Below are 459132 nucleotides of genomic sequence, written 5' to 3' on the forward strand. Positions count from 1 at the left end.
CGCCGACCGCGCCGGTGCCGTGTCGTTGACCGGACAGTACCCGCCCGGGTCGACTTTCAAGATCGTCACCGCGCTCGCCGCGCTGGAGACGGGACGGATGAACCTCGACACGCCGGTGGAGTGTCCCGGCACGACGGTCATCGGCAACCGGCTGATCCCGAACTCGCACGAGTTCGATCTCGGTACGGTACCGCTGCGCACCGCGTTCGCGCAGTCCTGCAACACGACTTTCGCCCACATCGCGGCGGACCTGCCCTCGGGAGCGCTGAGCAAGGCCGCCAAGCAGCTCGGTCTCGGTGCGGATTTCGTGACCCCGGGCATCACCACGATCACCGGGGAGGTGCCGACCACCGACGACAGGATCCAGCGCGCGGCGAACGGTTTCGGGCAGGGCACCGTGCTGGCCAGTCCGTTCGGCATGGCCCTGGTCACGAGTTCCGTGATGCGGGGCGAGATGGTCACGCCGAAGCTGATTCGGGGCGAGAAGACGGAAACCGGAGCCTCCCCGTCCGCGCCGTCGCGCAGTTCCCTGGACCAGCTCCGCACCATGATGCGGGAGGTCGTCACCGGTGGGACCGCCACCGAGCTCAAGGGGATGGGCGAGGTCGCGGGAAAGACCGGGACCGCCCAGTTCGGCGACGGCACTCGTTCGCACGGCTGGTTCGTCGGGTACCGGGGTGACATGGCCTTCGCGGTGCTGGTGACGGATGCGGGCAGTTCGGAGAGGGCGGTGGCGGTCGCACGGAGTTTCCTGGAGAACACGTAGTGCTTTCGCTGTGCTACTTTGTGGCGCGCGACTCGCCCCCCGCCGTCGGTGACGGCCCATTCCGGTGAGTACCCCGTCACGAGGAGCGGTGTTGATCTACTTCGATTCCTCCGCGCTGATCAAACTGATCACCGCGGAGCCGGAGAGCAAGGCGCTGAGCGAGTGGGTTCGCGGCAACTCGCGACGGTCGAGGACGACCAGCGCGGTGTCGAAGGTCGACGTGATGCGCTCCTTCAAGGGGAGAGGGCCCGCCGTCGAGGACCTGGCCTCGATCGTGCTTTCCAAGATCGACCAGTTGCCGGTCCAGCAGGAGATGCTCGACATCGCGAGCCGGATGCGCTGCCCGGTGGGGTCGGTGGAGGCGATCCACCTGGCCACCGCGTCGATGATGCACGGTGCCCTGCACGCGTTCGTCTCCTACGATCCGGTGGTGCTGGAAGCGGCGCGCGAGGGCGGCCTGACCACGGTCTCACCCGGGGCCACCCTCGCGTAGCAGGTGTGTCGAGGGCTCGTGCCGTGTGTGATTCGTCATGACAGCTGCATCGCGGTGGCCAGCCGGTCAAGTTCGCGTGTCACGAGGTTTTAGAGTGAGGGTATGCCGGTACGATCCCCGTTGAAGCCAGGTGAGCAGACCCCCCGCCGCGAGGTCCCGTCCTCGATCGAACGTCCCGAGTACGTCGGTCGAGAGGCGCCGCGGCGCAACACCGACCCCGACGTCCAGCCGCCCGAGGTCATCGAGGCGATGCGGGTGGCGGGCAAGCTCGCCGCGCAGGCCCTGGCCGAGGCGGGCAAGGCCGTGCGACCGGGCGCCACCACCGACCACATCGACGCCGTGGTGCACGAGTTCTTCGTCGACAACGGCGTGTACCCCTCGACGCTGGGGTACCGGGGTTTCCCGAAGTCGTGCTGCACCTCGTTGAACGAGGTCATCTGTCACGGCATCCCGGACTCGACGGTCATCCAGGACGGCGACATCGTCAACGTCGACGTCACCGGCTACATCAACGGGGTGCACGGGGACACCAACGCCACTTTCCAGGCCGGTGAGGTCTCCGAGGAGGCGCGGCTGCTGGTGGAGCGCACCCACGAGGCCACCATGCGGGGGATCCGGGCGGCCAAGCCCGGGCGTCAGCTCAACGTGATCGGCCGGGTCATCGAGTCCTACGCCAAGCGCTTCGGCTACGGCGTCGTTCGCGACTTCACCGGTCACGGGATCGGTCGTTCCTTCCACAGCGGGCTGGTCATCCTGCACTACGACGAGCCGTCGGTGCAGACGGTCATCGAGCCGGGGATGACGTTCACGATCGAGCCGATGATCACGCTGGGCACTCACGAGTACGACATGTGGGACGACGACTGGACGGTCACCACGCTGGACAAGAGCTGGACCGCCCAGTTCGAGCACACCATCCTGATCACCGAGGACGGCAACGAGATCCTCACCCAGCTCTGAGGCGCGCGTCGGGTAGGCTGCCGCCCGGCCTGCCCGACCCGCTGGAGTGAGGGACCGTGTCCGAGGAGTCGCCGCCCGAGATCGAAGCCCCCGCCGTCGGCGCCAGTGTCGTCCGCTACCGCCGGGGGTGGGGAATGCTCGTGGGAGCGCTCCTCCTGCTGGCGTTTCCCGGTCTCTTCCTCTGGTACATCCTCGATCCGAGTATTCGACACGGACAGTCCGCGACCGGTATGGCGTGGGGGTTCTTCATCATCTTCGGGGTAATCATGGTCCCGACCGGCTTGATCGTGCTGGTGATGAGCGTGCGGGTGCTTTTCGAGACCGTGAGCGTCTACGTTGATGACACCGGAATCTGGTGGGACGCGGGAACCTATTTTGCGGTGATCCGCTGGAGCGGAATTCGGTTCATACGTGCTCATGTTTCGAACAATTCTCCGGACGGCGGGGGTGGAGAGGCCAAAGTCGAGGGCGAATCCAAATCCGGGCGTGAAGTCAAAACCGGGAACGTCGAGATTTTTTTCTTCGAGGGTGCGGTCGGGGATCAGCACAGTTCACTCCCTCCGGCGGGTCGTGAACAATCCGCGGGCGGGCAGCATGACCAGCTGTTTGGTCGCTTGTTCAAACTGCCGGATTTGCGAGTTCAGCGACGTTTTTTGGCGGCAGTGCGATCCTACCGCTCCGACCTGGTCGCATGATGTGGCCACTCCTGCTCGGGAGTGGCCACATTCTTAGTCGCGCTGTCGCTCAAGCTCTCGCATGCGTTTTCGGGCAGCCTTTTTTGGGTCTTTCCCCTGTCTGCGCTGTCCGTTGCGGCGGGCCTCCTTGCGGTCGGCGCGGTTCTGTCTGATCTGGCGGTAGAATTCCCTGTCTTTTTCCTTCTTCGCCGCGCGCTCCTCGGGCGTGCCGTAGATCTTCTCCCAGAACTTGCGCTGCTCCTCCTGGGAGAACGACCAGACCACCGATCTGGAGAACACCCACAGCGTCGGGAAGATGAAGACGAAGGTGGTCGCCGTCCAGATCCAGCCGGCAGCACCGGGAGAGATTCCCGTGGACTGGTGGTACTCCACGTTCTCTGAGCTGACGATGCGGCCACCGCCGTCGCTCACCAGGACACGTTGGGGTGTGCCGATCTCCTCGGGTGTGAAGAGATTGAAATCCACGGTAGCTCGCCACGTCCCACCGGTCCCGTCCTGCTGGAAGACGGCCGTGCAGTTCCAGTTGTTGCCGAATCCGCGCCAGGAGATCGGCCCCTTGTTCTCGCAGGAGCGCACGTGGGCGATGGCATTGGTTTCGCTGTAGCCGGCCTGGAGGGAGAAGACGATGGTCAGGTTGAGCAGGAGCAGTACGACGACGACGAGGAAACCGGCGAGCATCTTTCCGAGTCGGATGGCGAGATCGTCCGATTGGAGGTTCACTGTTAATCCTTGTTCTGCTTCGCGTCGTCGTCGCCGTCGTCGAGCTTGGCCGTCTCCTTGACGGTGTCCGTGGCCAGCTTGGTCGCACCTCCGTCCGGTCCCATCTGAAGGTGGGGTTGGAAGAGATCCCCCTTCATCCACGGCTTGAATTCGCTGCCGCCTTGCGCGAATCCTCTCTTGGCCATGCTCCCGGTCGTGGTGCTGGGGGCGATGTGGCGAGCAGCGTCGGCGGCATTTTGATCGGTAAGTGCCTTTTGCGAACCGACGTTGGTCAAGTTGCCTTCGGGTGGATTGCTGAGCAGGCTGAAGAACTCGTCGATCGACTTCCGGACCGATGTCGCCGCGGAGCCGAGCTTGTCGAGGTTGCTCCACAGGTCGTGGAGGACCTCGCCGAGCTTTTTCATCCATCCGGAGATCTTGTCGGCCCATTGCAACGCGAGTCGAACCGCGTCGGCGATGGCTCCACCGATGGCGATCCCCGCCGTGGCCACGGAAGCCGCCAACCACCGCAATGCCGCGGCGGCGATATCGCCGACGGCCGTCGCGATGAGGTCGCGGACGATGCCACGCACCGCCCCCACCACGGTCCCGGCACCTTCGACGGCGCCCTTCATGCCCTTGCCCGCGGCGGCAAGGGCCTCGATGTGCTTGGTGAGTTCGGAGGCCATCTTCCGGTAGGCGTCACCGGCCTTGCCCTCCCAGTCTGTGGTGGCCGCTGCCGCACCGCGGTACTGCTCGGCTACGTCCTCGACCTCCTTGCCGACCTTTCCCAGGTGCTGGCCATACCGGCGATCTCGTCCGGATCGCCCATCAGTGCGTCGAACGCATCGCGGAGGAACCAGACGTGTTCGATCAGCCAGCCGACCCCCCAACTGGCCAGTGTTCCCAGCGGGTCCGCAGCCACCCCGACCGCGTCGATGCCGAGGCTCATGGCGCTGAGCCCGGCGGTGTCCCAGTCGCCGTTGACGATCGCTTTGTAGCTCGAGACCGCGTTCTCGGCTCCGCCACCACCGCTGGCGAAGTTGTCGACGTTTTTCTCCTCGTTCTGCTTCTGAACTTCGTTGGTGTCGACCACCAGGTCTTGTTCCGTCGTCATGGGTTCCGGAGCCTCTCGAGGAGCTGGTCGTTCTCGTCGTCGGTCTTCTCGTAGGTGGTCGCCGCGTCGTCGAGGGCGGTGCCCAGCTGGTGCATCGACTTCTCACCGGCCTCGATCACGTCCTTGACGACCTCGGCCTGCGTGATCGTCGCGCTGGCCAGGAACTGCCCGAAGACGCCGAAGGCGTTGCTGGACATGGCGGTGCTGGCGGCACCGTGGGCGGTGCCGATGCGGTCGCCGTACCCCTGGACCTCACCGGCGTGCCTGCGGATGGAGGGGACGTCGGCGCGGAAGCCGTCTCCGCCGCTGGGCGCTGTCATCGCGGGAAACCTCCCCGGCCGGGCTGGTCGAAGTCGTCGTCCTCGTCGGCGGATTCGCGCCGGTGCCGGGATTCGGAGGAGGTCGTCTCGTCCTCGTCGGCGCCGTCTCCGGCGTAGCCGTGGGGCAGATTGCCGCGGACGAAGTCCAGTGCCTCGCCCTCGCCGACGAAGTCCTGCATGACCTGCATCATCTGTCCGGCGGCGTCGCGCTGGGCCCGCTGGGCGCACTCCATGATCGAGGAGGCCAGTCGTTCGGGGTGGGGGTGCGGGAAACCCCTCCCGAAACTGATGCCCTCGAGGGCACCGCTGCTGTTGACCTTGACGGTGACCTGCTCGTCGGAGGAGGTCGCGGTGCCGCCGAGCTGGGAGAGCTGCTCCTTGGCCTGGTCGGTCTTCTCGCGGACCTGCTGGAGTTTGGCGTCGTACTGACTCAACCAGTCGTCGGGATTCACGGGGCTCCGTTCGTCGTGTGGAGGTTCGTCACAGGGGATGATCTCGTCGGAGAAGGGTAATGGTTACCCCGAGTCCGGTGGCGCCACTGCGACGAGTCGATCCAGGGGCCCGCTGTGTCGTGAACCACCGACGCTCGCCCGTCGTGCCGGGAGGTCACCGCGCATGGGGTAGGAAAGCGGTCGTGAACGCACTGCTGGTGGCCGGGACGACTTCGGATGCGGGCAAGAGCGTGCTGGTGGCCGGGATCTGCCGCTGGCTCGCGCGCCGCGGATCCGAGGTCGCGCCGTTCAAGGCCCAGAACATGTCGAACAACTCCGTGGTCACACCGGGCGGAGGTGAGATCGGGCGAGCTCAGGCGGTCCAGGCCGCCGCCGCCGGTGTCGAGCCGAGCGTGCGGTTCAACCCGGTGCTGCTCAAGCCCGGCAGCGACCGCCGGTCGCAGGTGGTGGTGCTGGGTCAGGTGGCCGGTGAGGTGACCGCGATGTCCTATCGGGACCGCAAGGCCCCCCTGCTGGAGACGGTGACCTCCACGCTCGACGGGTTGCGCGCGGAGTACGACTACGTGGTCTGCGAGGGAGCGGGGTCACCGGCCGAGATCAACCTGCGTGCCCAGGACATCGCGAACATGGGGCTGGCCCGCGCCGCCGACCTTCCGGTGCTGGTCGCCGGTGACATCGACCGCGGTGGGGTGTTCGCCCAGCTCTACGGCACGCTCGCGCTGCTCGATCCGGCCGACCAGGCGTTGGTCAGCGGTTTCGTGGTCAACAAGTTCCGCGGTGACCCCGCGTTGCTGGAGGACGGGTTGACCCGGATCAGCGCGCTCACCGGTCGCCCCGTTCACGGTGTGCTGCCGTGGGCGGAGGAGCTGTGGCTGGACGCCGAGGACTCGCTGTCGTACGTGGCCGATGGTGTGATCGGGCGGCCGGCACCGCCGGTGGGGCGGCAGTGGTTGCGGGTCGCCGTGCCGCGCCTGCCCCGGATCTCCAACGCCACCGACGTCGAGGCGCTGGCCGCCGAACCGGGTGTGTCGGTGCGCTTCGTCACCGAACCCTCCCGGCTGGCCGATGCCGACCTCGTGGTGCTGCCCGGTTCGAAGGCCACGGTGTCCGATCTGGACTGGCTGCGCGAGACCGGCCTGGCCGATGCCGTCCGCGAGCACGCCGCGGCTGGACTGCCGGTGGCCGGAGTCTGCGGTGGTTTCCAGATGCTGGGGCACCGGATCACCGATGGCGTGGAGTCCGGTGGCACCGTCGACGGGCTCGGCCTGCTGGACCTCGAGATCGGCTTCGCGTCCGCGAAGACGCTGGGCAGGCCGACCGGGACGGCGCTGGGGGAGTCCGTGACCGGCTACGAGATCCACCACGGCGCGGTGGTGCGTCGTGGGGGAGGACTGCGCCCCCTGGTGCAGCTCGACACCGGCGAGGAGGAAGGCGGGGTTGCGGGGTCCGTGGCGGGCACGCACTGGCACGGGCTGTTCGAGAACGACGGATTCCGCCGGGAGTTCCTGCGCTGGGCGGCGAACCGGGCGGGGCGCAGCGGCTTCGCTCCGGCTTCGGAGACCTCGTTCGCGGCGCTGCGCGAGAGTCAGCTCGACCTGCTCGGCGATCTCGTCGAACGCCACCTCGACACCGACGCCCTGCTCCGCCTGCTCGACGGCGGCGCCCCCGCCGGCCTGTCCTCAGTCTGATCGTGAAAGCTCAGTGAACGGGATCGGCCTCGTCGTTCCGGCCGATCTGGGTGAGCAGTTCCTCCAGGAATCCGCCGGCCTCGGCCGCCGCCGTGGCCGGGTCGCCGTCGCGGACGGCGTTGAGCAGGTCGGTGTGTGACACGGCCTGCTCCGGAGGGGTGTCCGAATCCACTGTGGAGGCGATGCTGGAGCGCACGGCCTCGCTGATGCCCTGGTAGAGCTCCACGAGCGCGGGATTGTGGGAGGCGCCGACCAGCCGCAGGTGGAACAGGCTGTCGTGCTCGATCATCCGTTCCCGATCCCGTTCGTGGATCGCGGCTTCCCGCGCGTCGAGGATCTCCCTCAACTCGTCCACGTCGGTCTCGGTGCGAGCCGTGGCGGCCAGCCGTGCGCTTTCCACTTCCAGCGCGCGACGTACCTCCAGGACCTGGCGCAGTTCCGAGTCGCAGAGCCGCCGCACGGCTCCGGACAGCTCACTGGTGGCGCGGACGAACGTGCCGTCTCCCTGTCGGACTTCGAGCAGCCCCGCGTGCGCGAGCGCCCGGACGGCCTCGCGCACGGTGTTGCGCCCGACGCCCAGCGCGTTGACCAGCTCGGCCTCCGGGGGAATGCGTTGGCCGAGCGGCCATTCACCGGAGGTGACCAGCTCGCGCATCTGCGCGATGACCTGATCGACCAGGCCCGTCCGTGTGGTTGTGACCAAGGGCACCGGGAGATCCTTTCATCCAAACATCCTACGTTTGCCATACTAGTGCCTGATGGTTCCCGAGTCACGCCCCCAATCCGTCCCCGACACCATGACCGATCAGGGTTCCGACTTCGCCGCACCGACTGCCGAGGCAGGACCGAGCCGGCGGTCCGTCGCCGGCGGCGGCCTGCTGCTGACCGGGGTGGCGCTGGCGGCGGCGAACATGCGCCCCGCCGTGACCAGCCTCGCTTCCGTGCTGGGGGAAGCACAGACCTCTCTCGGAGCGAGCGCGACGTGGGCCAGTGTCGTGACCTCGGTGCCCACGCTGTGCTTCGGCGTGGCCGGGATCGGGGCGCCGCTGTTGGCGCGGCGTTGGGGGATGAACAAGGTCGTGGGCACGGCGCTGGCCGTGCTGACGACCTCGCTGCTGCTGCGCGTGCTGGGTGGGCCGTGGACGGTGATGGCCGGAACGGTGCTGGTCTGCGGCGCCATCGCCATGTGCAACATCCTCATCCCGGTCGTGGTCAAGGAGTCCTTCCCGAACCGGGTGGGCGTGGCCACCGGCGTGTACACCACCGCGATGGCGGCGGGTGGTTCGCTCGGTTCGGCCGTGACTCCCTGGCTGCGGACGAACGAGGGGAGCTGGAAGCTCGCACTGGCCACCTGGTCCGTCCTGGCGCTGGCGGCTTTTCTGGTCTGGGTACCGGCCACACGCCACCGGGCCGCGAGCGGCCCGAGCCCGGCGACCACTTCCACCACGACCCGCTCCCTGAAGAGCAGTCCGCTGGCCTGGGCGGTCACCGTCTACTTCGCCATGCAGTCGCTGACCGCCTACGTCGTCATGGGGTGGCTGCCCGAGGTGTTCAAGGGCGCCGGAATGGACGGTGGCACGGCGGGAGCGCTGCTCGGCTTGCTGTTGCTGATCGGCGTGCCGACCAGCATGGCCCTGCCGCCGCTGGTGACCAAGACGCGGAGCCAGTCCTGGTGGGCGGCCGGACTGGCGGTGACCGCGATCTCCGGTTTCCTCGGGCTGCTGCTGGCGCCGATGGCCGCGCCGCTGGTGTGGGCGCTGCTGATCGGCGTCGGTATGAGCGCCTTCCCGCTGGCCCTGACGTTCATCTCGCTGCGCACCAACAACGCGGCCGAGACCGGCCGGCTCTCGGCGATGGCCCAGAGCATCGGTTATCTCATCGCCTCGGCGGGACCGTTCCTGTTCGGTGTGCTGCACACCCTGACCGGCGGATGGAACACGTCGCTGACCGTGCTGCTCGGGGTGCTGGTGCTCCAGGCCCTCGTCGGGATCTTCGCGGGGCGTCCCCGCACGGTCTGACCCGGGTGGCGAGCGGCCGGTTTCGCGCGAAACCGGGTTTCGAAGCTTGCGCCGGGGGCGCCCGTGGTTTCGTTTCTTGTTTCGGTTTCGCGCGAAACCGCGGAAGTCCCCCGGCGCGTGCGGCCGTACCAGCAGCGGTGCCGTCAGATCAGGCCCAGCTCCAGCATGGCGTCGGCGACGCGGGTGAAGCCCGCGATGTTGGCGCCGGCCACGTAGTCGCCCGGCATCCCGTACTGCTCGGCGGTGTCGTGGCACCGCGCGTGGACGTCGCGCATGATCTCCTGGAGCCGCTTCTCGGTGAACTCGAAGCTCCAGCTGTCCCGCGAGGCGTTCTGCTGCATCTCCAGGGCGGAGGTCGCCACGCCGCCCGCGTTGGCGGCCTTGCCGGGGCCGAATGCGATCCCGGCGCTCCGGAAGGCCCGCACGCCCTCCGGCGTGGTCGGCATGTTCGCCCCCTCGCCGACGGCGACACAGCCGTTGGCGACCAGGGTCTCGGCGTCCCTGCCGTTGATCTCGTTCTGGGTGGCCGAGGGCATCGCCACCTCGCACGGCACCTCCCACACCCGCTGCCCTTCGAGGTACTTGGCTCCGGGCCTGCGTTCGGTGTAGGCGCTGATGCGCTCGCGCTCGACCTCCTTGAGCTGGCGGACGAGCTCGACGTCGATGCCGTTGGGGTCGTGGATGTAGCCGCTCGAGTCCGAGCAGGCCACCACGACACCGCCGAGCTGGTGCACCTTCTCCATCGTGTAGATCGCGACGTTGCCCGATCCGGAGACCACGGCCCGCTTGCCGGAGAACGAGGTCCCCCTGGCCCGCAGCATCTCGTCGACGAAGAACGCGCACCCGTAGCCGGTGGCCTCCGTACGCACGCGCGCACCTCCGAAGGGGAGGTTCTTGCCGGTGAGCACCCCGGACTCGTAGCGGTTGGTGATCCGCTTGTACTGGCCGAACAGGTAGCCGACCTCCCGGCCGCCGACCCCGATGTCACCGGCGGGCACGTCGGTGTACTCACCGAGGTGGCGGTGCAGCTCGGTCATGAAGCTCTGGCAGAACCGCATGATCTCGCTGTCGGAGCGCCCCTTGGGGTCGAAGTCCGCACCACCCTTGCCACCGCCGATGGGCAGTCCCGTCAGGGCGTTCTTGAAGACCTGCTCGAAGCCGAGGAACTTCACGATCCCCTGGTAGACCGAGGGGTGGAAGCGCAGCCCGCCCTTGTACGGACCGAGCGCGCTGTTGAACTCGACCCGGAAGCCGCGGTTGATGTGCACTTCGCCGTTGTCGTCCTCCCACGGTATGCGGAAGGTGATCTGCCGTTCCGGTTCGCAGATCCGCTCGATGATCTTGTTCTCGGCGTACTCGGGGTGTTTGGCCAGAACCGGCCCGACGCTCTCCAGGACTTCGCGCACCGCCTGGTGGAACTCGGTCTCACCCTGGTTACGGTGGATGACTTCGTCGTAGATCGGTTCCAGTCGTTCGTGTAGCACCGCTAGCGGCCCCTTCCTTGGCGGGAATTTCCCGTCAGCGTCGCTTGCGGGAGCCACGATCGCTACCCGTTGTCGACGTGAGAGTTCTCATGGAATTTTCTTTCCATGATAAGAAAGTCACTCGGCTAGCGGTAGGTTCAGCAGCGCGTTCTCGACGAGTTCGGGCATGGCGGGGTGGATCCAGTACTGGCCGCGCGCCATCGAACGCGCGTCGAGTCCGAACTGCATCGCCTGGATCAGCGGCTGGATCAGCGTCGACGCCTCAGGCCCGATGATGTGAGCACCGAGCAGCCGCCCGCTGTCGGGATCGGCCAGCACCTTGGCGAACCCGGTCTCGTCCTCCAACGCCCAGCCGTAGGCTACTCCGCCGTAGTCCTGGATGGACGTAACGTATCGCACATCGGTGGCTCGGGCTTCCTGCTCGGTCAGCCCGACCGAGGCGATCGGCGGGCCGGAGAACACCGCGTGGGGCACGACACTGTGGTCGGACTCCACCGGCGAGTCCGGGTACAGCAGGTTGTGCTGCACGACGCGCTCCTCGTGGTTGGCGACGTGCTTGAGCTCGTACTGACTACTGACGTCCCCGAGCGCCCACACGCCCTCGACCGAGGTGCGCTGCGTCGAGTCGACCTTGATCTTGCCGTCGGCCGCGGTCTCGACACCTCCGGCCGCGGTATCCAGCAGATCGGAGTTCGGCCGTCGGCCGGTCGCGATCAACAACTCCTCGGCCTCGACGGTCTCGGCCCCCTCGGGGCCGTTCAGATGCAGTCGGATCGTCTCGCCCAGTTGCTCGATCCGCTTCTCCACGCGATCCGGTCGCACGTCCCAGCGTCGATGGGCGATCTCGGTGAACCGCTGCGAGATGTCGACGTCCTCGGCGCGCAGCACCTGGCCGGAACGGCCGATCAGGGTGATCTCGACGCCGAGCGCGGAGAAGATGTGGGCGAACTCGGTCGCGACGAAACCGGTGCCCAGGATGATCAACCGCCGGGGCAGCCGTTCCAGCCGCATGACGGTGTCGCTGGTGTGGTAGTCGACCGACTCGATGCCGTCGATGTCCGGCACGATCGGCCTGCCTCCCGCGGCCACGACGAAACGGTCGGCGGTGATGACCTCGGGGCCGTCGGGGGTGTCCACGGTCAGTTCCCGGAGGTCGGTGAACCGCCCTGGGGCCTCGTAGACGGTGACGTTGGCGTTGTCCTCGATCCGGTAGCGCCTGCCGCCGGAGGCGATGGCGTCGATGCGCCCGAAGACGCGGTCGCGGATCTCCTGCCAGCGCACCTCGCCGAGTTCGAGCCCGACCCCAAGCTTCTCCCCCTGCTGGGGAGCTTCGGCGACGTCGGCGGTGTGCACGAACATCTTGGTCGGGATGCACCCGACGTTGAGGCAGGTGCCGCCGTAGGCACCGTTGGGGCCGATGCCCTTCTCGACGATCGCCACGTTCCAGTCGTCGAAGCGCTCGTCGAGGATGCCGTTACCGGAGCCGGTACCGATGATGACCAGATCGAAGTGCCGCACGTGCCCGTCCTAGCTCGGTGGTGGTGTCGCTCCGTTCAACCCGGCGACCCCATCGGGGATTCCCTCCGGAGCCGCGCTCGCGGGTGCCGCCGGGTTGCCGAGTCGACCTACCCGCTCGATGCGTGGATCAGTGGGCGTAGGTCGGGACGATCATGGCCCGCGCGAGGGTGTGGAAGGCCAGCGTGAAACTGACCACCGCCGGGCTGGTGTTGTCGTCGACGCCCAGCTTCTCGATGTCCACGGCGTGCACCACGAAGTAGTAGCGGTGCGGACGGTCGTTGGGCGGCGGAGCCGCGCCGCCGAAGGCCCGCTCGCCCATGTCGTTGGGCACGTGGAAGCTGCCGGCGGGGATCCCGCCGCCGCTGCGGTTTCCCGCGTTGGTGGCCAGCTCGGTCACCGAGCTCGGCAGGTCGACGAGCACCCAGTGCCAGAAGCCGCCGGGGATCGGTGCGTCGGGGTCGAAGCAGGTGACCACGAAGCTCCGGGTCTCCTCGGGGAAGTCGCGCCAGCTCAGCTGGGGTGAGACGTCGTCGCCCCCGGCGCCCATGCCGTCGTAGGCGTGCTTGATCGACATCGGCTCGCCGTTGGCGACGTCCACGGAGGTGACAGTGAACTCGTCTGCCTTCGGCAGCAGCGTGTAGGGGTCGGGATCGATGGGGCGCTCAAGGCTCATCGCGGTTCCTCCTCGTCGAGGTGGGCGGGTTCGCCGGGCGAGTTCGGTGCCTTCGACACCGGCCCTTCCACCCTAGTGGCCGTACGGATGGGATTCTTGTGGGCGGGCATGGTGATCGAACGGGAGGGTTCGTGGACTTCTTCGAACGGACATTCACTCAGCCGGTCATGGCGATCCTGCGGGGCATGGAGCCGGACCGGACCGTTGAGTTGGCCGAACGGGCCTGGCAGCTGGGCATCGACCTCGTCGAGGTACCCATCGAGGCCCCGCGAGCGCTGCCGTCGCTGCGCGCGACCGTGCAGGCGGGCGCGGATCGGGGCCACCGGGTGGGGGCGGGCACCGTGATCACTCCCGAGCAGGTGCGCACCGCCTCCGAGGCCGGTGCCGCCTTCACCGTGGCTCCCGGACTGGACGCGGAGGTGGTCGACGAGTGCCGGCGGTGGGACCTGCCGCACCTGCCTGGCGTGTCGAGCCCCACCGAGATCCAGCACGCCCACCGGCTCGGTCTGGAGTGGGTCAAGGCCTTTCCGGCCTCGGTGCTGGGGTCCTCCTGGTTCGCCGCGATGGGCGGTCCCTTCCCGGGTACGCGCATGGTGGCCACCGGAGGGATCAACGCGCACAACGCGCCCGAGTACCTGCGAGCCGGTGCCTCGGCCGTGGCCGTCGGTTCGGCGCTGGAGGACCCCGAGCAGCTTCCGGCGCTGGCCGAGCTCGCCGGCACTCGGGAACGGGGCGAGGACGCCGTCTCCCGAGCGTGATTCCCGTGTCCGACACACACTCGACCGAGTGAAAAGCACTACACGATCGGGTTGTCCTGGCCAGCTTGCGGGGAATGACGCCTCGCTGCGCGGTCGTCGATCGCGGAGACTGTCCGTCGTGGACATCCAGTCGAGCCGGAAGGGCCGGTGACCGGCCTCCGGAGGAGGTGTGTCGACATGCGACAAAGTCTGCGTCGGATGCGCGGCGTGACGGGACTGCTCGCGGTGGCGACCCTGGGGTCGGCGCTGTTGGCGACGAGCGCGAACGCGAGTGGCCCGGAGGCGCCACCGAGCACCTTGGCATCGGCACCGATCGTCGGTGGTCAGCCCGCCCAGATCGAGCGACATCCGTGGGCGGTGTACCTGGTCGACGAGCAGGGCCGGCAGTTCTGCGGCGGTACGCTCGGCAGTTCGAACAAGGTCATCACGGCCGCTCACTGCGTTCAGGGGAACACCTCGCCGCGGGCGATCCGGGTGGTCGCCGGGCGTGAGGACAAGCGAACCGATGCCGGCACCGTCGCCGACGTCACCGGCACCTGGGTGCACCCCCGGTTCGAGAGCCCGTTTCAGGGCGCCGACGTCGCGGTGCTGACCCTCGACCGCAAGGTCTCGCAGCGGGCACTGCCGATCGCCACCCGGAAGGACCGGCGGCTCTACGAGTCCGGCACGCGGGCCACGGCGCTCGGCTGGGGTGCCACGGTCGAGGGTGGTGCGGCCTCGACGATCCTGCGCAAGGCCGAGCTGCCGGTGGTTTCCGACAAGGGTTGCTCACAGGCCTACCCGCAGCGCTACTCCGCGCGGTCGATGGTGTGCGCCGGGTATCGACAGGGCGGAGTGGACAGTTGCCAGGGTGATTCCGGTGGTCCCCTCGTGGCCGACGGCAAGCTGATCGGCATCGTCTCGTGGGGACAGGGTTGTGGGAGGCCGGGCAATCCCGGTGTCTACACCCGCGTCCTGACCTACACCGACGAGATCTCCCGACAGCTCGACTCGTCCGCCACCGCGGCCTGACCTCGGTGGTCAGCCGGCAACGAGCCCCACCGAGATCGTCAGGAACGCCGCGGCGCTGACCATGTCCAGCGACTGCGACACCCTCGGGTGTCGCAGTTTGCTCGCGATGCGGGAGGCGGTGAGCACGATGGTGACCTCCCAGACGGCGGCCGTGACCAGGAAGACGACGCCCAGCATCATCAGCTGCATCACGGGTCGGGCGGACCCGCCGACGAACTGGGGCAGGAAGGCCAGGCTGAACAGCAGCATCTTCGGGTTGGTGATGCTGGTCAGCAGTCCGCGCAGGTAGGGATTGGCGTTGTCTGCGGGTGGGGTCTCGAAGTCGTCCCGGCTGGTTTCCCTGCGCGCCAGCCACAGTCCCCGCAGGATCGTGCCGGCGAGGTACACCAGGTACGCGGCACCGACCCACTTCAGCACCGACAGCACTCCCGGGTTCCGCGTGACCAGGGCTCCGAGCCCGGAGATCACGGCCGCGACCTGGACGAAGCTGGCGGTGTGGATGCCGGCGAGGGCGAGCATGCCCTGCCGCCGACCGGAGCGCAGTGACGTGCGCAGCAGCAGGAACGCGTCCACTCCGGGCGTGAGTACGACCACCGCGCTGGCGAGCAGAAACGCCGGCAGGGTGGTGAAGTCCAGGAGCATGACGGTCCTTTCGTGGTGAGTCACCTGCTTGGTCACCGGATCGGGGTCACCGGGTCAGGGACGATGTGTCACCCGTCCGAATGAGATCGCGTCCTCCCGTCTCAGCAACGATCATGAGGGGATAGCGCTCGCCGACGGATGACGAATGGCCAACTGCGTTGTTGACAGCAATATTTCCCGTGTAGGTCCATGATAACGAAACTTATTGCTGTATTGCTGTGAGTTGCGCCTCGTGTTTGTCGGGTGACGCATCGACTACGGTGTGCCGTCGGCAACGGTGACGAATTCCGGAGGAGACGCGCGGTGCGGCACGGCGGTAAGCGGAAGGCGGGCGAAGCATCGGGGTGGGCACTGCTGCGCGGGGTACTCGTGGCCGCGATGGCGGTCGTGCTGGCCGGGGTACCCGGAGTGGCACCCGCGGCCGAATCCCGGGCGCAGGCGCGGATCGTGGGCGGAACACCCACGTCGACCGACCGCTACCCCTGGATGGCCGCCCTCGTCGAGACCTCGGGCCGCCAGTTCTGCGGCGGCACGCTGGTACGCCCCACCAAGATCGTCACGGCCGCTCACTGCACGTTCGAGACCGGTACCGACCGGTCCCGGGCGCCGAGCTCCTTGCGAGCGGTGCTCGGCCGCACCGACCTGAGGAAGCAGGGGGGAGTGGTCGCCGAGATCGAGCACGTCTGGGTGCACCCGGACTACCGTGGCTTCACCGAGGGCGCGGACGTGGCGGTGCTCACCCTGCGCGCGCCGGTGCGGCAGCCGACACTGCCGATGGTGGGGGCCACCGACACCGCGCCGTACCGGCCGGGCACGCGAGGGCAGGTGTTGGGATGGGGCCGTACCAGTGAGTCCGGAGATCCCTCGCCGGTACTTCGTGGGGTCCGGATCCCGGTCAACGGCGATGCCGAGTGCGCGAACGCCTATCCCCGGTTCGACTCCGCCGAGATGTTCTGCGCGGGAGCGCCCGGGGGCGGCCACGACGCTTGCGCGGGCGATTCAGGCGGTCCGTTCGTGGTTGGCGGTCGCCTCGTCGGGGTGGTCTCCTTCGGCACCGGCTGCGGGCGCCCCGACTACCCCGGGGTCTACACCCGGCTGGCCGGCTACGTCGACGACGTCGCGGCCCAGCTGTGAACCGGCCTCGCGGTTGATCGAGCTATAGGTCGGCGCGAACCCCGGCCTTCGGGCCGGGGATGAGTCGATCTCGAATGGTTGTCGGTGAGCACTCGTAGGGTCGCACTGCGAAGGGAGGTGATCGGCCGTGCAGTTGCGGTACCGATACCGGCTCCATCCCACCGAGCAGCAGCGCCGAGCGCTCGCCCAGGCGTTCGGAAACGCCCGTGTGGTCTGCAACGAGGCAGTACGGGCGCGCCGCGACGCTTACTGGCAGGGCGAGGCGTTCCCGACCGGCCCCGTGTCGTCGAAGCGGTTGATCACCGACGCGAAGCGCATCGACGAGCGCGGGTGGCTGGGCGAGTGCTCGAACATCGTGCTCCGGCAGGCCATCCGATTGGCCAGCAACGGGTTTCCGTCCGGGGCAACGGCACGCTCCGACCGGCCCGCACCGGAGAGACGTGAGAGTCGCCTGGTCGTGGGACCTGCTCAGCGCGCCGAGTTCGGTCACGACCGTTAAGACCGCCGACGAGCGGTACTTCGCCAGCTTCGTGGTTGAGGTCGGCGATGAGACCCGACCTCGCGCGGTGGACGAACACGGCCAGGACCACGCCCTCGGCCTGTCCGCGTCCGCCGTGGACCAACACGGCCACGCCATCAGCAGCAACCCCGGTTCCTGCGCCGCGCCGAACGCAAACTCAAGCGGGCACAGCGGGAGTTGTCTCGTCAGCAGAAGGGCAGCAACAACAGGGCAAAGGCTCGACGGAAGGTGGCCCGGCAGTACGCCGAAGTCGCTGACACACGGATGGACTGGCTGCACCGGGACACGACCGTGCGCACCTGGCAGTGCCGGTGTGGAGCGGCCCACGACCGCGACACCAACGCCGCGAAGAACACCTCGCCGCGGGGCGCGTGCGGAGGGGCTGAACGCCCGTGGAGGCGAGGTGAGACCCCGCATCGGGGCGGTTGCCGACGAAGCAGGAAGCAGGTGCGACCCCGCGAGGTAGCAGCGCTCCGTACGCGGCATGAGCCGCGTGCAGAATCCCCACCGCTCACGGCGGGGAGCACGTCAAGCGGTACAACTGCGGACATGTCGAAACAGGGTCGTAGTGGTCTGGTGATTCCGGTCCCCGAAGCGGACGAGCTGCTGAGCTCGGTGGCCGAGGAGTACCCGTCGGCGGTGCGGGAGGGAGTTCCCGCCCACGTTTCCGTGCTGTATCCGTTCGTGCCCGTCGCCGAGATCGACGATGCGGTGATCGAGACGCTGGCCGGGCTGTTTCGCGCGCAGCCGCCGTTGCCGGTGACGTTCGGGTCCTGTCATCGCGAGGAGGGGTTCGTGTTCCTGCGCCCCGAGCCGCTCGACGGGGTGGCGGAGCTGACGGCGGACACGCGGCGGCACTGGCCCGAGGTCGTGCCCTACGAGGGTGCCTACGGTGCGGTCGAACCGCACCTGACGGTGACCATGAAACAGTCCCGGGACACCGCCGCGGCCATCGAGCGCGACACAGCGGAGTGGCTTCCGATCACGGCCGAGCTCCGGGAGGCCTGGCTGGTGACCTTCACCGACCGGTGGGACCTCCACACCCGCTTCTCCTTCGGGAAGGCGGCGTAGCCGGCTCAGCACTCGGCGGTCGCGGCGGACGGTCCCGGGGTCGGCAGGGCGCGGAACTCCTGCGAGACCAATGTCAGCCATCGAGCCTCGGCGGCGAAGTCGGTCTCGGTGACGGTGGAGACCGCCGCCCGGTCGGACGGCCGGACACCGGCCCGGTAGCGCTCCAGGGCGGTGGTGATCTCGGCCGCCTCGGCTGCGGCGGACCGGCGCGGAGCCTCGGGATCGTCCCGGAACGGTCGCAGGACCATCAGTCCGTCCCGGATGCCGATCACTCGCCGGTACAGCCGCAGCGACATCGCTCGGCGCGGTAGCGCCGCGTCGACCGGTGCGGCGGTGCCCACTTCGGGGACGTGCTCGCTCAGCGCCCGCCACAGCGGGTCGAGGTGCCGGTACCGCCGGCGATCGCCGAACCAGCGCGACACCGTCCCGACCCGCGGTCCGAGGGTGGGCAGTGCGGCGCCGACGAGGATGGCCAGCACCGACAGCGCGGGCATCCCGATCGCGAAGGTGCATCCGACGGTGGCGAAGGCCGAGGGGCAGTACGGTTCGGCGGCCGTGCCGGTGACGACCTCGGTGAGCACCCCGGCGGTCTTGTCGATCACGTAGCTGATGCCCAGCAGGGCGCCGAGCGAGAGCATGATCATACCGGCGCGCAGCCAACCGCGCGTGTGCCGCAGGGACCGCAGGGCCAGCCACGACAGGTCGAGCAGTGCCGCAGCCAGGTACGCCGCGTACGTCAGGGTGTAGACCGTCAGGGTGGGCTGGCTGCGGTAGAGGCCGGTGAAGATCCCCAGTCCCGGCGGCAGCCTGCTGGCGAAGAACATGACCACCATCACCACCACGGCGACAACGAGCGCGATCAGCCGAGGGCGCACCCGGGAGGGGACCTGCTCGTCGGGGCAACCGATGTAGAGCATCAGGTGCAGGAAGCCGAAGGCGGCGACCAGGGTGCACACGTTGGACAGCAGTCGGCCGAGTCCGGGGTGGAGTTGACTCTCCAGTTGCTGGGCGATCGGTGCCAGTGCGACGAACGCGCTCCCCAGGGCCAGACAGCTCACCATGAGCGGGATCTCGGTCGGTCGTTTCCCACGCCGGTACATCCACGAGCGATAGCCCGCGACGGCGAAGCAGATCACCGCTGTGGTGAGAAACAGCGCACTGGTGTTCATCGACTAGCTTCCGAAGACGTACTCGAGACGGGAAAGACGCCGGGCCGTGGGCGAGCTGGTGTCGTCGACGACCACCTGCGTGCGGTGGTGCAGCGCCCGCTGGTGCAGCAGCGTGGCGATGAGTTCGGCTTCCTGCTCCTCGGTGGTCGTGCTCACCCGGTCCAGCAGGTGCACGAACGCCGCGGGAGCCAGATCGGGAGCCAGGCGCTGGGCCTCCTGCTCGGAGAGCACGCAGCGCCCTCGGTGCGCGCTGATCAGGTGGCCGATCTCGTGCAGGATGATGTGGTCCTGGTGCACCGTGCTGGTGTTGCCCGGGTAGGCGATCACGTCGTGGTCGGCGTTCGCGTGCCACGCGCCCGAGCTGTCACCGGCCTTCCAGGACACCTCGCACAGGTCGATGTCGCGCCCGCGGTGGTGTTCCAGCCGGTCGAGGAACTCGTTGACGTGCCAGGGAGCGGGAAGACCGACCGCGGCGACGAGCGCGCGGACCCGGGACTCGCAGCGTCGACGCAACCGAGCAGGGCTCACGGGGGGACTCGTTTCTTCCGGAGTTTCCGCGAGCGGGTGGGGCGCCTGTCGGCAGCACGCGGGTGTCCCACCCGCCGCAGTGGCGGTGTTCATGCTCTCACGTCTCGTCGCCACCGGGTTTACGTCGTCCACGCCGCTCACGGGGCTGTTGTTCGTAGCTGTGCAGGGTGTCGACGAGGTTCGAGACCGTCCGGCGCCCCCGGGCGTCGAGCGTCATCACCCGTTCGGCGATGTTGCGGGTCTCGTCGTCGGCGTAGCGCACCAGCTCGCCGATCTGGGCGTCGACCCGCTCGGCCACCTCCTCGTCGAGGAAGTAGCTCGCCGGGACGCCGAAGAAGTCGGCCAGCGCCTCCACGTGATGGATGCGGGGGAAGGGCTGCTTGCCCTTGGCGAGCTGGTTGATGTAAGCGGCGGTCATCGCCCCGGCGTGGTGCCGGATGCCGGCCTCGATCTCCCGGTAGCTGTAGGCACCCCGGTCCGGTGGGTGCACGGTCGCGATGAGGTGGGCGAGCTTGTCGGAGAAGGACCGTTTGTGCTGATGCGACTCGCTCATTCCCGACCCCCGGTATCGCCGTGCTGCCCGCGCGGTAACACGTGTTCGGCATCAGCATAGTAGGTACGTTGACAGTTGGCACGTGCACTGTAAACATGTGAATACGGCACGGGCAGGGGTGTTCCCCTGCGGTGGCCGGGGTGCCCGGTACGTGGGGGTGTACCGGGCACCGTGCCTGTTCAGCCGGTGATCTCCCGGAGCAGCCGGTCCTGCTCGCCTGCGCCGAGGAACGAGGCGCGCACCGAGTTGGCGGCGAACTCCCGAAGCGCGGCGTCGTCGAATCCGAGCTCCTGGCGCACGGCGTGGAAGTTGTCCCCGACGTAGCCGCCGAAGTAACTCGGGTCGTCGGAGTTGAGCGTGGTGAGCACTCCGGTGTCCACCAGTCGCGGCAGGCAGTGTTCGTCCAGTGTGTCCACGCAGCGCAGCCGCACGTTGGAGAGCGGACACACCGTCAGCGGAACCTGGTCACGAGCGATCCGCCTGAGCAGCGCGGTGTCCTCGACGGCGCGGATGCCGTGGTCGACGCGGTCGACCCCGAGCACGTCCAGCGCCTGCCACACGTACTCCGGTGGCCCCTCCTCGCCCGCGTGCGCGACCAGGCGCAGTCCCGCCTCGCGGGCGCGGTCGAACACGGGCGCGAAGGCGTCGGGCGGGAAGCCGGCCTCGGCGGAGTCCAGGCCGACACCGGTGAGCTTGTGCGCGTGCGGCAGCAGCTCGTCGAAGGTGGCCATCGCGCTGTCGGGACCGTGGTCGCGCAGGAAGCAGGCGATCAGCCTGGTGGTGACGCCGAACCGCTGCTCGCTGGTCGCCAGCGACGCCTCCAGCCCGTCGAGCACCGTCTCCAGCGCCACGCCCCGCGTGGTGTGGGCCTGCGGGTCGAAGAAGATCTCGGCGTGGCGCACGCCCTGCTTCCGGGCGCGGTCGAGGTAGCTGTCGGTGAGGTCGGTGAAGTCCTGCCGCGTGCGCAGCACGTCCATGCCCGTGTAGTACAGGCCGAGGAACGACTGGAGGTCGCTGAAGTCGTAGCGCCGCCGCAGGTCGGCGACGTCGGCGTAGGGCAGCGTGATGCCGTTGCGCCGGGCGCACTCGAACGCCAGCTCCGGCTCCAGCGCCCCCTCGATGTGCAGGTGCAACTCCGCCTTCGGCACCGTCAGCGCCGTGTCCTCGGGACTCACCGTGTCTCCTCGTCGTGGTCACGCCCGCTCTTGGCGGGCTCGGCCGTTCGGACAGGAGGACCAACCTACCGGTGGCGCCACGGGTTCGTTGCGAGTAGGGCTTGTGATTTTTCTGGTATGCTCACTCTCCGAGAATGGAGCACACTACCCAGTACTCGTCCTCTTCCGAGGTCACTCCGCATGCCGCGCTGCCGTCCGTGGCCATCGCGACGAATTCGGGTTGCCCGGGAAAAGCGGTTAATTCTTGCGCGAGTCGAATGCTGGGGGAGAGTTGAACGCGTGCCCAGGGGAGGCGAAAGGAGCCTGGTGCGCTGATGCTGACCAAAAAAGATCCGTCCGGATTGATTATTTTTTTGTCGTGGGCGTGCGTGAGCCATTCTTGGTTTACTTGTTCGAGTGCGTCGTCCGCGTCTTCGGCGATGGTGGCGCTGGGGCGGATTTCGAGATTCGACACGGCCTTCCAGGCCTGTTCCGGATCGGGGATTTGTGCGTTTGTTTCCGGGCCGATAACCGCAAGTCCTGCTTTTTTGACTTTTTGGTCGCGTTCCGCTTCTGTGATGGTGTTCATTGGTCTACCTCGGGTAGTAGTGATGATGAGATCCGCCGATCTGTTGGTACCGCTCGATGTCTCTGTTGTGTTCGTCGCTCCATCCGAAGTCTACGGCTTCTCTCGCTGGGTCGCCCTTTGGTTGCCCTGAGTGGAAGTGTGGTTCTCCGTCGTTGGTGTGCTCGGCTATGACCCTGGACCCGTTGCTGGTTTCGAATTGCCTGTAATGGCCGTGCGTTCCCGAGTCCTCGGAATATCGATACCCTGGGATCCCTCGTCGTGAGGGATCGTTTCCGACCTCCCATCGTTGGTCGGGCTCGGTTCCGCGTGGTATTCCTGCGCGGTCGTGAGCTGCGTCGAGCGCTTCTTGTCGACTGCTGTGGTAGACATTGCACGCGGCAAGTCCCAGCGGGTCGATCCATTTGTTCGGGTTCCCGACGTACCGGTGCGGATTCGGGCCTGCGACCAGACCCAGCGGATCGGTGCTCGCGTACCTCCCTGTAGTCGGGTCGTAGTGGCGGTGGTAGTTGTAGTTGAATCCGGTTTCCGGGTCGTGGTACTGACCCGGGAATCGCAGGGGAGTGTAGGCACCCGCGCGACTCTGGTCGAGGGTGGTGCCCCACAGCGTGGTGTGGTGGTACCAGGCGATCCCACCGTGGTCGTTGACGAGCTCGGTCGGCGTACCGACGAGGTCGGTGACGATGGAGTAGAACTGCTCGTCCACCCACTCCTGCGGCGCGCGGCGCAGCGGGGAGCGCTCGTTCTGGGTGATCGGCTTGAAGGTGCCGGGCTCGTAGTTCCACACGGTCACTCGGGCGTCGCCGAGCTGCGGCCCGTTGGGCACCCCGTCGCTGTGGGCCTGCTCGGCCAGTGCCACGCCGTCCCAGACGAAGTCGACCTGCTCGGCCACCCGCGACCGGTCCGGGGTGAGGCGCTGCTTGCACACGCGTCGTCCCAGTGGGTCGTAGCGGTAGAGCCAGTAGGTGCCGTCCGGGGTGAGGCAGCCGACGAGCCGGTCGTCGGCGTCCCAGTAGTAGCGCCAGGTGTTCGGCTTGTGCGACAGGCGCTTCTGCTGCCGCAGCACCACGCGCCCCTGCGGGTCGTGCTCGTAGCGCACGTTGCCCGCGCGCCGGATCAGCGTGCCCGTGTACTCGCGATCGCCCACGGCGTCGGCGTCACCGGCGGTCGGCGGGGTGGGCCAAGACGCCTGAGCGACATTGCCCGCCGCGTCGTAGGCGTAGCGCTCGGTCCAGCCCGCGCCGTGCACGGCCGTGACCCGCCCGCCCCGGTCGAGGTCGAACAGGCGCGGGCCGGCCAACTGGTCGTCGATGCCGGTGAGGAACCCGTCCTCGCGGTAGGTGTAGGAACGCTGCTGGAGCTGGCGCCCGGCACCGCCGGTGATGCTCTGCGACCGCAACTGGTGGCTGGCGTCCCACTCCTGGTCCAGCACGGCCTCCGTGCCGAGCCCGCGCCGAACCTCGCGCCCCACGGCGTCGTGCTCGAACCGCAGCGTGCGACCGGCGGTGTGCAGCGCGACGGGCCGGCTGTTGGCGTCGTGCTCCCACGTGCTCTCCGCGCCGGAGGGAGTGCGTCGCATGATCCGCCGTCCGAGGGCGTCGTAGTCGGACCGCACCGTGCGGCCGTTGACGCTCTCGGCCAGCACCCGCCCCAGCGGGTCCCGCTGGAAGGTGACCCGGGTGTCACCGTCCACGGCCTCCAGCAGCCGCCCGACGTCGTCGTAGGTGAACGCGGTCGTCACCGAGCCGGAGCGGCGTTCGACGACGTTGCCCAGCACGTCGCGGGCGAAGAACGTCGTCTCGCCGACGCCGTTGGTGCGCTCCAGCAACTGCCCGGCCGGGTCGTGGCGGTAGGTGACCGTGCGCTCGTTGAAGTCGGTCTCGGCGACGAGATTGCCGGCCACGTCGTACTCGTAGCGCCACACCAGGCCCTGCTCGTTGGTGACGCTCGTCAGTCGCAGCTCGGTGTCGTAGCCGAACTCCAGGCGCGTGCCGTCGGGACGCACCTCGGCGCTGGGCAGGTCGAAGTGGGTGATCTCGGTCTCGGTGACCTGACCCAGCGCGTCGACGTGGGTGCGCAGGTTGCCCTCGCCGTCGTAGCTCCACCGCTCGGTCGCGCCGTCGGGCAGGACGCGCCGGGCGGGTTTGCCGTCGGTGGTCCAGCCGAAGCGGGTCACCCCGCCCGCCGGGTCGGTGATGGTGCTGATGCGACCGAAGCCGTCGCGCTCGTAGCGCGTGACGGCGCCCAGCGGATCGACCACGCTCACCGGCAGCCCGGCGGCGTCGGTCTCCACCCGCCGCGTGTTGCCCAGCGCGTCGGTGACGCCGCTCAGGTGCCCGTGCTCGTCGTAGGCGTACGTCGTGGTGGTGCCGGTGGGGTCGGTGACGGCGGTGAGGTTGCCGCGCTCGTCGTAGCGGCGGTGCGAGACGGTCCCGTCCGGCGCGACGACCGTCGTCGGCAGGTGCCGCTCGTTGTACTCCAGCAGCGTCTGACCACCGTTCGGGCGGGTCGCCCGCGTCAGGTTGCCGGACTCGTCGTAGTCGTAACGGACCGTGCGCCCGAGCGCGTCCGTGCGCGAGAGCAGCCGGTCGTGGCCGTCCCATTCGGACAGCTTCTCGTTGCCCGCCGGATCGACCTCGCGGACCGTCTGACCGGCCTCGTTGAGGTGGTAGGCCGTTCGCCGTCCCAGCGAGTCGGTCCAGTAGGTGACGCGGTCGACGTCGTCGTACTCCAGGGACCCGCTGAGGAAACCGCCCGCCCCCTCGGCCCGGACACAACGACCCCGCTCGTAGGTGTAGCGGTACCAGGCACCGTTGCGGTCGGTCCAACTCGTGATCCGTCCCGCCTCGTCGTAGCCGAACCGCAGCGGCTCGCCGGAGGCGTTGACCACACCGGTGAGTCGGCGGTCCTCGTAGTCGTAGCGGACGAGCCGCGTTTCCTCGTCGCCGTCGCGCAACGACAGCGACGTGACGAGCCCCTCGTGGGACTCGACCCCGATGCGGTAACCACCGCTGTGCCGGACTTCCAGCGGTGCTCCGGAGGAGTCGTGCTCGACGTCGATGCGGTGACCGTTGCGATCGGTGATCGAGGTCAACGGCAGTACGGAGTCGCCGGGCGCGAAGTACAGCGTCCGGCTCTGGGCGGGGTCGCTGATCGCGTACCCGCCGTCGTCGGTGCGCGACAGCGGGCGGTGAGGCCCCTTGTCCGCCATGACCGAGGCGCCGGGGGCCGGATGCGGGTAGGCGATCAGCGTGCCGTCGTCGGCGGCGAAACAGACGTTGCTCTCGTCGACCTCCAGCCGTTGGTCCAGCGTGGACCCCCACGTGGGGCCGAAGAAGCGCCCCACCCGGTAGGACGACAGATGCACTCGCTTGATGACCAGCGGCAGCGCGGCCGGGAGTTCGACGTCGGTCTGCGCCAGCACCATGGAACCGGTGGCGACGTCGATCGGATCGCCGCACTGGTTCTTCTGGCTCGCCGGGCTGCTGTTCTCGGGGGTACCGGCCCCGTTCTTGTTCATGCTCGGCGGCTTCGAGCCGTCCGGGGTCTTGGTGCCCGACGGGGTGGTGTTCGCCGGCCCGTTGCCGTCCGGTGACGAGCCGTCCGGTTTGCTCGGGGACGAGGGCGTGTCGGTCGGCGTGGCGTCGGTGCTGGACGGGTTCGTGCTCGCCGGGGCATCGGTGCCCGCGGGGTTGGCGCCGGCCGGCGCGTCGGTGCTCGACGGGGTGGTGCTCGCGGGGGCGTCCGGGCCGCCGCCCTTGCCGCTCAGGCCCTTCCTGATGGCCGCCCAGATCTCGTCCAGCCTGCCCATGAGCGGCTGGAGCTTCTCCAGCGAGCGGTTGAGCTTGACGATGAAGTCCTTGATCCGGTTGACCCATTTCGAGATCAACGACACCGCCGAGGACACCACGTGCGGCGTGGCGATGCCGAGGGTGCCGCCGAGCTCGGCGGTCCACTGCGGGATCCGGACGACGATCGCCGAGACGCACTCGGCGATCAGGTCGCGCACGAGCTCGCGCACGAGGCCGACCAGCACGCCCACCAGCTCGACGACCGTGCCGATGGTGTCCGCGGCCGTGGAGGCGGCCTCGATCCGCTCGGCCTGCTTGGCGGTGGCGGCCTGGTAGGCCTCGGCGGCCTTGCCGGTCCAGCCCTCGGTGACGCTGGTGATCTCGGCGGCGAAGTCCTTGGCGACCTCACCGACGCTCTCGGCGACGTTGCGCCAGCTCTGCGCGTACGCGGCGATCTGGTCGGCGTCGCCGGTCAGCCACTCCAGCGCGTCCGACAGCGGTTCGACGTGTTCGATCAGCCACGACACCGCGTACTGCGCCAGCGTGCCCAGCGGGTCCATCGCCAGCGACAGCGCCTCCAGCCCGGTTCCGACACCGCCGAGGGCGATCTCCGACCAGGAGCCGGACTCGATGCCGCTGTGGAGGTCCTCGGCGGACTCGGCGATGCCGATTCCGGTCACGGCCTCGGTGGAGTCCTGGCGCTCGGCGATCAGCGGGTTCGGCTCGCTCATCAGGGCTCGATCTCCCGCAGCAAGGCGTCGTTGCCGCTCTCCGTCTCGTCATAGGTCGAGGCGGCCCGCCGCACGTTCGAGGCGGTGTCGTTCATCGCCTCCGACGCCCGGGACAGCGCGTCGACGCCGGGTCGGGAGACCCCCTGCACGATCGGTACGAAGAAGGCGCAGATCTTGCCGTAGGCCTCGGTGCTCATGGTCACCTGCTCGGCGGCGCCGACCGCCGTGTCGAGCCGGTCGGCCAGCGCCCGCAACTTCTTGGCGTGCCCGCGCAGCTCCTCCGTCGAGGTCTCGAAACCCTCACCGTCGCCCATGATCCCTCCGAAAAGTGCCGGTCAGCGCAAGTACGTGGTGCCGTCGTCGTCCGGGGGCTGCTCCTCCTCGGCGTCGGCGTCCTCATCGGGAACCGGGAACCGCCGCCGGTAGGAGTCCGTGACCGCGTTGACGGTGTCCTCGTCGTCACCGACCGTCTCCGTCATCACGGCCGAGACCTGCTCGGTGATGCCCGCCTGCGCGCGCTGGATGGTCGACATCACCGCCGCGGCGACCTCGGAACCGGAGCGCCTGCGCACGTCGTCGGAGATGGTCATGTCGGTGACGGCTCCCCCGGAGTCGACGGTCACCCGGACCAGCCCGTCGCGGGAGGAAGCCGTCGAGGAGACCTCGCTGACCTGCTGCTGCATCCGCTGGTAGCGCGCGGCCTTGGCCTCGACCTGGGCGGCCCAGTTCTCGATGCCCTCGCGGGCGCTCGCGCCGTCCATCCCGAATACCGGCTCGCTCATGTGCGTTTCCTCCTCGTTGGAGCCACTGCCGGAGGTCCGACGGCACGAAGCGTGCTCGGGTTCCATCGCGTACGTGGTCGCGAAAACATGAAACCCCATCGAGAAGGCTCCGTGGCACGTTTCGCGCGGAGTTGCTCCGAACGGCCCAGCGCGCCGGAGGAACTCGAAGATCATCAACATCGGACTTCCGGAACCCTTTCTGGCAGGTCAGTGCGGGTTCGCGGGCAGGCCTGTGATAAGTAGGGCAGGTGAGCATGCAGCCGCTGGCCACCTCCGTACACCGCGCCTACACCCCCGATCTCGATCCGCAGGACTTCTACCGGATGTTGCGCCTGCGCGTGGACGTCTTCGTGGTCGAACAGCAGTGCGCCTACGCCGAACTCGACGGCCGTGACCTCGAACCGGACACGCGGCACTTCTGGATCGACTCCGCCGACGGAGTGCTCGGCTACCTGCGGCTGCTGGAGGAACCCGGAGGCATCGTGCGGATCGGCCGGGTCTGCACCGCCGACATCGGTCGGGGCATGGGGCTGGGCCGGAAACTCATGCACGCCGCCGTGGCCGAGTCCCGGCGTTCGCCGACCGTGCTGTCGGCCCAGACCTACGCGGTGGAGTTCTACCGGTCCTTCGGATTCGCCGTCGACGGCGAGGAGTACGACGAGGACGGCATCCCGCACGTGGACATGCGCCGCGAGCCCGTGCTGCCGAAGTGAGGTCGCGCCGGGTGGCGCGGGTTACACGACGCCGTCGCGGCATTGGGCGAATGCGGTGGTTCTGAGACGATGCACGACGGTCCAGCAAGGAGCGGTTGAGGGAAGCCGGTGCGAATCCGGCACGGCCGGCGCCACTGTGACCGGGGAGCGTGCCTCCCCCGAGAGCCACCGGGGTGACCTGGGAAGGCCGGAGGGCGCGGAGATCCGGGAGTCAGGACACTGCCGCTTGCTTGCCTCACAACCCGGGGCGTCCGAGACCCGAGGAAGGAATCCAGGCATGACCGCTGCGATCGCGCGGTATCCCTTCTCCGCCGTGGTTGGCCACGACGACCTACAACTGGCTCTGCTGCTCAACGCCGTGCACCCACGGATCGGCGGTGTGCTGGTGCGCGGCGAGAAGGGCACGGCCAAGTCCACCATCGTGCGTGCGCTGGCCGCGCTGCTGCCCGCCCTGTCCACGGTGTCCGACTGCCGGTTCGGCTGTGACCCGCGGGACCCCGATCCCGGCTGCCCGGACGGTCCGCACGGTGACGCCGAGACGCGGGAGCGTCCGGCCGAGCTCGTCGAGCTGCCGGTCGGCGCCACCGAGGACCGGTTGATCGGGTCCCTCGACGTGGAACGGGCGCTGACCGAGGGCGTGCGCGCCTATCAACCGGGGCTGCTGGCCTCGGCCCATCGGGGTGTGCTCTACGTCGACGAGGTCAACCTGCTGCACGACCATCTCGTGGACCTGTTGCTGGACGCGGCGGCGATGGGGCGTTCCCACGTCGAACGCGAGGGCATGTCGATCTCGCACGCGGCGTCGTTCCTGCTCGTGGGCACGATGAATCCCGAGGAGGGCGAGCTGCGGCCACAGTTGCTGGACCGCTTCGGGCTCACCGTGCAGGTCTCGGCCTCCCGCGAGGTCGCCACGCGCACCGAGGTCGTGCGTCGCAGGCTGGCCTTCGAGGCCGACCCGGTGGGCTTCGCCGAGCAGTGGGCGGCCGAGGACGCCGAGCTGGCCAAGCGCATCGCCGTCGCCAGGGAGCGCGTGGGTTCCGTCGTGCTGCCCGACTCGGAGGTGCGGCGGATCGCGGCGCTGTGCGCGTCGTTCGAAGTGGACGGTATGCGCGCGGATCTCGTGCTCGCGCGGACCGCCGTCGCGCACGCGGCCTGGCGAGGTGTCGACACGGTCGCCGAGGAGGACGTGGCGGCGGCGGCGCGGTTGGCGCTGCCGCACCGCAGGCGTCGCGATCCCTTCGACGAGCCCGGTGTCGAGGAGGAGCAGCTGCAGCAGGCGCTCGAGGACGCCGCCGAGTCCGCTCGTTCGGACGGCGACGGGGAGGGAGACGGCGGAGACGACGGGGACGGCGGAGACGGCGGGGACGAGGAACCGCCCCAGGGACCGGACGGTGGTGGTCCGCCCGACGACGGCCCCGAAGGCCCGGACAGTGGTCCGGGGGGTGGTGGCCCCGAGGACGGCGAGCAACCGCGCGGCCGCGATGGTCAACCCCGTCAGGACAGCCAGGACGATTCCGGGCAGGCTCCCGAGGAGCGGGATCCCGCCGCTCCGAACTCCGCTTTCAAGGCGCGACTGCTGGAGGTTCCCGGGCTGGGTGAGGGCGCACCGGGACGCCGGTCGCGGTCCCGGTCGCGCACCGGCCAGGTGGTCCGTCCTTCCGGTGTGGACGGCAGCGGTATTCATCTGCCCGCCACCCTCGTGGCTGCGGCCCCGCACCAGGCCCAGCGCGGCCGGAAGGGGCCCGGTCTGGTGCTGCGTGGTGACGACCTGCGGCACTCCGTGCGAGAGGGGCGCGAGGGGAACCTGGTGCTTTTCGCCGTGGACGCGTCGGGGTCCATGGCCGCGCGTGAGCGCATGTCCGCGGTCAGCGGCGCGGTGCTGTCGCTGCTCCGTGATGCTTACCAGCGCCGGGACAAGGTCGGTGTGGTGACGTTTCGGGGAGATGCCGCCGAGGTGGCGCTTCCGCCGACGTCCTCGGTGGACACCGCCGCGACGCGGATGCGGCGGTTGCGCACGGGAGGGCGCACGCCGCTGGCGGACGGCCTGCTCAAGGCACGCAAGGTCGTGATGACCGAGCGGCTGCGCGATCCGCAGCGGCGTCCGCTGCTGGTGCTGCTCACCGACGGCAAGGCGACCGTGCCCGCGGAAGCCCCGGCCGCGCGGGAGCAGCGCAGCCGCAAATCGGTCGACGACGCGCTGCGCTCGGCGGCGCTGCTGACCGATCTCGGCGTGGCCTCCGTGGTCGTGGACTGCGAGAACGGTCCGGTCAAACTCGGCATGGCCGACAGGCTCGCCGGAGTGCTGGACGCTCCGTGCCTGCGGCTGGAGGAACTCTCGGCGGACAACGTCGCCGGGGTCGTGCGTGCGGCCCGTGAGGGCACACCGCAACCCGCTTGATCTCGTTTTGATTACGAGGGTGCTGCCCTCGTGTGTATCTTGCTACGATGTTGAGCGTCCACCTGACCCCCAGGGGTGGACTTAGCGCCCCCGGAACTCCCGGTGACCCCCAGGCCGGTCGAGTTCGGGGGCGCCCTTATGTCCGAGGCTCATCGTGCGGCAGCCGGTCGGGCGGTGGGGCCGCGCCCGTCGCGACCGCGAAGATCGACGGCTTCTCGGCGGTGACGTGTTGTCATGGAGCCATGAGCTCACACCTGCGTCCTGTCGAGCACGTGGACGACTGGATCGCGCCCCGGTTCGGGGATGTCACCGGCCGGGTCGGGTCGACCGTGCCGCACGGTTTCGCGGCGTACGCGCGCATCCTGCACCCGCTGGAAGACGCCGAGGACGAGCCGGCCACCTGGAGCGATGTCGCCGCTTTCACCGGCAGCCACGAGCACGCGCTGATGCAGTTCGGCGCGATCTCCCGGTCACCGGAGTGGCCCGGCACCGAGCCGGAGGAGGGGAACCTCTCCCCGGATCGGTTGGAGCGGTTGTGCGACGTGCTGGATCGCCACACACCGGCGGAGGCCGAGTGCTTCTTCGCGCTGTGGGAGGGGTACGGATGGGTCCACGGCAGCCCGGGCGTGGTGATCATGGGCAGTGACGAGGTCGTGCCGCCGGCGTTTCCGCCGGAGGTGCTGAACGGTCCGCGGCTGCGTCACTGGGGAGGGCGGGACTACCTCGTCTTTCGCGGCGGGCTGCGCGCCGCGTCCGAGATGGGGTGGCACCGCGACGAGTGGTTCAGTCCGCAGTCGCCCAACCTGTTCTGGCCCGCGGACCGGAGCTGGTGCGTGGCCACCGAGATCGACTTCGACTCCACCCTCGTCGCGGGGACGGCCGAGCTCGTCGCCGACGTCCTCGCCCACCAGGGGCTGGAGGCGTGGTCCGTCGGCCCCGAGGACTCCCTCACCGTCGACGGAGACCACCTCAACCGCTGACGGGCCACGACACCGCGTAACTCTTCCCGGCAGGTTGGTGGTTTCCCGGTTTCGCGCGAAACCGGGAAACCCTGCGTTCGCGGTCGCCCGCTTCGCCGTCCCGCGACATTCGTCACCGGGGGCAGTGGTGTCGGTCCCCGCGCGCGTCCCGTGCCGTTAGGGTCGACGAACCTGCTCGCCAACGTCGACACGAGGACACCACATGCCACAGGGACAGCCGGAGACCGTGCCCGACGACGGGATGACCACGCGCCAGCGCCGCAACCGGCCGCTGGTCATGGTGCACACCGGTGAGATGAAGGGGAAGTCCACCTCGGCCTTCGGGCTCGCGCTGCGCGGGTGGAACCAGGGCTGGCCGATCGGTGTGTTCCAGTTCGTCAAGTCGGCCAAGTGGCGCGTCGGCGAGGAGTCGGCCTTCAAGGCGCTGGGCACGTTGCACGACGAGACCGGCCAGGGCGGCCCGGTCGAGTGGCACAAGATGGGCGAGGGCTGGTCCTGGACCCGCAAGAAGGCCACCGAGGAGGATCACGCCGCCTCCGCGCTGGAGGGCTGGCACGAGATCGCCCGGAGGCTGTCCGAGCAGCGCCACGGGCTCTACGTGCTCGACGAGTTCACCTACCCGCTGCACTGGGGCTGGGTCGACGTCGACGAGGTGGTGGCCACGCTGCGGGACCGGCCCGGACACCAGCACGTCGTCATCACCGGCCGCAACGCGCCGCAGGCGCTGATCGACGCCGCCGACCTGGTCATGGAGACCTCGAAGGTCGCGCACCCGATGGACCGCGGCCAGAAGGGCCAGAAGGGCATCGAGTGGTGAGCAGGCTGGTGCTGGCCGCTCCGGGGTCCGGGCACGGCAAGACCACCGTGGCCACCGGCCTGCTGGCCGCGTTGCGGCGGCGCTCGACGCGGGTGGCCCCGTTCAAGGTGGGGCCGGACTACATCGACCCCGGCTATCACGGCATCGCCTCCGGGCTGCCCGGCCGCAACCTCGACCCCGTGCTCGTGGGCGAGGAGCGGATCGCACCGCTGTTCGCCCACGGGCGAGCCGGAGCCGAGCTGTCGGTGATCGAGGGCGTCATGGGGCTGTTCGACGGCCGGATCGACGGCCCCGGGGACGGTCCCGCCTTCGGGTCGACCGCGCACGTGGCCGCGCTGCTCGACGCGCCGGTGGTGCTCGTGGTCGACGCCAGGGGGCAGAGTCACAGCCTGGCCGCGCTGTTGCACGGGTTCCGGAGCTTCCACTCCCGGGTGCGCATCGCGGGAGTGATCCTCAACCGCGTCGGCTCCGAGCGCCACGAGCACGTGCTGCGCGAGGCCGCCGACGTGGCCGGCCTGCCGGTGCTCGGCGTGCTGCCGCGCACCGACGGGTTGAGCGTGCCGTCCCGGCATCTGGGGCTCGTCACGGCCGCCGAGCACGGTCACGAGGCGAACCGCGCCGTGGAGGAGATGGCCGACACGGTCGAGACGGGTGTCGACCTCGACGCCGTGGTGAGCCTGGCGGAGTCGGCGCCGGAACTGGACGTGGCCGCGTGGAAACCGCGGGACGTGGTCCGCACCGACGCTTCCTCCACGCGCCCGACGGTGGCGGTGGCGGGGGGACCCGCCTTCACCTTCGGCTACTCCGAGCACGTGGAACTGCTGGAGGCCGCCGGCGCCGAGGTCGCGGTGGTCGACCCGCTGCACGACGAGGCCCTGCCGCCGGGAACGGCCGGTCTGGTGCTGCCGGGTGGATTTCCCGAACAGCACGCCGCCGAACTCTCGGCGAACGCCGCCCTGCGTCGCGAGATCGCCGCGTTCGCCGCCGAGGGGGCGCCGATCCACGCCGAGTGCGGCGGCCTGCTGTACCTGGCGAAGGAGCTGGACGGCCATCCGTTGTGCGGCGTGCTCGACGCGCGCGCCGAGATGTCGCCACGGCTGACCCTGGGGTACCGGGACGCGGTGGCCGCGAGCGATTCCGTGCTGTTCGAGCAGGGGGCCAGGGTCGGTGGTCACGAGTTCCACCGCACGGTCCTGCGGCCGGATCACGGTGAGCGGCCGGCCTGGTACTGGCGTCGCGACCGACCGGTCGCCGAGGGTTTCGTGCGCAGTGGCCTGCACGCTTCCTATCTGCACACGCATCCGGCCGGGCATCCCGAAGCCGTGGAGCGTTTCGTGGAGAGCTCCCGGCGCCACCGCGGGTGACCCCCGGTGGTGCCCGAAGTGGCGGCATTGCGGGGGCGCTCGGATCACACGATACGGTCGGTACCCATAAGGGCGGCCGGAGAGCGGCGGACGGGTCACTCGATGTGCCCGGGTGTCACGGCTCGTGACGATCGCGTTGTCCGAACCGAACGTGTCCGCAGTGGATGGAAGAGCCGGATCCGTCCACCGTGGCAGTACTTCCACCGCGGTAAAAGGAGAGCGACTCTCATGACAGGGCGGATCTCGTTCATCGGCGCCGGGCCTGGTGCGGCCGACCTGATCACGGTGCGCGGTGCTCGGCGCATCGGCGAGGCCGACGTGGTGATCTGGGCGGCGAGCCTGGTGACTCCCGAATGCGTCCGGGAGCACGCTCGCGCCGAGGTCGAGCTGGTCGACGCGACGCGCTTGACGGACGAGGCGGCGGTGGAGATCTACCGCCGTGCCGAACGTGACGGTCTCCGAGTCGCGCGACTGCACTCGGGTGACCCCGCGCTGTGGGGAGCGATCCGCGAGCAGTACGCCGCGTGCACGCGCATGAATCTGTCCGTGGAGATCGTGCCGGGCGTGGCCGAGTTCTCGGCCGCGGCGGCGTCGGTCGGCGGGGAGATGACCTCGACCGAGTTCGCGCCCTCCGCGGTGATCACCCGGTTGGAGGGCGGCCGGACCTCGCTGCCCACCGGCGACCGCGTGCGGGAGTTCGTCCGGGACGGTACGACGCTGGCGCTGTCGGCTTCGGCGGCCCGTACCGGTGAACTCGTCGAGGAGTTGCGCGCAGGAGGCCACCCCGACGACGTTCCGGTCGTGGTCGCCTACAAGGTGAGCTGGCCGGACGAGCTCGTGCTGCGCACCACGCTCGGCGAGCTGGAGTCCACCGTCAAGCAGCACAAACTGTGGCGGCACACGTTGTTCCTCGTCGGCCGGGCGCTCACCGAGGGCGAGACCCGGCGGCGCTACGGCAGGGCGAGCTCCGGTGGTTCCGGGCGCGCCGGTTCGGCGGCCCGCCGCTTCGCCGAACGCGGCTCGGGCCGCTCGGCGTCCTCCGACGCGGAGGACGAGTCTCGGACGAACGACCCGGAAGCCGTGCCACGCCAGCGCGATGACGATCGCGGGGGCCGACCGGACTCCGATGTCGCCTGGTGGGCCGTGCGTGACTGGCAGCAGAGCGCGCGGGGCGCCACCCGGATCGCCGCCGATCGCGTCGCCACGCGGCGTGCGCCTCAGCCCGACCTGTTCGGGCAGGAGCAGCCGACCGAGACGACCGAGGACGGTGCCACCGTCACGGCGCAGGACGTCGTGGCGGCGGCGATGCGTACCGGTAAGAAGGTCACCGAGTTCGAGAGCGCGGCCGAGCCGGAGCGGTCCTCCGGTGCCGGGAGCGATGCCGCGTCCGAACAGGACTCTCCGGGATCCGCACCGGCCGCGGTCGACGAATCCGCGGTCGACGAATCCGCGGTCGACGAATCCGCGGATACGGCCGTTTCCCCCGATGCTGCCGAGCAGCAGCCCGTCGGGGAGGAGACGACCGACCAGTCCACCTCGACGCGGACCCAGGCGACGCCGAAGTCCCGCTCCAGGGCGAAGTCCGCGGCGAAGCAGGGCGGCACGCGACAGACCACGTCCAAGTCGACCACCTCGAAGTCGGGCGCGAAGTCGGGCGGGAAGTCCCGGTCCCGCCCCTCGTCGGAGACCGGCGGGACGAAAAGCTCCTGACCTCGTCATCCACAGCGGACTCCGTGGCCGTGGCAGACTTTCCGCGAGTGCGTCCGGACTTCGGATGCGATGGTGAGCACGTGATGCGGCAACCGAGACGAGGTGGGTGACGTGACGGTCACGGTGATCGGCATCGATGGTGGCCCGCTCCCGGACGGAGCTGAGGAGGCCCTGCATTCGGCGCGGCTCGTCGTCGGCTCCCGGAGACACCTGGAAGCGCACGTGCCCGAGGGCACCCGCACGCTCGAACTCGGGCCGTTCGATCCCGCGATGAACGCGCTCTCGTCACTGGCCGCAGGGGAGCTCGGCGTCGTGTTCGCCTCGGGTGATCCCGGCTTCTTCGGTGTGCTGCGCACGTTGCGGGAACGGGGCGTGCGCTGCTCGGTGCTGCCCGCGACCTCCAGCGTCCAGCAGCTGATGGCCCGCGTGGGGCGTTCCTGGGACGACGTGACGGTGGTCGCCGCCTACGAAGGGGACCTGAGCCGAGCCGCCAACGTCTGCCGGGCCCGTCCGGCCGTGGTGGTGCTGACCTCTCCGGGAGCGGGACCCGCGCAGCTCGGAACCGCGCTCCGGGGCTGGCGACGCAGCCTGACCGTGGGTGAGCAGCTCGGTGGTACCCACGAGCGACTGTCCACCGTGAGTCCCGAGGAAGCGGCTGAGCGGGCCTGGCAGGAACCCAACGTCGTGCTGTGCATGAGTGATCCGGACGCTGTCCCCCGGCGCGGGTGGTTCGCCGGTGGGGAACCGGTTCCGCCGGACGGATGGGCCCTGGACGAGAGCGAGTTCTCCCACCGCGACGGCACGATCACCAAGGCCGAGATCCGGGCCGTGGCCGTGGCCAAGCTGGCCCCGCGCCCGGGGGTGCTGGTCTGGGACGTCGGTGCCGGTTCCGGCTCGGTGGCGATCGAGTGCGCGCGGTTGGGCGCGGCGACCATCGCCGTGGAATCCGACGAGAGCCAGTCGGTGCGGATGGTCACCAACGCCGCCGGACACGGTGCGGACGTGCGGATCGAGGAGGGGACGGCACCGAAGGCGCTGCGTGAGCTGCCGAAGCCGGACGCGGTGTTCGTCGGCGGTGGTGAGTCGGAGGTGACCACCGCCTGCGCCTACGCCGGCGCCTCCCGCATCGTGGTGGCGCTGACGACGCTGGACCGCGTGGCGGTGACCCGGGAGATCCTCGGTGGTGCGGGATACCGGGTGGAGGGCGTGCAGCTGTCGGCCAACCGGATCACCGAGCCGCCGGAATCGCGGCTGGAGGCCGCCGAGCCGGTGGTGCTGATCTCGGGCGTTCGCGTCGGCGAGCGGGACGGGCAGTGAGCGACCGTCCGCTCGCGATCGGTCTCGGCGCGTCCAGTGGTGCTCCGCGTACGGCCGTGACCGAGGTGCTGGCGCGGCTCGTCGACGAGTCCGTGCTGTCCCCGCGAGCGGTACGAGCCTTCGCCACCGTCGAGGCCCGGGCCGGTGACCCGGCGATCCTGGAGGCCGTGCGGCGGTGTTCGTCGGACGGCGCGGTGCCGTTGTGGCCCTACCCGGCCGCGGAGCTGGCCGGGGTAGCGGTTCCCGGCCCCAGCGAGCTCGTGCGTGCCGAGATCGGCATCTCCAGCGTGGCCGAGGCGGCCGCGTTGCGGGCCGCCTCGGAGTGGGGAGCGGGCGCCGAGCTCGTGGCCGGGAAGACCAGGGGTGACCGCGTCACCGTCGCCGTCGCACGTATCGGGACTGCCTGAGCGGACCGCTCGGGACCTCTCAGGTGGGGATGTACACCTGGGTGTGCTGACGTTCGCCGATCTCGCCCGAGGCGGTGACGAGCAGTTCGTGGGACAGGTTCGACAGGGCGCGGGCCGCCGCGATCTCGTCGCCGATCTGCGGAACGTCCGGGTCCTCCGGGTGGCGCCGCGCCGTGCCGTGGCCGTGCACGATCCGGCCGCCGCCCGTCGTCATGCTCACGTCGGCCGTGGTCTCGGCTCCTGCCTCGACGACCCGCATGTCCAGGGTGAGGATCCTGTTCTCGTTCATGGTCGCCTCCCATGACGTCGGGACTCCATGATGCGCCTGATGAGGCCGTGATGCGACCGAACGGAGTGACACCGACACCCGGATGGTGGAACTCCTCGGCGCCGTCGAGCGCCGATCGCGGTGGGAGCGCTTCGGGGGCGAGGAGGGGTCGATGAAGTTCGGTGTCAACATCGTCAACCACGGCTGGGTGGCCGAGCCCGAGCACTTCCGCGGTTGGGCGCGGTTCCCGGAGTGGGCGGGGCTCCACGCGGCCCTGGTCTCCGACCACGTCGCGGTCACCCCCGATGTCGCCGAGCCCTAACCCGCGCCGTTCTCCGATCCGTTCACCACGCTGTCCTGGTTCGCGGGCATGACCGAGCGCATCGAGCTGGGCACCACCGTGACCGTGCTGCCCTGCCGGAACCCGCTGCTGACGGCTCGCGTCGCCGCCAACATCGACCGGTTCAGCGACGGGCGCCTGATCCTCGGGGGCGGGGCGGGGCGGGCCGAGCGGGAGTTCGAAGCCCTGGGGGTGCCCTTCGGCGAACGTGGTGCGATCACCGACGAGTACCCCACCGCGACCCACCGGCTGTGGGAGCGGCGGGAAGCTTCCTTCTCGGGGGAGTACATCTCCTTCCGCGACGTCGCCGCAGCGCCGCGTCCGGTACGCGAGCCCCACCCACCGATCTGGGTCGGAGGGTCGAGCCGGGCGGCCATTCGCCGGGCCGTGCGGCACGGCACCGCCTGGCACCCCGTCTTCCCGACGCTGGACTGGCTGCCCGTGCTGCGCGCCACGCCCGAGCAGGACCAGCGCACTCTCGAAGCCCTCGCCGAGCACGTCCTCGACCTCGCCGCCGAAGCTCCGCGCCAGCAGCCCCGTTAAGTGTGAATTTTTTCACTTTTTCTGCAGTGCTAAAGTGAAACCATGATTTCGCTTGACGGAATGAGGCGTACCCAGGCACGATGCCTGTCAATGGTGCGGGCCTGTGCGCTGGGAACGAGGGTCCTAGGCTGGCCGCATGGCATTGGTTGAACGTTCCCTCCTCGGGCCGGGCCCCTCCAACACCTACCCGGAGGCCACGGCAGGACTCGCCGCTCCGCTGCTGGGGCACCTCGATCCCGACTTCCTGGCGATGCTCGACGAGACGGGAAACCGGCTGCGCGCGGTGTGGGGCACCGAGAACCTCCGGACGCTGCCGCTGTCGGGCACCGGCTCCATCGGGATGGAGGCGGCCTTCGTCAACTTCGTCCGTCCCGGTGACGTCGTCGTGGTCGCCGTGAACGGACTGTTCGGTGAACGGATGTGCGATGTCGCCGACCGCTACGGCGCCGAGGTCGTGCGCGTGGACCACCCCTGGGGGCAGCCCGTGGACGTCCAGCGCGTCCTCGACGCGCACCCGTCGCCGGCCCTCGTCGCCGCCGTGCACGCCGAGACCTCCACCGGCGCGCGCAGCGACCTCAAGCACCTCGGCACCGCCCTGCGCGAGCGCGACGAGCGCACCCTGCTGCTCGCCGACTGCGTGACCTCCATCGGCGGCGAGGAGATCGCTCTCGACGACTGGGGCGTGGACATCGCCTACGCGGGTACGCAGAAGTGCCTCGGCGTGGCTCCGGGACTGGCTCCGTTCACCGTCTCCGAGCGCGCGTGGCAGCGTCGGGTGGAAAGGCCCACGACCTGGTACCTCGACCTCGGGCTCATCGGCAACTACGTCACGGGTGGCTCTTCGGGTGGCCGCGCCTACCACCACACGGCACCGACCGCGATGGTCGCTTCGCTGCACGCCGGGCTCGGACGGATTCTCGACGAGGGCATGCCGGCGGTCGCCGCGCGCCACCGCGAGGCGGGTGCGGCGTTGCAGGACGGTTTGCGCGAGATGGGGTTGGAGCTGTTCGCCTCCGAAGGACACCGGCTGAGCCAGCTCACCAGCGTGGTGGTGCCGGAAGGAGTGAACTCCGGCGACGTGCGCAAGCGACTGCTGACCGACTACGACATCGAGATCGGTGGAGGTGCCGGGCAGTACGCCAACAGCGTCTGGCGCATCGGTCTGATGGGCCACAACGCGCGCCTCGACCGCGTCGAGATGCTGCTGGGGGCGCTCAAGCGGGTTCTCGGCCGCTGAGGCGGTACGAACCCTCTCGTCGGCGCCCGGTCACTGCACGGCAGCGGCCGGGCGCTTTGCCGTCCGCTTCCGGCGATCGGACTCACATTCGGTCGAGGCCGCCTCGGCTGAACAGGGCAAATATCCTCGGACGAGCCGACGGGGCGGAAGCGGGGAATTGACCTGTCGTCCCGAACTGGGACACGATGCTTCGGCTGCCCGCGCAGGAACCCGGTGCGAATCCGGGACGGTCCCGCCACTGTGACCGGGGAGCGGACCCCGCCGCACGACCACGGTTCGAAAGCCGGAAGGTCAGGGGCTCCGCCGCGATCCGGAAGTCAGGACACTCGCAGGGCAGCCCGTGTCGTGACCACGACACGGGCAGGAGCCCCCTAGGGCGGGAGAACCCAGGAGGTCCACGGACGTGACGTCGTCGGACGAACTCTCGCAAGATTCGAGCACCGAGCGGCCCACCGGCTGGGGTGCCCTCGAACGCAGGAAGGTCACGCTCGTGGTGGCCGCTCTCGGCATGCTGCACCTGGTGGGGTGGGGTGCCTACTTCCTGTATCAGGACTCCTTCGGCACGGCGGGGAGTCTGGCCGCGGCGGGGACCACCGCCTATCTGCTCGGTTTGCGGCACGGTTTCGACGCCGACCACGTGGCGGTCATCGACGACGCGACGCGCCTGCTGATGCAGCGCGGGCGGCGCCCCGTCTCCACCGGCATGTGGTTCGCGTTGGGGCATGCCAGTGTCGTGATGGCATTGGCGCTGGTCGTGGCCTTCGTCGCCGGGCCCGCCGCGCAGGACTGGGCCGAACGCACCGGTGCGCACACCGCGTTGCTGGTGGACATCGCCGTGGTCGTGGTGGTCGGTGCGCTGGCCGTGCTCAATGCGCTGGTCCTGCGCGACGCGACCCGGCTGCTGCGCCGCGCGCGTCTCGGCGAGGTCGACGAGACCGAGATCGAGCGGGTACTCGGGCGCCGGGGTCTGCTGGCGCGGCTGCTGCGGGGACGGATGCGCCTCGTCGTGGCCCGGTCGTGGCACCTGTTCGGCATCGGCCTGCTGTTCGGGCTGGGGATGCAGACGGCCACCGAGATCACGGTTCTCGCCCTGGTCGCTCCCAGCGACGGAGTGTCCGTGGTGGCCGTGCTGAGCCTGCCGCTGCTCTTCGCCGCGGGTATGTGCACTGTGGACAGCGTGGACGGGATGCTGATGTCTCGCGCCTACACGTGGTCGCTCGCGCGCCCGTTGCGCAGGCTGTGGGTGAATGTGGCCACCACGGCGCTGACCGTGCTGTTGGCCGGAGTCATCGCGGCCGTGGTGCTGTCGGGGGTGTTCGCGCAGCTGGGCGTGTCCTGGCTGGGTGCCGTGGCCGCTGTCGGGGATCACTTCGAGTCGCTCGGCTACCTGACGTTGGCGGCGTTCCTGGTCCTCTGGGGTGGGGCGGCCCTGTGGTGGAAGGTCGCGCGCTCGGACGTCGCGTGACCCGACCCGGCACGTGTGACGTATCTCGAATGGCGGGTGCAGGGTGGTACCTCAGGTGGGTGGCTCGGGTAACGTTCGTGGACATCGAACTCATGACCGGGGGCTACGAGGTGGTCGTGTCGGAAGGGCGCGCGTCGCCGGGATAAGCCCGTGAGTCGAACCGTGACCTCGTGAAACCCCGTCACTGCCGCCGGGGGCGAACACCGACATGGACGGCGGAGATGACCTCGCAGACTGAACGCCACTACTTCGCAGGACTCGACCTCGCCGGCAGGCGCGTGGTCGTCGTCGGCGCGGGCACGGTCGCCCAGCGCCGGGTGCCGCGGCTGATCAACGCGGGCGCGCGGGTCGAAGTGATCTCGCCGGAGGCGACCCCGGCCGTGGAGGCGATGGCCGACGCCGATGAGCTGGTCTGGCATCGCAGGCCCTACGCCGACGGTGACCTCGGGAGCGCCTGGTACGCGGTGGCGTGCGCTTCGAGTGGTGCGGTCAACGCCGAGGTGGTCGCCGAGGCCGAGCGCCGTCAGGTGTTCTGCGTGCGTGCCGACGACGCTTCGAAGGGCACCGCCGTGACGCCCGCGGTGGCCGAGCACGAGGGGATCCTGCTCGGTGTCCTGGCCGGCGGTGAGCACCGGCGATCCGCGGCGGTGCGGGACGCGCTGATCGAGACGCTGCGCACCGGGCAGGTCGACGAGCACGCCGAGCCACCCGCTCCCGGTGTGGCGCTGGTCGGTGGTGGTCCCGGGGACCCGGACCTGATCACGGTGCGGGGGCGGCAGTTGTTGGGCCGTGCCGATGTCGTGATCACGGACCGGCTGGCTCCGCGCGAACTGCTGGAGGAGCTCGGGCCGCACGTGGAGGTCGTGGACGCGTCGAAGATCCCCTACGGCCGTGCCGCCAACCAGGACGTGATCAACTCGATGCTCGTCGAGTACGCCACGGCGGGCAAGTTCGTGGTGCGGCTCAAGGGCGGCGATCCCTTCGTGTTCGGACGCGGTTTCGAGGAGCTGCTGGCCTGCGCGGACGCCGGGATCGCCGTCACCACCGTGCCGGGGATCACCAGCCCGTTCGCGGCCCCGGCCGCGGCCGACGTGCCGGTCACGCACCGCGGTGTCGCCCACGAGGTGGTCGTCGTCTCCGGGCACGTCGGTCCCCACGACGAGCAGTCGCTGGTGGACTGGCCCGCGCTGGCGCGACTCCGCGGCACGCTGGTGCTGATGATGGCCGTCAAGCGCATCGACGAGTTCGCGACCGTCCTGCTGGAGCACGGTCGTGATCCGGAGACGCCCGTGGCGGTGATCCAGGACGGGACCACGCAGGGCCAGGCCACCGTGCGCAGCACGTTGACCGAGGTGGCAGAGGCGGTGCGCGCCTCGGACGTGCGTCCTCCCGCCGTGATCGTCATCGGCCCCGTCGCCGAACTCGCCCCGGAGAACAGGCGGTAGCCGCACCGCGGTGTGGGTTTCCCGGTTTCGCGCGAAACCGGGAAACCACCAATCAGCTCTGGGCGGGACCGTCCTCCAGGTCACCTTCGGCCTGGAGGTAGTACTCCCGCAGGGCCTCCAGGGTCCGGGGGTCCGGTTGCTCCCACATCTCGCGGTTGGCCGCCTCCAACAACCGCTCGGTGATGCCGTGCAGCGCCCACGGGTTGGACTCGGTGAGGAACTTGCGGTTCTCCTCGTCGAACACGTAGTTCTCGGCCAGCTGCTCGTACATCCAGTCCCCGACGACACCGGTGGTCGCGTCGTAGCCGAACAGGTAGTCCACGGTCGCGGCGAGCTCGAAGGCTCCCTTGTAGCCGTGGCGGCGCATCGCCGCCAGCCACCGGGGATTGACCACGCGGGAGCGGAACACCCGCGAGGTCTCCTCGTTCAGCGACCGGGTGCGGATCGAGTCGGGGCGCGTGCTGTCGCCGATGTAGGCCGCCGGTGCCTTGCCCGTCAGCGCACGCACGGTCGCGACCATGCCGCCGTGGTACTGGAAGTAGTCGTCGGAGTCGGCGATGTCGTGTTCGCGGGTGTCGGTGTTCTTGGCCGCCACGGAAATGCGCCGGTAGGCGGTCTCCATGTCGGTGCGGGCCGGTGCGCCCTCCAGATCGCGCCCGTAGGCGAAACCGCCCCACACGGCGTAGACCTCGGCGAGGTCGGCGTCGTCGTGCCAGTTGCGACTGTCGATCAGCGACAACAGCCCCGCTCCGTAAGCACCCGGCTTGGACCCGAAGATCCGCATGGTCGACCGGCGCTCGTCACCGTGCTCGGCCTGGTCGGCGCGGGCGTGGGCGCGGACGTAGTTGCTCTCGTCGGGTTCGTCGAGCCCGGCCGCCAGCCGGACCGCGTCGTCGAGCAGGGTGACCACGTGCGGGAAGGCGTCCCGGAAGAAACCGCTGATGCGGATGGTCACGTCGATGCGGGGACGTCCCAGCTCCTCCAGCGGGATCGCCTCCAGCCCGTTGACCCGCCGCGAGGCCTCGTCCCAGGTCGGCCGGACACCGAGCAGTGCCAGCACCTCGGCGACGTCGTCGCCGGAAGTGCGCATCGCGCTGGTTCCCCACACCGACAGGCCGACCGACGAGGGCCAGTCCCCGATGTCGGTGCGGTAGCGCTCCAGCAGCGAGTCGGCCATCGCGCGCCCGGTGTCCCAGGCCAGTCGGCTGGGCACCGCCTTGGGGTCGACCGAGTAGAAGTTGCGGCCGGTGGGCAGCACGTTGATCAGTCCGCGCAGCGGGGAGCCGCTGGGGCCCGCGGGCACGTAGCCGCCGTCCAGCGCCCGCAGCGTGGCGGTCATCTCGTCGGTGGTGGCCTCGATCCGGGGCACCACCTCGGTGGCGGCGAACTCCAGCACTCGCGCCACCCCGGGCTCGTCCCGGCCCAGCACCGACCGGCAGACCTCGCCGACGGCGCCGCGGTCCCAGTCCCGCTGCTCCATCGCCTCGACCAGCGCGAACGCGCGGTTCTCGACGTCGTCGACCCGCTCGCGGGACGAGCTGCCGTCCTCGGCCAGCCCCAGCGCCTCGCGCAGCCCGGGCAGCGCCTCGCGCTGTCCGCCCCACATCTGGCGTGCTCGCAACATCGCCAGCACCAGGTGGGTCCGGGCCTCGCCCTCGGGAGGGTCACCGAGCACGTGCAGGCCGTCGCGGATCTGGGCGTCCTTGACCTCGCACAGCCACCCGTCGACGTGCAGCAGCATGTCGTCGAACTCGGCGTCGTCCGGCCGCTCCTCCAGACCGAGGTCGTGGTCGAGCCGGGCCGCCCGCATGAGCGTCCAGATCTCGCTGCGAATGGCCGGGAGCTTGCCCGGGTCCATCGCGGTGATGGTGGCGTGCTCGTCGAGCAACTGCTCCAGGCGGGCGATGTCGCCGTAGCTTTCCGCGCGGGCCATCGGAGGCACCAGGTGATCCACCAGCGTGGCGTGCACGCGGCGCTTGGCCTGGGTGCCCTCACCGGGGTCGTTGACCAGGAACGGGTAGACCAGCGGCAGGTCCGCCAGCGCCGCGTCCGGGGCGCAGGACGCCGACATGCCCGCCGTCTTGCCCGGCAGCCACTCCAGGTTGCCGTGCTTGCCCAGGTGCACCATCGCGTGGGCGTCGAACTCGTCGACGAGCCAGCGGTAGGCGGCCAGGTAGTGATGGCTCGGCGGCAGATCGGGGTCGTGGTAGATGGCGATCGGGTTCTCCCCGAACCCGCGCGGCGGCTGCACCATGATCGTGACGTTGCCCGCGCGGATGGCGGCCAGCACGATCTCGCCGTCCGGATCGTGGGTGTAGTCCACGAACAGCTCGCCGGGCGGCGGTCCCCAGTGGTGCTCGATGTTGTCGCGGAGCTGCTTGGGCAGGGTCGAGTACCAGGAGTGGTAGCGCTTGGCCGAGACTCGCACGGGGTTGCCGGACAGCTGCTCCTCGGTCAGCCAGTCCCGGTCCTGACCACCGGCTGCGATCAGCGAGTGGATCAGCTCGTCGCCGTCCTGCGCGGCTACGCCTGGCAACGCCTCGGGGCCCTGTTCGGGACCGATGTCGTAACCGTGCTCCCGCAACCGCCGTAGCAGGCGCACCGCGCTGACCGGGGTGTCCAGGCCGACCGCGTTGCCGATTCGGGAGTGCTTGGTGGGGTAGGCCGACAGCATCAGCGCGAGCCGTTTGTCCTGCGGCGGGACGTGACGCAGGTTGCCGTGGCGGACGGCGATGCCGGCCACCCGCGCGGCGCGTTCGGCGTCGGCGACGTAGACGGGCAGCCCCTCGGAGTCGTTCTCCTTGAACGAGAACGGCACCGTGATCAGCCGACCGTCGAACTCGGGTACCGCGACCTGGGTGGCCGCGTCCAGCGGGGACAGCCCCTCGTCGTTGGCCTCCCACGCGGCGCGGCTGCTGGTCAGGCACATCCCCTGCAGGATCGGGATGTCGAGATCGGCCAGTGCGCCGATGTCCCAGGCCTCGTCGTCACCACCGGCCGAGGCGGTGGCCGGGCGGGTGCCCCCGGCGGCGAGCACGGTGACCACCAGCGCGTCGGCACGGCGCAGGGTCTCCACCAGCTCCGGTTCCGGCGTGCGCAGCGAGGCGCAGAACACCGGCAGGGCCTGTCCGCCCGCGTCCTCGATGGCCTCGCACAGGGTGTGGGCGAAGGCGGTGTTGCCGGCCATGTGGTGCGCCCGGTAGTAGAGCACCGCCACGGTCGGCCCCTCGTCGGTGCGGGGGGTGCGCTCCAGTTCGCCCCAGGTCGGCGTGGGCGTCGGCGGTGCGAAGCCGTGTCCGGTGAGCAGCACCGTGTCGGACAGGAAGCCGTAAAGCTCGGTGAGGTTGTCCGGGCCGCCCTGCGCCAGGTAGGAGTGCGCCTCGGCGCACACCCCGCCGGGCACCGTCGAGCACTCCATCAGCTCCGCGTCCGGCAGCTGTTCGCCGCCGAGCACGACGACGGGGCGGGGACCGGCCAGCAGCGCGTCCAGTCCCTCCTCCCAAGCGCGGCGCCCGCCGAGCAGGCGCACCACGACCAGGTCGACGTCGTCCAGCAGCGGCGGCAGGTCCTCGACTCCGAGCCTGGCCGGGTTGGCCAGCCGGTAGGGGGCCGTGCTCGCACGCGCGCTGAGCAGGTCCGTGTCCGATGTGGACAGCAGCAGGATCATGCGACGCGCTCCTCGTCCTCGTGCGGCGTGACGGACCGGGCACGGGCACGCGACAGGCGTGCACCGGTATTGCGCATGACGAACCTTCCTCGGGGTCCTCGCCCCGGGTCGTGGTCGCGGCGACCGGAGTCTCCTGGCTTCCGGATCGGTGCTCGCCCCGGCCTTCCCGCCGCCGGGGCGGTGGCCGTCTTCGGGGGTCGCTTCCCGGTGACAGTGGCGGGACCGCGCCGGATTCGCACCGGCTTCCTCCACCTGTCGCCGCTGGGGATGTACCCACTCTCGGCAACGGTGGGATCTTCCGTCAAGTCGTTCGGCCATGAGCCGCGTCGCATTACCGTCCCCGCACGGGTGCGCTGCTCGTACCATCGAGCGGATGTCCGAGACTTCCCGAACAGAACGGCCACGGCCGGACGCCTGCCCCGGTGCCCTGCACGTTCACGCCGCCGCCGACGGCGGGCTGGCCCGCGTTCGCGTTCCCGGTGGCGAGCTCTCGGCCGGTCAGTTCCGCACGTTGGCCGAGGCCGCCGAACAGCTCGGCACCGGCGGGCTGGAGTTGACCTCGCGGGCGAACGTGCAGGTACGCGGCCTCGGCGACGGGTGTGAGAACGAACTCGCCGAGCGGCTGGCCGCCGAAGGACTGCTGCCCAGCCCGACGCACGAGCGGGTCCGCAACATCGTGGCCTCGCCGTACTCGGGCTGCGACGACGGTGGCCTGCTGGACGTGCTCCCGCTCGCGCGCGAGCTGGACACCCGGCTGTGCGGCAATCCCGAGCTGGCCGGGCTGCCGGGGCGATTCCTGTTCACCGTCGACGACGGCAGGGGTGACGTCGATCCGCTGCGGGCGGACGTCGGTCTGGTTCCGGTGGGTGCCGACGCGGTCTCGCTGCGTCTGGGCGGGACGGACAGTGGTGTGCTGGTTCGCGTCCGGGCCGCTGTGCACGCGGCGATCCTGGCCGCCGAGCAGTTCCTGGTCGAAAGGGCCTTCCAGGCTTCATCGGCCTGGCGACTGGCCGAACTCGACAGCGGACCCCGGCGGGTCGCCGACAGGGTGCGTGCTCGGCTCGCGCACGACGACGTCACCGCCGCTGCGCCTACGTCACTCGGCGCTGACCCCGTCCCAGCGCAACCGCGATTCGGCGTGGTGGGACGTCGCGATGAGCGCGTGACCGTGGCCGCCGGAGCACCACTGGGGCGGTTGTCCCGCGAACAGGTGAGTATTATGACTCGCGCATCCGAAGCCGCCGGAAGCCGGCTTCGCCTGACGCCGTGGCGGACGGTGGTCGTGCCCGGTCTTTCCGAAGGTGAAGTCGAGTGGTGGACGTCCGAGCTGGACACGCATGGTCTGATCGTGGACCCGTCCTCGGGATGGGCGGGGGTCACCGCCTGCACCGGCCACCCGGGCTGCGCGAAGGCGCTGGCCGACGTCCGCGGGGACGCTGCTCGCGCACTGCGCCACGCGTCGTCGCCCACCGGCGGCACCCTGCCCGTCCACTGGGTGGGCTGTGAGCGCCGGTGCGGCCGGCCGCGGGGACGGGTCGTGGAAGTGCTGGCCACCGAGGCCGGCTACGAGGTCGGCCTCGACGACGAGGTCTGGGCGTCGCGGGTCGACGCCGACCGGGTATCCGCCGCGATGGAAGCGGCTCGGAGGACAATGTGATCGACTACATCCGGGAAGGTGCGGAGATCTACCGCCGCTCCTTCGCCACCATCCGCGCAGAGACGGATCTCAGCGGGATGCCGTCCGAGGTCGCCGGTGTGGCGGTGCGCATGGTGCACGGCTGCGGCATGGTCGACCTGGTCGAGGATCTGGCCTGGACGGACAACGCCGTCACCGCCGCACGCGCGGCACTGCACGACGGTGCGCCGGTGCTGTGCGACGCGGCCATGGTCGCCGCCGGGGTGACTCGTCGCCGGTTGCCCGCCGACAACGACGTGGTCTGCACCCTGTCCGACGAGCGGGTGCCGGAACTGGCCCGCGAACTCGGCACCACGCGCAGCGCCGCCGCCATGGAGCTGTGGCGGGACCGGCTGGAGGGCTCGGTGGTCGCCATCGGCAACGCCCCCACGGCACTGTTCCGCTTGCTGGAGATGATCGAGCAGGGAGCCGGCAGGCCGGCGGCCGTGGTGGGAGTACCGGTCGGATTCATCGGTGCCGTGGAGTCGAAGCAGGCACTGGCCGCGCATCCCACCGGGCTGGAGCACCTGGTGGTGCACGGTCGCCGCGGCGGCAGTGCGATGGCGGTATCCGCAGTCAACGCGATCGCGAGCGAGGAAGAGTGAGCAGCGAGCACGCCAGCAACGGCGAGACGAGTTCCGGACGGCTGCGGGGCGTCGGCCTCGGACCCGGAGACCCCGAGCTGGTCACGGTCAAGGCCGCCCGGCTGATCGGTGAGGCCGACGTGATCGCTTACCACAGCGCCCGGCACGGTCGCAGCATCGCGCGGTCGGTGGCCGAGCCCTACCTGCGTTCCGGTCAGGCCGAGGAGGCACTGGTCTACCCGGTGACCACCGAGACCACGAACCACCCCGGCGGCTACCAGGGCGCCATCGACGAGTTCTACGAGCAGTGCGCGGAGCGCCTCGCCGTGCACCTGCGAGCGGGCCGGGAGGTGGTGTTGCTCTGCGAGGGCGACCCGTTCTTCTACGGCTCCTACATGCACATGCACAAGCGGCTGTCCGGGCGTTTCGAGGTGGAGGTGGTGCCGGGGATCACCTCGATCAGCGGTGCCTCGGCGGTGCTGGGGCGTCCGCTCGCCGAGCGGGACGAGACGCTGACGGTGTTGCCCGGCACGCTCGACCCGGACGTGCTCGCCGAACGGCTGGCCACCACCGACGCGGCGGCCGTGCTCAAACTCGGGCGCACCTTCGACGGCGTCCACGAGGCGTTCGAGAAGGCGGGCTGCCTGGACCAGGCCTTCTACGTGGAACGGGCCACCACCGACCGGCAGCGCACCCTGCCGCTGGCCGAGGTCGACCCGGACAGCGTCCCGTACTTCTCGCTGGCCCTGCTGCCGAGCCCGGTCAACGCCGTCGACCCCGCACCCACCGAGGACCGGCTCGGCAAGACCGCGGCGAGTACCGCCCCCGCCGCGGGCGGTGAGGTCGTCGTGGTCGGACTCGGTCCGGCCGGGTGGGAGTGGACCACGCCCGAGGCGCAGTCCGCCCTGGGTGCCGCCGACGAGCTGGTGGGCTACGGCCCCTACCTCGACCGGTTGCCCGCCAATCCCCGTCAGCGCCGCCATCCCTCGGACAACCGGGTCGAGGCCGAGCGAGCCGAGTTCGCCCTCGACCTGGCCCGCGCGGGTTCGCGCGTGGCGGTGGTTTCCTCCGGTGACCCCGGCGTGTTCGCGATGGCCAGCGCGGTGCTGGAGGCCGCCGCCGAATCCAGCGATGTCGCGGTGCGCGTGGTCCCCGGTCTCACCGCGGCCCAGGCCGTGGCGGGAAGGGTCGGTGCACCGCTCGGTCACGACTACTGCGTGCTGTCGCTGTCGGACCGGCTCAAGCCGTGGGAGGCGATCGCGCAGCGCCTGGAGGCGGCCGCGAAGGCCGACCTCGCCCTCGCCATCTACAACCCGGCCTCGCGCAGTCGGACCTGGCAGGTCGCCGCCGCTCGCGACGTGCTGCTCGAACACCGCACCCCGGACACTCCGGTGGTGATCGGCCGCGACGTCGGCGGTTCCGAGGAAACGAGCAGGGTCGTGCGGCTCGCCGACCTCGATCCCGCCGAGGTGGACATGCGCTGTCTGCTGGTGATCGGGTCCTCGACCACCCGCGTGGCCGAGCAGCCGGACGGGCGACCGGTGGTGTTCACTCCCCGCCGGTACCCGGCGACGTCACCGTGACCCCCAAGCGTTCCACGGCCTCCTCGACCGTGCCGACCTCGGGTACCTCCGGCACGGGTGGCCGCTGGACCATCACCACCGGCAGCCCCAGTTCGCGGGCGGCGGTGAGTTTGGCCGTGGTCATCGTGCCGCCGCTGTTCTTCGTGACGACCGCGTCGATGCGGTGTTCGCGCAGCAGTTCGAGCTCACCGTCGGTGGTGAACGGTCCGCGGGACAGCAGTGTCGTCACGTGGGGCGGCAGCGGTGGTTCGGGCGGTTCGACGGTGCGAATCACGAAGTGCTGGTCGCGCAGCGCGGCGAAGTGGGCCAGCTCCTGCCGCCCGGTGGTCAGCAGGATCCGGTCACCGAGGTCGGGCAGCAGCGCGGCGGCGTCCTCCAGCGAGGACACCGGTCGCCAGTCGTCGCCCGGTACCGGCTGCCACGGTCGGCGGCGCAGCGCCAGCACGGGGGTTCCGGTCGCGGCGGTGGCGCGTGCCGCGTGCTCGGACATGGTCCGCGCGAAGGGATGGGTGGCGTCGACGACGGCGCGCACCTCCTCCCGGCGCAGCCAGTCCGCCAGTCCGTCGATCCCGCCGAAGCCGCCGACGCGCACTTCGCCCTCCGGCAGCTGGGGGCGGCTGACCCGCCCGGCCAGCGACGAGGTCACCCGTACGCCGCGGCCGACGAGGTGGGCGGCGAGTTGCCTGGCCTCACCCGTGCCGCCCAGGATGAGCACTTGCGGCGTCACCGACACGCCCTTTCCCGTCGATCCGAGTCCGTTGGGATGCATTCTGCCGTGACGAACGGCCGCAGCGAACAGTCGGGCAACCTGCGTTACGGCTGGACCACCGGTGCCTGCGCGGTCGCCTCGGTGGCGGCCGCCTACACGGCGCTGCTGACCGGCGATTTCCCCGATCCGGTGGAGATCACGCTGCCCAAGGGGCACCGGCCGTCGTTCGCCCTGGGCCGGGAGCGGCTCGATCCGGACCGGGCGACGGCGGGCGTGGTCAAGGACGCGGGCGACGATCCGGACGTGACCCACGGGGCCCTGGTCTCGGCCACCGTCTCGGCCGCCGAGCCGGGCGGGGGAGTGGTCTTCCGCGCCGGGCCCGGAGTGGGAACGATCACCAAGCCGGGGCTGCCGCTTCCGGTGGGTGAGCCCGCGATCAACCCGGTGCCACGGCAGCTGATCACCGAGGCGGTGACCGAGGTCGCCGAGCGCCACGGCGGCAGCGGCGACGTCGTGGTCGAGATCTCCGTCGACGACGGGGAGGAACTGGCCCGGCACACCTGGAACCCCCGACTGGGAATCCGCGGCGGACTCTCGATCCTGGGCACCACGGGGGTCGTGGTGCCCTACTCGTGCTCGGCGTGGATCGACAGCATCCGGCGCGGCGTCGACGTCGCCCGAGCTGAGGGCCTGTCCCACGTGGCCGGGTGCACCGGCAGCACCTCGGAACGGGTGGTCACCGAGCTGTACGGGCTGCCCGACGAGGCGCTGCTGGACATGGGGGACTTCGCCGGAGCCGTGCTGAAGTACCTGCGTCGGCACCCCCTGCCGCGACTGACGGTCGCCGGGGGGATCGGCAAGCTCTCCAAGCTCGCCGACGGGCACCTGGACCTGCACTCCAAGCGTTCCCAGGTCAACTACGCGCTGCTGGCGCGGATCGTGGCCGAGGGCGGTGGTGGCGAGGACCTCGCCGAGCGGGTGCGCGGTGCCAACACCGCCCTGGACGCGCTGCACCTGTGCCGGGAGGAGGGCGTGGAGCTGGGGGACCTCGTCGCCGCGCGCGCCCGCGATGTCGCGGAGGAGACCCTGCGCGGAGCGCAGGTGTCGGTGGACGTCGTGGTCATCGACCGCGCGGGCACCATCGTCGGGCGGACGGACTGAGGATCCCCCGCGCGCGGCCACCGGAGTTGGTGGTGCGCACTGCGTCGCCCGGATCACGACGAGGTCGGCTGGAGCAGGTCCCAGCGGTTCCCGTGCAGGTCGTGGAAGACCGCGACCCTGCCGTAGGGCTCGTTTCTGGGGAACTCCTCGAAGACGACTCCCGCTGCCGCCATCCTGCGGTGATCGCGGTCGAAGTCGTCGGTGTACAGGAACATGCCGACGCGCCCACCGGTCTGGTCGCCCACGCGCGTTCGCTGGTGAGGGGTAGCGGCGCGCGCCAGCAGTAGTGCGGTCTCCCGCGCTCCCCGGGGCCGGACCACCACCCAGCGCTTGCCGTCGTCGAGCGGGGTGTCCTCGACCAGCTCGAAGCCGAGGGTGCCGGTGTAGAAGGTGACGGCCTCGTCGTAGTCGTCGACGACGAGGGTCACCAGTCCGAGACGACTCATACGCCGATCATGCCCGGGACGAGGCCGGACCCGTGCTGGCTCGCAGCAGCGAACGGTCACCGGCCGCCGTGAGCCCGTGATCGAGCTGTGGTTGTCGCGCGAAACCATCATGTCGAGGCCCCCGAGGACCGTCGTCAGGGACGGGGGCAGACTACTTCGCGATGTCCACGACAAACAGCCAACCGAGGCAGCGGACGTTCTTCGGACACCCCTGGGGTCTGATGAACCTCTCCGGACTCGAAGTCTGGGAGCGCTTCTCCTTCTACGGGATGCAGGCGATCCTGACCTATTACCTCTACTTCTCCGTCTCCGAGGGCGGGCTCGGCATCCCGGAGGCCAGCGCCACCAGCCTGGTCGGGGCCTACGGCGGACTGGTCTACCTGTCCACCGTGTTCGGTGCGTGGGTCGCCGACCGGCTGCTGGGGTCGGAACGCACGCTGTTCTACAGCGGTGTGCTGATCCTGATCGGGCACGCCAGCCTGGCCGTGCTGCCCGGGTTGAGCGGCGTGGCGGTCGGCCTGGTCTGCATCGGGCTGGGCAGTGGTGCGTTGAAGGCCAACACCACCGCGCTGCTGGGAACCCTCTACGGGGAGGAGGACCCCAGGCGCGACGGCGGTTTCTCGATCTTCTACATGGGTATCAACATCGGGGCGCTCGTCGGGCCGCTGCTGACCGGGTTCGTGCACACCGAGCTCGGGTTCCACTACGGGTTCGGCCTCGCCGCGATCGGCATGGCCATCGGTCTGGTGCAGTACATGCTCGGCCGCAGCAACCTCACCGCGGCCGGTCGCGAGGTGCCCAACCCGATGACCCGTTCGGCGCTCTCGAAGGCGACCGCCGCCGGGGTGCTCGCCGTGCTGGTGATCGTGGCGGCGTTCGGCACCGGTGTGGTGACGTTGACGAACCTGGCCTCGGTGGTCACCGGCCTGATCGTGGCGTTCTCCCTCATCCTGTTCGCCCTGATCATCAGCAGCAAGCGGATCGACTCGGTGGAGCGCAGCAGGGTCGTCGCGTTCATTCCGATGTTCGTCGCCAGCTTCGCCTTCTTCACGCTGTTCCAGCAGATCTTCACGGTGATCGCCATCTACGCCGAGCAGCGGGTCGATCTCAGCGTGGCCGGTTTCGCCGTCCCGCCCTCCTGGTTCCAGTCGGTGGATCCGGTCGGCATCATCCTGTTCGCCCCGGTCTTCGCCGCGATGTGGACCAAGCTGGGCTCCCGGCAGCCGAGCACTCCCATGAAGTTCGCGCTGGGGTTGTTCGGGATGGGCTTCTCGTTCCTGCTGTTCCTGACCATGGCGGGCAGCACGGGAGCCGTCAGTCCGGCGCTGGCCGTGGCCGGTATCCTGCTGCTGTTCAGCCTCGCCGAGCTGATGCTCTCGCCGATCGGCCTGTCGCTGTCGACGCAGTTGGCACCGAGGGCCTTCCGGTCCCAGATGGTCGCGCTGAACTACCTGTCCGTGGCCGCGGGTACCTCCGCGGCCGGTGCCCTGGCCGGTTTCTACTCGTCGAGCAACGAGGTCGCCTACTTCGGCGTCACCGGCGGGAGCGCGATGGCGCTGGCGATCCTGCTCGCCCTGGCGAGCCCCTGGGTGAAGAAGATGATGCGCGGAGTTCACTGACCGCGCCGCGGCGACCGTGCCCGTCGGACTCGTCGGGGAGTACGAGATGCGACTCGACCGGAAAGGCGGGCACGTCGCCGTGCCCTTCGAGGTGGTTCCAGGTGCTGGAACGTGCGAAGTTGCGGGTATGCGCGCCGCCGCGCGGAGGGCCGCGCCGACGCCGCCGAGCGCCCGGCGCTGCGCTCCGCTCCGACTGACCGCCTACGGGACGGCACTGCTCGCGCTCCTGCACGCTGCCCCGAGTGCTTACTGGGCGCTCGGGGGGACCGGTCTGCTGCCCACTGTGGGCGGCCGCCCCGAAGTCTTCGCCCGCAGTGGCGGAACCGCGTCCGTGGCCCTGCTCGCGGCGCTCGCCGTGCTCAAGCTCGCCGGTTGTCTGGTGGCACTGGCCCTGGTGCGTGCCCGGAGCAGGTGCCTGCCGTGGTGGCTGCTGAGCGGGGTGGCTCTCGCCGGGGGACTCGTCCTCACGCTGTACGGCGGTGTCTTGACGCTGGTCGGCGCCATCGCGCTGTTCGGGGCGTTCGGCCCACCGACGGACGTGACGGCGCTGTACTGGCACGTCCTGCTCTGGGATCCGTGGTTCCTGCTGTGGGGAGCGCTGTTGACGATCGCCGCGCTTCGGCGGTTCCGGTTGGCTCGGTGGGCCGCCTCACGCGACCGCGACGAATCGGTGTAACAGGACGAGCCGGATCGCCGTGGAGCCCATCCCCGTCGCCAGTTCGGATCAGGATTGGCAGGATGACCGTTCGTGAGCACGCACGAGCGATCCGAGGGTGACGACGAACCCGGATGGGAGAACTATCTCGAACCGGTCGTGCTCACCGCCGCGCTGTGCTCCGTGCCCGCCGTCTTCCTCGCCACGCTCGACGGTCTCTTCGGCGTGCTCGGGCTGGTGCTGAACTGGCTGTCGATGATCGTGCTGACGGCCGAGTCGGTGCTGTTGTTCTGGACCAGCGGCGACAGGGTGCGCTGGCTGCGGACGCACTGGTGGTTGGTGGCCATCACCGTCGCGGCCGTCCCGGCCGTGATCTTCACGGTCGGTCCGGTCCAGATGCTGCGGCTGGTGCGCGTGGTCGCCGCGATCCAGCTGGTCCGCGTGGTGCGCCTGGTCAAGGTGGTGCGCACCCTGCGGCGCAGGGTGCGCCTGTACGGCAGGTGGTGGTACGCGATCTGGGGCGGTGCGCTGGTGCTGGCGGTCGCGTTCCTGGCGATCGTCCTGTCGGACTCGACGAGCACGAGCCGCCGACTGCTCGACGTCGCCGCCGAGTACGCGGGATGGGGGGCCGTCGGCGCCGGTGGTGCGCTCGTGGTGGTGCTGGCGGGGGTGGCGATCTGGCTGCTACGGCGCAGGCGACGGCGCTGAGCAGTGCGCGTGTTCCGGGCCAAGTTGGCGCATGCTGTGCTCCACGAGCAGCGCAGAGCCTTGTGAACTGCCGGTTGGCCAGGCCCGCCCGGGGACCACTTCTCCGATGCGGTGAACCGGGCGAGCTTCGCCGGTGGGGTGACGTGGGTCACATATGAGCGCAGTCATCGCCGTGCTGCGGCGATAGTGCCCGCTGAGCTGGTCGAGGAGTACGAGGCACTGCTCGATCGGGAGGACGGTCGTATCGCCCGGCAGCGGTTGGACGAGTACGAATCCGGAGGGGCCGGGCCGGTACCGGCCGATGAAGTGGCTCGGGAACTGGGTCTGTGAGCGAGCAGGAAGCCTGCACGGTTCAGTACGTGCCGAGGAACTGGGCAAGCTCGACAGGCGGATTGCTCGGCGGATGGGCAAGGCCGTGGAGGAGTTGAGCACTGATCCACCTCCTCCCGGCTGTCGGGCGCTGGCCGGGCGCCCTGGCTTGTGGCGGATCCGGGTCAGCGACTCTCGGGTCGTGCACGCGATCAAGGACGCGGAGCTTCTGGTGCTCGCACTGCGCGTCGTGCATCGCAGTGATGTGCACCGAGGGCTGTGAACGCTACTCGCCCCTCTTCACTCACTCCCGGCAGCGGGTGGTGGAGTAGAGGTGGCTGTCCGGGAACGTCGACGCCGTGAGGACCTGTCCCACGACGATGACGGCGGTGCGCTCGATCCCGGCCGAGCGGACCTGCTCGGCGATGTCGCTCAGGGTGCCGCGCAGCACCACCTCGTCGGACCTGCTGGCCCCGGCCACCACGGCCACCGGGCAGTCCGCGCCGTAGTTCGGGACGAGCTGCTCGACGAGCTCCTCGACGCGGTTGACCGCCAGGTGCAGCACCATCGTGGCCCCGCTGCGCCCCAGCGTCGTCAGGTCCTCGCCCTCGGGCATGGCCGTGGCCCTGGCGGCCGTGCGGGTCAGCACCACGGTCTGCCCCACGCCGGGAACCGTGAGCTCCCGGTTCAGCGCGGCGGCGGCCGCCGAGAAGGCGGGCACCCCGGGCACCACGTCGTAGGGCACCCCGTCCTCGTCGAGCCGACGCATCTGCTCGGCCACGGCGCTGAACACGGCGGGGTCACCGGAGTGCAGCCGCGCCACGTCCAGTCCCGCCTCGTGCGCGACGCGGAGTTCGGTCAGGATCTCGTCCAGGTTCATCCGAGCCGTGTCCACCAGGCGCGCGTCCCGCGGGCAGTGCTCCAGCAGCTCGGTGGGCACCAGACTTCCGGCGTAGAGGCAGACGGGCGAGGCGGCGATGACGTCCCGGCCCCGCACGGTGATCAGGTCGGCCGCACCGGGACCCGCTCCCACGAAGTGCACCGTCACGGCTTGATCACCGCCCACTGCGTCACGCGCATCGCGGGGCGCCAGCCGGTGTAGCCGCCGACGGGGGAGGCCTGCTCCACTCCGATGCGGACCAGCTCACCCCCCAGCCGGCCGTACCAGTCAGCCACTACTACCTCCGATTCCATCGTGACCGCGTTGACCACCAGGCGGCCGCCCGGTGGCAGGGCGCGCCAGCACGTCTCCAGCACCCCCGAGGTCGTCACTCCGCCCCCGATGAAGACGGCGTCGGGAGTTTCCAGGTCTTCCAGCGCCCCGGGAGCGGCGTCGGTGACCAGTCGCAACCCGGGGACGCCCAGGGAGTGCGCGTTCTCGCCGACGCGGGTGGCACGGTCGGCGCGGCTCTCGATCGCGATCGCCCGGCAGGAGGAGTCGGTACGCATCCACTCGACCCCGACGCTGCCGGAGCCCGCCCCCACGTCCCACAGCAGTTGCCCGGGTGCGGGAGCCAGCCGCGCCAGGGTCGCGATCCGGACGTCGCGCTTGGTGAGCTGGCCGTCGTGGACGAAGGCGTCGTCGGGCAGGCCCGGAACACGCGGCAGCGGACCGGCGGGCCGATCGGCCCTGCACCGCACGGCCACCACGTTGAGCGGGTCGACGTTCCGGTCCCGCCACTCGGCGGCCGTGCCCACCAGCCGCTGTTCCCGCTCGTGACCCAGGTTCTGCAGCACCGTCAGCTCGCTGGCCCCGTAGCCCCGGTTCGTCAGCAGCGTGGCGACCTCGTCGGGCGTGGTCCCGTCGGAGCTGAGCACCAGCACGGTGCGCTCCGGGTGCACGTGGGGATGCAGCAGTTCCACCGGCCTGCCGACCAGACTCACCACCTGCGTGTCCTGCACGGACCAGCCCATCCTGGCGCAGGCCAGCGACACCGCGGAGGGGTGCGGCAGCACTCGCAGCCGTTGCGGCCCGAGTACCCGCGCCAGCGTGCTGCCGATTCCGTACGACATCGGGTCGCCGCTGGCCAGCACGCAGATCGATCGGTGACGGTGCGCGGCGAACAACCCGGGCAGGGCCGGCAACAGCGGCGAGGGCCAGGTGATGCGCTCCCCGGCCGGATCCGGAACGAGATCCAGCTGGCGCGTGCTCCCCATGAGCACCTCGGCCGAGCGGATCACCTCCCTGGCGCGCGGGTTGAGGCCGTCCCACCCGTCCGCGCCGACGCCCACGACGTCGACCACGTCCGGGAGTCCCTCGTGCGTCGTCACGTCACCACCTGCCCAGCACCTTGCGCACCGATATCTCGATGACGACGCGGCGCGGGTTCGGCCGGGGAGTCCGGTACCTGCGGGCGTAGCGCTCCTCCGCGTCGGCGACCTCCTCGGGATCGTCGCGGATCACGGCCCGGCCCTCCAGCGTCGACCAGCGGCGTCCGTCCACTTGGCACACCGCGACCGCGGCGCCCTCGGAACCGGCGGCGAGGACCTGGCGCACCTTGTGCGAGGTGCGCGAGGAGATCACGCGGGCGGTGGCCGTCTCGACGTCCAGGGTCGCCCCGACCGGCGTCACGTGGGGAGTTCCGTCGGGACGCACCGTCGTCAGGGTGCACAGGTGCCTTTCCCGCCAGAACTCCTCGAACTCCGCGTTCACGCCGCTCAGCGGCGCGCCGCCGGTTCGACCGTCCCGCGGAGAGTCCGCGGCCGGCGGTGTCATGAGGTGCTCCCGCGCTGCTTGGTGCGGTCACCGGGACCACCACGCCTGCGACGATCGCCCTGCGGCTTGCCCCCCGGGGCGCCGTTCGAGCTGCCACCGGGCTTGCCGCCGGGGGCGCCACCGGGCTTGCCGCCCGGCTTGCCGCCAGGGGCGCTGCTGGGTTTGCCGCCCGGCTTGCCGCCGGAACGCCGCGGAGTCGAGGGATTCGCCTTCGGTTCCGGCACGGCGACGCCGCTGGGTTCGCGCGCTCCCGTGACCCGGGCCAGCGCCTCACCGTGCGAGTTGACCTTCGTGACGGTCGGTTCGACCCCGGCCTTGGTGGTCATCGTCCGGAACGCGGCGCGCTGGTCGTCGGTGACCAGGGTGACCACGGTCCCCGTGGCTCCGGCACGCGCCGTGCGGCCGGCGCGGTGCAGGTAGTCCTTGGGGTCGGCGGGCGGTTCGACGTGCACGACCAGGCTCACGTCGTCGACGTGGATACCGCGTGCGGCGATGTTGGTGGCCACCAGCGCCCGCGTGCTGCCCTCCCGGAACTCGTCGAGGATGCGCGTCCGCGCGTTCTGGGCCTTGCCGCCGTGCAGGGCACCGGCCCGCACTCCGACGGCGCGCAGCTTCTTGGTCAGCCGGTCGGCGTTGTGCTTGGTGCGCACGAACAGGATGGTGCGCCCGTCGCGGGCGGCGATCCGCGCGAGCACGTCGTGCTTGTCCTCGGCGCTCACGTTCAGCTGGTGGTGGTTCATCGTGTCCACGGTGGCCTCCGAGGGGGCCATGGAGTGCACGACGGGCTCGGACATGTACTCGCGGACGAGCCGGTCCACGTCGCGGTCCAGCGTCGCGGAGAACAGCAGTCGCTGACCGGCGGGGATCCGGTCGAGCAGCTCGCGGATCTGCGGCAGGAAGCCCATGTCGGCCATCTGGTCGGCCTCGTCCAACGCGGTGCGCTCGATCTCGGAGAGCACGCAGGTTCCCTGCCGCGCGTGGTCGTTGAGACGGCCCGGCGTGGCCACCACGAGGTCGACACCGCGACGCAGCGTCTCGGCCTGCCGGGAGAACGACATGCCGCCGACGATCTCGCGCACGTGGAGGCCGAGCGCCTTGGCCATCGGCTTGAGGGAGTTCGTGACCTGGGTGGCGAGCTCGCGGGTCGGTACCATGACCAACCCGCGCGGGTGCTGCGGCTTGGAGCTGGAGCCGGACAGCGCGGTCAGCATCGGCAGCCCGAACGCGAGGGTCTTGCCCGATCCGGTTTGGGCGCGCCCCAGCACGTCGTGCCCGGACAGCGCGTCCGGGATCGTGGCGGCCTGGATCGGGAAGGCCTCCGTCAGGCCCTGGCCCGCGAGTTCGGTCACGATGCTCCGCGGAAGCCCCAACGTGTCGAACGGGGCCGGGTCGACGGCGGTGATACCGGCCTGGTCGAACAGGCTCGGCTTCGGTGGTGCCGCCTGCCGCTGCTGCGGCCGGCGTTTTCTGGCCTTGGGGGACGTGCCGGGGCGAGTGCTCGGTGAACCGGTCTGCACGAAAACCTCCGCGAAAGGGCACGTCAGGGCAGGCGGTGAGCAGTCGTGAGAAACGAGCCCGGCGCCGCCAAGGCGCCACTGGTCGGGTACTTAGAGCACCGGAGGAGGCGTCATCGCCTAGACGACGCGGACCCCTCAGCGGGTCCGCCGCAGCCGGTGCCCCCACGAGTTTAACGAAGAACTCACTTATACCGACGAAGGGATGCGAAAACTTTTGAGGTGTTCACGGGTCGGTCTGCCTGGCTGGTCGGTGTGGTAGCTCCCGGAGTGCGACTTCTCTCCCCGCGCCGCTCAGCGAACCAACCCGCGCACCCTCCTCTCAGGCGGGGACGATGACGCAGAGCTGGCGATCGGCCTCGCGCTCCACGCGCAGGTCGGCTTCCTTGGCCACGGTCAGCACGTCTTCCACGGTGCGTGGTTCCTCCGGGGCGCGCCCCAGCGCACGGGCGAGTTTGCCCTTGTGGGACTTGTTGTGGTGACTCACGACCTTGCGCTTGCCCGTGGAGTCCTCGGAGAGCACCCGCACCTCGACCGCGCCGGGAACCTTGGCCAACGCCGCGTAAGCCCCCGAACGCAGGTCCACCACGAAGTCGTCGACTTCGGCCAGCACGGGTTCCAGCACCGGGCGCCACACACCGCGCAGCGTGCCGACGCGCGGCAGGTTGCCGGACGCCGACAGCCGGTAAGCCGGGATCGCATCGGTGCCGCGCACGAGGCCGAACAGCGCCGATACCACCGCCAGTCGCCGCTCCGCCCGAGCACGTTCCCGCTCGGGCAGCGAGCCGATGTCGAGCGCGTCGTAGAGCACTCCGGTGTAGCGTCGCAGCGCCGGTGCGGTCGGGGACTCCCGCAGTTCGGCGTTGCGCTGAACCTCCTCCGCCTGTCGCTCGGACAGCCCCAGTGCCTCCAGGCTGCTCGGTACGTCGTCGGCGAGGTCGGTCAGGGCTTCGATCAGCCGGTGCCGAGTCGGAGTGAGTTCGGGGGTCGACAAGGCGTCGAGATCCAGCGGAGGACCTTCGCCACCTGCGGCTTTCGTTTCCGAAGGAGGAAGCAGAACCAGCACGGTGGCCAGGCTAAGGGGTTCGGTCACGACCGTGCTCGGCGGCCACCTGCAGTTCGGACGGGCCGTGGACGACCGAGCGGGGAGAACGTCCACAGCCGGTCACGAGCACGACCCCGAAGACGAGAAAACCTCATTTTCGTGTCCTGCGCGAGGTCCCCGCCGTCGCGGAACAGCCGGGTCACCGAAAGAATCACGGGCAGTGACGGAGCTCCGGTGGGCGGTCGCTAAGCTGCTCGGTAACCCTTACCACACGACGAGGAGCGAGCAGCCGTGATCACGAGGATGTCGACGTTGTTCCTGCGTACCCTGCGTGAGGATCCGGCCGACGCCGAGGTGCCGAGTCACCGGCTGCTCGTGCGCGCCGGATACGTGCGCCGCGTCGCCCCCGGCATCTACTCGTGGCTGCCACTGGGGCTGCGGGTGCTGCACAACGTCGAGCGGATCGTGCGCGAGGAGATGGACGCCATCGGTGCGCAGGAGATCCACCTGCCCGCGCTGCTGCCCAAGGAACCCTACGAGCAGACCAACCGCTGGACCGAGTACGGCCCGAACATGTTCCGCCTCAGGGATCGCAAGGGCGGCGACTACCTGCTCGGGCCGACGCACGAGGAGCTGTTCGCCCAGACCGTCAAGGGCGAGTACAACTCCTACCGGGACTTTCCGGTTTACCTCTACCAGATCCAGACCAAGTACCGCGACGAGGAGCGTCCCCGCGCGGGAATCCTGCGCGGGCGCGAGTTCGTCATGAAGGACTCCTACTCCTTCGACCTCGACGACGACGGACTGCGGTCCTCCTACGAGCGGCACCGCGGTGCCTACATCCGCCTCTTCGACCGGGTCGGATTGCGCTACGTGATCGTGGCGGCAACCTCGGGGGCGATGGGCGGATCGGCTTCCGAGGAGTTCCTCGCGGAGAGCATCACCGGTGAGGACACCTTCGTGCGCAGCACGGAATCGGGTTTCGCGGCCAACGTCGAGGCCGTGACCACTCCCGCGCCCGCCGCCGGGTCGGTCGAGGGCAAGCCCGCCGCCGAGGTGCACCACACTCCCGACACGCCGACCATCGAGACGCTGGTCGACTTCCTCGACTCCTCCGGCGAGCGCGGGTTCACCGCCGCGGACACGCTGAAGAACGTGCTGGTCAAGACCCGGCAGCCGGGTACCCGGGAGTGGGAGCTGCTGGCCGTGGGAGTGCCCGGTGACCGCGAGGTGGACATGAAGCGGTTGGAGGCGGCGCTGGAACCGGCCGAGGTGGAGCTGCTGGAGGACGCCGACTTCGCCGCGAACCCGTTCCTGGTCAAGGGCTACGTCGGTCCGAAGGCGGTGCAGGACAACGGCGTGCGCTACCTGGTCGATCCCCGGATCGTCACCGGCACGGCCTGGGTCACCGGTGCCGACAAGGCCGACCACCACGTCGTCGACCTCGTGTGCGGGCGCGACTTCACCCCGGACGGCACCGTCGAGGCCGCCGACGTGCGCGAGGGGGACCCGTCGCCGGACGGCAACGGCACCCTGGAGGCGGCCCGGGGCATCGAGATCGGCCACATCTTCCAGCTCGGCCGCAAGTACACCGACGCGATCTCGCTGGACGCGCTGGGTCAGGACGGCAAGCCCAAGCGGGTCACGATGGGCTCCTACGGAGTCGGCGTGTCGCGGATGATCGCCGCGATCGCCGAGCAGCACCACGACTCGTCGGGGCTGGTGTGGCCGCGCGAGGTCGCCCCCGCCGACGTGCACGTGGTCGTGGCGGGCAAGGACGACACCGTCCGCGAGGGCGCCGAGCGGATCTCCGCCGAGCTGGACGAGGCGGGCGTGCGCGTGATCCTCGACGACCGTGGGGTCTCTCCCGGGGTCAAGTTCGCCGACGCCGAGCTGGTGGGCGTTCCGACGATCGTGGTGGTCGGCAAGGGGTTGACCAAGGGCGTGGTCGAGGTCAAGGACCGCGCCACGGGTGAGGGCACCGAGGTCTCCGCCGACTCCGTCGTCGGGCATCTCGTCGGTCTCGTGCGGAGCTGAGCGCGAGCGCTGTGCCGTGCCGTCGTCGGATGTCCGGTTCGAATCCGGGCGAGAAAGACCGCTCGACCGTGTTCCCAGCGGAGCGGCGGAGTTTCATACTCGGGGAGTAGTCCTGTTGAGCGCGTGCAGGGGGCCGTCATGACTACTTCCACAGTCCAGAAGTGGCACCTCAAGGGAGACTGGTTCGACGCCTGCAAGTGCGCGATCCCGTGTCCCTGCTCGTTCGCCCAGCCGCCGACCTACGGTGACTGCGAGGGCATCCTGCTGTGGCACGTCCGCGAGGGTCGCTACGGGGACACTCGGCTGGATGGTCTCAACGTCGTCATGCTCGCTTCGTTCACCGGCAACGTGTGGAGCGGTGAGCACACCGACCCCTACGCCGCCGTCTTCGTCGACGAGCACGCCGACGACGACCAGCGCGGGGCTCTGCGAGCCGTCTTCAGTGGCGACGCGGGGGGCTGGCCGGCCCGGTTCGGCGAGATGTTTCGACCCGAGATGCGGGGGATGGAGTTCGCGCCGATCGAAGCAACGATCGATGACGAGCTCGCGACGTGGAGCGTGCGTGTGCCCGACAGGGCCGAGGCCACGGTCGAGGCATTGACCGGTCCCACCACGGCGGAGGGCGAACGCGTCCAGGTGCACAACCTGCCGGGTGCCGAGGTGGGGCCCGGGCAGGGGCCGTCGACCTGGGGCAAGGCCGTCACCAACCGGGCCGACGCCTTCGGTTTCCGCTGGGACCGCTCCGGCTACTCCAGTAAGCTCATCCCGTTCGAGTGGTCCGGTCCGGACGGGACGTGACTCGTCAGGCGCAGGGGCGCGGCATTCCCTCGTTGCGCACCTGGTCGAGAGCGGAGTTGCTGCTGGCCGGGGTCCTGCTCGTGCTGGCGGCAGGGGCCTGGCTGCTCACCAGCGGTTTGGCCGTGCCCGACATGCGGATGGGGATCCTCACCGGGATGCCGCCGACGGAACCGCGGACGCGGTCGTTGCCGATCGCCTTCGTCCTGTTCCTGATCACCTGGGTGGTGATGATGGCGGCGATGATGCTGCCGAGCATCGCCCCGTTCACGGTGGGTGTCGGCCGGCTCCTCGGGACGCGTGCCGGCCCCGGCGCCCTGACCGCGCTGACGGTCGGCTACCTGCTCGTGTGGAGCGCGTCCGGGGTGTTCGGCTACTCCGTCGTACGCGGGTTCGAGGCTCTCGCCACGGGCGGCAGCGCGATCGCCGTGCGTGCGGGAGCAGTCGTGCTGCTGCTCGCGGGCGCTTATCAGTTCACACCGTTCAAGCAGTGGTGCCTGGTGCGCTGCCGGTCGCCGCTGGCATTGGTGATCCGGTACGCGGACTTGGCGAGCCGAAGCAGAAGGGGAGCGCTCCGGGTCGGCCTCTACCACGGTGGCTACTGCTTGGGTTGCTGCTGGGCTCTGATGGCGGTCCTGCTGGCAGCAGGAGCGATGAGTCTCGTGTGGATGGCCGTTGTCGCCGCAGCGATCGCGGTGGAGAAGGTTCTCCCCCGTGGCGAGATGTTCGGCTATGCGGTCGGCGTGCTGCTGGTCGCCCCGGGAATCGCCCTGCTGGTCGCTCCTCGCCTGGTGACCGTGGTGGCGTAGAACTCCGGCGCGGGAGGCGGGAACCGGCTCCACCCCGACTCGCCGGTGAGCGCTCGTCGACCGTCGCCGCCTGCTGAGCGCCGTGGACTGTTGGGTTTACTCGGCCGTGAGATCGGGCGAGGAGCGGACCCGGTGGTGATCGCGGTCAGGCGGGGTGGGGCGAATCGGGCGCCGCCGGTTGTCGTGCAGCTCGTGGAAGACCTCGGCCGTGCCGCAGGACCCGTGTCGGGGTGGCTACCACCGGCGACCCCTCGGGAAAGTCGTGCCACCTCGTGTGCGTTTCGTCCTGCGTGGACCGTGTGCGTGTCGGCAGGATCGTCCTCGGCGTCGGTGCGGTTCACCCGCGTCCGTCGCTGCGGTGGTTATCTGGTTTGGCGCGAACCCCGTCGGAATGCGATCCGGGCGGCGAAGGAAACCGGGACCGGCCGGCGATCGGTCGGGGACCAGCGCGTCGACACGAAGCGGAGCGCTGCTCGAGGCTTGGAGGCCGCCCTCACCTCACCGGGCGGACGGTGTCGATGACGCGGGAGACGGCCGTGGCGCCTTCGGCGGACGGCCGCGCGGCGGGGCGGGCTTTCTCCCCCGCCGCCACGACGACCACGTAGCTGTTCTCGCCCCTGAGGGCGATCACGCCGAGTTTCGACTCGGTGGGCGCGCACGGCTTTCCGGACGGCATGGTGACCGTGGCTTCCGTCCGGACCGCGTCGACACCATCGACCGTCACCGCCCGCGGCTGCTTCACGCGCACCTGCGGGCGTGCCTGCTCGTACAGCGTGCGTCCCATGGTGCGCGCGAACTCCACGGCCGTGGTCTCCAGCGTCTTCGTCGGTTTCACGGCGGTACTGCCCACCGTGCCGATCACGCGGTCGCGACCGTCGCAGGTGTATCCGGGGCCGTTGGCCAGTCCCCGGAACGCGACATCGCCCAGCGCGGGCACGTCGAAGGTCTCCTCCGGAGGGAACACCCGCCAGTCGGCGGGCACGTCGTAGGCGATCCGGGAACGTGAGTTGTACGCGACCGCCCAGCCGGGGACCCGGGACGGCGGGCCCGATGACGGTCTCCGCGGTTGGTCGGTCGGCGACGCCGATTGCGCCTTCGGTTCGGAACCGCGGTTGCCCAGCAGCACACCGGCGGTGACCGCGCCCGCGAGCACCAGCACCAGCGTCGCGGCGAACGCGATCGCGAGGTACCGGCGTCGCTTCGGGGGCCTGCCGTCGGGCGGCAGCGGATCCTCGAACATGCCGGTCCCGTCGTGAGGAGGCCGTCCCCGCGCGGAGTGCGGCCCCGGGTAACCGCCATAGCCGCCCGGAGGTGGCTGGTTCCGGGGTCCGGCCTGGCTCCAATCGCCGTGCTGCCCACCATTCGGCCACGTCACGTCACGCACCGTACCGCGTGGTCCCGTGGCCGGGGAACGATCAGCCCGCCAGGAAGCTCAGCCGCACGTGGCGGCTCGGGTTGTCGGTGTTGGTGTCCACCAGGCACACCGACTGCCAGGTCCCCAGCGTCATCCTGCCCCCGAGCACCGGGATCGAGGCGTAGGGCGGGACGACGGCGGGCAGGACGTGGTCGCGACCGTGACCGGGTGAGCCGTGGCGGTGCCGCCACCGGTTGTCCGCGGGCAGCAGGTCACGCAACGCGGTGAGCAGGTCGTCGTCGCTGCCCGCTCCGGTCTCGATGATCGCCAGTCCCGCGGTGGCGTGCGGTACCCACACGTGGAGCAGACCGTCGCTACCCCCGACACCGTCGAGGAAGCGCTCGCACTCGGCGTTGAGTTCGTGGACGACCTCGGTCGAACCGGTCCGGATCTCGATTTCCTCACTGTGCATGCCTTCCACGCTAATGACGACACGGATAGATTGACCCGGTGCGTGAGGCATTCGGGGAAACCTTCGACGTCGAGCCGGGATACCTCAACACCGCGAGCATCGGCGTCCCTCCCGCTTCGGCGGCCGTGGCGGTCGCCGAAGCGGTGAGCCGGTGGAGCCGGGGTCTGGACACCGCGGCGGACTTCGACGCCTCCGTGGCCTCGGCCCGAGCGGCCTTCGCCGATCTCGTCGGTGTTCCGAGCGAGCGGATCGCCTCCGGCGCGACGGTATCGCAGCTCGTCGGCTTGGTGGCGGCGGGAGTTCCGGACGGTTCCCGCGTCCTCGTCGCCGAGAACGAGTTCACCAGCGTCACCTTCCCGTTCGCCGCCCAGGCCGATCGGGGAGTGCGGGTCGCCGAGGCGGAGCTGACCGAGCTCGCCGAACGCGCGGGTGAGTACGACGTGGTCGCGGTCAGCGCCGTGCAGTCCGGTGACGGACGCGTGGTCGACCTCGACGGCCTGCGTCGCGCCGCTCGGACCCACGGGACGCGGGTGCTGCTCGACGTCAGTCAGGCGGCGGGATGGATGCCGTTACGCCTCGACTGGGCGGACTGGGTGGTGGGAGCGGCGTACAAGTGGCTGCTCTCCCCGCGCGGTGCGGCTTGGTTGGCGGTGCACCCCGACACGGCGGAGCTTCGGCCGAACAGCGCGAACTGGTACGCGGGGGAACACCCCTGGGACAGCATCTACGGATTGCCGCTGCGCCTGGCCGGCAACGCACGTGCCCTCGACCTCTCACCCGTGTGGTTCGCCCAGGTCGGTGCGTCCGTGGCGATGAGTCGGCTCGCCGGCCTCGACATGACCGAGGTGCACGGGCACTGCGTCGGTCTCGCCGACGCGTTCCGCGCCGCGCTCGGCATGCCCGCGGCGGGGTCCGCGATCGTGGCGGTGGACGCCCCGGACGCGGTCTCGCGGCTGGCCGAGGCCGGCGTGCGGTGCTCGGCGAGGGCGGGCAGGGCGCGGCTCGCGTTCCACCTCCACAACACTGCCGATGACGTGGACACGGCGGTACGAGCAGTGCGAACAGCGTGAACATCGCGGTTGGCGCATGTGGTGTTCTGCTGCGCCTCGATACCCGCTACGGTAGGTGCCCGTGTCGGAGGACCACGGTGCACCCGAACAGGGGACGGAAACGCAGGCTGACTTCCAGCGCGGTGACACCGCGCCCATGAAGGCGGTCGGGTCCCCCGCCGGGGGTGGCCACGATCGGGAGCAGCTTCCGTCCGAGCCCGCGGTCCCGCCCGGTTCGCAGGACCGGACCCGCCCCTCCTTTCCGCCACCGGCTCCCCCCCAACCTTCGACGACGGGTGGGCGACAGCCCGCACAACCGGCACAGCCCGCACAGCCGGCACAGCCTCATGTCGCCTGGCCTTCGAACCCTCCGCAGCCCCCGAGCAGTCCCCCCACGGCTCAGCACCCCGGTGGTCAACCCACCGGAAATCCACCACCCGGCCACAGCCCGGGCAGTCCCCCCGCGGCGCGGCCGGATTCCGTGCCGGGCGGAGCACCGCCACCTCCGGCCGAGTCGGTCCCGCCCACAGGGCGAAGATCGACCGAGTCGCGGAGTCCTTCCGGCATCACCCCCGTCGGTTGGCTCCTGCGGGGACTGGCGCTGTGTGCCGTGTCCGTGCTCTCGGGAGTGCTGTGGCTGACGCTCGGGCCCGACTCCCCGAACCAGGACCAGCAGCCGAACCCCCGGACCGAAACCCAGCAGGGGAAGTACCGGTTCGAGCTCGTCCGGCGGGAGGAGGGCTCCCGCAACTGCCAGAGCATCTCGACGTCCAAGATCGCGGAGTACTTCGCCCAGCACTCGTGCGCCCACTTCACCCGTGCGCTCTACACCACGACGCTGCCGGGGGGAGAACAGGTGTTGACCTCCGTGGTCACCGCCAAGATGGGGGGTTCCGGGGTCGCCGCGCAGTTGGAGCAGCTGACCACGCGCAACGCCACCGGAAACATCCAGGACCTCGTCTCTGCCGGTCGGTCGGTGCCGGACGACTTTCCCGGCCTCAGCCACGACTACGGCTACGCCTCCCAGCAACAGGGACAGCTCGTGGTGATCGGGGAGTCGGCCTACTTCGAGCGTCCCGACCACGAGGACGCCCGGTTGAAGAAGGTGACGGTGGACGCGCTGCGCCTGGGATGGCCCCAGGACAAGGCCCCCGACTGACCCCGCGGAAAAGCCTCAGGGCTTGCCGGGAAAGGCCTGGGCGGCCGGCTGCTTGTCGATGGTGATGCGCCAGCGCGTGGCTCGGGTGGCCGCGTTGGTGAGCCCATCGAGAGCGGTGCGGCGTAGTTGCGCCCCCTCCGAGGTCTCCAACACCGAGCGCCAGCCGATCGCGCAGTCCTCCTCGGAGGTGATGAGCAGCTGGACGGCCGTCCGTTGGTCTTCGACCTCGGACGGGAGTTGGTAGGCCGGTGCGGCGGGAGCGGGGGTGACTCCCGCGTCGCGCAGCAGCCGCTCGGCGGCGTCGCGGTGCGCGCGGTGACCGTCGGCCGCCTCGGTGATGGCCGAAGCGACTCGCTGCTCGGAGGCGTAGGCCCTGGTCAGTCCCGCCAGCCAGATCGCGGCCTGCTCGGCCCGGAGTACGCTGCGCAGGGCGTCCTCGGTCTTCGTCGACAGCTGAGCACTCATCTCAGTACCTCCAGTAGGCTCGCGCAACCGGCCGAGACCGATCCGGCCAGTCCCGCCCGGTTGGACGGCGCCCAGGAGACCAGGTCGGCGGCCTGTTTCCGCGCGGCACGCAATGCCTCGCGCAGCGCCTTCTCCGCGGCATCGGACGAGGCTGGGGTGGAGGGTGCGGGAGGCGATTTCGAGGAGTTCTTCTCCCCCCCGGGAGGATTTACCCGATCGATTTCCCGTTGCAGGGCGCTCGCGTGTTCGTCACGGACCGAGCCGATCATGGTGGCGCTTTGCGAGAGGCCGGGATAGGCCTTGGCCACGGCTCGGGCCAACGCCGCGTCCGACCGCGCGCGAGTGACCAGCGCCTTCAGCGGATCGGGCCCCTCGGCCCCCGAACCCGCTGCGCAGCCGGCGGTGAATGCGGCGGCTACCGGTACCAGTGCCGCCATGCGCAGCATGTCTCTGCGGCCGAAAGGACCGGACTGCGAGGATGGTTCCACGGGTTTCCATCCTGCCAGGCCGGTTCGCACGGGCTCGGCGGGATGTCGTGTGATCGGCACCACCGGAATGTTTGGGCCGTTTCGGTGATTGACCGAGCACGTTGCCGAATGGTCCGCGCCGCGCCGAGCCGTGGGCGGACGCGATACGCTGGAGGACCGCGACCGGTGCGAGGCGCTGGTCGCGGGAGTTTCGCTGTCCGACGTCGTCGTGACGGCGAGATGCCGGATGCTCGCTGCACCGTGAACGTCACCCACCTTCGATCGAGCTTGGAGTGCCCATCGTGTCCAACCCGCCGCGCGACGAGATCGTCGCGCGTCTGGAACCCGCCGTAGCCGAGGCCGTGGCGGCCGTGGGCTTCGACCTCGAAGAACTCGACATCCAGCTGGCCGGGCGGCGCCGGCTGGTCAAGGTGGTCATCGACGCCGACGCGGGCGTCGGACTCGACGACATCACCACCGTCAGCCGCGAGCTCTCGAAGCTGCTGGACGAGCACGAGCACGTCTTGGCGGGGTCCTACAACCTCGAGGTGACCTCACCGGGTGTGGATCGTCCCCTGACCAAGCCGCGGCACTGGAAGCGCGCACTTCACCGCCTGGTCAGGATCCGTCTCGCCGACGGTGGTGACCTGCTGGCCCGTGCTGGTGCCGCCGAGGATGGCAGTGTGGTGGTTCTGGCCGCCGGGGAGATCCGGCGGCTGACCTATCGCGAGATCGAACACGCGGTGGTTGAGGTGGAGTTTCAGCAACCACCGGCACAAGACCTGGTCAAGCTCGATCGGGCTGCGGGCGTCGTCGCCTCCCGCGGTGACGACGGGGAGAACACGGAGGAGTCGAGGTGAACGTCGACATCGCCGCGCTGCGGGCGATCGAACGCGACAAGGACATTCCATTCGAAACAGTCCTACAGGCGATCGAGTCCGCACTGCTGACGGCTTACCGGCACACCGAGGGGCACCAGCCGCATGCTCGGGTGGAGGTCGATCGCAAGACCGGCAGCGTGCGTGTTATTGCTCACAGCCTGGCCCCGGACGGGAGCGTGGAAGAGGAATGGGAGGACACGCCGGAGGGCTTCGGCCGCATCGCGGCGACCACGGCCAGGCAGGTGATCCTGCAGCGGCTGCGGGACGCTGAGCACGAGAAGACCTACGGGGAGTTCCAGACCAAGGAAGGCGAGATCCTCGGCGGGGTCATCCAGCGCGACGCCAAGGCGAACTCGCGCGGGATGGTCGTGGTCGAGATCGGTGACAACGAGGGCGTGATTCCGGCCGCCGAGCAGGTTCCGGGCGAGCGGTACGACCACGGGAGCCGGATCAAGTGCTACGTCGTCGGGGTTTCGCGCAGCGTCCGGGGGCCGCAGGTCACGCTCTCGCGTACGCACCCCAACCTGGTGCGGCGGCTGTTCGCCCTGGAGGTTCCCGAGATCGCCGACGGCACGGTGGAGCTGCCCGCCGTGGCCAGGGAGGCCGGACACCGCTCCAAGATCGCGGTGCAGTGCACGGTCAGTGGCGTCAACGCCAAGGGTGCCTGCATCGGGCCGATGGGCGCGCGAGTGCGCAACGTGATGAGCGAGCTGGGCGGGGAGAAGATCGACATCATCGACTTCTCCGAGGACCCGGCGACGTTCGTGGGTAACGCGCTCTCTCCGGCCAAGGTAGTATCGGTGGAGGTGGTCGACGAGCGGGCCAAGGCCGCTCGTGTGATCGTGCCGGACTTCCAGCTGTCACTGGCGATCGGCAAGGAGGGCCAGAACGCCCGACTGGCCGCTCGGCTGACCGGATGGCGCATCGATATCCGCAGTGACGCCGATCCGAGCTCGCCGACGACGTCGGCCGGACATCCCGGAGCGCAGCGACCCGACGAGCCGTCGATCGAAGCCGCCGTGGACGATCTGCCGACCGTGGGTTCGGCTGAGTGAGGAAGACGGGTTAGAATCACAGGTGGCTCGACGCGAGGGAGCGAGAATCCGACCACGATCCACCGGTGTCCGTGTTGACAACCACGGGCCGGTTCGTACGTGCGTGGGGTGCCGGACCCGAACTCGGGCCTGCGAGCTGCTCCGAGTGGTGGCCGAGGACGGTGGTGCCCATCGCGTCGCCGTCCCCGATCCCCATCGCGGACAACCGGGCAGGGGTGCTTGGTTGCATCCCGATCCAGAGTGTCTGCGGTTGGCCGAACGACGTCGTGCCTTCCCGCGGGCGCTCCGCGTGCGGGGGAGTATCGACCTTTCGGCGGTACGGGCGCACCTGGAGTGAGTGGTTCGCGAAAATGACCGGCACGGGAAGCTCCCGTGCTTGGCAGTTGAAGGAAGCAGGTCGACCCGTCATGAATCAGCCGTGAAGCTGAAGCCATGAACGCGCACCGGCGATAGGACGAGGTCGAGCGGGACTGCCGCCCGGCCTCACCCAGATGAGGAGAGCAGTGGCAGGCAAGGCCCGCGTGCATGAGCTCGCCAAAGAGCTCGGCGTAACAAGCAAGGACGTACTCAACAAACTCGCCTCGCAGGGCGAGTACGTGAAGTCCGCGTCGTCAACGGTGGAGGCACCCGTGGCGCGCAGGCTTCGCGACGCGTTCCCGAAGGGGGGCGCGTCCAACAAGGGAGACAAGGGCGGCGCCAACGGCAAGACCGGTGACGGCGCTCAGCCGTCCTCCGGCGACCAGGCGCCTGCGGCCGACAGCGATGCCACCGCGCCGAAGCCCGGCCCGCGGCCGTCGTCGACCGAGGCACCCAAGCCCGGTCCGAAACCCGGCCCCAAACCGGGCCCCAAGCCCGGTCCGCGGCCGGAGTCGAAGCCGCAGGCACCGACTCCCGAAACCCAACCATTCGAACAGGCCCCCACGGCGCAGTCCGGTCAGTCCGCTCCGGCGGAGGCCGCGCAGTCCGACCAGGGGGGCGCGCAGTCCGACCAGGGGGGCGCGCAGTCCGGTCAGGCTTCCGGCGAGCAAGCCGGTGGTGGCCAGGCCGCACCGCGGTCCGAGCGTCAGGCGGGACCGAAGCCGGGTCCCAAGCCCGGGCCGAAACCCGGCCCGAAGCCGGGCCCCAAGCAGGGCGCGCAGTCCGAGGGCGACGGCTCCGTCGTGCCGCCGAAGCCGCAGTCACCCAAGCCCGGCCCGCGTTCGCCGCGCGCCGGCAACAACCCGTTCGGCGTTGGCAGCGGCGCGCCGCAGCAGCGCCCCAAGGACGGTAAGCAGGGTGGCCAGGGCGGCCCCGGTAAGCAGGGTGGCCCCGGCGGACAGGGCAAGCAGGGCGGTCCCAAGCCGGGCGGCCAGCCCAACCAGGGCGGCAAGCCGGGCGGTCAGCGTCCGGACCGTCAGGGCCAGTCCCAGCAGGGGCAGGGCCAGGGCGGCCAGGGTGCCGGTGCGGCGCCTGCCGCCGGTTCCGGCGGTGACGGCGGCGGTGGCAACCGTCCGAACCCCGGCATGATGCCCCCGCGTCCGAACCCCGGCATGATGCCGTCGCGTCCGGCACGTCCCGGTGGCGGCTCCGGTGGTCCCGGCAAGCAGGGCGGCCCCGGTAAGCAGGGTGGTCCCGGCGGTGGTCCCGGCGGTGGTCGCGGCGGCGGTACTGGTGCTCCCAGCGGTCCCGGCGGCGGTCGCGGCGGTGGCGGTGGTCGTCCCGGCGGCGGTGCCGGTGGCGGCGGTGCCCCCGGCGGCGGTGCGCCCCCGGGCGGTGGCTTCCGCGGTCGTCCCGGCGGCGGTGGTCGTCCCGGCGGTGGCCGTGGCGGTACGGCCGGTGCCTTCGGTCGTCCCGGTGGTCCGGCGCGCCGTGGTCGCAAGTCCAAGCGGCAGAAGCGCCAGGAGTACATGGACAACATGCAGGCGCCGTCGGTGGGCGGTGTTCGCCTGCCGCGCGGTAACGGCGAGCCTCTTCGCCTGCGCCGTGGCGCCTCGCTGACCGACTTCGCCGAGAAGATCAACGCCAACCCGGCTTCGCTGGTACAGGCGATGTTCCATCTCGGCGAGATGGTCACCGCGACCCAGTCCGTCTCCGACGAGGTCCTGGAACTGCTGGGCCAGGAGATGAACTACAAGATCGAGATGGTCAGCCCGGAGGACGAGGACCGGGAGCTCCTGGAGTCCTTCAGCCTCAGCCTCGGGGATCAGGGCAGTTCCGAGGAGCAGCTCGTTTCCCGGCCTCCGGTGGTCACGGTCATGGGTCACGTCGACCACGGCAAGACCCGGCTGCTGGACACCATCCGCAAGGCCAACGTCCAGGAGGGCGAGGCCGGCGGTATCACCCAGCACATCGGTGCCTACCAGGTCGAAACCGAGCTGGAGGGCAAGCAGCGTCCGGTCACCTTCATCGACACCCCCGGTCACGAGGCGTTCACCGCCATGCGTGCCCGCGGTGCGAAGTCGACCGACATCGCGGTGCTGGTCGTGGCCGCCGACGACGGCGTCATGCCCCAGACGGTGGAGGCGATCAATCACGCCCAGGCCGCTGGTGTGCCGATCGTGGTCGCGATCAACAAGATCGACGTCGAGGGGGCCAACCCGGACAAGATCCGCCAGCAGCTCACCGAGTACAGCCTGGTCGCCGAGGAGTTCGGCGGCGAAACGATGTTCGTCGAGATCTCTGCCCGCCAGAGCGTGAACATCGAGGGTCTGCTGGAGGCGATCCTGCTGACGGCCGACGCCTCCCTGGATCTGCGGGCGAACCCGCAGATGGAGGCCCAGGGCGTGGCCATCGAGGCGCACTTGGACAAGGGCCGCGGGCCGGTGGCGACAGTGCTGGTTCAGCGCGGGTCGCTGCGGGTCGGGGACTCGGTGGTCGCCGGTGGCGCTCACGGCCGGGTGCGTCGGATGATCAACGAGCACGACAAGGACGTCACCGCGGCACTGCCCTCGCGTCCGGTGCAGGTCATCGGTTTCACCTCGATTCCGGGCGCCGGGGACACCTTCCTGGTGGTCAACGAGGACCGCACCGCGCGGCAGATCGCCGATCGGCGTTCGGCCCGCATCCGCGAGGCCCAGAACGCGGCCAAGCGCAAGCGCGTCAGCCTCGAGGACCTGGACAAGGTGCTCAAGGAGACCAGGCAGCTCAACCTGATCATCAAGGGTGACAACTCGGGTACCGTCGAGGCGCTCGAGGAATCCCTGAACAAGATCGACGTGGGCGAAGAGGTCGAGCTCCGCGTCATCCACCGCGGTGTCGGTGGGATCAACGAGAGCGACGTGAACCTCGCCACCGCCGAGAACACCATCGTGCTGGGCTTCAACGTCCGGCCCGAGGGCAAGGCGGCCGAGACCGCCACTCGTGCGGGCGTGGAGATCCGGTACTACTCGGTGATCTACCGGGCGATCGAGGACATCGAGCAGGCCCTCAAGGGCATGCTCAAGCCCGAGTACGAGGAGGTCGACCTCGGCAGGGCGGAGGTCCGAGAGGTCTACAAGTCCTCGAAGGTCGGTACCATCGCCGGTTGCATGGTCACCGAGGGCATCATGCGCCGCAACGCCAAGGCGCGGTTGCTCCGTGACAGCGTCGTGGTCGCCAACAACCTCAGCGTGAACTCGCTGAAGCGGTTCAAGGACGACTCGACCGAGGTCCGTGACGGTTTCGAGTGTGGTCTGACCCTGGGGTCGTTCTCCGACATCCGCGAGGGCGACTTCGTCGAGACCTACGAGATGCGGGAGAAGCCGCGTACCTGACGTCGCCCGTTCCGGGGCCCGGGCCACAGTGGTCCGGGCCCCGGTCGGTTCGGGACCGCAAAACGAGGTGACGTGATGTACGTCGGTGCGTTGGAACTGGACGTGTTGCTCGGTGACGTCCACTCCCTGAAGCAGAAGCGGGGGCTGGTACGGCCGGTGGTCGCCGAGCTGCGACGCCGTTTCGAGGTCGCCGCGGCCGAGGTCGGTGAGCAGGACGTCTACCGACGAGCCCTGATCGGGGCTTCCGCGGTTTCCGGGGATGCTTCGCACGTGCGGGAGGTGCTCGACTCGTGTGAGCGAGCGGTCGCCGATCGCCCCGAGCTGGAGCTGCTCTCGTCGAGGCAACGAATGCTGGGACCAGAAGACTAGGGGCGACCCGGGAGCCGGGCCGCCGAGGACGTACGGAGGAGGTGCGCCGTGGCTGATACGGCGCGCGCCCGGAGGCTCGCCAAACGGATCGCCCGGATCGTGGCCTCGGGGCTGGAGCACGAGGTCAAGGACCATCGATTGGCGATGGTGACGATCACCGACGCCCGCCTGACGGCGGATCTGCGGGACGCGACCGTGTACTACACGGTCCTTGGTGACGATGTCGACCACAGCTCCACGGCCGTGGCACTGGACAGCGCCACGGGCGTGCTGCGCTCGCGGGTGGGACGGCAGTTGGGCGTGCGGTTCACGCCGACCCTGGCCTTCGTCGCCGATACGATTCCGAACGACGTGCGCAGGCTGGACGAGGTGCTGGCCGAGGCCAGGGAAGCGGATGCCGAGGTCGCCCGGCTGGCTTCGACCGCCGAACCGGCGGGCGAGGCGGACCCGTACCGCGATTCGGACGTCGAGCCCGATGATCGGGACGGGGGCGACGAAGCGACCGGCAGCGACGAGGATCGCTCCGGGCATGGAGACGGTTGAGTGCCGGTGGGCGGACCTCGGCCGAGACACCGGACAGGTGGTGCGGAGGTGACCGAGTGAGCGGGCAGTCCGAAACCGCGGGAGACACCGATGTGGCCGCCGCGCTGTCCGGAGTCGCCCGGCTGCTGGAAACGGCACGGGACGTGACGCTGTTCGCCCACGTTCACCCGGACGCGGATGCGCTCGGCAGCGCGCTCGCGCTCGCCACGGTGCTGCGGCGGCGTGGCACCACCGTTCGGGTCTCCTTCGGCACTCCCGACGAGCCGCCGCCGTCGCTGCGTGTGCTGGACGGGCAGGAGTTCGTGGTTTCCGCCGACGAAGTACCCGCTGCCGTGCCACTGCTGGTGGTGCTGGACACCGGTAGCCTTCAGCGGCTCGGAAAGCTCGCCGACCGCGTCGAGGGCGCGATCGCGGCCGGTGGCGAGGTCGTCGTGATCGACCACCACGTCGCCAACACCCGCTTCGGCACTCGTCACGTGATCGACGACCGCGCCGAGGCGACGGCCCTGCTCGTGCTCCGACTGATGGACGAGATGGGCGCGACCGTGGACCTGGAACCGGCCCGCTGCCTCTACGCCGGGCTCGTCACCGATACGCGCTCGTTCCGCAACGCCGGACCAGGAGCGCACCGGGTGGCGGCCCGCCTGATCGAGGCCGGTGTCGAGCCGGAGTCGGTCACTCGCTGCCTGATGGACACGCACCCGTTCGGCTGGCTGGAGATGCTGGCGAGCGTGCTGGGGAAGGCGCAGCTGGAGTCGTCCGCGGCGCGCGGTCTCGGTTTCGTGCACGCGACGGTCGGGCTCGCGGAGTCCGACGGCCTGCGTGGCGAGGAGCTCGACAGCGTCATCGACGTGGTGCGAACGACCGCCGAAGCCGAGGTCGCCGCCGTGCTCAAGGAGATGACCCCGGGGCACTGGTCGGTGTCGCTGCGGGCGGACAGCCGCGTCGACGTCGGCTGGGTCGCCGCGGAATGCGGAGGTGGCGGCCACCGGCTCGCCTCCGGGTTCACCGCCGATGATTCGGCCGCGGACATTCTCGCCGCGCTGCGCGCGGCTCTGAGCCGCGCTCCGCTGCTCGACTGACCCCACCCCGGTGGGGTGGCCGATTTCGGTGAAACTCGCTACACGCTGCGCACTGTGCCCGAGATCGTGAACCACGGTCGCTACGATGCTCCCGGCCGCGCCGGCGGCGAGCACGAGCAACCGTAGCCCGTCGTGTCAGCGGCCTTATCGAGAGTCCGGACGGGTCCGGGGCGACAGGGAGAGAGTGTGTCCGACACGGGGGAGCGAGTGCCGCTGCGGCGCTTGCTGGCATTGGCGGTACCCGCGCTGGGGGTGCTGGCGGCCGAACCGCTGTACGTACTGGTCGACACGGCCGTCGTCGGACACCTGGGGGCGGTTCCGCTGGCCGGGTTGGCGCTGGGCGGAACGCTGTTCACGGTCGTGTCCAGCCAGCTCACCTTCCTGTCCTACGGCACCACCGCCCGCACGGCCCGGCTGCACGGAGCGGGCCGCAGGCGGGACGCCGTGGCCGAGGGCGCGCAGGCCACCTGGCTGGGGGTGGGCGTCGGTGTGGTTCTGATGCTGCTCGCCCAGCTGCTGGCCGTACCGGTGGCCGAGCTGCTGGCCGGACCCGGCCCCATCGCCGACGCGGCGGCGAGCTGGCTGCGCATCGCGCTGCTCGGCGCTCCGCTGGTGCTGGTGACCCTCGCCGGGCACGGCTGGATGCGGGGCGTCCAGGACACCAGACGCCCCCTGTACTTCGTGCTCACCGGCAACGCCGTGTCGGCGGTGCTCTGTCCGGTGTTGGTGTATCCGCTGGGCTGGGGGCTGGAAGGCTCGGCGGTGGCCAACCTCGTCGGTCAGACCATCGTCGCGGCGCTGTTCCTGCGCGCCCTCGTGGTGGAGCGCGTGCCGATGAGGCCGGAGTTCGCCAAGATGCGTGCCCAGCTCGGGCTCGGCCGTGACCTGGTGCTGCGCACCCTGGCGTTCCAGGCCTGCTTCCTGTCCGCGACCTCGGTCGCGGCCCGCTTCGGTGCGGAGACCGCCGCCGCCCACCAGGTGGTCTGGCAGCTGTGGTCGTTCCTGGCCCTGGTGCACGACTCCATCGCGATCGCGGCGCAGTCGTTGGTCGGCGCGGCGCTGGGGCGCGAGTCCGCTCGGCACGCCAAGGGGATCGCCCGGCAGGTCACCTGGTACGGGCTGGGCTTCGGATTCCTGCTCGGCCTGGTGTTCGCGGGCCTGTACGGGATCCTGCCGACCCTGTTCACCACCGACCCCGCGGTGCTGGCCGAGATCCCCCAGGTCTGGTGGTTCTTCGTCGGACTGCAGCCGATCGCCGGTGTCGTGTTCGCGCTGGACGGGGTCTTCCTCGGCGCGGGGGACGCCGCGTACCTGCGCACGGCGACGATGCTCAGCGCGGCGATCGGTTACCTGCCGCTGATCTGGCTCTCGCTGGCTTTCGGCTGGGGCCTGGTGGGCATCTGGACCGGCCTGAGCCTGTTCATGCTCGGCAGGTTGTTGACCCTCCTGCTTCGGGCGCGCTCCGGGCGTTGGGCGGTAACCGGCCTCACGACCGCCGACACGGCCGCGTGACCGGTGAACGCGTCGTCGTGGCACTTTCCACCGCCACGACGACGCGCGTTCAATCCTGCCAGAACCAGTCGGTGCCGCGGATCTGCTTGAGCGCTTCGCGCCGGGCCTCGGGATCGAGCCGCTGCACGTAGACCATGCCGTCCAGGTGGTCGACCTCGTGCTGCAGGCACCGGGCCATGAGCCCGGAACCGGACACGGTCACCGGCTCGTCGTTCAGGTCCACGCCGCGGACCACGGCGTAATCGCCACGACGGGTGGGAAAGCTCAGGCCCGGCACGGACAGGCACCCCTCCTCGTCCTCCTGCTCCCCGGAGACCTCCACGAGTTCCGGATTGAGCACGTAGCCGATCTCGCCCTCGACGTTGTAGCTGAACGCGCGTAGGCTCACGCCGATCTGCGGTGCCGCCACCCCTGCGTGCCCCGGAGCGTCGACGGTGTCCAGCAGGTCGGTCACCACCGCCCGCGTCCTGTCGTCGAACGTCGTCACCGGGTCGGCCACCGTTCGTAGCACCGGGTCGCCGAAGCGCCGGATCGGTCTGAAAGTCACTGCTCGTCCTCCTCGGTCGCTCGAAACCCTAACCGCCGCGGTCGTGCCCCCGTGACGGGAGGTACTGCGAATGGGGGATGATGAAGCGCCGTGTCACAACGGTCCCGTAGCTCGCGTGCCCCCGTCCCGCCCGGCCTGCTGGTGGTGGACAAACCCGCAGGCATGACCTCGCACGACGTCGTCGCGCGGGTGCGCCGCATCATGGGGACGCGCAAGGTCGGCCACGCGGGCACGCTCGACCCGATGGCCACCGGGGTCCTGGTGCTGGGGCTGGAGCGGGCCACGAAGCTGCTGGGGCACCTGGCGCTGGACACCAAGGCCTACCTGTCGACCATCAGCCTCGGTGCGGCCACGACCACCGACGACGCCGAGGGCGAGCAGCTGTCCGAGACCGACGCCTCCGGCGTGGACGAGGAGGCGATCCACTCGGCCATCGCGGCCCTGACCGGCGAGATCCAGCAGGTTCCGAGCTCGGTCAGCGCGGTCAAGGTCAACGGCAAGCGCGCCTACGAGCTCGCTCGGCAGGGCGAGTCGGTGGAACTGGAGTCGCGCCCGGTGACCGTCTCGCGTTTCGACCTGCTCGCGCTGCGGCGCACCGAGACGACCACGGAGCTGGACGTGCTGGTGGAGTGCTCCTCGGGCACGTACGTGCGTGCGCTGGCCCGCGATCTCGGTGAGCAGCTCGGTGTCGGCGGTCACCTGGGGCAGTTGCGCCGCACGAGGGTCGGTCCGTTCGGGTTGGCCACGGTGCGCACGCTGGAGCAGCTCGAGGCCGAGCCGGAGCTGTCGATGGATCTGGACGGCGCGGTGGCCACGGCGTTCCCGCGCATCGACGTCACCGCCGCCACGGCTCGGTCGCTGACCTACGGCCAAGCGGTCACGGGTGCGGGCGTGACCGGTACCTACGGCATGTTCGACCCACAGGGGCGGGCCGTGGCCCTGGTCCGCGACGAGGGGCGAACCGCCAAGCCCGCGCTCGTGCTCACCCCGGCGGGCTGAGCTCCGTCCGGGCGGGTGGCACCTGTGGTGCGTTCGATCCTCAAGGGGGTGCTCGCCCTCCGGTTCGCGACCGGGGGCGAGCCACCGATGCTGTCATTTCGTCCCGCTGTTTGTGACGCTGTGCTCCCGAGTGCGCACATCGCGACCGGGCAACAATAAGCGTCGAAACTGGATCTTTTCGTGTTCGCGGGCAGCTCTCTCGTGCGGCGTCAGGGGCCGTCCGTTTCGCGTCGAAGAATTCGAGGGGAACCGATCGAGTGGTGCCGTGCACATCGACGACGTCGATTGTCGCTGTGGTCGCGATCTCGCGCTGCGTAGTGTGAACGCGGAGATTTCGGTTGGCGTGACGGCGCTGCTCGGGCCGGACGGGGCGGGGAAGAGCACGCTGCTGGGGTTGCTCTCGACGGCTCGGACAGCGTGCGCAACGCAGAAAAGCACCGGAATTCCATCGGGTCTCTGCCGCAGCGGTTCGCGGCACCGAATCACCTGACCGTCTCCGGGTTCCTGACCCTGTCGGCGTGGTGGCGCAGAGTTCCCGGCAGGCAACGGAAGAGCGCCGTCGAGCAGGCGCTGCGGATGACATCGCTGCAGGACCGCGCCGGGAGCAAGGTCGGCCACCTGTCCGGAGGAATGCTGTGCCGCCTGGGATCGCCCAGCTCGTGGTGAACTCGCCGACGATGCTGCTGCTCGATGAACCGACCGTGGGGCTCGATCCGCGCCAACGCGGTGAGCTGCGCGAAGTGATCACCGACATCGGCGAGACGCGGAGGTCCTGGTCGGCACGCACCTCCCCGAGGACGTCGTGGCCGTGGCCGCGCTGGATCGGGGAGAGCGGTCGACGACTGGGCCGCCGCTTCCGGGCACATCCAGCAGTCGGGCATTCGGCCGCTCGCTCTGGTGGCCACCGTGGCGGCCTGGGACACCTCGCGAATACGGCGTATCGGTGCCGATGGACTGGAGCGCACGTACCCGCGTTCCGCATTGGCGCACCTGCTCCTGAGTGGTGTTCCCGCTCTGGTCGTCGGCTTACTTTCGTACGGGGCCATTTTCCTGACCGTGACGCTTTCCGTGAACGGAGGCGGATCGCCGTACTGGTACTACCTCGGTGTCGGTGCGATGATGTTCGTCGCCGCGGTGGCCATCGGAGTGGCAGGTGGACACTGGTTGCCGCCGTGCCCGGCCGCGCCCTCCGTGGGCATCGCTCTCCGGCTGCGCTTGGCCTGCGGATCGATCAGCGGTGGTGGCCGGTACCGCGCTCGTGGATTCACGCAGTTTCCAACTCCTGACGGAAACGGCAACCACAGCCGGTGTGCCGTGAGGATTGGGGCGTGACGGTCTGCATGTGGCCCGCGCGCAGTCGGGACATCGATCGCTGGCCGTCGGCGGCGCAACGGTACCGATCCGCTTTCGCCGAACTGGGGCCGCGACCTCGTCGCTTCGTCGAACACGGGCTGGACTGGTCGAGTCCTTCGGGGGAAAGCTCGGCTCGATCGACGGGGGAGCCCCGGATTTCGAACTGACCGAACCCTTGGCCCTGCCTCGTGTTTACGGTCGACCGCCCGAATGTGCCAAGACAGGCCCCAACAGCTACGGCTACTACGCGGGAGTCGAGGCGCGTGAAGTGTTGGCCGGCTGGTTCAGGCGCGAGATTCGCCCACAACTGTCACCCGAGACGCTGGTGAACCCGACCCGGGTCGGTGGCATGCGTGCCCTGCTGGCCGTTCCGGAAGCCGAGCGGGTCGCCTGGATTCATGAAGTGGTGGCGGCCAAGAACGACTGCGTGACACCGATGCCGGAGCTGCCGTGAACATCGCCTGGTTGCTGTTGCGCGCGTACCGCTGGCCCGCCTTCGTCGTGCTGTGCGCGGTGCTGGCCGTCCTGCACGCGATGGCGGGTGACAGCGTGATCCCCGTTCCGGTACCGAACGATTTCGTGAACCTCGACGTGCCACTCGGGATTTTCAGCCCCCGCTGCTGGCCTGCCTGATCGGGCTCTACCTGCGACCGCCCACCAGGCTGTGGGACACCAGTCCGCAGCGGCAGCGGGCGGTCCGCGCGGCGCTGGTGGCGGCCCTGTTCGTCGCCGGATTCCTCGCCTACGTCCTGCGCGGCCCACGCCCCGAGCAGTAGCGGCGGTCCGGTCTCGCCGCCGGGTGGGCGTTACCGGTGGTCCGGTAACATGTACGTGGTTGTGTAGCCAGCCATGGATTCGCAAGCATCCTGTCGACGAGATGCCCCGCGGTCCGGTCAGCCCGGCAGAAGTGTCTCGCCTTGCGGCGCCTCGCTTAAGTCGGGTTGTCGGTGCTGGCTTCCTTCTCTCGGCAGGACAACCGGGAGAAGACCTGATGATCATTCGCGAGCCGTCCTCATCCGAGGAGACGGCGGGTACCGAGAACACGCGGCCGAGTGGTTCCGTCAGGCCGTCCGCGTTGACGAGTGGCCTGTTGATAGGGGAACAGGTCGATCAGGTGGGTCTTTATCACCACGATCTGATCGCCGACCGCTGGACGTGGTCCCCCGAGCTGTACCGCATCCACGGATTCGATCCGGACGGCACCGAGCCGACCACCGAGCTGCTGCTGGCCCACAAGCACCCGGACGATCGGCAGTACTTCGCCGACATCATCGCCGACGCCCGCGCGACCGGGGCCTCGTTCAGCTGCCGGCACCGCATCGTCACCACCGAGCAGCAGCACCGGCTCGCCATCATGATCGGCGAGGTGGAGTGCGGCGACGACGGTACCGCCACCGCGATGCACGGATACTTCGTCGACCTCGGTGCCGAGTCCGACGCGCAGCAGTCCGAGAACAGCGAGGTCCAGCACCTGCGCTACGCGCTGGCCTCCCGGGTCCCCATCGAGCAGGCGAAGGGCATGATCATGCATGCCTACGGCTGCACGGCCACGGCCGCCTTCCGGATTCTCATCACCGTGTCCCAGAGCGCCAACCGCAAGCTTCGCCTCATCGCCGAGGAACTGACCGAGGCCCTGACCACCGGCAGCGCCCTGCCCGAGATGTGTCGCCAGGCCCTGGAGGACCAGCTGCACCAGTTGAGCACGCCGGACGGCGGCCGCCGGCGGTGACGCGGACGACGAACTCTGGTGGCAGTCCTGCGGACAGCGTCGGCGTGGGCCGATAGGGTTATCGACCGTGCAGCGTTGGCGTGGTTTGGAACGGATCCCCGGTGGTTGGGGCCGGTGCGTGGTCACCATCGGGGTCTTCGACGGAGTGCATCGCGGGCATCAGGCGCTGATCGGTCAGGCCGTGCGACGGGCGCGTCAGCGGGGACTGCCCTGCGTGATGATGACCTTTGATCCGCATCCCGCCGAGGTCGTGCGTCCCGGGAGTCACCCGGCGCAGCTGACCACTCTGGAGCGGCGCGCGGAGCTGGCCGAACAGCTCGGGGTGGACGTCTTCTGCGTGCTGCCGTTCACCGCGGAGGTCTCGCGGATGCCGCCCGACGAGTTCGTGCACGAGATCCTCGTGGAACGGTTGCACGCGGCCGTGGTCGTCGTCGGTGAGAACTTCACCTTCGGCCACAAGGCCGCCGGGGACATCGAGCTGCTCAAGACGCTGGGGCAGCGGTTCGGGTTCGACACCGAGCCCGCCGACCTGCTCGCCGGACCCACCGACGGTTCCGGCGCGGACTCCTCGGTGACCTTCTCCTCGACCTACATCCGCGCCTGCATCGACGCCGGTGACGTCGAGGCCGCCGCCGCCGCGCTGGGGCGTCACCACCAGCTCGAGGGCATCGTGGTGCGCGGTGCGGGGCGCGGTGGCCGCGAGCTCGGTTACCCGACGGCGAACCTGTCGCTGCCGGAGTACGCCGCGATCCCCGCCGACGGTGTTTACGCGTGCTGGTTCACCCACCGGCGCCGCGGCTCGGCCGAGCCGGGACGCACGCTTCCCGCCGCGGTCTCGGTGGGCAGCAATCCGACCTTCTCCGGTACCGAGCGCACGGTCGAGGCGTTCGTCCTCGACGTCGACGCCGACTTCTACGGCGAGTACGCGGAACTGGACTTCGTGCACCGGCTGCGGGGGATGGTGCGCTTCGACTCCGCCGAGGAACTGGTCGAGCAGATGAACCGGGACGTGATCGACACACGTGCCCGGCTGGGGGCGAGCGGGTGAATTCCGCTCCCGCGTGACACGGACGGCCCGCGGGACCACCCGGAAGGCCCGCCGTCACCGGAGTATTTTTCGGATTCGGGCACTACGGGTGCCTCCGAGCTGGCAGGATGCGGTTTCGAGGTAGCGCCGAGAAGGCCCGCACCGGGGGAGCGAAGGTGGAAGAGCAGCAGAGCGTCCAGCGGAACCTGGCGCTGCAGCGGCAGTGGTACGGGGAACCGCTGGGCGACCGGGTGCGCCGCCTGATCGTGGCGTTTCGGACCTCGCAGGCCCACATCGCCGAGGTGCTGGGCATCAGCGGCCCGATGTTGAGTCAGGTGATGAGCGGGCGGCGGGCCAAGATCGGCAATCCCTCGGTGCTGGCGCGGCTGGTCATGCTGGAACGCAAGGTGCTCATGCCCGGTGTGGCGGCGGGGGAGTCCGAGGCCGTGGCGCAGGCGCTGGAGGACGTGCGTTGCTCGCGCCCCTCGCTGGCCCGGGAGAACAATCCGCCGGTGCAGCGCGCCAACGGGGAGGAGTCGGCCTGGCCGGTGCTGCGCGAGGTGGCCCGGCCCAGTGAGCTGGAACTGGTCGCGGAACTGATCGACGGTGACTACCCGGCGCTGGCCGAACTGCTACGCAGGGCCGCTGCCGGGGACTCCGCCTGAGGAGCGCTCGTCCCGGGGCGAAATCCGGTTCCGCGCGAGACCGGGTAACTACCGCAAGCGGAAAAGACGGTTGCGCAGCTTCGGTTTCGGAGGAGCGGGACCCGCGTTTTCCGGTCAAATCGACCCCACGCCGCCGATCACCGTACTAGACTGCGGTCGACATGCGTTTGTTCACCGCGCTCTGGCCCTCCACCGAAGCGATCCGTCACCTGGACGAGGCCGTGCGTGCCGCGCAGGGACAGTCGGCCGACTGGAAGCGGTCCATCGCCAGGGCCCGGGGGTTCCGGATCGTTTCGACCAGGCGCTGGCACCTGACGCTGTGCTTTCACGGTGACGAGGCCGATCCGGACCTGTTGAGCCGACGGCTCACGGAGGGGCTCGCCCGACTGCCCACCGCGCATCCGCGGTTCGCCCCGCCCCGGCTGCGGCTGGCCGGGGCGGGCATGTTTCGCAGCGTGATGTGGATCGGCGTCGAACCGGCCACCGAGGACGACATGACCCACCTGCACGCGCTGGTCGAGGCGGCCGGAGGTGATCCGAGCACCTTCCGGGCCCACCTGACGGTGGCCCGATGGGCCAAGGGCCGCCCGAACCGGGAGTCGTTGACGGAGCTGTTCGGCTCCTACCGGGGGCCGTACTGGAGCGCGAACGAAGTGGAGCTGGTGCACACCGACCGCGAGTCGGGGACGTATCGGACCGTGCACCGCGTCGACGTGGTGCACGGTGGCCCGTACCACCAGGCTTGAGGCGGGGTCCTGGTATCCTGGTGGCGGGTCCGGCTGCAGTCCGTGGCGGCCGTGAACGAGGACTCACACAACTTTCGGGGCTGACGACCCCGGGGATTCGAACATCCCCGGCACGGTCGTCGTGCGTCGCTGGTTGTGTACCCGGCTGTGTGGTCCGGTTGTGCAGCCCGATCGTGGCATTGCACGCCGTGCGTGGCGGGGTTTCCACGGGACACGTAACAAGGAGTCAACACGTGGCACTGTCCACTGATCAGAAGAAGCAAATCCTGTCCGACTACGGGGTGCACGAGACCGACACCGGCTCGGCGGAGGCCCAGGTGGCCCTGCTGACCCACCGGATCTCGGGCTTGACGGAGCACCTCAAGATGCACAAGCACGACCACCACTCGCGTCGTGGTCTGCTGCTGATGGTCGGGCGTCGGCGCCGGATGCTCAATTACCTGACCAAGGTGGACATCGGACGCTACCGTTCGCTGATCCAGCGACTCGGCCTGCGCCGTTGACGACTTCCGAGGGGAGTGGCCGCGTGCCACTCCCCTCGGTGCATCGGGCCGGATGACTCCGGCGCTCCGGTGCGAGCACGAAAACAAGAGATGAACGGTCACGCTCCGCTGCGGGAGGCGTCCGCCGGTCCTCGGTAGTGGCTGCCGGAACAACGATCCGATCGATCGTCCGGGAGCTTCGATCGATGACCGGCCTCGTCGGACCACGCCACGGGCGGCGGTAGGTGACCTGCTACCGGGCCGACCCGCACGGGTCGGCCTCCACGATGAGGAGTTTCACTTGACTGAACCGCAGTCCTACGACGAGGGCGTGTACGAAAGCACGGCCGTACTGGACAACGGCGAGTTCGGCACCCGAACGGTGCGTTTCGAGACGGGTCGGCTGGCCAGGCAGGCCGCCGGCAGTGTCGCGGCCTACCTGGACGACGACACCATGCTGCTGTCGGCCACCACGGCCTCCAAGCAGCCCAAGGAGAACCTCGACTTCTTCCCGCTGACGGTCGACGTCGAGGAGCGCATGTACGCGGCGGGCCGCATCCCCGGCTCGTTCTTCCGCCGGGAGGGCCGCCCCTCCACCGACGCCATCCTGACCTGCCGGCTCATCGACCGGCCGCTGCGGCCGACGTTCGTCGAGGGGCTGCGCAACGAGGTGCAGGTCGTGGTCACGGTCATGAGCGTGGACCCGCAGGACCCCTACGACGTGCTGGCGATCAACGGCGCCTCGGCGTCGACGCAGCTGTCCGGCCTGCCGTTCTCCGGCCCGGTCGGAAGCACCAGGATGGCCCTGATCGACGGGCAGTGGGTCGCGTTCCCCACCCACGAGCAGCTGAAGCGCGCCGTGTTCAACATGGTCGTGGCCGGGCGCGTCGTCGGTGACGACGTCGCCGTCATGATGGTCGAGGCCGAGGCCACCGAGCAGACCCTGGAGCTGGTCGACGCGGGTGCGCAGGCCCCGACCGAGGAGGTCGTGGCCGCCGGTCTGGAGGCTTCCAAGCCGTTCATCCGGACCCTGTGCGATGCCCAGAAGCAGCTTTCCGACGCCGCGGCCAAGGAGACGGCCGACTACCCGGTCTACCTGGCCTACGAGGACGACGCCTACGCGGCCGTCGAGCAGGCGGTCTCCGGCGAGCTGGCCGAGGCGCTGGCCATCGCGGGCAAGCAGGAGCGCGAGGACCGTCTCGACGAGCTCAAGCAGGCCACCCTGGAACGCGTCGGCATCGAGGAGGGGCAGTCCTTCGCCGGGCGGGACAAGGAGGTCGGTGCCGCGTTCAAGGCGCTGACCAAGAAGCTGGTGCGCCAGCGCATCATCCGCGATCAGGTCCGCATCGACGGGCGTGGTCTCAGCGACATCCGCAACCTCTCCGCCGAGGTCGGCGTCGTCCCCCGCGCGCACGGTTCGGCCCTGTTCGAGCGCGGTGAGACCCAGATCCTGGGTGTGTCCACGCTGAACATGCTGCGTCTGGAGCAGACGATCGACTCGTTGTCTCCGGAGACGAGCAAGCGCTACATGCACCACTACAACTTCCCGCCGTACTCCACCGGGGAGACCGGCCGCGTCGGCAGCCCGAAGCGGCGCGAGATCGGCCACGGTGCGCTGGCCGAGCGTGCGCTGGTGCCGGTGCTGCCCGGCAGGGAGGAGTTCCCGTACGCGCTGCGGCAGGTGTCCGAGGCGCTGGGCTCGAACGGGTCGACCTCGATGGGCTCGGTCTGCGCCTCGACGCTGTCGCTGCTCAACGCGGGCGTGCCGCTGAAGCACCCGGTGGCCGGGATCGCGATGGGTCTGGTCTCCGACGTGGTCGACGAGAAGACCCAGTACGTGGCGCTGACGGACATCCTCGGTGCCGAGGACGCCTACGGCGACATGGACTTCAAGGTCGCGGGCACCAAGGACTTCGTGACCGCCCTGCAACTGGACACCAAGCTCGACGGCATCCCCTCCGAGGTGCTGGGGCAGGCGCTGGGACAGGCCAGGGACGCGCGGCTGACCATCCTCGACGTGATGGCCGAGGCCATCGGCACGCCGGACGAGATGAGCCCGTACGCCCCGCGCGTGACCTCGATCAGCGTGCCGGTGGACAAGATCGGCGAGGTCATCGGCCCCAAGGGCAAGATGATCAACACGATCACCGAGGAGACCGGCGCGGAGATCACGATCGAGGACGACGGCACGATCTACGTCGGTGCCTCCGACGGCCCGTCCGCCGACGCCGCGATCGACAAGATCAACGCGATCGCCAACCCGCAGCTGCCCAAGGTGGGCGAGCGCTTCCTGGGCACGGTCGTCAAGACGGCCGCCTTCGGTGCCTTCGTCTCGCTGATGCCGGGCAAGGACGGCCTGGTGCACATCTCGAAGCTGGGCAACGGCAAGCGCATCGGCAAGGTCGAGGACGTGGTCAACGTCGGCGACAAGCTGCGCGTGGAGATCGCCGACATCGACAGCCGCGGCAAGATCAGCCTGGTGCCGGTCGACGACGACAGCGAGTCCGGACAGGTTTCCGAGTCCGAGCAGGCTTCCGAGTCCGAGCAGGCTTCCGAGCCCGAGCAGGACTCCGAGTCCGAGCAGGCTTCCGAGTCCGCGGAGACCTCCGCCTGACGGTTCGAATGAGTGATGAGGAGCAGTCTCCCGGGCACCTGCAGCAGCCCGGGACGACGATGGCGCTGGGCCACGGCACCGGCGAGGAGACCGTCCGGCGGACCGTCCTACCGGGCGGTCTCCGGGTGGTCACCGAGTCCGTGCCCGGCGTCCGCTCCGCCTCGGTGGGGTGCTGGGTCGACGTGGGTTCCCGCGACGAGAACCGCGCTCAAGCGGGTGCGGCCCACTTCCTCGAACACCTGCTGTTCAAGGGCACCTCCCGACGCAGCGCCGCACGAATCGCCGAGGAGATCGACGCGGTCGGAGGCGAGCTCAACGCCTTCACCTCTCCCGAGCACACCTGCTACTACGCGCACGTGCTCGACACGGATCTCTCCCTGGCCGTGGACCTGCTCTGCGACGTGGTCTTCGACGCGGTCAACTCCTCCCACGACGTCGACGTCGAACGCGGCGTGGTGCTGGAGGAGATCGCCATCCGCGACGACGACCCGCAGGACATGGCCCACGAGCTGTTCACCTCGACGGTGCTCGGCGACCACCCGCTGGGGCGTTCCGTGCTCGGCACCGAGGAGTCCGTACGTGCCATGAGCCGTGCCCGGGTGCACGGGTTCTACCGCCACCGCTACGCACCGCCGCGGATGGTCGTGTCGGTGGCGGGCAACATCTCCCACGAGCACGTGCTGGAGTTGCTGCACAAGGCGCTCGGTGAGCGGATCGCGGGCTCGGCCAGGCCGGAACCGCCCCGCACCGGCGCCGCCCGGCTGCCCCGCCAGCAGCGGTTGTCGCTGCGCAGCGACGACAGCGAGCAGGCACACCTGCTGTTGGGCTGCCGCACCTTCGACCGTCACGACGAGCGCCGCCACGCCCTCGGTGTGCTCAACGCCGCGCTCGGCGGCGGCATGAGTTCGCGGCTGTTCCAACGGGTGCGGGAACAGCGCGGGTTGGCCTACACGGTGTACTCCGACATCACCTCCTACGCCGAGACGGGAACGTTCGCGGTCTACGCGGGATGCCAGCCCGACCGGTTGGAGGAGGTCAACGGGGTGATCCGCGAGGTGCTGGCCGAGGTCGCCGACGAGGGGCTGACCGATGCCGAGGTGGCTCGGGGACGCGGGCAGCTTCGCGGCGGCCTGGTGCTGGCCCTGGAGGACACCGCTTCGCGAATGAGCCGGCTGGGCCGCCACGAGCTCGACTACGGGCAGTACCTCGGCGTGGAGCGGACGCTGCGCCGCATCGACGCCGTGACCGGTCAGGACGTCGCCGAACTGGCCGCCGACCTGTTGCGGCGCCCGCTGAGCACGGCCGTCGTCGGACCGTACGCCGACAGTGACGAGTTACCGGGGACGCTCCGGTGAGGGAGGAGACCAGCAGTGAACGACCACTCGCCGATCGGGGTCGCCGTCCTGGGGGCCAGGGGCCGGATGGGTTCGGAGGCGGTTCACGCCGTGAACCAGGCGCCGGACACCGAGCTGGCCGCCGAGATCAACCGGGGTGACTCGCTGGAGGAGCTCACCCGGTCCGGAGCTCGCGTGGCGGTGGACCTGACGCACCCGGACTCGGTGCTGGAGCACGTCACCTTCTGCGTGGACAACGGCATCCACGCCGTCGTGGGCACCAGCGGCCTCGGCGAGGCCGAGCTCGACACCGTGCGCTCCCGGCTGGGCGAGGATCCGGACACCGGCGTGCTGGTGGTGCCGAACTTCGCCGTCGGCGCGGTGCTGTCCATGCGCTTCGCCGAGATCGCGGCGAAGTTCTTCGAGTCCGCCGAGATCGTCGAGCAGCACCATCCGCGCAAGGCCGACGCGCCCTCGGGCACGGCCGCACGCACGGCCCACGTCGTCTCCCGAGCACGCGACGAGGCCGGTCTGGGGAGCGCCCCCGACGCGACCACCAAGGAACTCGACGGCGCGCGCGGAGCCGAGATCAACGGGGTCCACGTGCACTCGGTACGGATGTCGGGACTGGTCGCCCACCAGGAGGTGCTTTTCGGGACCGAGGGCGAGACGCTGACGATCCGTCACGACTCCTACGATCGCCGGTCGTTCATGCCGGGCATGTTGATGGCGGTGCGCGAGGTCGGCTCGCGGCCGGGCGTGACCGTCGGCCTGGACGCGGTACTGGGGTTGTGATGGCCCAGCGCAGCACAGCCCGACGACTGCTGGGCCCGCGCGCGGCGGCGATCCTGCTGGCCGTCGTGCTGGTGGGCTACCTGGTGCTGATGGGGAGCCGCTCGTTCACCATGATCCTCAGTGGACAGCCGGTGTTCGTCGCCCTCGGTGTGGCCGTTCTCGTGCTGCCCGTGCTCGGTGTCCTGCTCGTGACCGACCAGATCCGCTTCGGGGCGCGGACCGAACACCTGGCGCGTCGCCTCGACGACGAGGACGCGCTGCCGGACGTGTCCCACCTGCCGCTGCGTCCCTCCGGCCGGGTCCGGCGGGACGCGGCCGACGTCTGGTTCGACGAGAAACAGGCCGAGTTGGAGTCCGATCCCGAGGACTGGCGCGCGTGGTTCGCGCTCGCGCAGGCCTACGATCTCGCCGGTGACCGCAACCGGGGGCGCAAGGCCATGCGCAAGGCGATCGAAATGGAGCGTGCGGAGACCACCGGGTGAGTAACCGACCGGCGGCGCTGAGTAGTCTTGGAGCGCTCCACCGGGAAGGGAACTGTTCGGTGATCGTGATTCACGGCCTCTGGTCGATCGAGGTGGGATTGTGCCTGTGGGCGGAAAGTTCCGCCCTGCCCGAACGTGCCTCCGGGCACAGGACGTCGAAAGCGCCCGGGGCCCGGACGCATCCGTTCGCGCTCGACACCGCCGAGCTGGTCGCCGTGCTGGCTTCGTCCGCCGTCGGTGCGACGGTGCACAAGGCCGTCGACGGAGAGGCGGAGTTGCTGCTGCCCTCCGGTGCGCGCGGCCCGTTGGACTCTCCGGATCTGGTGCGCGAGGCGAACACCGACCGCGACGTGGCCACCCCCGGACTGCTGCCCTGGCGGGTGCCGGCCGCGATCGTCGACGCCTCCGACGGCGCCGCCGTGCTGCGCGACCTCGACGTGGACGAGTTGGAAACCGATCCCGAGCAGGGGCCGTCGGTTCGCATCCCGGTCGGTGCGTCGGTGCGGTTCCTCGCAGCGGGGGTCGCGCTGGTGGACGGGTTCGTCGAACGCGGTCACGTGCTGCCCGCCGTGGCCGAGGAGCGGGAAGCGACCAATGCTCGCTGGCGTCCCGTGGCGCTGGGATCCGATCGGCGAGCGCTGTGGTCGTGGTGTGCGTCCATGCCGCCCGCCTGTCGGGCGCAGCGTCTGGGTGACGCCGCGGAAGGTCCCTCCGCGGCGGCCGTGGCGGCCGACATGCTGGAGAGCCTCACCGACGCCGAGGTTCGTGCGGCCCTGGATGACGGTCCGGGGCTGCTGCCGGCGAACAAGCGCAAGCCGGCTGCCGATGAGCGCGCCGCCGAGTCCTGGCTGCGGGCGCTGACGGGATCCGATCCCGGTGTTCGTGCCGAGTCGGACGACACCGAGCGGCTTCGCGCGGTGCTGACCGCCTGGCACCGGTCGGGGACCGTGGCCGCCGAGGCGGTGCGGGCCTGTTTCCGGCTGGTCGCTCCCGAGGACACCGACCGCTGGCGCGTGGACCTGTTGTTGCAGGACCGCGAGGAGCCGAGCTCGGTCGTGAGCGCCGAGGAGGTCCGGGCCGGGGCGGACTCGGAGGTGTCGCGGCGGGTGGACGATCCGACCGGGACGCTGTCGGTGCACCTCGAACGGGCCGGCAGGCTGTGGCCACGGCTGCGGGAGGCGTTGCGCGCCCGGCGTCCGGACGCGGTGGAACTGGACACCGCCGAGGCGCACGAGTTCCTGCGCGCGGTCGCTCCGTTGCTCTCCGACGCCGGGTTCGGCGTGCTGCTGCCGTCGTGGTGGTCGGCTCCGGAGGGCAAGCTCGGCGTGCGGCTGTCGAGCACCGGTACCCCGGCGGCCGCCGGGGTGGCCCAGCTGGGCGCGATGTCGGCTCTGGACGCCATCGTCAACTACCAGTGGCGGTTGGCGCTGGACGGCGACGAGCTCACCGACGAGGAGCTGGACGAGCTCGCCCGCGTGACGACGCCGCTGGTGCGAATGCGGGGCCGGTGGGTGGAACTGGACCGCGACAAGGTCGCCGCGGGACTGAAGCTCATGAGCTCCGGTGGCGCGTCCATGACCACGGCCCGCGACGTGCTGGCCATCGGCATCGGACTCCAGGAGGCTCCCGGAGAGCTGCCGGTGGTGGGGGTGGAGGCCGAGGACTGGCTCGGCGACCTGATCGCGGGCAGCACCGACCGGAGCCTGACACCGATCGAAGCACCACCGGGTTTCACGGCCACGTTGCGGCCGTACCAGCAGCGCGGGCTGAGCTGGTTGGCGCTCTTCGGCGAGCTGGGACTGGGGGCGATCCTGGCCGACGACATGGGGCTGGGCAAGACGATCCAGCTGCTGGCCCTGGAGGCCCACGACCGCCGTGAGATTCCGCGCGGCCCCACGCTGCTGGTGTGTCCGACCTCGCTGGTGGGCAACTGGCGACGGGAGGCGCAGCGGTTCGCGCCCGGCCTGACCGTGCACGTGCACCACGGTGCTGATCGGGTGCGCGGTCCCAACTTCGTGAAGTCGACCGACGGCGCCGACCTCGTGGTGACGACCTACGGTCTGGCCGCCAAGGACGCCGAGATGCTGCGGGGCGTGCACTGGCGTCGCGTGGTGCTCGACGAGGCTCAGCAGGTCAAGAACAGCGCGTCCAAGCAGGCGGTGGCGGTGCGTAGCCTCGGCGCCGATCAGCGGGTGGCCCTGACCGGTACCCCGGTGGAGAACCGGCTGGCCGAGCTGTGGTCGGTCGTGGACTTCACCAACCCGGGCATCCTGGGCACGCTGGCGGACTTCCGGAGCCGCTTCGCGGTACCGATCGAGCGGCACGGTTGCGAACGGGCCGCCGCGACCGTCCAACGGGTGACCGGTTCGTTCGTGCTGCGGCGACTCAAGACCGATCCGGCGATCGTCCCGGAGCTGCCGACCAAGAACGAGATGACCACCCACTGCACCCTCACGCGGGAACAGGCGGCGCTGTACCGGGACGTGGTCGACGACATGCTGACCCGGATCGAGAGCAGCGACGGGATGGAGCGCAAGGGTCTGGTGCTGGCCACGATGTCCAAGCTCAAGCAGGTCTGCAACCACCCGGCGCACCTGCTCAAGGACGGCTCCCCCGTGGCGGGGCGTTCCGGCAAGCTGGCCCGGCTGGAGGAAACCCTCGACGAGGCGCTGGCCGACGGTGACCGGGTGCTGTGCTTCACCCAGTTCACCGAGTTCGCCGAGATGCTGCGCGGACACCTGGTCGACCGCTTCGGCCGTGAGGTGCTGTACCTGCACGGCGGTGTCGCCCAGCCCGCCCGCGACGAGATGGTGCGGCGCTTCCAGTCCGGGGACGGGCCGTCGATCTTCCTGCTGTCGCTGCGGGCGGGTGGTACCGGGCTGAACCTCACGGCCGCCAGCCACGTCATCCACGTCGACCGGTGGTGGAACCCCGCTGTGGAGGATCAGGCCACCGACCGCGCGTTCCGGATCGGCCAGGACAAGAACGTGCAGGTGCGCAAGTTCGTCTGCGTGGGCACGCTGGAGGAGCGGATCGATGCCATGATCGAGGAGAAGAAAGCGCTGGCGCGGATGGCCGTGGAGTCCGGGGAGAACTGGGTCACCGAGCTGTCCACCTCCCAGCTGCGCGAGGTGCTCACCCTGTCCGACGACGCGGTGGCGGAGTAGGACGATGACCGACGAGCGGGAGTTCCGCGCAGACGAGAACGGCGAACGTGATCTCGCCGAGGTGCGTGCGGTGTTGCCCGAGCACGACGCACCGCTGGCCGAGTGCCTGGAGGACTTCTGGACCCGTCCGGCCGGCAGTCGCGATGACCGGCCTGCGGAGCGCGGCACCGAGCGCGCTCCCGGGGACGGCTTGCTGCGGCAGCTCGACGACCCCGGTGCCCGGGTTCGCGGCCACGACCTGCACGAGCTGCTGCGACCCGCCTACGTGCACATGACCCGGCCGCGCTGACTCCGGCTACACCCAGGCGGCGAGGACGCCGGGGGCCAGGATGAGCGCGGTGAAGCGCGTGAACCGGCCGACGAAACCGGTGATCAGGAAGGTGTACAGCGGGATTCTCGCCCATCCCGCCGCCACGGTCAGCGCCAGGAACGGAGGAACGCTCGCCGCCGCGCTGACGAGCAGGACGCCACCGGTCCACACCGGACGCCGGTGGCAACTGCTCCGGAACCGCTCCAGCCAGCCGCGCCAGCGTCCCGACCGGTTCGTCCCGTTCCTGCCCCGGAGAAAAGCCGGTAGCCGAATGACGTCCCGCGCCGCGTAGTAGTGCAGGAGTTTGCCGCCGATCTGGCCGACGGTGATGACCACGGCCAGCAGCCACCAGGGCAGGTGCGGACCCTTCATGACCAGGCCGACCACGAAGATCTCCACACTGACGAGTGGAAACACGGCGGAAAGCACCGATACCCCGAACGCCGCTGAGGTCAGACCGATTGCCGGCAGCACGTTGCCTCCGTGAGGTCGGGAGTATCACAGCACAGATTAACAACGATGTGCCAACGATCCGTGGAGCAGTGCGATGTGTCATCGCTCCTGCTCGAACCGTAGATCCAGTCCGCCGGACAGTCGCAGCTCCCGAAGCGGGCGTCCGCTCGCGTCGAGGGTGCGCACCGTGCCGTCTGGGTCCCAGCCCAGGCCGCGGAAGAACGACATCGTGGCCTCGTCGGCCTCGGGGACCCAGGTGACGCCCCGGGTCCATCCGCCTTCGGTGAGTCGCCGGGCCATCATGCCCAGCAGGCGTCCGCCGTGTCCCCGGCGTCCCCAGCGCGGTTCCACCAGCAGGGTGCTGATCAGCGCGGTCGTCGCCGCGTCCGAGGGCACCGTGCCGTCGGCGGCGGCGACCTCGGACTCGGGTGCGGCTCCGGCGGCGCAGAAGCCCACCACCCATTCGCCCTCGGTGGCCACCACCACCGTGGCGGGCCCTTCGGTCACGGCCTGCCGCCACTGCCGTTCGTTCGTGGTGGCGTCCAGGTCGTCGAGGACCTCGGTGGGGAGCAGGTCGCTGTAGGCGCTGCGCCAGGTCGTCACCTGGATGCGCGTGATCTCGGTCGCGTCGGACGGGGTGGCGGCGCGCACGTCGGCATCGGCCATGTGCGACAACCTAACGTGTCCGGGTTTCCACGGTCAGCCGCCGTCGACGGGGCGCGGTCGGGAACTGTCGGAGCGTGCTGGCATGATCCCGGCCGTGCAGACGATGAGTGTTGCCGCGGCCCGGCGCACGGCCTTGGCCGCTCAGGGGTTCGCGGACGGTCGGCCCGGCGGTGGGATCGACCGCAGGCACCTGCGGCGGTTCCTGGAGCGGACGAAACTGGTGCAACTGGACTCCGTCAACGTCGCGGTCCGCGCCCACTACATGCCGCTTTACAGCCGCATCGGCTGCTATCCGCGCGAGCTGATCGACAAGGCCGCGTGGTCGCATCGCGCTCGGCAACCCCGGCTGCTGGTCGAGTACTGGGCGCACGAGGCCTCGCTGATCCCGGTCGAGGACTGGCCGTTGTTGCGGTGGCGGATGCGTCGCCACGGTGGCTCCTGGCGCACGAAGTCGCGGGAGCTGCTGGAGCGGGCTCCCGGACTGGTCGACGACGTGCTGGCGGCGGTCAAGGAGAGCGGTCCCGTCGGGGCGGGAGCGCTGGAGACCGAGCTCGGCGGTGGACGCAAGCGGGGTAGCGGTCCCTGGTGGAACCGCACGGACACCAAGCAGGCCTGCGAGCTGCTGTTCGCCACCGGTGAGCTGACCACCGGCGCGCGCCGTGGTTTCGAGCGGCTCTACGACCTGCCCGAGCGGGTACTGCCCGCCGAGGTGCTGGCGCGGGATCCGGAGGAGGACGACGCGGTGCGCGCGCTGGTCGAGCGTTCCGCGCACGCTCTCGGCGTGGCGACCGAGTCCGATCTCCGCGACTACTATCGGCTCGGCGCCGCGCAGTGCGGACAGGCCACCGCGGAACTGGTCGAGGAGGGCGTCCTGGAGCCCGTCGCGGTGCACGGCTGGAGCAAGCGGGCTTATCGGCACAAGGCGGCGCGGACGCCGCGCGCCGTGACCGGACGTGCCCTGCTGTGCCCGTTCGACCCGCTGATCTGGCAACGCGAACGCGCCGAGCGACTGTTCGGATTCCGCTACCGCATCGAGATCTACGTGCCCGAGCCGCGGCGGGTCTACGGGTACTACGTCTTCCCGTTCCTGCTCGACGGTGAACTCGTGGCCCGCGTGGACCTCAAGGCCGACCGGACAGCGGGTCTGTTGCGGGTGCGCGGCGCGTTCGCCGAGGCCGACGGCGACGTCGGCAGGATCGTCCCCGAGCTCGCGGACGCCCTCGGGGACATGGCCCGGTGGCTGGGACTGGCCGGTGTCGCCGTCGAGGAGCGCGGAGACCTCGCGAGACCGCTCCGCCTCAAACGGCCGAGGTGATCAGCGCCTCGCCGCTGCCGGTACGTCCGAAGATCCGCAGTGCCGGTTCCTGCGGTGGTGGTTCCTCGGAGACGACCAGTTCGCTGCGGGCCGTTCCCGTCGACGAGGTCAGGTCCACGTCGGCGAGCGTCCCGTGCCGCACGGCCACGTGCAACCCGCCGGAACCGGTGATCAGCTCGGTCTTCCCGGACGCCGCGTCGGCCACGCTGAGGGTGCCGCTGCCGGAGCGCACCAGCACGTCACCGCCGACCGTGCCCAGCCACACGTCACCGTTGCCGGTGACCACCGAGGACGCCTCCTCCAGCGCGGCGATCTCGATCTCGCCGCTGCCGCTGCGGGCGTGCACCCCGGCGGGCATCGCGCCGAGTCGGAGCTGCCCGGAGCCGGTGCGGACGGTGGCGCTGCCGGTGACCCGCTGCGTGGTCACGTCCCCGGAGCCGGTCTGAATCCGGGCCTTGCCGGCCTCGCCGGTGATCGTCACGGTCCCCGATCCGGTGCGCACCCCGACCTGCGATCCGGTGGGGGCCTGGACCTTCACCGCCAGCGGCACGGTGCGCAGCGGCGGGGTGCCCGGCGGGTGCACCGCGAGTCGGTTGCCGGTCATGTCGATGCGGGTCTGCCGTAACGCTTCGGCGGTGGAGTCCTCGACGGTTCCGCCGCCGTTTTTCGCGACGTTGTCGCCGATCTGCTCGCTGACCCAGCTCAGCAGCCCGCTGAGCCCGCTGCGCCAGTCCGGGCTGCCGGACTCGGGATCGTGCCTGATCTCCACGTGCGTCAGCGCGGTCTCGGTCAGTTCGACGGTGACCGGGCCGATGTGATTGCTGATGTCCAGCTCGATCGCGCGTTCGGTGTCGAAGTCGTTGGTACGGACGAGCTCGTGGGGTCCGTCCTCGAAGTCCTGACTCACTTTTTCGTCTCGCTTCCTTCAGCCTCGGACCCAACCGCGCACCTGCGAGCCGCCGGAGCTCTCACGTCCCCACCGGCCCCGGCCGCTGAAGGAGCGATCACCCTGCCGCTGTTCCCACGGCCCGCGCGGGCTCCCGCCGTGCAGAGCGCCCTGCACGGCCTGGGCCACCCACGTGTTCAGCGAGACGCCCTGGGTGGAGGCGGCCTGCTCGGCCTGCCCCTTGATCTCGTCGAGCAACCGCAGCGTGATCCGACTGATGTCACCGCTGTCCCCGGGCGGCGGCGGTGTCGGTTCCTCGGCGACGGAGGGGCCCGGTTCGGGGGCTTCTCCACTGACCATGACCCGCAGGTCCCGCCCGTCCAGCCGGACGTCGACGACCTGCCCGTCCAGCTGCGTGGTCACCTCGGCGGCGAGGTCGGACAGGGCGTTCATGAGCGCCAGCCTGGTCGCGGGCTCGACGGTGGCGGCCAGCACGGCGGCCGTCTGCCGGGTCTGCTCGTCCCCGGCCGAGGCCGCCGCGGTGAGGTCCTCGCGGAGTTGGTTGACGTAGGGGCTCAAATCCATGACACCACAATGACGTCACCTTCGGTGTCGCGCAAGTGCTGTGTGATGTCAGTGCGCGTCACGCCGTCGTCCGACGGCGGGGCGGAGGTGTCGGCGGGGCCCGTTAGGCTGGGTGTGGCCAGCAGAGACGTCGCCGGCGTGGCGGCGTACTAGAGGAAGGGGTTCGCCCGCCGTGACCGAGATCGTCCCGCCGAAGGTGCAACTGATCGGCAAGACCGAGTTCTTCCCGCCGGACGACGTGGACTGGTCGACCGACGCCGACGGTGGCCAGGCCCTGGCGGAGTTCGCCGGGCGGGCCTGCTACCAGTCCTGGAGCAAACCGAACCCGGCCACGGCGACCAACGCGGGCTACCTGGGTCACATCATGGAGGTCGGGCACCTGTCGGTGCTCGAACACGGTTCGGTCACCTTCTACCTGACCGGGATGTCGCGGTCCCTGACCCACGAGCTGATCCGCCACCGGCACTTCTCGTTCTCCCAGCTGTCCCAGCGCTACGTCCCCGAGAAGGACGCGGCCGTGGTCGAGCCGGAGATCATCGCCGAGGACCCCGAGCTGCACGAGAAGTTCCGGGCGGCCACCGCGGCGAGCATCGAGGCCTACACCGAGCTGCAGCAGGCGCTGCAGGAGAAGTTCGCCGACGAGCCGAAGGCCACGCTGCGCCGCAAGCAGGCCCGGCAGGCCGCGCGCTCGGTGCTGCCCAACGCGGTGGAGACCCGCATCGTCGTCACGGGCAACTACCGCGCGTGGCGACACTTCATCGCGATGCGCGCCAGCGAGCACGCGGACGTGGAGATCCGCGGCCTGGCCGTGGAGTGCTTGCGCCAGTTGCAGAAGGTCGCGGCCAACGTGTTCGGCGACTTCGAGATCACCGCCCTGCGCGACGGCACCGAGGTCGCTTCCAGCCCCTACGTCACCGAGGGGTAGGTGCGCACGGGGGTTGCGGTTCCACACGAAACCGTAGCCCCCGATCGGGTTACGAGGGTTACGGCGCCGATTCGTGACGCCACCCACCGGCGTGGTCGGCAAGATCCGGATAGAGTGGCCGCATGGGTGTGGCCAGTGATGAACGCCAGCAGTTGTGTGACCTGCTCTCCAGGGTCGGCCCGGACGCGCCGACCCTGTGCGGGGAATGGCGGACCAGGGACCTCGCCGTGCACCTGGTCGTGCGTGAGCGACGGCCGGACGCGCTGGCGGGCAGGTTCGTCAAGTCCCTGTCCGGTCGCAGTGACAAGATCGAGGGCGAGCTGCGGGAGCTGCCGTTCTCGGACCTGATAGACCGCATTCGCCAGGGGCCGCCGAAGTGGAACCCGCTGGGGATCGGCGCCGTGGACGAGACGGTCAACAGCGCGGAGTTCTACGTCCACCACGAGGACGTACGACGCGCCCAGCCGGACTGGCAGCCGCGGCCCACCGACGACGCCCGCGAGGAGGCCCTGTGGAAGGCGCTGTCCAAGAGCGCCAAGGTCTTCTACGGGCGCAGCCCGGTGGGGGTGACCCTGCGGCGACCGGACGGCAGTGAGATCGCGGCCAAGCAGGGACCGCGCACGGTGCGCATCCTGGGCGAGCCCAGCGAACTGATCCTGCACGCGTTCAGCCGCAACGTGGCGCGCGTCTCCTTCGAGGGCAACGACGCCGACGTGCTCGCGGTCGAGGATCTGCGGCGCAGCTTCTGAACGCGAGCTCTCTTCGGGAACGGAAATTCGTGCGTGCCTGCCCGGCAGCACCGGAACAAACGCACCGTCCGGGCCTCCGTGGCGGTGGGTTTCCGCGCTGCCGGGATCGCGCCGGTTCTCGGGCGAAACGATTCCGGTGTGGGCGCGTCGAACAGCGCTCCCACGAGGTAGCGTCAGGGTTATGACCGTCTGTCCCACCGCCACCGAAGGCCGCCCGTTCGGCCGGAACCTGACCGCCATGGTGACCCCGTTCGACTCCACGGGGAAACTGGATCTGAACCTGGCCCAGGAGCTGGCCGCCTATCTGGTCGACCACATCGGCAACGACGGCCTGGTCATCAACGGCACGACCGGGGAGAGCCCCACGACCACCGACGAGGAGAAGGAAAGCCTGATCCGCGCGGTCGTCGAAGCGGTCGGGGACCGCGCCACGGTCGTCTCCGGGGCGGGCACCAACGACACCGCGCACTCGGTGGAGCTGGCCCGCGGCGCCGAGAAGGCGGGCGCGCACGGGCTGCTGGTCGTGACGCCGTACTACTCGCGCCCGCCGCAGGAGGGCCTCTACGGGCACTTCACGACGGTGGCCGACGCGACCGAACTGCCGGTGATGCTCTACGACATCCCGCCTCGCTCGGTCGTGCCGATCCAGACCGACACCCTCAAGCGGCTGGCCGAGCACCCCAGGATCAAGGCGGTCAAGGACTCCAAGCACGACCTGCTGTCCGGCATCGACGTGCTGGCCAACACCGACCTGGCCTACTACTCCGGGGAGGACCCGCTGAACCTGCCGTGGCTGTCCGTCGGAGCGGTGGGCTTCGTCAGCGTGATCGGCCACGTCGTCGGCGACCGGCTGCGCCAGATGCTCGACGCCCACGAGTCGGGCGACATCGCCGGTGCCCGCGAGATCCACCACGGGTTGCTGCCGGTGTATCGCTCGATGAATTTCGTGGGAGGCGTCATCTTCTCCAAGACCGCCCTGCGGCTGTGCGGCTACGAGACCGGCCAGCCGCGGCTGCCGCTGCCTGCGGCCACCGACGAGCAGCTGCGCGTCATCACCAGTGATCTGTGGGATGCTGGACTGGTCCTGGTCAATCCCGATGCCGCAGCAGAGGTGAGCCCGCGTTGAGCGCCCGCTCCACATCCACCGAGAACCACCCCGTCACACCGACTTCCTCCGCGCCTCCGCCACCCCTGGCCGAAGGCGCTCTCCGGGTGATGGCACTGGGCGGCATCGGCGAGGTCGGCCGGAACATGACCGTGTTCGAGTACGGGGGCAGGCTGCTCATCGTCGACTGCGGGGTGCTGTTCCCGCAGGACGACGCCCCCGGGGTCGACCTGATCCTGCCCGACTTCGCTCCCATCGAGGAGCGGCTCGACGAGGTCGAGGCCCTGGTGGTCACCCACGGGCACGAGGACCACATCGGCGCCATCCCGTTCCTGCTGCGGCTGCGTCCGGAGCTGCCGGTGGTCGGTTCGCGGTTCACCCTGGGCCTGTTGGCGGCCAAGTGCAAGGAGCACCGCCTCAGTCCGACGCTGATCGAGGTGGCCGAGGGGCAGCGCAGCAAGCACGGCGTTTTCGACCTGGAGTTCTTCGCGGTCAACCACTCCATCCCGGACGCGTTGGCCGTGGCCGTCCGGACCCCGGCCGGCACGGCCCTGCACACCGGGGACGTCAAGCTCGACCAGCTGCCGCTGGACGGGCGGTTGACCGACCTGGCCGGCTTCTCGCGGCTGGGTGACGAGGGTGTGGACCTGTTCCTGGCCGACTCCACCAACGCCGAGGTGCCGGGATTCGTCACCCCGGAGCGCGAGATCGGCCCCGTCCTGGACTCGGTGGTCGCTCAGGCCACTCAGCGGCTGATCGTGGCGTGCTTCGCCAGTCACGTGCACCGGGTGCAGCAGGCTCTCGACGTCGCCGAGAAGCACGGGCGCAAGGTGTGCTTCGTCGGCCGCTCGATGGTGCGCAACATGGGCATCGCCGCCGAGCAGGGCATTCTGCGCGTGCCGGCGGGACTGCTGGTGGACTTGGACGAGGCGCTGGAGATGCCCCCGCACCTGGTGGTGTTCGTCTCGACCGGTTCCCAGGGAGAACCGCTGTCCGCGCTGTCGCGGATGGCCCGCGGCGAGCACCGGCAGATCAGCATCCGGCCCGGGGACACGGTGGCGCTGGCCAGCTCGCTGATCCCCGGTAACGAAACGGCGATCTTCGGTGTCATCAACGGGCTGGTTCGCCTGGGGGCCGAGGTGGTGCACCAGGGCAGTTCGAAGGTGCACGTCTCGGGTCACGCCTCGGCGGGAGAGCTGCTGTACCTGTACAACGCGGTCCGGCCGAGCAACGTCATGCCGCTGCACGGCGAGTGGCGGCACCTGCGCGCCAACGCCGAGCTGGCCGAGCTCACGGGAGTCCCGCCGGATCGCGTGCTCATCGCCGAGGACGGGGTCACGGTGGATCTCGTGGACGGGATCGCCGCTTTTTCCGGGCGCCGCGAGGTCGGCCACGTCTACGTCGACGGACTCTCCGTCGGCGATGTCGGCGAGTCCACGCTGTCGGACCGGCTGGTCCTGGGCGAGGGCGGATTCCTGTCGATCACGGTGGCCGTCGACGCGGCCACCGGGCGCGCGGTGTCACCGCCGACGGTCTCCGGGCGCGGGTTCTCCGATGACCCCAAGGCCCTCGACGACGTGGTCCCGCTGGTGGAGATGGAGTTGTCCCGCACCGAGTCCGAGGGCATCGTCGACACCCACCGCATCGCCCAGTCGGTGCGTCGCACGGTCGGGAAGTGGGTGGCCGACACTTACCGGCGGCGCCCGATGATCGTGCCGAACGTGCTGCCGGTCAGCTCCTGAATTCTTTTCGCTGAATCTCGATCGCTCGGCGGGCCGGTCATTTGGTCCGGTCCCGCCGGAGTCGGTGAACACGTGGTGCCCGCTCTCCGAATGCGGTGATCGTCCTGATCTCCTGTGGGGATCGAGATGCCGGATCGGCGTCGGGATGTCAGTGTTGAGACATCGGCCGGTAAGGGGTCGCGAACCGCGTGTTCGGATCTTGCGGGGGGTCGATAAATGCGTCGAGATAGGAGCGTTATATGCGTGCATCTGTCCGTCTCCTGGGTACCGCGTTCGCGACCGCCGGTCTGCTGGCTATGGGGTCGCCGGCCTTCGCCGCCGGTGGGCCTCCGGAGGTCGACGTCGAGGACGTTCAGGCTCAGCTCGCCGAGAACGAGGGCGGTGACGGCGGTAACGGCGGCGACGGCGGCCTCGGTGTGAACGCCTGCGGCCTCATCCCGGTCTCGGTGCTGGGTGAGAACTCCGTGGAGTGCTCCGCCGGCAACGGCGGCGCCGGCGGCGACGGCGGCGACGCGGGCTCGACCCAGAAGTAACCGCGCGATTGGCGTCGTGGTCGAATCGACGCCATCATGGGCGGTTTTTCACGTGGTGTGCCGATCTCGAAGGAGGTCGGCACACTTTTTCGTGTTCGATTGCGTCCGTGCGGAAGATGATGTTATCTCTCTGTGATTAAGCGGGTTCGAAGGACTCTTTCGTGTTACTGGGCGTGCTGGAGTCGGGATTCGGTGTCAGAGTGATTTCTGCGGGTCGGTGATCCGGTTTTCCTGTGATGTGGGTTGTGAATCGGTTCCGGTCCGAGAGAGATTCATCTAGATGGGAGTTTTGCATGCGTACATCTGTCCGTCTCCTGGGTACCGCGTTCGCGACCGCCGGTCTGCTGGCTATGGGGTCGCCGGCCTTCGCCGCCGGTGGGCCTCCGGAGGTCGACGTCGAGGACGTTCAGGCTCAGCTCGCCGAGAACGAGGGCGGTGACGGCGGTAACGGCGGCGACGGCGGCCTCGGTGTGAACGCCTGCGGCCTCATCCCGGTCTCGGTGCTGGGTGAGAACTCCGTGGAGTGCTCCGCCGGCAACGGCGGCGCCGGCGGCGACGGCGGCGACGCGGGCTCGACCCAGAAGTTCGGCAAGGACGACGGCAAGGGCAAGAACCACGGGAGCTACAAGTACAGCAAGGGCCAGGACGGCGAGGACGGCCAGAACGGCAAGACCACGATGTCCTGACGCGCTGAGCGCTCCTCTCGGTGAACGCGAATGTGCCGGCCTTCCCCGGAAGGCCGGCACATTCGCGTGTCACGGCTCGGGTGATCTCTTCGCTCGTCACCGATGGCTGATCATCGGACGGGGCATCCTGTGGATCAATGCGCACGGTTTGCGACCAAATAGGTGTCCGGGGTGATCACTCCGAGTGTCTCCTTGCGGACACGCCACGTCACCGAGGGAGTCCCGTGCTCGGGTGCCGCACGTTCTTCGAGGTCGAACGGGGACGCGAGGACGTCCTGAATCTCGTTTGGCAACAACAGCACTCCTGGCTGCGTCGCAAGGGCCGCGATCCCGACGCGATCCGCTTCGACCGGACGACCGAGCTCGCCTCGCACGTCGAGGCGATCGCACTGGCACGTACCGATCGGGACGGTTCACGGGCTGTTCGCAGCCGCATCGAGGAACACAACCGGAACGGGACCTGGACCACGCAGCTGACCGTGCTGACACCGGGTTCGAACGCGGTCGTTCTGGTGTGGTTGGACATCCTCGATCCGGAGGCCGACGGCACCGACGGTGAGCAACGGTTCCGACGCACCCAGTGGACGGCGGTCCCGTGGCTGGCCTGCAACGCGCTGGAGGTTCTCTCCGCCCACGACGGCACGGCCCGGCTGGACACGCGGCCCCGAACGGAGCGGTCTCGCTCGACGTCGAGGCCGAGCGTGCTCGGGAGATCGTGCGAGTGTCGAAGGAGGAGTCGGGCACCGGTGATCCCGGCCCCGTTGTGCGGCTCGACGAACACGAGAACCCGGGGGTCTGGTCCGGTAAGGCATGGTCCGCGTTGCTCGCGCTGGAGGGCTGCGGTCGTGCGACGAGCGAGGGAAGACGCTCCCGTGACGTCGACGGATACCTCGAGAACCTGCCGGGCGGGTGCCGGGGATACCCGGCCAACCGGCACGCTCGTGACGAGAGCGACGACGTCCGGAGCACCACGAGGTTCTACCGCGCGCGGTGGTTCTCCGTGCCCGTCGAGGTGAGCCGGGACGGGCACGCGTACACGGGGCGCACTTCAAGATCGCGCAGGCGGGCGTGATCAGCCCGCGGCTGCACCGCCTGGACGACACGGCCAGGAGCGGCACGGTCTACGTCGGCTGCATCGGACCACATCTCCCGACCGAGCAGAGCGATTAGCGCCAGGGGCTGCGCTTGCCGCTGACCGGACGGGTCGGGTCGCGGTGGTGCGGCCCGTCCGGTTCGGTGGCCCGCAACGGTGCCAGCCCGGCGGAGATGGCCCGCATGATGCGATCGCGGGCTCGGGTGGCGTCACCGGGACGGTCGGCGGACAGGTCGGTGAGGTCGACCGGCGTACCGAAGTGCACCTTGAGGGTGGGGCGCCGTCGCACGGCACGGAGCCAGGAAGCGATCATGGGGAGGACGTTGAGCGCGTTGTCCGCCAGCGGCTTGCCGTAGCACATCAGCTCGTGGGCACCCCACTGGCTGACGGGGACCACCGGCACGTCGGCGGCCAGGGCCATCCGCGCCACTCCCGTTTTGCCGCGCTCGGGCCAGATCCCGGCCTCCAGGCAGACTCGGCCCTCCGGATACACCAGAACGGGCCGCTGGTCGTCGCCGAGGGCGTCGACGACGTGACGCAGCGCCGCGGTCGCGCTCTTCGTGTGCCGGTCCGCCCGGATGCTTCCGCTCTGGCGCAATATCCGCCCCAGTACCGGAATGTCGAACAGTCCTCCCGTGGCCAGGAACCGAACCGCGATCCCGCGCCTCTGACAAGCGGCCAGCAGCACCAGCACGTCGACGTTGCCGATGTGATTGGCCGCCAGCAGCAACGGTTTGTCGCGGAGTTCGGCGGACAGGTCCCCGGTGATCTCCAGCCGGGCCGTGGCGGCCACGACGGCACGGTCCACTCGCATCAGTGCCCGCCACAGTCGAGGGGCCCGGCGAAACGACGCCTCGCGGTTCGTCTGGCGTGCCGGCTCGTGCGAGGGCGGTTCGTGCGGTAGGGGAGAGGGAGCAACCATGACGAACGAGCATGGCACGAACTCCGGCCCTGCATGAGGGCCCTCGTCTCCGACATTCGTCACACGGCGCGCTGCGAGTGGAGTGACGCGACAGGCGGGACAGGCGATAGCGTGTGGAACATGGCCAGCGGTACGACGAGTCACGGACGCAACTCGACACGCGCCAAGAGCACGTCGAGCGGGCGCGGATCGCCGTCGAAGTCCGGATCGGCGAAGAACTCCTCGACCTCCGGGAACACCTCGGGCAGGAGCGGAGCCGCCAGGGGCGGCTCCGCGTCCAAGGGGGGAACCAAGCGAACGAGCTCGGGCGGTTCGACGGCGCGGAAGGGTTCTTCCGGCACCGCGTCGAGAAGTTCCCGCTCGGCATCGTCGAGTTCGGACGTGGGCGGTTCCCTGGCCCGTGGTCTCGGCGGCGCGATCCGTGCGGTGAAAAGGAGCAGGGGGCTCGACGCCGCGCACCGTCGCGACGGCCTCGCGCTGATCATCCTGGCGGTCGCGGTGGTCACCGCCGCCGGTGTGTGGTGGCACGCGGGCGGGCCGGTGGGAACCTGGCTGGACTGGGCGCTGCGCCTCGTCATCGGCTCGGCCGCGCTGCTGCTGCCGGTGGTGCTGCTCGGGATCGCCGCGCTGGTGATGAGTACGGACAACAATCCCGAGGCGCGCCCCAGGATGGTGTTCGGTACGGCGCTGATGCTGCTGGCCGCCCTCGGCGTCCTGCACATCCTCGCCGGGGCGCCCGCCACGAGTGCCGGGTGGCCACGAGCCGGTGGCGTCCTCGGCTTCGTGGCGGGCGGACCGCTGTCGCGGGGTATCTCCGGTGGTGTCGCGATCGCCGTGCTGGTGTTGGTCGCACTGTTCGCGCTCGGTCTGCTCACGGGTACGCCCGTGCGCGAGCTCCCCGCGCGGCTCCGCGCGCTGGCGCAGGATCCGGAAGCCGACACGGGGGGATCCGCAACGGGGACCGCGGACGCTCTCGAACCCTCGGATGCTTCCGTCGCCAAGACACGGCGTCCCGCGAGGCGGCGGCAGGCGGCCATGAGCGAGCAGGACCAGCTCTCGCTCGACGGCGTCGAGGACGAGAGCGCGTCGAAGAACCGCCTGCCCGCCAAGCAGGACGCGGGCAAGCAGGAGCCTGCCAAGCAGGAGTCGGGCAAGCAGGGCAAGTCTCCCGCTGCCGCCGAGTCGAAGCAGGCGAAGGCGAAGACGACCGAGGCCGCCGACGTCGCGACCGAGTCCTCCGGCGAGACGATCCGGATCAGCCGCACCGTCGAGGGGGACTACGATCTTCCGCCGCTGGACGCGCTCACCCCCGGCGATCCGCCCGTGGCGCGCAGCAAGGCCAACGACGCGATGATCGAGGCCATTACCGGCGTGCTGGAGCAGTTCAAGATCGACGCCGAGGTCACCGGATTCGTGCGCGGTCCGACGGTGACCCGCTACGAGGTCGAGCTGGGGCCCGGCGTCAAGGTCGAGAAGATCACCGCGCTGACCAAGAACATCGCCTACGCGGTGGCCAACGACAACGTCCGGCTGCTGGCACCGATCCCCGGCAAGTCCGCCGTGGGCATCGAGGTGCCCAACAGTGACCGAGAGATGGTGCGCCTCGGCGACGTGCTGCGCTCGACCACGGCGGCCGAGGACACGCATCCGCTGGTCATGGGGCTGGGCAAGGACATCGAGGGCCACATGGTCACCGCGAACCTGTCCAAGATGCCGCACCTGTTGTGCGCGGGCTCGACCGGTTCCGGCAAGTCCAGCTTCGTCAACTCGTTGCTGGCCTCGCTGCTGGCCAGGGCCACCCCGCAGGAGGTCAGGATGATCCTGATCGACCCGAAGATGGTGGAGCTGACCCCGTACGAGGGCATCCCGCACCTGATCACTCCGATCATCACCCAGCCCAAGAAGGCCGCCTCCGCACTGGGCTGGTTGGTCGAGGAGATGGAGCAGCGCTACCAGGACATGCAGGCCAGCCGGGTGCGCCACATCGACGACTTCAACGCCAAGGTGAGCTCCGGAGAGATCACCGCGCCACCGGGCAGTGAGCGCGAGTACCGGCCCTACCCCTACATCCTGGCGATCGTCGACGAGCTCGCGGACCTGATGATGACCGCGCCCCGCGACGTCGAGGATGCCGTCGTGCGCATCACGCAGAAGGCGCGTGCCGCGGGGATCCATCTCGTGCTGGCCACCCAGCGCCCCTCGGTGGACGTGGTCACCGGCCTGATCAAGACCAATGTTCCCTCCCGGCTGGCCTTCGCCACCTCCTCGCTGACCGACTCGCGGGTGATCCTCGACCAGCAGGGAGCCGAGAAGCTCATCGGCATGGGCGATGCGCTGTACCTGCCGATGGGAGGTTCGCGGCCCTCCCGCGTGCAGGGCTCGTTCGTCAGCGACGAGGAGATCCACCGGCTCGTCGCCCACACCAAGCAGCAGGCCGAGCCCGACTATGACGAGGGGGTCACCGCCACCAAGGCCGGTGAGAAGAAGGAAGTCGACTCCGACATCGGTGAGGACCTGGACGTGCTTTTGCAGGCCACCGAACTGGTGGTGACCAGCCAGTTCGGCTCGACCTCGATGTTGCAGCGCAAGCTGCGGGTCGGTTTCGCCAAGGCGGGTCGGCTGATGGACCTGCTGGAGTCGCGCGGAGTGGTCGCGGCCTCGGAGGGGTCGAAGGCCCGTGAGGTGCTGGTCAAACCCGACGAGCTGGAGAACGCGCTGTACTCGATCCGCGGCGGGCCACCTCCGGAGGAGTCCGAGTAGCGGCCGCGCTCGCGCGGTCGGGGCGAGGTTCCGGTTTCGCGCGAAACCGCATTCCGGCGGTTTCGCGCGAAACCGGGTAACTACCCAAGGTGCGGAGGCAGTTGGCCGGGTCGTTCGCCTTACCGGCGCAGGGTCGCGTGACTGCTGTCCAGCTCCTCGGTGGAGGAGACGCCGAGCAGCCGCATCGTGCGCACGATCTCGGTGCGCAGGATGTCCACGGCTCGCTGGACCCCGCGTTCGCCACCGGCCATCAACCCGTACAGGTAGGCCCGTCCGACCAGGCAGGAGTCGGCGCCTCGTGCGAGCGCGGCGACGATGTCGCCCCCGTTGAGAATGCCGGTGTCGAGCAGGATCTGCGCGCGGTCACCGATGGCCTCCCGCACGCGGGGAAGCAGTTCCAGCATCGTCGGGGCGCGGTCGAGCTGGCGTCCGCCGTGATTGGACAGGATGACCGCGTCGGCGCCGAGCTCGACGACGTGGCGGGCGTCCGCCGCGTTCTGCACCCCCTTGATGATCAGCGGCCCGTCCCAGAGCTCACGCAGCCACTCCACGTCGGCGAAGCTCAACGTCGGGTCGAACATCTCGTCGATCAGTTCGGCGACCGTGCCCTCCCAGCGCTTGAAGGAGGCGAACGTCAGGGGCTCGGTGGTGAGCAGGTTGAACCACCAGGACGGGTGCATCGCGCCGTCGGCGATCGTCTTCAGGCTCAGCGACGGCGGGATCGTCAGTCCGTTGCGCACGTCGCGCATCCGGGCTCCGCCCACGGGGGTGTCCACGGTCAGGACCAGGCTCTCGTAACCGGCGTCCTTGGCGCGCTGGACCAGCTCCTTGCCCGCCGAGCGGTCCCGCCACACGTAGAGCTGGAACCACTTGCGCGCGTCGGGGCCGGCCGCGGCCGTGTCCTCGATCGAGGTCGTGCCCATGGTGGACAGTGCGTACGGGATGTCCGCACGCTCCGCCGCTCGCACCACCGCCTGCTCGCCCTCGTGGTTCATCATGCGGGTGAACCCGGTCGGAGCCAGCGTGAACGGCAGTGCGGAGCGTTTGCCCAGGATGTCGCGACTGGTGTCCACTTCGGAGACGTCGCGCAGGATGCCGGGGTGGAACTCGACGTCGTTGAAGGCCCGTCGCGCCCGCCGCAGACTCGTCTCCCCCTCGGCCGCGCCGTCGGTGTAGTCGAAGACGGTGCGTGGAGTTCGGCTGCGGGCGATGGAACGCAGATCACCGATCGTGTGCGCGTGCGAGAGCCGCCTTTCGGTGGGGTTGAGCTGCGGCGGGTTGACGCGCAGCAGTGGGCGTAGCTCGGACCAGCGGGGCAGCTGTCGCCGTACCATGTGTGGACCGTCCCTTCCGTTCCCGCGACGGTTGCCTTGTATCTATGCGACGTACCGTACCCCTCGCGTCCTGCCACGCCCACCGTTCGAGTGATTTTCAGCCTGCGGCGGGGAACTCCGCGGTCGTGCCGTCCCGGCCGACGGCGGTCCAGGCCGTCACCTGCCCCGACGGGTCGGTCCTGGCGGTGACCCGGGCCTTCTCCAGTGCGTCGGTCGTGCTCACGCCGCTGCCGCCGAACTCGCGCACCGCGAAGTAGTACAGGTCGGCCACGTTCCGGCAGGTCGAGTTGCCGTCGCAGGTGGAGTACATGTCGGCCCTGAAGTTGTCGTCGATGCGCGACCGGTTCGACTCGGTGAACCGGTCCTGGTCCTGGTAGTTGCGGTAACCGAAGTCGTGTCGGTAGCAGCTGGATGTGAACTCGTAACCCAGCGGTTCGTCCGGTGACCAGGAACAGGCGTCGGCCGACCAGTCCAGCTGGTCGTCGTGGGGCCTGTCGGCCCGTACGTCGACGAAACGCGGCAGCGAGACCTCGAACAGGTATCTGTCGGTGACCTCCCGCAGCCGGCTCTCGTCGAGATCGGCGGCGCCCGCCGTGAACAGCAGGGTGGACGCGGCGGCGGTGGCGGTCAGCAGACTACGGACGCGGCGGCGGGTGGGAGTGGCGCTCACGGTGTGACTCCTCGGATCGACGTTGACACTCCCTGTGATATATCCGCCGCGCAGGGTCGCTGTCGTGCAATGTGATCCGAGCGTTTCGTGAACGTTGTGTGCTGTTCGGGTTCGCCGCCCCGGAGTCCTTAGTCGTTCAGCTCGAGGAGCATGCGGGTGTTGCCGAGTGTGTTGGGCTTGACGTAGGGGAGGTCGAGGAACTCGGCCACCCCTACGTCGGCGGAGCGGCGCATCTCGTCGTAGACCTCGCTGCTGACCGGCGCCCCGGAGATCGGTTGGAAGTCGTGGCGGGCGAAGAACTCGGTCTCGAAGGTGAGCACGAACAGTCGCAGCAGGCCCAGTTCGCGGGCGAGATCGATGAGCTGGCGTACCAGGCGGTGTCCCACGCCGAGTCCGCGCACGACGGGGTCGACGGCCACGGTGCGGATCTCGGCCAGGTCCTCCCACAGCACGTGCAGCGCGCCGCAACCGACGATCCGGCGCCCGGACTCCCCGTCGTCGAGCTCGGCGACCCAGAACTCCTGGATGCTCTCGTAGAGCGTCACCAGGTCCTTGGCCAGCAGCACTCTGCCCGCGTAGGTGTCGACCAGCGTCTTGATGGTCCGGACATCACCGATCCGGGCGCGACGAATCAGTATGGCGCTGGTCGCATAATCATTCATACGGCAACCCTATCCGAACTGTCCAGCGACTCCGGCTTTCGGACGTGGCGCGTAAGCGGAGGGTGGTATGATCACTCCTCACCGTAGTCGTGGTTCGAAGGTGCGCTAGCATCGTGGGGAGGGTCGAGGAAGGGCTCGAGGCGGAGGCCGGGAAGGGGAGCACCACCACGATGTCCGACAGGGCGGGTGGAGGTGGATAGCGGCCTGTCCGGGGGCGCGAGTGTGGCCGAGGCCCGCGTCACCCGTGTCGTCACTCTTCGTCGTGACCCTCGGCGGTGGCGTCACGAGGGTGAGTGAGTCGATCACCGGATCGTGGACGCTACGCTACCCGCGGCGGCTGAGCACCGGTACTTCGTGCCGGAGGCTGAGTGCGCTCCACACCGACCCGACGGAGGGTCGGAAACACCACGACCACCACGATTGTTCGACCGGACGAGCCCGTCCGGTCCGTTCGCTCGCGCAGGATCTGTCCGGGGAGAGGCCATGGCGGCGGAAAGTGCGGTTCCGGGACCTCCGGGGGGCCACGAGTCCAGGGGTGGGCCCGGCCCGGTACCGGTGCTCAACATCGCCAATGTGCTCACGGCCTCACGGTTGGTGCTGGTGCCGGTCTTTCTGGCCACCCTGTTCTGGGCCGGTGGCCACGAACCCCTCTGGCGTTACGTCGCCACCGCCGTGTTCGCGCTGGCCTCGGTGACCGACCGCATCGACGGTGACCTGGCCCGGCGGCGCGGGCTGGTCACCGATTTCGGCAAGGTGGCCGACCCGATCGCCGACAAGGCGCTGACCGGGGCCGCACTCGTCGGTCTCAGCCTTCTCGGCGACCTGATGTGGTGGGTGACGCTGGTCATCGTGGGCCGTGAGCTGCTCGTGACGCTGCTGCGGTTCTGGGTGATCCGACACGGGGTCATCCCGGCCAGTCGTGGCGGCAAGCTCAAGACGATGCTCCAGGCGGTGGCCATCGGCCTGTACCTGCTGCCGCTGGGTGGCTTCGGTCTGCCGTTGCAGTGGGCGGTCATGGGCTTGGCCGTGTTGGCGACCGTGGTCACGGGGTTGGACTACGGAGTGCGCGCGCTGCGGTTGCGCTCGACGGGTGAGGGCGGGAACACGGAGTGATCGAGGCGCTCGGCCTGCCGCGGGAGCGGGTGAGTTCGGTGCTGGACGCGCTGCGCGCCCGCGGTTGGACCGTGGCCACGGCCGAGTCGTTGACGGCCGGGCTCGTCAGCGCCGCGCTGACCGAGGTGTCCGGGTCCAGCGAGGTGGTCGCGGGCGGCCTGGTCGTGTACTCGACCGAGCTGAAGTCCCGGCTGGCCGGGGTCGACGCGGAACTGCTGGCCGAGCGCGGTGCCGTTCACCCCGAGGTGGCCGAGGCGCTGGCCGTCGGTGCGCGGTGGCGTTGCGGAGCGGACTGGGGGGTGGGGCTCACCGGAGTGGCCGGCCCGGACCCGCAGGACGGCGTGGCTCCGGGGACGGTGCACCTGGGTTTCGCGGGTCCGACGACGGTGGCCGTGCGCTCGGTGCGGCTCTCCGGTGATCGCCACGCTGTCCGCGCCGGCGCGGTACGAGCCGCTATGGAACATTTCCGGCACCTCCTGCGTTGACTTTACTGTCGGACCACCCGGTATCGTCGAAGGCAGTGAGACGACGTCCAGTGAGACAGCGGTCGGTGGGCCGGTCGGTGGGCCGGTCGGTGGGCCGGCGGTCGACGAAACAGGACCGGCCTCCCGGATATGGACCGGGGCCGACGATCGATCGATTTCCTCATGCCTCCATGCGAGTGAGTCTCGTTCGCTTTCGGCGGACGTGTCCCCGTTCGGCACAGCCGGGTGGTTCGCTGTGAGTAACGTGGGGATCGTTGACGCGTATCGCAGGATGTAGGCGACGAAGAAGGGAGGCGCGCGATGACCGTGTTGTTGCGGGAGGCAGTCGGTGAACGACTGCGTCGCGCCCGAGCGGGTCAGTCTCGCACGCTGCGAGAGGTCTCGCGCGCGGCTCGGGTCAGTCTCGGTTACCTCTCCGAAGTGGAACGCGGCCGCAAGGAAGCCTCCAGCGAGCTGCTCGGCTCGATCTGCGAGGCGCTGGATCTGCCGCTGCCCGAGCTGTTGGTCACTGTGGCCGGCGACATCGACGGTTCCGGCGCCTTCGTCGCCCCCTCCGTGGTCGAGCAGGCTTCGCCGGCCGACATCGGGGGTGACCGGTTGATGCCGGAGCTGCTCGGTAACGAGTTCTCCGAGGTCGAGCAGACCGACGGCGAACCGGCCCCGGCGCAGGCACAGGCGCACTCCGCGGGTGACTCCTCCGGGACCCGAGTCGCGGACGAGGAACAGGAGCGGCGACTGCAGCCGATGCTCAGCCAGCGCATCAGTGCTCCGACGAGAACTTCCGGTGGAGTGGTCATCGCGGCCTAGCTCGTACGGCTTCGACACGGGCTGTTCCCGAGGGGCTGTCAGGGTTTTTCCGTAGATCTGCCGGGTTTGGTGGAAGCCGCCGCGTCGAGCTGACACGATGGGGTTGACACGCGGTGGCACGGCGGGTGCCGGCCGGTGTCGTCGGCAGCCCAGCACGTAGAAAGCAGGCGGAGGAGATGGCCAACCCGTTCGTGAAGTTCTGGAAGTATCTTATGGCGGCTTTCTCGTCGAAGGTGGACGAGCACGCCGACCCGAAGGTGCAGATCCAGCAGGCCATCGAGGAAGCGCAGCGGCAGCACCAGACGCTGTCCCAGCAGGCCGCCTCGGTCATCGGCAACCAACGCCAGCTGGAGATGAAGCTCAATCGGCAGTTGGGGGAGGTCGAGAAGCTGCAGTCCTCGGCTCGCCAGGCTGTGACGATGGCCGACCAGTCCCGCGCCGAGGGCGATGAGAGCAAGGCCCAGCAGTACGAGGACACGGCCCAGCAGCTCGCCAGCCAGTTGGTCACCGCCGAGCAGGAGGTCGAGAACATCAAGAATCTCCACGAGCAGGCCGCTCAGGCCGCCGACCAGGCCAAGCAGGCCGTCGAGCGCAACGCTCAGGTCCTCCAGGAGAAGACCGCCGAGCGCACCAAGCTGCTCAGCCAGCTCGAGCAGGCCAAGATGCAGGAGCAGGTTTCCAGTTCGCTCAAGCAGATGACCTCGGAGTCCAGCACCGACAACACGCCGTCGCTGAACGAGGTCCGCGACAAGATCGAGAAGCGCTACACCACGGCGCTGGGCGAGGCCGACCTGGCCAAGAACAGCGTGCAGGGCCGCATGCAGGAAGTGCAGCAGGCGTCCCGGGAAGCCGCCGGTTCCGACCGGCTCAACCAGCTGCGGGCCTCGATGGGCAGCGGTGGGGAGCAGCAGCAGGTCACCAGCGGTGAGCAGCAGCAGGTCACCAGCGGTGAGCAGGAGGCGAGCCCGGCTCCGGCGCCCCAGCGTCAGCAGCAGAATCCGCAGTCCGGTCAAGCGTGACCCGTGGTGAGTGGACGTAAGCGCGGTGCGGAACTGACCCAGTGGGGTGAGTACGCGGCCGAACAGTTGCGCGGGCCGGTGCTGACCGGCTTGCGCAAGAGGCTCGCCGCGTTCCGGGATCCGCGAGCGCGGTTGGTACGTCGACGCAAGTGGGCCAAGCGGACCACCGTTGCCGGGGGCACCACCACGGGGCTGCTCGGCGGCGGTGCTTTTTTCTCCTGGGGGCCGCAGTTCCTCGGGGTTCCCGCGATGGATACCGCGGTGGAAACGGCGCTGGACGCGGCCTCCTTCGGGATCGGGGGGCTGGCACTGGCCGCCGGCGTCGGAACGGTCGGTGCCTGGAGGAGGTACCGGAGTCTGAAACGAACGCCGCTGCCGGAACCGCCTCCGGAACCGGTGTCACTTCCCGCGCACGATTCGCAGGCCCGCGAGCCGATGCGACGGCTGCGCGAGGCGGAAAAGAGCCTGCACGACGCACTGACGCGCCTGTCGGAGGGTGCGAGTGTCGCCGGTGAGTCGGTGGCCGATGCTCGGGCCACCTCCGCCAGTGCCGCCACGGCGCTGCGCGAGGTCGCCGATCGCCTGGTCGCGGTCGAGGGGGCGCTGCCTCATGCCCCCGAGGCCGAGCGGGAGACGTTGCGCGCCGACGTGCGACGACTGCGGTCCGAGCTCGACGAGGGCGTCGAGAGCTACGGGCGTCTCGTCGCGGCGGCGGGGCGAGCCGTCGCCGCCAGTGGCGCCTCCGAGCAGAAGGACCTCATGCAGGACGCCACGGACCGGTTGGCGGGACTGGCCACGGCCCTGCGGGAACTGTCCGGAAGCGGTTCCGGCTCGCCGATGTCGGGGGCGGATCCGGACCGGAGCGAGAAGCGCGACGACTCGCCAACCTGAGGCTTTTTCGCGAAAGTGCTCCCCTGGGGCTGACGGGACGTTGTCGAATAGTAATCTCTGCATCGTTGCGCTGTGCCGTCTTGAAGCCCGTGCGGGGCCCGGGGAGGACTTAGGTGGCTTTGTGGACCGTGCACGGCAACGGTCGGAGGCTCGCTGACGATGCCGTCGTCGGCACCGGCGAGCGCCTGAGCTGGCCGGTGACCGTCGGGTTCGGCCTCCAGCACCTGGCGGCCATGTTCGGCGCGACCACTCTGGTGCCGTTGCTGACCGGCTTGCCCGTGAGCACGACACTGCTGCTGTCCGGCGTGGGCACGTTGCTGTTCCTGTTCGTCACCCGCAACCGGGTTCCGAGCTACCTGGGGGCCTCGCTGGCCTTCGTCGTGCCGTTGAACGCCGCCCAGCAGGGCGGAGCGGGGCCGGCGGCGCTGCTGGGCGGAATCCTCGTGGTCGGGCTCGTCGTCGTGGCGGTCGGGATCGCGGTCAAGGCACTGGGGGTGCGGCTGCTGGAGTCGGCGATGCCTCCCGTGGTCGCCGGTGCCGTGGTGATGATGATCGGGCTGAGCCTGGCTCCGCAGTCGATCTCGGCCTTCCATCGGCAGCCGGTCGCGGCGGCGATCACGCTCGGCACGGTGGTGCTGGTGACGGCGCTCGGCCGCGGCATGTTCTTCCGGATGTCGGTGCTGGCCGGGGTGCTGGCGGGTTGGGGATACGCCGTACTGACGGAGCGGGTGGCGCCGGAACGGTTGGAGGCGTTGCACGGCGCGCCCTGGTTCGGGACGCCCGAGCTGATCGTGCCGCATGTGCAGCTGTCGGTGGTTCCGTTCCTGCTGCCCCTGACGATCGTGCTGGTCGCCGAGCACGTGGGTCACGTCAAGGCGGTCGCGGCGTTGACCGGGCGCAACCTCGACAGCAGCGTGGGGGACGCGTTGATCGGTGGCGGGTTGGCCACGACGCTGGCGGGCTCGGCGGGGGGAGCCGCCACGGTCACGTACTCGGAGAACATCGGCGTGATGGCCGCGACCAGGGTGTACTCGACGGCGGCCTGCATGGTGGCCGCGGCGGGCGCGGTGCTGCTGTCCTTCTCGCCGAAGTTCACGGCCTTGATCAACACGGTGCCGGTGGGAGTGCTCGGTGGGGCCACGTTGGTGCTGTTCGGGATGCTGGCGCTGATCGGGATGCGGATCTGGACGGAGGCGGGGGTGGACCTGTCCGATCCGGTGAACCTGTCCGTGCTCGGTACCGCCCTGGTAGCCAGCGTGGGCGGACTGACCCTGTCCCTCGGCGACGTTCGCGTGACGGGAGTGGTGTGGGGATCGGTCGGCATCGTGCTGGTCCATCCCGTGCTGCGCCGCATCGCCGATGCCCTCGGGCGATCACGCGGTGGTGAACGGCAAGCCCCCTGACAACGGGGGATTTCCCGGTTTCGCGCGAAACCGGGAAACCGGGAAACCACCGTGGTTGTTCGCCGGTTTCGCGCGCGTCGCCTTCCAGGGGGAGATCAGGCGTCCTGCTCGTCGAACTCCTCCGCGTCGTCCTCGCCCGAGTCGTCGAGTTCGACGCCGTGCCGGTTGCGCCCGGCGCGGAGTGCACGGGCCAGCAACAGGTTGAACGAAAGCGCGACCTCCCGCGCTCCCGGAGTGCCCCACTGGTGGATCGGCATGCACGCGCCCTGGGCCTGTTGCACCGCCAGCCGATCCGGCAGCGACACGGGCATCACCAGGGGCCCGAAGATGTCCCGCAGCTCCTCGATGCGGAACTGGTGCTCCTGGGACCGTTGCCGGATCCGGTTGACCACCACCCCGAGCGGTTGCAACCGCGGGTTGTTCTCGGTGCGCTCGGACTGAACCGCTTCGAAAGCGCGTTGCACCCCGGAGACCGCGAAGATCGTCGGCTCCGTCACCAGCAGGGCCCGATCGGCCGCCACCAGCGCCGAGCGGGTGAGCCTGCCCAGCGACGGCGGGCAGTCCAGCAGCACCAGCTGGTACGGCGGTTCCCCTTCCTCGACCGGCAGTTCGGACAGCGCGTCGGTCAGCCGCGCCAACTGTCGATCGTGCCTGTCGTGACCGTTGTGGATCTCGGCGTCCTCGGAGCCGACGAGCACGTCGACCTCGTCACCCCACGCGCTGCGTCCGATCGCGTCGCGCAGCACGTCCGCCCGGGGGTGAGCGAGCACGTCGCTCAGTCCCCTGGCCGTTTCCTCCGGTTCCAGTGACGCCGTCGCGTTGCACTGTGGGTCCAGATCGACCACGAGCGTGCGCGCGCCGCGACGCATGGCCGCCGACGCGAGACCGAGCACCACGGTCGTCTTGCCGACGCCGCCCTTGAGACTCAGTACTGCCACCGTATGCACGCCCGTAGCCTACGGAATCAATCACCGCCGGTGTGTGCTGCTTCTGTCTCACACCCGCCCAGCCGCGTGCCGGGAGCGTCTGACCCGCGATTACGCTTTTGTCCCATGAGATCCGACGCCGTGCACCGCGTGCTGGAAACCGAACTCGCCGAGGCGCGCCGGCGGCGCGGTGGCGAGACCCCCCAAGTCCTCGACGTGGGTGGAGGAAGCGGGGTGTGGGCGGTACCGCTGGCCCGGCAGGGCTGTGTCGTGACCGTCGTCGACCCCAGCCCCAACGCGCTGGCCACCCTGCAACGCAGGGCCGCCGACGCGGGGGTCGCCGAGCGCGTCAAGGCACTCCAGGGCGATACCGACGCGCTCCCGTCGCTGCGTCCGCGGGGCGGTGCCGACCTGGTGCTGGGCCACGGGCTGCTGGAGTACGTCGACGACGTCCCGTCGTCACTGCGCGCCCTGATGGAAGCCGCGTCGGCGGGCGGCGTGGTTTCGGTCCTGGTCGCCAACCGCTACGCGGCGGTGCTCGCGCGTGCGTTGGCCGGACGGACGCACGAGGCGCTGCGGCTGTTCCGGGACCCCGACGGCAGGTTGGAGGGCTCGGCCGACACGGTCCAGCGCCGGTTCGACAGCGAGACGCTGCGGCGGATGCTGGAGGAAGCCGGGTTGACCGTCGAAGCCGTGCAGGGTCAGAGTGTGCTCAGTGACATCGTCGCCGGCTCGGTGCTGGAATCCGGCGCCGGTGCCGCCGAGGCGCTCGACGAGCTGGAACTCGCCGCCGCCGACCGGCCACCGCTGCGGGACATCGCGACCCGGTTGCACGCTTTCGCCAGGACCCCGAGCTGAGGCGCCGTGCTCACCGAGAGGATGATGTCGTCAACTTCATCGGCTTCTGTGGCGGGACCGGGTAGTCGTCTCGACGCTGGGGCCGTATCCTGAAGGGCGACGCCCCCAAGCGTTCGCCGGATCCGTACCCCGCCAGGCGGTAGCCTTGCGGTCTCCGGCGCCACCGAGACACCAGTGCCGGAGGAGGAACCATGCCACTCTCCGAGCACGAGCAGCGAATGCTCGACCAGATCGAGCGCGCGCTCTACGCCGAGGATCCGAAGTTCGCCTCCAACGTGCGGGGAGGGCGGTTGAAAAGCCCTTCCCGGCGGCGGCGCCTGCAGGGGGCCGCTCTGTTCGTGTTGGGGCTGATCCTGCTGGTGGTCGGCGTGGTGATACCGGTGACACCAGCCGGTATCCCCGTGGTGAGCGTGGTCGGCTTTCTCGTGATGTTCGGCGGAGCAGTGATCATCCTGTTCGCGATGCGTAGTGGTGGGGACGACTCCGAGTCGCAGCAGGCCGGCGGCGGTTCTTCCGGTGAGAAGCGCAAGAACGCCGATCGCGGGTCTTTCGCACAGCGTATGGAAGAGCGTTTCCGCAAGCGTTTCGATCAGTGATCGACCTGTGGCCAAGGTGCCCCCGGAACTCCACCGGGGGCATCGTCACGTCGACTTCCGCATTCGACTGACCGCGGTACGGCGTCGCGACCCGCCGGTGCTCACCCTCGGTCGTCGAAGCGCAGCACCGACCGGGGCAGCAACCGGGCACGCCGGCTCAGTGGGGCGCTGCGATGCAGGCCGTCCACCACTTGCCGGAGCAGAGTCTCCAGATTCGGATCCGTCTCCCGGCCCGCCGGGGCGTACCAGTCCCGCTCGACCGCCGTGACCAGTTCTCGGATCGCCCGAGTGCCGTCGGCGTCCAAGCCGTATCGCTCGGAGAGGTGCGCGGCGGTCTCGCGCACGGTTTCCGTCGCAGCCGGCCGTGTGCCGCGATCCCGGAATTCGTCGAGCACTTCGTCCCAGGCCGCGCTCGCCGCTCCGGCGGCGCTCCCGGTGACCAGGTTTCGGCGGCGTCGCCGCCGCAGCGACCGCACGGACACGGGAGCCATCAGCAGGCCCAGCGCCGCCACGAGCATCGCCAGCACCGTCCGGATATCTCCGTAGGCGGGCGTGGCGGGGTTTCGAACTGGGGTGATCGGTTCCTGGTCGTGTTCCTCGCCCCGGGGTTCGCTCGTCTCAGTCGAGGACGGGGTGGGTTCCGAGGTCTCCGCGGACGGATCCGGGAGCTGACTGTTCAGGTAGGACGGCAGCGAGCTCCGGTCGTCGTCGAGCGGTGTGGGATCGAACCTCGTCCATCCCACGCCGGGGAAGTGGACCTCCACCCAGGCGTGGGCGTCCCTGGTGGTGATGACCCGGTGGTCGCCCTCCTGACGCCCGGAGGTGAAGCCGACCGCCACCCGCGAGGGGATCCCCACCGCCCGCAGCATCACCGCCATCGAGGACGCGAACTGCTCGCAGTAACCGCGCTTGCCGTGGAACAGGAAGTCGACCAGCGCACTGCTCGAGGTGCGAGGTGCGGTACTCAGGTCGTAGGTGAAGCCGTTGGAGGGGTCGGTGAAGAAGCGGTTGAGGGCCACGGCCCGGTCGAAGTCGGTCCGGGCGCCGGCCGTGACGCGCCGGGCCAGGTCGACGACGCGCGGTGGGACACCGTTGAGCTCCAGGTAGGCCGGCTCGACTCCGAGCGGTCCCCGCGCCCGGCGCAGCTGTGTCGGACTGGGGTCGGGGAACGCCGCGAGTTCGACGTAGGGCCGGGACGGTTGCTTGGTGCGGGTGTAGATGATCCCGGCCGCCGGGTCGTAGCGCCAGCTGGGCCCCATTCGACCGTCTCCCGGCCTCGACACGCGCAGCGGCTTCCCGAAAACGGGCAGCCACGCGTCCCGATAGCCGACCGGGTCGATCTCGATCCTGGTCGGCGGGCCCTGCGGCGGCGGAGTTCCCGGTGGGCGGGGCAGCGGCTTGCCCGCGCTCGTTCCCCGGGTGAGCCCGGCGATCTTCCAGCCGCTGTTCGGATCGAACTCGCGCAGCGTCATGGCCCGCAGATAGGCGTCGCGCGGTAACCCCCGCACCCGGAACAGCTCGGTGGGAGAGTCCCGGCTGAGCTGGCCGCGCAGCGAGGTGAACGGCCGCAGCCCGATGCCCCCCGTCGCCGAATCCCGGCCGGCCGGGTCCGCACCCGGCAACCGCCCCTCGGTACCGACTCCGGTGAAGATCGACCCCACCAGCAGGGCGACCAGGGACGCGGCACCGGCCACCACCAGCGAGTGCCGCCCGAACCGGGGAACGGTGATCTGGTTGTGGCCGCCGTCACTCGTCGGTGCCCGTCGTTGCTGCCCCTCGACCACGAGCAGCAGGACGAAACCCGCCGCCCCGGCCACGAAGGCCCACCACGGCAGTATCGAGTCCGACAACGACGCGGGTACCGCGAACACGCACAGCAGCACCAACCCGGCTACGGCCGGGGCGCGCGCGGCCACCGCGATCGCGTCCACCAGCAGCGTGACCAGCCCGATCCCCACGAACACCAGGGACTGCACGGCCGTGTCGGCGGGTACCGGCGGGACGCCGTTGCGGACCACGTCCATGGCTCGCGCGAGCAGGTCCAGCAGCTCGGCGAAGGAACCGGCGAACACCAGGACGGACAGCACCAGCGTCACCGCGAGCTGGGCGAGCATCACCAGCACCGCCCACCGCACTTCCGACCTCGTGAGCAGCCACCGCCCGAGCAGGCCGGTACCCGCCACCGCACCGGCCACCAGGGCCAGCGGAGGAAACCAGCGCGCGTCGGCGAAGACGCCGGTGAACGAGCTCGAGGTGAGCAGGACCGCGAACACCGCGGCGAGCGTGGTCCACCCCGTACGCGTACTCAATCGATCATCACCGCCGAACCGCTCTGCCGGCACAGCCGCTCCCACACCGCTGCGGCCGGGGTGTCGGGACCGTCGACCGTGACCACGGACCACCCGGCCGCGCGCAACCGGTGAGCGGTCACTTCCGGCCGGAAGCCTCCGTCGGCGGCGTCACCGTTCCACGCGCGCACGTCCAGCAACAGCGCCAGACTGCGTGCTCCGGGCGGGCGGACCTTCGTCAGCTCCGTGACCCCGGCGGTCGTCGTGGCGCCGAGCACGGCGATCAGTTCCCGTCCCACCCCCGGATCGCTGTCGCAGACCAGTTCGCGTTGGGGAGAGGGCTGCAGGGCGGCCAGCGCCTCCAGCGTCGTGGAGTCGTCCCCTCGCGTCATGCCGGAATCCCCGCTCAGGCAGTGTCCGACCTGGGTGACGAGCCGGGCGTGGCGACCGTGGTGGCGCAGGTGCGCGTGGATGCTGGCCGCCGCTGAGATCGCCCACTCGAGGCTCGACCGTGCTCCCGTACCCCGGTGCGCGGAGCCGCGGTGATCGACCAGCACCGTGACACCACCGTGGTGGGGCTGCTCCTCGTTGCGGACCATCAGCTCGTCCCTGTGGGCGGTGCTCTTCCAGTGCACGCGTCGCATCTCGTCGCCGTGGCGGTACTGGCGCACCATCGTGTCGTCCTCGCCGTGGCCCGCCTGCAGGTACTGGGTTCCCTCCTCGCCACCACCCAGTCCCGAACCGGCGGGCAGCCCCCGCATCGGCACCACCCGTGGTACCGCCACCAGTCGGTCGTGACCGCTCAGCTCCCGCTCGAACTCCGAGAGCCCGAACGGGTCGCTCACCCGGGTGCGCAGCGGTCCGATGTGGTGGATTCCGCGCAGCGCCGGGTGTATCGGGTACTCCAGGATCGTGCCCCCTCGGGCGGGCGAGTGGTCGAGCGCGAAACGCGGTCTGGCTCCCAGCGCGTAGGGAACGCCGTCCTCCAGGCGCATCCCGCCGACCGGGAACCGGCCGTCGTGGTGGACCAACAGCCGCACCGTGGCCGTCGAGTCCACCGACACCTGATCCGGCAGGAGTTCGCGCTCGGCCCGCAGACCGAACCGGGTTCGTGCCGACAACCACGACGCCAGCAGCGGCAGCGTGATCACGAAGACCGCGACCCGCAGCAGATCGCGCTCGTCGAGAACCACGGCGCACACCGCGGCGGCCAGGCCCGCCGCCAACAGGCATCGCCCGCGAATGGTGAGGCCGGAGAGCACGGTTACCGCCGTTCGGTCTGGTCGCCCCGGGGCACCGTCACCTGACGCAACAACCCCTCGACGAGCTCGGCGGCGGAGTGACGGGTGGCGTGGGCCTCGCCGGTGAGCACGAGCCGGTGAGCCAGGACGGGAACCGCCACGGCCCGTACGTCGTCGGGGACGACGAACTCGCGCCCGAAGAGCGCGGCCTGCGCACGAGCGGCGCGTACGAGGTGCAGCGTCGAGCGGGGCGAGGCGCCCAGTCGCAGTTCCTTGAGCTTGCGGGTGGCCGTGACCAGGTCGATCGCGTAGCGGCGGATGTCCTCGCCCAGGTGTACCGCTCGCACCGTGTGCAGCAGGGACTCCACCTCGGGGCCGTCGGTGACCGGGCTCAGCTTGTCCAGCGGGTCGCTGGCGGAGTGCTCGTCGAGCATGGCCAGTTCGGCTTGCCGGTCGGGGTAGCCGATGGACACGCGGGTGGTGAAGCGGTCGCGCTGGGCCTCCGGCAGGGCGTAGGTGCCCTCCATCTCCGCGGGATTCTGGGTGGCGATCACCATGAAGGGCTGTTCCAGCGGGTAGCTCGCGCCGTCGACGGTGACCTGGTTCTCCTCCATGCACTCCAGGAGCGCCGACTGGGTCTTGGGGGAGGCGCGGTTGATCTCGTCGCCGACCACGACGTTGGCGAAGACCGGTCCGCCGCGGAACTCGAAGCTCTCGTGCTGGCGGTTGTAGACCGACACCCCGGTGATGTCGCTGGGCAGCAGGTCCGGGGTGAACTGGATCCGGCTGGCGGTGCAGTCGATGGAACGGGCCAGCGCCTTGGCCAGCGAAGTCTTGCCCACGCCGGGCACGTCCTCGACCAGCAGGTGGCCTTCGGCCAGCAGGGTCACCAGCGCGGTGCGCACCACGGAGGTCTTGCCGACCAGGACCTGTTCCATGTTGCCCGCGATGCGCTGAAGCGTCTCGTGCGCGCGCTCGATGCTCACCGGTTGTGCAGAGCCGTTGGTGCCGCGCTGGTCCGTGCTCGGGGCGGGTGTGTGCGTTGGTGACGTCACGCAACCTCCAGGTGCTCTAGCCGGTCTCACCGTGGCGGTTGACGGCAATGGTCGGCGCCGAGTTGTTTCACCCGGATATGCCACGCGAGCGACGCGTGCCCAACAGTGTCGCAAACCACCGGCTCCCGCCTGAGTCGGCCGGGGGCGCGCTGTCGTTTTCCCCACTCCCGACGGTCCAGCTGGGACCACGTTGACCAGCACCGACGAGTCGCTTCGTCCCGCAGGTGGGCGTTGTTCATGTTGACCGTGGGGCAAAGTGGGGTAATGTGGGGCAAAGTGGAGAGGTGAACCGCTGTTGATGGTGCCATCGGCGGTCTGTCGAGGTTCTGTCGGCGGTGTTGGTGACGGTCTGTCGAGGACGTTCGTCAGCGGTCGGGGAGGTGGTCGTCGATGTTTCTCGGTACCCACACCCCCAAGCTCGACGACAAGGGGAGGCTGGCACTTCCGGCGAAGTTCCGGGACGCCCTGGCAGGGGGACTGATGGTTACCAAGGGTCAGGATCACTGCCTGTACGTCTTCGCGCCCGCCGAGTTCGAGCAGATGGCACGAAAGGTGGCCGAGGCCTCCTTCACCAACGAGTCGGTCCGTGCCTACCAGCGACACCTGTTCTCGGGTACCGAGGAGCAGGTGCCGGACGGGCAGGGGCGGATCGCGCTCTCCGCGGAACTGCGCCGGTACGCCGGACTGAGCAAGGAATGCGTGGTCATCGGAGCGCTCAATCGGTTGGAGATCTGGGACACCGACCGATGGCGGTCCTACCTCGACGAGCACGAGGAGGACTACGCGAAAACACAGCAGGAGGTACTGCCCGGGGTCTTCTGACCTCCGAAGCGGTGCCGGCGTCGACGACAGCGTCGACGGGTGTGCGGAAGCGAGTGCCGTAAGGCCTCTGTCCGCTCGGCTCGGCCGGGCTGATGCACCTTCCCCGGTGTCAGCAAGCCGCGAGCGGGCGGGGACCTGGCGGCACTCGTCGACGACGCGATGACAACAGTGAGGCACGCGGGAGGGAGGGACCGCTGTGGCCGACCAGAACCGGGAACGGGACTCCGACCACGCGTGCGATGAGTCCGCTCGGAACGAACACGTGCCGGTGTCGCTGCGGCGCACGCTGGAGTTGTTGGAGCCGGCGGTGTCCGAGCGTCCGGCCGTGGTGGTGGACGCGACACTGGGGCTGGGGGGACATGCCGAGGCGCTGCTGAGCGCCCACCCGCGGCTGACTCTCGTGGGGCTCGATCGGGATCCGCACGCACTGCGACTGGCCGAGCGGCGGCTGGCTCCTTACGCGGACCGCATCCATCTCGTGCGGGCCGTCTACGACGAGCTGCCGGAGGTGCTGGAACGGCTCGGCCTGTCCGAGGTGCGGGGAGTGCTGTTCGACCTGGGAGTCTCCTCGTTGCAGCTCGACCGTGGCGAGCGCGGTTTCTCCTACTCCCAGGACGCACCGCTGGACATGCGGATGGACACCGAGGCCGGGCCCACCGCCGCCGACGTGCTCAACACCTACTCGGCCAAGGAGCTGGCCAGGGTGCTCGGCCGCTACGGCGAGGAGAAGTTCGCCTCCAAGATCGCCAACGCCGTGGTGCGCGAGCGGGAGCGGGACCCCTTCGCCGACAGCGGGCGACTCGTGCAACTGCTCTACGACACGGTTCCCGCCGCGAGCAGGCGCACGGGTGGTCATCCGGCCAAACGCACCTTCCAGGCACTGCGCATCGAGGTCAACGGCGAGCTGGAGGCGCTGAAGCGGGCGCTGCCGGTGGCGCTGGACTCGTTGGCGCGCGGAGGTCGGATCGTGGTCATGTCCTACCACTCGTTGGAGGACCGGATCACCAAGCGCGCGCTGGCCGAACGAGCCACCTCGAGCACGCCGGTGGACCTGCCCGTTGAACTGCCGGGACACGGACCGCAGCTGCGGTTGCTGACGCGCGGTGCCGAACTCGCCGGTGAGGAGGAGACGGCGACGAACCCGCGGGCCGCGTCGGTGCGGCTCCGGGCGGCGGAACGGATCAAGGAGGGGGATTGACGGCGCCAGCACGCGGTAACAAGCCCGCGGCACGCAAGACCGGCCGGGGGAAGCCCACCGAGAACACACGCGCTCGCTCACGTGGCCGGACACGCTCTTCGGCGGTCGAGCGCGCCTATGCCCGCAGGCAGGGGCGCACCGAACGCGCCGGGGACGAACGCCGGGCTCGGCAGCCACAGCGTCCCAACGCTCGCGGCTCCCAATCGCCGCGGCAGCAGGGATCGAAGAAGGGGACCCCTCCGAAGGGGGCCGCTTCGAAGGGAACGTCCGCGAAGCGGGGGGAGTCCTCGAAGGGAACGTCCGCGAAGCGGGGGGAGCCCTCGAAGGAGAGTGCTGCGCAGCAGCCCTCGGCGAAGGAGGACTCCGCGCAGCGGCGAAGCTCGGCGATGCACAAGGCGCGCCAGCTTCCGAAGAAGGTCACGCAGTCGAACGTGCCGTTCGTGGTGACGGTGATGGCGGTGCTCACGATCGGGATCGCCGGAACCCTGTGGCTGTCCAGCGCCGCGGTCAGCAACACCTACCAGCTACGGCAGGCCCAGACCAGGGTCAACGTGCTCAGTGAGCGCAAGGAGGACCTGCTGCGTCAGGTCAGCGTCATGAACTCGGCCCCGGCGCTGCGGAAGCGAGCCGAGGAGCTGGGCCTGGTGATGCCGGGGGAGGCCGCACACGTGGTGATGCACCCCGACGGCTCGGTCTCGATGGTCGGCGATCCCGAACCCGCGAAGGCACCTCCGGCTCCGCCACCGCAGCGGCCACCGGCTCCCGACGCCGGACCCCCCACTGCTCCGGCGCCGCCACCGCAGCGGCCACCGGCTCCCGACGCCGGACCCCCCACTGCTCCGGCGCCGCCACCGCAGCGGCCACCGGCTCCCGACGCCGGACCCCCCACTGCTCCGGCGCCGCCACCGCAGCGGCCACCGGCTCCCGACGCCGGACCCCCCACCGCTCCGACTCCGCCACCGCAGGAGCGCTGATGGCAGGCGGCAGGACGAGGCGCTTGGGCAGGGGTAACCGGACCGCGCGCACGGACGTCGCCGGTAGTGGGCGTCGGCTGCGGGTGGGGCGGCTGCTGTTGGTGGCCGTCCTGGTCGTCGCCGGTGCGAAGTTGGTCGTGGTGCAGGGCTTCCAGGCCAGCGCGCTGTCGAAGAAAGCGACGGACCAGCTCGCCACCGAGAAGACCATTCACGCCGAACGGGGTTCCATCACCGACCGGAACGGGCGTGTGCTCGCTTTCAGCAGCGAGGCCAGGGAGCTCTACGCCAATCCGCAGTTGCTGGTCAAGCAGCAGCGCGCGGCGCACGCCAAGGATCCCAGCAAGCCGACCGCCCCCGAGATCAAGCGAAAGATGGCCGCCTACATAGCCCGGGTGACCCACGGCGACATCAGCGAGCAGCAGGCGCGCGAAGCGCTTTTCTCGGACGAGGAGTTCCTCTACTTCGGGGGGCTGATCGACCCCGGCGCGGCCCGCAAGATCACCAACGAGTTCCCGCGGATCGGTTCGGAGTACCGTGCCACCAGGCAGTATCCGGCGGGGAACGTGGCCGCGAACGTTCTCGGGGCGGCGAACTGGCGCAAGGACGAGAAGCAGATTCGCGGTCAGCTCGGCCTGGAGAACGCCCTCGAATCCGTCCTGGCGGGAGAGAACGGCAAGAAGATCTCCGAGACCGCGGCGTCGAGCAGTCTGGTCATCCCGGGCAGCGAACGAACGCTCAAGCCGGCCCAACCGGGCACGGACGTGCAGCTGACCATCGACTCGGATCTGCAGTCCCGGCTGCAGCGCAAGCTGGCCGACTACGTCTCCAAGACACGGGCCGAGGGCGGCAGCGCCGTCGTGCTCGACAGCCGGACCGGTGAGATCCGTGCGCTGGCCAACGACAAGACCTTCGACCCGGCCAAGCCGGAGACGTGGACCAGCGAGGCCCTCGGCAATCCCGCCGTGACGACCCCCTACGAACCCGGCTCGGTGAACAAGATCATCACGGCTGCCGGGGCCATCGAACACGGGATCGTCCAGCCCGACACCGTGCTGCAGGTGCCGGGGCAGATCAAGATGGGCGGTATCCGGGTCAAGGACGCCTGGGACCACGGCACGAACCCGCTGACCTTCCGGGGGGTCCTGGGCAAGTCGTCCAACGTGGGCACTCTCATGACGGCGCGAAAGCTGGGCAAGGACCGCTTCGCCGAGCTGGTGAAGCGATTCGGGCTCGGCAAGCCCACGGGTATCGCGCTGCCCGGCGAGAGCGCCGGTGTGGTTCCGCCGCGCAACCAGTGGTCCGACACGACCTTCGCCAACCTGCCGATCGGTCAGGGCATGTCGATGACGGTGCTCCAGATGGCGGGCATGTACCAGGCGATCGCCAACGACGGTGTGCGCGTCCCGCCGCGCGTGATCGAGGCGAAGATCGAACAGGACGGGACCCGTGTGGCCCAGCCCGCTCCCCCGGGAGTGCGGGTGGTCAGCGCGAAAACCGCCGACACGGTCAAGAACATGCTGCGCGCGGTGGTGCAGGACCAACCGGGTGCGCGCCAGGACGGTACCGCGCCGGACGCCGACGTGGTGGGTTACCAGATCGCGGGCAAGACCGGTACGGCTCAGCAGGTCGATCCGAAGTGCGGCTGCTACAGCAACTCGAAGAACTCGATCACCTTCGCCGGAATGGTGCCGGCCGAGAACCCGCGCTACGTGGTGGGGATCATGCTGGACAACCCGTCCAGTGACACGCACGAGGCTCATTCGGCGGGGCCGCTGTTCCACGACATCGCCTCGTACCTGACCCAGCGTCACCAGATCCCCCTGTCGGACAACCCCGAGCCGAAGCTGGCCCTGCGTCCTCCGAAATCCGGAGCACCACCGGCCGGCCCGTGAAGTGTGAGTTCGCGGTCGCCCGCGCGGCTTCAGCAGTCGGTGCTGTTCGCCGCGCGGCGCCGCACCGCGGAGATCGCCGTATCGCGTGACTCGCGTCGACGAGGCACAGTGGTGAGTGGACAGTACTTTTCGCGGTGACAAGGAGCTTCGTCATGGCCGACCGCAACGCCACCACCTCCTGGAGCGGCGACCTCGCTTCGGGGACGGGAACGGTGACGCTGGATTCCTCCGACGCGGGCCGGTTCCCGGTCTCCTTCCCGGCCAGGACGGAGGAGCCCAACGGTCAGACCAGTCCGGAGGAGCTGATCGCGGCGGCGCACTCCTCCTGCTACAGCATGCAGCTGTCCGGGCTGCTCGGCGAGTCCGGACACACCCCGCAGCGGGTCGACACCAGTGCCGAGGTCACGCTGGGCAAGAGCGGTGACGGGCTCGCGATCACCGGTATCGCGCTGACCGTGCGCGCCAGCGTGCCCGGCGCGGACAGCGCCACGTTCCAGGAGGCGGCGCGCAAGGCCAAGGAGATCTGCCCCGTCTCGGCGGCGCTGACCGGAACGACCATCACCCTGGACGCGGCCCTGGAGTGAACGCGGTCCTCGGCCGTGGCAGGGGGTTCCGCACGGTTCGTTCTCCGAAGCGGCGTCAGCCGCTTCGCGCCCGCGCGCTCGATCGGCACCGCTCACGAGCGGTGCCGATCGCTCGTTCCTGCGGGGTGTGGGCGGTTTGGACGAGTCGGGTCCCGTCGCGGAGGCTGCGGCTGACGAGGGCGCTACGGCCGGGGGTCGGGATTTGACGGTGCCGACGAGTTGACCGTCGTCCTTGTCGGCGCTCATGCGGAGATCGCGGGTGGAGCCCGGTGGAGGCGTACCTCACAACACCGGCAGTGCTGTTCCGTCGATCATCTCCGATATGCGCACCAAAGTCGGGTAACGTTGTGTCGAAATCCGTGACGATGCGTGCTCGGGCCGGGATGAGTGCCTTCTCGCCGGGAAGATGAGTGCCTTCTCGCCGGGAAACTGCCCGGCATCCGCACCATCCGACCGTCGGCAGGAGGCGTAAGGCGGTACCGGTAACCTTCGCATCGTGCCTTCTGCGGTCGCGACGGCTCCGCCTCGCCCCTCCCACGTCGAGCCGGTGGACATCGAATACCTCGCCGGGGCCATCGGTGCCACGGTGCTTCGCACCACGGGACGAGACGCCCGGGAGCAACAGCCGGTACACGTGTCCGGGGCCACGCTCCGCGCTCAACACGTGCGGGAGGGTGACCTGTTCGCCGCGCTGCCGGGGACCCGGGTGCACGGCGCCGACTTCGCCGCCGAGGCGCTGGACGCGGGCGCCACGGCGGTCCTGACCGATGCCGCCGGGACCGAGCGTGCCTCGCTGGCGGGACATCCGGCGATCCTCGACGGTTCGGTGCCGATGCTGGTGCACGACGATCCGCGCGGGGTGCTCGGCGAGGCGTCCTCCCACATCTACGGACACCCCTCGCGGCGGCTGACGATCCTCGGCGTCACCGGGACGTCGGGCAAGACCACCACGACCTACATGCTGGACTCGGCGCTGCGGGCGGCCGGTTTCCGCACCGGGCTCGTGGGCACGGTCGAGACGCGCATCGCCGGGCAGCGCCTGGACAGCGCGTTCACCACGCCGGAGGCGCCGGATCTCCAGGCGCTGTTGGCCGTCATGGTCGAGCACGGTGTCGACCACGTGCCGATGGAGGTGTCCAGTCACGCGCTGGCGCTGGGTCGGGTCTCGGGCGTCCGCTTCGCGGTGGGGGCCTTCACCAACCTCTCCCAGGATCACCTGGACTTCCACCGCGACTTCGACGACTACTTCGCGGCGAAGGCGATGCTGTTCGACGGGCGCTCCGAGCGCGAGGTGGTCTGCGTCGACACGTCGTGGGGTGACCGGCTGGTCGGACCCGACACGGTCACCGTGTCCACGGTGGGCGAAGCGGCGTGGACGGTCTCCGACGTGGTGGCTTACGCCAGCGGCGAGCAGCGGTTCACCGCGGGTGGCCCGGACGGGGTCACCCTGGACATCCGGTTGCGTCTGCCCGGTCCGTTCAACGTCGCCAACGCGCTGCTGGCCGCCGGTTCCCTGTACGCGGCGGGCGTGGAGCCCGCGGCGATCGAGCGGGGCCTGGCGGATGTGGACGTTCCGGGGCGGATGGAGCGTGTCGCGCTGGGACAGGACTTCACGGCCGTGGTGGACTACTCGCACAAGCCCGGTGCGGTGGCGGCCGTGCTCGACGCGGCACGAGCTCAGGTGGCGGGAAGAGTGATCGTGGTCCTCGGTTGTGGAGGCGATCGGGACGTCGCCAAGCGCCCGCTGATGGGCGCCGAGGCGGCACGGCGCAGCGATCTGCTCGTCGTCACCGACGACAATCCCCGGAGCGAGGAACCGGCCGAGATCCGCGCGACCATGATCTCCGGGGCTCGCGAGGTGCCCGCCGAGCAACGCGGTGAGGTGATCGAGGTCGGCGACCGGCGGGAGGCCATCGCCGCGGCCGTGGCTCGGGCTCGTGACGGTGACGTGGTCGTCGTGGCGGGCAAGGGGCACGAGACGGGACAGGAAGTGGCGGGTGTCGTGCATCCCTTCTCGGATCGCGACGAACTCGCCACCGCGTTGCATCGACGACTGGAAGGTCCGCAGGGGACGGATATCGACCTGGGACGACCCTCGGCGATGGACCGGGGATTCGACGAGGAGGCAAGGTGATCCGGCTCAGGCTGGACGAGATCGCTGCCGCTGTGGGCGGCAGACTGCACCGCGCGGACGGTTCCGAGACCGTCACGGCGGGCGTGGAGTTCGATTCCCGCGCGATCGCGCCCGGTGGCCTGTTCGTGGCCGTACCCGGAGAACGGGTGGACGGGCACGACTTCGCGGCCCGCGCGGTCGCCGACGGTGCCGCGGGGGTGCTGGCAGCGCGAGAGGTCGACGCGCCCGCGGTGATCGTTCCCCCGGTACCGGAGGAGGACCGCACCAGCGTGATGGCGCTGGCCGGGGACGTCGACGGGTCCGGTGCGGCGGTGCTGGCCGCGCTGGCGCACCTCGCCCGGCACGTGGTGGACCGCCTGCTGCGGTTGATCGTGGTCGGAGTGACCGGGTCGTCGGGCAAGACCTCCACCAAGGACCTGATCGCCCAGCTGCTCGAACCGCTGGGGCCGACGGTGGCGCCGCCGGGGTCGTTCAACAACGAGCTCGGCCACCCGTGGACGGTGCTGCGAGCCGACGAGGACACCCGGCACCTGGTGCTGGAGCTGTCCGCGCGGGGCGTCGGCCACATCGCCGGGCTGTGCGAGGTGGCGCCGCCCCGCATCGGTGCGGTGCTCAACGTCGGCACCGCCCACCTCGGCGAGTTCGGCTCCCAGAACGCCGTGGCCCGTGCCAAGGGTGAACTGGTCGAGGCGCTGCCCGCCGCTTCCGAGGGCGGAGTCGCCGTGCTCAACGCCGACGATCCGCTCGTGGCCGCGATGGCGGAGCGCACCGAAGCCCGCGTGGTGCTGGTCGGACAGAGTCCGGCCGCGCACGTGCGCGCCGCGGACGTCGAGCTCGACGAGCGGGCACGCCCGAACTTCACCCTGATCACCCCGGAGTCCTCGGTACCGGTGACGCTGCCGCTGCACGGGGAGCACAACGTCGGCAACGCGCTGATCGCGGCCGCGATCGCTCTCGAGCTCGGCACGCCGACGTCCCGGATCGCCGAGCGGCTCGGCGGCGTGCGGCGCGTCTCCCAGCACCGCATGGAGGTTTCCGAGACCGCGGACGGGGTCACCGTCGTCAACGACGCCTACAACGCCAACCCGGAGTCCATGCGGGAGGCGCTGAAGACCCTGGTCTCGATGACCAGGGACAGGCCGGGCCGTGCCTGGGCGGTGCTCGGCGTGATGGGTGAGCTCGGCGACACCGGTGAGCAGGCCCACGACGAGATCGGTCGGCTGGCCGTGCGGCTCAACATCGACCGCCTGGTGGTGGTCGGTGAGCAGGCCCGCCGGATGCACCAGGCCGCCGAGCTGGAGGGTTCCTTCGACGGTGAGTCGGTCCTGGTCGACGACGCCGAGCAGGCCCTGGCGCTGTTGCGCTCGGAGCTGCGCCCCGGTGACGTGGTGTTGACCAAGGCATCGAACGTGGGGCAGCTGTGGCGGGTCGCCGAGGGCCTGGTTCCGGCCGATGAGCAGCGGGACGGTGGTACCGAGTGAAGAGCATCCTCGTGGCCGCCGCGGTCTCGCTGGTGGTCTCCATCCTGTTCACGCCCTACCTGATCCGGGTCTTCTCCAAGCAGGGCTTCGGCCAGGAGATCCGCGAAGAGGTGCAGAAGTCGCACTCGGCCAAGCGCGGAACGCCCACGATGGGCGGGATGGCCATTCTCGTGGCCCTGTGGGCCGGATACCTGGTCACGCACCTGACGGTCTCCGAGGGGTGGCCGAGCGTGACCGCCCTGCTCGTGCTCGGGCTCACCACGGCCCTGGGCATCGTGGGCTTTCTGGACGACTTCATCAAGATTCGCAAGCAGCGCAACCTGGGATTGAACAAGACGGCCAAGCTGGTCGGGCAGATGGTGGCCTCCGTCCTGTTCGCGATCCTGGCGTTGCATTTCGCCGACCGCAACGGCATCACCCCGGCCTCCGACCACCTGTCGTTCATCCGCGACATCACGGTGGTCTCCTTCGGCATCGTCGGCTTCGTGATCTTCGCCTACATCGCCATCAGCGGCTGGTCGAACGCGGTGAACTTCACCGACGGGATGGACGGACTGGCCGCGGGCACGGCCGCGATGGTGCTGGCCAGCTACGTGCTGATCTCGTTCTGGCAGTTCCGCTACACCTGCGGAGCGGGGCAGCAGATCGGTCCCACCTGCTACCAGGTGCGCGATCCGCTGGACATCGCGGTGGTCGCGGCGGCGGCGATGGCCGGCTGCGTGGGCTTCCTGTGGTGGAACGCCGCACCGGCCAAGATCTTCATGGGCGACACCGGGTCGCTGGCGATCGGGGGACTGGTCGCCGGACTGTCCATGACCACCCGCACCGAGCTGCTGATGATCGTCATCGGTGGCCTGTTCGTGGTGGAGGCGCTGTCGGTGGTGTTGCAGATCGGGGTGTTCCGCACCTCGCGGCGGCGGTTGTTCCGCATGGCGCCGTTCCATCACCACTTCGAGCTGGCCGGATGGGCCGAGACCACGGTGATCATCAGGTTCTGGATCCTGGGCGGGATCAGTTGCCTGTTCGGGATCGGGTTGTTCTACGCCGACTGGTTGGCCGCGGGTGCTGTCTAGCTCCGAAGCGCCGAGCGGGTCGGTGTCCGGCGAAGGGAAGGCGATCATGGGTCGACGGGTGCTGGTGGCCGGTGCCGGTGTGTCCGGGCGCTCGGCCGCGGAGGCGCTGCTGGCCACCGGCGCGGTGGTGACGGTCACCGACGCCTCCTCCGACCGGCTGGCCGCCCTGGCTTCCCTGCGCTCGCAGGGTGCCGAACTGGTGGTGGGGTTGACGGAGCCGCCCGTGGGCACCGACCTGGTCGTGACCAGTCCGGGCTGGCGTCCCGACGCCCCGTTGCTGACGGCGGCGGCGCGGGCGGGCGTCGAGGTGATCGGCGAGATCGAACTGGCCTGGCGGCTGGACCGGCAGCGCTCCGAGCCCGCCACGTGGCTGGCGGTGACCGGAACCAACGGGAAGACGACCACGGTCGGCATGCTGGAGTCGATGCTGCGCGCGGCCGGGATGGACGCGGTGGCCTGCGGCAATGTCGGCCTGCCCGCCGTGGACGCGGTCCGTGCCGGTCACCGGGTGCTGGCGGTGGAACTGTCGAGTTTCCAGCTGCACTGGTCCGACCGGCTGGCCCCCCACGCCGCCGTCGTGCTCAACGTCGCCGAGGACCACCTCGACTGGCACGGTTCACTGACGTCCTACGCCGCGGCCAAGGGCCGGATCTACACCCCGGGGACCGTGGCGGTGTTCAACGCCGACGACGCGTGGTCGACGCACCTGGCCACCGGCTCGCCCGCCGCTCGCGCGGTCGGTTGTACCGCCGCAGAGCCCGCCTCGGGCCAGCTCGGCGTCGCCGACGGCGTGCTGCGGGACCGCGCCTTCGACACGGACACCGACCTCGCCCCGGTCGCCGACGTGCACCCACCCGGGCCGCACCACCTCGCCAACGCGCTCGCCGCCGCCGCCCTCGCGCGCACTCTCGACGTCGAGGTCGAGGCGATAGCCGAGGGGTTGCGCGCCTTCGAACCCGGCTCGCACCGCTCGGTGCCGGTGGGCGAGATCGCGGGCGTGACCTACGTCGACGACTCGAAGGCGACCAACCCGCACGCCGCCTCGGCCGCACTGGCCGCGCACCCGCGCGTGGTGTGGATCGCGGGAGGTCTGCTCAAGGGAGCCGAGGTCGACGAGCTGGTGGCCGCTCACGCCGACCGGTTGGCGGCGGTGGTGCTCATCGGCCAGGACCGGCAGTGCTTCGCGCGCGCGTTGGCCGACCACGTACCCGACGTGCCGGTCGGTGAGATCGACTCGACCGCGGAGGACGCCATGGACGAGGCCGTGCGCCGGGCCGGCGAGTACGCCGCGGCCGGGTCGACGGTCGTGCTGGCTCCGGCCGCGGCCTCGATGGACATGTTCACCGACTACGCGCACCGGGGCCGGGCCTTCGCCGACGCGGTACGCGCGGTACTCGCCGAGCAGGGCCCCGGAGTCTCCGGCGAGCGAGGGGGGTGAGCGCCGTGGCAGTCGAGACCGGGACACGCACGGGCAGGGCGGTGCCCAACCTGCGCGGAGTGCGCACGGCACTGACCGCCTGGCTGACCCGGCCGTTGGCCTCGTTCCACCTGCTGCTGGCGGTGTGGGGCCTGCTGACCGTTTTCGGCCTGGTCATGGTGCTCTCGTCGTCCAGTGTGGACTCCTTCAACGAGGCCGGTTCGTCCTACAGCGTCTTCCTGCACCAACTGCTCTACGTCGCGGTCGGGATGGTCTGCTTCTACGGGGCGCTGCGCATGCCGGTGTGGGTGATGCGGCGCTTCAGTCACGTCCTGCTCCTGCTGTGCTTGCTGGCGCTGGCCCTGGTGCTGACTCCGCTGGGCAGCGAGGCCGGCGGGTCGCAGAGTTGGTTCATGATCGGCGGGGTGTCCATCCAGCCGGTGGAGTTCGCCAAGATCGCGTTCGCGCTCTGGGGGGCGCACGTGCTGGTCACCAAGCGGGCGCTGCTGGCGCAGTACCGGCACCTGCTGGTCCCGGTCGTGCCGGCCGCGCTGCTGATGTTCACGCTCGTGGTCCTGCAACCCGACCTCGGCTCGACCGTCACGCTGTTCATCCTGCTGCTCGCGCTGCTGTGGTTCGCCGGGGCACCGCTGCGGCTGTTCGGGATGCTCAGCCTCGGCACGATCACCGCCACCCTCGTGCTCACGCTCGTCGCCGGATACCGTTCGGCCCGGCTGACCTCCTTCCTCAACCCGGAAGCCAACCCGCTGGACCAGGGCTACCACGCCCGTCAGGCGCTGTACGCGCTCGCCGACGGGGGCTTGTTCGGGGAGGGGCTCGGACAGGGCTGGGCGAAGTGGGAGTACCTGCCCAACGCCCACAACGACTTCATCTTCGCCGTCATCGGCGAGGAGCTGGGTTTTCTCGGCTGCGTGATGGTGCTGGTGCTCTACGGCACCACGGCCTACGTCGGCATGCGCATCGCCGCGCGCAACACCGACCCGTGGATTCGGCTGGTCTCGGCCACCCTGACCACCTGGCTGGTCTCCCAGGCCGCGATCAACGTCTGCTACGTGGTCGGCCTGCTGCCGGTGACCGGGTTGCCGCTGCCACTGATCTCCTCGGGGGGCAGTTCGGTGGTCACCGCTATGCTGGTCTTCGGGTTGCTGGCCAACTGCGCGCGCCACGAACCCGAGGCGATCGCCGCGCTGCGCTCGCTCGGCCCCGGCAGGATCGGCAGACTGCTGCGCCTGCCCACTCCCGCGCCCTACCGGCCACCGACGACCCGGCGCGGCCCCAAATCCCCGAACCGGCCCGGCACCACGCGAAGCACCGGCCCAGCCGGAAGCGGTTCTGCACGGACAGCATCACGAAACGATCGCCGCGGCGGTGACGACGCACGCAACCGCCGTGGGCGACCCCGGACACGAGGAGGACACCGTTGAGCGGGCAGCAACCGGCCCAGGGAGACTTCGGTCCCCAGCCCGACCAGACACCCACCAGCCGGATCAGCGGGCCGGTGGCGGGGCGGCCCCCCTCGGTCGTGGTGGCCGGTGGTGGCACCGCAGGCCACATCGAACCCGCGATGGCCCTGGCCGACGCCGTGCGCAGGATGCGTCCGGACGCCCGGATCCTGGCCCTGGGCACCGAGCGCGGCCTGGAGAACCGGATCGTGCCCGAGCGCGGGTACCCGCTGGAGATGGTTCCGCCGGTACCGATGCCGCGCAAGGCCAGCACGGAGCTGCTGAAGATGCCGATGAAGGTGCGCGAGTCGGTCAAGCGCACCCGTGAGGTCCTCGACGCAGCCGAAGCCGACGTGGTCGTCGGGTTCGGCGGCTACGTGTCGCTGTCGGCCTACCTGGGAGCGCGGGGCCGGGTGCCCATCGTCGTGCACGAGGCCAACGCCAGTGCGGGACTGTCCAACAAGGTCGGGGCGCGTTTCGCCGAAAGAGTGCTCGCGGCGGTTCCCGACAGCGGACTGCCCGGCGCCCAGACGATCGGCATCCCGCTGCGGGAGACGATCACCTCGCTGGATCGCGCCGCGCTGCGCGCCCAGGCGCGGGCTTACTTCGGGCTGCACCCGCAGGCTCCCACCATCCTGGTCTTCGGAGGTTCCCAGGGAGCTCAGACGCTGAACACGGCCTTCTCCGGGGCCGCCGACGCGCTGGGCCGCGCCGGCATCGGGGTGCTGCACGCGCACGGCCCCAAGAACACCCTCGCGTTGCGGGAGGTGCCCGGCGCCCCGCCGTACGTCGCGGTGCCCTACCTGGATCGGATGGACCTCGCCTACGCCGCCGCCGACCTGGTGGTGTGCCGCTCCGGCGCGATGACCGTGGCCGAGGTCTCGGCCGTGGGACTGCCCGGCGTGTTCGTCCCGCTGCCGCACGGCAACGGTGAGCAGGCCCTCAACGCGCAGCCCGTGGTCTCGGCCGGAGGTGCCAGACTGGTACCGGACGCGGAACTGACCCCGCAGCGCGTCACCGACGAAGTGCTGCCGCTGGCCGGTGACGCGCATCGGCTCCGGGAGATGAGCCGTGCGACCCTCGGTACCGGGCACCGGGAAGCCGACCGCGTCCTGGCGCAGATCACATTGGAGGTGGCCGCGCAGTGACAACGGACTCCGCGAGCGAATCCGTCGACCGTGTCCTGGACGGTTCGCTGCTGTCCCGAATGCACCTGGTGGGCATCGGCGGCGCGGGCATGAGCGGTATCGCGCGGATCTTGCTCGCACGAGGGCACTCGGTCTCGGGATCGGACGCGCGGGACTCGCGGACCGTGCTCGCGCTGCGCGCTCAGGGCGCCGAGATCTCGTTGGGCCACGAGGAGAGCAACTTCGACCGGCTCGGCGCCGAACCCAGTGCGGTCGTGGTCTCCACGGCGATTCGGCAGGACAACCCGGAACTGGTCGTCGCGCAGCGGCGTGGCATCCCGGTCCTGCGCCGGGCCGAGGCGTTGGCGGCGCTGATGGCCGAGCACCGGGTGGCCTGCGTGGCGGGTACCCACGGCAAGACCTCCACGACCTCGATGCTGACCGTGGCGCTGCAGCACTGCCGCCTCGACCCGTCGTTCGCCATCGGCGGCGACCTCAACGATTCCGGTGCCAACGCCCACCACGGTGAGGGAGGCGTCTTCGTCGCCGAGGCCGACGAGAGCGACGACTCGTTCCAGGTCTTCGCCCCCTCGGTGGCGGTGGTGACCAACGTCGAACCCGACCACCTCGACCACCACGGCACCTCGGCCGCCTACACCGGCGCGTTCGAGCGGTTCCTGGAACGCGTCGAACCCGACGGGGTGCTCGTCGCCGGGACCGACGATCCCGGCGCGGCCGTGCTCGCCGACCGCGCCGAGGCGGCGGGCAGGCGGGTGCGTCGTTACGGCGAGCTGGTCGACGGCGTCGGCGACGCCCGTCTCGTCGACTACCGGGCCGAGCACGGAACCGGGGTCGCCACCGTGGAACTGATCACCGACAGCGGTACGAAAAGCATCGACGTCGTGGTGTCGGTCCCCGGGCGGCACATGGCCGACAACGCGGTCGCCGCGCTCCTGGCAGGGCTCGAGCTGGGGGCGCCGCTGAAGGGGTTGCTCGACGGGTTCGCCGCCTTCGGAGGCGTGCGGCGGCGCTTCGAGTTCCGCGGACGCGCCGACGGCGTGCGCGTCTACGACGATTACGCTCACCACCCCACCGAGGTCGAGGCGCAGTTGCGGGCGGCTCGTCCCGTGGCCGGTGACGGTCGCCTGATCGTGGCGTTCCAGCCGCACCTGTTCTCCCGCACGGAGACCTTCGCGGGTGAGTTCGCCACCGCGCTAGGACTCGCCGACGAGGTGGTGCTGCTCGACGTCTACGGCGCGCGGGAGGAACCGCGACCCGGTGTGACCGGTGCGCTGATCGCCGACGCGGTGCCGCTGCCCGCGGAGCGGGTGCACTACGAGCCGTCGATCACCGATGTCGCGCCGAAGGTGGCGGGGCTGGCGCGTCCCGGTGACCTGGTGCTCACGATGGGGGCGGGAGACGTGACCATGCTCGGTCCGGAGATCCTGACCGAGGTCGACCGGATCGCCGGCACGGATTCCGCGGAGCGGGAGTGAGCACGTCCTCGGACGCTTCCGAGACGGGTCGGTCCGGTTCGTCCCGGAAGCGTGCTTCGCCGCCGCACGAGCACGAGCACGAGCCCTTCGGGCGGTCGCCCTCTCGCTCGTTGCGCGTCCTGCTGTTCCTGGGGATGGCCGTGATCACCGTGCTGGTCCTGGTCCTGTACTTCACCCCGGCCCTGGGGGTGCGCTCGGTCGAGATCAGCGGCACCACCGAGCGGCAGCGCATCCGCGACGTCGCCGCCATCCGGACGGGTACTCCGATGCTGCGCGTGGACGAGAGCGCGATCCGCGACCGGCTGCGCGCGTTGCCGTGGGTGGACTCGACGCGCGTCGAGCTGGGGTGGCCCTGGACCGTGCGGCTGCGGGTCGTGGAGCGTTCCCCCGTGGCCTACACCCGGACCTCGAAGGGGATACGGCTCGTCGACGCGGAAGGCGTGCCGTTCGAGACGGTGCCGGCTCCTCCGGAACTGCCCGAGCTCCGGGTGCACCGAGCCACCGCCGATGACGGGGCCACCGACGCGGCGCTGACGGTGCTGCGGGCGCTGCCGGATCCGGTGCGCCGCGAACTCACCACGATCGTCGCCGAGCAGCCCGATCACGTGCGCCTGCTGCTCACCGGCGGCCGCACGGTGCAGTGGGGGAGTACGGCGCGAACGGCCCGCAAGGCGGCGATCCTGCCCGCGCTGCTGACCCGTCCCGGCAAGGTCTACGACGTCACCACTCCCGCACTGCCCACAGTGTCCTGACCGGGCTGATCGGTGCTCGGCGTGAAGAGCGCCCGCTTCTCCGCGGTCGGCCCGGGGCCGGGGCCCACTCGGGTCAGTGTCGGCATCGCCCGGACAGGCGGTGCCCACTCGGGACGGTGACCGTCGTCCGCGGCCGAGGTCCAGAGTGGTTCGAACGAGGACCGGTCGACGCGGTACGGTGCAAGTGGTGATCACACTCGGTATGGGCATGGGACGAGGAGTCCAGTACCGTCCGGGGTTTTGTGTTGAAGCGTGCTGTTTCGTGTCCGTCCATGTGGGTCTGATACTCTTCGGCACGAAGGAACTCGGAAGGTGGCGAAGACCAGGCCGCCTCGCCGGGGACCTGGTCAAGCCCAGCATCGTGCTGGCGTCCACGGAGAGTTGCGCCGGGACGGAAAACATGCCCGCTGGAAAGCCACGTAAGACCAGCCGCGCTGGCACCGGGTATCGCCACGGGAAGACCACACCACCGGTGTGGCCAACGTTGCGTAGCAATACGCAACTCAGGAAGTGCACGTTTGCGCACTTCCTGAACGGAGAATCCCGGCTCGATGCGTCGCGGCGCCCGGGCGAGCTCCGGACAGCACCACGACGATCGGGTGAACGGCGGGTGTGGCGGCGAATCGCCGGAAGGACTCTCGGCGTGGCTGCTGGACTCGGGACTACGTGGTTGCCTAACGTTCGCTATCGGGTACGGGGTTGACGGCACCACGACTCGCGGTCGTGGCGGGTGAGTCCCGGCGCTGCCGAACCGGTGCCTGACGGGGGGCCGCCTGTGGCGGTCCAGCACCAGCGAGCGCTAGAGCCACGATCAGGAAGGCGGATGACGATGACGCCCCCGCACAACTATCTCGCGGTGATCAAGGTCGTCGGCATCGGTGGCGGCGGTGTCAACGCCGTGAATCGCATGATCGAGGTCGGACTCAAGGGTGTCGAGTTCATCGCGGTGAACACCGACGCACAGGCCCTGCTGATGTCGGACGCCGACGTCAAGCTCGACATCGGACGCGAGTTGACCCGAGGACTCGGTGCGGGCGCCGCTCCGGACGTGGGTTACCAGGCCGCCGACGATCACAAGGACGAGATCGAGGAAGTCCTCAAGGGCGCCGACATGGTGTTCGTCACCGCCGGGGAGGGCGGTGGCACGGGTACCGGGGGTGCCCCGGTGATCGCCTCGGTCGCCCGCAAGCTCGGCGCGCTGACCATCGGTGTGGTCACCCGCCCGTTCACCTTCGAGGGCAAGCGGCGGGCCAACCAGGCCGAGCAGGGCATCAAGGAACTGCGTGACGAGTGCGACACGCTCATCGTCATTCCCAACGACCGGCTGTTGCAGCTCGGCGACATCGGCGTGAGCCTGATGGACGCCTTCCGCTCCGCCGACGAGGTGCTGCTGTCCGGTGTCCAGGGCATCACGGACCTGATCACCACGCCCGGGCTGATCAACCTGGACTTCGCCGACGTCAAGAGCGTCATGTCCGGGGCGGGCAGTGCTCTGATGGGCATCGGCTCGGCCAGAGGTGAGGGAAGGTCCGTGCAGGCCGCGCAGAAGGCGATCAACTCGCCGTTGCTGGAGGCCTCGATGGAGGGGGCGCACGGCGTGCTGCTGGCCATATCGGGCGGTTCGGACCTGGGCCTGTTCGAGATCAACGAATCGGCCTCGCTGGTGCAGGAGTCCGCCCACCCCGAGGCCAACATCATCTTCGGTACGGTGATCGACGACTCGCTCGGTGACGAGGTTCGGGTGACCGTGATCGCCGCCGGGTTCGACGCCGGAGCTCCCACGCACAAGAAACTGGATCCCAGCACGGTCGGGACGGGGGAAGGCACCATCGCCGAGGGCGAGGTGCTGGACAGCCGCGAAGAGCCCGCCGAGCCCGCCGAGGCCGGAGGGACCGCCGTGTCCTCCGCGGCGCCCCAGGCGTCCCTCGGGCAGGAACAGGCCCCGTGGCAGCGTGCCGAGGCGGAGTCGTCCTCGTCGCAGTCCTGGTCTCAGCACGCCGAGCGGGCGACGCCCGACCCCGCGCCGTCCGAGCAGGACACGGTCCAGCGCGAGCAGGAGCCGACGCGGCAGCCCGAGTCGGTCGGTGACGACGGTTCCTCGGTGATCAGTGGTCAGCATGGCGTCTCCGTGCCCGGCAAGCCGGTGGGCAGCTACTCCTCCTCGACCGGCTTCGGCGGTTCCCTGCCGCACCGTGGTCACGACGACGACAGCGACGACGACGTGGACATCCCTCCGTTCATGCGACGCTGACGGCGCGAAACCGTTTCGACACGGCTTGGAAGCAAGCGGCTCCGCCGCTTGCCGGAGGCGGTGGTGCGGGACAATCGCACGGGCACCGCGTCGCGGTGCTCTACCGAGTACTCGCCGGAAGGACCTGTCGTGCGGATTCGTCGCGTGATCACCACACGGGAGGGCGGCCACTCCGAGCGGCCGTTCGACTCGTTCAACCTGGGCGGCAAGGTCGGTGACGATCCCGCCGCGCTGGCCGCGAACCGTCGCAAGTTGGCCGAGGGCGTCGGTGTGGGGCAGCAGCGCCTGGTCTGGATGGAGCAGATCCACGGCCGCACCGCCACGCTCGTCGAGGGCCCGCGGGAACGGGCCGTGGAGGCCAGTGACGCGCTCGTGACGGCGGTTCCCGAGCTGCCGCTGGTGGCGCTGGTCGCCGACTGCGTACCGGTGCTGTTGGGAGATCCCGACAGTGGCGTGGTCGCTGCCGTCCACGCCGGCCGGCTGGGGGCGCGTGTCGGTGTCGTCGTCTCGGCGCTGAAGACCATGCGCGAGGCCGGTGCCCGCATCGACCGGATCGAGGCGTTGCTGGGTCCGGCCGCGTGTGGGCAGTGCTACGAGGTGCCCGCCGAGATGCGCGACGACGTGGAGCGCCACCTGCCCGGCAGTGCTTGCAAGACCCGCCGGGGCACGGCGGGACTCGACATCCGGGCGGGTCTGTGGGAGCAGTTGGCCGGTGCCGGAGTCGCCGGGATCGGCATCGACCCGCGTTGCACCATGGAGTCCCGTGAGTTGTTCAGTCACCGGCGGGACGGCCCGCGCACCGGCCGCACCGCCGCTGTGATCTGGGCGGAGCCGGAGGACGAGTCGTGAGTACCTCGACCGGTGCGGAGCAGCGGCGCGCCGAGCTGGCCGAGAACCTGAGTCGGGTGCGCGAGCGCGTCGATCGGGCATGTCGAGCCGCGGGCAGGGACCCCGGAGAAGTCGAGTTGCTGGCCGTGACCAAGACCTTCCCCGCCTCCGACGCGGCCCTGCTGGCCGATCTGGGAGTGACCGGGCTCGCCGAGAACCGCGAGCAGGAGGCGAGTCCGAAGGTGACCGAACTGACGGCGCTGCGCCCGGCGACCGAAGTGCGCTGGCACATGGTGGGCCAGCTGCAGCGCAACAAGGCACGGTCGGTGGTTCGCTGGGCCGATGTCGTGGAGTCCGTGGACAGTCCGCGGCTGGCCGAGGCGCTGCGTCGGGCCACGGGCCGGGCGCTCGACGAGGGCGAGCGGCAGCGACCCCTCGACGTGCTGATCCAGGTCGGCCTCGACGAGCGGACCGGTCGGGGCGGGTGCCCGCCGGAAGAAGTCGAGGAGCTGGCCGAGTCGATCACAAACATGAATGAGATACATCTCCGTGGGCTGATGGCCGTCGCCCCGTTGGGTGGAGATTCGGATGTGGCTTTTACCACTCTTTCAGGTATTTTTCGGCGCGTGCGTCGACGCTTCCCGGGGGCTGATCGGTTGTCCGCGGGCATGAGCGGTGACCTGGAGAGTGCGATAGCGCACGGCTCAACACGAGTGCGTGTCGGAACGGCGTTGCTCGGGGGCCGCCCGATACCCTCGCCGTAGCCGCAGGGGGGTCGAGGTTCGGCGTCTGCGTGGCCGACGCCAAGGGTCGCCGGAGAAAGGGGCTTGCCGATGACCGCGCTACACAAGCTGAAGGCCTACTTCGGCATGGTCCCGGCCGAGGAGGTCGACGACTACGAGGTCGACTATGAGGACTACTCCTCGGAGGCCGAGGACTACGACGCTCCTGCCGACCGGATCGGCGGCCGACGGCGCCTCTCCGGGGCGCGTGGGGGATACTCGTCCGAGGACGCCGAACAGGAGGACGAGGGCCACGATGACCAGTCCGCGTCGCGATCGCGTCGGTCCCGGTCGATGGACTCGCTGGTCAGGGGATCGCTTGCAGTGGAACCGCAACGGGAGCACGTGTCGCGATTGCGCCCTGTAGCAGACTCGGGGAATCATGACAACCTGAGCAAAATCACGACTCTGCATCCTCGGAGTTACAGTGAAGCCCGCACCGTCGGCGAGCAGTATCGTGACGGCACGCCGGTGATCATGAACCTGACCGAGATGGATGAGGCCGATGCCAAGCGTCTGGTGGACTTCGCCGCCGGTCTGGCCTTCGCTATGCGGGGCTCGATCGAGAAGGTCACCAACCGCGTGTTCTTGCTCTCACCGCCCAACGTCGACGTTGCGGCCGAGGACAAGAGGCGCCTGGCCGAGGGTGCTTTTTTCAACTATGGGTGACCAGTGGCAGAGTTGAACCGTGGAACCGGCCTTGATTGTCCTGTATTACGTGCTGTTCTTCTTCTGGCTGCTGCTGGTGGCCCGGATCGTGGTGGAACTCGTGCGTTCGTTCGCCCGCGACTGGAAGCCCCGAGGCGGGGTTGCGATCGCGTTCGAGACCATCTACACAGTGACCGATCCGCCCGTACGCTTGTTGCGGCGGGTGATCCCGACCGTCCGGATCGGCAACGTCGGACTGGACTTATCGATTATGGTGCTGCTGCTGGTTGTGTTGATCCTGATGCAACTGGTTCGACCCGGATAGCGGGGAGTCCGGGTAGCCGGCAGCCGAGAGTGCGTGAGGTGATCTTGTGGGCTTGACCCCCGCCGACGTTCATAACGTGGCGTTCAGTAAACCCCCGATAGGCAAACGGGGCTACAACGAGGACGAGGTGGATGCCTTCCTCGACCTCGTCGAGGCCGAACTTGCTCGTCTGGTGGAGGAGAACGGCGACCTGAGGAACCAGAAGGAGCAACTCGAATCGCAGTTGCAGTCCGCTCAGGCCGACCTCGACGACGCCCGGAACCAGGCCGCGTCGGCGACCTCGTCCCCGGCTCCGGCCCCCGCGTCGGAACCGACCGCCAGCGCTCCGGCCGAGGAGCCGCGGCGGCTCGCTCCGGTGCCGCCGCCGAGCGCCGCCGAGCAGACCTCGCCCGGCGGGGATCAGCACGTGCAGGCGGCCAAGGTGCTCGGGCTGGCCCAGGAAATGGCCGACCGGCTCACCGGTGAGGCCAAGTCCGAGTCCGACGGCATGCTCTCCGAGGCCAGGACCAAGTCCGAGCAGTTGCTCTCGGATGCCAGGACCAAGTCCGACAGCATGGTCAACGAGGCCCGCTCCCGGGCCGAGACCATGCTCAACGACGCGCGGACCAGGGCCGAGACCCTGGAGCGGCAGGCCAGGGAGAAGGCCGCGGGGCTGGAGCGCGACGCCCAGCACAAGCACGCCGAGGTGATGGGCAACATCACCCAGGAGAAGAACGCGCTCGAGAAGAAGATCGAAACGCTGCGCACCTTCGAGCGGGAGTACCGCACGCGGTTGCAGACCTACCTGGAGTCGCAACTGCGGGAGCTCCAGGACCGCGGTTCGGCGGCACCGACCGAGAACGGTGGTGGCAACGAGGGTGTCAGCCTTCCCAACGGGCAGCAGAGCAGCTACAGCTTCGGGGCCAGGGCCGCCGAGGCGGGCTGACCTCTCCGTGTCGGTGCGGGCGGGTGCTCTTCCGGGGCGTCCGCCCGCATCCCGGCGTCGAAGGGCGTGAACGGTCTTGTCCGGCGGCGGTTTGCTGGTGGTGCTGACCCTGATCGTGGCCGCCGGTGGTGTGCTCGGGGCCGCCGTGGTCGCCGGGCAGCCGCAGTGGGCCTGGGGATCGGTTGTGCTCAGTGTGCTCGCCGGTGTGCTGTTGCTGGCGGGACGCTTTCGGGACCGTGGCGCGCGATCCCGGGGCGGACCGCCACCGCATCCCGCTGGTTCGGTGGAACGGGCGGAGCCCGCGGAGGGCGATCCGGACGCCGAACCGGCGGAGGAGGACACCGACGCGATCGATCCGCCCGCGGTCTCGGACCTGGAAGCCACCGTGGTCGTCATCGACGAGCGTCCGCGGTACCACCTCCAGCGGTGTTCCTGGCTGGGAGAGCGCGAAACCCTCCCACTGCCCGTGTGGCGGGCCCGCGAGCTCGACTTCACCCCGTGCGCGCGGTGCGCTCCCGACGCCACCCTGCTCGCGGCGGCTCGCGAGCCCTCCGAACCGTCCTGGCAGCCCGAGAAGTAACCGTTCACCCGCGTTGGATGGTTTCGGCGGTCGGTGCCGTCGCGCCGGACGCGGACGGTCGCCTCCGGCGCGGTTGTCGACGTTGGTTATGCTGGAATCAGCAAGGCGTCGATCCGGCCATCACCGGGGAGCCTCCGGAAGAACGGGTGGGTTTCGGCCCACCTCAGTAGAACCGGACGGGTCGGCCCGTCACAGCCGTTACGAGTGGTCGTGCGGCTCGGCGCCGCGCGGCAAGCGGGGTGGTACCGCGGCCTTTCGTGTCGTCCCCGCGTGGGCATCCGCCGATGCTCGTGCGAGAGACGAACCGACATCCGCGAGGAGCGCAGCCGCGATGGCTTACCCCAAGGTCCCCTTCAGTGGTGCCACCACGAGTGACGACTCCGGTGCCGCCGCCGTCGCCTCCCAGCCGTCGTTTCCCCGCTTGGAGCGCGAGGTACTGGACTTCTGGTCGCGGGACGGGACGTTCCGGGCCAGCGTCGAGGCCAGGGACGCGGGGCCTCACGGCGGCAACGAGTTCGTCTTCTACGACGGCCCGCCGTTCGCCAACGGCCTGCCGCACTACGGACACCTCCTGACCGGCTACGTCAAGGACGCGGTGCCGCGTTACCAGACCATGCGCGGGCGCAGGGTGGAGCGCCGGTTCGGCTGGGACTGCCACGGTCTGCCCGCCGAGGTCGAGGCCGAGAAGCAGCTCGGCATCTCGGCGAAGTCGGAGATCGAGTCGATGGGCGTGGCCGAGTTCAACGTGGCCTGCCGCACCTCGGTGCTGCGCTACACCGACGAGTGGCAGGACTACGTCACGCGTCAGGCGCGCTGGGTCGACTTCGACAACGACTACAAGACGCTCGACCTGGACTACATGGAAAGCGTCATGTGGGCCTTCAAGACCCTCTGGGACAAGGGGCTGATCTACGAGGGTTTCCGAGTCCTCTGGTACTGCTGGCGCTGCGAGACGCCGCTGTCCAACACCGAGACGCGCATGGACGACGTCTACCGCCAGCGCCAGGACCCCGCGGTGACCGTGGGTCTGCGGCTGCGGGCGTCGGGACGGGAGTTCGACGGCGCGCTCGCGCTGGTGTGGACGACGACCCCCTGGACGCTGCCGTCGAACCTGGCGGCGGCCGTGCACCCGGACGTCGACTACGCGCTCGTGGAACCCGAGCACGGCGGTGAACGCTACGTGCTGGCCGAGGCCCGGCTGGGCGCCTACTCCCGCGAGCTCGGCGAGGACGCCGCCGAGCGGGTCGTCGCGCGGTTCAAGGGCACCGAGCTGCTCGGCAGCGGCTACGACCCGCCGTTCGACTTCTTCGTCGGCCGCGACAACGCCCACCAGGTGCTCGAAGCCGACTACGTCACCACCGACGACGGTACGGGGATCGTGCACATCGCCCCCGCCTTCGGCGAGGACGACAAGGTCGTCACCGACGCCGCGGGTATCGACCCGGTGGTGCCGGTCGACTCCCGCGGCACGTTCACCGCCGAAGTGGCCCCGTACGAGGGAATGCAGGTCTTCGAGGCCAACAAGCGGATCATCCGCGACCTCAAGGACGCGGACCTGCTGCTGCGCCACGAGACCTACGACCACCCGTACCCGCACTGCTGGCGCTGCGACAACGCGCTGATCCAGCGCGCGCTGTCCTCGTGGTTCGTGGCGGTCACCCAGTTCCGGGACCGCATGGTCCAGCTCAACCAGCGCATCGACTGGGTTCCCGAGCACATCCGCGACGGCCAGTTCGGCAAGTGGCTGGAGAACGCCCGCGACTGGAACATCTCCCGCAGCCGCTACTGGGGTTCCCCGGTGCCGGTGTGGGTCTCCGACGACCCCGAGCACCCCCGGACGGACGTGTACGGCTCGCTGGACGAGCTCGAGGCCGACTTCGGCGTGCGCCCCACCGAACTGCACCGCCCGGAGATCGACGAACTCACCCGTCCCAACCCGGACGACCCGACCGGCCGGTCGGTGATGCGCCGCGTTCCCGACGTGCTGGACTGCTGGTTCGAGTCCGGCTCGATGCCCTTCGCCCAGGTGCACTACCCGTTCGACAACGCCGACTGGTTCGAGCACCACTACCCGGGCGACTTCATCGTCGAGTACAACGGTCAGACCCGCGGCTGGTTCTACACGCTGCACGTGCTGGCCACGGCGCTGTTCGACCGGCCGGCGTTCTCCCACGTCGCCGCGCACGGCATCGTGCTCGGTCACGACGGGTTGAAGATGTCGAAGTCCAAGGGCAACTACCCGGACATCAACGAGGTCTTCGACCGTGACGGTTCGGACGCCATGCGCTGGTTCCTGATGTCCAGCCCGATCCTGCGCGGCGGTGATCTCGTGGTCACCGAGAAGGGCATCCGCGACGCCGTGCGCCAGGCGGTGCTGCCGCTGTGGAACTCGTGGTACTTCCTGGCCCTGTACGCCAACGCCGCCGGTGTCGACGGGAACTCCCGGGTGGACAGTCAGCACGTGCTCGATCGCTACGTGCTGGCCAAGACCCACGAGATGGCCGCCGACGTGCAGGCCGCGATGGACCGCTTCGACCTCGCGGGCGCGTGCGCGACGGTGCGGGAGTTCCTGGAGGTGCTGACCAACTGGTACGTGCGCCGCTCCCGCGAGCGGTTCTGGGCCGGTGAGCAGGACGCGATCGACACCCTGCACACCGTGCTGGAGGTGACCAGCCGGGTCGTGGCCCCGCTGCTGCCGCTGACCGCCGAGGCCGTGTGGCGCGGGCTGACCGGGGGCCGCTCGGTGCACCTGGCGGACTGGCCGCTGGTGGACGAGCTGTCCGCCGACCCGGCGTTGGTGCACGCGATGGACCAGGTGCGCCAGGTGTGCTCGGCGGCGCTGGCCCTGCGCAAGTCCCACACGCTGCGCGTGCGTCAGCCGCTTCCGAAGCTGGTGGTGGCCGCTCCGGAAGCCGAGTCGCTGCGTCCCTTCGTCGACCTCCTCCGCGACGAGGTCAACGTCAAGGAGGTCGAGCTGACCACCGACGTGGCCGCGCACGGCCACTTCGAGGTCTCGGTCAACGCCCGCGCGGCCGGGCCGCGGCTGGGCGGTGACGTGCAGAAGGTCATCAAGGCCGTGAAGTCCGGCGAGTGGAGCCGCACCCCCGGTGGCGCCGTGTTCGCCGGTGGGATCGAACTGCGCGAGGGCGAGTTCACCGAGCGACTGGTCTCCACCGCCACCGGGGCGGCCTCCGCGTTGCCCGGAGGTGAGGGGCTGGTCGTGCTCGACACCGAGGTGAGCGCCGAGCTGGCCGCCGAGGGCACGGCACGGGACGTGGTCCGGGCGGTGCAGCAGGCCCGCCGGGAGGCAGGACTGGAGGTCTCCGACCGGATCACCACCACGCTGTACGCGCCGCGGGAGGTGCTCGACGCGGTCAACGCGCACCGCGACTTCCTCGCGGGGGAGACGCTGGCCGACACCGTGGAGCTGTCCGCCGAGCAGCGGCCCGAGTCCGCCTTCGCGGGCAGCGTCGGCGACGGCACCGACATCGCGGTCACCGTCACCAGGCTCTGACGGCGAGCGACTTCCCCGGGGTGAACGGACCGTTTTGGCGGTGTGAGTGCCCAAACGGTCCGTTCACCGATCGCACACCGGTGACGGGTCCGGTCGGCGAGCCGGTCTTCTCGCGGTCGTCGTCGCCTTGTGCAGCGACCACTCCAGCGGACCGCGCCCGAGTGTCCGGTGCCACGCGGTGGTGGCCACCGCCGTCACGCGGCGGCGATCCCGGTGTTCTGCGCGGCGCAGACCCACCAGGCGCCGTCCTGCTTCGTCAGAACCCAGGTGCCGATGTTGGCCCGCTGGTCGTGGGGGGTCTTCACGGGCTGGCGGAGGAAGACCAGGGCGACGGTCGGGGTGGGGAAGGTGATGCGGTCGATCTCGTACCAGGTGCTGATGTCGTCGGCGTGGTGCGTGAGGCGTTCACGGTGATAGCCGTGGATGTCGTCCCAGCCGTGGAAGCGCCGACCGTTCACGGCCGTGAACACCACGTCCGAGGTGAACCGGGCGTCGAACTTCGCGGCGTCGTGCTCGGCGAAGGCCGCTTCCAGCTCGGCGAAGATCTCCTCGATCTCACGCACGTCCCGCTCGTCGCCGGAGGTGTCCTGGGTGACGGGCCGATCGACCATGATTGTCGCGCCTCCCGCGTCGGCACCGAACCGGCACCGGAGTCGAGCAGTGACGAAAACCGCGGACCACGGTACGCGTGGCTCGGCCGGTCCGGTACCGCACGGCGATCGCGCCCGGAGGGGGCTCCTCGGAGGGGGCGCCGAGTGAGCGTTTTTCGAGTGTGTGCCGAGCGGGCGGACGGCACGGCCACCCGACGGTCTTCGGGTGGCCACGCCGGCCGGTGCCGGCGACACGCCTTCAGACCTCGTACTCGGAGCGGTCGTCGGACCACTCGGTGTGGAAGACGCCGTCGATGTCGGCGCGCCGGTAGGTGTGGGCGCCGAAGTAGTCCCGCTGGGCCTGCACCAGGGCGGCGGGCAGCCGCTTGGCCCGCAGGGCGTCGTAGTAGGCCAGCGAGGTCGAGAAGCCGGGGACCGGGATGCCCATGCTCGTGGCCCTGGACACCACTCGACGCCACGGGTCCTGCGCCTCGTTCAGCGCCCGTTGGAAACTCCGGTCGGTCAACAGCGTCGGCAGTTGCGGGTCGGACTCGTAGGCCGCCCGGATGCGGTCGAGGAACTTCGCCCGGATGATGCAGCCGCCGCGCCAGATCGTGGCGACCGACCCGAGGTCGACGTTCCAGCCGTACTCGGCACTGCCGGCCTGGATCTGGTTGAAGCCCTGCGCGTAGGCGACGATCTTCGACGCGTACAGCGCCTGCTCGATGTCGTCGACGAACCCGTCGATATCGGTGGAGGCCAGCCGGGTCCCGGTCGGTCCGGGGAGTCCTCTGGAGGCCTCGCGCAGGTCGGCGTGGCCGGACAGGGAGCGGGCGAAGACGGCCTCGGCGATCCCGCTGACCGGGCTGCCCAGCTCCAGGGCGCCCTGCACCGTCCACCGGCCGGTGCCCTTCTGCTCGGCCTGGTCGAGCACGACGTCGACGAACGGCTTGCCGGTGTGGGCGTCGGTGTGGGCCAGCACCTCGGCGGTGATCTCGATGAGGTAGGAGTCCAGCCTGCCGGTGTTCCACCGCCGGAAGATCTCGGCGATCTCGGCGGGTTCCTTGCCGACCGCGTGGCGCAGCAGGTCGTAGGCCTCTCCGATCAACTGCATGTCGGAGTACTCGATGCCGTTGTGCACCATCTTGACGAAGTGCCCGGCACCGTCCGGACCGATGTGGGCGACGCACGGGGTGCCGTCGACGTCGGCGGCGATACCGGACAGGAACGGTTCCAGCTCGCCGTAGGCCTGCTGGGATCCGCCGGGCATGATGCTGGGGCCCTCCAGCGCCCCCTCCTCGCCACCGGAGACACCGCTGCCGACGAAGTGCAGTCCGCGTTCGGCCAGCGCGGCCTGACGCCGTCGCGTGTCCTCGAAGTGCGCGTTGCCCGCGTCGACGAGGACGTCACCGGAGTCCAGCAGCGGCGCGAGCTCGTCGACGACCTCGTCGGTGGGCGGCCCCGCCTTGACCATGATGACCAGGCGGCGCGGGCGTTCCAGCGCCTGGACGAGCTCGGACAGCGAGTAGGTCGGCACGAAGTCGCCTTCACCGCTGAAGTGCTCGATGAGGTTGTCGGTGCGTTCGGCGCGTCGGTTGTGCACCGCGACGCGGTGGCCGCGCCGGGCGAAGTTGCGCGCGAGGTTGCGACCCATGGTGGCCAGGCCTGTCACACCGATGTGCGCCTTCTCGGTCATCTTCGACTCCCTCTCGATCGACTGGCTCCCCGCCAGGCTAGCCATTCCCGGCTCACCCCCGCCCGTCGTTCGCCATGACCACCCGAACGAGCGTTTCCATCGGTGACCGATGTGCGCACGCTTCGCGTGTGGCTACTCCGGTGCGGATCGGGGATGTGCCGGAGGAGGTGCACAAGCCCTTGAGGACGCGTGCGGTGGAGGGCCGGCCAGTCGTACTCGGAGTTCCTTCGGGAGCTGCTGGAGCAGGCCGCCACGCGGCCCCCACGGCGGAGGTCGTCGAGCGGCTGGACAAGCGGGGGCGGCTGACTCAGCTGGACAGCACCGCCGAGGACGTTCGCGAATCCTGCGACGAGAAGCTGGCTCGGGGGGTGGAGACCTCGGGCGTCGATGTGATCGTGCCCTGAGCCGGAACCCGACGTAGCCGCGTATGGGCGCGCTGGAACGGTTGGGGACAATGGTGGGTGTGAGCCCCGACCAGTCCGAGCCCGAACACCGCCCTCCCTCCGAGCCCGACTCCGGGGACGCGCCCGAGGAGACCCCTGCGGAGACGTCGCGACCGCGGCGCGGGCGCCTGCTGACGCTGCTGTTCGGCGTGTCCGCCGCGCTGCTGGCCCTCGACATCGTGACCAAGACCCTCGCGGTCAACCGGCTGGACGGTGAGTCCCCGGTCAAGCTGTTCGGCGGCTTCGTCTACCTGGTGCTGTTCCGCAACCCCGGGGCCGCCTTCAGCCTGGCCACCGGCCTGACCTGGCTGCTGTCGCTGCTGGCGCTCGTGGTCGTGGGCGTGATCACCTGGTTCGCCCCGAAGCTGCGCTCGACCGGTTGGGCCCTCGGACTCGGTCTCGTGCTCGGCGGGGTGGCGGGCAACCTGGTGGACAGGATCTTCCGCGAGCCCGGACCGCTGCGGGGGCACGTCATCGACTTCCTGTCGGTGCTGGCGCCGGACGGCAGCGTGTGGCCGGTGTTCAACTTCGCCGATTCGGGAATCGTGTGCGGCGGCATCCTGATCGTGCTGATGTCGTTGCTGGGCTACGACTACGACGGAACCGTGCACCGACGCCGGAACAAGCGAAACCGAAGCGACGAGGACGGATCGTGAACGAGCTGCGAACGCTGCCGGTGCCCGACGGGCTGGACGGAATGCGGGTGGACGCGGGCCTGGCCAAACTGCTCGGGATCTCACGCAGTGCCGTGGCTTCGCTGGCCGAGTCCGGGGACGTGCGCCTGGACGGCGGCCCCACGAGCAAGTCGGACCGGCTGCTGTCCGGGTCCTGGCTGGAGGTGGAGCTGCCCTCCGCCGAACAGCCGCGGACCGAGGTGTCCGCCGTGCCGGTCGAAGGAATGACGATCGTGCACGAGGACGACGACATCGTCGTGGTCAACAAGCCCGTCGGCGTGGCCGTGCACCCCAGCCCGGGCTGGGAGGGGCCGACGGTGCTCGGTGGACTGGCCGCTGCCGGAGTGCGCGTGGCCACAGCTGGTCCCTCCGAACGGCAGGGCGTCGTGCACCGCCTCGACGCGGGGACCACCGGCGTCATGGTCGTGGCCAAGAGCGAGTTCGCCTACTCCGCCCTCAAGCGCGCCTTCAAGGAGCGCACGGTGGACAAGCACTACCACGCGCTGGTGCAGGGCCATCCCGATCCGAGCAAGGGCACCATCGACGCGCCGATCGACCGTCATCCGCGCCACGACTACAAGTTCGCCGTGGTCACCGGTGGCCGGGAGAGCGTCACCCACTACGAGATGGTCGAGGCGTTCCGGGCGGCCTCGCTGGTGGACGTGAAACTGGAGACCGGGCGCACCCATCAGATCCGGGTGCACTTCTCGGCGATCAAGCATCCCTGCGTCGGCGACCTCACCTACGGTGCGGACCCGGTGCTGGCGCGCAGGCTCGGCCTCGCCCGGCAGTGGTTGCACGCTTACTCCCTCGGTTTCGAGCACCCCGCCGACGGGCGTCGCGTCACCTTCGACAGCGACTACCCGCCGGACCTCCAGCACGCGGTGGACCTCCTGCGGGAGCAGGACCACTGAGGTCGACGATCATCGCCCGCACCGGGCGGGAGGGGATTTGCCGTATTCTCGGCGCCGAGCGAACGGCGCGGAAACGGCGGACGAAGGCGGGAGTAACCGGTGCGTGAATTCGATCAGCGGTCGCGGGACGGCGAGAGCGGTGCGACGGCGGGCTCGGAGGCGGCCACGCCGCCGTCCGGTGTGCCGTCGCGTGGCGGCACACCGTACTTCGCGGGGGATCTGCAGGATACGTCCGGTGGCGCGGACGCCCTCGACGACGAGACACCACCGAACGGGATCGCCGGGCTCCCGGTCGGTGCCGTGACCGAGAGCGTGGTCAGCGAGCAGGACTACGGTCGGGCGGCCCCGACCGTGTTCGGCGGTCCGGAAGCGGTGGATCTCGAGTCCGAGGGCTCGACGGCCCGCGACGACACCGACGAGTGGCCGAAGCTGGAGTACCGCAGCCGCAACGCCCCCAAGCGTTCCGGCGCACTCGGCTGGATTCGCCGCGACGACCGGTAAACCCGCGATCGGCGATCCCTGCCTTTCGTCAGTAGTGGCGTCCGCGCCGGGGACTGTAGCGTCGCCGCGATGACGTCCGTGGCCGGAGCCGTGCGTACGTGGGTCGCCGGGGCCAGGCCCCCGCGGGAGCGTCGCGCACGGCTGCGCGATGTCCTGCTGTGGGCCGTGCTGGTGACACCGGTGCTCGCCCGGGCGGGCGTGCGCGCGGTCGCGGAAGTGCCCTGGTGGCCGCTGGCCGTCGGGGCCGCCGTGCTGGCTCTCGCCGTCCGGGGCAGCCGCGCGTCGCCCGTTCTCGCGCTGATCACGAGCGCCGCGCTGGTTCTTCTCGACCCGTCGTTCGTGTGGGCGCAGCCGGTGATGAGCTACTTCGTCGGCAGGCGGGTCCCGGGATGGCGGATTCCCGCTCTCGGGTTCACCGCGATCCTGGTCGTCGGCTCCGTGTCGGCTGCGCTGGGCGTCGTCGGCTGGGTCGTCTGGGTCGTCGGTTTCGCGTTCCCGGGGATCATGTCGTGGTTGCTGGGCAGGTACCGGCGCCAGCACGTCGCCCTGGTCCACGCGGGCTGGGAGCGTGCCGAGCACCTGGAGCGCGAGCAGCGGATCGTTTCCGAGCAGGCACGCCTGCGCGAGCGGGCGCGGATCTCGCAGGACATGCACGACTCACTGGGGCACGAGCTGAGTCTGATCGCGTTGCAGGCGGGCGGCTTGGAACTCGCCGGGGGACTCGACGACGAGCAACGCGCGGTGGTGGGGGAGCTGCGCGAGCGTGCCGGGGCCGCCACCGAGCAGTTGCGCGAGATGATCGGAGTGCTTCGCGAGGAGGCCGGCACCCCGTCCACCGAACCGTGGTCGCAGAGCATCGACGAGCTCGTGCAGCGGTGCCGCGACGCGGGCATGGTCGTCGCGCTGGACGCGGACGGAGTGGCTGGTGGGACGCCGCCGATGGTCGATCGTGCCGTGTTCCGCGTCGTGCAGGAGGCGCTGACCAACGCGGCGAAGCACTCCCCGGGAGCCGCGGTGACGGTGCGCGTGCGCCGCACCGGGGCGGAAACCGCGGTGTCCGTGATCAACCCCTTGCTCACGACGGTGATGTGCTCGTGGAACCGGCCGGATCCGACCGGGAACGCGGTCGTCAGGGCCTGGTCGGGATCCGGGAACGGATACGCCTGCTCGGCGGCACCGTGACCGCTCACTCGCGCGCGGGGTCGTTCGAGGTCGCGGCGCGCCTGCCGCACACCTCCGGGCGGGCCCCGTCGGCAGAGGGTCCGACCTCCGACGGGACCGAGACGGAGTCGACGCTGCAACGTGCTCACGCCCACCGTGAGCTGCGGCGGAGTCTGACCGTGACCGTGGCCGGGTCGGCCGTGATGGCCGCCGTGATCCTGACCGTGCAGGTCCTCGTGTGGATTCACAACGCCGAGCGGTCGTACCTGTCGCCGGCGCGGTTCGGCCGGATCACGATCGGGCAGGAGCGCACGCGGCTGACCGAGCTGCTGCCCTCCGAACAGGTCCCGGCGCTCCCCGAGCGCCCCGAACCACCGGCGCCCTCTCGGGACGTCTGCGAGTACTACGGCTCGGGGAACAACATCTTCGGAGCGGGCCCGGTGTATCGGCTGTGCTTCGACCGGGGTCGGTTGGTGTCCAAGGACGTCCTGAGCGCATTGTGAGGAGTGAGGCGTGATCCGGGTACTGCTGGCCGACGACGAGCCCCTGATCCGGGCCGGGGTGAACGGCATCCTCGCCGCCGACTCCGGGATCGAGGTGGTCGCCGAGGCCGGGGACGGACGCGAGGCCGTCGAGCTGAGCCGCCACCACCGCCCGGACGTGGCGTTGCTGGACATCCGGATGCCGGTGTTGGACGGGCTCGCCGCGATCCCCGAGATCCGCCACGCCGTCTCCGGCACGGCCGTGGTCATCCTGACCACCTTCGGGGAGGACGAGTACATCGCGCGGGCGCTCGGGGAGGGAGTCGGGGGTTTCCTGCTCAAGACGGGGGACCCGCGTGAGCTCATCACCGGAGTGCACGCCGTGGCCGAGGGTGCGGCGTTCCTGTCGCCCCGGGTGGCCCAACGGGTGATCGCCCGGTTCGGCGACGGCCGCGCGTCCCGGAAGGCCGCGGCCGGGGAGCGGGTCACGACCCTGACCGACCGCGAGCGGGAGGTGCTGACCCTGGTCGGTTCCGGACTGTCCAACGCGGAGATCGCGGCCCGGCTGCACCTCGTCGAGGGCACGGTCAAGGCGTACGTCAGCACGATCCTCGACCGGCTCGACGCGCGGAACCGAGTGCAGGCCGCGATCACCGCGTACGAGGCGGGGCTTGAGGAACATCCGTGTCGGATCGTGCGCTAAGCGTTATCCCAGTTCGTTGCCGCGTTGACCTGCGGCGAAGCGGTACTGGAACCTTCCGAGGTCGTTGTAAACGATCTTTGGAAGGGCAGTTGTGGCAGTCGAGTTTCTGTCGGATGAGCAGGCGGCTGAGTACGGGGCGTTTCCCGCGACGCTGTCTCGGGGCGAGCTGGAGCGGTACTTCTTCCTGGATGACGCGGATCGGGAGCTGGTGCGGGACAAGCGGCGGCCGCACAACCGGCTTGGGTTCGCGGTCCAGTTGGCCAGCGTTCGCTACCTCGGGCGGTTCATGCCGGATCCGCAGCAAGTCCCTACGGAGGTGGCCGAGTACCTGGCCGAGCAGTTGGAGATCTTCGACCCGTCGTGCCTGAAGGACTACGGCGAGCGGGACGGCACCGCGCGCACCCACGCTGGTGAGATCCAGAAGGCCGAGGGCTGGCGGGACTTTTCCGAGGTCACCAGCGAGCTGAGTGAGTGGCTCGACGCCCGCGCCTGGACCACTGGCGACGGGCCGAAAGCACTGTTCGACGCCGCGGTGGGCTGGCTGCGCGAGCGAAAGGTGCTGCTGCCCGGGGCGACCAGGCTGGCGCGGCTGGTCGGTTCGTGCCGGGAAGCGGCGACGCAGCGGTTGTGGGAGACGCTGCACGATCTGCTCGACGATGACCAGCGCGCCGCGCTCGACGGCCTGCTGGAGGTGCCGGAAGGGCACCGGCATTCCCGGCTGGACCGGATTCGGCGCCCGCCGACGCGGGTGTCGGGCCCGGCGATGGTCGACGCGCTCCAGCGGGCCGCGGAGATCCTGGGGTTGGGGTTCGCCGAGGTCGACACCGAAGTCGTGCCACCTCGTCGGCTCGCGGAGCTGTCCCGGTACGGGGTGCAGGGCAAGGCCGCCCTGCTGCGCCGCCACGGCGACTCTCGGCGTGCGGCGACGCTGCTGGCCACGGTGGTCTACCTGCAAACGCGGGCGGTCGACGATGCCCTGGACCTGCTGGATGTGCTGATCTCGTCCAAGCTGCTGGCCCGGGCGGAGCGGGCGTCGGCTAAGGAGAAGCTGCGCACGCTGCCCCGGCTCGGTAAGGCGTCGGCGAAGCTGGCCGCCGCGTTCGGCGTGCTGCTGGAGATGGCCCAGTTCTCCCGAAGCTCCCGCGAGCCGCAAAGTAGCGGGTGATCGGTCGTGATCGCTCGATCGTGTTACTGGTGGTCGCGTTAGCGTCCGCCCATGCGTCAGAACTGGACATCGGACGAGCTGGTCGATTTATGGACGCTGGTCGGTGAGGACTGGCGGTGGCTGGGAAACAAGACCGGCGTGACGCGGCTTGGGTTCGCGGTGCTATTGAAGTTCTTCGAGATTGAGGCCCGATTTCCCGCGTATCCGGAGGAAGTGCCGTCGGCAGCGGTGGACTATGTGGCCTCGCAGGTGCGGGTGGAGGCCACCGAGTTCGCCAAGTACTCGCTATCGGGGCGCACAGCGGAGTATCACCGCAGCCAGATCCGGGAGGCGATGGGCTTCCGCCCGGCGACCGAGGCTGATGAGCAGCGGTGGACCGGCTGGCTGGCCGAGGAGCTGGCTGGGGTGGAGCTGGATCGCCAGCGGCTGGCGGCGGCGGTGTTGACCCGGTGCCGCCAGGAGAAGGTGGAGCCACCGACGTCGGGCCGGGTGGATCGCGTTGTGGCCAGCGCGCTGCGGCAATTCGAGACCGCGTTCTGCACGCGGACGGTACAGCGGCTGGGACCTGCCGCTGATCGGCTGGAGGCCCTGGTGGCCGAGGCCGAGGGGCAGCGGGGCGGGCTGTTGGCGGAGTTGAAGGCCGATCCGGGGCAGGCCAGTCTGGACACGCTGCTGCGGGAGATCGACAAGCTCGCCGCGGTGCGGGCGCTGGGACTTCCCGCAGGATTGTTCGAGGATGCGTCCGAGAAGCTGGTGGCCGCGTGGCGGGCCAGGGCGGCGCGGTCGTGGCCGTCGGATCTGCGCGCCGCCTCGGGCGAGGTGCGGCTAACGCTGCTGGCGGCGTTGTGCTGGGTCCGGCAAACCGAGATCACCGACGCGCTGGTGGAACTGCTGATCAGCCTGGTGCACAAGGTTAACGCACGTGCCGAGCGGCGGGTAGAACGCGAACTGACCGAGGATCTGCGGCGCGTGCGGGGCAAGGAAGGCATTCTGTTCCGGCTGGCCGAGGCCGCCGTGGAGCACCCGGATGAGCTGGTGCGGTCGGCGGTGTATCCCGTGGTCGGCGAGAAAACGCTGCGGGAGCTGGTCAAAGAAGCCAAAGCCAACGAACGCGCCTTCCAAGCCAGGGTGCGCACCGTGCTGCGCAGCTCGTATTCGAACCACTACCGGCGGATGCTGCCGGCACTGCTGGCCGCACTGGAGTTCCGCTGCAACAACACCGCCTACCGGCCGATCATGCAGGCCCTGGACCTGCTCGGACGCTACGCCGAGGTCGACGGCAAGACCCGCTTCTACGACGCGGGCGCGACGGTGCCCTTCGACGGGGTGGTGCCGAAAGCCTGGCGGGAGGCGGTCGTCGACGAGAAGGGCCGCGTCGAGCGCATCCCGTATGAGCTGTGCGTGCTGGTGTCCCTGCGCGATGCGTTGCGCCGCCGCGAGGTGTATGTGGCCGGGGCCAGCAAGTGGCGCAATCCCGAGGACGACCTGCCCGCGGATTTCGAGTCCAGCCGGGACGTGCACTACGCCGAGCTGTGCCAGCCGCTGGATCCCAGCGAGTTCATCACGGACCTGCGCAGCCGCATGAGCGCGGCCTTGGAACGGTGCGATGCCGCCCTGGCCGACGGCACCGCGGGCGGGGTACGGGTCGGCCAGCGCCGGGGCGAGCCGTGGATCACCGTGCCCAAAGCGGATCCGCTGCCCGAATCGCAGGCCCTCGGCGCACTCAAGGACGAGGTCATCCGCCGCTGGGGCACGCTAGATCTGCTCGACGTGCTCAAGGACGCCGACTTCCTCACCGAGTTCACCGCCGAGTTCTCCTCGGTGGCCTCCCGCGAGGCGCTGGACCGGCCGACGCTGCGCCGGCGGATGCTGCTGTGCCTGTTCGCGTTGGGCACCAACATCGGGATCCGCCAGCTTGTCGACACCGGCGAGCACGGGGAAACCGAGGCCGCGCTACGGCACGTGCGCCGGCACTTCATCACCCGCGACAACCTGCGGGCCGCGATCGGAAAGCTGGCCAACGCGACCTTCGACGTGCGCGATCCGCAGTGGTGGGGCCAGGGCACGGCGTGCGCGTCGGACTCGAAGAAGTTCGGCTCGTGGGAGTCGAACCTGATGACCGAGTTCCACCAGCGCTACGGCGGACCCGGTGTGATGATCTACTGGCACGTCGAGCGCAAGAGCACCTGCATCTATTCCCAGCTCAAGTCCTGTTCGTCGTCCGAGGTCGCGGCGATGATCGAGGGGCTGCTGCGGCACTGCACCGACGCCGAGATCGAGGCCAACTACGTCGACACGCACGGCGCGAGCGTGGTCGGGTTCGCCTTCACCGAACTGCTCGGGTTCCGGCTGCTGCCGAGGTTGAAGAACATCGGCTCGATCCGCCTGTACCGGTCGGACGACGAGGCCGCCTACGCGCATCTCGGACCCGTGTGCACCCGGCCGATCAAGTGGGATCTCATCGCCCAGCAGTACGACCAAATGGTCAAATACGCCACCGCGCTCCGACTCGGGACGGCCGAGTCGGAGTCGATCCTGCGCCGGTTCACCCGCGGCGGCCCGAAACACCCCACCTACCAAGCCCTGGAGGAACTCGGCCGGGCGGTGCGCACGATCTTTGCCTGCGACTACCTCGCCTCCCCCGAGCTGCGCCGCGAGATTCACGGTGGCTTGCAGGTAGTGGAGCAGTGGAACTCCGGCAACACCGTGCTGTTCTACGGCAAAGACGGCGATCTGACCGGCCCCGACCGCGAGCACAGCGAGGTGTCCATGCTCGCGCTGCACCTGCTTCAGTCGGCGCTGGTGCACGTCAACACCCTGCTGCTGCAGCAGGTCCTGGACGAACCGGCGTGGGCAGGCACCCTGGGCGATGCCGACCGGCGTGGCCTGACGCCGCTGTTCTGGTCCAACATCAACCCTTACGGGCGCTTCCGCCTGGACATGAGCAAGCGCCTCGACCTACCGACCCCGTCTCGTTGACGGATCCTCATAGGAAGTCGAGGATCTCACTGCGGACGCGTGCTGGTTGGTCTTCCATGAGGAAGTGGCCGCCGTTGTCGATCACGGCCAGCTCCGAGCCCGGGATGTCTGCGGCGAGTCGTTTGGCGTAGGTGAGTGGTTGCCAGGCGTCTTGGGCTCCCCACAGCAGACGCACCGGCATGGTCAATTGCGCCAGCGCGGGCACGACCTGCTGTGTGGGGCTGGAGTCGTATTTCCGGACTTGGTGCTCGAAGAACGAGGCCCGGCCCAGAGCGGACCGGTGCGGAGCGAGGTAGGCATCCAGCACCGCGCCACTCATGCGATCCGGGTTCGCCACGGTCATCTGCAGTTGCCTGGTCAGCATCGCTTCGAAGTCACTCGCCGGCATGGCGGCGTAGTCCTGGAGGTGATCGCGGATGATCGCCTGCCAGGTCTCCGAGGGCCAGGAGTCGTAGCTGACTGTGTCGATCAGCATCAGCCGGCGCACGCGCCGGGGTTGAGCCGTGGCCAGCAGCTGCGCGATGGCACCGCCGATGTCGTGGGCGACCAGGCAGAACTGGTCGATGCCCAGGTGCTGCAGGAGCGCCTGAAGAACTTCGACTTGCCCGCGCACCGAGGTGTCATGGGTCAGTGGCCGTTCCGATCGGCCGTATCCCAGCAGGTCGAACAGCACGACTCGATAGCCGGCTCGCTCGACCTCGGGAACAACGTCACGCCAGATGAACGAGTGCGACGGGGTGCCGTGCAGGAACACCACCGGCTCACCGCTGCCTCGATCGCGGTAGGCCAGACGTACGCCATTGACGATGACCTCACTGTCCAAGAGCTCGGGCACAGCTACTCCTCTCAAAGGTATAACGGTCGTTCTACTAGAACGGTCGTTATACTACGGAGATGACGCTCGACCAGCAACCTTTGCCATCGGCCCGTGACCGCCTGCTCACCGCCGCCGGCGAGCTCTTCTACGTCCGCGGCATCAATGCCACCGGCATCGACGCGGTCGTGGAACGAGCCGGTGTAGCCCTAGCCACGCTCTATAAGCAGTTCGGCGGCAAAGACCGGCTCGTGGCCGCCTACCTCGAAGAGCGGGACCATCGCTGGCGAGCGGACTGGGAGGCCGCCATCGCCACCACCACCGACCCGCGGCAGCGGGTTGTGGCGATCTTTGATGCCCTGGAGCGATGGTGGGGCACTGAGGGCTGCTACCGCGGCTGCGCGCAGGTCGACGCTGCTGTCGAGATCACTGACGCCGAACACCCCGCGATTGCCGCGATCACCCGACACAAGACACACCTGCGCCAACGCCTGACCGAACTCACCCGCGAGGCCGGCGCAGCCGAGCCCGAACAGACCGCGGCGGACATCGTGGTGATCTACGAGGGCACGATCACAGCATTGCTGCTCCAGCTCGTGCCCGAGCCCCTGCAGCGAGCACGTCGCCTGACCACCGAACTGCTCCCGACCGACAACAGAAGATGAACCGGCCGTCGATCGGCCGTCTCGTACCTGATGGAAACCTGCAGTACGTACGGAAACGAAGGTTCGCGAGACACCGCGAACCCGGCAGCGTTTCCGCAGGTCGGCTCTGTCACGCAACCCGTGTCCGCGCCACCGTCACGCTGGCCCGACGGCCCGAGCTGGACAAGGCGCTGCTGGCAGCCAACCGGGCCGGGGACCAGCTCGTCGTGACCAAGCTCGACCGGCTCGGCCGCTCCTTGGAACACCTCATCGAACTGTCCAAGCAGCTTCAGACCAAGCAGGTCGACCTCGTGGTGCTGGACCAGGGCATCGACACGTCCACCGCTGTCGGCCGCATGTTCTTCCAAATCATCGGCGCCATCGCCGAGTTCGAACACGCCCTGATGTCCGAACGCACCATCGACGGACTCGCAGCCGCACGTGCCCGCGGACGGACCGGAGGGCAGAAACCCAAACTCGGGCCACGCCAAGTGAAATTGGCCCGCGAGATGTACGACGAAACCGGTGACGACGGCAAACGCCGCTACACCGTCGCTCAAATCGCCGCCGAGTTCGGCGTCACCCGCCCCACCATCTACCGCCACCTCAGCGCTGGCTGACAGCCCATCAGCACATCAGCGATCATCCGCTACTTTGCGGCTCGCGGGAGCTTCGGGAGAACTGGGCCGAGATCACCGGCACCCATGACGACCTCGCCTCCCAGGCCGCCGAGGACGGCGATCGAGTCGAGCCGGTGAGCCTGGGGCAGGTGTGGGCCGAGATCGAGGCCGTGGTGCCCCGATCGGAGCTGGCCGAGGCGCTGACCGCGGTGGTCGAGCTGGCCGGCCCGCCGGATTCCGACGCTGACGAGGCGTGGCGGGCGGAACTGGTCAAGCGGTTCGCCACGGTGCGGCCGTTCCTGCCGTTGTTGTGCGAGGTGATCCGCTTCGACGCCGCACCCGACGGGCAGCGGGTGCTGGCTGCGTTGCGGGATCTGCCGAGGTTGTGGGGCGGCGGCCGCAACAAGGTCGCCCGCTCGGAGATCGACGAGCAGTTGCTCATCGGCTCCTGGCGGCACCTGGTGCTGCACGCCCCGGAGCTGGAGCCCGGCACAGTGGACTGGCGGGCCTACACCTTCTGCGTGCTGGAGCAGTTCCACCGGTGCCTGCGTCGTCGGGACATCTTCGCGGTCAACTCCAGCAAGTGGGGTGACCCGCGCGCGAAGCTGCTGGCCGGCAGCGCGTGGATCACGGCCAAGCCGGTGGTGTTGTCCAGCCTCGGCCTGCCACCCGACCCTGCCCAGCACCTCGATGAGCGCGCCGAGGCGCTGGATGCGACCTTCCGCGAGGTCACTGCCGGGCTGCCGGACAACACGGCGGTCCGCTTCGACGAGCAGGGGCGCCTGCACCTGGCGGCGCTCCCGGCGGAGGCGGAGCCGCCGAGCCTGGAGAACCTGCGGGTGCTGACCAGCCGGATGCTGCCCCGCGTTGATCTGCCCGAGGTGCTGCTGGAGGTGTTCTCCTGGACCGGCGCCGCGGAGGCGTTCACCTCGATCACCGGCGGCGAAGCCCGCCTGGCGGACCTGCCGGATCAGAAGCTTTGGCGCGTCGACACCAAGGCGGACTACGGCCCGTTCAGCACAGCGGCCCGCGGCCGGATTGACCTGGACCGGGTGCGGCGGCACTGGGAGGACATCCTGCGCGTGGTCGCTTCCATCCACACTGGTGCGGTCCGGGCACACGATGTGATCCGGATGCTTTCCCGCGATGGGCACCCCACCCCGCTCGGCGAGGCCATCGCGCACTACGGGCGGATCGAGAAGACCCTGCATGTGCAGCGGATGGTCGACGACACCGGCTACCGCCGCGACATCAAGGCCCAGGCCAACCTGCAGGAAGGCCGCCACGCGCTGGCGCGGCGGATCTTCCACGGCCAGCGCGGCGAACTGCGGCAGCGCTACTACGAAGGCATGGAAGACCAACTCGGCGCCCTGGGCCTGGTGCTCAACGCGATCGTGCTGTTCAACACCCGCTACCGCGATGCCGCGATCGCCGAACTGCGAGCCGGGGGCTACGAGGTGCGTGACGAAGACGCGGCACGGCTCTCGCCCTTCGTGCGCGGCCACATCAACATGCTCGGCCGCTATTCCTTCCTGGCCCCGGACCTGGCCGGCGCGCTGCACCCGCTGCGCGACCCATCCGAACCCGACGAGGAAGAGATCAACTGATCACGGGCGGGCGCCCTCGACGATTTCCAGGAGGCGCCCGCCCGGTTGGGCCTTTCGGTCGCTGGTCCTGCGGGACTGCCGGTGGAAGGTCAATTCCAGCGTCTTCGCGGGGCTGGTCAGGAGGCGTTGAGTGCGGGCACGAATTCGGTCTTGATGAATGTCTCCAGCGATGTCGGGGTGGTTGTTTCCGGGGTTCGTGGCTGGGCCATGCGCAGGTGACCGGTATTCACGGCGTGCGGGACTTCCGTCATCATCGCGGCGACGTTGTCCGACACACCGGCTTCGCGCAGCTGCTCGTGGAAAGCCTCCACGGTGCAGCGTTCGTAGGCCACGGGTGCGTCGATTGCTGTTGCGATCGCCTGTGTGACCTCGTTCATGGTCACGTCTCTTTCGCCTTGCAGTTCCCGGATTAGTGTCCCGGTCTGCGGCCGTGTCAGTTCCTCGGCCGCGGCGGTGCCGACGTCGGTCGTGGTGATCAGCGGTAGTGGCACGTCGGGGTCGAACGGCGCGATGATCCGACGGTGGGTGCGCACGGAGTCGAGGTGGTCGAGGAGGTTTTCCATGTAGTAGCCCGCGCGCAGCCACGTGATGTCCGTTCCGGGAACGGTCGAGAGACGGTTCTCGAAGCGGTGCAGGCCTGCAACGGGGCCGGTACCGCTGGCGTGTTGCGCTCCCCAGCTGCTCAGCGCTACGACACGGGGCACCCCGGATTGGGTGACAGCGTCGGTGAGCGCGGCTGCCGCCTGGTCTTGGAAGGCGGCGAAGTCGGGGTGATCGGGGATGTAGTTGGGTTGGATGACCAGGTAGGCGGCATCCGCTCCGCGGAGAGCGGTGGTCATCGTGGTGGGGTCGGATTGGTCGGCCTGATGGATCTGGGCTCCGTGGTCGGCGAGGTGCGCGAGGTTGCGCGGGTCGCGGCCGACTGCTCGCACGTGGTGGCCGTGTTCCAGCAGGTGCGATGCCACGGCGCGGCCGGTGCGGCCGCTGGCTCCGGTGATGACGTACATGCTTCTTCCTGTGTCAGTAGCGGTTTCCGGCTACGGGTGCGGCGATTGCAGAGATCTCGGCGAGATCGTCCGGGGAGAGACTGATTCCGGTGGCTGCGAGGTTGTCTTCCAGGTAGGTACGCCGTTTGGTTCCGGGTAGAGCGACGACGTCATCGCCCTGGTGGGCAATCCAGGCGAGTGCAAGCTGCGCAGGACTTGCCCCGTGACGTGCGGCAAGCTCGGTGAGTTGCTGCACGATCCGTTGGTTGTGCGCGAAGTTCTGCTCGGAGAAGCGGGCGAAGCCGCGGCGCAGATCCTGTGGTGGTAACGAGTCCTGCGAGTTGATCGTGCCGGTCAGAAGGCTGCGGCCGAGTGGTGCGTAGGCGACGACGCCGATGCCGAGTCGGCGGCACGTCGGCACGACCTCGTCCTCGATGTCCCGAGACCACAGCGACCATTCGGTCTGCACCGCCGCGATGGGGTGTACTCGGTAGGCTCGCGTGATTTCCTCGGCGCTGGCTTCCGACAGTCCGAGGTGACGGACCTTTCCCGCCGCCACGAGCTCGGCCATCGCACCGACGGTCTCCTCGATCGGCACGTGCGGGTCCACGCGGTGCAGGTAGTACAGGTCCACATACTCGACGTTGAGTCGTTGCAGCGAGCGGTCGATGGCCTGGTGCACGTAGGCCGGATCGGCTCGGACGGTGGCGTCGGTGTAGTCGGCGTCGCGCACGATGCCGAACTTGGTGGCCAGAACCGCTCGGTCCCGGCGATCGGCAAGTGCTCGCCCGACCAGGCCTTCGTTGGCCCCGCCGCGCCCGTACATGTCCGAGGTGTCGAAGAGCGTCACGCCCTCATCCAGAGCGCGGTGGATCGTCGCGATCGACTCCACCTCGTTGTCGGCCGTGCCGTAGAAATCGCTCATCCCCATACAGCCCAGGCCCTGTTCCGATACCTCCAGCGACCCCAGGTGCCGTGTTCCCAGGGCGGTTCGGGGAGGCGTCATGATGTGCTCTCCTCTCGGGTGGTGAACGTGGAAGCCGACAACGTGGCAAGCGACCTGAGACGCACCAGCGCTTCTTCGGTGGCGTCGTCGGTGGGGTGGTAGGCCCAGACCTGGTGACCGTCGGTGTCGGGGAGTTCCAGCACGTGCTGGTTGAACACCAGCGCGCCAACCAGCGGGTGCTGGAACCGCTTGCGGTCGACGGCTTTCTCGTACACCTCGTGCTGCGCCCAGGCGGTGCTGAACACTTCGCTGGCCACGGCGAGCTCACCCACCAGCCGCTCCAACCGGCCCGAACCCGCCTCGGAACCGGCGCTGGCACGCAACGCCGCCACCATGCAGTGGGCCAGCTCGGACCAATCGACGAAGAACTCCTGCGCCCCCGGCGACAGAAACACCATCCGGGCGTAGTTCTCCCGATGCTCCAACCCCTCGTGAAGCATCTCGCCCAACGCATTGGCGGCCACGATGTTGAGCCAGCGGTCCACCAGGATCGCGGGGACGGTCAACGAGCCAAGCAACGGCCGGACCGCATCCAGCCGCCCGAGCGCGAGGACGCCGCCTACCTCGGCGTCGTCGTCGGCCGTGGCGAGCTCACGCAGATACCGCAACGAGGCACGGTCCAGCAGCAAAGCCGCCGACAGCCCGTCGGTCACCATGCGTGAAGGATGCCGCTCCCGGCCCTGCTCCAGCCGCACGTAGTAGTCCGTGCTGATCCCCGCCAGCATCGCGACCTCATCGCGCCGCAGCCCCGCCACCTGCCGAGACCCGCCCGGCACGAGGCCCTGCTGCTCCGGGCGCACCTGCTGACGCCGCGCCCGCAGAAACGCGCCCAGCGGGCTGTCCAGCGCCTTCGCCTCCCATGAGTCCATAAACCCACCGTAGAGAGCTCACCCGGATCCCGGGGTAGGAGCACAACACCCACCCCATCAACCCCGACAACCAGACAGATCGTCCACTCGGCCAGGTCCGGAGCGAATACTCGGGGTGAAGAACAGGTGGGCCGAAGTGAACGCCACTGCAGCTCATCGATGCGTCAACGGCGGCTGTCGCCCGGGGCCAGCAGGCTGGTGACCTCCGCCAGGGCCTGGTCGGAGGGTTTGAAGTAGCGGCGGACGTTCTCCGGCTTCTTGTGCCGGGACTTCGCCATCAACAGCAGCAAGGACGCGCCAGCCTCGCCGAGGTGGGTCAGCGCTGAGTGGCGGAACTCGTGTGGATCCCACCCGGTGCCCGAGCCTCGGAGCGCGGTATGGGCGTCGAGCAGGCCACGAGCTTGGCCGTAGGACAACCGGGCCAGCCCGGTGTCCGGGCACACGTCACGGGCCCCGAGAACCTTGCCGGGACCGGCGCGGCGGTGGGTGAGGAACACCGGGCCGCGGGTGCGGCCCTTGAGCAGCCGGGGCAGCAGGCGGGCGGTGCCGGCGTCCCAGTAGACGGTCTCCAGCACGACGTCCTCGCGCGTCTGGCCGCGGCGGCGGATCTTCGCCCGCGCTCCCTTGGCCTTCACCGGGGCGCGGCGCCCGGCGAGGTCCAGGTCCTCGATGTTGAGGCCGAGGACCTCGTCGGCGCGGGCGGCGGTTTCGTAGAGCATCCGGTAAAGCGTCTTCTCCCGGATCGCGACCTCGCGGCGCGCCACCAGTCGGTCGATCGCCAGCCGGGAGCGCACCCGGGTCTCCGAGTCCGGGGTCGCCAGGCGCTTGGCCCACCCCGGCACTGCCGGGGCCTGGCCGCGTTCCCGGCACCACGACAGCCACGACCCCACGGCGGCCCGGCGGGCGTTCCAGGTGCCCACCGCCGCCCGGCCCCACAGCGCCTCCAGGGTCTCGCCGACCTCGTCGTCGGCCACGGACGCCAGCGGCCGCCGATCGCCGAGCTGGTCGGCGGTCTTGCCCACCGCGGTGCTGTAGCCGCGGATCGTGTTCGGGTTGCCCAGCGAGTCGAGGAACAGCTCGGCCGACCGGCCGACGGTCAGCGTCGTGGTGTCGGTCGGCAGCGCGACGACGGTGGGCACCCGCGTTCTCCCTTGCCGCAGATAACAGGGCCGCTTCACGCGCCGCCGCGGGGACGTTCCCGCAGGACGTGATCAGCGATGGCACGGATAATAGAGCGTTATCTGTGGCAAGACTTCAGACGCCACCGCGGCCTGAAGCCCCGTCAGCCGCCTACCAGGACCGACGAGGGCTTAGCGCACGATCCGACACGGATGTTCCTCAAGCCCCGAGGCGGGCCTGGTGGGTTCCGACTAGGGTTTCGCCGGTTTCGCGCGAAACCGGATAACTACCGCAATAGGCACGAGGGTTACCTTCCGGTGCTCCGGGAGGACCGCCGTGTCTTCGGTCCTCCCGGAGCGCTCGGTCAGCTCGGGGCGATCACCCCGAGGCCGACCAGGGCGAGCACGAAGAGCCCCAGCACGATCCGGTAGATCACGAACGCCAGGTAGCTGTGGGTGGTGATGAACCGCATCAGCCAGGCGATCACGCTGTAGCCGATGGCGAAGGCCACGATCGTGGCGAAGACGGTGGCTCCCCAGGACGGAGCCGGACCGCTACCGATGTCGGTGAGCTGGTAGACACCCGATCCGAACACGGCGGGCACCGCCAGCAGGAACGCGTACTCGGTGGCGTCCTCGCGCTTGTAGCCGAGCAACCGACCGGCCGTGATGGTGCCGCCGGAACGGGAGACGCCGGGAACCAGCGCGAACGCCTGGGCGACTCCGTAGGTGATGCCGTGCCCCACGGTGAGTTGGTCCAGGTCCAGTCGCTTGCGGCCGATGTGGTCGGCCACGCCCAGGATCACGCCGAACACGATCAGGCTCAGCGAGATCAGCCGCAGGTCGCGGAAGACGTGCTCGATCTGCTCCTCGAACAGCAGGCCCAGCACCACGATCGGCAGCGATCCCACGATGACCAACCAGCCCAGTCGCGCGTCCGCGTCGCGCCGCCACTCCGCCGAGACCAGCGACCGAAACCACGCGGCCAGCACGCTGCCGATTTTCTTGCGGAAGTACAGCACGACGGCGGTCTCGGTGCCCAGCTGCGTCACGGCCGTGAAAGCCGCGCCGGGATCGCCCCAGCCGGCCAGGGAACCGACGATCCGGAGGTGGGCGCTGGAGGAGATCGGGAGAAACTCGGTCAGTCCTTGCACGATGCCGAGGACGAGGGCTTCGAACCAGTTCACGCGGTGGATTCCAATGATGAATCGGGGTCGGGGCGGCGCCGGCGGCGGTACCACCGGGTCGCCTCGACGAGAACGGTAATGGTCAGTGCGATGCCGAGGCCCAGCAGGAGGCCCTTGATCGGGTCCTGTTCGAACACACGGCCGCCGAGGTATCCGACCAGACTCGAGTACAGCGCCCACGAGCAGGTCCCCACGGCGTCGAAGAGGCTGAACCGGCGCAGCGGATAGCGCACCGCGCCGACGGTGACGGTCGTGGCCGTGCGGAACCCGGGAACGTAGCGGCAGACCACGAGCACGAGTCCGCCGCGCTCGTGCAGCGATGTCGTCGCCCAGTCGAAGGACCGCCGTTTTCGGGAGCCGGGGGGAATCCGCTCGATCAGCGGCGTACCGGCCTTCCTCCCGAGCAGGTACGACACGTGATCTCCGGCGAAGGCCCCCGCCGCGGCGACCACGATGACCGCGCCGAGCTCCGGCCGGCCGCTCACGGCGAAGACCCCGGCCGTGATGACCAGGGTCTCGCTCGGGACCACGGGGAAGAACCCGTCGATCGCCGAGACCGCGAACAGCACCAGGTACACCCACGGTGAGGCGACCGTCGCGTGCAGGAGGTCGGCGAGAAGATCGAGCATGGTGGTCTCCGCGGGGTCGCGAGTGGTTTCCCCGGAAGTTGGTCACTCGACGGGGTGACCCGCATCGGACCGACGTCATCACCCGGCCCCGACGAAAGTGAGGGTTTCGCGAGCGACGTCGGAAGGTCAGTCCCGGGCGGACGTGGCGGACTCGGAGGCGGGTTCGGAAGTGGCCTCGGAGGCCTGTGCCCGGCGGTCACGCGACCGCAGGTGCCGGATCCCCTCGATGGCCCCGGAGACCAGCACGGCCAGGCCGATACCGAGCAGGACCCCCAGCACCGGCTGACGCTGGAAGGTGATCCCGCCGACGTAGCCGACCAGCGTGAAGTAGGTGGCCCAGCACGTGACGCCGATGCTGGTGAACAGGGCGAACGAGGCGCGCGGGAAGCGAACCGAGCCCGTCGTCAGGGTGGCGGCCGTCCGGCAGCCGGGCACGAACCGGCAGATGATCAGTACCCCGCCGCCGCGTTCGTGCAGTGCCCTGCTCGCCCAGTCGAACGGCTTGCGCTTGCGCGATCCCGGCCGCATCCGGTTGATCAACCTGCCACCGGCGGTGTAGCCGATCGCGTACGAGACGTGGTCCCCGGCGAATCCTCCCAGGGCCCCCACCGCGACGACCACCAGCAGGTTCGGGTCGCCGGACGCGGCGAACACCCCGGCGGTCACCACCAGCGTCTCCCCGGGAATGGTGGGGAAGAACCCGTCGATGGCCACGAACGCGAAGACCGCCAGGTACAACCACGGCGAGCCCATGACGTCGTGGAGCAGGCCGACGACATCGATCTTGATCACATCCCGGGAGTCGGTGTTCGAAGTACTTCGGGCACTCCGCCCCCGACACTAGGTGACGTGCGGCGCCCGGCTTCGGTGAGCATCCCCACCCGCTCCCGGAGCGGACCCTTACAGGTCCGTGATGTCCCAGGTCAGGGTCCGCTGCTCGTCGTCGGGGCGCGGTGCCCACCGCACGGCCGACAGCTCGACGCCGTCCGGGAGCACGTAGACGGTGTGGCCACCCGCCGTCTCGCCCGGCGCAACCCCGGTGCGGTGCGGCGGTCGGGAGGACAGTGACACCGACGACTTGGACACCACCGAACCGTCGGTGGCCACCAGGTTCAGGTGGAGGTCCGGGAGCGAGGTGAACGGCGTCGAGCCCCGGTTGGTCAGCTCGGTGTGCACGATCACGGCTCGTTCCCCGTCGCGCAGGGTGTACCCGGCGGCGGTGAACAGGAAGTCGGCCGGATCGACGACCTCCACCAGCAGGATGGTGAGCCGTTCGCCGTCCAACCCGTCGACGTCGAGCTTGCTGCCGATCTTGCCGGTGCGGGCCTCGGGAGGTCGCTGGTCACCCCGCGCCCACGATGCCGACCCGGGCGGTCCCCAGGTGTTGCCCTGCGGAGGCGGCGCGGCTCCCTGCGGCGGTGGGACCGGGCCGCCCGCCGGTGGCTGGGCGGGAGGAGGTTGCGGGGTGAAACCCTGTGGCCCGCTCGGGCCGTGCTGGGCCGGATACGGGGCGCTCGCACCTCCGTGGACCTGGTGACCACCGGTCGGGTTCGGTATCGGCCCCGATGCGGAGTACGGGCCGCTGGGCGGTACCGGGTAACCCCCGCTGGGCGGATTCTGAACCGGATGCGACCCGCTGTGCTGCTGGCTCCACGCAGCGGCGGCGGCCAGCGCGTTGCGGATGCCGTTGGGGTCGCACTCGACGCCCACCACCAGCGGCAGCCCGGTGGTGGACAACGCGGCGAGCCGCGCGGCGACGTCCCGGACGTCCATGCCCAGCCGCTGCGCGATCTCGGGCACCGCAGCACGGCCCGTTTCGGCGATGAAGGTCAGCAGACGTACATCCACGGGGTCAGGTCCAGCCACGTCCGGCCACGCTACCCGCTCGCGCCTTCGCCGTGTTCCGGCCGGGTTCGATGGGGCGAGACCGCCAACCCCGCCTTTCGCGAGAGGTACGGGCACGGCGAGCCGGGCGACGTCCCGCGAGTTAGGCTGGCTGCCACCGGCGCTCCGCGTCCACCCCGGCCCATGTGGCTCCCGTGTTGACCAGCGCCTGTGCACCAGCCGTCGCAGCGAGGGGTGAGCACCCTCGAAAGGAGGCACCGTGGCCGTCGATCCCTTCGTCCACCTGCACGTACACACCGAGTACTCGATGCTGGACGGTGCGGCGAAGGTGGGTGCGCTGTTCACCGAGGCGAAACGGTTGGAGATGCCCGCGGTGGGCATGACCGACCACGGCAACATGTACGGCGCGGACGAGTTCTACCAGCAGGCCAAGAAGGCCGGCATCAAGCCGATCATCGGTATCGAGGCCTACGTGGCCCCGTACAGCAGGTACCACAAGAAGCCGGTGTTCTGGGGTGAGTCCAAGCAGCGCTCCACCGACGAGTCCGGTGAGGGCGGTGACGTCTCCGGCGCGGGTGCGTACACGCACATGACCATGCTCGCCCGCAACAGCACCGGCCTGCGCAACCTGTTCACCCTCTCCAGCAGGGCCAGCTTCGAGGGCACCTACAGGAAACCGAGGATGGACCGCGAGCTGATCTCGGAGTACGCCGAGGGGATCATCGCCACCACCGGCTGCCCCTCCGGCGAGGTGCAGACGCGGTTGCGGCTGGGGCAGTACCGGGAGGCGTTGCAGGCCGCGTCGGACTTCCGCGACATCTTCGGGGCCGAGAACTTCTTCCTCGAACTGATGGACCACGGCCTCAAGATCGAGCAGTTCGTCCGCGAGGACCTGCTCAAGATCGGCCGCGAGCTCGGGCTCAAGCCGCTGGCCACCAACGACAGCCACTACGTCACCGCCGACCAGGCCGAGTCGCACGACGCCCTGCTGTGCGTGCAGTCCGGCAAGACGATGCACGACGAGAACCGGTTCCAGCTCAACGGAAACGGCTACTACCTCAAGTCCGCCGCGGAGATGCGCGAGTACTGGGACGGCGAGGTGGACGGTGCGGCGGACAACACGCTGCTGGTGGCCGACATGATCGAGTCCTACGAGGACGTGTGGTCGTTCCAGGACCGGATGCCGCGCGTGACGGTCGAGGAGGGCAAGACCGAGCGCGACGCCCTGGAGGAGGAGGTCGAGCACTACCTGGAGAGCCGGTTCCCGGACGGCGTCGCCGCCGAGTACCGCGAGCGCATCGCGCTGGAAATCGACGTGCTGGACACCAAGGGCTACTGCGCGTACTTCCTCGTGGTCGGTGACGTGACGCGCTGGGCGAAGTCGCAGGGGATCCACGTCGGTCCGGGACGCGGGTCGGCCGCGGGCTCGCTGCTGGCCTACATCCTCTACATCACCAACCTCGACCCGCTGGCTCACGGGCTGATCTTCGAGCGGTTCCTCAACCCGGAGCGCGACTCGCCGCCGGACATCGACCTCGACTTCGACGACCGGCGCCGCGACGAGGTGTTGCAGTACGCCGTCGACAAGTACGGCGACGACAAGGTCGCCCAGGTCATCACCTTCGGCAAGATCAAGACCAAGGCGGCGCTCAAGGACGCCGCGCGGGTGCACCACGGCCAGCCCGGCTTCGCCATCGCCGACAAGATCTCCAAGGCGCTGCCCGCGCCCGTGGCGGCCAAGGACATCCCGCTGTCGGGGATCACCGACACCCAGCACGAGCGCTACGCCGAGGCAGCCGAGGTCCGCAGCCTCATCGAGACGGACCAGTCCGTCTCGCAGATCTTCAGCACCGCGCGCGGGTTGGAGGGTCTGATCCGCAACGCGGGTGTGCACGCGTGCGCGGTGATCCTGTCCTCGCAGCCGCTGATGGGCACGGTGCCGCTGTGGAAGCGCGATGACGGTTCGGTCATCACCGGCTGGGACTATCCCAGCTGCGAGGCGATCGGCCTGCTCAAGATGGACTTCCTGGGACTGTCGAACCTGACGATCCTCGGTGACGCCCTGCAGTCGGTGCGTCAGAACTACGAGATCGAGATCGACCTGTCCACGCTGGCCCTCGACGACGCCAACACCTACGAGTTGCTGGCCCGCGGCGAGAGCCTGGGCGTGTTCCAGCTCGAGGGTGGTGGCATGCGGGAGCTGCTCAAGCGGCTGCGCCCCACCGAGTTCACCGACATCGTGGCCGCCAACGCCCTGTACCGCCCGGGTCCGATGGAGGTCAACGCACACCTCGACTACGCCGACCGCAAGAACGGCCGCAAACCCGTCGAGCCGATCCACAAGGAGCTGGAGGAGCCGCTCCGCGACATCCTGGCCGAGACCTACGGTCTGATCGTCTACCAGGAGCAGATCATGGCCATCGCGCAGAAGGTGGCCAACTACAGCCTCGGGCAAGCCGACATGCTGCGCCGCGCGATGGGCAAGAAGAAGAAGGAGGTGCTCGACGAGGAGTACGAGCGCTTCCACGCGGGGATGCTGACCAACGGCTACACCGAGGAGGCCATCGACGCGCTGTGGACGACGGTGCTGCCCTTCGCCGGGTACGCGTTCAACAAGTCCCACGCCGCCGGTTACGCGCTGGTCGCCTACTGGACGGCCTACCTCAAGGCGAACTACCCGGCCGAGTACATGGCCGCGCTGCTGACCTCCAACGGCGACAACAAGGACAAGATGGCGGTCTACCTCAGCGAGTGCCGCCGCATGGGCGTTCGGGTGCTCTCGCCGGACGTCAACGACTCGCGGGACACCTTCACCCCCGTGGGTTCGGACGTGCGCTTCGGGATGACGGCCGTGCGCAACGTCGGTTCGAACGTGGTCTCCTCGGTCTGCCGGGTGCGGGAGGAGAAGGGGCGCTACCAGTCCTTCACCGACTTCCTGGACAAGTCCGAGACGATCGCCTGCAACAAGCGGGTCGTCGAGTCCCTGATCAAGGCCGGTGCCTTCGACTCGCTGGGCCAGACCCGGATGGCGCTGACCCAGCACCACGAGTCGGCGGTGGACGCGGTGATCGGGATCAAGCGTCAGGAGGCCCTCGGCCAGTTCGACCTGTTCGGCGGCGGTTCCTCCGAGGACGCGGAGTCGCAGGCGTCGCCGTTGTCGCACCTGACGTTCACCTCCGAGGAGTGGCCGCGCAAGCAGCTGCTGTCCTACGAGCGGGAGATGCTGGGGTTGTACGTCTCGGCGCACCCGTTGGACGGGGCCGAGCGGCTGCTGGCTCCCTACCAGGACACCGGCATCGCCGAGCTGGTCGGCGGGGAGCGTCCCGAGGGCGGCGGCAAGGAGGGCAAGGACCCGCAGGTCAAGATCGCGGGGATGATCTCGGGGATTCAGCGGCGGATCAACAAGAACGGTCACCCGTGGGCGATCGCCACGCTGGAGGACCTGGACGCCAGCGTCGAGGTGCTGTTCTTCCCGAAGGCCTACGAGCTGTTCGCCGACTGCCTGGTCGAGGACACCGCGATCGCGGTCAAGGGCCGGATCAACGAGCGCGAGGGCACGGTCAGCGTGTTCGCCTCGGACGCGGTTCCGGTGGACATCTCGGCGGCCGAGACCGACCCGGGCACGAGTCCGGCGTTCGTCATCCGGATGCCGGCCAACAAGGTGGACCGGACGTTGGTCAGCGAGCTCAAGCGCACGCTGCGGGCACACTCCGGCACCGTTCCCGTGCACGTGAAGTTGCAGGGACCGCGGGGGATCACCCGGTTGGCGCTGTCGAGCGACTACTTCGTGTCCACCGGAAACGGTTTGCAGGGTGAGCTCAAGGGACTGCTCGGGGCGGGCTGCTTCGACACCGAGTGACAGGCGCTCTTAAACGGTGTTCACTGGTGGGGTCGCGTCCCGATCGATTCCGAGAGGCTGCCATGTCCACCATCGAGCACACCACGCCCGCCGGACTTCCCGTCCTCGACGACGAGTTCGTGCAGGACCCGCACGTGCGCAACGCGCAGTTGCGCGCCGAGGCCCCCGCGAGAAAGGTGGTCACCGTCACCGGGATGCCGGTGTGGGTGATCACCCGTTACGCGGAGGCCAGAGCGGTGCTGGCCGACGCTCGTTTCAGCAAGGACTACCGGGGAATGCGCGCGGCCATGGAGGCGAGCATGAGCTCGGACTCCCCGCGTCCGGGCTTCGACGACGCCGTGCAGGCGCACATGCTCAACATGGACCCGCCGGACCACACCCGGTTGCGCAAGTTGGTGGTCAAGGCGTTCACCGCGCGCCGGGTGGAGGCACTGCGCCCGCGGATCGAGGAGATCACCACCGAGCTGCTGGAGTCGATGGCGGCGAGGGCCGGGGAGGGCGAGGTGGATCTGCTGGACGAATTCGCCTTTCCGCTACCGATCCGGGTGATCTGCGAACTGCTGGGCATTCCCGAGGATCGCCGCGACGACTTCCGGGAGTGGTCCAACGCGGCGGTGGCGGGACGCGACCCGGAGGCCGCCAGGGTGGCGAGCGAGCAGATGGCGGCCTACCTCGTCGAACTGGTCGAGCGCAAGCGCCGGGAACCGGCTGACGACCTGCTCACGGGGCTGATCGAGGCCGGCGAGGACACCGACCGGCTCGGCGAGAACGAGTTGGTCGCGATGGTGTTCCTGCTGCTGATCGCCGGGCACGAGACGACGGTCAACCTCATCGGCAACGGTGTGCTGGCGCTGTTGCGCAACCCCGAGCAGTTCGCGGCGGTGCGAGCCGACCACGAACGGGTTCCCGGGCTGGTCGAGGAGACCCTGCGCTACGAGGGGCCGGTGAACCTGGCGACGCTGCGCTTCACCTCCGAGACGGTGGCGGTGGGGGAGGTCGAGATCCCCGAGGGCGAGCTGGTGCTGGTGTCGCTGAGCTCGGCCAACCGCGACGAGGACAAGTACGCCGACGCCCAGGAGTTCGACGTCGACCGCTCCACGGCCGGGCACCTGGCCTTCGGCCACGGTATCCACTTCTGCGTGGGGGCTCCGCTGGCCCGGCTGGAGGCCCAGATCGCGCTGCGCCGGCTGATCGAGCGGTTCCCGGACCTGTCGTTGGCGGTGGGCGACGACGACGTGCGCTGGCGGTTCAGCACCCTGATGCGCGGCCTGGAGACCCTGCCCGTGCGCCCGGGCTGATGATGTCTTCTTCTCGGGTCGTCCGGCTCGGATGAGCCTCCGCGTCGTGGTGAACGGACCGTTGTGGCGGTGTGAGTGCCCAAACGGTCCGTTCACCCTTTGAGACGGCGGTCCGGGCCCTGACGACGACCCGGCCGGAAACCTCGATGAGAGGCTCGGCCGAGCGTCGGTGTACCACACCTGTGGGCTGATCGTCACGGGTAGGGTCACCGGTTGTGCGTCACAGTCAGGAGTTCTCCCGCAGATCCGCCCGCGCGATCCCCCTGCTCGCTCTGGTCTTCGGGGTGCTGCCCCTGGTGACGGTGGTGTCCGTGGGGTGGCAGCAGGTGTCGTGGTCCGTTGGTCCGGGCTACGAGGTCCTCCTCGATCCGGGGATGATCGTCCCGCCCCTGACGGTCCTCGCCGTCGTGGGATACGCGTGGGCGCAGCGTCACCGTCCGGGCCGCTGGGCCGGCCCCTCGGTGTTCGTCGGTCTGTTCGCCGGGGGAATGTGGGGGCCGCACGTCGACGTCCTCCCGCTGGAGTACGCCACGTACCAGACACCGATCGCCGTGGTCGGCGGCGCGATCATCGCGAACCGCCTCGCGGCCTGGGCGCGCCGGATCCTGGTGAAACCGCTGACCCCGGAGTTGGCCGACAGTCCGCTGGAGCTGCCCGTGGTGGCACGTGGCTGCGAGCGTGCCACGTTCTACCTCGGCACCGAGGTGCTGTCGGTGCGGGTACTGCGGGTGCGGAGCGACGGCCAGCGCCATCACGACGACCGGATTCCCCTCGCGGAGATCACTTCGGCGCGACGCGTCGATCTCCTGGGTGGAGAACCCCTGGTCGCGCCCCGCCCGGAGAACGCGCTGATCCCGGCGGCGACGGCAGGTCCCGCCGTGACGGTGACGGCGGGCTCGCGCGAGTGGATCATTCCCCTCGACGGCGGTGACGTCGACGCCGCGGTCGCGATTCTGCGACGCCGCGTCACCAGGGAAACGACGACCGTGCGGTGACGGCGTGGCCCCGCACCGTCACCGCCGGGCGATGACGGTGTAGGGACCGACCTCGCGTTGGACGAAGGCGGGGGAGTCGAAGACCTTCGGAGCGAAGGAGACCGTGTAGTCGCGGACGTTGGGCTGCTGCGGGAAGGCGTCGGCCTTGAGGTTCAGCGTCAGCTCGTCGGAGTTCCGCGCGGGTCGGTTGGTCCCCTCCGAGTCCTCGGTGGACTTCGGCGTGTTGCGCAGCACGAACACGTTCGGTGGGGGGAACTCGCCGTGCTCCAGCATCCGCAGCAGTTCCCGGCTGTCGTCGGCGTCGGCCCACCGGTGGATGGCGGCCGCACGCTGCTCGTAGTCGGCCAGCGGATTGGCGTAGTGCGGTGTCTCCTGCTGGAAACCCAGGTACGGGTGGAACGACATGAGCGTGTAGTTGGTGCTCAGCACGATGTCGTCGCTGGGTTCGCCGCCGGTCAGCGTCGAGATGGTGCCGGTCAGCTCGTCCAGCCACGCACCCGGCTGCTCCGGATCCCGTTGGCCCTTGGCGTTGGCACCGGTGGGGTAGTAGTCGGTGTAGGCCTTCTTGGCGGCCGAGGCCATCGTGTCGCCGATGGTCATCTGGGTCAGGCTGACCGCCCCGATCAACCCCAGCGCGCAGGCCACCACGGTGGTCCGCGCGGCGTGGTGCGCGGTGAGCCGCTGCCGCAGGTGGGCGATCAGCTCCAGCAGTCCGAGCACTCCGGCCACGGCCAGCACCGCGCCGAGGATCACCTCGAGCCGGAACGCCAGCAACGTCGTCTCGGCCATCAGCGCCAGCGTGGACAGGCCGAACCAGCAGTAGATCCCGGCCACGACCGTGAGCATCGCGGTGGCGATCCGGTCGCCGCGGCAGCGCAGCAGCAGCCAGATCAGCCCCGCCAGGCACAGCGCCCCGAAGGCGTTGGCCTCGGTCATCGGCAACGGCAGCAGGGCGCTGGACTCGGGGAGGTAGTGCTGGGCGGCACTCCTGTGCAGGAAGCCACCCGCGAGCAGGAACGGTGTCCACACCAGGAGCGCGATCAGTCCGCTGACCACGCCGATCGGCAACAACCGCAGGAACAGTCGCCTGGCCGTCGCCCCGGCCCGGTGCCCCTCGCGGACCCGCAGGACGCCGATGACCACCGCCATCGTCACGGTCAGCAGCACGGCGAATCCGAAGTGCAGGGTGTAGGTGACGGCGGCGAACCCGACGAAGCAGCCGATCCCGATCAGCGCCCCGCGCGGAGCCGGGGCCTCGCGGCGCAGCGTGTACCACGTCAGCACGGCGACCGGAGGCAGCCAGGCCGCCGAGGGCCACGCGTAGGGCTCCATGATGCCGTGCAGCATCATGCCCCCGGACAGCGTCGTGACCAGCGCGGCGAGCAACGCCGTCCGCCGCCGCAGCAGGATGCTCCACAGGGTGAAGGCGACCACGGCGGTCACCGCGATCCAGGTCAGCGCGTAAGGCTTGTAGGCGGCCCAACCCTGCCAGCCGATGAGGTTGGCGAAACGTCCACCGAGCCAGAACCAGCCGGCCGGGTAGTACGGCGCGGTGTCGGGGTAGTTCATGTCGGCCAGCCCCAGCGTGGAGGCCATCCGGGTCATGTACTGCATCCGGAACCCGTTGTCGACCGACGATCCGCCGTAGTAGAAGCGGCTGCCCTGCAGCGGAACGGCCAGGGCGAGCGTGGTGAACGCCGTCAGGGACACCCACGCGCTCACGACGCGCCAGGACCTGCGCCAGTACCGGCGGCCGAAGGCCAGCACTGCGAACACGGCCACCAGCACCGCGGTGCTGCCGAGCACGGCCAGTGCTTCGGGAGCGAAGCTGGGCTCGCTGATGCCCAGGTGCACGACGAGGAACTGCAGCACGAGGCTGAGCACGGCGGCGACGGCGGAGCCGAGCAGCAACTCGGCGACGAGGCTGCGCGGTCTCAGCCGGATGGTCGGTTCCTGACGAGGTTCGTCGGCCGGTTGGCCGGTCGGCGTCGGGCGCGGCAAGATTCCCACCACTTCGCTTGTCCTTCGGCGGTGGATGACAACGGGCGAACGCAGAATAGTTGATGTGTCCCGAGCCACCGGATACCGAGGTCGCGATGGGCGTTGCGCTGCGGTTCCCGGTGAGATCGTGCTGGCGCGGAAACTTCGCCCCCGCGTGGAACTGTAGGCTACGGGCGACAGGCGTCGTCGTTCGCAGCGCGGGAGGTCACGGGTGCCGGAGGGACCGGTCGAGGCGCACGAGGGCCGCGACACCCCGCCGCAGGTGGCCGGTTCGGGGGACGGTACCGCTGCGCCCGCGTTCTGGTCCAGGCAGACTCCTCGCGTGGTGGTCAAGGCGGATCTGTTGCCTGCGCTGATCGCGCTGGTGTCGGTGTCACTGCTCGGAGTGCCGCTCGGGTGGCTGTGGTCGCGGCTGGCGCCGGCGCACGCCAGCGTGCTGACCAGTGGCGGCGAGCTGTCGATGATGCCGGTGGAGAGCTATCACCGGTTCGACGCGCTGGCGGTGTTCCTGCTGATCACCGCCTCGGCCGGGGTGCTGCTCGGGGCGTTGCTGTGGCTGGTGCGCTCCCGGCGCGGGCCGGTGGTGCTGGTGGCGGGCGTGCTCGGTTCCCTGGCGTGCGCGTGGCTGGCGAGCAAGCTGGGGACGATGTTCGCCGGCGGTCTCCATCCGATGCCGGCAGAGCCGCAGGTGGGCGAGCTCATCACGATGCCGCCGGAGATCGACACTCCGTCCGCGGTCCTGCTCCAGCCCTTCGCCCTGGCGCTGGTCTACGGTCTCGCGACGTCGTGGAACGCCCTCGACGACCTCGGCCGCCGCGAGTGAGCGGCCCGCCCCGCTCGGGGCAGGCCGCTCGATGAGACGTCACTCCGGTACGAGTTCCTCCCGCCTACGCCGGGCGCGGAGTTCGCCCAGGGCTTCGGTGCACCGATCGGCCAGCACCGTCAGGCCCCGTTCGGTGGCCAGTATCTCGAAGCCGGAACCGCGCCCGCCCAGGTCGAGCTCCACCTCGTCCCTGAGCACCGTGTACTCGACGGGTTCGTCGTCGAGGCCGACCCAGGTCCCCATCTCGAGCTTGCTCATGGTCTTCCCCTTCCTGCGAGACCGCCTGATCAGCGCCCTGCCGATGACGGTACGCTCTGTGTGATCGACAACACCAAGCGTAAGTTTGTACAAGTCGGGTGTACAGAACACGTTCGGGTGAGCGCGTCCGAGGTGGAGGATTCGGTGTCCCAGCAGTTACCAGCACCAGTGACGAAGATCGTGCTCGGTCACGAGCTGAAGCGGCAGCGGTGCGATGCCGGACTGACTCAGCAGGATGCTTCCGAAATCTTGGGCTGCACGCAGCAGAAGATCGATTACTTGGAAAGCGGCGGCGGAGTAAAGCCGCTTGAGCTCAATGCGCTTCTCGAGCGCTACGGCGCGAGTGAGACCGAGCGTTCCTACGCACTTGACCTGCATTCGGAGAGTAACAAGCGCTCCAGGCGCGGTGCCTTCCGCTTGAGGTTCCAACGACACATGCGGTTGCTCGTGGACATGGAACCGACGTGCCAGCGCTATCGTTGCTATAGGACCATGGTCGTGCCGGGGATCTTGCAGACCGAGGACTACATGCGCACGCTCTTCCGCGCGTGGCGTCCTTCGCCAGCGCAGGAGCAGATCGACCGGGACACCGGCGATCGACTTGCTCGCCAGAGCGTGCTGGACAACGAGGATCAGCAGTTCTGGTTCATCCTCGACGAAGCGGCGTTGCGCAGGGTAGCGGGCAACTCGGCGGTTGCGGAGGCGCAGATCGCCAAGCTCATCGAGGTACTGGACCGTCCGAACGTCGAGCTCCAGGTCGTGCCGTTCAGCACCGGGTACTACATGGGGCAGTCGCACGACTACACGATCTTCGGGTATGACACCCAACCACCGGTCGATATCGTCTACCTGGAACAACACGAGGATGGTGAGTACATCGACGATGTGAAGCGAACTGCTCGATATCTCATCTTGTGGGAGCAGCAGAAGGCCGCAGCCATGGGACCGGAGGAGACCAGGCGGTTTCTCCTGCGGCTTGCCACGTCATCATGACCTCTGAAGGGAACCTTGCGATGAGCATTGGTAGCGACAGTCAGTACCTTGGCGGTGAATTCGGGGGGTGGCGCAAGTCCTCGCGGAGCAACCCCAACGGCAATGACTGCGTCGAGGTGGGCGGTGCGTCCGGCTTAGCAGGAGTGCGCGACACCAAGGACCGCGACGGGGGGACGCTCGCCTTCCGCTCAGCCGCGTGGCGTTCGTTCCTGACGGCCCTCAAGACCGGCCACTACGACCGCTGACCCGTAGCTCCGGCCACACGCGTGGCCGGGGCCCTGACGGTGTGATGATGCTGCTCGTGACACCCTGCGGCCGCCCGCTCCTCGAACGGGTGGCCGTGGGAAAGCGTTACCGGGGTGCTCGAGGGATCGTTATCTCGTCGCCGGTGGCGAAGTGGCCGTGCCACTGCGCGTCGGCTCCGGGCACGAATGCTTCTCCGTCCGAGCGCGACACGTACACCGTCGCCTCGCCACCGCGGGTGAAGGTGATGACGTCGCTCTTGCCGTCGCCGTTGAAGTCGCCGACGCCGGGTACTTCGTCGCCGATCGAGAAGAACTCGCTCCACTTCTGGTCGTCCTCGACGAACGTCTCGCCGGTGGACAGGGACACGTACACGTCGCCGGAATCACCGCGCATGAACGTGACGATGTCGTCCGTTCCGTCGCCGTTGAAGTCGCCCACGGCGGGAATCTCGCCCTTCGGGGAGAAGTAGGAGTGCCACTGCCAGCCGCTCTGGACGAACCGGGTGCCGTCGGACAGCGACACGTACACGTGCCCGTCGTCGGAGAAGGTGGCGATGTCGTCGCGGCCGTCACCGTTGAAGTCGCCGGTGGCGGGCCGATCGGTGCCCACGTTGAAGCGGTCGTGCCACTTCTGGGCGGGTTCGAAGAGCTTTCCGGTGGACAGGGCCACGTACACGTCGGCGGCGTCTCCGCCGGTGAAGGCGATGATGTCGTCGAGTCCGTCACCGTTGACGTCGCCGACCGTGACCTTCTGGCCGGTGAGGCCGAAGTAGTCGTGCCACCGCTTTGCGGGGCTGAAACCGGACCCGTCCGACAGGGACACGTACACGTCTCCGGAGGCGTCGCCGTTGAAGGCGGCGACGTCGGTTTTGCCGTCGCCGTTGAAGTCGCCGCTCAGCGGTATCTGCTTGTCCACGGCGAGGTGGTCGTGCCACAGCCAGCCGTCCTGGACGAACTTGTTCCCGTCCGACAGCGAGACGTAGGCGTCGGCGCGCGTGCCGCGGGTGAAGGTGGCGATGTCGTCCATTCCGTCGCCGTTGAAGTCGGAGACGGTGTCTGTGGGACTGACGGCCGAGACGATGCTGGACAGAACGAGCTGGTTGCCCTCGGCGTCGAGCGCGGCCACCCGGTAGTGCCAGGTCTGGTCCGCGGGCAGCGAGGTGTGGGTGAAACGCGGGGTTTCCGTCTCGCCGAGCAGGTGTTCAGCGTCCTGCGGCACGCTCTCCGATTGTGACCCGTACACCTGGTATGTCGCCGCCTGCGCGGCGGTCCAGGTTAGGTTGATCGCGTGCTTGCTCGCCGGATCAGCCTGCAGGTTCAGCGTCTGTGCACCGATCCAGGTGGTGATGTTGTCGGTGCGGGCCGCGGTGGCGCCTCGCTTGTCGGTGGTTTCGCCCAGGCACCCGTGCTGCCAGGAACCGCTGGCCACTCCCACCAGTGCGACGCCGTCGGCGGTGGTGCGCAGGATCGGTCCGCCGGCGTCTCCCTTGCAGATGCTGGCCTCGGTGCTGGCCCCCTGGATGTCGACCATGCCGGTTTGCACCGACTGGACCGTGAAGTCACCGGTGTGGGGTTGGTCGGGCACCCACGTCTCGGTGGTGCGCCCGTAGCCGGAGGCGCGCAGCGTGTCCCCGGCGTTCGGTTGGCTGGTCGCCATCGCCACCGGTGTGATGCCGGATACGGGCTCGTCGAGGCGGGCCAGCACCAGGTCCCGGTCACCGCGCGGCACGAGCCGGTCGACCTGGCGCACCTGGCCACCGCCGTCGGACAGCGAACTGCCGCCGATCGTGGCCGTGGTTTCCGCGCGCGGTGCACCCGGCTCCTCCGGGCTGTCGGCGAAGCACGAGCCGGCGGCGGCCAACCACTGCGGAGCGACCAGGGCGCCCGAGCAGGACACCCCGGAGCGCTCGTCGCCCACGTCGATCTTGGCCAGGAACGGCTGCGTTGCTGTGTCCAGAGCTTGGCCGCCGGAGACGGCCGAGGCGGGTGCTGTCGCTAACGCCATGCAGGTGGCCGTGACCACCACCGTGGTCAGCACGCGTCTGTGGCGCGCATGTGTCATGGATACTCCTTGGGTTCGCGGGGGTTTTCTCACGAGGCCTGCAGCTCGACCAGCGTCGCCGGGTCGTTGTCGGGGGGCTGTTGGCCTTCACCGACCGGCGTGTATTCCCCGGGGCCCACGTCGACCGCCTGGGTCTTTCCGTTGGTCGTCACGTAGGCGTTCAGGTTGTGGTCGTCGCCCTCGAGGGCATACACCTTGGGGATTTCCATGGTCAGCCAACCGCTCTCCCCGAGAACTTCGTAGCACGAGCTTCCGAGAGTGCTGCTGTCCACCTTGATCAGTGGAGTTTCTTTTGCGCAGTCGACTTTGACGATGTGACCGTCTCCCTCGATGAGCCTGATCCCCGTTTCGGCCTCGATGCGGTCCGCGCCGGGGTAGCTGTGGTCCTCGACGGCCGGAGGCGGAGAACCGGCCGCTACCTGCTGTGTTTTCTCGCCGGTCAACGCGACCGCGACACCGGTCGAGGTCGCCATCGCGACGACGATGCCGACTCCGATAAGTCGAAATCCGTATCTCAATCTCACGTTTACTCCGATCCGCGTCCGTTGCACCCCTGCGGGGAATCAGCCGGGAAACACTAGCGGAGCCTGCGATGTTCAACCATCACCGCGCGGCAAGCAATGAGCAACGAATCGGTTGCGACTATCATCGTTACGTGGTGTTACGCATATCATCGTACAATTTTGCTCAAGTAAATATCTTGATTTCCCCGCTGGCCCGTGGGAGGGTTTCGCGCTGCGTGTCTCATCAATCCACGGGGAGTAAACGAGTGTTACGAAGAGGAAGACTCAGACGTGTTCGTGCTCGCGGCGCTCGATACCGGACCAGCGTGGCCACTGGTGTTGTCGTCGCGGTCGCGACCAGCATGCTCGGTGCCGCACCGGGCGCCTTAGCGCAAGCAGCCCAGGTCACTCCGGCCGAACGCGCCCAGGTGGTGCAACTGTGGCAGGAGGGCGGCCCTGCGATGAAGGACGCCGCCGCTGAGGCACTCGTCGGTGGCGGCGACGCCCTGCGCGAGTTCCTCAACAGCGGCCGGGAGACCGCGAAGCATCACGACCTGCGCATCCGAACGTTGCGGCTCATGGACGCCGGTGGGCCCGCCACCAGGGACGCCGCCAATGAGGTGCTCAAGGCCGACAGCGACGAGGCCCTGCGGAAGTTCCTCGACACCGGATGGAAAGTTCCCTACCACCGGGATCTGAGAATCTGGACCGTCCGGGCGAAGGACGGCGGTTTCCTGGCGGTGAAGGAGGCCGCGGAAAAGGCCCTGGACGCCGACACCAACGAGGCTCTGGAGAGCTTCCTCGAGGATGGGTGGAAAGAGCCCCACCACATCGACCTGCGGATTCAGGTCGTGCGGGCCAAGGACGGCGGCGGGCCACACGTGGATGCCGCTGCCGAGAGGGCGCTGGACGCCGACACCGATGTGGCACTGCAGCGCTTCCTCAACCACGACTGGGAGGTGGCCCGGGCCCGCGACGCGGAGAAAGCCACGGTTACCGAGCTGGTCGAACGCGCCGAAAAGGCCGGTCGGAAAGCCCGCGAACAGACCGCTGCTGCTCAGGAAGCCACCGATCGGGCCGTGAAGGCGGCAGCCAAAGCCAAGCAGGCCGCTCAGCGCGCCAAGGAGGAAACCGAGGCGGCTCAGGGAGATGCGGCCCGGGCCAGCGCCTCTGCGAGGGAAGCCGCGAAGCTGGCCGGTCAGGCTGCCGACGCTGCCAGGACCGCCATCAGTGCGGCCACAGCAGCCGACCGGGCCGCGCGACAGGCCGCCAATGCCGCCTCCCGCGCGGCCACCGCAGCCAGTTTGGCGGGTCAGGCCGCTTCGCGGGCCTACTCGGCGGCTTCGGCCGCTGCCCAGGACGCGAGCCAGGCTCAAGCCGCTCGCCAGGCGGCCCAGACCGCACGTGATGCCGCCGCAGGGGCGACCCGCGCAGCCGATGCAGCCCGCAATGCCGGGACCGCAGCCCACGAGTCCGCCACCGCGGCGCAATCAGCAGCTAGCGCGGCGCAGAACGCCGCTGCGGCGGGTGCGGCAGCCAGGGAGGCCAGCCGACAGACCGGTGTTGCCGAGGGCGCGGCGGCCGCAGCCGAGCGGGCCGGTGCCGAGGCGCAGGCCCAGGCCGATCGGGCCACCAACGCCGCGAACGCGGCGACCTCGTTGGCCAACCGGTCGGCGCAGGCAGCTAATGATGCGGCAGCAGCGGCGGATTCAGCGGCCAATCACGCCACCAACGCGGCCGCCGCAGCCGACAAGGCGGCTGATCACGCGGGTGAAGCCGATGACGCCGCCGCCGAAGCCACCCGGCACGCCAACGCGGCCATCGAGGCCGCGAACGTGTCGATGAACGCGGCCATGCGGGCTCGCGAGGTGGTCAAGCTGGCTCGCGAAGCCGAGGCTGAGCGCATCGCGCACGACAGGCAGCAGAGGATCGAGGCGGCGGAGAAGACCAAGGATGCCTGGCAGGATCGTCAGGACGAACTGGCCTGGGACGCGGCCGAGCGGGCCCGCCTGAACGAGCGGACGCAGAAGTTGCTCGAGGAGGCCAGCGCGCCCGGTGCCGATCCGGCTACCGTGTTGCGCAAGGGACGGCAGGCTGCGGTCACCATCATGAAGACGGGTGGGCCGTGGAGCAAGAAGGCCGCCCAGCATGCCTTGTCGGGCACGGAGGCGGATGTGCGCCGGTGGGTGGCCACCGGCCGCCAAGCGGCGGCGGTGCAGGACGACCGAGCCAAGGTCGCGCGTATCGCAGAGTTGGGTGAGCCGGCCGCGTTGCGCGAGGCGGCCGAGCAGGCACTGAAGGCCCCGGTCGCCGAGATGCGCGAGTTTTTGAAGACGCAGGACTATGAAGGGCGGGTCACTGATGATCGGATCCGTACGGTTCAGATCCTGGACGGTGCCATCGGCCCGGCGGTCAAGGATGCGGCCAACAAGGCGTTGAAGGGCACTCCGGAGGACGTTCGTCGGTTCCTCGCCGAGGGGCAGTTCACCGCCAAGGCTACGGACTACCGCATCAACACGATGCGCATCAAGGATGGTGGTGGTCCGCGTACCAAGGGTGCCGCCGAGGCCGCCATGCAAGGCCCCGCGGCGTGGACGCGGGCGTTCGTGCAGTCCGGCCAGTATCTCGCCAAGCAGCGGGACCAACGAGCCGCCGTCCACCACGCCGAAATGAACCGGCTCGTCCACCGCGGCCTACAAGCCGCCGCCGACGCGCAACGACAGGCCTACAAAGCCGCCCAAGCCGCCGCGACCGCCCGCGGAGCCGCAGCCGAGGCCAACGGCTACGCCCAGCAGGCGGCGAACTCGGCCAGCCAGGCCGCCGACTACGCCAACCAGGCCCAAGCCTCGGCCGACGCGGCCCAACAGTCGGCCCAACAAGCAGCGGCATCAGCCGATAAAGCCCAGAACGCGGCCGCCGCGGCACGCGAAGACGCCCACGACGCGGCGGTCTACACCGTGCAGGCGCACCGCTCCGTCTCCGACGCCCATAGCTACGCGGGGCAGGCCTACACCGCTGCCAACAAGGCCCGCACCGCAGCACTCCAAGCCGGCAAGGACGCCGACGCAGCAGCCGCCGCAGCAGCCCAAGCCCGCCAAGCAGAAATCGACAAGCGCCGACAGGAATACATCGACAAACGACACAACCGCCCCGACATCACCGAACGCGAAGTCGAGCTGGCCTCCTACCAGGCTGGTAAATGCATCGCCACCTACCCCGAGGGGCATCCCGAAAAAGCAACATGCCAACAAGAATACAACGAAGGTTACAGGTATGATGATTTCGGGCAAGACCTAAGCATTATTGGGTCATTCACAACTGGTGGAGCCGCTCTTGGTGGTGCCATTGGATGCGCGATCGGGTCGCTTGCTGCTGGCGCGGGATGCCTGCCCGTCGGCGGAATCGGCGGGTTCATAGGAGGCGCCGTGGGCTTTAGTGCTGGCCTGGGTGTTGTATTTGGGCGCCGATTGTCTGAATGGGTAGGATAATAAGAGGAATCGCATGGAGGCTAGCATGGCCCTGCGTGGCACACGTAGGGCCACTAGAAATTGCTCATAATTTTATCCCGAGCCAATTTGAATATTTCGCTAGAATTGTCACATGGATAAATAATTTTTACAAATAGTATTTTTGATTGGTTTATCATGGAAATTCGAAAGTTTTCAGACATGGATAAGCGTGCAAAAAAGACATTGACGACCACTTTCTTGGTGTTGATCGCAGTTGCAGTTTTTGTAGGGGTGGCAATCGGATTCTTCTGGGGTGATAATTTCTTGCTGTCACTGTTTACTGCTATCGTGCTTTGCGGAGTTGGGGCGACTGTCTTCATTTTTATCTATTTGCGAATCCAGAAAAAATAGATTTGCAACTTGACCTTCAGTGATAACTGCAACAGTAAGGTGGTTTCTGCGAGTTAGCCATGTCATGCTCGTAGTGAGCGAAAAAGAATTATTGCGAAAATCCTCGTCAATTCGATGGGCTTTCAATGGCAAGGAAAAAGGATAATTGTTACAGCTTGGCCTCAACTGGTGTGTGCGACACCGTCGTTGGCGAGGGGTTCGTTGAGTTCGTGGGCGACGGTGTCGAGGTAGGATTGACTGTAGGCGGATAGATTGTTGCTTTTGGAGGAGTACTCGTGCGGCATCTGGTTGGTGTTTTCGTTTGTGTCACGTTCCCATTGGGTGCCAAGTCTTCAACAGTTGTTGAATTGGGGGATCTGACATGAAACCATCGCGAGAAACCCTCAGTGTCATCTGGTGTGTTTCGGACGGACGCGAGGAACTTCCTGGGATTGTTCTCTACGGGTTGACTGAGCCGGGCGGATGGCACCCCCAACCCTTTCCGTACGCAACGTGGCCCCCTGAAGCGGAGTACGAGGAATCGTACCTGTACGGCGAGCAGTGGATTGTGGTCATCTGGGACGTGCGGTTGCCACAGTGGCCCAGCGCCCAGGACTGGCACACATCTCTGCGGTACACCCTGCAGCGGCTCCTGGACGGTGGCTGCGTGGTGAGCTGGCTCGGTGACGGATTCCTGTTCAACGATCCGCCCGAGCTGTTGCTTCCGGAACATATGTCCGGAGGAGTTCTGGCCACTCTCACCTCCACAGGTGAGTACACTTGCCACTTCAACTCGGACACGCCCGTGGTGGAGATCTCCGACGAGGAAATGCTCGCCTTCCGAGGACACACCCGCGGACTGGCCGACGTCGAATGACGCACATCAATCGGTCAGCAGGTGGCGGCATCAGCCGATAAAGCCCAGAACGCGGCTGCCTCGGCATGCCAGTCCGCCCACGGTGCGGCGGTTTACATCGTGCGGGCACACGGCTCTGCCGCCGACGCCCACAGCTACGCCGAACAGGCCTACACCGCCGCCAACAAGGCCCGCACCGCGGCACTGCAAGCCGGCAAGGACGCCGACGCAGCAGCCGCCGCAGCAGCCCAAGCCCGCCAGGCAGAAATCGACAAACGCCGACAGGAGTACATCGACAAACGACACAACCGCCCCGACATCACCGAACAAGACTCCTGCCAAACCTAAAAATGTTATTGGATTCGGCGCTAGCACGGTGGGTATTATTACAACACCGCTCACAGGAGGCGCGGGTACAGTAGTTGGAGTCATCGGGTATCAGGCTAGCCCTTTCGGGCTGGTATACGGATTGGAAACGGTGTTCTCGGCTTGCCAGAGTCCAACGAAAAGAAGGGAATGTGGTTTGTCGCGCTCGGAGGTGCGGCGACTTCATTGAGTATGTTTTTGCCCATGATCACCGCCGTTCTCGGCGGAGCTCCCGATCCGAGTGAAGAGGTGCCGATTGGACGAGCAATAGTTGGAGTCGTCGGATTGATATTATTTCTAGTCGCAATCGGAAGAGTGCTGATGATAAGACATAAAAAGTAATAACATCAATGCGAAGCCCTGGCTTCTCTCGGGGATACGGGATGCCAGGTATTTTCGCGCCTCGATAGCAAATTATTTGTACGGCAGTCGTACTTCGGGTCTCGGTGGCGGGGCGTGTGCAAGGTTGACCTGTCTGGGTTAGGTGGTTTTGTGTCCGTTAGCATGCTCTTGGTTCATTCTACGTTTCCCCTTTCCGGGGTTTTCTGGCCGATGGTGTCTACGAGGGGACTGGGAAAAATTGGTGAATCCAGAGAGTAAAATTATCAACACAATGACGACGATGTTCCTGGGGTTTCTCATTCCGTCCGGAGGGATGTATCTTCTCCAACGGTTCAACATCGTCTCCTGGGGACCCAACGCTGGTGCCGCGGTAATGGCCGTAGGGGCGATAGTAATACTCACCGCACTTCAGGCTGTCCGTCTTTACTTTTGGCTAAAAGGAAGAGGGCATTGAGCATGAGTAGCGGTGTGAGAATTCCTGTGGGGCGGTTTCTGCGACTGCTGGTCAACAATCAAAAGGACGGGAAGATGCCGAATAAATATTACTCCGCACCCCGGGCGAACAGCGGTCCAGTACGGGCTTCTGATCGGAAGCGTAGTGGCTGTCGTTGGAATTCTGGCTATCCTGTTGGCGTGGCATGTTTTCTTTGCGTGGTGGGTAGTTTTCGTTGTTTCGATGGTGATGCTTCTGTCGGCCAAAACGCTGCGCGCCAGGAAAGTAAAGAACCATCACGCGAGTAGCGAGCCGAGAGGCCGAGAAGGATAAGGCGGTTTAGTGCTATCGCCGCAGGATTTCTGTTGAATCATGGTCAGGCCGCTGAGCTGTTCCGGGTGACGATTCGCGATGGTACGTTCATGTCGAGCTGTTTAGTTAGGAGAGAACAGGAACTTAAGTATGAAAACAAAAAGAAGAACCAACGGCATCATCATACTTTCCACGGTGTTCGTCGCCGCGTTCGTGCAACCTTTTGTGCAGATCGCCGCATTCGGGAGTGCAAGTCAATGGGGGACGCTTCGTTTTTGGATCTTTCAGATCGTGTACTGGAGTGTTGTCGCTGCGGCGATAGTTCTCATCGCCAATGGTAGATCGATCAAAAAAAGATGAAACAGGGCTTGGTCTCGATCGGTGGGTGCGACACCGTCGTTGGCCGGGAGTTCGTTGAGTTTTTCGTTCGTACCACGTTCTCATGGGAGTGCGGAGGGGCGAAGGTGGACCGGGGCCTCGGCAAGCCCCGGTAACCACCGTAGTCGCTTTTGGGGGTTCACAATTTTCCCTAAAGTTGTGAACCCCGCGCCGACCCGCGTCGTATCACTCGGGGAGCCAGCGCAGGGAGGTCAGGCTGCGGTTGATCGTCTGCGGGGGTACGGCTTCGGGCACGCCCTGATCGGCGATGCCGATGAGCAGGGCGGCCTCGGCGTTGCTGGGCAGCGCGAGGATGCTGATGAACACCGACTCCGTCCCGCAGGGGCCGGGTGCCGCCGGAGTGATCGTGGCGCTGAGCAGCTGAGGTTGTCCGTTGCTGTTGCCCTCGACGCTGACCGGGGTGATCGGGTTCTTCGCGATCCCGGGCGGCGTACCGTCCTCGGTGGACCATCCGAGCATGGCCCACTTCTGGAGGGTCTTCTCCGCGGCGCGGACGGGATCCTTCTCCTCGGTCGTGGTCACCCCCACGCGCGCCCGGTACGAGAGGTCGGCGCTGGGGCAGAAGTCCCGCTTGTAGCTGGAGAAGTTGGTCATGGAAACGCTGTCGCCGTTTTTGTTCTTGTAACCGGAGAACCGGTCGAGGCGGGTTTCCCAGCCGGGCGGGATGTCGTAGGCGATACCGGCCTCGGGCAGTGCCACGCCCTGCCACCCGGGAACCACCGCGGGGGTGTTGTGAGAGCTGGCGGTGCTCGACGGGGACGGTGACGTCGTGGTGGTCGAGGTCGTCGTGGTGGTCGCCGAGGCAGTCGTGCTCGCCTGGTTCTTGGTGTCGTCCCCTCCGACGATCATGACCGTGGCGGTGATGACGACGATGCCCACGACGGTGATCGCCAGGGTGGAGATGAGCGCGGCCCTGCTCTTGCGGGGCGGACCGGGTGGTGGACCGGGTGGGGGTCCGGCCTGGGCTCCCTGCCACCCCTGCTGCTGCTCGAACACGCCGAAGCCCTGGTAGCCGGACTGTCCGCTCGCCGCCGGACCGGACGGTTGTCCGGTGATCGGGTCGTAGTACTGCCCGCTGCCGTACTGATTCGGCCCCCAATTACCGGAGCCACCCGGTGTCGTCATGCTCGTGATCCTAGCGAGTGACGGCCGGATAACGGACGGCGAACCGGGTGAAGCCTCAGTTGTCGCTGGTCTGCTGAGCGAATTCGGCCAGCGGCGCCGGGATGGCGTGCAGTTCCCGCAGGAACTCGGCCTCCCGCTGGATCAGCTTGCGCACCAGTCGCAACCGGGCCAGCGGATCGGTCTCGGCCAGCAGGTCCTGTCGGTCCTCGAGGCTCAGGACGCAGTCCTCGGCCAGGGTGTAGGCGAGCTGCTCGATGTCGACCTCTCCCGGGGGGTCGTAGCTGGAGTTGCGCAGCCCGCTGCTGTGGTAGCGCTCGTGGGAGGCACGTGCGGAGGCGGCGATGCGGTCGCGCAACCGGTCGGAGTCGCTCTCGGGCTTGGTGTCGGGCAGCCACTCCACCCGGGCCATCAGGTACGGGGCGGCCTCGGTGTCGATCTGCAGGAGCCGGAAGCGGCTCTCGCCGGTGCTGCTGGCGTCGTAGCGCCCCTCGGGCAGCTGGTGGACCTCTCCGAGCAGTGCCGAGCAGCCGACGTCGTACATCGAGTCGATGTTGCCCTCGCCGACCTCCCAGCCCTGCTTGATGCCGACCACGCCGAACCGGCGATGCGGGACCACTTCCTTGAGCAGGTCCTCGACGAGCTGGCGGTAGCGCGCCTCGAAGATGTGCAGCGGCAGCGACGCCTCGGGGAGCAGTACTGTGCCCAGCGGAAACAACGGGATCGTATCAACCACGCTCCCAAATTACGGGTGCGCACCCGTACGCGCCAACACCGGACCGGCGTGTGTCCGCCCCGGCTCGGCCCCGGCCCGCGTGAAATGAGGTTCATATCACGCCTGATGCGGCGGGCGCAGCACCGCGAACGGATCGGTGATCCGCAGGTCGCGGGAAGTGAAGCGGAACAGCGCGGGCGGGCGTCCCCCGTTCGGTCCCGCCGCCACGGTCCGCCCGGCGGCTTCCAGCACCCCGCGCCGGGACAGCACCCGTTGCAGGTTGGTCGCCGCCACCCGGTAGCCCAGCGCCGCCGAGTAGAGGCGGCGCAGCTTCGAGACGGTGAACTCGGGCGGTGCCAGGGCGAACCCGATGTTGCTGTACGACAGCTTCGCGCGCAGGCGGTCCCGCGCGGTGAGCACGATGGCCTCGTGGTCGAAGGCCGTCGTGGGCAGGCCGTCGACGGGGTGCCACCGGGTGTCGGCGGGCAGCTCGGGGTCGACGTCGCAGGGGACGAGCCCGAGGAACGCGGTGGCCACGAGCCGTTGCGCCGGTACCCGGTGGGGATCGCTGAAGACCGAGAGCTGTTCGACGTGGCTGAGCTTGTGCACGTCGACCTTCTCCGAGAGTTGGCGTGTGACGGAGGTCTCCACGTCCTCCGCGGCGCCCAGCCGACCACCGGGGAGGGCCCAGCTGTGCAGGTCGGGGGTTTGGGCGCGCTGCCAGAGCAGGACCTGGAGCCGGTCCTCGCGGATGCGCAGCACCGCCGCGAGGACCTCGTGACCGGTGTCCCGGTCACCGTCGGCTGCCGCGGTGCTAGGGTGATGCATGTTTTCGATTCTAAGGCGAAAACCCCGCAGGGGTGATCCGGGGCTCCGGAAGGGTCCGGGGAGGAGGACGAGATGGCCGCTACGGTAGAGCGGACCGAGTCCGGCTACGTCGGCGTGACCGCGGACGCCGAGTGGGCCGCCGAGATCCGGCGGTTGGCCGACGAGCGCGACGCCGTGCTGTTGGCGCACAACTACCAGCTGCCCGAGATCCAGGACGTCGCCGATCACACCGGTGACTCGCTGGCGCTGAGCCGGATCGCAGCCGCCAGTTCGGCTGCCACGATCGTGTTCTGCGGCGTGCACTTCATGGCCGAGACCGCGAAGATCCTCGGCCCCGACAAGACCGTGCTCATTCCCGACGAGCGGGCGGGCTGTTCGCTGGCCGACTCCATCGACGCCGAGCAGCTGCGCTCCTGGAAGGCCGAGCACCCCGGCGCGGTGGTGGTCTCGTACGTCAACACCACCGCCGAGGTCAAGGCCGAGACCGACATCTGCTGCACCTCGTCGAACGCGGTGGACGTGGTGCGCTCGATCCCCGCCGAGCGGGAGGTGCTGTTCTGCCCGGACCAGTTCCTCGGTGCGCACGTCCGGCGCGAGACGGGTCGCGAGAACCTCCACGTGTGGGCGGGTGAGTGCCACGTCCACGCCGGGATCAACGGTCCCGAGCTGACCGAGCGCGCCGAGGCCAACCCCGAGGCCGACCTGTTCATCCACCCCGAGTGCGGATGCGCGACCTCGGCGCTGTACCTGGCCGGGGACGGCACGCTGCCCGAGGAGCGGGTGAAGATCCTGTCCACCGGCGGGATGCTCGACGCGGCGCGGAGCACCGGGGCCTCCTCGGTGCTGGTGGCCACCGAGGTCGGGATGCTGCACCAGTTGCGCAGCGCCGCGCCGGAGATCGACTTCCGCGCGGTCAACGAGCGCGCGTCCTGCCGCTACATGAAGATGATCACCCCCGCCGCGCTGCTGCGCTGCCTGCGCGAAGGCGCCGACGAGGTCGACGTGCCCGCCGAGGTCGCCGAACGGGCGCGCGCCTCGGTCGAGCGGATGGTCTCGATCGGCAGGCCGGGAGGTGGCGAATGAGCTGGGAGACCGCTGCGGACGTGCTCGTGGTCGGTAGCGGCGTCGCCGGGCTCACGGCCGCGTTGCGCGCCCACGAACGGGGACTGCGCGTGCTGCTGGTGAGCAAGGGCACCGCCACCGACGGCAACACGAGTTGGGCGCAGGGCGGTGTCGCCGTGGTCACGCCGGAGGTCGCGGGCGGCGACAGCGTCTCCCGACACGTGCGGGACACCCTCGACGCGGGCGCGGGCCTGTGCTCGAAGGAGGCGGTGCGGACCGTCCTCGGTGACGGAGCCGACGCGGTCGCGCGCCTGCGCGAGGCGGGCGCGCGCTTCGACGGTGACGGCGACGCGCTGCTTCGGACCAGGGAAGGCGGGCACAGCGCTTTCCGCGTGATCCATGCGGGTGGGGACGCCACCGGTGCCGAGGTGCAGCGCGCGCTGGGCGCCGCGGCCGAGGGCAGCATCGCGGTTCTGGAGCGGCACTGCGTGGTGGAGCTCCTGCACGGCGAGAGCGGCGCGGTGGCCGGTGCGCTGGTGCTCGATCCCGAGGGGCGGCCCGGCGTGGTGCACGCGCCCGCCGTGCTGCTGGCCACCGGCGGGCTCGGGCAGCTCTACTCCGCGACCACCAACCCCGACGTCGCCACCGGCGACGGGGTGGCGCTGGCGCTGCGGGCGGGCGCTTCGGTCGCCGACCTGGAGTTCGTCCAGTTCCACCCGACGGTGCTGTACGCCCCGGAGGGGCGCAGCGGACGGCGACCGCTGGTCACCGAGGCCGTGCGCGGTGAGGGAGCGGTTCTCGTCGACGCCGACGGCCGACGGGTGATGGAGGGCGAGCACCCGCTGGCCGACCTCGCCCCGCGCGACGTCGTGTCGGCGACGATCACCGAACGCCTCGCCGCGAGCGGGCAGGAGTGCGTGTACCTGGACGCCACCGGCCTCGGCGGTAATTTCGCGCATCGCTTCCCGACCGTGTACGCGGCCTGCCGGGAAGCCGGGGTGGATCCGGTCTCCGAACCGATCCCGGTGACGAGTGCGGCGCACTACTCCTGCGGCGGAGTCGTTTCCAGCGTGGACGGTCGCACCGCCGTCTCCGGGCTCTACGTGGCCGGTGAGGTGGCGCGGACCGGTTTGCACGGCGCGAACCGGTTGGCCTCGAACAGCCTGCTGGAGGGACTGGTCGTCGGCTCCCGAGCGGCCGACGCCGTCACGAGGGACCTGCGGTGCGGGGTCGTCGTCCGAACCGCGGCCGTCGCCGATCCCGTCCCGGCCACCGCCGTGGTCGACCGGGACCTGCTTCAGCGCACCATGAGCCGGTACGCGGGCATTGGGCGCACGGCCGAGGGGCTGGCCGCGGCTTCGGCCGAGCTGGACGGCGCGGGCGTCGTCCGTCCACTGCGGACTCACCGGGCGGTCGAGGACTCCGCCCTGGCGCTGACCGCGCAGGCGTTGCTCGCGGCGGCCGCGGCTCGCACGGAGTCGCGGGGTTGCCACCGCAGGCCGGACTTCCCCGAGACGGACCGGTCCTGGCAGGACAGCGTCGTGCTGCGGCTGGACGTGTCCGGGTGGCTGATCCGCACCGGCCCCGAGGAGAGGGAGAAAGCGGCATGACCAGGTCGACGAACCCGCCGACGGCCGAGGCTCTGAACACCGCCGGACTGAACCCGGACGAGACCAGGGCGCTGGTGCGCACCGCGCTGGCCGAGGACCTGCGCTACGGCCCGGACGTGACGACGGAGGCCACCGTGGCCGCCGACGCCGTGGCCGAGGCGCGGTTCGCCACCAGGGACGCGGGCGTGCTGGCCGGTCTCCCGCTGGTGCTGCTCGTCCTCGACGAGGTGCTGGGGCACGAGGGCTACGAGGTCCGCTCCGCCCGCGAGGACGGGGGATCGCTGGAGGCCGGTGACTGCGCCCTCGGCGTGCGCGCGAGCGTGCGCGGGCTGCTGACGGCCGAGCGCACGGCGTTGAACCTGCTGTGTCACCTGTCCGGGATCGCCACGGCCACGGCGTCGTGGGTGGAGGCGGTCCGGGGGACCGGCTGCCGGATCCGGGACAGCCGCAAGACGTTGCCCGGGATGAGGTTGCCGCAGAAGTACGCCGTGCGCTGCGGTGGCGGAGTCAACCACCGGCTCGGTCTCGGTGACGCCGTGCTGGTCAAGGACAACCACGTGGTCGCGGCCGGTTCGGCCGTGGCGGCGCTGCGCGCCTGTCGGGCCCGCGCCCCGGAGCTGCCGCTGGAGGTCGAGGTGTCCACCCTGGACGAACTGGACGCGGTGCTGGCCGAGGGCGCCGAACTCGTGCTGCTGGACAACTTCACCCCGCAGCAGTGCGCGCGGGCCGTGCGCCGTACCGCCGAGGTCGCTCCGAACACCGAGCTGGAGGCGTCCGGAGGACTCACCCTCGACGTGGCGCGCGCCTACGCCGACACCGGAGTGCACTACCTCGCCGTCGGCGGCCTGACGCACTCGGCGCCCTCCCTCGACCTCGGTCTCGACATGTAGCGGGGAAGGGGCCACGGGGTCTTCCGGGCAGCGGCGGAGCCGCTTCGCGTCCGTGTGTGCGGGCTGACTCCTCGGTGGTTCTCAGGTGCGGGCCTCGCGAGGACAGCAGCCCGGACCCCGACGCGAAGACGCTGCGGAGCGCAGCTCCTCCGGTGCCGTCCCGCCGGATTCGGCCGCGACATGGGGTGGGGACTGTGGTCCTACTCGGTCGCGAGGATCTTGAACAACGCGTTGTTGATATTGGTCAGCGTGGCGGTGTCCACCTGGTGCTGCAGCGTGGTCAGCCATGCCTTGCGGAAGGGGGAGACCCTGTCCACCACGACGAAGTCGCTGCCACCGATGGACACGGTCCACCCACCGGGGGACTCGTCGGTGACGACGGGGAGCACGAGTACGTTGGGTATGTCCGGAAGCGAGTTGTACATCGATCCGGAGAGCACCAGTACGCGGGACAAATGGGACCGGTTGCTCTCCCAGACCTGCCCGCGGAGCAGGTTCACTCGCTGTCCGTTTCGGAGCCGTGGTCCGGCGAACCGTGGAGTTCCGCGTCCCATTGGTCGAGGAGATCCCGATTGGTGCGGGACCACTCGTTGTGCGCCAGGTGACGGCGCCTCGTGTCTTCCCGGTCGAGAGCGCGGATCATCCACTCGTTCGCCGAGACGCCGTCTGCTTCAGCCCATTGCCTGGCATGTTCGTACAGCTCCTGATCCAGCGAGATGGTGGTCCTCATAGCCACATGCTAGCCCACATTGCTAGCGGGTGCTGCTAGCGCTCAGCTCGGCACGGGTTCGTGACTGGTGAAGGTGCGGGTGAAGGTGGCGCTGCCCGAGCTCAGGGAGCGCACGGTGACCGCGTAGCGCACGAGTTCGCTGGCGGGTACGTGCGCGCGCACGACGGTCCAGCCGGGATCCTCCGGTTCGGTGCCCACGACCTTGCCGCGTCGTCCGGAGAGGTCGCCGAGGACGGCGCCCAGGTGCTCGTCGGGGATGTGGACCACCACCTCGTCCACCGGTTCCAGGTTCACCAGCCCCGCCTGCTCGGCGGCGGCCTTCAGCGCCAGCGCACCGGCGGTCTGGAACGCCGCGTCCGAGGAGTCCACGCTGTGGGCCTTGCCGTCGACCAGCGTCACGCGCAGGTCCACCAGCGGGCGTCCCGGTTCCAGCCCCTTCTCGGCCTGCCGGCGCACGCCCTTCTCCACGCTGGAGACGAACTGCCGGGGCACGGCCCCACCGACCACCCTGTCCAGGAACTCCAGCCCCGAACCGCGCGGCAGCGGTTCCACCTCGACGTCGCAGACGGCGTACTGCCCGTGCCCGCCGGACTGCTTGACGTGCTTGCCGTGCCCCCGGGCCTGTTCGCGGAAGGTCTGGCGCAGCGCGACCCGCACCGGCTCGGTGTTCACGTCGACCCCGCCCTCGCGCAGCCGCTGCAGGACGACGTCGGCGTGGGCCTCGCCCATGCACCACAGCACCATCTGGTGCGCCTCGGTCGCGCGCTCCAACCGCAGGGTCGGATCGGCGGCGATGAGGCGGTTGAGGTTGCGCGCGAGCGCGTCGTCGTCGCTGCGGTTGTGAGCCACGATCGCGATCGGCAGCAGCGGTTCCGGCATCGGCCACGGTGACAGCAGCAGCGGGTCGCTCGGGTCGGAGACCGTGTCGCCGGTCTCGGCGGAACCGAGCTTGGTCAGCGCGCACAGGTCCCCGGCCACGCAGTGGGGGATCTCCCGGAGTGCGGAGCCCAGCGGGGAGTAGAGGTGCGCGACCCGCTCGTCCTCGTCGTGGTCGGGGTGTCCGCGCGCGGCCATCCCGTGCCCGGACACGTGCACGGGGTGGTCGGGGCGCAGCGTGCCGGAGAACACCCGCGCCAGCGAGACCCTGCCGACGTAGGAATCCACCGCGGTGTGGACGACCTCGGCCGCCAGCGGACCGCGCGGATCGGGAGTCAGCTTCCTGGGGTTGCTGCCTCCCGGATCGGTGAACTCCGGCAGCGCGTGCTCCAGCGGGGAGGGGAAACCGCGCACGATCCCGTCGAGCAGTTCGTCCAGGCCGACTCCGCCGGAGGCGCACACCGGCAGCACCGGGTGCAGCCCGCCCCTGGCCACGGCCGCTTCCAGGTCCCGGATCAGCACGTCCTCCTCGACGTCCTCGCCGGCCAGGTAGCGGTCCATGAGGGTCTCGTCCTCGCTCTCGGAGATGATGCTCTCGATGAGCTCGGCTCGCGGGCCGCTCGACCGGTCCCGCAGCGCCTGCTCCGCCGGGCGCGTCCGGGGCGCGGAGCCGACCGAGTAGTCGTGGAGGTCGCCGGTGAGCAGTCCCAGCACGCCCTTCGCCGCGCCGTCCTCGTAGTGCGGCAGGTACAGCGGCAGCACCCCGTCGCCGAAGGCTTCCCGGCAGGCCGTGATCGCCGCGTCGGCGTCGGCGCGCGCCTGGTCGAGCCGGGAGACCACCACCGCTCTGGGCATTCCTACCGCCGCGCACTCGTGCCAGGAGGCCTGGGTGGCGGCGTCGACGCCCTCGGTCGCGGACACGACGAACAGCGCCCCGTCCGCCGCGCGCAGCCCCGCGCGCAGCTCACCGACGAAGTCGGCGTAACCGGGGGTGTCGATCAGGTTGATCTTCGTGTCCCCGTGCAGGAGCGGAGCCACGGCCAGGCCGACTGAACGCTGTTGTTCGACGGCGGCCGACTCGTGGTCGCAGACGGTGGTGCCCTCGACCACCGAGCCGCCTCTGCCGATCGCCGACGTCCGCGCCAGCAGTGCCTCGACCAGGGTGGTCTTGCCCGCCGCGGAGGGACCGACGAGGACGACGTTGCGGATGGCGGTCGGTTCCGTCGGCGCGGGCGCCGCGTGCACCCCACCGCTGTTGCCGCTTTGCTTGCTACCCATCAGTGCTCCCCATCAGTGCGCCCTGCGTGCCCGACCACCGAGGTGTGTCCCCGATCACACACCTTCGGGGCTGCTCGTGCAAGACCGGTCACCGTGAGCGCGGGCCGAGTGGACTGCTCGGAAAGCCGCGCAGTGGACCGTTTCGCAGGCCGGTCGCGGTCGTAGGGTCGAGGGGGAAGCTCAGGGCGCGTGACGTGCGCGCCGGTATCGAAGAAGGGGTCTGACGTGACAACCGGGGAAAACGCCGTCGGCACCACGACGGGAACCGACGGCGTCAAGCGAGGTATGGCCGAGATGCTCAAGGGCGGTGTGATCATGGACGTGGTCACCCCCGAGCAGGCCAGGATCGCCGAGCAGGCCGGTGCGGTGGCCGTGATGGCTCTGGAGCGGGTGCCCGCCGACATCCGCTCGCAGGGCGGAGTGGCCCGGATGTCGGATCCGGACATGATCGCGCGGATCGTGGAGTCCGTGTCGATCCCGGTCATGGCCAAGGCCCGCATCGGTCACTTCGTGGAGGCCAGGGTCCTGCAGTCGGCCGGTGTCGACTACATCGACGAGTCCGAGGTGCTGACCCCGGCCGACGAGGCCAACCACATCGACAAGTGGCCGTTCACGGTGCCGTTCGTGTGCGGAGCCACCAACCTCGGCGAGGCGCTGCGGCGCATCTCCGAGGGCGCGGCCATGATCCGCTCCAAGGGTGAGGCCGGCACCGGCAACGTCGTCGAGGCCACCCGGCACATGCGGCAGATCCGCGCGGAGATGCGGCGGCTGTCTGTGCTGGAGAGCGACGAGCTCTACGCGGCGGCGAAGGAACTGCGGGTGCCCGTCGAGCTGGTCCGCGAGGTCGCGAGGACGGGCAAGCTGCCGGTCGTGCTGTTCACGGCGGGCGGTATCGCCACCCCGGCGGACGCGGCGATGATGCGCGAGGTCGGCGCCGAGGGCGTGTTCGTCGGCTCGGGCATCTTCAAGTCCGGCGATCCGCAGGCACGGGCGGAGGCCATCGTCAAGGCGACCACCTTCCACGACGACCCGGACGTGATCGCCAAGGTCTCGCGCGGGCTCGGCGAGGCCATGGTCGGCCTCAACGTCGACAGCCTGCCCGAGGACCAGCACTACGCCCGGCGCGGCTGGTGAGGTGAGGCGGTGACCGGGCGCCGACGGCGTTCCGGTCGCCCTGGCCGCCTCAGGTGTGCTCCATGACCAGGACGGCCGTGGTCCCGGATTCCAGGGCCTCGTAGCAGTGGGCCACGTCGCCGGAGAACGAAACGTAGTCACCCGGCTCCACCTCGACCGGGTCCTCCTCCGGACCCGCCCGCATCCTGCCCGCTGTGACGAGCACGTGCTCCACGGTCCCGGAGATGTGCGCCGCCGCGTGGCGCGGGGTGCCCGGGTCGAGAGCCATCGTGTACAGGTCCCGACGCGCTCCCGCCGGACACGACGACAGCAGCGCGGCGGCGAACGGTGACCGCTCGGAGCGCACGAACGCGGCCTGACCGGAGCGGATCACCCTGACGTGGGGCGTGGGGGACTCGACGAGTCGGGTGAACGGGATGCCCAGGGCCACCGCGAGCGCCCACAGCGTCTCCACGCTCGGGTTCCCCGAGCCCGATTCGAGCTGCGAGAGCGTGGACTTGGCGACGCCGGCGCGCTTGGCCAGCTCCGACAGCGAGATCCCCGCCCGGTCGCGCTCCCGGCGCAGCGCTACGGAGATGATCTCCAGTGGTGTTGGGTCGGTGTGACTCATTGAGTGTTCGCTCTATCGGTATACGTGTTCGGCTTGACGAACGCCTGGCAGATGTTCACTATAGTGAACCATGCGTTCGCCGGAGAGAACACTATGGCGCTCGAGTGGCCCGCCGCTGCGCGACGTGCTCTCGGTGGCGGTGGCGATGTCGCTCGTCGGTGCTTCGCTCGGTGCGATCGCGGTGAGCAAGGGGATGTCGCTCTGGCTGGTCACGGCGATGTCGGCGCTCGTGTTCGCGGGCGGCTCCGAGTTCATGGCCGTCGGGCTGATCACCGGTGGGGCGGCGCCGATCACGGCGGTGCTCGGCGGGGTGATGCTCAACGCGCGGCACTTCCCCTACGGCTTGGCGATCGGCAACTCGCTGGCCACGAGCCGGCGCGCTCGGCTGTTCGGCAGCCACGTCATGGTCGACGAGGCCGTGGCCTTCGCTCTGGCCGAGAACGATCCCGCGGCTCGCAGGCGGGCTTACTGGACGGTCGGGCTCGTCCTCTACGGCGTCTGGGCGCCTTCGGTGTTCCTCGGCGGTCTGCTCGGGCGACACGTGGGCGACCCGGCGACCTTCGGGCTCGACGCCGCACTGCCCGCCGCGCTGCTGGCGCTGATCATCCCCTCGTTGCGGGAGCGTTCCACCCTGCGGGCCGTGGTGGTGGGTGCGGTTCTGGCCCTGGCCACGACGCCGCTGCTGCCCGAAGGGATGCCCGTGATGGTCGCGCTGGTGGGAGTGGCCGCGGCACTGCCGCTGCCGACCGGGGAGGAGCGGCGGTGAGCATCGGCGTGGTGGTGCTGCTGGCAGCGGGAACCTACGCCCTGCGGCTGGCCGGAGTGCTGCTGCGGGGACGGGTGCGATTGTCCGAGCGCGGGCGGCGGTTGATGTCGATCGCCGCGATGACCCTGCTCGGCGCTTTCGTCGCCACGAGCACCCTGGTCGAGTCCGGTGACTTCGCCGGCGGGGCGCGGGTGGCGGGAGTGGCCGTCGGCGGCGTATTCGCCTGGTGCCGCGCTCCCTTCGTGCTCGCCGTGGTGGGGGCGGCTGTGACCACGGCGGGTTTACGGCTCCTCGGTGTGGGGTGAACGAAGTAAGTCAACGTTAACCCCCCGTTCGGACTACTCCTTTCGGGTGATTAGGGTCTGCTCGGACTGACACGGGCGTGCAGGACATCACGCCCGGGAGACGTAGCGCGCCGGGCCACCCGTACCCGGCCGGAGTGCACGGGAGGCCGATCTTGGTCACGACCCCCGACCCGCCCGCGGGCAGGACCACCGCCAGCGCCGAGAGCGCCACGGGCTCGGAGGGCTACGCCACCGGGCTGGGCAACCGCCAGGTCCAGATGATCGCCATGGGCGGTGCCATCGGCGTCGGCCTCTTCCTCGGTGCCGGTGGACTGCTGGAGAAGATGGGCCCCGGCCTGGTCCTGTCCTACCTCGTGTGCGGAATCGCGGCCTTCTTCGTGCTCCGCGCTCTCGGGGAACTGGTGCTGCACCGCCCGGTGGCGGGCAGCTTCGTCGAGTACTCGCGGGAGTTCATCGGACCGTGGGCCGGCTTCGCCACCGGCTGGATGTACTGGATCAACTGGGTGGGCAGCGGGGTCGCCGAGATCACCGCCGCCGGGATCTACATCGGCAAGTGGTTCCCGGAGTTCCCCCAGTGGCTGACCGCGCTGATCTCGCTGGCCGTGCTGCTGGTGGTCAACCTGCTGTCGGTGCGGTTGTTCGGAGAACTGGAGTTCTGGTTCTCGGCCATCAAGGTGCTGGCCATCCTCGGCTTCCTGGCCGTGGGGCTGTGGCTGGTGCTGACCGGTGCCGAGGTCGGCGGTACGACCGCGGGAGTGCACAACCTGTTCGCCCACGGCGGCTTCTTCCCGATGGGTCTGCCGATCGTGCTGATGAGCCTGCAGGGCGTGATCTTCGCCTACGCCTCCACCGAGATGGTCGGCATCGCCGCGGGCGAGACCAAGGACCCCGCCAAGGTGATGCCCAGGGCCATCAACAGCGTCATCTGGCGCATCGCCGTGTTCTACGTCGGTTCGGTGCTGCTGCTGCTCATGGTGCTGCCCTGGACCGCCTACAGCGGCGGGCAGAGCCCGTTCGTCACTGTGTTCTCCAGCATCGGGATCCCCTGGGCGGGCGACCTCATGAACTTCGTCGTGCTCACCGCCGCCCTGTCGAGCTGCAACTCCGGGCTCTACTCGACCGGTCGCATCCTGCGGTCGCTGTCCCAGCGGGGTGAGGCACCGGCCTTCACCGAGCGGATGAACGCCCAGCGCGCACCCTACGGCGCCGTGCTGTTCACCGGCCTCGTCTTCCTGCTGGGCGTGGCGCTCAACTACGCGCTGCCGAAGCAGGCCTTCGAGATCGCCACCTCGGTGGCCTCGCTCGGCGTCATCGCCACGTGGATGGCACTGCTCTACTCCCAGGTGCGGTTCCGGCGACGCGCTCAGCGCGGCGAGGTGCGGCGTCCGTCCTTCCGGATGCCCGGATCGCCCTACTCGAACTGGGTGGTCATGGGCTTTCTGGCACTGGTCGTCGTGCTGGCGGCGTTCTCGGAGGACATCGCCGCGCGCTGGTCGGCCTTCGCGGTGCCTCCACTGATCGTGGCGATCGCGATCGGCTGGTGGGCCGTCAACAGGAGCAAGGCGGGCGAGCGCGAGTAACCCGGGCGTCGATCGGGTGGGCGAGTCCAGCACAATCGAGGCGTGACCACAGCTCAACCGGTGATCGGAGTCCTCGCGTTGCAGGGCGGCGTCGCCGAGCACCTGGCGGCGCTGGAACGCGGCGGTGCCCGGCCTCGGCCGGTGCGTCGCCCGGAGGAGCTCGCCGGAGTGCACGGGCTCGTGCTGCCCGGCGGTGAGTCCACGACGATGAGCCGCCTGCTGGAGACCTTCGAGCTTTTCGAACCGGTCGCCGAGCGGTTGTCGGAGGGGATGCCCGCCTACGGCTCGTGCGCGGGGATGGTGCTGCTCGGCAACAGGGTGCTCGACAACGAGGCCCCGGACGGCTCCCCGGCGGTCCGCACCCTGGACGCCCTCGACGTCGCGGTACGCCGCAACGCCTTCGGGCGGCAGGTCGACTCCTTCGAGACCGAGGTGGATGTCGAGGGGGTCGATGGCGGTCCGGTGCACGCGGTGTTCATCCGCGCTCCCTGGGTCGAGAAGACCGGCTCGGGCGTGCGGGTACTGGCCACCGTGGACACCCCGGACCCGCACGTGGCGGGCGAGCGGGCTTCCGCCGGTACGATCGTCGCGGTTCGGCAGGGACCCGTGCTCGCCACGGCCTTCCACCCGGAGCTGGTCACCACGGACGAGCGCGTGCACCGCTATTTCGTGCAGACCGTCCGCGCGGCGTGACCGCGCTCGACAGCGCTGGGGTCGTGCGGGCGACACAGAAGACGGAGGAGAGATGAGCGGCCACTCCAAGTGGGCCACCACCAAGCACAAGAAGGCCGCCCTCGATGCCAAGCGCGGCAAGCTTTTCGCGAAGCTGGTCAAGAACATCGAGGTCGCCGCGCGCACCGGTGGAGGGGACCCAGAGGCCAACCCGACCCTCTACGACGCCCTGCAGAAGGCGCGCAAGAACTCGGTGCCCCAGGACAACATCGAGCGGGCGCGCAAGCGGGGCGCCGGTGAGGAAGCCGGCGGCGCCGACTGGGAAACGATCATGTACGAGGGGTACGCGCCCAACGGCGTGGCCGTGCTGATCGAGTGCCTGACCGACAACCGCAACCGGGCCGCCAGCGACGTGCGCACGGCCATGAACCGCCACGGTGGCTCGATGGCCGACCCCGGGTCGGTGTCGTACCTGTTCAACCGGCGGGGCGTGGTGCTGCTGCCCAAGAACGGCCTCGGCGAGGAGGACGTGCTGGCCGCCGTGCTGGAGGCCGGAGCCGAGGAGGTCAACGACCTCGGCGACAACTACGAGATCCTCTCCGAGCCCAGCGAACTGGTCGAGGTGCGCAAGGCGCTGCAGGCGGCGGGGATCGAGTACGACTCGGCGGAGACGAGCTTTCTGGCCACGGTCAACGTGCCGCTGGACAGCGACGGGGCGCGCAAGCTGTTCAAGCTCATCGACGCCCTGGACGACTGCGACGACGTCCAGAACGTCTACGCCAACTTCGACGTCAGCGACGAGGTCATGGCGGAGGTCCAGGGCTGACGGTACCGACCCCGGACGCGTGACGATTTTCCCTAAAGTTGTGACACAACTTTAGGGAAAATCGTCACGGCCCCACCGGGTGCGGCGGGTACGGAGTCCTGACACCGCGGAGCCCCGACGGGTGGAGCCTCGGCGAGCCGAGACCGGCGGTGGCCCTTAACATCGCTGACGCCGTAGTCGCCGGAACGTGAGGAGGGTGCCGTCGTGGCGAAGCCGCCCGTACCCGAGAAGGTCGCCAATCTGCTGGCCCGGCCGAACCCCTCGGTGATCACCAGCGTGCGGCCGGACGGACAGCCCGTCTCGGTGGCCACCTGGTACCTCTGGGAGGAGGGGCGAATCCTGGTCAACATGGACGAGGGCCGCAAGCGCCTGGAGTACATGCGGGCCAACCCCCTCGTGACGCTGACGGTGCTGGCCTCCGACGACTGGTACACCCACGTCAGCTTTCAGGGGCGCGTGGCGGAGCTGGTCGACGACCCCGAGCTCGTCGACATCGACCGGCTCGCCCGCCACTACACCGGCAACCCGTACCACGTGCGCGACCGGCACCGGATCAGCGCGTGGATCGACGTCTCGCGCTGGCACGGGTGGGGTTCGGCCGAGAACACCGACGTCTCCCATCACTGAACGCAGAGCGATGTGATGGTGCGCGCGGCGCTGGTGACTCCGCTGTCCGGTCCGCTCGCCCGCTACGGTCGTGCCACGGCCACCGCGCTGCGGCTCTGGGCGCGCCGGTTCACCGGAACGGAAACGGTGGACCTGGAGGTCGTCGACGCCCACCCCGACGCGTCGGCCGCGGTACGGCACGCCGAGCGGAACGAGCCGCACCTGCTGTTCGGTCCGTACGGCAGCGGACCGACCGCGGAGGTCGTGAAGGCGACCTCACGATTGGTGTGGAACCACGGAGGCGCGCGAATCCGTCCTCGGGACAACGTCGTGAGCGTGCTCGCCCCGGCGCACACCTACTTCATCGGGGCCGTGGAGGTGATCTACCACGCGGACCCGCGAGTGGGACGGGTCGGTGTGCTGCACGGCGACACCGGATTCGGTCGTGGTGTCGCCGGGGGAGCGGAGCAGGCGGCGGTGCACCGCGGACTGGACGCCGAGCGCGCCGTGTTGCCCGGCGATCCGCCCCGCGCCGACGTACTGCTGGCGGCGGGGCGGTTCGACGACGAGCTCGTCCTGGCACGCGCTCTCGACCGGGACAGGTGGCGGGCGGCCGGATTCGTCGCCGCCGGGGTGAGTGAAGTGCTCGCCGAGTTGGGGGACCGTCGCGAGGGGCTGCTCGGCCCGGCGCAGTGGATGCCGGAGGTCGCCCCGCAGCCGGACGAGGGGCCGGCCGCCTCGGAGTTCGTCGCCGCCCACCGGGAGCTGACCGGTGACGACCCGCCCTATCCCGCCGCGCAGGCGTTCGCGGCCGGAGTGCTGGCCCTGCGCTGCCTGCACGAGGCCGGGACTTCCGAGGACGCGGCGGTGGCCGCGGTCGCGCGGAAGCTGGATCGCACGACGCTGTTCGGCCGTTTCCGGCTCGACTCCGCCGGCCGTCAGGTCGGACACCGGGTGCTGACGGTGCAGTGGCAGGACGGCGTTCGGACCGTGGTCTGGCCGCCGGAGCAGGCACAGGCAGCGCTTCGGTACCCGCTGCGTCGTCCATCGGGGTGATCCCGATCGGGTGTGGTCCGCCCCGAGTCCGGACGGCGGTAGGCACAATGGTTTCCGTGGCCGATACGGACGAGAATCTGCGCAAGTGGCTGGTGGACACCGCCGAGCGGCACGGTGCCGCGGTCATGCAGGTGGCCGGAGACGAGGAGGGCGCTCCGTACGCCTTTTCGGTGGGGGCGTGGCGCCGCTTCGGCAAACCCGAGGTCGTCGTGATCGGCCTGGCCTCCGAGGTCTCCCACGCCGTGATCAACACCTACGTGCGCCGCGTGGGCCGGGGAGAGCGTTTCGTGCCGGGACGGCTCTACGAGGGGTTCGTCACGGAGTGCCCGGTCACCTTCGAGCGAGTGGCCCGGCAGCACTACCCGGAGTTCCTGGGGAGCGCGCTGCTCGTCTACGGTGACGAAGGTTTTCCCGCGCTGCAGCTGGTGCTGTCGTTGCCCGGGGGGGTGTTCCCGTGGCAGGACGACGCTCCCGACGGGTTCGCGGAGTACCAACCCGTGCTGACCGCCAGCGGTTCCCCGGAGAACTGGACTCCCGGGTACGACGGGCCGTGAGAACCGTGCGCCTCGGGGTGTCGGCACCGCTGCCGGGGCCCCGGCAGCGGTATAGTTCGAACGAATGTTCCCAGCGGGAGAGGATGGCCGCGTGCGTGTGCTGGGTGTCGATCCCGGGCTGACCCGCTGCGGGGTCGGCGTGATCGAGAGCGGTCGGGCGCGCGAGATCGCCTGCCTCGGTGTCGGTGTCGTGCGCACTCCCTCCACCGACGAACTCGCCGATCGCCTGATGGCGGTGGCCGAGGGGGTCGAGGGCTGGATGGACGCGCACCGGCCCGAGGTCGTGGCCGTCGAGCGGGTGTTCAGCCAGCAGAACGTTCGCACGGTGATGGGCACCGCCCAGGTCTCCGGGATCGTGGCGCTGGCCGCCGCCCGCAGGGACCTGCCGGTGGCGTTCCACACCCCCAGCGCGGTCAAGGCCGCCATCAGCGGCTCGGGGCGTGCGGACAAGCGCCAGGTCACCACTATGATCACCAAGATTCTCGGGCTGGAGAGCCCGCCCAAGCCCGCCGACGCGGCCGACGCCCTGGCCCTGGCCGTGTGCCACCTGTGGCGGGCGCCCATGAGCGACCGGATCGCCGAGGCGGAGGCCAAGGCCGCGCAGCTGGCACGCAATCACCGCGCCCGCCTCGCCGACGCGGCCCGCGAACGCGGCTCCACAGGAGGACAGCAGCGATGATCGCCTCAGTGCGGGGAACCGTGCTCTCGATCGGTCTGGACCACGCCGTGCTGGAAGTCGGCGGAGTCGGCGTGGCGGTGTACGCGACGCCGGTGACCCTGGCGTCGTTGCGGCGCGGGGAGGAGGGACACCTGGCCACCTCGCTGGTGGTCCGGGAGGACTCGCTGACGTTGTACGGGTTCGCCCACGCCGACGCCCGCGACCTGTTCGTCCTGCTCCAGACCGCGTCCGGGGTGGGCCCCAGGCTCGCCCTGGCCATGCTCGCCGTGCTGGATCCCGAACAACTGCGCACCGCGCTGGCCGACGGCGACATCGCACTGCTGACCCAGGTCCCGGGCATCGGCAAGAAGAGCGCCGAGCGACTGACCCTGGAACTGCGCGACAAGGTGGCGGCCGAACCGGCCACCGAGCCCCGCGCCGGCGACCGGATCCGCACCGAGGTCTCCGACGCCCTGGTCGGCCTCGGGTTCTCGGCCAAGCACGCCGAGCAGAGCGTGGAGGCGGTGCTGGCCGACGGGGCCGAGGCCGACACCTCGGCGGTGCTGCGGCGGGCGCTGGCGAACATGGGACCGAAGTGAGCCGCACCGACGGTATTGGTGGATGATGCACGACGACCCCACGGACGACGACCCCACGGGTGAGGAGCCCACGGGCGACGAGGCGGAAGCGGCGCTGTCGCCGTATCAGGTCTCGACCGAGCAGGACGTCGAGACGAGCCTGCGTCCGGGAACGCTCGGTGACTTCGTCGGTCAACCGCGCGTGCGCGAGCAGCTGCGACTCGTGCTGCACGGAGCGCTGCGCCGCGGCGAGCAACCCGACCACGTGCTGTTCTCCGGACCCCCGGGGCTGGGCAAGACCAGCCTGGCGACGATCATCGCCTCCGAGCTGGGGGCCGCCCTCCGGGTCACCTCGGGGCCCGCGCTGGAGAAGCCGGGCGACCTCGCCGCCATGCTGTCCAACCTCGCCAGGGGCGACGTGCTGTTCATCGACGAGATCCACCGCATCGCCCGCCCGGCGGAGGAGATGCTGTACCTGGCGATGGAGGACTACCGGGTCGACGTGGTCGTGGGCAAGGGGCCCGGCGCGACCAGCATCCCGCTGGAGATCGCACCGTTCACGCTGGTGGGAGCCACCACCCGCTCCGGATCCCTGACCGGGCCGCTGCGGGACCGCTTCGGCTTCACCGCCCACATGGAGTTCTACGAGCCCTCCGAGCTCGACCAGGTCATCCGTCGTTCGGCGGGCATCCTGGGAGTGGACCTGCGGGAGGAGGGTGCCGCCGAGATCGCACGCCGCTCCCGCGGTACCCCGCGCATCGCCAACCGGCTGCTGCGCCGGGTGCGCGACTACGCCGAGGTGCGTTCCGACGGTGCCGTGACGTTGGACGTGGCGCGAGCGGCCCTGGAGGTCTACGACGTCGACGAGTTCGGCCTCGACCGCCTGGACCGCGCCGTGCTCGACGCCCTGGTGCGTTCGTTCGGCGGTGGTCCGGTGGGCGTGTCCACGCTGGCCGTGGCCGTCGGGGAGGAGCCGACCACGGTGGAGGAGGTCTGCGAGCCCTACCTGGTCCGTGCCGGGATGCTGGCCCGTACCCCGCGCGGACGCGTGGCGACGGTGTCCGCTTGGCGGCATCTCGGGTTCGTTCCTCCCGAACGAGCTCCCGGCGAAACCGCCCCGAGTCTGTTCGATGAGTCATAGCCGGTAGTAAGGTGCCCGGGCCATACCCGGTCGAGCTGGCACACTGGTGGTGCCACATCCGAATAGTGTGGGCGCGCTCATCGCTCGTGCCCACGGAACGGAGCAAGCATGGAAGGCCTCATCTTCCCGATACTTCTCGTCGGCATCGCACTGATGCTCTTCTTCCAGATCCGGAAGCAGAAGCGCAGCGTGCAGGAGCAGCAGAAGCTGCAGAACTCGATCGGCGAGGGCGACCGGGTCATGACGACCTCGGGCCTGTTCGGCACCGTGACCGCCACCACCGACGACTCCATCGAGTTGGAGATCGCCCCGGGCGTGGTGACCACCTGGCTGCGTCAGGCCATTCGCGAGAAGGTCAACACCGAGCCGGACTCGGACGAGACCGCGGACGAGGACTCCGTGACGGACGAGGACTCGGCTTCCGAGACCTCCGAGACCTCCGACGACGAGGTGAAGGCCGCAGAGGCGAGCGAGAAGCAAAAGACCAGCTGAGCACGGTGGTGACGCGTTCACCGGGACGCGGTTGTACCCATGCTTCCGGTGAACGTGGACGACCACAGTGTGAGCGAGCACGAACACACAGTTCCCCCTCCAGCGGTGGGTTCCGATTGAGACCTGCCACACTGGAGAGTGCGGCGCAGTGCGGTCGCGTCCGGTGGGCGCGGCGGTTTCGGTGCCGGACTTCGTCCCAGACCCCCACGAGGAGACCGACGCCGTGGCACCTCCGGCCGGGCAGATCCGCCCAGGGCGTTACCTAGCGATCTTCGCGCTGATCATCGTCGGCATTTACTCACTGGTGTTCTTCACGGGCAACCAGAAGCCGACCCCGGAACTGGGCATCGATCTGCAGGGCGGCACCCGTGTCACTCTGACGGCCCGGACTCCGAACGGTCAGCCGCCCAGCCAGGAATCGCTCAAGCAGGCACGCCAGATCATCGAGCAGCGCGTCAACGGCCTCGGCGTCAGCGGCTCCGAAGTGACCACCAGCGGTCGCAACCTGGTCATCACGGTCCCCGGGAAGCAGGGTGAGCAGGCCAAGCAACTGGGTCAGACCGCCGAGCTCAACTTCCGCAAGGTCGTCCAGGCGATACCGGCGGGGGCCGCGTCGGGGCGGGGTCCTGCCGGGACGACGCCGCAGCAGGCGCAGCAGCCACCGGGCGATCAGCCCTCCCAGGAGGAGGCCATCGCCCAGGCCAAGCAACTGCGGCAGAGCACCGACCAGAAGAAGCTGGTCCAGGCGGTCCAGCAGCTGGACTGCAGCGCCCCGGACCCGCTGCGCGGCAACGCCGACCCCAAGAAGCCGTTGGTGACCTGCAACCAGGACGGGACCCAGAAGTTCGTCCTCGGACCGGTGTTCCTGCCGGGTGACAAGATCGACGACGCCACGGTCAAGTCGCCGACCCAGAAGGCCCCGCAGTGGGGGGTCAACCTCTCCTTCAAGGGCGAGGGCAAGAAGACCTGGGCGGACTTCACCTCGCAGAACGTCGGCAAGCAGGCCGCGTTCGTGCTGGACACCCAGGTGGTCTCCGCGCCGAAGGTCAACACCCCCCAGCTGAACGGCACCGCCCAGATAACCGGCCAGTTCAACCAGCAGAGCGCCACCCAGCTGGCCAACACCCTCAAGTACGGCTCGCTGCCGCTGGCCTTCGACCAGTCCGCCGCCGAGACGGTCTCGCCCACGCTGGGCATCGCCTCGATGGAGGCCGCGCTGCTGGCGGGCGGCATCGGCCTGGCCCTGGTGGCGGTGTACTCGCTGTTCTACTACCGCATGCTCGGGTTGCTGACGATCCTGTCGCTGGGCCTGTCCGGCCTGGTGGTCTACGGCGTGCTCGTGCTGTTCGGTCGCTGGATCGGCTTCACCCTCGACCTGCCCGGCATGGCCGGGTTCATCATCGCCATCGGGATCACCGCCGACTCGTTCATCGTGTTCTTCGAGAGACTCAAGGACGAGATCCGGGAGGGCAGAACCTTCCGATCCGCGGTCCCGCGCTCGTGGGCGCGGGCGAAGCGAACCATCCTGTCGGCCGACGCGGTGAGCTTCCTCGCCGCTGCCGTGCTCTACGTCCTGGCCGTCGGCCAGGTGAAGGGCTTCGCCTTCACGCTGGGCATGTCGACGGTGCTGGACCTGATCGTGGTCTTCCTGGTCACCCACCCGCTGGTGGTGCTGGCCTCGAGGAGCAAGTTCCTGTCCAAGCCCTCGGTGACCGGGCTGGGAGCGGTGCAGCGCATGGGTGACAGGGCTCGCGCGGCCCGCAAGCGAAAGACGGATGCCTCGTCCACCACACCGAAGGAGGCGTGAGGCGTGGCCACGCCCGACAGCAACAGCAACGGCAACGGGACCGGCAGTGAGCCGCGCGGTGGCACGCTGCACCGCCTCTACACCGGGACCGGCGCGTTCGACATCGTCGGCAAGCGCAAGCGGTGGTACATCGCCCTCGGCCTGCTCGTGCTGGTCTGCATCGCCTCGATGGGCTTCAAGGGGTTCAACCCCAGCATCGAGTTCGTGGGCGGCACCAAGATCTCGATGCCCGCGCAGGGCGCGCAGGGCCAGATCACCGACGAAGAGGCCAAGGAGGCGTCCCGCGACGCCCTGGGCAAGCCGGCCAGCTCCGTGCAGCTGGTCGGCAGCGGTGGCAGCCAGACCGTGCAGATCAGCACCGAAAAGCTCAGCCCCGACAAGCTCGTCGAGGTCAAGCAGGCCCTGTTCGAGGACCTCGAGCCGTTGGGCGCCGACGGTCAGCCGACCCCGAACGCGATCAGCGACAGCGCGGTCAGCGGAACCTGGGGCGGTGAGATCACCAAGCAGGCCCTGATCGCCCTCGGCGTGTTCCTCGTGCTGGTCACGGTGTTCCTGACGTTCTACTTCGAACGATGGATGGCCGTGGCCGCGCTCGTGGCACTGCTGCACGACGTGGGGGTCACGGCGGGTCTGTACTCGCTCATCGGCTTCGAGGTCAGTCCCAGCACCGTGGTCGGCCTGCTGACCATCCTCGGGTTCTCGCTCTACGACACCGTCGTGGTCTTCGACAAGGTCAAGGAGAACACCCAGGGCATTCTCGGCCTGACCCGGCGCACCTACGCCGAGTCGGCCAACCTCGCGGTCAACCAGTCGCTGATGCGCTCGATCAACACCTCGGTGATCGCGCTGCTGCCGGTGCTGGGCCTGCTGTTCGTGGGAGCCGGGCTGCTGGGCGTCGGCGTGCTGCGCGACCTGGCCCTGGTCCAGGGAATCGGCATGATCGCCGGTATCGTCTCCTCGATCTACCTGGCCACCCCGCTGTTGGTGGACCTGAAGATGCGCGATCCGAAGTACCGGGAACAGGCCGAGAAGGTCCGCCAGCGGCGCGAGAAGAAGGAGGCCTCCGGCGGGGAGGCCGTCGTCTCCGACGAGGAAGCGCTCGCCAAGGGAGCGCGTTCCGAACAGGCGCTGGCCGCGGCGGCCAGCGTGCCGACCCGCACCGGCAAGGGGCCCGAGTCCCGCCGCGGCGGTGGCCGCCCCGCGGGCAAGTCCTCGGGCCAGCCGACCGGAAAGAAGAGGCGCTGAAGCATGGACGCGAGTGTGTCGGTCACCGAGGGTGGCCCCGCTCTGAAGCGGGCCGCCGGACTGGTCCGCGAGGTCCCCGACTTTCCCGAGCCGGGTGTGCTGTTCCGCGACATCGGCCCGGTGCTGGCCGACCCGGACGCTTTCGGCGCCGTGGTGCACGCCCTCGGTCGCCGGGGCGACTTCGACGTGGTCGTGGGGGTGGAGGCGCGCGGTTTCCTGCTGGGAGCCGCCGTGGCCCACGCCTGCGGCACCGGCGTCGTGGGGCTGCGCAAGCCGGGCAAGCTCCCGGCCGTCGCCGACCGCGTGGACTACGACCTGGAGTACGGGACGGCCACGCTGGAGCTTCCCGCCGACGCCCTGGAGTCCGGGCAGCGAGTGCTGGTGGTCGACGACGTGCTGGCCACGGGTGGCACGCTGGGCGCGGCGCGGCAGCTGGCCGACAAGGCGGGCTGTGAGGCCGTGGGAGCCGCGGTCGTGTTGGAACTCACCGCGCTCGAAGGCCGCGCCGCCGTGCCGGACTGGGACGTCCAAGCGCTGTTCACCGTATAAGCCGGGGCGGGTTTCGCGCGGAACCGAGAACCCCCGCGCACGGGCGGAGTGATCGGCCCCGCTGATCCGTGGGACCGAAGGGTGGTCACGCTCACGGACGTGGATGAGGCGCCGAACGCGTCAACGGCCCTGCCGGGAAGGTTTGTCGTCCGTTCGGCGTTATCCTCGGTGTCCGGGTACATGACGGCTGGGGACCCGGAGCGAGTAGTGTCGTCCAGCCCTCGGGAGCGTGCGGTGAGCCAAGAAGTCGAGTCTCCTGCTTCGGAGACCGATCCGACGCCGCGTCCGGCATCGGCCACACGCCGCGTGCGCGCGCGACTGGCCAGGCGCATCACGGCGCAGCGCCCGTCACAGGTCAAGCAGGTCCTCGAACCCCTGGCCGCGGTGCACCGCGAGCTGCACCCGCAGGCCGACCTCGCCCTGCTGCAGCGCGCCTACGACATCGCCGAGGAGAAGCACAGCGACCAGCAGCGCAAGTCCGGTGATCCCTACATCACCCACCCGCTGGCCGTGGCCACCATCCTCGGTGAGCTCGGCATGGACACCACCACGCTGGTGGCGGCGCTGCTGCACGACACGGTCGAGGACACCGACTACCCGCTCGAGCGCATGCAGGCCGACTTCGGCGAGGAGGTCTCCCACCTCGTCGACGGGGTGACCAAGCTGGACAAGGTCAAGCTCGGTGCCGCGGCGGAGGCCGAGACCATCCGCAAGATGGTCATCGCCATGGCCCGCGATCCCCGGGTGCTGGTCATCAAGCTGGCCGACCGGCTGCACAACATGCGCACCATGCGCTTCCTGCCGCCGGAGAAGCAGGTCCGCAAGGCTCGCGAGACGCTGGAGGTGCTGGCTCCGCTGGCGCACCGGCTGGGCATGGCCACGATCAAGTGGGAGCTGGAGGACCTGGCCTTCGCGATCCTGCAGCCCAAGAAGTACGACGAGATCGTGCGGCTGGTGGCCGACCGCGCGCCCTCCCGCGACACCTATCTGAAGACCGTCGTCGACGAGCTGTCGGGCCAGCTCAACACCGCCCACCTGTCCGCCAAGGTCGAGGGCCGCCCCAAGCACTACTACTCGATCCACCAGAAGATGATCGTGCGGGGACGCGACTTCGACGACATCCACGACCTGGTGGGCGTGCGCATCCTGGTCGACCAGGTGCGGGACTGCTATGCCGCGATGGGGGTCGTGCACGCGCTGTGGCAGCCGATGCCGGGGCGGTTCAAGGACTACATCGCCCAGCCCCGCTTCGGGGTGTACCAGTCGCTGCACACCACGGTCATCGGCCCGGAGGGCAAGCCGCTGGAGGTGCAGATCCGCACCGAGGAGATGCACCGCAAGGCCGAGTACGGCATCGCCGCGCACTGGCGCTACAAGGAGACCAAGGGGCGCAACGGCACCGGCTCCGTCGAGGTCGACGAGATGGCCTGGATGCGTCAGCTGCTGGACTGGCAGCGCGAGGCGGCGGACCCGGGCGAGTTCCTCGAATCGCTGCGCTACGACCTCAACACGCGTGAAATCTTCGTGTTCACTCCCAAGGGGGACGTGATCACGCTGCCCTCCGGGGCCACGCCGGTGGACTTCGCCTACAGCGTGCACACCGAGGTGGGGCACCGCTGCATCGGGGCACGGGTCAACGGTCGCCTGGTGGCCCTGGAACGCAAGCTGGAGAACGGCGAGGTCGTGGAGATCTTCACCTCCAAGGCCGAGGGTTCCGGGCCGAGCCGGGACTGGCTGTCGTTCGTGGCCTCGCCGCGCGCCAAGGCCAAGATCAAGCAGTGGTTCGCCAAGGAGCGCCGCGAGGAGGCGATCGACTCCGGCAAGAAGTCGATCGCCAAGGAGATCCGCAGGCTCGGCCTGCCGGTGCAGCGGCTGGTCTCGGCCGACTCGCTGGCCGCGGTCGGCAAGGAGATGCACTACGCCGACGTCACGGCGCTGTACGCGGCGGTGGGGGAGCACCAGGTCTCGGCGCACCACGTGGTGCAGCGGCTGGTCGCCTCGGTCGGCGGGGTCGAGCAGGCCGAGGACGAGATCGCCGAGCGGGCCACCCCCTCCACCCTGGAGCGCCGCCGCAGCGTCGGCGACTCGGGGGTGCTGGTCAAGGACGCCACGAACGTGTGGTCGAAGCTGGCCCGCTGCTGCACCCCGGTGCCCGGCGACGACATTCTCGGCTTCGTCACCAGGGGCGGCGGTGTCAGCGTGCACCGCACCGACTGCACCAACGCCGACGACCTGCGCAAGGCACCGGAGCGGCTGGTCGACGTCGAGTGGGCGCCGTCGAGCTCCTCGGTGTTCCTGGTGGCCATCCAGGTCGAGGCGCTGGACCGGCACCGGCTGCTGTCCGACGTGACCAAGGTGCTGGCCGACGAGCGGGTCAACATCCTCTCGGCCTCGGTGACCACGTCCAACGACCGGGTGGCGGTCAGCAAGTTCTCCTTCGAGATGGGCGACCCCAAGCATCTCGGTCACGTCCTCAAGGCCGTGCGCAACATCGAGGGGGTCTACGACGTCTACCGCATGACCTCGGCGGCGTAGAGAGTCCACTGATCGGCTTGCGTTGCGGGTCGGGTGACGGAACCTCACTGATGTTTTCTTGTCGGGTTGTTCACCCGAAGGAGGTCCCGGCGTCGTGGTGAACGGGCCGTTGTGGCGGTGTGAGTGCCAAAACGGTCCGTTCACCCTTTGGGACAGCGGGTCCGGACTCTGACGAAGACCTGTTCGGAAAACCCCAATCAGACGGGGCCCCGCTGTGGGATCCCCGACATCATGAACGTCGATACACCACGTCGTCGGGGTTGCTGCTGCTCCCCGTGCACCGCCTCGCCTCAGGTCTTGGCTGTGACCTTCTGGAAGGTGACCTTCTCGTTGGGGTGCCCGCCACCGGCGCGGCCGAACGAGTCGTCGTGCCCGGCCGCGGCGACCTTGTCGAGGACCTGCAGCCCCTGCTCGGAGATGTGACCGAAGACCGTGTAGTTCGGCGGCAGGTAGGACTTCTCGTGGACCATGAAGAACTGGCTGCCGTTGGTGTCGGGACCGGAGTTGGCCATCGCCAGGGTTCCGCGCGGGTAGACTGCGCTCTTCTTCTCGGCTCGAGGGCTCTGGAACTTCTCCGGAGCGGTTTCGAGGTTCTCGGGCAGTTCGTCGGCGAACTTGTAGCCGGGTCCGCCCTTGCCGGTTCCCGTCGGGTCACCGCACTGCAACACCTTGAGCGCCTCGCTGGTGGTCAGCCGGTGGCAGTCGGTGCCGTCGAAGAATTCGGACTCGGCCAGGTGCACGAAGCTCTGCACCGTGCAGGGGGCCTTGCCGCGGTCCAGCGTCAGATCGATGGCGCCCTGATTGGTCTGAACGGACACCGGGACCGTGCCCTGCGAGGGCGTGGGTTTCGGGTCCTTCGGCAGTCCCACGGACTTGGGGGAGTCCTGCTTCGGCGTCGGGGTGTAGTGGCACGGTCCCGACGTCGGCTGCGTCTGTGCCGCCGGATCGGCCTTGGCCGCCGGATCCGGCTCGCCGGAGGCTTTCTCGTCGTTGTTGGTGTGGGTGAAGTAGAAGACGCCCACCACCGCCGCGACCACCACGACGATGGTGGTGCTCACGGCCGTTATCCGGCGCCTCCTGGCTTTCTGCTCGCGCTGTGCCAACTGCCGTTCGAGCTTGTTCTTGGCCGCTTGGCGGCGCTGCTCGTTGCTGGGCAAGGAACTCCTCCCGAAGAGCCTGCGGCGTGCTCGACGCGTATTCGACTGTCGCGCCGGAGTGTAGGACGGGGACGTGTGAAAACGCTGAGAGACCGCACAGCTAAGCTGGACGTGCTGGAGTGATCCGGCTGCGGTGCCCTGTTCGGCCACACCTGGTACGCCTTCCCGGCCACGGGGTTTCCGCACGACCGGACTCAGGTGCTCTCGGTCAACGAAAGGTCGCGCTCGGTGCTTGTCGTCGGATTCCCGGTCGGGCAGTTGCAAGCGAACTGTTATGTGCTCGCCCCGGCCGAAGGTGGTCGGTGCGTCGTGGTGGATCCGGGCCAGGAGGCCGTGGACGCGATCACCGAGCGACTCGAACAGCACCGGCTCTCGGTCGCGGGCATCCTGCTGACCCACGGACACTTCGACCACGTCTTCTCGGCCGCCGAGCTCGCCCGTACCCACGACGTGCCGGTGTGGCTCCATCCCACGGACCGCTACATGCTCGCCGACCCCGGCGCCGCGCTCGGCCCCCAGGGCCGCCAGCTCTTCGACGGTGTGACCGTCAGCGAACCCCACGACGTGCGGGAGCTCGCCGAGGGCTCCGTGCTGGAGCTGGCCGACATCCGGTTCGACGTCACCCATTCCCCGGGCCATACCGGCGGGTCGGTGCTGTTCGGCGCCGAGAGCGACGAGGGCGGGCAGCTCCTGCTGTCCGGGGACACCCTGTTCGCCGGCGCCATCGGACGCACCGACCTGCCCGGCGGGGACCACGAGCGGATGATGCGCACGCTGCGCGAGCGGATCCTGCCGCTGCCGGAGGAGACCGTGGTGCTGCCGGGCCACGGACCGACCACGACCATCGGGCGCGAACGGGCGAGCAATCCCTTCCTGCAGGGACTGGACGTGCCCGTCGACCCCAGCCTGTGACGAGGACTGCGACAAGCACTCATGAGCACTTTCACCGCCCCCAAGGGCATTCCCGAGTACTACCCGCCGAGATCCGCGGACTTCCTGGCCGTGCGCGACACGCTGGCCGACGCGGCCCGTCGGGCCGGCTACGGCTACATCGAACTACCGCTGTTCGAGGACACCGGTCTGTTCGCGCGCGGCGTGGGTGAGTCCACCGACGTCGTCAGCAAGGAGATGTACACCTTCGCCGACCAGGGTGGACGTTCGATCACCCTGCGCCCCGAGGGCACGGCCGGGGTCATCCGCTCGGTCATCGAGCACGGCCTGGACCGCGGGCAGCTGCCGCTCAAGCTCTACTACAGCGGCGCGTTCTTCCGCTACGAGCGGCCCCAGGCCGGGCGCTACCGGCAGCTCCAGCAACTGGGGGTCGAGGCGATCGGCGTCGACGATCCGGCGCTGGACGCCGAGGTGATCGCCGTCGCCGACGAGGGGTACCGCAGGCTGGGCATCACCGGTCACCGCATCGAGCTCACCTCGCTGGGCGACGCCGACTGCCGTCCCGAGTACCGGGCGAAGCTGCTGGAGTTCCTGCGCGGGCTGCCGCTGGACGAGCCGACCCGGCAGCGTGCCGAGCTCAACCCGCTGCGGGTGCTCGACGACAAGCGCCCCGAGGTCCGCGAGATGCTCGCGGACGCACCGCTGATGGCCGATCACCTGTCGGCCGCCTCCAAGGAGCACTACGAGCGGGTCAAGACGCACCTGAGCGACCTCGGGGTGGCCTTCACGGAGAACCCGTGGCTGGTGCGCGGGTTGGACTACTACACCAAGACCACCTTCGAGTTCGTCCACGACGGCCTCGGTGCGCAGTCCGGCATCGGTGGCGGGGGCCGGTACGACGGGCTGATGGCCGAGCTGGGAGGTGCCGAGCTGTCCGGCATCGGCTTCGGCCTCGGACTCGACCGCACCCTGTTGGCCTGCGAGGCCGAAGGGGTGACCCCGGCCGGACAGTCCCGGTGCGAGGTCTACTGCGTACCGCTGGGCGAGGCCGCCAGGCGGCACCTGGTTCGCGTGTCCGGAGACCTGCGGAAATCCGGCACGCGCGTGGAGGTGGCCTACGGCGGCAAGGGGCTCAAGGGCGCGATGAAGTCCGCCGACCGCTCCGGTGCCCGGTTCGCGCTGGTGGTCGGGGAGCGGGACCTGGAGTCCGGAACGGCCCAGCTCAAGGACCTCTCCAGCGGGGAGCAGCGCACCGTGGCGCTGGACGGCGCCGCGGACGAGGTGCGGGCCGCGCTGGAGGCGTCCCCCTGATGAGTGACCAGGAGACGGTTCCGCTCGACCTGCTGGAGCGTTCCGCCGTTCGCAAGCGGGCGCGCAACGTCGGTGTCGCCGCGATCGTGTTCGGAGCCGCCTTCGGCGGTGTCGTCGGAGTGCTCGCCGGCCCCGTCGGTTTCTTCAGCACCCTGGTGATCCTCGCCCTGCCGCTGCTGCTGTTGTCCTACGCCGAGTCCCGCAAGACCTATTGGCTGCGGGGCACCGAGGTCGCCGCCCGCGCTTTCGGCACTCGCGCGGTCGAGCTGAGCACCGCGGAGAAACTCAACGTCGTGGTGACCGACCTGCGCGGAGCGCGGACGGTGAGCCTGCTGGTCAGCGGGCCGCCGAAGAACAAGGCGCTGAACGTGGCCGTGGCGATGTACGCGGGTACCGGTGGCAAGGAGCTCGGGATCTACTCGCTGCGGCGGCTGGCCGACGCGTTGGCCAGCACCGGCGACACGCGGGCCCTCGTGCTCTCGCAGCTGCTGGTGGCTCAGCTCAAGGCCGAGGCCCGTGGCGACGCCGCCGCGGACCGGCCGCTGTACCGGCTCGCCTCGCTGGCCCCCCAGGGCAGGATGGCCCAGCGGCTGGATCCCGACGACGTCTCCCGCTTCGTCACCACCCTGGAGTGAATTTCGCGAAGCGGCTGCGCCGCTTCGCGAAAAGCTGCTCCGAGAGTCAGCGGCGTTTGCCGCCGAGCGTGGTCAGGGTGGCTCCGGTCTGTGCTGCTCGCCGCACGCGCTCGGCCACCGTGGTCCTCCGCGCCGGAGTCGTCGTGTCGTCCTCGCGCAGGGCGATTCCGGCCGCGATGGCCGTCGTGATCGGGACGGCGGCGATCAGGCCGATGCTGCCGACGAGGGTGCGTACGGCTTCCTGCGCCACGGCCTGGGAAGTGACGATGTCGGTGAAACCACGCCCGGACAGGCTGTAGGCCAGCAGCAGCGGCAGCGAGGCGCCCGCGTAGGCCAGCACGAGGGTGTTGACCGCGGAGGAGACGTGGTCCCGCCCGATGCGCAGTCCCGCCGAGTACAGCCCGTGCCACGACAGGTCCGGGTCGGCCTTGCGCAGCTCCCACACCGCGCTGGTCTGGGTGACGGTGACGTCGTCGAGCACGCCCAGCGCGCCGATGACGATCCCGGCCAGCAGCAGCCCCCTGGTGTCGATGCCGGTGCCCAGCGCGCCGATCAGGGTGGAGGTGTTCTCGTCCAGGCCGGTGAGATCGGTCAGCGCGGAGAACAGGATGCTGAGCGCGCCGATCAGGCTGAGGCTGAGCAGCGTTCCCAGTACGGCGGTGGACGTGCGCGCGGAGAAGCCGTGGGTGAGGTAGAGGACCGTGAACATGATCATCCCCGCGCCCACCACGGCGACCGGCAGCGGCGGCTCTCCCGCGAGGATCGCCGGAAGGACGAAGCCGACGAGCACGGTGAAGCTCAACCCCAGCGCGACCAGGGCGGCCAGCCCCTGCCACCGTCCGAGAACGAGGACGGCGACGGCGAAGACCACGGCGAGAACCACCATGCTCGTGCCACGCTGAAAGTCCACGATCTGGTACGAGCTCGCCCTGGTCGGGTCGGCACCGGAGTGGGACAGCACCACGGCGTCACCGGCCGCGAACTTCGGTGTTCCCGGGGCGGCTGGGATGACCTGCTCGATGGTCCTGCCCGCGGCGGGACCGCCGTCCAGCCGTACCCGCAGCCGTAGGCAATCCCCGTCGCCCGCGGACGATCCCGTGGAGCCGCTGGTACAGGAACCCCGGTTCGAGGAAAGCACCTTCCCCTCGACCGGAGCCTTGCCGCCGTAGCCGAGGGTGGGCTCGCTGCGGAGGTGTTGGCCGAAGGGGTAGAAGACTCCGACGCCGACGAGCGCGGCGAGGGCGAACGGTGCGAGTACCAGGGCGAGCAACCGCCGGACGCGGCGAGAAGAGGCCTCGGCCTTCCCGTGGCCGTGCGCGTGACTGTGGCCGTGCGCGTGACTGTGGCCGTGCGCGTGACTGTGGTCCGTCGGAGGAGCACCGTGTGTCACGGGATCATCTTAGGACGCGTTTGTTCCGGTGTGGACAGACGCCGGTTCCCACCGGACGCAGCAGGACCCGAGCCCGAAATCGAGGGCCACGGCGTGCGCGCGGCCCTGCGGATCCACCACCAGGGACCTGGGTGTGCCGATCTCGCTGCCGTCCGGGCGGGTCAGGTAACTCTCGCAGCGCAGCGGAGGACTCTCGGGAGCGAACCGGAGGTCGACCAGGTACTCGCGGACCGGAAGGCGAAACCGTCGGGAGTAGGTGTGGTCCTGTTCGGTGCCGCGCAGCCCCCCGGCGGGGTGCTCGACCTCGTACTCCATCAGCATCGTCTCACCGCGTTCCAGCGGACGGTCGAACAGCAGCTCCGCGACCACGACTCCGCGCGTGTGGTCGGTGAGGACCTGGCCCAGGCGGCAGGAACGGAGCGCGCTGACGGTCGGCGGCGCGACATCGGTGCCCGCGCTGTCGAACACGGTCACCCAGCGGTCCACCCCGCCGCGCTCGGCCCGGACGAGTTGGCGGGCGTGGACTCCGCGCTGGTTCCCCAGGGCGTCGATGGAGACGGTGTCGTGCTGACTGAGCCGGGTGAGGTTGCTGTCGGGGCTGGTGTCGACCCTGGCGAGCAACTGGGCCGCCGCCGTGCTGTCGGACCAGAGGCTGGTCAGCGGAGGAGCTCCGGTGTCGCCCCGCGAGCGTCCTCGTGGCCGTGGTGGCCCCAGCAGCGCGGAGAGAGCGTCCTCGGGGATGCTCAGCACGTTCTCCAGGTGCCGCACCGCCAACAGCGAGTCCGGGCGCTCGGGGCGGCGGCGTCCCGACTGCCAGTAGCTCAGCGCGGTGATGCTGACCGGGACGCCCCGGCGGTGCAGGCGGTACCGGATGCGTTCCAGGCTGAGTCCGCTGGCTCTGATCGCGGCGCGCAGCGCCACGTCGAACGGGCCGGTACGCAGGAGTTTCGTCAGTTCCGGAGGCAGCGCAGGAGTGCGCCGCGAATGCGCTGGCGCGGGCTCGGCCGCGGATTCCTGACCGGGCATCGTGGACTCCTCGTCCTGGCGGAGCGGGAAAACCCACGCTAGCGATCCCCGTCTCCGGGTGCAATGCCTCGCGCGGCGAGGATTTTCCCGGTTTCGAGCGAAACTGAGTCCTCCCGGTTTCGCGCGGAACCGGATTTTCCAAGTGGCGGATAATCCACAAGGGGAACGATTGTCCACGGATGCGCGGATTCACCGGTGCGGGAAGACAATCGCGTCCGTAGCGTTTTCACCATGAGTGGTGTCGAGGAAAGTTCCACGAAGGCAACGAGAACGACTCCGGGAGTGACGCCGGGAACGTCCCCGAGGGGGCGCTGCGAGCGTCACCAGCACGCGGCCCTGCCGCGCCGGTCTTCGCGCGGCCCGGTGGCCGGAGGAGGGCCGAGCGGGGTGTCCGTGAACCTCCGAGCGGGGAAACCTGCTGGACGGTCCCGCGACGACGTTGGATAACCTGGATACTCCGAGGTTGTCGGCAGCAGGGTCGCCGACTGGACACGCACCGGCGTCGAGAGTTCGCCGGCAGGTCCTTACCCGTGTTCGCAGCGAAGAGGAGAGCATTACCCGTGATGCGCACGCATGAGGCCGGATCGCTCGGCGCCGGCCACGCAGGGCAGTCCGTCACCCTCGCAGGGTGGGTGGCGCGTCGCCGCGATCACGGCGGAGTGATCTTCATCGATCTGCGTGATGCCTCGGGTGTGGCCCAGGTGGTCTTCCGCGAGGGCGAGATGGCCGAGCGCGCCCACCGGCTGCGTGCCGAGTTCTGCATCCGCGTCACCGGCGAGATCGTGCGCAGGCCGGAGGGCAACGAGAACCCCGAGATCGCCACCGGCGCGATCGAGGTGACCGCCACCGAGCTGGAGGTGCTCTCGGAGTCGGCGCCGTTGCCGTTCCCGCTGGACGAGCACCTGGAGGTGGGCGAGGACATCCGGCTGCGGCACCGCTACCTCGACCTGCGGCGCGCCGACCCGTCCCGGATCATCCGGATGCGCAGCGAGGCCAACCGGCTGGCCCGCCGGGTGCTGGAAGAACACCGCTTCGTCGAGGTCGAGACGCCGACCATGACCCGTTCCACGCCGGAGGGCGCGCGCGACTTCCTGATCCCGGCCCGGTTGCAGCCGGGCAGCTGGTACGCGCTGCCGCAGTCGCCCCAGCTGTTCAAGCAGCTGCTCATGGTCGGTGGCCTGGAACGCTATTACCAGATCGCCAGGTGCTACCGCGACGAGGACTTCCGCGCCGACCGGCAGCCCGAGTTCACCCAGCTCGACGTCGAGATGAGCTTCGTGGACTCCGACGACGTCATCGAGGTCAGCGAAGGCATCATGGCGAGGCTGTGGAGCGAGCTCGCCGACCACGAGATCCCGCGCCCGATCCCGCGCATCTCCTACGCCGAGGCGATGGCTCGGTACGGCAGCGACAAGCCGGATCTGCGTTTCGGGGTGGAACTGACCGAGCTGACCGAGTACTTCAGCGAGACTCCGTTCCGTGTTTTCCAGGCTCCCTACGTAGGTGCCGTGGTCATGCCCGGCGGTGCCGACCAGCCGCGCCGCCAGCTCGACGCCTGGCAGGAGTGGGCCAAGCAGCGCGGAGCCAAGGGGTTGGCCTACGTGCTGGTCGGTTCCGACGGCACGCTGTCCGGTCCCGTGGCCAAGAACCTCTCCGAGTCCGAGCGTGAGGAACTGGCGAAGACCGTGGGCGCTTCCCCCGGGGACTGCGTGTTCTTCGCGGCGGGTCCGCGGTCGTCCTCGCGCGCCCTGCTCGGCGCGGTACGCCTGGAGATCGGTCGGCACTGCGGTCTGATCGACCACGACGCCTGGTCGTTCGTCTGGGTGGTGGACGCACCGATGTTCGAGGCGGCCGCCGACACCGACGACGTCGCCGTCGGATCGAGCCGTTGGACGGCCGTGCACCACCCGTTCACCGCTCCGAACGAGGAGTGGGCCGAGTCCTTCGAGCAGGACCCCGCCAACGCACTGGCCAATGCCTACGACCTGGTGTGCAACGGTAACGAGATCGGCGGCGGCTCGATCCGCATCCACCGCACGGAGATGCAGGAACGGGTCTTCGAGGTGCTCGGCATCTCCGAGGAACAGGCCAAGGACAAGTTCGGGTTCCTGCTGGAGGCCTTCAAGTACGGCCCGCCGCCACACGGTGGTGTCGCCTTCGGCTGGGACCGGATCTGCATGTTGCTGGCTGATGCGGAATCGTTGCGCGAGGTCATCGCCTTCCCCAAGAGCGGTGGCGGATTCGACCCGCTGACCGGTGCACCCGCCCCGATCACCCGTGAGCAGCGCAAGGAAGCGGGTGTGGACGCCAAACCGGCCACTCCCAAGGAGGACAGCATCTCGGTCGAGCCCCAGGGCATGGTCGAAAAGCAGGGCTGAACGAGATCCACCCGGCCACGGCGAGGACGTCGTGTGCAACCCGCGGGGCGGGTTTCGACGTCCTCGTCGGGCGGAAGTGTGCGTTGATCTTGGAGTTGCCGGCTCGCTCGCGTCAGCGTACCGGTGGAAGGTGGCGGCGCGACCGTCGAGAACACCGAACGCGTACATACTGTGACCAGCCGTGTGTCACTTGACCGGTCAGGCCCGCGTGAAGCCGGGCGGTGGGAGTATGGTCTGGAGACGATGAGCGTGGAAATCACCACCGGTCCGCCGGAGGTTCGCGTCCCCGCGAGCACAGCGGTGACCGATACCCGCAGCACCGCCGAAGCCGTACTCACCAGCAGGATGGGAGCCACGGTCCGGCTTGCCGATCCCGAGGACCTCGGCGGTAGCGAGCGCTCGGCGGTCATGCGCGTACGGGTCGCCGAAACCCCCTTCGAATTACCGCGCACCCTCGTGGTCAAGCACTACGGTGCCCGCGAGGAGTCCCAACGCTGTGACCCGTTCGCCCACGAAGCGGCGAGTTGCCAGCTCGCCACGGCACTGCCGCCGGAAATCCGGGTCGGCCCCGAACTCATCGCCCAGGACAGTGACCAGCGGCTGCTGGTGCTGGAGGACCTCGGACGGGGTTCCACCCTGGCCGACGTGCTGTTCGCCGACGACCCCCGTGTGGCCGAGCGCTCACTGCTGGCGTGGGCACGGGCACTGGGGCGCCTGCACACGACGATGGCGGGCCGTGAGGCCGACTTCGACGCCCTGATGCGCCGGCTCGGAGCCAACTCCTGGACCGATCCGGTGGCCGACGACATCCGGCGTTCGTTGAGCGAGCTGCCCGAGCTGCTGGAGCAGTCGATGGGCCTGTCCACCCCGGATGCGATGGCCGACCGGCTGGAGGGCGCCGCCCAGCTGCTGGGGCCCACCAAGTACCGCTCGTTCAGCCCCTCCGACGTCTGCCCCGACAACAGTCTGGTGACCGGCAACGGCGTGCGGTTCCTCGACTTCGAGTGGGGCTGTGTGCGGGACATCGCCCTGGACGCGGCTTATCTCCAGTTCCCGTTCCCGTCGTCGTGGTGCTCGTACGCGATGCCGGAGAACCTGGCCGAGAGCATGTTGGCCACGTGGCGCTCCGAGGTCGTGGAGGTCTGGCCGGACCTGGACGACGACGAGGTGCTGCGGCCCAGGCTGCTCGACGCCCAGATGTTGTGGGTGTGGGTCTCCACCTGGTGGTACCTGCCGCGCAGTGGCCAGACGGACATGCCCATCGACGCGCACATGCCCTCGCCCAGGCGCAGTACCGCGTTGGCCGATCGCTGGCAGCGGCTGCGTGCCGACGCGGAGGCCGCGGGCATCGACGAGGTCGGCGAGTACGCCGATCGGATGGTCAACGCGCTGGTGGAGCGGTTCGGCTCCGGAGCGCTCGAGCTGCGCCCCTACCCGGCGTTCCGCTGAGCGGGACTCTCGCCTCGTGGTGGGTGGTTGATCCCGCCTGCCGCGAGGTAATGAACTGTTCCGGAACACCCGGACGAGTGAATTTTTTTCCAGAATGTGGGAAAAGTGACGCGGGGGTCGCCCCGACGGCGTATTCGTATGGCTTTTCGTGCATCTCATCGGGGTAGCGGTACGTGACTCGTGGTGTTCGCATTAACATTTCTTCATGTTTGCGGCATCGATCACATGGTACTGATTTTCTCGTCTTGTATCGTGGAGGAAACAGCGGGTTCACCATCGAGAAACCTGCGATGACAACAGTGGGCAGGGAGCACTGCTGGTGGTAGCCAGCTCGGATTCCCGGAGGTGTTGGTGCGCGGTCGAGCCAGGGGGGCCACGAGAGCGGGGCTGTTCCTGCTCTTCGCGGTCCTGCTGGCCATGCTCGCGCCGCTGAACGCCTCCGGTGAGAGGTCCACGGCCTACCGGGCAGGCGGTGTCTGCGAGCACAATGAACACCGCGAATCCGAGAAGTTGCGTGCGCGGGCGCCCAGTGTCGCCGCCACGCGGCGCGGCCATGAGCGAGGTTCGCGCCGCTGGGCGGCGCTGGTCGAGCGGGTTCAACACCTCCGACGCGTTCGCGCCGGGCGCCGGGCGAAGGCCAGGACGGCTCCGAGAGCGAGCAGGCTCGCCTTCGGGTGGATGAGATCCGCGCACTCGAGATCCCACCTTCAGGTGTATCGAACCTGATCCGCACCGCGCTCGGCACCGTCGGCCCCCGAACCCCGCGGTGCCGATGCCGTCGCGTCGATTCGTTCGACCGTTTCGGAAGGCCGTGATAACGGGTGCGGCTCCGACGTCACCCGAACACGGTTTCATCGACTTTCCTCGCACGACCGTGAAACCCGCACTGCGATGACGCCGCGGGTCTCGTCGTGCTGACTCGACGGAGTGAATCGTGACAACACAACTCGAATCGCCCCGCCCGGCGGCGGACCGCTCTGGCAGCGGCCGGCCGCGACCGACCAAGGAGAGTCTCGGCGCCGACGTGGCCGCCTCCTTCGTGGTTTTCCTGGTCGCGTTGCCGTTGTGCGTCGGCGTCGCCGTCGCCTCGGGCGTTCCGGCCGAACTGGGCATCATCACCGGCGTGGTCGGCGGCCTGGTGGTCGGCTTCCTGCCCGGCAGCACCATGCAGGTCAGTGGACCGGCGGCCGGGCTGACCGTGCTGGTGTCCTCGACGGTGGCCGAACAGGGATTGGCCATGCTCGGTGTCATCGTGCTCGGCGCCGGCCTGTCGCAGATGCTGCTGGCGGCGACCAAGCTCGGTACCTGGTTCCGTGCGATCTCGCCCTCGGTGGTCAAGGGGATGCTCGCCGGGATCGGGCTGGTGCTCATCCTGGGCCAGATCTATCCCGTCGGTGGGCTCGAGCAGCCCACGAGCACCGGGGACAAGTTCGCAGGCATCCCCGGTCTGCTGACCACGATGGTGAGCACCCCGGCAGGGATCAGCGGACTGGGCATGACCGTGCTCACCCTGCTGATCATGGTCTTCTGGGGCAAGGCGCCCCAGCGCGTGCGGATCGTGCCCGCCGCGCTCGTGGCCGTGGCCGGGGCGAGCCTGCTCTCGACCGTCCTCGACCTGCCGCTGAGCACGATCCAGGTCGGCTCGTTGTTCGAGGCGGTCAACGCGCCCTCGCTGGGTTCCTTCAGCGGACTGACCGACACGGCCGTGCTCGGTGCGATCCTGACCTTCGCCCTGATCGCCTCGTGCGAGAGCCTGTTCAGCGCGGCCGGGATCGATCAGATGCACGACGGTCCCAAGACCAACTACAACAAGGAACTGATGGCTCAGGGCGTGGGCAACTCGGTCTGCGGCCTGCTGGGCGCGCTGCCGCTGACGGCGGTGATCGTGCGTAGTTCGACGAACCTGCGGGCCGGTGCGCGTACCAAGCTCTCGCGAATCCTGCACGGCGTCTGGATGCTGCTCTTCGTGGTCATGTTGCCGGGCGTCCTGTCCTTCATCCCCAAGGCGGTGCTGGCCGCGCTGCTGCTGCACGCGGCCTGGAAGCTGATCGCACCGGGGCAGGTGGCCGAGCTGGCGCGCACCCACCGGTCCGAGGCCTACATCGCGGTGATCACCGCCGTGACGATCGTGGCCACCGATCTGCTGGTGGGCACGTTGACCGGCCTGGGCCTGGCGATCATCAAGGCCGCCTGGGAGATGTCGCGGATGTCGATCGACTCCGACAACGCCGACGACGAGGTCCGCGTCGAGCTCTCCGGCAACGCCTCGTTCCTGCGGCTGCCCCGGTTGTTGAACCACCTGGAGAGCCAGCCGCCGACCGGCCACGCCCACGTGGACCTCAGCGGGGTGCGACACCTCGACCTGGCCAGTCGCCAGGCGGTCGAGAGCTGGGCGGCGCAGCGCCGTCGCCACGGCGGAACCGTGGAGGTGTCCCTGCCCGAACACGCGGGATGACCGCACCCCTTCGGCGGTGGTTCCGGTGGTTCGTGCGGTTTCGCGCGAAACCGTCCGAATGCGGTTTCGCGCGAAACCGCACCACCGCGTCCCCGGGGCACCGCACCCGCGAGCGGTGTCCCGTCGGTGGTGCCGGGTAGCGTCGGGACCGTGAGTGACGGCCTGTTCGAAGAAGGTTTGTTCGGCGCCTCCGCCGAGGATCGTGCCGGCGAGCGGATCGCCGAGAACGCGCCGTTGCCGGTGCGGATGCGGCCTCGCTCGCTGGACGAGATCGTCGGCCAGGACGACCTCCTGGGGCCCGGAGCCCCCCTGCGCCGGCTCGTGGAGGGTGCGGCTCCCGCCTCGGTGCTGCTGCACGGCCCCCCGGGCACCGGCAAGACGACCCTGGCGGGGCTGGTCTCGCAGGCCACGGGACGGCGCTTCGTGGCACTGTCGGCACTGTCGGCGGGAGTCAAGGAAGTCCGCTCGGTGATCGAGCAGGCCCGCCGGCGGCTCGGCCACTCCGGCGAGGACACGGTGCTGTTCATCGACGAGGTGCACCGGTTCTCCAAGACCCAGCAGGACGCGCTGCTCGGCGCCGTCGAGGACCGCACCGTGCTGCTGGTGGCCGCCACCACGGAGAACCCGTCCTTCTCCGTGGTCTCTCCGCTGCTCTCCCGCTCGCTGATCCTCCAGCTGCGCAGCCTCGACGCCGACGACATCCGCGGGCTGGTGCGTCGTGCGGTGACCGAGGAGCGCGGTCTGGGCGGAGCACTGCGGTTGGACGCCGACGCCGAGGAGCACCTGGTCGCGCTGGCCGGTGGCGACGCGCGCCGTGCGCTGACCGCGCTGGAGGCCGCCGCGGAGTCGGCGAGCTCGACCGGGGCCGACGTGATCGACCTGCCCACCGTCGAGGCCACGGTCGACAAGGCGGCCGTGCGCTACGACCGCGACGGTGACCAGCACTACGACGTGATCAGCGCCTTCATCAAGTCCATCCGGGGCTCGGACGTGGACGCCGCACTGCACTACCTCGCCCGCATGATCGAAGCGGGGGAGGATCCGCGCTTCATCGCCCGGCGACTCGTGGTGCACGCCAGCGAGGACATCGGCATGGCCGACCCGACCGCGATGCAGAGCGCTGTCGCCGCGAGTCAGGCCGTGCAGTTCATCGGAATGCCCGAGGGACGACTGCCGCTGGCGCAGACCACCGTGCACCTGGCCACGGCCCCGAAGTCCAATTCGGTGATCACGGCTGTGGACGCCGCGCTCACCGACGTCCGCGCGGGCAAGGCGGGCATGGTGCCGGCACATCTGCGCGACGGGCACTACTCCGGCGCGGCCAGGATGGGCAACGGACAGGGCTACCAGTATCCGCACGAGAAGAGCGAAGGCGTGCTCGCCCAGCAGTACCCGCCCGACGAACTGGTCGGTCGCGACTACTACGCGCCGACCCAGCACGGAGCCGAGCGCACGTTGGCCGACCGCGTGCCGAAGCTGCGAGGCATCGTGCGGGATGATGCACGCCAGTAGAGCTTCGGCGTCGAAGGAGGTTGCTGGTGGAGCGGCGGATCGTGGTGACCCGGTGGATTCCGGAACCCGCTGTGGAGGTGTTGCGCGCTCTCGGTGACGTGCACGTGTGCGATCAGCACAGAGCATTGGAGCCGGCCGAACTGCACGAGGCCGTTCGAGGCGCCGACGCGGTCGTGTCGATGGTGCACGATCGCATCGACGCCGATTTCGTCGCGGCGGCCGGTCCGCGGTTGCGGGTCGTGGCCAACGTCGCCGTCGGCTACGACAACGTCGACGTCGATGCCCTGTCCCGGAACGGCGTCACGGTCACCAACACCCCCGGCGTGCTGACCGACGCCACGGCCGATCTGGCCTTCGGCCTGCTGCTGATGGTGACGCGCAGGCTGGCCGAGGGGGAGCGGTTGCTGCGTTCGGCCACCCAGTGGTCGTGGAACATGGCGTTCATGCTCGGTACCGGTCTCCAGGGCAAGACGCTGGGCATCGTCGGTATGGGCGGTATCGGCCGGGCGGTCGCCCGCCGCGCCCGCGCGTTCGGCATGGACATCGCCTACACCGGTCGCAGCCGCGTCCCCTCCGAGGTCGAGACCGAGCTCGACGCCCGTTACCTGTCGCGGGAACAGCTGCTGTCCGAGTCGGACGTGGTTTCGCTGCACTGCCCGCTGAGCGAGAGCACCAGGCACCTGATCGACGCCGCGGCGCTGGAGCGGATGAAGTCCTCGGCCGTGCTGGTCAACACCAGTCGCGGTCCCGTCGTCGACGAGCGGGAGCTGGCGCGGGCCGTGCGGGAGGGGACGATCGCCGGTGCGGCCCTCGACGTGTTCGAGAACGAGCCGAAGGTCGAGCCGGACCTGCTCGACCTGGACAACGTCGTGCTGGCCCCGCACCTGGGTTCGGCCACGACCGAGACCCGGACGGCGATGGCGGTGCTGGCCGCCGACAACGTCGCCGACGTACTCACCGGGCGAGCGGCACGGACACCGGTGAACGGTTAGGGCGTTCGCAGGGTGAACGCGTCGTTCTGGCGGTGAGAGTGCCGGAACGACGCGTTCACCGGGGTTCTGCCGCCGCACGAGGTCCAGCCGCACGAGGTGCGGGGAGCGGAGGCGGGAGAACAGGCGGGGGCCGAATCGGCGCGGTCCGCTCCGGTCGGTCGTGACCAGCGGCGGAAACTCGCTTCACCGGATCAGGAGGTCGCCGGACGACGCAGGGGGGCGCCCACGGCGTGCAGGTGACGCAGCACCTCGGCGTAGGAGTGCAGCAGGCCGCACTGGCTGTAGGAGATGCCGCGCCGCTCGCAGAACTCGCGGACGAGCGGTTGGGCGCGGCGCAGGTTGGGCCGGGGCATGCTGGGGAACAGGTGGTGCTCGATCTGGTAGTTCAGGCCGCCGAGCAGGAAGTCCACCCCCGGACCACCGATGATGTTGCGGGCGGTGAGCACCTGCTTGCGCAGGAAGTCCGGCTTCTCGTCCTTGGCCGTGATGGGCATGCCCTTGTGGTTGGGCGCGAAGGACATCCCCAGGTACACGCCCATCAGTCCCTGGTGCACGGCGATGAACAGTGCTGCCTTGCCCGGAGGGAGCACGAGCAGTACCGCGGCCAGGTAGCCGACGACGTGGACGGCCAGCAGCCCGCCCTCCAGCTTGGCGGACTCGATCTCGCGCCGGAGCACCGCCTGGATGCTGCGGACGTGCAGCATCATCGCCTCCAGCAACAGCATCGGGAAGAACAGGAACGCCTGGTACTTGGCCACCCACCGGAACAGGCCACGCTTGGTGTGGGACTGCTCGTCGCTGAACGCGAGGGCGGCGATCTCGATGTCGGGATCCTCGTCCTCGTGGTTGGGGTTGGCGTGGTGCTGGTTGTGCTTGCCGACCCACCACCCGTAGCTGATCCCGGCGACGGCGCTGTGCGCGTACCCGATGATGTTGTTGCCACGCCGCGTGCGCAGGATCTGGTTGTGCCCGGCGTCGTGGCCGACGAACGCGAACTGGGTGAACATCCCGGCGAAGAACACGGCGGTGAGCAGCTGCCACCAGGAGTCGCCGAGGAGCACGAACGCGACGGATCCGGCGGCGAGCAGCAGGACGTTGACCGTGATCCGCACCGCGTAGGGGGTGTACCGCCGCTGGAGCAACCCCGAGCGCTTGATCGACCGGGCCAGTTCCGCGAAGTCGCTGCCGTGCTTACCGGCCGAGGGTTGTACGTGGGACGTGGTCATGGCTCGAAAACCTCTCTCATCAGCGGGCCATTGGCTCCGTGCAGGTAGGTTTTCCAAGATGCGCACGCTCTACGCTGCCGGTGTGCACTTCGATCGTATCGACATGCCGGGGGAGTCGCTCGAACGCGGTCCGCTTCTCCCGAGTGTGACTCGCGGACAAGAGCCGCGCACGCTGTCCCGCCCACGGCGCGGTAGCCTGACCGCGATCAACGTGCTTGCGTCGGGGAAAACTCCTCGCCCGGAAGCAACGACTTTGATCGCGAGCAACCAACGACGTCGAAACCGGGAGGGCACGTGACGCCCACGCAGATCGCCGCGCTGATCGCCGCCGGTGCGTTCGTGCTGCTGGTCGTGCTGCTGGCGATCCCGCTGGTCAAACTCGGCCGCACGCTGGACGAGGCGACCCGCGCGATCCGTAAGGCGCAGGAAAACACCGATCCCCTGTTCACCGGCGCGAACTCCACGATCAACCACGTCAACACCCAGCTGGAGCGGGTGGACGGGATCACGGCGAACGCGAAGTCGGTCAGCGGGAACGTCTCGGCCTTGTCCTCGCTGTTCACCGCTACACTGGGAGGGCCGCTGGTGAAGGCGGCGGCGTTCTCCTACGGCGTGAGCAAGACCCTGCGCAGCCGCCGTAAGCGCAAGGAAGAGTCCGCGGGCAAGCACTCCCGCCGGGGTAAGGGGGGTCGCAAGTGAAGCGCATGTTCTGGTTCGGCGCAGGGATCGCCGCCGGCGTCGCCCTGAGCCGCAAGGCGGGCCAGACCGCGCGCAAGGCGACTCCCGTCGGTATCGCCGACCAACTCGGCGACGCGGTTCGCGAGCTGGCCGGCGCGGTCGGCGATTTCGGAGCCGAGGTGCGTGCGGGCATGACCGAGCGCGAGCGCGAGCTGGAGGACACCGTCACCGAGCGCACCGGCATCGACACCGGACGCCACCAACGCCGGGGGGAAGTCGACGGAGCCACCCGGTCCCACGGTGACGACGGAGGTCAGCCGGCCCGGCGAGCTCGCCGGGCGGGGCGCTGACCGCAGCTTCGACTGCCCGGCGTCCCGCCGAGACCGCGACCCGGCCGCCCGCATGCCCACGAAGGAAACACCGTGCAGACCCACGAGATCATCAACCGCTTCACCGAGCACTTCCGCTCCGTCGGCCACACCGTCGTTCCGAGTGCCTCGCTGATCCTGGACGACCCGAACCTGCTGTTCGTCAACGCCGGGATGGTGCAGTTCAAACCCTACTTCCTCGGCGACGTCCCCGCTCCCTATCCGCGTGCCACGAGCATTCAGAAGTGCCTGCGCACCGGTGACATCGACGAGGTCGGCAAGACCACGAGGCACCTGACCTTCTTCCAGATGGCGGGCAACTTCTCCTTCGGCGACTACTTCAAGGAAGGTGCCATCCGCAACGCCTGGAACCTCGTCACCACGCCGCAGGAGCAGGGCGGTTACGGTTTCGAGCCGGAGCGCATCTGGGCCACCGTCTACGAGACCGACGACGACGCCGCTCAGTTGTGGCACGAGGTGGCGGGCCTGCCGTGGGAACGCATCCAGCGCAGGGGCGTGGAGGACAACTCCTGGGACATGGGCGTGCCCGGACCGTGCGGCCCGTGCTCGGAGATCTTCTACGACCGGGGGCCGGCCTACGGCGCCGAGGGCGGCCCGATCGTCGACGAGAACCGCTACACCGAGATCTGGAACCTGGTTTTCATGGAGAACCAGCGTGGTGAGAGCACCGGCTCCAGCAAGGGCGACTACCCCGTTCTCGGTCCGCTGCCGCAGCAGAACATCGACACCGGCATGGGCGTGGAGCGCATCGCGTGCCTGTTGCAGGGCGTCGAGAACGTCTACGAGACGGACCTGCTGCGCTCGGTGATCGTCAAGGCCGAGGAGCTGTCCGGCCGCGACTACGGTGACGACCACGACGACGACGTGCGGTTCCGGGTGATCGCCGACCACGCGCGTTCCGGCGTGATGCTCGTCGGTGACGGCGTCACCCCCGGCAACGAGGGCCGTGGCTACGTGCTGCGTCGCCTGCTGCGCCGCATCGTGCGCTCGACGCGCCTGCTGGGGGTGCACGAGCCGGTGCTCGGCGAGTTCGCCAAGGTCGTCTGCGACGCGATGTCGCCGAGTTATCCCGAGCTGGTCACCGAGTTCGAGCGCATCGACTCGGTGCTGCGCAACGAGGAGGAGGCCTTCCTGGCCACCCTCTCGACCGGTTCGAAGATCTTCGACACGGCCGCGACCGAGACCCGCAGGTCCGGTGGTACGCAGCTGCCCGGTTCCAAGGCCTTCCAGCTGCACGACACCTACGGCTTCCCGATCGACCTGACCCTGGAGATGGCCGCCGAGCAGGGGCTGTCGGTGGACGAGCAGGGCTTCCGGGAGCTGATGAACGAGCAGCGCAGGCGGGCCAAGGAGGACGCCAAGGCGCGCAAGACCGGTCACGGTGACCTGTCCACCTACCGCTCGCTGCTGGACTCCCACGGCACCACCGAGTTCATCGGCTACACCGACCTCCAGTCGAAGTCCCGGGTGCTGGGCCTGCTGGTCGGCGGTGCTCCGGTCCCGGTCGCCGGTCAGGACACCGAGGTCGAGCTGGTGCTGGACCGCACCCCGTTCTACGCCGAGGGCGGTGGCCAGATCGCCGACACCGGAAAGCTCGTCGGCCCCGGCGTCGAGTTGCAGGTCACCGACGTGCAGCGCACGGTGCCGGGACTGTTCGTGCACACCGCCAAGGTCCTCGGCGGCGAGGTCGCCCTGGACACCCAGCTCGAAGCCGCCGTCGACGTGGACCGCCGCCGCTCCATCGCCCGCTCGCACTCGGCCACGCACCTCGTGCACGCGGCCGTGCGCAGCGCCTACGGCAAGCGCGCGGCGCAGGCGGGGTCGCTGAACTCGCCCGGCAGGATGCGTTTCGACTTCACCGCTCCCTCGGCGGTGTCGGACTCGGTCCTCGGCGGTGTCGAGGAGGAGGTCAACGAGTACCTGCAGAACGACGTCGAAGTTCGGTCCTACAACACCACGATGGACCGCGCCATGGAACTCGGTGCGATCGCGCTGTTCGGGGAGAAGTACGGCGACCAGGTGCGGGTGGTGGACATGGGTGACTACTCGCGCGAGCTGTGCGGGGGTACTCACGTCGGCAGCATCGCCCAGCTCGGCGTCGTCAAGCTGGTCTCCAACGCCTCGGTGGGATCCGGTGTGCACCGGGTGGAGGCCCTGGTCGGCATGGACGCGATGCGCCGCATCAGCAAGGAGCACATGCTGGTCAACCAGCTCGCCGAGCAGTTCAAGGCACCGGCCGAGGAACTGCCCGAACGAGTCGAGAGCATGGTCACCCGGCTGCGCAACGCCGAGAAGGAGCTGCAGCAGCTGCGCGTGGGTCAGGTGCTGCAGTCGGCGGGCGAGCTGGCCGGCCGTGCCACCGACGTCAACGGTGTGCGGCTGGTGGCCGAACAGGTGCCCGACGGCGTGGACGGCAACTCGCTGCGCGCGTTGGCTTCGGAGGTCCGGGGTCGCTTCGGTTCGCAGCCCTCGGCGGTGGCGGTGTTCTCCTCCGACCCGGAGACCTCGAAGGTCTCCTTCGTGGTGGCCGTCAGCCAGGAGGCGCAGGACCGCGGTCTCGCGGCGGGCAAGCTCGTCCCCGCTTTCGCCTCCCACGTCGGCGGCCGTGGCGGTGGCAAGGCCGAGATGGCCCAGGGCGGCGGTTCCGACCCGTCCGGGATCACGGCGGCGATCCACGCGCTGCGAAAGGAAGTCGAGCAGGTGGTGGGGCACGGGTGACGGACGAGCTGACGCCGTCGGAGCCACCGGACCCGGGGGCGGGTCGACGGATCGGCGTGGACGTCGGGCACGTCCGGGTGGGCGTGGCTGTGAGCGATCCGGCACCCATGTTGGCCACGCCGCTGGTTACCCTGAAGCGCGACGAAGTTCGGGAGTCGGACCTGGTCCGGCTCCGCGAGCTCGTCGACGAGTACGAGGTCGTCGAGATCGTGGTCGGACTGCCCAGGACGCTGGCCGGTCGGCACGGGCACGCCGCCGAGGCGGCGAGTGCCTACGTCGAGGCGCTGCGGGAGTGGGTGGGTCCGGTGCCGGTGCGCTTCAGTGACGAACGGCTGACCACTGTGACCGCAACCCGCGTGCTCAGCGAACAGGGCGTGCGCGGCAAGCGGCAACGTGCCGTGGTCGATCAGGCGGCTGCTGTGGAGATCCTGCAGGGCTGGCTGGACGCTCGTAGCCGGACCGGATGAGAGGGCCCTCTTGAGTGACGATCTCGGCTTGTTCGCCGATGAGACCAGTGAGGCGCCGCAACGCGGCCGCAAGGAGGCCGGTGAGGAACGGGATCGGTTCCGTCGCCGCCGGCGGCGACGGAGCGTCACCGCCGCGGCGGGAGTGCTGGTGCTGCTCATCATCGGGGCCGGGGTCTTCTACAGCGCGAGCCTGTTCCTGAGCATCGGCGATTACGAGGACTACGAGGGGCCGGGAACCGGCCACGTGGTCATCGAGGTCAAGCAGGGTGATACCACCAGCGCCATCGCCTCCACGCTGGCCGAGCACGACGTCGTGGCCAGCGCCACCGCGTTCCTGGAGGCGGCGAGGAAGAACGAGGCCGTCTCCGGGATCCAGCCCGGCTTCTACCTCATGAAGCACAAGATGTCCGGCGAGGCCGCCGTGAGCCACATCCTGTCCGAGGAGGCCAGCGTGGGCCGCGTCGAGGTGCGTGGCGGGATGCGGCTGGCCGATCAGGTCGACAAGCGGGGTCGGGTGGTCGAACCGGGCATCCTGACGATGCTGGCCAAGGCCACCTGCACCGGCAGCGAGAAGGACTGCGTGAGCGGCGAGAAGATGCAGAAGGTCGCCGCGGAGACCGATCCGGCCGACCTGGGCGCGCCGCAGTGGGCCCTCGGTCCGACCTCGAAGGCGCCACCGGGCAAGCAGCTGGAAGGGCTGATCATGCCCGGTGTCTACGACGTCGAACCGGGGGAGAGCGCCAAGCAGATCCTGCGCTCGGTGGTGACCAAGTCGGCGACGAAGATGGAGGCGGCGGGACTGCCGCAGCTGGCGCGGAGCACCCCGTTCTCGCCCTACGAGGTCCTCACGATCGCCTCGCTGGTGCAGAGCGAGGGGATCCGCTCCGACTTCGGCAAGGTCGCGCGGGTCGTCTACAACCGCATCGAGACCGATATGCCGTTGCAGTTCGACTCCACGATCAACTACCCGCTGGATCAGCCGACCCTGCTCACCGACGACGCGGACCGGGACCGCCCGGGGCCGTACAACACCTACCTCAACGAGGGGTTACCTCCGACACCGATCTCCGCGGCCAGCACCGAGGCGATCTCGGCCGCCGAGAAGCCGCAGTCCGGCCCCTGGGTCTACTTCGTCAAGTGCCACAAGGACGGCCGCTCGTGCTTCTCGGAGAACATGCAGCAGCACAAGCAGGCCATCCGAAAGGCACAGGAACGCGGTGCGTACTGACTCCTCAGCCCACGTGATCCGCAGGGCCGGCGTCGTGGGATCCCCCGTCGAGCACTCGTTGTCGCCGGTGCTGCACGAGGCGGCTTACGAGGCGCTGGGCCTGGCGGGTTGGTCCTACGGCAAGTACGAGTGTTCCGCGGAGGACCTGGCCTGGATGGTCGACGGGCTCGGTCCCGAGTGGGCGGGGCTGTCGGTGACGATGCCCGGCAAGCGCGCGGCGTTGGCGCTGGCCTCCGGGCACACCGAGCGTGCGCTCGCTGTCGGTGCCGCCAACACGCTCGTGCCCCGCGAGGACGGTGGTTGGGACTCCGACTGCACCGACGTGGAAGGGGTGACCGGTGCGCTGCGCGCGGCGGGCGGGTTCGCCGAGGGCTCGCGGGGGTTGCTGCTCGGTGCCGGGGGTACGGCGGCGGCGGTGCTGGCCGGTTTCGCCGAGCTCGGGTTGACCGAGGTGATGCTGGCGGTGCGCGAGCCCACCCGCGCGAGCGAGGCGCTGGAAACCGCCCGCAGGCTCGGCCTGCGCGTCCGGGTCGAGCGGTTGGACACCGTCGATCTCGGTGCGGCGGCCGAGGCATCCGACGTCGTGGTCTCCACCCTGCCCGCCGGGGCGGTGGACGTCGGCGTCGCCGAGCGGTTGGCGCGGGCCCCCTGCCTGCTCGACGTCGTTTACCACCCGTGGCCGACTCCGCTGGCCACGGCGGTGCAGCGAGCCGGGGGCGGGCTGGGGACCGGACTGGACATGCTGCTGCACCAGGCCTTCGGCCAGGTCGAGCAGTTCACCGGTCACACCGCGCCGCGCGAGCGCATGCGCGACGCCCTGTACGGCGCCACCGGCGAGGTGAAGCCGCTCCCGCTGTGGTGGGGCGAGTGAGGGCGGCTCGCCCCACCACAGCGCCTCGCTGATCCCCGTTCGGTGGTTACCCGGTTTCGCGCGAAATCAGGTTTTCCCGGTTTCGCGCGAAACCGGAGCACCCACGTTCCGGGGCGAGAGGGGAGTGGGTCACTCCGCGTCGAGCTCGGTGCCGACGAGGTCGGCGATCTCGTCCAGGGCCTCCTCCGCGCCCTCGCCCTCTGCGGCCAGCACCACCTCGTCGCCGTGGGAAGCGCCCAGGGTCATCAGTCCCAGGATGCTTCCGGCCTCGACCGGATCGGTCTCGTCCTTGCGGATGGTGATCTTCACCGACTGTGCCGAGGCCGCCTTGGCCAGCAGCGCCGCCGGTCGTGCGTGCAGACCGACCTTGCTGGCCACGGTGACACGTCGTTCGAACATGGCTGTTTTTCCCATCTCGTGAGTGCTCTCAGGCGTTCTTGTAGCCGGTGTTCCCGGCTGTGTCCGTGCTCGTGGTGGACCCGGCTTCCGCGGTGGGCTCGCCACTCGCGGTGCTTCCACCGCCGTCGGCCTCGGCCGGGGCCTCGTCGTCCTCGCGGCCGGGGGTGGGCAGGTTCCACCAAGTGATGATGAACCGGAACAGGAAGTAGTAGATCACCGCGTAGCCGAGCCCGATGGGGATCAGCCACAGCGCCCTGGTCGCGATGCCGAAGTTGAGCAGGTAGTCGATGGCGCCGGCCGAGAAGCTGAAGCCGTGGTGAATGTCCAGCGCGTTGACCAGGGCGTGCGACGTGCCGGTCAGCACGGCGTGGACCACCAGCAGCGGCCAGGCCACGAAGATGAAGGAGAACTCCAGCGGTTCGGTGATGCCGGTGAGGAAGGCGGTCAGCGCGGTGGAGAGCATGATGCCGCCGACGACCTTGCGCTGCGAGGGCTTGGCGCAGTGGTAGATCGCCAGCGCCCCGGCGGGCAGCGCGAACATGAAGATCGGGAAGAAGCCGGTCATGAACGTGCCCGCGGCGGGGTCGCCCTCGAAGAACCGGTTGATGTCGCCGCTGACCCCGTTGTAGTCGCCGGTCAGGAACCAGACCACGGAGTTGACGATGTGGTGCAGTCCGAAGGGCAGCAGGAACCGGTTGACCACGCCGTAGATACCGCCGCCGATCACCGCGTTGCCCGAGACCGCGTTGCCGAACCCGGTCAGCGCCGTGTCGAAGACCGGGTAGATCAGCCCCAGGACCACGCCGATGACCAGCATGGCCACCGAGGTGACGATCGGTACGAACCGGCGGCCCCCGAAGAACCCGAGGTAGGAGGGCAGCTTGATGCGGTGGTAGCGCTGCCAGAGGAAGGCCGCGACCAGACCGGCGATGATGCCGCCCAGCACACCGTAGGGGCCCTTGTTGTAGACCTTGTCGGCCTCGGTGCCGGTGATCTCCCAGAGCACGCCCGCCAGCACCAGGTATCCCACCGCTCCGGCCAGCGCGGTCGACCCGTCGGCCTTCTTGGCGAAGCCGATGGCCACACCGATGGCGAACAGCAGCGGAAGGTTGTTGAACAGCGCGCCACCGGCGGAGCTGATCACCGCGCCGACGGTGGCCATTCCCGGAATGGCGCCGATCAGGTCGTCGGCGCCCAGCCGTAGCAGCAACCCGGCGGCGGGTAGGACCGCGATCGGCAGCATGAGGCTCTTGCCGAGGCGCTGGAGCTGGGCGAAGCCCTTTCTGTCGCCGCCGGTCCCCGTTGGAGCGCTGGCGCTCATCGCTTACCTCCTGGATGGACGATTGTGTCCGGGTGGTTCGGTCGTGAGTTGCATGGTCACCTGGTACAGGTCCCCGCGGTACCAGGACGTCGTGTCCTCCACCGGCTCTCCTCGCGCGGTGGAGATCCGCCGGAACACCAGCACGGCGCTGCCCGGAGGCACTCCCAGCAGTCGTGCCGTCCCGCTGTCGGCGCCGTCGGCGAGCACGGTCTGGGTGCCGTGTTCGAGCACGACACCGTAGGTTCGCGTCAGCAGCGTGTACAGCGAGCCGGTGAGGTCCTGGTCGAGCAAGCCGGGCGCGTGATCGGGGTGGTACCAGCTGCGCTCGACCGCCATGGGGACACCATCGGCCTTGCGCTGGCGAAACAGCCAGTAGGCGGCCCGTTCCGGGGCCAGCTTCAGCGCCTCGGCCGTCTCCGGCGGGGGCGCTGCCTCGGCCCGGTCGAGCAGTTCCGTCTCCGGAACCATCCCCATGAGGCGTATGTCCTCGGTGAACGAGGCGAGGTGCAGGGAGGAGTCCACGCGCGAGCGAGCGGTGAACGTGCCCTTTCCCCGCACCCGGACCAGCAGGCCCTCGGTCACGAGTTGTCCGATGGCTTCGCGGACGGTCAGCCGGGAGACCCCGAAGCGCTCGGCGAGGGAGCGTTCGGACGGCAGCGCCGCGCCGGGAAGGATCTCCTTGCCGGCCAGCTCACGCAGGATCTCGCGCAACTGGGCGTGCTTGGGCACCGGCCCGTCGCGCAGCGCGGCGGACTCGTCCCCGCGGACTCCTCCGGCCTGCGCTGCCGTGAGCGTTCGATGGCTGCACACGATGTCTCCCGTGCCTGCTGGCGGGGTCTTCGATCGGACCTGTCCACGAGAGCGGGAAGTTGGTACGGTCCGGTCTAAACCAGTTGGTAGGGAACCATGCGTCTTCACGGGAACGGTGTCAAGCGAGCGACGTTTTCGTTGCCGCATCGACACCGACTCGCGCGTGGATTCCCACGGTGACAATGGGATCGTCGACGGTATCGAGGCCGTTGACGACGACGAAGGAGCACGGGTGGCTGAGGACAAGGCTGCTGCGATCCTGACCGCTCTGGGCGGCGGGAACAACATCGTGGAGATCGAGCCGTGCATCACGCGGCTGCGTTGCGAGGTCGAGGACGGGTCGAAGGTGGACGAGGCCGGGCTCAAGGCCGCGGGCGCGCACGGCGTGATGCAGCAGGGCACGGTCGTGCAGGTGGTGGTCGGTCCCGAGGCCGACACCCTCTCCGGCGACATCGAGGACCTGCTGTGAGCGCCGTGGTCGGTAGTCCCGTCGACGGTCGTGCCGGGCCGCTGAGCGGCGTGGACGACCCGGTGTTCTCCCAGCAGATGGTGGGTCCGGGCATGGCGGTCACGCCCGGGGGCGGACGTGGCGACGCGGTGGCGCCGATCGCGGGGACCGTCGCGACCCTGCACCCGCACGCGTTCGTGATCACCGCTGCCGGGGGCGCCTCGGTGCTGGTGCACCTGGGCATCGACACCGTCAAGCTCAAGGGCGAGGGGTTCGCGCTCCACGTCGCCAAGGGCGACATCGTCGAGGCGGGCCAACCGATGGTCACGTGGGACCCCACCGAGGTGGAGGCCCACGGGTACTCGGCGGTGTGTCCCGTGGTGGTCCTGGAGGTCGAGGCCGAGGCGCTGGGCGATTTCCGGGAGGCGGGGGCGGTCACGGCCGGCGAACCCCTGTTCAGCGTGCGGGAGTGAGGTTCGCGGGGCGTTCCGCGCGGCTCGCGGTGTCCGACACGCGGACGTCCGCGACATGAACGCCGATCCGGCCGTCCCGCGGCGGCGATGCTGTGGGCGTGATCGAAACAGGAATCGTCGTGGTGGCGGGTTCGGCCGGATTCGGTGCCGGCCGGCTCGGTTCGCGCCTGCTGTGCCGGCTGCGTCGTGGGGTCCGCCCCCCGAGGCTGTGGTGCGAGGTGGCGGTGACGTTGCTGTGGACCGTGGTCGCCGTCGGGGAGGCGCTGGGGACGACGCCGCCGTGGTGGGTTCCCGTTCCGCTGGCCCTGGGGTGGCTGGCGGTGCTGCTGACCGCCTGCGACGTGCTCGCCCGCAGGCTTCCCGACGCACTGACCCTGACGGCCTACCCCGGGTGCGCGGCGCTGTTGGCGTTCGCGGCTTCCTGGCGACCCGAGCTGGTGCCACGTGCGCTGGTGGGTGCGGTGGTGTTCGCGGGGTGCTACGCCTGCGTGGGCGTGGTGGCTCCGGGGAACCTGGGCGCCGGTGACGTGAAGTTGGCCGGCAGCCTCGGTGCCCTGATCGGTGCCGTGTCCCCGGCCGCCGTCCCCCTCGTCATGGTCGTCGCCGCCTTGCTCACCCTGGCGGTGGCGGCCGTGCTGCGGCGCGGCGTGGTCCCGCACGGGCCGTCGATGCTGTTGCCCGGCTGGCTGGTCACGGCTTTCCCGTTTTTCGGTGTGGAGCCGGCCCCTTGGTGGGGTCCGGTCGCTCCCCCCTGAGGGACTCAGCCCCTGCCGCCGTGACAGGATCGCAGGCGTGTTGCGCTGGATGACCGCTGGTGAGTCGCATGGTCCTGCCCTGGTTGCGGTGTTGGAGGGGATGGTTGCCGGGGTGGAGGTCACCACGGCTGATATCGCCGTGCAGTTGCAGCGCCGCAAGCTGGGGTTCGGGCGCAGTCCGCGGATGAGTTTCGAGGCCGACGAGCTGGAGGTCATCGGCGGCGTCCGGCACGGACTCACCCAGGGCAGTCCGGTGGCGGTGCGGATCGGCAACACCGAGTGGCCGAAGTGGGAACAGGTGATGTCCGCCGATCCGGTGGATCCGGAGGTGCTGGCTGCCCAGGCTCGCAGCGAGCCGTTGACGCGGCCGCGCCCGGGGCACGCCGATGTGGCCGGCATGCAGAAGTACGGCTTCGACGAGTCCCGTCCGGTGCTGGAACGGGCGAGCGCGCGGGAGACGGCCGCGCGCGTGGCGGTGGGCACGGTGGCGCGGCAGTTTCTGCGTCAGGCCCTGGGAGTGGAGCTGGTCAGTCACGTGGTGGCGTTGGGTGGCGTGGAGGCCACCGGCCGGCAGCTGCCCGGACCGGAGGACCTGGCCGCCATCGACGACAACCCGGTGCGGGCCTTCGGCGAGTCGGTGACCGAGGCGATGACCGCCGAGGTCGAGGCGGCCAAGGCCGACGGGGACACGCTCGGCGGTGTGGTCGAGGTCGTCGCCCACGGGCTGCCGCCGGGGATCGGTTCGCACGTGCACTGGGACCGCAAGCTGGACGCTCGGCTGGCTCAGGCGGTGATGAGCATTCAGGCGATCAAGGGCGTGGAGATCGGGGAGGCGTTCGCCAACGCGGCCCGGCGGGGCAGTGCCGCTCACGACGAGATGTACCCCGGCGAGGGGCCGGGCTGGGTGCGTCGGGGCAGCAACCGCGCCGGCGGTCTCGAGGGCGGGATCACCAACGGGGAGCCGCTGGTCGTGCGAGCGGCCAAGAAGCCGATCTCCAGCTTGCCGCGGGCACTGGCCACCGTCGACGTCGAGACCGGTGAGCCGGCCAAGGCCATGCACCAGCGGTCGGACGTCACCGCGGTGCCGCGGGCGGCGGTGGTGGCCGAGACGATGGTGGCGCTGGTCCTGGCCGAGACCGTCCTGGAGAAGTTCGGCGGGGATTCGTTGACCGAGACCCGGCGCAACGTCGAGGGATACCTGGCCGGATTGACCGAGCACGACCAACGGCGGCAGGAGGCGTGATGGGACCGCGAGCCGTGATCGTGGGCCCCCCAGGAGCGGGCAAGACGGTGGTCGGGCAGCTGCTGGCCGACCACCTCGGTGTCACCTTCCGCGACACCGACACCGACGTCGAGGACCTGGCGGGCAAGGCCATCTCCGAGATCTTCACCGGTGAGGGCGAACAGGCCTTCCGCGAGCTGGAGGAGAGGGCGGTGGCCCGGGCGCTGGCCGACCACGACGGGGTGCTGTCCCTGGGCGGGGGCGCGGTGCTGTCCGAGGCCACCCGCGAACGCCTGGTCGAGCAACCGGTGGTCTTCCTGTCGGTCGGCATCTCCGAGGGAGCCCGCCGCACCGGCCTGTCCACCGCGCGGCCCCTGCTGGCCGGAGTCAACCCGCGGGCGACCTTCAAGGCCCTGCTGAACGCCCGGCTACCGCTGTACCGGCAGGTGGCCACCTGCGAACTCGACACCGACGACCTCGAACCCCACCAGGTCGCCGAGCACGCCATCGACGGCCTGCGTACCGCATCGCCGGCGAGTGAATGAGGAACACGTGACGGCGGAAAGGACGATGATGACCGAGCCAGCGCGGATCAACGTCGGAGGTGAACGGTCCTACGACGTGATCGTCGGCCGCGGCCTCCTGGACGACCTCGTCAGCCACCTGGGGGACGCCTCCGTGGTCGCACTGGTGCACCAGCCCAGCATCACCACCACCGTCGAGGCCGTCCGCGAGGAACTCGGGCAGGCCGGTGTCGACGCGCACCGGGTCGAGGTCCCCGACGCCGAGGACGGCAAGACCCTGGCCGTGGCCGGTTTCTGCTGGGAAGTGCTCGGCAAGATGGGCATGGACCGCGAGGGAGTGGTCGTCTCCTTCGGCGGCGGTGCTGTCACCGACCTCGCCGGCTTCGTCGCCGCGACCTGGATGCGGGGAGTGCGCGTGGTGCACGTGCCGACCACGCTGCTGGGCATGGTCGACGCGGCGATCGGCGGCAAGACCGCCATCAACACCGAGGCGGGCAAGAACCTGGTCGGGCTGTTCCACGAGCCGAGCATGGTGCTGGTCGACCTGGCCACGCTGGAGGAGCTCTCGCGCAACGAGCTCATCGCGGGCATGGCCGAGATCGTCAAGTGCGGGTTCATCTCCGACCCGGAGATCCTGCGACTGATCGAGTCGGACCCCAGCGCGGCCGTGGACCCCACCGGCGACGTCCTCGGTGAGCTGATACGCCGGGCCGTGGCGGTCAAGGCCGAGGTCGTGGCCGCGGACCTGCGCGAGTCGAGCCTGCGGGAGATCCTCAACTACGGTCACACCCTGGCCCACGCGATCGAGCGCCGCGAGCGCTACCGGTGGCGCCACGGTGCGGCCGTGAGCATCGGGATGGTCTTCGCCGCCGAGCTGGCGCGGCTGGCGGGGCGGCTCGACGACGCCACCGCCGACCGGCACCGGGCGGTGCTGGATCTGCTGGGCCTGCCCACCAGCTACGACCCGAGCGCGCTCAACGAACTGATGGAGACGATGAACGGCGACAAGAAGACCCGATCGGGGGTGCTGCGGTTCGTGGTCCTGGACGCGCTGGCCAAGCCGGGACGTCTCGAAGGCCCGGACCCGTCGCTGCTGGCCGCGGCCTACTCCGCGCTCACCGAGGGAGGCGCCGCGCGTGATTCTGGACGGGAGGTCCTGCTGTGAAGGTTCTGGTCCTCAACGGCCCCAACCTGGGGCGGCTCGGACGGCGCGATCCGGCGGTCTACGGCAGCACCACTCACACCGACCTCGTCGACCTGTGCGATCGGGTCGCGCGGGAGCTGGACATCGAGGTGGAGGTCCGCCAGACCGACGGCGAAAGCGAGATGCTGGGCTGGTTGCACGAGGCCGCCGACCGGCGGCTACCCGTGGTGATCAACGCCGCGGCCTGGACGCACACCTCGGTGGCCGTGCGCGACGCCTGCCACCAGCTCGGTGAGCCCTTCATCGAGGTGCACATCTCCAACATCCACCAGCGCGAATCGTTCCGGCAGCACAGCTACCTGTCCGACATCGCCTCAGGCGTCATCGTCGGGTTCGGCATCCGGGGCTACGCCCTGGCGCTGCGGGCCCTGGCCGGGTCCGACTAGAAGCGGGAAACAGCCCCCGGATCGGCGGTACGCCCCGGGACGGGGGCTTGGGCCGGGCCCACCCGGATGCCGAGCATCCGACGTCCGCGTCCCCGGTCGTGGTGGGGAATCGCGCCGAAGCCGCCGCCCCGCGACGTCCGGATCCCGTCACGCTGCCGTTCTCGGGACCGCGAAGCTTTAAGCTGCGGGGTATGCCCGAACCACATTCCCAGCGCCGCGACGCGCTGCGTGAGCACCTGCGCGAGCGCGAGGTGGCCTCGATGCTCGTGACCGACCTGCTCAACATCCGGTACCTGACCGGCTTCACCGGCTCGAACGCGGCCCTGCTGGTGCACGCCACCGACCGGCGCGGCGCGGAGGGCGGCACCGTTTTCTGCACCGACGGCCGCTACCGGAGCCAGGCCGAACAGCAGGTACCGGACCTGGAGCACGTCATCGACCGGGCCAGCGCGCTGACCCTGGCCCGGCGGGTCGCCGAGACCGCCGAGCAGCACCGTCGAGTGGGCTTCGAGAGCCAGCACGTCACGGTCGACGGATGCGACGCGCTGGCCGACGCCGCCGATCCCTGCGAGCTCGTGCGAACCCCCGGACTGGTGGAGGGGTTGCGACTGGTCAAGGACGAAAGCGAGATCGAGGCACTTCGCACGGCCTGCGCGGTGGCCGACAGGGCGCTGGACGAGCTGATCGAGCACGGTGGGCTGCGGCCGGGACGCGGTGAGCGCGACGTCGCCCGCGAGCTGGAGAGCCGGATGCTGGACCACGGCGCGGCCGCTCCGGCCTTCGACACGATCGTGGCCACCGGGACGAACTCGGCGATCCCCCACCACCGTCCCGACGGGACGGTCCTGGCCGCGGGCGACTTCGTCAAGATGGACTTCGGAGCGCTGGTCGAGGGGTACCACTCGGACATGACCCGCACCGTGGTGCTGGGCCGACCCGCCGACTGGCAACGGGAGCTCTACGAACTCGTCCGTTCGGCTCAGACCGCGGGGCGGCGGGCCGTGTACGAGGGTGCCGACGTGCGGGAGGTCGACAGCGCGGCCCGGGACGTGATCACCGAGGCCGGGTACGGCGAGCGGTTCGCCCACGGCCTCGGGCACGGCGTCGGCCTCCAGATCCACGAGGCACCGGCCTTGTCCCAGCGCGGAGAGGGTACGATTGACGCCGGGATGGCGGTCACCGTCGAACCCGGCGTCTATCTGCCGGGAAGCGGCGGGGTCCGTATCGAGGACACGCTGGTCGTGCGTTCGAGCACGCCGGAGCTTCTGACGCTGACGACGAAGGACCTCCTCGCCGTCTAGCCCATCGGTCGGCTCCGCCGGCCGGTTTCGCCGGCCGGCTTCGCCGTTCGGCGCTCGCACGGGTGCGTCCGCACGTCGGATCGGCGGCGTCGGGCGGCCCCACGGCCAGTGACACACTCGCTGACACCTTCGCAGCGAAACACCCGCAGCGACCCCACAGGAGAGAGCCCGACCGTGGCCACCACGAATGACCTCAAGAACGGACTGGTGCTCAACATCGACGGCCAGCTCTGGTCCGTCGTGACCTTCCAGCACGTCAAGCCGGGGAAGGGCGCCGCCTTCGTGCGCACCACCCTGAAGAACGTGCTCTCCGGCAAGCAGGTCGACAAGACCTTCAACGCCGGTATCAAGGTGGAGACCGCCAACGTGGACCGCAGTGAGATGACCTATCTCTACAACGACGGCACGGACTACGTCTTCATGGAGCCCGACACCTACGATCAGGTCAGCGTTACGCCGGACGTGGTCGGCAGCGCCGCGGGCTACATGCTGGAGAACAGCAACGTGGTCGTCGCGCGGCACGAGGGCGCTCCGCTCTACGTCGAGCTTCCCGCCTCGGTCGAGCTGCGCGTCTCGCACACCGATCCCGGCGTGCAGGGTGACCGCTCCACCGGCGGCAGCAAGCCCGCCACGCTGGAGACCGGGGCCGAGGTGCAGGTCCCGCTGTTCATCGAGACCGGCGAACAGATCAAGGTCGACCCGCGCGACGGCCGTTACCTCGGCCGCGTCAAGTGAGCGCGCTGGGCCGAGGCCAGCAGCGCACAGCCGGAAAGAGAGTGTGAGTTGGGCGCACGGAGCAAGGCCCGCAAACGCGCCGTGGAAGTACTCTACGAAAGCGATCTGCGCGGTCTCGATCTCGAGACGTTGTTGTCCGAACGAATCGGTTCCACCGAGGCACCCGTCGTCCAGGACTACACCGTGACCCTGGTGACCGGTGTCGCGGCTCGACTGCGGCACCTCGACGAGCTCATCGTCGAGCACGCCGAGGGCTGGACGCTGGAACGGATGCCCACGGTGGATCGAGCCGTGTTGCGTCTGGGGCTGTTCGAGCTGCTCTTCGGCGAGGACGTGCCGCCGATCGTGGCCATCGACGAGGCGGTGGATCTGGTCAAGGGGCTGTCGACCGATGACTCCCCGCGCTTCGTCAACGGGCTGATGGACCGTGTGGCGGGCAGGCGCGAGCAACTGCGCGTCCCGGCCGCGTCGGAGCAGGACGAGTCCTAGCGGGCGATTTCAGCAGGCAACACGGGACGCCGAACGGGTGGGCCGGGTAGCTCGTCGAACAGGACTGAGCACCGGTCCGGCCGGACGGTTGTGCCGGTGCGAGTCGGCCGGCACCGCCGGAACGGACCGCACCGTCGGGAACAGCTCGCACCGCCGGAACGGACCGGCGGTATCGAGAACGAACCGGGAGCCCCGCACCTCGCGAGGTGCGGGGCCGGTTTCGTCAGTCCTCCCGTGCCGGGCGGGCCTCGGGGGGCAGCACACCCCAGTCGATGAGCTGCTCGGTGAGCTCACCCGGGCTCATGTCGTAGATGATGGCCAGGGATCGCAGGTCCTCAGTGCGAATCGACAGCACCTTGCCGTTGTAGTCACCGCGCTGGCTCTGGATCGTGGCCGCGTAGCGGGCCAACGGTCCGACCTTTTCCGCGGGCAGTTGCTGCAGTCGTTCCAGGTTGATCACGACCTTCGTGGCCGGCTCGGCACCGGAGGGAACGCGCCCCTCCGGAAGCAGCTCGGCCACCGGAACACCGTAGAAGTCGGCCAGTTCGGCGAGCTTCTGCACGGTCACCGCGCGGTCGCCACGTTCATAGGACCCGACGACCACGGCCTTCCACCGCCCGCCTGACTTCTGCTCGACGCCGTGCAGCGAGAGACCCTGCTGCTGGCGGATAGCGCGGAGCTTGCCGCCCAGCGCCTTGGCGTAGTCGCCCATGTGGCGTTTCTCCGTTTCATTCGCCCCGTCAGCCTAGTGCGGATGCCGGGGAGGAAAGCTCAGATTAATACGGAGAGTAATATTCGCTCGTATGCTTCACCAGGTCAAGTTGGTCTTGCCGTGAGTGTGGCACGACACCCGTCGAACCACCCGCAAGATTGACCCCCGGCACTGGTATTCTACAGGCCAAGCTCGGCACACGCCGGGCTCCCGGCGTCCTTTAAGGACCCGTCCAGTGAGGCGGGGAAGGAGGTCCACCGTGGCGTCACGCCAGCAGGCGGGCGCGGCGGACTCGGCGCGACAGCGGGAGCTGCTGTCGCCCGGTGACGTTGCGCGCACGATCGCCAGGATCGCACACCAGATCATCGAAAAAACCGCACCGGAAAGCTCCGCCAATCGGGTCATCCTGCTCGGCATTCCGACCAGGGGAGCCCCGTTGGCGCACCGGCTCGGTGCCCGCATCGCCGACTTCAGCGGCGTGAGCGTCCCCACGGGGGTGCTCGACACCACGCTCTACCGCGACGATCTCAGGCAGCAGCCGAACCGCCCGTTGGAGCCCAGCAGCGTGCCCGCTCAGGGAGTGGACGACGCGCTGGTCGTTCTCGTCGACGACGTGCTGTTCTCCGGGCGCACCATCCGTTCCGCCCTCGACGCCCTGCGCGACCAGGGGCGCCCCCGCGCCGTCCAGTTGGCGGTGCTGGTCGACCGTGGCCACCGGGAGCTGCCCATCCGGGCGGACTACGTCGGCAAGAACGTGCCGACCTCGCGCACCGAGGACGTGGCCGTGCGCCTGAACGAGATCGACGGCCACGACGGCGTCGTGCTGCGGCGCTCGGAAGAGGAGGAGCGGTGATGCGGCACCTGTTGTCGGCCGCGGAACTGGGTGCCGAGGAAGCCACGAGTCTGCTGGACACCGCCGACACGCTCAAGCGGACCCTGCTCGGCCGCGAGGTTCGCAAGCTGCCCACCCTGCGCGGGCGCACGGTGCTGACGATGTTCTACGAGAGCTCCACCCGGACCCGGGTCTCCTTCGAGATCGCGGGCAAGTGGATGAGCGCCGATGTGATCAACGTCTCGTCCTCGGGTTCGTCGACGAGCAAGGGCGAGTCGCTGCGCGACACCGCGCTGACGCTGTCGGCGGCCGGGGCGGACTGCGTGATCGTGCGCCACCCCGCCTCGGGTGCCGCCCACCGGTTGTCCGGCTGGCTCGACGAGACGGGGACCCAGGTCGTCAACGCCGGTGACGGCATGCACGAGCACCCCACCCAGGCCCTGTTGGACGCGGCGACGCTGCGGGAGCGGCTGGGCGGACTGGACGGCCGCAGGATCGCGATCGTGGGGGACCTGCTGCACAGCAGGGTCGCCCGTTCCAACGTGCACCTGCTGCGCACCCTCGGCGCCGAGGTGGTGCTGGTCGCGCCGCCGACGCTGGTCCCGATGGGAGCGCGGCAGTGGGGAGCCGAGGTCACCGGCGATCTGGACGCCGAACTGCCCGGGCTGGACGCCGTGATGATGCTGCGGGTGCAGGCCGAGCGCATGGACGGCGCTTTCTTCCCGTCGGCGCGGGAGTACTCGCTGTCCTACGGCATGAACGAGGCCAGGCTGGCCAGGCTGCCCGAGCACGCCGTGGTCCTGCACCCCGGCCCGATGCTGCGCGGCATGGAGATCGCCTCTCGGGTGGCCGACTCCCCGAGCGCGGCCGTCGCCGAGCAGGTCCGCAACGGAGTACACGTGCGCATGGCCGTGCTCTACCACCTGCTGGCCGGAGAGGAGGTCACGGCGTGACCCAGGGCGAGAACGCACCCGCGAGCAGGGTGCTGCTCAAGGACGTACGTCCCTACGGGGAGGGCGAGCCGGTCGACCTGCTGGTCGCCGACGGCCGCATCGCCGAGATCGGCGCGGGGCCGGACGTCGAGGTCGACGAGGTCGTGCACGGCGAGGGGGCGGTGCTGCTGCCCGGCTTCGTGGACCTGCACACCCACTTGCGCGAGCCCGGCCGCGAGGACGCCGAGACCGTCGAATCGGGGGCGGTGGCCGCCGCGCTCGGCGGCTACACGGCGGTGTTCGCCATGGCCAACACCGACCCGGTGGCCGACAACGCCGTGGTCGTCGAGCACGTGTGGCGGCGGGGCCGGGAGCTCGGTCTCGTCGACGTGCACCCCGTGGGCGCGGTGACCGTGGGGCTGCGGGGCACTCAACTGGCGGAGCTGGGCACGATGGCCCGCAGCGCGGCGCGGGTGCGGGTGTTCTCCGACGACGGGCACTGCGTGGACGACCCGCTGGTCATGCGCCGGGCGTTGGAGTACACCAGCGCCTTCGGCGGTGTGGTGGCCCAGCACGCCGAGGACCCCAGGCTGACGGTGCGGGCGCAGGCCCACGAGGGGGCCAACGCCGCTCGGCTGGGGCTGACCGGCTGGCCCGCTCCCGCCGAGGAGTCGATCGTGGCCCGTGACTGCATGCTCGCCGCGCACACCGCTGGTGCGCTGCACGTCTGCCACGCCTCCAGCTCCGGCACGGCGGATTTCCTGCGCTGGTGGAAGGCCGGTGACCACGCGGGCACGGTCTCGGCGGAGGTCACCCCGCACCACCTGCTGCTCACCGACGAGCTGCTGGCGGGCTACGACCCGGTTCACAAGGTCAACCCGCCGCTGCGCACCGATGACGACGTGCACGCGCTTCGCGGGGCACTGGCCGAGGGCACGCTGGACTGCGTGGCCACCGACCACGCCCCGCACGCCGAGCAGGACAAGGACTGCGAGTGGTCGGCGGCCCGGCCGGGGATGCTCGGACTGCAGACCGCCCTGGGCGTGGTGCTGCGCACGATGGTCGAACCGGGGCTGCTCGACTGGCGTGGTCTGGCGCGCGTGATGAGCGAGCGCCCGGCGCGGATCGCCGGGCTGACCGACCAGGGACGCCCGGTGGCCGAGGGGGAACCGGCCAACCTGGTGCTGGTCGACGACGAGCACCGCTGGACGGTGCGCGCCGCGGAGCTGGCCAGCATCGCGACGAACACCCCCTACGAGGGGATGGAACTGCCGGGGCGGGTTCGAGCGACCCTGTCCCACGGGCGTCTGACCGTCCGGGACGGCGTGGTCGCTCGGGAAGGGGCGGGTCACTGATGGCGCGCGTACTCTGGGTGCTGGCGTTGGCGCTGCTGGCGGCCCTGGTCGTCTACGGCATGCGCCGGGGCTGGGTGAACCGGGCACGGCGGCAGGCCGCTCAGCTCGCGGAGTTCCCGCGAGTTCCGGAGGACCTCGACGAGCGGGACCCGCTGCTGCCCGCGGCCGAAGGACTGTACGTCGGCAGTACCCGGGCCGAGGACTGGCAGGACCGCATCGCCGTGGGCGACATCGGCCACCGTTCCGTCGCCACGGCTCAGTTGTGGTCCCACGGGTTGCTGCTGCGGCGTTCCGGGGCGAGCCCGCTGTGGATCCCGGCCGAATCGCTGATCGCGGCCCGGGTCGATCACAAACTCGCCAACAAGGTCGTTCCCGGAGCGGGACTGCTGGTCGTGACCTGGCGACTGGGCGAGCACCTACTGGACACCGGCTTCCGCGCCGAGGACACCACGGAACAGCCCCGATGGGCCGAGGCCGTGCGGGCACTGGTGCCCGGCGACGAGCCGACACGATACGAGGAGACCGCGGGTACGCGGCAGGAGGAAGCATGACCGCGCACGTTCCTGCGGCGCTGGTACTGGAGGACGGCCGGATCTTTCGGGGGCAGGCCTACGGTGACGTGGGCAGCTGCCTCGGTGAGGTCGTGTTCAGCACCGGGATGACCGGTTATCAGGAGACCCTGACCGATCCGTCGTACCACCGCCAGATCGTGGTGGCCACGGCCCCGCAGATCGGTAACACGGGGTGGAACGACGAGGACGACGAATCGCAGCGCATCTGGGTGGCGGGCTATGCCGTGCGCGACCCCGCGCGGATGCCGTCGAACTGGCGCTCGCGGCGCTCGCTGGACGAGGAGCTGTCCCGCCAGGGGGTCGTGGGGATCTCGGGACTGGACACACGCACCCTGACCCGTCACCTGCGCGAGCGCGGAGCCATGCGCGCCGGGGTGTTCTCGGGACCCGAGCTGGGCTCCGACGAGGAGATGGTGGCGCGGGTGGTCAGCAGTTCCGAGATGCTCGGCGCCGACCTGGCCGGCGACGTCACCACCGGCAGCGGCTACGTGGTGCCCGCCGAGGGGCAGCGCCGGTTCCGGGTGGCCGCGCTGGACCTGGGCATCAAGTCGAACACGCCGCGGATGCTGGCCCAGCGCGGCATCGAGACCCACGTGCTGCCGCTGTCGTCGACGATGGAGGAGCTGCTGGCCGTGGCCCCGGACGGGGTGTTCCTGTCCAACGGCCCGGGTGACCCGGCCACGGCCGAGCACGCGGTCGAGCTGACCAGGCAGGTGCTGTCGCGCGGGCTGCCGCTGTTCGGGATCTGCTTCGGCAACCAGCTGCTGGGCCGCGCGCTCGGCCGCGACACCTACAAGCTGCGCTACGGGCACCGGGGCATCAACATCCCGGTGATCGACGCGGCCACCGGAAAGGTGGCGATCACCGCCCAGAACCACGGGTTCGCCGTGGCCGGCGAGCCGGGCGAGCACTTCGACACCGACTTCGGCCGGGCGATGGTCAGTCACCACTGCGCCAACGACGGTGCCGTCGAGGGACTGCGGCTGCTCGACGCCCCCGCGTTCAGCGTGCAGTACCACCCCGAGGCGGCGGCGGGTCCGCACGACGCCGCGCCGCTGTTCGATTCCTTCGCAGACCTGATGAGTGAGGCACGCTGATGCCCAAGCGCACTGACATTCGGCACGTCCTGGTCATTGGATCCGGCCCGATCGTGATCGGACAGGCGTGCGAGTTCGACTACTCCGGTACCCAGGCGTGCCGGGTGCTCACCCAGGAGGGCATCCGGGTCAGTCTGGTCAACTCCAACCCGGCCACGATCATGACCGATCCGGAGTTCGCCGACGCCACCTACGTCGAGCCCATCACCCCCGAGTTCGTCGAGAAGGTCATCGACGCCGAGCGCCCGGACGCGCTGCTGGCGACCCTGGGCGGGCAGACGGCGCTGAACACGGCGATGGAGCTGGACGAGCGCGGGATCCTGGAGGCCTACGGGGTCGAGCTGATCGGCGCCGACATCGCCGCGATCCAGCGCGGCGAGGATCGCCAGCGGTTCAAGGACATCGTGCGCTCGATCGGGGGGCAGGTGCCGGAGAGCACCGTGTGCACCTCGATGGAGCAGGTGCGCGCCTTCGTCGCCGAGCGCGGGCTGCCGGTGGTCGTCCGGCCCAGCTTCACGATGGGCGGGCTGGGTTCGGGCATGGCCCACACCCACGAGGAACTCGAACGCATGGCCTCGTTGGGGCTGACCGAGTCCCCGGTGCACGAGGTGCTCATCGAGGAGAGCGTGCTCGGCTGGAAGGAGTACGAGCTGGAGCTGATGCGCGACCACGCCGACAACGTGGTGGTCGTGTGCTCCATCGAGAACGTCGACCCGATGGGGGTGCACACCGGCGACTCGACCACGGTGGCCCCGTCCATGACGCTGACCGACCGCGAGTACCAGCACATGCGCGACGTCGGCATCGACGTGTTGCGCGAGGTCGGAGTCGACACGGGTGGGTGCAACATCCAGTTCGCCATCCATCCGGAGACCGGGCGGATGGTCGTCATCGAGATGAACCCGCGGGTCTCGCGGTCCTCGGCGTTGGCGTCGAAGGCCACCGGCTTCCCCATCGCCAAGATCGCGGCCAAGCTGGCGATCGGCTACACCCTCGACGAGATCACCAACGACATCACCGGTGAGACCCCGGCCAGCTTCGAGCCGACGCTGGACTACGTGGTGGTCAAGACCCCGCGGTTCGCCTTCGAGAAGTTCCCCGGCGCCGACGAGACGCTGACCACGACGATGAAGAGCGTCGGCGAGTCCATGGCCCTGGGGCGCAACTTCAGCGAGGCGCTGGGCAAGGCGCTGCGCTCCACCGAGACCTCCCGGGTCGGTTTCTGGACCGGCCCCGATCCCGAGGGCGCGACCCTGCGGGCCACGCTCGACGAGCTCGGCGCCGGTCACGACGGCCGGCTCTACACCGTCGAGCGCGCGCTGCGCATGGGCGCGACCGTGCAGCAGGTTCACGAGGCCTCGGGGATCGATCCGTGGTTCGTCGACCAGATCGCTGCGCTGGTCGAACTGCGCGCCGAACTCGTCGCCACTCCCGTGCTGGATGCCGAGCTGCTGCGCCGCGCCAAGCGCGCGGGCGCGTCGGACCGCCAGATCGCCGCACTGCGCCCGGAGCTGGCCGGGGAGGACGGAGTGCGCAGCCTGCGCCACCGCCTCGACGTCCGCCCGGTGTTCAAGACGGTGGACACCTGCGCCGCCGAGTTCGCCGCGCGGACGCCGTACCACTACTCCGCCTACGAGTCCGACCCGGCAGCGGAGTCCGAGGTCGAGCCGCAGCACGAGCGCCGGAAGGTGCTCATCCTCGGTTCGGGGCCGAACCGGATCGGTCAGGGCATCGAGTTCGACTACTCCTGCGTGCACGCCGCGATGGGGCTGCGCGAGGCCGGCTTCGAGACCGTGATGGTCAACTGCAACCCGGAGACGGTCTCCACCGACTACGACACCTCCGACCGGCTGTACTTCGAGCCGTTGACCTTCGAGGACGTCCTCGAGGTCGTCCACGCCGAGCAGGCCTCCGGCACGGTGGCCGGGGTGATCGTCCAGCTCGGCGGGCAGACCCCGCTGGGACTGGCCCAGCGGTTGTCCGAGGCCGGGGTGCCGATCGTGGGGACTCCGCCGGAGGCGATCCACCTCGCGGAGGAGCGCGGCGCCTTCGGCGAGGTGCTGACCACCGCCGGACTGCCCGCTCCCAGCTACGGCATGGCGACCTCCTTCGAGGGCGCCAAGCGCATCGCCGACGACATCGGGTACCCGGTGCTGGTGCGCCCGTCCTACGTGCTCGGCGGGCGCGGCATGGAGATCGTCTACGACGAGGCCTCGCTGGAGAACTACATCGCCCGGGCCACCGAGGTCACTCCGGAGCACCCGGTGCTGGTGGACAACTTCCTCGACGACGCCATCGAGATCGACGTCGACGCGCTGGCCGACGGCACCGACGTCTACATCGGCGGCGTGATGGAGCACATCGAGGAGGCCGGTATCCACTCCGGTGACTCCGCCTGCGCCCTGCCCCCGATCACCCTGGGCCGCCAGGAGGCCGAGAAGGTGCGGCGCTGCACCGAGGCACTGGCCCAGGGGCTGGGGGTGCGCGGGCTGCTCAACGTGCAGTACGCGCTCAAGGACGACGTGCTCTACGTCCTGGAGGCCAACCCGCGCGCCTCCCGCACGGTCCCGTTCGTGTCCAAGGCCACGGCCGCGCCGCTGGCCAAGGCCGCCGCCCGCGTCATGCTCGGCGGCAAGATCGCCGAACTGCGCGGGGAGGGCGTGCTGCCCGCCGTCGGTGACGGGGTCGACCTGCCCTCCGACGCCCCGGTCGCGGTCAAGGAGGCCGTGCTGCCCTTCCACCGCTTCCGGACGCCGGAGGGCCACGGCATCGACTCGCTGCTCGGCCCGGAGATGAAGTCCACAGGCGAGGTCATGGGCATCGACACCTCCTTCGGCCAGGCCTTCGCCAAGTCACAGACCGCCGCCTACGGCTCGCTGCCGACCTCGGGGCGGATGTTCGTGTCGGTGGCCAACCGCGACAAGCGCTCCATGGTCTTCCCGATCAAGCGGCTGGCCGACCTGGGCTTCGAGATCCTGGCCACGATCGGCACCGCCGAGGTGCTGCGCCGCAACGGCATCCCCTGCTCGGTGGTGCGCAAGCACACCGAGGAACCGGCAGCCGACGAGCGCGACGTGATCGAGCTGATCCGCTCCGGCGAGATCGACATGATCGTCAACACCCCCTACGGCAATCCCGGACCGCGCGTCGACGGCTACGAGATCCGCACCGCCGCCGTTTCCCGCGACATCCCGTGCATCACGACGGTGCAGGGCACCGCCGCGGCTGTGCAGGGCATCGAGGCCGCGATCCGGGGCAGCATCGGGGTTCGCCCGCTGCAGGCCCTGCAGGCCTCTCTGCGGGACGCTCAGGGCGGTGAGAAGCGGTGACGACGGTGCGTGCGGGCTTCGGCAAGCGTCTCCAGGACGCGATGGCCGCACGCGGCCCGCTGTGCGTGGGCATCGACCCGCACCCGGCACTGCTGCAGGCGTGGGGGCTGGACGAGACGCCGGCTTCGCTGGAGCGGTTCGCGATGACCGCGGTGGAGGCGCTGGCCGGTGAGGTCGCGGTGCTCAAGCCGCAGTCGGCCTTCTTCGAGATCTACGGTTCGGCCGGGGTGGCCGTGCTGGAGCGCGTGATCGCCGAAGCCCGGCAGGCGGGCGCGCTCGTGGTGCTGGACGTCAAACGCGGCGACATCGGCTCCACCATGACCGCCTACGCCAACGCCTACCTCGACGAGCACTCGCCGTTGGCCGCCGACGCGATGACCGTCTCGCCCTACCTGGGCTACGGATCGCTGGCTCCGGCGCTGGGCATCGCCGAGCAGACCGGGCGCGGGGTGATCGTGCTGGCCCGTACCTCCAACCCGGAGGGGGCCGGGCTGCAGCGCGCGGTGAACCAGGAAGAGCGTTCGGTGGCGCAGTCGATCGTCGACGCCGCCGCGGAGAGCAACGCCGGTGCGGATCCGATGGGCTACGTCGGGGTGGTGGTCGGGGCGACGTTGCGTGGCGGTGAGCTGGACCTGTCCGCCCTCAACGGCCCGATCCTGGCTCCGGGGCTGGGGGCGCAGGGAGGAAGCGTACAGGGCCTGCGTGCCGTGTTCGGTTCGGCTCTGCCCCACGTACTGCCCGCCGCGGCCCGGGAGGTGCTGCGGCACGGCCCCGGCGTGGCCGACCTGCGCACCGCCGCGCACCGTTTCCGCGACGACTTGGTGGCGGTGTTCAACGCCTGACGAAGCGGACCGGAGGGCCCGGGCTCCCGGGGTCTGTCGACTTGGTCGAATGGTGGCGTGACAGCTTCAAGACGCACATCCACGGCTTCAGCCGTTCCCGGCTCCCCGGTTTCGAGGATCGGCTTGCGGGAACGTTTACACGCGTTGGTAACGCGGCACTCGCGCGCCCTCGTTCTCGCTTCGGTACCGCTTCTGGTCTTCTCGGTGTGGTACGTGCTCCTGCGCTTCCCCACCTGGGAAGAGGGCGAGGGCCTCCAACTCGACGGTGATTTCCAGGTTTACCGCTGGGCCGTGCACACCTGGCTGGCCGGCGGCGACATCATCGAGAACTGGGCTCCACTGTGGGACGGCGGGAAGCTGCCCTGGGTGTATCCCCCGTTCGCCCTGTTGCCGCTGAGCGTGTTCGCCCTGCCACCGCTCACGGTGGGAGTGCTGCTGATGTGGGCCGTGGACCTGGCGGTCATCGGCACGATGCTTTACCTGATCGTGCGCCATCGCTGGCCCGGCGTGGGATCTCGCGGCGCGCTGGCCGTCGCGGCCGTCGTGCTCCCGATCACGTTGTGGTGGGAACCCGTCTACTCGTGCTTCGCCCAGGGCCAGGTCAATATCGCGCTGATGGGCCTGATCGCCGTGGACTGCCTCGTGCGGAACCCGCGATGGCCGCGCGGACTGCTGGTGGGCATCGCCGCCGCGATCAAGCTCATGCCCGCGGCGTTCCTGCTGTACTTCCTGTTCCGCAGGGACTTTCGAGCCGCGGTGACCGGTGCGGTCACCGCGGCGGTGTGCACGCTGCTCGGCTTCGTGATCGCCTTCAAAGCGTCGGTGGACTACTGGTTCCGCTACGGTCCGGCTTCCTCCGTGGCAGGCCATTCCGGCGACACCAACCAGTCGGTCCTGGGCGTGGTCGCGCGGTGGGATCTCCAGCCGGTGGTGCAGTACGGAACCTGGGTGGCCGTCTGCCTCCTGCTGGCCGTCGTGCTCGCACGCACGGTCGGCAGGGTCGACCCGCCGGTGGCGATGACGTTGACCGGGTTGTTCGCGTTGCTGGCTTCGCCGACGTCCTGGTCGAGTCACTGGGTCTGGGTCGCTCCCGGTCTCCTGATCCTGCTCGGCTCCGCGGTGCGGGCCCGGAGCATCAGCCGACTGGCACTCGTCGTGGTGATCGCCATCGCGGCCAGGAAGATGCCGTTTCGCGTGCTCGCGGCCGACGACGTCCCCGCGTTGCTGTGGGTACCGCAGCAGCTCGTGGGCAACGCCTACGTCGTTCTCGGGACGGCGCTGTTGCTGCTGACGGGCTGGCAGGCGACCCGCAAGCGCGGGGCGGGACTGCAGCTCGAGCCAGAAGCCGATGTCGCGAGGTCATACGGTTGAGGCGTGCCTCCGCGAGCGACGCGTAATGACCGGCCTCCTGCTCTCGGTTGTCCGACGGAAGACGTCGGCGTGCTCGCGGCCTCGGCGCTCGACCGATGACCTCGACCGATGACACTGCCGGGCAAACCTGCCAGGCTCCGTGCCCCGTTCCTCGGTGTGCTGGTCGCGCTCGTCGTGATCGCACTGATCGCCGGTGGTCTCGCCTCGCTTTCCCGTACCGGGGGCCGGTGCCGGCGCTTTCGACCTGTGCAGGTACGAGCGCTACCATAGCCCTTCGAGCTCGCTGCGCAGGGGCTGGAGCGTTGTTCGCTCGACGGTCGAGAACGCGTGAGCTGTGTCGCGAGGAACCGGGGAATCGTGAGTGATTGGTCACGTCCGGTGTCCTCCGTCGTCCGGGGTCGGCTTGACCTGCGAAGGAACTTCCGAAGGTGTCCGAGCATGACGGAAACCGGACAGTTCGGAATAGTTTTGCCCCTGGTTAGTGCACTTCGGTGTCGTTGTTGGTAGTACTTGCAGCGGCCGAAGTGCTCGTGCAAGCCGTGTACGAGTTCGTCGGCAATCCCGGCGGTGGAACCGCGGCGGGACCGGAACGTCAAAGTCGGACCCCGCGTTGTAGCTGTCTGACCAGGGCCGGTACCGTCGCCGCACCGATCAAGAGCAACCCACATCACGGAGGACATGGTGGCCCTTCCCCAGCTGACAGAGGAGCAGCGGGCCGCGGCACTGGAAAAGGCGGCTGCCGCCCGTCGTGCCCGAGCTGAGCTCAAGGAGCGCCTCAAGCGCGGTGGGACCAGCCTGGCCGAGGTCCTGGACAGTGCCGACAGTGACGAGACCTTGGGCAAGATGAAGGTCTCGGCGCTGCTGGAGGCCCTTCCCGGCGTGGGCAAGGTCCGCGCCCAGCAGATCATGGAGCGGCTGGAGATCGCCAACAGCCGCAGGCTGCGTGGATTGGGCGAGCGGCAGCGCAAGGCACTGCTCGCCGAGTTCAGCGGCGCGTGAGCGACGTCACGACCGGCGTTGAGCCGGGGTTCGCCCCTCGTGGCGAGCCCCGGCTCACCGTCGTTTCCGGACCCTCCGGCGTCGGCAAGTCGAGTGTGATCGACGAGCTCCGCGACAAGGCCCCCGAGATCTACTTCAGCGTCTCGGTGACCACTCGGCCGTCCCGGCCGGGGGAAGTGGACGGGGTGCACTACCACTTCGTCGACGTCGACGAGTTTCAGCGCATGGTGGCCGCGGGCGAGATGCTGGAGTACGCCCACTACGCGGGCAACTACTACGGGACGCCGCGCGAGCCCGTCGAGCGGGCTCTGGCCGCGGGCAGACCGGCCGTGCTGGAGATCGAGCTTCAGGGTGCGCGCCAGGTGCGTGCGAGCATGCCCGAGGCCCGGTTGGTGATGCTGCTGCCGCCGTCCTGGGAGGCGTTGGTGGACCGTCTGGTCGGCCGTCGCACCGAGGACGAGGAAGTGGTGCGCCGACGGCTGGACACGGCCAAACGTGAGCTCGACGCCCGTACGGAGTTCGACGCTGCGGTGGTCAACGCCGATGTGCGGTCCGCGGCCGATGAGCTGGTACGATTGATAGTCGGTCCCGGTGCGAGCTAGGCCCGGTGCGAGCTGGCTCCGATGTGAGCTGGTTCCGTTCCGTGTTCGTCGACGATTGCTGTTGGATGGCCCGGGTTGAACAGCCCGAGTCGAACAGCACGCGGAACCGGGTTTCCGCTCCAGGGATCATCCCTCCCGCACGCAACGAGCAGGAGCCACGAACGTGAGCATCCCCGACGCGCTGACCGCTCTGAACAGCCAGTCCAACAACGCCCAGCCGCGCAGCACCCCGGAGGGCATCACGAACCCTCCGATCGACGACCTGCTCGAGAAGGTCAGTTCGAAGTACGCGTTGGCGATCTACTCCGCCAAGCGCGCGCGTCAGATCAACGATTACTACGCCCAGCTCGGTGAGGGGCTGCTGGAGTACGTGGGTCCGCTGGTCGAGCCCGGCCCGCGCGAGAAGCCGTTGTCGATCGCGCTGCGTGAGATTCACTCCGGTGTGCTCCAGCACACCGAGGGCGAGTGACCTCGGAGTCGTCCGAGGACCGCCCGCCCCGGGTGGTCCTCGGGGTCGGCGGCGGCATCGCCGCGTACAAGGCCTGTGACGTACTGCGGCGCCTGACCGAGACCGGTCACCGGGTCCGGGTGGTGCCGACGGAGGCCGCGCTGCGCTTCGTCGGCGCGGCCACTTTCGAGGCGCTGTCCGGCCAGCCCGTGCACACCGGCGTGTTCTCCGACGTCGCCGACGTGCAACACGTGCGGTTGGGGCAGGAAGCCGATCTGGTCGTGGTGGTACCGGCCACCGCCGATCTGCTCGGCCGGACCGCCCACGGGCTCGCCGACGACCTGCTGACCTCCACGCTGCTCACCGCGCGGTGCCCGGTGCTGATGGTGCCGGCGATGCACACCGAGATGTGGGAGCACGCGGCCACGCGGGACAACATCGCCCTGCTGCGTGCCAGGGGGGTGACCGTCGCCGAGCCCGCGAGCGGGCGTCTGACCGGCGCCGACACCGGAAAGGGCCGACTGCCGGACCCGGCCGAGATCATCGATCTCGCCCGATTGCTGTTGACCGAGCCCGCCGCGTTGCCCCGCGACCTGGAAGGTCGTCACGTGGTCATCTCCGCCGGAGGCACGCGCGAGCCACTGGATCCGGTGCGCTACCTCGGCAACCGCTCATCGGGGCGCCAGGGTTACGCGCTGGCTCGGGTGGCCGCGCACCGTGGTGCTCGGGTCACGTTGGTCTCGGCGCACACGATCGACCTCGTCGAACCCGCCGGTGTCCGGATGGTGCCGGTCGGCACCGCCGAGGAGCTGCGCGTGGCGATGCTGACCGAGTCGGACGGCGCCGACGCCGTGGTGATGTCCGCGGCCGTGGCCGACTTCCGGCCGGTGAGCCGGGACGACCACAAGATAAAGAAGAGTGACCACGCCCCCGCCGCGCTGGAGCTCGCCCACAACCCCGACATCCTCGCCGAGTTGATCGCCGAGCGCGCGGCCGGGCGGCTCGACATCCGGGTGCTCGCCGGGTTCGCGGCCGAGACCGGTGATCCCGACACCACCGTGCTCGAGTACGGCCGCAGCAAGCTCGCCCGCAAGGGCTGCGATCTGCTGGTGGTCAACGCCGTGGGGGACGGGCGTGCGTTCGAGGTCGAGGACAACGCGGGGTGGCTGCTGGGGTCGGGTGACATCGAGCGCCAGATTCCCCACGGCGCGAAATCCCTGCTGGCGTCCAGAGTGTGGGATGCTGTGGGGGAGCAGTTCGCCCTCGACGGGGGCCGACCGTAGGCTGAGTCTGTCACCCAGGGTGACCAGAAACAGTGACGATGTGAGCCGGTGGTGTAGTGGTGAGTCGGCAACCAGTAGGCGGCGATCAGGTCGATCGCAGGTTGTTCACGAGTGAGTCGGTGACCGAGGGTCATCCGGACAAGATGGCCGATGCGATCAGTGATGCGATTCTGGACGCGATGCTGGCCCAGGACCCGCGCTCGCGCGTGGCGATGGAGACGATGATCACCACGGGTCAGGTGCACCTGGCCGGTGAGGTCACCACCGAGGCCTACGTCGACATCCCGACCCTGGTACGGGACAAGATCCTGGAGATCGGTTACGACGACTCGGCCAAGGGCTTCGACGGCACGACCTGCGGCATCAACGTGGCCATCGACCAGCAGTCGCCGGACATCGGGCAGGGCGTGGACACCGCCCACGAGTCCCGGGTCGAGGGCGCCATCGACGAGATCGCCAGCCAGGGCGCCGGTGACCAGGGGCTGATGTTCGGTTACGCCTCCAGCGAGACCGACGAGCTGATGCCGCTGCCGATCGCCCTGGCCCACCGGTTGTCCCGGAGGTTGGCGCGGGTACGCAAGGACGGGGTGTTGCCGTACCTGCGTCCGGACGGCAAGACCCAGGTCACCGTCGAGTACGCCGGCGACCAGCCGGTGCGCCTGGACACGGTGGTGGTCTCCACCCAGCACTCCGACGAGGTCGATCTCGCGAGCAAGCTCGGCGAGGACATCGGCGAACACGTGATCGGTCCGGAGATCGCGGCGCTGGACATCGACACGAGCGATTACCGCCTGCTGGTGAATCCGACGGGTCGGTTCGTCACGGGTGGTCCGATGGGTGACTGCGGTCTGACCGGCCGTAAGATCATCGTGGACACCTACGGGGGCATGGCGCGTCACGGTGGTGGTGCCTTCTCCGGTAAGGACCCGTCGAAGGTGGACCGTTCGGCGGCGTACGCCACGCGGTGGGTGGCCAAGAACATCGTGGCGGCCGGGTTGGCCGAGCGGGTCGAGGTGCAGACGGCCTTCGCGATCGGCAAGGCGGCGCCGGTGGGCCTGTTCGTGGAGACCTTCGGGACCGAGAACGTGGATCCGGACAAGATCCAGGCGGCGATCAACCAGGTCTTCGACCTGCGTCCGGCGGCCATCATCCGGGACCTGGACCTGCTGCACCCGATCTATGCTCCGACGGCGGCGTACGGTCACTTCGGCCGGACCGACGTGGACCTGCCCTGGGAGCGCACCAACCGCGTCCAGGCGCTCCGCGACGCCGCCAACGCCTAGGAGCGACGCCTCGCTCCGCGGGAACCACATAACCCGCGTCGAGTTGTGTGGTGGTTATCCGGTTTCGCGCGAAACCGGGGAAGTCCGATTTCGCGCGAAGCCGGGAATTTCCACTACCGCGCGAGTGCCGGCGACGGTGCGCTCGGGGTCGTCGGTGCCAGCGTCGTTGCCGGGCTCTGGGCGCCGGAGCACAGGGCCCGGCCGAGGAAAGCGCCGCGGGCCCTGTCGATCGGGTGCGGTTGTGGACGGCCGTTCGGTCCCAGGTGCTGATACTTGGTCAGGTTCATCCCGTAGCTCAGCTGCTCGGAACCGTCCTCGTCGTGCAGCGACAACGTCCCCATGCCGAACACGGCACCGTCGTGGCCCCAGAACGTGCCGCACCGCCCGAGGTCGAACCTCCTCAGTCCCAGCCCGTAGCCACCGATCCTGGTGCCGTTCTGCATCACCGGTACGGTGCGCTTCATCTCCGCCAGCTGCTCCGGTTCCAGCAGTTCACCACCCAGCAACGCCCGGTAGAAGGTGTTGAGGTCCTGCGGGGTGGAGATCAGTGCTCCCGCGGTCGAGGCCCAGGACATGTTGAACACGCTGTACTCACCCCTGCGCTCGGGCAGGTGGTACAGCGCCTCGTAGGCCTTGCTGTGCGGGCCGAGAACGAACGGGGTCGGTCCGGGGAAGTACGTGTCGCGCAGCCCCAGCGGCCGGATGACGTCGCGGCTGATGACGAACCGGGCGGGCTTGCCGGTGATCTTCTCCAGCAGTTGCCCGGCGATGACGTAGTTGGTGTTGGAGTACGACCACTTCTCACCGGGGGCACCGGTCGGCGGCAGGCTCAGGCCGATCTCGACGAGCCGTTCAGGCCGCCAGTTTCGGAACCGGTTGGCCTCCAAGCTCGCCAGCGACCCCTGGCTCCAGGACTCGAAGGTCCCGTTGACGTGGTCGGCGATACCGCTGGTGTGGTTGAGCAGCATCCGCACGGTGATGCGCTGTCCGCGCTCACCTCCGACGAGCGCGGGAAGGTACTTCCCGATGGGAGCGTCCAGTTCGATGCGGCCCCTGCCCACCTGCTGTAGCACGGCCGTGGCGGTGAAGCTCTTCGTGATGCTGCCCACGCGGTGGTGGTATCCCGCCCGCAGCGGCCGCTCGGTGCGTATGTCGGCGACCCCGGCGGCGCCCGTCCACGACTCGTCGCCGTGGCGGACCGCCGCCTGGATCCCCGGCATCCCGGCCTCGTGCACGGCGTCGATCCGGGACCGGAGCGACGGTGCCTCCGCGGAGGAGGTGGCTGCGGCCGTGGGGACGAATCCGACCACCGTGGCCAGTCCCACGGCGGTCAGCGCACGTCGTAATCGTGGCGATGATCTCGGCATCGTGCTCCCTCGCGAAGAGATCGGAGAATGACGAAAAACATTCAACCCGATCGAGGACTATGACGGGAGCAAAACGTGAAAACTAGTCACAAGAGTTGTCCGGCGTGGGGATCCCCGGCGAAGCCGACCTGACGCCAGGCCTCGTAGACGGCCACGGCCGCCGAGTTGGCCAGGTTCATCGAGCGGATCCCGGGCACCATCGGAATGCGCACGCGGTCGGTGACCTGCTCGGAACGCAGCACGTGGTCCGGAAGGCCGCTCGACTCGACGCCGAACAGCAGCACGTCGCCCCGCTCGTACTCGACGTGGTGGTAGGAGCGCTCGGCCGATCCGGTGAACGCGAAGACCCGCTGCGGCCGCAGGTACTGCCACACCGCGTCCAGATCCTCGTGGACGTGCAGTACCGCTCGGTCGTGGTAGTCCAGACCGGCACGCCGCAGGTGCGCGTCGTCCACGGAGAATCCCAGGGGCTCGACGAGGTGCAACTCGCAACCCGCTCCGGCGGTCATGCGGATCGCGTTGCCGGTGTTGCCCGGGATCTCGGGCCGGTAGAAGACGACGTGGAACACGCGAGGACCTTTCACACTGATCGGACGTCATCGTAGTCCTCGGCGATCCGGGTTCCGACGGCGGCGACCGACGACCGCGGTGGACCGGCGGTGAGTAGGTTGGGGGGTCGACGTCGTCGACAGGCAGGTGTGCATGGCAGGTTCACGATCCCCCCGAGTGGTGGCACCGGAACTGCCCGTGGCGCGGGTCGCCGTGGACGTCTCGCTGCCCCACCTGGACCGACCCTTCGACTACCTCGTCCCCGAGCGGCTGCACGCCGATGCCGTGCCGGGGTGCCGGGTGCGGGTGCGGTTCAACCGGCAGCTGTTGGACGGCTTCCTGCTGGAGCGCGTCGCCGAGTCCGAGTTCCCGGGACGGTTGGCCTGGCTGGAGCGGGTGATCTCGCCCGAACAGGTGCTCTCCGCCGACCTGCTGGGTCTGGCGCGCACCGTGGCGACCCACTACGCCGGAACGCTCAGCGACGCGCTGCGCCTGATCGTGCCTCCGCGCCACGCTCGCGTCGAGCAGGAGGCACTGCGTCCGGCCGTGGCACCGCCCGCTCGGCCGCGGGCCGAGCCCTGGTCCCGCTACGAGCACGGTGCCGCCTTCCTGGAGGCCGTCCACGCGGGGAAACCGGCGCGGGTGGTGTGGCAGGCCCTGCCCGGTGAGGACTGGCCCGCCAGGCTGGCCGAGGCGGCGGCGACGTCGGCGGCCGGGGGCCGTTCGGCGTTGATCGTGGTCCCGGATCACCGCGACGTGCGACGGCTGGAGACGGCGTGCGCGGCGCTGCTCGGAGAGGCGGGCGTGGTCGCGCTGACGGCCGACCTCGGTCCCGCCGAGCGGTACCGGCGGTGGCTGGCCGTGCACCGTGGCGCGGTGCGGGTGGTGGTGGGCACACGTGCGGCCATGTTCGCGCCGGTTCACGACCTGGGCCTGGCCGTGGTGTGGGACGACGGCGACGAACTGCACGCCTATCCGCAGTCTCCGTACCCGCACGCCCGCGACGTGCTGGCGCGCCGTGCCCACTCGGCGGGTGCCGCGCTGGTGGTCGGCGGTTTCGCCCGGACGGCGGAGGCGGCCCTGTTGGTCGAGTCCGGGTGGGCACACGAGGTGGTGGCACACCGCGACGTCGTGCGCCGGGCCGCTCCGCGCGTGACGGCGATCGGCGAGGACGACACGCAGGTGGCCAGGGATCCGACCGTGCGGGCCGCCCGGCTGCCCTCGGTGGCGTTCCAGGCCGCGCGCTCCGCGCTGGAACAGCGAGCGCCCGTGCTCGTCCAGGTTCCCAGGCGGGGCTACGTGCCCGCGCTCGCGTGCGCCCGGTGCCGCGAGCGCGCCCACTGCCGCCGGTGCGCGGGTCCGCTCGCGTTGCCCGGTGGCACCGCCGAGGACGGGGCCGCGCGACCGGCCGCTTGCCGGTGGTGCGGGGCGACGGAGGCGGCGTTTCGCTGCTCGGCCTGTGGGGATCGGCGACTGCGCGCGGTGGCGATTGGCGCGGGGCGCACCGCCGAAGAGCTGGGGCGCGCGTTCAGCGGTGTGACTGTGCGTACTTCCGGGGGCGGGGGTGTGCTGGAGTCCGTGCCCGCCGCGCCGGCCCTGATCGTGGCCACCCCCGGAGCGGAACCGGTCGCCGAGGGCGGATACGGGGCCGCGCTGCTGCTCGACGGCCGGACCCTGTTGGCCAGGCCGGACCTGCGTGCCACGGAGAACGCCCTGCGCCTGTGGTTCGCCGCGGCGGCGATGGTGCGCCCCGCGCGGGAGGGCGGCAGGGTGGTGGTCATGGCCGAGTCCGTGCTGCAACCGGTGCAGGCTCTGGTGCGGTGGGACCCCTCCTGGCACGCGGCGCTGGAGCTGGACGGACGGCGGGAACTGGGTTTCCCCCCGGCGAAGCGGGTCGCCGCGGTCGACGGAACACCCGACGCGGTGGCCGACATGGTGGACTCGGTGGAGCTGCCCTCCACCGGTGAGGTTCTCGGTCCCGTCCCGCTCGGCGAGGTCGACGAGGACGGCGCGGCCGAGCGGGAACGCGCCCTGCTGCGAGTGGAGCGTCACGAGGGCCGGGCACTGGCGCAGGCCCTGCGGGATGCCCAGGCCGTGCGAGCCGCCCGCAAGAACACCGAACCCGTGCGGGTGCAGGTGGATCCGTTCCAACTGCTCTGAGGCGCGACTGTTCCGGAGTGCAGCGGCACCTGATCGATACAGCCCCAGGTTTGACCGAAGTGGACAGCGGGCATCCGGGGGATTCCAGCCAGGAAATCGACAGGTACAAGGAGCGATCACGATGGTTCTCGCACAAGGTGGCGGATTCAACGTTTTGGGGAGTCTGCAGAGCGCGTTCACCACGCTGATGGGATACGTTCCACAGATCATCGGCGCGCTGGTGGTGCTCGTCGTCGGGTACATCATCGCGAAACTGCTCCGAATGGGAATCACGAAACTGCTCAAGAAGTTTCGGATGGATGAACGACTGAAGTCGGGCGGCAGCGGGAGCTACGTCGAGAGGGTAAGTCCGGAAGGCAGCCCTTCGCGGTTGGTCGGGACCGTGGTGTTCGCGGTACTCATGGTCTTCGTGCTCTCCTCCGCGGTGGGCACGCTCGGGATTCCGGCCCTCACGGGATTCATGAACGTGGTGCTGGGTTACCTGCCGCGCGTGATCGCGGCGTTGCTGATCTTCGTGGCGGCAGCGGCGATCGCGGGTGTGGTCGGCGGTCTGGCACGCCGGACGCTGGGGGACACCCCGGTCGGCCGGATGGCCGGGATGGCCGGCCCGACCCTGGTCATGGCGATCGGGGTGTTCATGATCCTGACGCAGCTGCGGATCGCCCCGACGATCGTCATGATCACCTACACTGCGCTGATCGGTGCGTTGGCGCTGGGCGCGGCGCTGGCCTTCGGTCTCGGTGGCCGGGAGGCGGCTGGCGAGATGATCAATTCGGGCTACCGTCGTGCGCAGCGTGAGATGCCCACCCAGCGCTCCGGCGCCGAGAGCCGTGCCGGCCAGGAGCAGGGCTCCGAGGCGGAACGCGGGGCAGGGGCGCACCGGCCGAGCTGACCACTTTCCGAAGTGGTTGTCCCGACAGCGCGAACACGGCAAGATACCCAACGCTACCGGCGCTGTGGAGGTTGGGATGGTGTTCGCCAGATCGGTGCGGATCGCGTTCTGCCTGGTGGTCTCGTGCGCGCTCGTCGCGCCCACGGCCTCGGCCGTTCCCGTGGGCTCGGCCCCACCTCCGCGGTCCCCCTCGAAACCACCGCCGAAGCTGGCCACGGCCGTCGGGCACGGCGGAGCCGTCTCCAGCGTGGACCCCTACGCGACGCGGATCGGTATTCGGACATTGCGTCGGGGAGGCACCGCCACGGACGCCGCCGTGGCGGTGGCTGCTGCGCTGGGCGTCACCGAGCCCTACTCCTCGGGCATCGGCGGCGGTGGTTACTTCGTGCACCACGACGCCGACACCGGCGAGGTCTCCACGATCGACGGGAGGGAAACCGCTCCCGCCGCCGCGAGCGAGGACCTGTTCGTGGAGAACGGTGAACCCCTCTCGTTCGACGAGGCCGTCACCAGCGGTCTGTCGGTCGGCGTGCCCGGTACGGCCGCGACCTGGCAGCGCGCGCTGCGGGAGTGGGGCGAGATGGACCTGGGCCGGGTGCTGCGCCCGGCCCAACGACTGGCCGGGAAGGGCTTCGTCGTCGACGAGACGTTCCGCGCGCAGACGGCGCGGAACGAGGAGCGCTTCCGCGACTTCCCGGCCAGTCGGAAGCTGTTCCTGCCGGGCGGTGAGCTTCCCGAGGTGGGCAGCGTGTTCCGCAACCCCGCCCTGGCCGAAACCTACGGACTGCTCGCCAGGAAGGGGCCGGCCCCGTTCTACGAGGGCGAGATCGGTGCCGACATCGCCGAGACGGTGCGGGAGCCCGGGGTCGCCCCCGGTGCCGACCGAGTCGTCCGGCCCGGCGGGATGACCCGTGCCGACCTGGCGAACTACCGCACGATCGAGCGCGCGCCCACGCACGTCGAGTACCGCGACGCCGACGTTTACGGCATGGCGCCGTCCAGCTCCGGGGGCACGACGGTCGGCGAGGCGCTCAACATCCTGGAGCGCACCGACCTGTCCGAGGCCGACAAGGCCGAGTACCTGCACCGCTTCCTGGAGGCGACCAAGCTCTCCTTCGCCGACCGCAACCGCTGGGTGGGTGATCCCGCCTTCTCCGACGTGCCGACCGAGGAGCTGCTCGGCCAACGCTTCGCCGACTCCCGGGAGTGCCTGATCGAGCCCGATTCGGTCCTGGAGGCCCCGGTCGCGGCCGGCGACCCGAGGGACCCGCACCGATGCCGCCCGCGGACCTCGAAGGCCGAACTCCCCTACGAGGGCCCCAGCACCACGCATCTGACGGTCGCCGACGCCGCGGGCAACGTGGTCTCCTACACGCTGACGATCGAGCAGACCGGCGGCAGCGGTATGACCGTGCCCGGACGCGGTTTCCTGCTCAACAACGAGCTCACCGACTTCTCGTTCACGCCGAACACACCGGGCGTGCCCGACCCGAACCTGCCCGGGCCGGGCAAGCGCCCGCGCAGTTCCATGAGCCCGACCATCGTGCTCTCCGACGGCGAACCGCTGCTGGCGCTCGGCACTCCGGGCGGCACCACGATCATCACGAGCGTGGTGCAGGTCCTGACCGGGCGGCTGGACCGGGGCATGTCCCTGCCGGAGGCCATCACGACTCCCCGGGCCTCCCAGCGCAACACCGAGCGCACCGCCGCGGAACCGGGATTCCTGCGGCAGCGTGTCACCGGGAAGCTCCGCGAGACCGGCCACTCCTTCGAACAGATGGCCGAGATCGGTGCCGTCACCGGCGTCGAGCGCTTGCCGGGAGGACGCTGGGTGGCCGCCGCCGAACCCGAGCGCCGGGGCGGCGGAGCCGCGTCCGTGGTGCGGCCGTCCCCCTGAGGCGCGTGGTTTCCCGGTTTAGCGCGAAACCGGGTAACCACCGCGACGGGTATAGGGGGTTATGGAGTTCGGTCGTACCGGCCGCGACCGACACGGCGGAACATCACGCCTAGAATCGGGGGGTTGCCGCCGATGTCCGGGGAGTTTTGCGTGACCGTCCAGCCGTCCGGGGAGGCCCGCTGAGATGCGCGTGGTCTTCGCCGGTACTCCCGAACCCGCCGTGCCCGCCCTGCGTGCGCTGCTGGACTCGTCGAGACACGAGGTCGTCGCCGTGGTCACCCGTCCCGACGCGCCCGCGGGCCGGGGTCGCAAGGTGGTGCGTTCCCCCGTCGGAGCCCTGGCCGACGAGCACGGGATCGAGGTGCTGACGCCCTCTCGTGCCTCGGACCCCGAGTTCCTGGAGCGGCTGAGAGCTCTCGAACCCGACTGCTGCCCGGTCGTGGCCTACGGTGCCCTGCTGCGGCAGGAGGCCCTGTCGATCCCCCAGCACGGCTGGATCAACCTGCACTTCTCCCTGCTGCCCCACTGGCGGGGAGCGGCACCCGTGCAAGCCGCGATCCGGCACGGGGACGAGATCACCGGCGCGAGCACCTTCCGAATCGTGCCCGACCTCGACGCGGGGCCGGTCCACGGCGTCGTCACGGAGCCGATCGACGGTACCGACACCGCCGGTGCGCTGCTCGGGCGACTCGCGGAGTCCGGATCGCGGTTGCTGGTGGCCACCCTCGACGGCATCGAGGACGGAACCCTCCGCGCCGAGGAGCAGTCCGCCGACGGGGTCAGCTACGCCCCCAAGGTCACCGTCGACGATGCCAAGGTGGACTTCACCGAACCGGCGCGGGCCGTGGATCGGTTGATCCGCTCGGTGACCCCGGATCCGGGGGCGTGGTGCTGGTTCCACGGTGAGCGCCTCAAGCTCGGGCCGGTCGAGCCGACCGAGGAAACGGGCTTGGCACCGGGGGAGATCAGCGTGCAACGGCGTCGTGTGCTCGTCGGCACCGCCACCACGGCGGTTCGACTGGGCGAAGTGCAGGCACGGGGCAAGAAACGTATGGCCGCCACGGACTGGGCGCGTGGGATCAGCATTGAGCAAGGAACGGAACTAGCGTGAACCAGAACCGGCCCCGAGGAACGTCCCGACCGAACCAGTCGCGTCCACCGCGGCGGAACAAGGGGCCGTCCCGTCCGCCCGCCGACGACCCCGCCCGTCTCGTCGCGCTGGAAACCCTGCGCGCGGTGCGGGAACGCGACTCCTACGCCAACCTCGCACTGCCCTCCCTGCTCAGGAAGCACCGCGTCGGAAGCAGGGACGCCGCACTGGCCACCGAGCTCACTTACGGCACCTGCCGGGCGCAGGGCCTGCTCGACGCGATCGTCGCCGAGTGCAGTGCGCGGCCGCTGGCCGACGTGGACCCGGTGCTGCTCGACGCGCTGCGGCTGGGGGTCTACCAGCTGCTCCGCACGCGGATCCCGTCCCACGCCGCCGTCGCGGCCACCGTGGATCTCGTGCGCGGTCAGGCCGGATCCAAGCTGGCCGGATTCGCCAACGCCGTGCTGCGCCACGCCGGGGAGCGCGACGAACAGCAGTGGATCGAGCAGCTCGCCCCCGACCGCGCCACCGATCCGGTCGGGCACCTCGCGCTGCGCTACGCACATCCGCGTTGGATCGCCCACGCGTTCGCCGACGCGCTGGGGTCCACGGGTGCGGAGCTGGAAGCGGCCCTGGCGGCCGACGACGCGCGCCCGGCGGTGCACCTCACGGCGCGGCCCGGCGAGATCAGTGCCGACGAGCTCGCCGCGATCACCGGTGGCGACGTGGCCCCCTACTCGCCCTACGGGGTGCACCTGGAGGCCGGAGCGGGCGATCCCGGCGAGCTGGAACCCGTGCAGGAGGGCTTCGCCACCGTCCAGGACGAGGGAAGCCAACTCGCCGCGCTGGCCCTGACCAGGGCGGATGTCGAAGGTTCGGACACCCGCTGGTTGGACCTGTGTGCCGGCCCCGGTGGCAAGGCGAACCTGTTGGGGGCGCTGGTCACCCTCGACGGAGGAACGCTGGACGCGGTCGAGCAGACGCGGCACCGCGCCGACATGGTGAGCCGGGTGACCTCCGACCTCTCGGTGTCCGTGCACGTCACCGACGGGCGACAGCCGGAGTTGACCGGTGGCTTCGACCGGGTCCTGGTGGACGCGCCCTGCACGGGACTCGGCGCCCTGCGCCGCAGGCCCGAGGCACGCTGGCGGCGTCAGCCCTCCGACCTCACCGACCTGACCCACACGCAGCGCGGACTGCTGCGTTCGGCGGTGGAACTGACCCGCCCCGGCGGAGTGGTGGCCTACGTCGTGTGCTCCCCGCACCTGGCCGAGACCGTCGACGTCGTCTCCGACGTCCTGAAGAGCACCGGAGCGCGTCAGCTGGACGCCCGGCCCTGCTTCCCGGGGGTCGACGATCTGGGCGAGGGGCCGAACGTGCAGCTGTGGCCCCACAGCCACGGCACGGACGCCATGTTCTGCGCCCTGCTGCAGGTCTGAGAGGCTCGCGGAACAGTCGGCGCGAGGAGGTAATGATGTCGTCCACTCCTGTGGAGGTGCGGCGTACCGGGCAGCGGAGCTTCACCGCGACCAACGGGCGCGGTGGAGAAGTGGAGATCGGCACGGACGGGGCCCCGGACTCGTTCACGCCCGGTGAGCTACTGCTGGCCGCGATCGCCGGCTGCTCGGCGGTGACCGCCGAGCAGCTGCTGACCCGCAGGCTCGGGGAGGACGCCGCGGTGACGGTCCACGCCGACCGTGACAAGGACCCCGAGGACGCGCACCGGTTCTCCGCGGTGCGGGCCGCTTTCGACGTCGACCTCGCGGCGTTGACCGACACCGAGCACCGGGAGAAACTGGTCGAGGTCGTCCAGCGCGCCGTCGAGCAGCAGTGCACCGTCAGCCGCAGTGTCGAACGGGGGACCCCTGTCGATGTCTCCTTCAACCGCTGATAGCACCGGGGACACGCCCCGCTACCGCGAGTGGTTGTCCGTGGCGCTCGACGAGGCGCGGGCGGGCGCGGCCGAGGGCGGAGTCCCGATAGGGGCGGCGCTGATCGACGAGGACGGGCGGGTACTCGGTCGCGGGCACAACCGCCGCGTCCAGGACGACGATCCCTCGGCGCACGGTGAGACGACGGCCTTCCGCGCCGCCGGACGTCAGCGCTCCTACCACCGGACCACGATGGTGACCACGCTCTCGCCCTGCTGGTACTGCAGTGGCCTGGTGCGCCAGTTCGGCATCGGCCGGGTCGTCATCGGCGACACCCGCACCTTCCACGGTGCCCACGACTGGTTGGTCGAGCACGGTGTCGAGGTCGTCGTGCTCGACGACCCCGACTGCGCGCGCCTGATGACCGAGTTCGTCGACGCGCACCCCGACCTGTGGCACGAGGACGTCGGCGCGGAGTAACCGGCTCACGTGGTGGGTCGCGGCCGTGTCCCGTACACGGGAGCGGAGCACGGTGACTCGGGCTGCTCCACGTGGTCGAACTTCGTCGGGCAAGGCGTTCGAGGCCGGATGATCCGGCATCGTAGGGTTTCTCGCGGTTGTGCTCGAACGGAGAGGGGCGGCGCGCGATGGTGGACCAGCTGGAGGAGCCCGGGAGCGGGCTGCGTCGGGACCTCAGCGGCCGCCAGGTCGGCATGATCGCGCTCGGCGGTGCGATCGGCACGGGGCTGTTCCTGGGGTCGGGGCTGGCGATCTCGACCGCCGGTCCGGCGGTGATCATCGCCTACGCGGTCGCGGCCCTGGTGGCCCTGGCACTGGCCTACGCGCTGGCCGAGATGATGGTGGTGCATCCCGAGGCCGGGGGATTCGGCGCCGTCGCGCACCGCTACCTCGGCGGCCTCGCCGGGTTCGTGCAGCGCTGGATCTACTGGGCGGCCCAGGTCGTCAACATCGGCAGCGAGGTGGTCGCGGCCGGGATCTACTTCCGGTTCTGGTATCCCCAGGTGCCGCTGTGGATGCCGGTGGTGGTCTTCGCGGTGGTCATGCTGCTGGTCAACGCCGCAGCGGTGCGCTACTTCGGCGAGTTCGAGTACTGGTTCGCCATGATCAAGGTCGTGACCATCGTGGTGTTCGTCCTGCTGGGCCTGACCTACATCTTCGTGGGCCTGCCCGGCCGGGAGGCCACCGGGGTCGAGGCGCTGACCGCCCACGGCGGTTTCCTGCCCAACGGTCTCGGTGCGGTGTGGATGGCCCTGACGGTGGTCACCTTCTCCTACCTGGGCACCGAGGCCGTCTCGGTCACGGCCTCGGAGTCGCGCAACCCCCGCCGCGACGTCCCGCGCGCCGCGCGCAGCATGGTGCTGCGGCTGGCGCTGTTCTACATCCTCGGGATGCTGGTGATCGTGACGATCCTGCCGTGGACGCAGGTCTCCGGCGGTGACGACGTGGCGCAGAGCCCCTTCGTGCGGCTGTTCGCGCTGGCCGGCATTCCCGCCGCCGCGGGAATCATGAACTTCGTGGTCCTCACGGCCGCGCTCTCGGCGATGAACACGAACCTCTACGTCACCGCCCGCATGACCTACTCGCTGGCCCAGGACGGTTACGCCCCCCGGTGGTTCACCGGCCTCAGCCGCAACGGCACACCCCGGCGTGCGCTGCTGCTGTCGACGTGCGGGCTGGTGCTGGCGGTCTTCGTCTCGGTGTTCGCACCGAACACCGCCTTCCCGCTGCTGCTCGGGCTGGCCCTGTTCGGGGCGCTGCTGACCTGGCTGATCGTCTTCGCCAGTCAGCTCGCGTTCCGGCGCAGCCGCGGCGAGCAGGGCCTGCCGCCCTCGCCGGTGCGGCTTCCCGGTGCGCCGGTGACCACGGTGCTGGCGATGTTGTTCACCGCCGCCGTCCTGCTGACCACGCCGTTCACCGAGCAGTTCAGCACAGCCTGGAAGGCGGGCGCACCGTTCCTGGTCCTGCTCGTGATCGCCTACTACCTGGTGCGCCGCCGCGCGAGCCGGTGACGCTGTCCCGCACCATGCTCTCACCGAGCGATCGGCAGGAAGCCCGACGACGTAGCCAGGCGCACGACGAGTGGTCGTCGACCCGACCGGACATCGCCGACCTGCTCGACGGGCAGGACCGCCTCGCCGATCGACGGGATCAGCCACTCGGCGGAGCGGTACGGGGCCGGCGTTACACTCCGTGTGTGTCGAATCAGCCGCTGATCGCGCCGTCCCTGCTCTCCGCCGACTTCGCCCGGCTCGCCGACGAGATGGCCGCCGTGGGCGGCGATTCGGGCGGAGGTGCGGACTGGCTGCACGTCGATGTCATGGACGCGCACTTCGTTCCGAACCTGACCCTGGGCCTGCCGGTGGTGCAGTCGCTGCAGAAGTCCACCGACATCCCGCTGGACTGCCACCTCATGATCGACGACCCGGACCGCTGGGCCGTCGGCTACGCCGAGGCGGGCGTCCACAACGTCACCGTGCACGCGGAGGCCGCCGACGAGCCGGTCGGCCTGGCCAAGAACCTGCGTGCGGCCGGGGCCAAGGCCGGCCTGTCGATCAAGCCGAACACTCCGCTGGAGCCCTACACCGACGTGCTCAAGCACTACGACACGCTGCTGGTGATGTCGGTGGAACCCGGCTTCGGCGGGCAGAAGTTCATCGGCGAGGTGCTCGAGAAGACGCGCCGGGCGCGCCGGATGGTCGACACCGGCCACCTCAACCTCGTGGTCGAGATCGACGGCGGCATCAACACCGAGACCATCGAGCAGGCCGCCGAGGCGGGCGTGGACTGCTTCGTGGCTGGATCGGCCGTCTACGGTGCCGAGGACCCCGCCCGCGCGGTCGAGGGACTGCGCAGCCAGGCGATCAACGCCGCGCACGCCCGGCAGTGACGTCGATGGGTCATCAGCGGTCCGCCCCCGCGGTCTCGGCGGCGATGCACACGGCGATGTCGGCCGCCGGTGAGGTGCGGGGGACGACGAGCCCGAACCCGCCGGTGGGGTGTGTGATCCTCGATTCCGCCGGTGAGGTCGCCGGGGTGGGAGCGACGCGCCCTCCCGGGGGAGATCACGCCGAGGTCGTGGCCCTGCGCACCGCCGGGGAGCGTGCCGCGGGTGGCACGGCGGTGGTGACCCTGGAGCCCTGTGCCCACACGGGGAGGACGGGTCCCTGCGCGGTGGCGCTGCGCGACGCGGGTGTGGCCCGTGTGGTGTATGCGGTGGCCGATCCGAACCCGCCGGCCTCCGGCGGAGCCGAGATCCTGCGCGCGGCGGGTGTCGAGGTCGAGGGCGGTCTGCTGGAGGAGGAAGTCGTGGCGGGACCGTTGCGGGCCTGGTCGCACTTCGCGCGCACGGGCCGTCCGCACGTCACCTGGAAGTACGCGGCCACGTTGGACGGGCGTTCGGCGGCGGCCGACGGAACCAGCCGGTGGATCAGCTCGCCGGAGTCGCGGGACGAGGTGCACGCGCTGCGTCGGCACTGTGACGCGATCGTGGCCGGCACCGGCACCGTGGCCGCCGACGATCCGCACCTGACCGCGCGGGACCCCGACGGGGCCCCGGCCGCGCACCAGCCGCTGCGGGTGGTCGTCGGCGACCGGGCCCTGCCGGAGGGGGCACGAGTGCTGGATGCCGCCGCCGAGACCCTGCGGCTGCCCGGCGGCGACGTCGACGCGGCGCTGGCGGCGCTGGCCGCCCGCGGCGTGGTCGACGTGCTGCTGGAGGGCGGGCCGAGCCTGGCCGGGGCGTTCTGGGCGGCCGGTCGCGTCGACCGGGTGCTGGCCTACGTCGCCCCGACGCTGCTGGGATCGGGACCGGCGGCGCTGGCCGACGCGGGAGTGTCGAGCCTCTCGCAAGCCTGGCGCCTCGACATCGAACAGACCACCATGAGCGGCACGGACATCCGCATCAGCGCCGTCCCGCGCGGGCGATAGGAGGAAGCCGGTGTTCACCGGGATCGTCGAGGAACTCGGCACCATCGTCTCGATCGACTCCGGGGCCGACGGTGCCCGGTTGACCGTGGCCGGACCCGTGGTGACCACGGACGCTCGTCACGGTGACTCCATCGCCGTCAGCGGGGTGTGCCTGACGGTCGTGGAGGTGGTCGAGGACCGGTTCAGCGTGGACGTGGTCACCGAGACGCTGCGCCGCTCGGCGCTCGGCGAGCTGGCCACGGGAGACCGGATCAACCTCGAACGGGCCATGGCCCTCGGCGACCGGCTCGGTGGTCACATCGTGCAGGGGCACGTGGACGGCACCGGTCGCGTACTGGGGTCGGATGCCGGCGGGCTGACCCGGTTCGAGCTCCCGTCCGCGCTGTCGCGGTACCTGGTGGAGAAGGGATCGATCACCGTGGACGGAGTGTCGCTGACCGTGGTGGACTGTCCGCCGGGCGAGTTCTCCGTCGCGCTGATCCCCACCACCGCGGAGTTGACCACCCTGGGGCGCAGATCAGCCGGTGACGCGGTCAATATCGAGGTGGACGCGCTGGCCAAGCACGTCGAACGGCTGCTGGACCCGCAGGTGCGGCACCTCACCCGTGGTCACGAGCCGTGGTCGGGGGACAATGAGGTAGGTGGGGTCGGCGACGGTCCGGCCAGGTGAGCCAGGTGAATTCTCGGCACGGTAGGGGCGCGACAAGGTGAGCACCGCAGCATTCGACGACATCGAGCACGCACTGGCCCAGATCGCGGCCGGGCGACCGGTGATCGTCGTCGATGACGAGGACCGCGAGAACGAGGGCGACCTGATCTTCGCGGCGGAGAGGGCCACGCCGGAGATGGTGGCGTTCATGGTGCGCTACACCTCGGGATACATCTGCGTCGCGCTCACCGGTGAGGACTGCGACCGGCTCGACCTGCCCCCGATGTATCACGCCAACCAGGACCTGCGTGGCACGGCCTACACCGTGACCGTGGACGCGGCCAGCGGCGTGACCACGGGTATCTCTGCCGCCGACCGCGCGCGCACGATCAACGTGCTTGCCGACGCGGACAGCGCCGCCTCCGACCTGAACCGCCCCGGACACGTCGTCCCGCTGCGCGGCCAGACCGGTGGGGTGCTGCGCCGCGCCGGGCACACCGAGGCCTCGGTGGACCTGGCCCGACTCGCCGGACTGCGCCCGGCGGGAGCGCTGTGCGAGATCGTCAGCGAGAAGAGCGAGGGCGAGATGGCCCGTCGCGACGAGCTGGAGGTCTTCGCCGCCGACCACGACCTCGCGCTGATCACGATCGCCGACCTGATCGCCTACCGGCGCCGGTTCGAGCGGCAGGTCGAGCGGGTCGCCGAGGCGCGCATCCCCACGGCGCACGGGACGTTCCGCACGGTCGGCTACGACAGCCTGCTCGACGGCATCGAGCACCTGGCCCTGGTCTACGGCGACATCGGCGACGGCGAGGACATCCTGGTCCGGGTGCACTCCGAATGCCTGACCGGTGACGTGCTGGGATCCCTGCGCTGCGACTGCGGTCCGCAGCTGGACGCGTCACTGGCCAAGGTCGCCGATGCCGGCAGGGGAGTCGTGCTCTACATGCGCGGTCACGAGGGGCGCGGTATCGGGCTGATGCACAAGTTGCAGGCCTACCAGCTCCAGGACGACGGAGCCGACACCGTCGACGCCAACCTGGAACTGGGCATGGCCGTGGACGGACGGGACTACGGGCAGGGCGCCCAGATCCTCTACGACCTCGGGGTGCGCTCGATGCGGCTGCTGACCAACAACCCGGACAAGCGCGTCGGGTTGGAAAGCTACGGGCTGCGTATCGTGGGTCGGGAACCGCTGCCGATCCGGCCGAACCCGGAGAACCTGCGCTACCTGCAGACCAAGCGGGACCGAATGGGCCACGACCTCACCGATCTCGACGACGGTGAGGACTCCTCGATCGGCGACGGCTCGGAGGTGACGGCATGAGCGGTGAGGGACGTCCTGCGGTGGAGGTGCCGAGGGCCGGCGATCTGCGGCTGGGTATCGCCGCGATCCGCTGGCACGCCGACATCGTGGACACGATGCTGGAGAACGCGCGGGCCGCCGCGACCGAGGCGGGCATCGCCGAGCCGACGGTGGTGCGGGTCCCCGGCTCCGTGGAGCTGCCGGTGGTCTGCCAGCAGTTGGCGCACCAGCACGACGCCGTGGTGGCGCTGGGAGTGGTCGTCCGGGGCGGCACGCCGCACTTCGAGTACGTCTGCGAGTCGGTGACCAGCGGACTGACCAGGGTGACGCTGGACGAGTCCACGGCTGTGGGCAACGGCGTGCTGACCTGCGACACCGAGCAGCAGGCGCGGGAGCGCGCCGGTTTCGACGGGTCCGCGGAGGACAAGGGCAGGGAAGCCACCGCCGCGGCGCTGGACACCGCTCTGGTCCTGCGCGAGCTGCGTGGGTGGAGCAACGAGCAGGGTTTTCTCTGAGAATGTCACCACGGATCGACGGAGCGGGTCGGCCTGCTCGGGCCGCTCGTCCGAGTGAAAGCCGACGGCCCCTCGAAAGGACCCTCGTTTCATGAGCACGCGCGCCGCCGAGTCGACCGTGACGGTGCGGCCCCACAAGGTTCGCCTGGTCGCGATCCCGTCCGCCGTGACGGTGGTCGTCATCTGCGTCGTGGCCGCCGTTTTCCTGCGCAGCACACCGACCGGCGTGCTGTTCCGGATTTCCGACCAGATCGCCATGGTCGGCATCGGCGTGGTGCTGGCCGGGTTGATCCTGCTGGTGACCCGTCCCCGGCTGCGGGCCGACGAGGACGGAGTCGAGATCCGCAACGCCGTGATGACCTACCGGTACCCGTGGTCGATGGTGCTCGCGGTCAGCTTCCCCGACGGGGCCGCGTGGGCGCGGGTCGAGCTGCCCGAGGACGAGAACACCCCGATCATGGCGATTCAGGCCGCCGACGGAGCCCGCGCGGTGCAGGCGATGCGAGAGTTGCGAGACCTGCGCCGCCGCATCGGCCACCTGGAGGGATAGAGGGGCCGCTTGCCCTGCGTAGTGGGGCGGGCGGGGGAACCTCAGACGCCGTCTCGCTCCGGGATTCGCCACATCGAGTGGGTACTTGCGCCCGCCCGTAACCCGGCCACCGCCCCCCGACGGAGGCGCTGCGCGCCGCGGCGTCTCCGTCGGGCTGTCCTCGCGAGACGACGTCTGAGACCCCCGGCGGGTCGGCCTGCGTACTTGGTGGCAAGCGGCTCCGCCGCTTTCTCAAGAGAATCAGGCACGGCCTCATCCGGTTCTGGGCCTCAGCGCGGGAGCCGACAGGGCGATGAACAGGGCCAGGACGGCCGGAATGCCCAGTGCCACGCCCAGACCGACCCAGTGCGCGGTGAAACCGATCACGACGGGGCCGGCTAGCAGTCCGGAGTAGGCCAGCGTGCTGACCTGGGCGAGGTCCCTGCCGCTGCGCTCGGGGTCGCGATTGCCCGCAGCGCTGAATACCTGCGGCACGATGCACGACAGCCCCGCACCGAACAGCCCGTACCCGACCAGGGCCGCCGCGGGATGGTGCAGCAGCAACGCACCGCCGAGACCGAGCCCGGCGACCGCGCCGCAGCCGCGCACCAGGGCCACGGGACCGAACCGCGCGCTGAGCCGGTCGCCCAGCAGCCGGAAGACGGTCATCGTCGCGGAGAACACGGCGAAGCCGATCGCGGCCACGGCCGGGCTCGTGCCCAGCTCGTCGCGCAGGTACACCGAGGACCAGTCGTTCATCGATCCCTCGCCCAGCGAGCAGCAGAACCCGAGCACCCCGAGGAACACGATCACCAGCGGGATGCCGCGCGGAGAGGTCGGTGCGGACGACTCGCCGCGGCGGGCGGGTTCGGGCGGCAGCAGCGCCGGTCGGGCGGCGAGGGAGACCAGTGCCAGCGCGACCCCCACGATCGTGAAGTTCGCGCCCGATCCGAGGGCGAGACGGGCGGCCAGGGCGCCGACACCGGAGCCGAGCAGACCTCCGAAGCTGAACGTGGCGTGGAACGTGCTCATGATCGGACGCCCGTAGCGCCGTTCGACGCCGACGGCGTGGGTGTTCATGGACACGTCCAGCATTCCGTGCCCGGCGCCGAAGACCAGCAGTCCGACGATCAGCGTCGGCAGGTTTCCGGCGAAGCCCGGAACGACCATGCTCAGCGACATCAGCACCCCGGCCGGTGGCACCACCCTGGCGCTGCCGAACCGGTCCGTGAGCGGACCGACGGCCTGCATGGCCAGCACCGACCCGGCCGCCACGGCCATCAGCGCCACGCTCAGCGACGCCTCGTCGAGACCGATCCGCTGCTTGATCGCCGGGATGCGCGCGGTCCAGGTCGCCAGTGCCGCTCCCGCGATCACGAAGTACGTCGTGACCGCCCCGCGCGCCCGCTGCTCGGCGGTGCCCGGTGCGGTCGCGGTCCTCGACGGTGCTGTCGGGTACTCAGACAACGCGCACCACCACTCCGGCGCCCTCCATCGTCGCTCGCGTGTCGGGGGGAATGCCGTCGTCGGTGACGACGAGGTCCAGTCCGGTGATCGGGCAGACGTGACCCAGTCCGGTCCGGGTGAACTTCGACCCGTCGCAGGCGGCGATCGCGCGTCGCGCGGAGGCGATCGCGGCCTGTTTGACCGGCACCTCGGTCAGCTCGTGCGCGGTCAGCCCGTGCTCGGCCGACAGCCCGCAGCACCCGAGCACGACGGTGTCCACCCGGAGCTCCCGCAGCGAGTTCTCGGTGAGGTGCCCGACGAAGGACAGGTCGCCGGGGCGGGTCCGGCCGCCGGGCAGCAACAGGTTCGCCCCGGCTGTGGCGAGCGCGTTGGCCCCGTGCAGATCCAGCGGGATCGCCGTGATCCTGCGTCCCGTCAGCGCGCGGGCGACTTCCAGGTTCGTGGTGCCGCTGTCGAGGATCACGGACTCGCCGTCGGCGACGAGCTCGGCCACCTCGGCGGCGATACGTCGCTTGGCCGTCGTCGCCTCGTGCACGCGCAGGGCGAAGGGCGTCGACTCGCCGCGCAGCAGCAGGCTCACGGCGCCGCCGCGCACGCGGCGCAGAGCACCCTGCTCGGCGAGGTGGTCGAGGTCGCGCCGGATGGTCATCTCCGAGCATCCCGTGCTGGTGGCCAGCTCGGGCACGGTGACGTGTTCGCTCGCGCGGAGCCGCTCGATGATCGAGAGCGTGCGTTCGGTGGTGTCCACGCTTGTATCAGACATGATCAGTGTTCGCAGGTCAACAAAACGAACACGGAACAGTTTGCTTCGAACTCGAGATGGGTTTCTTCGCGGGGTTCGCTCACCGGGGCGTGGTACGTTCCCCGCCGGTGTGTGCGTGCGGTGGCGGTGGGGGACAATGGTCCGGGCATCGGCGGGAGGAGAGCGATCGTGAGCGTGGCCCAGGAGCGGAACCTGCGTGTGGTCCGGGACGAACCTCGTGAGCCGGCGGTCCGGCTCGGTGACATCGCGCTGCGCAACCGTCTGGTGACCGCTTCCAGTCTGCTCGGCTACGGCGTGGCCAACGCCAAGCTCGTGCCCTACGGCATGAGCCCCATCTCCCAGTTCGTTCCGCTGGATCGCTTCGGCGCGATCACCACCCGCACGCTGACCGTGGAGCCGCGGGAAGGGCATTTCACCACGCGCGACGTGTGGCCGCTGAGCGAGCTGCCCGCGCTGCTCAAGCGCTACGGGCAGGTGCAGCGCCAGGTCGACGGCGGCTGGATCAACGCCTTCGGCTGGTGCAACGTCGGCATCGACGCCTACCTGCGGGACTACTACCCGCGCACCCGCGGTCAGAACACGATCATCTCGGTCGGCGGCTTCTCCCCCGAGGAGTTCACCACCCTGGTCGACAAGATTAACAAGGCCGTTCCCGCCGGTGAGATCGCCGCCGTCGAGTTCAACGTCTCCTGCCACAACGTCAACTTCGACTTCGAGAGCATCATCGAGTCGGTGCTGGCCCAGGCCGTGCCGCGCAGCAACCACCCGGTCGTCCTCAAGCTCTCGCCCGACTACGACTACCTCGCCCACGCGCGCCTGGCCGCCAAGTACGGCGTCTCGGCGTTGACGGCGATCAACACGGTCAAGGGGCTGCGCCTGGACCCGAACACGGGTCGACCGTTGTTGAGCAACGGTTTCGGCGGTCTGTCCGGGCGGGCGATCAAGCCCGTCGGCCTGCGGGTGGTCTCCGAGCTGCGCGACGCCGGGGTGCGCCTGCCGATCATCGCCACCGGCGGGATCCGCAGCTTCGACGACTGCCGCGAGTACTTCTGGGCGGGCGCCGACGCGGTCAGCCTCGGCAGTGCCACGTGGTTCGCCAGCTATCCCGGCTACCTGCTCTCGCCGCTGCACGCGATGCGGGTCCGCGCCCTGCTTCGGCGCATCGAGCACTACCGGCCGCCCCACCGCTGAGGGTCTCGGCCCCTCCGGCGCGATCGATTTCGGGCGGTGCCTCCCACGGTCGAGCGGTCCGGGGCGGACCCCGCCGCGCGAGTTCGTCTCGGTGCAGCGGGTGACGGACGGGGAGGCGCCCTGCGCACCGAACCCGGCGCGGCCTTCGGCGTCCGGGGGCGCGACCGGACGGGCTGAGGCGGGCGAGACCGCTCCCTCCACGGATCCGTGGGAAGTGTCTCCCACGTCCAGCGCGGGACTCGGCCCACCGGCCCTGATCGGGCCCCACCTGGCCCGGGCGTGTCGCATACGCACGTAAGGTGGGGGCCGTGGCCGACCCGTCCACCTACCGACCAGCTCCCGGCACGATCCCGGACTCCCCCGGCGTCTACCGCTTCCGCGACGCCGACGGGCGCGTGATCTACGTCGGCAAGGCCAAGAGCCTGCGCAGCAGACTCGCGTCGTACTTCGCCGACCTGTCCGGCCTGCATCCGCGCACCCGCCAGATGGTGACCACGGCCACCGGGGTGCAGTGGACGGTGGTCAACACCGAGGTCGAGGCCCTGCAGCTGGAGTACTCCTGGATCAAGGAGTTCGATCCCCGCTTCAACGTCCGCTACCGCGACGACAAGTCCTACCCGGTGCTGGCGGTGACGCTGAACGAGCAGTACCCGCGGCTGCACGTCTACCGGGGCCCGCGCAAGAAGGGCGTGCGCTACTTCGGTCCCTACGCCCACGCGTGGGCCATCCGCGACACCCTGGACATGTTGCTGCGGGTCTTTCCGGCGCGGACCTGCTCCAACAGCGTGTTCAAGCGGCACGCCGAGATCGGCCGCCCGTGCCTGTTGGGCTACATCGACAAGTGCTCGGCGCCGTGCGTGGGGCGCGTGGACGCCGAGCAGCACCGCGACATCGTCGACGACTTCTGCGACTTCCTGTCCGGGCGCACCGACACCATGATGCGTCGGCTCGACGCCCAGATGCAGGAGGCCTCCGAGCAGCTGGACTTCGAACGGGCCGCCCGGCTGCGCGACGACCTGGAGGCCCTGCGCCGGGCGATGGAGAAGCAGGCGGTCGTGCTCGGTGACGGCACCGACGCCGACATGGTCGCCTTCGCCGAGGACGAGCTGGCCGCCGCTGTCCAGGTCTTCCACGTGCGCGGCGGGCGCGTGCGCGGCCAGCGCGGGTGGGTCATCGACAAGGCGGAGAACACCGACACCGCGCAGCTGACCGAGCAGTTCCTCACCCAGTTCTACGGGGAGCAGGCCTCGTTGGCCGAGCAGGCCGACGCCGGGGGCAGCCCCGTCCCGCGTGAGGTGCTGGTCCCGCAGCTGCCGCCCGACCCCGACGCGGTCGCCCAGTGGCTCGGCGGATTGCGGGGCACCAAGGTCGGGCTGCGGGTCCCGCAGCGGGGCGACAAGCGGACCCTGCTGGAGACCGTCGAGCGCAACGCCAAGGAGGCGTTCTCCCAGTACAAGCTGCGCCGCGCCGGGGACATCACGGCCCGTTCGGCCGCCTTGCAGGAGCTGCAGGAGGCCCTGGCGCTGGACAGCGCTCCACTGCGCATCGAGTGCATCGACGTCAGCCACGTGCAGGGCAGTGACGTGGTCGCTTCGTTGGTGGTGTTCGAGGACGGCGTGGCCCGCAAGTCCGAGTACCGCCGGTTCTCCGTGCGGGAGGGAGCCGACGGAGGCGACGTCGCCTCCGTCGCCGAGGTCGTGCGGCGTCGTTTCGCCCGTTACCTCGCCGAGACCGAGAACGCCCCCGCCACGCCGCCCGGGGTGCAGTCGGACGCGACCACGGCCGTCGTCGATCCCGCGCAGGAGGAGGAGCCCTCCCCGGGCGTCGACCCGGAGACCGGCAAACCGCGCAAGTTCGCCTACCCGCCGAACCTGCTGGTCGTAGACGGTGGCGCCCCCCAGGCCAACGCCGCCGCCGAGGCCGTGGCCGAGCTCGGGATCACCGACGTCGCCGTGGTGGGCCTGGCCAAGCGCCTCGAGGAGGTGTGGTTGCCCGCCGAGCCCGAACCGGTCATCCTGCCCCGTACCAGCGAGGCGCTGTACTTGCTGCAACGGGTCCGTGACGAGGCGCACCGCTTCGCGGTCACCTACCACCGCAAGAAGCGCTCCCGGCGGCTGACCGACTCCGAGCTGGACGCGATCCCCGGGTTGGGGCGGACCCGCAAGGCGGCGTTGCTCAAGCACTTCGGCTCGCTGCGCAAGATCCGCCGGGCCGGTGTCGACGAGATCAGTGCGGTTCCCGGTTTCGGCCGGAGCACCGCCGAGGCCGTGTATACGGCCCTGAACGGGGGAGAGACCGCCTCGAACGAGGCGTCCGGGGAAGAGATCGAAGGGGGCAAGCAGTGAACGAGGAGCAGTCGGGTATCGAGGTCGCTGTCGTCAGCGGCCTGTCCGGGGCCGGACGCAGTACCGCAGCGAAGTGTCTGGAGGACCTCGGCTGGTTCGTCGTGGACAACCTGCCTCCGGAACTGATCTCGACGATGGTCGAGCTCGGTGCCCAGTCCAGCGGGGAGATCACCCGGGTGGCCGTGGTCATGGACGTGCGCAGTCGCGCGTTCACCGAGGACCTGGGCTCGGTGATCAAGGACCTGGACGCCCGCGGTTACAAACCGCGAGTCGTGTTCCTGGAGGCCACCGACGAGGTGCTGGTCCGGCGCTTCGAACAGGTCCGGCGCGGGCACCCGCTCCAGGGCGAGGGCAGGCTCGCCGACGGCATCGCCGCCGAGCGCTCGCTGCTGTCGAAGCTGCGGGCCGAGGCCGATCTGGTGGTCGACACCACCGGACTGTCCGTGCACCAGCTCCGCGCCAAGATCGAGGACGCGTTCGGCAGCGAGGGCAGCACCAGCACCCGGGTGACGGTGCTCTCCTTCGGCTACAAGTACGGCCTCCCGATGGACGCCGACCTGGTGATGGACTGCCGGTTCCTGCCCAACCCGTTCTGGATCCCGGAGCTGCGCGAGTTCAACGGGCTCGACGACGAGGTGCGCAACTACGTGCTCGGGCAGGAGGGCGCGGAGGAGTTCCTGCGCAGCTACCAGCACATGCTGCGGCTGGTCGGTGCCGGTTACCACCGGGAGGGCAAGCGGTACCTGACCCTGGCGATGGGGTGCACCGGCGGTAAGCACCGCAGTGTGACCCTGGCCGAGGAGCTGGCCAGACGGTTGTCCGAGGACGATGGGGTGATGGTCAAGACGGTGCACCGTGACCTGGGGCGCGAGTGAGCGCCCCGCAGCGGTCCCCGCGGGTGGTGGCCCTGGGCGGGGGGCACGGGTTGCAGGCGAGCCTGGGCGCGTTGCGGCGCATCACCCCGGACGTCACCGCCGTGGTGACCGTCGCCGACGACGGCGGCTCCTCGGGCCGGTTGCGCCGCGAGCTGGGGATGCTGCCGCCGGGCGACCTGCGCAAGGCGCTGGCCGCCCTGTCGGACTCGGAAGCCGACACGCAGGCGTGGTCCCGGATGTTCGAGCACCGCTTCGGCGGTGACGGTGCCCTGGCCGGTCACGCCGTGGGAAACCTCATGCTGGCCGGGCTGCTGGACGTGCTCGGCGATCCGGTGGCCGTGCTGGACCAGGTGTGCCGACTGCTGGGCGTGCGGGGGCGGGTGCTGCCCATGTCCTGCGAGCCGCTGGACATGGAGGCCGACGTCACGGGGCTGGAGGAGAACCGGGAGGCGGTGCGCACCATCAGGGGACAGGTCGCCATCGCCACGACCCCCGGCCGGGTGCGCGAGATACGGCTGTACGCTACCAACGGCCACCGCACGCGCCCCACCGCATCGGAGGAGGCGGTCCGGGCGGTGTCCGAGGCCGACGTGGTCGTGCTCGGACCCGGATCGTGGTTCACCAGTGTGCTGCCGCACCTGCTGGTTCCCGAGCTGCACGAGGCGCTGGTGGAAACCCGGGCGCGTCGCTTCGTCGTCCTCAACCTCACCCCCCAACCGGGTGAGACCGCGGATTTCTCTCCGGAACAGCACTTGGACGTGCTTACCCAGCATGCGCCGCGTCTTCGGGTGGATTCGGTGCTCGCCGACGCCGATTCGGTACCCACTCCCGATCGACTTCGCGCTGCGGCTGCCAAGCTGGGTGCGCAGACTCTGTTGGATCAGGTCGCCGTACCGGCCGCACCGGGCAGACACGATGTCGGGGCGTTGGCGGCGAGCCTGCGGACAGCACTGGAGAGGAGGACGGACTAGTGGCGATGACCTCGGCGGTCAAGGACGAACTCAGCCGGTTGCCGGTGACCAGGACCTGTTGCCGGAGATCGGAAGTGTCCTCACTACTGCGCTTCGCCGGCGGGCTACACATCGTGGCGGGGCGCGTGGTGGTGGAGGCCGAGCTCGACAGCGGCTCCACGGCGCGGCGGCTACGTGGTGAGCTCAACGAGCTGTTCGGTCAGCACTCCGACGTGCACGTGATCACCTCCGGTGGACTGCGCAAGGGCACGCGCTACGTCGTCCGGGTGGTCCGCGACGGCGAGAGCCTGGCCAGGCAGACCGGCCTGCTGGATCCGCGGGGACGGCCGGTGCGGGGACTCCCCGCCCACGTCGTCGCGGGCGGCACGTGCGACGCGGAGGCGGCCTGGCGGGGGGCGTTCCTGGCGCACGGTTCGCTGACCGAACCGGGGCGTTCCTCCTCGATGGAGGTCACCTGCCCCGGCCCGGAGGCGGCGTTGGCGCTGGTGGGTGCCGCGCGCAGGCTGGACGTGCAGGCCAAGTCCCGCGAGGTGCGCGGGGCCGACCGGGTCGTGGTGCGTGACGGGGACGCCATCGGGGCACTGCTGACCAGACTGGGAGCGCACAGCAGCGTGCTCTCCTGGGAGGAGCGCCGGATGCGGCGCGAGGTCCGGGCGACCGCCAACCGGCTGGCCAACTTCGACGACGCGAACCTGCGGCGCTCGGCGCGGGCGGCCGTGGCCTCGGCCGCGCGGGTGGAGCGCGGGCTGGAACTGCTCGGCTCCTCGGTGCCCGAGCACCTGCTCGTGGCCGGACGGCTCCGACTGGAACACCGGCAGGCCTCGCTGGAGGAGCTGGGGCAGTACGCCGATCCCCCCATGACCAAGGACGCCATCGCCGGGCGCATCCGGCGACTGCTGGCGATGGCCGACAAGCAGGCGCGTGAACTCAACCTCCCCGACACCGAGTCGGCCGTGACCAAGGAACTCCTCGACGCCGAGGTGTGAGTTGCCGGGTTTCACGGTTTGGCTTGGCCAGGGGTTGGGTGGGGGAACCTCAGACGCCGCCTCGCTCCGGGACCTGTCACATCGAGTAGCCACCGCGCCACGTGCCAGCTGTCCTCGCGAGGCGACGCCTGAGAACCCCCGGCGGGTCGATTCGCGTGCATGAGGCACAGCGGCGAAGCCGCTTTGTGAAAGGAACGCAAAAGATTTACTGATCGGCGTCGCCGGTCCAGCGGTAGCGGTGTTCGGGGCGTCCCGCCGAGCCGTAGCGGAGTCGGAGCTCGACCGTTCCGGTCGTCGAGAGGTGATCGAGGTAGCGCCGGGCGCTGACGCGGGAGAGCCCGGCCCGCTCACCGAGTTCGAGCGCTGACAGGTCGGTGTCGGCCGTGCGCAGCGTGTCCACGACGAGTTGCGCGGTGACCTGCGACAGCCCCTTGGGCAACTTCGCCGGAGGACTCGCGCGCGTGCGCATCAGGCCGTAGACGCGGTCGACGTCGGACTGTTCGGCCTCGGTGACCGAGGCCAGCGCACTCCGAGCCTGCGCGTACTGGTTCAGCCGGTCGCGCAGCTCGCTGAACGGGAACGGCTTCAGCAGGTAGTGCACGGCTCCGCTCTGCATGGTCGCCTGCACCGTCTCCGCGTCACGCATCGCCGTGATCACGAGCACGTCCAGCGTGTGCGCGGCTCCACGCAGTCGCTGCAGCACCTGCACCCCGGACTCGTCCGGCAGGTAGATGTCCAGCAGCACCAGATCCGGCCCCAGCTGTTCGACCGAGGTCAACGCCTCGGCAGCGGTGCGGGCCACCCCGACCGCCTCGAACCCCTCCAGCGTCTCGACGAGCTTGCGGTGGTTGTGGGCCACCCGGGCGTCGTCGTCGACGACGAGTACGCGAATCATCCACCGCTCCCATCGAGTTCTTCCCGTTCGGAATCGTCACGAGCGGAATCGTCCGCGGGGGTGGAGACCGGCAGCAGCGCGGTGAACACGGCCCCCTGGTCGTTGTCGATGCGGACCCAGCCACCGCGGTTGCGGCAGGTCTGGCGGACCAGCGCCAGCCCCAGCCCACCGGTGCCGCCCCGCTGGGCGACCTTGGTGGTGAATCCCGCTCGGAACACCTCCTCGGCCAGTTCCGGGGCGACACCCGGCCCGGAGTCGTCGACCTCGACCAGCGTCGCCGCCGCCCCGGCCTCGTCCCGCACCGAGCGCACCGACACGCCCACCCGTCCTCCCCCCGGCTCCAGGGAGTCCACGGCGTTGTCGATGAGGTTGCCCACCACCAGGATGAGGTCCTCCCGCGCGCCCGTGCCCGGCAGCGCGTCGAGATCGGCCTCCGGGGCCAGGACGAACTCGGCGCCGCGCTCGCCGGCGGCGGCCGACTTCGCCAACAGCAGCGCGGCCACGGCGGGATCGCGCACCCGCGTGGTCAGCTGCTCGGACAGCTGGGCCTGCGTCGTGCTGAGCTCCTCGACGAAGGTGCGCGCCTCCTCGTGCTCGCCGAGCTCCAGGAGTCCGGCGATGGTGTGGATCCGGTTGGAGAACTCGTGAGCCTGGGCGCGCAGCGCGTCGGTGGTCGTGCGCGCCCCGTCCAGTTCCCGGGCGAGCCGATCGAGCTGGGTGCGGTCGCGCAGCGTCACCACCGAACCGCCGTCGCGTCCGTCCATGCGCACCGGCATCCGGTTCAGCGCCAGCACCCGGCCCCGGCGCAGCACGATCTGGTCCGCGCCGTCGGCCCGACCGTCGAGCACCTCGTGCAGCCGCTCGGGCAGTTCCAGTCGTTCCAGGAAGCGCCCCTCGGTGTCGTCCGGCAGACCCAGCAGCCTGCGGGCCTCGTCGTTGACCAGCGTGACCCGCCCGGCGGGGTCGCAGGCGACGACGCCCTCCTTGAGCGCGTGCAGCATGGCCATCCGGTGCTCGACCAGCGTGCCGATCTCGCCCGCGGCCATCCCGAAGGTCTGGCGCCGCATCCGCCGGAAGATCAGGTAGGTGCCCACGGCCCCGACCAGCACCAGCCCCAGCACCACACCGACGAGCCTGGGCAGCGTCTCCCAGACCTCGTCGGCGACGTCGGTGACCGGGATGCCGACCGAGACCACGCCGATCACTTCGCCGCCCTGGTCCAGCACCGGGACCTTCGCCCGCATCGAGCGGCCCGTGGTGCCCACCTGGACTCCCGTCCAGGACCGGCCCGACAGCGCGATCGAGGCGTCGGTGGACAGGTGCTCGCCGATCCTGCTCTCGACCGGGTGCGAGTAGCGGACCTGGTGCTCGTTGGCCACGACGACGAAGGACGCACCGGTGGCCCGGCGGATGCGTTCGGCCAGCGGGGCGATCGTGCGGGCCGGCTCCGGATCGTCGAAGGCCTGCCGGACGGTGGGCAGCGTGGCCACCGATTCGGCGATCGTCAGCACCCGTTGGGCGTACTGCTCGTCGAGTTCGGCGCGGTTCTGGCGCCACCAGAACACGCCGCTGGCGGTGATCGCGATGACCACGAGAACGAGTTGCAGGGCGAAGAACTGCCCCGCCAGCGACAGTCTTCGCGTCGCCGCCCCCCGCTTCCTGAAGCCGACCGTGATGACAACCACCTTTCCCGAGTTCGCCACGGGAGTGTGCAACGTCGGCTCCCCACCGGGTTCACCACCCCGGGTGAATCGCTCGACCGCCCGTGACCACAACGACCATTACTGCGACTTATGAACACCACATTCCCCTGAACGGATGTGACGCACACCCTGTGATCCACGTCCTGTGACGGACGGCTCCTCGGCTGTCCGACGAACGGCAACGCAGGGAAGGTTCATGAAAAAACGGCTGCTCACTACCCTGGTCGCGGTCCTGGGGGTGGTCATCGTGGGCGCGGCGACCGTCGACGCGCGCTCGACGGCCGAAAGCGGCACCGGGCCGCGGGACAAACTGCACCTCATCGCGCCGGCCTCGCCCGGCGGCGGATGGGACACCATGACCCGCGAGTTCCAGTCCGGGATCGACGCGCACGACCTGTCCAACACCACCGAAGTGCTCAACATCCCCGGCGCGGGCGGCACGATCGGCCTGACCCGCCTGGCGGGCATGACCGGCCGCGGCAACACGCTGATGGCCACCGGTGCCGTCATGATGGGCTCGATCGAGACCACCGAGTCGCGGGTCACCCTCGGCGACGTCACCCCCGTCGCGCGGCTGGCCGACGACTACGGCGTCGTGGTCGTACCGGCCGACTCGCCGTACCACTCGATCCGCGACCTCTTCGCCGCCTGGCGGGCCGACCCCGCCTCGGTCGTCGTCGGCGGCGGCTCCGCGGGAGGCACCGACCACCTGCTGACCGGAATGCTCATGGAGGCCGCCGGGGTGGAGACCGGCAAGCTCAACTACATCGCCTACGCCGGTGGCGGCGAGGTGACCGCGGGAATGCTCAACGGTGGTCTCGACGTCGGCGTCTCCAGCTACGCGGAGTTCGCCGGGCAGATCAAGTCCGGTGAGCTGCGGGCGCTGGGGCTGTCGGCACCCGAGCCGGTGCGCAGCATCGACGTGCCGACCTTCCGCGAGCAAGGAGTCGACGTGCAGCTGGCCAACTGGCGCGGGCTCGTCGCCCCTCCCGGACTCACCTCCGAGCAGCGCGCCGAACTGGTCGAGATCGCCCGGCAGGTGCACGACAGCTCGCAGTGGCAAGCCGCGCTGCGCCGCAACGGCTGGAAGGACACCTTCCGGACCGGCACCGAGTTCAAGCGGTTCGTCGACACCGAGTCCGAGCGCATCGCCAGGATCAGCACGAAGTTGGGACTGTCATGACCACCTCACCGGAAAGAGTCCGCACCGGGCGGGCCGAAACCACCCCCGGTGGCCGGGTCGAGCGCGGTGATCTGCTCGTCGCCGCGCTCGTCGCGGTGACCGGGACGCTCATGCTGCTGGCCACCGTCCGGATGGACGTGTCCTCCTCGGTCAGTTACCTCGGCCCGCGCTTCTTCCCCGGGCTGGTCGCGGTGCTGCTTATGGCGCTGGGAGCGGCGCTGGTCGTGCAGGTGCTCCTGCGCGCCCGCTCCACGGCGCGCGACACCGAGCAGACCACTGGCGAGGGCAGCGACCGGCGGGCGCTGGGCATCGTCCTGGCGACCCTGACCGCGCACCTGCTGCTGCTCGAGACCGCCGGCTGGATCATCGCCGGTGCACTGCTGTTCTGGGGCGTGTCCTACGCCCTCGGCGGCCGGAAGGTGCTCCGCGACCTGGGAGTGTCGTTCCTGGTCTCGGCGACCGTGCAGCTGGCCTTCTCGGCCGGGCTCGGCCTGACCCTGCCGCCCGGCGTGCTGGTGGGGGTGGTTTGAGTGGACACCTTCTCACTGCTCCTCGAAGGGTTCGGCGCGGCGCTGACGCCGATGAACCTGCTCTGGAGCCTCGTCGGGGTGGTGCTGGGCACCATCGTCGGGGTGCTGCCGGGGCTGGGCAGCGCGATGGCCATCGCGCTGCTCCTGCCGATCACCTTCCAGCTGGACCCCACCGGGGCCTTCATCATGTTCGCCGGCGTCTACTTCGGCGGGCAGTTCGGCGCGGCCACCACCGCGATCCTGCTCAACACCCCCGGCCAGAGCTCCTCGATGGCCACGGCGTTCGAGGGCTATCCGATGGCCGAGAACCGGCGGGCGCCCCAGGCGCTGGCCACGGCGGTGCTCGGCTCCTTCGTCGCGAGCATCGTCGCGGTCACGCTGGTGGTGTTCTTCTCCCCGTACATGGTGCAGCTGGCCGTGCAGTTCGGCCCGGCGGAGTACTTCGCGCTCGCGGTGCTGGCGTTCCTGGCGACCTCCGGCGTCGTTTCCGGCGACGTGCTGCGCGGGGTGACCGCGCTGGGGATCGGCCTGGCGCTGGCCCTGGTCGGCATCGACGAGCAGACCGGCACGGTGCGCTTCGCGTTCGGGGTCACCCAGCTGTTCGGCGGCGTCAGCATCGTCGTGGTCACCGTCGGCCTGCTGGCCGTCGGCGAAGTGCTGCACACGGCCGCGCGGTCGCGGAACGGGGCGGCCACCGAGACGATCGTCGCGGGACGGCCCTGGTTGAGCCGCCGTGACCTGTCGCGCTCCTGGCGCCCCTGGGTGCGCGGCACCGCACTCGGCGTCCCGTTCGGCGTGATTCCCGCCGGCGGCGCCGAGATCCCCACGTTCCTGTCCTACGCCGCGGAGAAGTCGCTGGCCCGGCGCCGCGGCAACAGCGAGTTCGGTCGCGGGGCCATCGAAGGCGTGGCGGGCCCGGAGGCGGCCAACAACGCGACCACGGCGACCTCCCTGGTGCCGCTGCTCAGCCTCGGCCTGCCCACCTCGGCAACGGCCGCGATCATGCTCGGTGCCTTCCAGCAGTACGGGATCCGGCCGGGTCCGCTGCTGTTCACCGAGCAGGCCGACCTCGTCTGGGCGCTGCTGGCCAGCCTGTTCATCGGCAGCGCGATCCTGCTGGTGCTGAACCTGCCGTTCGCGCCGGTGTGGGCGAAACTGCTGCGGATCCCGCGCAACTACCTGTACGCGGGCATCCTCGTCTTCGCGACCCTGGGCGTCTACACCGCGCGGACGTCGCTGTCCGACGTGGTGCTGCTCTACCTCGTCGGCGTGCTCGGGTTCCTGCTGCGCCGCTACGGCTTCCCGATCGCGCCGGTGCTGATCGGCGTCATCCTGGGGCCGCTGGCCGAGACCTCGCTGCGCCGGGCGATGGCCATGGGGCAGGGCGACGTCGGGGTGCTGTTCGGCAGTCCGTACTCGATCGGGCTGTACGCGATCATGGTCGTGGCCGTGGTGGTCATGACGGTCGGTCGACTCCGCAAGCGCCGCGTCGCCGCCTGAACGGGCGTCCGGACCCGTCCGCACCCGCATCCCCCCTCGTTCCGCGCGGGATGCGGGCGCGGACGAAAATTCGTCCGTTCGGCCCCGCTCCCGCCCGAGCGAGGGGATACGAGACAACGATAGGGTGCGAAACGAGTCCATCAACCGCTCACCCGCCGCGGCCCGCGGCCGGGTCAGTCACGAGGAGAGATCGGCGTGACAGTTCGCGTAGGTATCAACGGCTTCGGTCGAATCGGGCGGAACTTCTGGCGTGCGGTCGCCGCCAGCGAGCACGACATCGAGGTCGTCGCCGCGAACGACCTGGGCGATCTCCAGACCATGGCCCACCTGCTCAAGCACGACAGCGTACTCGGCCAGGTCAGCGAGGACGTGCAGGTCACCGACGATGGCATCAAGGTGGGCGGCAAGCTGCTGCGGATCCTGGCCGAGAAGGATCCGGGCAAGCTGCCGTGGTCGGACCTCGGGGTCGACGTGGTCCTGGAGTCCACCGGTTTCTTCACCAAGGCCGAGGACGCCCGCAAGCACGTGGACGAGGGCGGGGCCAAGAAGGTCCTCGTCTCCGCACCGGCCAAGGGTGAGGACCTGACCGTGGTGCTCGGCGTCAACGACGACCAGTACGACGGCTCGCAGACGGTGATCTCCAACGCCTCGTGCACCACCAACTGCCTGGCGCCGATGGCCAAGGTGCTCAACGACTCCTTCGGCATCGAGCAGGGCCTGATGACCACGGTGCACGCCTACACGGCGGACCAGAACCTCCAGGACGGTCCGCACAAGGACCTGCGCCGCGCCCGCGCCGCCGCCCTCAACGTGATCCCCACCAGCACCGGCGCGGCCAAGGCGATCGGCCTGGTGCTGCCCGAGCTCAACGGCAAGCTCGACGGCTACGCCATGCGCGTCCCGGTGCCGACCGGGTCGGTCACCGACCTGACCGCCACGCTCAACACCAGCGCCACGGCCGAGGAGATCAACGAGGCGTTCCGGGCCGCGGCGAGCGAGGGCAGGCTCAAGGGCGTGCTGCGCTACAGCGAGGACCCCATCGTCTCCAGCGACATCGTCAGCGACCCGGCCTCGACGATCCACGACGCACCGCTGACCAAGGTCATCGGCAACCAGGCCAAGGTCGTCGGTTGGTACGACAACGAGTGGGGCTACTCCAACCGGCTCGCCGACGTCGCGGCCCTGATCGGTTCCAAGCTTTCCTGATTCGGCGATCCACGGAGCTACAGGCGTGAAAAACCTCGACGATCTGCTGTCCGAGGGCGTTCGGGGTCGGTGCGTGCTCGTGCGCGCCGACCTCAACGTGCCGCTGGACGGCGAGACCATCACCGACGACGGTCGGGTGCGGGCGTCGCTGCCGACCGTGCGGAAGCTGACCACCGCCGGAGCACGTGTGGTGGTCACCGCTCATCTCGGCCGCCCGAAGGGCGCACCCGACCCCCAGTTCTCGCTGGCCCCGGTCGCCCGGCGGCTCGGCGAGCTGCTCGACACCGAGGTCGCGTTGGCCGGCGACGTCGTCGGCCCGTCGGCTCGCTCCGTGGTGGGCGAGCTGTCCGAGGGCTCGGTCGCCCTGCTGGAGAACGTGCGGTTCGACCCTCGTGAGACCAGCAAGGACGACGCCGAGCGCCGGGCACTGGCCGACGAGCTGGTCGCGCTGGTCGGTGACGACGCCGCGTTCGTCTCCGACGGATTCGGCGTCGTGCACCGCAAGCAGGCCTCTGTCTACGACGTCGCCCAGCGACTCGACGGCTTCGCCGGCGGGCTCGTGCTCTCCGAGGTCGACGTGCTGCGCACGCTGACCGGTGACCCCGAGCGCCCCTACGTCGTCGTCCTGGGCGGTTCGAAGGTCTCCGACAAGTTCGGCGTGATCCAGGCGCTGCTGCCGAAGGTCGACAAGCTCGTCATCGGCGGCGGCATGGCCTACACGTTCCTGGCCGCCCGCGGCTACGACGTGGGCGACTCGCTGCTGCAGCACGACCAGATCGAGGCCACCCGGCGCCTGCTCGACGAGCACGGGGGCAAGCTCGTGCTGCCGGTCGACGTCGTGGCCGCCGATCGCTTCGCCGCCGACGCGGAGACCAGGGTGGTCTCGACCGAGGCCATTCCGGCGGGGTGGCAGGGCCTGGACATCGGCCCGCGCAGCGTCGAGCTCTTCGCCGAGATCCTCGGCGGGGCGCGCACGGTGTTCTGGAACGGCCCCGCAGGGGTGTTCGAGTTCGCCGCCTTCGCCGAGGGCACCCGCGGTGTGGCCCGCGCCATCGTGGACTCCGACGCCTTCAGCGTCGTCGGTGGTGGTGACTCCGCCGCCGCGGTGCGGGCTCTCGGACTGCCCGAGGACGGCTTCTCCCACATCTCCACCGGCGGGGGTGCCTCGCTGGAGTTCCTCGAGGGCGCGGAACTCCCCGGTGTCGCTGTCCTGGAAGGGAAGGGCTGAACAACATGGCCAGGAAACCCCTGATCGCCGGCAACTGGAAGATGAACCTCAACCACCTCGAGGCCATCGCCCTGGTGCAGAAGGTCGCCTTCGCCCTGCCGGAGAAGTACTTCGACAAGGTCGAGGTGGCCGTGCTGCCGCCGTTCACCGACCTGCGCAGCGTGCAGACCCTCATCGACGGCGACAAGCTCTCGCTGGGCTACGGCGCCCAGGACGTCTCCGAGCACGACTCCGGTGCCTACACCGGGGACGTGTCGGCGCCGATGCTGGCCAAGCTGGGCTGCGGCTACGTCGTCGTGGGCCACTCCGAACGCCGCGAGTACCACGCCGAGACCGACGACGTGGTCAACCGCAAGGTCCGCGCGACCCTCAACCACGACATGACGCCGATCCTGTGCGTCGGTGAGTCGTTGGAGGTCCGCGAGGCCGGCGACCACGTCGAGCACTGCACCACGCAGCTGATCAACGGTCTCAAGGACCTCACTCCCGAGCAGGTCCGCCGCACCGTGGTGGCCTACGAGCCGGTCTGGGCGATCGGCACCGGCAAGGTAGCCACCGCGGCCGACGCCCAGGAGGTCTGCGACCGGGCCGTGCGGCGGGCCCTGGCCGACGAGTACGGCACGGAGGTCTCCGACGACGTGCGTATCCTCTACGGCGGGTCGGTGAAGTCCAGCAACATCGGCGAGATCGTCGGTCAGAACGACGTCGACGGCGCGCTGGTCGGTGGTGCCAGTCTCAACGGCGACGAGTTCGCCAAGCTCAGCGCCATGGCCGCGGGCGGACCACTGCCTTGATGCGGACGGCGGTCCACGCGGTGTCGACCGACCGGTACGCTGTGTCGCGAATCGCCGAACGAACGAGGACGGTATGACACTTTTCCTGCAGATCATGTTGCTCGTCACGAGCGTGCTGCTGGTGCTGCTGGTGCTGCTGCACCGGGCCAAGGGCGGCGGCCTCTCCTCGCTGTTCGGCGGCGGTATGCAGTCCAGTCTCGCGGGCTCCAGCGTGGCGGAGAAGAACCTCGACCGGATGACGTTCTTCGTCATCGCGTTGTGGGTCATCTCCATCATCGGCAGTGGGTTGCTGGTCTCGTTGAGCAGCTGAGGCCGTCGCTCGTGAGCGGATCGCAGGCAGAACCGGGCAGGTCGGCGGGGTGAGGACGGATGACTGGCGGTAACGCGATTCGAGGTAAGCGCATCGGTGCGGGTCCGACGGGTGAGGGGGAGCGGGGCCACTCCGCTCCACGCAAGCAGGTGGACTACTGGTGCGGCAACGGTCACCACGTGCGGCCGTCGTTCGCGCACGACGCCGAGGTCCCGCAGCAGTGGAGCTGTCCGCGCTGCGGGCTCCCGGCGGGGCAGGACGCCGAGCACCCTCCTGAGCCGCGGCGCACCGAGCCGCACAAAACTCATCTGGAGTACGTCAAGGAGCGCCGCAGCGACTCCGACGGCGTGGCGCTGCTGGACGAGGCCCTCACCAGGTTGAGGGGCAACCGCGGGCGCTGAGGCGTCCCCGGTGCCACGGTGATTTTCCCGGTTTCGCGCGAAACCGGGAAACCCGCGCCGCGGCGCCGCTGTCACCGCGCCCGCCGTGGGAGCTGGATCACGGTGGAACCGTGTCCACCTCCCCACCTTCGGCGATCCGCCTAGACTGTTCCGCATGCGCTGGTTGTGGGCCCTGATCGCTGATCTCGTCGTGGTGCTGTTGTTCGTGCTCATCGGGCGTGGCAGCCACGAGGAGGGCAACGCGCTGGTAGGGGTCGTGGCGACCTTGTGGCCGTTCGCCGTGGGCACTCTCGTGGGGTGGTTGGTCGGAAGAGGGCCGCGGCACCCGGTCTCGGTGGTCCCGACGGGGCTGGTGGTGTGGGTGGCCACGGTCGTGATCGGCATGGTGCTGCGGTGGGCCACCGGCTCGGGGACCCCTGTCTCGTTCATCGTGGTCACCTCCGTGTTCCTCGGGGTGTTCATGCTGGGGTGGCGCGCGGTCGCCCTCGCGGTGCGGCGGTTTCGACGGGTGCGCCAGGGCTGAGTCGGTCCCCTGATCAGGGGGCATCTCCCGGGCCGAGTTGTAGGGCCGGGGGCGCGGACTTAGCTTGATGGTCGCTGCATCCCCCCGCGCACGAGGAAGTGACCGCGATGACGCCCCCTGCCGTGGACCGGCTTTTCCGGCGCCGTGACGAGCCGTCGCGGCACGCGCTCGCCGACAGCCGAGACGGTGGCCGCGGCACTCGAACCGGAGGTGACCGCATGAGTGACGTGCCGCTGCCGGACCCCGCCGGACACGCCTGCTCCGCCGGAACCTGCGTGATCTGCTCCGACGAGGCGGTCAAGGTCACCGTCGTCCGACTGCTCGACGACCGGACCGCCGTCGTGGACACCGGCTCCGCCCACGAGGAGGTCGGCGTCGCGCTCGTGCCCGCCCAGCGCGGCGAGACCATCCTCGTGCACGCGGGTGAAGCCATCGCGGTCGTCAGGGGGTGAACACGGTGGACGACACCCGCCGCGGTCCGAGCACCGTCACCGCCGGGGACGAGGACGGCCGGGCGGCCGAGGCGGACAGCGTCGACCACCTGTCCGTGGTCCCGTCCGAGCCGTACCGCGCGCTGTGGGGACCGACGCTGCGTGACCTGGCGGTGGGATGACCCGAAACGGCGATGTGGGCGCGATGGACCCGGGGGTCCGCGAGCTCCTCGACAAGATCGAGGCGGCCGGCGTGCCGGAGACCAGGCGGACGGCCGAAGACCTGGTCCGAACCGTGGGCGAGTGCTACGGCGAGGGCCTGGGCAGGATAGTGGGAATCCTGCGCGGGAGGGGAGAGGTCGGCGGCGAGCTGCTGCGGTGGCTCGCCGCCGACGACCTCGTCGGCGGTCTGCTGGCGGTCCACGGGCTGCACCCGAACGCGAGGGCCTGTTGGATGGACGTCCGGGCGGCGCGCACGCTCGGTCCCGGAGAACTCATGTCGGTGTGGGCGGAGTACGACTCGGTGCTGGTGTGCAACGCTTCCGGCGAGTTGTACGCCTACCGCGACCGGTGCCCGGCCTGCACCGCCGCGCTCGCCGAGGCCGACCTCGACGGTGCGGTGCTGACCTGCCCGGGGTGTCAGGAGCCCTACGACGTCCGGGCCGCCGGTGGTGGCGTGCTGGATCCCCACGCGCAGCTGGATCCGCTGCCGCTGCGGTCGGACGGCACGACGGTGTGGGTCGCGGTACCCGTGGAGATCGCTTCGTGACACGATCGAGTTACATCGTCGGAGCCGTCGGGACGGATCGGGATTTCGGCGTGCTGGCCGGTGCCGCCAAGGCCATACTGGTCGAAGTCGCGTCACGTGGGTGGGATTCGGGAACGATTTCCTGAGCGCTTCCCGCTCATGCGCAGGATTCGTGGAATTCGTGGACGCCGGAAGCGCGGTCACGAGAGGCGAATCGGTGCGTCGGAAAATCGTTGTTCGTTTTCTCCCGTGGAGGTTTTTCGTGTTCCGTCGATTCTTCCTCGTTTCGGCCGTGGTCGGCCTCGGCATCGTCGTGGTCCGTGCGATCGGTGCGGACGCCAAGCGCCCCGCCAGGGCCGGCGGGATGTGAGCATCGCCCACGTGCATCGGGCACTCCCGGCGAAGCGATCGAGGTGTTGGGCGCGTTCGAGCCGTGGGAGTGCGGGGTCTTCGGCCGAGTGGGGGCCACTGTCGGGGATCCGTTGGGAAAGACCCCTGGGGAGGGGAGGCCGTGCACGAGTCGGGCATCACGCGGAGCGCGGTGGAGGCGCTGCTCGATGCGGGCGAGCAGTCGCGGACCACCCGCCCGGAGTCGGAGGTCGATGAGCTCTCCGGCGTGGTGCCCGACTCGGTACGGTTCTGCTTCGGCCTCGTCGTCGAGGGCGCGGCGCTGGACGGCGCCCCCTCGACGTCGCCGAGCCGTCCGGGCGGTGTCGGGAGTGCGGATCCGAGTTCGAGTTGGCGGACCTGATCGCGCTGTGCGCCTGCGGCCGGCGTCGACGCGTCGGAGCCGGCCGGGCGCGAGCTGCGGGTGAGATCGGTGGAGGTGACACGGGAATGTGCAGCACGTATGGATGTTCCGAGAGCGCGGGGGTTCGAGTGATCGACCCCGCGAGACCGGACGGGCACCGGCGCGATCACGAGCACGACCGCGAGGAGACGGCGGAGCGGACCCGCACGCTCCTGCTGGAGCAGGAGGTGCTGGCCAAGAACGACGTGCGCGCCGACCGCAATCGCCGGTGGCTGGCCGAACGCGAGATCCTCGCGCTGAACCTGATGAGTTCGCCGGGTGCGGGCAAGACGACGCTGCTGGAGCGCACGCTGCGCGAGTCCGAATCGGAGCTGCCGCTGTCGGTGATCGAGGGTGATCAGGAGACCCTGCTGGACACCGACCGGCTGCGGGCGGCGGGATGCTCGGTCGTGCAGATCAACACCGGTGCGGGGTGTCACCTCGACGCGGACATGCTCGCGGGCGGTCTGAGCTCGCTGGACCCGCCACGACACTCGGTGGTGCTCGTCGAGAACGTCGGCAACCTCGTCTGCCCGGCCCTGTTCGACCTGGGTGAGCACGACAAGGTCGTCATAGCCTCGGTGACCGAGGGCGAGAACAAGCCGCTGAAGTACCCGAACATGTTCCGCGCCACCGACCTGGTGCTGCTGAACAAGGTGGACCTGCTGCCGCACCTGGACTACGACATCGGGTTGTTCACCCGGTACGCCAAGCGCATCAATCCCGAGATCCGGGTGCTGCCGGTCTCGGCGAAGACCGGCCGGGGAATGCTCGCCTGGTACGACTGGTTGCACCTGAACATCCCCGTCGCCGCGTAGCGGCATCGCGGAGGGAGTGGGCGGCCCTCGGCCGAATGGATGAGGGCACGGTCGAAAGATCGTCCTCGAAGTCGAGGGATGCGGGTCGTTCAGCCGTCCCGTGCGGCCGGCTCCCGGTAGCATCCTGGCCCCGTGAGCAAACGAAGTCCTCTTCCCGAATTTCCCACCCCGGGCTTTCCCGGACGTCCGTGTGCACCGGAGACGGGCACGGCGTCATGACGACGACGGAAGTTTCGCGACCAGGGGCCGATGACACCGACCGCACGCCCGGCTCCGGTCGCCGCATCGGTGCGCTGGACGCCCTGAGGGGTCTGGCCCTGTGCGGGATCATCTTCGTCAACATCCCGCCGGTCATGCACATGTCGGGGACCGTCGACATGGAGGTGCTGCCCGTCCGGCACGTGCTGGACATGACGGTCCAGCAGCGCTTCTTCCCGATCTTCGCCCTGCTGTTCGGCGTCGGTTTCGGCATCTTCCTGCAACGGGCCGGGACCCGTTCCGAGCGCCCCCGGCTGCTGCTCGGCCGCAGGTTGCTCGCCCTGGCCGTGTTCGGAGCGCTGCACCACCTGCTGCAGCCGGGCGAGGCACTGCTGGTCTACGCGCTCATCGGCCTGGTTTTCCTGCTGCCGTTGAGCTGGGCGCCCAGGTGGGCGAACCTGCTGATCGCCGTGATGCTCCTCCTCGCGGGACTGACCGTGGCCAGTGGCGGTATCGCGCTCAACCCCGGGCTGCTCGTGCTCGGTTTCGCCGCCGCCCAGTACCACCTCCCGGAGAAGCTGCACCGAAGTGGGAAGCCGATCCTCGCGGTGTTCGCGGCTTCGGTCGCACTCTCGGTGGTCACGCTGGTCTGGCAGGAGCAGGATCCGCTGTCGGCCGGGTTCACCACGTCGTCGTCCCTGGCCGGGCTCTGCATGGCCACCGCCTACGCGAGCGGGTTCCTCCTGCTTCTTCCGACAGCGGTGGGTCGTGTGCTGTCCGGGACACTGCGCCCGCTCGGGCGGATGGCGCTGACCAACTACGTGACGGCGACGTTGCTGTTCATCCCGCTCGGACACCTTCTCGGGCTCCACGAGTCGACCGCGTGGGGCACGGAACTCGCCTTGGCCACCGGCATCCTCGTCCTCCAGGCGGTGTGGAGTCGTGTCTGGCTCGCGTACTTCAGCTACGGGCCGATGGAGTGGCTCTGGCGCTGCATCACGTGGTGGCGGATCGTGCCGCTGAAACCCCGGCCTTAACAGCACCGTCCCGCGCGGGGGTTCACAACTTGGGGAGAGTTGTGGACCCCCACAGCGGTGTGACTGGTTATGCCCAGATGAGGTGGAGGGTGGGGTGGGCGCGGGCGAGGCGCTTGTGGGCGGTGGTGGCGTCGCGGAATCCGGTGTGGATGCTGCCGCCGGTTCCGATGAGGTCGGTGTGGTCGTCGTGGGCGATGCCCCAGTAGGCGACGACGCCGTCCTGGTACTCGCCGATCTCCTGGCACAGCGCGAAGACGGCCGGGGCGTTCTCGGTGACCATGTCCTGCAGCTCGGCCAGGAACTCCTCCCGCGTGGCCCAGGGGCGCCACTCGGATGCGGTGGTGTCGGTGTCGGTCATTGTCCCTCCTCGGGTCGGTGACTGCGATCACTCGCAACATAGCTGTAAATCTTTATGGATTGCCATAACCCGATCGGGTGGTGTACGCACTGAGCTACAGGTTCGATACACACTGTCCTTGGACGTGTGGAACAGGAGGCGGACTGTGGCTGATCGAAGTGACCCCTCGGCGTTGCGCTGGCTCGTGGGTGTCGAGCTGCGCAACTACCGGCTGCGCGCGGGTGAGACCAGTGCTGCGGCGGCGAAGGCACTCGGATGCTCGCCAGGCAAGATCACGCATTTGGAAACCGGCCGGTATTTCCCGCAGCCGGAGGAGATCGCAGCCCTGCTGGAGTTCTACGACGCGCCACGTTGGGACGTTGACCGACTGTCCTCACTGGCTGGCCGAGCCGATAACAAGACCTGGTGGGCACCCTGGACCGACGTGCTGCCGGACTGGCTCAAGACGTTCGTCGGATTGGAAGGGATCGCCAGCAGCGAGTTCATCTACATACCGCTGATCCTGCCCGGCCTGTTGCAGACCCCTGAGTATGCCGCTGCACTGACAGCGGCCAGCGTCCGTGTTCGCCCCGATCACAACGAGCGTCTGGTGAGTCTTCGCCTGGCACGTCAGCAGCGCTTGATCGAGGAGAGTCCGCTGGGTCTTGTCGCCGTTGTCGAGGAATCGGTTCTCGATCGCCCGGTCGGGACGGGCGGGGTGATGCGGCAACAGATGGAGCATCTGCTGGAAGTGGTGGACAGGTCCCACGTGGAGCTTCGTGTGCTGCCGACCTCCGTGGGGCCGCATGCCGCGTTGAGCGGGGGCTTCATGCTGCTGCACTTCGTGGAGGCGCAGTCCATCGGGTACGTGGAAATTCCGGACGGTGCCGTGTACGTCCAGGATCAGGACCAAGTGACTGCTTACATCCGTTCGAGTGAACGACTACTGTCGGTCGCGCTGTCGTCGGCGGACTCGGTGAAGGCGATCGAGGAACGCCTTGCCGTGTACTCGGAGGGTTCTTGATGGTGGGTGAGTGGCGTAAATCGAGCTACAGCGACAATGGCGCGAACTGCGTCGAGGTGGCGTTCGTGGCTGGCGGGGTGGCCCTGCGGGACTCGAAGGAGCCGGACGGGCCCGTGTTGCGTGTGGACCGTCAGCGCTGGTCGGTGTTCCTGCATCGGCTGAACGGGTGAGACCCGGGTCACATTACGGTTGTGTTGATTCTTGTGACTGTGCTGCCGCGCTTCTTATACAGTGATCGCTGCTGACCGGGTCGGGGGCCGGTCGAGGGGATCACGTCCGGACCGCGAGGGGGCAGCAGTGACCGACCCGAACGCAGAATCCGCAGGCTTCACGGGAGCGAGCGCCGCGCTGGGCGCTATCAGGACCGAGAACCAGCGGTTCCAGCAGCAGATCTCGGCGGGTCAGCTGAGCATGGACCCGGAGTCGGCCGAGGACGCGGCCAAGGTCTACGAGGAAGAGGCCGGAGAGGTCGACGACTTGGTCGAAACTGCTGGCAGGCTTCAGCAGGTGCCGGGGCTGGGGGACTACCCCTCGGGGCAGCAGCTGGCGGCCAAATTCGGCCAGAAGGCCCGCAACGGGTCAACGGGTGCGGCCGATTTGCTGGGGCAGCTTGCCGACGAGATGCGGCGCAAGGCTGATCTGTTTCGGCAGGCGGTCAAGAACTACCATGTCACCGACGAGCAGACTGCCCAGGACTTCAAGAGGGGTGCGGAGTGAGCGTGTGGTCGAGGTCGCTGGTGGCGGCTGCTGCCGGTGTGGCACTGGTGGGTGTGGCCGGATGCGGAACAGGTGGGATCGCGGGCGATACCTCGCCCGAGACGACGAGCGCGTCGTCATCCAAGGATGATTTGGCTAGTGTGCAGCCCTGCCAGATGCTTCCACCGGAAACGCTCGAATCTTTCGGTCTTGAAGTGACTGGCGAACCTAGGAATGAACTTCCTTGGCAGCCAGGCTGCGATTTCGATGGTAAACCTATCTCGGCTACTTTGATTAAGAACACGCGCCAGACGGTTTCCTCGGCGGAGAAAAAGACTGTGTGGGCGAAGTTCGAGCGTATCCAAGTGAATGGTCGTTCTGGGGCGCAGGCGATTACACAGGGAACGACGAAGGCGCGGCTCTGCAATGTGATGTTCAACGCTGGGAAGGGGACTATCCAGGTGCAGGCCCATGAGATCAGTCCCCCCGACGACATCGACGAGTGCGCTAAGGCGTTGGAGATCGCGAAGAAGATCGAGCCGAACGTTCCGGATCCGGCGTGAGGGGGAGCCATGGGATTTGGTGATTTCCTGGAGAGCCAGCTGAGTCCGGTGGGTGATGCCGTTGTCGGTGCTGTCGGTACCGCGGCCAGCTCCACCGTCGACTTCGTCGGTGACGCCGCCGGGGTGGTGCGCGACGACGTCGGCAGCCTGCTCGGTTTCGACACGCGCGCGGAGAACGCGCAGCAGGAGCAGGCCGCCGCTGCCAAGAAGGAGGGCCAGCAGCAGCGGGAGGACCTGGCCGCGGAGAACCAGCGGTTGGACGCTCCGGCCGGTTACGATCCCGCCTCGCTGACTCAGCAGGAGAACTGGCAGTCCTACGACCACCGCCACATCTACGACACCAACCAGAACACGCTGAAGGAGTCCGACGCGGCAGCGGTGGGCGACGCTTGGAAGAACATCGGTGACGAGCTGGGCACGATCGGTGATCGCCTGAAGCAGCGGGCCTCCAAGGCGATCACCAGCGGCTGGTCCGGTCAGGCCGCGGACGCGGCCAACCAGTCCTCCGAACCGCTGGCGGACTGGATGCGGGGCAGCGGAGAGTGCTTCAAGCTGACCGGCAACAAGATCAAGGAGGCGGCCTCGGCGGCCGGGCAGAGCAAGGCGATGGTGCCGCCGCCGCAGGACCACGACATCAGTCAGTCATTCGTGGCCGGCCTCGCCGGAGGCCCGACCGGGGTCGTGAAGGACGGCGTCGGGCAGATGCACGAGCGCCAGCAGGAGGAGCGCAAGGCCCAGGAGACCATGGGCCGGGTGCTGGGGACGACCTACAAGGACGTGGACTCCACGGTCCCGGCCTACAGGAAGCTCGACGGCAAGCCGGCGGATCCGCCGGCGCAGCCGCCTCCGCCCGAGCCGCCGGGGGTCCCGCCCGCGCGGCCTCCGGGGTACACCGGCGATGGCTCCGGCGGCGTGAACTCGAACGGCGGCAGCGCTCCGAACGGCGGTGGTGGCCCGAACGGCGACGGATCGGGTGACAACCGCTCGGCGAGCCCGAACGGCCCGGGTGGCCGGGACGGGGGCGCCAACGGCAGGACCCCGCAGGACCCGAGGTACCCGTCCGGGCCGGGCGGGACGTCGCAGGGACCGGCCGGCAGCGAGTCGGCCTGGACGTCCGGGGTGTCGGGCGGACCGGGCGGCGCCGGTGGTGCCGGCGTCGGTGGTGCTGCTGGGGGCGCTGCCGGAGGTGTCGCGGGGCGCGGCGCCGGAGGTGGTGGCGCCGGTGGCGGCTACGCGGCCGGTGGGATGCCGGGCGGCACGCCGGGGAGCGGCTCCAACCAGCTGGGCCAGGGCGGCCGGTCCGGTACGGCACCGGTCAAGGGCACCCCGTCGACGCCGAGCACGTCGTCCACGAGCAGCACCACGTCGGGTCGCGGTGGTGGCCGGATGCCGATGGGCGGCATGGGCGGCCAGAACCAGGGCGGCGCGGACGAGGAGCACGAGCGCGAGTCCTGGCTGGTCGAAGACGACGACGTCTGGCTCAACGACATGCCCAAGACCGCCCCGCCGGTCTTCGAGTGACACGACACCACGTGCGGGCGCGGAAGGGACGCGCCCGCACCGGACAAGGGGAGAAGCGTTGGCCGTCTCGGGCCGCTGGCAGCTGCACCCGCTGCATCTGTACTTCGTGCACGGTTACCTCGGGTTGGACGACCTGGCGTTGCCGCTCGAAGCTCCGCCCTACGGCCACACGCGGCAGCAGTACGGCGAGGTCGGCAAGCGCGAGTACGGCACCATGCGGGCTCAGGGCCTCATCGTCGACGACGAGGTCGAGCCCGGGCTGGCCCGTGCGCTGACGGTGCTGTGCAAGCCCTACCTGTGGGTGGACTCGCTGTGGTTTCCCGAGGCCGGGCAGGAACCCATGTGGCGCGCGGTCGCGGCGGTCACGGAGGGCAACCGGATCGTCCTCGGCGTCCAGCCGCCCGGCGAGACCGACCGCTACGGTGGCGCGCTGACCATCGAGCTGCACGAGCGGGCGACCCTGTCGCAGGTGCTGCTGCCGACGCTGCCCCCGGCCCCGCCGGGTAGCAAGGGACCGGTGAAGGTCCCCGCCGGTTCCTTCCCCCGCGAGGAGTCCGAAGAGGACACCTCGCCGCAGAGCGTCCTGCAACCGGCGACGGCGAGACGCGGCAGCAGCGGGGACCGTCAGCTGGCGACTTACCAGGCCATCGGAGCCGCCGAGCACGTGCGGGCGGGGCAGCTCGCCGCGAACATGCGCGACCGCACCGGCCGCGTGAACCGCTCCCAGGTGGTGCGCTGGTTCGACAACGCCGAACCGGACGGGCGCTACCTCGACCACAACGAGCGCGGTGACACCGGCGAGCGCATGTACGGGCTCACACCCGCCGACGCCCACGTCCTGGGCACCAAGATCGAGGAACTCGTCACCACCGTCCGGTGAGCCGGTTCCGGCTGTCGGCTACGACCGGAACCGGCCGGCAACGATTATTCGGTGGTGACGTGCGCGCGGCTGGCGGCGGTGTTGTCGATGCCGCGACGCTGGGCGAGGTCCAGGCAGACGGCGTCGAAGACCAGGTGCGTCACCTGGTCGAACAGGCTCGACAGCGGTTGCACTGTACTCGTCTCACCGTCCCGCCGGTGCTTGGTCGCGGCGGGGACGCACAGCACGCGCTCGGCGGATCGGGCGAGGGGTGAGTCCTCGTCGGTGGTCACGGCGAGGACGCGGGCGTGCGCGCGGGTGGCTTCCTCGGCGGTGCGCACGGTCCCGGAGGTCGTGCCCGAACCGGATATCGCGACGAGCGTGTCCCCCGCGGACAGCGCCGGTGCGGTCGCTTCGCCGACGACGTGGACGTCCCACCCGAGGTGGACCAGGCGCATCGCGAAGGCGCTGGCCATGAAACCGGACCGTCCGGCGCCGGTGACGAGGACCCTGCCGGACTCGGCCAGGTGGGTGACGAACTCCTCGATGTGGGCGCGGTCGACGCGGGCGAGCACGCCGGAGATCTCGGCCTGGATGGTGTCGAGGGCGTCCTTGGTCATGCTGTGCTCCGTGTGCTCGTGGTGGACATGCGCCGGGCTGCTGCGGCGGGGTCGGGTGCGGTGGTGATCGCCGAGCCCACGATGACGCGCAGTTGCGCGGCCGGGGCGTCGGCGAGGGAGGTGAGGCCGGATTCCGTGATCCCCCCGGCCACGGCCACCCGGCGACCGCGTACCCAGTCCCCGAGGATCGCACCGGGACCGTCGCCGGTGGACTGGGCGTCCTTGCCGACGTGCGCGGCGAAGATCACGTCCGGGGGGAGCTTTCGCAGCAGCTGGTCGCGTCGCGAGGCCGACGTCGCCAGGAGGTCGAGCAGGACCTCGGCGTTCGCGTCGTGAGCGAGTGCGGCGCAGCGCTCGACGGTCTGATCGGTCGCGGTCGCCAGGACGGTGGCCGCCCGCGCCCCGTGCTCGAAGGCCATGCCGAACTCGGTCGCGGCGTCGTCGGCGGTCTTGAGGTCGGCGAGCACCGGAGTGCTCCCCGCGGCGGCGACGGTCTCGGCGACGCTGGTCATGCCGTATCGCTTGATCAGCGAGGTGCCGACCTCGATCCAGTCGGCGTGGGGGGCCACCGTGGCGGCGACCCGTGTCGCCGCACCCAGTTCGATGCGGTCAAGCGCTACTTGTAGTTGCACGTCCTGCTCCGTTGGCTTGTCGTGCTGTCTCGCCCTCGGCGAGCACGGTGTCGAGGTGGACGCGCGAGGGCAACCCGTCCATGTCGCCCTCGCTGGTGGTGGTGATGGCGCCGACCGCGCAGGCGCGGCGCAGGGCCCGTTGCTGCTCGACTCCTTCCAGCCGGGCGCTGATCCACCCCGCCGCGAAGCCGTCACCGGCCCCGACGGTGTCGACAGCGCGCACCGGGAAGGCCGGTGCCCGCAGGGTCCCGTCTCGCGAGCGCAGGAGGGCGCCATCGGTACCGAGCTTGACCACGACCTGCGAGACCCCGCGGTCGAGGTAGAAGTCCGCGATCCGCTCGGCGCTGGTCGCGCCGGTGAGGGTTCGTCCCTCGGCGAGCCCGGGAAGCACCCAGTCCGCCCGCGCGGCCAGGTCGTTGACCACGGTCGTCATCTCGGAGCTGTCCCGCCACAGCGAGGGACGCAGGTTGGGGTCGAACGAGACCGTGGCTCCGGCGGCGCGGGCGGTCGCGATCGCGCGGAACGTGAAGTCGCGGGTCTCCGCGCTCAGCGCGGGAAAGATCCCGGTCACGTGCAGGTGTCGCGCCGCCCCGATGACCTCGTGGGCGGAGGGGGACCACCCGAGGCTCGACGCGGCCGAACCGCGCCGGAAGTACACGACCGTGGGGTCGCCGCTGTGGACGCGGTTCTTGAGCTGGAACCCGGTCGGCGCCGACGGTTCGGTCCGGAGCGCGGAAACGTCGACGCCCTCGCCCGCGAGGGTCTCGCGCGCCCGCGTGCCGAACGGGTCGGGTCCGACCTGGCCCAGGTAGCCGACCCGGTGGCCCAGCCGGGCCAGCCCGACCGCGACGTTCATCTCGGCTCCGGCCAGGCGCTGCTCGAAGTGGTCGACCTCGGACAGCGGCCGGTGATCGGTGGCGACGAACATCGCCATGATCTCACCGAACGTGACGACATCCGGTGCTTCAGGCATGGTCGACCTCCCGGTCAGTGGCGTCCTCGGCGGCGACGACCGGGTTGGTCAGCGCGCCGATCCCGGCGACCGCGGCGGTGACGACGTCCCCCGGGGCGATCGCGCCGAAGGTCGAGGGAGCCCCGGTCAGGACGACGTCTCCCGGGCGGAGCTCGACGAGCGTGGACAGGTAGGACACCGACTCGGTGACGCTTCGCGCGAGGTCGGCGGTCGAGCCTTCGGCGATCGTCGCACCGTTGCGGGTCAGGGTGATCGCCGCGTCGGTGGGGTCGGCCTCGGTCTCGATCCACGGGCCGAGCGGGGTGAAGCCCCGTCGGCTCTTGGCCTCGGTCCAGCGGGGATCGTCCTGCTGGGCCCGCCGCGCGGTGATGTCGAGGGAGACGGTCAGGCCCAACAGCTCGACGTCGCGGGGTCGCACCCGCCACAGGGGTGCTCCGACCACGGCGGCGACCTCGGCCTCGGCGTCCACCCGGCCGATGTCCGCCGGAATCGGTATCGCCTCGCCCGGCCCCGACACGCTGGCCGCGGCCTTGAGGAACGCCCGAGGTGGGGTGGCCCGGTCGCCCGGTCCCGTGTTGCGGGCCATCCCGAACACCGTGGACGGCCGGACGGGGGCGAGCAATTCCTCGGGTGTCCCGGACTCCTCCGGGGTCGTGCGGCAGGCGCGTGCCACGTCACCGGGGGTGAGGGCGTCGTCGGCGACCGGGTGCAGCCGTTGTCCGGCCAGGACGCCGGCGCTGGTCCGCCCGTCCTCGCGGTAGCGCACGACCCTCACGAGACGTTCCCCTCCCGGGTCGTCGCGGTGTCCGCTTCGTCCTCGGGAGGAGCTGCGTAGGAGCCGGACCCGACGAAGGGGATGATCAGCGCGGCCAGCACGACGGTGACCGCCATCAGCACGAACGAGGCGGCGTTCGACCCGGTCGCGCTGTTGAGCCAGCCGACGATGAAGGCCCCGACGAAGCCGCCGACCGAACCGGCCGCGTTGACCAGCGCGATCCCGGCTCCGGCGAAGTTGCTGGGCAGTGACTCCGAGACGTAGGCGAAGTAGGGACCGTACGGCGCGTACATGGCACCACCGGCCAGCACCAGCAGACCGAACGCGAGCCAGAAGTTGTCGGGACCGAGCAGGTAGGACAGGTAGAAGGCGACACCGCCGGACAACAGCCACGGCCACACGTAGCGCGGGCGGCTCGCGGCGCGGTCGGAGGCCCGGGAGTTGAGCACCATGAGCACGGACGCCACGGCGAACGGGACGGCCGAGAGCAGGCCGGTCATCCCGATGCCCTGCCCGGTTCCGGCGCGCACGATGCTGGGCAGCCAGAACACCAGCCCGTACACGCCGACGCTCCACAGCAGGTACTGCACGGACAGCAGCACGACCGGCCGCGACCGGAGCGCCTCCATGTACGAACCGGCCGGGGTGTAGCCCGCGCGCTCCCGGTCCAGCTCGGCGACCACGTTGTCCTTTTCGGACTTATTGAGCCACTTCGCCTGGGTGGGGTGGTCGGAGACCAGGGCGCGGAACACGAACGCCCACAGGATCGCGGGCAGTCCCTCCAGGATGAACATCTCTCGCCAGCTGGTGAGCTCGATGATGTATCCGGACACGGCGTTGAGCCACATGACCGTGATCGGGTTGCCCAGGATCAGGATGGCGTTGGCGCTGCCCCGCTCGCGCTTGGTGAACCAGCGGCCCAGGAACACGACCATGGCGGGCAGGACGGCCGCCTCCACGGAACCGAGCAGGAAGCGCACCACGATCAGCAGCACCGCGCTGCTGAGCAGGCCCTGAACGGTGGCGAGGGCTCCCCACGCGAGGGTGCACCAGAAGATCAGCCCGCGTACGCTGCGCCGCTCCGCGTAGATCGTGCCGGGAATCTGGAACAGGGTGTAGCCGAGGAAGAACGAGGCGCCGATCAGCGAGGACATCGCACCGCTGATGTCGAGGTCGGCTCGCATGCCGCCGGCGACGGCGATCGAGAAGTTGGACCGGTCGAGGTAGGCCAGCGAGTAGGTCACGAACGCGACCGGAAGCAGGCGCATCCAGCGCTGCCTGCCCAGTGCGGCGGGGGTGGGTGGTGCTGATGTCACGGTGCTCTCTTTGCAGGTTTTCCGCGATGCGGGAAGCTTTTCAGTGTTACGGAACACTAGAATGTTCTTGGGGTGCAGTCAACAGGTGGCGGTACCATGTCCCCGACGTCGAAGCGGCGATCCTCGTCGTGAAGGAGGGGTCGCGGAGGAGGGGGAGGTACGGTGCCGGAAGAGCGGGGAGGACCACGTTCTCGGGAGCCGCAGAGCGGCGACATGGTCGGCAAGGCGCTGCGCCTGCTGACCCTGCTCGGTGACGCGCCCCGGGGCATGACCCTGTCCGAGCTGGCGCGCCAGGCCGGTTACCCGATCAGCACGACGCATCGGCTGCTGTCGTCCATCGCCCGGGAGGAGTTCGCCGTTCTCGACGACGAGCGGCGCTGGAACCTCGGGCTGCGCATGTTCGAGCTGGGCCAGCGCGTGCTGCACGCGCGAGGGTTCGCCGGGGTCGCCACTCCGGTCCTGCAGCGGATCACCCGGCAAACCGGCGAGTCCACCCTGATGTCGGTGCTGGAGCACGAACAGCAGCTGTACGTGCACTACGTCGAGGGGACTCATCAGGTCCGGATCACCGGCGAGCCGGGCAGGCGCGGCCCGCTGCACTGCACGGCCATGGGCAAGTGCCTGATCGCGTTCGCGCCGCGGGACCGGCGGGAGCAACTGCTGAACGAACTCGAACTGCCGCCCGTGGGGGCGAAGACGATCACCGATCGGGAGCGGTTCCGCGCCGAGGTCGAGGAGGTGCGTCGCCGGGGCTACGCGATCGCCGACGAGGAGCACGAGGAGGGGATCCGCGCGATCGGTGTCCCGGTCCTGGATCCCGGCGGTATCGCCGTCGCCAGCATCTCCGCGGCCGCTCCCGCTTTCCGCAGTTCGATCGAGACGATGCACACCTACTTCGAGCCGCTGCAGCAGGGCGCGAAGGAACTGGCCGTCGGTCTGCCGAATCGCTAGGCGAGGGGCTCCCCGGTGCCGGAGGTCGAGGAACTCGTCACCGTCCGGCGATCACTCGATCGAGCGAGATGAGCCCCCCTTGGGGTTCTCGTCGACTCCGGATCACCGAAAAAGGGAGACTCTTCTCTTCGTGTTCGGGATCATCCGCCCGTGTCGGCACCGGCTGTCCGAACGCCTGCACACCGACTGGTCGCTCACCTGTGCGGGCTGTTCCTGGCGCTGCGGAGCGAGCACGGCGAGGCCGCGCGCACCGCGACGAACTACGACGGGCTCGTGATCTCCGTGCTGGTCGAAGCGCAGTCGGGGGAGGTGGCGCCCCGACGCCGGGCCGGGCCGTGTCCGCTGCGCGGGATGCGCCGGGCCTCGGTCGTTCGGGGCGAGGGTGCGCGGCTGGCCGCCGCGGTGTCCCTGGTGCTGGCTTCGGTGAAGCTGCGCGACCACGCCGACGACGGCGACGGGGCGCTCCGTCACGCGGCCCTCGCGGAGCCGGCTCGCCGGACGGCAGCGCGCTGGGGCGAGCGGGGTGGGACCTCGGGTGCGCACGTCGGTTTCGACGCGGCGCTGCTCACGGAGGCGGCGGGACGGCAGCAGGGGGTCGAGGAGTCGCTGTCGCCGGGCGATTCGGTGCTGGTCGCCACCGAGCCGACCGGGCTCGCCACGAGCGCGGCGCCCGGGCACACCGCCGTGCTCGCCGAGCGTCCGGCGAACGCGGAACCGCTGGCCGAGGTGGGCCGGCTGTTCGGCCGCGCGGCGCACCTGCTCGACGCCGCCGAGGACCTGGCCGCCGACGCGGCGAACGGGTCCTGGAACCCGCTGGTCGCGACCGCCACCGATCCGGACGGGGCGCGGCGGCTCTGCGACGACGCGGTGCACGGGGTGCGGCTGGCGTTGCGCGAGGTCGAGTTCACCGACTCGAAGCTGGTGCACGCGTTGCTGGTGCACGAGTTGGAGCAGGCGGTGCGGCGCGCGTTCGGCCACGCGGTCGCCTCGAAGGACGGACAGGACGCTGCCGAAGCGGTCCCCTCAGGACGGAGAGGGCGGTGGGTGCTGGTCGCCGAAGTTCCGCGTCCCGTCGCGGAAGCGTCATGCCGCCGTGGGCTGCCTGCTCGTCCCCTGCATGTGCTGCAGCTGCCAGTTCTGCTGCCGGGACCCGTGTCCCGGGCCGCGCAGCGGAGAGCCGCACGGAGCGTTGTGCTCGGACTGCTGTGACTGTGACTGCTGCCAGTGTGGCCAGGCCTGCGAGTGCTGCAGCTGCGACTGCTGAGCGGGACTCGCTCCGGGGGGTGAGCGGAGTTACAAACCGATTCGGTCGCTTTACCAACCGAACTGGTCGGTAACTCTTGTAGGATCGGGGACGTGACGAGATCGTTCCGGGAACAGGTGGACGAACGGATCCTCGACCACGCGGCCGAGCTGTTCGCCCAGCACGGGTTCGCCCAGACATCGCTGAAGGCGCTGGCCGAGGCGGTCGGCCTGTCCAAGGCCGGCCTGCTGCATCACTATCCCAGCAAGGAAGCTATCCACGAGGCCGCGCTGGAGACGGGACGCGCGCAGGCTCGCCTGGTTTTCGACGACGTCGCCGACCTGCCGTCCGGTCCTCGGCGGGATCGGCGCGCGCTGGAACTGCTGACCGACGTCGCCCTGGACAGGCCCGGCTTGGTGGCGCTGGCGTTCCAGCCGATCACGGCACCGGCCGACCACCCCGCGGTGCTCGACGGCGCGGACATGCTCATCCACGAGATCTTCGTCCTCGATCCGGAGGAGGGGCACTGCTCGGAACGACTCGTCCGGGTGGTCGGCGCGCTGAGCGCCCTGGCCGTGCTCACCCTGGCCGCCAACCGCGAGGGGAACAAGACCACGTGGCGGCCCCGGATCATCACCACCTGCTTCGACGCGCTCGGCCACGCCGGCGCCGAGGCTTCTTCGTACGGTTCCGACCCGCTGGAGGACTGACTTCGCATGGCACGTCTGTTATACCGGCTGGGAGCCGGTGCCCAACGGCACCGGTTACTCGTCGTCCTGGTGTGGTTGGTGGCCCTCGCCGGCGCGGGCTTGGGCGCGGCGACCCTCTCCGGTCCCACCTCGGACAGCTTCTCCATCCCGGGTCAGGAGTCCTCCATCGCCCGGGACAAGCTCCAGAAGGAGTTCGACTCGGGTGGTGGCGCCACCGCCAAGGTGGTGATGAAAGCCCCGGACGGGCAGCAGCTGACCGCTCCCGCCAACGCCGCCGAGGTCAAGAGCCTGGTCTCCGAACTGGGCGAACAGCCCGGAGTCACCACGGCCAGCGACCCGCTGAACCCGGGAGCGCCGACGGTCAGTCCCGACCGGACCACGGCCTACAGCACGGTCACCTACGGCTCCGCCGCCGGTGAGATCACCAGCGACCAGCGCAGCGCCCTGCTCGGCACCGTCGAGCGGGCCGACGACGGCGCGTTCACCGTCGCGGTGAGCGGCCAGGCCACGATGGCCACCCCCTCCGTCGGCGGTCCGATGGAGGCGATCGGCGTCATCGTCGCCCTGGTGATCCTCGCCATGACCTACGGTTCGCTGGTCGCGGCGGGCATGAACCTGATCACCGCCGGAGTGGGCGTGGGCATCGGTGCGCTGGGCGTCAGCATCGCCACCGGCTTCATGGAGCTGCAGTCCACCACCTCCATCCTGGCCACGATGCTGGGCCTGGCGGTCGGCATCGACTACGCCCTGTTCATCATCAACCGGCACCGCCAGGAGCTCCGGCGCGGCACGGACGTCGAGACCTCCGTGGCCACCGCCGTGGGCACCGCGGGTTCGGCGGTGGTGACGGCGGGCATCACCGTGTTCATCGCCCTGGCCGGGCTCTCGGTCGTGGGCATCCCCTTCCTCACCCAGATGGGGATCGCGGCGGCGGCGACCATCGTCGTGGCCGTGCTCGTGGCCATCACCCTGGTCCCGGCCGTGCTCGGTTACCTCGGTCGCCGCGTGCTGCCCCGCAAGCAGCGCGATGCCCCGGTCGAGGCCGACTCCCAGCGCGAGCGGGGCTTCTACCAGGGGTGGATCGGTGTGATCACCCGCCGCCGAGTGCCGGTGCTGCTGATCGCGCTCGTCGCGCTCGGTGTCGTGGCGGTCCCCGCCGCCTCCATGCAGACCACGCTGGTCCAAACCCCCGGCGAGGGCACCACCCAGGCGAAGGCGCAACAGCTGCTCGCCGACGGTTTCGGCCCGGGGGTAAACGGTCCGCTCGTGGCCCTCTTCGAGGGCAGTGACGCTCCGCAAACCGCGCAGCGGGCCGGTGGCGCCATCGCCGAGCTCGACGACGTCGCCACCGTCACGCCCCCCGTGCCCAACGCGAGCGGTGACGCCGCCATGCTCACCGTGATCCCGGAGTCCGGTCCCGCCAGTCGGGCCACCGAGCAGCTCGTCGGCGACCTGCGCTCCGAACTGGACGGCGTCGCCGGTGCGGAGAGCTACGTGACCGGAACCACGGCCGTCAGCGTCGACGTCGCCCAGGCCCTGGACAGCGCGCTGCCGGTCTACCTCGTCCTGGTCGTGGGGTTGGCGCTGGTCCTGCTCGTGCTGGTCTTCCGCTCCATCCCGGTGCCGCTGGTCGGCGTGCTCGGCTTCCTGCTGACCCTGGGAGCCGCGCTCGGCGCGACCGTGGCGGTGTTCCAGTGGGGCTGGCTGAGCGGGGCGGTCAGTCTCGACAGCACCGGACCGCTGATCAGCCTCACCCCGATCCTGATGATCGGCATCCTGTTCGGCCTCGCGATGGACTACCAGGTCTTCCTGGTCTCCCGCATGCACGAGGCCCATCACCGGGGCCACGCGTCCCGCGAGGCGATCGTCACCGGCTTCCGCCAGGCCGCCCCGGTCGTCGTCGCAGCGGCGCTGATCATGTTCTCCGTGTTCGCCGGGTTCGTTCCCGCGGGCAACGCCACCATCAAGTCCATCGCCTTCGCGCTGGCGATCGGCATCCTGGTGGACGCCTTCGTGGTGCGCATGGTTCTCGTCCCGGCCACCCTGGCGCTGCTCGGTGAGCGGGCGTGGTGGCTGCCCCGCTGGCTGCGCTGGTTGCCCGTCCTCGACGTGGAGGGCACCGCGCTCACCGACGGCGACGGAACGCGCGGCGAAACGCGGTCCGACGAGGAGCGGACCCGTGTCGACGTGAATCCGTGAGCGAACCGGGGCCCGGCACCGAAACGCCTTCGGCGCCGGGCCCCGGCGACGGTTCGGGGCGAACGCGTCGCTCTGGCGGCGTGGTTGCCAAAACGACGCGTTCACCACGGCGCTGCGGCCCGCCCGGTCGGACACCGCTGCCGGAGAACGTCGCTTCAGTACCGGACGCGGAAGTTGCCGATGAAGGTGACCTCGTTGCCGTCGGGGTCGGTGATGGTCGACAGCCGCACGTCCTTGGTGGCCGCCCGGATCGCTCCGGCCTCCACGCCCCGCTCCGCGAGGTCGGCGACGTGCCGGTCCAGGTCGTCCACGGCGAGGTTCAGCAGTCCGAGACCGGCGCGCTCCTCGTCGCGGAACACCTGGACCCAGCCGCTGCCGGTGACCTGCCACTCGGCCAGGTCCTCCATCGGGCGGTTGTCGGCCGGGCGTCCGAGCAGTCGTTCGTACCAGGCGCGTGCCGCCTCGAAGTCGGCCACCGGCACGACGGCGAGAACGTGATCGACGGACATGCTGAGCTCCTCGCGTTGTCTGCTCCGCGGTTCCGCGGCTTCGCGGCCCGACGGTCCCGGGGTGGACCGGACGGTTCTCGCCGAAACCACCCGAACCGGCGGGGGAGCGCGGTGTCGGGTACGTCATAGCCGCACCTCGGGTACCGCCCGGTAGGGTCTGACGCATGTCGGCACCGTCCCTGCTGGCCACCAGCGACCTGCACGTCTCGCATCGAGGCAACCAAGCCGTCCTGGACCGGATCCGGCCGCGCGCCGACGGGGACTGGCTGATCGTCGCGGGCGACGTCGCCGAGAAGGTCGACACGATCGAGTGGGCGTTGCGCACGCTGCGCGACCGTTTCGAGCAGGTCCTCTGGGTCCCGGGCAACCACGAGCTGTGGACCACGGCCGACGACGAGGTCACGTTGCGGGGAGCGCACCGCTACGACCACCTGGTCGAGCTCTGCCGGGGGCTGGGCGTGCTCACGCCGGAGGACCCGTACCCGGTGTGGGAGACCGACACGGAGTCACTCGTGGTCGCTCCGCTGTTCCTGCTCTACGATTACAGCTTCCGGCCCACCGGGACCACGCTGCAGCAGGCAGTGGACCACGCCTACGACACGCACGTGGTCTGCACCGACGAGGTGCTGCTGCACCCCGACCCGCACGAGGACCGCCGAAGCTGGTGCCGACAGCGGGTCGAGGCGACCCTGCCCCGGCTCGAGGCGATCCCCGAGGACGCCTCGACGGTGCTGATCTCGCACTGGCCGCTGCGCCACGAGCCGACGCTGCGGCTGCGGTACCCGCAGTTCGCGATCTGGTGCGGCACCGAGCTGACCTCGGACTGGCACCGGCGGTTCCGCGCGGTCGCCGAAGTCCACGGGCACCTGCACATCCCGGTGACCGACCACGTCGACGGCGTCCCGTTCGAGGACGTCTCGCTCGGCTACCCGCGAGAGTGGAAGCGATACACCACCGATCCCGATCCCGTGCACAGCATCGTGCCACCGGCCCCGGAGCGCACCTTCGAGGAACTGGTGAGGGCACACCAGTGATCGAACGCATCCTCACCGACGGGGTCGCCGCGGCCGAGGTGCTGGGCGACGACCCGAGCGCGAGCCTGCTGCCCGACGAGGAACAGCTGGTCGCCAAGGCCGTCGAGAAACGCCGCCGCGAGGTCACCATCGCGCGCACCTGCGCGCGGCGCGCCCTCACCGAGCTCGGCAGGTCGTGGACCGCCATCCTCAGCGGACCGAAGCGGGAACCGCTGTGGCCGGAGGGCATCGTCGGCAGCATCACCCACTGCAAGGACTACTGCGCCGCCGCCGTGGCCGAGCACGACAAGGTGCTGACGGTGGGCATCGACGCCGAGCCCGCCGGTGCGTTGCCCACCGGTGTGCTCGACCAGGTCAGCTCGGCCGGGGAGCGCGACCTGCTGCGGGAGCTACCGGGTGACGAGACCTGGGACCGGTTGTTGTTCAGCGCCAAGGAAAGCGTCTACAAGGCGTGGTTTCCGCTGACCGGGCGCTGGCTGGGTTTCGAGGACGCCTTCATCACCATCGACGCCGAGAGCCGGAGCTTCCGGGCCGATCTGCTCGTCGACCCGCCGACGGTCTCGGGAGTGGCGCTGAACGGCTTCGACGGGTGGTTCCTGTTCGAGCGGGGACTCGTGATCTCCGCGATCAGCGTTCCGGTGTGAGGGTCGACGACGCCAAGGAGGAGACGATGGACATGCTGACCACCGACGTCGCGGACCGCGACGGTGCCGAGGTGCGCAGTTGTGACGTGCAGTTCCGCCAGTACGGTGGGCGCGCGGTGTTTTCCGGCCGCATCCGTACCGTCCGCTGCTTCCAGGACAACGCGCTGCTCAAGAAGGTGCTCTCCGAACCGGGGGAGGGGCAGGTCCTGGTCATCGACGGCCACGGCTCCGTGCACACGGCGCTGATGGGTGATCTCATCGCCGAGCTGGGGCGCTCGAACGGCTGGAGCGGTGCGGTGATCAACGGCGCAGTGCGGGATTCGGCGGTGATCGCCCGGATGGACTTCGGGGTCAAGGCCCTGGGCACCAACCCGCGCAAGAGCTCCAAGGGCGGTGAGGGCGAGCTGGACGTGGTCGTCGAGCTCGGCGGGGTCCGGTTCGTGCCGGGCCAGTACCTGATCAGCGACGACGACGGCATCGTCGTGACCGACGAGTGACGAGGGGTGCGCCGGTTCGGTGGGGGGTCCGACGAGGACCTTCCCACCGGAAGGGCCGCCCACGGGGAGTCGGAAGACGCGGTGCGACCCGGTGATCACCCCGAGGTGGCGGGGTCGCGCCGGTACGTCGCGGGGGGAGTGCCGACCACCCGGGCGAACGAACGGGTCAGGTGGGCCTGGTCGCTGAAGCCGAGCTCGTGGGCCAGCGCGGACCAGTCGACCGGCGCCCCGGAGTGGGCGGCGGCAGTGGCGTCGAGGAGGCGGAATCGCCGGATCACCCACTTCGGACCGATCCCGACGTATTCGGTGAACAGTCGTTGCAGCCCGCGCAGGCTCAGCCCGGCGTGGGCGGCGAGCTGTTCCGCGCGGACGATGTCGACACGCTGTTCGGCCTCGCCGACCAGGGCCGTCGCCTCGCGGCCGGCCGGGTCAGACTCGGGGAACGTGGCGAGCAGGTACTGCTCGAAGGCCCCGATCATCTCGGTGAGCCGTGTGTCGCCGAGGATCCGCGTGGCCGCCGGGCGGTCGTCGATGCCGAAGACGTCACGTCCCGGGTGAACCTCCCCCGAGATCGTGCCGACGCTTCCTTTCAGCAGCGGACGAAAACCGCCGGGGTGGAAGGCGGCGCCGAGTACGCGGCCGACGCCGCTCAGGGTCCGGAGGAACGGCTCCCGGGAGACACCGTGGACGAACAGCCGCCCGTCCTCGGCGGCGACGTGCACCCGTGGTTGCGGGATGACTCGCTGCTGGTGCCGCTCCGGAACCCGCCACCGCACGATCCAGTAGTAGTCGACGAATTCCGCGAGGGAGGGCGTGGGAGCGACGCGTTCGACGTCGAGGACCTGCCGCCCCGCCTCCGGGCGCACGATCGCCTCCGGGCATCCGTGCGGAACCGACATGCTCCCCAGCGTAGCTGTCGCGTTTGTTCAAGAGCGGCCGACGCGGGCCGGACTAGTGTTCGACGCATGAGCTACTCGTACCGGGCAACCTGCAAGTTCACCCTCGTCTCCTGGGCCGAGAGCCTCGTCGCCGACATCGACGGTGCGGGGACGACGGCCGGTGACGCCTACTACCCCGACCGGGGCGTGACCCGGGCCGAGGCCGGCTACTCCTACGGAGGGGACATCCGGGGAACCGGCGCACTGGTGTATCTCATCGCCTACAAGGCCGGTGCCGCACCCGTGCTCGGTCTGGAGCGTTTCGAGGGTTCGATCGGCGTCCACGAGGGAAGCTGCGTGTTCCGGCACGTCGGCAGCCAGGACGAGGGGTCGGTCTCGGCGCGCGTCGAGGTGGTGCCCGGCATGGGCACCGGAGACCTGGCCGACCTCCGTGGCGAGGCGGAGCTGTCCGTCGCCGGGCACAGCGAGGACGGCTACGAGCTGGTGCTGTCCTACGACTTCGGTTGAGCGGTGGACCGCCGTCTCAAAGGGTGAACGGACCGTTTTGGCATTCTCACCGCCAGAACGGTCCGTTCACCACGACTCTGGGGCCTCTCCAGCCGAACGACCCGGCGAGAGAACATCAGTGGGTAGAGTTCGGGTGTCCCCGAGCGACGAGGAGCCGTGCGCCGATGCGTGTCCACCACCTCAACTGCGCGACGATGCGCCCGTTCGGTGGTCGGTTGCTCGACGGGGCGGGCGGTGGGGTACTGCGCCGTGCCGAGATGGTCTGCCACTGCCTGCTCGTCGAGACCGACCGGGGACTGGTGCTCGTCGACACCGGGTTCGGCCTGTCCGACATCGCCCCCGCGAGCTCCTCGGTGCCGTGGACCTTCCGGATGCTCGTCAGACCGGAACTGGACAGCGAGGAGACCGCCCTGCGGCAGGTGCTTCGTCTCGGCTACGACCCGACCGACGTGCGCCACGTCGTGCTGACCCACCTCGACGCCGACCACGCCGGCGGACTCCCCGACTTCCCGTGGGCGAAGGTGCACGTCCACGGTCCGGAGCTGCGCGCGGCGACCGCGAAGTCCGCTCCCCGGCGATACCGTTCGGCGCACTGGGCGCACGGTCCCGACTGGGTCGACTACGACGAGCTCTCCGGGCAGAGCTGGTTCGGTTTCGACGCCGTCCGGCAGCTGCAGGGGCTTCCCGAGGAGATCCTGCTCGTCCCCCTGTACGGCCACACCTCGGGCCACGTCGGCGTCGCGATCGACACCGGTGCGGGCTGGTTGCTGCACGCCGGTGACGCGTACTTCTTCCACGAGCAGCTGGCGCCGTCCCCGGACTGCCCGCCGCTGCTGCGAGCCTTCCAGCGACACGTGGACACGGCTCGTACCCTGCGGATGAACAACCAGCGGCGGCTGCGCCAGCTCGCTCGGGAGCGCCCCGAGGAGATCACGCCGTTCTGCGCTCACGACTCCGTCGAGCTGGACAGGTTCCCGGGTTCCGCGGAAACCGCTTGATCAAAGCCCTCCGCTCGTCGAGACTCTCGAGGGCTCAGACGGGGCAGTGCTCGAAGAGCGGAGGAGTGGGAGTGGATCGGACGCTGACGGTGTTCCGGGGCCGTGCGGGTGACCACAACGACCGGGCGATGCGGGGTTCCGATCTCGTCGGTGCCGAGCTGGCTCGACAGCTGGACCTGACCGCGACCCACGTCGGAGTGCCGGAACCGGCGCTGAACGCCGACTGGGAGACGGAGCTGGCGGCCGCGCTGCCGACCCTGCGGGCCATGTCCGCCGCCTACGAGCGGGCGTTCGACGAGGGAGCGACTCCCGTGGCCGCTCTGACCAGGTGCACTGTCGCGCTGGCCACCCTGCCGGTGGTCGCGCGGTACCGCCCGGACGCCTGCGTCGTGTGGTTCGACGCGCACGCGGACCTCAACGTTCCGCGAGGCAGTCCCACCGGTTATCTCGGCGGCATGGCCGTGTCGGGAGCGGTGGGCATGTGGGACTCCGGCCTCGGCGGTGACCTCGCGACCACCAACATCGTGCTCGGCGGCGTCCGCGACATCGATCCGCCCGAACAACGGCTCATCGACGAGGGCACCGTGCGCGCGGTGGGCGTCGGCCCCGAGCTCGCCTCCCGGCTCCGTGAAGCCGTCGCCGGGCGGCCGGTCCACTTCCACATCGACTGCGACGTGCTCGAACCGGACACCGTTCCCACGGACCACCGCGTGCCCGGCGGCATGACCCTCGACGACCTGCGCGCGGTCTCCGGAGTGGTGGCCGAGCACGAGGTCGTCGGAGTCGAGATCGCGGAGTTCGAGGACGCGTGGTCCGCCGACGGTGCTCGGGCAGACCCCGCCGAGCTGATCGCAGCGATGCGTCCGGTGCTCGACGCGGCGGGCGGTTGATTCCGGACAAGAAGGCCACTCGCGGGAACTGTGGCGAATTCCGGTTTCTGACAGCTCACCGCGGCACCGTGTCGCGCCGAGGTCGGACGACTGCCGTCTAGGTGCGGTGGATTTCCTCACGCGGGATGCGGCGGTCTATCTCCTCGACTTCGGCCTTGCTCGCTGATTCGGTGCGGTATTCGTGTGCTGCCTGTCGCAGCAGTCGTCGCACCAGGGCCGACATCGGTATGTGCTCGGCGGCCGCCTGTTGACGTAGCTGGGCGTCGAGTTGCCCGTCGATGCGCAGGTGCAGTGGTACGTCGAGGGTGGCGGCGTTCTCGGCGGATTCGGCCTCAGCGGTCTCGCGGCCTCTTCCTGAGCGACTTAGTCACGCATCGCGGCGTGCCTGGCGCGGCGAGCGGCCGGGCGTCATCGTGGTGGTTCGTCGTGATCCGGCCTCGTTGCCTTCGAAATAGTCACGTGAGTCGGCTCCGCGCATCTTCCACTTGCGACACCGGAGAAGTACGTTGGATCGACGATGACGGTGAGGGCGGATTCGGCTCCCGATGAGCAACCGATAATACTGTGCTACAAGATCACCATCGCCGTGACCGCCTCCGGGCGTCACGGCCGCCGCGGCGAGGTGGTCTCCTCCGACGGCCTCCGGCGGTAGTGCGCGGCCATTCCCAGGAAGAGGAGAGCGCCGAGGACGAAGTACGGCTCGATGACCAGCAGGATCAGGGGTGTCCGGTTGTCGAGGGCCGCACTCGCCAGGTCGGCCACGATCACGATCATTCCCAGTCCGCCACGCAGGAGCAGGGCGACGCCGGCCAGGGTCGCGGCGAACACCAGCCAGCGGCGCAGCAGGAAACCGCCCCAGTCGCCGGCCAGGACCAGCGCCACCACGACCCCGCAGACCGCCAGCACGACGATGACCAGGTTGTAGACGAAGAACCAGAGCTGGTCGAACGCGGCGTCGGCCGCGGTGGTTCGCGTTCCCAGCCCGGTCCGGCCGCCCGCCGCCCAGTAGATGTGCGGTACCGCGAACACCAGCGACCACGCGCCGACCGCGACGCACCAGGCGACTCCGGGCCACCGTGCGGTCCTGCCCGACGCCATGACGCCGAGAGTACGTCACCTGCCCCGGGCCGTCGCGGCGAACGCGGCCGTGGGATCGCTCGTCGGGGAAGTCCGCGGGCTGCCGTCCACCAGCGGTGATCGGATAGGTTCTCCACGGCGGACGTGCCGGAGGCGAGGGGAGTGGTCGTGCGCAAACTGGTGCTGGCAGGTGGTTCGGGTGCCCTGGGACGCCGCATCGCCGAGGACTTCGCCGGGCGTGGCCACGAGGTGGTGATCCTGACCCGGTCGCCGAACCCGGAGCTGGGGTACCGGCAGCTGCGCTGGGACGGCGAGACCGTGGGGGAGTGGGCGCGGGAACTGTCCGGGGCGGTCCTGGTCAACCTGGCCGGTGAACTGGTCGACCGTCCGCCGACGCGGGCGAACGTCGACCTGCTGACCACCTCGCGCACCCGCCCGACCGAGGCCCTGCGCGCGGCCGCGACGACGCTGCCGGAGCCACCGGCGGTATGGATCCAGTCCAGCACCGCCGCGATCTACGGTGACCGCGGTGAGGAACCGTTGAGCGAGGAGTCGCCGCTCGGCGACGGCCCACCTCAGATGACCGACGTGGCCGGGGCGTGGGAGGCGGCGGCCGAGGGCGCGCCCGCTGCTCGCCGGGTGACCCTCCGCGCCGGAGTGGTCCTGGACCGCGACACGCCGGCGCTGAATCGGCTGGTCGGGCTGACCCGTTGGGGTCTGGGCGGTCGAGTCGGATCCGGGCGGCAGTGGGTGAGTTGGCTGCACATAGCGGACTACCTCGCCGTCGTGCGCCACGCGGTGGAAACGGAGCTGGACGGCGTGGTCAACGCGACCGGCCCGGAACCGGTGCGCAACGCGGAACTGATGGCGGCACTGCGGCAGCGGCTGGGGAGGCCGCCGGCACCGCCGACGCCCGCCTTCCTGGTTCGGATGGGAGCGCCGTTGCTGCGTACCGACCCCGCGCTGGCGCTGCTCGGACGCAGGTGCCTGCCTCGCAGACTGCTCGACTCGAGGTTCGAGTTCCGGTACCCGCACCTCGGCGGTGCTCTGTCCGACCTCCTGTCGCCCCCGGCGAGCGGTTCCGCCGGGTGGTGACGCGGTTTCGCGCGAAATCGGGAAAGCCCGGTTTCGCGCGAAACCGTTCCACCCCGCGTCAGGTGACCTGGGAGGCCGCCTCGCGGTCCAACAACCACAACGTGCGCTCGCGTCCGCGCACACCCGCTGCCGGGACCTCGGCCGGGCTCGTCCCGGCCAGCGCCGACGTGACGGCCTCGGCCTTGGCCTCGCCCGTGGTCATCATCCAGGCCTCGCGGGCGTTGCGGAGCGCGGGCAGGGTCAGCGAGATCCGCGTGGGCGGTGGCTTCGGGCAGTCGTGCACCCCCACCACCGTCCGGCTCGTCTCGTGCACGTACGGCGTCTCCGGGAACAGCGACGCCGTGTGCCCCTCGCCCCCGACGCCCAGCATGAGCACGTCGAAGTCGGGCACCGGCATCTCGGCGGCCGGACCGGCGATGGTGGCCAGCACCTGCGCGTAGTGCGCGGCCGCCTCGTCGGCGTCGTCGCCGAACCTGCCGTCCGAGGGGGCCATCGGATGCACCCGCTGCGGATCGACGTCGACGTGGTCGAGCAGCGCCTTGCGCGCCTGCGTCTCGTTGCGCTCCGGGTCACCGGCGGGCAGGAACCGCTCGTCGCCCCAGAACACGTTCACGTTCGCCCAGTCCACCGCGTCGCGGGCGGGGGAGAGCCGCACCTGTTCCAGCACACCGACGCCGGTTCCGCCACCCGTCAACACCACGGAGGCCACTCCACGGGACGACTGCACGTCGGCCACCGTGGTGATCAGGCGCGCCGCGGCGGCGGCCGTCAGCGCTTCGGCGCCGGAATGAACGAGGACGTCGGTGCGGCTCATGAGAACTCCTCGGCCTGTTCGGAATGCGGTGCGATTCCCGCGGAGGCCGCCGCCGAGGTCGGGTCCTCGCCCCGCACGATCTCGGGTAGTCCCCGCAGCGTGGCCTCGTAGATCTCGTCAGCGTCGAGCCTGCGCAGCTCCTCGGCCAGACAGTCGCGGACCTCCCTGCGCTGCAGCGCCACCCGGCGTTCGGGCTGTCCGGGCTGGGTCAGGGTCCCGGTCTTGCCGTCCGGACGCACGATCTCCACGTTGCCGGAGGGACGCTCCAGCACCGCCGAGACGATGCCCGGCCCCCGGGGGTGATCCAGTCGGTGCACCGGGATCTGCAGGTACGCCGCCAGCCAGCCCGCCAGCAGGTCGGTCGAGGGCGAGTCGCTCTCGCCGGTCACCGTCGCCCCGGTGACCCGTTCGAACGGCGGCTGGTCCAGGGCCGCCGCCAGCAGCGCCCGCCACGAGGTCAACCGCGTCCACGCGAGATCGGTGTCGCCGTCGACGTAGGAGCGCACCCGGGTCTGCAGCGCCTCGATGGGATCCGGCTCGGCGGCGGCATCGGTGATCCGGCGGTGGCCCAGCGCCCCGATCGGATCGTGGGCCGGGTGCGCCGGGGCGTCGGTGGGCCACCACACCACGATGGGCGCATCCGGCAGCAGCAGCGGCACCACCGAGGCCGCGCCCTCGTCGGCCAGCGGTCCGTACAGCCGCAGCACGAGCACCTCGGAGGCCCCGGCGTCGCCGCCGATGCGGATCTGGGCGTCCAGCCGGGCCGCTGCCTGCCTGGCCCCGCGCGCCACCACGATCACTCGCGCGGGGTGCTCGCGACTGGCGTCGTTGGCCGCCTGGATCGCCTGTTCGGGTTCGGTCCCGTCACCGGTGACGATGACCATGGTCAGCACCCTGCCGAGTGCGACGGCACCACCGGACTCGCGCAGCTCGACCATCTTCTTGTTGACCTGCGAGGTCGTGGTTGAGGGCAGATCGACGATCAAGGCCGCCTCCAAGCGCGTCCGCTGCGGGCAAGCATCGTCTCCGCCGACGACGGCCCCCATGTTCCTGCCTTGTACTGCTCGGGCTTGCCGTGCTCGGCCCAGTGGTCCAGTACCTGGTCCAGGATCTTCCAGGACAGCTCGACTTCCTCGTTGACCGGGAACAACGACGGCTCGCCGAGCAGCACGTCCAGCAGCAGCCGTTCGTAGGCCTCCGGGGAGGACTCGGTGAAGGAGTGACCGTAGCCGAAGTCCATGGTCACGTCGCGCACCTCCATCGAGGTGCCCGGTACCTTCGAGCCGAAGCGCATCGTCACGCCCTCGTCCGGTTGCACCCGGATGACCAGCGCGTTCTGGCCCAGCTCCTCGGTCATGGTGTCGTCGAAGGGCAGGTGCGGCGCGCGCTTGAACACCACCGCGATCTCGGTGACCCGGCGCCCCAGCCGCTTGCCGGTGCGCAGGTAGAACGGCACGCCCGCCCAGCGCCTGCTCTCGACCTCCAGGGTGATGGCGGCGAAGGTCTCGGTGGTGGAGTCGGAGGCGAAACCACCCTCCTCGTGCAGCCCCGGCACCTTCTGACCGCCCTGCCAGCCACCGGTGTACTGCCCGCGCGCGGTGGTCTCGGAGAACGGGCCGACCGGCTTGGTGGCCGAGAGCACCTTGCTCTTCTCCGCGCGCAGGTGGCTCGGGGAGAACGACAGCGGCTCCTCCATCGCGGTCAGCGCCATCAGCTGCAGCAGGTGGTTCTGGATCACGTCGCGGGCCGCGCCGATGCCGTCGTAGTAGCCTGCGCGCCCGCCCAGCCCGATGTCCTCGGACATGGTGATCTGCACGTGGTCGACGTAGTGCGCGCTCCACAGCGGCTCGAACATCTGGTTGGCGAAGCGCAGCGCCAGGATGTTCTGCACGGTCTCCTTGCCGAGGTAGTGATCGATGCGGAACACCGAGTCCTCGGGGAAGACCTCGTTGACGATCCGGTTGAGCTCCTGGGCGCTTTCCAGGTCGTGACCGAAGGGCTTCTCGATCACCACGCGGCGCCACGTGTCCTCGGACTGATCGGCCAGTCCGGAGCGCGACAGCTGGGTCAGCACCGTGGGGAACATCGACGGGGGGACCGACAGGTAGAAGGCGTGGTTACCACCGGTGCCGCGCTCGGCGTCGAGCTGCTTGACCGTCTCGGCCAGTCGGTCGAAGGCGTCCGGGTCGTCGAAGCTGCCGGAGACGAAGCGGATCCCCTCGGCCAGCCGGTCCCAGACCTGCTGGCGGAAGGGCGTGCGCGCGTTCTCCTTGACCGCGTCGTAGACGATCTGACCGAAGTCCTGGTCCTCCCAGTCCCGCCGGGCGAACCCGGTCAGGGCGAAACCCGGGGGCAGCAGCCCCCGGTTGGCCAGGTCGTAGATCGCCGGCATCAGCTTCTTGCGGGACAGGTCCCCGGTCACGCCGAAGATCGTCAACCCGCACGGGCCGGCGATGCGGGGCAGCCGTTTGTCCCGCGGATCGCGTAGCGGATTCTCTTCTGCCGAAGTCACGTCCTGTCCTCCCCTGAAGACGTGGGTGCACGCAGATCCTGGACCGCTTTGACCAGCTCCACCAGTCCGGTGGTCCGGTCGGTCAGGTGCAGGCGCAGCACCGGACGGTTGTGCTGGGCGAGCACGTCGCCGTCTCCGAGCGCCTGGGCGCGCTGCAACCCCGCCAGCGTGTAGGACTGGCCGGGAACCTCCAGCTCGGTCTCGGGAGCACCGGTGATCTGCAGGAAGGCGCCGTTCTGGTGTCCACCCTTGTGGTACTGGCCCGTGGAGTGCAGGAAACGCGGGCCCCAGCCGAAGGTGGTCTGCAAACCGCTGCGCCGCGCCAGTTCCGGGCGCAGCACCGCGGTGGAGGCGTCCTCCAGCCGGTCCAGGTAGGCCTGGACGGCGATGTAGCCGGATTCCGGCGTCGCCCTGATCAGCGCACGCAGCGCGTCGGCGACGGTGGCGGTTCCGGGCGAGAACCAGTCGCCGGAGGGGTGCACCTCGATCGCGCCGTCGACCAGCGTGGGAGTGGCCACCGGGCCGCCGGCGGGATCCAGCAGCGCCCGCGCGGCCTTCTTGGCGGCCTCGACGTCGGGCTGGTCGAACGGGTTGATGCCCAGCAGCCGACCGGCCAGGGCGGTGGCGAACTCCCAGAGCAGGAACAGCCCACCGAGCGAACCGTCGGTGCCGAGCTGGGCGGCGCCTTCCGGCGGGCCCACGGCCACGGTGGTGGCGTCGGAACCGGCCGTGGAGAAACCGGGTGCCCCCGCGTTCTCCACGACCACCGGCAGCAGGCCGGTGCCGTTCTTGCCGGTGGACTCGGCGATGAGCTGCTCGACCCAGTCACCGAAGCCGACGGTCTCCGAACCGGTGTCGGCGAAGACGACCTTCTCGGCTCCCCGCTCGTGCGCGGTCGCCAACGTGGCGGCCACCCGCACCGCGGGGTTGTCCTCGGAGTCGGCGCTGACCCGCCCGAACACGCTCGCCGCGTCGTCGAGCACGGTGGCGATGTCGACGCCGGCCAACCCCGCGGGCACCAGCCCGAAGGCGGTCAGCGCCGAGTAGCGTCCCCCCACGTTGGGGTCGGCGGTGAACACCCGGCGGTAGCCGGCCTCCCGCCCCACCGTCTCCATCGGCGAACCGGGGTCGGTGACCACGACGATGCGCGAAGCTGGATCGATTCCTTCGTCGGAGAAGGCCTTCTCGAAGATGCGGCGGTGGGTGTCGGTCTCCACGGTGGTACCGGACTTCGAGGAGATCACCAGCACGGTGCGCTCCAGGTCACCGCCCAGTGCCTCGGTGACCTGGCCCGGGTCGGTGGTGTCCAGCACGATCAGCGACACACCGGCGGTGGCGGCCATGACCTCGGGGGCCAGCGAGGAGCCGCCCATGCCGGCGAGCACGATCCGGTCCAGGCCCTCGCCGTGCAGCTCGGCCCGCAGCGCGTCGATCTCGGCGGGCAGCGCGCGGGAGGTCTCGTGGAGGGTGGTCCAGGACAGTCGTACGGAGGCCTCGTCAGTGGCCTCCGGTCCCCACAGGGTGGGCTCACCGGCCGCGAGCTGACCGGGGACCCCCTCGGTGACCAGCCGGTGCATCAGCGGCTGGGACTCGGCCGCCAGCCTGTCGTCGGTGATCACGACGGACGTTTCGGTTGCCATGTGCTTCCTCACTCGATGGTCAACGCATCGTCAGCGCGAGGGTGCGTGACCCGGACCCGGGCCACGCACCCTCGCCGGCGGGCGGCGTTACTGCTTTGCCTGCTCCAGCTGCTCGCTCACGCTGTCGAGCAGCTCGTTCCAGGACTTCTCGAACTTCTCCACGCCCTCGCGCTCCAGCACGGCGTAGACGTCGTCGAGGTCCACGCCCAGCGCCGACAGCGAGTCGAAGACGTCCTGCGAGGAGGCCGCCTTGCCGCTGACCGCGTCACCCCGCACGTCGGCGTGGTCGGCCGCGGCGTGGAGCGTGGCCTCCGGCATGGTGTTGACCGTGTCCGGGGCCACCAGCTCGTCGACGTAGCGGGTGTCGGAGTAGGTCGGGTCCTTCACGCCGGTGGAGGCCCACAGCGGACGCTGCACCCTGGCACCCTGCTGCTTGAGCGCCTGGAAGCGCTCACCGGAGAAGACCTCCTCGTAGGCGGCGTAGGCCAGCCGGGCGTTGGCGATGGCCGCCTTGCCGCGCAGCTGCTCACCGCCGGCGAGCTTCTCCAGCCGCTTGTCGACCTCGGCGTCGACGCGGGAGACGAAGAACGAGGCCACCGAGGCGATGCGGCTCAGGTCGTGGCCGTTGGCCTTGGCCTGCTCCAGACCGCTCAGGTACGCGTCCATGACCTCCCGGTGGCGCTGGACCGAGAAGATCAGCGTGACGTTGACGCTGACGCCCTCGGCCAGCACGCGGGTGATGGCCGGCAGCCCCGCGGCGGTGGCCGGGATCTTGACGAACATGTTCGGCCGGTCCACGGCCTTGGCCAGGTCCAGCGCCTCGGCCACCGTGCGCTCGGTGTCGTGGGCCAGCCGCGGGTCGACCTCCAGCGAGATCCGCCCGTCCAGCCCGTCGGTGCGCCGGTGCACCTCCCGGAACAGGTCGGCGGCGTCGCGGATGTCGGTCGTGGTGATCTCCCGGACGGCCTGGTCCACGCTCGCGCCGCGCGCGGCGAGCTGGCGAACCTGCTCGTCGTAGTCGGCGGCGTCGGCCAACGCCTTGGCGAAGATCGTCGGGTTGCTGGTCACGCCCGCCAGCTCGTAGTTGTTGATCAGCTCGGTGAGGTTGCCGGAGTTGATCCGCTGCCGTGACAGGTCGTCGAGCCAGATGGCCACGCCTGCCTGGCTCAGGGCCTTGAGGTTGTTGTTCCCAGTCACTTCGAACCTCTCGCTTACGCGTTGTTACCTGCGTTGTGGGCGCTCCGCCGCGCCGCGTCGGCCACGGCCTCCGCGGTGAAGCCGAACTCGGTGAACAGGGTCTTGTAGTCGGCCGAGGCACCGAAGTGCTCCAGCGACACGACCTCGCCGGCGTCACCGACGAAGCGGTGCCACGACTGGGCGACCCCGGCCTCGACGGCGACCCTGGCCCGCACCGAGGAGGGCAGCACCTGCTCGCGGTAGTCCGCCTCCTGCGCGTCGAACCACTCCACGCACGGCATCGACACCACACGAGTGGCAACGCCCTCGGCCTCGAGAATCTTCCTGGCCTCGACGGCCAGCTGCACCTCGGAGCCGGTGCCGATGAGCACCACCTCGGGGGTACCCGAAGATGCCTCGGCAAGCACATAGCCACCGCGGGCCACGCCCGTGGTGCTGGTGCCCTCCAGCGTCGGCACGCCCTGGCGGGTCAGCGCCAGTCCCGCCGGGCCGGTGGGGTTCTCCAGCACGGCCTTCCACGCGGCGGAGGTCTCGTTGGCGTCCGCGGGGCGCACCACCGACAGGCCCGGGATGGCGCGCAGCGAGGACAGCTGCTCCACCGGCTGGTGCGTGGGACCGTCCTCGCCCAGACCGATCGAGTCGTGCGTCCAGACGTAGACGGTCGGGGCCTTCATCAGCGCTGCCAGCCGCACGGCGGGGCGCATGTAGTCGCTGAAGATGAGGAAGGTGCCGCCGTAGGGGCGGGTGCCACCGTGCAGCGCGATGCCGTTGAGGATCGAGCCCATGGCGTGCTCGCGAACACCGAAGTGCAGCGTGCGGCCGTAGGGCTGGGCGGAGAACATGTCGGTGGAGATCTCCTCCGGTCCGAACGAGTCCGCGCCCTTCATCGTGGTGTTGTTGCTCTCGGCCAGGTCCGAGGACCCGCCCCACAGCTCGGGCAGCACGTCGGCCAGCGAGGCCAGCACCTCGGCGGAGGCCTTGCGGGTCGCGATGCCCTTGGGGTCGGCCTCCCAGCTCGGCAGCTTCTCCGTCCAGCCCTCCGGCAGCTCGCGGCTGCGCATCCGGTCCAGCAGCGCCTTGCGCTGCGGGTTCTCGGTGGCCCACTGGTCGAACTCGATCTGCCACTTCTCGTGGGCGGCCTTGCCCCGCTCGACGACCGTGCGGGCGTGGGCCAGCACCTCGTCGTCGACCTGGAAGGACTTCTCCGGGTCGAAGGCGAGGGCCTTCTTGACCTCGGCGACCTCGTCGCCGCCCAGGGCCGCGCCGTGGGCCTTGCCGCTGTTCATCTTGCTCGGCGCCGGGTACCCGATGACCGTGCGCAGCACGACCAGGGTGGGGCGGTCCGTCTCGGAGCGGGCGGCCTCCAGCGCCTCCATCAGGCCCTGGACGTCCTCGCCGCCGTCGACGGTGACCACGTACCAGCCGTAGGCCTCGTAGCGCTTGGCGGTGTCCTCCGACAGCGCGATGTGGGTGTCGTCCTCGATGGAGATCTCGTTGGCGTCGTAGACCACCGTGAGGTTGCCCAGCTGCTGGGTCCCGGCCAGCGAGGACGCCTCCGAGGTCACGCCCTCCTCGATGTCGCCGTCCGAGGCGATCACGTAGATCTGGTGGTCGAAGACGCTCCGGCCCGGCTCGGCCTCCGGGTCCAGCAGGCCGCGCTCGCGGCGGGCGGCCATGGCCATGCCGACCCCGTTGGCCAGCCCCTGACCCAGCGGGCCGGTCGTGGTCTCGACACCCGGGGTGTGCCAGTACTCGGGGTGGCCCGGCGTGCGGGAGTCCCAGGTGCGCAGTTGCTGGATGTCGGACAGCTCCAGCCCGTAGCCGGACAGGAACAGCTGAAGGTACAGCGTCAGGCTCGAGTGGCCCGCCGACAGTACGAAACGGTCCCGCCCGATCCAGCCCGCGTCGGTGGGATCGTGGCGCATCACACGCTGGAACAGCGCGTAGGCTGCCGGGGCCAGGCTCATCGCCGTCCCGGGGTGGCCGCTCCCGCATTTCTCGACGGCGTCGGCGGCCAGCACCCGGACGGTGTCCACGGCGCGCTGATCCAGCTCGGTCCAGTCGGCGGGAAGTCGCTTGGTTGTCAAGCGGGCAAGATCTTGTGTGACGGACACGCCAAGCAGCTCCAGTTTTCTCGGCGCGGTGAATCCGGTCTTACTTGACCGATTCGCTCCGCTGTTCTCCCTCGTCCAACGTGCAGCGTAAACCCGATGTCTCGCGGCGTCGGCCACCCGTCCTCGGATCACCACCCGAGCGCGTGCGCTTCAGGTAGCGCGGCTACTATTCGAGACGGTCCCGCTGGCCTCGCGCGGGGACGTTCCGTCACTGACAAGGAGTTCCATGATCGCCGGTGAGCCCGTGCCGTCGGTGCGTGCGACGTCATGACCACGGCCGCCGACCCAGCGAGGGGATTCACCCGCAAACCTGTTGACCTGCTGAAAGCCTACGTCGGCCTGACCAAGCCGCGGGTCGTCGAGCTGCTGCTGGTGACCACCATTCCGGCGATGATGCTGGCGGTGCGGGGCATCCCGGCGCCGTGGGTCGTCCTGGCGACCCTCATCGGCGGGACGATGGCGGCCGGCAGCGCGAACGCGCTCAACTGCGTGGTCGACGCCGACATCGATCAAGTGATGAAACGCACGCGGGCGCGCCCGCTCGTGCGGCACACCGTGTCGAACCGGCATGCCTTCGTGTTCGGCACGTCGCTGGGGCTGGGCTCCTTCGCCTGGCTGTGGGCCACCACCAACCTGCTGGCCGCGGTCCTGGCGCTGGCCACGATCCTGTTCTACGTCCTCGTCTACACCCTGGTGCTCAAGCGCCGCACGGCCCAGAACATCGTCTGGGGCGGTGCCGCCGGGTGCATGCCCGTGGTGATCGGTTGGGCCGGGGCGACGGGCAGCGTGGAGTGGCCCGCGATCGTGATGTTCGGCGTCATCTTCTTCTGGACGCCGCCGCACACCTGGGCGTTGGCCGTGAAGTACAAGGACGACTACGAGCGCGCCGGGGTGCCCATGCTGCCCGCCGTGGCTCGCCCCGCCCACGTGTCGCGGCAGATCGTGGCCTTCAGCTGGCTGATGGTGCTGTGGACGCTGCTGCTGGTTCCGGCGACCGGCTGGCTGTACGCGGCGTTCGCGGCGGCCTCGGGGGCGTGGTTCCTGGTGCTGGCCCACCGCCTGCACTCGGCCACCCGGCGCGGGGTCAAGGCCAGGCCCATGCGGCTGTTCCACATGTCCAACACGTACCTGATGATCGTGTTCGTGGCCCTGGCCGTGGACTCCGCCCTGGGGCTGCCGGTCCTCGGCCTGCCCTGGTGACGAGGGTTCGCGAGGGCGTGCTCGGCTACGTGGCCGTAGGGCTGCTCAGCGCTTCGTCGAGCCGCGAACGAGCAGGTCCGGGGCGACGGCGATCCGCTGGGGAGGGCGCTGCTCGCCCTCCATCACCGAGGTGAGCAACCGGACGGCTTCGGCGGCCAGCCGTTCCTGCGGTTGGCGAACCGTCGTCAGGGCCGGTCGCGACAGTTCGGCGTACGGGATGTCGTCGAAGCCGGTGACCATGACCTCCTCGGGAACGCGCACTCCGCGCTCGATCAACGCCGCCAGCACTCCCAGCGCGATCGTGTCGTTTCCGCACACGACCGCGTCGGGCAACCCCTCGGAGTCCATGAGCTTTTCCGCCGCCTGCCGGCCCCACTCCTTGCTGAAGTCTCCGAGCAGGACGGGGCCGGAGTGGTGGGCATGACGGGCCGCCGCCCGTTCGTAGCCGTCCAGGCGTGCCTGCGCCGAGGAGTCGCTGGGGTGCGAACCGACGAAGGCGAGGCTGTGCGCCCCGAGCGCGGCGAGGTGGTCGACGACCTGGAACACGCCCGCCTCGTTGTCCACGCCGACCCAGTCGCCGTGGAACCCGTCGACGCGGAGGTCGAGCTGGGTGACCGGTACCCGCTCGGCGGCGTTGCCGATGGTCTCCGTGCTGTGGTGCTGGTGACAGGGCACGGCCACGAGCGCGTCGACGCGGCGGTCGAGCAGGCTCCGGACCTGCTGCCGCTCCACCTCCGGGTCGTAGTGCGAACCCGCGAGCAGCAGGCTGCGCCGCCCGTCCTGCAACCGGCCCTCGACGGCCTCGACCAGCGTGGCGAAGAACGGGTTGGAGATGCGGGGAACGATCATGCCGATGGTGTGGGTGACGCGGCTGCGCAGCGCGGCGGCCACGGCGTTGGGCTCGTAGTCCAGCTCCCTGGCCGCGGCCAGCACCCGGTCGCGGTTCTCCGCCCGGACTCCGCGCTGGCCGGACAGGGCCCGCGAGGCGGTCGCCACCGACACGCCCGCCCGGACGGCCACCTCGTGTATCCGAACGCCCACACCCTCTCCCGCCTCGCCGGACCCCGCGTCGGCGGAAAAGCGCCGGCAATCGGTTTCCGCTTCCGAAGAACGGTAGCTCCCGTTCGGCCTGCGCGCAAAATACGGCGTCAGGGCGACTCAGGGTCACGAGTGCTCCGACCTTGACAGCGGATCGTCGCCCGTACAGGGTGTCCGCTACGGAAATCGGTTTCACTTTTGTGGTCGTGGCGATCCACCGACCGCAGGGGGCCGACCGGAAAGCGGCAGGTGGCCACCGGAGGGGCGGAGCGCGGTGACGGCGACGAACGGGCAGCCGGGTCATTTCGAGCTCAGCGGTGTCTCGAAGGCCTTTCCCGGCGTGCGTGCGCTGGAGTCCGTCGACTTCGACGTCCGAGCGGGCGAGGTCCACGTCCTGCTCGGCGAGAACGGTGCGGGCAAGAGCACGCTGATCAAAATCATGGGTGGTGTCCACCGGCCGGACGACGGCAGCGTCCGGGTCGACGGCGCGCCGGTGCGGTTCGGCGGTCCCTCCGACGCCGAGCGCCTCGGCGTCTCGACCATCCACCAGGAGATGGCGCTGGTGCCCGGGCTCTCGGTCGCCGAGAACATCCACCTCGGGCGCCCGCCCCGCCGGTTCGGCCTGATCGACCGCGCGCGCATGCGCGCCGACGCGGCGGAGCTGGTCGAGCGCACCGGGCTGGACCTCGACGTCGACGCGACGGTCGGCGAGCTGGGGGTGGCCCAGCGGCAGCGGGTGGAGATCGCCAAGGCGCTCAGCGTCGACACCCGATTCCTGATCATGGACGAGCCCACCGCCGTGCTCAGCCGCTCCGAGGTCACCACGCTGTTCGGGATCGTCGCGGACCTGACCCGCCGCGGTGTCGGTGTCGTGTTCATCTCGCACCTGCTGGGCGAGGTCGCCGAGGTGGGCGACCGCGTGACCGTGCTCCGCGACGGCGCGAAGGTCGGCGAGCTCGCCGCCGACGCCGACACCGAGGAGCTGGTCCGGCTGATGGTCGGCCGCCCGCTCGAACAGCAGTACCCGGCACGCGACGCCGACATCGGCGAGCAGCGGTTGGAGGTGCGCGGGCTGAGCCGGTCCGGCGCGCTCGACGACGTCACCTTCACCGCCCGCGCCGGAGAGGTCGTCGGCGTCGGCGGCCTGGTGGGCGCCGGGCGCACGGAACTCGTCCGGGCGATCTTCGGCGCCGACCGCTACGACGGCGGCGGGGTGTGGCTGGACGGTGCACGAGTCCCACCGGGCGACGTCGCGGCGGCCCGGGCGAGCGGTCTGGCACTGGTCCCGGAGGACCGGGCCGGGCAGGGACTCGTGCTGGGTGCCTCGGTCGAGGAGAACCTGGGGCTGGCCACGTTGAGCGACCGGACTCGCGCGGGCCTGGTCGATCTCGCCGACCAGCGCGCCAGCGCCGAGCGGACGGTGCGGTCGCTGCGGATCCGGGTCGACGACCTCGCCCGCCCGGCGCTGACCCTCTCCGGCGGCAACCAGCAGAAGATCGTGATCGGCAAGTGGCTGCTCACCCGCCCCAAGGTGCTCATCCTCGACGAGCCCACGCGCGGCATCGACGTCGGTGCCAAGGCCGAGATCTACGAGCTGATCAACGAACTGACCGCCGGCGGCACGACCGTGATCGTGGTCTCCAGCGACCTGCCCGAGCTGCTCGGCGTCAGCGACCGCGTGCTGGTCATGGCCGACGGCAGGCTGCGCGGTGAGTTGAGCCGCGCGGAGGCGACGCAGGAGGACGTGATGGCGCTGGCCGTCGCCCACGGGAACGGAGCGGACGACGATGCCTGAGGACGACGCCGGGCAGGACGTGGCCGAGCGGGACCGCGGCGTCTCGTCGAGGAAGCAGGCCCGCTGGGTCTCCGCGCTGCGGGACAACAGTGGTCCGCTCGGCGGGCTGCTGGTGCTGGTCCTGGCGCTGTCGCTGCTGTCCCCGGACTTCCTGAGCGCCAACAACCTGATCAACGTGGGTGTGCAGGCCTCGGTCGTGGCCGTGCTGGCCTTCGGCCTGACCTTCGTGATCGTCAGTGGCGGCATCGACCTCTCGGTCGGCAGCGTGGCCGGTCTGGCCGGGATCGTGACCGGTTGGTCGGCGACCGCGGCCGGGATGCCGCTGTGGCTGGCGGTGCTCGTCGGTCTCGGGTCCGGCGTCGTGGCCGGTCTGGTCAACGGGGTGCTGATCACCGCGGGCCGGGTGCCGCCGTTCATCGCCACGCTGGCGATGCTCAGCGCCGCTCGCGGGATGGCTCTGGTCATCGCCGACGGGCGGCCGATCGCGGTGTCGGGCTGGCTGGGTTCGCTGGGCAGTGGTGAGCTCCTCGGGGTCCTGCCCTACCCGTTGCTGGTCATGATCGCCGTCGGCCTGCTCGGCGCTCTGGTGCTGCGGCGCACCTACGCGGGCCGGGCGATGTACGCGATCGGCGGCAACGCCGAGGCCGCGCGCCTGTCCGGGATCAAGGTGACCCGCCAGCGGCTGCTCGTCTACGCCGCCTCCGGGCTGCTGGCCGCCGTGGCCGGGATCCTGCTGGCCGCGCGGCTGGCCTCGGCCCAGCCCGACGCGGGCACCGGCTACGAACTCGACGCGATCGCAGCCGTGGTCATCGGCGGTGCGAGCCTCGCGGGTGGCGCGGGTTCGGCCCTCGGCACCTTCCTGGGCGCGCTCGTGCTCGCCGTGCTGCGCAACGGGCTGAACCTGCTGGGCGTCTCGGCGTTCTGGCAGCAGGTCGCCATCGGCGCGGTCATCGCGGCAGCGGTGCTGTTCGACACGCTGCGGCGGCGTCGAAGCTCGGGCCGGTCGCGCCCGGCGCTGCTGCGCACGCCCGCGCTTCGCCGCGCCACGGCGGTGGTGACCGTGCTCGTGGTCGTCGCGGGCGGATGGGCGATCCACGAACGCCGCCAGTCGGCGATGCAGGACGAGCGGCTGCAGGTCGCGCTGTCGCTGTCGACCCTGGACAACCCGTTCTTCGTCGACGTCCGGGCCGGTGCGCGGCAGGAGGCCGAACGTCTGGGCGTGCGATTGGAGGTCACCGACGCGGGAGAGGACGCCTCCCGGCAGGCCAACGCGGTGCAGAACGCGGTCTCGCAGAACGCCGACGTCCTCGTCGTCAACCCGGTGAGCTCGGACGCCGTCGTACCCGCGATCACCTCGGCCAACTCGGCCGGGATTCCGGTGATCGCGATGGACCGCGCCCCCAGCGGCGGCCGGGTCGTGACCACCGTGGCCTCGGACAACGTCCTGGGCGGCAGGCTCGCGGCGCGGAAACTGGCCGAGCTGGTCGGATCCGGACCCGTCGCAGTCCTGGAGGGCAAGCCGGGCACCTCGGCCGCCCGGGAGCGGGCCAGGGGCTTCGAGACCGAGATCGGCGAGCACCCGTCCGTCCGGGTCGTGGCCTCGCAGCCCGCCGACTTCGACCGGGTGGAGGCGCTCGACGTCACGCAGAACATCCTGCAGGCCCACCCCGAGATCCAGGGCGTGTTCGCCGCCAACGACGAGATGGCGCTCGGAGCGATCAAGGCGCTGGGCGGCAGGGCGGGCAACGCCGTGGACGTCGTCGGCTTCGACGGCACTCCCGAGGGGCTGGACGCCGTGAAGACCGGGGCCATGAGCGCCGACATCGCCCAGCGGCCGAAGGAGCTCGGCAGGGTCGCCCTCCGCAAGGCCGTCACGGCCGCGCGGTCCGAGGGCACCGCCACCCACGGTCCCACCGAGATCCCGGTCAAGGTGATCACCGAGAAGAACGTGGAAGCCTTCCTGCGGCAGAAGTAGCACCGACCCAGTGGTACCGGAGCAGGGGGCGGTGGCACCGGAGCAGCAGTACCGACGTCCCCTGTTCGGGGGTTACCCGGTTTCGCGCGAAACCGGGAAAGACCACGGGCGTACCCCGGCGCCCGTGGTTACGGCACCAGCAGCAGCTTGCCCGTGGTGCGGCGGGCTTCCAGGTCCTCGTGGGCGCGTGCCGCCTCGGCCAGGGGATAGGTACCGCCGACGCGGATGGTCAGATCACCACCGGACACGGCCTGGAAGATCTCGCCGGCGCGCCAGTCCAGCTCCTGGCGCGTGAGCATGTGGTGGCCCAGGCTCGGGCGGGTCAGAAACACCGAGCCGGCGGAGTTCAGGCGCTGCGGATCCAGCGGCGGGACCGGGCCGCTGGCGGCGCCGAACAGCGCCAGCGTGCCGCGCGGGCGCAGGCTGGCAAGGCTCGCGTCGAAGGTGTCCCTGCCCACTCCGTCGTAGGCGACGTCCACGCCGCGCCCGTCGGTGAGGTCGCGGATCTCGTTGGCCACGTCGTCCTCGGTGTAGTGGATGATCTCGTCGGCACCCGCCTCGCGGGCCAGCTGCTCCTTCTCGCTGGTGGACACGGTGCCGATCACGTTGCCGCCACGGGCCTTGACCAGCTGGGTCAACAACAGCCCCATTCCGCCGGCGGCCGCGTGCACCAGCGCCGTGTCACCCGTGCGCACCGGATAGGTCGAGGTGACCAGGTAGTGGGCGGTCATGCCCTGCAACGGCGCCGCCGCGGCCGTGTTGTCGTCGATGGCGTCCGGCACCCGCACGGCCTTGTCGACGGGGACGACGGCGCGCTGGGCGTAGCTGCCCGGCGCCATCGCCCACGCGATCCGATCGCCGGGGGAGAAGTCGGTGACCTCGCTGCCGACCTCGGCCACCGTGCCCGCGCCCTCGGAACCGGGGACGAAGGGCAGCGACACCGGGTAGACCCCGCTGCGCTGGTAGGTGTCGATGAAGTTCACCCCGCAGGCGGCGACGTCGACCAGCACCTCGCGCACACCGGGCAGGGGGTCGTCGACCTCGGCTTCCTCGAGCACCTTCGGCCCGCCGTTGTTCATTACCCGGATCGCGCGCATTCCTACCTCCGTGCTCGTCGGTGTCTCGGCGACTGACAACATCATCTGCCCTTCCGCACCGCGCGTCCAACCGGCGGGTCGAGAGGTCTGTGCCACAAGGAGTGAGATGCGCCGCTGTCCGCCCCTTAGGATCGGACGGTATGACGAGTGCCGAGAAGTCCGAGGAAGCGGCGACCCCACCACCACGCGAGGCCGTGGGCCGAGCGGCCGGGTTCGTCGGTGAGCACGGCGGGTCGGCGCGGGCCGTGGTGGAGAACCTGGGCCGGGCGGGCGCGCGCATCGTGCTGATCGGTCAGGACGGGGCTTTCGGCGACATGATGGTCTCCGACGTGGCCACCGGCCGTTCGGTCGTCGACGCCGTGGACAACCTCACCGACAGCGCGTGGGACAACGAGACCACCTCGGCGCTGCGGATCGATCCCGAGCACCGGCGTCGCATGGGCCGGACGCGGGGATGAGGCCCGAAGTACTGCTCGCCACGTGCTCGGAGCTGCCCAGCTCGAACGAGGACGACAGCCCGTTGCCCGCGGCCCTCGCCGAGCTCGGTGTCCGGGCGTCCTGGGTGGCCTGGGACGATCCCGCCGTGGACTTCGGTCGGGCCGACCTGGTCGTGCTGCGCAGCACCTGGGACTACCCGAATAGGCGCGCGGAGTTCCTGCGGTGGTGCGAGTCCGTGCCCGCGCTGGCCAACCCGGCCGGAGTCGTGCGGTGGAACACCGACAAGTCCTACCTGGTGGAACTGGCCGACCTCGGTGTCGGAGTCGTGCGGACCCACCTGGTCGAGCCCGGTGGGGAGGTCGAGTGGCCCGCGGGCGAGTTCGTGGTGAAACCGTCGGTGGGGGCCGGTTCGCGCGACGCCGCCCGCTTCGATTCCACCACGCCCGCCGACGCCGAAGCCCACCTGAAGTGGCTGCACTCCCGGGACAGGACGGCGGTGGTGCAGCCATACCAGCGCGCGGTCGATCGGGAGGGTGAGACCGCGCTGGTCTTCCTCTGCGGCGTGTACTCGCACGGCTTCGTCAAGGGCCCCATGCTGCGGTCGTCGACGGACGAGTCGGGGCTGTTCGTCAGCGAGGGGCTCAGCCCCAGCCACCCCGCCGCGGAACTGCGCAGGGCCGCCGAGGACGTGCTGGACACGACGTGCAAGCTGCTCGACCTGTCCCGTTCCGAGCTGCTCTACGCGCGCGTGGACCTGGTGCGGGGTGAGGGCGGCGAGCCCCTGCTGCTGGAGCTGGAGCTGTCCGAACCCTCGCTGGGCTTCCGGCAGACCGGCCCGGACGCGCGGCTGCGCTTCGCCTCCGCGGTGCGGGCGCACCTGAACCGCTGAGCTTTGTTCGCGACACGTCCGGCGACGGGCTGGCTTCGTGCTTTGCCGTCAACTATGTTTTCAGTGTTGACCAAAGTCGATCACGAGGAGACGTGGTGCCCGAAACCAACCCGTTCCAGCCGGCTCAGGACGAGTACGCGCAGCGTACCGACCGTCCCGCGATGTCGGAGTGGATCGAGCAGATGGCGGCGCACTTCGAGGCCACCGAGGGGATGCCGCTGATCGCGGGCCGCATCCTGGCTTTCCTGCTCATCTGCGACCCGCCGGAGCGCACGGCCGCCGAGCTCTCGCACGGGCTCAGCGCCAGCACCGGTTCGATCAGCACCAACGTGCGGCTGCTGCTGCGCATGGGAGTGATCTCCAAGACCACTCGCCAGGGCAGGGAGGCGGCGCTGTACCGGGTCGAGGAGGACCGCTGGCCGGAGATGGTTCGCCAGCGCATGGAGCGGGTGACCCAGCTCAGGGAGCTCACCGAGTCGGGGCTTCGGATGTTCAGCGGCCAGGGGGAGCGGGCTCGTCGCCTGCGCACCGTGCACGAGTTCTACAAGTGGCTGGCCGGTGAGATGCCCGAGCTGTGGCGCAAGTGGGAACGCGAGGGCCGCCCGCGCCGCTGACCAGGATTCGATCGTCGCAAGCCCGGGGGTTCACGCCGGGGGTGGGCGGTCCTTGCTTTCCCGGCTCGCGCAGCTGGCTGTCAGGAGGGGCGACGTTGGTTTTCGACGTACTGTCGGATTACTGACAACGGAGACCGCCGCAGGACACGGCGAAGTACGACGGTGACCACAGATGATTCCGACGCCGCGTGGCGGGCAGGCGAGGAGCTGTCGAAACCGACGTGCAACGCCGCGTCATCACCGAAGGTGAACGCACCGAAGCGCGCGAGTGGTTGTCCGAGGTGGCCAGCGCGCCACTGGTGCAGTCCGTGCAGGACGCGCACCGGGCGTGGCAGAATTTCTTCGACTCGTGCACCGGCAAGCTGTACATCGCGAAGGTGGGCGAAGTGCGGGTGCGCTGGTCCCGCGACCTGCCCAGCACGCCCACCTCGGTCACCGTCATCCGCGAACCGGACGGGCGCTACTACGCTAGCTTCGTCGTCGAACGCGACCCGCGGCCGCTATCGGGAACCGAGCACGAGACCGGCGTGGACCTGGGAATCAGCCGGTTGGCGACCTGCGCCGACACAGACGGCAACCGGTCGGATGCGGCAAACCCGAAACACTTACAGCGCCAGCAGCGCAAGTTGCGCCGGGTGCAGCGGGAGAAATCCCGCGGACGGGAAGGAAGCGCAAACCGCGACAAGTCGCGCCGCGAGGAAGCCGTACAGCACGGCAAGGTAGCCCGAGCCCGGCGGGAATACCACCACAAACAGGCCCTCAAGCTGGTGCGCGAGAACCAAGTGGTCCACGTCGAGGACCTGAATGTGGCCGGGATGGTGCGCAACCGCAAACTCGCCCGAGCGATCTCCGATGCCGGGTGGGGTCGGTTCGTGCGCATCATCGAGGAAAAGGCCGCCTACCACGGGCGGGCGGTGCACACCGTCAACCGGTGGTTGCCCAGCTCGAAAACGTGCTCGGCCTGCCACTACCTGATGGATGCCATGCCGCTACGGGTGCGGGACCGGACGTGTCCCGGTTGCGGCGCACAGCACGAGCGGGACTTCAACGCAGCCACCATCATTCTCGCCGCAGGGCGTGCGGAGAGGGTAAACGCTCGTGGAGCCCGCGTAAGTCCACCCTCATTCGAGGGGGTGTTGGGTGAGGAAGCAGGAAGCAGCGGGAAACCGCGGGGAAGTACCACCCGGAACGCGGCATAGCCGCGTGGGAATCCCACCACTCACAGCGGGGAGCACGTCAAGTCTCACCCGACCTCGGCGGTCTCGTGGGATCGTGCTGCGGTGTCGCGCCGTGGGGTCGGGCCGCGGAAGCGGGCCTCGCCCCACAGCAGCGCGGTGGTGATGACCACCAGTGTCGCGCCCAGGACGTGGAAGATCACCATCGCTTCCGGGACACCGAGGGCGTACTGGGCGGAACCGAGGACCCCCTGGGCGAGCACGAGAACGCAGGCCGCACCGTAGGAGCGCAGCAGCGCCTTGGTCGGCCGCGTGTTGCGCAGCCACACGCCGAAGATCGCCAGCAGGCACAGGTAGGCCATCACCAGCAGTCCGTGGGCCTGAACGAGGTTCGGGATCGGTAGCGCCAGTCGGGGCGTCTGGGCGTCACCGGCATGCGGACCGGCCGCGGTGACGAGGGTGCCCGCGACGAGCATCGCGGCGGTGACGGCGATCAGGGCGACCAGCAGCCGCCGCATTCGCGCCGGGACGACCGGCCGAGCGGGTTCGTCGCCCTCACCGGCGGCCTTGACCAGGCAGGTGGCGAACCAGATCAGCACCGCCGAGGCCAGGAAGTGGATCGACACGCTCCACCAGCTCAGGTCGACCAGCACGGTGATCCCGCCGAGCACGGCCTGCACCGCCACGCCGATCGGCATGATCAGGGCCAGCCGCACCAGGCGGCTCCGGTAGGGGCGCATCCGCCAGGCCGCGAACAGGCAGGCCAGGGCGACGAGGCCGACGACGCTGGTCAGCAGCCGGTTGCCGAACTCGATGATCTGGTGCAGCGTGGAGACCTCGGGGTGCGAGACCGGGACCATGCTGCCCGGGAAGCAGCGCGGCCACGTCGGGCAGCCCAGTCCGGAGCCGGTCACCCGGACCACCGAACCGGTCACGGAGATCAGGACCTGGGTCACCAGTACCGCCAGCGCGAGCGCGCGCATCAGGGCGGTGGAGGGGCGGGACACGCGGCTGAGCAACGGCGGTGCGGACACGGGTCGATGGTAGGCGCACTACCGATCCGGCCTTGCCGGGGGAGTCGGCGTGTGGGGTCGTGACGATTTCCCGAAAATCGCGAGCCCTCCGGTCGGGGACGCAGCGCCGGCTGACTACCTCAAGCCGGCGAGGGCGAGCTCGTCCCCGCCTGACCGAGACCTCCCCGAAGGGTGAACGCGTCGTCGTGGCCGTCACACCGCCACGACGACGCGTTCACCGTGGCTCACTCCGCGCGGCGGGGGGAGCCGGCGGCGAAGAACTCGGAGGGGAAGGCCCCGGCCTTCACCGCCTGCTTGCTCAGCACGCGCCCCTGCTGGGTCAGGCGCTCGAACTTGTCCTGGCCGAGGTGTCGCCAGGGAGCCATGGCGAGCTCGTCGGTCTCGGTCTCGATCTCCTCCAGCAGGGTGGCGCTCCGCTCGGTGGGCGTTCCCGAGTCGTCGAGCAGTCCGCGCTCGCGCAGCTCGTCCTCGGCCGTCGCCCACTGCTCGTCCGACCAGCCACGGCTCTGCTTGGCGAACGAGGGAACGAAGCCCTTGCCGGTGGCGGTGTTGAGCACCAGCGCCTGCAAGCCGCTCAGGCCGGCCCGCTGCAGCGCGATGATGTGCCCGTCGCCCCGGAACTCGCGCAGCATGCTCTGGGCGTGCCACAGCACCAGGTGCGGTTCCTCGGGCCACTCCAGGTCGGCGTGGGCGGCGTACAGCGGACGGCCCTGCGGGAAGCAGCCCTCGCTGGCCTCGCGGGCGAGCTGAGCCACCTCGATCATCTCCGCCGAGGACAGGGCCTGCTCGCCCAGCAGCCGCTTCAGTGCCTCGTCGGCGGCGCTGAAGCGGGCCGCCACGACCTTCTCCGGGGCGGCCAGGGACCAGGCGCGGGGGATCTGGGCGGCGACGGCGTCGGGGTTGTAGTTGTAGAAGGTGGCCGCGACGGTGCCGGGGCCGACCGCCCCCATGGGAGCCGCCCGACCGGCGAAGTAGCACATGTGGCCCGGCTCCAGGCCGAGCTCACCGAAACGCCGTGCGGTCTCGGGAGCGAAGTAGATCATCGCGTGCAGCGGCTCCAGGGTTTTCAGACCCTGGCGTGCGATCTCGGAGTGCATGGCAGCATCCTACTTATTGGTAACGAGTTGTGAACCAAGCTCAGGTCAGGCGCGTGGTGCGGCCGGCCACCAGACCGGTCACCGCGCCCCAGGCCACCAGCACGAGCACCGGTCGCAATCCCGGCAGGGCACCGTGGGCGAGCGTGGCGTCCAGCGACTCGGCCAGCGCACCTGAGGGCAGGAAGTGGGCCAGCGCGCCCACCGCACCGGGCAGGTCCTGCGGCGGCAGGGCGAGTCCTCCCGCCAGCAGGAGCACGAACCAGACCGCGTTGGCCACGGCCAGCACGATCTCGGCGCGCAACGTGCCACCGACCAGCACCCCCGCCGCACCGAAGGCCAGGGTGCCGAGCACGAACAGCGGTACCGCCGCCAGCAGGCCCTCCACCGCGGGGCTCCACCCCATCAGCAGTCCCGTGATGCCGAGGACCACGACCTGCAGCGCCACGACGACCAGGGTCGCCAGCACCCGCCCGCCGATCAGCACCCACCGCGGCAGCGCGGTCGCCGACAGTCGTTTGATCACGCCGTAGCGGCGGTCGAAGCCGAGCGCGATGGCCTGGCCGGTGAAGGCCGTGGACATCACGGCCAGCGCCAGCACGCGGGGCACGACGGAGTCCACCCGCGGCTCGGTCACGGCGCCGATGTGCAGGGTGCTCAGCCCGATGAGCAGGGCCAGCGGGATGATCAGGTTCAGCAGGACCTGCTCGCCGTGGCGCAGCGTGAGCTTGGCCTCCAGCACCGTGTGCGCGGCGAGCATGCGCAGCGGGTGCGCCCGGCCGGGCGCGGGGCGGAAGGTGCCGCCGGGGAAGGTGTGCCCTCGCGTGCCGGTGACGTCCGTCGAGTCGGTGCTCACGAGCGAAGCTCCCGTCCGGTCAGATCGAGGAACACGTCTTCCAGGCTGCGTCGGTCGACCCGCAGCTCGTGGGCGAGTACGTCCTGGCGGGCGCACCACGCGGTGACCGTCGAGACCGTCTGGGGATCGATCTCGCCGTGGATCACGTACTCACCGGCGCGTATCTCGCTGGCCGTGCAGTCTTCCGGAAGCGCGGTCAGCAGCAGGTCCAGGTCGAGCGCGGGCTGGGAGCGGAACCGCAGTTCCTGGCGTCCGTCGTGCGGGGCCGTGAGCTCGGCGGCGGTGCCCTCGGCCACCGCTCGGCCGTGATCGACGATGACGACGCGGTCGGCGAGCGTCTCGGCCTCGTCCATCAGGTGCGTGGTCAGCAGCACGCTCACGCCGTCGGCGCGCAGCGCCGCGATCAGTTCCCAGACCAGACGCCGGGCCTGCGGGTCCATCCCGGCGGTGGGTTCGTCGAGGAAGACCAGCTCCGGGCGTCCGACCAGGGCGCAGGCCAGGGAAAGTCGCTGCTGCTGGCCGCCGGAGAGGCGCTTGTACGGGGTGCGTCCGGCGGCGGTGAGGCCGAGGGTATCCAGCAGCCACGCCGGGTCCAGCGGGTGGGCGCTGCAGGAGGCGATCAGTTCCAGCATCTCGGCGGCGCGCGCACCGGGGTAGGCCCCGCCGCCCTGCGGCATGACGCCGATCCGGGGGCGCAGCCGCTCGCCGTGGGTCACCGGGTCCACGCCCAGCACCCGGACCTCGCCGCTGTCGGGCCGCAGGAAGCCCTCGCAGGTCTCGACCGTGGTGGTTTTCCCCGCGCCGTTGGGCCCGAGCAGCGCGAGGACGTGACCGCGTTCCATCCGCAGGTCGAGGTTCGCCACGGCCACCGTGTCGCCGAAGCGCTTGTTCAGCCCGCGCACGTCCAGGGCGGGGCTGTCGTCGGCATCCGGGCTCACGACTTCCAAGCCTATGACGTGACCCGGGATACACCTCTGCGGGGCGGCGACTCCTCGTGAATCGTTGGAGCGCTTCCCCTCGGGGCGTTCTTTTCCCGAGGAGTCGAACTGAGGTTCACCCTTCGGGATGATGACAGCGTTGTGCTGGGGTGGGCATGATCGGGTCGTGGACGAACAGGTACGTGTCGCCGAGGAGCCTGGGCAGGAGGGTTCTGCTCGGGCCACGGTGGTGCGGGCGTATCGGTTCGCCCTCGATCCCACCGGCGGGCAGGCTGCTGCGCTGGCTTCCCATTGTGGTGCGGTGCGGTTCGCCTACGACTGGGGGCTTGGCTCGGGTGATGGTCGTGATGGATCAGCGCGTCGCGGGACGCACTTACGGGGTGGTGCGTATCCGCGAGTCGCCCCGCGAACTGGCGCGGCACGGGCAGCGCGGTACGGCTCGGGTCCGGTCGGCGACGGTGTCGTTTCGCCGTGGCGGTGGCGGGTGTCGTTGTCCGTCGAGATCGAGCGTTCCGAATCCACATCCGCCGACCGTGGCGGCGCGGTCGGTGTCGATCTCGGGGTGACGTCGCTGGTGGTGCTGTCGACCGGGGAGGTCATCGTCCACCCCGTCACCTGCGATCACTGCGGCTGCCGCGCTGATCCCGACCTCAACGCGGCCCGCGACCTCGCGGGCCTCGCGGAGTCCACGGCGAGTTGCGTCGGGACGGAAAACGAGCCCGCCGGAAACCCCCGTGAGACCAGCCCCGCTGGTACCGGGTACCGCCACGGGAAGACCCCACTCACCACCGGGCCGGGGTCAACGCCGCGTAGCAATACGACGGCTCAGGAACGTTTCGACACGTTGCTGAACGGCGGAAGGAGTTGCGGGACCTTACCGCGAACGAACAGCAGTGTGATCAGGAACGCGAGGACGGCTGCGATCACGGCGAACGGGATCATGTAGGCGCGCAGGGTGTAGGCCATGCCGGTGGGAGGCACGAGCAGCGCCACGGAGGCGCTGACGACGGTCGCGGTGATGCGGAACCGCTTGTCGTTGGTGGACAGCGCCAACGGCGGGATCGCCCACAGCAGGTACCAGGGGTGCAGCACGGGGCCGAGCAGCGCCACGGCGCCGAGGGCGACGCCCAGCCCGGCCAGCGGTTCGACGCGGCCCTTGAACGAGCTCCACAGCAGCCGCACGCACAGGACCACGCTGATCCCGTACCCGATGAGCTTGGTGAGGACGAGCATGGCGTCGGTGTGGTTGCCCAGACCCAGCATCATGCCGATGCCGCCGCCGGTCATGCCGAAGGCCGTCATGGGGGCCAGCCACGTCTTGATCCGGTTGGGCACGTCGAAGGTCTCGATCCAGCCCAGTCCCCATCCGCTGGCCACCGTGATCACGGTCATCGCGGCGAGGAAGATCACGACGAGCAGGGTCGCCACCTTGACGAGGTCGGAGAACCTGCCGCCCCGGCGCCTGGCGAGGTAGACGCCGAAGAAGCCCAGTGCGACGAAGGCGGGGGGCTTGATCGCTCCGGCCACCGTGATCACGATCGCCGCGGCCACGGCCCCCAGCAGGTTCCGCCAGCGCAGCCCCAGTTCTATCCCGGCCAGCATGATGCCCATGAGCAGGGCTTCGTTGTGCATCCCGCTGATCGCGTGGAACAGCACGATCGGGTTCGCCGCGGTCAGCCACAGGGCGCAGGTCGGGTGCACGCCGCAGCGGCGGGCCAGTCGGGGAATCGCCCAGATCGCCAGCACGAGCCCGGCCAGCATCACTATTCGCCACAGCAGTACGCCGAGCACGACGTTGTCGCCGACGACGGTGATGATGACGCGCCCCAGCATGAGGAACCCCGGCCCGTAGGGCGCGGGGGTGTCCCGCCAGATGTTGGGCACGTTGGCGGTCAGCGGGTGATCGACTCCCAGCGCGGCCGAGGGGCCGTACATGTAGGGATCGGTGCCCTGCGCGGCGATCGCGCTCTGGGCGAGGTAGGCGTACATGTCGCGGCTGAACAGCGGGGGAGCGACCGCCAGCGGCAGTGCCCACATGACCACCGTCCGGTCGAGCTGGGTGCGCGAGACCATGCGTCGTGCCCCGGGCACGGCGAACCGGCCCAGCCACAGCCAGCCGATCACGATCATGAGCATGCCCAGCCAGGCGCAGGCCATGGCCGTGGTGGGCATTCTGGCGGGCAACCCGATCAGCCGCAGCCCGGACAGCGGGTTGTCCACCGGTGCGGCTCCCGCACCGATCGCACCCACTCCCAGCAGCAGTGCCCCCGCAGTCCCGAAGCGCCGGACCACGTCGAGCTGTCGCCGCTCGCCGTGATCCAGTGATGCGGGTTGTTCCACCTCGGTCACGGTGCCGTCTGCGGCACCGTTGGGGCGTACGCCCATCCTGTCGTGACCGGGGGAGTGTTTCTCGTCGAGTCCGACGCCACCGGCCGCTCTACCTGCCGCCACGTCGCACAGCGTAGTGAAGTGAGTCAGGTCACCCTCCATCCCCGCGATGTGGCGCTACTGGACGAAATAGGTAACATTGGTGTTGTGAAAAAAGCCGGGACGTCTACGCCGGACGCGGTGCCCGACACGGGCACGGCGGGCCGCCATCCTGCCCAGCAGGGTGCGGCCGGTGACGGGCGGACCCGGCAACTGGTCGCCCGGTTGCTGCTGGAGCAGGGGCCGATCACCGCGGCGGCCGTGGCCGAGGAACTCGGCCTCAGTCCCGCGGCGGTGCGCAGGCACCTGGACGTACTGGTGGTCGAGGGGGAAGCATGGACCCGGGAGTCCTCGCGTCGCGGGCGCCGCGGCCGGGGACGTCCGGCCAAGCAGTTCCTGCTCACCGAGCAGGGCCGCGCCCGATTCGGTCACGCCTACGACGACCTGGCCGCTTCCGCCCTGCGGTTCCTGGCCGAGCAGTCCGGGCAAGAAGCGGTGCGTTCCTTCGCCGAGCGGCGGATGGCCGCCCTGGTGGCCCATCACCGCGAGGCGCTGGATTCCGGTCGGAACCCGGGCGAACGAGCCGAGGTTCTGGCCGACGCACTGACCCGGGAGGGCTACGCTGCCTCGACGCGAAGCGTCGGGGCCGGTGAGCAGCTCTGCCAGCACCACTGCCCGGTGGCCCACGTGGCCGCGGATTTTCCGCAGCTGTGCGAGGCCGAGACGGAGGCGTTCGCCGAAGTGCTCGGCACTCACGTGCAACGGCTGGCCACGATCGCCAACGGCGACGCGGCCTGCACGACGCACATCCCGCGACCGGGCGCACGAGACCGCTCGGAGACCGACCCGACTCCCGCTGGATCCGTTCCGACGGACCAGGGGGAGACCGACGAGATTCCTGATGGAAGGGAGTCCGTATGACTGCCGCTGCCGAGCAGCGCACACCCACCACGGTGCCGAACAGCTCTGAGTCGATGACCCAGGAAGAGACCCTGGCCACCCTGGGCAACTACGAGTACGGCTGGGCCGATCCGGATTTCGCGGGGGCCAACGCGCAGCGTGGTGTGGACGAGGACGTCGTCCGCGAGATTTCCCGGCAGAAGGACGAGCCGGAGTGGATGCTCGAGGCACGGCTGAAGGCGCTGCGGCTTTTCGACCGCAAGCCCACCCCGAACTGGGGTGCCGACCTCTCCGGTATCGACTTCGACAACATCAAGTACTTCGTGCGGTCGACCGAGAAACAGGCCCAGACCTGGGACGACCTGCCCGAGGACATCAAGACCACCTACGACAAGCTGGGGATCCCCGAGGCTGAGAAGCAGCGGATGGTCGCCGGTGTGGCAGCGCAGTACGAGTCCGAGGTCGTCTACCACCAGATCCGCGAGGACCTGGAGGCTCAGGGCGTCCAGTTCCTGGACACCGACACCGCCCTGCGCGAGCACCCGGAGATCTTCAAGGAGTACTTCGGTTCGGTCATCCCCGCCGGTGACAACAAGTTCTCCGCGCTCAACAGCGCGGTGTGGTCCGGTGGCTCGTTCATCTACGTGCCCAAGGGCGTGCACGTCGACATCCCGCTGCAGGCCTACTTCCGGATCAACACCGAGAACATGGGCCAGTTCGAGCGGACCCTGATCGTGGTCGACGAGGGTGCCTACGTGCACTACGTCGAGGGCTGCACGGCCCCGATCTACTCCAGCGACTCGCTGCACTCGGCGGTCGTGGAGATCGTGGTCAAGAAGAACGCCCGTTGCCGTTACACGACCATCCAGAACTGGTCGAACAACGTCTACAACCTGGTCACCAAGCGGGCCAAGGCCGAAGAGGGCGCCACCATGGAGTGGGTCGACGGCAACCTCGGCTCCAAGGTGACCATGAAGTACCCGTCGGTGTTCCTGATGGGCGAGCACTCCAAGGGCGAGGTGCTGTCGGTGGCCTTCGCCGGCGAGAACCAGCACCAGGACGCGGGCGCGAAGATGGAGCACATGGCTCCGCACACGTCCTCGTCGATCGTGTCCAAGTCGATCGCGCGTGGTGGTGGCCGCACCTCCTACCGCGGGCTGGTCAAGGTCGCGAAGCGGGCCAACAACTCCTCGTCCAACGTCAAGTGCGACGCGCTGCTGGTGGACAACATCAGCAAGTCCGACACGTACCCCTACGTGGACGTGCGTGTCGACGACGTGTCGATGGGCCACGAGGCCACCGTGTCCAAGGTCAGCGACGACCAGCTGTTCTACCTGATGCAGCGGGGCCTGACCGAGGACGAGGCCATGGCGATGGTGGTGCGCGGCTTCGTCGAGCCGATCGCCCGCGAGCTGCCGATGGAATACGCACTGGAACTCAACCGCCTGATCGAGCTGCAAATGGAAGGGGCCGTCGGCTGATGACGGAGTCGACTCTGGAAACCACCGGTCCGAGCGGCCTCGAGGAGCACTCCCACGGGGGAACCGAGGTTCCCCCGGCCTCCCGGGGGCACCGCTTCACCTCCTACGACGTGGAGGCTTTCGAGGTCCCCGGTGGTCGCGAGGAGGACTGGCGTTTCACGCCGATGAAGCGCCTGCACGGGCTGCACGACGGCTCCGCGGCGGCCACCGGCTCGCTCCAGGTGGAGGTCGGTGGTGACTCGGCGGCCCGCGTGGAGACCGTGGGCCGCGACGACCAGCGGCTGGGCACCGCCGGTGCCCCCGCCGACCGGATCGCCGCGCAGGCCTGGTGCTCGTTCACCGAGGCCACCGTGGTCACGGTCCCCAAGGACACCCAGCCCGCCGACGCGATCGTCGTCACGGTGCACGGACCCGGACGGGAGCGGACCGCCTACGGGCACATCCAGGTGCGGGCCGAGCCGCTGTCGGAGTCGGTGGTCGTGCTGGACTACCGCGGTTCCGGCGTGATCGGTGAGAACGTCGAGCTGATCGCCGAGGACTCGGCGCGGCTTTCCGTGATCACCATTCACGACTTCGAGAACGACGCCACCCAGGTCAGCTCCGAGCACGTGCACCTGGGCAAGGACGCGGTGTTCCGCCACTTCGCGGTCTCGCTCGGCGGGGACCTGGTGCGGGTCAACACCAAGGTCTCCTACGGCGACCGCGGTGGGGACGCCGACATGCTCGGGGTGTACTTCTCCGACAAGGGGCAGCACCTGGAGCACCGGCTGCTCATGGACCACTCCCAGCCGAACTGCCGCAGCAACGTCACCTACAAGGGTGCGCTGCAGGGCGACTCGGCCCGGTCGGTCTGGATCGGCGACGTGCTGATCCAAGCCGCGGCCGAGAACACGGAGACCTTCGAGCTCAACCGCAACCTGGTGCTGACCGAGGGCGCCCGCGCCGACTCGGTGCCCAACCTGGAGATCGAGACGGGCGAAATCGTCGGGGCCGGCCACGCCAGTGCGATCGGACGCTTCGACGACGAGCAGCTGTTCTACCTCCAGGCCAGGGGCATCCCCTACGACCAGGCCCGGCGGCTGGTCGTGCGCGGGTTCTTCGGCGAGATCCTGCAGAAGATCACCGTGGCTGAGATCCGCGAGCGGCTGGAGGCCGCGATCGACGAGGAACTGGCCGCGGCCGGGACGTGACCGGACGCGGCCGGAGCGCCGGGCGTTTCGGCCGCACCGCGCCTGCCGCTGTCGCGGCACCCACACAGCTTTTCGCGTCAATATCGGGAGAAAACGAACACGATGGCCACCCTGGAAATCAAGGACCTGCACGCCGAGGTCGAGACCGAGGAGGGGTCCAAGGAGATCCTCACCGGTGTGAACCTCACCGTGAGCTCGGGCGAGACCCACGCCTTCATGGGGCCCAACGGGTCCGGCAAGTCCACGCTCGCCTACGCGCTCGCCGGACACCCCAAGTACAACGTCACCTCGGGCTCGGTGCTGCTCGACGGTGAGGAGGTCCTGGAGATGAGCGTGGACGAGCGCGCTCGTGCGGGTCTGTTCCTCGCCATGCAGTACCCGGTCGAGGTGCCCGGCGTGTCGATGTCGAACTTCCTGCGCAGCGCCGCCACCGCCACCCGGGGTGAGGCTCCGCAGATCCGCCACTGGGTCAAGGAAGTCAAGCAGGCGATGGGCAACCTGGAGATCGACGAGTCGTTCTCCGAGCGCAGCGTCAACGAGGGCTTCTCCGGTGGCGAGAAGAAGCGCCACGAGATCCTGCAGCTCGACCTGCTCAAGCCGAAGTTCGCGGTCCTCGACGAGACCGACTCCGGCCTGGACGTCGACGCGCTGCGCGTGGTCTCCGACGGCATCAACCGCTACACCGAGGACGGTGACAAGGGTGTCCTGCTGATCACCCACTACACCCGCATCCTCGAGCACATCAAGCCCGACTACGTCCACGTGTTCGTCGGCGGTCGGGTCGTCGAGTCCGGCGGCCCCGAGCTGGCCGACGAGCTGGAGAAGTCCGGTTACGTGCGTTTCGCCGGAAAGAAGGAGGCGGCCGCCCAGTCATGACCGTTCAGCCTCCTCGCACCTCAGCGGGTGCGAGCACCACCGCCGCTCCGTTGGACGTCGCTGCGATCCGCTCGGACTTTCCGATCCTGGACCGCACGGTTCGTGACGGCCGCAAGCTGGTGTACCTGGACTCGGGGGCGACCTCGCAGCGGCCCCGCCAGGTACTCGACGCGGAGCGTTCCTTCCTGGAGACCTCCAACGCGGCCGTGCACCGTGGTGCGCACCAGCTGGCAGAGGAGGCCACGGACGCTTACGAGGACGCCCGTGCCAAGGTCGCCCGCTTCGTCGGCGTCGGTACCGACGAGGTGGTGTTCACCAAGAACGCCACCGAGGGCATCAACCTCGTCGCCTACGCGATGAGCAACGCCGCGACCGCCGGGCCGGAATCCGATCGGTTCCGGCTCGGTCCGGGCGACGAGGTCGTGGTCACCGAGATGGAGCACCACGCCAACCTGGTGCCGTGGCAGCAGCTGTGCCAGCGCACCGGGGCCACGCTGCGCTGGTTCGGGGTCACCGACGAGGGCAGGCTGGACCTGTCCGACCTCGACGAGGTGATCAACGACCGCACGCGACTGGTCGCCGTGAGCCACCAGTCCAACGTGCTGGGCACGATCAACCCGGTGGAGTCCGTCGTGGAACGGGCGCACCGGGTGGGCGCGCTCGTCGTGCTCGACGCGTGCCAGTCGGTACCGCACGGGCCGGTCGACTTCGGTGAACTGGGCGTGGACTTCGCGGTGTTCTCCGGGCACAAGATGTTGGGCCCGTCGGGCATCGGCGTGCTCTACGGCCGCCACGAGCTGCTCAAGGCGATGCCGCCGTTCCTGACCGGCGGATCGATGATCGAGATGGTCTACATCGACCACTCGACCTTCGACGAGCCGCCGCAGCGGTTCGAGGCCGGGGTGCCGATGACCTCGCAGGTCGTGGGCCTCGGTGCGGCGATCGACTACCTGTCGGTGGTGGGCATGGAACGCATCGCCGCCCACGAGCACCAGCTCACCGAACTGGCCCTGCGCGAACTCTCGGCCATCGAGGGCGTCCGCATCATCGGCCCGACCGATACCGAGCGGCGCGGCGGGGCCGTGTCGTTCGTCATCGACGGCGTGCATCCGCACGACGCGGGCCAGGTGCTGGACAACGAGGGCGTGCAGTCCCGCGTGGGGCACCACTGCGCCTGGCCGCTGCACCGCAGGATGGGTGTGCCCGCCACGGTGCGAGCCAGTTTCTACTTGTACAACGAGCTCGACGAAGTCAAGGACTTGGTGGACGCCGTCCGCGAGTCGCAGCGCTTCTTCGGAGTGACACCGTCGGCAGGCTGAGGACTTGGTGATGCAGCTCGAACAGATGTACCAGGAGATCATCCTGGATCACTACCGCCATCCGCACAACCACGGCCTGCGCGATCCGTTCGACGCGGAGTCCTTTCAGGTCAACCCGGTTTGCGGGGACGAGGTCACCCTCCGCGTGCGGTTGACCAACCCCGGTACCGACGCGACCATTGAGGACGTCTCCTACGCGGGGCAGGGTTGCTCGATCAGCCAGGCCTCCACCTCGGTGCTGACCGACCTCGTGGTCGGCCGGCCGCTGCAGGAGGCGCTGACCAAGGAGGCCGCCTTCTCGGAACTGATGCAGAGCCGCGGCAGGGTCGATCCCGACGAGGACGTCCTGGAGGACGGCATCGCTTTCGCGGGGGTGGCGAAGTACCCGGCTCGTGTGAAGTGCGCGTTGCTGGGCTGGATGGCTTTCAAGGACGCCGTATCGCGCGTTGTCGACGAGGTGGGAGCGTCATGACCAGTACGTACGACCAGAGCGGGGTTGCGGAGCAACCCCAGGCTCCGGACCAGCACGAGGACGTGCAGCGCGGTGCCGAGGGGATGCCCGAGGCTCCCGCCGCCGCGGCGGAGCTCGCCGCGGTGGAGGACGTCGAGGAGGCCATGCGCGACGTGGTCGACCCCGAGCTGGGCATCAACGTCGTGGACCTCGGCCTCGTCTACGAGGTCCAGGTGGAGCAGGACAACTCCGCGACGATCAACATGACCCTGACTTCCCCGGCCTGCCCGCTGACCGACGTCATCGAGGACCAGACCAGTTCGGCGCTGATGAGCGGCCCCGGTGGGGGACTCGTCAGCGGCTACCGCATCAACTGGGTGTGGATCCCGCCGTGGGGACCGGAGAAGATCACCGATGAGGGCCGCGAGCAGCTGCGCGCGCTCGGCTTCACCGTGTGACTCGTGAGTTCCGGGTTCGGCCCCGGCAGCTTCGGCTGCCGGGGCCGATTGCTCGTGTGCCCGGGGTGGCTCCGTTCGAGACGTTCGCGAACGTGCCCTACCGGTGCAGGCCCTCGCCGGTTCGCGCCGGCCCGAACTCGGAGTCGGTCACCCCGGTGCCCGACATCCACCGCTGCAGCTCGCGGTGCCGGAACTGGACGGCCGCCCCCGACATCCGCAGCAACCCCGCCGTGTGCGCCCAGTCGAGGAACGGCCCGAGCCGGGACGGAAGCCGCCCGCGTCGAGCGAGTTCCCGGACCGCGACGTGGTAGCGCGCCCACGGGGAACGGGAGGCCGCGGCGCCCAGGAGTCCCAGGACGGTGCCGAGGGAGGTTCCCAGGAGCGTCCCGGTGACCGCGGAGGCCCCGCTCTCGTGGAGCAGCCCGTTGGCGGGCCCGAACAGCAGCCCCAGTGCCAGGGCGGGCGTGCACACCACAGCGAGGTAGTGGTTCCGGCTCTGGACGATCAGCCGGCTGGGGCGGTCGACGAGGAAGACCTCGTGGGATGCGCCGTGGACGATTCCCACCACCGATCCCAGCACCGTTCCGTGGAAGAGGCCGTGGGCGAGTCCCAGCTGATGCTCGTGGACCAGACCGGAAAGGAACCCCACGGCGATCCCCGCGGTCGCACCGGTACCGGCGCCGACCAGGGCGCGCAGCGTACCGGTGCGGGTGAGCAGCAGTCCGAGGTCGAGGCGCCGGGGTTTTCCCCGCAGCACCGTGCTCAGCACCACCGTCGTCGGCAGCGTGGCGATCGCGGCGAGGTGGACGAGTCGACCGAGCAGCTCCGTGGGGATCACGTAACCGCGGTCGTAGCCGAGGACCCCGGCGGCCACGGCCAGCGCGATCGTGCTGAACAGGCCCTGGAACAGAGCGGTGCGCCACCGCATCCTCCGGCGACCGGCACTGATCCACAGCGTGTGCGGGTGCAGATCGGCGGGTGCGGCCTCCCGGCCACCGGACTGTCGCCCGAGGTGCTCGGCCAGCGTGCGGAGCCAGCGCCGCACCGCGTCGGGCCGGTACTCGTCCCGTTCGTCGGACGGCCCCTCGTACCGATTCGTCATCGCAGGCACGAGACGGTCGACGAGGTGCTGGTCGAGCTCGTCGGAGCCGACCTCGATCAGTCGTACGGGATCGCGCGTGTGGTCGTGGTAGACGGTCACGGCCAGGAACAGTCTCAGCGGAGAGGACAGCGCCCGTGCCAGCGGACTGTTCGGGTCCTCGCGCAGCTGCCGCAGGACCGGCTCCCAGCGTCGCTGGACGACTCGTGGCGCGGTGGGGTCGGGGAAGCGGTCGCGGATGTGGCGCACGACCTGGTCGATGGTCAGCGGCCGGAGCCGGATCGCGAGCGCGTCCCGCAGGACGCGGTCCTGGCCGGTTCGGGACGCCGGTAGCCGCGCCAACCGCTTGTAGCGCTCCTCCCCGCAGGTCAGCACCACGGGAGTCGCCTGCTCGTTGAGCGCCTGCACGACCGCGGCGGCCAGCACGGGGTCCCGGGTGTCGGGGTCCATCTCGTCCAGACCGTCCAGGATCGGCAGGATCCACTTCCGCCGGACCAGGGCGTGGGCCCCGTCGGGGGAGAGCTCGAACGTCGAAACCAGATACTCGGCGATGCCGTCCCACAGTCGTCGCGAGGCCGCTCCCGCGGTGGTGAACTCGGCGGGGTCGAGATGCGGGGCGAGCGCGGAGGCGCTGATCCGGACGGGCACTCGCGAGGGCGGCTCGGAGAGGTCCGCGGGAAGGGTGTCGACGAGGTCTCGAAGCAGCGTGAGCACCAGGACGGTTTTGCCCGCCCCACCCGCTCCGAGCACGACCATCCTGCCCGTGGAACCGGCGCGGTAGAACTCGGCCACGTGACGCAGCGACCCCTCCTCGCCCCCGAGGTCGGTGCCGTGGCGCACCAGTTCGGGAAGTTTCCACCAGGCGGGTTCGAACTCGACGTCGGTCGCCGGGCGGGGCTCACCGCTCTCGGCGAGCAGCTGGTCCAGCACGCGGGTTTCCTGGTCGCGGACGGCCTCGACGAGTCGCCGAGCCGCGTCGGCCTGCTCGGAGCGCTCGGCTCCCCGCGGAGGGCGGGAGGTCAACAGCAGCGCGACCACGGCCGCTCCGAAGGAGACCACCCCCGCGAGCTCGGCGTCCCGGCCGCCCCACAGCACGAGCGTGGTCAGGAGCAGCGCGAGGAACAGGACCCCCGAGGCGAGCGCCACCGGTCTGCGGTGCCTTGCGAACCGGCGCATGCCCCCTCCAACAGTGATCGTGATCTGTACCGAGAGTGATGCTACAAGTCCGGTGTGTCTCCGGAATACCAGACGGATTCGGTCGAACACGGAACGTTGGCGTTTTCGCTCGAAAACGACCACCGGTCGGAGTGGAAGCTCGTCGGGTCCGCCGTCGAAAACCGGTCGAACGGGATGATCCGCACTTTTCACGCGAATGCCGCGAAGCGGGCATCCGCTGGTGGGGCGGTGAGTTCGCTACCCGGACGCCCTTCCGGGATCGTGGGCGGGAAAGGCCGGCGGGGACTCTCCGGGACGTTGGCCGCGCAGGACGTCGACGTGGTCCGCACCGGGACGGGCCATGACCCAACTCGACCCGTGCAGTTCCTTGGCCTGGCGCTTGAGCGGGGCCAGCAGCCGCGAAACCTCGTCGTAGTCCGTGGCGCCGTGCTGCGTGCACACCAGGGTGGCCAGGGACACGCTGACCCGGACCCCGCCGGCCTCGTGGACCGGATTCAGCGCCGCCTCGGACAGGGCGACCAGATCGTCCAGATCGGCAACCAGCAGGAAGTCGTCCCCGCCGACGTGGCCCACGCGCACCGAACCGAGCGAGGCGGCCACGTCGGCGAGGCCGCGTCCGATGGAGCGGATGAGCTCGTCCCCGGCGGAGAACCCCGCGTTGTCGTTGACGCCCTTGAAGTCGTCGATGTCCAGCCAGCTCACCGCGAAGACCTCGCCCTCCTCGAGGCGCCGGGTGACGTCCCTGGCCACGGCGTCACTGCCGGGGAGTCGGGTCAGCGGGTTCAGGGCGGCGGCCTCCTCCACCTTGAGCTCGGCCATGCCCCGGATGAGGTGGCCGGCGCGAACGGTGCCCAGGCAGCGGCCCGACTCGTCGACGACGATCGCGTCGTCGTAGATGCGGTACTGGTCGGAACCGGTCACCAGCCCGAGGACTTCCAGCGCGGTGGTGGCCGTGGTGACCACGCGGGGTTCGTCGGCCAGCCGGGCCGCCGGTCGCTTGGCGTGCAGCGCGTGACCGTACGGGCCGGTCACGGCCAGCAGGAAGCGGTTGCGGTCGATCGACCACTGCGGTCGGTCGTGCTCGTCGATGAGGACGACGCCGCTGATCTCGGGGTGGTCGGACAGCACCTCGCGGACCTCGTCGGCGGTGACCTCGGTGGACAGCATCGTGGCCGGGGACAGGAAGTCGCTGATGCTGGGCCCGGCCGCGGTGGTCTCGACCTTGCGGCCGTGCGGGTCGGTGATCTCGGCGGCGACTCCGGCGACGCTGAGCGAGGTGGGCGGGCGCCGGGCGGCCGGAGCCAGCAGGTTGCCCTGCACGATGCGGATCCCGCCACCACGCAGTGCCCGCAGTTGCCGCTCGGTCTCGACTCCCTCGGCCACCAGCTCGGAACCCGCGGACTCGCACAGGTGGCGGACCGCCTCCAGCGTCGCCGTGCGCCCGGTGTCCTCGGGCAGCCGTGTGGCCACTCCGGGGTCGAGCTTGACCGTGTCCGGCGCCAGATCGCCGATCAGCGTCATGGGGGCGTCGCCCTCGCCGATTCCGTCCAGCGCGATTCGGTAGCCGCGGGAACGCAGCTGCCGGACCCCCGACAGCAGCCGTTCGGGCTCGAGCCGGGCGAAGGGCGGCCCGATCTCCAGGATCACCTCCTGCGGCCTGCGCTGGAACCGCTCCAGGGTGGAGTGCAGCGCTTCGAGCCGGGAGAGCTCATGGGTGACCGTGCCCCCGAAGACGTTGATGTGCAGCGGCAGCAGCGTCTTGTGATCGGCGGCGGCCGAAGCCGCCGACACGGCCAGGTGCGCGTCCAGCTCCCCCAGCCGGCGTGCCCGCGCGGCCTCGCGGAAGAGGTCGTCGGCGTGGCCGTTGACCGGCCTGGCCAGGGCCTCCACGGCCACGATGGCCCCGGTTCGAATGTTGATCAAGGGCTGGAAGGCGAAACGCGTCTGCTCCGCCAATCCAGACACAGGGTCGATGCTGCCCGCACTCATGGTCTCTCATCGAGCGTGTTCACGATCTGTTCACCGACATTCGGCTCTTCCTGCGCGAGGACGCGTGGCTTCCTGCGCCAACCTAGCGCGTTTTGCCATGTGGTGGCAGTAAAACGACCCTGTGATTGTGTCGATAAACACAGCGAAACGGATACGTTTCGTTACTAAAGGTAAGAGTTCGAGCTCCGCCCGTGGCAACGGTCGGTTTTTCCTGACGCCGATCCCGAACGCTGCGTGATCAATCGGGTTCGGGGCGGTGCCGTGGGACGAGGCTGCGAGTGACCAGGTGTCGCCGTAGCGCCGGTGGCGCCGCGCGGAACAGGGCTCCCATGGCGGCCGAGGTCGTGGCCGGGTCGGGCTCGGAGGACAGGAAGGCCCGCTGGTGGTGCGGTGGCAGCGAGAAGAACAGCTCGAAGAATTCCGGGACCCGTTCGGGCGGCATCGCCAGCAGTGCTTCCAGGGTCCGGCGGCGCAACCCGTGCACGGCCAGTCCGGAGGGGGACCACAGCACGGACCACGCGGCCCGCGCGGCAGTGGCGGGTCGGGTGGACAGCCCGGCGCTGATCGCTCCGGCCACCGAGGGCGCCAGCCGTAGCGAGGCGGACACGCTGAACCCGCTCGCCGGATGCACGAAACCGGCACAGGCCCCGAACGGAACCACCCGGCCCCGCCGGGGGATCGGGTCGTCGACCGGAAACCGCACCCGCTCCCACGGAGTCCGCGGAGTGGTGGTGATCCCGGCGGTGCCCAACCGGTGCTCGAGCCTGTCGCGCAGCAGGCTCAGCGACAGTCCCGGGCGCCGTGCCAGCGAGGTCTCCTCCACCAGGGTCCGGCCCGCTGCCAGCGGTACGGAGTACAGGAACGTCGGCCACGTCGACGAGGTCGCCGGGACCTGGCGCCAGTCCATGAACACGCCCGTGTCGGTGGTGACGAGTGCCTCGGCATCGGTGCTGGGCAGTATCGCTCCCACCGCGGTCTGCTCGGCGCTGCGGCGTGCCGGGCGCCCACCGCAGAGCGCCCGTGCCGCTCCGGAGGCGTCGATGACCACGGCGGTGGCGATGCGGTGCCCGGTCTTGAGGTGGACGGTGGACCCGGCGGGGCCGTGCTCGACCGCGACCGCCTTGCCGGTCACCTCGGTGATCCCGGGGCGCCACAGCTGCCGCCACAGGGCGGTGTTGTCCAGCACCGCATACGGTCTGGCCCACTCGTGGTGCGAGACGGCCACGGCCGACATCCGGGAGGAGACGGTGGCCGTCGCCTCCCGGGCCGCAGTGGTGGGCAACTCGTCGTACCAGGTCGCGTAGGTGTTCGCCCACCCGCGCCGGGGCGCCGGGTCGAGCAGGCTCACCCGCATGCCGGCGTCGCTACAAGCCGCAGCGACGGCTCGGCCGGCAGGACCGGCACCGACGACGAGGACATCCACCACGCCTCCATCGGATCACGTTCGCCGCTCACGGCGCTTGGTGGATAACGTGAAGCCATGCATACCGACTCCGGGATCGAGCGAGCGAGGACGGATCGACGCGGTGACCTGCTCGGCCAACCCCGGCATCCCGGTGACCTCGCCACGAGCCCGTTCCGCGCCGACCGCGACCGCGTGTCGGGTTCGGCGTTCTTCTCCCGGCTGGGCGGCGTCACCCAGGTCGTCAGCCCGAGCGGTTCGGGCCTGCTGCTGCACAACCGACTCACCCACAGCCTCAAGGTCGCCCAGGTGGCCAGGGCCATCGGCGAGCGGCTGCTGGCAGACCCGGCCGACGGCCACCGCCTCGACCGGCTCGGTGGCTGCGATCTCGACGTGGTGGAGGCGGCCGGACTCGGTCACGACCTCGGGCACCCACCGTTCGGCCACCTCGGGGAGCGGGTGCTGGACCGCGTCGCGCGGCGGCGTTTCGCCCTGCCCGACGGGTTCGAGGGCAATGCCCAGACGTTCCGCATCGTCAGCAGCATCGACGTGCGCGGGGCCGGTGGCGACGGTCTGGACCTGACCGCCGCCGTGCGGGCCGCCCTGCTGAAGTACCCGTGGACCCGGCTGCGGCGCCCGCGACCGCATCCGCGCGAGATGGAGGTTCCGCCGCGCGGGGCCTCCGAGCTCGAGGAGGGAACGGGATCGGCGAAGTTCTCCTGCTACGTCACCGAGCTCGACGACATGATCGACTGCCGCGCCGCCTTCGCCGGGCGGATCCCCGGCTGGCAGCAGACCGTCGAGGCCTCGGTCATGGACACCGCCGACGACATCGCCTACGCCATCCACGACCTGGAGGACTTCCACCGCGTGGGCATCCTGCAGCACACCACGGTCTCCCACGAGCTCACCGAGTGGTTGGGGCACTCCGTGGAGCTGGCCGGGCTCTCCGACGCCGAGCTGGACTCCGACCGGCCCGGCAGGTCGATGGAGCTGCTGCGCCGCAGGCTGCACGCCAAGGACTCCTGGATCGCCGACGACGACGCCTTCGTCGGCGCGGTCAAAAGGGTCCTGTCCGAGCTGGTGAGCAAACTGCTGGAAGTGCCCTTCGACCGTTCCAAGCAGGCCGAGCAGGCGGTGGCGGCCTTCTCCGGGGAGTGGACGCGACGACTGGTGGAGGGTGTGCACATCGACGAGGAACCCACGACCCGCTCCGGCCACGTGGTGCTGGCCGCCGAGCAGTGGCACGAGGTGCAGATCCTGAAGTTCGTGCACCGCCACTTCGTGCTGCAGCGTCCGGACCTGGCGCTGCACCAACGTGGCCAGGACCGGTTGCTGAGCAAGCTCGTCGAGGCGCTGGACGACTGGCTGATCGACCGCACGGAGGAGGCGCGGCTGCCGCACCGCCTGCGCGACCTGTTCGAGCACGCCAGCCAGGAGCTGGAGACGCTGCGGAGCGAGGACCCGGAGGCCCTGATGCCGTCGGAACGCCAGCCGAGCGGTCCCTCCGAGGGCGAGCGCGTCGAGCGGATGGCCCGGGGACGCGCGGTCGTCGACTTCGTCGCCTCGCTGACCGACGAGCAGGCCGCCGCGCTGCTGGAGTCCCTGTCCGGCCGGAGCACCCAGCTGTGGTCCGACACCTTCGTGCTGTGACTTCCTCGCCGCCCGAGGGGCAGGGGTTTTTCCGTCGATGGGAGAAAAGGTGAGCAGGGTCCGCCCGCTGGCCGGAGGTGGCCGTGCGGTCGAGGTCGCCCCACGCCGGTTGCACGGGTGGTTCGAGCGATTCGCCGAGCAGCACGGCGGTGCGGCCGACACCGAGGTCGGAGCGGACCGGGTGCGGGTGCGAGCCGTCGACGGTGCGCTGGCCGTGGTCGACGTGCCCTTCGAACCGCTGCCCCAGCCGTCCGGGCGGCGTTCCGGGCTGGCCGTGTCCGAGCTGGTCGATCACGTCGGGCGCTCGCGCCGCATCGGGTTGGTGCTGGTGCGGCTCGGTGCGCACAGCGTGGGGGCCTGCGTCGACGGCAAGGTCGTGACCTCCTCGACCGACCGCCATCTCGTGCACGGCAGGAACAAGGCCGGAGGCTGGTCGCAGCAGCGCTTCGCCCGCAGGCGCGAGGAGCAGTCCCGGAAGGCCCTGGAGTCCGCGGCCGACGCCGTGGCGCGGGTGCTGCTGCCCGAACGGCTCGACGGGCTCGTGCTGGGAGGCGATCGGCAGGCCCTGGACACCCTCGGGCGGGACCGACGGTTGGCGGCGTTGCTGGCCACGGCCGAACCCCGGGTGCTCGACGTGGCCGAGCCCCGCCGTGCCGTCCTGGACGAGGCGGCGGCACGAGCGGTGGCCGTCGAGGTCCGCGTTCACGATCCGTGAGCAGTGTCGCGGCGGTCCGGGACGGGGGTCACCGGTGCGGCGGTGAAACCTCCTCGACTTCGCCGGTACAGTGGGGACGTGGTCCTGTTGCGTCCTACGGCCTCGCTGCGCGACAAGCGCCTGGCCGACTAGCGACAACGTCGCCCACTGGTCATGTCAGCCAGTGGGCGCTGCTTTGCGTCTATGCCCGTCTGACCACGACGACCGGAGTTTTCCTTGATTTCTGCCAGCGGCCTCGAACTGCGGGCCGGCTCCCGCATCCTGCTCTCCGACGCGACGATGCGTGTCCAGCCGGGTGATCGCATCGGCCTGGTCGGGCGCAACGGTGCGGGCAAGACCACCTCGTTGCGGGTGTTGGCCGGTGAGGACCACCCCCACGCGGGTGAGATCGTGCGTCGCGGCGAGATGGGATACCTGCCCCAGGACCCCCGCGAGGGGGACCTGTCCGTCTCGGCCAAGGAACGCGTGCTCTCGGCTCGTGGCCTGGACCAGATGCTGCGGGACATGGAGAAGGCCCAGTCCGAGATGGCCGAGCTCATCGACGACCGGCAGCGGGACAAGGCGATCGCCCGCTACGGGCGCCTGGAGGAGCGCTTCGCCGCTCGTGGCGGTTACGCCGCCGAGGGCGAGGCGGCGCGGATCTGCGGCAACCTCGGCCTGCCCGACAACGTGCTGCCCCAGTCGCTGGGCACGCTCTCCGGTGGTCAGCGGCGCCGGGTGGAACTGGCTCGGATCCTGTTCGCCGCCGCGGAGGCGGGTCCCGGTGGAACCTCGGCCACGACGTTGCTGCTGGACGAGCCGACCAACCACCTCGACGCGGACTCGATCGCCTGGTTGCGCGACTTCCTCAAGGCCCACGACGGTGGTCTCGTCGTGATCAGCCACGACGTGGACCTGCTGGAGTCGGTGATCAACAAGGTCTGGTACCTCGACGCCGTGCGCGGTGAGGCCGACATCTACAACATGGACTGGAAGCGCTACCAGGAGGCGCGCGCCGACGACGAGAAGCGGCGCCGCCGCGAGCGGGCCAACGCCGAGAAGAAGGCCACCACGCTGCGGGCGCAGGCCGACAAGCTGGGTGCCAAGGCCACCAAGGCCGTCGCGGCCAAGAACATGGCTCGCCGGGCCGACAAGATGCTCTCGGAGCTGGACGAGGAGCAGACCTCCGAGAAGGTCGCCAAGATCAGCTTCCCCGAGCCGGCCCCCTGCGGCCGCACCCCCATGACCGCGAGCGGTCTGTCCAAGTCCTACGGCTCGCTGGAGATCTTCAGCGGGGTCGACCTGGCGATCGATCGCGGGTCGAAGGTCGTCGTGCTCGGGCTCAACGGTGCGGGCAAGACGACGCTGCTGCGGCTGCTCGGTGGCAAGGAGATCCCCGACTCCGGCGTGGTCGAGGCCGGTTACGGGTTGCGGGTGGGCTACTACGCGCAGGAACACGAGACCCTGGACCACGACGCGAGCGTGTGGGACAACATTCGCAATGTCGCCCCGGAAACCCCGGAACAGCGTTTGCGCACCACGCTGGGTGCCTTCTTGTTCAGCGGCGAGCAGCTCAAGCAGCCCGCGGGCACGCTCTCCGGTGGCGAGAAGACCCGGTTGGCCCTGGCCGGACTGGTCTCCAGCGCCGCGAACGTGCTGCTGCTCGACGAGCCGACGAACAACCTCGACCCCGCCAGCCGCGAGCAGGTCCTGGACGCCCTGAGCAGCTTCACCGGCGCGGTGGTGCTGGTCACCCACGACCCCGGAGCGGTCGAGGCGCTGGAACCCGAAAAGGTGATCCTGTTGCCGGACGGTAACGAGGACCACTGGTCCGAGGAGTATCTGGATCTCGTTCAACTCGCCTGAGGGCGGTTCGGAAGAGACGAAAGCCGCGGCAGTGGGCCGTTTCACATCTTTTCGAAGATCAACATAGATATATCTTCCGTGTGGGCCGATCTTTTTCCATGATCGCCTGGCGTTCGTGGCTTTCCTGTTCGATCATTGCCGGGACAGGGGTCGCGAGCGGCCCGACCTGTTCGACGGGGAAGGCGGGGAGACTGTGGCTGACCTGAAGAAGGGTGCGCGCATCACCGGAAGCGCACGGGACAAGCTTGCCAGTGATCTCAAGAAGAAGTACGAGAAAGGGGCCAGCATTCGCTCCTTGGCGGAGTCCACCGGCCGTTCCTACGGTTTCGTGCACCGCGTTCTCACCGAGTCGGGAGTGCAGTTGCGTGGTCGCGGGGGAGCGACCCGGACGAAGAAGAAGCAGCAATAAACCCCGCATCGTGTCCGCTCTCGGACGCGCTGTTCGGGTGCGTCCGGGGAGTCGTGGTCGCGTTGCTTCGGGAGTGCGTGGGCCCGCCGTCGAACGGCGGTCGGGCCCTGTGGCCGTGATCGGCTGTAGGCTGTGCGCTGTCATCGACGGTCGAGAGCAACGGAGGCCCGCTTGGCGGACTCGACAGTGGACGCCGACCTGCTGGACCGGGGCGGTGTGCGATTCGCGGTCGAAGGGCCGCGAGCGACCATCACCCTGGACCGCCCGGAACAGCTCAACGCGCAGACTCCGCACACGTGGGAGGCACTGTGCCGAATCGGTGAGGTACTCGACGCGGACGTTCGCGTGGTCGTCGTCCGTGCCGAAGGACGGGCGTTCTCGGCGGGACTGGATCGCCGCCTGTTCGGTTCCTCCGATGTGGAGGGGGCACCGGGTCTGGCCAGTCTGGCCCAGCGCCCGATCGAGCAGGCCGATGCCGACATCGCCGCGTTCCAGCAGGGCTTCAGTTGGCTTCGCGATCCCGATCGGGTGACCGTCGCCGCCGTGCAGGGCCATGCGATCGGGGCCGGTTTCCAGCTCGCGTTGGCTTGTGACCTGCGGGTGGTTGCCGAGGGGGCGACCATGCGCATGGCCGAGACCAGCTTGGGGCTGGTTCCCGACCTCGGTGGAACGCTGCCGCTGGTGCGGTCCGTGGGATACGCCCGAGCGGTGGAGATCTGCCTGACGGGTCGTGATGTCCCGGCCGAGGAGGCGCTGCGCACCGGGCTGGCCAACTCGGTCGTGACCCCCGAGCGGCTCGACGCCGAGGTCGACGAGCTCGCCGAGGCACTCACCCGGGCACCGGCGGGAGCGACCCGGGAAACGTTGGCGCTGCTGTCGCAGGCCGACGAAGTGGTCGATCCCGACCAGCAGCTCGCCGCCGAACGGGCGGCACAGCTGCGCCGGATCACCGAAATAGCCCGGCAGGTCGAGTGAGCCCGCCCGGTTACAGCAGTCCGGGAATCCGGTGCGCGTAGTGCTCGAGGTTGTCGGAGTTGGCCTCGTCGCCGCCGACGGTGTTCGAGCTGCGCCACCACGGCAGTGTCACCCCGGTCTCGGTGGCGACCCGGTGCACTTCGGCCAGTACCAGGTTCCACAGGAAGACGTTGCCCAGTGAGGACAGCGGCGCGGTGACCGGTGCGTCGACGGGGTAGCTGGTGTCCCCGCCCGGGACCAGGGTGTCCAGCACGATGTCGGCGTGCTGGGCCAGGACGCCCTCGGCGCGCCGCGGCGCGTCCACCGAGGCCTCCGGCGAGGTGATCGCCACGACGGTCGACCCGAAGGCGGTGGCCGTGGTGGCCAGTTCCACCGGGTAGGGGTTGATCCCGGAGTTGGAGAAGACCACCAGCAGGTCCTTGCCGCCCCGGAAACCGGCCTCGGCCAGGGTCTGTTCGGCCAGTCCGCTGCGGCGCTCGGTGTCGGTGCTGGCCACGGCGCCGTGCAGGGGGAGCAGCTCGGGGTGGTACAGCGGGCGCACGGCGGCGAGTCCGCCCGCCCGGTAGAACGACTCCATCACGCCGGCCAGGGAGTGCCCGGCTCCCGCCGTGAACACCAGGCCGTCGCCGTCCAGGCACTCGACCAGCGCCGTGGCGGCCCGCTGGAGCGGTTCGGCGTTGTGCTCGCCGATTCGCCGCAGGTGGTGCAGGCTCTCGGGAGCGTGGGTGGGCAGTTGCCGGTGCTCGGTCATGCGGTGCGCTCCTTGGCGGGGCGGTCTGGGGAGGGGCCGGTGGCCGGACGGGATGTTCGATCGGGAGTGTGCCGAGAGGACCGTCGAGCACGCCATAAGCTCTATACCAGTGATCGAAATCGGGTCAAGCCGTCGAGTCCGACGCCCGCCGAGTCCTTGAACACGGGTGGCGGTCGGCGGCTGTGAAGCGGTTGGCATGATGTCGAAGTATCACTGTGCGGCACCGTCTGGACGCAGGGGAGTCATGTCGAATCCGCTACCGCAGGATGAGCCCGACCGGTTCGAGACCGATGCGGCGGTGTTCGCGCGTCTGAGCGAAGTGCCGCTGGAGATCGTCGACAAGCTCATCGAAAGCACCGAGTCCGTTTACTCCGATCTCAACACCGTGCGCGCACATCCGTACTGGGCGGATCTGGTGCTGCACCAGGGCGCGGCCATCCGCGCCCTGCGGGAGGCACGGGAGGGGCTGGAGGCCTTCCGCTCGGAAGCGGTGGGCGCCCGCAACACCGAGCTGGGGGTCATCGTGGCCACCGTGGTCGTCGACGGTCGTCGCTACTACGCCCACGGCGACGACGACAAGACCGCGCTCGTCGATCGGCTGCTACGGCCCGAGGAACCCGGGCGCGCCGGTCACCTCTACACGTGGGACCGCCCCTACGAGGACGACGAGACCCCCGGCCCCTACCAGCAGATGCGGGTGGTGACGGCGGAGGACCTCGGGGTGATCAACTACAGCGAGGAGACCGAGGAGGGGGAACTGAGCTCCTGGCACACGCACAACCCCGAACCCGCCCCGCAGGCTCCGGTCCTGCGGTTCGACGCGGGCAGCGCGCTGACCTTCCCGCGCGACTCGGTCGTGCCGCTGGAACGACTGCGCCCGGCTCTGCTCGAGTTCGCCCGCACCGGACTGTGCCCGGACTCGGTGCCGTGGCAACAGGCCCGCTGGGGCGACTAGTGGCTTCGCCTCCGGGGCGCCCCCCGGGGGGGGCGTGGACGGCTGGACGCCTGGGTTTTCCCGGTTTCGCGCGAAACCGGGAAACCACTGAATGGGATACGACGGTTACCTCGCGGTGTGGTGCACCGCAAGGCCCGCGAGCGTGCTCCGTGCGGTCTACCCGTAGACGCCCTCGATGGCGCGGGAAGCCACGATGGTCACGACCTTGAAGGCCTTCATGGCCTCGGTCATTGTGGCGGCCTCGAAGCTCACCCCGCGCGATCCCACCCGCTCGACCGTGGGGATCACGGCGGCGGCCGCCGCCAGGTTCGCGGCGGCGAACTCGATCTCGACGCGATGTGACGTGGCGCGGCCGCCGGATCGGCCCGCCACGGCCACGCCCCGGGCGGCTCCGGCACGGATGTCGGCGGCCGTGTGCGTGGGTGACTGACACAGGGCCGCGTGCCTGCTCACGCACTCCTTCACGGCCACGGTTTCGGCGGCGGGCGCGTAGTCGGCGGCGTCCAGACAGGTCAGGTCGTCACCGGTGACCAGCAGGACCGGGACCCCGTGCTCGGCGGCCAGCGCGGCGTTGAGACGTCCTTCACCGGCGTGGACCCCGTCCAGCCACACCCCGATCACGGACCCCTCCATGTAGGTGTGCGACAGGACGCCCTCGGCCCCGGCTCCCGTGTGGTAGCCGAGGAAGACCACGCCGTCGACGTCCTCGTCGATGCCCTGCATCATCGACAGCGGCTTCTGCCGCCCGGTCAGCATTCGCGCCCGGGGGTCGAGGTCCTCCAGCAGCAGGTTGCGCTGCGTCGCGTGCGCCTCGTTGATCACCACGTCGGTGGCCCCCGCGTCGTGGAGCCCCTCGACGCAGGCGTTGACGTCGCCGGTGAACAGCCGCCGGAACCGCTGCCACGGCTCGGTCCCCGCGATCACGTCATCGGTCGAGGTCACGCCGGTGACGCCTTCCATGTCCGCTGAGATCAGAATGCGCACGTCGGTCAGACTACGACTTCCCGGGCGACGGCGCGGCGCCGGAACATAACGGTTCGATACCCGTACGGCGTGCGGGAACGGCGCATGCGGTGAACCATTGACGAGACCCGGTCCGCGGTGGTTCTTTCTTATCACCTGCCGCGAAGGAGTGGTCACAGTGGGTAGGAAAATCGTCGCTTTACTGGCCGCATCGCTGATGGTGGCGCTCGTGCCCGCCGTGGCCACGGCAACCGCCGCTCCGGCGGCGGCCCAGCAGGACGGGGATCAGGGCGCCACGCTGCGGGTCGGGCTCCAGCAGGAGTTCGACTCGCTGAACCCCTTCCTCGGCTTCTCGCTGGCCTCCACGCAGGTGTTCAAGCTGATCTACCCCACGCTGACCACCTACGCCGCCGAGGACTTCGGGGTGGTCCCGGACCTGGCCACGGAGTGGAAGCACTCGCGGGACGAACTCACCTGGACGTTCACGATCCGCCGCGGCGTGAAGTGGTCCGACGGCGAGCCCGTGACCGCCCACGACGTCGCCTACACCTTCAACCGCATGATGACCGACCCCGCCGCGGCCACGGCCAACGGCAACTACGTCGACAACTTCGCCGCCGTCACCGCCCCCGACGACCGCACGGTGGTGATCCGCACCGAGAAGCCGCAGGCCACGATGTTGTCGTTGGCCATACCGATCGTGCCGGAGCACGTGTGGTCGAAGATCGACGACGTGGCCGACTTCGCCAACCAGCGGATGCCGATCGTGGGCAGCGGACCGTTCGTCGCCACCGAGTACCGGCCGCAGCAGTCACTGACCCTGAAGACCGACGAGGACTTCTGGCGCGGACCGGCGAAGATCGACGAGCTGCGGTTCGTCAACTTCGAGAACAGCGACGCGGCCGTGCAGGCACTGCGCAAGGGCGAGATCGACGTCGTCCGCAAGCTCACCCCCACCCAGTTCGACGCACTGGCCGGAGCGTCGAACATCGAGCGGGTCGAGGGGCAGGGGCGGCGGTTCTTCGAGGTCATCCTCAACCCCGGAGCAACCAACAGCGCGGGCACCCCGATCGGCACCGGGCACCCCGCGCTGCGGGACGTGCGGGTGCGCCGGGCCATCGACAGGGCCATCAACCGCGAGGTCCTCGTCGAGCGGGTGCTCGGCGGCTACGGCCAGCTCGGGGGCGGATACCTGCCGCCGATCTTCGCCGACTACCACTGGACACCGCCCCCGCGGCTGAAGCGGCCCTTCGACATCCCGGCGGCCAACCGCGCCCTGGACGCCGCGGGGTACCTGCGCGGTCCCGACGGGACCCGCCGCACCCCCGAGGGCGAGCCGTTGAACTTCGAGTTCGTGCTGCACGGCGACGAGCCCGTCGACGCCCGGGTCGGCGAGTACCTCAAGGGCTGGCTGTCCCGGCTGGGCATCAACGTCACGCTACAGCCGGTCTCGGACAACCAGGTCAACGAGCGCACCACGGCCGGTGACTTCGACATGGTCATCAGCGGCTGGTCGGCCAACCCCGATCCGGACTACGTGCTGCGGTTGCAGACCTGCTCGGCGCGGCCCACTCCCGGAGGTGGCGGACTTCCGGACAGCTTCCTGTGCGACCGGCGCTACGACGACCTCTACGCGCGCCAGCTCGCCGAGTTCGACCACGACAAGCGCGTCGAGCTGGTGAAGCAGGCCCAGCGGCGCTTCCACACCCAGGCCACCGGGCTGATCCTGTTCTACCCGAACTCGCTGGAGGCCTACCGGTCCGACCGCTTCGGCGACTTCACGACGCAGCCCGCCGACGACGGCGTGATCACCGGGCAGCAGAGCTACTGGGGCTACTACCAGGCCGAACCGACCAGCAAGGCGATCGCCGGTACCGGCGGCACCGACTACGGCACAGTGGCCCTGGTGCTGGGCGTGGTGATCGTGCTGGGCGGCGGGGTGACGGGACTGGTCGCGCTGCGCAGGCGTGCCACCGCGGGGGACCGGGAGTGACGCCATGACACAGGTCTCGGAGGCGCCCGAGCGGGTTCGGCCACGTGGCGAGCGTTCGCTGCGCTTGGCCCGCCTGGTGGGGGCCAAGATCGGCGGGGGACTGGTCAGCCTGTTCCTGGTGGCCGTGCTCGGGTTCCTGCTGTTCCGGGTGCTGCCGGGCGACCCCGCGCGGGCGATGACGCGCGGGGCCCCGGTCAGCGCCGAGCAGCTCGCCGCGCTGCGCCACAGGTTCGGCCTGGACCAGCCACTGTGGAAGCAGTTCCTGGACTTCCTGGTCAACCTGCTGCACGGTGACCTCGGCGTCTCCTACACCTACAGCAGGCCGGTCGCCGAGCTCATCGCCGAACGGTTCTGGCCGACCGTGCTGCTGACCGGCACCTCCACCGTGATCGCCGTGCTGCTGGGACTGTGGATGGGCACGCGGGCCGCGTGGCGCCACGGCGGCACGTTCGACCGGCTCTCGTCCTCGGTGGCCCTCTCCCTGTGGTCGGTGCCGACCTTCTGGCTCGGACTGATCCTGCTCATGGCCCTCGGCGTGGGCGTGGGGCCGTTGCCGGGGCTGTTCCCGGTCTCGGGAATGTCGGCACCGGACGTCCCCCCGGGACTGCTGCCGCGAGTGCTCGACACGGCTCATCACCTGGTCCTGCCGTGCGTGACGATGGTGGCGGTCGTCTACGCCCAGTACCTCATGGTGATGCGCTCCTCGCTGCTGGAGGAGATGGGCGAGGACTACCTGACCACCGCCAGGGCCAAGGGCCTGCGCGAGGACCTGGTGCGGCGCAGGCACGCCGTGCCCAACGCGCTGCTGCCCACGGTGACGTTGATCTTCCTCCACCTCGGGCTGGTGGTCGCGGGTGCGATCACCGTGGAGACGGTGTTCTCCTGGCCGGGCCTGGGGCTGTTGACCTACGAGGCGCTGCGCGGGCCGGATCTGCCGCTGTTGCAGGGCACGTTCATCGTGCTGGCGGGGAGTGTGATCGTGATGAACATCCTGGCCGATCTGCTCTACCACGTGCTCGACCCCAGGGTGCGTGGCTCGTGAGCGCCCCGGCGACGCCGAGAGCCATCGCGTGGTCCCGCCGCGGGGCCACGTTGGCGGAGTCCTGGCGGGTCTACCGCCGCGACCGGGGCGGACTGGTCGGGCTCGCCCTGCTCGTGGTGATCGTCGCACTGGCCGTGCTCGCACCCGTGCTCACCGACGGTTCCGGGCTGAACGTGACCAGGGTCGATGCCGCGCCCCTGCAACCGCCGAGCGCGAGTCACTGGCTGGGCACCGACGAGTCCGGCCGCTCGGTGCTGCTGCTGACCTGGTGGGGCGCACGGATGTCGCTGGTGATCGGACTGGCCGCGGCGGCGCTGTCGGTCGTGATCGGCACGGTGGTCGGCGTGCTGGCGGCGCACTTCGGCGGCTGGACCTCGACGCTGCTGATGCGCTTCACCGACTTCTTCCTCGTGCTGCCCGCGCTCGTGCTGGCGATCGCGTTGTCCACCGTGCTCACCCGCGGGCTGGGCACCATCGTGCTCGCCATCGGGGTCACGTCGTGGCCCCAGACCGCCCGCCTGGTCCGCGCGCAGACGCTGACCGTGGAAACCCGTCCCTACATCGAACGCGCCAAGGCTCTCGGCGGAGGCCACCGCCACGTCATCGGCAAGCACGTGTTGCCGGCCGTGCTGCCCCTGGTGTTCGCCACCACCACGCTGACCGTGGCCAGCGCCATCATCGCCGAGTCCACGCTGTCCTTTCTCGGGCTGGGCGATCCCAGCCGGGTCTCCTGGGGAGCGATGCTGAAGTCCGCGATGGACACCGGTGCGGTGACCGCGGGCGCCTGGTGGTACCTGCTGCCTCCGGGGCTGGGAATCGCGATCGTGGTGCTGAGCTTCACGCTGTGCGGGCGCGCGCTGGAGACCGTGTTCAATCCGAGACTCCGGGGGGTGGGCGCGTGAGCCCGATCCTGCGACTTCGCGACACCTCGGTGTCCTACCTCCGCGACGGTGAGCTCGTTCCCGCCGTGCGGGGAGTGAACCTGAGCCTGGACGCGGGCGAGACCCTCGGACTGGCGGGTGAGTCCGGGTGCGGCAAGACCACCCTGGCCATGTCGGTGCTGCACCTGCTGCCGCGTTCGGCGCGGCTGGACGGTGAGGTCCTGCTCGACGGCCACGACGTACGCACGCTGTCGTGGGGCGAACTGCGGGCGGCGCGCTGGTCGAGTGCCTCGGTCGTGTTCCAGGGCGCCATGCACGCGCTGAACCCGGTGCGCAGCATCGGAGCCCAGATCGCCGAGCCGATGCGCCTGCACGAGGGGAAGCAGTCGGAGTCGCGGCTGCGCGAGCGGATCGCGGAGCTGTTGGAGCAGGTCGAGCTGCCGGTGCGGCGCGTGGACGCCCACCCGCACGAGCTCTCCGGCGGTCAGCGGCAGCGCGTCATGATCGCGATGGCGCTGGCCTGCGGTCCCCGGCTGCTCATCGCCGACGAACCCACCACCGCGCTGGACGTCGTGGTGCAGTCCCAGATCCTGGAGCTGCTGGGCAGGCTGGTTTCCGAACGCGACATCGCACTGATGATGATCAGCCACGACCTGTCGGTGCTGTCGTCGAGCTGCTCGGAACTGGCGGTGATGTATCAGGGCGAGCTCGTCGAACAGGGCCCGACCGACCGGGTGATGGCCGATCCGGGACACGAGCACAGCCGGGCGTTGGCCGCGGCCTTTCCCACCGTCGGGGACTCCCGGTTCCGCTTCGCCCCGGCCGGCACGCGCCCGTCCGAGGAGGCGAGCTCGGCCGAACCGGGGTCGGCCCTGCTGGCCGCCCGTGGGGTGTCGGTGAACTTCGGTTCCGGGGACGGGATTCACGCGGTCCGCGAGGTGAACCTGGAGGTGGCCGACAACGAGATCCTCGCCCTGGTCGGGCAGTCGGGGTCGGGCAAGACGACGCTGGCACGCACGCTGCTCGGACTGCAGCGGCCGAGCAGCGGCCGGGTGCTGTTCGACGGTGCCGAGCTGGCGACCTCCACCCGGGGGCTGCGCCGGTACCGCGGGCAGGTGCAACTCGTGTTGCAGGACCCGACCGGTGCGCTCAACCCCCGCCACACGGTCTACGAGGCGGTGGCCGAGGGGCTGCGCATCCACGGCGCGACCAGCGACGAGCGCGACCGGGTCACCGAGGCGCTGGAAGCCGCCGAGCTGCGTCCCGCCGAGTCGTTCTTCGCGCGCTTCCCCCACGAGCTTTCCGGGGGGCAGCGTCAGCGCGTGGTCATCGCGGGCGCACTGGTGCTGCGGCCCAGCGTGCTCGTCGCCGACGAACCCGTGGCCTCGCTCGACGCCACGGTGCGCGGCGAGATCCTGGCCCTGCTGCTGCGGTTGCGCGTCGAGCGGGGGCTGTCGACGCTGGTGATCACCCATGATCTGGGGCTGGCCTGGACCATCGCCGACCGGGTGGCGGTGATGTATCAGGGTCACATCGTCGAGGAGGGCGAGGTCGAGCAGGTGCTGCTGAACCCCGCCCACGACTACACCCGCACCCTGCTCGCCGCCGTCCCGTCCCTGCGGGAGCAGCCCGCCACCGAGCGCTGACCGACTGGTGCTTTCCCGTCGCGGTGTCCGGGTGGAGAAACGTTCATGTCAGATCGTGCGCTGAGCCGCGTCCGGAGTCCTCGGTGTTCCGGGCGCGCTTGCCCGCACGTGCTCGTGCTGTTCATCACCCGCTACCGCGACGTCGCCAGCACCGAGCTCCACGCCGGCGGCTCCGCGGTCCGCGACGCCGCCACCGGCCGGCTGTCGCCGTTCGTGCGGGCCCTACGTTCCTGCTCACGGAGCTGGCGGCGGCTTGCGCCCGCTGCGCGATCCGGACAGCCACGACGAGGAACAGACCCCGCTGCGCTCGTGCGAAGAAGAGCGACCGCGGCGAGATGATCCGTATCACGCTCCTTGCCGGTTTGCGCCGGTCTCGCATCCGGTAAACAGGACTCGGGCATGGTGCGCCCGCGAGCCGAGGCGGACTCGCCCGCTGTTCTGGCCGCACCGCCTGTGAGGCGCGCAGAAGAGGTGGGAGGGACGTAGTGCTGGGTTCGATGGCCGGTGTTGTGCTCGGGCAGCGAAGCGTGCTGGTGATCTTCGCGGTGGGGGCCGTGCTGCTGGGATCGGCGGCGTGGTTGCTGGCCGTCCGGCGTGGCTGGGCCCGGGCGCCCGCGGTGCTCGCCGGGGTCAGCCTGGCGCTGGCCGTGGCGGTGACCCAGGGGCGCCAGCCCTTCCAGTTCGGCGGGCTGAACTTCTCCGCATGTTCGTTGACCTCGGGCGGAGCGGGGATCAGCGAAGCGGGCCTGAACTTCGCCATGTTGATGCCACTGGGATTGTTCGCCGCCGTGGCCACCGGTCGCATCGTGGGCCCCGCACTGGTCTGCGTGGCCGTCTCGGTGGTCTTCGAGGTGGCGCAGGGGATGTTCGACACCGGTTTCTGCGTCGGGCAGGACGCACTGATCAACAGCGTCGGCGGAGCGTGTGCGGCGCTGGTCGGTGGGCTGGTGGCCCGGCATTGGTTCCGGAGGTCGAAGCACGCCACGTGAGTCGGCGCGTTGCCGTCAACGGGGCCGCGCCGGATGCGGTTCTCCCCGTCCGGCGCGGCCCGCGCCTGGCCCGCTTCGTGGGACGAGCACGGTGCTGGGCGTTCGGGTGCCGGACGCGTCAGAACCAGTGCTTGCGGTTGGATCGTGCGGCGGGCCCAGCGCGCGGGCGAACACGTCGGCCGATCCGGTCGGTACCACCCGAGGGCAGGAAGGCGGCCCCGCTGGATCGGCCTGTGGACGTCCGAGCAACAGGGGGCGAGGGCTTCGAAGTTCCGCCACGACCCAGCCGGACGGGAACTGCGTCGAGGCCGACCGCTTCACCCGAGCGCCCCCCGCTCACAGGGCGTCGATGATGGCGGGGTGGCCCGGGCGGTCGACGCGGACGAGGTGGTCGGCCCTGCGCTCGGGGCCGACCTCGGCGGTGTAGCGGTCGAAGGCGGGCAGCCTCCACCACGACTCCTCCGGCGTCCGGCGCCGCAGCGACTCGCCCGGCAGCCACAGGTGGACCGTGAGGTCGAAGTCCAGTCCGGCGCCGAGCAGCAGTGGTCCGTCGACGAGGACGACCCCCTGCTCCGGCAGCCGTAATCGCGGCAACCGGGGTGACCGGTCGGCCTCGGCGTCCCACAGGGCGGGCAGCACGTGCCCGTTGCCGCCCGCCGCGAGCGGGTCGAGGACCTCGCGGGCCAGGCCGCCGAAGTCGAACCAGTCCGAGTAGAAGGAGTCCGGGTCGTGGTGCCCGAACTCCAACCGCAACGAGGCCGGGCGCACGTAGTCGGCGGTGCGCACCCGAACCGCCTCCCGCCCGCGCACCCGAAGCGGGTCGACCAGCGCGTCGGCCAGTTCGGCGGTACCGGCCTCCGGGGCACCGTCGACGGCCACGCGCAACCGCGAGCGGTGCGCGGCGATGTGCTCGGCCAGTTCGGTCACGAGCAGTTCCGGGGTCACCGGGCGAACGCGCACGGTCAGACCAACGCGGCTCGGTCGAGGGTGAGCCGGCCGGAATCGGCGTCCAGCTCCGCGGTGACACCCAGCGGGACGGTGCGCTGGCCGTCGCAGTGCCCGAAACCGAGGTCGGCGACCACCGGTACGCCGAGCTCACCGAGCATGTTCGCCATCGTGGCGCGCACCTGCTCCGGCGGCCCGCACTCGGTCCAGGAACCGAGCGCGATCCCGGCCACGCGGTCGAACCAACCCGCCCTCGACAGCTGCGTCAGCAGCCGGTCCAGCCGGTACGGGTCTTCCGTGACGTCCTCCAGCAGGGCGATTCCTCCCTCGGGCGCGGGCGGCATCTCCGGTGCGGCCAGCATGCCCGCGAGCAGGTTGAGGTTGCCACCGTGGGTCGGCCCCCGGGCGCGCCCGGGGGTCAGCGGCGCTGCCGAGGGACCGGTCAACTCGGTGACCGAATCGGGGTCGAACAGGGTGCGGCGCAGGTGTTCGCGCGCCTGCGTGTCCGTGGCGAAGGGTTTGGTGGCCACCATCGGTCCGAACACGGTCACCAGGTCGAGGCGGGCGGCGAAGGCTTCGTGCAGCGCTGTGACGTCGCTGGATCCCGCCAGGATCTTGGGGCCCGCCTCGGCCATGCCCGACCAGTCCAGGTGTCGCAGCACGCGCATGCTGCCGTAGCCACCGCGAGCGCACAGCACCGCGCTCACCTCGGGATCGCACCAGGCCTGTTGCAGGTCCGCGGCCCGCTCGTGGTCGGTGCCCGCCAGGTAGTCGAGTTCGGGGTGGCGTCGCCGGACGTGTTCGCCGGTACGCACCCGGAGTCCCCAGGACCGCAGGTGGGCGAGGCCGGTGTCGAGCAGACCGGCCGGAACCGGCCCTGCCGGGGCGACCACCGCGACGGTGTCGCCAGCCTGCAGCCGGCGCGGGCGCTTCCGCTCGCTCGTCGTCCGGGTTTCGTGCAGCATGTGGCGAGCCTATCGGCGACGAGCACGGCGCCGTGTGGGCGCGCCCACGGGGGCGTTCGCGGTCGGCGAACAAGGGCGCGGAGCCTCCTCGCGGCGTGCGGAAGCGGGGCGGTGAGGTCGTTGTGGCCGCGCTACCTGCGGCGATACCGCACGAAGTTCGACGGAGGTAGGCGCGCAGCCGGGGTGGGTGGTGCCTTAACCTCGACAGTGCCATGGCTCGTGTCATCCACGTCTTCCGTCAGCCTGACCGCTTCGTCGTGGGAACGGTCGGGGAACCCGGTGAGCGCACGTTCTACCTGCAAGCCAGCGAGGACGTGCGTACGGTGAGTGTTCAGCTGGAGAAGCAACAGGTCTCGGTGCTGTCCGAAAGGGTGGGAGCGCTGCTGGAGGAAGTCCAGCGCCGCTTCGACACCGAACTCCCGGCGGAGCCACCCGAGGAGTTGGTGGACTCCGAACCGCTGGCCGTGCCGGTGGAGGAGGAGTTCCGAGTCGGCACGATGGGACTGGGCTGGGACGCCGAGACCGAATCCGTGGTCGTCGAGCTGCTGGCGGTCACCGAGGAGGAGATCGACGAGTCGATCGTGCTCGACGACACCGAGGAGGGGCCGGACGCGGTCCGCGTCTTCCTCACCGCCGCCCATGCGCGTGCTTTCGCCGAGCGTGCCGACCGCGTCATCAACGCGGGACGCAAGCCGTGCCCGCTGTGCTCGGAGCCGCTGGACCCGGAGGGCCACATCTGCCCGCGCCAGAACGGCTACCGCCGTTCGGAGGAGGACTAGCCGCCCGTGCTGGCCGACGACGTCGCCTGCGAGCTGCTGCGTCACGGAAACATCGACGTTCAGGGGCGGCTGGTGGAGGCCTCCAACGCCACGCTGTTCTGCTCGATCGAGCGGGACGGGGTGGAAGCGGAGTGCGTCTACAAGCCGGTGCGGGGCGAGCGGCCGCTGTGGGACTTTCCGGACGGGACCCTGGCCGGTCGTGAGACCGCCTCCTACATGATCTCCGAGGCCACGGGCTGGGGGCTGATGCCGCCGACCGTGCTGCGGGACGGCCCGTTCGGTCCGGGAATGCTGCAGCTGTGGGTCGATGTCGAGCAGGACTCCGGACTGGTCGACGTCGTCGCTCCCACCGAGGTTCCCGAGGGGTGGCTGACCGTGCTGCGTGCCGAGGACCCCGACGGCGATCCGGTGGTGCTGGCTCATGCCGACCACGAGCGGTTGAAGCTGCTGGCCGTGCTGGACGTCGTGATCAACAATGCCGACCGCAAGGGCGGTCACGTGCTGCACACGCCCGAGGGGCGGGTCCTCGGGATCGACCACGGGGTGAGCCTGAACGTCGACAACAAGCTGCGCACCGTGCTGTGGGGATGGCTCGGCACCGCCCTGCCCGAGCAGGCCACCGAGCGGCTCGGGCAGCTGCGTGCCGAGCTGGAGGGGCCGCTGGCCGCGCGGTTGACCGAGCACATCACCGCCAAGGAGGTCACGGCCGTGATCGACCGGGTCGACCGGTTGCTGGCCGAAGGTGTGCTGCCCGCGCCCACGGGGGAGTGGCCCGCCATTCCCTGGCCCCCCTTCTAGCGACGTAGCCGGGCGCGCCGTCGCGGGGACGTTTACGCCGGTCCCGTGGACGGTACTGATGCGGGTATGGCTTCGCGATCGTTCGCCGACCGGCTTTCCGGGCCGCGGCCGTACCTGCCCGATGTGCTGCGTCTGCTGGCGAGCGGCGGCTTCGGCCCCCACCACCCCGACGGCGATCGGGTGCCGCTGCTGCGCACCGGCCTGACACCGATCGAGAGCGGGCAGACGGCGCTGACCTGGATCGGGCACGCCACGTACCTGGTGCGGAGCTCGGAGACCTGCGTGCTGATCGACCCGGTCTGGTCGCGACGCATCCCGGGAGTGCAGCCGCGACTGACCCCTCCGGGGCTGGCCTTCTCCGAGCTGCCTCCCGTCGACGCCGTGCTCATCAGCCACAACCACTACGACCACCTCGACGCCCCGACCGTGCGGCGGCTGCGCCGGGACACCCCGGTTTTCGTGCCCCGCGGTCTCGGTGCCTGGTTCGGCCGTCGCGGATTCACCTCGGTCACCGAGCTCGACTGGTGGGAGTCGGCCGAGGTCGCCGGCATCGACGTCGAGTTCGTCCCGGCGCATCACTGGAGTCGGCGCACGCTGTGGGACACCTGCCGCACCCTCTGGGGCGGCTGGGTCATCACCGGCGAGAACGGGTGGCGGCTGTTCCACGCCGGCGACAGCGGCTACGGCGAGTACTTCGCCGAGATCGGACGCCGCCATCCCGGTATCGACGTCGCCATGCTGCCCATCGGCTGCTACTCCCCGCGCTGGTTCATGCGTTCGGTGCACATGACCCCGGAGGAGGCCGTGCGGGCGGCGCTGGACGTGGGGGCGGCGCGGATGGCGAGCATGCACTGGGGCACGTTCGCGCTGAGCCGGGAACCGCCGGTGGAGCCGCTGGTCCGGCTGCGCAAGGCCTGGTACGAAACCGGGTGCGATCCGCTCGGCCTGTGGGACCTGGTCGTGGGGGAGACCCGCGTCCTGGAGGGGGATCACGGACGGTGACCGGTTGTCGGGCGAGACCGCCGAAGGGTCGGTACCGTGTGGACGGTGACGGAATCGACGGCTCCGGTGGCCCTGAGCGCGACGCCGGACGATCTCGGCCTGGAGGCGTTGGAGCGCAGGCTGGGACCGCGCGCGGCGGTCGACGTGCGTCGTCTCTCGGGACCGGACGGACCGGCGTGTGACCGGGCAGTGCTGCGGCGTGCTTCCGACGGCGGTCTCCGGCTCGGCCCGCGTGCCGTGCGGTGGCTGGGTGAGAGCGCCCTGCGGTCGGTGATCGCGCAGTTGTGGTCGCGTCAGGACGACTGCGGCACCGACTGGACCGGCGGGGAGTCGGTGTCCAGCACGCGCCCGTGGGGATTCGACGATCTCGCGTCCCGAGACGCCGCGCGTGCCGTGCCGCGCCGGTCCGGGGAACCCCCTCCCGGCCTTTCGGACCTCGAAGTCACCAACACCGGACAACGTGGTCGGGCCGCCGTCGCGCTGTGCGTGGACACTTCGCGGTCGATGGTGCGGGGCGGACGGTGGGTCCCGATGAAACGCACCGCGCTGGCACTGCACCACCTGATCTCCACCCGGTACGGAGCGGACACGTTGCGGCTGGTCACCTTCGGCGGCCACGCCTCGATCGTGGACATAGGTGAGCTGACGGCGTTGGAGTGCGCGTGGGAGCAGGGTACGAACCTCCATCACGCGCTGCTGCTGGCGGATCGCCACGTGCGTGGAAACCCCGGCGCGCAGCCGGTGGTGCTCGTGGTCACCGACGGTGAGCCGACGGGACACCTGGAGCCGGACGGCCGGGCGACGTTTCGGCACCCGTCCGCGGCACGCACCCTGGAGGTCACGCTGTCCGAGATGGACGCGCTGATTCGGTTCGGGGTCACGCTCAGCGTCTTCATGCTCGGTGAGGACGAGCGGCTGGCCGCTTTCGTCGACACGCTCGCGCGCCGGAGGCGGGGTCGTGTCGTGGCGCCCACCGCCGCCGGTCTCGGCGCCGCCGTCGTCGGCGACTACCTGCGCACCAGACATCACGGCCGACCGAGCTGAGTGCGGTCTCCACGAGGGGAGGACACCGCGTTTCCGGGAATGCGAATTACCGCTCAGCGAAATCGAAAATGACTCGCATTCACTCCGAGTTTCGCGATCGGACGCAGAGGGGAATCATGGCCCCAGCCCGAGTTCGAGGGAGGTCTTCGGTCCTGTCGTCAGCGACATGAGTTCACGAGGTCGTCATGGTCAGCACCAGGCACACCAAGGAAAGCAGGATCGACCCCGTCGTGTTCGGCATCTCGATGGGGCTGATCGTGATCTTCTGCTTGATCGGCGCGATCTTTCCCGAGCGGCTCGGCGATGACGCCGACGCGGTGCTGACCTGGATCGTGGGCAACCTCGGGTGGGCGTTCATCCTGGCATCGACGGCCTTCGTCGTCTTCGCCCTGTTCCTGGCGTTCAGCCGGTACGGTCGCATCCCGCTGTCACGCAGCGGTGAGGTTCCGGAGTTCTCCCGGATCTCCTGGGTGGCGATGATGTTCAGCGCCGGGATGGGAATCGGTCTGATCTTCTTCGGCGTCATGGAACCGGTCGCCCACCTGGCCGAACCGGCGCCGTGGCTGGAAGTGCGAGCGGGTTCCCCGGACGCGGCGCGGCAGGCCATGGGCTACACGTTCTTCCACTGGGGCCTGCACCCGTGGGCGATCTACGCGGTGGTGGCGCTGGCGCTGGCCTACTCCACCTACAGGATGGGGCGGGGCAACCTGCTCAGCGCCCCGTTCCAGTCGCTGTCGCGCAAGGAGAACGTCGCGAACACCTGGTGGGGCAAGTTCATCAACATCTGGGCGATCGTGGCAACCAAGTTCGGCGGAGCCACGTCGCTGGGACTGGGCGCCCTGCAGATCGCGGGCGGTATCTGGCTGTTCACCGGCATCGGTGCCGGGTTCAGTCAGCAGGGCGGGACGAAGAACATGGCGTTCCTCGTCATCCTGGTGCTGGTCGTCTTCGCCATCCTCTCGGCGGTCAGCGGTGTGGCCAGGGGCATTAAGTGGCTGTCCAACACCAACATGGTCCTGGCCGCGGTGCTGGCGATATTCGTCGTGGTCGTCGGGCCCACGGTGTTCATCCTCAACATGATCCCCGACGGCTACAGCGCCTACCTGACCAACCTCGTCGAGTGGAGCTTCCGCGCCCCCACGTTCGGCGGGGTCGACTGGATGACCGACTGGACCATCTTCTACTGGGCGTGGTGGATCTCCTGGACCCCCTTCGTCAGCACGTTCATCGCCCGGATCTCGCGCGGGCGCACGATCCGCGAGTTCGTCCTCGGCGTGCTGATCGTGCCGACCGTGGTCTCGTCGCTGTGGTTCATCGTCTTCGGCGGCGCGGGCATCAACCTGCAGATGGCCGGGCGAGCCGACATCGCCGGTGCTCCGAACGAGGCGGTGGCGTTCTTCACGGCACTGGAGCAGTACCCGCTGTACGCGATCTCCGGCGGCGTGGTGATGTTCCTCGTGGCGATCTTCTGGGTCAGTGGTGCCGACGCCAGTGCCCTGGTGCTGGCCACGCTGTCCTCCCGGGGGATCACGGAACCGTCGCGGTGGCTGACGGCCCTGTGGGCGGCCATGAGCGCCGCCGTGGCGGCCGTGCTGCTGTACGTGGGAGGACTGGACGCCCTGCAGACCTTCACCATCATCGTCGCCTGCCCGTTCGTGGTGGTCATGATCGGGTTGTGCTGGGCGCTGTACGCGGACCTGCGGCGCGATCCGCTGCGTCAACGACCGGCCGGGCCGATGCGGAGCTACCGGCTGCCCGCGGAGGAACAGTCCGCGCCCGGGGGCGGCGGTGAAGGTGGATCCGTCCCGGAGGAACCCGTCTCCGACTCCGGAGTCGCCCGCGAGTAGGCGCCGCCGGATCTTCGACCGGGCGGCGTCGGTCGCCGACCGACGATTAGGCTCGGAGGCATGCAACCCTGGTCCTCGGTTTCCGTGCCCAGTGTGCCGGGAACAGCTCGTCAGCTGAGACTGTTCGACACCGCCGCGGGTGAGCTCCGGCCCCTGACTCCCGGTTCATTGGCGCGCATGTACGTCTGTGGCATCACTCCGTACGACGCGACGCACCTGGGCCACGCGGCCACGTACCTGGCCTACGACCTGGTGTACCGCCTCTGGCTGGACAACGGCCACGAGGTGCACTACGTGCAGAACGTCACCGACATCGACGACCCGTTGCTGGAGCGCGCCGAGCGGGACAACGAGGACTGGGTCGTGCTCGGTATGCGGGAGACGGCACTGTTCCGCGAGGACATGGCTGCCCTGCGGGTCCTGCCCCCGCACGACTTCGTCGGTGCCGTCGAGGCGATGCCCGAGATCGTGCAGGCGGTGAGCAAGCTGCTCGCCTCCGGCGCAGCCTACCGCGCCGACGACGAGTACCCGGACATCTACTACAGGCACGACGCCACGGGTCGCTTCGGCTACGAGTCCCGCTACAGCCGGGAGCGGATGGAGGAGGTCTTCCCCGACCGGGGTGGAGACCCCCAGCGGGCGGGCAAGGAGGACCCGCTCGACGCCCTGCTCTGGCGCCAGGCCCGCGAGGGCGAACCCAGCTGGGACTCCGAGCTCGGTGCGGGCCGGCCGGGATGGCACCTGGAGTGCTCGGTCATCGCGCTCAACCGGCTCGGCCTCGGTTTCGACCTCCAGGGCGGCGGGTCGGACCTGGCTTTCCCCCACCACGAGTTCAGCGCCGCCCACGCCGAGGCGCTCACCGGGGAGCACCCCTTCGCCCGGCACTACTCGCACGCGGGCATGGTCGGGCTCGACGGCCAGAAGATGTCCAAGTCCCAGGGAAACCTCGTGTTCGTCTCGCGCATGCGCGGTGACCGGGTCGATCCGATGGCCCTGCGGCTGGCATTGCTCGACGGGCACTACCGCAGCGACCGGTCCTGGACCGCCGACCTGCTCACCGGGGGCGCGGCGCGGCTGGCGCGCTGGCGGCAGGCGGTCGCGCTGGAGTCCGGGCCGGACGCGGGCGAAACCCTCGACCGACTCCGCGAGCGGCTCTGCGACGATCTCGACACCGAAAACGCCCTGCGGGTCGTCGACGAGTGGGTGGAGCGGGCCATGGCCGGGCAGGGGGACGCCCCGGAGGCACCGAGCGTGATCCGCCGCGCCGTGGACGCTTTGCTCGGCGTCGCTCTCTAGGAGTTTCCCCCGGCGATCCGAGCGTCCGGATCGCCGGGTCTCGGAGTGAATTCCGCCCTCGGGAAAGGCGACTCCTCGGGCGTCGAAAAGTGAGATATTGCACTGGCTTTCGGTGAAACGCGCCCGAGGGCTTCCGCATAAAGGAAGCCGTCAATGCGACGTAGCGTGACCAATCCGGCGGGTTGGCCTGTCGAATCGATGGCACCGAGTTAGCAGCGCATGGTTGCGCTGCGTAAACGGATCGGCCGGTAATTGCGTCCGCAACAGACCGTCGCGTCTGTTATCGCGTTTTGTCGTCGGGTGCCGTGCAAGGGGTGTTCGACGGCGTCGCGTCCCTTTGTCGTAAAGCGGTGCCCCTTGTGGACTTCGGCGTCTTCGTCTGGTTGGATCCCGAGTCATGAATCGCCACGTTGTCCGGATCGCTCACGCGTGCGTGGGATGCGAGGTGAGCCGGTGACCCGCGTCCGGGACATGCTGGAACGCTCCCGCCGGTCGTTGCTGGCCGGATCCGCCCGAGAGCGGCTGGAGGGTCCGACCAAGCAGCTGCTGCAGCGGTCCCGCCAGTCCGTCGCGCAGTTCGTCGCTCCGACGACGCCGAAGCAGCCCAGTCCCCAGGAGGTGCTGGCCGGGGTCTGTTCGAGCGTGGCCCTGCGCGACCTGAACCTGGTGGACTCGCTGCTGGAACAGCTGGAGCGGATGGAGGCCGACGAGGACGACCCCGACTCGCTGGCCAGCCTGTACAAACTCGACCACCTGGCCACCCGGTTGCGCCGCAACGGGGAGAACCTGCGGGTTCTGGCCGGCCGTGACGCCGGGGAGAACATGGACGAGGCGTCCTCGCTGGTCGACGTGATCCGCGCGGGCATGTCCTCGATCGAGCACTACTCGCGCGTGGAACTGGGAAAGATCTCCAACCTCGGCGTGGTGGGTGTGGCCGCCGACGACGTCAGCAGGTTGCTGGCCGAGTTGCTGGACAACGCCACCTCCCATTCGCCCCCCACCTCCGCGGTCACCGTCAGCGCCCACCTCACCGAGCAGGGCAGTGTCATGGTGCGGGTCGAGGACTCGGGGATCGGGCTGCCCGCGGCCAGGCTCTCGGCGCTGAACGAACGGCTGGCCAGCACCCCCGTGCTGGACCGCGACGCCGTTCGGCACATGGGGCTGGCGGTGGTCCGGCGACTGGCGAGCAGGCACGACATCAGCGTGTGGCTGGGTCGGCGCGCTCCCCACGGCACGACGGCCTCGGTGCTGCTTCCCGAGTCGCTGGTGCACGAGACTTCGGTGCCCGCGAAGCGCCAGGTTCAGGTCTCGGAGAAGCCCGAACCGGCCCGTGCGCAGCGTTCCCCCGACGCGGCGTCCCCGCAACGCCCGACGACCGGGCCGGTGACGCGGGCGCGGGCCGCCGAGCGGACCGAGAGGACCGGGCAGACCGGCAAGACGGAGAAGACCGGCAAGACCGAGCAGGCCGAGCAGGCCGAGCAGAGTTCGACCACCCCCAACGGGCTCCCCCGCCGAGTACCGCAGAGCCTGAAGGGCGCCGCGGACAACGGTCCCGCCGCCGTGGACAACCACGACCTCACCGAATCCGAGCAGCGTGCCGGCCACGAACAGCTGCTCGCCGATCTCGGCGACTTCGCCGAGGGCGAGCAGGCCGCCCGCCAAGACACTCCCCCCGACGACACGACCCACCGAAGGGCCGAGCAGTGACCGCCGCAGACAGTAGTACCGATCCGCAGAACTTCGACTGGTTGGTCGACAATTTCGTGGAACGGGTCCACGGAGCCACTCACGCGCTGATCCTGTCCTCGGACGGATTGCCGCTGGCGTGCTCCTCCTCGGTTTCCAACGATGAGGCGGAGCAGCTGGCGGCGATCTCCAGCGGGATGCTCAGTCTCGCTCACAACGGCGCGGCCCTGTTCGACAAGGGCGGTTGCGAGCAGATCATCATCCGGCTCGGGCAGGGTTACTTCCTGTTCATGGGTATCGGCGCCGGCGCGGGGCTGGCGGTGCTGACCTCCTCGGAGGCCCAGATGCGGGTGGTGGCCTACGAAATGACGCAGTTCATCGAGAACACCGGTCACGCACTGACTCCGGAGGTGCGTGCCGACCTACGACGCGTGGTCACCGCTCGGCGACCCCGTGACTGAAACGGTGAAGGAACGCCTCATGGTCATCCGATCCGACGAACCCGGCGATGCTCCCGGCGGCCGGGAAGTGCGCAGTCGCAGGGTGCGTCCCTACGCCCTAACCGGCGGCCGCACCCGCTCGCGACACCAACTGCTGGTGGAAACGATGATCTCGGTGCCCTCCTACGACGCCGAGTTCGCCGAGACCCTGCTGCCCGAGTCGCGGTCGCTCTACGAGAACGCGCGCAGCCCGGTCTCGCTGGCCGAGCTCTCCGCGTCGCTGTCGATTCCGCTGGGGGTGATCAGGATCCTGGTCAGCGACCTCGCGGCGGAAGAGGCGGTCTTCATCCACCCCACCGGCCACACCTACCAGTACGACCACACCATCCTCGAGAGGATTCTCGATGGGCTCAACAAACTCTCCGCATGACGCCGAGCTCATGCTCTCGGCGAAGATCGTCGTCGCCGGTGGGTTCGGAGTCGGTAAGACCACGTTCGTCTCCTCGGTCTCGGAGATCCCGCCGTTGAACACCGAGGCGTGGATGACCGAGGCCAGCGAGGGCATCGACGAGACGGACCCCGCCGGGGAGAAGACCACCACGACCGTGGCCATGGACTTCGGGCGCGTCGAGCTGCACGCCGATCTGATGCTCTACCTGTTCGGCACGCCGGGCCAGGCCCGGTTCTGGTTCCTGTGGGACGACCTCGCCCGCGGCGCGCTGGGCACGATCGTGCTCGTCGACATCCGCCGCATCGAGCAGTCCTTCGCGGCGATCAACTACTTCGAGCACGACTCGGACGTCCCCTTCGTCGTGGCGCTGAACCTGTTCGACGGCGAGCTCACCCACGACGTGCAGGAGGTTCGCGACGCGCTCGCGCTGGACCCGGACGTGCCGTTGGTGACCTGCGACGCCCGCGACCCCGTTTCCACAGTGGACGTTTTGCGCGCGCTCGTGACGCACACGATGCGAATGAGCGTGTCGCCGGTATAGACCGTCAGGGCTTCCGTAGCGGTATCGAACAGCAGTGCCAGACACGAGGGAGAACGACCGGGAATGCGTAAGATCCTGATCGTGGGGGCGGGCCAGGCCGGGCTGCAGCTGGGTCTGAGCCTGCTGGACCACGACTACGACGTGACGGTGATGTCGGCCCGCACTCCGGAGGAGATTCGCGGCGGGCGGGTCATGTCGACCCAGGCGATGTTCCACACCGCGTTGCAGTACGAACGCGACCACAAGCTGAACCTGTGGGAGGAACCGGCGCCCGCGATCGAGGGTTTGGGCGTGTCCATAGCCGCCTCCGACGGGTCACGGGCGCTGGACTGGGTCGGAGTGCTCGACAACTACGCCCAGTCGGTCGACCAGCGCGTCAAGATGCCCGGCTGGCTGGAGCTGTTCGAGGACCGCGGCGGCAAGGTCGTCTTCCACGGTGTGACCACCTCGGACCTGGATTCGCTGACGAGGCACTACGAGCTCGTGGTGGTGGCCGCGGGCAAGGGCGAACTCGTCCAGCTCTTCGGCCGCGACGCCGAGCGCTCGGTGCACACCGAGCCGCAGCGGGTGCTGTCGGTGTCCTACGTCCACGGTGCCGAGCGGCGCCCGGAGCACCCGGACATGGACGCGGTCCGGTTCAACGCGGTGCCCGGTGTGGGGGAGCTGTTCGTCATCCCGGGCTACACCTTCAGCGGCCCGTGCGAGATCCCGTTCTTCGAGGGTCTTCCGGGGGGTCCGCTGGACTGCTGGTCGGACCGCCCGGGGCCGTCCGAGCACTGGGGGCGGATGCTGGAGCTGATGCGGCAGTACGTGCCGTGGGAGTACGAGCGGTTCAAGGGCGCCGAGCTCACCGACGGCCAGGCCACGCTCAGCGGGGGCTACACGCCCGTCGTGCGTCATCCCGTCGGCGAACTGCCCTCCGGCGGTGCCGTGCTGGGAGTCGCCGACGTGGTGGTGGCCAACGATCCGATCACCGGGCAGGGGTCGAACAACGCCAGCAGGTGCGCGGCGGTGTACCGGGACAGCATTCTCGAACGGGGTGATCAGCCGTTCGACCGGCAGTGGATGCGGGACACCTTCGAGCGGTACTGGGAACGGGCCGAACCCGTCACGAGGTGGACCAACGCCATGCTCCAGCCGCCGCCGGAACACGTGATGAACCTTTTCGGCGCGGCCGAGAGCAACCCGGTCATCCGCAACCGGTTCGCCAACGCCTTCGACGATCCGTCCGATTACGACGACTGGTTCCTCGACCCGAAGTTGGCCGAGGAATACCTGCGGCAGGTTTCCGAAACCGAAGAGTGAGTCTTGCCCGAAGGGTGAGTCCTGTGGAAAACCAGCACCCCTGTGGATAGCCGCTCTCGTGGTTTCCCAGTTTCGCGCGAAACTGGGAAACCACGAGAGCGGGGGAGACCGTCGTCGTCCCGGTCGCCTCCCGGATTCACGGGTGTGCCGAAGCGGTGCGCCGGTCAGCCGGGTCCGGGGCCGGTGGGGCCCTTGCCGCCGGGACCGCCGGGCCCGCGACGGCGCAGGTAGCGCTCGAACTGCTCCGCGATGGCATCGCCGCTGGTCTCGGTCATGCTGCTCTCCGCGTCACCGCGTTCCTCGAGGGCGCGCACGTAGTTGCGGACGTCCTCGTCCTCCTCGGCCATCTCGCTGACCGTGCTCTCCCACTCCTCGGCCCGCTCCGGGAGGTTGCTCAACGGCACCTCCGTGTCCAGCGTTTCCTCCACCCGGTGCAGCAGGGCGAGAGTGGCCTTGGGCGAGGGCGGCTGCGACACGTAGTGCGGGACGGCGGCCCAGAACGAGATCGACGGAATCCCGGCCCGCACGCACATGTCCTGGAAGACGCCCACGATCCCGGTGGGGCCCTCGTAGCGGGACTGGTTCATGCCGAACCGGTTCGCCGAGTCCTCGTCGTAGGCGGCTCCGGTGACGGGCACCGGCCGGGTGTGGGGTGAATCGGCGAGCAGGGCGCCGAGGGTGACCACGGTACGAGCGCCCACGCTCTCGATGAGGGAAAGCAGCTCGGTGCAGAAGGCGCGCCACCGCATGTTCGGCTCGATACCGTGCACCAGAACCAGATCGTGGGTCGATCCGGGCGGTCGACACACGGACAGGCGGGTGGTGGGCCACGTCACCTCGCGTGTGAGTCCCTCCGTCAGGCGCACCGTCGGCCGGGAGACCTGGAAGTCGTAGTACGGGTCCGGGTCGATCTCGGTCCACGAGGACGCGTCCCAGGTGAGCTGGAGGTGCTCGATCGCGGTGCTGGCGGCGTCGCCGGCGTCGTTCCAGCCTTCGAAAGCCAGTAAGATCACGGGATCGGTCAGCTCCGGCGGCTGCGTGGGTGTGTGCTCGGTGGGCGGATCGCGATCGGTCACCGAGCCAGCGTACTGCGAAAGGAAACCCGAAGCGTCCGGCGCCCGGCCGATAGCCCCGGGTGGGAGTGATCACACGACGGTACGGGTCGAGGTAGGCGGCTTTTAGGCTGGGCAGCATGGTCTGCCTGCCGCCGCCGGATGCTGTTCGGCACTGCCCGACACCTCGCTGCCGGGGCGGTGTCTCATGACCGAGACACGCGCGGACCCGGCGCGTGGTGAGCCCTCCGGAACGGGACCGGCCGCGGTGCTGTTCGACATGGACGGGACCCTGGTCGACTCCGAGAAGCTGTGGAAGATCTCGCTCGACGATTACGCCGCGTATCGCGGCGGTGCCATCAGCGCCCCCACGCGTGCCCTGATGGTGGGCTCGAACATGGAGCGCAGCATGGGGCTGCTGCTGCGGGACCTGGAGCTGCTCAGTGGTCCCTCCGAGGTCGAGGCGGCCGCTCAGTGGGTTGCCGGCCGCACCGCCGAGTTGTTCAGGCAGGGACTGTCCTGGCGTCCGGGAGCGCGGCGGCTGCTGCGCGGGCTGCGGGACAGGGGCGTGCCGACGGCGCTGGTCACCTCCACCATCCGGCCGTTGACCAAGATCGCCCTGGACACCCTCGGACACGACTCGTTCGACGCCACGGTGTGCGGTGACGAGGTGGAGGGCCGCAACAAGCCGCATCCCGAGCCGTACCTGCGGGCCTGCCGGATGCTCGGTGTCGATCCGGGCGAGTGCGTGGCCGTCGAGGACTCACCGACCGGGGTCAACTCGGCGGTCGACGCGGGCTGCACGGTCGTCGGTGTGCCGTGTGAGGTGCCGTTGGAGCCGGGGGAGCGGCGGGTGCTGTGCGACTCCCTGGAGCAGCTCGACGGTGCCCTGCTGGCCGAGGTGCTGGCCGGTGGCCGGCTGCCCTGATGGTTTCGGAGACCACCATCGGCCCGTCGGACGGCGGGATGCAAGGATCGTACCCCGTGAAGACCTTCGACGAGTTGTTCACCGAACTGCTCCAACGCGCCGACAGCCGCCCCGATGGCTCGTCGACGGTGGCCGCGCTCGACGCCGGCATCCACGCTCAGGGCAAGAAGGTGCTCGAGGAAGCCGGTGAGGTGTGGATCGCCGCGGAGCACGAGTCCGACGAGCAGCTGGCCGAGGAGGCTTCGCAACTGCTCTACCGCCTGCAGGTCATTCTGCTGGCGCGCGGGCTGTCCCTCGACGACGTTTACCGCTACTTGTGACGAAGGAGAACGAGTCCATGCTGCGTGTGGCAGTGCCCAACAAGGGCACGCTGGCCGGTCCCGCCTCCGAGATGCTCGCGGAAGCCGGGTATCGGCAGCGCCATGAGCAGCGGGACCTGACCGTGCTCGACGGCGACAACGACGTCGAGTTCTTCTTCCTGCGGCCCAAGGACATCCCGGTCTACGTCGGCTCCGGCGAGCTCGACATCGGCATCACCGGCCGCGACCTGGCCATGGAGTCGGGGGCCCCGGTGGGCGAACGGCTCTCGCTCGGTTTCGGCGGTTCGACCTTCCGCTACGCCGCGCCCAACGACCGGGACTGGTCCGTCGAGGCGCTCGCGGGCAAGCGGATCGCCACCTCCTACCCCCAGCTGGTGCGCAACGACCTGGCCCGGTACGGGGTCGGCGCCGAGGTCATCCACCTCGAGGGCGCCGTGGAGATCTCCATCCAACTCGGTGTGGCCGACGCCATCGCCGACGTCGTCGGCTCCGGCCGGACGCTGCGCCAGCACGGTCTGATCGCCTTCGGCGATTCGATCTGCACGTCGGAGGCGGTGGTGGTCGAGCGCGACGGTTCCGACGACGCGCAGGCCAAGGACCAGCTGATCGCGCGTCTGCAGGGCGTGGTCTACGCCCAGCAGTACGTGATGCTGGACTACAACTGCCCCCGGGAACTGCTGGACGAGGCGATGACGATGACGCCGGGGCTGGAGTCGCCGACGATGGCGCCGCTGGCCGACGATCGCTGGGTCGCCGTGCGCGCGATGGTCTCCCGCCGGGAGGCCCCGGCGATCATGGACCGGCTGGCCGCGGTCGGAGCCAAGGCCATCCTGTCCTCCGACCTGCGCGCCTGCCGCCTGTAGAACACGGCTTTCGGCGTCCGTCGTCGTCGAATTGCCCCATCACCCCCACGCCGACCGCTCGTGCGCGCATAATGGAGCAGAAAACCTGATCTTGAGTGTGGACCGGGGGTTGCCGGATGCGTGTCGTAGTACCGGGGCAGACGCCACCGCGGTGGGATCTCTACGCGGGGATGCCGTGCTGGATCGAGCTGGTCACCACCGAGCCGTGGCGGGCGCGTGATTTCTACGCCGGGCTCTTCGGTTGGGAGTACGAGCCGCGCGGGGAGTCGCGGGGCGACGATCACGTGATCGCCTTCCGCGACGGGTTCCCCGTGGCCAGCATCCGCACCGCCGAGCAGGGGGCCTCCGAGTGGCGGCTGTTCCTGGCCACCGCCGACCGCGCCGCGGTCACCCGGCAGTCCGAGGAGCTCGGGGCGACGGTCACGGTTCCCCCGGCTCCCGTTTCCGGCGTCGGCAGCAAGGTGGTCCTGAAGGGACCGTCGGAGGCGGAGTTCGGCCTGCTGGAGCCGGAGGACTCCTGGCAGTTCGACGTCGGTCTGCCGGGAACCCTGATGTGGGCGGAACTCGTCACCATCAAGGCGCAGATGGCCGATCACTTCTTCGGCGAGCTGTTCGGGTACTCCTCCGAGCAGTTCGGCGTCGACCACCAGTTGGACTACTCGGTGTGGTACCTCGGTGACGAGTCCGTGCTGGCCCGGGTCAGCATGATCCGCGAACACATCACCGCCGACTCCCGCCCGCACTGGCTGATGTACCTCGGCGTCGATCCGGACGTCGGCACCGAGGAGCTCGTGCGGCGGGCCATCCAGCTGGGTGGCCGGGTGAGGGTGAACCCCTACGACTCCAGCCTCGGCCGGGCCGCCGTGCTCCGCGATCCGGTGGGTGCGAGGTTCGCGATCGTGGACGCCACCCAAGCGCCCGGCGACTACGCGAGCGCGGCCAACTACGATCCCTACGACGACTGACTGACCCGACGGCGACGGGCCCTGCGGCGACGGGTCCTGCGGCGGCTGAGGCCGTGTCCTGAGGTTCCCGAGGGGCGAAGTAACCGCCCTACCACTTTCGGTGGTTACTCGATTCGCGCGAAATCGGGTAACCACCTGCACCGGTTACGGCAGTTACTTCTTGCGGTGTGATCAGGAGGGGGAGCGGGTGCGCGGGGTCGGGAAGGAGTGAGTGCTTCGCGGCTACGAGCCCGGGATCGTTCCCGGTCCGTTGCGAACCCCGGCTCCGTGCGGGCCGTCATCGAGGAGTGCGATGGCGCGTGGTGGACTGCCTCGGACGAGGAGCGTGAGGAGCGCACCGCGTTCCGGTCGGCCCGCCAGTCCAGATTGCTGAGCTCGCCCGAGCTGAACACCGCTCGCTTCGTCGGCCGCCGAGGACGCACTGCGTGCGGTGGCGGGCGGCCCCGAAGTCATGCAGGAACAACTGCGGTACCCGCTACGTCTGACCCACGAACGTGATGCGCTGGAATTCCGGGTACTGAGCAGCGACACCCCGCGCGATTCCGCACGTGGTGGTTTCACCGTCTTCGGCTTCGGCGGCAAGGGTGCACCGGTCGGCTTCCCCACGACTCTGCTCGGCCGTTCACCTACTACGGCGATGAAGGTGACAACTGCGTCGAGGTGCGCATGACGGGAGCGCGGACCCGGGTGCGGGACTCCAAGCGTCCGGACGAGGCCGTGCTCGACCTCGCCCCGGGTCTTCCTGGCCTCGCTGCGACAGCACTGGCCGCCCACCCCCGGGCCCCTCCCCAGGAGCCCCGGTCGGAATCACCGCCGGGCGAGCAGCAGGGCCTGCATCGAGTGGCCCACGGCCCCCGCGGTGTCGTGCAGGACGCTGTGGGCGACCCCGGAACCCTCCGGACCGAGCGTGGTCCGCGCGTCCAGCCCGACCCACTCGCCGACCGGTTCACGGTGCAGGTGCACGCTCAGGTCGGTGTTGGCGAAGGCCCACTCGCGGAAGTCCAGTCGGCTGGAGATCCCGCTGGAGCAGTCGGCGACGGCGAACAGGCGCTGCAGCGCCGTGGGGTCCTCCCCGCCGATCAGGGGCATCCGCGGTCGAGCCCACACCCGGGCGTGCCCGGTCCCGGGAACGGCCTCGTCGGCGGTGCGCCACTCCAGGGCTTCCGCGTAACCGCCCGTCCAGCCGTCCGGTAACGGCATCGGTGCGCAGGACTCCGGGGAGTCGAGGGGCTCCGCGTCGTCGGCGGCGATCGCGGCGGTCTCGGAGCGCACCATGCGCCAGGCCCTGGCCGTCGCGGCGGTCCGCCCACCGGAGGACAGCTCGGCGGCGACGAGCTCGACGGAGCGGCCCGGACGCAGCACCTCGGTGCGCACCTCGACCTCGTCCACCGGCACCGGACCGAGGACGTCGACGGTGACCCGGCGGATCGCCGTGCTCGACTTCGGTTCGCACCGCTCCAGCTCCCGGACCAGCAGCGCCGAGACGGGACCGAGGTGCTGGGCCTTGTCCGACCACGGGCCGACCGTGTGCTCGGTGGCCCTGTAGTGGCCGGTGTCGAGTCGTTCGTAGAAGACGTCGGGGGACGTGCTCACCGTGTTCAACCTCTGGGTCCCTCCTCTTGGGGCGTCCTCGGGGGCCTCAGTCCGTGCGGTCCAGCAGCGTTTCGGTACCGGGCTCCGGTTCCGGCCAGCCCGGGTACGGCGGCGGGGTGCCCCCGTGCGCCGGGCACAGCGGTTTGTGATCGCAGTAGTCGCACAGCCGCGAGGGGTTCGGCCTGAAGTCGCCCGTGCGGCCCGCGCGCAGGATGGCCTGCCAGATCGCGTCCAGCGTGCGCTCGAAGCGCCGCAGCTCGTCCTCGTCCGGCGTGTAGGCCAACGACTGCTTGTCGGCCAGGTACATCAGCAGCAGCTGGCGGGGGAGCTCGCCGCGGCTGCGCCAGAGCACCAGGGCGTAGAACTTCATCTGGAACAGGGCCTTGCCCTCCCCGACCTCCCGGGGAGCGGCTCCGGTCTTGTAGTCGACGAGCCGGATCTCCCCGGTGGGGGCGACGTCGACCCGGTCGACGAAGCCGCGCAGCAGCACGCCGCTGTCCAGCTCGGTCTCCACCCGCAGCTCGCAGGACTCGGGGTCCAGGCGGCGGGGGTCCTCCAACTCGAAGTAGGAGTCCAGCAGGCCGCCGGCCCTCTCCAGCCAGTCGGCCAGCTCGGTCTCGTCGCCGAAGAGCTCCCCCAGCTCCGGTTGTTCGTCGCGGATCTCCCGCCAGGCCGGGCGCAGCAGCTCGTGGGCGTGCTCGCGGTCGCGTTCGGAGACGGGGAGGGTGAACAGCCGTTCCAGCACAGAGTGCACGACCGTGCCGCGCACCTGCGCCTTGGTGGGGGTCTCCGGAAGTCGGTCGACCGCGCGGAACCGGTACAGCAGCGGGCACTGCTTGAAATCACCGGCACGCGACGGTGACAACGCCGGGCGCCGCGTCCGGGCGGAATCGTTGGTCATCCCCCGCACCCTAGAGCAGACCCGTGACGTGTTCGTGCGGGCCAACGGTGGGTTACCGGTGTTGTACGGGTGGCGTTCTACGCTGCGTGCATGGCCACCACATCAGGACAGGATCGGGGCGGGCTGCTGCTCTGCCGCGTCGCGGGCGTACCGGTGCTGCTGTCACCGTCGTGGTGGCTGGGTGCCGCCTTGATCGTCCTGTTCTACACACCGCTGGTCGGTCGGCTCCTCCCCGGCGTGGGGGTGTGGGCCGCCGCCGTGATCGCCGCGACGTTCACGGTGCTGCTGGCGGTGTCGGTGCTGCTGCACGAACTCGGGCACTGCCTGGTGGCGCTGCGGCTGGGGCTGCCCGTGCGGCGGGTCCGGCTGTTCCTGCTGGGAGGCATCTCGGAGATATCGCGCACTCCGGCGAAGCCGCGCCAGGAGGGCATGATCGCCCTGGCCGGCCCCGTCGTCTCGCTCGTGCTGGCCGCGGCCACCGGCCTGGGATGGCTGGCCATGAACGCCGGTGGGGCCACCTGGCTGCTGGTGGCCCAGACCTGCGTGGCCAATCTCGCCGTCGGGGTGTTCAACCTGCTTCCCGGGCTGCCCCTCGACGGCGGGCGGATGCTGCGCGCCCTGACCTGGTCCGTGACCGGGAGGCGCCACACGGGCACCACGGCGGGCGTCATCGGCGCTGCGGTGGTGGCCCTGGGCTTGAGCGTGTGGGCGATCGCGGGACTGGTCGGTGACGTGCGGGGGCAGTGGTTGAGGCTGGCGGTGTGCGCGCTGATGGCGTGGTTCGTCGTCGCCGGAGCGAGGGCCGAGTACGCGGCCGAGCAGCGCAGTCGCCGGCCGGAGGGGATACGGCTGCGGGAACTGGTGCGCCCGATCCTGCAACTGCCCGCCGAGAGCCCGGTCGGGGACGCGCTGACGGCCGCGGCCGGCCGGGGCGTGGTCCTGGTCCGCGCCGACGGGGTCGCCGTCGGGCTGCTGGACCGGAACGCGGCAGAACGGCTGGTGGCCAGCGCTCCGCACGAGCCCGCCGAGCGGGCCGCCGAACCCGTCACCCCGGAAACCATCGTGCTGGACAGCGAGCCCACCGACGAGGTGATCGAGCGGGTCCGGCACGTGCCGGCCTGGCAGTTCCTCGTCGTCGACGAGCAGGGGAGACCCAGCGGCGTGCTGCGCCGCGAGGAGCTGCGCGAGGCGCTGAACTCGGAGCCGCCCGGCGGCGGGTGACTGCTCGCCGGTCTCGCCGGGGCCTCTGCGACGATGATGCGCCGTGTGTACGCAGAGGTTTCGCAGGAGGTTTCAGCAGACGTGAGCACCGTCAGTGGGCAGTTCCAACCCGGCGACCGGGTGCAGTTGACCGATCCGAAGGGGCGGCGCTATACGGTCGTGCTCCGGGAGGCGGGGGAGTACCACACGCACCGCGGTGTGCTGGCCCACGACGACCTCATCGGCAAGCCGGAGGGCTCGGTGGTCGCGTCGGCGGGAGGCACCTCGTTCCTCGCCGTTCGTCCGCTGCTTTCCGACTACGTGCTGTCGATGCCGCGCGGTGCGCAGGTCATCTACCCGAAGGACGCCGCCCAGATCCTGATGTGGGGCGACATGCGGCCCGGCGCGCGCGTGCTGGAGGCCGGTGCCGGCTCCGGGGCGCTGACGTGTTCGCTGCTGCGGTCCGTCGGTGACGAGGGCAGCGTCCTCTCCTACGAGGTGCGCCAGGACCACGCCGAGCACGCCGAGCGCAACGTGGAGCGGTTCTTCGGCGAGACGCCGTCGAACTGGACCCTGCGGGTCGCCGACCTCAACGACTACGTCGACGGCGAGGTCGACCGGGTGGTGCTCGACATGCTCTCGCCCTGGGACGCGCTGGACACCGTCCACGCCAACCTCGTGCCCGGTGGGGTGCTGGTGGTCTACGTGGCCACCACGACGCAGCTGTCCCGGGTCACCGAGGCGCTGCGCGAGCAGCAGTCCTGGACCGAGCCGCAGTCGTGGGAGACGATGCTGCGCCCCTGGCACTCCGTGGGCATGGCCGTGCGCCCCGAGCACCGCATGGTCGCCCACACGGCGTTCCTGCTGGTCGCCCGGCGCCTGGCCGACGGCGTCACGCCCCCCAAGCCCCAGCGCCGCTCCGGCAAGGGCTGAGGGTGATGGTCGCATTGTAGTGAAAAAGACCACGCGGAGCGGAAGGAATCCGGTTTCGGGAGGAACAGGATTCCTTCCGCTCCGCCGAGATCATGTGTCCCGCGTGGGGCGGAGCACGGTGCATGCGAGCTCGCTACAGCGGACCGCTCCCCCCGGAATCGCAGATCTTCCACTGGCCTTCCTCGACGACCATGTTGAATTTTTCATCCAGGGACTGGCTCTCGTTGAACGAACGTCCCATGATGGTCACGTCAAATTTCATTTGGCCGCTCACCTTGGCTGTGGCCGTGTTGTCGCCGTGATCCGTGACCTTGTCCAGACTGAGATCGAACTTCATGCCCTCGACCATTTTTTTGGCGATCTCGGTCGGAACGCCTGATTGCTCGGCTATTGTGTCTGAAAAGTTCCCCTGTGTGAGCTTGTTGAATCCCTCGCTGTTGTTTTTCATTTTTTCGCAGGCCACTCCTGTGAGCGCGGAGAAGTTCTTCGCCTTCATGTGGTCGACGAACTGCTGGGCCACCGGACGGGGGCTTCCGGGACCGCCGGTGAAGACGAGGACGAGGGTGACGATCAGGCCGATGACGACGACACCACCACCGGCGCCGAGGCCGATGAACAGCCCCTTCCTGCTCTTCTTCGGCGGCTGCATCTGGCCGAAGCCGCCGGGCTGCTGGCCCCAAGCCTGCTGCTGCCCGTCCCAGCCGGGGTAAGGGGAGTTCTGCGGGTACTGCCCGCCGGGCTGCTGCCCCCAGGCGGGTTGTTGTTGCCGGGGTCCGCTCGGTGGGAACTGCCCGCCCTGCTGCGGCTGCGGCCCGCTGGGCGGGAATTGCTGACCGTAACCCGGCTGTTGGGGCCCGCTCGGCGGGTACTGCCAGCCCGGCTGCTGGCCGTACTGCCCCGGCTGGGGTTGCCCCCAACCCGGTTGCCGGCCGTAGGGATCGCCCTGGCCGGGTTGCTGCGGTGGGTGTGTCATGAGGTTCCCCCCGATTCGTTGTTGCTGTTCCGAACTTTGCCGCGCGCTACGCGTCGAGGTCGCAGACCTTCCACTGCCCGTTCTCGACCGTGAGTCCCAGCGTCTGGTCGACCCGCTGGGACGTCCCCCCGAGCGAGAAGGTTCCCGTTATCTCCGCCGTCGCCGTGTCCCCCGTGCGGTTGACCTCTCCGAGTCGCAGGTCGAGCTCGCCCGCCTGGAGCATGGTGAAATGCCGTTCGACCGCGGAGCGGTTCTTCCGGCAGACCCGGTCACCGAGTGCGTCGAGATCTCCCGCGTTGAACTTGTCCACCACGGTCCGCGCTGTGGGACGAGCCGAGCCCGGCCCGTCGAGGAACAGGAAGTGGCTCCCCGCCCCGGCGCCGGCCAGCGCCAGCACCGCGATCAACCCGACCACCCACGGCCGCCGGGGCCGGCGCGGGGTGCGCTCGATGTCGCCGAGCCCGTGAGGCTCCGGCTCCGGCGCGGAGCGGTCGTCGCCCGCGCCGTTCCAGTCGGGCGGCGGAGGTGGGGTCGATCGATCGGGCCGCTGCCCCGGCTGCTGGGCCGGTGGTGCCGGTCCGGGGTCCCGCGAGACTCCCCACCGGGGGTACTGGTCGCCGTAACGGCCCGGCTGCTGCCGTGCCGGATCAGCTTCGGGCTGCCGCCCCCACCCGCCAGAACCGGGCTGTTGCGGCGGAGGGGTCATGGTCTCTTCTCCCGAGGAAGCTGCTGGATCTGTCGTGCGCGGCGTTACAAGTAGACCAGAAGCGGCCTCTCGGGTGTGCCGAGTATGAAACTTTGTCACGGATCACGGCGCCCGCCCTCCGCTCGCGCCCCGCGGGGCCGGTCGAGCGCGAGTGGCGGGCGGCGCGAGCGGGGAATATCGTCGTCGCGCGCCGTGGTTGTCCCGGTGAACCGGGACAACCACGGCGCGGTGGTCCGATGTTCCGAATCATGGGAAAAGCGCCCTCGCTCTCCACATGGTGGGAACACGAACATCTCCGTGGCGATCGGTGATGGTAACTCGGTGTGAAAGAGATACGGGGTGTTCATGGCACCGTTGGCAAACCGTGACCGAAGTCCCTCGCGTGGTTCGAATGGGCCAGGGTGTTGACGCACCGTGAGCGAGTGGCCGTCGGGAGATTCACCGGTTTTGGCCTCATTCATGGGGATTCGCGGACTTTTGTGGCAGTCTGGACCGTCCGGCGACTTTGACGGCGCCGCGTCCGTTGAAGATCGCCGGTACCGTGGTGCTACGAGCACGGGAGGAGGGTGCCGACATGCAGCACGAGCGTCCCGGCAACCGGCCTGATGAAGGCGGGGAGCAGAGCGAGGCCGGCAACGCCGAGCTCAACGACCAGATTCGTCAGCTCGAGGACGAGGTGACCACACTTCGCCGTCAGCTCAACGAGTCGCCCCAACAGGCCCGGGTGCTGGAAAAGCGGCTGGCCGAGGCATCCGAGCGAGTGAGTCAGCTCACCGAACGGAACGCCAAACTCACCGAGACCCTGAAGGAAGCGCGCAGCCAGCTCACGGCCCTGCGCGAGGAAGTCGACCGACTCGCCCAACCCCCCAGCGGGTACGGCGTGCACCTGAACAGCTACGAGGACGGCACGGTGGACGTGTTCACCTCCGGGCGCAGGATGCGGGTCGCCGTGTCGCCGAACGTGCAGGTCGAGGACCTGCAGCTCGGTCAGACGGTGCGCCTGAACGAAGCGCTGACCGTGGTGGAGGCGGGCACCTTCGAACGTACCGGGGAGGTCTGCACCTTCCGGGAACTGCTCCCCGTCGAGGACGCGGGTCAGCACGCGCGAGCGCTGATCGCCGGGCACTCCGACGAGGAGCGCGTGGTCTGGCTGGCACCTCCGCTGCTCGACGTGGGACTCAGGTCGGGCGACTCCGTGCTGGTCGACAGCAAGGCGGGCTACGCCTACGACACCGTGCCCAAGTCCGAGGTGGAGGATCTCACCCTGGAGGAGGTCCCCGACGTCGGCTACCACGACATCGGCGGTCTGGGAGGCCAGATCGAGGAGATCCGGGACGCGGTGGAGTTGCCGTTCCTGCACTCCGACCTGTACCTGCAGTACCAGTTGCAGCCGCCGAAGGGCGTGCTGCTGTACGGCCCGCCCGGCTGCGGCAAGACGCTCATCGCCAAGGCCGTGGCCAACTCGTTGGCCAAGAAGGTCGCCGCCTCCCGCGGGGACGAGGACGGTCAGGCGAAGTCGTACTTCCTCAACGTCAAGGGGCCCGAACTGCTCAACAAGTTCGTGGGCGAGACCGAACGGCACATCCGGCTGATCTTCCAGCGGGCGCGGGAGAAGGCCTCCGAGGGCACGCCGGTGCTCGTGTTCTTCGACGAGATGGACTCGATCTTCCGGACGCGTGGCAGCGGGGTCTCCTCCGACGTCGAGACGACGATCGTGCCCCAGCTGCTCAGCGAGATCGACGGTGTCGAGGGCCTGGAGAACGTCATCGTCATCGGTGCCTCCAACCGGGAGGACATGATCGACCCGGCGATCCTGCGTCCCGGCAGGCTCGACGTGAAGATCAAGATCGAGCGTCCGGACGCGGAGGCGGCCAAGGACATCTTCTCCAAGTACCTGACCAAGGACCTGCCGATCAACGAGGAGGATCTGCGCGAGTTCGGCGGCGACCACGTCACGACCATGGACGCCATGATCCAGACAACGGTCGAGCGGATGTACGCCGAGACCGACGAGAACCGGTTCCTGGAGGTCACCTACGCCAACGGTGACAAGGAGATCCTGTACTTCAAGGACTTCAACTCCGGGGCCATGATCCAGAACATCGTGGATCGGGCCAAGAAGGCCGCGATCAAGTCGGTGCTCGACACCGGGCAGCCGGGCATGCGGGTGCAGAACCTCCACGACGCGATCGTCGACGAGTTCGCCGAGAACGAGGACCTGCCCAACACCACCAACCCGGACGACTGGGCCCGGATCTCCGGCAAGAAGGGCGAGCGCATCGTCTACATCCGGACCCTGGTCAGCGGCAAGAACCAGGAGACCGGTCGGGCCATCGACACGGCCACCAACACCGGCCAGTACCTGTAAGCGACGAGTTCGTTTCGGGGCCGCCCTCGCCGAGGGCGGCCCCGAAACGCGCGGGACGCGTCGGGTGTCGATTCCGCGCCGCAGCGGTTATGTTGCGAGCCATGACGCACGCACCGCGCGACCCGGTCGATCGGATCGGTGTGGGGCTGGCGGCGCTGGGCAGGCCCGCCTACATCACCGAGGGACGTACCGGGGTCCTGCCGAGCGAACGCAGCGTGGCCGCGATGTGCGAGCGCACGCGCGCGGTCCTGGACGCGGCCCACGAGGCGGGTGTGCGCTGGGTGGACACGGCCCGTTCCTACGGCAGCGCGGAGCAGTTCCTGTCCGAGTGGTTGCACGAACGCGGGCACACCGACGTCGTCGTATCCAGCAAGTGGGGTTACGCCTACGTGGCCGAGTGGCGGATGGAGACCGAGGTCCACGAGGTCAAGGAGCACTCCGTCGAGCGCTTCCGGGACCAGTGGCCGATGAGTCACCGGCTGCTCGGTGAACACCTGCGGCTGTACCAGGTGCATTCGCTGACCGAGGACAGCCCGCTGTTCGAGGACGCCGCGCTGCGGGACGAGCTCGCCCGGCTGCGCGACTCCGGAGTGCTGTTGGGGGTCTCGGTCAGCGGCGCGGGGCAGGCCGAGGCGATCGAGGCCGCCCTGCGGCTGCGCGCCGGTGCGGAACCGCTGTTCGGTGCCGTCCAGGCGACCTGGAACTGCTTGGAGCCGTCCGTGGGCGGGGCACTGGCGCGGGCGCACGAGGACGGCCGGCACGTGCTGGTCAAGGAGACGCTGGCCAACGGACGGTTGGTGGTGCGGCCTCCCGCCGGGCTCGCGCGGGTGGCGCGGCGTCACGGCGTGTCCGCGGACACGGCGGCGCTGGCTCACGTGCTCGCGCAACCCTGGGCGGACACGGTGCTGGTCGGGCCTGCCAGCGTCGAACAGTTGCGCAGCAACCTGGCGGCGTGCTCGGTGTTGCTGGGGGACGACGATCTCCACGATCTCGCGCCGTTGGCTACCGACCCGGCGACGTACTGGGGCGAACGCGCACGGCTTCCCTGGCATTAGGCCGCGGAGGACGGCTTGGGCCGTCACGAACCGTGCGTGGCGAACCATTCCTCGATGAACTGGCGACCGTCCGGGACGAACGGCCACTCGGGGTCGTCGAGCCGGTGGCGCAGCTCGTCCAGCCCCGTCCACCAGCCCGCCGCGACCTCGTCGGGCTGGTGGACGATCGGGCCGTCCCAGGCGATCTCGTAGCAGAAGGCGTGGAACCGCACGGTGCCGCGCTGGTGCACCGTGCGGAACAGGAACCGTGGAGTCCCGTGGATGCCGAGTTCCTCGCCCAGCTCGCGCGCGGCGGCCTCGGCGGGTGATTCGTCGGCGGCCACCACGCCACCGGCCCAGCAGTCGTGCAGGCCCCCGTAGATCTCCTTGGTGTCGGTGCGGCGGTGCACGTACACCGACCGCCCGTCCGAGGAACGCACGAGTACGGCCGTCGCCGCGTGCCACAGGCCGGCCTCGCGCATTCTCGCGCGGGTTGCCGAGCCCACGGGCTCGCCGCCCGGGTCGTAGACCGCCACGCGTTCCTGCTCATGGATCACACCAGCATCCTCGCACGGTGATCCAAGATTCTTTCGAAGCAGCGGGGCCGCTCGCCCGACGGACTCGACCAGCATCGCCGGGGTGTGACGATTTTCCCTAAAGTTGTGCCACAACTTTAGGGAAAATCGCACCACCGTGCACTCGTTACGCGGGTTTGGTGCCGATGACCGCTCCGTTCGCGCTGGGCGCGTCGAAACGCACCGTGTGCACGTCGGTCAGTCCGGCCTGCTCCAGCCAGTGGGTGTACTCGGCGGCGGTGTAGTTGCGGCCCCACGTTTCGACGAGCATGTTCAGGCTCATCAGCGCCGCGTCCGGCGGGCCCGCCTTGTCGTCGTCGACGAGCAGTTCGCACACGATCAGTTTCCCGCCGGGGCGCAGCGCACCCACGCACTTCTCCACCAGCTCCCGGCACTGCTGCGGTGCCCAGTCGTGCAGGATCAGCGACATCAGCACGGCGTCGTTGCCCCCGGGGAGCGGGTCGGCGAAGAAGTCGCCCGCGACGTAGTCGATCCGGTCGCCGACCGGTGCGGTCTCCAGTCGTTCCTGTGCGGGCGCGGCGACCTCGGGGCGGTCGAACACGGTGGCCCGCAGCCGCGGGTAGGCCCGGCACAGCTCGATGGCGAAGGCCGCCGTCCCGCCGCCGACGTCGAGGAGCCGCTCGCTGTCGGAGAGCTCGAGGTACTTGGCGGCCTCGGTGCCGGTGTTGCTGGCCAGCGAGTGCATCGCCTGCTGGAACTCGGTGTGGAAACCGGTGTCGTCGACGTCGAACAGGTCCTCCTGCCGCGAGTCGGCGTCCCAGGTGGCGGGCAGGTCCGAGCGCACGGAGTCGCTCAACTTACCCCAGCCGGGGTAGAGACGTTGGTCGGAGTAGGCGACCCAGCCGCCGAAGTAGTGCTCACCACCGGTGACCAGATAGGTCTCGGACAGTGGTGAGTTGGCGTAGGCCTCGCCGTGCTTGTCGAGCAGCTCCAGGGAAGCGCAGGCGGTCAGCAGCATCTCGGCCGGGCGGTGGGGGATGTCCAGGACCTCGGCGAGGCCCTCGGACGTGAGCGGGCCGTGTTCGGCCAGGACGTCGAAGACACCGATCTCGTGAGCCGTGGAGAGTGCCTTGAAAGCCCAGAAGCCGCTGCAGAGGCGCATGAGGGGCATGACGGACGGTTGTGCGGTCATTCTTCTCCTCGCGAAAGTGATTGAATGATCAACTTTCTAGCACGAGGGCCGACCGGTGCGTGACGTTCGACCAAACGGTCCCGCCCTCGCGAGGCCGAATGGAGTAGTGACAGTGCACCGTGATCGGGAACACGGTGTGCCCAAAGCCCGCCGTAGCCCGTAGGCTGCGGGGTATGCGGCGGATCATGGGAACCGAGGTGGAGTACGGAATCGCAGTTCCCGGCGATTCCACGGCCAATCCGGTGTTGACCTCCACTCACATCGTGCTCGCCTACGCGGCGGCGGCCGAGATCCCCCGGGCGCGACGCGCGCGCTGGGACTACGAGGTCGAGTCGCCACTGCGCGATGCTCGCGGGTTCGATCTCGGGGCGTCGTCGTCCCAGGCCAACGGTTCGGAGGGCGACGACCTGGGAGCGGCCAACGTCATCCTCACCAACGGTGCGCGACTCTACGTCGACCACGCCCACCCCGAGTACTCGGCGCCCGAGGTCACCAACCCGCGTGACGCGGTGGTCTGGGACAAGGCCGGTGAGCGCGTCATGGAGGAGGCGGCCCGGCGTGCGGCCAGCGTGCCCGGCACCTCGCCGATGCAGCTCTACAAGAACAACGTGGACGGCAAGGGTGCCAGCTACGGCACCCACGAGAACTACCTGTGCTCGCGGAACACCCCGTTCACGTCGGTGATCTCGGGGCTCACGCCGTTCTTCGCCACCAGGCAGGTGATCTGCGGGGCCGGGCGGGTCGGCCTCGGCCAGGCGGGGGAGCGACCGGGTTTCCAGCTGTCCCAGCGCGCCGACTACATCGAGGTCGAGGTGGGGCTGGAGACCACGCTCAAGCGCGGCATCATCAACACCCGCGACGAACCGCACGCCGACGCCGACAAGTACCGCAGGCTGCACGTCATCGTGGGGGACGCGAACCTGGCCGAGACCTCCACGTACCTGAAGGTGGGCACCACCGCGCTGGTGCTCGACATGATCGAGGCCGGATGGCGCTTCGACGACCTCAAGTTGGCCGATCCCGTCCAGGCCATCCACGCGATCAGTCACGACCCGGAGCTGCGTCAGCAGGTGGAGCTCGCCGACGGCAGGCGTTTCACCGGCCTGGACGTGCAGCGCGCCTACCACGAGCGGGCGGCCGAGTACGTGGAAAGCCACGGCAGCGAGTCCGCGCGCGAGGTCCTCGACACCTGGGGCGAGGTCCTCGACCTGCTCGGTGGCGATCCGATGGACTGCGCCGACCGGCTGGACTGGCCGGCCAAGCTCCAGCTGCTGGAGAACTACCGCGGTCGCGACAACCTGGGCTGGGCCTCGCCGCGGCTGCACATGATCGACCTGCAGTACTCCGACGTGCGCATGGACAAGGGCCTGTACAACCGACTGGTGGCGCGCGGTTCGATGCGGCGGTTGATCGACGAGGAAGAGGTCCGCCGGGCGGTGGAGGCCCCGCCGGAGGACACCAGGGCCTACTTCCGCGGTCGGTGCCTGGAGCGCTACCCGTCCGCCGTGGCCGCCGCGTCCTGGGACTCGGTGATCTTCGATCTGGGCCGGGACTCGCTGGTGCGGATCCCGACCCTGGAACCGTTGCGGGGCACCCGTGCCCACGTGGGCGAGTTGCTGGATTCGGCGGCCAGCGCCGAGGAACTCGTGGACTCCCTCACGAACGGGTGACCCCTCCACGAATGGGTGAGTCGTGCCCGAGTGGGGCCGGATCGGCGGTAAAAAGATCCCAAAAGACTCGTGTGGATGTGGGCGAATCGGGGGCTGGCTAGGTAGTGTTCACACCAGGATGCACCGGAGAACGGAAGGTTCTTCGCCCGCGGCATCCGTGAGGGCAACCACCGGGAGGCGAGATGTCCCAGGACAAGGTACAACGCCACGGCGACGGCGACGGTGACGACGAGGAAAGCACGGGAACCGAAGCCGCCGGTCAGGAACGCCGCGAAAAACTCGGCGAGGACGTGGACACCATCCTGGACGAAATCGATGACGTCCTGGAGGAGAACGCCGAGGACTTCGTACGGGCCTACGTTCAAAAGGGTGGCCAGTAACCACCGAGCGCGGCGCCGGTCGGTCCGGCCCGGACCGACCGGCGCGCGTGCGTCCGCTTGATCAAGTAGTCACTTCGAGCAGGAGACGATGTCGCTGATGGAACCCAGCACGGCTCGGAACTTCCCGGGTCAGGCCCTGCCTCCCGCCTACCTCACCCCGGGGTCCTCCTCGTTCACGGACTTCCTCCGCAACGCCGCCCCCGAATTGATGCCCGACCGCGAGGCACCGCACAGCCATGTCGAAGCGCCGCACGGCACGACCATCGTCGCGCTGACGTTCCGCGGCGGGGTCCTGCTGGCCGGGGACCGGCGGGCCACGATGGGCAACGTCATCGCCCAGCGCGACATGGAGAAGGTCTACGTCACCGACGACTACTCGGCCGTGGGGATCGCCGGTACCGCCGGGATCGCCCTGGAGATGGTGCGGTTGTACGCCGTCGAGCTCGAGCACTACGAGAAGCTCGAGGGGGTGTCGCTGTCGCTGGACGGCAAGGCCAACAAGCTCGCCACCATGCTGCGCGGCAACCTGGAGGGAGCCATCGCGGGCCTGGCGGTGCTGCCGCTGTTCGTCGGTTACGACCCCGAGGCCGATGATCCCGAGCGCGCCGGCCGGATCGTCACCTACGACATCACCGGTGGCCGCTACAACGAGACGGCCGGTTACCACGCGGTCGGTTCCGGTTCGGTCTTCGCCAAGTCCGCGCTGAAGAAGCGCCACGACCCGGAGGCCGGCCTCGACGCGGCGGTGCGCAGCGCTGTCGAGTCGCTCTACGACGCCGCCGACGACGACACCGCCACCGGTGGCCCGGACCTGTCCCGGCGGATCTACCCCTCGGTGGTGACCGTGACCGGTCCCGAGGGGGCGGTGCGGCTCCCGGAGGAGCGGGCCGCCGCCGTCGCCGAGGAAGTCGTCGAGTACCGCAGGCAGCACCCGGGCGGCTGAGCCGCTTCCCGAGCACACCCCCTCGCCAAGCGCCGCACGATTCGAGCCAGGAGTTCACAACCGTGACGATGCCGTTCTACACCTCGCCCGAGCAGTTGATGCGGGAGCGTTCCGAGCTGGCCCGCAAGGGCATTGCCCGTGGCCGCAGCGTGGTGGTGTTGAAGTACGCCGGTGGCGTGATGTTCGTGGCCGAGAACCCCTCGACCACTCTGCACAAGGTTTCCGAGATCTACGACCGCATCGGTTTCGCCGCCGCGGGGCGCTACAGCGAGTTCGAGAACCTGCGCATGGCCGGGATCAGGATGGCCGATGTCAAGGGCTACTCCTACGACCGCCGCGACGTGACGGGCCGGGCGCTGGCCAACGCCTACGCCCAGACGCTGGGTTCGATCTTCACCGAGCAGGTCAAGCCCTTCGAGGTGGAGATCTGCGTCGGCGAGGTGGGGCGCACGGCCGAGCAGGACCAGCTCTACCGCCTGACCTACGACGGCTCGATCGTGGACGAGCCGCAGTACGTCGTGATGGGCGGTCAGGCCGAGACGATCACGACGATGCTCAAGGACTCCTTCACCGACGGCCTGGAGCTGCGGGACGCCATCCAGCTCGCGGTCCGGGCCTTCTCCTCGACGGGGGAGAGCACGCGAGCGCTGGGGGTGGGGCAGCTCGAGGTGGCGATCCTGGACCGCTCCAGGCCGCACCGCACCTTCCGGCGGCTCACGGGATCGGCGTTGCAGGAGCTGCTCCCGGAGCCTTCGTCGGAGGAGGAGTCGGCCGAGAGTTCGAACGGTGAGAGCTGAACCGAATCAGTCGTCCCACGGTGTGACACGGTTCGCGCGAACCCTCGAACGGCGGACCGCTGATAGCGCCCGAGAAGCCTAGGCTGGGTATATGCAGCGGAGGATCTTTGGCATCGAGACCGAGTTCGGGGTCACGTGCACCTTTCACGGTCAGCGCAGGCTCTCCCCGGACGAGGTGGCCAGATACCTGTTCCGACGGGTCGTGTCGTGGGGGCGTTCCTCGAACGTGTTCCTGCGCAACGGGGCCAGGCTTTACCTCGACGTGGGCTCTCATCCCGAGTACGCCACCGCCGAGTGCGACGACCTCACCCAATTGGTCACCCACGACAAGGCCGGCGAACGCATCCTGGAGGACCTGCTCGCCGACGCCGAGCGCAGGCTCGCCGACGAGGGCATCGGCGGCGACATCTTCCTGTTCAAGAACAACACCGACTCGGCGGGCAACTCCTACGGTTGCCACGAGAACTACCTGGTCGGTCGTTCCGGGGAGTTCTCCCGGATCGCCGACGTGCTGTTGCCGTTCCTGGTGACCCGGCAGCTCATCTGCGGGGCGGGCAAGGTGCTGCAGACCCCGCGCGGAGCGGTGTACTGCCTGTCGCAACGTGCCGAGCACATCTGGGAGGGCGTGTCCAGCGCGACCACCCGCTCCCGACCGATCATCAACACCCGCGACGAGCCGCACGCCGACGCCGAGCGCTACCGCAGGCTGCACGTGATAGTAGGCGACTCGAACATGTCCGAGGTGACCACCCTGCTCAAGGTCGGTACCGCCAACCTGGTGCTGGAGATGGTCGAGCAGGGCGTGCAGTTCCGCGACTTCAGCCTGGACAACCCGATCCGGGCCATCCGCGAGATCAGCCACGACGTGACGGGTCGCCGACCTGTGCGACTGGCCGGTGGCAGGGAAGCTTCGGCGTTGGACATTCAGCGCGAGTACTACGAGCGCGCGGTGGAGCACGTGGCACGGCGCGGTTCCGACCCGATGACCGACCGCATCATGGACCTGTGGCGCCGCGCGCTGGAGGCGGTGGAGACGCAGGACTACTCGCTGATCGACCGGGAGGTCGACTGGGCGATCAAGCACCGGCTGCTGGAGCGCTACCAGAGCAAGCACGGCCTGGAACTGTCCAGTCCGCGCATCGCCCAGCTCGACCTCTCCTACCACGACCTGCGGCGCGGCCGAGGATTGTTCGACATGCTCCAGCGCAAGGACCTGGTGGACCGGGTCACCGAGGACGGTGAGATCGAGGCGGCCAAGGACACGCCACCGCAGAGCACGCGGGCCAAGCTGCGGGGGGACTTCATCGCCGCGGCCCAGTCCGCGGGTCGGGACTTCACCGTCGACTGGGTCCACCTCAAGCTCAACGACCAGGCGCAGCGCACGGTGCTGTGCAAGGACCCGTTCCGCGCCGTCGACGAACGCGTCGAGCGCCTGATCAGCTCGCTGTAGCCGATCGGGCGCCCGGTCGCGTCAGGAGACGTCCAGGTGCCGTAGCCGTGGCCAGAGCGAGTCCCAGGGCTCGTGCTTACCGGTGCACAGCCACACGCTCGCGTCTCGACCACCCTCGGCGACCTCGCGGACCTCGGTGAAGTACGGCCGCACCTCGTCGGGGTTGGAGCCGACGTAGAGCACCGCGTCCTCGTGCTCCGGAGGTGGTGGGAAGTAGCCGTAACCGCGGTTGGTGCTGTGGGCCTCCGGGAGGTCGTAGCGCGGCGAGTAGCTGTCGATGTAGGCGGCGACGATGTAGGACTGGCCCACGATGGCCGTGTGCTGCCGCTGGTCGGGTGGCAGTGCGTGGTACGCGGCGGCGGTGCGCTGCGCGATCCCCGACCCGGCGATGCCGGACTGGGTGGCTGCGGTGGACGCCGTCATCAGCATGCCGACGGCCGCGGCGGCGCTGAGCGCGTAGGCGGGCCAGGCGACCCAGCCCCAGCGGCGCCTGCCGGCCTCCCTGCGCCGTTGTAGTCCCAGCGCTCCGGCCGCGGCGACGAGTCCGTACAGCCCACCCAGGTAGTACGGACGCCCCGCTACGGCGACGAAGAAGACGTACAGCACGAGGAACGTCACCCCGAGGAAGCGGTAGGTGCGCAGCTCGTCGGCGCGCAGCAGCCGCCACAGCCCGTAGAGCGACAGCACGGTTCCGGCGACGCCGGCGCAGAGCACGAGCGTCACGGCGATGCCGGGACGACCTCCGTAGAGAACCTGTGCCTCAGCGGCCAGCACGCCGCCCATCCTCAGCTGCGGCCAGCCGTTGAGGGCCTGCCACACCAGGGTCGGCAGTGCGATGAGCGCACCGATCCCCGCTCCGGCCCACAGCTTCGGCCTGCGCAGCAGTTCCCTCGGGCCGAACACCAGCACGCCGAGCAGCAGCACCGCGCACAGCAGCAGCACCTGGAACTTGGTCTGAGCGGCGATCCCGGCCACCGCGCCCAGTACCAGCAGCAGTCGGTCGTCGCGCCGCCGCAGCCAGCGGACCAGCAGCCAGACCAGCACCAGCCACTGGACGGGCTCCAGGGCGTACGGCGTGAGCCAGTGGCCGGCCATGCTGATCCACAGCGTCGTGGCCTGGGCGCCGGCGGTCAGCGCCTGCGCGCGGCGGTCGCCCCCGAGCTCGCGGGCGATGAGCGCCGCGACGACGACCGCGGCGGTGGTGGCGAGCACGGCGGGCAGCCGCAGCGCGACGATCGACCCCGGGGCGATCCCGTCCATCAGCGTGGCCAGCAGCGGCGTCAGCGGTGGTTGGTCGGCCGAACCCCAGTCGAGGTGGTTGCGGCCGATGGCCAGCATGTACGCCTCGTCGAACCAGTACCCACCGGCGAAGCTGGCGGCGAAGTGGGCCACCGCGACCACCGCGGCGATCGGGAGTACCGCCCACTTGGCGAACGGCGGCACCGTCTCACTCGTGCTGGTGGAGCCATGAGGTCTGAGAGTGGTTTGTTCCATGCCGATCTCCTCGGGTCGTTCTTCGGTCGGTTCGCTGGTCAGGGGGTGGCGCGACGGAGCATGAGGAAGTTGACGGCGGCCAGCACGAGTGTCAGCAGGGCGGGCCAACCGGCCAGCAGGGCCAGCGAGGACTGGTCGGCGAACCACGCCCCGATGGCTCCCCACCAGCGCAGCCACGTCACCAGCACGGCCAGACCGCCGAAGACGACCAGGGAGGCGATGGCCAGGGTGTACATACCGATTACGCCCCAGCGCTTGAAGGTCACGCCGAAGAACATCCCGAGGGAGGAGACCAGCAGCGTCGGGACCGCGTAGGCGAGCAGTTGCAGCAGGACGTTGCTCTGCTGGAGGAATTCGACGCCGAAGAACGGCAGCGACACGCCCCAGCCCCCGGTGGCGCTCTCGACGAGCTCTAGCACGGTGAGCACGGCGCCGTAGCCCAGGGACTGGACCAGGGCCATCAGGCAGGTGGCGAGGTAGAAGGTTCTCCGCGTCACGCTCATCCCGAGGATCATCGGGAAGTACTGCGTCATCGTGACGACGTAGGCGACGAGCACGACGACGTAGAACGTCACCAGCCCACCCGTGTGCGCGTCCTCGTTCGACGTGTTGATGAGCGCGAACACCATCAGGTTGACGAGGAACGCTCCGCCGAGGACGAGCCAGGGCATTCCCAGGGTGCTGGGCCACGCGGCGAGCTGGACCCGTGCGGTGGCGAGGATGCGGTTCATCGGGAGGACTCCTTCGAGGAGGTGTTGCGGGTGGTGGTGTGCACCACGAGCTGCTGCAGCGACACCGGTTCGAGCTCCACGCCGTGGCCGCGGGCGCGCGTGCGATCGGCGGAGGCGCCCGTGTTGCGCACGGTCACCCGCGCGAAGCCGCCCACCTGCTCGCGGTGCAGCTCCTCGTGCTCGGCCGTGAACTCGTCGACCGCCGCGGTCGGGCCGGTCACCGTGACCGCGTGCTCCCGCAGCGTCTCGGCGTCCTGGTCCAGCAGCATCCGGCCGCCGTCGATGAGCAGCACGTGTTCGATGAGGTCGCTGACCTCGTCGATGAGGTGGGTGGACAGCACCACCGTGCGCGGGTTCTCGGCGTAGTCGGCCAGCAGCCGGTCGTAGAACAGCTGCCGGGCCACCGCGTCCAGCCCCAGGTAGGGCTCGTCGAACAGGGTCAGCGGGGCGCGGGAGGCGAGTCCGATGACGATGCCGACCGCCGAGAACATGCCCCGCGAGAGCTTGACCACGCGCCGGCTCGGGGGCAGCTGGAAGTCCTCCAGCAGGGACTCGGCGAACTCCTGGTCCCAGTTCGGGTACAGCGCGCGTGCGGCGCGCAGGACGTGTCGCACCCTGAAGTTGTCGGGGTAGCGCTGGCTCTCCTTGATGAAGCTGACCTGCGAGAGCACCGCCTCGTTCTCGTAGGGGTGGGAGCCGAAGACCTCGATCCGGCCGGAACCGGGCAGGGCCTGACCCGTCAGCAGTCCCATCAGGGTGCTCTTGCCCGCGCCGTTGCGGCCGAGCAGACCGGTGATCGTGTTCTCCCGGACGGAGAGACTGACGTCGTCCAGCGCGGTGACGTCGCCGTAGCGCTTGGTCACCTCGGACATGCTGATGACGGGGTTCACCGTTGGTCCTCCCAGCTTTCGATCATGCTTTTGAGCTCCTCGGTGCTCAGACCGAGCTTGCGGGCCTCGACGAGCAGCGGATGCACGTACTCGTGGGCGAACCGTTCCCGGCGCCGTTGGCGGATCTTGGCCTGTGCGCCCGTGGCGACGAACATTCCGATACCTCGCCTCTTGTAGAGAATCCCGTCGTCGGCCAGCTGGTTGATTCCCTTGGCCGCGGTCGCGGGATTGATCCGGTGGAAGGCGGCCAACTCGTTGGTCGAAGGCGCTCGGGTCTCCTCGGCCAGCGATCCGTCGATGATCGAGCTCTCGACCTGGTCGGTGATCTGGCGAAAGAGCGGCCGCCCCTCGTCCATCACGGTGTCCCGCTTTCCGGGGCGTCTAGGTTGGTTGGTTCATTAGTCATGTAGCTAACCATGCAACCAGTAAACCCGAATGTCAAGCTGCTCAACCGAGCAACCGATGGGGCGGGTGTGGCGTCTTCTCGGTGACGGGTAATCCGTCGCGATCGAGGGACTTTCGACAGCAGGGAGAACGAAATGAGCAGTTCACAGGGAATGCGGCCCGTCCTCGCGGTGCTGTTCGCCACCGTGGTGATGATCGGCGGCGGGGCCACGGCCGCGGCGTCCCCGGCGCCGACGGCTGATCCGGCACAGTCGGCTGCGCCGGGAGTGCGTGACGTCGACTGGCACGACGCGACGCTGCCGCTGCCGCCGGTGGGCTCCTGCCCGCGCAACACGGTCGACTTCACCGACGGCGAGGGGCGTGTGGATGACTCGATCTATCGCTTCACACCGGACAGGGAGATCCATTACGCCGACGTCACCGGTGAGGGCGTCACCGACGCGCTGATCTTCATGGACTGCGGGCCGCCCGCCTCGGAGTACTCGACCTCGCTGATCGGCATGACCACCCGTGCCGACGGCACGGTGCGTGCGCTGGGCACCGTGGTCAGCACCGGCGTGTGGACGCACCAGCCCACCGACGTCGCGGTCCACGGCGGCCTCATGGCGGTGACGATCACCGACATCGAGACCGACCGGACCTGGATCCAGTACTACCGCTGGGCCGCCTCGGCCCGGGCCTTCGTCCGCGTCGGCTGACGCACTCGCCGGTCAACCCGGATGCATCCCCGGGCGTCGGCCATGTGGGGGATGCCCTCTTGCCGAGTTCGCCGGTGCGCAGATGGTCCCAGCGTCCCCTGGCCCAGCCCGCCGTTTTCCGATAGGGAGACAGGAGAGACGGTCGAAAGGTGGCGGCGTGGACTACGCGGAGTACCGCAAACACGACGGCGTGGCACTGGCGGAGCTGATCCGCGACGGGGAGGTTCCGGCGAGCGAGGTGCGTGAGGCGGCCATCGCCCGGGCCGAGGGGGTCAACCCCCTGATCAACGCGATCACCCGGCCCAGGTACGAGGCCGCCCGCGACGAGGACCGGGTGGGTTCCGGGCCGCTGGCCGGAGTGCCCTTCCTGCTCAAGGACCTGCACCAGGAGTGGGCGGGCACGGTCTCCAGCGGCGGTTCGCGGGGACTGCTGCGCGTCCCGTCGACGCGGACCGCGGAAGTGGTGCGCCGCTGGCTCGACGCGGGGCTGCTCGTCCTCGGCCGTACCAACACGCCCGAGTTCGGTGCCAAGCCGATCACCGAACCCGAGGCTTTCGGCCCGACGCGCAATCCCTGGGGACTGAGCCGCACCCCCGGAGGTTCCTCCGGGGGTGCGGCGGCGGCGGTCGCCGCCGGGATCGTGCCCGTGGCGGGAGCCAGCGACGGCGGCGGTTCGATCCGGATCCCGGCGGCCTGCTGCGGGCTCTTCGGGCTCAAACCGGGGCGGGGACTCGTTCCCGCCGGACCGGAGCGGGCGGAGAACTTCCACGGCGCGGCCCTGGACGGCGTGCTCTCGCGCAGCGTTCGCGACAGCGCCGCCGCGCTGGAGGCGGTGGTGGGTCCCGACCCCGCCGGGCCGTACTCTCCGGGGACGCCGGAGCGGGGATTCACCCGCGAGCTGACGCGTGATCCCGGCCGACTGCGGATCGGGTTCAGCGCGGAATCGGCGTTGGGAGCACCGCACCCCCATGCGGAGGCGGCGCTGAACGACGCCGCCGGTCTCCTGGCCGAGCTGGGCCACGAGGTCGAACCGGTGGAATCGCCGGTGGACCTGGACGCGCTGGCGGTGGACTTCCTGCGGGCCTGGTCGGTGAAGCTGGCCGCCTCGATCGACGAGGCCGTGCGGGCCGGTGCGCCCCCGGACTCCTTCGAACTCGACAGCCGACTGCTTGCCGCCGTCGGTCGCGGCGTCAGCGGCCCGGAGTACTCGGCGACGCTGGACCGCTGGCACCGGCACACCCGGAAGCTGGCCGATTTCCACCAGCGCCACGATCTGCTGCTGACCCCGAGCCTGGCCGGGCCCCCTGTCCGCATCGGCCAGCTCGCCACGCCCTCGCTGCTGCACGCGGCGGGGCGGATGGCGCTGACGCTGCGGATGGGGCCGGTGCTGCACCGCTCCGGGCTGGTCGACCGGATCGCCCGGGAGAACCTGCGGCACGTGCCCTACACCCAGTTGGCCAACATCACCGGGCGTCCGGCGATGTCGGTGCCGCTGTACTGGACCCCGGACCGTCTTCCGCTCGGGGTGCAGTTCGTCGGCCCGCTGGCGGGGGAGGGTGTGCTCTTCCGACTCGCTTCCCAGCTCGAACAGGCGCGGCCCTGGTACCACAACGAACCGGGCCCCTGAGACGAGTACATATTTTGGGTCAACTTGCGTAGCGGGTCAGGTAGGGGAACCTCAGGCACCGCCTCGCTGTGGGATCCCCGACCTCGAGTAGGTACTACGCCACGTCGGGGCTTTCCGCGCGAGGCGACGTCTGAGAACCCCCGGCGGGTCGGCTTGCGTGCTTGGAGGAAAGCGGCTTCGCCGCTTGCCTGACGAACTGTGCAGCTTGAGCAGGTGGTTCCCGCGAACCCGCGTCCTCACGTCCCCACCGCCCGCCCGCTCCGCACGTGTGTTGGTGGGGCGCTAGAGTTGTGCGGTGGCCACCGCGCGCGCCGAACGCCTGGTGAACCTGGTGCTGTGTCTGCTGTCCACCCGCCAGTACCTCACGGCGGAGCGGATCCGGGGGATCGTGCCCGGCTACGCCGACGCAGCCAGCGAGGAGGCGTTCTACCGGAGTTTCGAACGTGACAAGGCCGAGCTGCGCGATCTCGGGGTGCCCCTGGAGACCGGACGCAACTCGGCGTTCGACCTCGTCGACGGGTACCGCATCGCCCGTCGGGACTACGAACTCGGTGACATCGACCTGAGTCCCGACGAGGCCGCTGCCGTCGCCCTGGCGGCCCGTTCCTGGGACTCCCCCGAGTTCGCCGGAGCCGCCCGCAGCGCACTGCTGAAGCTGCGTGCCGCCGGAGTGGACGTCGACGAGAACGCCTCGGCCTCGCTCGAACCGAAGGTGCGTACGGGCGAACCGGCGTTCGCGCCGCTGCTGGCCGCGGTGCGGACCGGCCGGGCCGTGGTCTTCGACTACCGCCGCCCGGGAAACAGCGAGGTCGGTCGGCGCACGGTCGAGCCGTGGGGCGTGGTTTCCTGGCGAGGGCGCTGGTACGTGGTCGGCCACGACCGCGATCGTGACGCGCGGCGTTGTTTTCGGCTTTCGCGCATCTCCGGTGACGTCGCCACCGTCGGTGCGGCAGGGGTGGTGCGGCGCCCCGACGACATCGACCTGCTGGGGATCGTGGCAGGGCAGGAGCGTGCGGCGCCACCGAGCACGCGAGCTCGCCTGTGGGTGGCGAGCGGGTGCGCTCAGGGGGTGCGGCGCTGGGCCACGCGCACGGGTGATTACGAGCTCGACGGGGTCGCCGGGGACCTGATGGAGCTGGAGCTGGGCTATCCGGAGTCGGCGGCGGGCTGGATCGCCGGGTACGGCCCGGACGTGGTCGTCGTGGAGCCGGAGATCCTGCGCAAGGCGGTCCGCGAAGCCCACATCGGCGTGGCCGAGCAACGGGAGCGAGTCCGATGAGCGGCGCGAACGAACGACTCCGAAGGCTGCTGGCACTCGTGCCCTACCTGCTGAGCCGCCCCGGTGCCTCCGTGACCGAAGTGGCCGCGGACTTCGGCGTCAGCAGGCAGCGGCTGCGGCGGGATCTGGAGCTGCTGTGGATGTGCGGGTTGCCCGGTTACGGCCCGGGTGACCTGATCGACCTGTCCTTCGAGGGCGAGACCGTCACGGTCACCTACGACGCGGGGATGCGCCGGCCGCTGCGCATGACCGCGTCGGAGGCCACGTCCCTGTTGGTGGCGTTGCGGGCACTGGCCGAGACGCCGGGTGTCACCGAAGCCGACGCGGTGCGCCGTGCGCTGGTGAAGGTGGAGGACGCCGTCGGACAGGCCCGTCCCACCGGGGTCGTGGTGGAGCTGGCCGACCAGGACGCGGCGACCTCCGGCGTGCAGGCGACGGCGCGGGACGCCACGGCCAGGGGATGGGCGCTTCGGATGCGGTACTACACCGCCTCACGCGACGAGGTCACCGATCGCACCGTGGACCCGATGCGCATCGTGCTGGTCGAGGGGCGCGCTTATCTGGAGGCGTGGTGCCGGCGGGCCGAGGGGGTCCGGTTGTTCCGCATGGATCGCATCGACGGGATCGACGTCCTCGACGAGCCCGCCGCACCACCGACCCGGGCAGCCCCGGGCGACTTCTCGGAGGGCCCGTTCCGGCCGCTGCCCGACCAGCCCGAGGCGGTGCTGGAACTCGAGCCGGAGGCCCGCTGGGTGGCCGAGTACTACCCGGTCGACGAACTCACCGAGCTCTCGGAGGGCCGGGTGCGCGTGCGCATGCGCTACACCGACCGGGCGTGGATGGTGCGGCTGGTCCTCGGTCTCGGCGGCCGGGTGCGGGTGGTGTCTCCGCCGGAGCTGGGGACACGGGCACGTCACCGTGCGTACGAGGCGCTGGAGCGGTCACGTCATCTGCCGTTTCCCTGAGGGCGTTACGGTGAGCGCGTGCCTTATGTGTTGAGCCTCGGTCTGCTGGTGCTGGGTCTGGTTCTGCTGGCCTTCGTGTCGGTCGCGACGTATCGGGCGGTGCGTCGCTTCAGTGCCGTGCGAAAACAGGTCGCCGACGACCTCGGTGACCGGGCTGGCGTGCTCGGTGCCCGAGTGGCGGGCCTGCGAACGGCGTTCGCACATCCTCGTGATAAGGCTATCGATTAAGTCCTCGCCCCGCGTATCATCACCGTTGCAGGTCTCTAGTGAAAGGTGTGGACGAATGGGTTTTCCTGGTGGGTGGGAGCTCGTACTCATAGTCGGCGTCCTGGTACTGCTGTTCGGGGCGACGAAGTTGCCGCAGATGGCTCGGTCGCTGGGTCAGTCCGCGCGCGTGTTCAAGGCCGAGACGCGCGGGATGAAGCAGGACGACGAAGCGGCCAAGAACGAGAAGTCCTCCGAAGAGCCGCAGCAGCTGACCTCCGGTGAGCAGAGCGCCCCCAAGACGGCGTCGCCCATCGAGGACACGCAGCGCGACAACACCAAGAGCTGAGCTGGAGACACGGTGGAAGGGAGCCCACTTCACCGTCTGAACCCGTTCCGCCGTGGTCGTCGCAGATGGGGCCGTCGGCACAATCCCGACGGCACCATGACGCTGATCGATCACCTCTACGAGCTGCGGTATCGCCTCGGAGTGGCGATGCTGGCGATCGTGGCCGGTGGCATCTTCGGGTTCTGGTGGTTCGCGAACTCGCTGTTCGGATTGCCCACGCTGGGTGATTTCGTGACCGGTCCGTACTGTGATCTGCCGAAGAGCGTGCGCTTCAGCCCCGAAGGGCAGGGCTGCCAGCTGATGCAGACCAAACCGTTCGAGGTGTTCACCCTTCGGCTCAAGGTGGGTCTCTCGCTCGGCGCGGTGATCCTGAGCCCGGTCTGGCTCTACCAGCTCTGGGCCTTCATCACCCCCGGGCTGCACGCCAAGGAGCGCAGGTACGCCGGAACCTTCGTGGGGCTGGCCAGCGTGCTGTTCACCTGCGGTGCCGCACTGGCCTACTTCGTGGCCCCCAAGGGCCTGGCGTTCATGGCCGGTTTCGGCGGGGAGGCGTTCTTCACCGCGCTGACAGGTGGCGAGTACATCAGCTTCGTGCTGCTGATGCTGCTGTTCTTCGGCATCAGCTTCGAACTGCCACTGATCATGGTGATGCTCAACCGGGCGGGAGTGGTCAGCTACGCCAAGCTCAAGAGCTGGTGGAGAGGCAGCGTGTTCGTGCTGTTCGTCTTCGCCGCCATCGCCACGCCCGGTCAGGATCCGTTGTCGATGATGGTGCTCGCCGCGGCGCTGTGCCTGCTCTACGTCGTCGCCCTGGCGATCTGCCGTCTCCAGGACCGGTCGAAGGCTCGCAAGCTCGAGGGGATGGGCGCGACCGATCCCGACGAGGCCTCCGACCTCGACACCGCCCCGTCCTCGTTGGACGTGACTCCCTCGGCAACGCCGCGGGGACACGACGACGCGACGTGACGGTTCTGTGATGGGTTCTGGTCACCGCGTGGGTGGATGAGCGAGGATGCTGTCTCGTGCGCAGCGTGCTGTTGGTCAATCCCCTCGCCGGTGACGGCGTGGCCGCGAGGTTGGCCGGCCCGGTGGCCGACCACCTTCGCTCGGTGGCGGAGGTCTCGGTGGTCACGGCCGCCTCGGCGACGGCGAGCGGGCGGAACGCGACCGGGGCCGTGGCCGAGGGAGCGGGCGTGCTGGTCGTGCTCGGGGGCGACGGACTGGTCCACGAGGCGGTGCAGGCGTGCGCGGGCACGGACACCGCACTGGCGGTGATCCCCACGGGCACCGGGAACGACCTGGCTCGCGCGCTGGGAATGCCGCTGGATCCGCTCACGGCGGCCCGCGTCGTCGCCGAGTCGATCAGCACGGCATCCGTGTCCGTCATCGACCTGGGCGGTGCCGTCGGCGGTGAGTGGTTCGCCACGGTGCTGTGCGCGGGTTTCGACTCGAAGGTCAACGCCCGCGTGAACCGGATGCGGTGGCCGCGCGGCAAGCGGCGCTACGACCTCGCCGTGCTGCGGGAGCTGCTGGGGCTGGCCGCGATGCCCCTGCGCGTCGAAACCGAGCGGGGCGGGATCGAGACGGCGGCGACCCTGGTCGCGGTGGGCAACACGAGCCACTACGGCGGTGGCGTCCCGATCTGCCCGGATGCCGACCCGACCGACGGCCTGCTCGACGTGACCGTCGTGGGCGAGGTGACCCGCCGGGATCTGCTGGGTATCCTGCCTCGCCTGCGCACCGGGCGACACGTCGACCACCCGGCGGTGCGGACGCTGCGCACGAGCAGCGTCCGGTTGTCCGGGGAGAACGGGTGGTTGGCCTTCGCCGACGGGGAACCGCAGGCCCGACTGCCGCTGACGCTGCGGTGCTCCCGGGAGAAGCTGCGCGTGATTCGCCCGCGCCGTGGGGACCGAAGGCCCGGAGAGGCGTGAGTCCCGTTCCTTTCGGCGCGCGTCGCCGACATGATGGCGTTGGTATGAAAACCTGGGGGCGTGGCTGAAAGCCGTTCGAACACCGCGAGGATGACACCGGCCGAGTCCTACACGGCCCATCGGCGCCGTACCGCCCACCCGCAGCTGGCGGGATTCGCCGAGCAGATGTCCTTCGAGCTCGACTCGTTCCAGCGCACCGCCTGCCAGGCCCTGGAATCCGGCCACGGCGTGCTGGTGTGCGCACCGACCGGTGCGGGCAAGACCGTGGTCGGGGAGTTCGCCGTGCACATGGCCCTGGCGGAGGGGCGCAAGTGCTTCTACACGACCCCGATCAAGGCGCTGTCCAACCAGAAGTACGCCGACCTGTGCCAGCGCCACGGCAGCGAGGCGGTGGGGCTGCTCACCGGCGACACCTCCATCAACGGTGAGGCCCAGGTGGTGGTGATGACCACCGAGGTGCTGCGCAACATGCTGTACGCGGGGTCGAGCACCATCGACCAGCTCGGCTACGTCGTCATGGACGAGGTGCACTACCTGGCCGACCGGTTCCGCGGCGCGGTCTGGGAGGAAGTGATCCTGCACCTGCCGGAGTACGTGCAGCTGGCGAGCCTGTCGGCCACCGTGAGCAACGCCGAGGAGTTCGGCGAGTGGTTGGTCGAGGTCCGCGGGGACACCACGGTCGTGGTCGACGAGCACCGTCCGGTGCCGCTGTGGCAGCACATGCTCGTCGGGTCCCGCATGTTCGACCTCTTCGGAGGGGAGACCGACAACCGCGAGCTCAAGATCAACCCGAACCTGGTGCGGCACACCCAGGAGCTCTCCCGCGTGCACAGCCCGCCTCGCGGGTCCAAGGGCGGACCGAACGGCAAGAACAAGCCGCGCGGGTCGAAGTTCTTCGCGCCTTCGCGAGTCGACGTCCTCGACGGGCTCAACTCCTCCGGCCTGCTGCCCGCGATCGTGTTCATCTTCAGTCGCGCCGGTTGCGACGCGGCCGTGAGCCAGTGCGTCCGGGCGGGACTGCGCCTGACCTCGGAGGCGGAGCTGGCCGAGATCCGCGAGGTCGTCGAGGAACGCACCAGCAACCTGCCCGAGGACGATCTGGAGGTCCTCGGGTACTGGGAGTGGCGCGAGGCGCTGGAACGCGGGGTGGGAGCGCACCACGCGGGCCTGCTGCCCGCTTTCAAGGAGACCGTGGAGGAGCTGTTCGTACGCGGCCTGGTCAAGGCCGTGTTCGCCACCGAGACGCTCGCGCTGGGCATCAACATGCCCGCCCGCACGGTCGTGCTGGAGCGGCTGGTCAAGTTCAACGGCGAGGCCCACGTCGACCTCAGCCCGGGCGAGTACACCCAGCTCACCGGTCGCGCGGGCAGGCGCGGGATCGACGTCGAGGGTCACGCGGTGGTCGTGTGGAAGCCGGGCATGGACCCCAAGCAGGTCGCCGGGCTGGCCTCCACCCGTACCTATCCGCTGCGCTCCTCGTTCCGCCCCGGATACAACATGGCCGTCAACCTGGTCAACAGAGTGGGGACCGAGCAGGCCCGGGAGCTGCTGGAGCAGTCCTTCGCGCAGTTCCAGGCCGACCGCTCCGTGGTGGGGATGTCCCGCCGCGTCGAGCGCAACTCGGAGGCCCTCGAGGGCTACGCGGAGTCGATGCACTGCGAGCTCGGTGACTTCGAGGAGTACTTCCAGCTGCGGCGGCGGATTTCCGAGCGCGAGAAGTACCTGTCCAAGCAGAACAAGGCCTCTCAGCGGGCAGAGGCCGCGAAGTCGCTGGAGTCCCTGCGCAAGGGCGATGTGATCGCGATTCCGGCCGGGCGCAGGGCCGGGCTGGCCGTGGTGATCGATCCGGGGCTGGAGCCGATGAACGAGCCCCGGCCGCTGGTGGTCACACAGGACCGCTGGTCCGGACGTGTCTCGGTCGCCGACTTCACCACGCCGGTGCAGCCGCTGGGCAAGCTCAAGCTGCCCAAGCACGTCGACACCCGTTCACCGAAGTCGCGTCGCGATCTGGCCTCCTCGCTGCGCAACACCGATATCACGCCGCCGTCCGGGCGGAAGAAGCGAAGTTCCGACACCGGCGACGACGAGGAACTGGCGAGCCTGCGGCGGGCCATGCGCTCCCACCCCTGCCACGGCTGCGACGACCGGGAGAGCCACGCTCGGTGGGCGGAGCGCTACGAGCGGTTGCGCAGCGAGACCGAGGGGTTGCGCCGCAAGGTCGCCGCGACGACCCACTCGTTGGCCCGCTCCTTCGACCGGATCACCGCGCTGCTGACCGAGCGGGGATACCTGGCCGACGAGCAGCAGGACGAGGACTCGGTCACCGAGTACGGCAAGCGGCTGTCGCGGCTCTACAGCGAGTCGGACCTGCTGGCCGCCGAGTGCCTGCGCGAGGAGACCTGGCGGGGACTGGAACCGGCCGAGCTCGCGGCGGTGGTTTCCTCGCTGGTCTACGAGTCGCGGCGCGAGGGGGCGATGGCTCCGCAGGTTCCCTCGGGCTCGGTGAGCGATGCGCTGGATGCCACCTGGCGGCTGTGGGCCGAGCTGGAGGACGACGAGCGCAGGCACAAGATCGATCGCACCCGGGAACCGGACCCCGGATTCGCGTGGCCGGTGTTTCGGTGGGCGCGTGGCGAGTCGCTGGAGCGGGTGCTCACGGCCGCGGAGTCGACCGGCAACGAGCTCTCCGCCGGGGACTTCGTCCGGTGGTGTCGTCAGGTGATCGACCTGCTGGACCAGGTCCGCGACGTCGTCGGCACGGCCGATCCGGTCGGTGGCGCGGCGGCCAAGGCCGTGACCGCCATCCGCCGCGGTGTCGTGGCCGCGGGAGCGGTGTAGGGCCGTTCGACACTCGGGTCGTCACTCGGGTGGGTGAATGTGGTTGGATCTGGCGGCGACGTCGATCCGGGAGGCGCACATGAGCACCCCGTACGGTCCTCCACCGGGAACTCCGCCGCCGGCTCCGTACGGACCGTCCACGGGAGTACCCGCCGAGGGCGGTTTCTACGAGCCGGCTCCGCGGCGGAGACGGTCGCCGCTGCGCTGGGTGCTGGTCGGGATCGGAGTGCTCGGCGTCCTCGCGGTGCTGTTCCTCGGTTTCGTCGCGCCGGGATGGTTCTCGCGCACGGTGTTCGACGCGGGTGCGGTGCAGCAGGGTGTCGAACGCACGCTGAAGGACTCCTACGGCATCCGGGGCGTCGGCACGGTGACGTGCCCGCCGGGTCAGCCGGTCGAGCCGTCCCACGCCTTCGACTGCCGGGTCCGCGTCGGCGGTCAGCAGCGGACCGTCACCGTCACGGTCACCGACGACAGGGGAACCTACCGGGTCGGAAGGCCGGAGTGAGAAAGCCGAAATCGATTCGAATCGGCGAGCGTTCCTCGGCATCATGGTGAGCGTGACCGACCACGACGTACGGCCGTTGGCCGAGACCGAATACCGCGACGCGCACACGCTGTTCATGGCAGCCCTGCATCGTCCCCCGGCCACGGAAGGCGACTGGCCCGCCCTGGTGGCGCGCTACGAGACCGGCAGGGTCTGGGGGGACTTCCTCGGCGACGAACTCGCGGGCACGACGACGTCGTTGCCCAGCTCGCTGAGCGTTCCCGGCGGAGCGGTGCTGCCCGCGGCGGCCGTGACCGGCGTGGGGGTGCGGGCCGACCGGACCCGGCGCGGCGTGCTCACCTCGATGATGCGTTCCCAGCTGGAGGACGTGCGGGAGCGGGGCGAGCCGCTGGCGATGCTGCACGCCTCGGAGACGGGGATCTACGGTCGTTTCGGTTACGGCGTGGCCAGTCGGACCCGCACCGTCTCGTTGGACACCCACCGAGCGATCCTGGCCCCCACCGCGCCTTCCGGGGGAGACGTGCGGCTGCTCGGGGTCGCCGAGGCGCGCAAGATCCTGCCGGAGATCTACGAGCGGATCGGTGCCGCACGCCCGGGCGCCATCGCCCGCACCCCGGGATGGTGGGACACCCGGCTGCTCACGGGCGCGGAGGGAGAGCAGCTCAGGGTCGCCGTGCACTCCGACGCCGACGGCATCGACGACGGCTTCGCGCTGTGGAACACCCGGATCAACGATCACCGTTTCGACAACGGCGTGTGCACGTTGCAGGTCAGTGATCTTCGTGGGGGCGACGCCGCGGCCGCGGTGGGGCTGTGGCGGTTCCTGCTGAACCTGGATCTGGCCAACGTGATCCTCGCGGCCGATCGCCCGCTCGACGAACCCCTCGAGTGGTGGTTGGCCGACAGCAGGCAGTGCCGCGTGCGGGGCGTGCACGACGATCTGTGGCTGCGGCTGGTCGACGTTCCCACGGCGCTGGCGGCCCGCGCCTACGGGGCGGCCGAGCCGGTCGTGGTCGAGGTGCGGGACGCGTTCCTGCCGTCGAACTCGGGGTGCTACCGCCTCGCTCCGGAAGGTGCGCGGCGGTGCGAGGACCGGCCACAGCTGACCGTGGACGCCGACATGCTCGGGGCTCTGTACCTGGGTGACGTCAGCGTTGCCACCCTGGCGGCGGCCAACCGCGTCACCGTCCACGACGACGCGGCCGTGGAGACGGCGGACCGCCTGCTGGCGACATCGGGGGTTCCCTGGTGCGGCACGGGCTTCTGAGCGGGTTCCCCGGGCCGCTGAGCCGGGGCGTCACCCGGTTTCGCGCGAAACTGCGTTCTACTCGCGTGAAGGGACGTCCGCGGCCGTTCTCAGCGCCGTGACCAAACGATCCACCGAACGGCCCAGGTTCCAGTGCTCTCGCAACGCGGCGACTCGATCGGGGGCGGCCGGGGAGTCCGGCAGGTGGTCGTCGGAATGGTCGCGGACCACGTTCGCGTCGCGGACCACGCGCACGACCTCGGTGGCGGCGGTGAGGTAGTCGTCGGCCTCGGCGAGCTTGGTCCGCTGGCGTGCCGTCAGCCGCCGATCCCCGGCCTCGGCGGCCAGCACCGCTTCGAGGGAGCCGAACTGCGTGATCAGCTTCGCCGCCGTCTTCTCCCCGATGCCGGCCACTCCGGGCAGGCCGTCGGAGGGATCGCCGCGCAACACCGCCATCTCCGCGTAGGCCGCACCCGCGCGTTCGACGGGCAGGTCGTAGCGCTCGGCGAGTTCGGCGGGGCCGTAGTCCTGCACTTTGGACAGTCCGGCGCCGACGTAGACCACGCGCGTCCGCGTGGGTTCGTCGCGCACGAGTTGGAACAGGTCCCGGTCACCGGTGATGACCTCGACGTCGTCGTGGTGCTCCCGTTCCACGAGGGTGCCCAGCACGTCGTCGGCTTCGAGTCCCTCGGCCTCGGCCGTGGTCAGCCCCAGCGCCCGCAGCAGCTCCAGGACGATCGGGATCTGCGGGCCCAGCGCGTCCGGGACCTCCTCGGCTGCGCCGTCGCCGGCCTCGGCGACGCGGTGCGCCTTGTACGAGGGCAGAGCCGCGACGCGAAACCGCGGTCGCCAGTCGTCGTCCAGGCAGACCACGAGCCGCGTCGGGCGCCGGTCGGTGATCAGTCGCGCGAGCATGTCGCAGAACCCGCGCACGGCGTTGACCGGTGTGCCGTCGGCCGCAGTCAGCGACTCCGGCAGGGCATAGTAGGACCGGAACCACAGTCCGGCGGCGTCGACCACCATCACACGACCCGTCACGCTCCAAGCCTGCCACGTCCGCGCCCGGACTCATGAGCGGGTCATGTCGCCACCGCTCTGTGCTGGGGTACGCCGGGATCGGTGGAGCGCACGTTCAGGTACCGACCTGCGCACTCGCAGCGCGGGCAGGTGCAGTGCCGTCGGATGAGCTCCACCGTGTTCACGGTCTCGATCTCGGGTGCGGACCACTGGTGCTGGTCGTCCTCGCACCGGCACGTCGTGGTCTCGGTCGATTCGTCGCTGGAGATCTCGGCTCCGGCCTGTCTACTCATGGGCAAGCCCTTCGTGGCCGCACGGTTCCTTTCGATGGTGCGTTCTCGCAGCGCAGCGTGCATCTCGGCGGGCGGAGTCGTTGCCCGGCCCCTCCCGGGGGCGATTGTGACCTTGACAACACCACGACAGTGGGCACAATCAGGCGATAACAAACATCGACCGGAGGAAAACGGGCATGTACGGAGCCGAGCGCCGACAACTGCTGGTGCGGCGAGCGCGGCAGGACGGCCGCGTCGACGTCGGTAACGCGGCGGGGGAGTTCGACGTCGCCCCCGAGACGATCCGCCGCGATCTGGGTGTGCTGGAGCGGCAGGGCCTGCTGCGGCGGGTCTACGGCGGTGCCATGCCCGTCGAGCGGCTCGACTTCGAACCCGCCGTCCCCCAACGGGACCGGACCAACGCCGCGGAGAAGGACCGCATCGCCCGTGCCGCCGTGGAGCTGCTGCCCGAGCGGGGCACCCTGCTGCTGGACGCGGGTACGACCACCAGCAGGCTAGCGGGACTGCTTCCCGCCGACCGGGAACTGACCGTGGTCACCAATTCCCTGCCTGCGGCCAATCAGCTCGCCCATCGCTCCCACTGCGACCTGCACCTAATCGGCGGGCGCGTGCGGACCACCACGCTGGCCGCCGTCGAGGCGTGGGCCTTGCGGACCCTGGACGGGCTCACCATCGACATCGGCTTCTTCGGTGCGAACGGCTTCTCCGCCACTCGTGGCTGCACTACACCCGACAGTGCCGAGAGCGCGGTGAAGGCGGCGATGGTTCGGGCGTGCCGCAGACGCGCTCTGTTGGTCGACCACGGAAAGTACGGCGACGACCAGTTCAGCCGGTTTGCCGAGATCGATGAGATCGACGTGCTGGTCACCGACGGCGGGCTCGACGAGCAGGCGGTCGCGGAACTGAAGGACACCGCCGCTGAGGTGGTGCTGGCATGATCGTGACCGTCACACCGAACCCGAGCCTGGATCGGACGGTGCGGCTCGACGAGCTGGTGCGCGGCGGTGTCCACCGAGCCGGGCAGGCGTACCTGGACCCCGGTGGCAAGGGAGTCAACGTATCCCGTGCCCTGGTGGCAGCCGGGCGTGCGAGCGTGGCGATCCTGCCCACCGGAGGTGCGGAGGGGACGCGACTGGCCGAGCTGCTGGCGCCGGAGACCGTGCCGGTGGTGGAGGTCCCGGTCGCCACCGCGACCCGGAGCAACCTGACGCTGGTGGAGTCCGACGGCACCACGACCAAGCTCAACGAGCCCGGTGGCGAGCTGACCGCCGCCGAACTGTCCGCCCTGCGGCGGCGCACCGGTGACCTCGCCGCCCAAGCTGACTGGGTGATCACCGCCGGCAGCCTCCCGGAGGGATGTCCGGACGAGCTGCACGGCCGTCTCGTGTACGGGGCCCGTGCGGCGGGCACGCGTGTGGCCGTCGACGCGTCGGGACCGGCGTTGCGGCACGCGTGCCGTTCCTTCCCGGACCTGATCACACCGAACCTGGGCGAGCTGTCCGATTTGGTCGGCAGGCGGCTGGACCGACTCGGTGATGTCGTCGACGTGGCCCGCGGCCTCCGACGTGACGGCGTGGGATCGGTCCTGGTCAGCCTCGGCGCCGACGGAGCCCTGCTGGTCGAGGAGGCGGGCAGCTGGCACGGCACCGGCACCGGAGTCGTACGCAGCACCGTCGGCGCGGGCGACGCCCTGCTGGCGGGTTTCCTGCTCGCGGGTGCCGAGGGACCGCGGGCACTGCGGCACGCGGTCGCCTACGGGACCGCGGCCGTCGGCCTTCCCGGCAGCCGGATGCCCACACCCGACGACGCGTCGCCCAGCGAGGTGCGCGTGACCGATGTCGACGAAGCACTCAGTCTCACCGGAGCGATCCCATGACCACCGAACTGATCACGTCCGAACTCGTCGATCTCGACCTCGTCGGGCCGGATCGCGCCTCCGTGGTGCGTTCCCTGGCCGAACGCCTGGTCGCCGAGGGGCGGGTCACCGACATCGAGCGGTTCCTCGCCGACGTCGACGCCCGCGAGCAGCAGATGGCCACGGGCATGGAGGGAGGTATCGGGATCCCGCACTGCCGGTCGGAGGCGGTGACCGCGCCGACGCTGGCGTTCGGCCGCAGCCGCCCCGGTGTGGACTTCGGTGCCGAGGACGGCCCGGCCCACCTCGTCTTCCTCATCGCGGCGCCGCAGCACGGCGACTCCGATCACCTGGCGGTGCTGGCCGCTCTGGCGCGCCGACTGATGCGGGACGAGTTCACGCGGACGCTGTTGGACGCCACCGATTCCTCGGCGGTGGCCGAGTACGTGCGCGAGGAGGTCACGCCGTGAGAGTCGTCGCCGTCACCGCGTGCCCCACGGGCATTGCACACACCTACATGGCCGCCGAGGCCCTCGAACAGGCCGCGAAGGCCACCGGTGACGAGATCCTGGTGGAGACGCAGGGATCGGCCGGATCGACGGCGCTGTCGGCCTCCGACGTCCGGGACGCCGACGCCGTGATCCTCGCCGCCGACGTCGGGGTCACCGACCGGGAGCGCTTCGCGTCCAAACCCGTCGTGGAGGGCACCGTCAAGCAGGCCATCAACGATGCCGCCGGCCTGATCGAGCGGGCCAGGGACGCGGCCGGTCGGCATCCCGCCTCCGCCGGAGCGGGGACACCGTCCGAGCCGGAACCGGAGAGCGGGGAAGTGGCCGGAACCGGATTCGGCACCCGGTTGCGGCAGTGGCTGATGACCGGGGTCAGCTACGTGATTCCCTTCGTGGCCGCGGGCGGACTGCTGATCGCCCTGAGCTTCGCGATCGGTGGTTACCAGATCACCGAAGCACCGGACGTCACCGAGCGGTTCGATCCCGCGAGCCTGACGAGCTGGGCGGCGCTGGCCAACCAGGTCGGCTCCGCCGCGTTCGAGTTCCTCGTACCCGTGCTGGCCGGGTTCATCGCCTTCGCCATGGCCGACCGGCCCGCACTGGCGCCCGGGTTCGTGGGCGGTGCCGCCGCCGTCGCCGTCGACGCGGGATTCCTGGGCGGACTCGTGGCCGGACTGCTGGCGGGTGCCGTCGTGGGAGGGCTGCGCCGGATCAGGGTCCCGCGCGCGGTGGCCGGAATCATGCCCGTGGTGGTGTTGCCGTTCCTCGGCTCTCTCATCGTCGGCGGCCTGATGTTCGTGCTGTTGGGCGCACCGATCGCGGCGGCGATGACGGCTCTGACGGGCTGGCTCAACGGTCTGACCGGCGTCAGCGCCCTGCTGCTCGGCGCCCTGCTCGGCGGGATGATCGCCGTCGACGCCGGAGGACCGATCAACAAGGTCGCCTACACCTTCGCCGTCGGCGGGCTGACCACCGGCAGCGACACGGCACTGCAGATCATGGCCGCCGTGATGGGCGCGGGCATGGTGCCGCCGTTGGCGCTGGCCCTGGCCGCGACCGTGCGCGGATCCTCCTTCAGCCGTGCGGAGCGGGAGAGCTCCCGGCCCGCTTGGCTGCTGGGGGCGTCGTTCATCACCGAGGGCGCGATCCCGTTCGCAGCGGCCGACCCGCTGCGGGTCATCCCCTCCGCGGTGCTCGGTTCGGCCACCACCGGAGCCCTGTCCATGGCCTTCGGAGCCACCCTCCGGGCGCCGCACGGCGGGGTGTTCGTGCTGCCACTGGTGGGAGACCCCCTGCTGTACTTCCTCGCGATCGTGGCGGGCGTGCTCGTGTCCGCGTTGGCGGTGCTGGTCGCCAAGCGGATCGGGCGAGCACCCCGCAGCGCCGAGTCCGCTCCCGTCGAATCGTCCGCGGTCACCGTCTGAAGAGGAGAGCACGATGCCGTCTCGCCGCGCCACCGTCGCCGCCAAGGTCGGGCTCCACGCCCGGCCCGCCGCGATGCTGGCCAAATTCGCGGGAGCGCAGGACTTCCGCGTCACCATCGCCAAGGTCGAACGGGGCTATCCCGGCTCCCCGGTCGACGCCGGTAGCGTGCTCGGGCTCATGGGCTTGGGCGCCGAACAGGGCGACGAGGTCGAGCTCGACTCGGAGGGCCCCGACGCCGAGAACGCGCTGGACCAGCTCGTGGCCCTGCTGGAACGCGACCTGGACGACGAACCTGCCCCCACCGACGGCTGAACGAGCGAAAGGAAACGATCATGGAACTTTCTGAACAAGGCGGACAGTTCGGGCGACGCGGGTTCCTCGTCGGTGCGGGGACACTACTCGGACTGGGCCTGACGACGGTACCGACGTGGGCCGGAGCACGGGCACCGCACGCGAGTGCGGCGAACACTCCACAGTGGAGGCCCGACGTCCACTTCACCCCGCACCGCAACTGGATGAATGATCCGAACGGGCTGGTGTACTTCCGAGGCGAGTACCACCTGTTCTTCCAGCACAACCCGGAAGGCATCGAGCACGCCAACCTCAGCTGGGGCCATGCCGTGAGCACCGATCTGACCAACTGGCAGGAATTGCCGGTGGCACTGGAACCCGACGAGCTCGGTGAGATCTTCTCCGGCAGTGCCGTGGTCGACCACGACGACACCAGCGGGTTCTTCGGCGGCCACGCGGGTCTGGTCGCCTTCTACACCAGCGCGGGCGAGACGCAGCAGCAGAGCATCGCCCACAGCAGCGACAACGGGCGCACCTGGACGAAGTACGCGGGCAATCCGGTGATCGCCAACCCCGGCCTGGAGGACTTCCGCGACCCGAAGGTCATCCGGCACGAGCCGACGGGCAGGTGGGTCATGATGGTGGCCGCCGGGGACCGCATCGTCTTCTACGGCTCGCGGGACCTGGTGCACTGGGACCAGCTCAGCGAGTTCGGCGTCGGCCACGGTGCCCACGGTGGTGTGTGGGAGTGCCCGGACCTGTTCGAACTTCCCGTGGACGGGGATCCCAAACGCCGCAGGTGGGTGCTGATCGTGAGCACCGGCTCGGGTGGACCGGCCGGAGGTTCGGCCGCACAGTACTTCCTGGGCGACTTCGACGGCACCACGTTCACCAACGACAACCCGGCCGAGGAGGTCCGCTGGGTCGACAAGGGCGCGGACTTCTACGCGCCGCAGTCGTGGTCGAACTCCCCACATGGGAGTCGGGTCTGGCTGGGCTGGATGAGCAACTGGAACTACGCCAAGCAGGTCCCCACCCACCCGTGGCGCGGTGCCATGACGATGCCCCGCGAGGTCGGACTGACCGAGAGCGGTACGGGGGTGCGGCTGTCCCAACGGCCCGTCGACGAGCTTCGGCGGCGTCGCGGGCGCGTCAGGCGCTGGAGTGGCGTGGTGGGGCGGGACGAGGTGCCCGAGTTCTCCGGATCCGTTCTCGACGTCGTGGCCGAGTTCCGCCTCGACACGGCCGACTCGTTCGGCTTCGACGCCTTCGCCGGGCGTGACCAGCACACGCGCATCGGCTACGACGTGCGGGCGGGTGAGCTGTTCGTCGACCGCACGGAATCCGGACGAGTGCGGGTGGCCGAGGGTTTTCCCGCACGCCACGCCGTCGCGCTGGAGCCCGAGGGCACAACGGTGCGCCTGCGGATACTGCTCGATCGGTGCAGCGTCGAGGTGTTCGGCGGGGCCGGTTCCGCGGTGCTCACCGATCTGGTCTTTCCGGAGGAGGAGGGCGACCGGCTTCGCCCGTTCGCCACCGGTGGAAGCGCGCACCTCACTTCCCTGGAGGTCTTCGACCTCGACCGGCCGTGAGGGACGACTGATCTCTTCCGGTCGCGGTGTCCGCTCGTGGGACACCACGCTGTGGTGAGCGCGTCGTTGTGGCGGTGTGAGTGCCACAACGACGCGCTCACCCCGAGCCGCTGACCACGGGGCCCGGCGGGAAGACCTCGGTCAGGCGGACTGCATGGCCTGAGCCTTCATGGCTCGGCAGCAGCTCGCGCAGAGTTTGAGCATCTCCGCGGCCTCGGTGCTCGTGCTGAACTCGGTGCTGTTCCTGGCGGCGCTGCTGGTCGTTATCGGAACACCACACCGGAGCGCTCCGAAACCCGCGAGGGGATGTCGTGGAGAGCTCGACGAGGGGATTCGCTACCTGCGCGAGGACCGGTTGATCGCCGTGATCATCGTGCTGCTGCTGGTGACCAACATGCTCGACACGGCCCTCCTGGCCGTGTTCCTGCCCGTCTACACGGCGTCGATCCTGCACGATCCGGTGGCGCTCGGTGCGATCGTCGGTGTCATGGGGGCGACCGCGCTGCTCGGGAACCTCCTTTTCGGTTGGCTCGGGCACAGGGCCGGGGCGCGTCGTCTCGTGTTCACCGTGGCCTTCGCGGTCGGTGGTGTCTCGCCTCAGATCGTGCTGGCGCTGGAGGCCGAGTTACCGGTGATCCTGCTCGTGGTCGGCGTTTCGGGTACGGCCACCGGAGCGGTCAACCCGATACTCGCGGTGGTGACCTACGAACGGATTCCCGAGCGGATGCGCGGTCGTGTCCTGAGCCTGACCACGCTGGTGAGCCAAGGCGGCACCCCGCTGGGCGTGCTGGTCGGTGGGCTGCTGGTGGACGGCATCGGCCTTGTCCCCACGCTGTGGCTGACGGCGGGGTGCTATGCCACCGCGGTAGTCGTACCGGTGCTGCCCGTATTGCGTGAAATGAACGATCCGGCCCTCGCGACCGGGGAAGTGGCCGCGGGCCACCCCTGATCGTCTACCCGGCGGCGCCGTCACACCGGTGGCCGAGGGCGCCGTTTAGGCTGGGAGCATGTCCACCCATGCAACGAAGCAGGACCCCGACGTGCTCTCCGCCCGGCTCGAACGCGCCTCCGAGGCGGCGGCGCGGGCGGGCATCGACGCGCTGCTGATCTCTCCCGGTTCCGATCTGCGCTATCTCGTCGGAGCAGGTGGGGAGTCCTTCGAGCGGTTGAGCTGCCTGGTGCTCCCGGCGGCGGGCCGGGACGCGGCTCCCGCCCTGGTGGTGCCCAAGCTCGAGGAGCTCGGTTACGCCGACGTCCCCGCCGACAGGCTCGGCATCGACATGGTGACCTGGGTGGACGGTGAGAACCCGCACGGCATCGTCACCGACCTGGTGCACCGGGACGGGGCACCCGGCCGGGTCGCGGTGGCCGACGTGATGCCCGCGCTGCACACGATCCCCCTGCGCGATGCCATGCCCGGCGTCGAGCAGGTACTGGCCGGACCCGTGCTGCGGGAACTGCGGATGCGCAAGGACTCCGCCGAGATCGAGGCGCTGCGCCGTGCCGGAGCCGCGATCGACAGGGTGCACGCGCGGATGGGGGAGTTCCTCAAGGTCGGGCGCACCGAGGCCGAGGTCGGCGCGGACATCGGAGAGGCGATCGTGGCCGAGGGGCACCTGGAGGCCGAGTTCATCATCGTCGGTTCCGGTCCCAACGGCGCCAGCCCGCACCACGCGCTGTCCGACCGGGTGATCCAGGCCGGTGACGTCGTGGTCGTCGACATCGGCGGCCCGCTGCCCAACGGCTACAACTCCGACTGCACCCGCACCTACTCGCTCGGCGAGCCCGCCCGACCCGACGTGCGCGAGACCTACGCGATCCTCCAGTCAGCGCAACGGGCCGCGGTCGACGCCGTGCGGCCGGGGGCGACGCCCGCGACGATCGACGCGGCGGCCCGTGAGCCGATCGCCGCCGCCGGCTTCGGCGAGTACTTCGTGCACCGCACCGGTCACGGGATCGGCCTCGACGTGCACGAGGAGCCCTACGTGATGGGGGGCAACGAGCTGACGCTGGAGCCGGGGGTGGCCTTCAGCATCGAGCCCGGTATCTACCAGCAGGGCCACTGGGGCGCCCGCATCGAGGACATCGTCGTGGTCACCGACGACGGTGTCGAGAGCCTGAACAACCAGCCGCACGAGTTGGTGGTGCTACCGGCGTGAGCGAACGCGGTCCCCAAACCGACCTGGAACCCACCGACCGGGCCATTCTGCGCGAACTGGCCTCCAACGGCAGATGCAGTTTCACCGACCTCGGCGAACGGGTCGGGCTGAGCGTCTCGGCGGTGCACCAGCGGGTGCGCCGCCTGGAACAGCGCGGTGCCCTGCGAGGATACTCGGCCAGGATCGACGGGGAGTCGATCGGACTGCCGCTGACGGCGTTCATCTCGCTGACCCCGACAGATCCGGCCGCGCCGGACGACTACCCGCAGCGGTTGCAGCACCTCTCGGAGATCGAGTCGTGCTACTCGGTGGCCGGGGACGAGTCCTACATCCTGCAGGTGCGAGTGGCCTCCCCACTGGCCCTGGAGGAGCTGCTGCGCCGGATTCGCGAGGCGGCCCAGGTCTCCACGCGAACGACGGTCGTGCTGTCCACCCCCTTCGAGAACCGAGTCCCGGAAATTTGACGGTTTCCGGGACGGCCTGCTCAGGGCGCGGGTAGGGGAACCTCGGACGCCGCCCGCCCGCGGGCCCGGCCACCACCCCTCACGGAGGCGCCGCGCGCCACTGCGATGTTGGCTCCGGGATCTGACACATCGAGTAGGTACTACGCCCGCCCGTAACCCGGCCACCGCCCCCCCCCCGACGGAGGCGCTGCGCGCCGCAGCGCCTCCGTCGGGCTGCCCTCGCGAGGCGACGACTGAGAACCCCCGGCCGGTCGGGCTGCGTGCTTGGGAAGAAAGCGGCTTCGCCGCTTGCCTGACGACCGGTGGCGGCTATGCGGGTCGTCGCTCGGTCCGCCTGGGCTTCGACGGATCTCTTCGGAGCGGCTCGCGCAGCCGTGTGGTGGGGTCAGCGGTCGAGTCGTCGCGCGGCGACTTCGGGAGGTACCGCCCGCAGGTTGCCGCGCGGTCCCGGCAGACACACCGCCCGTGGGTTGGGCATGGCGAGGAAGTCGCTCAAGCACCGCGCGAGCTGGGCGTGCCCGGTGGCGTTGGCGTGGAAGGACTCCTGCATCGCGTGCGGCGCCCGCTTCTCCTCCTTGAGCGCCTGCCAGTCCACGGTCAACCGCGTGAACCACTCCTTCTCCGGATTGACCTTCCCGCCCGTGCAGGCCTCGTGCCCGTATCCGGCGTGGGAGAGGTCCAGGAAACGGGCGCCGACCTGGGCGGCCACCTCCCGCAGCCCCCGGGACAGCTGGGGCACGGCGGTGCCGCGCACCCACTTCACGTCACTGGTCAGCAGCGGGCATCCCGAGAGGTCCTGGAGTTCGGGTGGAATGCCCGGCCCCACGGGGGAGGCGTAGGACTGCACGATGAGCGAGTAGCTGTCGCGCGCGTAATCGGCACGGTCCATCACGGTGCGGATGTCGCGCAGTGCCTCGAGGACCTTGGGCTGCATCCGCTGAACCCGCTTCGGCCACTCCTCGCGCAACTGCGCGGCGCAACCTCCGGGCGCCCGGGTTGCCCAGGCGTTGACGCACTGGTTGAGCACGCCGATGAAGTTGGGATCGTCGTTGGCACCGACCTCGACGACGATGTTGGTGATCCGGTACCGCTCGGCGATGTCGGCCAGTCGGCGGGCCTGCGAGCCCTCGGGATGGTGCGGGCTGGGTTCCAGGCCCACCAGCTTGGCCTTGGCCCCCGAGCAGGCGAGGTTGATCCGTTCGACGTTGGGGGGAAGCCTGAGCTGGTGTGCGGCGGCGAGCGGTGACCGGTGACACCAGTTGCCGCCGCGCCCGTCGGTGCCGGGCACGTAGTTGCCGGTTCCCTCTCCGGACAGGGTGCTGTCGCCCATCGTGACCACCGCCGGCTGACGGGGTGGTGGTGGAGGGGGGATTTCGGGGATCGGCCGTCCGCTGACCAGGATGGCGAGCGCGACGATACAGCCGACCAACGAGAGTGTCGTGAGTCTCCGCATGTGCGCCCGCATCACCGTGCAGTCTATGGCCTTCGCCCGACGGTCGGATAAGCCACCGGCCGTGGTGGCGATAACGGTTCGACAGCGTTGCCACGGTCGTCCGGGGCGGTTTGCCCGCACCGGGATACTGAGTTCCGGCACCTGGGAGCATTTTAGTCATCTCGTGCGTTGAACCGGGTGACTGCCATCGAGCGGAGGTACCTCCACGTCGTGTCCATACTTGTCCTGCTTCTTGTCACCGCCGTCGTCGAGATCGGCGTCCTGGTGCTCGTCGGTCAGGCCATCGGGGTGCTGCCCACCATCGGTCTGCTCATCGCGGGTGCGGTGATCGGTGGATGGATGCTGCGCCGCGAAGGCCGTCGGACGTTGCACGAGTTCCGCGAGGCCGCCCGATTGCGGCGCCCGCCGGAACGGGAGCTCTCGGACGGAGTGCTCATCGCCCTGGCCGGTTTGTTCGTCCTACTCCCCGGACTGGTCAGCGACGTGGTCGGGTTGCTGTTGTTGGTGCCCTTCGTCCGCACGCTGCTGCGCCGCAAGATGCTGCGGCTCGCCGAACGGCGCTCCCAGGCGTTCCAGGAGCAGATGCGGGCCGCCCAGTCCCAGTCCCAGGGTGGCGGTTCCACCCGCCGGACCGGTAGCGGCGCCGGAGAGGACGTCATCGACGGGGAAGTGGTCTCGGTCAGCGAGGACGACGAACCCGACCACGACTCCGATCCCCACGTGCTGCCCCCGCAGGACGACGGGAAGCGGGGGCCGACGGGAGGACCGCGGCCGCGTCCCGAGGCGTGAACGAACCGCGGCACGGCGTCGCGTCGAACGCGAAGGCCTTGCGGGTAAGCTGTCTCCCGAAAAGCGTGGTCGGTGGTGCCGGCGGTACACGGTGGCGGACGTGGCCGCTGGTCCGTGGCTGTGTTCCGTGCGGCTGGGGGACCCACACCGGAATGCGCAGTTGAACACGCGACCGTGAACTCAGGGACTAAGGCCAACAGATGCCCGACACCACGTTGCTGCTCGGCGGCCGGATCCATACGCCGGGCAGCCCCGACGCGACCGCGATGGCCGTCACAGGCGACACCGTCGCCTGGATCGGCGCCGACAGCGTCGGCCGTGCCCTGCATCCCGAGGCCAGGGTGGTCGATCTCGACGGTGCTTTCGTGGCACCCGCCTTCGTCGACGCCCACGTTCACGCGACGTCGACGGGGCTGTTGCTCAACGGGCTCGACCTGACCGGTTGCGCGTCCCTGACGGAGTTCCTGCACGCGCTGCGCGACCACGTCGCCGAGCACCCGGGGACCCTGGTGTGGGGGCACGGCTGGGACGAGACGTGGTGGCCGGAGCGGAGGCCCCCCTCCAGGGCCGAGATCGACGCCGCCGCCGACGGTGCTCCCGTGTACCTGTCCCGCATCGACGTGCACTCGGCGCTGGTCTCGAGCGCGCTGATCGAACGGGCACCGCTGTCCCGGGGCGCGGAAGGCTGGAGTGAGCACGGCCCGCTGACCAGAGTGGCCCACCACCACGCCCGCAGCGCCGCGCGGGAGTCGTTGGGCACCGGACAACGTCGCGAGGCCCAGCTCGCCTTTCTGCGGCACGCCGCATCCCGAGGCATCGCCAGCGTGCACGAGTGCGGGGGCCCCGACATCTCGGGGCCCGACGACCTCGCCGACCTGCTGGCCCTGGCCGCGGGAGGGGACCTGCCCGAGGTCGTGGGTTACTGGGGAGAGCTGGGCGCGGTGGACAAGGCCCGCGAGCTCGGCGTTCACGGACTGGGCGGTGATCTGTTCGTCGACGGGGCGATGGGCTCGCGCACGGCGGCGTTGCGGGATCCCTACACCGACGACCCGAGCACCGCCGGGGTGCTGTACCTGGACGCCGAGTCCGTGGCCGAGCACGTCGTCGAGTGCACGCGCAACGAGCTTCAGGCCGGGTTCCACGTCATCGGTGACGCCGGTGTCGCCGAGGTCACCGAGGGATTTCGCCGGGCGGCTCTCGAAGTGGGGATACCGGCGCTGGCGAGCATGCGGCACCGCCTGGAGCACCTGGAGATGGTCGACTCGGGGCAGGCCGCCGAGCTCGGTCGCTACGGTGTGGCCGCCTCGGTCCAGCCGCAGTTCGACGCGGCCTGGGGCGGGTCGGCGGACATGTACGCACGCCGCCTGGGCTCCGAGCGGGGAACCCGGCTGAACCCCTTCTCGCAGCTGGCCGCCGAGGGGGTGCTGTTGGCTTTCGGGTCCGACGCACCGGTGACCACGGTGAACCCGTGGAGCGCGGTGCGGGCGGCGGTCAACCATCGCACCGAGGGCTTCGGGGTCTCACCGCGAGCGGCGTTCACCGCTCACACTCGCGGAGGTTGGCGAGCCGCCGGTGTCGACGACGGGGTGACCGGCACGCTCGTGCCCGGCGCACCCGCCACCTACGCGATCTGGGACGTCGACGATCTCGTGGTCGCGGCCCCGGACTCCCGCGTGCAGCGGTGGTCGACCGACCCGCGTTCGGGAGTGCCCGCGCTGCCGGACCTCGGTGCGCAAGCGCGGCTACCGCGGTGCCTGCGCACCGTCCTGCGTGGCCGGACGCTGTACGCGCGCGATGTCGGCGACGAGGAGCACACGATCCCCTGATCGCGTGACGCTCGTCGCTCTAGACTGGCCGGTATGAGTGAGCCCACGGACCCTTCGATTCGTGCCTCCGACGCCGAGCGCGAAAGAGTCGCCGACACGCTGAACGAAGCCGTCGGCGAGGGACGCCTGACGCTGGAGGAGTTCAGCCAGCGAGTCGACGAGGTTTATCGCACCACCACCCGTGCCGAGCTGGAGCGGTTCACCGCCGATCTTCCGGCGGAGGGACGCGGCGCCGCCGCGCCTCCGGAACGAGCGAACGGTGGGAAGAAGCGCTGGAAACTGGCGGTCCTGGGCGGCTCGGACTACAAGGGCCGATGGCGCGTGCCCGCGAGGATCGGGTTCTTCGCGTTCCTGGGCGGTTCGACGATCGACCTGTGCGAGGCCGAGCTGCAGTCCGGGGAGGTGGAGATCACGCTGGTCTCGGTGCTGGGCGGGTCCGACGTCGTCGTGCCGAAGGGCGTGCGGGTGGAGGTCGACTCGACCGATCTCCTCGGGGGGAACACCATCAAGATCGACGAGGACGCCGTCGTCGCGAACTCACCCGTGGTGCGCGTCCGGGCCTACTCGGTGCTCGGAGGCAACGACGTCCGCCACCCGAAGGAGCGGTTGGTGGACAAGTGGCGCCGCCTGACGGACTGACCGGCTTCGCGCCGACCGCCCTCGCGTACATTGGGCTGGTGCGTGACCGCTGCGTCGAGGTCGCGAGCACTTGTACGTTCGTCCCGCCCGTCCGGCGGGGACCGCATGGCCGAGAAGGTTGATCGGGTGGTTGTTCCCACGGTGAGCTCGCGGCGCGAGAAGCCGGTCGGAACCCGCCGAGCCCGCTTCCCCGGACGTGCCGTGTGGGCGCGGATGGCGCTGGCCGTCGCGGCCGGGCTGGTGCTGTATCTGTCCGCGCCTCCGCGCCAGTCGTGGTGGCTGGCTCCGCTGGCCTTCGCCGGATTCGTCGCCACTCTGCACGGTCGGCGTGCCCGCGCCGGTTTCGGCTACGGGATGCTGTTCGGGCTGGCCTACGTGCTGCCGCTGCTGTGGTGGCTGCTGGACTTCCTGGGGACGCGGTTCGGGCCGTGGCCCTGGCTGGGCGTGGCCGCGGTCGAGGCGCTGTTCTACGGTCTGGCCGGAGCCGGGATGGCTCGCGTGAGCCGGCTGCCCGCCGCGCCGGTGTGGCTGGGGGCGGTCTTCGTCGGTGCGGAACTGCTCCGATCCCACTTCCCGTTCGGTGGTTTCCCCTGGGGACGGGTGGCCTTCACCCAGGCGAGCGGAGCTCTGCTGCCGCTGGCCTCGCTGGGCGGAGCGGCGCTGGTGACGTTCGCGGTGGCGCTGATCGGCGCGGGTGCGGTGGAGTGCCTGCGACGCCTCCGCCGCAGGCGTCGGGCGCTGATCCCCCCGGTGGTCACGGTGCTGGTTCCGGTGGTGCTGGCCCTGGCGGTGACTCCGACGATCGGAACGGCGGCCAACGCGGGCACGGCCCGGGTCGCCGTGGTGCAGGGCGATGCCCCCAACATCGGGCTGGACCTGCTCTACGCCGGTGAGGTGCTCCACGACAACCACGTTCGTCAGGCCGCCGACCTCGTGGAGGACGTGCGGGCCGGCCGGGTGCGGCCTCCGGACTTCGTCGTGCTGCCCGAGTCCGTGGGCTCCTGGGGCCCCGAGCGCCGGGACCCGGCGCTGAGTCGCATCGCCGCCCAGCTCGGTGTCCCCCTGGTGGTCGGCGGCATCGCCGAGAACGCCGACGGCAGCCTCCGCAACAAGGCCGTGCGCTGGGACCCCCAGCAGGGCGCCACCGCCGGGTACACCAAGCGGCACCTCGTGCCGTTCTCGGAGAAGATCCCGATGCGCACCGTGGCCGGTATGGTGACCCCCTTCGTGGACAAGTTCCAGCAGAACATGCTGCCCGGCCACGAACCCGGCGTGTTCGACGTGGGACCGGCCCGGCTGGGAGTGGGGCTGTGCTTCGACGTGGCCTACGACGACGTGTTCACCGGGGCGGTGCGCTCCGGAGCCACGTTGCTGGCCGTGCCCACGAACAACGCCTGGTTCGGCGACTCGGGGATGAGTCAGCAGCAGTTGGCGATGTCGCGGTTGCGCGCCGTCGAACACGGCCGGTCCGTACTGGTCGCGGCGACCAGCGGGGTCAGTGCGATCGTGCGTCCGGACGGCACGGTGGCTCAGCGCACCGAGCAGTTCACCGCCGAGACCCTGTCGGCCGAGGTGCCGCTGCGCTCGTCCTCGACCCCGGCGACCCGGCTGGGTGCCCTGCCGAAATGGGTGTTGACCGGGTTGGGGGCCGCGGCGGTGGCCACCACGCTGTGGCGGCGGCCACGGTGGCGGGGAGGCCTCCGGGACCAGGCCGCGGTCACGCACCAGGATTGATCGGCGAAGAACCGAGAGATGCTTTTCCCGCGGATGCCGACCACGATCGGCAAGGCCACACCAGGAGGGGACAGATGACCAACGAGCGGCGTCGAGCCGGTCAGCACACCCACGGCTCGGTCCTCGTGATCATCCCGACCTTCAACGAGCGGGAGAACATCGGTCCGATCGTGCTGCGCGTGCGGGAGGCCCTCGCGGAGGCGCACATCCTCGTCGTCGACGACGGCAGCCCGGACGGTACGGGCGCGCTGGTCGAGGCGCTGGCCGCCGACGACGATCACCTGCACGTGCTGCACCGGACGGGCAAGTCCGGGCTCGGTGCGGCGTACGTCGCGGGATTCGACTGGGGCATGGAACGCGATTACGGCGTGCTGGTCGAGATGGACGCCGACGGTTCCCACGCCCCCGAGGACCTCCCCCGGTTGCTCGCCGGTCTCGACGAGGCCGATGTCGTGCTGGGATCGCGCTACGTCGAGGGCGGACAAGTGATCAACTGGCCGTGGCACCGCACCTTGCTGTCCCGCGGGGCCAACGTGTACTCCAAGCTGGCCCTCGGTGTCGGTGTCGACGACCTCACCAGCGGATTCCGGGCCTACCGCAGCACGGTGTTGCGGCGGGTCAAGTTGTACGACGTGGCTTCGCAGGGATACTGCTTCCAGGTGGACCTGGCCTGGCGCGCGGTCGAGGCCGGCTTCCGGGTGATCGAGGTTCCGATCACGTTCGTCGACCGGGAGAGCGGCGAGTCGAAGATGAGCGGCTCGATCGTGCGGGAAGCCCTGATCCGGGTGACCAAGTGGGGACTGCGGCGGCGCGCCAACCAGCTGCGGCGGTGGGGGCGAGCCTGATCACGGGCATACGTCGAGCGCCCGGAGTCCACGGACTCCGGGCGCTCGAAACGTGCCGGTACGGTGCTCGGGAAGTGCTTCGCCACAACGGGAGCCACCCGCTCCGCGTACGCAGTCGGGTTCTGGCACCACTGCGCAAGCCGTCCCGGAAGGCTCGTCAAGAGGAGCGGCTGCGTCGCCCTCGCAACGTCTCCAGCCGCTCGTTGAGCAGTTCTTCCAGTTCGGGCACGCTGCGACGCTCCAGCAGCATGTCCCAGTGGGTGCGCGGTGGCTTGGCCTTCTTCTGCTCCGGTTGATTTCCGTCGATGATCTTCGACTCGGTGCCGTGCAGGCGGCACTCCCACGTCGGCGGGATCTCGGCGTCATCGGAGAAGGGCACCTCGAACTCGTGGTCCTTGGTGCAGGCGTAACGCACCGTCCGGCGCGGTGCGAGATCGTGGTTGCGGTCGTTCTCGTAGCTGACCGCTCCGAGGCGACTACCACGCAGCACGCGATCGGCCATGACGGTTCCTTTCCTTCGGCCGGGGAGGTCCCCAGGCGGTTGTGCTCACCGAGTGCAACGACGGCGGACCCGCCTTGTGTTCCCGGTGCGGGGTTGGTGATTGCCGTCGGTGACATCCCCCACCCGCTGACGACGATCCCTCACCGGGAAAGGCGTTGCGGCCGCGGGGGCGATGCGGGTACCCGGCAATCCATAGGTGCATCCGAACGAGTGATGGTGCCAGACGAGGTGTCGGCGGGACCAAACGAGTCGGCGTTCGCACATCCGATTGGGACCGAGATCACGCCGCCCTTCGGTCGTCCGGGGGGAGTCTTCTCCCCGCCCTCGTCACGTACCGTGGTATTTCCTGTTGTCGAGTATAACGACACAACGTACTGGCATATTCCGCGAGTGTCCCTGATTCCCGTCGGCGTGTCGGACGTGTCCCCCGGAAGGAACCTCAGGTGATTCGGGGAACGGGGTTGCCCACCTGCTGGATGGCTCGGCGCACGGGCACGAGCGAGACGAGCACGAGCCCCACCACGAAGAATCCCACCAGCGAGATGATGGCCAGCCGGAAGGATCCTGTGGCCTGGCCCACGGTGGCGAACAACAGCGGTCCCAGCCACGACGTGGAACGTTCCCCGATCTCGTACAGCGAGAAGTACTCCGCCTCCTTGCCCGCGGGGACCATCTGGCTGAACACCGAGCGGGACAGGGCGTTGGTCCCGCCGAGGACGAGACCGATGCCCGCGGCCACGCCGTAGAACTGCCACAACCGGCCCTCCTGCACGAAGTAGGCCGCGCCGAGGACCAGCACCCAGACCACCAGGCTGGCCATGATCGTTCTCTTGGCGCCGAGGTGCCGGGCCAACCATCCGTGCAGCATGCCCCCGAAGAAGGCGATGAACTGGACGATCAGGATGGTCACGATCAGCGCTTCCTGCGCCAGTCCCAGTTCCAGCCTGCCGTACTGCGCCGCGACCTTGGTGACCGTGTTGATCCCGTCGGTGAAGACCATGTAGGCACCGAGGAAGCCCAGCGTGAGCGGGAAGTACCTGGCCTGGCGCGCCGTGGACAGCAGCTGCCGGAATCCGGCGGTCAACACCGATCGTCCGGTGTTCGGCTCGTGCGGCTGCCGCCGTCCCCGAAGCGCGGTCAACGGCAGGAGCGTGAACAGCGCCCACCAGACGCCGCTGGACAGGAACACCAGTCGCACGGCGGCGTCCGTGCTCAGGCCGAGCGCGTCGTGCCCGAGGTAGAGCAGCAGGTGCAGCGCCAACGCGGTGCCGCCGCCGAGGTACCCGAAGGCCCAGCCCCGCGAGGAGAGCCGGTCCCGCTCGTCGGCGTCGGCGATCTCCGGCAGCAGCGAGTAGTAGACCACCACCGCCACGCCGTAGCAGATGTTGGCCACCACGAACAGCGCGACCCCGAGCTGCCAGTTCCGGTTGGCGACCAGGGCCAGTGCCGCGGTCGCCGCGGCGCCGCCGAACGCCGCTCCCGCCAGTATCGCCGGCTTGTTGCGGGTCCGATCGGCGATCGCCCCGGTGATCGGCAGTACCAGGACCTGCACCAGCGTGGCCGCCGACAACAGGTAGCCCCACAGCGCCCCCGCGGGGAAGTTCGCCCCGAGCAACGAGATGTCGCACCGGCGCAGCGCGTCCCCCCCGGGGCAGGGGACGGGGCCGTTGCGGGCGAGATCGGCCTCGGCGGCTCTCGTGGCCACCGTCGTCAGGTACAGCGACAGGAAGACGGTCGTCACCGACGTCGGAAACACCGAGTTGGCCCAGTCGTACCAGCACCAACCGCGGTGTTCCCTGCGCCGCGCGAGATCCGGAGGGCTTTTCTCGCCCAGCACGCTCATTCGTCCTGTCCTCTCGGGGCCGTCTCGATCACCAGGCCGTACTGTTTCGGTTCACGCCGGCGGTAGCAATGCGTATTTTCACTCAGTTCGGCAGGGGAACGGCCTGTTCCCGCCACTGGCCGCGCTGCCGCAGTACCCCGCGGAGCACGTCGGGGCGGTCGGTGACCAGGCCGTCGAGGCCGAGATCGAGCAACGAGATCATTTCCGCGGCGGTGTCGACGGTCCAGGCGTGCACCTCCTGGCCCCAACGGCGCGCGGTGCGGACGAACCGCGGATCGAGCACTCGAACACGTCCGTGCACGGGAGGTACCTGCGCCGCGCAACCGCGCACGAACGGACGAAAGGGGAACCCGAGGCCGCGTGATCCCGCCCACAGCAGAGTGACCGACTGCTGTCCCATCGACGTCAGCAACCGTTTCCCGCCGACGCGACGAAGCAACCGCAGCGTGACCTCGTCGAAGGAAGCCAGGCACACGCGGTGCCATGCGGCGTGACGAGCGATCGTGCGCAGGACAGGGTACGCGGCGTCACGCGTCTTGACGTCGATGTTGAACTTCGTCGTCGGCAGCTCCTCCAAGGCGTCGTCGAGTCGACACACCGGCTCGCGCCCACCGATCAGCGCCGAGCGCACCTCCGACCAGCGCAGTCGGTCGATCCGGCCGGAGCGGTCGGTGATGCGCTCGAGATCGGGATCGTGGTGGACCACGACGACCTCGTCGGCGGTGACGTGCACATCGGTCTCCACGTAGTGAAAACCCTCGGTCGCGGCTCGCCGGAAGGCGCTCAACGAGTTCTCCATGCCGTCGAGCTCGTCGGTGTGCCACCCGCGGTGGACGAAGGCGCGCGGCCAGGGGCCGTGCAGGAATGGATGTCTCACACCGGCTACTCTGCACGATCGGCCGACGGCGTGGTGGCGCAGGCCGCGCCGCGCGAACGGTTAGCGTGGTCGATCGTGGACACGTTGAACGAGGCCGAACCCCAGACCCCACGACGACGTTCCGTCCGACACTGCTTCTGGTGCGGGTGCCGGATCCCGGATTCGGGACGTAGTGGACGTCCCCGGCTGTACTGCGGCCAGTCCTGCCGGCAACGGGCCTACGAACGCCGTACCGCCATGCATCGTGGCGGCCTGCCGGAGGATTCGTTCCTGCTGTCGGCCACGGAGCTGGAGGACCTGCAGGATCGACTGTTCCAGCTGCGCTGCGCGGCCGAGGACGTCGTCACGGCGATCGAGGACGGCGCCGACAGCCCCGAACTGAGGCAGATGGCGGCACAGCTCAGCGAGGTGGCCGGAAAGCTCGAACGACTGCGGTGATCGGGGAGTGATCCGGGCATTGTCAAACACCCCCCGGTTCCTCCAGGATAGGCGCTGAATTCTGGCCCTTTCCCGAGAAGGCCGGTGAGTCGCGAGTGAGCGAAATCCGGCCCGAGGTCGACGAGGAAACGAGGACGTGCCTCCATCCCACGCCGTGCGCGGCTTGCGCCGCGCGGAACTGATCACCATCGATCCCGAGGCCGCGGTCCGCTTTCACCGAGCGCTGCTGGACTGGCTGGTACTGCCTTCCGAGGAGGGAATCGACTGCTGGGTGGGTGAGCGACGTTGTGCCGTGGTTCGTGAGCCCGGGGACGGTGAACGACCGGGGTGGAGCCTCGTTTTCGCCGGATCCGCCGATGACGACCTGCTGCGGGGGCCGGCGGGGACGTGCGCGACGACGGCGAAGGGCCGTGTGCAACACGGTCCGTGGGCGCCGAAACCGCGTCGCGGTGAGCCCTGCTGGGTCGAACTGTGCACTGAGGACGCCGACGAGGCCGATGCCTTCTGGAGCGAGCGGCTGAACTGGTCGGCGACGAGAAACTCCGCGGACACCACCTACTCGGTCGAGGACAGGCCCATCGCGAGCCGCGCGGCGCGTCCCGAGCTCGGTGATCGCGCGGCGTGGTCGTGCTACTTCGTCGTCACCGATCTCGACCGGGCCGCCGAGCAGGTGCGGGAACTGGGCGGAAGCCTGCTGGGGCGGTTCGAGCACCCCGTCGTGGGCGAGGCCGTGCTCATCGCCGATCTCGAGGGTGCGGTGTGCGCGTTGACCGGCAAAACCGAGTCCTGGGGCGGCTGAGGCGAGGTTTCCTCGTCGGGATGACCACTACGATCCAGCCGGGAACGGTCGGGTACCCGATCACCGGGCTTACCGCGGGACCTGCCGCCGAATTGACTGAGTGAGTGCTCACTCATGGCATGGTGTCGTGACCGGACACCAACCTCGACGCCGAGCGCCGGCGATGAGTTCCGAGCAGCGGCGGGCCGAGATCGTGCGGGCCACCCTGCCGCTGCTGATCGAGCACGGGGCGAACATCAGCACCCGCCGGATCGCCCGGGCCGCCGACGTCGCCGAGGGGACGGTCTTCCGGGTCTTCGCGGACAAGGACGAGCTGCTGCGAGCCTGCGTGTCGGAGGCGTTTCGGGCCGACGACATCTCCGCCCGCATCCGGGCGATCCCGACGGACCGGGACGTCGAGGCGCGGTTGACCGAGGCCGCACTGCTGGTCCTGGCCCAGTGGACCCGTCTCGGCGAGCTGCGACGCAACCTCGCGAGCTCGGACCACGACATCCACCACCGCGATCCCGGCAGCACGGACCGCTCCGCGCGAGAAGGCGGGGAGCGGTTCATGCGGGAGCTCACCGACGCGATCGCCACGCTGCTCGTCGGGGAGGAGCAGCGGCTCCGGATGCCGGCCGCCGAGATCGCCCGGTTGTTCCTCGGCCTGCTGATGAGCACGAAGTTCGATCCCCACGCCCGTGAGGACGAGCGGGTCGCGGTCGCCCGGCGCGTCGACGTGCTGCTGCACGGCGTCCTGGCGAGCTGAGCAGCACCCGTCACGACGGGACCCATCACGACGAGAAGGACACCATGACGAGACCGCCCATCGAAGTCGAGCACGTCAGCAAGACCTTCGGCAAGTTCACCGCCCTCGACGACGTGAGCCTGACCGTGCCGAAGGGCGCGGTCCTCGGGTTGCTCGGCCACAACGGAGCGGGAAAGACCACGCTGGTCAACATCCTGAGCACGCTGCTGCCCGCCAGCAGCGGCACGGCCAGGGTCGCCGGGTTCGACGTCACCGGCCAGCGCAGGCAGGTGTGCGCCCGGATCGGGTTGACCGGCCAGTTCGCCTCCGTGGACGAGCAGCTGTCCGGCCGGGACAACCTGGTGCTCATCGCCAGGCTGCTCGGCGCGAACAAGCGCGAGGCCAAGCACCGGGCCGAGGAGCTGTTGAGCCTTTTCGACCTCACCGAAGCGGCCAAGCGCCCGGCGCGCACCTATTCCGGCGGGATGCGGCGCCGACTGGACCTGGCGGCCAGTCTCGTGGGGAACCCGGACGTGATCTTCCTCGACGAGCCCACCACCGGACTCGACCCGACCAGCCGGATGGGCATGTGGCGGATCGTGGAGAGCCTGGTCGAGGACGGAACCACGGTGCTGCTGACCACCCAGTACCTCGAGGAGGCCGACCGGCTGGCCGACTCGATCACCGTGCTCTCCAGCGGCCGGATCGTGGCCTCCGGAACGGCCGAGGAACTCAAGGCGCGGGTCGGGCAGCGCACCGTGACCGCGACCCTGGCCGACCCCGGTGACGCGGAGGCCGCGCTGCGGGCGTTCACGGCCGCCGGGTTCGGTCCCGGCCACGACGAGGAGCGGCGCACGATCACCGCACCGGTGACCGCATCGCACGAGCTCGCCGTCGTCGTCCGAGCCCTGGACGAGGCGGGAGTCGAGGTCAGCGGTCTCGGCCTCGGCGAACCCACGCTGGACGACGTCTACCTCGCCCTCGCCCACTCCCATTCCGCAGCCTGACGATCGGGAAAGGCCTCATGACAACGACGTTGACAGCCCGGAGAACCGACGGCGACGAGCTCTTGTCCTCCCGCCGCGAGTGGCACGGTGCCGGTGTCGGAACCCAGGTGCTGGTGCTGACGGGGAGGTCGTTGCGCGCGGTGCTGGCCGACCCGCGGATCGTCATCTTCAGCCTGCTCCAGCCGCTGATCATGCTGACGCTGTTCAGCCAGGTCTTCGGCAAGGCCCTGATGGGCAGCATCTCCACCGCCGGCGGTGGCTACATCAATTACCTGATGCCCGCGATCCTGGTCACCAGCGGTATCGGTGCCGCGTTGCAGTCCGGCGTCGGGCTGATCACCGACATGAAGAACGGGGTGCTCGCCCGGTTCCGCTCGCTGCCGATCCGGATGGGGGCGGTGTTGCTGGGTCGCAGCCTCGCCGACCTGGTCCGCACCGCCGTCCAGTTGGTGGTCCTGCTGCTGGCGGCCGTGGTCCTGTTCGGCTTCTCCCCGGCGGCCGGACTGGTGGGGACCTTCGGCGCGTTGCTGCTGGCGCTGCTGGTGAGCTGGTCGCTGACCTGGGTCTTCCTCGCGATCGCGTCCTGGGTGCGCAAGGAGGAGGTCATGCAGAGCATCGGGTTCCTGGCGATGTTCCCGCTGATGTTCGCCTCCAGCGCGTTCGTCCCGCTGGACGCGCTGCCGACCTGGCTGCGGGTCGTGGCCACGATCAACCCGCTCACCTACGCGGTCGACGCCTCCCGGGACCTGTCGTTGGCGCTGCCCACCGGCACCGGGGTGATCTCGGCGCTGGCCACCAGCGCACTGCTGCTGGTCATCGGTGCCGTGTTCGCGATCAGGGGCTTCCGCCGCCCGCTGTGAGCGTCGGGAAGGGCCGGTACCGGAACGCGCCCGGTACCGGCCGACGTCCTACTTCCCGACCTTGACGACGAAGTTCGTCGAGGTGGTGGTGCCGCGGTGCTTCACGGTCGCGGTGACCGTGGCGACACCCTCGTCGCGGGTTCGGACGACACCGCGGTCCACCGAGACCACGTCGGAACGGTTGCTCCGGTAGTGGACGACCATCCCGGGCGGGAGGGGTTTCCCGGACCCGTCGGCGACGTGGCCGCGGAGGGTCCCGTCGTTCATCGACACCGTCAGCCGCGGCTGGACCACGGTGTCGCTCGGGAACATCTTGCGGACGGTGATCCCCCGCTCGGCGTCTCCGGAAGCGCGGGGTGTGGCGCTGACGGTGGCGGGAACCGGCCTCAGGTCACCGTGGACCCGGATCTCGTGCTGCTGCTCGATGTTCGAGCTCGACCGACCGAGCTGGAGGGTGTAACCGCCCTCGGCGACCTCGTAGCGGTCGTGCTGCTGGTCGAACAGGGCCAGCTCGCGGACCGGCAGGGTGAACTCGACGCGCTTGGTCTGCTGCGGCTGCAGCGAGACCTTCTCGAAGCCCACCATGCGCTTGTTCGGCCGTTGCGGATCGTCCGCCCGCGACGAGGCCGCGTAGAGCTGGACCACCTCGGACCCCGGCGCGCCGCCGGTGTTGGTGATGTTCGCGCTGGCGTGCACCTTCCCGTTCGGAGTGACGTGCTCGCGGTCGATCCGCAGGTCGGCGTACTCGAACTTCGAGTAGCTCAGTCCGTGCCCGAAGGGGTACGACACCGGCCCGTCGAAGTACATGTAGGTCCGCCCCGTCCGGGAGTCGGTCGGCCGGAGCTCGTAGTCGCCGATCGGCGGGAGCTGGGACTCGTCCCGGTACCAGGTGAAGGGCAGGTGCCCGCTCGGGTTCTCGTCGCCGAGCAGCACGTCGGCCAGCGCCGAACCCTTGCGCTGCCCATTGTAGGAGCTCCACAGCATGGCCGACACGTCGTCCTCGAAGCTGCTGACGTCGACCTGGCCGATCGTCTCCATGTGGACGACGGTGTTCGGGTTCTTCGCCGCCACCTCGTTGATCAGTGCTGTCTGGGGCTTCGGCAGGGCGAGCGACTCGCGGTCCTTCTCCTCCTGGGCCGTGGTCCCGTCGGTGCCGGCGTAGACGACGGCGGTGTCGTAGTTCGCCGCCTCGGCCACGGTTTCGGTGTTGAGCTGGTGCTTCGTCCCCGGAGCGGTTCCGGGGAGGTGGTCCACCACCGCCCGGGGATTGACGGACTCGATCGCGGCCTTGATGCCCTCGTAGCCGTTGACGCTGTTGGCCCGACCGGCGGGACCCTGGTTGCTGGAGTAGCCACCGAGATACATCTGGTCCGGATCGGCGTGGTCGCCGATCACGGCCACCCGGTACGGCCCGGACTTCGGCACCTTCAGCGGCAGCAGCTTGTCACCGTTGCCCGCGGCCTCGTTCTTCAGCATCACGATGGCCTCGGAAGCGGCCTCCTCGGCGAGCTTCAGCCGCTCCGGGGTCTGGGTCACCGCGTCGTTGGCGTCGGAGTTCTCCCAGCTTCCCCTCGGGACGCGCTCGCGTGCCCGCTGCACCCAGGGAACCCGGTTCGGGTCGTCGAACTCGCCCAGCTTGATGCGCACCGTGAACATCCGGACCAGCGAGGCGTCCATGAAGTTCTCGGTGTAGGTGCCGTTCTGGGTCTTGATGCCCTGCTCGACGGCGGTGGGCAGCGTGTTGCCGTAGTTGTGCTCGTCGTGCAGGCCCTGGTTGCAGTTGAGGTCGACCCCCGCGGCGTTGGCGAAGGCGTTGCGCTCGACGTGGTCCAGCGGCTCGTCGTGGCCCCGCGGTGCCCAGTCGTGCCCGTGCTGGATCTCGTAGACCGAGTCGCAGTCCGAGGTGAAGAACCCCTCGAATCCGAACGTCTTGCGGGCCAGCCCGTCCAGCAGCGGCACGCTGGCGGAGGTGGGAACCCCGTTGACCCGGTTGTACGAGGACATGATCGAGGCGGGGTGACTGTTGCGGATCACCTTCTCGAACGGCGCCGCGTAGTACTCGCGCAGCGCCCGTTCGTCCATGTCGGACGATCCGGTGGTGCGGTTGAACTCGCTGTTGTTGGCCGCGAAGTGCTTGATCGTGGTGCTCGTCTTCAGGTAACCCTCCGCCTTCGGCAGCAGGTTGCCGTTCTTGTCCTTGCCCTCCATGCCGTTGACGTACTGCGAGGCCATCTTCGCGGTCAGGCCGGGGTCCTCGCTGAAGGTCTCGTCGTTGCGTCCCCACCGGGGATCGCGGCCGAGGTTGATCGTCGGCGAGTAGAAGTTGAGGTTGAGCGCGTTGTCCCGGACGACCTCGCGGGCCTCGCTGGAGGTCCTGCTCGCCACGCGGTGCATCAGGTCCGGGTTCCAGGTCGAACCCATGGACAGGCTGATCGGGTAGGACGTGGTGTTGGTCAGGACGTCGGGGTTGGCGTCGTCCTCGGTCTGCTCCCGCGCGACCCCGTGCAGGGCCTCGTTCCACCACCCGTAGGCGCGGACTCCGAGGCGGGGGATGGCGGGTGCCCGGCTGCTGACCATCTGGGAGGCCTTCTCCTCCGTGGTCATGCGCGAGACGAGGTCGACCGCGCGTTCCTCGGCCGAGTAGGACGGGTCCTGGTAGATCGGGGTGTCGGCCTCCGCGGCGATGGCCGGGCTGGTGGACGCGGCGCAGGTCACGCACAGGCCGAGCGCGGCCAGCAGCCGTAACGGTCTCTTTCTCAAGGAGAACTCCGTTCTCTCGGTTTTTCGGTGACCCGGTCGGAGCCGTCAGGAGCGGGCCTGACCGGGTGCTTCCTCCTTCGGCGTCGCGTGCAGTTCGGTTTCCAGCCCTTCGAGGCTGCGTCCACTGGTCTCCGGAACGAGGTGGTGGACGAAGAACAGCGACACGACGCCGAACGCGGCGAAGACGAGCATGGACAAGCCCTGGCCGATCACGGCGAGCACGACCGGGAAGGCCAGTGAGACGACGAAGTTGGCCGCCCAGTTGCCGCAGGTGGCCAACCCCTCGGCGGGACCACGGATGCGCAGCGGGAACAGCTCGGGAAGCATCACCCAGACGATCGGTCCCCAGGTGGCGCCGAAGGAGGCGATGTAGGTGGCCAGGCACACGATGGTGATCACGGCGACCGTCGAGCCCGAGGCACCGACGATCAGCGTCAGAATCCCCAGGACCCCGAGGCTCAGGCTCATGCCGGTACTGCCAGCCAGCAGCAGGCGCTTCCGGCCGATCCGGTCGGTGTAGCGGACCGCGACCAGGGTGAACAGCAACATGACCGCGCCGATGCCGACCTGCGCCGCGATCGAGGCGGCCTCGCCCATGCCGAGCTGGGTCAGCGTCGTCGGGGCGTAGTAGATGATGGTGTTGATGCCGACGAACTGCTGAAGCACGGCCAACCCGAGGCCGATGGTCAGGGCGGGGCGAATCCAGGGGGACGTCAGGTCCCGCCAGCCGGCCTCCTCGCGAGCCTGCCGTTCGGCGGCCTCGATCTCCTCGAACGCCTCGTCGATCTCCTCGGGGGCTCGGGTGCGCTCCAGGACCTCCCGGGCCTCATCCATCCGGTTGCGACTGGCCAACCAGCGGGGCGTCTCCGGCATGAACAGCATCCCGACGAACAGCGCCACCGCGGGGATCACGCCGAGACCGAGCATCCAGCGCCAGGCCTCCCAGGGAGCCAGGGCGTAGTCGACGACGTAGGCCAGCAGGATGCCCGTCGTGATCAGCAGCTGGTTCAGCGAGGTCAGCGTCCCCCGAATGCGGGTGGGGGAGATCTCGGCGATGTACATCGGCACGATGACTGAGGCCAGGCCGACACCGATGCCGATCACGAACCGCGAGGCGACGAGGGTCAGGACATCGGGGCTGAACGCGGCCCCCAGCGATCCCACGGCGAACACGCACGCCGCGATCAGCGTCATCACCCGCCGCCCCAGCCGGGCGGCCAGGCTGCCGCTGATCAACGCTCCGACCATGGCGCCGACGAGCAGCCCGCTGGTGACGAGTCCCTGCAGGAAGGCGTTGTCCTCGATGCCCAGCGGGCCCTTGAGGTACAGCAGCGCTCCGGAGATCACTCCGGTGTCGTAGCCGAACAGCAGCGCCCCGATCGCGCACACCGTCGCGGCCAGATACACCG

Annotated in this window: 440 protein-coding genes, 4 pseudogenes and 3 riboswitches (2 of these 447 cut by a window edge); of the genes and pseudogenes, 313 read left to right on the plus strand and 131 right to left on the minus strand. The window is 69.8% G+C overall.

The window, feature by feature from the left end; translation table 11 throughout:
• From FHX42_RS03055 to FHX42_RS03070, 4 genes are all read left to right on the plus strand, one after another.
• Nucleotides 1-766 carry the 3' portion of a penicillin-binding transpeptidase domain-containing protein gene (locus FHX42_RS03055; protein ID WP_182542623.1) on the plus strand. The gene continues 1040 nt to the left of window position 1, outside the view, so 766 of the gene's 1806 nt are visible here — the last part of the coding sequence; the start codon falls outside the window, past its left edge; it ends in the stop codon at nucleotides 764-766.
• A gap of 91 nt (nucleotides 767-857) precedes the next feature.
• Complete coding sequence (locus FHX42_RS03060; protein ID WP_182542624.1) at nucleotides 858-1259, plus strand: type II toxin-antitoxin system VapC family toxin; 402 nt, start codon at nucleotides 858-860, stop codon at nucleotides 1257-1259.
• Nucleotides 1260-1361: 102 nt separating this feature from the next.
• A complete protein-coding gene (map, locus tag FHX42_RS03065; protein ID WP_182542625.1) occupies nucleotides 1362-2219 on the plus strand; it encodes a type I methionyl aminopeptidase in 858 nt (285 codons plus the stop codon).
• Between the two features lie 56 nt (nucleotides 2220-2275).
• The gene (locus tag FHX42_RS03070) at nucleotides 2276-2914 is read left to right on the plus strand and encodes a hypothetical protein (protein WP_182542626.1); all 639 of its coding nucleotides are present in this window, start codon (nucleotides 2276-2278) and stop codon (nucleotides 2912-2914) included.
• Between the two features lie 33 nt (nucleotides 2915-2947).
• Here FHX42_RS03070 and FHX42_RS03075 read toward each other — a convergent pair whose 3' ends face one another.
• From FHX42_RS03075 to FHX42_RS03090, 5 genes are all read right to left on the minus strand, one after another.
• Complete coding sequence (locus FHX42_RS03075; protein ID WP_328795869.1) at nucleotides 2948-3634, minus strand: DUF6346 domain-containing protein; 687 nt, start codon at nucleotides 3632-3634, stop codon at nucleotides 2948-2950.
• A gap of 2 nt (nucleotides 3635-3636) precedes the next feature.
• Nucleotides 3637-4302, minus strand: a complete 666-nt coding sequence (locus tag FHX42_RS26240; protein ID WP_235986882.1) for a hypothetical protein — start codon at nucleotides 4300-4302, stop codon at nucleotides 3637-3639.
• Nucleotides 4303-4373: 71 nt separating this feature from the next.
• Nucleotides 4374-4730, minus strand: coding sequence for a hypothetical protein (locus FHX42_RS26245; RefSeq protein WP_235986883.1), 357 nt, complete (start codon nucleotides 4728-4730; stop codon nucleotides 4374-4376).
• Nucleotides 4727-5050, minus strand: a complete 324-nt coding sequence (locus tag FHX42_RS03085; protein WP_182542627.1) for a type VII secretion target — start codon at nucleotides 5048-5050, stop codon at nucleotides 4727-4729. The genes FHX42_RS26245 and FHX42_RS03085 overlap by 4 nt, the downstream gene beginning before the upstream one ends.
• On the minus strand, nucleotides 5047-5502 hold the full coding sequence (locus FHX42_RS03090; RefSeq protein WP_182542628.1) for a YbaB/EbfC family nucleoid-associated protein: 456 nt from the start codon (nucleotides 5500-5502) through the stop codon (nucleotides 5047-5049). Before FHX42_RS03090 ends, FHX42_RS03085 begins: the two co-directional genes overlap by 4 nt.
• A 182-nt stretch (nucleotides 5503-5684) precedes the next feature.
• On the opposite strand from FHX42_RS03090, the gene FHX42_RS03095 reads away from it, so the two are divergent.
• Nucleotides 5685-7190 carry a cobyric acid synthase gene (locus FHX42_RS03095; protein ID WP_182542629.1) on the plus strand — a complete coding sequence of 502 codons (1506 nt, stop codon included), beginning with the start codon at nucleotides 5685-5687 and terminating at the stop codon, nucleotides 7188-7190.
• A 10-nt stretch (nucleotides 7191-7200) separates the two neighbouring features.
• Here the strand turns inward: FHX42_RS03095 and FHX42_RS03100 are convergent, their stop codons facing one another.
• Nucleotides 7201-7899, minus strand: a complete 699-nt coding sequence (locus FHX42_RS03100; protein ID WP_182542630.1) for a FadR/GntR family transcriptional regulator — start codon at nucleotides 7897-7899, stop codon at nucleotides 7201-7203.
• A gap of 49 nt (nucleotides 7900-7948) precedes the next feature.
• Here FHX42_RS03100 and FHX42_RS03105 point away from each other — a divergent pair, with 49 nt between their 5' ends.
• The gene (locus tag FHX42_RS03105; protein WP_182542631.1) at nucleotides 7949-9208 is read left to right on the plus strand and encodes a CynX/NimT family MFS transporter; all 1260 of its coding nucleotides are present in this window, start codon (nucleotides 7949-7951) and stop codon (nucleotides 9206-9208) included.
• A gap of 143 nt (nucleotides 9209-9351) precedes the next feature.
• Here the strand turns inward: FHX42_RS03105 and gdhA are convergent, their stop codons facing one another.
• From gdhA to FHX42_RS03120, 3 genes are all read right to left on the minus strand, one after another.
• Nucleotides 9352-10692 (minus strand): NADP-specific glutamate dehydrogenase, encoded by a 1341-nt coding sequence (gene gdhA / locus FHX42_RS03110; RefSeq protein WP_182542632.1) that lies wholly within the window; start codon nucleotides 10690-10692, stop codon nucleotides 9352-9354.
• 117 nt (nucleotides 10693-10809) lie between these two features.
• Complete coding sequence (locus FHX42_RS03115; RefSeq protein ID WP_182542633.1) at nucleotides 10810-12210, minus strand: mycothione reductase; 1401 nt, start codon at nucleotides 12208-12210, stop codon at nucleotides 10810-10812.
• Nucleotides 12211-12337: 127 nt separating this feature from the next.
• Entirely contained in the window at nucleotides 12338-12883 is a 546-nt protein-coding gene (locus FHX42_RS03120; RefSeq protein ID WP_182542634.1) for a YbhB/YbcL family Raf kinase inhibitor-like protein, read from the minus strand.
• A 131-nt stretch (nucleotides 12884-13014) separates the two neighbouring features.
• Here FHX42_RS03120 and FHX42_RS03125 point away from each other — a divergent pair, with 131 nt between their 5' ends.
• Nucleotides 13015-13641, plus strand: coding sequence for a bifunctional 4-hydroxy-2-oxoglutarate aldolase/2-dehydro-3-deoxy-phosphogluconate aldolase (locus FHX42_RS03125; protein ID WP_328795870.1), 627 nt, complete (start codon nucleotides 13015-13017; stop codon nucleotides 13639-13641).
• 177 nt (nucleotides 13642-13818) lie between these two features.
• On the plus strand, nucleotides 13819-14652 hold the full coding sequence (locus FHX42_RS03130) for a S1 family peptidase (protein ID WP_182542635.1): 834 nt from the start codon (nucleotides 13819-13821) through the stop codon (nucleotides 14650-14652).
• 9 nt (nucleotides 14653-14661) lie between these two features.
• Here FHX42_RS03130 and FHX42_RS03135 read toward each other — a convergent pair whose 3' ends face one another.
• On the minus strand, nucleotides 14662-15330 hold the full coding sequence (locus tag FHX42_RS03135; protein WP_328795871.1) for a LysE family translocator: 669 nt from the start codon (nucleotides 15328-15330) through the stop codon (nucleotides 14662-14664).
• 267 nt (nucleotides 15331-15597) lie between these two features.
• Between FHX42_RS03135 and FHX42_RS03140 the strand changes: the two genes are divergently transcribed.
• The 4 genes and pseudogenes from FHX42_RS03140 to FHX42_RS03150 all read left to right on the plus strand — a co-directional run bounded on the left by FHX42_RS03140 (nucleotide 15598) and on the right by FHX42_RS03150 (nucleotide 18019).
• Nucleotides 15598-16428, plus strand: coding sequence for a S1 family peptidase (locus FHX42_RS03140; RefSeq protein WP_328795872.1), 831 nt, complete (start codon nucleotides 15598-15600; stop codon nucleotides 16426-16428).
• A gap of 127 nt (nucleotides 16429-16555) precedes the next feature.
• Nucleotides 16556-16927: a helix-turn-helix domain-containing protein gene (locus FHX42_RS25790; RefSeq protein WP_220479460.1), complete on the plus strand. Its 372-nt coding sequence runs from the start codon at nucleotides 16556-16558 to the stop codon at nucleotides 16925-16927.
• A gap of 198 nt (nucleotides 16928-17125) precedes the next feature.
• Nucleotides 17126-17173, plus strand: a pseudogene (locus FHX42_RS26250) (hypothetical protein); the annotation flags it as partial.
• 324 nt (nucleotides 17174-17497) lie between these two features.
• A complete protein-coding gene (locus tag FHX42_RS03150; RefSeq protein ID WP_182542636.1) occupies nucleotides 17498-18019 on the plus strand; it encodes a 2'-5' RNA ligase family protein in 522 nt (173 codons plus the stop codon).
• 5 nt (nucleotides 18020-18024) lie between these two features.
• Here FHX42_RS03150 and FHX42_RS03155 read toward each other — a convergent pair whose 3' ends face one another.
• The 8 genes from FHX42_RS03155 to FHX42_RS03190 form a co-directional block, all read right to left on the minus strand.
• On the minus strand, nucleotides 18025-19188 hold the full coding sequence (locus FHX42_RS03155) for an MAB_1171c family putative transporter (protein WP_182542637.1): 1164 nt from the start codon (nucleotides 19186-19188) through the stop codon (nucleotides 18025-18027).
• Nucleotides 19189-19191: 3 nt separating this feature from the next.
• Nucleotides 19192-19716 (minus strand): hypothetical protein, encoded by a 525-nt coding sequence (locus tag FHX42_RS03160; RefSeq protein ID WP_182542638.1) that lies wholly within the window; start codon nucleotides 19714-19716, stop codon nucleotides 19192-19194.
• A 97-nt stretch (nucleotides 19717-19813) separates the two neighbouring features.
• Nucleotides 19814-20269 carry an XRE family transcriptional regulator gene (locus FHX42_RS03165; RefSeq protein WP_182542639.1) on the minus strand — a complete coding sequence of 152 codons (456 nt, stop codon included), beginning with the start codon at nucleotides 20267-20269 and terminating at the stop codon, nucleotides 19814-19816.
• A 179-nt stretch (nucleotides 20270-20448) separates the two neighbouring features.
• Entirely contained in the window at nucleotides 20449-21444 is a 996-nt protein-coding gene (locus FHX42_RS03170) for an adenosine deaminase (protein WP_328795873.1), read from the minus strand.
• Nucleotides 21445-21565: 121 nt separating this feature from the next.
• A complete protein-coding gene (locus FHX42_RS03175; protein WP_182542640.1) occupies nucleotides 21566-22012 on the minus strand; it encodes a hypothetical protein in 447 nt (148 codons plus the stop codon).
• A gap of 4 nt (nucleotides 22013-22016) precedes the next feature.
• Complete coding sequence (locus FHX42_RS03180; protein ID WP_182542641.1) at nucleotides 22017-26531, minus strand: RHS repeat-associated core domain-containing protein; 4515 nt, start codon at nucleotides 26529-26531, stop codon at nucleotides 22017-22019.
• Entirely contained in the window at nucleotides 26531-26845 is a 315-nt protein-coding gene (locus FHX42_RS03185; protein ID WP_182542642.1) for a type VII secretion target, read from the minus strand. The genes FHX42_RS03180 and FHX42_RS03185 overlap by 1 nt, the downstream gene beginning before the upstream one ends.
• A gap of 21 nt (nucleotides 26846-26866) precedes the next feature.
• Nucleotides 26867-27313: a YbaB/EbfC family nucleoid-associated protein gene (locus tag FHX42_RS03190; RefSeq protein WP_182542643.1), complete on the minus strand. Its 447-nt coding sequence runs from the start codon at nucleotides 27311-27313 to the stop codon at nucleotides 26867-26869.
• A 254-nt stretch (nucleotides 27314-27567) separates the two neighbouring features.
• On the opposite strand from FHX42_RS03190, the gene FHX42_RS03195 reads away from it, so the two are divergent.
• The 8 genes from FHX42_RS03195 to FHX42_RS26940 all read left to right on the plus strand — a co-directional run bounded on the left by FHX42_RS03195 (nucleotide 27568) and on the right by FHX42_RS26940 (nucleotide 37019).
• Nucleotides 27568-28026, plus strand: coding sequence for a GNAT family N-acetyltransferase (locus FHX42_RS03195; protein WP_182543475.1), 459 nt, complete (start codon nucleotides 27568-27570; stop codon nucleotides 28024-28026).
• 76 nt (nucleotides 28027-28102) lie between these two features.
• Nucleotides 28103-28267, plus strand: a riboswitch (cobalamin riboswitch).
• A gap of 36 nt (nucleotides 28268-28303) precedes the next feature.
• A complete protein-coding gene (locus FHX42_RS03200) occupies nucleotides 28304-30424 on the plus strand; it encodes a putative cobaltochelatase (RefSeq protein ID WP_182542644.1) in 2121 nt (706 codons plus the stop codon).
• Between the two features lie 242 nt (nucleotides 30425-30666).
• On the plus strand, nucleotides 30667-31404 hold the full coding sequence (locus FHX42_RS03205) for a hypothetical protein (RefSeq protein WP_182542645.1): 738 nt from the start codon (nucleotides 30667-30669) through the stop codon (nucleotides 31402-31404).
• A 202-nt stretch (nucleotides 31405-31606) separates the two neighbouring features.
• Nucleotides 31607-32221 (plus strand): cob(I)yrinic acid a,c-diamide adenosyltransferase, encoded by a 615-nt coding sequence (gene cobO, locus FHX42_RS03210; protein ID WP_182542646.1) that lies wholly within the window; start codon nucleotides 31607-31609, stop codon nucleotides 32219-32221.
• Complete coding sequence (locus tag FHX42_RS03215; protein ID WP_182542647.1) at nucleotides 32218-33585, plus strand: cobyrinate a,c-diamide synthase; 1368 nt, start codon at nucleotides 32218-32220, stop codon at nucleotides 33583-33585. The genes cobO and FHX42_RS03215 overlap by 4 nt, the downstream gene beginning before the upstream one ends.
• Before the next feature lie 228 nt (nucleotides 33586-33813).
• Nucleotides 33814-35295, plus strand: a complete 1482-nt coding sequence (locus tag FHX42_RS03220) for a cobalt-precorrin-4/precorrin-4 C(11)-methyltransferase (RefSeq protein ID WP_182542648.1) — start codon at nucleotides 33814-33816, stop codon at nucleotides 35293-35295.
• A 111-nt stretch (nucleotides 35296-35406) separates the two neighbouring features.
• Nucleotides 35407-36612 (plus strand): precorrin-6y C5,15-methyltransferase (decarboxylating) subunit CbiE, encoded by a 1206-nt coding sequence (gene cbiE / locus FHX42_RS27235; protein ID WP_182542649.1) that lies wholly within the window; start codon nucleotides 35407-35409, stop codon nucleotides 36610-36612.
• Nucleotides 36609-37019: a cobalamin biosynthesis protein gene (locus FHX42_RS26940; RefSeq protein WP_182542650.1), complete on the plus strand. Its 411-nt coding sequence runs from the start codon at nucleotides 36609-36611 to the stop codon at nucleotides 37017-37019. Before cbiE (FHX42_RS27235) ends, FHX42_RS26940 begins: the two co-directional genes overlap by 4 nt.
• Nucleotides 37020-37038: 19 nt before the next feature.
• On the opposite strand, the gene FHX42_RS03235 is transcribed toward FHX42_RS26940, so the two are convergent.
• The gene (locus FHX42_RS03235) at nucleotides 37039-37308 is read right to left on the minus strand and encodes a DUF1876 domain-containing protein (RefSeq protein ID WP_182542651.1); all 270 of its coding nucleotides are present in this window, start codon (nucleotides 37306-37308) and stop codon (nucleotides 37039-37041) included.
• 82 nt (nucleotides 37309-37390) lie between these two features.
• Between FHX42_RS03235 and FHX42_RS26255 the strand changes: the two genes are divergently transcribed.
• From FHX42_RS26255 to cobA, 5 genes and pseudogenes are all read left to right on the plus strand, one after another.
• A complete protein-coding gene (locus FHX42_RS26255) occupies nucleotides 37391-37609 on the plus strand; it encodes a hypothetical protein (RefSeq protein WP_235986884.1) in 219 nt (72 codons plus the stop codon).
• Between the two features lie 18 nt (nucleotides 37610-37627).
• A pseudogene (locus FHX42_RS03240) lies at nucleotides 37628-38170 on the plus strand (TIGR03619 family F420-dependent LLM class oxidoreductase); the annotation flags it as partial.
• 136 nt (nucleotides 38171-38306) lie between these two features.
• On the plus strand, nucleotides 38307-39407 hold the full coding sequence (locus FHX42_RS03245; RefSeq protein ID WP_182542652.1) for a pyridoxal-phosphate-dependent aminotransferase family protein: 1101 nt from the start codon (nucleotides 38307-38309) through the stop codon (nucleotides 39405-39407).
• A gap of 204 nt (nucleotides 39408-39611) precedes the next feature.
• Nucleotides 39612-39734, plus strand: a riboswitch (cobalamin riboswitch).
• A gap of 76 nt (nucleotides 39735-39810) precedes the next feature.
• Nucleotides 39811-40872, plus strand: a complete 1062-nt coding sequence (locus tag FHX42_RS03250; protein ID WP_328795875.1) for a HoxN/HupN/NixA family nickel/cobalt transporter — start codon at nucleotides 39811-39813, stop codon at nucleotides 40870-40872.
• 221 nt (nucleotides 40873-41093) lie between these two features.
• Nucleotides 41094-42317 (plus strand): uroporphyrinogen-III C-methyltransferase, encoded by a 1224-nt coding sequence (cobA, locus tag FHX42_RS03255; protein WP_182542653.1) that lies wholly within the window; start codon nucleotides 41094-41096, stop codon nucleotides 42315-42317.
• 52 nt (nucleotides 42318-42369) lie between these two features.
• Here the strand turns inward: cobA and cobN are convergent, their stop codons facing one another.
• Complete coding sequence (gene cobN / locus FHX42_RS03260) at nucleotides 42370-45984, minus strand: cobaltochelatase subunit CobN (protein ID WP_182542654.1); 3615 nt, start codon at nucleotides 45982-45984, stop codon at nucleotides 42370-42372.
• A gap of 127 nt (nucleotides 45985-46111) precedes the next feature.
• Nucleotides 46112-46232, minus strand: a riboswitch (cobalamin riboswitch).
• A gap of 125 nt (nucleotides 46233-46357) precedes the next feature.
• Here cobN and cobG point away from each other — a divergent pair.
• From cobG to FHX42_RS03275, 3 genes are read left to right on the plus strand one after another with little or no spacing between them, the layout of a single operon-like run.
• Complete coding sequence (cobG, locus tag FHX42_RS03265; RefSeq protein ID WP_182542655.1) at nucleotides 46358-47641, plus strand: precorrin-3B synthase; 1284 nt, start codon at nucleotides 46358-46360, stop codon at nucleotides 47639-47641.
• On the plus strand, nucleotides 47638-48264 hold the full coding sequence (locus tag FHX42_RS03270) for a precorrin-8X methylmutase (protein WP_182542656.1): 627 nt from the start codon (nucleotides 47638-47640) through the stop codon (nucleotides 48262-48264). Before cobG ends, FHX42_RS03270 begins: the two co-directional genes overlap by 4 nt.
• The gene (locus FHX42_RS03275) at nucleotides 48261-49826 is read left to right on the plus strand and encodes a precorrin-2 C(20)-methyltransferase (RefSeq protein WP_182542657.1); all 1566 of its coding nucleotides are present in this window, start codon (nucleotides 48261-48263) and stop codon (nucleotides 49824-49826) included. The genes FHX42_RS03270 and FHX42_RS03275 overlap by 4 nt, the downstream gene beginning before the upstream one ends.
• Here FHX42_RS03275 and FHX42_RS03280 read toward each other — a convergent pair.
• On the minus strand, nucleotides 49792-50595 hold the full coding sequence (locus FHX42_RS03280) for a cobalt-precorrin-6A reductase (protein ID WP_182542658.1): 804 nt from the start codon (nucleotides 50593-50595) through the stop codon (nucleotides 49792-49794). The two genes, FHX42_RS03275 and FHX42_RS03280, sit on opposite strands and share 35 nt — an antisense overlap.
• Nucleotides 50596-50601: 6 nt before the next feature.
• On the opposite strand from FHX42_RS03280, the gene FHX42_RS03285 reads away from it, so the two are divergent.
• Nucleotides 50602-51696, plus strand: a complete 1095-nt coding sequence (locus FHX42_RS03285; RefSeq protein ID WP_328795877.1) for a cobalt-precorrin-5B (C(1))-methyltransferase — start codon at nucleotides 50602-50604, stop codon at nucleotides 51694-51696.
• A gap of 53 nt (nucleotides 51697-51749) precedes the next feature.
• Here the strand turns inward: FHX42_RS03285 and FHX42_RS03290 are convergent, their stop codons facing one another.
• Complete coding sequence (locus FHX42_RS03290; RefSeq protein ID WP_182542660.1) at nucleotides 51750-52142, minus strand: VOC family protein; 393 nt, start codon at nucleotides 52140-52142, stop codon at nucleotides 51750-51752.
• A gap of 161 nt (nucleotides 52143-52303) precedes the next feature.
• Between FHX42_RS03290 and FHX42_RS03295 the strand changes: the two genes are divergently transcribed.
• The 5 genes from FHX42_RS03295 to FHX42_RS03315 all read left to right on the plus strand — a co-directional run bounded on the left by FHX42_RS03295 (nucleotide 52304) and on the right by FHX42_RS03315 (nucleotide 55716).
• Nucleotides 52304-53761: a peptide MFS transporter gene (locus tag FHX42_RS03295; RefSeq protein ID WP_182542661.1), complete on the plus strand. Its 1458-nt coding sequence runs from the start codon at nucleotides 52304-52306 to the stop codon at nucleotides 53759-53761.
• 127 nt (nucleotides 53762-53888) lie between these two features.
• Nucleotides 53889-54437, plus strand: coding sequence for a DUF3995 domain-containing protein (locus FHX42_RS03300; RefSeq protein ID WP_182542662.1), 549 nt, complete (start codon nucleotides 53889-53891; stop codon nucleotides 54435-54437).
• A gap of 72 nt (nucleotides 54438-54509) precedes the next feature.
• Complete coding sequence (locus FHX42_RS03305) at nucleotides 54510-55124, plus strand: hypothetical protein (protein WP_182542663.1); 615 nt, start codon at nucleotides 54510-54512, stop codon at nucleotides 55122-55124.
• A gap of 186 nt (nucleotides 55125-55310) precedes the next feature.
• Entirely contained in the window at nucleotides 55311-55454 is a 144-nt protein-coding gene (locus tag FHX42_RS25800) for a hypothetical protein (protein ID WP_220479463.1), read from the plus strand.
• The gene (locus tag FHX42_RS03315) at nucleotides 55426-55716 is read left to right on the plus strand and encodes a type II toxin-antitoxin system RelE family toxin (protein ID WP_182542664.1); all 291 of its coding nucleotides are present in this window, start codon (nucleotides 55426-55428) and stop codon (nucleotides 55714-55716) included. The genes FHX42_RS25800 and FHX42_RS03315 overlap by 29 nt, the downstream gene beginning before the upstream one ends.
• A 21-nt stretch (nucleotides 55717-55737) precedes the next feature.
• Here FHX42_RS03315 and cobM read toward each other — a convergent pair whose 3' ends face one another.
• From cobM to yaaA, 5 genes are all read right to left on the minus strand, one after another.
• The gene (cobM, locus tag FHX42_RS03320) at nucleotides 55738-56481 is read right to left on the minus strand and encodes a precorrin-4 C(11)-methyltransferase (RefSeq protein ID WP_182542665.1); all 744 of its coding nucleotides are present in this window, start codon (nucleotides 56479-56481) and stop codon (nucleotides 55738-55740) included.
• Nucleotides 56478-57704 (minus strand): precorrin-6y C5,15-methyltransferase (decarboxylating) subunit CbiE, encoded by a 1227-nt coding sequence (cbiE, locus tag FHX42_RS03325; RefSeq protein WP_182542666.1) that lies wholly within the window; start codon nucleotides 57702-57704, stop codon nucleotides 56478-56480. Before cbiE (FHX42_RS03325) ends, cobM begins: the two co-directional genes overlap by 4 nt.
• Nucleotide 57705: 1 nt before the next feature.
• Nucleotides 57706-58149, minus strand: coding sequence for a pyridoxamine 5'-phosphate oxidase family protein (locus FHX42_RS03330; protein WP_182542667.1), 444 nt, complete (start codon nucleotides 58147-58149; stop codon nucleotides 57706-57708).
• Nucleotides 58146-59666, minus strand: a complete 1521-nt coding sequence (locus FHX42_RS03335) for a DEAD/DEAH box helicase (RefSeq protein ID WP_182542668.1) — start codon at nucleotides 59664-59666, stop codon at nucleotides 58146-58148. The genes FHX42_RS03330 and FHX42_RS03335 overlap by 4 nt, the downstream gene beginning before the upstream one ends.
• Before the next feature lie 319 nt (nucleotides 59667-59985).
• Nucleotides 59986-60729 carry a peroxide stress protein YaaA gene (yaaA, locus tag FHX42_RS03340; protein ID WP_182543477.1) on the minus strand — a complete coding sequence of 248 codons (744 nt, stop codon included), beginning with the start codon at nucleotides 60727-60729 and terminating at the stop codon, nucleotides 59986-59988.
• A 270-nt stretch (nucleotides 60730-60999) separates the two neighbouring features.
• On the opposite strand from yaaA, the gene FHX42_RS03345 reads away from it, so the two are divergent.
• From FHX42_RS03345 to FHX42_RS03355, 3 genes are all read left to right on the plus strand, one after another.
• Nucleotides 61000-62745: a proline--tRNA ligase gene (locus FHX42_RS03345; RefSeq protein WP_182542669.1), complete on the plus strand. Its 1746-nt coding sequence runs from the start codon at nucleotides 61000-61002 to the stop codon at nucleotides 62743-62745.
• Nucleotides 62746-62883: 138 nt separating this feature from the next.
• Nucleotides 62884-63543, plus strand: a complete 660-nt coding sequence (locus tag FHX42_RS03350; RefSeq protein ID WP_182542670.1) for a DUF1326 domain-containing protein — start codon at nucleotides 62884-62886, stop codon at nucleotides 63541-63543.
• Nucleotides 63540-64349 (plus strand): DUF2182 domain-containing protein, encoded by an 810-nt coding sequence (locus tag FHX42_RS03355; RefSeq protein ID WP_182542671.1) that lies wholly within the window; start codon nucleotides 63540-63542, stop codon nucleotides 64347-64349. Before FHX42_RS03350 ends, FHX42_RS03355 begins: the two co-directional genes overlap by 4 nt.
• Nucleotides 64350-64842: 493 nt before the next feature.
• On the opposite strand, the gene FHX42_RS03360 is transcribed toward FHX42_RS03355, so the two are convergent.
• Together FHX42_RS03360 and FHX42_RS03365 are read right to left on the minus strand one after the other, a co-directional pair.
• Nucleotides 64843-65724, minus strand: a complete 882-nt coding sequence (locus FHX42_RS03360) for a hypothetical protein (protein ID WP_182542672.1) — start codon at nucleotides 65722-65724, stop codon at nucleotides 64843-64845.
• A gap of 40 nt (nucleotides 65725-65764) precedes the next feature.
• Complete coding sequence (locus FHX42_RS03365; RefSeq protein ID WP_182542673.1) at nucleotides 65765-66175, minus strand: YjbQ family protein; 411 nt, start codon at nucleotides 66173-66175, stop codon at nucleotides 65765-65767.
• Between the two features lie 38 nt (nucleotides 66176-66213).
• Between FHX42_RS03365 and FHX42_RS03370 the strand changes: the two genes are divergently transcribed.
• On the plus strand, nucleotides 66214-67245 hold the full coding sequence (locus FHX42_RS03370) for an aminotransferase class V-fold PLP-dependent enzyme (RefSeq protein ID WP_182542674.1): 1032 nt from the start codon (nucleotides 66214-66216) through the stop codon (nucleotides 67243-67245).
• Between the two features lie 589 nt (nucleotides 67246-67834).
• Nucleotides 67835-68383: a hypothetical protein gene (locus FHX42_RS03375; RefSeq protein WP_182542675.1), complete on the plus strand. Its 549-nt coding sequence runs from the start codon at nucleotides 67835-67837 to the stop codon at nucleotides 68381-68383.
• A gap of 15 nt (nucleotides 68384-68398) precedes the next feature.
• Here FHX42_RS03375 and FHX42_RS03380 read toward each other — a convergent pair whose 3' ends face one another.
• Both FHX42_RS03380 and FHX42_RS03385 read right to left on the minus strand, forming a co-directional pair.
• A complete protein-coding gene (locus tag FHX42_RS03380; RefSeq protein WP_182542676.1) occupies nucleotides 68399-68848 on the minus strand; it encodes a ferritin-like domain-containing protein in 450 nt (149 codons plus the stop codon).
• Nucleotides 68845-69336: a hypothetical protein gene (locus tag FHX42_RS03385; RefSeq protein WP_328795878.1), complete on the minus strand. Its 492-nt coding sequence runs from the start codon at nucleotides 69334-69336 to the stop codon at nucleotides 68845-68847. The genes FHX42_RS03380 and FHX42_RS03385 overlap by 4 nt, the downstream gene beginning before the upstream one ends.
• A gap of 281 nt (nucleotides 69337-69617) precedes the next feature.
• On the opposite strand from FHX42_RS03385, the gene rimP reads away from it, so the two are divergent.
• The 8 genes from rimP (at nucleotide 69618) to FHX42_RS03425 (ending at nucleotide 78488) form a co-directional block, all read left to right on the plus strand.
• A complete protein-coding gene (gene rimP, locus FHX42_RS03390; protein ID WP_182542677.1) occupies nucleotides 69618-70175 on the plus strand; it encodes a ribosome maturation factor RimP in 558 nt (185 codons plus the stop codon).
• Entirely contained in the window at nucleotides 70172-71251 is a 1080-nt protein-coding gene (gene nusA / locus FHX42_RS03395) for a transcription termination factor NusA (RefSeq protein ID WP_182542678.1), read from the plus strand. Before rimP ends, nusA begins: the two co-directional genes overlap by 4 nt.
• A gap of 148 nt (nucleotides 71252-71399) precedes the next feature.
• Nucleotides 71400-71588, plus strand: coding sequence for a YlxR family protein (locus FHX42_RS26260; RefSeq protein ID WP_328795956.1), 189 nt, complete (start codon nucleotides 71400-71402; stop codon nucleotides 71586-71588).
• Nucleotides 71589-71754: 166 nt separating this feature from the next.
• A complete protein-coding gene (gene infB, locus FHX42_RS26945; protein ID WP_182542679.1) occupies nucleotides 71755-74982 on the plus strand; it encodes a translation initiation factor IF-2 in 3228 nt (1075 codons plus the stop codon).
• A 75-nt stretch (nucleotides 74983-75057) separates the two neighbouring features.
• A complete protein-coding gene (locus FHX42_RS03410) occupies nucleotides 75058-75351 on the plus strand; it encodes a DUF503 domain-containing protein (protein ID WP_182542680.1) in 294 nt (97 codons plus the stop codon).
• 48 nt (nucleotides 75352-75399) lie between these two features.
• Nucleotides 75400-75894, plus strand: a complete 495-nt coding sequence (gene rbfA / locus FHX42_RS03415) for a 30S ribosome-binding factor RbfA (RefSeq protein WP_182542681.1) — start codon at nucleotides 75400-75402, stop codon at nucleotides 75892-75894.
• Nucleotides 75895-75950: 56 nt separating this feature from the next.
• Nucleotides 75951-76976, plus strand: coding sequence for a DHH family phosphoesterase (locus FHX42_RS03420; RefSeq protein WP_328795879.1), 1026 nt, complete (start codon nucleotides 75951-75953; stop codon nucleotides 76974-76976).
• A 186-nt stretch (nucleotides 76977-77162) separates the two neighbouring features.
• Nucleotides 77163-78488, plus strand: a complete 1326-nt coding sequence (locus tag FHX42_RS03425) for an MATE family efflux transporter (RefSeq protein ID WP_182542682.1) — start codon at nucleotides 77163-77165, stop codon at nucleotides 78486-78488.
• 49 nt (nucleotides 78489-78537) lie between these two features.
• Here the strand turns inward: FHX42_RS03425 and def are convergent, their stop codons facing one another.
• Nucleotides 78538-79035: a peptide deformylase gene (gene def / locus FHX42_RS03430; RefSeq protein WP_182542683.1), complete on the minus strand. Its 498-nt coding sequence runs from the start codon at nucleotides 79033-79035 to the stop codon at nucleotides 78538-78540.
• A gap of 90 nt (nucleotides 79036-79125) precedes the next feature.
• On the opposite strand from def, the gene truB reads away from it, so the two are divergent.
• Together truB and FHX42_RS03440 are read left to right on the plus strand one after the other, a co-directional pair.
• Nucleotides 79126-80034 (plus strand): tRNA pseudouridine(55) synthase TruB, encoded by a 909-nt coding sequence (gene truB, locus FHX42_RS03435; RefSeq protein WP_182542684.1) that lies wholly within the window; start codon nucleotides 79126-79128, stop codon nucleotides 80032-80034.
• 417 nt (nucleotides 80035-80451) lie between these two features.
• Nucleotides 80452-80700 carry a P-loop NTPase family protein gene (locus FHX42_RS03440; protein WP_182542685.1) on the plus strand — a complete coding sequence of 83 codons (249 nt, stop codon included), beginning with the start codon at nucleotides 80452-80454 and terminating at the stop codon, nucleotides 80698-80700.
• A gap of 431 nt (nucleotides 80701-81131) precedes the next feature.
• On the opposite strand, the gene FHX42_RS03445 is transcribed toward FHX42_RS03440, so the two are convergent.
• Complete coding sequence (locus FHX42_RS03445) at nucleotides 81132-81302, minus strand: hypothetical protein (protein WP_182542686.1); 171 nt, start codon at nucleotides 81300-81302, stop codon at nucleotides 81132-81134.
• Between the two features lie 74 nt (nucleotides 81303-81376).
• On the opposite strand from FHX42_RS03445, the gene FHX42_RS03450 reads away from it, so the two are divergent.
• The 13 genes from FHX42_RS03450 to FHX42_RS03510 all read left to right on the plus strand — a co-directional run bounded on the left by FHX42_RS03450 (nucleotide 81377) and on the right by FHX42_RS03510 (nucleotide 94717).
• The gene (locus tag FHX42_RS03450) at nucleotides 81377-81841 is read left to right on the plus strand and encodes a hypothetical protein (RefSeq protein WP_182542687.1); all 465 of its coding nucleotides are present in this window, start codon (nucleotides 81377-81379) and stop codon (nucleotides 81839-81841) included.
• Nucleotides 81838-82020 (plus strand): hypothetical protein, encoded by a 183-nt coding sequence (locus FHX42_RS03455; RefSeq protein ID WP_182542688.1) that lies wholly within the window; start codon nucleotides 81838-81840, stop codon nucleotides 82018-82020. Before FHX42_RS03450 ends, FHX42_RS03455 begins: the two co-directional genes overlap by 4 nt.
• Nucleotides 82021-82378: 358 nt before the next feature.
• The gene (locus FHX42_RS03460; protein ID WP_182542689.1) at nucleotides 82379-83116 is read left to right on the plus strand and encodes a PAS and ANTAR domain-containing protein; all 738 of its coding nucleotides are present in this window, start codon (nucleotides 82379-82381) and stop codon (nucleotides 83114-83116) included.
• 67 nt (nucleotides 83117-83183) lie between these two features.
• Nucleotides 83184-84164 carry a bifunctional riboflavin kinase/FAD synthetase gene (locus FHX42_RS03465; RefSeq protein WP_182542690.1) on the plus strand — a complete coding sequence of 327 codons (981 nt, stop codon included), beginning with the start codon at nucleotides 83184-83186 and terminating at the stop codon, nucleotides 84162-84164.
• A 155-nt stretch (nucleotides 84165-84319) separates the two neighbouring features.
• The gene (locus FHX42_RS03470; protein WP_182542691.1) at nucleotides 84320-84808 is read left to right on the plus strand and encodes an XRE family transcriptional regulator; all 489 of its coding nucleotides are present in this window, start codon (nucleotides 84320-84322) and stop codon (nucleotides 84806-84808) included.
• Nucleotides 84809-84969: 161 nt separating this feature from the next.
• Nucleotides 84970-85554 (plus strand): 2'-5' RNA ligase family protein, encoded by a 585-nt coding sequence (locus FHX42_RS03475; RefSeq protein ID WP_182542692.1) that lies wholly within the window; start codon nucleotides 84970-84972, stop codon nucleotides 85552-85554.
• Nucleotides 85555-85787: 233 nt separating this feature from the next.
• A complete protein-coding gene (rpsO, locus tag FHX42_RS03480; protein WP_182542693.1) occupies nucleotides 85788-86057 on the plus strand; it encodes a 30S ribosomal protein S15 in 270 nt (89 codons plus the stop codon).
• Nucleotides 86058-86337: 280 nt separating this feature from the next.
• A complete protein-coding gene (locus tag FHX42_RS03485) occupies nucleotides 86338-88650 on the plus strand; it encodes a polyribonucleotide nucleotidyltransferase (protein ID WP_182542694.1) in 2313 nt (770 codons plus the stop codon).
• 8 nt (nucleotides 88651-88658) lie between these two features.
• A complete protein-coding gene (locus FHX42_RS03490) occupies nucleotides 88659-90005 on the plus strand; it encodes a M16 family metallopeptidase (protein ID WP_182542695.1) in 1347 nt (448 codons plus the stop codon).
• 15 nt (nucleotides 90006-90020) lie between these two features.
• Nucleotides 90021-90779 carry a 4-hydroxy-tetrahydrodipicolinate reductase gene (gene dapB / locus FHX42_RS03495; RefSeq protein WP_182542696.1) on the plus strand — a complete coding sequence of 253 codons (759 nt, stop codon included), beginning with the start codon at nucleotides 90021-90023 and terminating at the stop codon, nucleotides 90777-90779.
• Nucleotides 90779-91261, plus strand: a complete 483-nt coding sequence (locus FHX42_RS03500) for a tetratricopeptide repeat protein (RefSeq protein WP_182542697.1) — start codon at nucleotides 90779-90781, stop codon at nucleotides 91259-91261. The genes dapB and FHX42_RS03500 overlap by 1 nt, the downstream gene beginning before the upstream one ends.
• A 59-nt stretch (nucleotides 91262-91320) precedes the next feature.
• Nucleotides 91321-94428, plus strand: coding sequence for a DEAD/DEAH box helicase (locus tag FHX42_RS03505; protein ID WP_182542698.1), 3108 nt, complete (start codon nucleotides 91321-91323; stop codon nucleotides 94426-94428).
• Between the two features lie 4 nt (nucleotides 94429-94432).
• Nucleotides 94433-94717: a hypothetical protein gene (locus tag FHX42_RS03510; RefSeq protein WP_182542699.1), complete on the plus strand. Its 285-nt coding sequence runs from the start codon at nucleotides 94433-94435 to the stop codon at nucleotides 94715-94717.
• 6 nt (nucleotides 94718-94723) lie between these two features.
• On the opposite strand, the gene FHX42_RS03515 is transcribed toward FHX42_RS03510, so the two are convergent.
• Nucleotides 94724-95212: a hypothetical protein gene (locus tag FHX42_RS03515; RefSeq protein ID WP_182542700.1), complete on the minus strand. Its 489-nt coding sequence runs from the start codon at nucleotides 95210-95212 to the stop codon at nucleotides 94724-94726.
• 78 nt (nucleotides 95213-95290) lie between these two features.
• Complete coding sequence (locus FHX42_RS03520; RefSeq protein ID WP_182542701.1) at nucleotides 95291-95857, minus strand: GNAT family N-acetyltransferase; 567 nt, start codon at nucleotides 95855-95857, stop codon at nucleotides 95291-95293.
• A gap of 94 nt (nucleotides 95858-95951) precedes the next feature.
• On the opposite strand from FHX42_RS03520, the gene FHX42_RS03525 reads away from it, so the two are divergent.
• Complete coding sequence (locus FHX42_RS03525) at nucleotides 95952-97172, plus strand: winged helix-turn-helix domain-containing protein (protein WP_182542702.1); 1221 nt, start codon at nucleotides 95952-95954, stop codon at nucleotides 97170-97172.
• On the opposite strand, the gene FHX42_RS03530 is transcribed toward FHX42_RS03525, so the two are convergent.
• Nucleotides 97156-98079, minus strand: coding sequence for a DUF4097 family beta strand repeat-containing protein (locus FHX42_RS03530; RefSeq protein ID WP_182542703.1), 924 nt, complete (start codon nucleotides 98077-98079; stop codon nucleotides 97156-97158). The two genes, FHX42_RS03525 and FHX42_RS03530, sit on opposite strands and share 17 nt — an antisense overlap.
• Nucleotides 98080-98097: 18 nt before the next feature.
• Complete coding sequence (locus FHX42_RS03535) at nucleotides 98098-98643, minus strand: toxin-antitoxin system HicB family antitoxin (protein WP_182542704.1); 546 nt, start codon at nucleotides 98641-98643, stop codon at nucleotides 98098-98100.
• 172 nt (nucleotides 98644-98815) lie between these two features.
• Between FHX42_RS03535 and thyX the strand changes: the two genes are divergently transcribed.
• The 7 genes from thyX (at nucleotide 98816) to FHX42_RS03570 (ending at nucleotide 105455) form a co-directional block, all read left to right on the plus strand.
• Nucleotides 98816-99568, plus strand: a complete 753-nt coding sequence (gene thyX / locus FHX42_RS03540) for an FAD-dependent thymidylate synthase (protein ID WP_182542705.1) — start codon at nucleotides 98816-98818, stop codon at nucleotides 99566-99568.
• Between the two features lie 122 nt (nucleotides 99569-99690).
• Nucleotides 99691-100317: a TIGR03085 family metal-binding protein gene (locus FHX42_RS03545; protein ID WP_182542706.1), complete on the plus strand. Its 627-nt coding sequence runs from the start codon at nucleotides 99691-99693 to the stop codon at nucleotides 100315-100317.
• A gap of 181 nt (nucleotides 100318-100498) precedes the next feature.
• Nucleotides 100499-101443, plus strand: coding sequence for a 4-hydroxy-tetrahydrodipicolinate synthase (dapA, locus tag FHX42_RS03550; RefSeq protein ID WP_182542707.1), 945 nt, complete (start codon nucleotides 100499-100501; stop codon nucleotides 101441-101443).
• 89 nt (nucleotides 101444-101532) lie between these two features.
• Entirely contained in the window at nucleotides 101533-103164 is a 1632-nt protein-coding gene (locus FHX42_RS03555; RefSeq protein WP_182543481.1) for a ribonuclease J, read from the plus strand.
• Between the two features lie 239 nt (nucleotides 103165-103403).
• Entirely contained in the window at nucleotides 103404-103697 is a 294-nt protein-coding gene (locus FHX42_RS03560) for a hypothetical protein (RefSeq protein WP_182542708.1), read from the plus strand.
• 293 nt (nucleotides 103698-103990) lie between these two features.
• Nucleotides 103991-104383 carry a hypothetical protein gene (locus FHX42_RS03565; RefSeq protein WP_182542709.1) on the plus strand — a complete coding sequence of 131 codons (393 nt, stop codon included), beginning with the start codon at nucleotides 103991-103993 and terminating at the stop codon, nucleotides 104381-104383.
• Between the two features lie 715 nt (nucleotides 104384-105098).
• Entirely contained in the window at nucleotides 105099-105455 is a 357-nt protein-coding gene (locus FHX42_RS03570) for a hypothetical protein (protein ID WP_182542710.1), read from the plus strand.
• A 94-nt stretch (nucleotides 105456-105549) separates the two neighbouring features.
• Here the strand turns inward: FHX42_RS03570 and FHX42_RS03575 are convergent, their stop codons facing one another.
• Both FHX42_RS03575 and FHX42_RS27240 read right to left on the minus strand, forming a co-directional pair.
• Nucleotides 105550-106290, minus strand: a complete 741-nt coding sequence (locus FHX42_RS03575; RefSeq protein ID WP_182543482.1) for a lysophospholipid acyltransferase family protein — start codon at nucleotides 106288-106290, stop codon at nucleotides 105550-105552.
• Nucleotides 106291-106538: 248 nt separating this feature from the next.
• Complete coding sequence (locus FHX42_RS27240) at nucleotides 106539-106739, minus strand: hypothetical protein (RefSeq protein WP_328795880.1); 201 nt, start codon at nucleotides 106737-106739, stop codon at nucleotides 106539-106541.
• 52 nt (nucleotides 106740-106791) lie between these two features.
• Between FHX42_RS27240 and FHX42_RS03580 the strand changes: the two genes are divergently transcribed.
• Entirely contained in the window at nucleotides 106792-109158 is a 2367-nt protein-coding gene (locus FHX42_RS03580; protein ID WP_328795957.1) for an FtsK/SpoIIIE family DNA translocase, read from the plus strand.
• Nucleotides 109159-109277: 119 nt separating this feature from the next.
• Here the strand turns inward: FHX42_RS03580 and FHX42_RS03585 are convergent, their stop codons facing one another.
• The 3 genes from FHX42_RS03585 to FHX42_RS03595 form a co-directional block, all read right to left on the minus strand.
• Entirely contained in the window at nucleotides 109278-110492 is a 1215-nt protein-coding gene (locus tag FHX42_RS03585; RefSeq protein ID WP_182542712.1) for an alpha-hydroxy acid oxidase, read from the minus strand.
• A gap of 97 nt (nucleotides 110493-110589) precedes the next feature.
• On the minus strand, nucleotides 110590-111162 hold the full coding sequence (locus FHX42_RS03590) for a phospholipase (RefSeq protein WP_182542713.1): 573 nt from the start codon (nucleotides 111160-111162) through the stop codon (nucleotides 110590-110592).
• A gap of 128 nt (nucleotides 111163-111290) precedes the next feature.
• A complete protein-coding gene (locus FHX42_RS03595; RefSeq protein ID WP_182542714.1) occupies nucleotides 111291-111824 on the minus strand; it encodes an amino-acid N-acetyltransferase in 534 nt (177 codons plus the stop codon).
• Nucleotides 111825-112307: 483 nt separating this feature from the next.
• Between FHX42_RS03595 and pgsA the strand changes: the two genes are divergently transcribed.
• From pgsA to FHX42_RS03630, 6 genes are all read left to right on the plus strand, one after another.
• Nucleotides 112308-112937: a CDP-diacylglycerol--glycerol-3-phosphate 3-phosphatidyltransferase gene (gene pgsA, locus FHX42_RS03600; protein ID WP_182542715.1), complete on the plus strand. Its 630-nt coding sequence runs from the start codon at nucleotides 112308-112310 to the stop codon at nucleotides 112935-112937.
• Nucleotides 112937-113422, plus strand: coding sequence for a CinA family protein (locus FHX42_RS03605; protein ID WP_328795958.1), 486 nt, complete (start codon nucleotides 112937-112939; stop codon nucleotides 113420-113422). Before pgsA ends, FHX42_RS03605 begins: the two co-directional genes overlap by 1 nt.
• Nucleotides 113423-113722: 300 nt before the next feature.
• The gene (locus tag FHX42_RS26275) at nucleotides 113723-114229 is read left to right on the plus strand and encodes a helix-turn-helix domain-containing protein (RefSeq protein WP_235986886.1); all 507 of its coding nucleotides are present in this window, start codon (nucleotides 113723-113725) and stop codon (nucleotides 114227-114229) included.
• A gap of 176 nt (nucleotides 114230-114405) precedes the next feature.
• Complete coding sequence (locus FHX42_RS03620) at nucleotides 114406-115248, plus strand: PspA/IM30 family protein (RefSeq protein ID WP_182542718.1); 843 nt, start codon at nucleotides 114406-114408, stop codon at nucleotides 115246-115248.
• A gap of 6 nt (nucleotides 115249-115254) precedes the next feature.
• Nucleotides 115255-116139 carry a phage shock envelope stress response protein PspM gene (gene pspM / locus FHX42_RS03625; RefSeq protein WP_182542719.1) on the plus strand — a complete coding sequence of 295 codons (885 nt, stop codon included), beginning with the start codon at nucleotides 115255-115257 and terminating at the stop codon, nucleotides 116137-116139.
• 113 nt (nucleotides 116140-116252) lie between these two features.
• Nucleotides 116253-117542 carry a uracil-xanthine permease family protein gene (locus FHX42_RS03630; RefSeq protein WP_182542720.1) on the plus strand — a complete coding sequence of 430 codons (1290 nt, stop codon included), beginning with the start codon at nucleotides 116253-116255 and terminating at the stop codon, nucleotides 117540-117542.
• 95 nt (nucleotides 117543-117637) lie between these two features.
• On the opposite strand, the gene FHX42_RS03635 is transcribed toward FHX42_RS03630, so the two are convergent.
• The gene (locus FHX42_RS03635) at nucleotides 117638-118489 is read right to left on the minus strand and encodes a ParA family protein (protein WP_182542721.1); all 852 of its coding nucleotides are present in this window, start codon (nucleotides 118487-118489) and stop codon (nucleotides 117638-117640) included.
• Nucleotides 118490-118594: 105 nt separating this feature from the next.
• Between FHX42_RS03635 and FHX42_RS03640 the strand changes: the two genes are divergently transcribed.
• Both FHX42_RS03640 and FHX42_RS03645 read left to right on the plus strand, forming a co-directional pair.
• Nucleotides 118595-119326 carry a class I SAM-dependent methyltransferase gene (locus FHX42_RS03640; protein WP_182542722.1) on the plus strand — a complete coding sequence of 244 codons (732 nt, stop codon included), beginning with the start codon at nucleotides 118595-118597 and terminating at the stop codon, nucleotides 119324-119326.
• A gap of 191 nt (nucleotides 119327-119517) precedes the next feature.
• Nucleotides 119518-119922, plus strand: coding sequence for a DUF3040 domain-containing protein (locus FHX42_RS03645; RefSeq protein ID WP_182542723.1), 405 nt, complete (start codon nucleotides 119518-119520; stop codon nucleotides 119920-119922).
• A gap of 101 nt (nucleotides 119923-120023) precedes the next feature.
• Here FHX42_RS03645 and FHX42_RS03650 read toward each other — a convergent pair whose 3' ends face one another.
• From FHX42_RS03650 to FHX42_RS03660, 3 genes are read right to left on the minus strand one after another with little or no spacing between them, the layout of a single operon-like run.
• Nucleotides 120024-122231 (minus strand): transglutaminase TgpA family protein, encoded by a 2208-nt coding sequence (locus tag FHX42_RS03650; RefSeq protein ID WP_182542724.1) that lies wholly within the window; start codon nucleotides 122229-122231, stop codon nucleotides 120024-120026.
• Nucleotides 122228-123472, minus strand: coding sequence for a DUF58 domain-containing protein (locus FHX42_RS03655; RefSeq protein ID WP_182542725.1), 1245 nt, complete (start codon nucleotides 123470-123472; stop codon nucleotides 122228-122230). The genes FHX42_RS03650 and FHX42_RS03655 overlap by 4 nt, the downstream gene beginning before the upstream one ends.
• A gap of 2 nt (nucleotides 123473-123474) precedes the next feature.
• Nucleotides 123475-124389, minus strand: coding sequence for an AAA family ATPase (locus FHX42_RS03660; RefSeq protein ID WP_182543483.1), 915 nt, complete (start codon nucleotides 124387-124389; stop codon nucleotides 123475-123477).
• A 507-nt stretch (nucleotides 124390-124896) separates the two neighbouring features.
• Between FHX42_RS03660 and mraZ the strand changes: the two genes are divergently transcribed.
• From mraZ to ileS, 21 genes are all read left to right on the plus strand, one after another.
• A complete protein-coding gene (gene mraZ, locus FHX42_RS03665) occupies nucleotides 124897-125328 on the plus strand; it encodes a division/cell wall cluster transcriptional repressor MraZ (RefSeq protein ID WP_182542726.1) in 432 nt (143 codons plus the stop codon).
• Between the two features lie 196 nt (nucleotides 125329-125524).
• Entirely contained in the window at nucleotides 125525-126526 is a 1002-nt protein-coding gene (rsmH, locus tag FHX42_RS03670) for a 16S rRNA (cytosine(1402)-N(4))-methyltransferase RsmH (RefSeq protein WP_182542727.1), read from the plus strand.
• Nucleotides 126527-126912: 386 nt separating this feature from the next.
• Nucleotides 126913-127500, plus strand: coding sequence for an FtsB family cell division protein (locus tag FHX42_RS25805; RefSeq protein WP_220479471.1), 588 nt, complete (start codon nucleotides 126913-126915; stop codon nucleotides 127498-127500).
• The gene (locus tag FHX42_RS03680; protein ID WP_182542729.1) at nucleotides 127500-129392 is read left to right on the plus strand and encodes a peptidoglycan D,D-transpeptidase FtsI family protein; all 1893 of its coding nucleotides are present in this window, start codon (nucleotides 127500-127502) and stop codon (nucleotides 129390-129392) included. Before FHX42_RS25805 ends, FHX42_RS03680 begins: the two co-directional genes overlap by 1 nt.
• Nucleotides 129393-129544: 152 nt before the next feature.
• Nucleotides 129545-129976, plus strand: a complete 432-nt coding sequence (locus FHX42_RS03685; protein ID WP_182542730.1) for an OsmC family protein — start codon at nucleotides 129545-129547, stop codon at nucleotides 129974-129976.
• 496 nt (nucleotides 129977-130472) lie between these two features.
• Entirely contained in the window at nucleotides 130473-132110 is a 1638-nt protein-coding gene (locus tag FHX42_RS03690; protein WP_328795881.1) for a UDP-N-acetylmuramoyl-L-alanyl-D-glutamate--2,6-diaminopimelate ligase, read from the plus strand.
• The gene (locus FHX42_RS03695; RefSeq protein WP_182542731.1) at nucleotides 132107-133591 is read left to right on the plus strand and encodes a UDP-N-acetylmuramoyl-tripeptide--D-alanyl-D-alanine ligase; all 1485 of its coding nucleotides are present in this window, start codon (nucleotides 132107-132109) and stop codon (nucleotides 133589-133591) included. The genes FHX42_RS03690 and FHX42_RS03695 overlap by 4 nt, the downstream gene beginning before the upstream one ends.
• The gene (mraY, locus tag FHX42_RS03700) at nucleotides 133588-134664 is read left to right on the plus strand and encodes a phospho-N-acetylmuramoyl-pentapeptide-transferase (protein ID WP_182542732.1); all 1077 of its coding nucleotides are present in this window, start codon (nucleotides 133588-133590) and stop codon (nucleotides 134662-134664) included. Before FHX42_RS03695 ends, mraY begins: the two co-directional genes overlap by 4 nt.
• 46 nt (nucleotides 134665-134710) lie before the next feature.
• Nucleotides 134711-136102: a UDP-N-acetylmuramoyl-L-alanine--D-glutamate ligase gene (murD, locus tag FHX42_RS03705; RefSeq protein ID WP_182542733.1), complete on the plus strand. Its 1392-nt coding sequence runs from the start codon at nucleotides 134711-134713 to the stop codon at nucleotides 136100-136102.
• A gap of 5 nt (nucleotides 136103-136107) precedes the next feature.
• On the plus strand, nucleotides 136108-137526 hold the full coding sequence (gene ftsW, locus FHX42_RS03710; protein ID WP_328795883.1) for a putative lipid II flippase FtsW: 1419 nt from the start codon (nucleotides 136108-136110) through the stop codon (nucleotides 137524-137526).
• Nucleotides 137527-137588: 62 nt separating this feature from the next.
• A complete protein-coding gene (murG, locus tag FHX42_RS03715) occupies nucleotides 137589-138692 on the plus strand; it encodes an undecaprenyldiphospho-muramoylpentapeptide beta-N-acetylglucosaminyltransferase (protein WP_182543485.1) in 1104 nt (367 codons plus the stop codon).
• Nucleotides 138693-138751: 59 nt separating this feature from the next.
• Nucleotides 138752-140167 (plus strand): UDP-N-acetylmuramate--L-alanine ligase, encoded by a 1416-nt coding sequence (murC, locus tag FHX42_RS03720; protein ID WP_182543486.1) that lies wholly within the window; start codon nucleotides 138752-138754, stop codon nucleotides 140165-140167.
• On the plus strand, nucleotides 140164-140919 hold the full coding sequence (locus FHX42_RS03725; RefSeq protein ID WP_328795884.1) for a cell division protein FtsQ/DivIB: 756 nt from the start codon (nucleotides 140164-140166) through the stop codon (nucleotides 140917-140919). The genes murC and FHX42_RS03725 overlap by 4 nt, the downstream gene beginning before the upstream one ends.
• Nucleotides 140920-141748: 829 nt before the next feature.
• Nucleotides 141749-143170, plus strand: coding sequence for a cell division protein FtsZ (ftsZ, locus tag FHX42_RS03730; RefSeq protein WP_182543488.1), 1422 nt, complete (start codon nucleotides 141749-141751; stop codon nucleotides 143168-143170).
• Nucleotides 143171-143299: 129 nt separating this feature from the next.
• The gene (gene pgeF / locus FHX42_RS03735; protein ID WP_182542735.1) at nucleotides 143300-144019 is read left to right on the plus strand and encodes a peptidoglycan editing factor PgeF; all 720 of its coding nucleotides are present in this window, start codon (nucleotides 143300-143302) and stop codon (nucleotides 144017-144019) included.
• Nucleotides 144016-144762: a YggS family pyridoxal phosphate-dependent enzyme gene (locus tag FHX42_RS03740; RefSeq protein ID WP_182542736.1), complete on the plus strand. Its 747-nt coding sequence runs from the start codon at nucleotides 144016-144018 to the stop codon at nucleotides 144760-144762. The genes pgeF and FHX42_RS03740 overlap by 4 nt, the downstream gene beginning before the upstream one ends.
• Nucleotides 144763-144831: 69 nt before the next feature.
• Nucleotides 144832-145449, plus strand: coding sequence for a cell division protein SepF (locus FHX42_RS03745; protein WP_182543489.1), 618 nt, complete (start codon nucleotides 144832-144834; stop codon nucleotides 145447-145449).
• Nucleotides 145450-145468: 19 nt separating this feature from the next.
• Nucleotides 145469-145753, plus strand: coding sequence for a YggT family protein (locus FHX42_RS03750; RefSeq protein ID WP_182542737.1), 285 nt, complete (start codon nucleotides 145469-145471; stop codon nucleotides 145751-145753).
• 46 nt (nucleotides 145754-145799) lie between these two features.
• Nucleotides 145800-146678, plus strand: coding sequence for a DivIVA-like cell division protein Wag31 (gene wag31, locus FHX42_RS03755; RefSeq protein ID WP_182542738.1), 879 nt, complete (start codon nucleotides 145800-145802; stop codon nucleotides 146676-146678).
• A gap of 76 nt (nucleotides 146679-146754) precedes the next feature.
• On the plus strand, nucleotides 146755-147258 hold the full coding sequence (locus FHX42_RS03760) for a hypothetical protein (protein ID WP_235986887.1): 504 nt from the start codon (nucleotides 146755-146757) through the stop codon (nucleotides 147256-147258).
• A 331-nt stretch (nucleotides 147259-147589) separates the two neighbouring features.
• The gene (gene ileS, locus FHX42_RS03765; protein WP_182542739.1) at nucleotides 147590-150772 is read left to right on the plus strand and encodes an isoleucine--tRNA ligase; all 3183 of its coding nucleotides are present in this window, start codon (nucleotides 147590-147592) and stop codon (nucleotides 150770-150772) included.
• Nucleotides 150773-150966: 194 nt separating this feature from the next.
• Here ileS and FHX42_RS03770 read toward each other — a convergent pair whose 3' ends face one another.
• Nucleotides 150967-151383, minus strand: a complete 417-nt coding sequence (locus FHX42_RS03770; protein WP_182542740.1) for an SgcJ/EcaC family oxidoreductase — start codon at nucleotides 151381-151383, stop codon at nucleotides 150967-150969.
• 238 nt (nucleotides 151384-151621) lie between these two features.
• Nucleotides 151622-153058 carry an NADP-dependent phosphogluconate dehydrogenase gene (gene gndA / locus FHX42_RS03775; RefSeq protein ID WP_182542741.1) on the minus strand — a complete coding sequence of 479 codons (1437 nt, stop codon included), beginning with the start codon at nucleotides 153056-153058 and terminating at the stop codon, nucleotides 151622-151624.
• 128 nt (nucleotides 153059-153186) lie between these two features.
• Here gndA and FHX42_RS03780 point away from each other — a divergent pair, with 128 nt between their 5' ends.
• From FHX42_RS03780 to FHX42_RS03820, 9 genes are all read left to right on the plus strand, one after another.
• Complete coding sequence (locus FHX42_RS03780; RefSeq protein WP_235986888.1) at nucleotides 153187-153462, plus strand: hypothetical protein; 276 nt, start codon at nucleotides 153187-153189, stop codon at nucleotides 153460-153462.
• A 50-nt stretch (nucleotides 153463-153512) separates the two neighbouring features.
• Nucleotides 153513-154157 (plus strand): signal peptidase II, encoded by a 645-nt coding sequence (gene lspA, locus FHX42_RS03785; RefSeq protein ID WP_182542742.1) that lies wholly within the window; start codon nucleotides 153513-153515, stop codon nucleotides 154155-154157.
• A 41-nt stretch (nucleotides 154158-154198) separates the two neighbouring features.
• The gene (locus FHX42_RS03790) at nucleotides 154199-155089 is read left to right on the plus strand and encodes an RluA family pseudouridine synthase (protein ID WP_220479911.1); all 891 of its coding nucleotides are present in this window, start codon (nucleotides 154199-154201) and stop codon (nucleotides 155087-155089) included.
• 99 nt (nucleotides 155090-155188) lie between these two features.
• Nucleotides 155189-155590 carry a hypothetical protein gene (locus FHX42_RS03795; RefSeq protein ID WP_182542744.1) on the plus strand — a complete coding sequence of 134 codons (402 nt, stop codon included), beginning with the start codon at nucleotides 155189-155191 and terminating at the stop codon, nucleotides 155588-155590.
• A gap of 69 nt (nucleotides 155591-155659) precedes the next feature.
• On the plus strand, nucleotides 155660-156772 hold the full coding sequence (locus tag FHX42_RS03800) for a sensor histidine kinase (RefSeq protein WP_182542745.1): 1113 nt from the start codon (nucleotides 155660-155662) through the stop codon (nucleotides 156770-156772).
• Nucleotides 156769-157254: a hypothetical protein gene (locus FHX42_RS03805; protein ID WP_182542746.1), complete on the plus strand. Its 486-nt coding sequence runs from the start codon at nucleotides 156769-156771 to the stop codon at nucleotides 157252-157254. The genes FHX42_RS03800 and FHX42_RS03805 overlap by 4 nt, the downstream gene beginning before the upstream one ends.
• 10 nt (nucleotides 157255-157264) lie before the next feature.
• Nucleotides 157265-157936: a response regulator gene (locus FHX42_RS03810; protein WP_182542747.1), complete on the plus strand. Its 672-nt coding sequence runs from the start codon at nucleotides 157265-157267 to the stop codon at nucleotides 157934-157936.
• A 91-nt stretch (nucleotides 157937-158027) separates the two neighbouring features.
• Nucleotides 158028-159101 carry a DUF4158 domain-containing protein gene (locus FHX42_RS03815; RefSeq protein WP_328795886.1) on the plus strand — a complete coding sequence of 358 codons (1074 nt, stop codon included), beginning with the start codon at nucleotides 158028-158030 and terminating at the stop codon, nucleotides 159099-159101.
• A 51-nt stretch (nucleotides 159102-159152) separates the two neighbouring features.
• Entirely contained in the window at nucleotides 159153-162080 is a 2928-nt protein-coding gene (locus tag FHX42_RS03820) for a Tn3 family transposase (RefSeq protein WP_182542748.1), read from the plus strand.
• Between the two features lie 7 nt (nucleotides 162081-162087).
• Here FHX42_RS03820 and FHX42_RS03825 read toward each other — a convergent pair whose 3' ends face one another.
• Entirely contained in the window at nucleotides 162088-162915 is an 828-nt protein-coding gene (locus FHX42_RS03825; RefSeq protein ID WP_328795887.1) for an alpha/beta fold hydrolase, read from the minus strand.
• A 59-nt stretch (nucleotides 162916-162974) separates the two neighbouring features.
• On the opposite strand from FHX42_RS03825, the gene FHX42_RS03830 reads away from it, so the two are divergent.
• From FHX42_RS03830 to FHX42_RS27950, 3 genes are all read left to right on the plus strand, one after another.
• Nucleotides 162975-163559 (plus strand): TetR/AcrR family transcriptional regulator, encoded by a 585-nt coding sequence (locus FHX42_RS03830; RefSeq protein ID WP_182542749.1) that lies wholly within the window; start codon nucleotides 162975-162977, stop codon nucleotides 163557-163559.
• Nucleotides 163556-164158 carry a recombinase family protein gene (locus FHX42_RS03835; protein WP_182542750.1) on the plus strand — a complete coding sequence of 201 codons (603 nt, stop codon included), beginning with the start codon at nucleotides 163556-163558 and terminating at the stop codon, nucleotides 164156-164158. Before FHX42_RS03830 ends, FHX42_RS03835 begins: the two co-directional genes overlap by 4 nt.
• Before the next feature lie 854 nt (nucleotides 164159-165012).
• A complete protein-coding gene (locus tag FHX42_RS27950; protein WP_456318583.1) occupies nucleotides 165013-165765 on the plus strand; it encodes a Tn3 family transposase in 753 nt (250 codons plus the stop codon).
• Between the two features lie 116 nt (nucleotides 165766-165881).
• Here FHX42_RS27950 and FHX42_RS03845 read toward each other — a convergent pair whose 3' ends face one another.
• The 8 genes from FHX42_RS03845 to FHX42_RS03880 form a co-directional block, all read right to left on the minus strand.
• Nucleotides 165882-166772 (minus strand): NmrA family NAD(P)-binding protein, encoded by an 891-nt coding sequence (locus FHX42_RS03845; protein ID WP_182542751.1) that lies wholly within the window; start codon nucleotides 166770-166772, stop codon nucleotides 165882-165884.
• 13 nt (nucleotides 166773-166785) lie between these two features.
• Complete coding sequence (locus FHX42_RS03850) at nucleotides 166786-167757, minus strand: aldo/keto reductase (RefSeq protein WP_182542752.1); 972 nt, start codon at nucleotides 167755-167757, stop codon at nucleotides 166786-166788.
• Nucleotides 167754-168626, minus strand: a complete 873-nt coding sequence (locus FHX42_RS03855; protein ID WP_182542753.1) for a helix-turn-helix transcriptional regulator — start codon at nucleotides 168624-168626, stop codon at nucleotides 167754-167756. Before FHX42_RS03855 ends, FHX42_RS03850 begins: the two co-directional genes overlap by 4 nt.
• Nucleotides 168627-168790: 164 nt before the next feature.
• Nucleotides 168791-169765, minus strand: coding sequence for a tyrosine-type recombinase/integrase (locus FHX42_RS03860; protein WP_182542754.1), 975 nt, complete (start codon nucleotides 169763-169765; stop codon nucleotides 168791-168793).
• Between the two features lie 344 nt (nucleotides 169766-170109).
• The gene (locus tag FHX42_RS03865; RefSeq protein ID WP_182542755.1) at nucleotides 170110-170931 is read right to left on the minus strand and encodes an undecaprenyl-diphosphate phosphatase; all 822 of its coding nucleotides are present in this window, start codon (nucleotides 170929-170931) and stop codon (nucleotides 170110-170112) included.
• The gene (locus tag FHX42_RS03870) at nucleotides 170928-171560 is read right to left on the minus strand and encodes a DedA family protein (protein ID WP_182542756.1); all 633 of its coding nucleotides are present in this window, start codon (nucleotides 171558-171560) and stop codon (nucleotides 170928-170930) included. Before FHX42_RS03870 ends, FHX42_RS03865 begins: the two co-directional genes overlap by 4 nt.
• Nucleotides 171561-171686: 126 nt before the next feature.
• The gene (locus tag FHX42_RS03875; protein ID WP_220479481.1) at nucleotides 171687-172352 is read right to left on the minus strand and encodes a DedA family protein; all 666 of its coding nucleotides are present in this window, start codon (nucleotides 172350-172352) and stop codon (nucleotides 171687-171689) included.
• 108 nt (nucleotides 172353-172460) lie between these two features.
• A complete protein-coding gene (locus FHX42_RS03880) occupies nucleotides 172461-173426 on the minus strand; it encodes an AsnC family protein (RefSeq protein ID WP_182542757.1) in 966 nt (321 codons plus the stop codon).
• A gap of 238 nt (nucleotides 173427-173664) precedes the next feature.
• On the opposite strand from FHX42_RS03880, the gene dnaE reads away from it, so the two are divergent.
• From dnaE to FHX42_RS03895, 3 genes are all read left to right on the plus strand, one after another.
• Nucleotides 173665-177264 carry a DNA polymerase III subunit alpha gene (dnaE, locus tag FHX42_RS03885; protein WP_182542758.1) on the plus strand — a complete coding sequence of 1200 codons (3600 nt, stop codon included), beginning with the start codon at nucleotides 173665-173667 and terminating at the stop codon, nucleotides 177262-177264.
• Between the two features lie 62 nt (nucleotides 177265-177326).
• Nucleotides 177327-178562: a cytochrome P450 family protein gene (locus tag FHX42_RS03890; protein ID WP_182542759.1), complete on the plus strand. Its 1236-nt coding sequence runs from the start codon at nucleotides 177327-177329 to the stop codon at nucleotides 178560-178562.
• A gap of 215 nt (nucleotides 178563-178777) precedes the next feature.
• Nucleotides 178778-179557 carry a hypothetical protein gene (locus tag FHX42_RS03895; protein ID WP_182542760.1) on the plus strand — a complete coding sequence of 260 codons (780 nt, stop codon included), beginning with the start codon at nucleotides 178778-178780 and terminating at the stop codon, nucleotides 179555-179557.
• A gap of 18 nt (nucleotides 179558-179575) precedes the next feature.
• On the opposite strand, the gene FHX42_RS03900 is transcribed toward FHX42_RS03895, so the two are convergent.
• Nucleotides 179576-181570, minus strand: a complete 1995-nt coding sequence (locus FHX42_RS03900; protein WP_182542761.1) for an arabinofuranosyltransferase — start codon at nucleotides 181568-181570, stop codon at nucleotides 179576-179578.
• Nucleotides 181571-181769: 199 nt separating this feature from the next.
• On the opposite strand from FHX42_RS03900, the gene FHX42_RS03905 reads away from it, so the two are divergent.
• A complete protein-coding gene (locus tag FHX42_RS03905; protein WP_182542762.1) occupies nucleotides 181770-182381 on the plus strand; it encodes a DUF2567 domain-containing protein in 612 nt (203 codons plus the stop codon).
• 39 nt (nucleotides 182382-182420) lie between these two features.
• Here the strand turns inward: FHX42_RS03905 and FHX42_RS03910 are convergent, their stop codons facing one another.
• A complete protein-coding gene (locus tag FHX42_RS03910; RefSeq protein ID WP_182542763.1) occupies nucleotides 182421-182639 on the minus strand; it encodes a hypothetical protein in 219 nt (72 codons plus the stop codon).
• Nucleotides 182640-182699: 60 nt separating this feature from the next.
• Between FHX42_RS03910 and FHX42_RS03915 the strand changes: the two genes are divergently transcribed.
• Entirely contained in the window at nucleotides 182700-183632 is a 933-nt protein-coding gene (locus FHX42_RS03915) for a helix-turn-helix domain-containing protein (protein ID WP_328795888.1), read from the plus strand.
• Between the two features lie 20 nt (nucleotides 183633-183652).
• The gene (locus tag FHX42_RS03920) at nucleotides 183653-183877 is read left to right on the plus strand and encodes a DUF397 domain-containing protein (protein WP_182542764.1); all 225 of its coding nucleotides are present in this window, start codon (nucleotides 183653-183655) and stop codon (nucleotides 183875-183877) included.
• Nucleotides 183878-183983: 106 nt separating this feature from the next.
• Here FHX42_RS03920 and FHX42_RS03925 read toward each other — a convergent pair whose 3' ends face one another.
• Together FHX42_RS03925 and FHX42_RS03930 are read right to left on the minus strand one after the other, a co-directional pair.
• The gene (locus FHX42_RS03925; RefSeq protein ID WP_182542765.1) at nucleotides 183984-185939 is read right to left on the minus strand and encodes an FG-GAP-like repeat-containing protein; all 1956 of its coding nucleotides are present in this window, start codon (nucleotides 185937-185939) and stop codon (nucleotides 183984-183986) included.
• A gap of 29 nt (nucleotides 185940-185968) precedes the next feature.
• A complete protein-coding gene (locus FHX42_RS03930; RefSeq protein ID WP_182542766.1) occupies nucleotides 185969-186412 on the minus strand; it encodes a hypothetical protein in 444 nt (147 codons plus the stop codon).
• 356 nt (nucleotides 186413-186768) lie between these two features.
• Between FHX42_RS03930 and FHX42_RS03935 the strand changes: the two genes are divergently transcribed.
• The 4 genes from FHX42_RS03935 to FHX42_RS03950 all read left to right on the plus strand — a co-directional run bounded on the left by FHX42_RS03935 (nucleotide 186769) and on the right by FHX42_RS03950 (nucleotide 191485).
• The gene (locus tag FHX42_RS03935; RefSeq protein ID WP_182542767.1) at nucleotides 186769-189930 is read left to right on the plus strand and encodes an ALF repeat-containing protein; all 3162 of its coding nucleotides are present in this window, start codon (nucleotides 186769-186771) and stop codon (nucleotides 189928-189930) included.
• Nucleotides 189931-190110: 180 nt separating this feature from the next.
• Nucleotides 190111-190302: a hypothetical protein gene (locus FHX42_RS03940; protein WP_182542768.1), complete on the plus strand. Its 192-nt coding sequence runs from the start codon at nucleotides 190111-190113 to the stop codon at nucleotides 190300-190302.
• Nucleotides 190303-190849: 547 nt separating this feature from the next.
• Complete coding sequence (locus FHX42_RS03945; protein ID WP_182542769.1) at nucleotides 190850-191158, plus strand: hypothetical protein; 309 nt, start codon at nucleotides 190850-190852, stop codon at nucleotides 191156-191158.
• Between the two features lie 21 nt (nucleotides 191159-191179).
• Nucleotides 191180-191485, plus strand: coding sequence for a hypothetical protein (locus FHX42_RS03950; protein ID WP_182542770.1), 306 nt, complete (start codon nucleotides 191180-191182; stop codon nucleotides 191483-191485).
• A gap of 1669 nt (nucleotides 191486-193154) precedes the next feature.
• Here FHX42_RS03950 and FHX42_RS03955 read toward each other — a convergent pair.
• The 3 genes from FHX42_RS03955 to FHX42_RS03965 all read right to left on the minus strand — a co-directional run bounded on the left by FHX42_RS03955 (nucleotide 193155) and on the right by FHX42_RS03965 (nucleotide 195654).
• The gene (locus tag FHX42_RS03955) at nucleotides 193155-194114 is read right to left on the minus strand and encodes a hypothetical protein (RefSeq protein ID WP_182542771.1); all 960 of its coding nucleotides are present in this window, start codon (nucleotides 194112-194114) and stop codon (nucleotides 193155-193157) included.
• A gap of 55 nt (nucleotides 194115-194169) precedes the next feature.
• On the minus strand, nucleotides 194170-194847 hold the full coding sequence (locus FHX42_RS03960) for an LON peptidase substrate-binding domain-containing protein (protein WP_182542772.1): 678 nt from the start codon (nucleotides 194845-194847) through the stop codon (nucleotides 194170-194172).
• A gap of 96 nt (nucleotides 194848-194943) precedes the next feature.
• Nucleotides 194944-195654: an NUDIX hydrolase gene (locus FHX42_RS03965; protein WP_182542773.1), complete on the minus strand. Its 711-nt coding sequence runs from the start codon at nucleotides 195652-195654 to the stop codon at nucleotides 194944-194946.
• A gap of 72 nt (nucleotides 195655-195726) precedes the next feature.
• Here FHX42_RS03965 and nadA point away from each other — a divergent pair, with 72 nt between their 5' ends.
• From nadA to nadC, 3 genes are read left to right on the plus strand one after another with little or no spacing between them, the layout of a single operon-like run.
• Nucleotides 195727-196737, plus strand: a complete 1011-nt coding sequence (gene nadA, locus FHX42_RS03970) for a quinolinate synthase NadA (RefSeq protein ID WP_182542774.1) — start codon at nucleotides 195727-195729, stop codon at nucleotides 196735-196737.
• Entirely contained in the window at nucleotides 196734-198326 is a 1593-nt protein-coding gene (locus FHX42_RS03975) for an L-aspartate oxidase (protein WP_182542775.1), read from the plus strand. Before nadA ends, FHX42_RS03975 begins: the two co-directional genes overlap by 4 nt.
• Nucleotides 198323-199216, plus strand: a complete 894-nt coding sequence (nadC, locus tag FHX42_RS03980) for a carboxylating nicotinate-nucleotide diphosphorylase (RefSeq protein WP_182542776.1) — start codon at nucleotides 198323-198325, stop codon at nucleotides 199214-199216. The genes FHX42_RS03975 and nadC overlap by 4 nt, the downstream gene beginning before the upstream one ends.
• 200 nt (nucleotides 199217-199416) lie before the next feature.
• Here nadC and FHX42_RS03985 read toward each other — a convergent pair whose 3' ends face one another.
• The 3 genes from FHX42_RS03985 to FHX42_RS03995 are packed head-to-tail and all read right to left on the minus strand — an operon-like array spanning nucleotide 199417 to nucleotide 202100.
• Entirely contained in the window at nucleotides 199417-199716 is a 300-nt protein-coding gene (locus tag FHX42_RS03985) for a MazF family transcriptional regulator (RefSeq protein WP_182542777.1), read from the minus strand.
• Nucleotides 199713-199946 carry a hypothetical protein gene (locus FHX42_RS03990; RefSeq protein ID WP_182542778.1) on the minus strand — a complete coding sequence of 78 codons (234 nt, stop codon included), beginning with the start codon at nucleotides 199944-199946 and terminating at the stop codon, nucleotides 199713-199715. The genes FHX42_RS03985 and FHX42_RS03990 overlap by 4 nt, the downstream gene beginning before the upstream one ends.
• Before the next feature lie 42 nt (nucleotides 199947-199988).
• Nucleotides 199989-202100: an elongation factor G-like protein EF-G2 gene (locus tag FHX42_RS03995; RefSeq protein ID WP_182542779.1), complete on the minus strand. Its 2112-nt coding sequence runs from the start codon at nucleotides 202098-202100 to the stop codon at nucleotides 199989-199991.
• A 225-nt stretch (nucleotides 202101-202325) separates the two neighbouring features.
• On the opposite strand from FHX42_RS03995, the gene pdxS reads away from it, so the two are divergent.
• Nucleotides 202326-203234 (plus strand): pyridoxal 5'-phosphate synthase lyase subunit PdxS, encoded by a 909-nt coding sequence (gene pdxS / locus FHX42_RS04000; protein ID WP_328795890.1) that lies wholly within the window; start codon nucleotides 202326-202328, stop codon nucleotides 203232-203234.
• 49 nt (nucleotides 203235-203283) lie between these two features.
• On the opposite strand, the gene FHX42_RS04005 is transcribed toward pdxS, so the two are convergent.
• A complete protein-coding gene (locus FHX42_RS04005; RefSeq protein WP_182542780.1) occupies nucleotides 203284-203844 on the minus strand; it encodes a helix-turn-helix domain-containing protein in 561 nt (186 codons plus the stop codon).
• Nucleotides 203845-203914: 70 nt separating this feature from the next.
• On the opposite strand from FHX42_RS04005, the gene FHX42_RS04010 reads away from it, so the two are divergent.
• The 16 genes from FHX42_RS04010 to FHX42_RS04085 all read left to right on the plus strand — a co-directional run bounded on the left by FHX42_RS04010 (nucleotide 203915) and on the right by FHX42_RS04085 (nucleotide 219214).
• A complete protein-coding gene (locus tag FHX42_RS04010) occupies nucleotides 203915-204610 on the plus strand; it encodes an AzlC family ABC transporter permease (RefSeq protein WP_182542781.1) in 696 nt (231 codons plus the stop codon).
• Nucleotides 204607-204915 carry an AzlD domain-containing protein gene (locus tag FHX42_RS04015; protein ID WP_182542782.1) on the plus strand — a complete coding sequence of 103 codons (309 nt, stop codon included), beginning with the start codon at nucleotides 204607-204609 and terminating at the stop codon, nucleotides 204913-204915. Before FHX42_RS04010 ends, FHX42_RS04015 begins: the two co-directional genes overlap by 4 nt.
• A 152-nt stretch (nucleotides 204916-205067) precedes the next feature.
• On the plus strand, nucleotides 205068-206495 hold the full coding sequence (locus FHX42_RS04020; RefSeq protein WP_407926196.1) for an amino acid permease: 1428 nt from the start codon (nucleotides 205068-205070) through the stop codon (nucleotides 206493-206495).
• Between the two features lie 42 nt (nucleotides 206496-206537).
• On the plus strand, nucleotides 206538-207188 hold the full coding sequence (gene pdxT / locus FHX42_RS04025) for a pyridoxal 5'-phosphate synthase glutaminase subunit PdxT (protein WP_182542783.1): 651 nt from the start codon (nucleotides 206538-206540) through the stop codon (nucleotides 207186-207188).
• Nucleotides 207189-207240: 52 nt separating this feature from the next.
• The gene (locus tag FHX42_RS04030) at nucleotides 207241-207993 is read left to right on the plus strand and encodes a YebC/PmpR family DNA-binding transcriptional regulator (protein WP_182542784.1); all 753 of its coding nucleotides are present in this window, start codon (nucleotides 207241-207243) and stop codon (nucleotides 207991-207993) included.
• 204 nt (nucleotides 207994-208197) lie between these two features.
• On the plus strand, nucleotides 208198-208620 hold the full coding sequence (locus FHX42_RS04035) for a PPOX class F420-dependent oxidoreductase (protein ID WP_182542785.1): 423 nt from the start codon (nucleotides 208198-208200) through the stop codon (nucleotides 208618-208620).
• A gap of 15 nt (nucleotides 208621-208635) precedes the next feature.
• The gene (locus FHX42_RS04040) at nucleotides 208636-209655 is read left to right on the plus strand and encodes an ABC transporter substrate-binding protein (RefSeq protein WP_182542786.1); all 1020 of its coding nucleotides are present in this window, start codon (nucleotides 208636-208638) and stop codon (nucleotides 209653-209655) included.
• A gap of 47 nt (nucleotides 209656-209702) precedes the next feature.
• Nucleotides 209703-210209: a DUF4262 domain-containing protein gene (locus FHX42_RS04045; RefSeq protein WP_182542787.1), complete on the plus strand. Its 507-nt coding sequence runs from the start codon at nucleotides 209703-209705 to the stop codon at nucleotides 210207-210209.
• A 91-nt stretch (nucleotides 210210-210300) separates the two neighbouring features.
• Entirely contained in the window at nucleotides 210301-210888 is a 588-nt protein-coding gene (ruvC, locus tag FHX42_RS04050) for a crossover junction endodeoxyribonuclease RuvC (protein ID WP_182542788.1), read from the plus strand.
• Nucleotides 210885-211466 (plus strand): Holliday junction branch migration protein RuvA, encoded by a 582-nt coding sequence (ruvA, locus tag FHX42_RS04055; protein WP_182542789.1) that lies wholly within the window; start codon nucleotides 210885-210887, stop codon nucleotides 211464-211466. The genes ruvC and ruvA overlap by 4 nt, the downstream gene beginning before the upstream one ends.
• Nucleotides 211467-211491: 25 nt before the next feature.
• Entirely contained in the window at nucleotides 211492-212586 is a 1095-nt protein-coding gene (gene ruvB, locus FHX42_RS04060) for a Holliday junction branch migration DNA helicase RuvB (protein ID WP_182543496.1), read from the plus strand.
• Nucleotides 212587-212694: 108 nt separating this feature from the next.
• Nucleotides 212695-213078 carry a preprotein translocase subunit YajC gene (yajC, locus tag FHX42_RS04065; RefSeq protein ID WP_182542790.1) on the plus strand — a complete coding sequence of 128 codons (384 nt, stop codon included), beginning with the start codon at nucleotides 212695-212697 and terminating at the stop codon, nucleotides 213076-213078.
• 223 nt (nucleotides 213079-213301) lie between these two features.
• Nucleotides 213302-214885: a protein translocase subunit SecD gene (secD, locus tag FHX42_RS04070; protein ID WP_182543497.1), complete on the plus strand. Its 1584-nt coding sequence runs from the start codon at nucleotides 213302-213304 to the stop codon at nucleotides 214883-214885.
• A gap of 3 nt (nucleotides 214886-214888) precedes the next feature.
• Entirely contained in the window at nucleotides 214889-216130 is a 1242-nt protein-coding gene (gene secF / locus FHX42_RS04075; protein WP_182542791.1) for a protein translocase subunit SecF, read from the plus strand.
• A gap of 3 nt (nucleotides 216131-216133) precedes the next feature.
• Nucleotides 216134-216679 carry an adenine phosphoribosyltransferase gene (locus FHX42_RS04080; RefSeq protein WP_182542792.1) on the plus strand — a complete coding sequence of 182 codons (546 nt, stop codon included), beginning with the start codon at nucleotides 216134-216136 and terminating at the stop codon, nucleotides 216677-216679.
• 234 nt (nucleotides 216680-216913) lie between these two features.
• A complete protein-coding gene (locus FHX42_RS04085) occupies nucleotides 216914-219214 on the plus strand; it encodes a RelA/SpoT family protein (protein ID WP_182542793.1) in 2301 nt (766 codons plus the stop codon).
• Between the two features lie 290 nt (nucleotides 219215-219504).
• Here FHX42_RS04085 and FHX42_RS04090 read toward each other — a convergent pair whose 3' ends face one another.
• Nucleotides 219505-220371, minus strand: coding sequence for a peptidylprolyl isomerase (locus tag FHX42_RS04090; RefSeq protein ID WP_182542794.1), 867 nt, complete (start codon nucleotides 220369-220371; stop codon nucleotides 219505-219507).
• 228 nt (nucleotides 220372-220599) lie between these two features.
• Between FHX42_RS04090 and FHX42_RS04095 the strand changes: the two genes are divergently transcribed.
• The 3 genes from FHX42_RS04095 to FHX42_RS04105 are packed head-to-tail and all read left to right on the plus strand — an operon-like array spanning nucleotide 220600 to nucleotide 223208.
• Entirely contained in the window at nucleotides 220600-221283 is a 684-nt protein-coding gene (locus FHX42_RS04095; protein ID WP_182542795.1) for an MBL fold metallo-hydrolase, read from the plus strand.
• A 21-nt stretch (nucleotides 221284-221304) separates the two neighbouring features.
• The gene (gene hisS, locus FHX42_RS04100; RefSeq protein WP_182542796.1) at nucleotides 221305-222573 is read left to right on the plus strand and encodes a histidine--tRNA ligase; all 1269 of its coding nucleotides are present in this window, start codon (nucleotides 221305-221307) and stop codon (nucleotides 222571-222573) included.
• A complete protein-coding gene (locus FHX42_RS04105) occupies nucleotides 222573-223208 on the plus strand; it encodes a hypothetical protein (protein WP_182542797.1) in 636 nt (211 codons plus the stop codon). The genes hisS and FHX42_RS04105 overlap by 1 nt, the downstream gene beginning before the upstream one ends.
• Before the next feature lie 46 nt (nucleotides 223209-223254).
• Here the strand turns inward: FHX42_RS04105 and FHX42_RS04110 are convergent, their stop codons facing one another.
• Nucleotides 223255-224598, minus strand: a complete 1344-nt coding sequence (locus FHX42_RS04110) for a YibE/F family protein (RefSeq protein WP_182542798.1) — start codon at nucleotides 224596-224598, stop codon at nucleotides 223255-223257.
• A gap of 9 nt (nucleotides 224599-224607) precedes the next feature.
• On the minus strand, nucleotides 224608-225624 hold the full coding sequence (locus FHX42_RS04115) for a hypothetical protein (RefSeq protein WP_182542799.1): 1017 nt from the start codon (nucleotides 225622-225624) through the stop codon (nucleotides 224608-224610).
• A 560-nt stretch (nucleotides 225625-226184) separates the two neighbouring features.
• On the opposite strand from FHX42_RS04115, the gene aspS reads away from it, so the two are divergent.
• The 6 genes from aspS to FHX42_RS04145 all read left to right on the plus strand — a co-directional run bounded on the left by aspS (nucleotide 226185) and on the right by FHX42_RS04145 (nucleotide 234410).
• Nucleotides 226185-228002 (plus strand): aspartate--tRNA ligase, encoded by a 1818-nt coding sequence (aspS, locus tag FHX42_RS04120; protein WP_182542800.1) that lies wholly within the window; start codon nucleotides 226185-226187, stop codon nucleotides 228000-228002.
• A 243-nt stretch (nucleotides 228003-228245) separates the two neighbouring features.
• The gene (locus FHX42_RS04125) at nucleotides 228246-229451 is read left to right on the plus strand and encodes a phosphotransferase family protein (RefSeq protein WP_182542801.1); all 1206 of its coding nucleotides are present in this window, start codon (nucleotides 228246-228248) and stop codon (nucleotides 229449-229451) included.
• A 351-nt stretch (nucleotides 229452-229802) separates the two neighbouring features.
• Nucleotides 229803-230177, plus strand: coding sequence for a hypothetical protein (locus tag FHX42_RS04130; protein WP_182542802.1), 375 nt, complete (start codon nucleotides 229803-229805; stop codon nucleotides 230175-230177).
• Between the two features lie 208 nt (nucleotides 230178-230385).
• Complete coding sequence (locus FHX42_RS04135) at nucleotides 230386-231906, plus strand: SulP family inorganic anion transporter (RefSeq protein WP_182542803.1); 1521 nt, start codon at nucleotides 230386-230388, stop codon at nucleotides 231904-231906.
• Between the two features lie 150 nt (nucleotides 231907-232056).
• Nucleotides 232057-233418 carry a replication-associated recombination protein A gene (locus FHX42_RS04140; RefSeq protein ID WP_182542804.1) on the plus strand — a complete coding sequence of 454 codons (1362 nt, stop codon included), beginning with the start codon at nucleotides 232057-232059 and terminating at the stop codon, nucleotides 233416-233418.
• A 26-nt stretch (nucleotides 233419-233444) separates the two neighbouring features.
• A complete protein-coding gene (locus tag FHX42_RS04145; RefSeq protein ID WP_182542805.1) occupies nucleotides 233445-234410 on the plus strand; it encodes a 2-hydroxyacid dehydrogenase in 966 nt (321 codons plus the stop codon).
• 191 nt (nucleotides 234411-234601) lie between these two features.
• Here the strand turns inward: FHX42_RS04145 and FHX42_RS04150 are convergent, their stop codons facing one another.
• Complete coding sequence (locus FHX42_RS04150) at nucleotides 234602-235636, minus strand: fatty acid desaturase family protein (protein WP_182542806.1); 1035 nt, start codon at nucleotides 235634-235636, stop codon at nucleotides 234602-234604.
• A gap of 294 nt (nucleotides 235637-235930) precedes the next feature.
• On the opposite strand from FHX42_RS04150, the gene FHX42_RS04155 reads away from it, so the two are divergent.
• The 6 genes from FHX42_RS04155 (at nucleotide 235931) to FHX42_RS04180 (ending at nucleotide 241987) form a co-directional block, all read left to right on the plus strand.
• The gene (locus tag FHX42_RS04155; protein WP_182542807.1) at nucleotides 235931-236335 is read left to right on the plus strand and encodes a DUF948 domain-containing protein; all 405 of its coding nucleotides are present in this window, start codon (nucleotides 235931-235933) and stop codon (nucleotides 236333-236335) included.
• Nucleotides 236332-236664, plus strand: coding sequence for a hypothetical protein (locus FHX42_RS04160; RefSeq protein WP_182542808.1), 333 nt, complete (start codon nucleotides 236332-236334; stop codon nucleotides 236662-236664). The genes FHX42_RS04155 and FHX42_RS04160 overlap by 4 nt, the downstream gene beginning before the upstream one ends.
• A gap of 72 nt (nucleotides 236665-236736) precedes the next feature.
• Nucleotides 236737-239421, plus strand: a complete 2685-nt coding sequence (gene alaS, locus FHX42_RS04165; protein ID WP_182542809.1) for an alanine--tRNA ligase — start codon at nucleotides 236737-236739, stop codon at nucleotides 239419-239421.
• The gene (gene ruvX, locus FHX42_RS04170) at nucleotides 239418-239888 is read left to right on the plus strand and encodes a Holliday junction resolvase RuvX (RefSeq protein ID WP_328795891.1); all 471 of its coding nucleotides are present in this window, start codon (nucleotides 239418-239420) and stop codon (nucleotides 239886-239888) included. Before alaS ends, ruvX begins: the two co-directional genes overlap by 4 nt.
• 10 nt (nucleotides 239889-239898) lie before the next feature.
• Nucleotides 239899-241116 (plus strand): endolytic transglycosylase MltG, encoded by a 1218-nt coding sequence (gene mltG / locus FHX42_RS04175; protein ID WP_182542810.1) that lies wholly within the window; start codon nucleotides 239899-239901, stop codon nucleotides 241114-241116.
• Nucleotides 241106-241987, plus strand: a complete 882-nt coding sequence (locus FHX42_RS04180) for a shikimate dehydrogenase (RefSeq protein WP_182542811.1) — start codon at nucleotides 241106-241108, stop codon at nucleotides 241985-241987. Before mltG ends, FHX42_RS04180 begins: the two co-directional genes overlap by 11 nt.
• Nucleotides 241988-242116: 129 nt before the next feature.
• Here FHX42_RS04180 and FHX42_RS04185 read toward each other — a convergent pair whose 3' ends face one another.
• From FHX42_RS04185 to FHX42_RS04195, 3 genes are read right to left on the minus strand one after another with little or no spacing between them, the layout of a single operon-like run.
• Nucleotides 242117-242386, minus strand: a complete 270-nt coding sequence (locus tag FHX42_RS04185; RefSeq protein WP_182542812.1) for an HPr family phosphocarrier protein — start codon at nucleotides 242384-242386, stop codon at nucleotides 242117-242119.
• A 28-nt stretch (nucleotides 242387-242414) separates the two neighbouring features.
• Nucleotides 242415-243707: a PTS transporter subunit EIIC gene (locus tag FHX42_RS04190; RefSeq protein ID WP_182542813.1), complete on the minus strand. Its 1293-nt coding sequence runs from the start codon at nucleotides 243705-243707 to the stop codon at nucleotides 242415-242417.
• Nucleotides 243708-243710: 3 nt separating this feature from the next.
• Nucleotides 243711-244451 (minus strand): GntR family transcriptional regulator, encoded by a 741-nt coding sequence (locus tag FHX42_RS04195; RefSeq protein ID WP_328795960.1) that lies wholly within the window; start codon nucleotides 244449-244451, stop codon nucleotides 243711-243713.
• Nucleotides 244452-244749: 298 nt separating this feature from the next.
• On the opposite strand from FHX42_RS04195, the gene FHX42_RS04200 reads away from it, so the two are divergent.
• The 10 genes from FHX42_RS04200 to nusB all read left to right on the plus strand — a co-directional run bounded on the left by FHX42_RS04200 (nucleotide 244750) and on the right by nusB (nucleotide 252054).
• Nucleotides 244750-244986 (plus strand): glucose PTS transporter subunit EIIB, encoded by a 237-nt coding sequence (locus tag FHX42_RS04200; protein WP_182542815.1) that lies wholly within the window; start codon nucleotides 244750-244752, stop codon nucleotides 244984-244986.
• Entirely contained in the window at nucleotides 244983-245438 is a 456-nt protein-coding gene (locus FHX42_RS04205) for a PTS sugar transporter subunit IIA (RefSeq protein WP_182542816.1), read from the plus strand. Before FHX42_RS04200 ends, FHX42_RS04205 begins: the two co-directional genes overlap by 4 nt.
• 98 nt (nucleotides 245439-245536) lie before the next feature.
• Nucleotides 245537-246193, plus strand: a complete 657-nt coding sequence (locus FHX42_RS04210) for an A24 family peptidase (RefSeq protein ID WP_328795892.1) — start codon at nucleotides 245537-245539, stop codon at nucleotides 246191-246193.
• A 37-nt stretch (nucleotides 246194-246230) separates the two neighbouring features.
• Nucleotides 246231-247436, plus strand: coding sequence for a chorismate synthase (gene aroC, locus FHX42_RS04215; RefSeq protein ID WP_182542817.1), 1206 nt, complete (start codon nucleotides 246231-246233; stop codon nucleotides 247434-247436).
• Nucleotides 247436-247960, plus strand: a complete 525-nt coding sequence (locus FHX42_RS04220; RefSeq protein WP_182542818.1) for a shikimate kinase — start codon at nucleotides 247436-247438, stop codon at nucleotides 247958-247960. Before aroC ends, FHX42_RS04220 begins: the two co-directional genes overlap by 1 nt.
• 28 nt (nucleotides 247961-247988) lie before the next feature.
• Entirely contained in the window at nucleotides 247989-249104 is a 1116-nt protein-coding gene (gene aroB / locus FHX42_RS04225) for a 3-dehydroquinate synthase (protein ID WP_182542819.1), read from the plus strand.
• On the plus strand, nucleotides 249101-249529 hold the full coding sequence (gene aroQ / locus FHX42_RS04230) for a type II 3-dehydroquinate dehydratase (RefSeq protein WP_182542820.1): 429 nt from the start codon (nucleotides 249101-249103) through the stop codon (nucleotides 249527-249529). The genes aroB and aroQ overlap by 4 nt, the downstream gene beginning before the upstream one ends.
• Nucleotides 249530-249720: 191 nt before the next feature.
• Entirely contained in the window at nucleotides 249721-250830 is a 1110-nt protein-coding gene (locus tag FHX42_RS04235) for an aminopeptidase P family protein (RefSeq protein WP_182542821.1), read from the plus strand.
• Nucleotides 250831-251004: 174 nt separating this feature from the next.
• The gene (gene efp, locus FHX42_RS04240; RefSeq protein WP_182542822.1) at nucleotides 251005-251565 is read left to right on the plus strand and encodes an elongation factor P; all 561 of its coding nucleotides are present in this window, start codon (nucleotides 251005-251007) and stop codon (nucleotides 251563-251565) included.
• Nucleotides 251566-251613: 48 nt separating this feature from the next.
• Nucleotides 251614-252054: a transcription antitermination factor NusB gene (gene nusB / locus FHX42_RS04245; RefSeq protein WP_182542823.1), complete on the plus strand. Its 441-nt coding sequence runs from the start codon at nucleotides 251614-251616 to the stop codon at nucleotides 252052-252054.
• A 223-nt stretch (nucleotides 252055-252277) separates the two neighbouring features.
• On the opposite strand, the gene bldD is transcribed toward nusB, so the two are convergent.
• Complete coding sequence (gene bldD / locus FHX42_RS04250) at nucleotides 252278-252766, minus strand: transcriptional regulator BldD (protein ID WP_182542824.1); 489 nt, start codon at nucleotides 252764-252766, stop codon at nucleotides 252278-252280.
• Nucleotides 252767-253025: 259 nt separating this feature from the next.
• Between bldD and pyrR the strand changes: the two genes are divergently transcribed.
• The 13 genes from pyrR to metK all read left to right on the plus strand — a co-directional run bounded on the left by pyrR (nucleotide 253026) and on the right by metK (nucleotide 267711).
• On the plus strand, nucleotides 253026-253619 hold the full coding sequence (gene pyrR, locus FHX42_RS04255; protein ID WP_182542825.1) for a bifunctional pyr operon transcriptional regulator/uracil phosphoribosyltransferase PyrR: 594 nt from the start codon (nucleotides 253026-253028) through the stop codon (nucleotides 253617-253619).
• Nucleotides 253619-254551 (plus strand): aspartate carbamoyltransferase catalytic subunit, encoded by a 933-nt coding sequence (locus FHX42_RS04260; RefSeq protein WP_182543500.1) that lies wholly within the window; start codon nucleotides 253619-253621, stop codon nucleotides 254549-254551. The genes pyrR and FHX42_RS04260 overlap by 1 nt, the downstream gene beginning before the upstream one ends.
• On the plus strand, nucleotides 254548-255885 hold the full coding sequence (locus tag FHX42_RS04265; protein WP_182542826.1) for a dihydroorotase: 1338 nt from the start codon (nucleotides 254548-254550) through the stop codon (nucleotides 255883-255885). Before FHX42_RS04260 ends, FHX42_RS04265 begins: the two co-directional genes overlap by 4 nt.
• Nucleotides 255885-256436 (plus strand): PH-like domain-containing protein, encoded by a 552-nt coding sequence (locus FHX42_RS04270; RefSeq protein WP_182542827.1) that lies wholly within the window; start codon nucleotides 255885-255887, stop codon nucleotides 256434-256436. The genes FHX42_RS04265 and FHX42_RS04270 overlap by 1 nt, the downstream gene beginning before the upstream one ends.
• Nucleotides 256433-257554 (plus strand): glutamine-hydrolyzing carbamoyl-phosphate synthase small subunit, encoded by a 1122-nt coding sequence (gene carA, locus FHX42_RS04275; protein ID WP_182542828.1) that lies wholly within the window; start codon nucleotides 256433-256435, stop codon nucleotides 257552-257554. Before FHX42_RS04270 ends, carA begins: the two co-directional genes overlap by 4 nt.
• Entirely contained in the window at nucleotides 257554-260883 is a 3330-nt protein-coding gene (gene carB / locus FHX42_RS04280) for a carbamoyl-phosphate synthase large subunit (protein WP_182542829.1), read from the plus strand. Before carA ends, carB begins: the two co-directional genes overlap by 1 nt.
• Nucleotides 260884-260888: 5 nt before the next feature.
• Nucleotides 260889-261725: an orotidine-5'-phosphate decarboxylase gene (gene pyrF / locus FHX42_RS04285; protein ID WP_182543501.1), complete on the plus strand. Its 837-nt coding sequence runs from the start codon at nucleotides 260889-260891 to the stop codon at nucleotides 261723-261725.
• A gap of 204 nt (nucleotides 261726-261929) precedes the next feature.
• On the plus strand, nucleotides 261930-263096 hold the full coding sequence (locus FHX42_RS04290; RefSeq protein WP_328795893.1) for a glycosyltransferase family 87 protein: 1167 nt from the start codon (nucleotides 261930-261932) through the stop codon (nucleotides 263094-263096).
• Between the two features lie 681 nt (nucleotides 263097-263777).
• The gene (gene mihF, locus FHX42_RS04295) at nucleotides 263778-264095 is read left to right on the plus strand and encodes an integration host factor, actinobacterial type (protein ID WP_182543503.1); all 318 of its coding nucleotides are present in this window, start codon (nucleotides 263778-263780) and stop codon (nucleotides 264093-264095) included.
• Complete coding sequence (gene gmk / locus FHX42_RS04300; RefSeq protein WP_182542830.1) at nucleotides 264092-264697, plus strand: guanylate kinase; 606 nt, start codon at nucleotides 264092-264094, stop codon at nucleotides 264695-264697. Before mihF ends, gmk begins: the two co-directional genes overlap by 4 nt.
• 163 nt (nucleotides 264698-264860) lie before the next feature.
• Nucleotides 264861-265166 carry a DNA-directed RNA polymerase subunit omega gene (gene rpoZ / locus FHX42_RS04305; RefSeq protein WP_182542831.1) on the plus strand — a complete coding sequence of 102 codons (306 nt, stop codon included), beginning with the start codon at nucleotides 264861-264863 and terminating at the stop codon, nucleotides 265164-265166.
• Nucleotides 265163-266428, plus strand: coding sequence for a bifunctional phosphopantothenoylcysteine decarboxylase/phosphopantothenate--cysteine ligase CoaBC (gene coaBC / locus FHX42_RS04310; RefSeq protein WP_182542832.1), 1266 nt, complete (start codon nucleotides 265163-265165; stop codon nucleotides 266426-266428). Before rpoZ ends, coaBC begins: the two co-directional genes overlap by 4 nt.
• A 101-nt stretch (nucleotides 266429-266529) precedes the next feature.
• A complete protein-coding gene (gene metK, locus FHX42_RS04315) occupies nucleotides 266530-267711 on the plus strand; it encodes a methionine adenosyltransferase (protein WP_220479973.1) in 1182 nt (393 codons plus the stop codon).
• A gap of 113 nt (nucleotides 267712-267824) precedes the next feature.
• Here the strand turns inward: metK and FHX42_RS04320 are convergent, their stop codons facing one another.
• On the minus strand, nucleotides 267825-269078 hold the full coding sequence (locus tag FHX42_RS04320; RefSeq protein WP_182542834.1) for a serine hydrolase domain-containing protein: 1254 nt from the start codon (nucleotides 269076-269078) through the stop codon (nucleotides 267825-267827).
• An 86-nt stretch (nucleotides 269079-269164) separates the two neighbouring features.
• Nucleotides 269165-269647: a tRNA (cytidine(34)-2'-O)-methyltransferase gene (locus FHX42_RS04325; protein ID WP_182542835.1), complete on the minus strand. Its 483-nt coding sequence runs from the start codon at nucleotides 269645-269647 to the stop codon at nucleotides 269165-269167.
• A gap of 133 nt (nucleotides 269648-269780) precedes the next feature.
• Here FHX42_RS04325 and FHX42_RS04330 point away from each other — a divergent pair, with 133 nt between their 5' ends.
• The 14 genes from FHX42_RS04330 (at nucleotide 269781) to FHX42_RS04395 (ending at nucleotide 284505) form a co-directional block, all read left to right on the plus strand.
• A complete protein-coding gene (locus FHX42_RS04330) occupies nucleotides 269781-271787 on the plus strand; it encodes a primosomal protein N' (RefSeq protein ID WP_182542836.1) in 2007 nt (668 codons plus the stop codon).
• A gap of 121 nt (nucleotides 271788-271908) precedes the next feature.
• Nucleotides 271909-272679: a mechanosensitive ion channel family protein gene (locus FHX42_RS04335; protein WP_182542837.1), complete on the plus strand. Its 771-nt coding sequence runs from the start codon at nucleotides 271909-271911 to the stop codon at nucleotides 272677-272679.
• Between the two features lie 76 nt (nucleotides 272680-272755).
• Nucleotides 272756-274576: a gamma-glutamyltransferase gene (ggt, locus tag FHX42_RS04340; protein WP_182542838.1), complete on the plus strand. Its 1821-nt coding sequence runs from the start codon at nucleotides 272756-272758 to the stop codon at nucleotides 274574-274576.
• Nucleotides 274577-274760: 184 nt separating this feature from the next.
• The gene (gene fmt, locus FHX42_RS04345) at nucleotides 274761-275687 is read left to right on the plus strand and encodes a methionyl-tRNA formyltransferase (protein ID WP_182542839.1); all 927 of its coding nucleotides are present in this window, start codon (nucleotides 274761-274763) and stop codon (nucleotides 275685-275687) included.
• Complete coding sequence (locus FHX42_RS04350; protein WP_182542840.1) at nucleotides 275684-277105, plus strand: RsmB/NOP family class I SAM-dependent RNA methyltransferase; 1422 nt, start codon at nucleotides 275684-275686, stop codon at nucleotides 277103-277105. The genes fmt and FHX42_RS04350 overlap by 4 nt, the downstream gene beginning before the upstream one ends.
• Nucleotides 277106-277140: 35 nt before the next feature.
• The gene (locus FHX42_RS04355; RefSeq protein ID WP_182542841.1) at nucleotides 277141-277557 is read left to right on the plus strand and encodes an OsmC family protein; all 417 of its coding nucleotides are present in this window, start codon (nucleotides 277141-277143) and stop codon (nucleotides 277555-277557) included.
• Entirely contained in the window at nucleotides 277538-278017 is a 480-nt protein-coding gene (locus FHX42_RS04360) for a nucleoside deaminase (protein WP_182542842.1), read from the plus strand. The genes FHX42_RS04355 and FHX42_RS04360 overlap by 20 nt, the downstream gene beginning before the upstream one ends.
• A gap of 167 nt (nucleotides 278018-278184) precedes the next feature.
• Nucleotides 278185-279567 carry an amino acid permease gene (locus FHX42_RS04365; protein ID WP_182542843.1) on the plus strand — a complete coding sequence of 461 codons (1383 nt, stop codon included), beginning with the start codon at nucleotides 278185-278187 and terminating at the stop codon, nucleotides 279565-279567.
• Between the two features lie 185 nt (nucleotides 279568-279752).
• Complete coding sequence (rpe, locus tag FHX42_RS04370; protein WP_328795894.1) at nucleotides 279753-280445, plus strand: ribulose-phosphate 3-epimerase; 693 nt, start codon at nucleotides 279753-279755, stop codon at nucleotides 280443-280445.
• A 5-nt stretch (nucleotides 280446-280450) separates the two neighbouring features.
• The gene (gene ribD / locus FHX42_RS04375; RefSeq protein WP_182542844.1) at nucleotides 280451-281485 is read left to right on the plus strand and encodes a bifunctional diaminohydroxyphosphoribosylaminopyrimidine deaminase/5-amino-6-(5-phosphoribosylamino)uracil reductase RibD; all 1035 of its coding nucleotides are present in this window, start codon (nucleotides 280451-280453) and stop codon (nucleotides 281483-281485) included.
• Nucleotides 281486-281495: 10 nt separating this feature from the next.
• On the plus strand, nucleotides 281496-282155 hold the full coding sequence (locus FHX42_RS04380) for a riboflavin synthase (protein WP_182542845.1): 660 nt from the start codon (nucleotides 281496-281498) through the stop codon (nucleotides 282153-282155).
• Between the two features lie 37 nt (nucleotides 282156-282192).
• A complete protein-coding gene (locus FHX42_RS04385; RefSeq protein WP_182542846.1) occupies nucleotides 282193-283461 on the plus strand; it encodes a bifunctional 3,4-dihydroxy-2-butanone-4-phosphate synthase/GTP cyclohydrolase II in 1269 nt (422 codons plus the stop codon).
• Nucleotides 283458-283955, plus strand: a complete 498-nt coding sequence (gene ribH / locus FHX42_RS04390; protein ID WP_182542847.1) for a 6,7-dimethyl-8-ribityllumazine synthase — start codon at nucleotides 283458-283460, stop codon at nucleotides 283953-283955. Before FHX42_RS04385 ends, ribH begins: the two co-directional genes overlap by 4 nt.
• Nucleotides 283956-284046: 91 nt before the next feature.
• Complete coding sequence (locus FHX42_RS04395) at nucleotides 284047-284505, plus strand: PH domain-containing protein (protein ID WP_182542848.1); 459 nt, start codon at nucleotides 284047-284049, stop codon at nucleotides 284503-284505.
• 252 nt (nucleotides 284506-284757) lie between these two features.
• Here FHX42_RS04395 and FHX42_RS04400 read toward each other — a convergent pair whose 3' ends face one another.
• Together FHX42_RS04400 and FHX42_RS04405 are read right to left on the minus strand one after the other, a co-directional pair.
• Nucleotides 284758-285951, minus strand: coding sequence for an MFS transporter (locus FHX42_RS04400; RefSeq protein WP_182542849.1), 1194 nt, complete (start codon nucleotides 285949-285951; stop codon nucleotides 284758-284760).
• Nucleotides 285944-286714 (minus strand): DeoR/GlpR family DNA-binding transcription regulator, encoded by a 771-nt coding sequence (locus FHX42_RS04405; protein WP_182542850.1) that lies wholly within the window; start codon nucleotides 286712-286714, stop codon nucleotides 285944-285946. Before FHX42_RS04405 ends, FHX42_RS04400 begins: the two co-directional genes overlap by 8 nt.
• A gap of 168 nt (nucleotides 286715-286882) precedes the next feature.
• On the opposite strand from FHX42_RS04405, the gene FHX42_RS04410 reads away from it, so the two are divergent.
• The 5 genes from FHX42_RS04410 (at nucleotide 286883) to whiA (ending at nucleotide 293082) form a co-directional block, all read left to right on the plus strand.
• A complete protein-coding gene (locus FHX42_RS04410; RefSeq protein ID WP_328795895.1) occupies nucleotides 286883-287905 on the plus strand; it encodes a beta/alpha barrel domain-containing protein in 1023 nt (340 codons plus the stop codon).
• 308 nt (nucleotides 287906-288213) lie between these two features.
• Nucleotides 288214-290250, plus strand: coding sequence for an excinuclease ABC subunit UvrC (gene uvrC, locus FHX42_RS04415; RefSeq protein ID WP_182542851.1), 2037 nt, complete (start codon nucleotides 288214-288216; stop codon nucleotides 290248-290250).
• Nucleotides 290247-291125: an RNase adapter RapZ gene (gene rapZ, locus FHX42_RS04420; RefSeq protein ID WP_182542852.1), complete on the plus strand. Its 879-nt coding sequence runs from the start codon at nucleotides 290247-290249 to the stop codon at nucleotides 291123-291125. Before uvrC ends, rapZ begins: the two co-directional genes overlap by 4 nt.
• On the plus strand, nucleotides 291122-292096 hold the full coding sequence (locus FHX42_RS04425) for a gluconeogenesis factor YvcK family protein (protein ID WP_182542853.1): 975 nt from the start codon (nucleotides 291122-291124) through the stop codon (nucleotides 292094-292096). The genes rapZ and FHX42_RS04425 overlap by 4 nt, the downstream gene beginning before the upstream one ends.
• Nucleotides 292096-293082: a DNA-binding protein WhiA gene (gene whiA, locus FHX42_RS04430; RefSeq protein WP_182542854.1), complete on the plus strand. Its 987-nt coding sequence runs from the start codon at nucleotides 292096-292098 to the stop codon at nucleotides 293080-293082. The genes FHX42_RS04425 and whiA overlap by 1 nt, the downstream gene beginning before the upstream one ends.
• A gap of 205 nt (nucleotides 293083-293287) precedes the next feature.
• On the opposite strand, the gene FHX42_RS04435 is transcribed toward whiA, so the two are convergent.
• Nucleotides 293288-293977 (minus strand): response regulator, encoded by a 690-nt coding sequence (locus FHX42_RS04435; protein WP_182542855.1) that lies wholly within the window; start codon nucleotides 293975-293977, stop codon nucleotides 293288-293290.
• Complete coding sequence (locus FHX42_RS04440) at nucleotides 293974-295662, minus strand: ATP-binding protein (RefSeq protein ID WP_220479489.1); 1689 nt, start codon at nucleotides 295660-295662, stop codon at nucleotides 293974-293976. Before FHX42_RS04440 ends, FHX42_RS04435 begins: the two co-directional genes overlap by 4 nt.
• A 214-nt stretch (nucleotides 295663-295876) precedes the next feature.
• Between FHX42_RS04440 and FHX42_RS04445 the strand changes: the two genes are divergently transcribed.
• The 15 genes from FHX42_RS04445 (at nucleotide 295877) to FHX42_RS04515 (ending at nucleotide 307377) form a co-directional block, all read left to right on the plus strand.
• Complete coding sequence (locus FHX42_RS04445; RefSeq protein ID WP_182542856.1) at nucleotides 295877-296863, plus strand: Bug family tripartite tricarboxylate transporter substrate binding protein; 987 nt, start codon at nucleotides 295877-295879, stop codon at nucleotides 296861-296863.
• Nucleotides 296860-297393 carry a tripartite tricarboxylate transporter TctB family protein gene (locus FHX42_RS04450; RefSeq protein ID WP_182542857.1) on the plus strand — a complete coding sequence of 178 codons (534 nt, stop codon included), beginning with the start codon at nucleotides 296860-296862 and terminating at the stop codon, nucleotides 297391-297393. Before FHX42_RS04445 ends, FHX42_RS04450 begins: the two co-directional genes overlap by 4 nt.
• Entirely contained in the window at nucleotides 297394-298893 is a 1500-nt protein-coding gene (locus FHX42_RS04455) for a tripartite tricarboxylate transporter permease (RefSeq protein WP_182542858.1), read from the plus strand.
• Nucleotides 298894-299088: 195 nt separating this feature from the next.
• Entirely contained in the window at nucleotides 299089-300099 is a 1011-nt protein-coding gene (gap, locus tag FHX42_RS04460; protein ID WP_182542859.1) for a type I glyceraldehyde-3-phosphate dehydrogenase, read from the plus strand.
• 25 nt (nucleotides 300100-300124) lie between these two features.
• The gene (locus tag FHX42_RS04465; RefSeq protein WP_182542860.1) at nucleotides 300125-301327 is read left to right on the plus strand and encodes a phosphoglycerate kinase; all 1203 of its coding nucleotides are present in this window, start codon (nucleotides 300125-300127) and stop codon (nucleotides 301325-301327) included.
• A gap of 5 nt (nucleotides 301328-301332) precedes the next feature.
• Nucleotides 301333-302121, plus strand: a complete 789-nt coding sequence (gene tpiA / locus FHX42_RS04470; protein ID WP_182542861.1) for a triose-phosphate isomerase — start codon at nucleotides 301333-301335, stop codon at nucleotides 302119-302121.
• Nucleotides 302122-302194: 73 nt separating this feature from the next.
• Nucleotides 302195-302431 carry a preprotein translocase subunit SecG gene (secG, locus tag FHX42_RS04475; protein ID WP_182542862.1) on the plus strand — a complete coding sequence of 79 codons (237 nt, stop codon included), beginning with the start codon at nucleotides 302195-302197 and terminating at the stop codon, nucleotides 302429-302431.
• A gap of 59 nt (nucleotides 302432-302490) precedes the next feature.
• Nucleotides 302491-302832, plus strand: coding sequence for an RNA polymerase-binding protein RbpA (locus FHX42_RS04480; RefSeq protein ID WP_182542863.1), 342 nt, complete (start codon nucleotides 302491-302493; stop codon nucleotides 302830-302832).
• A gap of 154 nt (nucleotides 302833-302986) precedes the next feature.
• Nucleotides 302987-303355: a DUF3054 domain-containing protein gene (locus FHX42_RS04485; RefSeq protein WP_182542864.1), complete on the plus strand. Its 369-nt coding sequence runs from the start codon at nucleotides 302987-302989 to the stop codon at nucleotides 303353-303355.
• A 218-nt stretch (nucleotides 303356-303573) separates the two neighbouring features.
• Nucleotides 303574-303807: a HypC/HybG/HupF family hydrogenase formation chaperone gene (locus tag FHX42_RS04490; protein WP_182542865.1), complete on the plus strand. Its 234-nt coding sequence runs from the start codon at nucleotides 303574-303576 to the stop codon at nucleotides 303805-303807.
• A gap of 5 nt (nucleotides 303808-303812) precedes the next feature.
• On the plus strand, nucleotides 303813-303968 hold the full coding sequence (locus FHX42_RS04495; RefSeq protein WP_182542866.1) for a hypothetical protein: 156 nt from the start codon (nucleotides 303813-303815) through the stop codon (nucleotides 303966-303968).
• Nucleotides 303965-304555: a Rieske (2Fe-2S) protein gene (locus FHX42_RS04500; protein ID WP_182542867.1), complete on the plus strand. Its 591-nt coding sequence runs from the start codon at nucleotides 303965-303967 to the stop codon at nucleotides 304553-304555. The genes FHX42_RS04495 and FHX42_RS04500 overlap by 4 nt, the downstream gene beginning before the upstream one ends.
• A gap of 490 nt (nucleotides 304556-305045) precedes the next feature.
• The gene (locus FHX42_RS26280; RefSeq protein ID WP_235986890.1) at nucleotides 305046-305285 is read left to right on the plus strand and encodes a hydrogenase maturation nickel metallochaperone HypA; all 240 of its coding nucleotides are present in this window, start codon (nucleotides 305046-305048) and stop codon (nucleotides 305283-305285) included.
• Between the two features lie 86 nt (nucleotides 305286-305371).
• Nucleotides 305372-306142, plus strand: coding sequence for a hydrogenase nickel incorporation protein HypB (gene hypB / locus FHX42_RS04510; protein WP_182542868.1), 771 nt, complete (start codon nucleotides 305372-305374; stop codon nucleotides 306140-306142).
• A gap of 215 nt (nucleotides 306143-306357) precedes the next feature.
• Nucleotides 306358-307377 carry a DUF418 domain-containing protein gene (locus FHX42_RS04515; protein ID WP_182542869.1) on the plus strand — a complete coding sequence of 340 codons (1020 nt, stop codon included), beginning with the start codon at nucleotides 306358-306360 and terminating at the stop codon, nucleotides 307375-307377.
• A gap of 67 nt (nucleotides 307378-307444) precedes the next feature.
• On the opposite strand, the gene FHX42_RS04520 is transcribed toward FHX42_RS04515, so the two are convergent.
• On the minus strand, nucleotides 307445-307735 hold the full coding sequence (locus FHX42_RS04520) for a hypothetical protein (RefSeq protein ID WP_182542870.1): 291 nt from the start codon (nucleotides 307733-307735) through the stop codon (nucleotides 307445-307447).
• A 184-nt stretch (nucleotides 307736-307919) separates the two neighbouring features.
• On the opposite strand from FHX42_RS04520, the gene FHX42_RS04525 reads away from it, so the two are divergent.
• The 6 genes from FHX42_RS04525 to FHX42_RS04550 all read left to right on the plus strand — a co-directional run bounded on the left by FHX42_RS04525 (nucleotide 307920) and on the right by FHX42_RS04550 (nucleotide 312398).
• Nucleotides 307920-308738: a helix-turn-helix domain-containing protein gene (locus tag FHX42_RS04525; RefSeq protein ID WP_328795896.1), complete on the plus strand. Its 819-nt coding sequence runs from the start codon at nucleotides 307920-307922 to the stop codon at nucleotides 308736-308738.
• Nucleotides 308738-308908, plus strand: a complete 171-nt coding sequence (locus tag FHX42_RS04530; protein WP_182542871.1) for a DUF397 domain-containing protein — start codon at nucleotides 308738-308740, stop codon at nucleotides 308906-308908. The genes FHX42_RS04525 and FHX42_RS04530 overlap by 1 nt, the downstream gene beginning before the upstream one ends.
• 127 nt (nucleotides 308909-309035) lie before the next feature.
• On the plus strand, nucleotides 309036-309455 hold the full coding sequence (locus FHX42_RS04535; RefSeq protein WP_182543584.1) for a hypothetical protein: 420 nt from the start codon (nucleotides 309036-309038) through the stop codon (nucleotides 309453-309455).
• Nucleotides 309456-309475: 20 nt separating this feature from the next.
• Nucleotides 309476-309997: a DUF3558 family protein gene (locus FHX42_RS04540; RefSeq protein WP_182543508.1), complete on the plus strand. Its 522-nt coding sequence runs from the start codon at nucleotides 309476-309478 to the stop codon at nucleotides 309995-309997.
• A 9-nt stretch (nucleotides 309998-310006) separates the two neighbouring features.
• Nucleotides 310007-311518, plus strand: coding sequence for a PPE domain-containing protein (locus FHX42_RS26955; RefSeq protein WP_182542872.1), 1512 nt, complete (start codon nucleotides 310007-310009; stop codon nucleotides 311516-311518).
• 58 nt (nucleotides 311519-311576) lie between these two features.
• A complete protein-coding gene (locus FHX42_RS04550) occupies nucleotides 311577-312398 on the plus strand; it encodes an ESX secretion-associated protein EspG (protein WP_182542873.1) in 822 nt (273 codons plus the stop codon).
• Between the two features lie 44 nt (nucleotides 312399-312442).
• On the opposite strand, the gene hxlB is transcribed toward FHX42_RS04550, so the two are convergent.
• From hxlB to FHX42_RS04575, 5 genes are read right to left on the minus strand one after another with little or no spacing between them, the layout of a single operon-like run.
• Entirely contained in the window at nucleotides 312443-312997 is a 555-nt protein-coding gene (gene hxlB / locus FHX42_RS04555; protein WP_182542874.1) for a 6-phospho-3-hexuloisomerase, read from the minus strand.
• The gene (locus tag FHX42_RS04560) at nucleotides 312994-313629 is read right to left on the minus strand and encodes an orotidine 5'-phosphate decarboxylase / HUMPS family protein (RefSeq protein ID WP_182542875.1); all 636 of its coding nucleotides are present in this window, start codon (nucleotides 313627-313629) and stop codon (nucleotides 312994-312996) included. Before FHX42_RS04560 ends, hxlB begins: the two co-directional genes overlap by 4 nt.
• Nucleotides 313607-314602: a sugar kinase gene (locus tag FHX42_RS04565; protein WP_182542876.1), complete on the minus strand. Its 996-nt coding sequence runs from the start codon at nucleotides 314600-314602 to the stop codon at nucleotides 313607-313609. The genes FHX42_RS04560 and FHX42_RS04565 overlap by 23 nt, the downstream gene beginning before the upstream one ends.
• Nucleotides 314595-315377 (minus strand): fumarylacetoacetate hydrolase family protein, encoded by a 783-nt coding sequence (locus tag FHX42_RS04570; RefSeq protein WP_182542877.1) that lies wholly within the window; start codon nucleotides 315375-315377, stop codon nucleotides 314595-314597. The genes FHX42_RS04565 and FHX42_RS04570 overlap by 8 nt, the downstream gene beginning before the upstream one ends.
• Nucleotides 315374-316693 (minus strand): MFS transporter, encoded by a 1320-nt coding sequence (locus FHX42_RS04575; protein WP_328795897.1) that lies wholly within the window; start codon nucleotides 316691-316693, stop codon nucleotides 315374-315376. The genes FHX42_RS04570 and FHX42_RS04575 overlap by 4 nt, the downstream gene beginning before the upstream one ends.
• A 162-nt stretch (nucleotides 316694-316855) precedes the next feature.
• On the opposite strand from FHX42_RS04575, the gene FHX42_RS04580 reads away from it, so the two are divergent.
• The 4 genes from FHX42_RS04580 to FHX42_RS04595 all read left to right on the plus strand — a co-directional run bounded on the left by FHX42_RS04580 (nucleotide 316856) and on the right by FHX42_RS04595 (nucleotide 321796).
• The gene (locus tag FHX42_RS04580; RefSeq protein ID WP_328795898.1) at nucleotides 316856-317644 is read left to right on the plus strand and encodes an IclR family transcriptional regulator; all 789 of its coding nucleotides are present in this window, start codon (nucleotides 316856-316858) and stop codon (nucleotides 317642-317644) included.
• Between the two features lie 150 nt (nucleotides 317645-317794).
• Nucleotides 317795-318853: a DUF5685 family protein gene (locus FHX42_RS04585; RefSeq protein WP_328795899.1), complete on the plus strand. Its 1059-nt coding sequence runs from the start codon at nucleotides 317795-317797 to the stop codon at nucleotides 318851-318853.
• Between the two features lie 147 nt (nucleotides 318854-319000).
• Nucleotides 319001-319597, plus strand: coding sequence for a TetR/AcrR family transcriptional regulator (locus tag FHX42_RS04590; RefSeq protein ID WP_182542878.1), 597 nt, complete (start codon nucleotides 319001-319003; stop codon nucleotides 319595-319597).
• 6 nt (nucleotides 319598-319603) lie between these two features.
• Nucleotides 319604-321796, plus strand: coding sequence for an MMPL family transporter (locus FHX42_RS04595; RefSeq protein ID WP_182542879.1), 2193 nt, complete (start codon nucleotides 319604-319606; stop codon nucleotides 321794-321796).
• A gap of 155 nt (nucleotides 321797-321951) precedes the next feature.
• Here the strand turns inward: FHX42_RS04595 and FHX42_RS04600 are convergent, their stop codons facing one another.
• Nucleotides 321952-322305 carry a VOC family protein gene (locus FHX42_RS04600; RefSeq protein ID WP_182542880.1) on the minus strand — a complete coding sequence of 118 codons (354 nt, stop codon included), beginning with the start codon at nucleotides 322303-322305 and terminating at the stop codon, nucleotides 321952-321954.
• Between the two features lie 164 nt (nucleotides 322306-322469).
• Between FHX42_RS04600 and FHX42_RS04605 the strand changes: the two genes are divergently transcribed.
• Genes FHX42_RS04605 through rraA form a run of 3 tightly spaced genes read left to right on the plus strand, consistent with a single transcriptional unit; the run spans nucleotide 322470 to nucleotide 324480 of the window.
• Nucleotides 322470-323339 carry a metallophosphoesterase family protein gene (locus FHX42_RS04605; RefSeq protein WP_182542881.1) on the plus strand — a complete coding sequence of 290 codons (870 nt, stop codon included), beginning with the start codon at nucleotides 322470-322472 and terminating at the stop codon, nucleotides 323337-323339.
• Nucleotides 323336-323983: a 4'-phosphopantetheinyl transferase family protein gene (locus FHX42_RS04610; protein WP_182542882.1), complete on the plus strand. Its 648-nt coding sequence runs from the start codon at nucleotides 323336-323338 to the stop codon at nucleotides 323981-323983. The genes FHX42_RS04605 and FHX42_RS04610 overlap by 4 nt, the downstream gene beginning before the upstream one ends.
• Before the next feature lie 26 nt (nucleotides 323984-324009).
• Nucleotides 324010-324480: a ribonuclease E activity regulator RraA gene (gene rraA / locus FHX42_RS04615; protein WP_182543511.1), complete on the plus strand. Its 471-nt coding sequence runs from the start codon at nucleotides 324010-324012 to the stop codon at nucleotides 324478-324480.
• A 95-nt stretch (nucleotides 324481-324575) separates the two neighbouring features.
• On the opposite strand, the gene FHX42_RS04620 is transcribed toward rraA, so the two are convergent.
• Nucleotides 324576-325379, minus strand: a complete 804-nt coding sequence (locus FHX42_RS04620; RefSeq protein ID WP_182542883.1) for a helix-turn-helix domain-containing protein — start codon at nucleotides 325377-325379, stop codon at nucleotides 324576-324578.
• Nucleotides 325380-325445: 66 nt separating this feature from the next.
• Between FHX42_RS04620 and FHX42_RS04625 the strand changes: the two genes are divergently transcribed.
• The 3 genes from FHX42_RS04625 to FHX42_RS04635 all read left to right on the plus strand — a co-directional run bounded on the left by FHX42_RS04625 (nucleotide 325446) and on the right by FHX42_RS04635 (nucleotide 327774).
• Nucleotides 325446-325886 (plus strand): DUF3224 domain-containing protein, encoded by a 441-nt coding sequence (locus FHX42_RS04625; protein ID WP_182542884.1) that lies wholly within the window; start codon nucleotides 325446-325448, stop codon nucleotides 325884-325886.
• A 164-nt stretch (nucleotides 325887-326050) separates the two neighbouring features.
• Nucleotides 326051-326884, plus strand: a complete 834-nt coding sequence (locus FHX42_RS04630; RefSeq protein ID WP_182542885.1) for an MBL fold metallo-hydrolase — start codon at nucleotides 326051-326053, stop codon at nucleotides 326882-326884.
• Nucleotides 326885-326955: 71 nt separating this feature from the next.
• Complete coding sequence (locus tag FHX42_RS04635) at nucleotides 326956-327774, plus strand: arginase family protein (RefSeq protein WP_328795900.1); 819 nt, start codon at nucleotides 326956-326958, stop codon at nucleotides 327772-327774.
• 97 nt (nucleotides 327775-327871) lie between these two features.
• On the opposite strand, the gene FHX42_RS27600 is transcribed toward FHX42_RS04635, so the two are convergent.
• Both FHX42_RS27600 and FHX42_RS04640 read right to left on the minus strand, forming a co-directional pair.
• Nucleotides 327872-328066 carry a ribbon-helix-helix protein, CopG family gene (locus FHX42_RS27600; protein ID WP_407926204.1) on the minus strand — a complete coding sequence of 65 codons (195 nt, stop codon included), beginning with the start codon at nucleotides 328064-328066 and terminating at the stop codon, nucleotides 327872-327874.
• Between the two features lie 311 nt (nucleotides 328067-328377).
• Complete coding sequence (locus FHX42_RS04640; protein WP_182542886.1) at nucleotides 328378-328872, minus strand: DUF3995 domain-containing protein; 495 nt, start codon at nucleotides 328870-328872, stop codon at nucleotides 328378-328380.
• A gap of 147 nt (nucleotides 328873-329019) precedes the next feature.
• Here FHX42_RS04640 and FHX42_RS04645 point away from each other — a divergent pair, with 147 nt between their 5' ends.
• Entirely contained in the window at nucleotides 329020-329946 is a 927-nt protein-coding gene (locus FHX42_RS04645; RefSeq protein ID WP_182542887.1) for a TIGR01777 family oxidoreductase, read from the plus strand.
• 58 nt (nucleotides 329947-330004) lie between these two features.
• Here the strand turns inward: FHX42_RS04645 and pgl are convergent, their stop codons facing one another.
• The 6 genes from pgl to tkt form a co-directional block, all read right to left on the minus strand.
• Nucleotides 330005-330760 carry a 6-phosphogluconolactonase gene (gene pgl / locus FHX42_RS04650; RefSeq protein WP_182542888.1) on the minus strand — a complete coding sequence of 252 codons (756 nt, stop codon included), beginning with the start codon at nucleotides 330758-330760 and terminating at the stop codon, nucleotides 330005-330007.
• Nucleotides 330757-331746, minus strand: coding sequence for a glucose-6-phosphate dehydrogenase assembly protein OpcA (gene opcA / locus FHX42_RS04655; protein WP_182542889.1), 990 nt, complete (start codon nucleotides 331744-331746; stop codon nucleotides 330757-330759). The genes pgl and opcA overlap by 4 nt, the downstream gene beginning before the upstream one ends.
• Nucleotides 331743-333272, minus strand: a complete 1530-nt coding sequence (zwf, locus tag FHX42_RS04660; RefSeq protein WP_182542890.1) for a glucose-6-phosphate dehydrogenase — start codon at nucleotides 333270-333272, stop codon at nucleotides 331743-331745. Before zwf ends, opcA begins: the two co-directional genes overlap by 4 nt.
• Nucleotides 333269-334912 carry a glucose-6-phosphate isomerase gene (locus tag FHX42_RS04665; RefSeq protein ID WP_182542891.1) on the minus strand — a complete coding sequence of 548 codons (1644 nt, stop codon included), beginning with the start codon at nucleotides 334910-334912 and terminating at the stop codon, nucleotides 333269-333271. The genes zwf and FHX42_RS04665 overlap by 4 nt, the downstream gene beginning before the upstream one ends.
• 87 nt (nucleotides 334913-334999) lie before the next feature.
• On the minus strand, nucleotides 335000-336109 hold the full coding sequence (gene tal, locus FHX42_RS04670; protein ID WP_182542892.1) for a transaldolase: 1110 nt from the start codon (nucleotides 336107-336109) through the stop codon (nucleotides 335000-335002).
• Nucleotides 336110-336123: 14 nt separating this feature from the next.
• Complete coding sequence (tkt, locus tag FHX42_RS04675; protein WP_182542893.1) at nucleotides 336124-338196, minus strand: transketolase; 2073 nt, start codon at nucleotides 338194-338196, stop codon at nucleotides 336124-336126.
• A gap of 294 nt (nucleotides 338197-338490) precedes the next feature.
• Here tkt and FHX42_RS04680 point away from each other — a divergent pair, with 294 nt between their 5' ends.
• Nucleotides 338491-339423, plus strand: a complete 933-nt coding sequence (locus tag FHX42_RS04680; protein WP_182542894.1) for a heme o synthase — start codon at nucleotides 338491-338493, stop codon at nucleotides 339421-339423.
• A 45-nt stretch (nucleotides 339424-339468) separates the two neighbouring features.
• Here FHX42_RS04680 and FHX42_RS04685 read toward each other — a convergent pair whose 3' ends face one another.
• A complete protein-coding gene (locus tag FHX42_RS04685; RefSeq protein WP_182542895.1) occupies nucleotides 339469-340464 on the minus strand; it encodes a LacI family DNA-binding transcriptional regulator in 996 nt (331 codons plus the stop codon).
• A 271-nt stretch (nucleotides 340465-340735) separates the two neighbouring features.
• On the opposite strand from FHX42_RS04685, the gene FHX42_RS04690 reads away from it, so the two are divergent.
• Complete coding sequence (locus FHX42_RS04690) at nucleotides 340736-342256, plus strand: sugar ABC transporter ATP-binding protein (protein ID WP_182542896.1); 1521 nt, start codon at nucleotides 340736-340738, stop codon at nucleotides 342254-342256.
• Nucleotides 342249-344231, plus strand: a complete 1983-nt coding sequence (locus tag FHX42_RS04695) for an ABC transporter permease/substrate-binding protein (RefSeq protein ID WP_182542897.1) — start codon at nucleotides 342249-342251, stop codon at nucleotides 344229-344231. Before FHX42_RS04690 ends, FHX42_RS04695 begins: the two co-directional genes overlap by 8 nt.
• Before the next feature lie 128 nt (nucleotides 344232-344359).
• On the opposite strand, the gene FHX42_RS04700 is transcribed toward FHX42_RS04695, so the two are convergent.
• Nucleotides 344360-345328: a quinone oxidoreductase family protein gene (locus tag FHX42_RS04700; protein ID WP_182543513.1), complete on the minus strand. Its 969-nt coding sequence runs from the start codon at nucleotides 345326-345328 to the stop codon at nucleotides 344360-344362.
• A 140-nt stretch (nucleotides 345329-345468) separates the two neighbouring features.
• Here FHX42_RS04700 and FHX42_RS04705 point away from each other — a divergent pair, with 140 nt between their 5' ends.
• From FHX42_RS04705 to FHX42_RS04720, 4 genes are all read left to right on the plus strand, one after another.
• A complete protein-coding gene (locus tag FHX42_RS04705; RefSeq protein ID WP_182542898.1) occupies nucleotides 345469-345786 on the plus strand; it encodes a hypothetical protein in 318 nt (105 codons plus the stop codon).
• Nucleotides 345783-346655, plus strand: a complete 873-nt coding sequence (locus tag FHX42_RS04710) for an ATP-grasp domain-containing protein (RefSeq protein ID WP_182542899.1) — start codon at nucleotides 345783-345785, stop codon at nucleotides 346653-346655. Before FHX42_RS04705 ends, FHX42_RS04710 begins: the two co-directional genes overlap by 4 nt.
• A 95-nt stretch (nucleotides 346656-346750) precedes the next feature.
• Entirely contained in the window at nucleotides 346751-347269 is a 519-nt protein-coding gene (locus tag FHX42_RS04715) for a GbsR/MarR family transcriptional regulator (RefSeq protein ID WP_328795901.1), read from the plus strand.
• A 221-nt stretch (nucleotides 347270-347490) separates the two neighbouring features.
• A complete protein-coding gene (locus tag FHX42_RS04720) occupies nucleotides 347491-348468 on the plus strand; it encodes an RNA-guided endonuclease InsQ/TnpB family protein (RefSeq protein ID WP_182542900.1) in 978 nt (325 codons plus the stop codon).
• Between the two features lie 44 nt (nucleotides 348469-348512).
• Here the strand turns inward: FHX42_RS04720 and FHX42_RS04725 are convergent, their stop codons facing one another.
• The 4 genes from FHX42_RS04725 to FHX42_RS04740 all read right to left on the minus strand — a co-directional run bounded on the left by FHX42_RS04725 (nucleotide 348513) and on the right by FHX42_RS04740 (nucleotide 352366).
• The gene (locus tag FHX42_RS04725; protein WP_182543515.1) at nucleotides 348513-349427 is read right to left on the minus strand and encodes a COX15/CtaA family protein; all 915 of its coding nucleotides are present in this window, start codon (nucleotides 349425-349427) and stop codon (nucleotides 348513-348515) included.
• 275 nt (nucleotides 349428-349702) lie between these two features.
• Nucleotides 349703-350575: an SCO6745 family protein gene (locus FHX42_RS04730; protein WP_182542901.1), complete on the minus strand. Its 873-nt coding sequence runs from the start codon at nucleotides 350573-350575 to the stop codon at nucleotides 349703-349705.
• Between the two features lie 40 nt (nucleotides 350576-350615).
• A complete protein-coding gene (locus tag FHX42_RS04735; RefSeq protein ID WP_182543516.1) occupies nucleotides 350616-351332 on the minus strand; it encodes an ABC transporter permease in 717 nt (238 codons plus the stop codon).
• Between the two features lie 92 nt (nucleotides 351333-351424).
• The gene (locus FHX42_RS04740; RefSeq protein WP_182542902.1) at nucleotides 351425-352366 is read right to left on the minus strand and encodes an ABC transporter ATP-binding protein; all 942 of its coding nucleotides are present in this window, start codon (nucleotides 352364-352366) and stop codon (nucleotides 351425-351427) included.
• A gap of 130 nt (nucleotides 352367-352496) precedes the next feature.
• On the opposite strand from FHX42_RS04740, the pseudogene FHX42_RS27605 reads away from it, so the two are divergent.
• A pseudogene (locus tag FHX42_RS27605) lies at nucleotides 352497-352682 on the plus strand (helix-turn-helix domain-containing protein); the annotation flags it as partial.
• Nucleotides 352683-353191: 509 nt separating this feature from the next.
• On the opposite strand, the gene mptB reads toward FHX42_RS27605, so the two are convergent.
• Nucleotides 353192-354817 carry a polyprenol phosphomannose-dependent alpha 1,6 mannosyltransferase MptB gene (gene mptB, locus FHX42_RS04750; protein WP_328795902.1) on the minus strand — a complete coding sequence of 542 codons (1626 nt, stop codon included), beginning with the start codon at nucleotides 354815-354817 and terminating at the stop codon, nucleotides 353192-353194.
• Nucleotides 354818-354901: 84 nt separating this feature from the next.
• Between mptB and FHX42_RS04755 the strand changes: the two genes are divergently transcribed.
• The 7 genes from FHX42_RS04755 (at nucleotide 354902) to FHX42_RS04785 (ending at nucleotide 361468) form a co-directional block, all read left to right on the plus strand.
• Complete coding sequence (locus FHX42_RS04755; RefSeq protein ID WP_407926197.1) at nucleotides 354902-355714, plus strand: helix-turn-helix transcriptional regulator; 813 nt, start codon at nucleotides 354902-354904, stop codon at nucleotides 355712-355714.
• Nucleotides 355711-357174, plus strand: coding sequence for a Fe-S cluster assembly protein SufB (gene sufB, locus FHX42_RS04760; protein ID WP_182542904.1), 1464 nt, complete (start codon nucleotides 355711-355713; stop codon nucleotides 357172-357174). The genes FHX42_RS04755 and sufB overlap by 4 nt, the downstream gene beginning before the upstream one ends.
• Nucleotides 357174-358364, plus strand: coding sequence for a Fe-S cluster assembly protein SufD (gene sufD / locus FHX42_RS04765; RefSeq protein WP_182542905.1), 1191 nt, complete (start codon nucleotides 357174-357176; stop codon nucleotides 358362-358364). The genes sufB and sufD overlap by 1 nt, the downstream gene beginning before the upstream one ends.
• Before the next feature lie 102 nt (nucleotides 358365-358466).
• Nucleotides 358467-359240: a Fe-S cluster assembly ATPase SufC gene (sufC, locus tag FHX42_RS04770; protein ID WP_182542906.1), complete on the plus strand. Its 774-nt coding sequence runs from the start codon at nucleotides 358467-358469 to the stop codon at nucleotides 359238-359240.
• Nucleotides 359237-360559: a cysteine desulfurase gene (locus FHX42_RS04775; protein WP_182542907.1), complete on the plus strand. Its 1323-nt coding sequence runs from the start codon at nucleotides 359237-359239 to the stop codon at nucleotides 360557-360559. Before sufC ends, FHX42_RS04775 begins: the two co-directional genes overlap by 4 nt.
• 10 nt (nucleotides 360560-360569) lie before the next feature.
• Nucleotides 360570-361031 carry a Fe-S cluster assembly sulfur transfer protein SufU gene (sufU, locus tag FHX42_RS04780; protein ID WP_182542908.1) on the plus strand — a complete coding sequence of 154 codons (462 nt, stop codon included), beginning with the start codon at nucleotides 360570-360572 and terminating at the stop codon, nucleotides 361029-361031.
• An 83-nt stretch (nucleotides 361032-361114) separates the two neighbouring features.
• A complete protein-coding gene (locus FHX42_RS04785) occupies nucleotides 361115-361468 on the plus strand; it encodes a metal-sulfur cluster assembly factor (protein WP_235987059.1) in 354 nt (117 codons plus the stop codon).
• Nucleotides 361469-361565: 97 nt separating this feature from the next.
• Here the strand turns inward: FHX42_RS04785 and FHX42_RS04790 are convergent, their stop codons facing one another.
• The 3 genes from FHX42_RS04790 to FHX42_RS04800 form a co-directional block, all read right to left on the minus strand.
• Nucleotides 361566-363743: an NACHT domain-containing protein gene (locus tag FHX42_RS04790; protein WP_182542910.1), complete on the minus strand. Its 2178-nt coding sequence runs from the start codon at nucleotides 363741-363743 to the stop codon at nucleotides 361566-361568.
• A 237-nt stretch (nucleotides 363744-363980) separates the two neighbouring features.
• Nucleotides 363981-365708 (minus strand): GGDEF domain-containing protein, encoded by a 1728-nt coding sequence (locus FHX42_RS04795; RefSeq protein WP_407926198.1) that lies wholly within the window; start codon nucleotides 365706-365708, stop codon nucleotides 363981-363983.
• Nucleotides 365709-365970: 262 nt separating this feature from the next.
• On the minus strand, nucleotides 365971-367155 hold the full coding sequence (locus FHX42_RS04800; protein WP_328795903.1) for a lycopene cyclase family protein: 1185 nt from the start codon (nucleotides 367153-367155) through the stop codon (nucleotides 365971-365973).
• A 57-nt stretch (nucleotides 367156-367212) separates the two neighbouring features.
• Between FHX42_RS04800 and FHX42_RS04805 the strand changes: the two genes are divergently transcribed.
• From FHX42_RS04805 to FHX42_RS04825, 5 genes are all read left to right on the plus strand, one after another.
• On the plus strand, nucleotides 367213-368787 hold the full coding sequence (locus FHX42_RS04805; RefSeq protein ID WP_182542913.1) for a deoxyguanosinetriphosphate triphosphohydrolase family protein: 1575 nt from the start codon (nucleotides 367213-367215) through the stop codon (nucleotides 368785-368787).
• A 49-nt stretch (nucleotides 368788-368836) separates the two neighbouring features.
• Nucleotides 368837-369502 (plus strand): acVLRF1 family peptidyl-tRNA hydrolase, encoded by a 666-nt coding sequence (locus FHX42_RS04810; protein WP_182542914.1) that lies wholly within the window; start codon nucleotides 368837-368839, stop codon nucleotides 369500-369502.
• Between the two features lie 216 nt (nucleotides 369503-369718).
• Nucleotides 369719-371347, plus strand: coding sequence for an ABC-F family ATP-binding cassette domain-containing protein (locus FHX42_RS04815; RefSeq protein ID WP_182542915.1), 1629 nt, complete (start codon nucleotides 369719-369721; stop codon nucleotides 371345-371347).
• Between the two features lie 193 nt (nucleotides 371348-371540).
• Complete coding sequence (locus FHX42_RS04820; protein WP_182542916.1) at nucleotides 371541-371756, plus strand: helix-turn-helix domain-containing protein; 216 nt, start codon at nucleotides 371541-371543, stop codon at nucleotides 371754-371756.
• Nucleotides 371757-371927: 171 nt separating this feature from the next.
• Nucleotides 371928-372731, plus strand: a complete 804-nt coding sequence (locus FHX42_RS04825) for an enoyl-CoA hydratase/isomerase family protein (RefSeq protein WP_182542917.1) — start codon at nucleotides 371928-371930, stop codon at nucleotides 372729-372731.
• Nucleotides 372732-372741: 10 nt separating this feature from the next.
• Here FHX42_RS04825 and FHX42_RS04830 read toward each other — a convergent pair whose 3' ends face one another.
• Complete coding sequence (locus tag FHX42_RS04830; protein ID WP_182542918.1) at nucleotides 372742-373482, minus strand: sugar isomerase domain-containing protein; 741 nt, start codon at nucleotides 373480-373482, stop codon at nucleotides 372742-372744.
• 244 nt (nucleotides 373483-373726) lie between these two features.
• Here FHX42_RS04830 and FHX42_RS04835 point away from each other — a divergent pair, with 244 nt between their 5' ends.
• Nucleotides 373727-374437 carry an Imm1 family immunity protein gene (locus tag FHX42_RS04835; protein ID WP_182542919.1) on the plus strand — a complete coding sequence of 237 codons (711 nt, stop codon included), beginning with the start codon at nucleotides 373727-373729 and terminating at the stop codon, nucleotides 374435-374437.
• Between the two features lie 156 nt (nucleotides 374438-374593).
• Here FHX42_RS04835 and FHX42_RS04840 read toward each other — a convergent pair whose 3' ends face one another.
• On the minus strand, nucleotides 374594-375421 hold the full coding sequence (locus FHX42_RS04840) for a M55 family metallopeptidase (RefSeq protein WP_182542920.1): 828 nt from the start codon (nucleotides 375419-375421) through the stop codon (nucleotides 374594-374596).
• A 157-nt stretch (nucleotides 375422-375578) separates the two neighbouring features.
• On the opposite strand from FHX42_RS04840, the gene FHX42_RS04845 reads away from it, so the two are divergent.
• The 5 genes from FHX42_RS04845 (at nucleotide 375579) to FHX42_RS04865 (ending at nucleotide 381951) form a co-directional block, all read left to right on the plus strand.
• Nucleotides 375579-377393 (plus strand): ABC transporter substrate-binding protein, encoded by a 1815-nt coding sequence (locus tag FHX42_RS04845; protein WP_328795904.1) that lies wholly within the window; start codon nucleotides 375579-375581, stop codon nucleotides 377391-377393.
• 4 nt (nucleotides 377394-377397) lie between these two features.
• Entirely contained in the window at nucleotides 377398-378435 is a 1038-nt protein-coding gene (locus tag FHX42_RS04850) for an ABC transporter permease (RefSeq protein ID WP_182542921.1), read from the plus strand.
• Entirely contained in the window at nucleotides 378432-379337 is a 906-nt protein-coding gene (locus tag FHX42_RS04855) for an ABC transporter permease (RefSeq protein WP_182542922.1), read from the plus strand. The genes FHX42_RS04850 and FHX42_RS04855 overlap by 4 nt, the downstream gene beginning before the upstream one ends.
• Nucleotides 379334-380962, plus strand: a complete 1629-nt coding sequence (locus tag FHX42_RS04860) for a dipeptide ABC transporter ATP-binding protein (RefSeq protein WP_182542923.1) — start codon at nucleotides 379334-379336, stop codon at nucleotides 380960-380962. Before FHX42_RS04855 ends, FHX42_RS04860 begins: the two co-directional genes overlap by 4 nt.
• Before the next feature lie 497 nt (nucleotides 380963-381459).
• Nucleotides 381460-381951: a VanZ family protein gene (locus FHX42_RS04865; RefSeq protein WP_182542924.1), complete on the plus strand. Its 492-nt coding sequence runs from the start codon at nucleotides 381460-381462 to the stop codon at nucleotides 381949-381951.
• Between the two features lie 336 nt (nucleotides 381952-382287).
• Here FHX42_RS04865 and FHX42_RS04870 read toward each other — a convergent pair whose 3' ends face one another.
• Both FHX42_RS04870 and FHX42_RS04875 read right to left on the minus strand, forming a co-directional pair.
• The gene (locus FHX42_RS04870; protein WP_182542925.1) at nucleotides 382288-382911 is read right to left on the minus strand and encodes a nucleoside/nucleotide kinase family protein; all 624 of its coding nucleotides are present in this window, start codon (nucleotides 382909-382911) and stop codon (nucleotides 382288-382290) included.
• Nucleotides 382912-382913: 2 nt separating this feature from the next.
• Nucleotides 382914-383861: a S66 peptidase family protein gene (locus tag FHX42_RS04875; RefSeq protein WP_182542926.1), complete on the minus strand. Its 948-nt coding sequence runs from the start codon at nucleotides 383859-383861 to the stop codon at nucleotides 382914-382916.
• Nucleotides 383862-384073: 212 nt separating this feature from the next.
• On the opposite strand from FHX42_RS04875, the gene FHX42_RS04880 reads away from it, so the two are divergent.
• The 11 genes from FHX42_RS04880 to FHX42_RS04930 all read left to right on the plus strand — a co-directional run bounded on the left by FHX42_RS04880 (nucleotide 384074) and on the right by FHX42_RS04930 (nucleotide 395050).
• A complete protein-coding gene (locus FHX42_RS04880; protein WP_182542927.1) occupies nucleotides 384074-384640 on the plus strand; it encodes a DUF3090 domain-containing protein in 567 nt (188 codons plus the stop codon).
• Nucleotides 384641-384646: 6 nt separating this feature from the next.
• On the plus strand, nucleotides 384647-385438 hold the full coding sequence (locus FHX42_RS04885; protein WP_182542928.1) for an SCO1664 family protein: 792 nt from the start codon (nucleotides 384647-384649) through the stop codon (nucleotides 385436-385438).
• Nucleotides 385439-385504: 66 nt separating this feature from the next.
• Entirely contained in the window at nucleotides 385505-386440 is a 936-nt protein-coding gene (locus tag FHX42_RS04890) for an MBL fold metallo-hydrolase (RefSeq protein WP_182542929.1), read from the plus strand.
• A gap of 45 nt (nucleotides 386441-386485) precedes the next feature.
• The gene (locus FHX42_RS26290) at nucleotides 386486-387484 is read left to right on the plus strand and encodes a VWA domain-containing protein (RefSeq protein ID WP_328795905.1); all 999 of its coding nucleotides are present in this window, start codon (nucleotides 386486-386488) and stop codon (nucleotides 387482-387484) included.
• 185 nt (nucleotides 387485-387669) lie between these two features.
• Complete coding sequence (locus FHX42_RS04900; protein ID WP_182542931.1) at nucleotides 387670-389331, plus strand: BCCT family transporter; 1662 nt, start codon at nucleotides 387670-387672, stop codon at nucleotides 389329-389331.
• A gap of 60 nt (nucleotides 389332-389391) precedes the next feature.
• Entirely contained in the window at nucleotides 389392-390627 is a 1236-nt protein-coding gene (mshC, locus tag FHX42_RS04905; RefSeq protein ID WP_182542932.1) for a cysteine--1-D-myo-inosityl 2-amino-2-deoxy-alpha-D-glucopyranoside ligase, read from the plus strand.
• A 453-nt stretch (nucleotides 390628-391080) separates the two neighbouring features.
• Complete coding sequence (locus FHX42_RS04910; RefSeq protein WP_328795906.1) at nucleotides 391081-392334, plus strand: sensor histidine kinase; 1254 nt, start codon at nucleotides 391081-391083, stop codon at nucleotides 392332-392334.
• The gene (locus FHX42_RS04915; protein WP_182542933.1) at nucleotides 392331-392774 is read left to right on the plus strand and encodes a roadblock/LC7 domain-containing protein; all 444 of its coding nucleotides are present in this window, start codon (nucleotides 392331-392333) and stop codon (nucleotides 392772-392774) included. The genes FHX42_RS04910 and FHX42_RS04915 overlap by 4 nt, the downstream gene beginning before the upstream one ends.
• A gap of 19 nt (nucleotides 392775-392793) precedes the next feature.
• Nucleotides 392794-393183 carry a DUF742 domain-containing protein gene (locus tag FHX42_RS04920; RefSeq protein ID WP_182542934.1) on the plus strand — a complete coding sequence of 130 codons (390 nt, stop codon included), beginning with the start codon at nucleotides 392794-392796 and terminating at the stop codon, nucleotides 393181-393183.
• Nucleotides 393158-393745 (plus strand): GTP-binding protein, encoded by a 588-nt coding sequence (locus FHX42_RS04925; protein WP_220479496.1) that lies wholly within the window; start codon nucleotides 393158-393160, stop codon nucleotides 393743-393745. The genes FHX42_RS04920 and FHX42_RS04925 overlap by 26 nt, the downstream gene beginning before the upstream one ends.
• A 63-nt stretch (nucleotides 393746-393808) precedes the next feature.
• Entirely contained in the window at nucleotides 393809-395050 is a 1242-nt protein-coding gene (locus FHX42_RS04930; RefSeq protein WP_182542935.1) for a styrene monooxygenase/indole monooxygenase family protein, read from the plus strand.
• A 164-nt stretch (nucleotides 395051-395214) separates the two neighbouring features.
• Here the strand turns inward: FHX42_RS04930 and FHX42_RS04935 are convergent, their stop codons facing one another.
• Complete coding sequence (locus FHX42_RS04935) at nucleotides 395215-396126, minus strand: PAC2 family protein (RefSeq protein ID WP_182542936.1); 912 nt, start codon at nucleotides 396124-396126, stop codon at nucleotides 395215-395217.
• A 184-nt stretch (nucleotides 396127-396310) separates the two neighbouring features.
• Here FHX42_RS04935 and FHX42_RS04940 point away from each other — a divergent pair, with 184 nt between their 5' ends.
• The 6 genes and pseudogenes from FHX42_RS04940 to FHX42_RS27615 form a co-directional block, all read left to right on the plus strand.
• Nucleotides 396311-397030: an HAD family hydrolase gene (locus FHX42_RS04940; protein WP_182542937.1), complete on the plus strand. Its 720-nt coding sequence runs from the start codon at nucleotides 396311-396313 to the stop codon at nucleotides 397028-397030.
• A gap of 56 nt (nucleotides 397031-397086) precedes the next feature.
• Nucleotides 397087-397350 (plus strand): phosphoribosyl-ATP diphosphatase, encoded by a 264-nt coding sequence (locus FHX42_RS04945; RefSeq protein WP_182542938.1) that lies wholly within the window; start codon nucleotides 397087-397089, stop codon nucleotides 397348-397350.
• Between the two features lie 17 nt (nucleotides 397351-397367).
• Nucleotides 397368-398213, plus strand: coding sequence for an ATP phosphoribosyltransferase (gene hisG, locus FHX42_RS04950; RefSeq protein WP_182542939.1), 846 nt, complete (start codon nucleotides 397368-397370; stop codon nucleotides 398211-398213).
• A 116-nt stretch (nucleotides 398214-398329) separates the two neighbouring features.
• Complete coding sequence (locus FHX42_RS04955) at nucleotides 398330-399178, plus strand: VOC family protein (RefSeq protein ID WP_182542940.1); 849 nt, start codon at nucleotides 398330-398332, stop codon at nucleotides 399176-399178.
• 421 nt (nucleotides 399179-399599) lie between these two features.
• Nucleotides 399600-399848 (plus strand): Scr1 family TA system antitoxin-like transcriptional regulator, encoded by a 249-nt coding sequence (locus FHX42_RS27610; RefSeq protein WP_407926205.1) that lies wholly within the window; start codon nucleotides 399600-399602, stop codon nucleotides 399846-399848.
• Nucleotides 399818-399901 (plus strand): annotated as a pseudogene (locus FHX42_RS27615) (DUF397 domain-containing protein); the annotation flags it as partial. The gene FHX42_RS27610 and the pseudogene FHX42_RS27615, both read left to right, overlap by 31 nt.
• 84 nt (nucleotides 399902-399985) lie before the next feature.
• On the opposite strand, the gene FHX42_RS04965 reads toward FHX42_RS27615, so the two are convergent.
• Nucleotides 399986-400771, minus strand: coding sequence for a thioesterase family protein (locus FHX42_RS04965; protein ID WP_328795907.1), 786 nt, complete (start codon nucleotides 400769-400771; stop codon nucleotides 399986-399988).
• A 46-nt stretch (nucleotides 400772-400817) separates the two neighbouring features.
• Nucleotides 400818-401672 carry a RecB family exonuclease gene (locus FHX42_RS04970; protein ID WP_182542942.1) on the minus strand — a complete coding sequence of 285 codons (855 nt, stop codon included), beginning with the start codon at nucleotides 401670-401672 and terminating at the stop codon, nucleotides 400818-400820.
• A 90-nt stretch (nucleotides 401673-401762) separates the two neighbouring features.
• On the opposite strand from FHX42_RS04970, the gene FHX42_RS04975 reads away from it, so the two are divergent.
• A complete protein-coding gene (locus tag FHX42_RS04975; RefSeq protein WP_182542943.1) occupies nucleotides 401763-402893 on the plus strand; it encodes a site-2 protease family protein in 1131 nt (376 codons plus the stop codon).
• 36 nt (nucleotides 402894-402929) lie between these two features.
• Nucleotides 402930-403805: a tRNA (adenine-N1)-methyltransferase gene (locus FHX42_RS04980; RefSeq protein WP_182543521.1), complete on the plus strand. Its 876-nt coding sequence runs from the start codon at nucleotides 402930-402932 to the stop codon at nucleotides 403803-403805.
• A gap of 133 nt (nucleotides 403806-403938) precedes the next feature.
• On the opposite strand, the gene FHX42_RS04985 is transcribed toward FHX42_RS04980, so the two are convergent.
• Complete coding sequence (locus FHX42_RS04985) at nucleotides 403939-404778, minus strand: Rv0361 family membrane protein (protein WP_182542944.1); 840 nt, start codon at nucleotides 404776-404778, stop codon at nucleotides 403939-403941.
• 46 nt (nucleotides 404779-404824) lie between these two features.
• The gene (locus tag FHX42_RS04990) at nucleotides 404825-405484 is read right to left on the minus strand and encodes an Rv0361 family membrane protein (RefSeq protein WP_182542945.1); all 660 of its coding nucleotides are present in this window, start codon (nucleotides 405482-405484) and stop codon (nucleotides 404825-404827) included.
• 574 nt (nucleotides 405485-406058) lie between these two features.
• Between FHX42_RS04990 and arc the strand changes: the two genes are divergently transcribed.
• Nucleotides 406059-407852, plus strand: a complete 1794-nt coding sequence (gene arc / locus FHX42_RS04995) for a proteasome ATPase (protein ID WP_182542946.1) — start codon at nucleotides 406059-406061, stop codon at nucleotides 407850-407852.
• A 101-nt stretch (nucleotides 407853-407953) separates the two neighbouring features.
• Nucleotides 407954-408907: an aldo/keto reductase gene (locus FHX42_RS05000; protein WP_182542947.1), complete on the plus strand. Its 954-nt coding sequence runs from the start codon at nucleotides 407954-407956 to the stop codon at nucleotides 408905-408907.
• A gap of 23 nt (nucleotides 408908-408930) precedes the next feature.
• Here FHX42_RS05000 and FHX42_RS05005 read toward each other — a convergent pair whose 3' ends face one another.
• Nucleotides 408931-409368 (minus strand): NUDIX domain-containing protein, encoded by a 438-nt coding sequence (locus FHX42_RS05005; protein ID WP_182543522.1) that lies wholly within the window; start codon nucleotides 409366-409368, stop codon nucleotides 408931-408933.
• 220 nt (nucleotides 409369-409588) lie between these two features.
• The gene (locus tag FHX42_RS05010; protein WP_182542948.1) at nucleotides 409589-410614 is read right to left on the minus strand and encodes a methyltransferase; all 1026 of its coding nucleotides are present in this window, start codon (nucleotides 410612-410614) and stop codon (nucleotides 409589-409591) included.
• Between the two features lie 173 nt (nucleotides 410615-410787).
• On the opposite strand from FHX42_RS05010, the gene dop reads away from it, so the two are divergent.
• The 5 genes from dop (at nucleotide 410788) to pafA (ending at nucleotide 415854) form a co-directional block, all read left to right on the plus strand.
• Nucleotides 410788-412284, plus strand: coding sequence for a depupylase/deamidase Dop (gene dop, locus FHX42_RS05015; protein ID WP_182542949.1), 1497 nt, complete (start codon nucleotides 410788-410790; stop codon nucleotides 412282-412284).
• 182 nt (nucleotides 412285-412466) lie between these two features.
• Nucleotides 412467-412664 carry a ubiquitin-like protein Pup gene (locus FHX42_RS05020; RefSeq protein WP_182542950.1) on the plus strand — a complete coding sequence of 66 codons (198 nt, stop codon included), beginning with the start codon at nucleotides 412467-412469 and terminating at the stop codon, nucleotides 412662-412664.
• 97 nt (nucleotides 412665-412761) lie between these two features.
• Nucleotides 412762-413607 carry a proteasome subunit beta gene (gene prcB / locus FHX42_RS05025; protein ID WP_182542951.1) on the plus strand — a complete coding sequence of 282 codons (846 nt, stop codon included), beginning with the start codon at nucleotides 412762-412764 and terminating at the stop codon, nucleotides 413605-413607.
• 62 nt (nucleotides 413608-413669) lie between these two features.
• Nucleotides 413670-414404: a proteasome subunit alpha gene (gene prcA / locus FHX42_RS05030; RefSeq protein ID WP_182542952.1), complete on the plus strand. Its 735-nt coding sequence runs from the start codon at nucleotides 413670-413672 to the stop codon at nucleotides 414402-414404.
• Between the two features lie 91 nt (nucleotides 414405-414495).
• A complete protein-coding gene (gene pafA, locus FHX42_RS05035; RefSeq protein ID WP_182542953.1) occupies nucleotides 414496-415854 on the plus strand; it encodes a Pup--protein ligase in 1359 nt (452 codons plus the stop codon).
• 21 nt (nucleotides 415855-415875) lie between these two features.
• On the opposite strand, the gene FHX42_RS05040 is transcribed toward pafA, so the two are convergent.
• The 4 genes from FHX42_RS05040 to FHX42_RS05055 are packed head-to-tail and all read right to left on the minus strand — an operon-like array spanning nucleotide 415876 to nucleotide 419325.
• On the minus strand, nucleotides 415876-417348 hold the full coding sequence (locus FHX42_RS05040; protein ID WP_182542954.1) for a glycosyltransferase family 39 protein: 1473 nt from the start codon (nucleotides 417346-417348) through the stop codon (nucleotides 415876-415878).
• A gap of 38 nt (nucleotides 417349-417386) precedes the next feature.
• Nucleotides 417387-418079: a hypothetical protein gene (locus FHX42_RS05045; protein WP_182542955.1), complete on the minus strand. Its 693-nt coding sequence runs from the start codon at nucleotides 418077-418079 to the stop codon at nucleotides 417387-417389.
• On the minus strand, nucleotides 418076-418951 hold the full coding sequence (locus FHX42_RS05050) for an ABC transporter ATP-binding protein (protein ID WP_182543523.1): 876 nt from the start codon (nucleotides 418949-418951) through the stop codon (nucleotides 418076-418078). Before FHX42_RS05050 ends, FHX42_RS05045 begins: the two co-directional genes overlap by 4 nt.
• A 14-nt stretch (nucleotides 418952-418965) precedes the next feature.
• Nucleotides 418966-419325: a GntR family transcriptional regulator gene (locus FHX42_RS05055; RefSeq protein WP_182542956.1), complete on the minus strand. Its 360-nt coding sequence runs from the start codon at nucleotides 419323-419325 to the stop codon at nucleotides 418966-418968.
• Nucleotides 419326-419508: 183 nt separating this feature from the next.
• Here FHX42_RS05055 and FHX42_RS05060 point away from each other — a divergent pair, with 183 nt between their 5' ends.
• The 11 genes from FHX42_RS05060 to FHX42_RS05110 all read left to right on the plus strand — a co-directional run bounded on the left by FHX42_RS05060 (nucleotide 419509) and on the right by FHX42_RS05110 (nucleotide 431040).
• Nucleotides 419509-420072, plus strand: coding sequence for a hypothetical protein (locus FHX42_RS05060; protein ID WP_235986892.1), 564 nt, complete (start codon nucleotides 419509-419511; stop codon nucleotides 420070-420072).
• A 157-nt stretch (nucleotides 420073-420229) separates the two neighbouring features.
• Nucleotides 420230-421699: an amidase gene (locus FHX42_RS05065; protein ID WP_182542957.1), complete on the plus strand. Its 1470-nt coding sequence runs from the start codon at nucleotides 420230-420232 to the stop codon at nucleotides 421697-421699.
• Nucleotides 421700-421994: 295 nt separating this feature from the next.
• On the plus strand, nucleotides 421995-422978 hold the full coding sequence (locus FHX42_RS05070) for a helix-turn-helix transcriptional regulator (protein ID WP_182542958.1): 984 nt from the start codon (nucleotides 421995-421997) through the stop codon (nucleotides 422976-422978).
• Complete coding sequence (locus FHX42_RS05075) at nucleotides 422975-423943, plus strand: helix-turn-helix transcriptional regulator (protein WP_182542959.1); 969 nt, start codon at nucleotides 422975-422977, stop codon at nucleotides 423941-423943. Before FHX42_RS05070 ends, FHX42_RS05075 begins: the two co-directional genes overlap by 4 nt.
• A gap of 18 nt (nucleotides 423944-423961) precedes the next feature.
• Entirely contained in the window at nucleotides 423962-424171 is a 210-nt protein-coding gene (locus tag FHX42_RS05080; protein ID WP_182542960.1) for a bacteriophage holin, read from the plus strand.
• A 55-nt stretch (nucleotides 424172-424226) separates the two neighbouring features.
• A complete protein-coding gene (tatA, locus tag FHX42_RS05085; protein WP_182542961.1) occupies nucleotides 424227-424496 on the plus strand; it encodes a Sec-independent protein translocase subunit TatA in 270 nt (89 codons plus the stop codon).
• Nucleotides 424497-424592: 96 nt separating this feature from the next.
• Complete coding sequence (gene tatC, locus FHX42_RS05090) at nucleotides 424593-425462, plus strand: twin-arginine translocase subunit TatC (protein WP_182542962.1); 870 nt, start codon at nucleotides 424593-424595, stop codon at nucleotides 425460-425462.
• Nucleotides 425463-425518: 56 nt separating this feature from the next.
• A complete protein-coding gene (locus tag FHX42_RS05095) occupies nucleotides 425519-426430 on the plus strand; it encodes a diacylglycerol/lipid kinase family protein (protein ID WP_182542963.1) in 912 nt (303 codons plus the stop codon).
• A gap of 90 nt (nucleotides 426431-426520) precedes the next feature.
• Nucleotides 426521-429268, plus strand: a complete 2748-nt coding sequence (locus FHX42_RS05100; protein WP_182542964.1) for a DEAD/DEAH box helicase — start codon at nucleotides 426521-426523, stop codon at nucleotides 429266-429268.
• 37 nt (nucleotides 429269-429305) lie between these two features.
• Nucleotides 429306-429773: a DUF4333 domain-containing protein gene (locus FHX42_RS05105; RefSeq protein WP_182542965.1), complete on the plus strand. Its 468-nt coding sequence runs from the start codon at nucleotides 429306-429308 to the stop codon at nucleotides 429771-429773.
• Nucleotides 429774-429816: 43 nt separating this feature from the next.
• Entirely contained in the window at nucleotides 429817-431040 is a 1224-nt protein-coding gene (locus tag FHX42_RS05110) for a GNAT family N-acetyltransferase (RefSeq protein ID WP_220479502.1), read from the plus strand.
• A gap of 57 nt (nucleotides 431041-431097) precedes the next feature.
• Here the strand turns inward: FHX42_RS05110 and FHX42_RS05115 are convergent, their stop codons facing one another.
• Both FHX42_RS05115 and FHX42_RS05120 read right to left on the minus strand, forming a co-directional pair.
• The gene (locus FHX42_RS05115) at nucleotides 431098-432042 is read right to left on the minus strand and encodes a 5'-3' exonuclease (RefSeq protein WP_182543525.1); all 945 of its coding nucleotides are present in this window, start codon (nucleotides 432040-432042) and stop codon (nucleotides 431098-431100) included.
• Nucleotides 432043-432098: 56 nt separating this feature from the next.
• Nucleotides 432099-432329 carry a hypothetical protein gene (locus FHX42_RS05120; RefSeq protein ID WP_182542967.1) on the minus strand — a complete coding sequence of 77 codons (231 nt, stop codon included), beginning with the start codon at nucleotides 432327-432329 and terminating at the stop codon, nucleotides 432099-432101.
• Nucleotides 432330-432505: 176 nt separating this feature from the next.
• On the opposite strand from FHX42_RS05120, the gene FHX42_RS05125 reads away from it, so the two are divergent.
• The 9 genes from FHX42_RS05125 (at nucleotide 432506) to FHX42_RS05165 (ending at nucleotide 440624) form a co-directional block, all read left to right on the plus strand.
• Nucleotides 432506-433267 carry a DeoR/GlpR family DNA-binding transcription regulator gene (locus tag FHX42_RS05125; RefSeq protein ID WP_182542968.1) on the plus strand — a complete coding sequence of 254 codons (762 nt, stop codon included), beginning with the start codon at nucleotides 432506-432508 and terminating at the stop codon, nucleotides 433265-433267.
• Complete coding sequence (gene pfkB, locus FHX42_RS05130; RefSeq protein WP_182542969.1) at nucleotides 433264-434205, plus strand: 1-phosphofructokinase; 942 nt, start codon at nucleotides 433264-433266, stop codon at nucleotides 434203-434205. Before FHX42_RS05125 ends, pfkB begins: the two co-directional genes overlap by 4 nt.
• Nucleotides 434202-434654 carry a PTS sugar transporter subunit IIA gene (locus FHX42_RS05135; RefSeq protein ID WP_182542970.1) on the plus strand — a complete coding sequence of 151 codons (453 nt, stop codon included), beginning with the start codon at nucleotides 434202-434204 and terminating at the stop codon, nucleotides 434652-434654. Before pfkB ends, FHX42_RS05135 begins: the two co-directional genes overlap by 4 nt.
• Nucleotides 434651-436117 (plus strand): PTS fructose transporter subunit IIC, encoded by a 1467-nt coding sequence (locus FHX42_RS05140; RefSeq protein ID WP_182542971.1) that lies wholly within the window; start codon nucleotides 434651-434653, stop codon nucleotides 436115-436117. Before FHX42_RS05135 ends, FHX42_RS05140 begins: the two co-directional genes overlap by 4 nt.
• A 13-nt stretch (nucleotides 436118-436130) precedes the next feature.
• Nucleotides 436131-436430 (plus strand): HPr family phosphocarrier protein, encoded by a 300-nt coding sequence (locus FHX42_RS05145; protein ID WP_182542972.1) that lies wholly within the window; start codon nucleotides 436131-436133, stop codon nucleotides 436428-436430.
• Nucleotides 436431-436450: 20 nt separating this feature from the next.
• Nucleotides 436451-438001 (plus strand): glycoside hydrolase family 32 protein, encoded by a 1551-nt coding sequence (locus FHX42_RS05150; RefSeq protein WP_182542973.1) that lies wholly within the window; start codon nucleotides 436451-436453, stop codon nucleotides 437999-438001.
• A 169-nt stretch (nucleotides 438002-438170) separates the two neighbouring features.
• Complete coding sequence (locus tag FHX42_RS05155) at nucleotides 438171-438950, plus strand: MFS transporter (protein ID WP_182542974.1); 780 nt, start codon at nucleotides 438171-438173, stop codon at nucleotides 438948-438950.
• Nucleotides 438951-439008: 58 nt separating this feature from the next.
• Entirely contained in the window at nucleotides 439009-440160 is a 1152-nt protein-coding gene (locus FHX42_RS05160) for a M24 family metallopeptidase (protein WP_182542975.1), read from the plus strand.
• A gap of 23 nt (nucleotides 440161-440183) precedes the next feature.
• Complete coding sequence (locus FHX42_RS05165) at nucleotides 440184-440624, plus strand: Lrp/AsnC family transcriptional regulator (protein ID WP_182543526.1); 441 nt, start codon at nucleotides 440184-440186, stop codon at nucleotides 440622-440624.
• Between the two features lie 385 nt (nucleotides 440625-441009).
• Here the strand turns inward: FHX42_RS05165 and FHX42_RS05170 are convergent, their stop codons facing one another.
• Nucleotides 441010-441954 (minus strand): GDSL-type esterase/lipase family protein, encoded by a 945-nt coding sequence (locus FHX42_RS05170; protein ID WP_328795908.1) that lies wholly within the window; start codon nucleotides 441952-441954, stop codon nucleotides 441010-441012.
• Nucleotides 441955-442287: 333 nt separating this feature from the next.
• Here FHX42_RS05170 and FHX42_RS05175 point away from each other — a divergent pair, with 333 nt between their 5' ends.
• From FHX42_RS05175 to FHX42_RS05195, 5 genes are all read left to right on the plus strand, one after another.
• Nucleotides 442288-442866, plus strand: coding sequence for an FxsA family protein (locus tag FHX42_RS05175; protein WP_182542977.1), 579 nt, complete (start codon nucleotides 442288-442290; stop codon nucleotides 442864-442866).
• Between the two features lie 200 nt (nucleotides 442867-443066).
• Nucleotides 443067-444692, plus strand: coding sequence for an amidohydrolase (locus tag FHX42_RS05180; RefSeq protein ID WP_182542978.1), 1626 nt, complete (start codon nucleotides 443067-443069; stop codon nucleotides 444690-444692).
• Between the two features lie 33 nt (nucleotides 444693-444725).
• On the plus strand, nucleotides 444726-445331 hold the full coding sequence (locus tag FHX42_RS05185; protein WP_182542979.1) for a DUF1707 SHOCT-like domain-containing protein: 606 nt from the start codon (nucleotides 444726-444728) through the stop codon (nucleotides 445329-445331).
• 126 nt (nucleotides 445332-445457) lie between these two features.
• Nucleotides 445458-447065: an apolipoprotein N-acyltransferase gene (lnt, locus tag FHX42_RS05190; protein WP_328795909.1), complete on the plus strand. Its 1608-nt coding sequence runs from the start codon at nucleotides 445458-445460 to the stop codon at nucleotides 447063-447065.
• A 74-nt stretch (nucleotides 447066-447139) separates the two neighbouring features.
• Nucleotides 447140-447910 carry a polyprenol monophosphomannose synthase gene (locus FHX42_RS05195; protein ID WP_182542980.1) on the plus strand — a complete coding sequence of 257 codons (771 nt, stop codon included), beginning with the start codon at nucleotides 447140-447142 and terminating at the stop codon, nucleotides 447908-447910.
• Between the two features lie 157 nt (nucleotides 447911-448067).
• Here FHX42_RS05195 and FHX42_RS05200 read toward each other — a convergent pair whose 3' ends face one another.
• The 3 genes from FHX42_RS05200 to FHX42_RS05210 form a co-directional block, all read right to left on the minus strand.
• Nucleotides 448068-448412 carry an RNA polymerase-binding protein RbpA gene (locus FHX42_RS05200; protein ID WP_182542981.1) on the minus strand — a complete coding sequence of 115 codons (345 nt, stop codon included), beginning with the start codon at nucleotides 448410-448412 and terminating at the stop codon, nucleotides 448068-448070.
• 439 nt (nucleotides 448413-448851) lie between these two features.
• Complete coding sequence (locus FHX42_RS05205) at nucleotides 448852-450255, minus strand: MFS transporter (RefSeq protein ID WP_182542982.1); 1404 nt, start codon at nucleotides 450253-450255, stop codon at nucleotides 448852-448854.
• A gap of 82 nt (nucleotides 450256-450337) precedes the next feature.
• The gene (locus FHX42_RS05210) at nucleotides 450338-451132 is read right to left on the minus strand and encodes a glycerophosphodiester phosphodiesterase family protein (protein ID WP_182542983.1); all 795 of its coding nucleotides are present in this window, start codon (nucleotides 451130-451132) and stop codon (nucleotides 450338-450340) included.
• A 75-nt stretch (nucleotides 451133-451207) separates the two neighbouring features.
• Between FHX42_RS05210 and FHX42_RS05215 the strand changes: the two genes are divergently transcribed.
• The 5 genes from FHX42_RS05215 (at nucleotide 451208) to FHX42_RS05235 (ending at nucleotide 454963) form a co-directional block, all read left to right on the plus strand.
• Nucleotides 451208-451570: a hypothetical protein gene (locus tag FHX42_RS05215; RefSeq protein WP_182542984.1), complete on the plus strand. Its 363-nt coding sequence runs from the start codon at nucleotides 451208-451210 to the stop codon at nucleotides 451568-451570.
• A 136-nt stretch (nucleotides 451571-451706) separates the two neighbouring features.
• Nucleotides 451707-452369: a VOC family protein gene (locus FHX42_RS05220; protein ID WP_182542985.1), complete on the plus strand. Its 663-nt coding sequence runs from the start codon at nucleotides 451707-451709 to the stop codon at nucleotides 452367-452369.
• Nucleotides 452370-452532: 163 nt separating this feature from the next.
• Nucleotides 452533-453117, plus strand: a complete 585-nt coding sequence (locus FHX42_RS05225; protein ID WP_182542986.1) for a TetR/AcrR family transcriptional regulator — start codon at nucleotides 452533-452535, stop codon at nucleotides 453115-453117.
• Between the two features lie 44 nt (nucleotides 453118-453161).
• A complete protein-coding gene (locus FHX42_RS05230; RefSeq protein ID WP_182542987.1) occupies nucleotides 453162-454103 on the plus strand; it encodes an ATP-binding cassette domain-containing protein in 942 nt (313 codons plus the stop codon).
• Nucleotides 454104-454120: 17 nt separating this feature from the next.
• A complete protein-coding gene (locus FHX42_RS05235) occupies nucleotides 454121-454963 on the plus strand; it encodes an ABC transporter permease (RefSeq protein WP_182542988.1) in 843 nt (280 codons plus the stop codon).
• Between the two features lie 48 nt (nucleotides 454964-455011).
• Here FHX42_RS05235 and FHX42_RS05240 read toward each other — a convergent pair whose 3' ends face one another.
• Nucleotides 455012-457723, minus strand: a complete 2712-nt coding sequence (locus tag FHX42_RS05240; protein WP_182542989.1) for a glycoside hydrolase family 3 C-terminal domain-containing protein — start codon at nucleotides 457721-457723, stop codon at nucleotides 455012-455014.
• 45 nt (nucleotides 457724-457768) lie between these two features.
• Nucleotides 457769-459132: the 3' portion of a sugar porter family MFS transporter gene (locus FHX42_RS05245; RefSeq protein ID WP_182542990.1), read on the minus strand. Its footprint extends 43 nt past the window's final position; only the last 1364 of its 1407 coding nucleotides appear in the window; its start codon lies off the right edge, out of view — the gene reads right to left on this strand; the stop codon is at nucleotides 457769-457771.

The sequence above is a fragment of the Halosaccharopolyspora lacisalsi genome (genome assembly GCF_014137975.1).
GTDB lineage: Bacteria > Actinomycetota > Actinomycetes > Mycobacteriales > Pseudonocardiaceae > Halosaccharopolyspora > Halosaccharopolyspora lacisalsi.

Excerpts from the sequence above, each read along its gene's own strand:
- FHX42_RS04445 (WP_182542856.1), top strand. The coding sequence starts at position 295,877 with ATGAAAAAACGGCTGCTCACTACCCTGGTCGCGGTCCTGGGGGTGGTC.
- FHX42_RS05200 (WP_182542981.1), bottom strand. The coding sequence starts at position 448,412 with ATGGCCGATCGCGTGCTGCGTGGTAGTCGCCTCGGAGCGGTCAGCTAC.
- cobO (WP_182542646.1), top strand. The coding sequence starts at position 31,607 with ATGCCACAGGGACAGCCGGAGACCGTGCCCGACGACGGGATGACCACG.
- FHX42_RS04235 (WP_182542821.1), top strand. The coding sequence starts at position 249,721 with ATGCCCGAACCACATTCCCAGCGCCGCGACGCGCTGCGTGAGCACCTG.
- FHX42_RS04490 (WP_182542865.1), top strand. The coding sequence starts at position 303,574 with ATGAGTGACGTGCCGCTGCCGGACCCCGCCGGACACGCCTGCTCCGCC.
- FHX42_RS05150 (WP_182542973.1), top strand. The coding sequence starts at position 436,451 with ATGGAACTTTCTGAACAAGGCGGACAGTTCGGGCGACGCGGGTTCCTC.
- FHX42_RS05105 (WP_182542965.1), top strand. The coding sequence starts at position 429,306 with ATGTGGTTGGATCTGGCGGCGACGTCGATCCGGGAGGCGCACATGAGC.
- FHX42_RS03680 (WP_182542729.1), top strand. The coding sequence starts at position 127,500 with ATGGCAGGCGGCAGGACGAGGCGCTTGGGCAGGGGTAACCGGACCGCG.
- FHX42_RS04665 (WP_182542891.1), bottom strand. The coding sequence starts at position 334,912 with ATGGCAACCGAAACGTCCGTCGTGATCACCGACGACAGGCTGGCGGCC.
- cobG (WP_182542655.1), top strand. The coding sequence starts at position 46,358 with ATGTCCGAGACTTCCCGAACAGAACGGCCACGGCCGGACGCCTGCCCC.
- FHX42_RS04515 (WP_182542869.1), top strand. The coding sequence starts at position 306,358 with ATGACGACGACGGAAGTTTCGCGACCAGGGGCCGATGACACCGACCGC.
- FHX42_RS04600 (WP_182542880.1), bottom strand. The coding sequence starts at position 322,305 with ATGTCCGTCGATCACGTTCTCGCCGTCGTGCCGGTGGCCGACTTCGAG.
- ftsZ (WP_182543488.1), top strand. The coding sequence starts at position 141,749 with ATGACGCCCCCGCACAACTATCTCGCGGTGATCAAGGTCGTCGGCATC.
- FHX42_RS04220 (WP_182542818.1), top strand. The coding sequence starts at position 247,436 with ATGGGACCGCGAGCCGTGATCGTGGGCCCCCCAGGAGCGGGCAAGACG.
- FHX42_RS03365 (WP_182542673.1), bottom strand. The coding sequence starts at position 66,175 with ATGCACAGTGAGGAAATCGAGATCCGGACCGGTTCGACCGAGGTCGTC.
- FHX42_RS03180 (WP_182542641.1), bottom strand. The coding sequence starts at position 26,531 with ATGAGCGAGCCGAACCCGCTGATCGCCGAGCGCCAGGACTCCACCGAG.
- FHX42_RS03300 (WP_182542662.1), top strand. The coding sequence starts at position 53,889 with ATGCGCGCCGCCGCGCGGAGGGCCGCGCCGACGCCGCCGAGCGCCCGG.
- FHX42_RS04785 (WP_235987059.1), top strand. The coding sequence starts at position 361,115 with ATGCCCGAGGCTCCCGCCGCCGCGGCGGAGCTCGCCGCGGTGGAGGAC.
- tatA (WP_182542961.1), top strand. The coding sequence starts at position 424,227 with ATGGGTTTTCCTGGTGGGTGGGAGCTCGTACTCATAGTCGGCGTCCTG.
- carA (WP_182542828.1), top strand. The coding sequence starts at position 256,433 with ATGACCGCGCACGTTCCTGCGGCGCTGGTACTGGAGGACGGCCGGATC.
- gndA (WP_182542741.1), bottom strand. The coding sequence starts at position 153,058 with ATGACCGAGAAGGCGCACATCGGTGTGACAGGCCTGGCCACCATGGGT.
- FHX42_RS03460 (WP_182542689.1), top strand. The coding sequence starts at position 82,379 with ATGATCATTCGCGAGCCGTCCTCATCCGAGGAGACGGCGGGTACCGAG.
- tatC (WP_182542962.1), top strand. The coding sequence starts at position 424,593 with ATGACGCTGATCGATCACCTCTACGAGCTGCGGTATCGCCTCGGAGTG.
- FHX42_RS03200 (WP_182542644.1), top strand. The coding sequence starts at position 28,304 with ATGACCGCTGCGATCGCGCGGTATCCCTTCTCCGCCGTGGTTGGCCAC.
- FHX42_RS04355 (WP_182542841.1), top strand. The coding sequence starts at position 277,141 with ATGTCGTCCACTCCTGTGGAGGTGCGGCGTACCGGGCAGCGGAGCTTC.
- FHX42_RS04080 (WP_182542792.1), top strand. The coding sequence starts at position 216,134 with ATGGACGCGAGTGTGTCGGTCACCGAGGGTGGCCCCGCTCTGAAGCGG.
- FHX42_RS03175 (WP_182542640.1), bottom strand. The coding sequence starts at position 22,012 with ATGAACACCATCACAGAAGCGGAACGCGACCAAAAAGTCAAAAAAGCA.
- pgsA (WP_182542715.1), top strand. The coding sequence starts at position 112,308 with ATGGCGGCGGAAAGTGCGGTTCCGGGACCTCCGGGGGGCCACGAGTCC.
- FHX42_RS05230 (WP_182542987.1), top strand. The coding sequence starts at position 453,162 with ATGACGAGACCGCCCATCGAAGTCGAGCACGTCAGCAAGACCTTCGGC.
- FHX42_RS04395 (WP_182542848.1), top strand. The coding sequence starts at position 284,047 with ATGAGCACGCGCGCCGCCGAGTCGACCGTGACGGTGCGGCCCCACAAG.
- FHX42_RS04450 (WP_182542857.1), top strand. The coding sequence starts at position 296,860 with ATGACCACCTCACCGGAAAGAGTCCGCACCGGGCGGGCCGAAACCACC.
- FHX42_RS04630 (WP_182542885.1), top strand. The coding sequence starts at position 326,051 with ATGCGTGTCCACCACCTCAACTGCGCGACGATGCGCCCGTTCGGTGGT.
- FHX42_RS05170 (WP_328795908.1), bottom strand. The coding sequence starts at position 441,954 with ATGGGCGACAGCACCCTGTCCGGAGAGGGAACCGGCAACTACGTGCCC.
- FHX42_RS03845 (WP_182542751.1), bottom strand. The coding sequence starts at position 166,772 with ATGTACGTCATCACCGGAGCCAGCGGCCGCACCGGCCGCGCCGTGGCA.
- FHX42_RS04930 (WP_182542935.1), top strand. The coding sequence starts at position 393,809 with ATGCGTAAGATCCTGATCGTGGGGGCGGGCCAGGCCGGGCTGCAGCTG.
- dop (WP_182542949.1), top strand. The coding sequence starts at position 410,788 with ATGCGGCGGATCATGGGAACCGAGGTGGAGTACGGAATCGCAGTTCCC.
- map (WP_182542625.1), top strand. The coding sequence starts at position 1,362 with ATGCCGGTACGATCCCCGTTGAAGCCAGGTGAGCAGACCCCCCGCCGC.
- FHX42_RS05125 (WP_182542968.1), top strand. The coding sequence starts at position 432,506 with ATGTACGGAGCCGAGCGCCGACAACTGCTGGTGCGGCGAGCGCGGCAG.
- sufD (WP_182542905.1), top strand. The coding sequence starts at position 357,174 with ATGACGGAGTCGACTCTGGAAACCACCGGTCCGAGCGGCCTCGAGGAG.
- FHX42_RS03245 (WP_182542652.1), top strand. The coding sequence starts at position 38,307 with ATGGCATTGGTTGAACGTTCCCTCCTCGGGCCGGGCCCCTCCAACACC.
- FHX42_RS05020 (WP_182542950.1), top strand. The coding sequence starts at position 412,467 with ATGTCCCAGGACAAGGTACAACGCCACGGCGACGGCGACGGTGACGAC.
- FHX42_RS04605 (WP_182542881.1), top strand. The coding sequence starts at position 322,470 with ATGTCGGCACCGTCCCTGCTGGCCACCAGCGACCTGCACGTCTCGCAT.
- FHX42_RS26955 (WP_182542872.1), top strand. The coding sequence starts at position 310,007 with ATGGGATTTGGTGATTTCCTGGAGAGCCAGCTGAGTCCGGTGGGTGAT.
- FHX42_RS26255 (WP_235986884.1), top strand. The coding sequence starts at position 37,391 with ATGGTGGAACTCCTCGGCGCCGTCGAGCGCCGATCGCGGTGGGAGCGC.
- FHX42_RS03820 (WP_182542748.1), top strand. The coding sequence starts at position 159,153 with ATGCGTCAGAACTGGACATCGGACGAGCTGGTCGATTTATGGACGCTG.
- FHX42_RS04970 (WP_182542942.1), bottom strand. The coding sequence starts at position 401,672 with ATGACCAACGATTCCGCCCGGACGCGGCGCCCGGCGTTGTCACCGTCG.
- FHX42_RS03830 (WP_182542749.1), top strand. The coding sequence starts at position 162,975 with ATGACGCTCGACCAGCAACCTTTGCCATCGGCCCGTGACCGCCTGCTC.
- FHX42_RS03165 (WP_182542639.1), bottom strand. The coding sequence starts at position 20,269 with ATGAGCGAGTCGCATCAGCACAAACGGTCCTTCTCCGACAAGCTCGCC.
- FHX42_RS03790 (WP_220479911.1), top strand. The coding sequence starts at position 154,199 with ATGCGGGTGGACGCGGGCCTGGCCAAACTGCTCGGGATCTCACGCAGT.
- lspA (WP_182542742.1), top strand. The coding sequence starts at position 153,513 with ATGGTGGGTGTGAGCCCCGACCAGTCCGAGCCCGAACACCGCCCTCCC.
- FHX42_RS03520 (WP_182542701.1), bottom strand. The coding sequence starts at position 95,857 with ATGGCCGATGCCGACGTGCGCGCCGCCACCCCGTCCGACGCGACCGAG.
- sufC (WP_182542906.1), top strand. The coding sequence starts at position 358,467 with ATGGCCACCCTGGAAATCAAGGACCTGCACGCCGAGGTCGAGACCGAG.
- hxlB (WP_182542874.1), bottom strand. The coding sequence starts at position 312,997 with ATGACCAAGGACGCCCTCGACACCATCCAGGCCGAGATCTCCGGCGTG.
- FHX42_RS03930 (WP_182542766.1), bottom strand. The coding sequence starts at position 186,412 with ATGGCGACCTCGACCGGTGTCGCGGTCGCGTTGACCGGCGAGAAAACA.
- FHX42_RS03295 (WP_182542661.1), top strand. The coding sequence starts at position 52,304 with ATGTCCACGACAAACAGCCAACCGAGGCAGCGGACGTTCTTCGGACAC.
- FHX42_RS04705 (WP_182542898.1), top strand. The coding sequence starts at position 345,469 with ATGACGAGTGCCGAGAAGTCCGAGGAAGCGGCGACCCCACCACCACGC.
- FHX42_RS03745 (WP_182543489.1), top strand. The coding sequence starts at position 144,832 with ATGACCGCGCTACACAAGCTGAAGGCCTACTTCGGCATGGTCCCGGCC.
- FHX42_RS05195 (WP_182542980.1), top strand. The coding sequence starts at position 447,140 with ATGACCAACGAGCGGCGTCGAGCCGGTCAGCACACCCACGGCTCGGTC.
- cobA (WP_182542653.1), top strand. The coding sequence starts at position 41,094 with ATGACCTCGCAGACTGAACGCCACTACTTCGCAGGACTCGACCTCGCC.
- FHX42_RS04985 (WP_182542944.1), bottom strand. The coding sequence starts at position 404,778 with ATGACACACCCACCGCAGCAACCCGGCCAGGGCGATCCCTACGGCCGG.
- FHX42_RS03835 (WP_182542750.1), top strand. The coding sequence starts at position 163,556 with ATGAACCGGCCGTCGATCGGCCGTCTCGTACCTGATGGAAACCTGCAG.
- FHX42_RS04530 (WP_182542871.1), top strand. The coding sequence starts at position 308,738 with ATGGTGGGTGAGTGGCGTAAATCGAGCTACAGCGACAATGGCGCGAAC.
- FHX42_RS05225 (WP_182542986.1), top strand. The coding sequence starts at position 452,533 with ATGAGTTCCGAGCAGCGGCGGGCCGAGATCGTGCGGGCCACCCTGCCG.
- FHX42_RS04700 (WP_182543513.1), bottom strand. The coding sequence starts at position 345,328 with ATGCGCGCGATCCGGGTAATGAACAACGGCGGGCCGAAGGTGCTCGAG.
- FHX42_RS04990 (WP_182542945.1), bottom strand. The coding sequence starts at position 405,484 with ATGACCCCTCCGCCGCAACAGCCCGGTTCTGGCGGGTGGGGGCGGCAG.
- FHX42_RS03565 (WP_182542709.1), top strand. The coding sequence starts at position 103,991 with ATGCGTACATCTGTCCGTCTCCTGGGTACCGCGTTCGCGACCGCCGGT.
- FHX42_RS05135 (WP_182542970.1), top strand. The coding sequence starts at position 434,202 with ATGACCACCGAACTGATCACGTCCGAACTCGTCGATCTCGACCTCGTC.
- FHX42_RS05050 (WP_182543523.1), bottom strand. The coding sequence starts at position 418,951 with ATGTCCGAGGTGACCAAGCGCTACGGCGACGTCACCGCGCTGGACGAC.
- cobN (WP_182542654.1), bottom strand. The coding sequence starts at position 45,984 with ATGATCCTGCTGCTGTCCACATCGGACACGGACCTGCTCAGCGCGCGT.
- FHX42_RS05075 (WP_182542959.1), top strand. The coding sequence starts at position 422,975 with ATGAGCGGCGCGAACGAACGACTCCGAAGGCTGCTGGCACTCGTGCCC.
- FHX42_RS05045 (WP_182542955.1), bottom strand. The coding sequence starts at position 418,079 with ATGAACCGCATCCTCGCCACCGCACGGGTCCAGCTCGCCGCGTGGCCC.
- mraZ (WP_182542726.1), top strand. The coding sequence starts at position 124,897 with ATGTTTCTCGGTACCCACACCCCCAAGCTCGACGACAAGGGGAGGCTG.
- FHX42_RS04875 (WP_182542926.1), bottom strand. The coding sequence starts at position 383,861 with ATGCTGCACGAAACCCGGACGACGAGCGAGCGGAAGCGCCCGCGCCGG.
- FHX42_RS04435 (WP_182542855.1), bottom strand. The coding sequence starts at position 293,977 with ATGATTCGCGTACTCGTCGTCGACGACGACGCCCGGGTGGCCCACAAC.
- FHX42_RS04595 (WP_182542879.1), top strand. The coding sequence starts at position 319,604 with ATGGCACGTCTGTTATACCGGCTGGGAGCCGGTGCCCAACGGCACCGG.
- FHX42_RS03660 (WP_182543483.1), bottom strand. The coding sequence starts at position 124,389 with ATGGAACAGGTCCTGGTCGGCAAGACCTCCGTGGTGCGCACCGCGCTG.
- FHX42_RS03150 (WP_182542636.1), top strand. The coding sequence starts at position 17,498 with ATGTCGAAACAGGGTCGTAGTGGTCTGGTGATTCCGGTCCCCGAAGCG.
- FHX42_RS27950 (WP_456318583.1), top strand. The coding sequence starts at position 165,013 with ATGCTGCCCCGCGTTGATCTGCCCGAGGTGCTGCTGGAGGTGTTCTCC.
- FHX42_RS03280 (WP_182542658.1), bottom strand. The coding sequence starts at position 50,595 with ATGCATCCCAACGGACTCGGATCGACGGGAAAGGGCGTGTCGGTGACG.
- ruvB (WP_182543496.1), top strand. The coding sequence starts at position 211,492 with ATGCACGACGACCCCACGGACGACGACCCCACGGGTGAGGAGCCCACG.
- FHX42_RS03120 (WP_182542634.1), bottom strand. The coding sequence starts at position 12,883 with ATGAGCCTTGAGCGCCCCATCGATCCCGACCCCTACACGCTGCTGCCG.
- FHX42_RS04850 (WP_182542921.1), top strand. The coding sequence starts at position 377,398 with ATGACACAGGTCTCGGAGGCGCCCGAGCGGGTTCGGCCACGTGGCGAG.
- FHX42_RS26245 (WP_235986883.1), bottom strand. The coding sequence starts at position 4,730 with ATGACGACGGAACAAGACCTGGTGGTCGACACCAACGAAGTTCAGAAG.
- prcB (WP_182542951.1), top strand. The coding sequence starts at position 412,762 with ATGGAACCCAGCACGGCTCGGAACTTCCCGGGTCAGGCCCTGCCTCCC.
- FHX42_RS04620 (WP_182542883.1), bottom strand. The coding sequence starts at position 325,379 with ATGTCGGTTCCGCACGGATGCCCGGAGGCGATCGTGCGCCCGGAGGCG.
- FHX42_RS04005 (WP_182542780.1), bottom strand. The coding sequence starts at position 203,844 with ATGAGTCACACCGACCCAACACCACTGGAGATCATCTCCGTAGCGCTG.
- FHX42_RS04835 (WP_182542919.1), top strand. The coding sequence starts at position 373,727 with ATGTCGAATCCGCTACCGCAGGATGAGCCCGACCGGTTCGAGACCGAT.
- FHX42_RS03290 (WP_182542660.1), bottom strand. The coding sequence starts at position 52,142 with ATGAGTCGTCTCGGACTGGTGACCCTCGTCGTCGACGACTACGACGAG.
- FHX42_RS05120 (WP_182542967.1), bottom strand. The coding sequence starts at position 432,329 with ATGAGTAGACAGGCCGGAGCCGAGATCTCCAGCGACGAATCGACCGAG.
- FHX42_RS05185 (WP_182542979.1), top strand. The coding sequence starts at position 444,726 with ATGAGTGAGCCCACGGACCCTTCGATTCGTGCCTCCGACGCCGAGCGC.
- FHX42_RS03975 (WP_182542775.1), top strand. The coding sequence starts at position 196,734 with ATGAGCTGGGAGACCGCTGCGGACGTGCTCGTGGTCGGTAGCGGCGTC.
- FHX42_RS04270 (WP_182542827.1), top strand. The coding sequence starts at position 255,885 with ATGGCGCGCGTACTCTGGGTGCTGGCGTTGGCGCTGCTGGCGGCCCTG.
- FHX42_RS04710 (WP_182542899.1), top strand. The coding sequence starts at position 345,783 with ATGAGGCCCGAAGTACTGCTCGCCACGTGCTCGGAGCTGCCCAGCTCG.
- FHX42_RS03410 (WP_182542680.1), top strand. The coding sequence starts at position 75,058 with ATGTACGTCGGTGCGTTGGAACTGGACGTGTTGCTCGGTGACGTCCAC.
- FHX42_RS03990 (WP_182542778.1), bottom strand. The coding sequence starts at position 199,946 with ATGAGGACCACCATCTCGCTGGATCAGGAGCTGTACGAACATGCCAGG.
- FHX42_RS03205 (WP_182542645.1), top strand. The coding sequence starts at position 30,667 with ATGAGCTCACACCTGCGTCCTGTCGAGCACGTGGACGACTGGATCGCG.
- FHX42_RS03085 (WP_182542627.1), bottom strand. The coding sequence starts at position 5,050 with ATGACAGCGCCCAGCGGCGGAGACGGCTTCCGCGCCGACGTCCCCTCC.
- FHX42_RS03235 (WP_182542651.1), bottom strand. The coding sequence starts at position 37,308 with ATGAACGAGAACAGGATCCTCACCCTGGACATGCGGGTCGTCGAGGCA.
- FHX42_RS05160 (WP_182542975.1), top strand. The coding sequence starts at position 439,009 with ATGTCCACCCATGCAACGAAGCAGGACCCCGACGTGCTCTCCGCCCGG.
- FHX42_RS03890 (WP_182542759.1), top strand. The coding sequence starts at position 177,327 with ATGTCCACCATCGAGCACACCACGCCCGCCGGACTTCCCGTCCTCGAC.
- FHX42_RS05005 (WP_182543522.1), bottom strand. The coding sequence starts at position 409,368 with ATGCGCGAGGCCGGCCTGTGGCACGCGGCGACGGCCGTACTCGTGCGT.
- FHX42_RS03105 (WP_182542631.1), top strand. The coding sequence starts at position 7,949 with ATGGTTCCCGAGTCACGCCCCCAATCCGTCCCCGACACCATGACCGAT.
- FHX42_RS03940 (WP_182542768.1), top strand. The coding sequence starts at position 190,111 with ATGGATAAGCGTGCAAAAAAGACATTGACGACCACTTTCTTGGTGTTG.
- FHX42_RS04880 (WP_182542927.1), top strand. The coding sequence starts at position 384,074 with ATGGCTCGTGTCATCCACGTCTTCCGTCAGCCTGACCGCTTCGTCGTG.
- FHX42_RS03910 (WP_182542763.1), bottom strand. The coding sequence starts at position 182,639 with ATGAGCAAGCTCGAGATGGGGACCTGGGTCGGCCTCGACGACGAACCC.
- FHX42_RS04365 (WP_182542843.1), top strand. The coding sequence starts at position 278,185 with ATGGTGGACCAGCTGGAGGAGCCCGGGAGCGGGCTGCGTCGGGACCTC.
- FHX42_RS03925 (WP_182542765.1), bottom strand. The coding sequence starts at position 185,939 with ATGACACATGCGCGCCACAGACGCGTGCTGACCACGGTGGTGGTCACG.
- FHX42_RS04725 (WP_182543515.1), bottom strand. The coding sequence starts at position 349,427 with ATGCGCGCGCTCGCGCTGGCGGTACTGGTGACCCAGGTCCTGATCTCC.
- FHX42_RS05100 (WP_182542964.1), top strand. The coding sequence starts at position 426,521 with ATGACACCGGCCGAGTCCTACACGGCCCATCGGCGCCGTACCGCCCAC.
- FHX42_RS04695 (WP_182542897.1), top strand. The coding sequence starts at position 342,249 with ATGCCTGAGGACGACGCCGGGCAGGACGTGGCCGAGCGGGACCGCGGC.
- FHX42_RS03965 (WP_182542773.1), bottom strand. The coding sequence starts at position 195,654 with ATGCATCACCCTAGCACCGCGGCAGCCGACGGTGACCGGGACACCGGT.
- murC (WP_182543486.1), top strand. The coding sequence starts at position 138,752 with ATGCACCTGGTGGGCATCGGCGGCGCGGGCATGAGCGGTATCGCGCGG.
- FHX42_RS03955 (WP_182542771.1), bottom strand. The coding sequence starts at position 194,114 with ATGACGACACCGGGTGGCTCCGGTAATTGGGGGCCGAATCAGTACGGC.
- FHX42_RS04730 (WP_182542901.1), bottom strand. The coding sequence starts at position 350,575 with ATGCACTCCGAGATCGCACGCCAGGGTCTGAAAACCCTGGAGCCGCTG.
- carB (WP_182542829.1), top strand. The coding sequence starts at position 257,554 with ATGCCCAAGCGCACTGACATTCGGCACGTCCTGGTCATTGGATCCGGC.
- FHX42_RS03870 (WP_182542756.1), bottom strand. The coding sequence starts at position 171,560 with ATGCTCGATCTTCTCGCCGACCTCCTGCACGCGACGGTCGCCTCACCG.
- FHX42_RS03800 (WP_182542745.1), top strand. The coding sequence starts at position 155,660 with ATGACGTCCGTGGCCGGAGCCGTGCGTACGTGGGTCGCCGGGGCCAGG.
- FHX42_RS03920 (WP_182542764.1), top strand. The coding sequence starts at position 183,653 with ATGAGCATTGGTAGCGACAGTCAGTACCTTGGCGGTGAATTCGGGGGG.
- FHX42_RS05145 (WP_182542972.1), top strand. The coding sequence starts at position 436,131 with ATGCCGTCTCGCCGCGCCACCGTCGCCGCCAAGGTCGGGCTCCACGCC.
- FHX42_RS03620 (WP_182542718.1), top strand. The coding sequence starts at position 114,406 with ATGGCCAACCCGTTCGTGAAGTTCTGGAAGTATCTTATGGCGGCTTTC.
- ribH (WP_182542847.1), top strand. The coding sequence starts at position 283,458 with ATGAGCGGTGAGGGACGTCCTGCGGTGGAGGTGCCGAGGGCCGGCGAT.
- FHX42_RS04830 (WP_182542918.1), bottom strand. The coding sequence starts at position 373,482 with ATGACCGAGCACCGGCAACTGCCCACCCACGCTCCCGAGAGCCTGCAC.
- sufU (WP_182542908.1), top strand. The coding sequence starts at position 360,570 with ATGCAGCTCGAACAGATGTACCAGGAGATCATCCTGGATCACTACCGC.
- FHX42_RS04150 (WP_182542806.1), bottom strand. The coding sequence starts at position 235,636 with ATGACCACGTCCCACGTACAACCCTCGGCCGGTAAGCACGGCAGCGAC.
- hisG (WP_182542939.1), top strand. The coding sequence starts at position 397,368 with ATGCTGCGTGTGGCAGTGCCCAACAAGGGCACGCTGGCCGGTCCCGCC.
- FHX42_RS03560 (WP_182542708.1), top strand. The coding sequence starts at position 103,404 with ATGCGTGCATCTGTCCGTCTCCTGGGTACCGCGTTCGCGACCGCCGGT.
- FHX42_RS03380 (WP_182542676.1), bottom strand. The coding sequence starts at position 68,848 with ATGAGTGCTCAGCTGTCGACGAAGACCGAGGACGCCCTGCGCAGCGTA.
- FHX42_RS03185 (WP_182542642.1), bottom strand. The coding sequence starts at position 26,845 with ATGGGCGACGGTGAGGGTTTCGAGACCTCGACGGAGGAGCTGCGCGGG.
- FHX42_RS04775 (WP_182542907.1), top strand. The coding sequence starts at position 359,237 with ATGACCGTTCAGCCTCCTCGCACCTCAGCGGGTGCGAGCACCACCGCC.
- ruvA (WP_182542789.1), top strand. The coding sequence starts at position 210,885 with ATGATCGCCTCAGTGCGGGGAACCGTGCTCTCGATCGGTCTGGACCAC.
- FHX42_RS04640 (WP_182542886.1), bottom strand. The coding sequence starts at position 328,872 with ATGGCGTCGGGCAGGACCGCACGGTGGCCCGGAGTCGCCTGGTGCGTC.
- FHX42_RS03195 (WP_182543475.1), top strand. The coding sequence starts at position 27,568 with ATGCAGCCGCTGGCCACCTCCGTACACCGCGCCTACACCCCCGATCTC.
- FHX42_RS04485 (WP_182542864.1), top strand. The coding sequence starts at position 302,987 with ATGCGCTGGTTGTGGGCCCTGATCGCTGATCTCGTCGTGGTGCTGTTG.
- FHX42_RS26240 (WP_235986882.1), bottom strand. The coding sequence starts at position 4,302 with ATGGCCTCCGAACTCACCAAGCACATCGAGGCCCTTGCCGCCGCGGGC.
- FHX42_RS04565 (WP_182542876.1), bottom strand. The coding sequence starts at position 314,602 with ATGCCTGAAGCACCGGATGTCGTCACGTTCGGTGAGATCATGGCGATG.
- rraA (WP_182543511.1), top strand. The coding sequence starts at position 324,010 with ATGGACATGCTGACCACCGACGTCGCGGACCGCGACGGTGCCGAGGTG.
- FHX42_RS03645 (WP_182542723.1), top strand. The coding sequence starts at position 119,518 with ATGCCACTCTCCGAGCACGAGCAGCGAATGCTCGACCAGATCGAGCGC.
- hisS (WP_182542796.1), top strand. The coding sequence starts at position 221,305 with ATGAGCACTTTCACCGCCCCCAAGGGCATTCCCGAGTACTACCCGCCG.
- FHX42_RS03475 (WP_182542692.1), top strand. The coding sequence starts at position 84,970 with ATGCGTTTGTTCACCGCGCTCTGGCCCTCCACCGAAGCGATCCGTCAC.
- mshC (WP_182542932.1), top strand. The coding sequence starts at position 389,392 with ATGCAACCCTGGTCCTCGGTTTCCGTGCCCAGTGTGCCGGGAACAGCT.
- FHX42_RS03855 (WP_182542753.1), bottom strand. The coding sequence starts at position 168,626 with ATGGACTCATGGGAGGCGAAGGCGCTGGACAGCCCGCTGGGCGCGTTT.
- FHX42_RS03575 (WP_182543482.1), bottom strand. The coding sequence starts at position 106,290 with ATGCGAGTGGACCGTGCCGTCGTGGCCGCCACGGCCCGGCTGGAGATC.
- FHX42_RS03770 (WP_182542740.1), bottom strand. The coding sequence starts at position 151,383 with ATGGTCGATCGGCCCGTCACCCAGGACACCTCCGGCGACGAGCGGGAC.
- secG (WP_182542862.1), top strand. The coding sequence starts at position 302,195 with ATGACACTTTTCCTGCAGATCATGTTGCTCGTCACGAGCGTGCTGCTG.
- FHX42_RS05000 (WP_182542947.1), top strand. The coding sequence starts at position 407,954 with ATGACGCACGCACCGCGCGACCCGGTCGATCGGATCGGTGTGGGGCTG.
- FHX42_RS04105 (WP_182542797.1), top strand. The coding sequence starts at position 222,573 with ATGAGTGACCAGGAGACGGTTCCGCTCGACCTGCTGGAGCGTTCCGCC.
- FHX42_RS04900 (WP_182542931.1), top strand. The coding sequence starts at position 387,670 with ATGGTCAGCACCAGGCACACCAAGGAAAGCAGGATCGACCCCGTCGTG.
- FHX42_RS03535 (WP_182542704.1), bottom strand. The coding sequence starts at position 98,643 with ATGGATTTGAGCCCCTACGTCAACCAACTCCGCGAGGACCTCACCGCG.
- FHX42_RS03850 (WP_182542752.1), bottom strand. The coding sequence starts at position 167,757 with ATGACGCCTCCCCGAACCGCCCTGGGAACACGGCACCTGGGGTCGCTG.
- sufB (WP_182542904.1), top strand. The coding sequence starts at position 355,711 with ATGACTGCCGCTGCCGAGCAGCGCACACCCACCACGGTGCCGAACAGC.
- FHX42_RS04955 (WP_182542940.1), top strand. The coding sequence starts at position 398,330 with ATGCGTGTCGTAGTACCGGGGCAGACGCCACCGCGGTGGGATCTCTAC.
- FHX42_RS05040 (WP_182542954.1), bottom strand. The coding sequence starts at position 417,348 with ATGGAACAAACCACTCTCAGACCTCATGGCTCCACCAGCACGAGTGAG.
- FHX42_RS03330 (WP_182542667.1), bottom strand. The coding sequence starts at position 58,149 with ATGACACCGCCGGCCGCGGACTCTCCGCGGGACGGTCGAACCGGCGGC.
- hypB (WP_182542868.1), top strand. The coding sequence starts at position 305,372 with ATGTGCAGCACGTATGGATGTTCCGAGAGCGCGGGGGTTCGAGTGATC.
- FHX42_RS04125 (WP_182542801.1), top strand. The coding sequence starts at position 228,246 with ATGAGCGTGGAAATCACCACCGGTCCGCCGGAGGTTCGCGTCCCCGCG.
- pgl (WP_182542888.1), bottom strand. The coding sequence starts at position 330,760 with ATGAGCCGCACCGACGTCCTCGTTCATTCCGGCGCCGAAGCGCTGACG.
- FHX42_RS04480 (WP_182542863.1), top strand. The coding sequence starts at position 302,491 with ATGACTGGCGGTAACGCGATTCGAGGTAAGCGCATCGGTGCGGGTCCG.
- FHX42_RS04920 (WP_182542934.1), top strand. The coding sequence starts at position 392,794 with ATGGTCATCCGATCCGACGAACCCGGCGATGCTCCCGGCGGCCGGGAA.
- FHX42_RS04185 (WP_182542812.1), bottom strand. The coding sequence starts at position 242,386 with ATGTTCGAACGACGTGTCACCGTGGCCAGCAAGGTCGGTCTGCACGCA.
- pafA (WP_182542953.1), top strand. The coding sequence starts at position 414,496 with ATGCAGCGGAGGATCTTTGGCATCGAGACCGAGTTCGGGGTCACGTGC.
- tpiA (WP_182542861.1), top strand. The coding sequence starts at position 301,333 with ATGGCCAGGAAACCCCTGATCGCCGGCAACTGGAAGATGAACCTCAAC.
- FHX42_RS03995 (WP_182542779.1), bottom strand. The coding sequence starts at position 202,100 with ATGGGTAGCAAGCAAAGCGGCAACAGCGGTGGGGTGCACGCGGCGCCC.
- FHX42_RS04805 (WP_182542913.1), top strand. The coding sequence starts at position 367,213 with ATGCATACCGACTCCGGGATCGAGCGAGCGAGGACGGATCGACGCGGT.
- bldD (WP_182542824.1), bottom strand. The coding sequence starts at position 252,766 with ATGGGCGACTACGCCAAGGCGCTGGGCGGCAAGCTCCGCGCTATCCGC.
- FHX42_RS03490 (WP_182542695.1), top strand. The coding sequence starts at position 88,659 with ATGAGTGATGAGGAGCAGTCTCCCGGGCACCTGCAGCAGCCCGGGACG.
- murD (WP_182542733.1), top strand. The coding sequence starts at position 134,711 with ATGGGTCGACGGGTGCTGGTGGCCGGTGCCGGTGTGTCCGGGCGCTCG.
- FHX42_RS03350 (WP_182542670.1), top strand. The coding sequence starts at position 62,884 with ATGACTACTTCCACAGTCCAGAAGTGGCACCTCAAGGGAGACTGGTTC.
- FHX42_RS04010 (WP_182542781.1), top strand. The coding sequence starts at position 203,915 with ATGCGTTCGCCGGAGAGAACACTATGGCGCTCGAGTGGCCCGCCGCTG.
- FHX42_RS03545 (WP_182542706.1), top strand. The coding sequence starts at position 99,691 with ATGGGTGTGGCCAGTGATGAACGCCAGCAGTTGTGTGACCTGCTCTCC.
- FHX42_RS04735 (WP_182543516.1), bottom strand. The coding sequence starts at position 351,332 with ATGCTCGCCGCGCACACGGTGCTGGAGGCCAAGCTCACGCTGCGCCAC.
- FHX42_RS03315 (WP_182542664.1), top strand. The coding sequence starts at position 55,426 with ATGAAGTGGCTCGGGAACTGGGTCTGTGAGCGAGCAGGAAGCCTGCAC.
- FHX42_RS04890 (WP_182542929.1), top strand. The coding sequence starts at position 385,505 with ATGGCTTCGCGATCGTTCGCCGACCGGCTTTCCGGGCCGCGGCCGTAC.
- FHX42_RS04030 (WP_182542784.1), top strand. The coding sequence starts at position 207,241 with ATGAGCGGCCACTCCAAGTGGGCCACCACCAAGCACAAGAAGGCCGCC.
- FHX42_RS03500 (WP_182542697.1), top strand. The coding sequence starts at position 90,779 with ATGGCCCAGCGCAGCACAGCCCGACGACTGCTGGGCCCGCGCGCGGCG.
- FHX42_RS05180 (WP_182542978.1), top strand. The coding sequence starts at position 443,067 with ATGCCCGACACCACGTTGCTGCTCGGCGGCCGGATCCATACGCCGGGC.
- FHX42_RS05110 (WP_220479502.1), top strand. The coding sequence starts at position 429,817 with ATGGTGAGCGTGACCGACCACGACGTACGGCCGTTGGCCGAGACCGAA.
- FHX42_RS04980 (WP_182543521.1), top strand. The coding sequence starts at position 402,930 with ATGCGCCGTGTGTACGCAGAGGTTTCGCAGGAGGTTTCAGCAGACGTG.
- pfkB (WP_182542969.1), top strand. The coding sequence starts at position 433,264 with ATGATCGTGACCGTCACACCGAACCCGAGCCTGGATCGGACGGTGCGG.
- ggt (WP_182542838.1), top strand. The coding sequence starts at position 272,756 with ATGGTGTTCGCCAGATCGGTGCGGATCGCGTTCTGCCTGGTGGTCTCG.
- FHX42_RS04625 (WP_182542884.1), top strand. The coding sequence starts at position 325,446 with ATGAGCTACTCGTACCGGGCAACCTGCAAGTTCACCCTCGTCTCCTGG.
- FHX42_RS04790 (WP_182542910.1), bottom strand. The coding sequence starts at position 363,743 with ATGCGCCGGTTCGCAAGGCACCGCAGACCGGTGGCGCTCGCCTCGGGG.
- FHX42_RS04335 (WP_182542837.1), top strand. The coding sequence starts at position 271,909 with ATGGTTCTCGCACAAGGTGGCGGATTCAACGTTTTGGGGAGTCTGCAG.
- FHX42_RS05115 (WP_182543525.1), bottom strand. The coding sequence starts at position 432,042 with ATGGTGGTCGACGCCGCCGGACTGTGGTTCCGGTCCTACTATGCCCTG.
- FHX42_RS04520 (WP_182542870.1), bottom strand. The coding sequence starts at position 307,735 with ATGACCGACACCGACACCACCGCATCCGAGTGGCGCCCCTGGGCCACG.
- FHX42_RS03220 (WP_182542648.1), top strand. The coding sequence starts at position 33,814 with ATGACAGGGCGGATCTCGTTCATCGGCGCCGGGCCTGGTGCGGCCGAC.
- yajC (WP_182542790.1), top strand. The coding sequence starts at position 212,695 with ATGGAAGGCCTCATCTTCCCGATACTTCTCGTCGGCATCGCACTGATG.
- FHX42_RS26275 (WP_235986886.1), top strand. The coding sequence starts at position 113,723 with ATGACCGTGTTGTTGCGGGAGGCAGTCGGTGAACGACTGCGTCGCGCC.
- FHX42_RS04975 (WP_182542943.1), top strand. The coding sequence starts at position 401,763 with ATGGCCACCACATCAGGACAGGATCGGGGCGGGCTGCTGCTCTGCCGC.
- FHX42_RS03685 (WP_182542730.1), top strand. The coding sequence starts at position 129,545 with ATGGCCGACCGCAACGCCACCACCTCCTGGAGCGGCGACCTCGCTTCG.
- FHX42_RS05155 (WP_182542974.1), top strand. The coding sequence starts at position 438,171 with ATGGCTCGGCAGCAGCTCGCGCAGAGTTTGAGCATCTCCGCGGCCTCG.
- FHX42_RS03190 (WP_182542643.1), bottom strand. The coding sequence starts at position 27,313 with ATGAGCGAGCCGGTATTCGGGATGGACGGCGCGAGCGCCCGCGAGGGC.
- FHX42_RS03595 (WP_182542714.1), bottom strand. The coding sequence starts at position 111,824 with ATGAATGATTATGCGACCAGCGCCATACTGATTCGTCGCGCCCGGATC.
- FHX42_RS05055 (WP_182542956.1), bottom strand. The coding sequence starts at position 419,325 with ATGGACGAGGGGCGGCCGCTCTTTCGCCAGATCACCGACCAGGTCGAG.
- FHX42_RS25805 (WP_220479471.1), top strand. The coding sequence starts at position 126,913 with ATGCACAAGGCGCGCCAGCTTCCGAAGAAGGTCACGCAGTCGAACGTG.
- FHX42_RS05235 (WP_182542988.1), top strand. The coding sequence starts at position 454,121 with ATGACAACGACGTTGACAGCCCGGAGAACCGACGGCGACGAGCTCTTG.
- FHX42_RS05205 (WP_182542982.1), bottom strand. The coding sequence starts at position 450,255 with ATGAGCGTGCTGGGCGAGAAAAGCCCTCCGGATCTCGCGCGGCGCAGG.
- FHX42_RS04925 (WP_220479496.1), top strand. The coding sequence starts at position 393,158 with ATGGGCTCAACAAACTCTCCGCATGACGCCGAGCTCATGCTCTCGGCG.
- ileS (WP_182542739.1), top strand. The coding sequence starts at position 147,590 with ATGGCTTACCCCAAGGTCCCCTTCAGTGGTGCCACCACGAGTGACGAC.
- FHX42_RS04190 (WP_182542813.1), bottom strand. The coding sequence starts at position 243,707 with ATGAGCGCCAGCGCTCCAACGGGGACCGGCGGCGACAGAAAGGGCTTC.
- FHX42_RS04360 (WP_182542842.1), top strand. The coding sequence starts at position 277,538 with ATGTCTCCTTCAACCGCTGATAGCACCGGGGACACGCCCCGCTACCGC.
- FHX42_RS03155 (WP_182542637.1), bottom strand. The coding sequence starts at position 19,188 with ATGAACACCAGTGCGCTGTTTCTCACCACAGCGGTGATCTGCTTCGCC.
- nadC (WP_182542776.1), top strand. The coding sequence starts at position 198,323 with ATGACCAGGTCGACGAACCCGCCGACGGCCGAGGCTCTGAACACCGCC.
- FHX42_RS04940 (WP_182542937.1), top strand. The coding sequence starts at position 396,311 with ATGACCGAGACACGCGCGGACCCGGCGCGTGGTGAGCCCTCCGGAACG.
- FHX42_RS03510 (WP_182542699.1), top strand. The coding sequence starts at position 94,433 with ATGACCGACGAGCGGGAGTTCCGCGCAGACGAGAACGGCGAACGTGAT.
- FHX42_RS03130 (WP_182542635.1), top strand. The coding sequence starts at position 13,819 with ATGCGACAAAGTCTGCGTCGGATGCGCGGCGTGACGGGACTGCTCGCG.
- FHX42_RS04045 (WP_182542787.1), top strand. The coding sequence starts at position 209,703 with ATGGTTTCCGTGGCCGATACGGACGAGAATCTGCGCAAGTGGCTGGTG.
- FHX42_RS04115 (WP_182542799.1), bottom strand. The coding sequence starts at position 225,624 with ATGCCCGGTCAGGAATCCGCGGCCGAGCCCGCGCCAGCGCATTCGCGG.
- dapA (WP_182542707.1), top strand. The coding sequence starts at position 100,499 with ATGACCGTCTGTCCCACCGCCACCGAAGGCCGCCCGTTCGGCCGGAAC.
- FHX42_RS04680 (WP_182542894.1), top strand. The coding sequence starts at position 338,491 with ATGACCACGGCCGCCGACCCAGCGAGGGGATTCACCCGCAAACCTGTT.
- FHX42_RS04330 (WP_182542836.1), top strand. The coding sequence starts at position 269,781 with ATGGCAGGTTCACGATCCCCCCGAGTGGTGGCACCGGAACTGCCCGTG.
- fmt (WP_182542839.1), top strand. The coding sequence starts at position 274,761 with ATGCGCGTGGTCTTCGCCGGTACTCCCGAACCCGCCGTGCCCGCCCTG.
- FHX42_RS04865 (WP_182542924.1), top strand. The coding sequence starts at position 381,460 with ATGGCCGGTGTTGTGCTCGGGCAGCGAAGCGTGCTGGTGATCTTCGCG.
- FHX42_RS04405 (WP_182542850.1), bottom strand. The coding sequence starts at position 286,714 with ATGTCTGATACAAGCGTGGACACCACCGAACGCACGCTCTCGATCATC.
- FHX42_RS04500 (WP_182542867.1), top strand. The coding sequence starts at position 303,965 with ATGACCCGAAACGGCGATGTGGGCGCGATGGACCCGGGGGTCCGCGAG.
- FHX42_RS05060 (WP_235986892.1), top strand. The coding sequence starts at position 419,509 with ATGAGCAGTTCACAGGGAATGCGGCCCGTCCTCGCGGTGCTGTTCGCC.
- nadA (WP_182542774.1), top strand. The coding sequence starts at position 195,727 with ATGGCCGCTACGGTAGAGCGGACCGAGTCCGGCTACGTCGGCGTGACC.
- FHX42_RS04260 (WP_182543500.1), top strand. The coding sequence starts at position 253,619 with ATGCGGCACCTGTTGTCGGCCGCGGAACTGGGTGCCGAGGAAGCCACG.
- FHX42_RS03555 (WP_182543481.1), top strand. The coding sequence starts at position 101,533 with ATGGCACTGGGCGGCATCGGCGAGGTCGGCCGGAACATGACCGTGTTC.
- arc (WP_182542946.1), top strand. The coding sequence starts at position 406,059 with ATGCAGCACGAGCGTCCCGGCAACCGGCCTGATGAAGGCGGGGAGCAG.
- FHX42_RS03640 (WP_182542722.1), top strand. The coding sequence starts at position 118,595 with ATGAGATCCGACGCCGTGCACCGCGTGCTGGAAACCGAACTCGCCGAG.
- FHX42_RS03585 (WP_182542712.1), bottom strand. The coding sequence starts at position 110,492 with ATGGTACGGCGACAGCTGCCCCGCTGGTCCGAGCTACGCCCACTGCTG.
- FHX42_RS04320 (WP_182542834.1), bottom strand. The coding sequence starts at position 269,078 with ATGCCGAGATCATCGCCACGATTACGACGTGCGCTGACCGCCGTGGGA.
- FHX42_RS04040 (WP_182542786.1), top strand. The coding sequence starts at position 208,636 with ATGGTGCGCGCGGCGCTGGTGACTCCGCTGTCCGGTCCGCTCGCCCGC.
- ribD (WP_182542844.1), top strand. The coding sequence starts at position 280,451 with ATGGGTCATCAGCGGTCCGCCCCCGCGGTCTCGGCGGCGATGCACACG.
- FHX42_RS05010 (WP_182542948.1), bottom strand. The coding sequence starts at position 410,614 with ATGACCGCACAACCGTCCGTCATGCCCCTCATGCGCCTCTGCAGCGGC.
- aroB (WP_182542819.1), top strand. The coding sequence starts at position 247,989 with ATGACCGAGCCAGCGCGGATCAACGTCGGAGGTGAACGGTCCTACGAC.